Annotated in this window: 446 protein-coding genes, 4 tRNA genes, 2 pseudogenes and 2 other annotated features (2 of these 454 only partly in view); of the genes and pseudogenes, 370 read left to right on the top strand and 82 right to left on the bottom strand. The window is 47.3% G+C overall.

Annotation, left to right across the window (positions count from 1 at the left end):
* From HP570_RS13440 to HP570_RS13420, 5 genes are all read left to right on the top strand, one after another.
* A protein-coding gene (locus tag HP570_RS13440; protein ID WP_012686031.1) for a tRNA (adenosine(37)-N6)-threonylcarbamoyltransferase complex transferase subunit TsaD crosses the window boundary here: on the top strand, positions 1–646 show its 3' portion. 317 nt of this gene lie to the left of the window's left edge; 646 of the gene's 963 nt are visible here — the last part of the coding sequence; its start codon lies off the left edge, out of view; the stop codon is at positions 644–646.
* An 88-nt stretch (positions 647–734) separates the two neighbouring features.
* Positions 735–1,589, top strand: a complete 855-nt coding sequence (folD, locus tag HP570_RS13435) for a bifunctional methylenetetrahydrofolate dehydrogenase/methenyltetrahydrofolate cyclohydrolase FolD (RefSeq protein WP_012686032.1) — start codon at positions 735–737, stop codon at positions 1,587–1,589.
* A gap of 112 nt (positions 1,590–1,701) precedes the next feature.
* Positions 1,702–3,084, top strand: a complete 1,383-nt coding sequence (gene xseA / locus HP570_RS13430) for an exodeoxyribonuclease VII large subunit (RefSeq protein ID WP_012686033.1) — start codon at positions 1,702–1,704, stop codon at positions 3,082–3,084.
* Entirely contained in the window at positions 3,053–3,307 is a 255-nt protein-coding gene (xseB, locus tag HP570_RS13425) for an exodeoxyribonuclease VII small subunit (protein ID WP_048032540.1), read from the top strand. The genes xseA and xseB overlap by 32 nt, the downstream gene beginning before the upstream one ends.
* Positions 3,304–4,206: a polyprenyl synthetase family protein gene (locus HP570_RS13420; protein WP_012686035.1), complete on the top strand. Its 903-nt coding sequence runs from the start codon at positions 3,304–3,306 to the stop codon at positions 4,204–4,206. Before xseB ends, HP570_RS13420 begins: the two co-directional genes overlap by 4 nt.
* Positions 4,207–4,259: 53 nt before the next feature.
* Here the strand turns inward: HP570_RS13420 and HP570_RS13415 are convergent, their stop codons facing one another.
* Positions 4,260–5,954, bottom strand: coding sequence for a M3 family oligoendopeptidase (locus tag HP570_RS13415; RefSeq protein WP_173626039.1), 1,695 nt, complete (start codon positions 5,952–5,954; stop codon positions 4,260–4,262).
* Positions 5,955–6,201: 247 nt separating this feature from the next.
* Here HP570_RS13415 and dxs point away from each other — a divergent pair, with 247 nt between their 5' ends.
* The 11 genes from dxs to HP570_RS13360 all read left to right on the top strand — a co-directional run bounded on the left by dxs (position 6,202) and on the right by HP570_RS13360 (position 16,612).
* Positions 6,202–8,088 carry a 1-deoxy-D-xylulose-5-phosphate synthase gene (dxs, locus tag HP570_RS13410; protein ID WP_012686037.1) on the top strand — a complete coding sequence of 629 codons (1,887 nt, stop codon included), beginning with the start codon at positions 6,202–6,204 and terminating at the stop codon, positions 8,086–8,088.
* Positions 8,085–8,903: a TlyA family RNA methyltransferase gene (locus HP570_RS13405; protein ID WP_012686038.1), complete on the top strand. Its 819-nt coding sequence runs from the start codon at positions 8,085–8,087 to the stop codon at positions 8,901–8,903. Before dxs ends, HP570_RS13405 begins: the two co-directional genes overlap by 4 nt.
* 128 nt (positions 8,904–9,031) lie before the next feature.
* Positions 9,032–9,889, top strand: coding sequence for an NAD(+)/NADH kinase (locus HP570_RS13400; protein ID WP_173626038.1), 858 nt, complete (start codon positions 9,032–9,034; stop codon positions 9,887–9,889).
* A gap of 5 nt (positions 9,890–9,894) precedes the next feature.
* Positions 9,895–10,344, top strand: a complete 450-nt coding sequence (gene ahrC / locus HP570_RS13395) for a transcriptional regulator AhrC/ArgR (protein ID WP_012686040.1) — start codon at positions 9,895–9,897, stop codon at positions 10,342–10,344.
* A 16-nt stretch (positions 10,345–10,360) separates the two neighbouring features.
* Entirely contained in the window at positions 10,361–12,085 is a 1,725-nt protein-coding gene (gene recN / locus HP570_RS13390) for a DNA repair protein RecN (protein ID WP_173626037.1), read from the top strand.
* A 241-nt stretch (positions 12,086–12,326) separates the two neighbouring features.
* Positions 12,327–13,661 (top strand): SpoIVB peptidase, encoded by a 1,335-nt coding sequence (spoIVB, locus tag HP570_RS13385; RefSeq protein ID WP_012686042.1) that lies wholly within the window; start codon positions 12,327–12,329, stop codon positions 13,659–13,661.
* A 260-nt stretch (positions 13,662–13,921) separates the two neighbouring features.
* A complete protein-coding gene (spo0A, locus tag HP570_RS13380; RefSeq protein ID WP_016739922.1) occupies positions 13,922–14,710 on the top strand; it encodes a sporulation transcription factor Spo0A in 789 nt (262 codons plus the stop codon).
* 125 nt (positions 14,711–14,835) lie between these two features.
* The gene (locus HP570_RS13375; RefSeq protein ID WP_254495258.1) at positions 14,836–15,387 is read left to right on the top strand and encodes a DUF3841 domain-containing protein; all 552 of its coding nucleotides are present in this window, start codon (positions 14,836–14,838) and stop codon (positions 15,385–15,387) included.
* 35 nt (positions 15,388–15,422) lie between these two features.
* Positions 15,423–16,091 carry a hypothetical protein gene (locus tag HP570_RS13370; RefSeq protein WP_173626036.1) on the top strand — a complete coding sequence of 223 codons (669 nt, stop codon included), beginning with the start codon at positions 15,423–15,425 and terminating at the stop codon, positions 16,089–16,091.
* 30 nt (positions 16,092–16,121) lie between these two features.
* Complete coding sequence (locus HP570_RS13365) at positions 16,122–16,316, top strand: transcription initiation factor TFIIIB (RefSeq protein ID WP_173626035.1); 195 nt, start codon at positions 16,122–16,124, stop codon at positions 16,314–16,316.
* 23 nt (positions 16,317–16,339) lie between these two features.
* Positions 16,340–16,612, top strand: a complete 273-nt coding sequence (locus HP570_RS13360) for a hypothetical protein (protein WP_254495257.1) — start codon at positions 16,340–16,342, stop codon at positions 16,610–16,612.
* Positions 16,613–16,705: 93 nt separating this feature from the next.
* Here the strand turns inward: HP570_RS13360 and HP570_RS13355 are convergent, their stop codons facing one another.
* Entirely contained in the window at positions 16,706–17,143 is a 438-nt protein-coding gene (locus tag HP570_RS13355; RefSeq protein ID WP_173626034.1) for a hypothetical protein, read from the bottom strand.
* 411 nt (positions 17,144–17,554) lie between these two features.
* On the opposite strand from HP570_RS13355, the gene HP570_RS13350 reads away from it, so the two are divergent.
* Positions 17,555–18,133 (top strand): beta-class carbonic anhydrase, encoded by a 579-nt coding sequence (locus HP570_RS13350; RefSeq protein ID WP_173603948.1) that lies wholly within the window; start codon positions 17,555–17,557, stop codon positions 18,131–18,133.
* Positions 18,108–18,983, top strand: a complete 876-nt coding sequence (locus tag HP570_RS13345) for a metallophosphoesterase (protein WP_173626155.1) — start codon at positions 18,108–18,110, stop codon at positions 18,981–18,983. The genes HP570_RS13350 and HP570_RS13345 overlap by 26 nt, the downstream gene beginning before the upstream one ends.
* Before the next feature lie 7 nt (positions 18,984–18,990).
* On the opposite strand, the gene HP570_RS13340 is transcribed toward HP570_RS13345, so the two are convergent.
* A complete protein-coding gene (locus tag HP570_RS13340; RefSeq protein ID WP_069844637.1) occupies positions 18,991–19,857 on the bottom strand; it encodes a LysR family transcriptional regulator in 867 nt (288 codons plus the stop codon).
* A 100-nt stretch (positions 19,858–19,957) separates the two neighbouring features.
* On the opposite strand from HP570_RS13340, the gene HP570_RS13335 reads away from it, so the two are divergent.
* From HP570_RS13335 to HP570_RS13300, 8 genes are all read left to right on the top strand, one after another.
* On the top strand, positions 19,958–20,767 hold the full coding sequence (locus HP570_RS13335) for a class I SAM-dependent methyltransferase (RefSeq protein ID WP_173626033.1): 810 nt from the start codon (positions 19,958–19,960) through the stop codon (positions 20,765–20,767).
* A complete protein-coding gene (locus HP570_RS13330; protein WP_173626032.1) occupies positions 20,751–21,131 on the top strand; it encodes a VOC family protein in 381 nt (126 codons plus the stop codon). The genes HP570_RS13335 and HP570_RS13330 overlap by 17 nt, the downstream gene beginning before the upstream one ends.
* A complete protein-coding gene (locus HP570_RS13325) occupies positions 21,128–21,931 on the top strand; it encodes a methyltransferase domain-containing protein (RefSeq protein WP_173626031.1) in 804 nt (267 codons plus the stop codon). The genes HP570_RS13330 and HP570_RS13325 overlap by 4 nt, the downstream gene beginning before the upstream one ends.
* A gap of 116 nt (positions 21,932–22,047) precedes the next feature.
* Complete coding sequence (locus HP570_RS13320) at positions 22,048–22,224, top strand: DUF2759 family protein (RefSeq protein WP_064506648.1); 177 nt, start codon at positions 22,048–22,050, stop codon at positions 22,222–22,224.
* 109 nt (positions 22,225–22,333) lie between these two features.
* On the top strand, positions 22,334–23,500 hold the full coding sequence (steA, locus tag HP570_RS13315) for a putative cytokinetic ring protein SteA (protein ID WP_173626030.1): 1,167 nt from the start codon (positions 22,334–22,336) through the stop codon (positions 23,498–23,500).
* A 24-nt stretch (positions 23,501–23,524) separates the two neighbouring features.
* Positions 23,525–24,079 (top strand): copper transporter, encoded by a 555-nt coding sequence (locus HP570_RS13310; protein WP_173603829.1) that lies wholly within the window; start codon positions 23,525–23,527, stop codon positions 24,077–24,079.
* Positions 24,066–24,758, top strand: a complete 693-nt coding sequence (locus HP570_RS13305) for a glycosyltransferase family 2 protein (protein WP_173626029.1) — start codon at positions 24,066–24,068, stop codon at positions 24,756–24,758. Before HP570_RS13310 ends, HP570_RS13305 begins: the two co-directional genes overlap by 14 nt.
* A complete protein-coding gene (locus HP570_RS13300; protein ID WP_309139194.1) occupies positions 24,740–25,663 on the top strand; it encodes a UDP-N-acetylmuramyl pentapeptide phosphotransferase in 924 nt (307 codons plus the stop codon). The genes HP570_RS13305 and HP570_RS13300 overlap by 19 nt, the downstream gene beginning before the upstream one ends.
* Here the strand turns inward: HP570_RS13300 and HP570_RS13295 are convergent.
* A complete protein-coding gene (locus HP570_RS13295; protein WP_007720834.1) occupies positions 25,660–25,920 on the bottom strand; it encodes a DUF2627 domain-containing protein in 261 nt (86 codons plus the stop codon). The two genes, HP570_RS13300 and HP570_RS13295, sit on opposite strands and share 4 nt — an antisense overlap.
* A gap of 230 nt (positions 25,921–26,150) precedes the next feature.
* Here HP570_RS13295 and HP570_RS13290 point away from each other — a divergent pair, with 230 nt between their 5' ends.
* The 53 genes from HP570_RS13290 (at position 26,151) to HP570_RS13030 (ending at position 82,556) form a co-directional block, all read left to right on the top strand.
* Positions 26,151–28,220 carry a sigma 54-interacting transcriptional regulator gene (locus tag HP570_RS13290; RefSeq protein WP_173626027.1) on the top strand — a complete coding sequence of 690 codons (2,070 nt, stop codon included), beginning with the start codon at positions 26,151–26,153 and terminating at the stop codon, positions 28,218–28,220.
* A 234-nt stretch (positions 28,221–28,454) separates the two neighbouring features.
* Positions 28,455–29,546: a Glu/Leu/Phe/Val dehydrogenase dimerization domain-containing protein gene (locus tag HP570_RS13285; protein WP_012686061.1), complete on the top strand. Its 1,092-nt coding sequence runs from the start codon at positions 28,455–28,457 to the stop codon at positions 29,544–29,546.
* A gap of 137 nt (positions 29,547–29,683) precedes the next feature.
* A complete protein-coding gene (lpdA, locus tag HP570_RS13280) occupies positions 29,684–31,105 on the top strand; it encodes a dihydrolipoyl dehydrogenase (RefSeq protein WP_173626026.1) in 1,422 nt (473 codons plus the stop codon).
* Between the two features lie 18 nt (positions 31,106–31,123).
* Positions 31,124–32,116 (top strand): thiamine pyrophosphate-dependent dehydrogenase E1 component subunit alpha, encoded by a 993-nt coding sequence (locus tag HP570_RS13275; RefSeq protein WP_012686063.1) that lies wholly within the window; start codon positions 31,124–31,126, stop codon positions 32,114–32,116.
* A 13-nt stretch (positions 32,117–32,129) separates the two neighbouring features.
* Positions 32,130–33,113 (top strand): alpha-ketoacid dehydrogenase subunit beta, encoded by a 984-nt coding sequence (locus HP570_RS13270; protein ID WP_007720847.1) that lies wholly within the window; start codon positions 32,130–32,132, stop codon positions 33,111–33,113.
* Positions 33,114–33,133: 20 nt separating this feature from the next.
* On the top strand, positions 33,134–34,471 hold the full coding sequence (locus tag HP570_RS13265; RefSeq protein WP_217364619.1) for a dihydrolipoamide acetyltransferase family protein: 1,338 nt from the start codon (positions 33,134–33,136) through the stop codon (positions 34,469–34,471).
* A gap of 240 nt (positions 34,472–34,711) precedes the next feature.
* Positions 34,712–36,865, top strand: coding sequence for a copper amine oxidase N-terminal domain-containing protein (locus HP570_RS13260; RefSeq protein ID WP_173626025.1), 2,154 nt, complete (start codon positions 34,712–34,714; stop codon positions 36,863–36,865).
* A gap of 328 nt (positions 36,866–37,193) precedes the next feature.
* Positions 37,194–37,610 (top strand): methylmalonyl-CoA epimerase, encoded by a 417-nt coding sequence (gene mce, locus HP570_RS13255; protein WP_012686066.1) that lies wholly within the window; start codon positions 37,194–37,196, stop codon positions 37,608–37,610.
* A gap of 91 nt (positions 37,611–37,701) precedes the next feature.
* Positions 37,702–38,823 carry a M20/M25/M40 family metallo-hydrolase gene (locus HP570_RS13250; protein WP_012686067.1) on the top strand — a complete coding sequence of 374 codons (1,122 nt, stop codon included), beginning with the start codon at positions 37,702–37,704 and terminating at the stop codon, positions 38,821–38,823.
* A 145-nt stretch (positions 38,824–38,968) separates the two neighbouring features.
* Complete coding sequence (locus HP570_RS13245; RefSeq protein ID WP_173626024.1) at positions 38,969–40,168, top strand: DUF3866 family protein; 1,200 nt, start codon at positions 38,969–38,971, stop codon at positions 40,166–40,168.
* A gap of 160 nt (positions 40,169–40,328) precedes the next feature.
* Positions 40,329–40,886: an NUDIX domain-containing protein gene (locus HP570_RS13240; protein WP_012686069.1), complete on the top strand. Its 558-nt coding sequence runs from the start codon at positions 40,329–40,331 to the stop codon at positions 40,884–40,886.
* Positions 40,887–40,890: 4 nt separating this feature from the next.
* Complete coding sequence (locus HP570_RS13235; RefSeq protein ID WP_173626153.1) at positions 40,891–42,063, top strand: endonuclease Q family protein; 1,173 nt, start codon at positions 40,891–40,893, stop codon at positions 42,061–42,063.
* 70 nt (positions 42,064–42,133) lie between these two features.
* Positions 42,134–42,760, top strand: a complete 627-nt coding sequence (gene spoIIM / locus HP570_RS13230) for a stage II sporulation protein M (protein ID WP_016739960.1) — start codon at positions 42,134–42,136, stop codon at positions 42,758–42,760.
* A gap of 94 nt (positions 42,761–42,854) precedes the next feature.
* Complete coding sequence (gene fur, locus HP570_RS13225) at positions 42,855–43,319, top strand: ferric iron uptake transcriptional regulator (protein ID WP_007720739.1); 465 nt, start codon at positions 42,855–42,857, stop codon at positions 43,317–43,319.
* A 156-nt stretch (positions 43,320–43,475) separates the two neighbouring features.
* The gene (locus HP570_RS13220) at positions 43,476–43,715 is read left to right on the top strand and encodes a YqzK family protein (protein ID WP_012686072.1); all 240 of its coding nucleotides are present in this window, start codon (positions 43,476–43,478) and stop codon (positions 43,713–43,715) included.
* A gap of 94 nt (positions 43,716–43,809) precedes the next feature.
* The gene (xerD, locus tag HP570_RS13215) at positions 43,810–44,697 is read left to right on the top strand and encodes a site-specific tyrosine recombinase XerD (protein WP_173626152.1); all 888 of its coding nucleotides are present in this window, start codon (positions 43,810–43,812) and stop codon (positions 44,695–44,697) included.
* 119 nt (positions 44,698–44,816) lie between these two features.
* Positions 44,817–45,989, top strand: a complete 1,173-nt coding sequence (gene deoB, locus HP570_RS13210; RefSeq protein WP_173626023.1) for a phosphopentomutase — start codon at positions 44,817–44,819, stop codon at positions 45,987–45,989.
* Positions 45,990–46,049: 60 nt separating this feature from the next.
* Complete coding sequence (locus HP570_RS13205) at positions 46,050–46,859, top strand: purine-nucleoside phosphorylase (RefSeq protein ID WP_012686075.1); 810 nt, start codon at positions 46,050–46,052, stop codon at positions 46,857–46,859.
* A 24-nt stretch (positions 46,860–46,883) separates the two neighbouring features.
* Positions 46,884–48,191 (top strand): pyrimidine-nucleoside phosphorylase, encoded by a 1,308-nt coding sequence (locus HP570_RS13200; RefSeq protein WP_173626022.1) that lies wholly within the window; start codon positions 46,884–46,886, stop codon positions 48,189–48,191.
* 330 nt (positions 48,192–48,521) lie between these two features.
* Positions 48,522–48,992: an Lrp/AsnC family transcriptional regulator gene (locus HP570_RS13195; protein WP_012686077.1), complete on the top strand. Its 471-nt coding sequence runs from the start codon at positions 48,522–48,524 to the stop codon at positions 48,990–48,992.
* Between the two features lie 116 nt (positions 48,993–49,108).
* A complete protein-coding gene (locus tag HP570_RS13190) occupies positions 49,109–50,758 on the top strand; it encodes a peptide ABC transporter substrate-binding protein (protein ID WP_173626021.1) in 1,650 nt (549 codons plus the stop codon).
* Between the two features lie 249 nt (positions 50,759–51,007).
* Positions 51,008–51,940 carry an ABC transporter permease gene (locus HP570_RS13185; RefSeq protein WP_012686079.1) on the top strand — a complete coding sequence of 311 codons (933 nt, stop codon included), beginning with the start codon at positions 51,008–51,010 and terminating at the stop codon, positions 51,938–51,940.
* A gap of 6 nt (positions 51,941–51,946) precedes the next feature.
* The gene (locus tag HP570_RS13180; protein WP_012686080.1) at positions 51,947–52,864 is read left to right on the top strand and encodes an ABC transporter permease; all 918 of its coding nucleotides are present in this window, start codon (positions 51,947–51,949) and stop codon (positions 52,862–52,864) included.
* Positions 52,865–52,878: 14 nt separating this feature from the next.
* Entirely contained in the window at positions 52,879–53,868 is a 990-nt protein-coding gene (locus tag HP570_RS13175; protein WP_012686081.1) for an ABC transporter ATP-binding protein, read from the top strand.
* 14 nt (positions 53,869–53,882) lie between these two features.
* Positions 53,883–54,842 carry an ABC transporter ATP-binding protein gene (locus HP570_RS13170; protein ID WP_012686082.1) on the top strand — a complete coding sequence of 320 codons (960 nt, stop codon included), beginning with the start codon at positions 53,883–53,885 and terminating at the stop codon, positions 54,840–54,842.
* Between the two features lie 180 nt (positions 54,843–55,022).
* Positions 55,023–57,095, top strand: a complete 2,073-nt coding sequence (locus HP570_RS13165) for a methyl-accepting chemotaxis protein (RefSeq protein ID WP_173626020.1) — start codon at positions 55,023–55,025, stop codon at positions 57,093–57,095.
* Positions 57,096–57,225: 130 nt separating this feature from the next.
* Complete coding sequence (locus tag HP570_RS13160) at positions 57,226–58,410, top strand: D-alanyl-D-alanine carboxypeptidase family protein (RefSeq protein WP_173626019.1); 1,185 nt, start codon at positions 57,226–57,228, stop codon at positions 58,408–58,410.
* A gap of 147 nt (positions 58,411–58,557) precedes the next feature.
* A complete protein-coding gene (gene spoIIAA / locus HP570_RS13155; protein WP_007724108.1) occupies positions 58,558–58,908 on the top strand; it encodes an anti-sigma F factor antagonist in 351 nt (116 codons plus the stop codon).
* A complete protein-coding gene (gene spoIIAB, locus HP570_RS13150) occupies positions 58,908–59,357 on the top strand; it encodes an anti-sigma F factor (protein WP_007724107.1) in 450 nt (149 codons plus the stop codon). Before spoIIAA ends, spoIIAB begins: the two co-directional genes overlap by 1 nt.
* 11 nt (positions 59,358–59,368) lie before the next feature.
* On the top strand, positions 59,369–60,124 hold the full coding sequence (sigF, locus tag HP570_RS13145) for an RNA polymerase sporulation sigma factor SigF (protein ID WP_005827375.1): 756 nt from the start codon (positions 59,369–59,371) through the stop codon (positions 60,122–60,124).
* Between the two features lie 193 nt (positions 60,125–60,317).
* Positions 60,318–60,932 (top strand): stage V sporulation protein AA, encoded by a 615-nt coding sequence (locus HP570_RS13140; protein ID WP_087343636.1) that lies wholly within the window; start codon positions 60,318–60,320, stop codon positions 60,930–60,932.
* Positions 60,929–61,348 carry a stage V sporulation protein AB gene (locus HP570_RS13135; protein WP_012686088.1) on the top strand — a complete coding sequence of 140 codons (420 nt, stop codon included), beginning with the start codon at positions 60,929–60,931 and terminating at the stop codon, positions 61,346–61,348. The genes HP570_RS13140 and HP570_RS13135 overlap by 4 nt, the downstream gene beginning before the upstream one ends.
* Before the next feature lie 81 nt (positions 61,349–61,429).
* Positions 61,430–61,915, top strand: a complete 486-nt coding sequence (spoVAC, locus tag HP570_RS13130; protein WP_041749384.1) for a stage V sporulation protein AC — start codon at positions 61,430–61,432, stop codon at positions 61,913–61,915.
* Between the two features lie 13 nt (positions 61,916–61,928).
* On the top strand, positions 61,929–62,954 hold the full coding sequence (gene spoVAD / locus HP570_RS13125) for a stage V sporulation protein AD (RefSeq protein WP_173626018.1): 1,026 nt from the start codon (positions 61,929–61,931) through the stop codon (positions 62,952–62,954).
* Positions 62,954–63,304, top strand: coding sequence for a stage V sporulation protein AE (gene spoVAE / locus HP570_RS13120; protein ID WP_007724093.1), 351 nt, complete (start codon positions 62,954–62,956; stop codon positions 63,302–63,304). Before spoVAD ends, spoVAE begins: the two co-directional genes overlap by 1 nt.
* 27 nt (positions 63,305–63,331) lie before the next feature.
* Complete coding sequence (gene spoVAEA, locus HP570_RS13115) at positions 63,332–63,916, top strand: stage V sporulation protein SpoVABEA (RefSeq protein WP_012686091.1); 585 nt, start codon at positions 63,332–63,334, stop codon at positions 63,914–63,916.
* A complete protein-coding gene (locus tag HP570_RS13110; protein WP_012686092.1) occupies positions 63,900–65,369 on the top strand; it encodes a spore germination protein in 1,470 nt (489 codons plus the stop codon). Before spoVAEA ends, HP570_RS13110 begins: the two co-directional genes overlap by 17 nt.
* A 179-nt stretch (positions 65,370–65,548) precedes the next feature.
* Positions 65,549–66,871: a diaminopimelate decarboxylase gene (lysA, locus tag HP570_RS13105; protein WP_173603847.1), complete on the top strand. Its 1,323-nt coding sequence runs from the start codon at positions 65,549–65,551 to the stop codon at positions 66,869–66,871.
* A 124-nt stretch (positions 66,872–66,995) separates the two neighbouring features.
* Positions 66,996–69,266, top strand: coding sequence for a GGDEF domain-containing protein (locus HP570_RS13100; RefSeq protein WP_173626017.1), 2,271 nt, complete (start codon positions 66,996–66,998; stop codon positions 69,264–69,266).
* A gap of 67 nt (positions 69,267–69,333) precedes the next feature.
* A complete protein-coding gene (locus HP570_RS13095; protein ID WP_017248063.1) occupies positions 69,334–69,765 on the top strand; it encodes a peptidylprolyl isomerase in 432 nt (143 codons plus the stop codon).
* 184 nt (positions 69,766–69,949) lie between these two features.
* Positions 69,950–70,618, top strand: a complete 669-nt coding sequence (locus tag HP570_RS13090) for a site-2 protease family protein (protein WP_012686096.1) — start codon at positions 69,950–69,952, stop codon at positions 70,616–70,618.
* A gap of 19 nt (positions 70,619–70,637) precedes the next feature.
* Positions 70,638–71,402: a segregation/condensation protein A gene (locus HP570_RS13085; RefSeq protein ID WP_142496195.1), complete on the top strand. Its 765-nt coding sequence runs from the start codon at positions 70,638–70,640 to the stop codon at positions 71,400–71,402.
* Entirely contained in the window at positions 71,392–71,976 is a 585-nt protein-coding gene (scpB, locus tag HP570_RS13080; protein ID WP_016739982.1) for an SMC-Scp complex subunit ScpB, read from the top strand. The genes HP570_RS13085 and scpB overlap by 11 nt, the downstream gene beginning before the upstream one ends.
* A gap of 144 nt (positions 71,977–72,120) precedes the next feature.
* A complete protein-coding gene (locus tag HP570_RS13075) occupies positions 72,121–73,293 on the top strand; it encodes a D-alanyl-D-alanine carboxypeptidase family protein (protein ID WP_173626016.1) in 1,173 nt (390 codons plus the stop codon).
* Positions 73,286–73,876 (top strand): nucleoside recognition domain-containing protein, encoded by a 591-nt coding sequence (locus tag HP570_RS13070; protein WP_012686100.1) that lies wholly within the window; start codon positions 73,286–73,288, stop codon positions 73,874–73,876. Before HP570_RS13075 ends, HP570_RS13070 begins: the two co-directional genes overlap by 8 nt.
* 11 nt (positions 73,877–73,887) lie before the next feature.
* Complete coding sequence (locus HP570_RS13065; RefSeq protein ID WP_142496193.1) at positions 73,888–74,421, top strand: spore maturation protein; 534 nt, start codon at positions 73,888–73,890, stop codon at positions 74,419–74,421.
* 114 nt (positions 74,422–74,535) lie between these two features.
* Positions 74,536–75,285 (top strand): pseudouridine synthase, encoded by a 750-nt coding sequence (locus tag HP570_RS13060; RefSeq protein WP_173603851.1) that lies wholly within the window; start codon positions 74,536–74,538, stop codon positions 75,283–75,285.
* A 107-nt stretch (positions 75,286–75,392) separates the two neighbouring features.
* A complete protein-coding gene (gene resA, locus HP570_RS13055; protein WP_012686102.1) occupies positions 75,393–75,917 on the top strand; it encodes a thiol-disulfide oxidoreductase ResA in 525 nt (174 codons plus the stop codon).
* A 13-nt stretch (positions 75,918–75,930) separates the two neighbouring features.
* Entirely contained in the window at positions 75,931–77,565 is a 1,635-nt protein-coding gene (resB, locus tag HP570_RS13050) for a cytochrome c biogenesis protein ResB (protein WP_064199944.1), read from the top strand.
* Between the two features lie 24 nt (positions 77,566–77,589).
* On the top strand, positions 77,590–78,819 hold the full coding sequence (gene ccsB, locus HP570_RS13045) for a c-type cytochrome biogenesis protein CcsB (protein ID WP_012686104.1): 1,230 nt from the start codon (positions 77,590–77,592) through the stop codon (positions 78,817–78,819).
* A gap of 89 nt (positions 78,820–78,908) precedes the next feature.
* Positions 78,909–79,625, top strand: coding sequence for a response regulator transcription factor (locus HP570_RS13040; RefSeq protein ID WP_012686105.1), 717 nt, complete (start codon positions 78,909–78,911; stop codon positions 79,623–79,625).
* A 1-nt stretch (position 79,626) separates the two neighbouring features.
* Positions 79,627–81,411: an ATP-binding protein gene (locus HP570_RS13035; RefSeq protein WP_173626015.1), complete on the top strand. Its 1,785-nt coding sequence runs from the start codon at positions 79,627–79,629 to the stop codon at positions 81,409–81,411.
* A gap of 14 nt (positions 81,412–81,425) precedes the next feature.
* Positions 81,426–82,556 carry an HAD family hydrolase gene (locus HP570_RS13030; RefSeq protein WP_173626014.1) on the top strand — a complete coding sequence of 377 codons (1,131 nt, stop codon included), beginning with the start codon at positions 81,426–81,428 and terminating at the stop codon, positions 82,554–82,556.
* Between the two features lie 40 nt (positions 82,557–82,596).
* Here the strand turns inward: HP570_RS13030 and HP570_RS13025 are convergent, their stop codons facing one another.
* From HP570_RS13025 to HP570_RS13000, 6 genes are all read right to left on the bottom strand, one after another.
* The gene (locus HP570_RS13025; RefSeq protein ID WP_041749386.1) at positions 82,597–82,872 is read right to left on the bottom strand and encodes a hypothetical protein; all 276 of its coding nucleotides are present in this window, start codon (positions 82,870–82,872) and stop codon (positions 82,597–82,599) included.
* A 13-nt stretch (positions 82,873–82,885) separates the two neighbouring features.
* Positions 82,886–84,169: an ArsB/NhaD family transporter gene (locus tag HP570_RS13020; RefSeq protein ID WP_173626013.1), complete on the bottom strand. Its 1,284-nt coding sequence runs from the start codon at positions 84,167–84,169 to the stop codon at positions 82,886–82,888.
* 117 nt (positions 84,170–84,286) lie between these two features.
* Positions 84,287–85,870: a phosphoglycerate dehydrogenase gene (gene serA / locus HP570_RS13015; RefSeq protein ID WP_173626012.1), complete on the bottom strand. Its 1,584-nt coding sequence runs from the start codon at positions 85,868–85,870 to the stop codon at positions 84,287–84,289.
* Complete coding sequence (locus tag HP570_RS13010; RefSeq protein WP_012686111.1) at positions 85,863–87,017, bottom strand: pyridoxal-phosphate-dependent aminotransferase family protein; 1,155 nt, start codon at positions 87,015–87,017, stop codon at positions 85,863–85,865. The genes serA and HP570_RS13010 overlap by 8 nt, the downstream gene beginning before the upstream one ends.
* 70 nt (positions 87,018–87,087) lie before the next feature.
* Positions 87,088–87,335: a binding site (T-box leader), on the bottom strand.
* 369 nt (positions 87,336–87,704) lie between these two features.
* The gene (locus tag HP570_RS13005; RefSeq protein ID WP_007724004.1) at positions 87,705–87,911 is read right to left on the bottom strand and encodes a ferredoxin; all 207 of its coding nucleotides are present in this window, start codon (positions 87,909–87,911) and stop codon (positions 87,705–87,707) included.
* A 103-nt stretch (positions 87,912–88,014) separates the two neighbouring features.
* Complete coding sequence (locus tag HP570_RS13000) at positions 88,015–88,926, bottom strand: hypothetical protein (RefSeq protein WP_012686113.1); 912 nt, start codon at positions 88,924–88,926, stop codon at positions 88,015–88,017.
* Positions 88,927–89,006: 80 nt separating this feature from the next.
* On the opposite strand from HP570_RS13000, the gene HP570_RS12995 reads away from it, so the two are divergent.
* The 6 genes from HP570_RS12995 (at position 89,007) to HP570_RS12970 (ending at position 94,851) form a co-directional block, all read left to right on the top strand.
* Positions 89,007–90,122, top strand: a complete 1,116-nt coding sequence (locus HP570_RS12995; protein ID WP_173603858.1) for a YpbB family protein — start codon at positions 89,007–89,009, stop codon at positions 90,120–90,122.
* On the top strand, positions 90,119–91,630 hold the full coding sequence (locus HP570_RS12990; RefSeq protein WP_173626011.1) for a RecQ family ATP-dependent DNA helicase: 1,512 nt from the start codon (positions 90,119–90,121) through the stop codon (positions 91,628–91,630). The genes HP570_RS12995 and HP570_RS12990 overlap by 4 nt, the downstream gene beginning before the upstream one ends.
* Before the next feature lie 16 nt (positions 91,631–91,646).
* Complete coding sequence (locus HP570_RS12985) at positions 91,647–92,225, top strand: CPBP family intramembrane glutamic endopeptidase (protein ID WP_173626010.1); 579 nt, start codon at positions 91,647–91,649, stop codon at positions 92,223–92,225.
* Positions 92,222–92,914 (top strand): LysM peptidoglycan-binding domain-containing protein, encoded by a 693-nt coding sequence (locus HP570_RS29940; RefSeq protein ID WP_173626009.1) that lies wholly within the window; start codon positions 92,222–92,224, stop codon positions 92,912–92,914. Before HP570_RS12985 ends, HP570_RS29940 begins: the two co-directional genes overlap by 4 nt.
* 56 nt (positions 92,915–92,970) lie before the next feature.
* Positions 92,971–93,879 (top strand): NAD(P)/FAD-dependent oxidoreductase, encoded by a 909-nt coding sequence (locus HP570_RS12975; protein ID WP_173626008.1) that lies wholly within the window; start codon positions 92,971–92,973, stop codon positions 93,877–93,879.
* Between the two features lie 372 nt (positions 93,880–94,251).
* Positions 94,252–94,851 (top strand): genetic competence negative regulator, encoded by a 600-nt coding sequence (locus HP570_RS12970; protein WP_007723994.1) that lies wholly within the window; start codon positions 94,252–94,254, stop codon positions 94,849–94,851.
* A 73-nt stretch (positions 94,852–94,924) separates the two neighbouring features.
* On the opposite strand, the gene HP570_RS12965 is transcribed toward HP570_RS12970, so the two are convergent.
* The gene (locus HP570_RS12965) at positions 94,925–95,668 is read right to left on the bottom strand and encodes a PIG-L deacetylase family protein (RefSeq protein ID WP_173626007.1); all 744 of its coding nucleotides are present in this window, start codon (positions 95,666–95,668) and stop codon (positions 94,925–94,927) included.
* A gap of 310 nt (positions 95,669–95,978) precedes the next feature.
* On the opposite strand from HP570_RS12965, the gene HP570_RS12960 reads away from it, so the two are divergent.
* Positions 95,979–97,268 carry a Glu/Leu/Phe/Val family dehydrogenase gene (locus HP570_RS12960; RefSeq protein ID WP_007723992.1) on the top strand — a complete coding sequence of 430 codons (1,290 nt, stop codon included), beginning with the start codon at positions 95,979–95,981 and terminating at the stop codon, positions 97,266–97,268.
* A 625-nt stretch (positions 97,269–97,893) separates the two neighbouring features.
* Here the strand turns inward: HP570_RS12960 and HP570_RS12955 are convergent.
* Positions 97,894–98,865 (bottom strand): asparaginase, encoded by a 972-nt coding sequence (locus HP570_RS12955; RefSeq protein WP_012686122.1) that lies wholly within the window; start codon positions 98,863–98,865, stop codon positions 97,894–97,896.
* A gap of 82 nt (positions 98,866–98,947) precedes the next feature.
* Here HP570_RS12955 and prsW point away from each other — a divergent pair, with 82 nt between their 5' ends.
* The 17 genes from prsW to HP570_RS12870 all read left to right on the top strand — a co-directional run bounded on the left by prsW (position 98,948) and on the right by HP570_RS12870 (position 112,012).
* Positions 98,948–99,622 (top strand): glutamic-type intramembrane protease PrsW, encoded by a 675-nt coding sequence (gene prsW / locus HP570_RS12950; protein WP_064199956.1) that lies wholly within the window; start codon positions 98,948–98,950, stop codon positions 99,620–99,622.
* A 20-nt stretch (positions 99,623–99,642) separates the two neighbouring features.
* Complete coding sequence (locus HP570_RS12945) at positions 99,643–99,801, top strand: hypothetical protein (RefSeq protein WP_012686124.1); 159 nt, start codon at positions 99,643–99,645, stop codon at positions 99,799–99,801.
* 25 nt (positions 99,802–99,826) lie between these two features.
* On the top strand, positions 99,827–100,486 hold the full coding sequence (locus tag HP570_RS12940) for a cell wall hydrolase (protein ID WP_142496179.1): 660 nt from the start codon (positions 99,827–99,829) through the stop codon (positions 100,484–100,486).
* 32 nt (positions 100,487–100,518) lie between these two features.
* The gene (ypeB, locus tag HP570_RS12935; RefSeq protein ID WP_173626006.1) at positions 100,519–101,886 is read left to right on the top strand and encodes a germination protein YpeB; all 1,368 of its coding nucleotides are present in this window, start codon (positions 100,519–100,521) and stop codon (positions 101,884–101,886) included.
* 113 nt (positions 101,887–101,999) lie between these two features.
* Positions 102,000–102,683: a flagellar brake protein gene (locus HP570_RS12930; RefSeq protein WP_012686127.1), complete on the top strand. Its 684-nt coding sequence runs from the start codon at positions 102,000–102,002 to the stop codon at positions 102,681–102,683.
* A 25-nt stretch (positions 102,684–102,708) separates the two neighbouring features.
* Positions 102,709–102,891 (top strand): hypothetical protein, encoded by a 183-nt coding sequence (locus HP570_RS12925; protein WP_016740005.1) that lies wholly within the window; start codon positions 102,709–102,711, stop codon positions 102,889–102,891.
* Positions 102,892–103,049: 158 nt separating this feature from the next.
* Complete coding sequence (gene cmk, locus HP570_RS12920; RefSeq protein ID WP_012686128.1) at positions 103,050–103,721, top strand: (d)CMP kinase; 672 nt, start codon at positions 103,050–103,052, stop codon at positions 103,719–103,721.
* A complete protein-coding gene (locus HP570_RS12915; protein ID WP_012686129.1) occupies positions 103,718–104,311 on the top strand; it encodes a lysophospholipid acyltransferase family protein in 594 nt (197 codons plus the stop codon). The genes cmk and HP570_RS12915 overlap by 4 nt, the downstream gene beginning before the upstream one ends.
* Before the next feature lie 185 nt (positions 104,312–104,496).
* A complete protein-coding gene (rpsA, locus tag HP570_RS12910; protein WP_041749388.1) occupies positions 104,497–105,669 on the top strand; it encodes a 30S ribosomal protein S1 in 1,173 nt (390 codons plus the stop codon).
* Positions 105,670–105,745: 76 nt separating this feature from the next.
* Positions 105,746–106,798, top strand: a complete 1,053-nt coding sequence (gene fni, locus HP570_RS12905) for a type 2 isopentenyl-diphosphate Delta-isomerase (RefSeq protein WP_173626005.1) — start codon at positions 105,746–105,748, stop codon at positions 106,796–106,798.
* A gap of 83 nt (positions 106,799–106,881) precedes the next feature.
* A complete protein-coding gene (locus HP570_RS12900) occupies positions 106,882–107,517 on the top strand; it encodes a YphA family membrane protein (protein ID WP_173626004.1) in 636 nt (211 codons plus the stop codon).
* Between the two features lie 7 nt (positions 107,518–107,524).
* Positions 107,525–108,430: a YIEGIA family protein gene (locus tag HP570_RS12895; protein ID WP_173626003.1), complete on the top strand. Its 906-nt coding sequence runs from the start codon at positions 107,525–107,527 to the stop codon at positions 108,428–108,430.
* A 3-nt stretch (positions 108,431–108,433) separates the two neighbouring features.
* Entirely contained in the window at positions 108,434–108,616 is a 183-nt protein-coding gene (locus tag HP570_RS12890; RefSeq protein WP_012686134.1) for a capping complex subunit for YIEGIA, read from the top strand.
* 53 nt (positions 108,617–108,669) lie between these two features.
* Positions 108,670–109,983 (top strand): ribosome biogenesis GTPase Der, encoded by a 1,314-nt coding sequence (gene der, locus HP570_RS12885; protein ID WP_012686135.1) that lies wholly within the window; start codon positions 108,670–108,672, stop codon positions 109,981–109,983.
* A gap of 15 nt (positions 109,984–109,998) precedes the next feature.
* Positions 109,999–110,601, top strand: a complete 603-nt coding sequence (gene plsY, locus HP570_RS12880; protein WP_173626002.1) for a glycerol-3-phosphate 1-O-acyltransferase PlsY — start codon at positions 109,999–110,001, stop codon at positions 110,599–110,601.
* A gap of 13 nt (positions 110,602–110,614) precedes the next feature.
* Positions 110,615–111,667, top strand: a complete 1,053-nt coding sequence (locus HP570_RS12875) for an NAD(P)H-dependent glycerol-3-phosphate dehydrogenase (protein ID WP_217364617.1) — start codon at positions 110,615–110,617, stop codon at positions 111,665–111,667.
* Positions 111,668–111,745: 78 nt separating this feature from the next.
* Positions 111,746–112,012, top strand: a complete 267-nt coding sequence (locus tag HP570_RS12870; RefSeq protein ID WP_007716506.1) for a stage VI sporulation protein F — start codon at positions 111,746–111,748, stop codon at positions 112,010–112,012.
* A gap of 120 nt (positions 112,013–112,132) precedes the next feature.
* On the opposite strand, the gene HP570_RS12865 is transcribed toward HP570_RS12870, so the two are convergent.
* Entirely contained in the window at positions 112,133–112,618 is a 486-nt protein-coding gene (locus HP570_RS12865; RefSeq protein WP_012686138.1) for a hypothetical protein, read from the bottom strand.
* On the opposite strand from HP570_RS12865, the gene HP570_RS30055 reads away from it, so the two are divergent.
* From HP570_RS30055 to HP570_RS12645, 44 genes are all read left to right on the top strand, one after another.
* Positions 112,579–112,941 (top strand): DUF2768 domain-containing protein, encoded by a 363-nt coding sequence (locus HP570_RS30055; RefSeq protein WP_375138853.1) that lies wholly within the window; start codon positions 112,579–112,581, stop codon positions 112,939–112,941. The two genes, HP570_RS12865 and HP570_RS30055, sit on opposite strands and share 40 nt — an antisense overlap.
* Positions 112,942–112,953: 12 nt before the next feature.
* Complete coding sequence (locus tag HP570_RS12855; RefSeq protein WP_173626001.1) at positions 112,954–113,250, top strand: 2Fe-2S iron-sulfur cluster-binding protein; 297 nt, start codon at positions 112,954–112,956, stop codon at positions 113,248–113,250.
* 16 nt (positions 113,251–113,266) lie between these two features.
* Positions 113,267–113,614 (top strand): 2Fe-2S iron-sulfur cluster-binding protein, encoded by a 348-nt coding sequence (locus HP570_RS12850; RefSeq protein WP_012686141.1) that lies wholly within the window; start codon positions 113,267–113,269, stop codon positions 113,612–113,614.
* A gap of 16 nt (positions 113,615–113,630) precedes the next feature.
* Entirely contained in the window at positions 113,631–114,359 is a 729-nt protein-coding gene (locus tag HP570_RS12845) for a hypothetical protein (protein WP_012686142.1), read from the top strand.
* A 180-nt stretch (positions 114,360–114,539) separates the two neighbouring features.
* Positions 114,540–116,018: a stage IV sporulation protein A gene (spoIVA, locus tag HP570_RS12840; protein WP_026133991.1), complete on the top strand. Its 1,479-nt coding sequence runs from the start codon at positions 114,540–114,542 to the stop codon at positions 116,016–116,018.
* Positions 116,019–116,255: 237 nt separating this feature from the next.
* Positions 116,256–116,528, top strand: a complete 273-nt coding sequence (locus HP570_RS12835; protein WP_005831316.1) for an HU family DNA-binding protein — start codon at positions 116,256–116,258, stop codon at positions 116,526–116,528.
* Positions 116,529–116,764: 236 nt separating this feature from the next.
* The gene (folE, locus tag HP570_RS12830) at positions 116,765–117,328 is read left to right on the top strand and encodes a GTP cyclohydrolase I FolE (RefSeq protein WP_012686144.1); all 564 of its coding nucleotides are present in this window, start codon (positions 116,765–116,767) and stop codon (positions 117,326–117,328) included.
* Positions 117,329–117,397: 69 nt separating this feature from the next.
* Positions 117,398–117,474 (top strand) — tRNA-Pro (locus tag HP570_RS12825).
* 112 nt (positions 117,475–117,586) lie between these two features.
* Entirely contained in the window at positions 117,587–118,297 is a 711-nt protein-coding gene (locus tag HP570_RS12820; protein WP_142496171.1) for a lytic transglycosylase domain-containing protein, read from the top strand.
* Between the two features lie 37 nt (positions 118,298–118,334).
* On the top strand, positions 118,335–118,565 hold the full coding sequence (mtrB, locus tag HP570_RS12815; protein ID WP_012686146.1) for a trp RNA-binding attenuation protein MtrB: 231 nt from the start codon (positions 118,335–118,337) through the stop codon (positions 118,563–118,565).
* A gap of 76 nt (positions 118,566–118,641) precedes the next feature.
* Positions 118,642–119,157: a hypothetical protein gene (locus HP570_RS12810; RefSeq protein ID WP_173626000.1), complete on the top strand. Its 516-nt coding sequence runs from the start codon at positions 118,642–118,644 to the stop codon at positions 119,155–119,157.
* A gap of 125 nt (positions 119,158–119,282) precedes the next feature.
* A complete protein-coding gene (locus HP570_RS12805; protein WP_016740020.1) occupies positions 119,283–120,119 on the top strand; it encodes a heptaprenyl diphosphate synthase component 1 in 837 nt (278 codons plus the stop codon).
* A gap of 4 nt (positions 120,120–120,123) precedes the next feature.
* Positions 120,124–120,843, top strand: a complete 720-nt coding sequence (locus HP570_RS12800; RefSeq protein ID WP_041749390.1) for a demethylmenaquinone methyltransferase — start codon at positions 120,124–120,126, stop codon at positions 120,841–120,843.
* 47 nt (positions 120,844–120,890) lie between these two features.
* Entirely contained in the window at positions 120,891–121,760 is an 870-nt protein-coding gene (locus tag HP570_RS12795; RefSeq protein WP_041749391.1) for a UbiA-like polyprenyltransferase, read from the top strand.
* Positions 121,757–122,353 (top strand): UbiX family flavin prenyltransferase, encoded by a 597-nt coding sequence (locus HP570_RS12790; RefSeq protein WP_012686150.1) that lies wholly within the window; start codon positions 121,757–121,759, stop codon positions 122,351–122,353. The genes HP570_RS12795 and HP570_RS12790 overlap by 4 nt, the downstream gene beginning before the upstream one ends.
* A gap of 4 nt (positions 122,354–122,357) precedes the next feature.
* The gene (locus HP570_RS12785; RefSeq protein ID WP_173625999.1) at positions 122,358–123,221 is read left to right on the top strand and encodes a menaquinone biosynthesis protein; all 864 of its coding nucleotides are present in this window, start codon (positions 122,358–122,360) and stop codon (positions 123,219–123,221) included.
* 9 nt (positions 123,222–123,230) lie between these two features.
* Positions 123,231–124,196, top strand: coding sequence for a polyprenyl synthetase family protein (locus tag HP570_RS12780; RefSeq protein ID WP_012686152.1), 966 nt, complete (start codon positions 123,231–123,233; stop codon positions 124,194–124,196).
* Between the two features lie 104 nt (positions 124,197–124,300).
* Positions 124,301–124,744, top strand: coding sequence for a nucleoside-diphosphate kinase (ndk, locus tag HP570_RS12775; protein ID WP_007716560.1), 444 nt, complete (start codon positions 124,301–124,303; stop codon positions 124,742–124,744).
* A 127-nt stretch (positions 124,745–124,871) separates the two neighbouring features.
* On the top strand, positions 124,872–125,645 hold the full coding sequence (locus tag HP570_RS12770) for a CheR family methyltransferase (protein WP_012686153.1): 774 nt from the start codon (positions 124,872–124,874) through the stop codon (positions 125,643–125,645).
* Between the two features lie 76 nt (positions 125,646–125,721).
* Complete coding sequence (locus tag HP570_RS12765; RefSeq protein ID WP_007716564.1) at positions 125,722–125,880, top strand: hypothetical protein; 159 nt, start codon at positions 125,722–125,724, stop codon at positions 125,878–125,880.
* A gap of 231 nt (positions 125,881–126,111) precedes the next feature.
* The gene (gene aroC, locus HP570_RS12760; RefSeq protein ID WP_173625998.1) at positions 126,112–127,275 is read left to right on the top strand and encodes a chorismate synthase; all 1,164 of its coding nucleotides are present in this window, start codon (positions 126,112–126,114) and stop codon (positions 127,273–127,275) included.
* On the top strand, positions 127,275–128,375 hold the full coding sequence (gene aroB, locus HP570_RS12755) for a 3-dehydroquinate synthase (RefSeq protein ID WP_173625997.1): 1,101 nt from the start codon (positions 127,275–127,277) through the stop codon (positions 128,373–128,375). Before aroC ends, aroB begins: the two co-directional genes overlap by 1 nt.
* A 2-nt stretch (positions 128,376–128,377) precedes the next feature.
* On the top strand, positions 128,378–128,755 hold the full coding sequence (gene aroH, locus HP570_RS12750; protein ID WP_064199973.1) for a chorismate mutase: 378 nt from the start codon (positions 128,378–128,380) through the stop codon (positions 128,753–128,755).
* A gap of 287 nt (positions 128,756–129,042) precedes the next feature.
* The gene (trpE, locus tag HP570_RS12745; RefSeq protein ID WP_142496168.1) at positions 129,043–130,557 is read left to right on the top strand and encodes an anthranilate synthase component I; all 1,515 of its coding nucleotides are present in this window, start codon (positions 129,043–129,045) and stop codon (positions 130,555–130,557) included.
* Positions 130,551–131,576 (top strand): anthranilate phosphoribosyltransferase, encoded by a 1,026-nt coding sequence (gene trpD / locus HP570_RS12740; RefSeq protein WP_173625996.1) that lies wholly within the window; start codon positions 130,551–130,553, stop codon positions 131,574–131,576. Before trpE ends, trpD begins: the two co-directional genes overlap by 7 nt.
* Positions 131,566–132,366 carry an indole-3-glycerol phosphate synthase TrpC gene (trpC, locus tag HP570_RS12735; RefSeq protein WP_012686159.1) on the top strand — a complete coding sequence of 267 codons (801 nt, stop codon included), beginning with the start codon at positions 131,566–131,568 and terminating at the stop codon, positions 132,364–132,366. The genes trpD and trpC overlap by 11 nt, the downstream gene beginning before the upstream one ends.
* Positions 132,363–133,031 carry a phosphoribosylanthranilate isomerase gene (locus tag HP570_RS12730; RefSeq protein ID WP_173625995.1) on the top strand — a complete coding sequence of 223 codons (669 nt, stop codon included), beginning with the start codon at positions 132,363–132,365 and terminating at the stop codon, positions 133,029–133,031. Before trpC ends, HP570_RS12730 begins: the two co-directional genes overlap by 4 nt.
* Positions 132,994–134,214 (top strand): tryptophan synthase subunit beta, encoded by a 1,221-nt coding sequence (gene trpB / locus HP570_RS12725; protein WP_142496165.1) that lies wholly within the window; start codon positions 132,994–132,996, stop codon positions 134,212–134,214. The genes HP570_RS12730 and trpB overlap by 38 nt, the downstream gene beginning before the upstream one ends.
* 2 nt (positions 134,215–134,216) lie before the next feature.
* A complete protein-coding gene (gene trpA / locus HP570_RS12720; RefSeq protein WP_064199979.1) occupies positions 134,217–135,035 on the top strand; it encodes a tryptophan synthase subunit alpha in 819 nt (272 codons plus the stop codon).
* Between the two features lie 29 nt (positions 135,036–135,064).
* Positions 135,065–136,159, top strand: coding sequence for a histidinol-phosphate transaminase (gene hisC / locus HP570_RS12715; protein ID WP_012686163.1), 1,095 nt, complete (start codon positions 135,065–135,067; stop codon positions 136,157–136,159).
* A 70-nt stretch (positions 136,160–136,229) separates the two neighbouring features.
* Positions 136,230–137,333 (top strand): prephenate dehydrogenase, encoded by a 1,104-nt coding sequence (locus HP570_RS12710; RefSeq protein WP_012686164.1) that lies wholly within the window; start codon positions 136,230–136,232, stop codon positions 137,331–137,333.
* 91 nt (positions 137,334–137,424) lie between these two features.
* Entirely contained in the window at positions 137,425–138,705 is a 1,281-nt protein-coding gene (gene aroA / locus HP570_RS12705; protein WP_173625994.1) for a 3-phosphoshikimate 1-carboxyvinyltransferase, read from the top strand.
* A 323-nt stretch (positions 138,706–139,028) separates the two neighbouring features.
* Positions 139,029–140,150 carry an amidohydrolase family protein gene (locus HP570_RS12700; RefSeq protein WP_173625993.1) on the top strand — a complete coding sequence of 374 codons (1,122 nt, stop codon included), beginning with the start codon at positions 139,029–139,031 and terminating at the stop codon, positions 140,148–140,150.
* 148 nt (positions 140,151–140,298) lie between these two features.
* Entirely contained in the window at positions 140,299–140,889 is a 591-nt protein-coding gene (locus tag HP570_RS12695; RefSeq protein ID WP_007716581.1) for an RNA polymerase sigma factor, read from the top strand.
* Complete coding sequence (locus HP570_RS12690; protein WP_173625992.1) at positions 140,886–141,536, top strand: zf-HC2 domain-containing protein; 651 nt, start codon at positions 140,886–140,888, stop codon at positions 141,534–141,536. Before HP570_RS12695 ends, HP570_RS12690 begins: the two co-directional genes overlap by 4 nt.
* A gap of 128 nt (positions 141,537–141,664) precedes the next feature.
* Entirely contained in the window at positions 141,665–142,612 is a 948-nt protein-coding gene (locus HP570_RS12685; RefSeq protein ID WP_173625991.1) for a tetratricopeptide repeat protein, read from the top strand.
* A 103-nt stretch (positions 142,613–142,715) separates the two neighbouring features.
* Positions 142,716–143,834: a hypothetical protein gene (locus HP570_RS12680; RefSeq protein ID WP_173625990.1), complete on the top strand. Its 1,119-nt coding sequence runs from the start codon at positions 142,716–142,718 to the stop codon at positions 143,832–143,834.
* A gap of 9 nt (positions 143,835–143,843) precedes the next feature.
* Positions 143,844–144,059, top strand: coding sequence for an IDEAL domain-containing protein (locus tag HP570_RS12675; protein WP_012686170.1), 216 nt, complete (start codon positions 143,844–143,846; stop codon positions 144,057–144,059).
* 89 nt (positions 144,060–144,148) lie between these two features.
* Entirely contained in the window at positions 144,149–144,571 is a 423-nt protein-coding gene (locus HP570_RS12670; RefSeq protein WP_173625989.1) for a DUF2487 family protein, read from the top strand.
* Between the two features lie 250 nt (positions 144,572–144,821).
* On the top strand, positions 144,822–145,340 hold the full coding sequence (locus tag HP570_RS12665) for a Rieske (2Fe-2S) protein (protein WP_012686172.1): 519 nt from the start codon (positions 144,822–144,824) through the stop codon (positions 145,338–145,340).
* A gap of 1 nt (position 145,341) precedes the next feature.
* Positions 145,342–146,013 carry a menaquinol-cytochrome c reductase cytochrome b subunit gene (gene qcrB / locus HP570_RS12660; protein ID WP_012686173.1) on the top strand — a complete coding sequence of 224 codons (672 nt, stop codon included), beginning with the start codon at positions 145,342–145,344 and terminating at the stop codon, positions 146,011–146,013.
* Positions 146,014–146,041: 28 nt separating this feature from the next.
* Entirely contained in the window at positions 146,042–146,833 is a 792-nt protein-coding gene (locus HP570_RS12655) for a menaquinol-cytochrome c reductase cytochrome b/c subunit (protein ID WP_012686174.1), read from the top strand.
* 76 nt (positions 146,834–146,909) lie between these two features.
* Positions 146,910–147,509: a DUF1405 domain-containing protein gene (locus HP570_RS12650; protein WP_016740044.1), complete on the top strand. Its 600-nt coding sequence runs from the start codon at positions 146,910–146,912 to the stop codon at positions 147,507–147,509.
* 48 nt (positions 147,510–147,557) lie between these two features.
* Positions 147,558–148,373: a sporulation protein YpjB gene (locus tag HP570_RS12645; RefSeq protein ID WP_173625988.1), complete on the top strand. Its 816-nt coding sequence runs from the start codon at positions 147,558–147,560 to the stop codon at positions 148,371–148,373.
* Between the two features lie 59 nt (positions 148,374–148,432).
* Here the strand turns inward: HP570_RS12645 and HP570_RS12640 are convergent, their stop codons facing one another.
* Positions 148,433–149,290, bottom strand: coding sequence for a YitT family protein (locus HP570_RS12640; RefSeq protein ID WP_012686177.1), 858 nt, complete (start codon positions 149,288–149,290; stop codon positions 148,433–148,435).
* 215 nt (positions 149,291–149,505) lie between these two features.
* Here HP570_RS12640 and HP570_RS12635 point away from each other — a divergent pair, with 215 nt between their 5' ends.
* From HP570_RS12635 to HP570_RS12565, 15 genes are all read left to right on the top strand, one after another.
* Positions 149,506–149,853, top strand: a complete 348-nt coding sequence (locus HP570_RS12635; protein WP_016740047.1) for a nucleotide pyrophosphohydrolase — start codon at positions 149,506–149,508, stop codon at positions 149,851–149,853.
* A complete protein-coding gene (gene dapB, locus HP570_RS12630; protein WP_173625987.1) occupies positions 149,846–150,598 on the top strand; it encodes a 4-hydroxy-tetrahydrodipicolinate reductase in 753 nt (250 codons plus the stop codon). The genes HP570_RS12635 and dapB overlap by 8 nt, the downstream gene beginning before the upstream one ends.
* 48 nt (positions 150,599–150,646) lie before the next feature.
* Entirely contained in the window at positions 150,647–151,057 is a 411-nt protein-coding gene (locus HP570_RS12625) for a methylglyoxal synthase (RefSeq protein ID WP_012686180.1), read from the top strand.
* On the top strand, positions 151,054–151,749 hold the full coding sequence (bshB1, locus tag HP570_RS12620; protein WP_087348315.1) for a bacillithiol biosynthesis deacetylase BshB1: 696 nt from the start codon (positions 151,054–151,056) through the stop codon (positions 151,747–151,749). Before HP570_RS12625 ends, bshB1 begins: the two co-directional genes overlap by 4 nt.
* 16 nt (positions 151,750–151,765) lie before the next feature.
* On the top strand, positions 151,766–152,908 hold the full coding sequence (gene bshA / locus HP570_RS12615; RefSeq protein WP_012686182.1) for an N-acetyl-alpha-D-glucosaminyl L-malate synthase BshA: 1,143 nt from the start codon (positions 151,766–151,768) through the stop codon (positions 152,906–152,908).
* A 127-nt stretch (positions 152,909–153,035) separates the two neighbouring features.
* On the top strand, positions 153,036–154,259 hold the full coding sequence (locus HP570_RS12610) for a CCA tRNA nucleotidyltransferase (RefSeq protein ID WP_173625986.1): 1,224 nt from the start codon (positions 153,036–153,038) through the stop codon (positions 154,257–154,259).
* Positions 154,249–155,232, top strand: a complete 984-nt coding sequence (locus HP570_RS12605; protein WP_173625985.1) for a biotin--[acetyl-CoA-carboxylase] ligase — start codon at positions 154,249–154,251, stop codon at positions 155,230–155,232. The genes HP570_RS12610 and HP570_RS12605 overlap by 11 nt, the downstream gene beginning before the upstream one ends.
* Positions 155,233–155,492: 260 nt before the next feature.
* Entirely contained in the window at positions 155,493–156,356 is an 864-nt protein-coding gene (panB, locus tag HP570_RS12600) for a 3-methyl-2-oxobutanoate hydroxymethyltransferase (RefSeq protein WP_142496152.1), read from the top strand.
* Positions 156,353–157,219 carry a pantoate--beta-alanine ligase gene (panC, locus tag HP570_RS12595; RefSeq protein ID WP_217364616.1) on the top strand — a complete coding sequence of 289 codons (867 nt, stop codon included), beginning with the start codon at positions 156,353–156,355 and terminating at the stop codon, positions 157,217–157,219. Before panB ends, panC begins: the two co-directional genes overlap by 4 nt.
* A gap of 20 nt (positions 157,220–157,239) precedes the next feature.
* Complete coding sequence (gene panD / locus HP570_RS12590) at positions 157,240–157,623, top strand: aspartate 1-decarboxylase (protein ID WP_007723146.1); 384 nt, start codon at positions 157,240–157,242, stop codon at positions 157,621–157,623.
* An 82-nt stretch (positions 157,624–157,705) separates the two neighbouring features.
* Positions 157,706–159,115 (top strand): tetratricopeptide repeat protein, encoded by a 1,410-nt coding sequence (locus tag HP570_RS12585; protein WP_142496150.1) that lies wholly within the window; start codon positions 157,706–157,708, stop codon positions 159,113–159,115.
* 91 nt (positions 159,116–159,206) lie between these two features.
* A complete protein-coding gene (gene dinG / locus HP570_RS12580; RefSeq protein WP_173625984.1) occupies positions 159,207–162,110 on the top strand; it encodes an ATP-dependent DNA helicase DinG in 2,904 nt (967 codons plus the stop codon).
* A 41-nt stretch (positions 162,111–162,151) separates the two neighbouring features.
* Complete coding sequence (locus HP570_RS12575; RefSeq protein ID WP_173625983.1) at positions 162,152–163,057, top strand: ComEC/Rec2 family competence protein; 906 nt, start codon at positions 162,152–162,154, stop codon at positions 163,055–163,057.
* A gap of 15 nt (positions 163,058–163,072) precedes the next feature.
* The gene (locus HP570_RS12570) at positions 163,073–163,696 is read left to right on the top strand and encodes a redox-sensing transcriptional repressor Rex (protein WP_012686190.1); all 624 of its coding nucleotides are present in this window, start codon (positions 163,073–163,075) and stop codon (positions 163,694–163,696) included.
* A 16-nt stretch (positions 163,697–163,712) separates the two neighbouring features.
* Positions 163,713–165,017 carry an amidohydrolase gene (locus HP570_RS12565; protein ID WP_173625982.1) on the top strand — a complete coding sequence of 435 codons (1,305 nt, stop codon included), beginning with the start codon at positions 163,713–163,715 and terminating at the stop codon, positions 165,015–165,017.
* Positions 165,018–165,079: 62 nt separating this feature from the next.
* On the opposite strand, the gene HP570_RS12560 is transcribed toward HP570_RS12565, so the two are convergent.
* Positions 165,080–165,259, bottom strand: coding sequence for a hypothetical protein (locus tag HP570_RS12560; protein ID WP_133257456.1), 180 nt, complete (start codon positions 165,257–165,259; stop codon positions 165,080–165,082).
* Positions 165,260–165,393: 134 nt separating this feature from the next.
* On the opposite strand from HP570_RS12560, the gene HP570_RS12555 reads away from it, so the two are divergent.
* From HP570_RS12555 to HP570_RS12535, 5 genes are all read left to right on the top strand, one after another.
* A complete protein-coding gene (locus HP570_RS12555) occupies positions 165,394–166,086 on the top strand; it encodes a hypothetical protein (RefSeq protein WP_173625981.1) in 693 nt (230 codons plus the stop codon).
* Between the two features lie 29 nt (positions 166,087–166,115).
* Positions 166,116–166,595, top strand: coding sequence for a cell wall elongation regulator TseB-like domain-containing protein (locus HP570_RS12550; protein ID WP_173625980.1), 480 nt, complete (start codon positions 166,116–166,118; stop codon positions 166,593–166,595).
* A gap of 152 nt (positions 166,596–166,747) precedes the next feature.
* Positions 166,748–167,275, top strand: a complete 528-nt coding sequence (locus tag HP570_RS12545) for a hypothetical protein (RefSeq protein ID WP_064199999.1) — start codon at positions 166,748–166,750, stop codon at positions 167,273–167,275.
* A complete protein-coding gene (locus HP570_RS12540) occupies positions 167,268–168,779 on the top strand; it encodes an AAA family ATPase (RefSeq protein WP_173625979.1) in 1,512 nt (503 codons plus the stop codon). Before HP570_RS12545 ends, HP570_RS12540 begins: the two co-directional genes overlap by 8 nt.
* 454 nt (positions 168,780–169,233) lie before the next feature.
* Positions 169,234–170,433: an MFS transporter gene (locus tag HP570_RS12535; RefSeq protein WP_173625978.1), complete on the top strand. Its 1,200-nt coding sequence runs from the start codon at positions 169,234–169,236 to the stop codon at positions 170,431–170,433.
* An 86-nt stretch (positions 170,434–170,519) separates the two neighbouring features.
* On the opposite strand, the gene HP570_RS12530 is transcribed toward HP570_RS12535, so the two are convergent.
* Positions 170,520–170,963 carry an Lrp/AsnC family transcriptional regulator gene (locus HP570_RS12530; protein ID WP_064200002.1) on the bottom strand — a complete coding sequence of 148 codons (444 nt, stop codon included), beginning with the start codon at positions 170,961–170,963 and terminating at the stop codon, positions 170,520–170,522.
* Positions 170,964–171,134: 171 nt separating this feature from the next.
* Here HP570_RS12530 and HP570_RS12525 point away from each other — a divergent pair, with 171 nt between their 5' ends.
* From HP570_RS12525 to HP570_RS12435, 19 genes are all read left to right on the top strand, one after another.
* Positions 171,135–172,301, top strand: coding sequence for a serine hydrolase domain-containing protein (locus tag HP570_RS12525; RefSeq protein WP_173625977.1), 1,167 nt, complete (start codon positions 171,135–171,137; stop codon positions 172,299–172,301).
* A 422-nt stretch (positions 172,302–172,723) separates the two neighbouring features.
* A complete protein-coding gene (locus HP570_RS12520) occupies positions 172,724–175,609 on the top strand; it encodes a WIAG-tail domain (RefSeq protein WP_173625976.1) in 2,886 nt (961 codons plus the stop codon).
* A 217-nt stretch (positions 175,610–175,826) separates the two neighbouring features.
* Positions 175,827–177,116: an asparagine--tRNA ligase gene (gene asnS / locus HP570_RS12515; protein ID WP_173625975.1), complete on the top strand. Its 1,290-nt coding sequence runs from the start codon at positions 175,827–175,829 to the stop codon at positions 177,114–177,116.
* 120 nt (positions 177,117–177,236) lie between these two features.
* Positions 177,237–177,920, top strand: coding sequence for a DnaD domain-containing protein (locus tag HP570_RS12510; RefSeq protein ID WP_012686199.1), 684 nt, complete (start codon positions 177,237–177,239; stop codon positions 177,918–177,920).
* Between the two features lie 105 nt (positions 177,921–178,025).
* Complete coding sequence (locus HP570_RS12505) at positions 178,026–178,448, top strand: hypothetical protein (RefSeq protein ID WP_142496141.1); 423 nt, start codon at positions 178,026–178,028, stop codon at positions 178,446–178,448.
* Positions 178,429–179,601 carry a glycosyltransferase family 4 protein gene (locus HP570_RS12500; protein WP_173603909.1) on the top strand — a complete coding sequence of 391 codons (1,173 nt, stop codon included), beginning with the start codon at positions 178,429–178,431 and terminating at the stop codon, positions 179,599–179,601. The genes HP570_RS12505 and HP570_RS12500 overlap by 20 nt, the downstream gene beginning before the upstream one ends.
* Positions 179,602–179,723: 122 nt before the next feature.
* The gene (locus HP570_RS12495) at positions 179,724–180,770 is read left to right on the top strand and encodes a glucose-1-phosphate thymidylyltransferase (protein WP_012686201.1); all 1,047 of its coding nucleotides are present in this window, start codon (positions 179,724–179,726) and stop codon (positions 180,768–180,770) included.
* Entirely contained in the window at positions 180,767–181,570 is an 804-nt protein-coding gene (locus HP570_RS12490) for a glycosyltransferase family 2 protein (RefSeq protein ID WP_012686202.1), read from the top strand. Before HP570_RS12495 ends, HP570_RS12490 begins: the two co-directional genes overlap by 4 nt.
* Positions 181,567–182,517 carry an NAD-dependent epimerase/dehydratase family protein gene (locus HP570_RS12485; RefSeq protein ID WP_173625974.1) on the top strand — a complete coding sequence of 317 codons (951 nt, stop codon included), beginning with the start codon at positions 181,567–181,569 and terminating at the stop codon, positions 182,515–182,517. The genes HP570_RS12490 and HP570_RS12485 overlap by 4 nt, the downstream gene beginning before the upstream one ends.
* Before the next feature lie 27 nt (positions 182,518–182,544).
* On the top strand, positions 182,545–183,618 hold the full coding sequence (locus tag HP570_RS12480; protein ID WP_173625973.1) for a glycosyltransferase: 1,074 nt from the start codon (positions 182,545–182,547) through the stop codon (positions 183,616–183,618).
* A gap of 12 nt (positions 183,619–183,630) precedes the next feature.
* The gene (locus tag HP570_RS12475; RefSeq protein ID WP_173625972.1) at positions 183,631–184,917 is read left to right on the top strand and encodes a UDP-glucose dehydrogenase family protein; all 1,287 of its coding nucleotides are present in this window, start codon (positions 183,631–183,633) and stop codon (positions 184,915–184,917) included.
* Positions 184,918–185,013: 96 nt separating this feature from the next.
* The gene (gene pepF, locus HP570_RS12470) at positions 185,014–186,873 is read left to right on the top strand and encodes an oligoendopeptidase F (protein WP_173625971.1); all 1,860 of its coding nucleotides are present in this window, start codon (positions 185,014–185,016) and stop codon (positions 186,871–186,873) included.
* 247 nt (positions 186,874–187,120) lie between these two features.
* Positions 187,121–188,344, top strand: coding sequence for an efflux RND transporter periplasmic adaptor subunit (locus HP570_RS12465; protein ID WP_087350245.1), 1,224 nt, complete (start codon positions 187,121–187,123; stop codon positions 188,342–188,344).
* A gap of 4 nt (positions 188,345–188,348) precedes the next feature.
* On the top strand, positions 188,349–191,444 hold the full coding sequence (locus tag HP570_RS12460; protein WP_173625970.1) for an efflux RND transporter permease subunit: 3,096 nt from the start codon (positions 188,349–188,351) through the stop codon (positions 191,442–191,444).
* A gap of 124 nt (positions 191,445–191,568) precedes the next feature.
* Complete coding sequence (locus HP570_RS12455; protein WP_173625969.1) at positions 191,569–192,357, top strand: SDR family oxidoreductase; 789 nt, start codon at positions 191,569–191,571, stop codon at positions 192,355–192,357.
* Positions 192,358–192,377: 20 nt separating this feature from the next.
* On the top strand, positions 192,378–192,869 hold the full coding sequence (locus tag HP570_RS12450) for a YajQ family cyclic di-GMP-binding protein (protein WP_012686210.1): 492 nt from the start codon (positions 192,378–192,380) through the stop codon (positions 192,867–192,869).
* A gap of 92 nt (positions 192,870–192,961) precedes the next feature.
* Entirely contained in the window at positions 192,962–193,438 is a 477-nt protein-coding gene (locus HP570_RS12445) for a hypothetical protein (protein WP_012686211.1), read from the top strand.
* Between the two features lie 136 nt (positions 193,439–193,574).
* Entirely contained in the window at positions 193,575–195,233 is a 1,659-nt protein-coding gene (locus HP570_RS12440; protein WP_173625968.1) for an AMP-binding protein, read from the top strand.
* 116 nt (positions 195,234–195,349) lie between these two features.
* Entirely contained in the window at positions 195,350–195,856 is a 507-nt protein-coding gene (locus tag HP570_RS12435; RefSeq protein ID WP_173625967.1) for a GNAT family N-acetyltransferase, read from the top strand.
* 74 nt (positions 195,857–195,930) lie between these two features.
* On the opposite strand, the gene leuD is transcribed toward HP570_RS12435, so the two are convergent.
* Together leuD and leuC are read right to left on the bottom strand one after the other, a co-directional pair.
* Entirely contained in the window at positions 195,931–196,515 is a 585-nt protein-coding gene (gene leuD / locus HP570_RS12430; protein WP_173625966.1) for a 3-isopropylmalate dehydratase small subunit, read from the bottom strand.
* Entirely contained in the window at positions 196,512–197,942 is a 1,431-nt protein-coding gene (gene leuC, locus HP570_RS12425) for a 3-isopropylmalate dehydratase large subunit (RefSeq protein WP_173626149.1), read from the bottom strand. Before leuC ends, leuD begins: the two co-directional genes overlap by 4 nt.
* Positions 197,943–198,056: 114 nt before the next feature.
* Between leuC and HP570_RS12420 the strand changes: the two genes are divergently transcribed.
* Entirely contained in the window at positions 198,057–198,944 is an 888-nt protein-coding gene (locus HP570_RS12420; protein WP_012686216.1) for a LysR family transcriptional regulator, read from the top strand.
* Between the two features lie 29 nt (positions 198,945–198,973).
* Here HP570_RS12420 and HP570_RS12415 read toward each other — a convergent pair whose 3' ends face one another.
* Together HP570_RS12415 and HP570_RS12410 are read right to left on the bottom strand one after the other, a co-directional pair.
* Positions 198,974–199,561, bottom strand: coding sequence for a class F sortase (locus HP570_RS12415; protein WP_254495256.1), 588 nt, complete (start codon positions 199,559–199,561; stop codon positions 198,974–198,976).
* A gap of 134 nt (positions 199,562–199,695) precedes the next feature.
* Complete coding sequence (locus tag HP570_RS12410; RefSeq protein ID WP_012686218.1) at positions 199,696–199,914, bottom strand: hypothetical protein; 219 nt, start codon at positions 199,912–199,914, stop codon at positions 199,696–199,698.
* Positions 199,915–200,065: 151 nt separating this feature from the next.
* On the opposite strand from HP570_RS12410, the gene HP570_RS12405 reads away from it, so the two are divergent.
* Genes HP570_RS12405 through HP570_RS12395 form a run of 3 tightly spaced genes read left to right on the top strand, consistent with a single transcriptional unit; the run spans position 200,066 to position 202,533 of the window.
* Positions 200,066–200,413 carry a thioredoxin family protein gene (locus HP570_RS12405; protein WP_173625965.1) on the top strand — a complete coding sequence of 116 codons (348 nt, stop codon included), beginning with the start codon at positions 200,066–200,068 and terminating at the stop codon, positions 200,411–200,413.
* 33 nt (positions 200,414–200,446) lie between these two features.
* Positions 200,447–201,355: an RluA family pseudouridine synthase gene (locus tag HP570_RS12400; protein WP_173625964.1), complete on the top strand. Its 909-nt coding sequence runs from the start codon at positions 200,447–200,449 to the stop codon at positions 201,353–201,355.
* 59 nt (positions 201,356–201,414) lie between these two features.
* Positions 201,415–202,533, top strand: a complete 1,119-nt coding sequence (locus HP570_RS12395) for a YheC/YheD family endospore coat-associated protein (RefSeq protein WP_173625963.1) — start codon at positions 201,415–201,417, stop codon at positions 202,531–202,533.
* A gap of 61 nt (positions 202,534–202,594) precedes the next feature.
* On the opposite strand, the gene HP570_RS12390 is transcribed toward HP570_RS12395, so the two are convergent.
* From HP570_RS12390 to HP570_RS12380, 3 genes are all read right to left on the bottom strand, one after another.
* Positions 202,595–203,395 carry a VOC family protein gene (locus HP570_RS12390; protein ID WP_173625962.1) on the bottom strand — a complete coding sequence of 267 codons (801 nt, stop codon included), beginning with the start codon at positions 203,393–203,395 and terminating at the stop codon, positions 202,595–202,597.
* An 84-nt stretch (positions 203,396–203,479) separates the two neighbouring features.
* Positions 203,480–203,932 (bottom strand): GNAT family N-acetyltransferase, encoded by a 453-nt coding sequence (locus tag HP570_RS12385; RefSeq protein WP_173625961.1) that lies wholly within the window; start codon positions 203,930–203,932, stop codon positions 203,480–203,482.
* 18 nt (positions 203,933–203,950) lie between these two features.
* Positions 203,951–204,442, bottom strand: a complete 492-nt coding sequence (locus tag HP570_RS12380) for an NUDIX hydrolase (protein ID WP_173625960.1) — start codon at positions 204,440–204,442, stop codon at positions 203,951–203,953.
* A 160-nt stretch (positions 204,443–204,602) separates the two neighbouring features.
* On the opposite strand from HP570_RS12380, the gene HP570_RS12375 reads away from it, so the two are divergent.
* Entirely contained in the window at positions 204,603–205,967 is a 1,365-nt protein-coding gene (locus HP570_RS12375) for a D-serine ammonia-lyase (protein ID WP_173625959.1), read from the top strand.
* Positions 205,968–206,021: 54 nt separating this feature from the next.
* Here the strand turns inward: HP570_RS12375 and HP570_RS12370 are convergent, their stop codons facing one another.
* A complete protein-coding gene (locus tag HP570_RS12370; RefSeq protein WP_173625958.1) occupies positions 206,022–206,765 on the bottom strand; it encodes a class I SAM-dependent methyltransferase in 744 nt (247 codons plus the stop codon).
* A 240-nt stretch (positions 206,766–207,005) separates the two neighbouring features.
* Between HP570_RS12370 and HP570_RS12365 the strand changes: the two genes are divergently transcribed.
* On the top strand, positions 207,006–207,455 hold the full coding sequence (locus HP570_RS12365) for a hypothetical protein (protein WP_064200028.1): 450 nt from the start codon (positions 207,006–207,008) through the stop codon (positions 207,453–207,455).
* A gap of 30 nt (positions 207,456–207,485) precedes the next feature.
* On the opposite strand, the gene HP570_RS12360 is transcribed toward HP570_RS12365, so the two are convergent.
* The 3 genes from HP570_RS12360 to trhO all read right to left on the bottom strand — a co-directional run bounded on the left by HP570_RS12360 (position 207,486) and on the right by trhO (position 210,560).
* On the bottom strand, positions 207,486–208,007 hold the full coding sequence (locus tag HP570_RS12360) for a hypothetical protein (protein WP_173625957.1): 522 nt from the start codon (positions 208,005–208,007) through the stop codon (positions 207,486–207,488).
* A gap of 12 nt (positions 208,008–208,019) precedes the next feature.
* A complete protein-coding gene (locus HP570_RS12355) occupies positions 208,020–209,471 on the bottom strand; it encodes an amidase family protein (RefSeq protein WP_173625956.1) in 1,452 nt (483 codons plus the stop codon).
* A 144-nt stretch (positions 209,472–209,615) separates the two neighbouring features.
* On the bottom strand, positions 209,616–210,560 hold the full coding sequence (gene trhO, locus HP570_RS12350) for an oxygen-dependent tRNA uridine(34) hydroxylase TrhO (protein WP_173625955.1): 945 nt from the start codon (positions 210,558–210,560) through the stop codon (positions 209,616–209,618).
* Positions 210,561–210,757: 197 nt separating this feature from the next.
* Here trhO and HP570_RS12345 point away from each other — a divergent pair, with 197 nt between their 5' ends.
* The gene (locus HP570_RS12345) at positions 210,758–211,294 is read left to right on the top strand and encodes a dUTP diphosphatase (RefSeq protein WP_173625954.1); all 537 of its coding nucleotides are present in this window, start codon (positions 210,758–210,760) and stop codon (positions 211,292–211,294) included.
* 97 nt (positions 211,295–211,391) lie between these two features.
* Here HP570_RS12345 and HP570_RS12340 read toward each other — a convergent pair whose 3' ends face one another.
* The gene (locus tag HP570_RS12340) at positions 211,392–211,694 is read right to left on the bottom strand and encodes a DUF3846 domain-containing protein (protein ID WP_173625953.1); all 303 of its coding nucleotides are present in this window, start codon (positions 211,692–211,694) and stop codon (positions 211,392–211,394) included.
* Between the two features lie 150 nt (positions 211,695–211,844).
* Between HP570_RS12340 and HP570_RS12335 the strand changes: the two genes are divergently transcribed.
* From HP570_RS12335 to HP570_RS12310, 6 genes are all read left to right on the top strand, one after another.
* Positions 211,845–213,071, top strand: coding sequence for an NAD(P)/FAD-dependent oxidoreductase (locus tag HP570_RS12335; protein WP_173625952.1), 1,227 nt, complete (start codon positions 211,845–211,847; stop codon positions 213,069–213,071).
* Between the two features lie 286 nt (positions 213,072–213,357).
* Positions 213,358–214,362 carry a sulfate ABC transporter substrate-binding protein gene (locus HP570_RS12330; RefSeq protein ID WP_242466622.1) on the top strand — a complete coding sequence of 335 codons (1,005 nt, stop codon included), beginning with the start codon at positions 213,358–213,360 and terminating at the stop codon, positions 214,360–214,362.
* 30 nt (positions 214,363–214,392) lie between these two features.
* Positions 214,393–215,229: a sulfate ABC transporter permease subunit CysT gene (gene cysT, locus HP570_RS12325; protein WP_012686234.1), complete on the top strand. Its 837-nt coding sequence runs from the start codon at positions 214,393–214,395 to the stop codon at positions 215,227–215,229.
* Between the two features lie 12 nt (positions 215,230–215,241).
* Positions 215,242–216,108 carry a sulfate ABC transporter permease subunit CysW gene (cysW, locus tag HP570_RS12320; RefSeq protein WP_012686235.1) on the top strand — a complete coding sequence of 289 codons (867 nt, stop codon included), beginning with the start codon at positions 215,242–215,244 and terminating at the stop codon, positions 216,106–216,108.
* Positions 216,105–217,226 (top strand): sulfate/molybdate ABC transporter ATP-binding protein, encoded by a 1,122-nt coding sequence (locus HP570_RS12315; protein WP_173625951.1) that lies wholly within the window; start codon positions 216,105–216,107, stop codon positions 217,224–217,226. Before cysW ends, HP570_RS12315 begins: the two co-directional genes overlap by 4 nt.
* Positions 217,227–217,575: 349 nt before the next feature.
* The gene (locus tag HP570_RS12310; protein WP_012686237.1) at positions 217,576–219,189 is read left to right on the top strand and encodes an ABC-F family ATP-binding cassette domain-containing protein; all 1,614 of its coding nucleotides are present in this window, start codon (positions 217,576–217,578) and stop codon (positions 219,187–219,189) included.
* Between the two features lie 69 nt (positions 219,190–219,258).
* On the opposite strand, the gene HP570_RS12305 is transcribed toward HP570_RS12310, so the two are convergent.
* Positions 219,259–219,444, bottom strand: coding sequence for a hypothetical protein (locus HP570_RS12305; protein ID WP_012686240.1), 186 nt, complete (start codon positions 219,442–219,444; stop codon positions 219,259–219,261).
* A 203-nt stretch (positions 219,445–219,647) separates the two neighbouring features.
* Between HP570_RS12305 and HP570_RS12300 the strand changes: the two genes are divergently transcribed.
* The 14 genes from HP570_RS12300 (at position 219,648) to HP570_RS12235 (ending at position 232,870) form a co-directional block, all read left to right on the top strand.
* Positions 219,648–220,907 carry a M20 family metallo-hydrolase gene (locus HP570_RS12300; RefSeq protein ID WP_173625950.1) on the top strand — a complete coding sequence of 420 codons (1,260 nt, stop codon included), beginning with the start codon at positions 219,648–219,650 and terminating at the stop codon, positions 220,905–220,907.
* A 128-nt stretch (positions 220,908–221,035) separates the two neighbouring features.
* Complete coding sequence (locus HP570_RS12295; protein WP_173625949.1) at positions 221,036–221,893, top strand: carbon-nitrogen hydrolase family protein; 858 nt, start codon at positions 221,036–221,038, stop codon at positions 221,891–221,893.
* A gap of 36 nt (positions 221,894–221,929) precedes the next feature.
* The gene (locus tag HP570_RS12290) at positions 221,930–222,601 is read left to right on the top strand and encodes a GNAT family N-acetyltransferase (protein ID WP_173625948.1); all 672 of its coding nucleotides are present in this window, start codon (positions 221,930–221,932) and stop codon (positions 222,599–222,601) included.
* A gap of 41 nt (positions 222,602–222,642) precedes the next feature.
* Positions 222,643–223,314, top strand: coding sequence for a GNAT family N-acetyltransferase (locus tag HP570_RS12285; protein WP_173625947.1), 672 nt, complete (start codon positions 222,643–222,645; stop codon positions 223,312–223,314).
* A gap of 139 nt (positions 223,315–223,453) precedes the next feature.
* Positions 223,454–223,696 carry a hypothetical protein gene (locus HP570_RS12280; protein ID WP_142496114.1) on the top strand — a complete coding sequence of 81 codons (243 nt, stop codon included), beginning with the start codon at positions 223,454–223,456 and terminating at the stop codon, positions 223,694–223,696.
* Positions 223,693–224,991, top strand: coding sequence for a sigma-54 interaction domain-containing protein (locus HP570_RS12275; protein ID WP_142496113.1), 1,299 nt, complete (start codon positions 223,693–223,695; stop codon positions 224,989–224,991). Before HP570_RS12280 ends, HP570_RS12275 begins: the two co-directional genes overlap by 4 nt.
* Positions 224,992–225,152: 161 nt before the next feature.
* Positions 225,153–226,022, top strand: a complete 870-nt coding sequence (locus tag HP570_RS12270) for an energy-coupling factor transporter ATPase (RefSeq protein ID WP_087350822.1) — start codon at positions 225,153–225,155, stop codon at positions 226,020–226,022.
* Positions 226,019–226,879 carry an energy-coupling factor transporter ATPase gene (locus HP570_RS12265; protein ID WP_087350826.1) on the top strand — a complete coding sequence of 287 codons (861 nt, stop codon included), beginning with the start codon at positions 226,019–226,021 and terminating at the stop codon, positions 226,877–226,879. The genes HP570_RS12270 and HP570_RS12265 overlap by 4 nt, the downstream gene beginning before the upstream one ends.
* Before the next feature lie 13 nt (positions 226,880–226,892).
* Complete coding sequence (locus tag HP570_RS12260) at positions 226,893–227,729, top strand: energy-coupling factor transporter transmembrane component T family protein (protein WP_016740390.1); 837 nt, start codon at positions 226,893–226,895, stop codon at positions 227,727–227,729.
* A 65-nt stretch (positions 227,730–227,794) separates the two neighbouring features.
* Positions 227,795–228,352 (top strand): ECF transporter S component, encoded by a 558-nt coding sequence (locus HP570_RS12255; protein ID WP_016740391.1) that lies wholly within the window; start codon positions 227,795–227,797, stop codon positions 228,350–228,352.
* Positions 228,352–229,314 carry a P1 family peptidase gene (locus HP570_RS12250; protein ID WP_173625946.1) on the top strand — a complete coding sequence of 321 codons (963 nt, stop codon included), beginning with the start codon at positions 228,352–228,354 and terminating at the stop codon, positions 229,312–229,314. Before HP570_RS12255 ends, HP570_RS12250 begins: the two co-directional genes overlap by 1 nt.
* A gap of 37 nt (positions 229,315–229,351) precedes the next feature.
* Positions 229,352–230,569 (top strand): M20 family metallopeptidase, encoded by a 1,218-nt coding sequence (locus tag HP570_RS12245; protein WP_173625945.1) that lies wholly within the window; start codon positions 229,352–229,354, stop codon positions 230,567–230,569.
* Positions 230,570–230,712: 143 nt separating this feature from the next.
* Positions 230,713–232,500 carry a M3 family oligoendopeptidase gene (locus tag HP570_RS12240; protein ID WP_173625944.1) on the top strand — a complete coding sequence of 596 codons (1,788 nt, stop codon included), beginning with the start codon at positions 230,713–230,715 and terminating at the stop codon, positions 232,498–232,500.
* A 121-nt stretch (positions 232,501–232,621) separates the two neighbouring features.
* Complete coding sequence (locus HP570_RS12235) at positions 232,622–232,870, top strand: hypothetical protein (protein ID WP_012686254.1); 249 nt, start codon at positions 232,622–232,624, stop codon at positions 232,868–232,870.
* Positions 232,871–232,949: 79 nt separating this feature from the next.
* On the opposite strand, the gene HP570_RS12230 is transcribed toward HP570_RS12235, so the two are convergent.
* Positions 232,950–233,858 carry a C40 family peptidase gene (locus HP570_RS12230; RefSeq protein ID WP_012686255.1) on the bottom strand — a complete coding sequence of 303 codons (909 nt, stop codon included), beginning with the start codon at positions 233,856–233,858 and terminating at the stop codon, positions 232,950–232,952.
* A gap of 178 nt (positions 233,859–234,036) precedes the next feature.
* Here HP570_RS12230 and HP570_RS12225 point away from each other — a divergent pair.
* The 19 genes from HP570_RS12225 to HP570_RS12135 all read left to right on the top strand — a co-directional run bounded on the left by HP570_RS12225 (position 234,037) and on the right by HP570_RS12135 (position 249,977).
* A tRNA-Asp gene (locus HP570_RS12225) sits at positions 234,037–234,113 on the top strand.
* A 43-nt stretch (positions 234,114–234,156) separates the two neighbouring features.
* Positions 234,157–234,232, top strand: a tRNA-Thr gene (locus HP570_RS12220).
* A 7-nt stretch (positions 234,233–234,239) separates the two neighbouring features.
* A tRNA-Leu gene (locus HP570_RS12215) sits at positions 234,240–234,326 on the top strand.
* Positions 234,327–234,504: 178 nt separating this feature from the next.
* The gene (locus HP570_RS12210; RefSeq protein WP_173625943.1) at positions 234,505–235,551 is read left to right on the top strand and encodes an NAD(P)/FAD-dependent oxidoreductase; all 1,047 of its coding nucleotides are present in this window, start codon (positions 234,505–234,507) and stop codon (positions 235,549–235,551) included.
* A 158-nt stretch (positions 235,552–235,709) separates the two neighbouring features.
* Positions 235,710–236,339, top strand: a complete 630-nt coding sequence (locus HP570_RS12205) for a VanW family protein (protein WP_173625942.1) — start codon at positions 235,710–235,712, stop codon at positions 236,337–236,339.
* Between the two features lie 133 nt (positions 236,340–236,472).
* Positions 236,473–237,018, top strand: a complete 546-nt coding sequence (locus HP570_RS12200; RefSeq protein ID WP_173625941.1) for a hypothetical protein — start codon at positions 236,473–236,475, stop codon at positions 237,016–237,018.
* A 57-nt stretch (positions 237,019–237,075) separates the two neighbouring features.
* On the top strand, positions 237,076–237,702 hold the full coding sequence (locus HP570_RS12195; protein WP_173625940.1) for a fumarylacetoacetate hydrolase family protein: 627 nt from the start codon (positions 237,076–237,078) through the stop codon (positions 237,700–237,702).
* A gap of 301 nt (positions 237,703–238,003) precedes the next feature.
* On the top strand, positions 238,004–238,906 hold the full coding sequence (locus HP570_RS12190) for a C40 family peptidase (protein WP_041749403.1): 903 nt from the start codon (positions 238,004–238,006) through the stop codon (positions 238,904–238,906).
* 195 nt (positions 238,907–239,101) lie between these two features.
* Complete coding sequence (locus tag HP570_RS12185) at positions 239,102–239,707, top strand: TetR/AcrR family transcriptional regulator (protein WP_173625939.1); 606 nt, start codon at positions 239,102–239,104, stop codon at positions 239,705–239,707.
* A 33-nt stretch (positions 239,708–239,740) separates the two neighbouring features.
* Positions 239,741–241,267 (top strand): o-succinylbenzoate--CoA ligase, encoded by a 1,527-nt coding sequence (locus tag HP570_RS12180; protein WP_173625938.1) that lies wholly within the window; start codon positions 239,741–239,743, stop codon positions 241,265–241,267.
* A 9-nt stretch (positions 241,268–241,276) separates the two neighbouring features.
* Entirely contained in the window at positions 241,277–241,693 is a 417-nt protein-coding gene (locus HP570_RS12175) for a MaoC family dehydratase (protein ID WP_012686263.1), read from the top strand.
* The gene (locus HP570_RS12170) at positions 241,690–242,736 is read left to right on the top strand and encodes a 3-oxoacyl-ACP synthase (RefSeq protein WP_173625937.1); all 1,047 of its coding nucleotides are present in this window, start codon (positions 241,690–241,692) and stop codon (positions 242,734–242,736) included. The genes HP570_RS12175 and HP570_RS12170 overlap by 4 nt, the downstream gene beginning before the upstream one ends.
* A 67-nt stretch (positions 242,737–242,803) precedes the next feature.
* Positions 242,804–243,973 (top strand): substrate-binding domain-containing protein, encoded by a 1,170-nt coding sequence (locus tag HP570_RS12165; protein ID WP_375138855.1) that lies wholly within the window; start codon positions 242,804–242,806, stop codon positions 243,971–243,973.
* Positions 243,974–243,985: 12 nt separating this feature from the next.
* Positions 243,986–244,756: an ABC transporter ATP-binding protein gene (locus HP570_RS12160; RefSeq protein WP_173625936.1), complete on the top strand. Its 771-nt coding sequence runs from the start codon at positions 243,986–243,988 to the stop codon at positions 244,754–244,756.
* Positions 244,740–245,441, top strand: coding sequence for an ABC transporter ATP-binding protein (locus tag HP570_RS12155; RefSeq protein WP_173625935.1), 702 nt, complete (start codon positions 244,740–244,742; stop codon positions 245,439–245,441). Before HP570_RS12160 ends, HP570_RS12155 begins: the two co-directional genes overlap by 17 nt.
* 27 nt (positions 245,442–245,468) lie before the next feature.
* On the top strand, positions 245,469–246,329 hold the full coding sequence (locus tag HP570_RS12150; RefSeq protein ID WP_012686268.1) for a branched-chain amino acid ABC transporter permease: 861 nt from the start codon (positions 245,469–245,471) through the stop codon (positions 246,327–246,329).
* A 7-nt stretch (positions 246,330–246,336) separates the two neighbouring features.
* Positions 246,337–247,335: a branched-chain amino acid ABC transporter permease gene (locus HP570_RS12145; RefSeq protein WP_173625934.1), complete on the top strand. Its 999-nt coding sequence runs from the start codon at positions 246,337–246,339 to the stop codon at positions 247,333–247,335.
* Positions 247,336–247,471: 136 nt separating this feature from the next.
* On the top strand, positions 247,472–249,055 hold the full coding sequence (locus HP570_RS12140) for an AMP-binding protein (RefSeq protein WP_173625933.1): 1,584 nt from the start codon (positions 247,472–247,474) through the stop codon (positions 249,053–249,055).
* 109 nt (positions 249,056–249,164) lie between these two features.
* Complete coding sequence (locus HP570_RS12135; protein WP_173625932.1) at positions 249,165–249,977, top strand: transglycosylase domain-containing protein; 813 nt, start codon at positions 249,165–249,167, stop codon at positions 249,975–249,977.
* Positions 249,978–250,104: 127 nt separating this feature from the next.
* Here the strand turns inward: HP570_RS12135 and xerS are convergent, their stop codons facing one another.
* Entirely contained in the window at positions 250,105–251,217 is a 1,113-nt protein-coding gene (gene xerS / locus HP570_RS12130; RefSeq protein ID WP_173625931.1) for a tyrosine recombinase XerS, read from the bottom strand.
* A 145-nt stretch (positions 251,218–251,362) separates the two neighbouring features.
* Between xerS and HP570_RS12125 the strand changes: the two genes are divergently transcribed.
* From HP570_RS12125 to HP570_RS12110, 4 genes are all read left to right on the top strand, one after another.
* The gene (locus HP570_RS12125) at positions 251,363–251,740 is read left to right on the top strand and encodes a (2Fe-2S) ferredoxin domain-containing protein (RefSeq protein ID WP_173625930.1); all 378 of its coding nucleotides are present in this window, start codon (positions 251,363–251,365) and stop codon (positions 251,738–251,740) included.
* A 292-nt stretch (positions 251,741–252,032) separates the two neighbouring features.
* Positions 252,033–253,226 carry a glycine C-acetyltransferase gene (locus HP570_RS12120; RefSeq protein ID WP_012686276.1) on the top strand — a complete coding sequence of 398 codons (1,194 nt, stop codon included), beginning with the start codon at positions 252,033–252,035 and terminating at the stop codon, positions 253,224–253,226.
* Positions 253,223–254,185, top strand: a complete 963-nt coding sequence (locus tag HP570_RS12115) for an L-threonine 3-dehydrogenase (RefSeq protein WP_173625929.1) — start codon at positions 253,223–253,225, stop codon at positions 254,183–254,185. Before HP570_RS12120 ends, HP570_RS12115 begins: the two co-directional genes overlap by 4 nt.
* A gap of 153 nt (positions 254,186–254,338) precedes the next feature.
* A complete protein-coding gene (locus tag HP570_RS12110) occupies positions 254,339–254,497 on the top strand; it encodes a hypothetical protein (RefSeq protein ID WP_173625928.1) in 159 nt (52 codons plus the stop codon).
* Between the two features lie 93 nt (positions 254,498–254,590).
* Here HP570_RS12110 and HP570_RS12105 read toward each other — a convergent pair whose 3' ends face one another.
* From HP570_RS12105 to HP570_RS12095, 3 genes and pseudogenes are all read right to left on the bottom strand, one after another.
* Complete coding sequence (locus tag HP570_RS12105; RefSeq protein WP_012686279.1) at positions 254,591–255,145, bottom strand: spore coat protein; 555 nt, start codon at positions 255,143–255,145, stop codon at positions 254,591–254,593.
* 68 nt (positions 255,146–255,213) lie between these two features.
* Positions 255,214–255,282 (bottom strand): annotated as a pseudogene (locus HP570_RS30050) (DUF4025 domain-containing protein); the annotation flags it as partial.
* A 16-nt stretch (positions 255,283–255,298) separates the two neighbouring features.
* Positions 255,299–255,667 carry a hypothetical protein gene (locus HP570_RS12095; protein WP_012686281.1) on the bottom strand — a complete coding sequence of 123 codons (369 nt, stop codon included), beginning with the start codon at positions 255,665–255,667 and terminating at the stop codon, positions 255,299–255,301.
* A 130-nt stretch (positions 255,668–255,797) separates the two neighbouring features.
* Between HP570_RS12095 and HP570_RS12090 the strand changes: the two genes are divergently transcribed.
* The gene (locus HP570_RS12090) at positions 255,798–255,962 is read left to right on the top strand and encodes a hypothetical protein (protein ID WP_012686282.1); all 165 of its coding nucleotides are present in this window, start codon (positions 255,798–255,800) and stop codon (positions 255,960–255,962) included.
* Positions 255,963–256,037: 75 nt separating this feature from the next.
* On the opposite strand, the gene HP570_RS12085 is transcribed toward HP570_RS12090, so the two are convergent.
* The gene (locus tag HP570_RS12085; RefSeq protein ID WP_254495255.1) at positions 256,038–257,639 is read right to left on the bottom strand and encodes an S-layer homology domain-containing protein; all 1,602 of its coding nucleotides are present in this window, start codon (positions 257,637–257,639) and stop codon (positions 256,038–256,040) included.
* Positions 257,640–257,788: 149 nt separating this feature from the next.
* Here HP570_RS12085 and HP570_RS12080 point away from each other — a divergent pair, with 149 nt between their 5' ends.
* Positions 257,789–258,757 carry a YpdA family putative bacillithiol disulfide reductase gene (locus tag HP570_RS12080; RefSeq protein ID WP_173625926.1) on the top strand — a complete coding sequence of 323 codons (969 nt, stop codon included), beginning with the start codon at positions 257,789–257,791 and terminating at the stop codon, positions 258,755–258,757.
* A 19-nt stretch (positions 258,758–258,776) separates the two neighbouring features.
* Here HP570_RS12080 and HP570_RS12075 read toward each other — a convergent pair whose 3' ends face one another.
* Both HP570_RS12075 and HP570_RS12070 read right to left on the bottom strand, forming a co-directional pair.
* On the bottom strand, positions 258,777–259,115 hold the full coding sequence (locus HP570_RS12075) for a histidine triad nucleotide-binding protein (RefSeq protein ID WP_007727375.1): 339 nt from the start codon (positions 259,113–259,115) through the stop codon (positions 258,777–258,779).
* A 73-nt stretch (positions 259,116–259,188) separates the two neighbouring features.
* Positions 259,189–260,478, bottom strand: a complete 1,290-nt coding sequence (locus tag HP570_RS12070) for an acyl-CoA thioesterase/bile acid-CoA:amino acid N-acyltransferase family protein (protein ID WP_173625925.1) — start codon at positions 260,476–260,478, stop codon at positions 259,189–259,191.
* A gap of 154 nt (positions 260,479–260,632) precedes the next feature.
* Between HP570_RS12070 and HP570_RS12065 the strand changes: the two genes are divergently transcribed.
* Complete coding sequence (locus HP570_RS12065) at positions 260,633–261,073, top strand: Rrf2 family transcriptional regulator (protein ID WP_012686286.1); 441 nt, start codon at positions 260,633–260,635, stop codon at positions 261,071–261,073.
* 85 nt (positions 261,074–261,158) lie between these two features.
* Here the strand turns inward: HP570_RS12065 and HP570_RS12060 are convergent, their stop codons facing one another.
* Positions 261,159–262,214 (bottom strand): bifunctional transcriptional activator/DNA repair enzyme AdaA, encoded by a 1,056-nt coding sequence (locus tag HP570_RS12060; protein WP_173625924.1) that lies wholly within the window; start codon positions 262,212–262,214, stop codon positions 261,159–261,161.
* A 265-nt stretch (positions 262,215–262,479) separates the two neighbouring features.
* Here HP570_RS12060 and HP570_RS12055 point away from each other — a divergent pair, with 265 nt between their 5' ends.
* From HP570_RS12055 to HP570_RS29800, 10 genes are all read left to right on the top strand, one after another.
* Positions 262,480–262,854, top strand: a complete 375-nt coding sequence (locus HP570_RS12055) for a response regulator (RefSeq protein WP_012686288.1) — start codon at positions 262,480–262,482, stop codon at positions 262,852–262,854.
* Positions 262,855–262,992: 138 nt separating this feature from the next.
* Entirely contained in the window at positions 262,993–264,354 is a 1,362-nt protein-coding gene (locus tag HP570_RS12050; RefSeq protein WP_016740425.1) for an ethanolamine ammonia-lyase subunit EutB, read from the top strand.
* A gap of 20 nt (positions 264,355–264,374) precedes the next feature.
* Positions 264,375–265,208 (top strand): ethanolamine ammonia-lyase subunit EutC, encoded by an 834-nt coding sequence (gene eutC, locus HP570_RS12045; RefSeq protein WP_026134035.1) that lies wholly within the window; start codon positions 264,375–264,377, stop codon positions 265,206–265,208.
* Positions 265,209–265,284: 76 nt separating this feature from the next.
* Positions 265,285–265,494, top strand: coding sequence for a hypothetical protein (locus tag HP570_RS12040; protein ID WP_015890910.1), 210 nt, complete (start codon positions 265,285–265,287; stop codon positions 265,492–265,494).
* Positions 265,495–265,871: 377 nt separating this feature from the next.
* Positions 265,872–266,801, top strand: coding sequence for a helix-turn-helix transcriptional regulator (locus HP570_RS12035; RefSeq protein WP_173625923.1), 930 nt, complete (start codon positions 265,872–265,874; stop codon positions 266,799–266,801).
* 82 nt (positions 266,802–266,883) lie between these two features.
* A complete protein-coding gene (locus tag HP570_RS12030) occupies positions 266,884–267,378 on the top strand; it encodes a GyrI-like domain-containing protein (protein WP_064199654.1) in 495 nt (164 codons plus the stop codon).
* Between the two features lie 126 nt (positions 267,379–267,504).
* Positions 267,505–268,089: a TVP38/TMEM64 family protein gene (locus tag HP570_RS12025; protein ID WP_064199653.1), complete on the top strand. Its 585-nt coding sequence runs from the start codon at positions 267,505–267,507 to the stop codon at positions 268,087–268,089.
* An 11-nt stretch (positions 268,090–268,100) separates the two neighbouring features.
* The gene (locus HP570_RS12020; protein ID WP_015890914.1) at positions 268,101–268,790 is read left to right on the top strand and encodes a response regulator transcription factor; all 690 of its coding nucleotides are present in this window, start codon (positions 268,101–268,103) and stop codon (positions 268,788–268,790) included.
* Positions 268,791–268,797: 7 nt separating this feature from the next.
* Positions 268,798–270,141 (top strand): sensor histidine kinase, encoded by a 1,344-nt coding sequence (locus tag HP570_RS12015; protein WP_173625922.1) that lies wholly within the window; start codon positions 268,798–268,800, stop codon positions 270,139–270,141.
* A gap of 205 nt (positions 270,142–270,346) precedes the next feature.
* The gene (locus HP570_RS29800; protein ID WP_256436237.1) at positions 270,347–270,469 is read left to right on the top strand and encodes a hypothetical protein; all 123 of its coding nucleotides are present in this window, start codon (positions 270,347–270,349) and stop codon (positions 270,467–270,469) included.
* A 9-nt stretch (positions 270,470–270,478) separates the two neighbouring features.
* Here the strand turns inward: HP570_RS29800 and HP570_RS12010 are convergent, their stop codons facing one another.
* Both HP570_RS12010 and HP570_RS12005 read right to left on the bottom strand, forming a co-directional pair.
* Complete coding sequence (locus HP570_RS12010; protein WP_173625921.1) at positions 270,479–271,861, bottom strand: M14 family zinc carboxypeptidase; 1,383 nt, start codon at positions 271,859–271,861, stop codon at positions 270,479–270,481.
* Between the two features lie 93 nt (positions 271,862–271,954).
* A complete protein-coding gene (locus tag HP570_RS12005) occupies positions 271,955–273,592 on the bottom strand; it encodes an ABC transporter substrate-binding protein (RefSeq protein ID WP_173625920.1) in 1,638 nt (545 codons plus the stop codon).
* Positions 273,593–273,842: 250 nt separating this feature from the next.
* Here HP570_RS12005 and HP570_RS12000 point away from each other — a divergent pair, with 250 nt between their 5' ends.
* The 7 genes from HP570_RS12000 to HP570_RS11970 all read left to right on the top strand — a co-directional run bounded on the left by HP570_RS12000 (position 273,843) and on the right by HP570_RS11970 (position 279,817).
* Positions 273,843–273,986, top strand: a complete 144-nt coding sequence (locus HP570_RS12000) for a cell wall metabolism sensor histidine kinase WalK (protein WP_254495254.1) — start codon at positions 273,843–273,845, stop codon at positions 273,984–273,986.
* A gap of 95 nt (positions 273,987–274,081) precedes the next feature.
* Entirely contained in the window at positions 274,082–274,708 is a 627-nt protein-coding gene (locus HP570_RS11995; RefSeq protein ID WP_016740432.1) for a LysE family translocator, read from the top strand.
* 216 nt (positions 274,709–274,924) lie between these two features.
* Positions 274,925–276,136 (top strand): MFS transporter, encoded by a 1,212-nt coding sequence (locus tag HP570_RS11990; RefSeq protein WP_173625919.1) that lies wholly within the window; start codon positions 274,925–274,927, stop codon positions 276,134–276,136.
* Between the two features lie 79 nt (positions 276,137–276,215).
* Positions 276,216–277,190: an LLM class oxidoreductase gene (locus tag HP570_RS11985; RefSeq protein ID WP_173625918.1), complete on the top strand. Its 975-nt coding sequence runs from the start codon at positions 276,216–276,218 to the stop codon at positions 277,188–277,190.
* A gap of 28 nt (positions 277,191–277,218) precedes the next feature.
* Positions 277,219–277,548, top strand: a complete 330-nt coding sequence (locus HP570_RS11980; RefSeq protein ID WP_064199646.1) for a winged helix-turn-helix transcriptional regulator — start codon at positions 277,219–277,221, stop codon at positions 277,546–277,548.
* 14 nt (positions 277,549–277,562) lie between these two features.
* Positions 277,563–278,516, top strand: coding sequence for an NADP-dependent oxidoreductase (locus tag HP570_RS11975; protein ID WP_173625917.1), 954 nt, complete (start codon positions 277,563–277,565; stop codon positions 278,514–278,516).
* A 761-nt stretch (positions 278,517–279,277) separates the two neighbouring features.
* Positions 279,278–279,817, top strand: coding sequence for a GNAT family N-acetyltransferase (locus tag HP570_RS11970; protein WP_007727333.1), 540 nt, complete (start codon positions 279,278–279,280; stop codon positions 279,815–279,817).
* 444 nt (positions 279,818–280,261) lie between these two features.
* Here the strand turns inward: HP570_RS11970 and HP570_RS11965 are convergent, their stop codons facing one another.
* From HP570_RS11965 to HP570_RS11955, 3 genes are all read right to left on the bottom strand, one after another.
* Positions 280,262–280,417 (bottom strand): hypothetical protein, encoded by a 156-nt coding sequence (locus tag HP570_RS11965; protein WP_167497593.1) that lies wholly within the window; start codon positions 280,415–280,417, stop codon positions 280,262–280,264.
* Between the two features lie 262 nt (positions 280,418–280,679).
* The gene (locus HP570_RS11960; protein WP_173625916.1) at positions 280,680–281,891 is read right to left on the bottom strand and encodes an MFS transporter; all 1,212 of its coding nucleotides are present in this window, start codon (positions 281,889–281,891) and stop codon (positions 280,680–280,682) included.
* A 213-nt stretch (positions 281,892–282,104) separates the two neighbouring features.
* Positions 282,105–283,061 carry a SulP family inorganic anion transporter gene (locus HP570_RS11955; protein ID WP_173626146.1) on the bottom strand — a complete coding sequence of 319 codons (957 nt, stop codon included), beginning with the start codon at positions 283,059–283,061 and terminating at the stop codon, positions 282,105–282,107.
* 279 nt (positions 283,062–283,340) lie between these two features.
* On the opposite strand from HP570_RS11955, the gene HP570_RS29615 reads away from it, so the two are divergent.
* The 6 genes and pseudogenes from HP570_RS29615 (at position 283,341) to HP570_RS11925 (ending at position 287,921) form a co-directional block, all read left to right on the top strand.
* Positions 283,341–283,523, top strand: a complete 183-nt coding sequence (locus HP570_RS29615) for a hypothetical protein (RefSeq protein ID WP_254495252.1) — start codon at positions 283,341–283,343, stop codon at positions 283,521–283,523.
* Positions 283,524–283,632: 109 nt separating this feature from the next.
* Entirely contained in the window at positions 283,633–284,001 is a 369-nt protein-coding gene (locus tag HP570_RS11945; protein ID WP_173625915.1) for a chymotrypsin family serine protease, read from the top strand.
* The gene (locus HP570_RS11940; RefSeq protein ID WP_173625914.1) at positions 283,934–284,500 is read left to right on the top strand and encodes a DUF3221 domain-containing protein; all 567 of its coding nucleotides are present in this window, start codon (positions 283,934–283,936) and stop codon (positions 284,498–284,500) included. The genes HP570_RS11945 and HP570_RS11940 overlap by 68 nt, the downstream gene beginning before the upstream one ends.
* Positions 284,501–284,694: 194 nt before the next feature.
* A pseudogene (locus tag HP570_RS11935) lies at positions 284,695–285,171 on the top strand (P1 family peptidase); the annotation flags it as partial.
* A 197-nt stretch (positions 285,172–285,368) separates the two neighbouring features.
* On the top strand, positions 285,369–287,114 hold the full coding sequence (locus HP570_RS11930) for an ABC transporter ATP-binding protein (RefSeq protein WP_173625913.1): 1,746 nt from the start codon (positions 285,369–285,371) through the stop codon (positions 287,112–287,114).
* A gap of 24 nt (positions 287,115–287,138) precedes the next feature.
* The gene (locus HP570_RS11925) at positions 287,139–287,921 is read left to right on the top strand and encodes a Fe-S oxidoreductase (protein ID WP_173625912.1); all 783 of its coding nucleotides are present in this window, start codon (positions 287,139–287,141) and stop codon (positions 287,919–287,921) included.
* Positions 287,922–288,008: 87 nt separating this feature from the next.
* Here the strand turns inward: HP570_RS11925 and HP570_RS11920 are convergent, their stop codons facing one another.
* The 3 genes from HP570_RS11920 to HP570_RS11910 are packed head-to-tail and all read right to left on the bottom strand — an operon-like array spanning position 288,009 to position 292,613.
* Complete coding sequence (locus tag HP570_RS11920) at positions 288,009–288,146, bottom strand: hypothetical protein (RefSeq protein WP_173625911.1); 138 nt, start codon at positions 288,144–288,146, stop codon at positions 288,009–288,011.
* Between the two features lie 7 nt (positions 288,147–288,153).
* A complete protein-coding gene (locus HP570_RS11915; RefSeq protein WP_173625910.1) occupies positions 288,154–291,012 on the bottom strand; it encodes a DEAD/DEAH box helicase in 2,859 nt (952 codons plus the stop codon).
* Positions 291,009–292,613 carry an SWIM zinc finger family protein gene (locus HP570_RS11910; RefSeq protein ID WP_173625909.1) on the bottom strand — a complete coding sequence of 535 codons (1,605 nt, stop codon included), beginning with the start codon at positions 292,611–292,613 and terminating at the stop codon, positions 291,009–291,011. The genes HP570_RS11915 and HP570_RS11910 overlap by 4 nt, the downstream gene beginning before the upstream one ends.
* 237 nt (positions 292,614–292,850) lie before the next feature.
* Between HP570_RS11910 and HP570_RS11905 the strand changes: the two genes are divergently transcribed.
* From HP570_RS11905 to HP570_RS11845, 13 genes are all read left to right on the top strand, one after another.
* A complete protein-coding gene (locus HP570_RS11905) occupies positions 292,851–293,705 on the top strand; it encodes a DMT family transporter (RefSeq protein WP_173625908.1) in 855 nt (284 codons plus the stop codon).
* Positions 293,706–293,806: 101 nt separating this feature from the next.
* Entirely contained in the window at positions 293,807–294,691 is an 885-nt protein-coding gene (locus HP570_RS11900; RefSeq protein WP_173625907.1) for a YitT family protein, read from the top strand.
* Positions 294,692–294,851: 160 nt separating this feature from the next.
* Positions 294,852–295,643 (top strand): IclR family transcriptional regulator, encoded by a 792-nt coding sequence (locus HP570_RS11895; protein WP_254495250.1) that lies wholly within the window; start codon positions 294,852–294,854, stop codon positions 295,641–295,643.
* Entirely contained in the window at positions 295,643–296,596 is a 954-nt protein-coding gene (locus tag HP570_RS11890) for an ABC transporter ATP-binding protein (RefSeq protein ID WP_173625905.1), read from the top strand. The genes HP570_RS11895 and HP570_RS11890 overlap by 1 nt, the downstream gene beginning before the upstream one ends.
* 20 nt (positions 296,597–296,616) lie before the next feature.
* The gene (locus tag HP570_RS11885; RefSeq protein WP_173625904.1) at positions 296,617–297,603 is read left to right on the top strand and encodes an ABC transporter ATP-binding protein; all 987 of its coding nucleotides are present in this window, start codon (positions 296,617–296,619) and stop codon (positions 297,601–297,603) included.
* Positions 297,604–297,673: 70 nt separating this feature from the next.
* Entirely contained in the window at positions 297,674–299,254 is a 1,581-nt protein-coding gene (locus tag HP570_RS11880) for an ABC transporter substrate-binding protein (RefSeq protein ID WP_015890945.1), read from the top strand.
* A 71-nt stretch (positions 299,255–299,325) separates the two neighbouring features.
* The gene (nikB, locus tag HP570_RS11875; protein ID WP_173625903.1) at positions 299,326–300,261 is read left to right on the top strand and encodes a nickel ABC transporter permease; all 936 of its coding nucleotides are present in this window, start codon (positions 299,326–299,328) and stop codon (positions 300,259–300,261) included.
* Positions 300,258–301,169, top strand: a complete 912-nt coding sequence (locus HP570_RS11870) for an ABC transporter permease (RefSeq protein ID WP_142496063.1) — start codon at positions 300,258–300,260, stop codon at positions 301,167–301,169. Before nikB ends, HP570_RS11870 begins: the two co-directional genes overlap by 4 nt.
* A gap of 12 nt (positions 301,170–301,181) precedes the next feature.
* Positions 301,182–304,382 (top strand): M14 family metallopeptidase, encoded by a 3,201-nt coding sequence (locus tag HP570_RS11865; protein WP_173625902.1) that lies wholly within the window; start codon positions 301,182–301,184, stop codon positions 304,380–304,382.
* Complete coding sequence (gene pcp / locus HP570_RS11860; protein ID WP_173625901.1) at positions 304,354–305,001, top strand: pyroglutamyl-peptidase I; 648 nt, start codon at positions 304,354–304,356, stop codon at positions 304,999–305,001. Before HP570_RS11865 ends, pcp begins: the two co-directional genes overlap by 29 nt.
* 31 nt (positions 305,002–305,032) lie before the next feature.
* Entirely contained in the window at positions 305,033–305,779 is a 747-nt protein-coding gene (gene pxpB, locus HP570_RS11855) for a 5-oxoprolinase subunit PxpB (protein WP_173626145.1), read from the top strand.
* A 2-nt stretch (positions 305,780–305,781) separates the two neighbouring features.
* Positions 305,782–306,789 carry a 5-oxoprolinase subunit C family protein gene (locus HP570_RS11850; RefSeq protein ID WP_173625900.1) on the top strand — a complete coding sequence of 336 codons (1,008 nt, stop codon included), beginning with the start codon at positions 305,782–305,784 and terminating at the stop codon, positions 306,787–306,789.
* 4 nt (positions 306,790–306,793) lie between these two features.
* Positions 306,794–307,558, top strand: a complete 765-nt coding sequence (locus tag HP570_RS11845; RefSeq protein WP_173625899.1) for a LamB/YcsF family protein — start codon at positions 306,794–306,796, stop codon at positions 307,556–307,558.
* A 4-nt stretch (positions 307,559–307,562) separates the two neighbouring features.
* On the opposite strand, the gene HP570_RS11840 is transcribed toward HP570_RS11845, so the two are convergent.
* From HP570_RS11840 to HP570_RS11830, 3 genes are read right to left on the bottom strand one after another with little or no spacing between them, the layout of a single operon-like run.
* The gene (locus tag HP570_RS11840; RefSeq protein WP_173625898.1) at positions 307,563–308,696 is read right to left on the bottom strand and encodes a GerAB/ArcD/ProY family transporter; all 1,134 of its coding nucleotides are present in this window, start codon (positions 308,694–308,696) and stop codon (positions 307,563–307,565) included.
* A gap of 21 nt (positions 308,697–308,717) precedes the next feature.
* Positions 308,718–309,788, bottom strand: coding sequence for a Ger(x)C family spore germination protein (locus HP570_RS11835; RefSeq protein ID WP_173625897.1), 1,071 nt, complete (start codon positions 309,786–309,788; stop codon positions 308,718–308,720).
* A 22-nt stretch (positions 309,789–309,810) separates the two neighbouring features.
* Entirely contained in the window at positions 309,811–311,286 is a 1,476-nt protein-coding gene (locus HP570_RS11830) for a spore germination protein (protein WP_173625896.1), read from the bottom strand.
* Positions 311,287–311,441: 155 nt separating this feature from the next.
* Between HP570_RS11830 and cdaS the strand changes: the two genes are divergently transcribed.
* Positions 311,442–312,056 carry a sporulation-specific diadenylate cyclase CdaS gene (gene cdaS / locus HP570_RS11825; RefSeq protein WP_015890958.1) on the top strand — a complete coding sequence of 205 codons (615 nt, stop codon included), beginning with the start codon at positions 311,442–311,444 and terminating at the stop codon, positions 312,054–312,056.
* A gap of 101 nt (positions 312,057–312,157) precedes the next feature.
* On the opposite strand, the gene HP570_RS11820 is transcribed toward cdaS, so the two are convergent.
* Positions 312,158–313,384, bottom strand: a complete 1,227-nt coding sequence (locus HP570_RS11820; RefSeq protein WP_173625895.1) for an aminopeptidase — start codon at positions 313,382–313,384, stop codon at positions 312,158–312,160.
* 247 nt (positions 313,385–313,631) lie between these two features.
* Here HP570_RS11820 and pepF (HP570_RS11815) point away from each other — a divergent pair, with 247 nt between their 5' ends.
* Both pepF (HP570_RS11815) and HP570_RS11810 read left to right on the top strand, forming a co-directional pair.
* Positions 313,632–315,431 carry an oligoendopeptidase F gene (gene pepF, locus HP570_RS11815; protein WP_173625894.1) on the top strand — a complete coding sequence of 600 codons (1,800 nt, stop codon included), beginning with the start codon at positions 313,632–313,634 and terminating at the stop codon, positions 315,429–315,431.
* Between the two features lie 80 nt (positions 315,432–315,511).
* Positions 315,512–315,841 carry an MGMT family protein gene (locus HP570_RS11810; RefSeq protein WP_173626144.1) on the top strand — a complete coding sequence of 110 codons (330 nt, stop codon included), beginning with the start codon at positions 315,512–315,514 and terminating at the stop codon, positions 315,839–315,841.
* Here the strand turns inward: HP570_RS11810 and HP570_RS11805 are convergent.
* The gene (locus tag HP570_RS11805) at positions 315,838–316,197 is read right to left on the bottom strand and encodes a Lin0512 family protein (RefSeq protein ID WP_173625893.1); all 360 of its coding nucleotides are present in this window, start codon (positions 316,195–316,197) and stop codon (positions 315,838–315,840) included. The genes HP570_RS11810 and HP570_RS11805 overlap by 4 nt on opposite strands.
* A gap of 167 nt (positions 316,198–316,364) precedes the next feature.
* Between HP570_RS11805 and HP570_RS11800 the strand changes: the two genes are divergently transcribed.
* A complete protein-coding gene (locus HP570_RS11800; protein ID WP_173625892.1) occupies positions 316,365–318,329 on the top strand; it encodes an ATP-dependent DNA helicase in 1,965 nt (654 codons plus the stop codon).
* Between the two features lie 43 nt (positions 318,330–318,372).
* Here HP570_RS11800 and HP570_RS11795 read toward each other — a convergent pair whose 3' ends face one another.
* Positions 318,373–319,989 (bottom strand): multicopper oxidase family protein, encoded by a 1,617-nt coding sequence (locus tag HP570_RS11795; RefSeq protein ID WP_173625891.1) that lies wholly within the window; start codon positions 319,987–319,989, stop codon positions 318,373–318,375.
* A 190-nt stretch (positions 319,990–320,179) separates the two neighbouring features.
* Here HP570_RS11795 and HP570_RS11790 point away from each other — a divergent pair, with 190 nt between their 5' ends.
* The 3 genes from HP570_RS11790 (at position 320,180) to HP570_RS11780 (ending at position 324,430) form a co-directional block, all read left to right on the top strand.
* Positions 320,180–320,380 carry a hypothetical protein gene (locus tag HP570_RS11790; RefSeq protein ID WP_016740466.1) on the top strand — a complete coding sequence of 67 codons (201 nt, stop codon included), beginning with the start codon at positions 320,180–320,182 and terminating at the stop codon, positions 320,378–320,380.
* Between the two features lie 920 nt (positions 320,381–321,300).
* A complete protein-coding gene (locus tag HP570_RS11785; RefSeq protein ID WP_173625890.1) occupies positions 321,301–323,370 on the top strand; it encodes an acyltransferase family protein in 2,070 nt (689 codons plus the stop codon).
* A 172-nt stretch (positions 323,371–323,542) separates the two neighbouring features.
* The gene (locus HP570_RS11780; RefSeq protein ID WP_015890967.1) at positions 323,543–324,430 is read left to right on the top strand and encodes a DMT family transporter; all 888 of its coding nucleotides are present in this window, start codon (positions 323,543–323,545) and stop codon (positions 324,428–324,430) included.
* A gap of 72 nt (positions 324,431–324,502) precedes the next feature.
* On the opposite strand, the gene HP570_RS11775 is transcribed toward HP570_RS11780, so the two are convergent.
* The 3 genes from HP570_RS11775 to HP570_RS11765 all read right to left on the bottom strand — a co-directional run bounded on the left by HP570_RS11775 (position 324,503) and on the right by HP570_RS11765 (position 327,445).
* A complete protein-coding gene (locus tag HP570_RS11775; RefSeq protein WP_173625889.1) occupies positions 324,503–325,030 on the bottom strand; it encodes a GNAT family N-acetyltransferase in 528 nt (175 codons plus the stop codon).
* A gap of 53 nt (positions 325,031–325,083) precedes the next feature.
* Complete coding sequence (locus HP570_RS11770) at positions 325,084–326,022, bottom strand: alpha/beta hydrolase (protein WP_173625888.1); 939 nt, start codon at positions 326,020–326,022, stop codon at positions 325,084–325,086.
* Between the two features lie 112 nt (positions 326,023–326,134).
* Positions 326,135–327,445: a helix-turn-helix domain-containing protein gene (locus HP570_RS11765; protein WP_173625887.1), complete on the bottom strand. Its 1,311-nt coding sequence runs from the start codon at positions 327,443–327,445 to the stop codon at positions 326,135–326,137.
* Positions 327,446–328,009: 564 nt separating this feature from the next.
* On the opposite strand from HP570_RS11765, the gene HP570_RS11760 reads away from it, so the two are divergent.
* The 20 genes from HP570_RS11760 (at position 328,010) to HP570_RS11665 (ending at position 353,797) form a co-directional block, all read left to right on the top strand.
* Entirely contained in the window at positions 328,010–328,942 is a 933-nt protein-coding gene (locus HP570_RS11760) for an ABC transporter permease (protein WP_015890971.1), read from the top strand.
* A gap of 3 nt (positions 328,943–328,945) precedes the next feature.
* Positions 328,946–329,890 carry an ABC transporter permease gene (locus HP570_RS11755; RefSeq protein ID WP_173625886.1) on the top strand — a complete coding sequence of 315 codons (945 nt, stop codon included), beginning with the start codon at positions 328,946–328,948 and terminating at the stop codon, positions 329,888–329,890.
* 28 nt (positions 329,891–329,918) lie between these two features.
* Positions 329,919–330,938 (top strand): ABC transporter ATP-binding protein, encoded by a 1,020-nt coding sequence (locus tag HP570_RS11750; protein ID WP_015890973.1) that lies wholly within the window; start codon positions 329,919–329,921, stop codon positions 330,936–330,938.
* On the top strand, positions 330,939–331,886 hold the full coding sequence (locus tag HP570_RS11745) for an ABC transporter ATP-binding protein (RefSeq protein ID WP_015890974.1): 948 nt from the start codon (positions 330,939–330,941) through the stop codon (positions 331,884–331,886). It abuts the gene before it with no gap.
* A gap of 36 nt (positions 331,887–331,922) precedes the next feature.
* The gene (locus tag HP570_RS11740; protein WP_173625885.1) at positions 331,923–333,551 is read left to right on the top strand and encodes a peptide ABC transporter substrate-binding protein; all 1,629 of its coding nucleotides are present in this window, start codon (positions 331,923–331,925) and stop codon (positions 333,549–333,551) included.
* Between the two features lie 81 nt (positions 333,552–333,632).
* Positions 333,633–335,435 carry a S9 family peptidase gene (locus HP570_RS11735; protein WP_173625884.1) on the top strand — a complete coding sequence of 601 codons (1,803 nt, stop codon included), beginning with the start codon at positions 333,633–333,635 and terminating at the stop codon, positions 335,433–335,435.
* A 5-nt stretch (positions 335,436–335,440) separates the two neighbouring features.
* A complete protein-coding gene (locus HP570_RS11730) occupies positions 335,441–337,462 on the top strand; it encodes a S9 family peptidase (protein ID WP_173625883.1) in 2,022 nt (673 codons plus the stop codon).
* 24 nt (positions 337,463–337,486) lie between these two features.
* Positions 337,487–338,866, top strand: a complete 1,380-nt coding sequence (locus HP570_RS11725; RefSeq protein WP_173625882.1) for a M20/M25/M40 family metallo-hydrolase — start codon at positions 337,487–337,489, stop codon at positions 338,864–338,866.
* A 150-nt stretch (positions 338,867–339,016) separates the two neighbouring features.
* Positions 339,017–339,988 (top strand): peptide-methionine (S)-S-oxide reductase MsrA, encoded by a 972-nt coding sequence (gene msrA, locus HP570_RS11720; protein WP_173625881.1) that lies wholly within the window; start codon positions 339,017–339,019, stop codon positions 339,986–339,988.
* A 96-nt stretch (positions 339,989–340,084) separates the two neighbouring features.
* Complete coding sequence (locus HP570_RS11715) at positions 340,085–341,662, top strand: glutathione ABC transporter substrate-binding protein (RefSeq protein WP_173625880.1); 1,578 nt, start codon at positions 340,085–340,087, stop codon at positions 341,660–341,662.
* Between the two features lie 95 nt (positions 341,663–341,757).
* Positions 341,758–342,660 (top strand): M15 family metallopeptidase, encoded by a 903-nt coding sequence (locus HP570_RS11710; protein WP_173625879.1) that lies wholly within the window; start codon positions 341,758–341,760, stop codon positions 342,658–342,660.
* 80 nt (positions 342,661–342,740) lie between these two features.
* Positions 342,741–343,388, top strand: coding sequence for a TetR/AcrR family transcriptional regulator (locus HP570_RS11705; protein WP_041749409.1), 648 nt, complete (start codon positions 342,741–342,743; stop codon positions 343,386–343,388).
* Between the two features lie 230 nt (positions 343,389–343,618).
* Positions 343,619–344,134, top strand: a complete 516-nt coding sequence (gene accB, locus HP570_RS11700; RefSeq protein ID WP_173625878.1) for an acetyl-CoA carboxylase biotin carboxyl carrier protein — start codon at positions 343,619–343,621, stop codon at positions 344,132–344,134.
* A 31-nt stretch (positions 344,135–344,165) separates the two neighbouring features.
* On the top strand, positions 344,166–346,289 hold the full coding sequence (locus HP570_RS11695; protein WP_173625877.1) for a methylmalonyl-CoA mutase family protein: 2,124 nt from the start codon (positions 344,166–344,168) through the stop codon (positions 346,287–346,289).
* A complete protein-coding gene (gene scpA / locus HP570_RS11690) occupies positions 346,289–348,460 on the top strand; it encodes a methylmalonyl-CoA mutase (RefSeq protein ID WP_064199730.1) in 2,172 nt (723 codons plus the stop codon). Before HP570_RS11695 ends, scpA begins: the two co-directional genes overlap by 1 nt.
* Positions 348,457–349,509 (top strand): methylmalonyl Co-A mutase-associated GTPase MeaB, encoded by a 1,053-nt coding sequence (gene meaB, locus HP570_RS11685; RefSeq protein ID WP_015890986.1) that lies wholly within the window; start codon positions 348,457–348,459, stop codon positions 349,507–349,509. Before scpA ends, meaB begins: the two co-directional genes overlap by 4 nt.
* Positions 349,510–349,513: 4 nt before the next feature.
* The gene (locus tag HP570_RS11680; RefSeq protein WP_173625876.1) at positions 349,514–351,079 is read left to right on the top strand and encodes an acyl-CoA carboxylase subunit beta; all 1,566 of its coding nucleotides are present in this window, start codon (positions 349,514–349,516) and stop codon (positions 351,077–351,079) included.
* Between the two features lie 20 nt (positions 351,080–351,099).
* Positions 351,100–351,555, top strand: coding sequence for an acetyl-CoA carboxylase biotin carboxyl carrier protein (locus tag HP570_RS11675; RefSeq protein ID WP_173625875.1), 456 nt, complete (start codon positions 351,100–351,102; stop codon positions 351,553–351,555).
* Positions 351,556–351,569: 14 nt separating this feature from the next.
* The gene (gene accC, locus HP570_RS11670) at positions 351,570–352,916 is read left to right on the top strand and encodes an acetyl-CoA carboxylase biotin carboxylase subunit (protein WP_173625874.1); all 1,347 of its coding nucleotides are present in this window, start codon (positions 351,570–351,572) and stop codon (positions 352,914–352,916) included.
* Between the two features lie 101 nt (positions 352,917–353,017).
* Positions 353,018–353,797 carry a TrmB family transcriptional regulator gene (locus HP570_RS11665; protein WP_173625873.1) on the top strand — a complete coding sequence of 260 codons (780 nt, stop codon included), beginning with the start codon at positions 353,018–353,020 and terminating at the stop codon, positions 353,795–353,797.
* A 129-nt stretch (positions 353,798–353,926) separates the two neighbouring features.
* Here the strand turns inward: HP570_RS11665 and HP570_RS11660 are convergent, their stop codons facing one another.
* The gene (locus HP570_RS11660; protein ID WP_173625872.1) at positions 353,927–354,745 is read right to left on the bottom strand and encodes an alpha/beta fold hydrolase; all 819 of its coding nucleotides are present in this window, start codon (positions 354,743–354,745) and stop codon (positions 353,927–353,929) included.
* 210 nt (positions 354,746–354,955) lie between these two features.
* Here HP570_RS11660 and HP570_RS11655 point away from each other — a divergent pair, with 210 nt between their 5' ends.
* From HP570_RS11655 to HP570_RS11640, 4 genes are read left to right on the top strand one after another with little or no spacing between them, the layout of a single operon-like run.
* Complete coding sequence (locus tag HP570_RS11655) at positions 354,956–355,291, top strand: hypothetical protein (protein ID WP_173625871.1); 336 nt, start codon at positions 354,956–354,958, stop codon at positions 355,289–355,291.
* Between the two features lie 48 nt (positions 355,292–355,339).
* Entirely contained in the window at positions 355,340–356,050 is a 711-nt protein-coding gene (locus tag HP570_RS11650; RefSeq protein WP_173625870.1) for a DUF4274 domain-containing protein, read from the top strand.
* A gap of 5 nt (positions 356,051–356,055) precedes the next feature.
* Positions 356,056–356,430, top strand: a complete 375-nt coding sequence (locus HP570_RS11645) for a hypothetical protein (protein WP_015890994.1) — start codon at positions 356,056–356,058, stop codon at positions 356,428–356,430.
* A gap of 24 nt (positions 356,431–356,454) precedes the next feature.
* Positions 356,455–357,651: an MFS transporter gene (locus tag HP570_RS11640; RefSeq protein ID WP_173625869.1), complete on the top strand. Its 1,197-nt coding sequence runs from the start codon at positions 356,455–356,457 to the stop codon at positions 357,649–357,651.
* A gap of 15 nt (positions 357,652–357,666) precedes the next feature.
* On the opposite strand, the gene HP570_RS11635 is transcribed toward HP570_RS11640, so the two are convergent.
* The gene (locus tag HP570_RS11635; RefSeq protein WP_173625868.1) at positions 357,667–358,266 is read right to left on the bottom strand and encodes a TetR/AcrR family transcriptional regulator; all 600 of its coding nucleotides are present in this window, start codon (positions 358,264–358,266) and stop codon (positions 357,667–357,669) included.
* Between the two features lie 183 nt (positions 358,267–358,449).
* On the opposite strand from HP570_RS11635, the gene cyoE reads away from it, so the two are divergent.
* The 5 genes from cyoE (at position 358,450) to HP570_RS11610 (ending at position 365,498) form a co-directional block, all read left to right on the top strand.
* Positions 358,450–359,367, top strand: coding sequence for a heme o synthase (gene cyoE, locus HP570_RS11630; RefSeq protein ID WP_015890997.1), 918 nt, complete (start codon positions 358,450–358,452; stop codon positions 359,365–359,367).
* 180 nt (positions 359,368–359,547) lie between these two features.
* The gene (locus HP570_RS30045) at positions 359,548–359,832 is read left to right on the top strand and encodes a heterocycloanthracin/sonorensin family bacteriocin (protein ID WP_173625867.1); all 285 of its coding nucleotides are present in this window, start codon (positions 359,548–359,550) and stop codon (positions 359,830–359,832) included.
* A 150-nt stretch (positions 359,833–359,982) separates the two neighbouring features.
* Positions 359,983–361,932 (top strand): putative thiazole-containing bacteriocin maturation protein, encoded by a 1,950-nt coding sequence (locus tag HP570_RS11620; RefSeq protein ID WP_173625866.1) that lies wholly within the window; start codon positions 359,983–359,985, stop codon positions 361,930–361,932.
* Positions 361,922–363,862 (top strand): TOMM precursor leader peptide-binding protein, encoded by a 1,941-nt coding sequence (locus tag HP570_RS11615; RefSeq protein WP_173625865.1) that lies wholly within the window; start codon positions 361,922–361,924, stop codon positions 363,860–363,862. The genes HP570_RS11620 and HP570_RS11615 overlap by 11 nt, the downstream gene beginning before the upstream one ends.
* A 22-nt stretch (positions 363,863–363,884) precedes the next feature.
* The gene (locus HP570_RS11610) at positions 363,885–365,498 is read left to right on the top strand and encodes a SagB family peptide dehydrogenase (RefSeq protein WP_173625864.1); all 1,614 of its coding nucleotides are present in this window, start codon (positions 363,885–363,887) and stop codon (positions 365,496–365,498) included.
* Positions 365,499–365,650: 152 nt separating this feature from the next.
* On the opposite strand, the gene HP570_RS11605 is transcribed toward HP570_RS11610, so the two are convergent.
* A complete protein-coding gene (locus HP570_RS11605; protein ID WP_173625863.1) occupies positions 365,651–366,214 on the bottom strand; it encodes a GNAT family N-acetyltransferase in 564 nt (187 codons plus the stop codon).
* Positions 366,215–366,401: 187 nt separating this feature from the next.
* Between HP570_RS11605 and HP570_RS11600 the strand changes: the two genes are divergently transcribed.
* Positions 366,402–366,914: a GNAT family N-acetyltransferase gene (locus HP570_RS11600; protein ID WP_015891003.1), complete on the top strand. Its 513-nt coding sequence runs from the start codon at positions 366,402–366,404 to the stop codon at positions 366,912–366,914.
* A 73-nt stretch (positions 366,915–366,987) separates the two neighbouring features.
* Here HP570_RS11600 and HP570_RS11595 read toward each other — a convergent pair whose 3' ends face one another.
* A complete protein-coding gene (locus tag HP570_RS11595) occupies positions 366,988–367,815 on the bottom strand; it encodes a hypothetical protein (RefSeq protein WP_173625862.1) in 828 nt (275 codons plus the stop codon).
* A gap of 254 nt (positions 367,816–368,069) precedes the next feature.
* Between HP570_RS11595 and HP570_RS11590 the strand changes: the two genes are divergently transcribed.
* The 15 genes from HP570_RS11590 to ybaK all read left to right on the top strand — a co-directional run bounded on the left by HP570_RS11590 (position 368,070) and on the right by ybaK (position 387,038).
* Entirely contained in the window at positions 368,070–368,681 is a 612-nt protein-coding gene (locus HP570_RS11590; protein ID WP_015891005.1) for a DedA family protein, read from the top strand.
* Between the two features lie 186 nt (positions 368,682–368,867).
* A complete protein-coding gene (locus HP570_RS29605) occupies positions 368,868–369,476 on the top strand; it encodes an amidohydrolase family protein (RefSeq protein WP_254495244.1) in 609 nt (202 codons plus the stop codon).
* 31 nt (positions 369,477–369,507) lie between these two features.
* Positions 369,508–370,359, top strand: a complete 852-nt coding sequence (locus tag HP570_RS29600) for an amidohydrolase family protein (protein WP_309139193.1) — start codon at positions 369,508–369,510, stop codon at positions 370,357–370,359.
* Positions 370,360–370,938: 579 nt separating this feature from the next.
* Positions 370,939–371,781 carry an ABC transporter ATP-binding protein gene (locus HP570_RS11580; RefSeq protein ID WP_142496025.1) on the top strand — a complete coding sequence of 281 codons (843 nt, stop codon included), beginning with the start codon at positions 370,939–370,941 and terminating at the stop codon, positions 371,779–371,781.
* Positions 371,714–372,469, top strand: a complete 756-nt coding sequence (locus tag HP570_RS11575; RefSeq protein ID WP_020372021.1) for an ABC transporter permease — start codon at positions 371,714–371,716, stop codon at positions 372,467–372,469. The genes HP570_RS11580 and HP570_RS11575 overlap by 68 nt, the downstream gene beginning before the upstream one ends.
* Before the next feature lie 30 nt (positions 372,470–372,499).
* Positions 372,500–373,495, top strand: a complete 996-nt coding sequence (locus HP570_RS11570; RefSeq protein ID WP_016740510.1) for an aliphatic sulfonate ABC transporter substrate-binding protein — start codon at positions 372,500–372,502, stop codon at positions 373,493–373,495.
* A 79-nt stretch (positions 373,496–373,574) separates the two neighbouring features.
* Complete coding sequence (gene kynA, locus HP570_RS11565; protein ID WP_173625861.1) at positions 373,575–374,435, top strand: tryptophan 2,3-dioxygenase; 861 nt, start codon at positions 373,575–373,577, stop codon at positions 374,433–374,435.
* 200 nt (positions 374,436–374,635) lie between these two features.
* The gene (locus tag HP570_RS11560; protein WP_172801856.1) at positions 374,636–375,736 is read left to right on the top strand and encodes an ATP-binding protein; all 1,101 of its coding nucleotides are present in this window, start codon (positions 374,636–374,638) and stop codon (positions 375,734–375,736) included.
* Positions 375,697–378,099 (top strand): DUF5682 family protein, encoded by a 2,403-nt coding sequence (locus HP570_RS11555; RefSeq protein ID WP_173625860.1) that lies wholly within the window; start codon positions 375,697–375,699, stop codon positions 378,097–378,099. The genes HP570_RS11560 and HP570_RS11555 overlap by 40 nt, the downstream gene beginning before the upstream one ends.
* A complete protein-coding gene (locus HP570_RS11550; protein WP_016740514.1) occupies positions 378,084–379,223 on the top strand; it encodes a VWA domain-containing protein in 1,140 nt (379 codons plus the stop codon). The genes HP570_RS11555 and HP570_RS11550 overlap by 16 nt, the downstream gene beginning before the upstream one ends.
* Positions 379,224–379,242: 19 nt before the next feature.
* The gene (locus HP570_RS11545) at positions 379,243–382,710 is read left to right on the top strand and encodes a DUF4132 domain-containing protein (RefSeq protein ID WP_173625859.1); all 3,468 of its coding nucleotides are present in this window, start codon (positions 379,243–379,245) and stop codon (positions 382,708–382,710) included.
* A gap of 2 nt (positions 382,711–382,712) precedes the next feature.
* Positions 382,713–384,371 (top strand): hypothetical protein, encoded by a 1,659-nt coding sequence (locus HP570_RS11540; protein ID WP_173625858.1) that lies wholly within the window; start codon positions 382,713–382,715, stop codon positions 384,369–384,371.
* Positions 384,372–384,395: 24 nt separating this feature from the next.
* Positions 384,396–384,686 carry a hypothetical protein gene (locus HP570_RS11535; RefSeq protein ID WP_015891016.1) on the top strand — a complete coding sequence of 97 codons (291 nt, stop codon included), beginning with the start codon at positions 384,396–384,398 and terminating at the stop codon, positions 384,684–384,686.
* A gap of 179 nt (positions 384,687–384,865) precedes the next feature.
* Entirely contained in the window at positions 384,866–386,443 is a 1,578-nt protein-coding gene (locus tag HP570_RS11530) for a glutathione ABC transporter substrate-binding protein (protein WP_173625857.1), read from the top strand.
* A 115-nt stretch (positions 386,444–386,558) separates the two neighbouring features.
* Positions 386,559–387,038, top strand: coding sequence for a Cys-tRNA(Pro) deacylase (ybaK, locus tag HP570_RS11525; RefSeq protein WP_173625856.1), 480 nt, complete (start codon positions 386,559–386,561; stop codon positions 387,036–387,038).
* Between the two features lie 40 nt (positions 387,039–387,078).
* Here ybaK and HP570_RS11520 read toward each other — a convergent pair whose 3' ends face one another.
* A complete protein-coding gene (locus tag HP570_RS11520; RefSeq protein ID WP_173625855.1) occupies positions 387,079–387,903 on the bottom strand; it encodes a hypothetical protein in 825 nt (274 codons plus the stop codon).
* Between the two features lie 181 nt (positions 387,904–388,084).
* On the opposite strand from HP570_RS11520, the gene HP570_RS11515 reads away from it, so the two are divergent.
* A complete protein-coding gene (locus tag HP570_RS11515; RefSeq protein WP_173625854.1) occupies positions 388,085–389,110 on the top strand; it encodes a helix-turn-helix transcriptional regulator in 1,026 nt (341 codons plus the stop codon).
* A 187-nt stretch (positions 389,111–389,297) separates the two neighbouring features.
* Entirely contained in the window at positions 389,298–390,089 is a 792-nt protein-coding gene (locus tag HP570_RS11510) for an SDR family NAD(P)-dependent oxidoreductase (RefSeq protein ID WP_173625853.1), read from the top strand.
* 113 nt (positions 390,090–390,202) lie between these two features.
* On the opposite strand, the gene gltC is transcribed toward HP570_RS11510, so the two are convergent.
* Positions 390,203–391,105 carry a glutamate biosynthesis transcriptional regulator GltC gene (gltC, locus tag HP570_RS11505; protein WP_016740522.1) on the bottom strand — a complete coding sequence of 301 codons (903 nt, stop codon included), beginning with the start codon at positions 391,103–391,105 and terminating at the stop codon, positions 390,203–390,205.
* Between the two features lie 124 nt (positions 391,106–391,229).
* Between gltC and gltB the strand changes: the two genes are divergently transcribed.
* The 3 genes from gltB (at position 391,230) to HP570_RS11490 (ending at position 398,404) form a co-directional block, all read left to right on the top strand.
* Positions 391,230–395,843, top strand: a complete 4,614-nt coding sequence (gene gltB / locus HP570_RS11500) for a glutamate synthase large subunit (protein ID WP_173625852.1) — start codon at positions 391,230–391,232, stop codon at positions 395,841–395,843.
* Positions 395,844–395,978: 135 nt separating this feature from the next.
* Entirely contained in the window at positions 395,979–397,913 is a 1,935-nt protein-coding gene (locus HP570_RS11495; protein ID WP_173625851.1) for a hypothetical protein, read from the top strand.
* Positions 397,914–397,927: 14 nt separating this feature from the next.
* Entirely contained in the window at positions 397,928–398,404 is a 477-nt protein-coding gene (locus HP570_RS11490) for a YfbM family protein (RefSeq protein ID WP_173625850.1), read from the top strand.
* 60 nt (positions 398,405–398,464) lie between these two features.
* Here HP570_RS11490 and HP570_RS11485 read toward each other — a convergent pair whose 3' ends face one another.
* Positions 398,465–398,743 (bottom strand): glycine zipper domain-containing protein, encoded by a 279-nt coding sequence (locus HP570_RS11485; protein ID WP_375138852.1) that lies wholly within the window; start codon positions 398,741–398,743, stop codon positions 398,465–398,467.
* Between the two features lie 118 nt (positions 398,744–398,861).
* Between HP570_RS11485 and HP570_RS11480 the strand changes: the two genes are divergently transcribed.
* The gene (locus HP570_RS11480) at positions 398,862–399,284 is read left to right on the top strand and encodes a VOC family protein (protein WP_173625849.1); all 423 of its coding nucleotides are present in this window, start codon (positions 398,862–398,864) and stop codon (positions 399,282–399,284) included.
* 75 nt (positions 399,285–399,359) lie between these two features.
* Here HP570_RS11480 and HP570_RS11475 read toward each other — a convergent pair whose 3' ends face one another.
* The 3 genes from HP570_RS11475 to HP570_RS11465 form a co-directional block, all read right to left on the bottom strand.
* Positions 399,360–400,688, bottom strand: a complete 1,329-nt coding sequence (locus HP570_RS11475) for a GntP family permease (RefSeq protein ID WP_173625848.1) — start codon at positions 400,686–400,688, stop codon at positions 399,360–399,362.
* A 25-nt stretch (positions 400,689–400,713) separates the two neighbouring features.
* A complete protein-coding gene (gene gntK, locus HP570_RS11470; RefSeq protein ID WP_041749414.1) occupies positions 400,714–402,255 on the bottom strand; it encodes a gluconokinase in 1,542 nt (513 codons plus the stop codon).
* Between the two features lie 195 nt (positions 402,256–402,450).
* On the bottom strand, positions 402,451–403,317 hold the full coding sequence (locus tag HP570_RS11465; RefSeq protein WP_173625847.1) for a MurR/RpiR family transcriptional regulator: 867 nt from the start codon (positions 403,315–403,317) through the stop codon (positions 402,451–402,453).
* 171 nt (positions 403,318–403,488) lie between these two features.
* Between HP570_RS11465 and gnd the strand changes: the two genes are divergently transcribed.
* Complete coding sequence (gnd, locus tag HP570_RS11460) at positions 403,489–404,385, top strand: phosphogluconate dehydrogenase (NAD(+)-dependent, decarboxylating) (RefSeq protein WP_064199572.1); 897 nt, start codon at positions 403,489–403,491, stop codon at positions 404,383–404,385.
* Between the two features lie 182 nt (positions 404,386–404,567).
* Entirely contained in the window at positions 404,568–405,353 is a 786-nt protein-coding gene (locus HP570_RS11455) for an enoyl-CoA hydratase/isomerase family protein (protein ID WP_173625846.1), read from the top strand.
* Here HP570_RS11455 and HP570_RS11450 read toward each other — a convergent pair whose 3' ends face one another.
* Positions 405,354–406,058, bottom strand: coding sequence for a MerR family transcriptional regulator (locus HP570_RS11450; protein WP_173625845.1), 705 nt, complete (start codon positions 406,056–406,058; stop codon positions 405,354–405,356).
* A 179-nt stretch (positions 406,059–406,237) separates the two neighbouring features.
* Here HP570_RS11450 and HP570_RS11445 point away from each other — a divergent pair, with 179 nt between their 5' ends.
* Together HP570_RS11445 and HP570_RS11440 are read left to right on the top strand one after the other, a co-directional pair.
* Positions 406,238–407,503: a class I SAM-dependent methyltransferase gene (locus HP570_RS11445; protein WP_173625844.1), complete on the top strand. Its 1,266-nt coding sequence runs from the start codon at positions 406,238–406,240 to the stop codon at positions 407,501–407,503.
* Between the two features lie 2 nt (positions 407,504–407,505).
* Positions 407,506–410,091: a metallophosphoesterase gene (locus tag HP570_RS11440; protein WP_173625843.1), complete on the top strand. Its 2,586-nt coding sequence runs from the start codon at positions 407,506–407,508 to the stop codon at positions 410,089–410,091.
* Between the two features lie 54 nt (positions 410,092–410,145).
* On the opposite strand, the gene HP570_RS11435 is transcribed toward HP570_RS11440, so the two are convergent.
* Positions 410,146–411,558 (bottom strand): alanine/glycine:cation symporter family protein, encoded by a 1,413-nt coding sequence (locus HP570_RS11435; RefSeq protein WP_064199568.1) that lies wholly within the window; start codon positions 411,556–411,558, stop codon positions 410,146–410,148.
* Between the two features lie 43 nt (positions 411,559–411,601).
* Entirely contained in the window at positions 411,602–412,579 is a 978-nt protein-coding gene (locus HP570_RS11430; RefSeq protein WP_015891036.1) for a glutaminase, read from the bottom strand.
* 264 nt (positions 412,580–412,843) lie between these two features.
* Between HP570_RS11430 and HP570_RS11425 the strand changes: the two genes are divergently transcribed.
* The 7 genes from HP570_RS11425 to HP570_RS11395 all read left to right on the top strand — a co-directional run bounded on the left by HP570_RS11425 (position 412,844) and on the right by HP570_RS11395 (position 419,325).
* Positions 412,844–414,103, top strand: a complete 1,260-nt coding sequence (locus HP570_RS11425) for an ATP-binding protein (protein WP_173626142.1) — start codon at positions 412,844–412,846, stop codon at positions 414,101–414,103.
* A gap of 4 nt (positions 414,104–414,107) precedes the next feature.
* A complete protein-coding gene (locus tag HP570_RS11420) occupies positions 414,108–415,040 on the top strand; it encodes a response regulator (protein WP_173625842.1) in 933 nt (310 codons plus the stop codon).
* A gap of 155 nt (positions 415,041–415,195) precedes the next feature.
* Entirely contained in the window at positions 415,196–415,945 is a 750-nt protein-coding gene (locus HP570_RS11415) for an alpha/beta fold hydrolase (protein WP_173625841.1), read from the top strand.
* A 7-nt stretch (positions 415,946–415,952) separates the two neighbouring features.
* Entirely contained in the window at positions 415,953–416,549 is a 597-nt protein-coding gene (locus tag HP570_RS11410; protein WP_173625840.1) for a TetR/AcrR family transcriptional regulator, read from the top strand.
* A gap of 129 nt (positions 416,550–416,678) precedes the next feature.
* The gene (locus HP570_RS11405) at positions 416,679–417,341 is read left to right on the top strand and encodes a GntR family transcriptional regulator (protein WP_173625839.1); all 663 of its coding nucleotides are present in this window, start codon (positions 416,679–416,681) and stop codon (positions 417,339–417,341) included.
* An 11-nt stretch (positions 417,342–417,352) separates the two neighbouring features.
* On the top strand, positions 417,353–418,690 hold the full coding sequence (locus HP570_RS11400) for a serine hydroxymethyltransferase (RefSeq protein WP_173625838.1): 1,338 nt from the start codon (positions 417,353–417,355) through the stop codon (positions 418,688–418,690).
* Between the two features lie 146 nt (positions 418,691–418,836).
* Positions 418,837–419,325 (top strand): MarR family winged helix-turn-helix transcriptional regulator, encoded by a 489-nt coding sequence (locus tag HP570_RS11395; protein ID WP_173625837.1) that lies wholly within the window; start codon positions 418,837–418,839, stop codon positions 419,323–419,325.
* Between the two features lie 12 nt (positions 419,326–419,337).
* Here HP570_RS11395 and HP570_RS11390 read toward each other — a convergent pair whose 3' ends face one another.
* Positions 419,338–420,234: an NAD-dependent epimerase/dehydratase family protein gene (locus HP570_RS11390; RefSeq protein ID WP_173625836.1), complete on the bottom strand. Its 897-nt coding sequence runs from the start codon at positions 420,232–420,234 to the stop codon at positions 419,338–419,340.
* Positions 420,235–420,414: 180 nt separating this feature from the next.
* Here HP570_RS11390 and HP570_RS11385 point away from each other — a divergent pair, with 180 nt between their 5' ends.
* From HP570_RS11385 to HP570_RS11355, 7 genes are all read left to right on the top strand, one after another.
* Positions 420,415–421,422 (top strand): LacI family DNA-binding transcriptional regulator, encoded by a 1,008-nt coding sequence (locus tag HP570_RS11385; RefSeq protein WP_309139197.1) that lies wholly within the window; start codon positions 420,415–420,417, stop codon positions 421,420–421,422.
* Between the two features lie 64 nt (positions 421,423–421,486).
* Positions 421,487–422,455 carry a sugar phosphate isomerase/epimerase family protein gene (locus HP570_RS11380; protein WP_173625835.1) on the top strand — a complete coding sequence of 323 codons (969 nt, stop codon included), beginning with the start codon at positions 421,487–421,489 and terminating at the stop codon, positions 422,453–422,455.
* A gap of 11 nt (positions 422,456–422,466) precedes the next feature.
* The gene (locus HP570_RS11375) at positions 422,467–423,525 is read left to right on the top strand and encodes a Gfo/Idh/MocA family protein (protein ID WP_173625834.1); all 1,059 of its coding nucleotides are present in this window, start codon (positions 422,467–422,469) and stop codon (positions 423,523–423,525) included.
* A gap of 23 nt (positions 423,526–423,548) precedes the next feature.
* Positions 423,549–424,886 (top strand): ABC transporter substrate-binding protein, encoded by a 1,338-nt coding sequence (locus tag HP570_RS11370; RefSeq protein WP_173625833.1) that lies wholly within the window; start codon positions 423,549–423,551, stop codon positions 424,884–424,886.
* A gap of 108 nt (positions 424,887–424,994) precedes the next feature.
* Positions 424,995–426,305 carry a carbohydrate ABC transporter permease gene (locus HP570_RS11365; protein WP_173625832.1) on the top strand — a complete coding sequence of 437 codons (1,311 nt, stop codon included), beginning with the start codon at positions 424,995–424,997 and terminating at the stop codon, positions 426,303–426,305.
* 12 nt (positions 426,306–426,317) lie between these two features.
* Positions 426,318–427,145, top strand: a complete 828-nt coding sequence (locus HP570_RS11360; RefSeq protein WP_142495991.1) for a carbohydrate ABC transporter permease — start codon at positions 426,318–426,320, stop codon at positions 427,143–427,145.
* Positions 427,146–427,164: 19 nt separating this feature from the next.
* Complete coding sequence (locus tag HP570_RS11355) at positions 427,165–427,656, top strand: SRPBCC family protein (RefSeq protein ID WP_173625831.1); 492 nt, start codon at positions 427,165–427,167, stop codon at positions 427,654–427,656.
* A 79-nt stretch (positions 427,657–427,735) separates the two neighbouring features.
* On the opposite strand, the gene HP570_RS11350 is transcribed toward HP570_RS11355, so the two are convergent.
* A complete protein-coding gene (locus tag HP570_RS11350) occupies positions 427,736–429,145 on the bottom strand; it encodes a sigma-54 interaction domain-containing protein (protein ID WP_173625830.1) in 1,410 nt (469 codons plus the stop codon).
* Positions 429,146–429,377: 232 nt separating this feature from the next.
* On the opposite strand from HP570_RS11350, the gene pdhA reads away from it, so the two are divergent.
* The 5 genes from pdhA (at position 429,378) to HP570_RS11325 (ending at position 434,677) form a co-directional block, all read left to right on the top strand.
* The gene (gene pdhA, locus HP570_RS11345; RefSeq protein ID WP_173625829.1) at positions 429,378–430,445 is read left to right on the top strand and encodes a pyruvate dehydrogenase (acetyl-transferring) E1 component subunit alpha; all 1,068 of its coding nucleotides are present in this window, start codon (positions 429,378–429,380) and stop codon (positions 430,443–430,445) included.
* Entirely contained in the window at positions 430,442–431,425 is a 984-nt protein-coding gene (locus tag HP570_RS11340) for an alpha-ketoacid dehydrogenase subunit beta (protein ID WP_015891054.1), read from the top strand. Before pdhA ends, HP570_RS11340 begins: the two co-directional genes overlap by 4 nt.
* 17 nt (positions 431,426–431,442) lie before the next feature.
* The gene (locus HP570_RS11335) at positions 431,443–432,747 is read left to right on the top strand and encodes a dihydrolipoamide acetyltransferase family protein (RefSeq protein WP_173625828.1); all 1,305 of its coding nucleotides are present in this window, start codon (positions 431,443–431,445) and stop codon (positions 432,745–432,747) included.
* Positions 432,748–434,178, top strand: coding sequence for a dihydrolipoyl dehydrogenase (gene lpdA / locus HP570_RS11330; RefSeq protein ID WP_173625827.1), 1,431 nt, complete (start codon positions 432,748–432,750; stop codon positions 434,176–434,178). It begins immediately after the preceding gene.
* A 148-nt stretch (positions 434,179–434,326) separates the two neighbouring features.
* A complete protein-coding gene (locus HP570_RS11325) occupies positions 434,327–434,677 on the top strand; it encodes a VOC family protein (protein ID WP_015891057.1) in 351 nt (116 codons plus the stop codon).
* Positions 434,678–434,817: 140 nt separating this feature from the next.
* On the opposite strand, the gene HP570_RS11320 is transcribed toward HP570_RS11325, so the two are convergent.
* The 3 genes from HP570_RS11320 to HP570_RS11310 form a co-directional block, all read right to left on the bottom strand.
* The gene (locus HP570_RS11320) at positions 434,818–435,408 is read right to left on the bottom strand and encodes an NAD(P)H oxidoreductase (RefSeq protein WP_173625826.1); all 591 of its coding nucleotides are present in this window, start codon (positions 435,406–435,408) and stop codon (positions 434,818–434,820) included.
* A gap of 323 nt (positions 435,409–435,731) precedes the next feature.
* Complete coding sequence (locus HP570_RS11315; RefSeq protein WP_173625825.1) at positions 435,732–436,733, bottom strand: NADP-dependent oxidoreductase; 1,002 nt, start codon at positions 436,731–436,733, stop codon at positions 435,732–435,734.
* Between the two features lie 81 nt (positions 436,734–436,814).
* The gene (locus HP570_RS11310) at positions 436,815–437,150 is read right to left on the bottom strand and encodes an ArsR/SmtB family transcription factor (protein ID WP_173625824.1); all 336 of its coding nucleotides are present in this window, start codon (positions 437,148–437,150) and stop codon (positions 436,815–436,817) included.
* Positions 437,151–437,303: 153 nt separating this feature from the next.
* Between HP570_RS11310 and HP570_RS11305 the strand changes: the two genes are divergently transcribed.
* Both HP570_RS11305 and HP570_RS11300 read left to right on the top strand, forming a co-directional pair.
* Positions 437,304–437,600 (top strand): winged helix-turn-helix transcriptional regulator, encoded by a 297-nt coding sequence (locus HP570_RS11305; protein ID WP_256436235.1) that lies wholly within the window; start codon positions 437,304–437,306, stop codon positions 437,598–437,600.
* Positions 437,601–437,651: 51 nt separating this feature from the next.
* Positions 437,652–438,143 (top strand): YdhK family protein, encoded by a 492-nt coding sequence (locus HP570_RS11300; RefSeq protein WP_064199544.1) that lies wholly within the window; start codon positions 437,652–437,654, stop codon positions 438,141–438,143.
* A gap of 104 nt (positions 438,144–438,247) precedes the next feature.
* On the opposite strand, the gene HP570_RS11295 is transcribed toward HP570_RS11300, so the two are convergent.
* From HP570_RS11295 to HP570_RS11280, 5 genes are all read right to left on the bottom strand, one after another.
* Positions 438,248–438,712, bottom strand: coding sequence for a GbsR/MarR family transcriptional regulator (locus HP570_RS11295; protein ID WP_254495238.1), 465 nt, complete (start codon positions 438,710–438,712; stop codon positions 438,248–438,250).
* 134 nt (positions 438,713–438,846) lie between these two features.
* Positions 438,847–439,368 carry a hypothetical protein gene (locus HP570_RS29595; protein WP_254495235.1) on the bottom strand — a complete coding sequence of 174 codons (522 nt, stop codon included), beginning with the start codon at positions 439,366–439,368 and terminating at the stop codon, positions 438,847–438,849.
* A gap of 32 nt (positions 439,369–439,400) precedes the next feature.
* The gene (locus tag HP570_RS29590) at positions 439,401–440,237 is read right to left on the bottom strand and encodes a M14 family zinc carboxypeptidase (protein ID WP_254495232.1); all 837 of its coding nucleotides are present in this window, start codon (positions 440,235–440,237) and stop codon (positions 439,401–439,403) included.
* Position 440,238: 1 nt separating this feature from the next.
* Entirely contained in the window at positions 440,239–441,435 is a 1,197-nt protein-coding gene (locus tag HP570_RS11285; protein ID WP_173625823.1) for an MFS transporter, read from the bottom strand.
* 219 nt (positions 441,436–441,654) lie between these two features.
* On the bottom strand, positions 441,655–442,284 hold the full coding sequence (locus HP570_RS11280) for a hypothetical protein (protein WP_015891064.1): 630 nt from the start codon (positions 442,282–442,284) through the stop codon (positions 441,655–441,657).
* A gap of 466 nt (positions 442,285–442,750) precedes the next feature.
* Between HP570_RS11280 and HP570_RS11275 the strand changes: the two genes are divergently transcribed.
* A complete protein-coding gene (locus HP570_RS11275; protein WP_173625822.1) occupies positions 442,751–444,229 on the top strand; it encodes an Lsa family ABC-F type ribosomal protection protein in 1,479 nt (492 codons plus the stop codon).
* A gap of 64 nt (positions 444,230–444,293) precedes the next feature.
* On the opposite strand, the gene HP570_RS11270 is transcribed toward HP570_RS11275, so the two are convergent.
* Positions 444,294–445,259 (bottom strand): DHH family phosphoesterase, encoded by a 966-nt coding sequence (locus HP570_RS11270; RefSeq protein WP_173625821.1) that lies wholly within the window; start codon positions 445,257–445,259, stop codon positions 444,294–444,296.
* Between the two features lie 226 nt (positions 445,260–445,485).
* Between HP570_RS11270 and HP570_RS11265 the strand changes: the two genes are divergently transcribed.
* On the top strand, positions 445,486–446,118 hold the full coding sequence (locus tag HP570_RS11265; protein WP_173625820.1) for a hypothetical protein: 633 nt from the start codon (positions 445,486–445,488) through the stop codon (positions 446,116–446,118).
* Positions 446,119–446,174: 56 nt separating this feature from the next.
* Here HP570_RS11265 and HP570_RS11260 read toward each other — a convergent pair whose 3' ends face one another.
* Positions 446,175–446,546, bottom strand: a complete 372-nt coding sequence (locus HP570_RS11260; protein ID WP_087347353.1) for an ArsR/SmtB family transcription factor — start codon at positions 446,544–446,546, stop codon at positions 446,175–446,177.
* Positions 446,547–446,981 carry an SRPBCC family protein gene (locus HP570_RS11255; protein ID WP_016740567.1) on the bottom strand — a complete coding sequence of 145 codons (435 nt, stop codon included), beginning with the start codon at positions 446,979–446,981 and terminating at the stop codon, positions 446,547–446,549.
* 251 nt (positions 446,982–447,232) lie between these two features.
* Here HP570_RS11255 and HP570_RS11250 point away from each other — a divergent pair, with 251 nt between their 5' ends.
* From HP570_RS11250 to tyrS, 8 genes are all read left to right on the top strand, one after another.
* Complete coding sequence (locus HP570_RS11250; protein ID WP_173625819.1) at positions 447,233–448,708, top strand: protein adenylyltransferase SelO; 1,476 nt, start codon at positions 447,233–447,235, stop codon at positions 448,706–448,708.
* A 105-nt stretch (positions 448,709–448,813) separates the two neighbouring features.
* Positions 448,814–449,632: a hypothetical protein gene (locus HP570_RS11245; protein WP_173625818.1), complete on the top strand. Its 819-nt coding sequence runs from the start codon at positions 448,814–448,816 to the stop codon at positions 449,630–449,632.
* 110 nt (positions 449,633–449,742) lie between these two features.
* On the top strand, positions 449,743–450,705 hold the full coding sequence (locus tag HP570_RS11240; protein ID WP_173625817.1) for an AAA family ATPase: 963 nt from the start codon (positions 449,743–449,745) through the stop codon (positions 450,703–450,705).
* A 14-nt stretch (positions 450,706–450,719) separates the two neighbouring features.
* Positions 450,720–451,358: an RNA ligase family protein gene (locus HP570_RS11235; protein WP_173625816.1), complete on the top strand. Its 639-nt coding sequence runs from the start codon at positions 450,720–450,722 to the stop codon at positions 451,356–451,358.
* A gap of 135 nt (positions 451,359–451,493) precedes the next feature.
* Complete coding sequence (locus HP570_RS11230) at positions 451,494–452,555, top strand: suppressor of fused domain protein (protein ID WP_173626139.1); 1,062 nt, start codon at positions 451,494–451,496, stop codon at positions 452,553–452,555.
* Between the two features lie 29 nt (positions 452,556–452,584).
* Positions 452,585–454,249: a DUF6138 family protein gene (locus HP570_RS11225; protein ID WP_173625815.1), complete on the top strand. Its 1,665-nt coding sequence runs from the start codon at positions 452,585–452,587 to the stop codon at positions 454,247–454,249.
* A gap of 313 nt (positions 454,250–454,562) precedes the next feature.
* Complete coding sequence (locus tag HP570_RS11220; RefSeq protein WP_173625814.1) at positions 454,563–456,062, top strand: ATP-binding cassette domain-containing protein; 1,500 nt, start codon at positions 454,563–454,565, stop codon at positions 456,060–456,062.
* A 75-nt stretch (positions 456,063–456,137) separates the two neighbouring features.
* Positions 456,138–456,367 (top strand) — a binding site (T-box leader).
* Between the two features lie 57 nt (positions 456,368–456,424).
* Entirely contained in the window at positions 456,425–457,693 is a 1,269-nt protein-coding gene (tyrS, locus tag HP570_RS11215; RefSeq protein ID WP_015891079.1) for a tyrosine--tRNA ligase, read from the top strand.
* 64 nt (positions 457,694–457,757) lie between these two features.
* Here the strand turns inward: tyrS and HP570_RS11210 are convergent, their stop codons facing one another.
* Entirely contained in the window at positions 457,758–459,872 is a 2,115-nt protein-coding gene (locus tag HP570_RS11210) for a hypothetical protein (protein ID WP_173625813.1), read from the bottom strand.
* 78 nt (positions 459,873–459,950) lie between these two features.
* On the opposite strand from HP570_RS11210, the gene HP570_RS11205 reads away from it, so the two are divergent.
* Complete coding sequence (locus tag HP570_RS11205; protein WP_064199529.1) at positions 459,951–460,316, top strand: MarR family winged helix-turn-helix transcriptional regulator; 366 nt, start codon at positions 459,951–459,953, stop codon at positions 460,314–460,316.
* A 3-nt stretch (positions 460,317–460,319) separates the two neighbouring features.
* A protein-coding gene (locus tag HP570_RS11200; RefSeq protein ID WP_064199528.1) for an MFS transporter crosses the window boundary here: on the top strand, positions 460,320–461,373 show its 5' portion. The gene runs 137 nt beyond the window's last position; the window shows 1,054 of its 1,191 coding nt (coding positions 1–1,054); its start codon is at positions 460,320–460,322; the stop codon falls past the right edge of the window.

Below are 461,373 nucleotides of genomic sequence, written 5' to 3'. Positions count from 1 at the left end.
TCCGCTGCACTTGACGACGCATCAAGAGGGACATATTGCGGCAGGGGAATACACTGCTGAGGTGCGTCCGACAGAAGACCGCTTTTTGGCTGTGCATTTGTCTGGAGGTACCAGCGAGTTGCTGTTGTGCGAGCGTCATGCAGCCGGATATACCATTGAGAAAATCGGTGGGACGATCGATCTGCACGCAGGTCAACTGGTCGATCGGATTGGTGTGGCACTGGGTCTGTCCTTTCCTGCAGGTCCTGCATTGGAGCAGTTAGCAAAGGAAGCAACAGGTGAGTTTCGTGTTTCTTCGGCGGTTGACGGACTTTCCTTTAGTTTTTCTGGTCCAGAAGCATCGCTTTTACGGGAAGTGGAGAAGGGGAGTACGAGCCCTGCTGAGATTGCGCGAGCGACAGAGCAATGTATTGCCAATGCACTAGAGAAGTCCTTGCGCCATGCAGTAGAGCAAGGCTACCCGAAGGACATCTTGATTGTAGGAGGAGTAGCTGCTAATTATTACATTCGTGAGCGGCTGATCAAACGACTGGAACACCCTGCCGTGAAGGCGAAGCTGTACTTCTGTGACCCCGTTTACTCCGGTGATAATGCCTATGGAGTCGCAATGTTGGGTTGGATGAAGCAAAAGGCGAACATTAAATAAATAAGAACTTTTTATAATTCGCCTTTACAGCTGAGGGAGAAATCGGTACACTTAACGTATCGACGTTGATAAAGGAGGCATTTTCTCCATGGCTGCAACCATTCTCCAGGGAAAAGAAGTCGCACAGAGTATTCGGGCCGAATTGGCGAACGAAGTAGTTGAATTGAAAAAACAAGGGGTCGTACCGGGTTTGACTGTTGTCATTGTAGGAGACGACCCAGCTTCTCACTCTTATGTACGGGGTAAGGCAAAAGGCTGTGAGGAAGTCGGTATTTCATCCGAGATCATTCGGAAGGACGCTGACATCACAGAGGAAGAGTTGTTGGTTATCATTCAACAGTTGAACGAAAATCCGAACGTTAATGGGATTTTGGTTCAGCTTCCTCTTCCTGCTCATATTTCAGAGCATGCGGTCATTGAAGCCATTGCTCCTGAAAAAGATGTGGACGGTTTCCATCCGATTAGCATAGGCAACATGGTACTGGGAAATGATACGATGCTTCCTTGCACACCGCATGGAATTATTGAATTGATCAAGCGCACAGGCACCCAGATGGCAGGCAAACACGCAGTGGTGATCGGACGTAGCAACATCGTTGGTAAGCCGGTATCATTGCTGCTGCAACAGGAAAATGCTACGGTAACCATGTGTCATTCTCGCACGCAAAATCTCGAGGAATACACCCAAAAGGCGGACATCCTCGTCGTTGCAACTGGTAGGGCTCATATGATCGGCAAGGAGCATGTTAAACCGGGCGCTGTCGTCATTGATGTCGGTGTGAATCGCATTGAAACGGGTAAGCTCGTTGGAGATGTCAAGTTCGACGAGGTCAAAGATGTGGCTAGCTTTATTACCCCAGTTCCAGGCGGTGTTGGCCCGATGACGATTACGATGCTGCTGAAAAATACTGTTGCGGCGGCGAAAAAGCAAGCAAAACAATAGAAGAAAATCGGCAACTTATTATAGAATGGATAAGGCATAAGCTTTATCCATTCTTTTGCATAGTCCTTGTTGCATGCACGGCAAAGCCAAGTTTTTGTAAAGGAGGGGCCGCATGGCATTACAAGATATTTTATCTGTCAGTGATCTCAATCGTTATATTAAGCTGGTGCTGGAAAAGGAACCCCACCTGCAAGATATATGGGTGAGGGGAGAAATCTCCAATTTTACTCACCATTCCAGCGGTCATATGTATTTCACGCTAAAGGACAAGCAGTCACGCATCAAAGTCGTCATGTTTGCGAGTTATAATCGCTTCCTGCGTTTCTTGCCCAAAGATGGCGCAAAAGCGATTGTGCGAGGGTCTATTTCTGCATACGAACGGGATGGCGCGTATCAGTTTTACGCCAAAGAGATGCAGCCAGACGGTCTTGGCTCGCTTTATTTAGCATTCGAGCAGCTGAAAGAAAAATTGGCGCAAGAAGGGTTGTTTGCAGCAGAGAGAAAGCGGATGCTCCCGCGTTTTCCCAAACGTGTCGGTGTCGTCACTTCTCCGACAGGAGCTGCCATCCGAGATATTTGCACGACGATTCGCAGACGATATCCGCAAGCAGAAATCGTACTTTCACCAGCCGTTGTCCAAGGTGCGGATGCACCTGCATCGATTGTCTCCGCTATTCGGATCATGAACGATCAGCCTGATATTGATGTTCTCATTGTAGGGCGTGGTGGAGGTTCCATCGAGGAGCTGTGGGCGTTTAATGATGAAAACGTCGCGAGGGCAATTGCTACTTCACTCATTCCCGTCATCTCCGCTGTAGGACACGAGACGGATGTGACCATCGCCGATTTCGTAGCAGATGTACGGGCAGCTACGCCGACAGCCGCAGCTGAATTGGCTGTACCGCATTATTTGGAATGGGTCGAAAGAGTGCGACAGCTCGAGATACGGATGCATCGAGCAGTACGTGGTACCATGACAGAGCAGAGAAATCGTTTGACACGCTTGGGCAATTCGTATGCGATGCGCCAACCGGAGCGGAGGCTGGAGGAAGCTGCAGAACGATTGGATCGGGCACATTTGCGGATGCGTCAATCCATGAAGCATTTGCTGGACAGAAGACGCGAACGCTATACGCGATTAGATGAACAGATCAAGCGCTATCGCCTCGCTGATCAAATTGGAGAGAAAAGAAAAAATCTGTCTAAGCTCCGCGCCACCTTGGACGAACGGATGCTGGGCCGTCTCAACCAAAAAAGAATGGCATTCGCAGCTAGAATAGCGACGTTAGAAGCACTGAGTCCACTAAAGGTCATGCAGCGTGGATTCTCACTCGTATACACCAATGACAGGCTCGTGAAATCGGTGGAACAGTTTGCCCCTGGCGATGAGATCATGGTACGATTAAGTGATGGCAGTGCGACTGCACGTGTGGAAAAAGTGAATCGGGAGGAGGAGAAGCAGAGTGGCTCGCAAAAAAACGGAACAAGAGACTGATATGCAGTTCGAGGACGCGATGAAGCGCCTGGAAGAAGTCGTCAATCGACTTGAAGAAGGAGATATTCCCCTCGAAGAAGCGATTACGCTATATCAGGAAGGAGTGACTCTTTCCAGAATTTGTGGTCAAAAGCTGGATGCAATCGAAGCGAAGATTACCCAGTTGGTGGAAGAAGACGGACAGGTAAAGCAGAAGGCGTTTCGCGTGGAAGGAGAATCATGATCGGCGTGCATACATTCGAGAGTTATTTGGTGGAAAAGACCGCCTATATAGAGCAAAGACTCTTGCCAGCCCTTGAGCAGCAAGGAGTTCCAGAAAACTTGTACGAATCCATGAAGTATTCGCTCATGGCAGGCGGAAAAAGGTTGCGTCCCATGCTGGTGTTGGCGGTCCTCGAAGCATTGGACAAGCCGATTGAACGGGGCGTGGCATTTGCGGTTGCCCTGGAAATGATACATACGTACTCCTTGATTCACGATGACCTCCCTGCGATGGACGACGATGATCTTCGTCGCGGTAAACCGACCAATCACAAAGTATTCGGTGAAGCAACAGCCATTCTCGCAGGAGATGCCTTGCTGACGCGTGCGTTTGCATACATTGCAGAGGCTTACATGGATCGCACTGATGTTTCAGCGGCTACTACCGTGAACCTGATTGCGGAGCTGGGAAAACGTGCAGGAGCAACTGGCATGGTCGGCGGACAGATGGCGGATATCGAAGGGGAGAGCAAGCGCCTTAATCTGGATCAGCTCGAATTTATCCATCGTCACAAAACAGGTGATCTCTTGATCGCAGCCTTGCGCGGGGGAGGCTACCTCGCAGAAGCATCCGAAGGCCAAATGGAAGCATTGACACGCTATGGTGTTTGCATCGGTCTTGCTTTTCAAATTCAGGATGACATCTTGAATGTGGAAGGGGATGCCCAAGAGCTGGGGAAAGCAGTTGGCAGCGATGCGGATCGGGAAAAGGCAACGTATCCATCACTTCTTGGTCTAGCCGAATCGAAGGCGCGTCTTGACGAATTGATTGCCGAGGCAAAAGCAGCGCTTGCGGATGCGGGAATCGAGAACTCTGCACTCAGTCCGTTGGCAGACTACGTGCGTGATCGCAATAAATAAGGGAAAGCTGGCAACCCGTACGGGAACTGCCAGCTTTTTTGTGTACCTAGCGATTACAAGCTTTTATCGTCAATGCTATTTAAGAATTGTTCAATCTCGCTAATCACCGATGGAATGCAGTCGTCCTCAAATGGAGAATAGAGCTTCGCCACTTGTACCAGCTCGAGGAACGATTTACTTCCGCCTTCGCGGCAAAGCGTCAAATAATCCTCCCAAGCTTGTTTTGGCTCAGATTGAGATCGTTTCCAAAATTGGAACGCGCAAATCTGGGCCAGTGTGTAGTCGATGTAATAGAAGGGGCTTTGGAAAATATGGGTTTGCTGCTGCCAGAACCCGCCCTCCTCAAGATACGCATTTTGTGCGTAATTGCGATGCGGTAGGTACTTGCGCTCAATTTCACGCCAAGCCTGTTTACGCTCCGCAGGGGTCATATCTGGATTCTCGTAGACAACATGCTGGAACTCATCAACAGATACGCCATACGGTATGAACTGGAGTCCGCTGCTCAGATGTGAGAATTTGTATTTGGCGGTATCTTCCTTGAAAAAATGCTCCATCCATGGCCACGTCAAAAACTCCATGCTCATCGAATGTATCTCACACGCCTCAAAGGTTGGGAAATGATATTCAGGCACCTCAAAATCTCGGCTTACATACACCTGAAACGCATGTCCTGCCTCGTGCGTAAGTACGTCGATATCACCGGACGTACCATTAAAGTTAGCGAAAATAAAGGGGAGCCTGTATTGGCTGATGTATTCACAGTAGCCGCCAGTTGCCTTCCCTTTTTTGCTCAATAAATCTAAACAGTCATTGTCCAGCATGAAGTTGTAAAATTCGTCCGTTTCAGGTGACAACTCGGCATACATCTTTTTCCCGTTTTCCACAATCCATTCCGGCGGGCCTTTCGGGCTTGGATTCCCTGTAGCAAAATCAAAGGAAAGATCGTAATACTCAAGTGTATCGACACCAATGCGTTGTCGCTGACGTTCGACGAGCTTTGATGCTACTGGAACGATGTGCTCAAGCACTTGCTGGCGGAAACTGGCTACCATTTCTGCATTGTAGTCGGTACGATTCAAACGTGCATAAGCTAGCTCCACAAAGCTATTGAAGCCGAGTTTTTTGGCGATGCGTGTGCGTACCTTGACGAGCTGATCGTAGATGCGATCAAATTCGTCCGTATGTTGCCGCATATAATCATACTTCGCTTCATTAGCGCGTTTGCGCATGTCTCTATCTTGCGCAATTGTAAAAGGAATCATCTCTGAAAGGTTTCGCTCTTCTCCTTCAAACATGATTTTGGCAGATGCTTTCAGTGCGACATATTGACTGGCCAAACGGTTTTCTTCCTGCAAATCAGAAATGACTTCCGGCGAAAATGTACGGAGTGTGCTCTCCGCGATGCGAAACAGCTGTGCTCCCCATTTTTGCTCCAATTCTGCGCGGAAGGAAGAATCGACGATCGCCTGATAGTAGCGGGAAACGATGCCGGTATACACAGGAGTGGCTTCATCCCAGTAGTCCTGTTCCGCCTTGTAGAAGGAATCTTCTGTATTGATCGTGTGGCGGATTTGTGCGACATACCGCGCAGATTCCACTTCTTGTCTCAGTTTGTTCAATTGAGCCATGATCGTATCTTGCTCAGAGAAGCTTGAAGCATGTTGAAACGCTTCCAATAATTGCGTGAATTGTCCTTCAACTTCGTTCATATCCATGCGCTCATACTGAATTTGTGAGAACTTCACGGACGTCACCTCTTTTGTTCGGAGTATGTATTCAAAATTATCTTACCAGAAAATACAAGATATCGCCTTCATATTCGTATATGTTGATCAAAAGTGGTGTTTTTATTAAGAAACCGTTATAATGAATCAAGCTGAAAATAAGCGGAATCGGCTATAGCAATAAGGAAAGCCGGGTTTTCTAGTGGCTTGATTGATATGCAGCATGCACAATCGCCGGAGAACGAACAGTGGAAAGTGAGGAATACCAATGCTGCTTACTACTATAAATGATCCTCAAGACTTGAAAAAGTGCACGCAACCGCAGTTACATACATTGGCATCCGAGATCCGTCAGTTTCTAATCGAAACGCTCTCGAAAACAGGAGGACATCTCGCGCCGAATCTGGGAGTTGTCGAGCTGACGCTAGCTCTGCATTACGTTTTTGACAGTCCAAAAGACAAGCTGATTTGGGATGTCGGACATCAAGCCTACGTACATAAGATGCTGACAGGACGCCGGGAGATGTTTCCGACCTTGCGCCAGTACAAAGGTCTGTGCGGGTTCCCTAAAATGGTGGAAAGCCCGCATGACGTCTGGGAAACCGGGCATAGCAGTACGTCGTTGTCTGCCGCAATGGGGATGGCGACTGCTCGGGATTTGAAAAAGGAAAAGAACCATGTCGTAGCTGTGATTGGTGACGGTGCCTTGACAGGTGGTATGGCTTTAGAAGCCTTGAACCACATCGGTCATGAACGCAAGAATGTCATCGTTGTGCTAAATGATAACGAGATGTCTATTGCGCCAAACGTTGGTGCCTTGCACAACTACTTGGGGAAAATTCGCTCGACGGAGAACTATCAGTGGGCGAAGGATGAAGTCGAAGGCTTGTTGAAATCGATACCGGCTGTAGGGGGCAAATTGGCTCATATGGCTGAGCGCTTCAAGGACAGCATGAAGTACCTGCTCGTATCTGGCGTTCTTTTCGAAGAACTCGGCTTTACGTATATTGGTCCGATTGACGGACATAACATGGAGCTATTACTCGATACATTGAAGACGGCCAAGCATACAAAAGGACCTGTATTGATCCATGCCATCACGAAAAAAGGACTGGGCTATGCCCCAGCTGAAGCTGATTCGGTCAAGTGGCATGGTATCGGTACGTATAAAATCGAGTCAGGTGATACACCGAAATCCGCACCAACGTATACATCCGTTTTTGCCGATACCATGATGAAGCTTGCGGATGAAGACCATTCCATTGTGGCTGTGACTCCTGCGATGCCAGCGGGTTCAGGCTTGATCCCATTTGGACAGAAGTATCCTGACAGACTGTTTGACGTTGGGATTGCAGAGCAGCACGCATGTACATTTGCGGCAGGATTAGCGACACAAGGTTTGAAGCCGGTCTTTGCGATTTATTCGACCTTCTTGCAAAGAGCCTATGATCAGTTGATCCACGATGTCGCACGCCAAAAACTCCATGTGATTTTCGCCGTTGACCGTGCTGGACTCGTCGGAGCAGACGGGGAGACACACCAAGGGATGTACGATGTGGCATTCATGCGCATCATTCCGAATATGGTCATCATGGCACCGAAGGACGAAAATGAGCTGCGTCACATGATGAAGACAGCAGTGGAATATAAAGGTGGTCCGATCTCTTATCGTTATCCGCGATTGCCGACTCGTGGCGTCAAAATGGATGAAGAGCTGCAAGTGCTGCCAATCGGAAAAGCGGAGATTGTACGCGAAGGCAAACACGTGGCGATTCTCTCGTTCGGTCACGTATTCGAAATTGCGGAGGCGGCGGTCAATCAGCTTCAAGAAGAGGGAATCAAACCGATGCTGGTCAATGCACGTTTTTGCAAGCCGTTGGACGAAGAGCTTCTATTCCGTCTGGCAAAGGAAGGCTACGATATCATTACGGTTGAAGAAGGCAGTGAAATGGGCGGCTTCGGCAGCGCTGTCATTGAATGCTACAGTCGTGCAGGCTATCACGGCATGAATGTACAGATTGTCGCGGTACCTGATTATTTTGTTGAGCATGGAAGTGTGAAGGAACAGCGGCAAGAGGTAGGGCTCACAGCTGATCATATCGCTGCTCGTGTCCGATCCTTGATGCCAATTTCGAAGGGCGTAGTGGAAGCATGAGTGTAAGAAAAGAACGGATTGATGTTCTCTTGGTCGAAAGAGGCCATTATGAGACCAGAGAAAAAGCAAAAGCAGCCGTAATGGCAGGTCTTGTGCAGGTAGCTGGCGACCGCTGTGACAAGCCGGGAACCAAATTTGCCGAGGATGTTGCGATTACGGTGAAGGGCGAGGTACACCCGTATGTGAGTCGGGGTGGCCTCAAGCTGGAAAAAGCATTACGTGTCTTTGAAATCGACATGAAGGATCGTGTCATGATGGACATCGGGGCCTCCACTGGCGGATTTACGGACTGTGCGCTACAAAACGGTGCACGGCTTGTATACGCCATTGATGTCGGGTACGGACAACTCGCGTGGAGCTTGCGACAGGATGAACGAGTGGTCGTCATGGAACGGACGAATTTCCGTCATATGGACCCGGATGCGTTTGAACATGAACGGCCAAACGCCGCATCGATTGACGTATCGTTTATTTCGTTGCGATTGATCTTGCCAGTGCTGTACCGTTTTCTGACGGATGGCGGTGACGTCGTCGCGCTGATCAAGCCTCAATTTGAAGCTGGCAAGGATAGAGTCGGAAAGAATGGAATCGTTCGTGATCCAGACGTGCACGAGAGCGTACTGACTGACATCGGTCAATTTGCCAGTGGATTAGGTTTTGCGCTAAAGGGCTTGGACTACTCTCCCATTACAGGGGGAGAAGGAAACATTGAATTTGTTATGCATGTCCAAAAAAGTGAAGGCGGCATGGATTCGGAAGCTTGGCTGCAATGTGTAACAGAGGTAGTTGCGTCTGCTCATGCGAATTTGAAATAGGATAAAAAACCAAAGCCTCGGGAGTTTTGTCACAATCGAGGCTTTTTATTTATGCATGTGAAGTTGTATACTTGTATATGAGGTTGTTCAAGAAGGATTTCCAACCAACCAGTTTTGGGGTGGACCACGTGAAGAAAATTGGAATCATAGCGAACAAAGGAAAACCCGAAGCACGTATCGTTGCACGGGAACTGCTGTATTTACTGGAGGACAGAGGGGCGCAAGTATTCCTGGATGACCATATCGCATCAGATGTAGGGCATCCAGAACTGGGCACATCTGTAGAAGAGATGGGGAAACAAGCGGATTTGGTTTGTGTATTGGGAGGCGATGGCACGCTACTCAGAATTGCTCGCCAGCTTGCCGGTCGCTCTATCCCGATCTTTGGAATCAATTTAGGCACGTTGGGCTTTTTGTCGGAAGCGGAGCCGGAGCATCTGCCTCAGGCTGTCGACAATCTCCTTTCAGGAAAGTACGACATTGAAAAGAGAGCGATGCTGGAAGCTTGTTTGGTGCGAAAAGGAATCACACTGGGGACATACACGGCCATGAATGATATAGGGATTGCCAAAGGGTCATTTTGCCGGATCATTCAATGTGCAGTCTTTTTGGATGATGAGTACGTCGCGACGTTCAGTGGAGATGGTGTCATTGTCTCCACACCGACGGGATCAACAGCATACTCACTTTCTGCAGGCGGTCCGATAGTGGCTCCCAATGTGGACATGCTATTACTGACACCAGTGGCTCCTCATTCCTTGACGGCTCGACCAATGGTATTGTCAGGCAATCAAACGATCCGGGTCGAAGTGGATGCCATTCATCAGGAGATGGGACTGTCCATTGACGGTCAGTTTGGCTATCGACTCGAGGGCGGCGATCAGATTTACATTAAAAAGTCACCGTGTGTTACCCCGCTGATTAAGTGGAAAAAAGGTGGCTTTTTCGAAGCGATACGAACGAAATTACAAGGGGAATGGGAGTAATCCATATGAACAAAGGGCAACGACATATTCGTATTCGGGATATCATCAGTAATCAAGAGGTGGAAACACAGGATGATCTGGTGGACCGCTTGCGGACTGCTGGCTTTAACGTAACGCAAGCGACTGTATCCCGAGACATCAAGGAACTACATTTGGTAAAAGTGCCGCTCCCTGATGGACGATATAAGTATTCAATGCCTGCTGAACAAAAATTCAATCCACTGCAAAAGCTGAAACGCATGCTTGTGGATTCCTTTATTAGCATTGACCAAGCCGATCATTTTATTGTACTGAAGACACTTTCGGGACATGCGAATGCGGTAGCTGAACTGATTGACAACCTTCCCTGGGAAGAAATCATGGGGACAATCAGTGGCGACAACACTATCCTGATTATTTGCCGTTCCAAAGAAAATACCAATGAAGTGACAAAACGCTTAATGGAAATGTTGTAGAAGGTGGTCGCTCGCGATGCTAGTGGAACTCTCGATCCGAAATTTTGCCATCATCAAATCAGTGACGGTCTCATTCCAAAAAGGCTTAAACATCCTGACAGGGGAGACTGGTGCCGGTAAATCCATCATTATCGATGCACTGGGACTGTTGCTAGGAGGCCGGGCTTCGGCTGATTTTGTCCGATATGGTGAGCCTCGTGCAGAAGTGGAAGGACTGTTTGAATTGCCGCCTGGTCACCCTGGACTTGACGTTTGTAAGAATGTCGGCGTCCAGATTGAGCAAGACGGAATGCTCGTGGTACGTCGAGATATCTCGAACCAAGGGAAGAGTATCATTCGAATCAATGGACAGCTCGTGACTCTCGCAATGCTGCGTGAGTTAGGGCCATGGCTGGTTACGGTACATGGACAACACGATACGCATATGCTGATGCAGTCAGACAAGCATATCAATTGGCTTGACGCGTATGGGGAAAGTGCGTTGGGAGCTGCGAAACAAGAGTACAGTACCCTGTATACGGCGTACCGCAAAACAAAGCAAGATCTGGAGCGAATGGCACGCAATGATCGGGAGCTGGTACAGCGTATCGATCTGTTGCAATATCAGCTCGATGAAATTGAATCGGCAACCCTTACGCCTGGTGAAGACGAGAAGCTCATGCAGCAGCGGAAAAAGTGGATGAACATTGAAAAAGTTTATTCAACGATTCAAGATGCATACCGTGCATTGCATGGTGACCAGAAGGGCATGGATTGGTTGGGACATGCGATGGGAGAGCTTGAGCGTGGTGTGAACTACGAAGAACAGCTCGTTCCGATTTTGGAGATAGTCCAATCGGCATACTATCAGATAGAAGATGTGGTGCATAACCTTCGTCAATTATCGTACCAAATGGATTTTGAACCGGAGCAGCTGGCAGAAGTAGAGCGCCGCCTTGATCAAATCCAGTCGCTAAAACGCAAGTATGGCAAAAGCGTAGACGATATTTTGGAGTACGCGGCCACGATTCAGGATGAATTGGATGACATGCATCACTACGAAGATCGCCTCCAGCAGGTGGAAAAGCAATTGCAGGAGTTCGCAGCCGATTTGGCAGTGGAGGCATTGGAGTTGTCGGTTATTCGTTCCGAATGTGCAGGAAAGCTCGCACAAGAAATCGAGCAGCAGCTAAAAGAACTGCACATGGAGCGTGCTCGTTTTGCCATCGACGTCAGACAGACACCGGATGATGACGGGGTAGAAATCGACGGAATCAAGCGCTTTGTAGATGCGAATGGAATGGATCAGATCGAGTTTTTAATCTCACCTAACCCGGGAGAACCATTGCGTCCCTTGGCGAAGATTGCTTCTGGTGGGGAGTTGTCTCGCGTCATGCTGGCCATTAAAACGATTTTGGCGGGCACGGATCAAGTGGAGACCCTTATTTTTGATGAAGTCGACACGGGTGTAAGCGGAAGAGCAGCTCAAGCGATAGCAGAAAAGCTTGCTCGAGTCGCTGGGCAGCGCCAAGTCCTTTGTATTACTCACTTGCCACAGGTCGCATCCATGGCAGACGCTCATTTTCTGATTAAAAAGGAAATGAGCGAGAATGAAACAGAGACGCGGGTGAATCGTTTGTCTGATGATGAACGGGTATCAGAGCTGGCTCGGATGCTAAGCGGGGCAGAGGTCACAGCAAAAACTGAAGAACATGCGCGCGAGATGATCCTTCTCGGCCGCGAACGAAAGACTGTCAGCTAATTTGGTTGGCGGTCTTTTTTTTATTGGAGGCAGGTACAACGATGTTCTCGTCAAGGGCTTGTGAAGGCTGGGTTTCTAATGTTTTGAGTGGGTTATTTTCCTGACATAATCCGCTTGGCTGGTGGCAACATTAAAGGTACACAAGGTGGAGGTGTCCCTCATGACCGCTTTCGGTCAAACAAAATGGACCTGACCGTTTTGTTTTGTAGGTGTAGGTAGGGAACGGTAGGAGTGATTACTGGTGATCCGACAAAACAAAAGAAAATGGATGGGAAGTCTCCTTCTCCTCATCACGGCGCTTGTCGTGAGTTCCACCCCGTTCCGCGATCTGTCCTCCTTTCCCCGTGAATTGCGTTTGATGGAAGGGTCCCACGAGCAACTGCGGGTCTCTGTGCCGGTAATGGGCACGCTAATCAATAGCAATCCTGATATTTTGCACGTTAACGGGACAGAGGCGCGTGAGGTATCCGTTGATTTGAGCAGGCCTATGTCTGTAGAACCGCGCAGGGCTGGGGAAGCCCAATTGCAGGTGAAGTGGCATAACATTCCGCTGACTGCTGTAAAAGTAAATGTATTGCCAGATCTACGGTTGTACCCTGGTGGACAGTCAATCGGGGTGAAGCTGCAAACAGCGGGTGTTTTGGTTGTCGGTCATCATTTAGTAGACGATGGGAAAAACAAGTTTTCTCCAGGTGAACAGGCAGGTATACACGTCGGTGACATGATTATCAAAATGAACGACATGTACATCAATGACATGAACGACGTAAAGAAATTGATTAACGAAACGGGGAAAAAGAATCATTCCGTTCAACTGCTTGTTGTTCGTGGCAAGGAAAAGCTATCGCTCACTTTGCACCCGGCAAAAGATAAAAAAGACAGTGAATACCGTATGGGTCTCTATATTCGGGATTCAGCGGCAGGAGTAGGGACACTGACCTTTTATGATCCAAATTCCAAAGCGTACGGGGCATTAGGGCACGTCATATCCGACGTTGATACTGGTCAAGCCATTGTCGTTGGAGATGGCCAGATCGTGCAAGCAAGTGTCACATCGATTGAAAAAGGACAAAGTGGCAACCCAGGGGAGAAATTTGCACGTTTCTACAATGAAAGTGAAGTTCTAGGAAATATAACGAAAAACACCCCTTTTGGCATTTTCGGCAAAATGAAGGACGAGCCCAAACGCAGCTATTATCAGGAGCCGTTACCAATCGCTCTTGCTGAGCAGGTAGAGGAAGGGCCGGCCAAAATTCTTACTGTCGTGGAAGGTCAAAAGGTAGAAGAGTTCGATATTGAGATCGCAAACGTGGTCAAGCAGCATTTTCCTGCAACCAAAGGGATGATTATCAAAGTCACGGACAAACGCCTTTTGGAAAAGACAGGTGGCATCGTACAAGGAATGAGCGGCAGTCCTATCATTCAAAAAGGCAAGATCGTCGGTGCTGTCACGCATGTGTTTGTCAATGATCCGACTTCGGGATACGGCTGCTACATTGAATGGATGCTTCAGGATGCTGGCGTGAATGTCCGAGATACTGCTGAATCCCGAACCCATACACCCAAGGCTGCCTGAATGAAGTGCCGTCACGCGAACGAAGCGAGGCGGCTTTTCCGATTTTTGCAGTCCTTTGACGAATCGGTTAGGAATGAAAGAATTCTTTGTCGAAATATCAGTTAAATCATTCAATCTTTCGTCATTGGCAGGAATGGAATTTGCTTTGTCGAATAATTTTTGTAGAGAAAAAGATGGTATGGACTAATCCCTTTAGATTTGTTAACTTCTAGAACGCCACCTTCTTTCCAAAAGACCGTCCATTGTTAGGAGGAACGACCTTGAGCAAGATTGAAGTGTTGTTGGCAGATGATAACCGAGAATTTGTGAATCTGTTAGAAGAGTACATCAGTAGCCAGTATGACATGAATGTTGTGGGTGTTGCTTACAACGGCAATGAGGTAGTTCGACTGCTGCAGGAACGTGTACCCGATGTATTAATTTTGGATATCATCATGCCACATCTGGATGGCTTGGCTGTTTTGGAGCAAATTCAGGCCATGCGCTTAAGTCCTCAACCTAAAATTATCATGTTGACTGCTTTCGGGCAGGAAGAGATTACGAAGAAAGCAGTAGAGCTGGGAGCAGCTTACTACATTTTGAAACCGTTCGATATGGAGGTGCTGGCCCAGCGCATCCGCCAAATCATTACCACCAAGCCCGCCTCTTCTTTTGTTTCTTCTGCGAAACCGCAAGCTACCTTACAAATCCGCGGTCGCAATTTGGACGCAAGCATCACGAGTATCATTCATGAGATTGGAGTTCCTGCACACATCAAAGGTTATTTATATTTGCGGGAAGCGATTACAATGGTATACAACGATGTCGAGCTGCTTGGTTCGATTACCAAAGTCCTGTACCCGGACATTGCAAAGAAATTCAATACAACCGCTAGTCGTGTAGAACGTGCCATCCGTCATGCGATTGAAGTGGCGTGGTCCCGTGGTAATCTGGACTCCATCTCCAGCTTGTTTGGTTATACGATTTCCAACACCAAGGCGAAGCCGACCAACAGTGAGTTTATTGCCATGGTGGCGGACAAGCTGCGGATTGAGGCGAAGATTAGTTAGGATGTAGATACTTATTTTCAAGATCCTTAACCAATATAAAAGGACATTAGCATTTGCTTGCTAGTGTCTTTTTGTATTGGTGGGATTCTGCTGCAAAAAGTAAAAAAAGGTAAGGAGTGAGTAATTTGTTACTGAATCATAGGGATTCAAAGACATATGCTATGGCTACATACTGGACGCTGCAAACTGAAATAGTATGGGAACATTTTAAGAAGCAAGGCTATCTTGAAGGATCACCAGCCCATGCAATGTATCCAGAAGAATATAAATGGATGATGAAACAAATGAAGAAACGATTACCTAATTATATGGGAGAACATCCAATCTGGCTTTGGTTGAAAAAGCCTGATATGCGACAAACAGGTCACTTTCAAGAAGGAACAAGGTGTGTGAGGTTGACAGTAGAATTAGATGAGAAAGATGTTCTAGTTTCTGATTTTGAAGATTGGCACTTTGTGTTGAATAATTCGTTTTGTTCCAATAATGAACAGGAAGACAGTGCATTTGAAAAAGGACTATTGAAAATTACAAAAGAAGACAGTTGGGAAAGAATATTTGATCTGAATAGGATTCGAGATCCGAAGTGGCATGGCGATGGAGAAAGAATGCTACAAGGGACAACTGGACGAATCGAAATGCAACGCGTGAAAAAAGTGGAACATTTTGTAACGAGATAGCCATTTGCGAAAAAACAAATCTATTGGAGGCCGTTTTGAAAATCCAATTCCTTCAAAAAGAAATCTGGTTACAGAATAAAAAGTACATTGTTCTAACTCCTGCATTTCATACGAAAGATATATTCGCATGTGAATTTGATAAGGACATGTTTATGATTTTTGGCAATCAACAATCGTTGCAGTATTTAGCTTGTGTTCTTCTTATAGGTGCAGATCACAGAGATAAGATCATTCATGTAACAAATATGGAAAAAGACTTACCTATACACTTGCATAGATTTTCACATGGGAAAAAGAATAATGAACTTGTTTTCCTTCATCATTCCCTACAGCTTAATACGCATCAGTGGAAAGAGCTAAGACAGAAAGCAAATCAGCAAAAGGGAACAGTTAGAAGTTTTGAAGTGAATCCAAGAAAATTTTCTGATTTAGATTATGATGATTATTTAATGTTCCATTATAAGGAAAATAAAGATAAGATATTGATGAAGCGAGATTATGACACTCTTTTTATAATAGGGAGCAAAATAGTATTTGAATACGCTTCTGGTTTATTTGAACCACTTTCAAGAACGGGAGCAGGTTCGTTTCTTAGGAGTTTCGGCCATGATCACTATCATTTAGATCTATTTACGCGAAACAATCAAGGTCTTTGTGTTGATTACTATGACAAAGCATTGTGGAATGAACATTTAAAAGATTAATGAAATATCAAAATAATAGCGAGGTAAATAATGAAAAATCAAATCGAACAATGCCCAAAATGCGGAGGGAATGAGATTGGAAAAGGGAGACAAGCTGGAGATGCGGCAGTGTTTCCTTTAGGCAAGATTATTCCTCTTGGTTCTGCCATCATTCATAGAATCTGTACGAATTGTGGTTATGTTATCGAGAGTTATGTTGAAAACCCCTCGAAATACAAAGGTTAATACGATCTTGGAGATAATGAAAAATGAGTAAACTATTATCCTACAAAGAAATTCATATTCGTTCTTCTACATCACCAATTGCCTATAAGCAGGCTGGTTATCGTCAAAGGTTTCTAACCATTGAGGGAAAAGAGATCGCCAATACAGGTATAGATTGTGAAACCTGTCTTTTTTATGCCAGCGCTTCAGGAATGGATATGAAAAGCGCAACAAAAATATCCAACAAATTTTTATCGATTGATGAGTCATTCGCAAATAAGAAACAAGTAGAAAAGCTTTTCCAAGTTTTAACCTGATGAAATGGCTATTGTGTCGGGGCAAGAAATAAGCCAAGGTATTTTAACCCTGGCTTTGATCATCATGTACCATTTTACTAAATAGAATTAAGGTCACTTAGTAGTTTCTTTAGCTGGTGTAGTAGGTGGTTGTTCGGGGCTTGCTGCGGGAGCATTTTTATATTCAAAGACCATTTCAGAGGTACTACTCAATCCGGTTTGTTCCATGCCTTTACTCGTCAAGGCAATTCTGCCAAATGCCGTTACAGTGTGAGGAATCCTTCCATCTGGTTTGATAATGGTCACAGAAACGGAGTTAATCTCCTCTTTCTTGTCTTTCGCTAAGGTCCGAGTATTTTCCACTAAAGCGCGCAATTCCTTTTCATCATTTGATTCTGTCGCTAAAGCAACCATCCACATTCCGGTGCTTTCGTCGAATCGGTCAATAGCTAATACATATGCAGGTAGCGGCACTTCTGGTGTGCTTGCCGTTTCACTACAGGCTGGAAGGATTAGTGCTAGAGCAAGTATGAAGGCTAGTCTAAATTTCAATCTACAACTCTCCTAATTCTGTTTTTAATCATTTTACCAAATTTGGGGTATTTTTACTATAACTAAAAAGTACTCTTTCCGGAGGAACTGAATCCATGTGCCTAGAATTATTCGTCATGATAAGAGAAACACCAGGAATTGAGCCTAATCCGATAGTCTCTCCTTATGTTTTGACAGGCAAGCTGTCACGGGAAAATAGCCCTCATTTTTTCAAGCGTTTTCCGATAAAACAGGGAAGACCTCTTTTCACCAAAAAAATTTCGTTTGGACGAGCAGCATTACATCCTGACAAAATGAACCAATTGATAAGAAACTGCCACAGTCCCTTGCGAGATTTTGATTCTCCTATGTAAAATAGAAAAGCATACGATACAAATACATACTACTAATAGCGAGGCAGGTGCTGTGAAAGTGCGCAATTTGGATGAAATTCTCGCATTTAACCGTGAATTTGTGGCCAACCAAGAATATGAAAAGTACCAAACCACCAAGTTCCCTGATAAACGATTGGTCGTGTTGTCTTGTATGGATACCCGTTTGGTTGAACTTTTGCCGAAAGCCATGAACATGCGCAATGGGGATATCAAGCACGTAAAAAGCGCCGGGGCAATTGTGTCCCATCCTTTTGGGAGTATCATGCGCAGTATTCTAATTGCGATCTATGAATTGAATGCCGAAGAAGTGATGGTCGTCGGGCATTATGATTGCGGGATGAGTGCGATCGACAGCAAACGCACGATGGAGAAGATGCTGGAGCGAGGAGTCTCGGCTCAAACGTTCTCCACGCTTCAACATGCGGGGATTAACTTACATAAATGGCTGCACGGTTTCGATCGTGTAGAAGAAAGTGTGAAAAATAGCGTAGAAACGATTAAAAATCACCCGCTCCTCCCACCGAATGTGGAGGTACATGGCTTGCTTATTGACCCGTTGACGGGGAGATTGGACGTTGTCGTGAATGGGTATGAGCGAACGAAAGATAGTGAATGATCCTAGCCTTGCTCCCATTTCAAGGAAAACATTTCTCCACAAAGTCAGTAAATGGGCAGGGGGATTGATTGGACTCGGTATAGCGACTGGCGTGTACGGTCATGTATGGGAACGAAAAGCACTGGATATCGTACGATTGTCCATCACGATACCGGGATTGCCAGAAAGCTTTAAGGGAACAAAGCTCATTCATTTCAGTGATGTCCATCTCGGTCATTATTTTGAACCGAAAGAGTTGGAGCCAGTTATTGCCGCAATCCAGAGCGAAAAACCGGACTTGATTTGCTTCACAGGGGATATCGTTGATGAAGTGACGCGACCGCTATTCGCCGCCGTTCCCCTTTTCAATCAGCTTCTAGCCCCATTAGGCAAATTCGCCGTTTTGGGCAACCACGATTATCGAGCGGGTGAACAGCAAAAGGTTCGAGATGGCTTAGTCGCGTCAGGCTTCGAAGTGTTGGATAATCGGCACGTTGTCGTACACAAGGATGGCCAGCAGTTATACATGGCGGGGATCGATGATGTTTTCTATGGTGTACCTGATCTTTCAAGGGCGCTCGAAAATATCCCGCCGGAGGGCAGCGTAATCTTATTGGCGCATGAGCCTGATTTTGCTGATATTGCGTCAGAGCATCCCGTGCATCTCCAACTGTCCGGCCACAGCCATGGCGGACAAGTACGCTTGCCCTTCATTGGTCATCTCATGACGCCACAATACGGACGTAAATATGTACAAGGACTGTATCGGGTAGGTGGCATGGCTGTGTACACCAATAGAGGATTAGGTACGACGATTTTGCCTGTTCGTTTATTTTGCCGCCCAGAGCTTACGGTGTTAACACTACAGTGAACTGTTGTTAATAATGTTCTTTGATCCATTGGACGAATTGCTGGAAAGCATCGTCCTCTTTTTTTGGGTGCAGGTAGGCGATGAGAGTGGGGCGCACTAATTCGCCGTTTGCGATATCGTAGGCAACCAATCTTCCGGTCGCCAGCTCTTGTTGGATGGTCCTTTCCGGCAGGATGGTGATCCCTAGCTGACGTTCGACCATTTTCTTAACAGCATTGAAACTGTCCAATTCCATAATAATATTCGGAAAAACTCCCTGCTGGGCCAGATAGCGGTCGATTCGTTGGCGATAAGGAGCGGTGTGATTCCCGAATACAATCATTTCCTCGGTTCCCCATGCCTGAAAACCTGGAAACCCGCTTGCCCAAGGATGACTGGGCGCCATGACGAGCAGGAGTCGATCGCTGGGAAGGAATTCTTGATGGATGTGCGGGTGATACATTTCACTCCCGAGAAAGGCAATATCAGCCGTTCCTGTTAGCAGAGCGCTAAGGGATTCCTCGTACAACGTAGAGCGGACGTAGCAGGTAAAGCCGGGATGAGCAATCCGGTACTCCCCGATCAGTCTCGGCAGTTCATAGGCGACAAAAGCTTTTCCTGCGACGATGTTCATCGATTGGCGCTGTTCTTTCTCTTGGATAAAGGAGCGCATTTGCTCAACGATATTCGTCGCAACAGGTAGCAACCGACGTCCTTCACCTGTAAGACTCACTCCTGAGGCAGTACGAACAAACAGCGCACTCCCAACCTGGCGCTCTAGCTGCTTTAATCGGTGCGTCAAGGTTGATTGCGCCAAAAATAATGCCTGTGCAGCGCGATTAATCGATCCATGACGAGCAATCGTCAAGAATACCTCAAGACTTTCTCGATCCATTGTAAGATGCCTCCTATTCAAATTGTCGATAACTAGTTATCTGTATTCTATAACAAGGATGACAAACATTGGAATATGATAAAGGCAGGAGGTGTTCCCGATGAAGAATGAGGAGATCAAACAAGCTGTTCAAGCACAATTTGGAAAAAATGCAGAGCAATACGTGCAAAGCAAGACGCATGCAAAAGGCTGCGACCTGGAACTAATGGTAGAGTGGATGCAGCCAAGAGAGAACTGGCGGGCACTGGATATCGCTACAGGAGGTGGGCACGTAGCGAGGACTTTAGCTCCTCATGTGAGCTTGGTCGTCGCCACGGATTTGACTCGCCCGATGCTCATGGCGGCATCTGCGGCCAATGATACGGCACTTGTCGATAATGTGATGTATGTGCAGGCTGATGCAGAATCTCTCCCGTTTCTCGATGAATCATTTGAGATTGTCACATGCCGAATTGCAGCTCATCATTTTCCCGATCCGGCGGCTTTTGTTCGTGAGGTGAGTCGCGTGCTGACCCTTGGGGGTTTGTTTCTCTTCATTGACAACGTTTCGCCTGAGGACTCGTCGCTTTCCGCATTTATAAATGAAGTAGAGAAAACACGCGATCCCAGTCATGTTCGTTGTCTTTCCGTCGGTGAATGGCATGCTTTGTTTGAAGCGAATGGCTTGATTTTGCAAAAGCAACGGGAACGCAAAAAAAGGTTTGAATTTTTACCATGGGTTCAGCGTACCTCCGAATCATCTGAGCAGGAAGTGAATGTGGAAAAATTGCTGCTGAACGCTACAGATGAACAAAAGGAGTATCTTGGGATTACCACAAACGAAGGCAGAGTAATGACCCATCAGATTGACGAATGGATGGTTCTGTGCAAAAAAAGAGGAGGACAAGAAGACGATGACAACCAAGCATGAATGGATTGGGCTCGACCATGTACAATTAGCAGCGCCAGCAGGTACAGAGGACGTAGCGCGCAAGTTTTTCGGTGAGCTTTTGGGAATGCCGGAGGTTCCAAAGCCAGCGAAGCTTCTCGTTCGAGGTGGTGTATGGTTTCAATGTGGGGCGCAAATGATTCATATTGGCGTAGAGGAAGGATTCATCCCTGCGAAAAAAGCACATCCGGCGTTCCTTGTGCAAAACATTGGTTCGCTGCTGGAGCATCTGCGAGCAAATGGGATCTCATTTCGGATTGACGAAGAAATTCCTCACCTTATTCGCTTTTTCACAGAGGACCCATTTGGAAACCGTCTGGAGTTCATGGAGGCGAAGCAGGAATGACAATTGATTTTCACGCGGAAAAAAACCAGTTGAGCTATACGGGGAGAACCGCTGATGATTCGTGGAGTCAGACAATCCTGTCACTCGTCAATCCCGTGGGGAAAAATGTCGTGGACATCGGTTGTGGCGGAGGAATTTACAGTAAGGCTTGGTCTAGGCTAGGAGCTGCCTCTGTCACGGGCATTGATTTTTCCCGCGTGATGGTAGAAGCGGCGAGCCAGCAATGCGCCGACGATCCGAAGATTTCGTTTGCACAAGGGGATGCCCGCGCAACCGGATTGCCGAGTCAGTGTGCGGATATTGTATTCGCTCGCGCCTTGATCCATCATTTCCCGGAACAAGACTTGCAGAAGTTTTTTAAAGAAGTTATCAGGCTATTGGCACCGGGCGGGATTTGCTTAATCCAGGACCGGACAATGGACGATGTCAAAATGCCAGCCTCACCGACTCATTTTCGCGGTTTTTTCTTTACTCGATACCCGCGCTTGCTAACGATAGAGCAGACACGAAGACCGGATGATACAATGGTGCAGAACACGATGAAGCTCGCGGGGCTTGAACAGGTGAACAAGACGACGCTTTGGGAGACAAGACGTGAATACGATAGCTGGTCTGAATTGGAAGCTGACTTACTTTCCAGAAAAGGCCGCTCCATTTTGCATGAATTAACCGATGAAGAACTGAAAGACCTCGTTCATACCATTCATGATCACGTAGCCGGGCAAGAAAAATGGAATGAGCAAGATTGCTGGAGTATATGGATAGGTAGCGCAGCTTGTGGCACAATAAAAGGGAAATAATTGTGAAACTTTTTGTTCACAAATTTGGATATGCTTGTCTCATAATACCTGAAGCTATATAATGGAATTGCCATTGTATTCCTGTTTGCGTCATCATGGTGAAGGAGTTGTCGTAAATGAAAATTGTTTTATTTGACATCCTGATGTTTATCTTCACATTCTTTATCGCTTGGGGCTGTTTGAATTCCATCAAAGCGAAAAACACCTTTGCAATTCTATTTGGTTTTGTATCTTTGATGGTCTTCCTGTTTGCTGATGGTTTGATCATTTACTACCTGGCCAAGGGTGCGTAGATTAAACTGAAAACGTTTCGCTTAAAAGAGGTTGTGCATTCGATGCACAGCTTCTTTTTTTTGCATGTAGGGAGGAAATATTTAGCATACTAAAGGCGGAGGTGGAAAAGTGGGCAAACGAAATGGTTCTGCAGCACATTCATACACCGCTGTCGTAGCGGCTGATCTGAAGACGAAGCAGTTGTGCAAACGTCTCCACTCCCATCATATCGCCATCATTGATCATCCGGACGTTGATGAGATAGCAGCACAGTCCCTACTGGAAAGAGGGGTAAAAGTCGTCCTCAACCTTTCGCCATTCATGACGGGGCAATACCCGGCTGAAGGGGCTCGCCAACTTTTAGCAAACGGTGTCACACTTTATGAGGTACTGGATGTAGATGTGTCGGATTCGTTCATGGAATGGATCGAGGGCAAGTATGCAACGATACGTGAAGAAAATTTGTACATCCTATTGGAAGAGAAGTGGGTCCATGTGTACAGGCTACAGCAGGTGACAGTTCCCTCTGTTTTGAACCGATGGCATGAAGCGCAGGATAAGTTGGATGACACACTCTCGTCGTTTATCGACAATACTCTGTTGTACGCCAGCAAGGAGAAAGACCTGTTTTTGAAACCACTTTGCCGTGTGCAATTACATACAAAAATGGAACAGCGACACGTCATAGTTGTCGTTCGAGGGAAACATTATAGAGAGGACTTACTGACGCTATCTTCCTATATTCGGGAATATCGTCCTGTTTTGATCGGGGTCGATGGCGGTGCAGATGCCCTCATGGAAGCGGGGTATCGTCCAGACCTGATTGTGGGAGATATGGATAGCGTCTCGGACAAAGCACTCCAAAGCGGAGCGGAGATCGTTGTCCATGCTTTCATGGATGGGACAGCACCTGGAACGATTCGCATAAAAGCTCTCGGTTTGCCTTTTCATGTCTTGCCAGCGCCTGGTACGAGTGAGGATGTGGCGATGCTGCTAGCGTACGAAAAGGAGGCTGAGTTAATCGTCACGATCGGTGCCCATACCAATATGATTGATTTTCTGGAAAAAGGCCGCAAAGGCATGGCGAGCACGTTATTGGTTCGCACGAAGATTGGGACAAAGCTAATTGATGCCAAAGGAGTCAGTCATCTCTATCGGCCGAGCGAGTCATGGAAGCTGTGGGGTTGGTGTATAGTCGCGATGCTTCTGCCTGTTTCAGCCGCGCTCGTTATTAATCCAATCACCCGTCATGCTGTACAGATGATTTGGACCAGTTGGCGGACTTGGACGTTATGAACAACGCACTTCATGGAGGTAGACATGATACCCTTCCGCTATCATTTGATTTCACTGGCTGCCATATTTGTCGCACTTGGGGTAGGTATCTTGTTAGGAGGGACCGCAGGCCATTCATGGATAACGCAAGGAACAAAAGGCATTCTTTCCAATATGGAAGCAAAGTACGATCGCGCTCTCAAAAGCAACCATGAATTAAGGCAGCAAATAAATCGTTTGCTGAAGGAAGTTGCGCGCAGCAACCAAGAAGTCGTCCAACTCATGAGCATACGCTATGTGGATGAACTTGCAGGAAGCAAGGTGTATGTTTGGCAGGAGGATGGCAACGTTGCTGAACAGATTACGCAACTGATGCATTCAGTAGGCATGGAAGTGATTTCTTATCATGAGGGTAATAATTGGGGAGATGGGGTGCTTTTGGTGGTAGCAAGACAAGCCCCGCTTTGGCTACGGGAAAAACAGGTGAATTCCTGGATACAGGTCGTAGATGTGCCTGACTCTCCCGCAAAACAATGGGCACTTTTGGAGCAAGTGCAAAATAGATTGGCTGAGAGGAAGGGCTCGCGTGAAAAAAGTTAGCGTTGTCATCCCAGCGTTCAACGAACAGGCTTCCATCGGTGATACACTCCTTGCCATCCGTGAACGTTTTTTTTGTGATGAACTAATCGTTGTTGATGATGGCAGTCAAGATGAGACGGCACACATCGCAAGCAAGTGGGCGGATAAGGTGATTCGAGCACCGCGCAATCAAGGGAAAGGTGCAGCTGTTCAATTGGGCTGGAAGTGTGCCAGTGGGGATGTGGTCATGCTTCTCGACGGTGATTTGCGAGACAGCGCAGCAGAAGCCGCACATTTGCTTACGCCTGTGCTACAAGGTGTCTGTGATATGGCGGTAGCTGTTCTGCCACCTCCGCAAGTGAAAGCAGGTCTCGGATTAGCAAAAGGATTGGCCCGTTATGGCATCCGGATGTTGACAGGCTTTGAAGCAAAAGCACCTTTATCGGGACAACGGGCAATACGTCGCGAGCTTCTTGACCGATTGGGGAGTCAGGATAAGGGATTTGGCCTAGAGGTGGGGCTCACTGTCGATGCTTTGCGGGCAGGGTATCGTGTAGCAGAGGTCCCTGTCTTTTTTTCGCATCGTGAAACGAAAAACGATTGGGCAGGCTTCAGTCATCGCGGGAAGGAGTTTGTCGCGATTAGCCGAACGCTATGCTGGAAATGGTGGGAGGGCCAAGAGTGGAAACGAAAATCATGATGCTCATGATGCTCGTCGCGGTCGTTATTCCACTGGTGCTTGACCGTCCGCTGTATAAAATCGGCACGCAAAAGCTCAAAGCTCTGGGGATGAATCGGTTCAATTACGAAGGAGAGCCAGTACTGACAGCAGGGGGGCTTATCCTCGTATGTTCGAGCGTTATAACCGGGATCGCGCTGATCGGAATATTTTTGCTCAGAGGGGTCAAAAGTGAGTTTCTCCTGCACGGTTTATTATTTCTAACAGGTATGATCACAATGGCCTTTTGGGGATGGCGTGATGATCGGGCATCAGATCTAGATGCAAAAGGCTTTCGTGGACATTTTGGCGTGTTATGGCGAGAGAGGCGAATCACCAGCGGGATGTGGAAGTTAATTGGAGGGACAAGCACGGCATTTTGTCTCACTCTATCTCTTTCGGATTCGTTGTGGGCAGGCTTTGTTGCCTTTGGTTTACTTGCGCTCTCACCCAATATCATTAACTTGTTTGATTTGCGGCCTGGACGAGCGATTAAAGTATTTTGGTGCCTGACAGCATTGGCAGGAGCTTTTGGTCTGTGGACAATAGGAGCCAGTACGGCGATGGCAAACTGGATTTTTTTGATCCCTGTCTTCCTTGCAAGTATGCTCATGTTTCCCAATGACGTTGGAGGCAAAATCATGCTCGGAGATACAGGGGCGAATGCCTTGGGTTTTGTAGCAGGCTTTTCCTTTGTCATCGGGACACCGATTTATGTTCAGGCGAGTATGCTCGTGCTTTTCCTGTGTATTCAGATTGCGGCAGAATTTTGCTCGTTTTCCCGCGTGATTGAACAGGTCAGTTGGCTCCGACGACTCGATCAATGGGGGAGAGTTACAGAAGCTGAAAATAAAAAAAACCAGACTGGCTCGTCCGGTTTGGTCTAGTCCTCGTCATCAGGTTCAGGAACCATGAAACGGGGCTGTACGCGATTTTTTTTGCGTTCATGATGGAGAATAAATCCGGCAATAAACCATACAGGGATAGCAAAAGCCAGTATACCTAGAATGAGTTTTCCCCATAAAAATCCTACATCCGGAGAGGCAGAATAAAAAAATGCGTCACGGATTAATTTGATTCCGTACATGGCGATTGCCGCCGGGATTACCATAATTAAGAGTGCAATGATTTTCTGAAATACCAAGGGTTTTCACCCCTTTCTCGAATGCGTAAACAACTACAACAACCACAGTATGGTCATTTCATCATATCGAATGCCAACAGCCTTGTCCACCGTACCTGTTGCACACGAACGAGCGCACGTTAGGGAAGAACGCCTGTCCATCAACGGTTTGTTGGAGTACAATGGTAACGAGTAAGATCGTAAACAGTAGGATCGTAAAGAGGTTGTTCAAAAAGTGAGGGATCTCTCGCATGCACAAGCTGCTCATCGTTGGTGCGGGACGTGGTGGAACAGCACTCCTGCGGATGCTAAACCAGATGGACCGATTACAAGTCGTTGCTGTTGTTGATCAGCGGCCTGACGCCCCAGGCATACTGCTCGCTCAATCATTGGGGATTCCTGTCGATCAGGATTATCAGCCTTATTTGGATGAGGATCTGGATGTCATTTTAGAAGCTACAGGGGACCTGGGGGAGTATGAGCATCTCAGGCGATTAAAGAAAGATAAGACGGTGCTCATCCCGGGAACGTTTACGAGAATCGTCATGAAATTGATTCGGGAACGCGATAAGCTGATTGCAGTCTTGATGCAAAATCAGCGGGAGCGGGAAACGATGCTGAACTCCACGCATGATGCGATTATCGGGGTCAATCGCCAAGGAATTATTACGTTGTTCAACAAAGCCGCAGAGCGATTGATGGGCATCGAGGCGAGTGAAGTGCTGGATACAAAAGTTTCGGAGCGTATACCGAACACTCGGTTACATATCGTATTAAAGACAGGCTCTCCCGAATTGAATCAAGAGCAGGTATTGCCGAACCAGACGCGGATTATTACAAACCGCGTGCCCGTTCGCAACGATCGTGGGGAAGTTGTCGGAGCTGTTGCCATTTTCCGTGATATTACAGAAATCATGGCGTTGGCAGAAGAAGTGACGAACTTGAAGGATTTGCAGAGCATGCTGCAAGCGATTATTCAATCATCGGACGAAGCGATATCAGTCGTTGACCAATACGGGAATGGGCTTTTGATCAACCCGGCCTACACGAGGCTTACGGGTTTTTCGCAAGAAGACATTATCGGAAAACCAGCGACGGTAGACATTTCTGAAGGCGATAGTATGCACATGCAAGTCCTGAAAACGAAGAAGGCAGTGAGAGGCGTCCCTATGAAATTGGGACCAAAGCGCAAGGACGTCGTGGTCAATGTTGCACCGGTTGTCGTCGATGGGGAGATGATAGGAAGCGTTGGCGTCATTCACGATGTCTCCGAATTCAAGCGCCTGACAGAAGAGCTGGAGAGCGCTCGACGTATCATCCGCAATCTGGAGGCAAAATATAGCTTTGCAGACATCATCGGCTATAGCGAGTCCATGCAGCAAGCGATCGAGCAAGCCAAAAAGGCGGCGTCCACACCAGCAACTGTCCTTCTTCGTGGGGAATCGGGAACGGGGAAAGAACTGTTTGCCCACGCCATACATAATGAAAGTGAACGAAAATACAACCAATTTATTCGGGTTAATTGTGCAGCGATCTCAGAGAGCCTCTTGGAGAGTGAGCTTTTCGGTTACGAGGAAGGAGCGTTTACAGGTGCCCGTCGAGGAGGAAAGCGGGGGCTGTTTGAGGAAGCGAGCGGCGGAACCATCTTTTTGGACGAGATCGGCGAGCTATCCATGAGCATGCAGGTCATGCTTTTGCGCGTTCTGCAAGAGCGAGAGGTTGTGCGAGTCGGTGGAACGAAGCCGATCAACATCGATGTTCGCGTCATTGCGGCTACCCATGTGAATTTGGAGGCTGCGATTGGAGCGGGACGTTTCCGTGAAGACCTGTACTATCGTCTCCACGTCGTACCGATTCATATCCCTCCACTCCGACAGCGCTTGGAAGATATTAAGCCGATTGCTATGCATCTGCTACGAAAAGCCAATCTGGAGTACGGAAGAAATGTAGAGGAGCTGCATGAAGAAACATTGCAAATGCTTCTGTCCTATCACTGGCCAGGCAATGTACGCGAGCTAGAGAATGTACTGGGCAGGGCGATGATTCATATGAGGATTAACGAGCGAATCATTATGCCCGAGCATTTACCTCCACTGGAAAGAAGAATCGTCTCGACCAAAAAGGAAGAGGTCCCGCAGGAGGGTTCCACGGGCACCACGTTAAAAGAAGCGGTGGAAAAGGCAGAACGTCAGCACATATTGCGGGAACTGGCAGCAGCCAAAGGAAATCGCACCCTTGCAGCCAAACGCCTCGGAATCGCGATTCGCAGCTTGTACTACAAGATGGAAAAATTGGGCATCATGGATGTGCAGGAAAAGTAAGAAAAGAGACTATGCAAAATATTGCACGCAAATCTTTGCGCGTATATGCAAAAAAATGCAGACTTGACGTAGGGACACTCATTCCGCGTCCTTGTAAATAAAGCGCTTTCATAAGTTTGGTTTTGTTGGCATGACTTTTGCATATACCTCTTGTCGGGAAATTCTCCAAATGGAGCCCACTGTTACGCCAGCTTACCTAAGCGGAAAACGAAAGATACTAGGGAGGTTTCTTCAGTGAACATCTTTGACTACATGCAAAAGTACGATTACGAGCAATTGGTATTTTGCCAAGACGAAAATTCCGGTTTGAAAGCAATCATTTGCATTCATGATACGACATTAGGACCAGCACTCGGTGGTACGCGCATGTGGCCGTATAAAACAGAAGAAGAGGCGATTGTAGACGTACTGCGCCTTGGTCGTGGGATGACTTACAAAAACGCAGCAGCAGGACTGAACATCGGTGGTGGTAAAGCAGTCATCATCGGTGATCCACGCGAGCATAAGAGCGAAGAGCTGTTCCGTGCTTTCGGTCGCTATATTCAAGGTCTGAATGGCCGTTACATCACAGCTGAGGATGTAGGAACAACGGTTGCAGACATGGATATGATCCACTTGGAAACAGATTTCGTAACAGGAGTTTCTCCTGCATTCGGTTCCAGTGGCAATCCATCCCCTGTAACAGCTTACGGTGTCTACCGTGGAATGAAAGCTGCTGCTAAATTGGCGTTTGGTTCCGACTCTCTCTCCGGACGAGTGATTGCTGTACAAGGTGTAGGAAACGTAGCGTATAATCTGTGCCGTCATCTGCATGAAGAAGGCGCGCATTTGATCGTAACGGATATCAATCAAGAAAACGTAGATCGTGCAGTGAACGATTTCGGTGCGAAAGCCGTTGGCGTTAACGAGATCTTTGGCGTAGAGTGCGATATCTTCTCTCCTTGCGCATTGGGTGCGATCATCAACGATGACACGATTCCGCTCTTCAAAGCAAAAGTGATTGCAGGGGCAGCCAACAACCAGCTGAAAGAAGAGAAACACGGCGACCAAATTCACGAAATGGGTCTGATCTACGCACCTGACTACGTGATCAATGCTGGTGGTGTAATCAATGTGGCAGATGAGCTGCAAGGCTATAACCGCGAGCGTGCACTGAAAAAAGTAGAAACGATCTATGACAACATCCTGAAAATTTACGAAATCGCTGAACGTGATGGCATGGCTTCCTACAAAGCTGCTGACCGCATGGCAGAAGAACGCATTGCAAGTGTTGCAAGATCACGTAATACTTTCCTGCAAAACGGCAAGACTGTTTACAAGCGCTAATCTCGTTTCTCTAGTAAGTTCATACTCCTGTCCGCTCTTCGATGGAGGGCGGTCAGGAATACATAAACGATTTTCTTTGAATATTCATATTCTCGTTAATACGCAGGTTAGCTTTCCGAATGAAAGGAGAGATCGTGGTGTCTCAAGAGTTTGATTTAGTCGTCCTCGGGGGAGGTACCGGCGGTTATGTAGCGGCAATCCGCGCTTCCCAATTGGGAATGAAGGTAGCAATCGTGGAAAAAGAAAAGCTCGGTGGTACTTGCTTACACCGTGGTTGCATCCCATCCAAAGCGCTATTGCGCAGTGCAGAAGTATTCTCCACCCTGAAGGAAGCTGACAAATACGGAGTCTCGGCAGGTGCAGTAGGCTATGACTTCACAAAAATACAAGAGCGTAAGCAGGGCATTATCGACCAACTTCATAAAGGGATTCAATACTTGATGAAAAAAGGCAGCATTACTGTCTTTGAAGGCTTTGGAAGAGTGATGGGGCCTTCCATTTTTTCTCCGCAGGCAGGTGCTGTGCGCATTGAAAAGGAAAACGGGGACCAAGAAATGATCGTTCCACGATTCCTAATGCTAGCAACGGGTTCACGTCCACGCACACTTCCAGGTTTGGTCATCGACGGAGCTTATGTGGTAACTAGCGATGAAGCATTGCAGTGGGAGCAATTGCCTGCTTCTGTTGTCATCGTTGGTGGCGGTGTCATCGGGATTGAGTGGGCTTCCATGCTCAATGATTTCGGGGTAGAAGTGACTGTTGTGGAGTACGCCGACCGTATATTGCCGTTTGAGGATGAAGAAGTGAGCAAGGAATTGGCTCGTCTTTTGAAAAAGCGGAAAGTCAACATCGTGACGGGAGCAAAGGTACTGCCTGAATCGTTGGAAAAAGGGGAAGGCAGAGTCTCTATTCAGGCGGAAGTCAAGGATGGAGTCCAAACCTTTGAAGCTGAAAAGGTACTCGTATCAGTAGGACGCCAAGCGAATGTAGAAAACATCGGTTTGGAAGCAACAGAAATCAAAGTCGAGCGCGGAGTAGTCGTGGTTAATGAATTTTTCCAGACTGCAGAGTCCCATATTTATGCGATTGGCGATGTTATTGGTGGTCTGCAATTGGCGCATGTTGCTTCGCATGAAGGAATACTTGCGGTAGAGCACATGGCTGGACAAAACCCGCACCCGATGGATTACACCAAGGTTCCGAAATGTACGTATAGCCGACCTGAAGTCGCAAATGTCGGACTCACTGAAAAAGAAGCAAAAGAGCAAGGCTACGATGTGAAAATCGGCAAGTTCAGCTTTAAGCCGCTGGGCAAAGCGCTGATTCACGGTGAGAATGACGGCTTTGTGAAGTTGGTCGTTGATGCCAAGACGAATGATTTGTTAGGGGTTCACATGATCGGTACACATGTGACAGATATGATTTCTGAAGCGGGCTTGGCCCGTGTACTGGATGCGACTCCGTGGGAGATCGGTCAGACGATTCACCCGCATCCATCTTTATCCGAAGCAATCATGGAGGCAGCTCAGGCTGTCGACGGAAAAGCGATACACAATTAGCAAGGAGGGTATGTAACGATGACAACCAAGCGACATGAGCAAGTGGGATTGACCGATGCGCAAGTCCTTGACATGTATTATTACATGCTATTGGCCAGAAAAATTGACGAGCGCCAATGGCTGTTGAATCGTGCGGGCAAAGTACCGTTCGTGATTTCCTGCCAGGGTCAGGAAGCAGCTCAGGTGGGAGCCGCTTTTGCCATGGAGAAAGACAGAGATTTCTTGTGCCCGTACTATCGCGATCTTGGTTTGGTGCTGGTCTTTGGCCAAACAGCCCGTGATTGTATGTTGTCCGCTTTTGCGAAAGCAGAAGATCCGAATAGCGGTGGTAGACAGATGCCAGGTCACTTCGGTGGCAAGAAGTACAATATTTTGACGGGTTCAAGCCCTGTGACGACCCAAGTCCCACACGCAGTCGGTATGGCTTTGGCGGGTAGAATGAAGCAAGAAGATTTTGTTGTGTATGCTTCGTTCGGAGAAGGCTCCAGCAACCAGGGAGACTTCCACGAAGGTGCGAACTTTGCGGGTGTCCATAAGCTCCCGGTTATCTTTTTCTGCGAAAACAACAAATACGCGATCTCTGTACCACTGAAAAAGCAGTTGGCTTGTGAAAGTGTAGCAGACCGTGCGATCGGTTACGGATTCCCGGGAGTCAGTGTGGACGGAAACGATCCGATTGAAGTATATCGTGTCATGAAAGAAGCGGTTGAACGTGCCCGCAGTGGTCAAGGGCCGACGCTAATCGAAGCCGTTATGTATCGCCTAGTTCCGCACTCTAGCGACGATGACGATCGTGTGTATCGTACGAGAGAAGAAGTGGAAGAAGCGAAGAAAAAGGACCCGTTGATTGTTTTCGCTGAGTATTTGAGAGAGATCGGACTCTTGGATGAACATAAGGAAGCAGATATGCTTGCTCGCGTACAACTAGAAGTGGATGAAGCCACTGAATATGCAGAAAACGCGCCATATCCAACACCAGAATCGACTATGACATACGTATACGGGGAATAAGGGGGGATCTTTTATGGCAGTCATTTCTTTTATTGATGCAATTACAATGGCGATGCGTGAAGAAATGCGTCGTGATTCCAACGTGTTTATCCTCGGAGAAGACGTTGGCGTTCGCGGTGGGGTTTTCCGTGCGACAAACGGATTGATTGAAGAGTTTGGCGAGGAGCGCGTGATTGATACGCCACTGGCTGAATCCGCAATTGTCGGTGTAGGGATTGGTGCGGCCGCTTATGGTATGCGCCCAATCGCAGAAATTCAGTTTGCGGACTTCATCATGCCAGCTGTGAACCAAATTGTCAGTGAGGCGGCGAAAATGCGCTATCGTTCGAACAACGACTGGCATTGCCCGATCACGATTCGTGCCCCATTCGGTGGCGGGGTTCACGGTGCATTATACCACTCACAATCTGTGGAAGCGATGTTCACGAACACTCCTGGTTTGAAAGTAGTAGCACCTTCGACACCTTATGATGCAAAAGGTCTTCTGAAAGCAGCCATTCGCGATGAAGATCCGGTACTCTTTTTCGAGCACAAGCGCTGCTATCGTTTGATCAAGGGCGAAGTGCCTGAGGACGACTACGTTCTGCCGATTGGCAAAGCGGACGTCAAGCGAGAGGGGACAGACATCACAGTGATCTCCTACGGCTTGACTCTGCACTTCGCTCTGCAAGCTGCGGAAAAGCTTGCACAAGAAGGCATCAGCGCCCATGTTCTCGATTTGCGCACACTGTATCCGTTGGACAAAGAAGCGATCGTAGAAGCGGCTTCGAAGACAGGCAAAGTATTGATCGTACACGAGGACAACAAAGAAGGCGGCGTAGGCGGCGAGGTAGCTGCTATTGTAGCGGAGCATTGCCTGTTCGATTTAGATGCACCGATTAAACGTCTTTGTGGTCCAGATGTACCAGCTATGCCATACAGCCCGCCGATGGAAAAATACTTTATGCTGAACCCGGAAAAAGTATTGGAAGCAATGCGCGAGCTGGCCAACTTTTAAGGCGAGGAGGACCAAGGATCATGGCAACGAAAGTACTAATGCCCCAACTCGGAGAGAGCGTGACCGAGGGCACCATCAGCAAATGGTTGGTCAATGTAGGAGACACAGTCAAGAAATACGATTCACTGGCTGAGGTAACGACGGATAAAGTAAACGCAGAGGTTCCTTCTACCGTTTCAGGACGCGTTACGGAGATCGTTGTGCCAGAAGGCGAGACAGTCGCTGTCGGCACATTGATCCTCTATATAGAAGAAAGTGGTGCAGAAGGTGGAACTGCAGCGCCTGCTAGCACGACGGAAACTCCGGCTCCACAAACGCCTGCAACCGAGCAGCCAAAGGCAGCTACACCCGCTGTATCCATTCAACAAGCACCAGTCGTCGATGGGCCAAAACAACGTTATTCACCTGCTGTTGTCATGCTCTCACAGCAACATGGCATTGATTTGTCCCGCGTTGTAGGGACTGGAGCAGGCGGTCGCATTACCCGCAAAGATGTCCAAGCGATTATCGACGCGGGCGGCCAAAAGCCAGCTGAGACAGTAAAGGAAACAGTCGCGCAGGCTCCTGTAGCAGCGGTTGAACAAGCTACTGTCGTTTCAACACCTGCACCGGTAGCACCAGCTACGACTTCGGCTGTTTCCGTAGATATTCCGGTTGCAAGTGGTGATCAAGTTGTACCTGTAACGTCGATTCGTCGTACGATTGCAAACCGGATGGTACAGAGCAAGCATGAAGCTCCACACGCTTGGACGATGGTCGAAGTAGATGTGACCAATCTCGTTAACTTCCGTAATCAGGCAAAAGGCGAATTTGCGAGAAAAGAAGGACTCAACCTCACGTTCCTGCCGTTCTTTATCAAAGCGGTTGTAGAAGCGTTGAAAGAGTTCCCGATGATCAATTCCACATGGGCACATGACAAAATCATTGTGAAAAAGGACATCAACATCTCCATCGCAGTAGCTACGGAAGAGGCTCTCTATGTTCCTGTCATCAAGCATGCTGACCAAAAATCAATTCTTGGCATTGCGAAGGCAGTCGATGATCTGGCAGCACGCACCCGTGCAGGGAAATTGACGATGGATGACATGACAGGCGGGACCTTTACGGTTAACAACACAGGCTCCTTTGGCTCTGTTTTGTCCCAGCCGATTATCAATGCTCCGCAAGCTGCGATTCTTAGTGTCGAATCCATTGTGAAACGCCCTGTCGTCATTAACGACATGATCGCAGTGCGTTCTATGGTTAATCTGTGCATGTCCTTGGATCACCGCGTGCTGGATGGTCTGGTTTGCGGGCGATTCCTGCAGAGTGTGAAACAAAAGCTTGAGAATGTAGGACCGGATACCAAGCTGTACTAGAGTGTCGAAAAACCAGGTCAAGCAAAGACCTGGTTTTTTTGATAAAAGAATCACCAAAAAAATTTTCCAAATGGATCATTTCGTATGTAACTTTTTCCGAGTCATCTTCGTCTTAACAATTGGAGCCAGGAAGTCTCATAAATGACATAGAAATGATTCCCACCTGATAGCATTTGTGGTAGACTGGTAGCGTCATGCTAGAGGGTTTTCCAGATTAACGGTAATTATGGGAGGAAAAACATGGAGAAAAGTAAAAAAGCACTACCAATAGTGCTGGCATCAGCGCTGGCCGCTACACCTTTTGTTGCAGTACCGCAAGCATATGCTATTGAAAAATTGGATGTATCAGCTGACAACGATGGTGCCGGTAAAGAAAGTGACTATGATATTAAATTCACGCTTGAAGAAGACCTGTCGAGTGGAGATACCATCACGGTTGAGTTCGACGATGATTTCGATGTGGATAAAAAGATCAGTAAGAAAGATATTTCCGGAATAGATGTCAAAAAAGTCGAAGTCGATGACAATGAAGTGATTATCACGGTAGATGAGGATTTTGATGAAGGAGATAAAATCTCATTTACCATTAAAAGCGGGATCACCAATCCTGATGATAAAGGTACATATGATGTAAAAGTAGAAACCGAAAATGAGAGCTCTGACACAGACGAAGTTGAGATCAAAAAAAGCAGCTCCAGCAGCAGTAGCAAGTCTAAAAACGATTACAGCGTTACGCTGAGCAGCAAAGCAGCAGGCGATAAAGTAAGCCTCAAGCTCGGCAAAATTTCTCTGAAGGGTAAAGATGAGCTGGAGACGAACTCCACCATTACCGTCACTTTCCCAGAGAAAGGCATGCTGCCTTCGAGCATTGATGAAGACGATGTAAAGGTAAACGGTACGAAAGCGAAATCCGTTAGTGTTAGCGGTAGCTCGGTAGATATCAAGATTCCGAGTGGAGCAGACTCAGATGATTACATTACGTTGGAATTTGACAAAGCTGCTGGCATTGAGAATCCAAGTTCCGGTGACAAATATGTTATCAAAGTGAAATACGATGGTACGACATATGAGTCAGATACATTCGAAATTACGAAAAACGGCTCCAGCTCAAACGCTTCCGACAGCTTTACGGTTAATCTGTCTGATCCAGGAGTAGGAGCTCGCACTAGTTACACGTTTGATGCTGACTTCGGCAGCAAAGAGTTGAAAGAAGATGGAGAACTGATTCTTGAGTTCCCGTCGTCGGATATGGTACCGGGCATTTTGACAGCATCCGACTTCTTGATCAACGGGAAAGCAGCGAGAAAAGCAACTGCAGTCGGAAACAGAGTCGCCTTGGTTGCACCAACAGGCTTCAAAGCGACTAGCAAAGTGAAGGTTGAAGTGACTTACGGAGCGTGGATTTCGAATCCAAAAACGGCTGGCAGCTACACGTTGAAGGCTACTGTTTCCGGAAGAACTTTGGAATCCAAATCCTTCAGCATCGGTGGCTCTTCGGTGACTCCGACGCCAACCAATCCGACGCCTACTAACCCAACAACTCCAGTACCTACACCAAATACTGGTATTAACAATAGCACCGCAACCATCGCATTGACACAAAATGCACTTGGCAAGCAGACGGGTGTAAATGTAGCAATCAAAGGAATGGGTGTTGGTCTGCAAAAGCAGCGTGATTTCATCGAGATCGTATTCCCAGTGGGCTACAAGGTACCGGCTTATATCGCGCCAGCTAACATCTCTGTGAATGGTGTAGGTGCGAATTTCGTTGCAGTTCGTGGACAAAACGTTCTGATTTATCCGTCTCAGGATATTCCTGCGGCAACAAACGCTAATATCGTGATCAATCCAGCAGCGAACATCGTAAACCCTGCTGTGAAAAACACATATAGCATTAGCGTATTTACGTCCGAAGAAAGAGGTTTGTTGTTTTCTCGTATTGTTGGTGTAGGAATGCCTACCCCGGCTCAAACAAAGCCTGTAACGACAACACCACAACAGCCGCAACAACCATCGACTACTATTCCAATGAACTCGGCTGCCTTTAAAGTGAATGCAGCAAACTTCACCCTGCATGGAAAAACGTATCCTCTCTCTGTAGCTCCTTACATTGATGGAAATACGACCATGGTTCCAGCTCAATTCTTTAAAGAAGCACTGGCACTGACTACGCAATGGAACAATTCAAGTGTTGCTGTTATCAGTGGAACCAAAGTCGTGAAGTTTACAGTTGGGTCGAAAACAGCAAAAGTAGGGAAAACAGATATTCAACTGCCAACACCTGTTGTCCTCAAAAACGGCATGCCAATGATTCCAATCCGCACAGTAACGGATAATCTTGGTTACAAAGTTGGCTGGGATGCGAAAACTTCCAGCGTATACGTTTATAAATAAAAACGAGCTGGGACAAAAGAAAAACCCCTTTCCGCTTTTCGGTCGGAAAGGGGTTTTTCATTGTTTTCATCACTCGTTTATTGAAAGTAAAAAAACGTGGGAACGATGAGTGAGAGTATTAGAATGCCGATCAGGATTTTGGCAAAGAGCGATTGGTGTCTCATTCTAATCAAACCTCCTTTCAATGTAGAGGAAATTATCAGGTGATTCTGTAAGTGGCTGTGCTAGAATGAAGAAAAGGATATCATTGGCTTTCTTTTTTTGCCCATGCTGAAATTGTACCGAATTGCAGCCAATGAGACAACCACTTACAAAAGGATGATGATTCATGAGCGCACCGAAAAAAATTGCCCATATTGGCATTGCGGTAAAAAGCTTGGATAAGACGCTTCCCTTTTATACCGAGCAATTGGGATTGGAGTTGGTTGGAACCGAAATCGTAGAGAGCGAACAAGTACAGGTGGCATTTTTAAAGATCGGCGAAAGTCATATTGAATTACTAGAGCCGTTGAGTGATGAGAGTCCGATAGCAAAATTTATGGAAAAGCGGGGCGAAGGCATCCACCACATTGCTTTTGATGTAGATGACGTTACGGCTCGGTTAGCCACATTAAAAGAGCAAGGTGTACCCCTTATTCACGAGATCCCCAAAGCGGGTGCGCATGATGCGTTGATTGGATTTTTGCATCCGAAGGCAGCAAATGGCGTTTTGTATGAGCTGTGCCAATATCCGAAAGAATCATAGGCGTTTACGTAGTAGAAAAAATTTTTTTGCGGTATACTGGAACTTGTGAATATGTACCAAAATCGGGCAGTACAATCAGGAGGTAACGAGTGTGAGTACGATCAACCAAGAGCGTTTGTTAAATGAATTTTTGGAGCTCGTCCAGATTGACAGTGAAACGAAGAACGAAGCAGAGATCAACAAGGTGCTCAAAGAAAAGCTGATTGAGATGGGCTTTACCGTAGAAGAGGATGACGCAGCAGCGAAAACCGGACATGGTGCCAACAATCTGATCGCAACGTTGGAGGGAACTGGAAAAGGTCCAACGATCTTGTTTAGCAGCCATATGGACACGGTCGTACCAGGAAACGGAATCAAGCCTCAAATTCGCGATGGCTACATTTATTCTGATGGAACAACGATCCTCGGTGCAGATGACAAAGCAGGAATCGCGGCGATCTTTGAAGGTATTCGCAGCTTGAAAGAGCAAAACCTGCCACATCCAACGATCCAAGTTGTATTGACTGTGGGAGAAGAGTCCGGACTTGTTGGTTCCCGCGCAATGGATTCCAGCCTGCTGAAGGCAGAGATGGGCTTCATCCTCGATTCGGAAGGTCCAGTTGGAAAAATTACAGTAGCTGGTGCTGGTCAATACCGCATCGTAACCAAAATCCACGGCAAAGCAGCGCATGCAGGTGTGAATCCAGAGGATGGCATCAGTGCTATAACGGTTGCTAGTAAAGCTATTTCCCGTATGCCGTTGGGCCGTATCGATGCAGACACAACAGCAAACATCGGTCGCTTTGAAGGTGGAAAAGCGTACAATATCGTAACGGATTATGTGGAAATTTGGTCCGAGGCTCGCAGCTTGGTAATGGACAAGTTGGAAGCGCAAGTGAAGAAAATGACGACAGCATTTGAAGAAGTGGCAGCTGAGATGGGTGCGACTTGCGAAAATGAGGTTATTTTTATGTACCACGGCTACAAATTCAACGAAGAAACGCCAGTTGTACAAAAAGCGATTGCGGCGGTTAAACGTGTAGACCGCAATCCTGAGCTGGTTGCAAGTGGTGGCGGAAGCGACGGTAACGTATTTAATGGCTACAACGTGCCAAGCGTAAACTTTGCCATTGGCTATGAAGAAATCCATACAAAAAACGAGCGCATGCCAATCGCTGAATTGAACAAAGCGGCTGAGCTAGTGCTTGCTGTTATTGCAGAAGTACAAGAGTAACCTAAAGAGGTCGGAATCTCCTTGCGAGGGGTTCCGGCCTTTTTGTTCGTTCGTTTACTTGTTTGCATGATTGAGACAACCACTGTTCATCATAGACTGAATAGAAAGCTCGGGGGACGAGGCAGGAATGAAAGGGGGAGGCTGAGTGCTCCGTTTGGTGGTAGGGACGGTCCAAAAAGTTCTGGAAAAGCAAAAAGGGATGCAGCTACTCGAAGTCCGGACAGAATCGGTTGCCGGATTCAAAATGGAGAGAGTGCTGTCTTTTTTGCAGGAGGATTATAAAAGTGGCGATTTACTTTTGATTAATACAACTGCTGTTCGCCTTGAATTGGGGACAGGCGGGTATCACTTTGTCGTAGGAAAGGTCACACAACCAGAGGAAACGGATGTCCTTCCGAATGAGTGGGGGCATGTCATGAAAATGCGCTATTCGCCATGGCAGTTCGCGGTTGATTCGGTAGAAGAACAGGCTAGTCCTTACCACCATTTGTTTCTGCAAGAAGACTTATCCTTGGAAGGTACCCCTGTTTTGATCAGCGAGCTGCACAGTCTTCTACCTGTTGCTGTCCTTGCCTTGCGTAAAAAAAATCCAAATGCCCGTATCGTATATGTGATGCCGGACGGCGCATCTTTGCCGATTGCCTTGAGCCAGCACGTCCATCGATTAAAAGCAATCGGGGGTTTGGATGCGACAGTGACGACTGGTCATGCGTGGGGCGGAGATCGTGAGTCTTTGACGATTCATAGTGGCTTATTGGCAGCACACCATGTAGAGCATGCCGATATCATTATTTGTATGCTTGGACCTGGGGTAGTAGGTACGGGTACATCTTATGGCTTCTCGGGAATTCAGTTAGCTGAGGTCATTCATGCTGTATGCACTCTTGGAGGAACACCCTTTTTTATTCCCAGAATCAGCTTTGGGGACCAACGTCCCAGACATTACGGTGTCAGTCACCATACCATATCGATCATAAACAGATTTGCTCTTTGCCCTGCTCTGGTTACAATCCCGATTTTCGGGGATGAAAGAGATGAAATCCTTTCGCGGCAAATGAAGACAATAGAAGTTGGGGAGAAGCACATTTTCATCAAGGGAAAAGTCCCAGACCTGTCAGAACTGGCATCACTGGAAAAGGGATATGGCTTGTCCTTTTCTACAATGGGGCGGAATTGGCAAGAGGACCCTGCGCCTTTTCAAACGGCATGGATGGCAGCCGATTTTGTAGGAAACAGTCTGGGCTATATCGTCCAAACCGTTAACGACGTCCCGCAGTTGCCCGTCTCAGCAAGTACTCTTGAAGGGTTGCGTCTTTATTTGACCAGGAACGAAGCGCAGCCTTGATCTCCCAAGCTTTCCCTACCATACGCAATTGCTTTTCGCTAACATATGTTTTCATTCATGATCTCCTCCGATACAATAAGGTGGACAAGCTCTATGCTCCCAACTTATGGAGGGAATCGACGATTTAGAACGACTTCACGAAAAAAGGATGATGACGACCGTGAGTAAATATGATCACTTATATGAAAAAACCATTTCGAGTCAACCGATTTATGACGGAAGAATTATCAAGGTCAAGGTAGATGAGGTACTTCTGCCAAATGGCAACACAGCGAAGCGAGAAATCGTGAATCACCAAGGAGCGGTTGCTGTATTGCCGATAACAGATGATAACAAAATGGTTGTGGTTCGACAGTTCCGCAAGCCATTGGAGCGTACGATTGTAGAAATCCCAGCGGGAAAACTGGAGCCAGGGGAAGAGCCGCTCGCATGTGCAATTCGCGAGCTGGAGGAAGAGACAGGCTACGTTGCGAGTCAGTACACACCGCTTAGCTCTTTTTACACATCGCCAGGCTTCGCGGATGAAATATTGCATGTTTTTGTGGCTACTGGTTTGAAAAAAGGAGAAAGCAAGCCGGACGAGGATGAGTTCGTTGATGTGCTGGAAGTAACACTCGAAGAAGCGCATGCTCTGCATCAAAGTGGGGAAATTCGAGATGCCAAGACAGTAGTGGCATTGTTTGCATGGGAAAACAAAATGCTGCGTGAGCGTCGCTAGTACCATGCTTACCTCGTATTTTTGTGACATGCATATTCACATCGGTGGTACGTGGACGGGTAAACCTGTGAAAATAACGGCATCTCGCCAAATGACTCTCACCAAAATTTTGGAGGAGGCCTCAGATAAAAAAGGGATGGATGTCATCGGAATTATCGATGCACATTCGCCGGAGGTTCAGGATGAGCTGGTAGATCTGTTGGAAAAGGGATTAGCGACTGAACAGGAGGATGGAGGAATTTCCTACAAAGATACGTTGTTAATCTTGGGGTGCGAAGTAGAAATCAAAGAGCCAGGACGTGGTGCAGCTCATTTTCTCGTTTATTTGCCGAAGCTGCAAGAAATGAAGCAATTTACCGCATGGCTGTCTGAACACTGCAAAAATGTGCAATTAAGCTCTCAGCGTATTTACACCTCACTAAGGGAATTGCAAGCCTGTGTCCACCAATTGCAGGGCCTTATGATCCCGGCCCATATTTTTACGCCACATAAAGGGATGTACGGAAGTTGTACAGATTCGATGGCCGAAGTGCTTGATCCTTCGCTTGTGTATGCGGTTGAGCTCGGATTGAGCGCCAATACTACTATGGCGGACCGCATATCCGAGCTCCATGACAAAACCTTTCTCACAAACTCAGATGCCCATTCTCTGGCGAAGATAGGCCGGGAATATCAAGCGATGCATATGCAAGAGCGGTCCTTCGTAGAGTGGGTGAAAGCAATTAAGCGCATCGGTGGAAGAGGGGTTCATGTGAATTATGGTCTGCATCCCGAGCTTGGGAAGTATCATCAAACGGCTTGCCAAGGGTGCCAATCCTTACTCGCGGCGGATGCCTCAGGCAAATGTCCGGAATGCGGCTTTCAACGAATTGTGCGAGGGGTTGCAGCGCGCATTGATCAGCTGGCGGATGTAGAGGCTGGCCAGCATCCGACGTTCCGTCCTCCTTATATCGAGCAAATCCCGTTGGAATTCATTCCGGGAGTTGGTCCGAAATTATTGGATAAGCTGTATCGGTCGTTTGGTACACAGATGAACGTGCTGCATCGTGCGACGGAAGAAGAGCTCACCCGTGTTGTCGGCGAGAAAATCGCTTCACTTATCGTACAAGCACGAGAGGGAAAGCTCTCTATTCAAAAGGGCGGAGCCGGTACCTACGGAAAGATCGTCCCGATGTAGGTTGTCGTCATAGGGGAGAACTCGTCCGCATAAGCTGTACAGTAATCAGCCAAGCGGGAGGCGACGAAGCGTGCGTTCACGAGTCGGACAAACTATCCAATCCTATGCGAGAGAGCATCAGTCACTCTACTGGTTCACGATCGTCCTGTTTACGATGGGCATTATTTTCGGAGCCGTCCTCGTCAATTCATTGCCATTATCCCAGAAGCAGGAGCTGTACGGTTTTCTGCAATATTTTTTCAACAGTCTTGGCAGTGATGGCATCCCTGAGACCAGTGCCCATTTTCAGCAGGCGTTTGGTCATTATGCCAAAACCATAGCGATCATGTGGGTGCTGGGATTATCCATTATTGGGTTGCCTATGATTTTGTTGATGCTCTTCTTAAAAGGAGTCGTGGTTGGTTTCACTGTTGGTTTTTTGGTGAGTCAGCTCCAATGGCAAGGGGTAACATTTGCCATGGTGGGTGTTCTCCCGCAAAATTTATTAGTCGTCCCTGCCCTTTTTATTGTAGGTGTCAGCGGCATTTCGTTCTCGCTTCGACTCATACGGACGAGAGTGCTAAGTAAAAGGGATGTTATCATGCCGCATTTTATGGGCTATACCGTTCTTGTTCTTAGCATGCTGGCGGTATTGACGATTGCAGCCTTGTTTGAAACCTTCATCTCCCCAAGGCTGATGCAGCTCGTACTTAATTAAGAATAATTCTCAGGTAAGAACTTATGCATTTGACTTATTCGATGCCCCTCTACTATAATAGGAACAGGTTTCATGCGAGCGGGGAGGGGCATTAATGTTGGAAGAAAAATTAGAGAAAATTAAGCAGCAGTTGCATTCACAAAACTACAAGCTGACACCACAGCGTGAAGCCACTGTTCGCGTGTTGTTGGAGAATGAAGAAGATCATTTGAGTGCGGAAGATGTTTACTTGCTGGTGAAGGATAAAGCACCGGAAATCGGGCTTGCAACCGTATACAGGACATTAGAGCTGTTGAGCGAACTGAAGATCCTTCATAAAATGAATTTTGGCGATGGCGTAGCTCGTTACGATCTTCGTGATGATAATGCTGCCTATCACCATCATCACCTCATTTGCCTTAATTGCGGTACGGTGGATGAAATTTTTGAAGATCTGCTTGTCACAGCAGAAGAAAAAGTCAAGAATGTTTACAACTTTTATATTACCGACCACCGATTGACCTTCTACGGGATCTGCAATCGTTGTGTAGATAAAGTGAACGTGGAGGACTTCAAATAAAGTCGACTTCTCTGGGAACGGAGAAGTTTTTCTTTTTTCCTTGGGAGCTTTTGTAATGGCAGACCTATTCCTGTGGAATCCTAGGAGAGGATCGATTCGAATGGAGTAGGGGACAAGTGCATATAAATGAAAGAAAGTCTGTAAGGAGGCTTACGGATGAAGGTCTCTTATCGCCGCTTGATGGAGGGGCTTCGTTTCTTGCTTTTATTCATTACCTGTACCTTGCTCTCCTATGGCATCATTACATTGCTGGCGGACAAATTTCTCCCGGCAAACCCTTATCATGAACCGCATGGTAACGCGGTGAAGGTAGTAAAAGTGATCAATACCTCTCAGACACAGGATTTTGACGGATATGTCGCACGACTACAGCTCTTTTTTTTAACGGGAGAGTAATGCAGGTTTGAGTTTTTTATCTGGAGAAGCAGGAGTTTCTTTTTCTTTGTGGAAAGCAATACAAGATACTTATCAGCTAGAAGGGGACAGCTTCATGGACAGTCTGATTGATCAGTTTATTCATTTCCTGACTGTGGAGAAAGGGTTATCGAGAAATACCCTGGAATCCTATCAACGGGATATGGTGGCCTTTACCTCGTATTTACAGGAGCAAGGTGTCACTCGCGTAGAGGATTCTACTCGGACGCACATCATTGGGTACTTACTTGTTTTACGGGAAAAAGGACGTGCTACAGCAACGCTTTCTCGCAACATGGCATCGATACGGGCGTTTTATCAGTTTCTCGTTCGGGATAAATACATAGATAAAGATCCATCCATCCATCTGGAAACACCGAAGATCGAGAAACGCTTGCCGAAAGTGCTCTCTGTTGAGGAAGTGGAACGTCTTTTGGAAAGTCCTCCTGTCAATCATCCTGCCGGGCTGCGGGACAAGGCGATGCTTGAGCTCTTATATGCGACAGGCATTCGTGTCTCGGAGTTAGTCAATCTGGAAAGTGCTGATGTGAATCTGGATATGGGCTTTGTCAAATGCTTGGGAAAAGGATCAAAAGAGCGAATCATTCCGTTAGGCTCAGTTGCCATTCAAATGGTTCGCCACTATTTGCAGGCAGGGCGCCCCAAGCTGGTAAAAGGAACTGGCGATTCTGCATTATTTCTGAATCACTTGGGCAAACAAATTACACGGCAAGGTTTTTGGAAAATCATTAAGCGATATGCCCAAAAATCAAACATCCGTGCTGAGATTACACCCCATACGCTTCGCCACTCTTTTGCCACTCATTTATTGGAAAATGGAGCCGATCTGCGCTCTGTTCAAGAGATGCTTGGGCATGCTGATATTTCAACCACCCAGATTTACACACATGTAACCAGAACGCGGATTAAGGATATCTATGCCAAGACACATCCGCGAGCATGAGTATGAAAAAACGATCGACTCCGCCTGATTGTCGGGCGGAGAAAAATTTTCTGAATCAGGTCAGACGTCTGACGACTTGATGATAGAAAATGAATGACTGGTAAACAGGAGGCGTTAAGATGCAGTATTCTCGAGTTTTTCTGATCGTCATGGACAGCGTAGGGATTGGCGAACAACCTGATGCGCCTAAGTTCAATGATGCAGGAGCGAATACCTTAGGTCATATTGCGGAACGAGTTGCAGGATTTTCATTGCCCAACCTGCAAAAATTGGGTTTGGGAAATATAGCACCACTCCAAAACGTTGCACCAGTAGCAGCTCCTATGGCCCATTATGGGAAAATGCAGGAAATCTCCATGGGGAAAGATACGACGACGGGTCATTGGGAAATCATGGGTCTGCATGTGTCTACTCCGTTTAACACGTATCCAGACGGATTTCCCCAAGAGTTGATCTCGGAATTTGAGCAGCGTATCGGTCGCAAGGTGCTCGGGAACAAAGTCGCTTCTGGAACAGACATTCTCGACGAGCTTGGCGAAGAGCATATGAATACGGGTGCAGTGATTGTCTATACATCTGCGGATAGTGTATTCCAGGTGGCAGCACACGAAGAGATCGTTCCACTTGAAGAGCTGTACCATATTTGCGAGGTAGCCCGTGAGTTGACGCTTCGTGATGAATTCGCCGTTACTCGTGTCATCGCGCGTCCATTTGTTGGGCAGCCAGGCAATTTTAGCCGCACAGCAAATCGTCATGATTATTCCGTGAAACCATTTGCTCCGACAGTCATGAATCGTCTGCAAGATGCTGGTCTTGCTTCTATTGCCATTGGCAAAATCAGCGACATCTACGCAGAAGAGGGTGTTACCCAATCTATCCGTACCAAAGATAATATGGATGGTGTAGATCAAATTTTGGGCACGATGAAACAATCGTTTACGGGCCTTTCCTTTGTCAATCTCGTGGACTTCGATGCGAAGTTCGGTCATCGCCGTGATCCAGAAGGGTATGGTCAGGCATTGATGGAGTTCGACGCTCGTATTCCAGAGCTTTTGGAAGCGCTACAAGAAAATGATTTGCTGGTAATCACTGCAGACCATGGTAACGATCCTGTACATCATGGTAGCGACCATACCAGAGAATACGTTCCGCTGCTTGCTTATCACAAGGGTATTCAAGCTGGACAACATTTGGGTATCCGCGAGACATTTGCGGACTTGGGTGCGACCATCGCAGACAATTTTGGAGTAACTGCTCCCGTGATTGGGAAGAGCTTCCTTAATCGTTTATAAAGGTAAAGTAAAAATAAACATTTATATAATAGAAGAAACACAAAAAAGGAGAGAGTTAAATTGGCAAATTTCCATGACGCAGTAGCATATATCGAACCGAAATTGACAGAAAAACCAACCATTGGTCTCGTACTCGGATCAGGACTTGGTGTATTGGCAGATGAAATCGAAAATCCAGTGATCATTCCTTATCATGAAATCCCTGGCTTCACTGTGTCCACCGTTGTCGGCCACAAAGGACAACTCGTGATTGGTAAGCTGCAAGGCAAACAAGTCGTTGCAATGCAAGGTCGTTTCCACTTTTATGAGGGGCATGGTCTGGATGCCGTTGTTTTCCCAATCCGTGTCATGAAGCTGCTCGGCGTAGAGACTATTATGGTGACCAATGCGGCTGGCGGAATTAACGAAGGCTACAATCCAGGCGACCTCATGCTGATTTCCGATCACATCAACATGACGTTCCGCAATCCGTTGATCGGTGCAAATGATGAACAACTGGGAGCGCGTTTCCCGGATATGTCTGAGGCTTATTCCAAACAGCTCCGCAAGCTCGCTCATGAAGTTGCGTCCGAGCAAGGAATCCAGCTTCGTGAAGGTGTATACGCAGGTTTGCTAGGTCCTTCCTACGAAACTCCTGCGGAAATCCGTATGCTTCGCCTGTTGGGCGGGGATGCTGTAGGGATGTCAACTGTACCAGAAGTAATCGTGGCACGACACATGGGTGTGAAGGTGCTCGGTATTTCGTGCATTAGCAACATGGCAGCAGGTATTTTGGAACAGCCTCTGTCCCATGATGAAGTTATGGAAACAACAGAGAAGGTAAAATCTCAATTCTTGGCTCTGGTCAACGGTATCGTAGCCAAACTGTAAGTAACGGATTCGGAGGGATTAACAATGCGTATGGTCGATATGATTGCCAAAAAACGTGATGGCGGAGAACTGACAACAGAAGAGATTCAATTTCTGGTGACAGGCTATACAGATGGAAGTATTCCTGACTACCAAATGTCCGCATGGGCAATGGCAGTCTTTTTCCGTGGCATGACGGCGAGAGAGACGGGAGATCTAACCTTGGCAATGGCAGGGTCAGGCGAACAGCTTGACCTGTCTTCTCTGCAAGGAATTAAGGTAGACAAGCATAGTACAGGCGGAGTAGGGGACAAAACTACTCTTGTTGTTGCGCCACTGGTAGCGGCAGCAGGTATTCCCGTGGCAAAAATGTCTGGAAGAGGCCTTGGATACTCAGGAGGCACCATCGACAAGCTGGAGTCCTTCGCAGGTTTTGAAGTAGAGCGCACACGCGAGCAATTTTTGCAGCAGGTGCGTGATATTGGCGTGTCCGTAATTGGACAGTCTGGCAATCTGACACCTGCCGATAAGAAGCTGTATGCTCTACGTGACGTGACAGCTACTGTAGAGGCTGTGCCGTTGATTGCAAGCTCCATTATGTCCAAGAAGATTGCGGCTGGAGCAGATGCCATCCTGCTTGACGTAAAAGTAGGGAAGGGCGCTTTCATGAAAAGCATTGAAGAGGCAGAGACGTTAGCAAATGCGATGGTTGCAATCGGCAGCCAAGTAGGACGTAAAACGGTGGCGGTTATCAGCGATATGAACCAGCCGCTTGGCTTTGCTGTGGGCAATGCACTGGAAGTGAAAGAAGCGGTGGAGACACTTGCAGGTAGAGGTCCACGCGATTTGACCGAGCTGGTGTTGTCTATTGGTTCCCGTATGCTTGTAATGGGGGGCCTTGTTGGTGATGTGGAAGAAGGACGCAAGAAGCTCGAAGACCTGATGGCTTCCGGAAAGGCAGTAGATAAACTGGCGGAAATGGTAGAAGCTCAAGGCGGCAATAAGCAGGACGTCTATGATTTGTCTCGTCTGCCGCATGCAAAGATCATTCATACCGTTACAGCAGAACAGGACGGCTTTGTAAGTGCGATTGATGCGGAAGCGATCGGTCATGCTTCTGTTGTCCTGGGTGCTGGCAGATTGACAAAAGAGATGCCAATTGACTTGGCAGTAGGTCTAGTTCTGCACAAAAAACGTGGGGATCAGGTGAAGGCTGGAGAAGTTTTGGTCACCATCCATGCCAACGAAGACCAGCTTCTGAAAAATGCGTTGAAAGAAATGGAAGGTGCCTTCCAGATTTCGACAGCAATCGACGGAGAACAACCGTTGATCTATAAAATTATCGAAGCATAGATTGTAGGATATTAGTTGATCAATCAAATAAAACAAGGCGTGCACAGCACATGAGCACGCCTTGTTTTATGAGTAAAAATACAGTTTCTCGAAAAAATATTGTTGATTAAATCTAGTTTTTCATATTCAATAGTAAGATGTAAGTCGTTTTTTTATTATATAAAAAATATTTTACTGTTCGGATTGACTTTATAAAGTTTTATTATTCTACTTGTCAAATTTCGTTGACACCGCTATCATTTCCGATTACTTTTATTGTATTAGACTGTTTGTAAAAGATTGTTGCGAAATTCGTAAAAAAAAGATGGAGGTTCCCAGAAAATCGTATTTATGAAAAAGCTGGACCATGTCGACAGACAGATTCTGCAAATCCTCCATGAAGATGGGCGTATCCCATATACAGAAATCGCCCATCAGTTAGGCGTGAGTGAAGGAACGATTCGATCACGTATCACTCGCCTTTTACAAGACGGAGTCTTCCAATTCGTAATACAACCCGATCCAGAGAAATTAGGATTACATGTGCAGGCTATCATCGGGTTAACCACAAAGCTAGGTTTGCAGAAAGAAGTGGCAGAAAAATTAAGCAAATTTTCTGCAGTACGCTTTGTAGGCGCTTATAGCGGTAAGCACGACTTGATTATCCAAGCGTGTTTCCATAGTAATGATGAGCTGATCACCTTTGTCAATGAACGACTCTCTCAAATTGAAGGAATTGCAGCTGCGGACGTTTCACTGGAACTGAAGCAGTACAAAGACACCTTCTCTTTCGTTCAAGACGACGAGGTGACCCTGCAATGAAAGGGGTTGATGCCTTCCAGCCGAAGTCAAGCAGCTTCGTATAGTTTTCGTTTTTTTTTTCGTCCTTTATTTTCAGAAAAAAGACAATAAAGAAAAACGTACTGGGGGTTATTGCGTTGAAAAAGAATGTGTTTGCACTTGTGAGCTCGATTGCTGTATTAGGAACCGCTCTGGCAGGGTGCGGAGGAGGACAACAAACTGCCGCTCCACCGGCAGGAGGTGCACCAGCACCTTCACAGCCTGCAACACCAGCTGCTGAGAAGAAGCCACAAGTTTTAAAGATGAACCTGCACACCGAGCCACCTACAACTGATCCAGGGCTCGCAGAGGACACGACTTCAGGCGCGATTATCTTGGCAACCTTTGATGGCTTGACCCGCATTGGAACCGATGACAAGCCGCATGAAGCTGCTGCTGAGAGCTATACCGTCTCTGATGATAAGCTCACTTACACATTTAAAATCAGAGAAGCGAAATGGAGCAATGGTGATCCTGTAACAGCACATGACTTTGAGTATGCTTGGAAGCGTGCTCTCGATCCAAAAACAGCTTCCAACTACGCATATCAGCTGTACTACGTGAAGAATGGCGAAAAAGCAAATAAGGGCGAAGCAAAGCTTGATGAAGTAGGCGTGAAGGCACTTGACGATAAAACGCTGGAAGTTAAGCTGGAGAATCCGACTCCATACTTCCTGGAATTACTCGCATTCCGTACTTACTTCCCAGTTAACAAAAAAGTACTGGATGCAAATCCGAAGTGGGCAGGCGAAGCAAGCTCGCACGTCGGTAACGGTCCTTTCAAAATCGAATCTTGGGAGCACAAGAGCAAGATGGTGCTCGTGAAGAACGAAAATTACTGGGATAAAGACAATGTAAAGCTCGAAAAAATCGAATTCTCCATGGTAGAAGACGAAAATACAGAGCTCTCCATGTTCGAAAATGGCGAAATCGATTGGGCTGGCGCACCGATGAGTGCTTTGCCAACAGATGCGATTTCAGCATTGAAAGAGCAAGGCAAGATTCAAACCAATCCAATCGCGGGTACGTATTGGTACAAGTTCAATACCGAAAAGCCGCCATTTAATAACATTAAAGTAAGAAAAGCATTTGCCTACTCGATCGATCGACAAGCCTTGATCGACAACATTCTCCAAACGGGCCAAATCCCGGCAACAGGCGCTGTACCTCCATCCATGGTACTGAATCCAAATGGCTATTTCAAAGACAAGGATCTAGAAAATGCGAAAAAGCTTTTGGAAGAGGGACTGAAAGAGGTTGGCATGAGCAAGTTGCCAGCGATTACCTTATCCTACAATACATCTGAGGCTCACAAGAAGATTGCTGAGGCCATCCAAGACCAATGGAAGAAAAATCTCGGCGTAGATGTGAAACTCGAGAATAAAGAATGGAAGGTCTACCTGGAAGATATGCATGAGGGTAACTTCCAGATTGGACGGATGGGCTGGCTGGGTGACTTCAATGACCCAATCAACTTCTTGGAACTCTTCAAGGATAAAATGGGTGGAAACAACGATACACGTTGGGAAAATGCAAAATATAAAGAGTTGTTGAACCAATCCGCTAAGGAATCCGACCTCGAGAAACGTAAGAAAATTTTGGCAGATGCGGAGCAGATCCTGATGGATGAAATGCCAATCATGCCAATTTACTGGTACACACAATCTTGGGTACAGAAACCAGAGGTCAAAGGTGTTCACCAAACGGGCCTGGGTGACGTGGATTGGAAAGGCGCGTACATCGAGTAATTTCATAACGAAGGAAACGGGATTTGCAGCAGAGGGTATGTGGTTGCACATATGCCCTCTGCTATGCAAGCCCTTCCCATAAATACCAGCTGTCATGATTGCCAGCAAAGAGAAAATAGAGAGAGAAGCTTTATTGCAAGAGATCTAAGGGTTATTTACACAGCCGATTTTTACACTGTGTCGGCAGCGTTCCGCAGTGTAAAGATGGGACGTGAAAGCAATCAAAAATCTACCAAGGGGGTAAGTTAGTTGATCCGTTATCTCGGTAAGCGCATCATTTTTATGCTCATCTCGCTCTTCTTAATTGTAACGGCCACCTTCTTCATCATGAAAGCAGTACCAGGTGGTCCATTTACATCCGAGAAGCAGGTCCCGCCGGAAATTAAGGCAGCACTAGAGGCAAAGTACAAGCTGAACCTGCCGTTGCATGAACAATACTTTGAATATTTAAAAGGTGTAGTAACTTGGGATCTCGGTCCGTCGTTTACGGAGAAATCTTCGAATGTTAACGACATGATTGATCGTGGTTTCCCTGTTTCTGCTCACTTGGGAGCACAAGCTTTATTGCTCGCTATCTTTGGTGGAATTACGTTAGGGGTTATCGCAGCACTAAACCATAATAGATGGCAAGACTATTCTGCAATGGTTATCGCTGTTTTGGGATTATCGGTACCAAGCTTTATTTTGGCGTCCTTTTACCAATACATTTTCGCTATTCAATTGGGCTGGTTTCCAATCGCGAAATGGGAAGGATTCGAGTACACCATCCTTCCTTCATTGGCACTCGCCGCATCACCGATGGCATTTATCGCGCGTTTGACGCGTTCCAATATGATTGAAGTTATGGGTCAAGATTACATCAAAACTGCAAAAGCAAAAGGATTGCACACTGTTGCCATTACAGTAAAACATGCAATTCGTAATGCGCTCTTGCCAGTTGTTACTTACCTGGGTCCACTGATTGCCGGTATTTTGACAGGTGCATTCGTTATTGAACGTATTTTCGGTGTTCCTGGTCTTGGTCGCGAATTCGTATTGTCCATTACAAACCGCGACTATACGGTAATCATGGGTACGACCGTGTTCTACTCTATTATCCTGGTTGTGATGATTCTGATTGTTGACATCGCATACACCTTGGTAGACCCACGGATCAAACTTTCGGACGCAGGAAAGGAGTAATGACACGTGCAAAACTTGACAAAAGAACATTTTGAGCCAATTTCCGTTGACCTTCGTCAAGCAGAATCAATCAAGCGCCCTAGTCTCTCTTTCTGGTCTGACGTTTGGCGTCGTATGAGAATGAATAAAGTTGCAATGGCTTCCATGATCTTCATTATTGCCTTGATCGTATGTGCCATTGTGGTTCCATGGCTTACTCCACAAGATTATTTTACGACCGATTTGGCTGGGAAGAACAAGAAGCCATCTGCTGAACACTGGTTTGGTTCAGATGACTTGGGTCGTGACGTATTTGAGCGAATCTGGTACGGTGCACGTATCTCTCTGCAAGTAGGTCTTGCCGCAGCGTTTATCGATCTGATCATTGGTGTGATCTGGGGCGGTATCGCAGGTTTCTATGGTGGCAGAGTAGATGAAATGATGATGCGTTTCGCGGATATCCTGTTTGCGATTCCTTACCTGCTGGTCGTTATTTTGTTGATGGTTGTGTTAGAGCCTGGTGTCGGAACGATTATTATTGCCTTAACGATAACGGGATGGATCGGTATGGCCCGGATTGTGCGTGGTCAGATCCTTCAATTGAAAAACCAAGAGTTTGTTCTGGCAGCGCGCTCCCTTGGTGCTGACGCTAACCGTCTGATCTTCAAACACTTGATTCCTAATGCTTTGGGTCCAATCATCGTAACATTGAGCTTGACTGTACCTTCCGCGATTTTCGCAGAATCCTTCTTGTCCTTTATCGGGTTAGGGGTTTCAGCACCGATTGCATCGTGGGGAACGATGTCCAATGAGGGCTTGCCGGCCATGAAGTACTATCCATGGCGTCTGACATTCCCGGCAATCTTTATTTCATTGACCATCTTGGCATTTAACTTGTTCGGTGACGGTCTGCGCGACGCAGTAGACCCACGCCTGCGTAAATAGGAGGGATAGTCGTTATGGAACGCATTCTTGATGTAAAAGACCTGCACGTATCCTTCCATACGTATGCAGGTGAAGTAAAAGCAGTCCGCGGTGTGAATTTTCACGTCAACCGCGGAGAGGCTGTAGCGATTGTAGGGGAGTCCGGTTGCGGTAAATCCGTAACCGCTCAAACCCTCATGAAGCTGATTCCTATGCCTCCAGGTGAAATTAAAAAGGGACAAATTCTCTTCAATGGCGAGGATATCGTCAAGAAGTCGAAAAAAGAGATGGAATCGATCCGCGGTAAAGATATCGGGATGATTTTCCAAGATCCAATGACTTCCTTGAACCCAACGATGACCATCGGTAGCCAAATTACCGAGGGTTTGATCAAGCACCAAAACATGTCGAAAGCTGCAGCACGTGATCGTGCTATTGAGCTGTTGACTATGGTTGGTATTCCGCAACCTGAGAAACGTGTGGAGCAATATCCACACGAGTTCTCTGGCGGTATGCGTCAACGTGCGATGATCGCGATTGCTCTCGCTTGTTCACCGAAGCTGTTGATCGCAGATGAACCGACGACAGCTTTGGACGTAACGATTCAGGCGCAAATTTTGGACCTGATGAAAGAATTGCAAAAGAAAACAGGCACTTCCATTATCTTGATCACGCATGACCTTGGTGTTGTTGCCGAGATGTGTGACCGCGTAATCGTTATGTACGCAGGAAAAGTGATCGAGACTGGAACCGTTGACGATATTTTCTATAATCCGCAACACCCTTACACGAAAGGTTTGCTTCGCTCGGTACCACGTCTTGACTTGAACCGTGACGAGCCACTGACACCGATTTTTGGTACGCCGCCAGACCTTCTGCGTCCGCCTGTTGGCTGTGGATTCACTGCGCGTTGCGAATCAGCGATGCGTGTGTGCCAAGAGATCGATCCTGAGCTGAACGACATCAGCACTACTCAGCGAGCAGCTTGTTGGCTTCAACATCCGCTTGCTCAGAACCGTGCGTAGAAGGAGGGATATCAGTGGATAAACGTGAAAATTTGATTGAAGTACGCAATCTAAAAAAATTCTTTTCCATTGGCGATAACACGCTGAAAGCTGTGAATGATATCTCGTTTGAGATCAAACGTGGAGAAACACTGGGCATAGTAGGAGAGTCAGGCTGTGGAAAGTCCACTGCTGGTCGTACCATCTTGAGACTGTATGATGCGACTGAAGGGGACGTCCTGTTTGAAGGCAAGAGCATCATGAATTTGAACCAGCAGGAAATGAAGGCGATGCGCCGCAACATGCAAATGATTTTCCAAGACCCTTACGCTTCGTTGAATCCGCGTATGACAGTCGGGGATATCATTGGCGAGGCGCTGGATATTCATGGCCTGGCATCTGGTCAAAAGCGCAAAGAGCGCATTCAGGAGCTCCTTTCCTTGGTTAGCTTGAATCCTGAGCATATGAATCGCTTCCCACATGAGTTTTCAGGTGGTCAGCGCCAACGTATCGGAATTGCCCGTGCATTGGCAGTAGAGCCAAAATTCATCGTGTGTGACGAGCCAATCTCTGCTTTGGACGTATCCGTACAAGCACAGGTTGTAAATCTGCTCGAACAGCTGCAAGAAAAAATGGGCTTGACCTACATGTTTATTGCGCATGACTTGTCCATGGTAAAATACATTTCCGACCGTGTAGCGGTTATGTATCTGGGGAAAATGGTTGAGCTGGCAGAAAGTGATGCTTTGTATGAAAAGCCACTCCATCCGTATACGCAAGCGCTGTTGTCTGCGATTCCGATCCCGGATCCAGAAATTGAGCGTAACCGTGAGCGAATTGTACTGCAAGGCGATGTACCTAGCCCAATGAACCCACCAAGCGGTTGCCATTTCCGTACGCGTTGCCCGAAAGCAATGCCGGAATGCGCTGCATCCGTACCTGTGTGGAAAGAAGTAGAGCCAGGACATTTCGCTGCTTGTCATTTGTATAACTAAATCAATTACAAATAGCGAGTTCCGAGGCTACTCGTGCAGCCCGGAACTCGTTTCCCTTCATAAGGGAGGTTTTACCTCTGAAAAAAAATGGGTATTGTACCCAGAGGCAGTTTTTTCAGGGGTATTTTTTCGGAGTTCTTGCACTGGAAAGTCGTAGCAGTGATAAAGGGGGCAAGTAGCATGAGCAAATTTTTGTCGCCACGATGGAAAAAGAAGGAGGGAATATCGAATCTCTTAAAAAAAGTGAACCTGACTAGCCAAGTAGCATCGGAAAAGCTAAAAGGCTCACTTGCCACAAAGATGATTGTGTTTGGTCTAATTCTTGTACTTATTATTATCGGTTCTTTGCAATACATAGCCCTTTCCTTTTCGAAATCAACATTGTTTAGCATAACCTCTAACCAAGCGAAAATGCTGGCTGACCAGCATGCAAATAGCATGGAAGATGACTTGAAAGCGATTGTGAACTCCACCAAATCGGCAGCATCCAAACGTGTGATGATGACAGAGCTGCAACCGCTTATCATGGAGCAATTTACCCTATTGCGTCAGGCCCATAAAGAAGTATCCCGAATCTATTTAATCGACACAACTACCGGGAAATCCCTATATTCCTTGACGGGAACAAATGAGATTGACTTTAAGCAAAAGCAATACTTCCAAAGAGCGCTAACCACGAAATCTTTGGTCGTTTCTGATGAAGAAATCGTTGAAGGTAGCAACAAGAGTTTTCTTTATATTGCGACACCCATTGGGGAAAAGGCGGATGAAACAAGCCGGTTGTTCGTTGTTGGCTTTACGATTGATCAAATGATTCAAAAGATTCCTGAGATCTCTTTCATGGAGAATGGCTACGCATTTGTCGTTCGCCAAGATGGTTTGGTTGTGGCCCATCAAAATCCGAACAACAACAACAAGCTCGTGCTGGCTGGGGACAAAGATTATGAAAAGATGCTGGCCCTGATGAAGCAGGAGACAAGTAACAGCTTATTGTACTCGGACCATGGAATTGATTCATTTGCAGCTTTTGCACCGATTCCCTTGTTGAAATGGAATGTCGTTTTGTCTACGGGGACTGACGAGGTGTATGGTGAAGTAGACGGAATGTGGCTGTACTTCGTACTCTTCAGCTTGCCGATCATCGGACTCTCGGTTTGGGCGATCTGGTGGTTTGCGAAACGGATTCGACTGTCTCTGTTCGCGATCGCGCAGGATATGGATCAAATCGGCGCGGGGCATTTTAATATCAACGTAAAAGTAAACGGAAATGACGAGCTGGCTATGGTTGGCCGCAAAATGAATGACATGGCGGCTGAACTCCGCAAGCTGATTGCCCTTGTACAAGGACAAGCGACTCAACTGAACGTAGCGACAGATGAGCTGACTCTATTTGCGCAAGAAAACAAGGGAGCCATTAACGTCATCACGGATAATATTTCGACGATTGCCCAACGCGTCTCTACACAGACGAATGAAGTGCAAGCAACGGCTAATACCGTCTCGGAAATATCGGAAGGTGTTGAGCAGGTTGCTGTGGCTGCCGAATCTACATCGGTTGCCACGACTCGTACGTTTGAGAGAGCGCAAGGCGGTATGGAGTTAGTCGAGAACGTAATCAATACGGTAAGACGTGCCACTAGTGAGGTAGAGCGTACTGCTGGGCAAATGCACAGTCTTCGTGAGCGGGCTCGTGAAATTACGAGCATCGTTGAAATGATTACGAGTATTGCATCACAGACGAATTTGTTGGCGCTGAATGCAGCTATTGAGGCTGCGCGTGCTGGAGATGCTGGACGTGGCTTCTCAGTTGTAGCCAGCGAGGTTCGCAAGCTCGCAGAGGAAAGCAGCTCCTTCTCTGAGCGTATCGCTGCCATTGCCCATTCGATCAATGATGAGGCAATGGATATGAGCAAGCATATGGACGAGATCGTTACCATGGTGAGTGGAGGCTTGCAGTCTGTAGAGTCTGTGGGTACTGCTTTCCATAATATCGTGGCAGAGATTCAATCGGCTGCCGAGCAAAGCGAATCGATGACGGCGACCTCGGAAGAGATGGCGGCTGGTAATCAGGTAGTGACGAACTCCATGCAACGTCTTGCCACCATGTCGGATGAAATTAGTGAATCCATTTCAGGTGTGGTAGAGACTGTGGATGAACAATTGAATTCAATTGCACGCATTAATGAAAACGTAGAGCAATTGAAAAAAATGGCGGATGAGTTAACCCAAAATGTGAGCCGATTCGTCATTTAAGAAAGTGTCCCTTCTGCTAGTAGCGGAAGGGATTTTTTCGCTTTCGAGAAGATAATCTTGCCGTTTTTGTGTGAATATTTTCCTTTCATGATGGTGAGAATAAAACCATGAATGGAGGGAAGAGACTGCTATGAAACGGAATGGATACCTCGCTCTATGCTTCCTTATGTGCTTTACCATCTTTTCTCCGATGGCGATTGCCAAAGAAAAGGCTGGACAGCAAAAGAGTGACAATCATTTTGCCCCACAAGCTTCATCCGCAGTGATGATCGAAGCGGATACGGGAACAGTCTTGTATGAAAAGAACGCCAATGAAAAAATGCCACCCGCCAGTATCACCAAAGTAATGACCATGCTTTTGATCATGGAAGCGGTGGAGCGGGGAGAGCTTAAGCTTACCGATAAGGTTCGAACAAGTGAAAGAGCAGCATCGATGGGCGGGTCGCAAATCTTTCTACAGCCCGGTGAAGAAATGACGGTAGAGGACATGTTGAAAGGGATTGCGATTGCCTCAGGGAATGATGCCTCTGTAGCGATGGCTGAGCACTTGGCTGGAACGGAAGAGAGTTTTGTCACGCGAATGAATGAACGGGCACAGCAGCTCGGCATGAAAAATACGCATTTTGTCAACTCGAATGGACTTCCTGCTGCGAATCACTACTCATCGGCAGGAGACATTGCGATCATGTCACGCGAGCTCTTAAAACACGAAGGCATCACGAAGTTCACTGGTACGTACCAAGACTACTTGCGAAAAGATACAGAAAGCCCCTTCTGGCTTGTGAATACGAACAAGCTGGTGCGCTTTTATGAAGGGGTGGACGGTTTGAAAACAGGGTACACAGGCGAAGCGAAATACTGTTTAACAGCGACTGCCAAACGCAACAACATGCGTGTCATTGCAGTCGTTTTGGGTGAGCCTGATGTAAAAACACGCAACAATGAAGTATCGACCATGTTCAATTACGCATTCACGCACTTTCAGGTGACGCCGATGTACAAAAAGGGAGAACCTGTGCGCACACTCGTAGTAGATAAGGGTCAGAAATCGCAAATCAATGCGGTGACACCCCATGCAGTTAGTTTGTTGATGAAAAAAGGAGAATCGGCTGATACCTTCCAGAAGGAAATTGTCATCAAGGAAGCGGTTCACGCACCGATAGCAAAGAACCAAGTAATCGGCCACATTTTCATCCGTACAAAGGATGGCAAGGAAGTGAACCGAATCGATCTGTTTCCAGAAGATCAGGTAGAGAAAGCCAACATGTGGGAGATTCTCAAGCGAACCACCAAGAGCATTTTGATTAGCTACTAGCAGACAGCATGAGCGCGAAAAGAATCGAGTTGCCCCGAATGGAATGGCGCGGCTGCTCGATTTTTTTGTTCTTTTGTCGGCTGGCAGGAATTGGTTTCGCCGAGGAAGAAAGAGAGTTTCTATCAAGGGAGAAGGAGTGTGGCAGCTATGAGTTTACGAGTTGCGATGGAGACACGGCAGGACGTGCTAGTGATCCGTTTGCAGGGTGAGCTTGATCATCATACGGCAGAGGAGTTGCGCAAGAAGGCGGATGATCTTTTGCGTACCTCTACTATCCGTCATATTGTGCTGAGTTTAGCTGACTTGACGTTTATGGACAGCTCGGGTATTGGGGTTATTTTGGGAAGATACAAGCAGATTTCTGCCCGATCTGGAGAAATGTACGTCTGCTCGATCAATCCTACGATCTATCGAATATTTGAGATGTCCGGGTTATTCAAGGTAATCAAGTTTCGCGAAAATGAAGCGGATGCTTTGCATGTTCTGGGGGTGGCGTAATGATGGTACAGCGTAACTTTATGTCAGTGTCGTTTGCAGCATTGAGCCAAAATGAAGCATTCGCACGTGTAGCGGTTGCAGCCTTCATTTCGCAACTCGATATTACGATGGACGAGCTGGAAGAAATCAAAACCGTTATATCCGAGGCTGTTACGAATGCCATTATCCATGGTTATGACGAAAATCCAGAGGGTGTGGTACAGATCTCTGTGCGAATTCAAGAGGACAGCATTGATCTGATTGTGGAAGACAATGGACGTGGAATTGAGGATGTGGAGCAGGCCATGCAGCCACTCTATACGACAAAACCGGAGCTTGAGCGCTCTGGGATGGGCTTTACGATTATGGAGAATTTCATGGATTCTTTGGAAGTGGCAACGGTTGTGGGTAAGGGAACAACTGTCCGCCTCACCAAACGCCTGGCGTTTGCCAAAGCCTTGCAAAATTAGGGGTAGTGCCAATGGGTGCCGATATCAAAAACGCGAGTCAACCATTTCTGACCAATGACCAAGTAAAAGAGCTAATCGCCAAGAGCCAAGCTGGCGACACTGAGGCACGCGAGCTTCTCGTCAACAGCAATATCCGGCTGGTCTGGTCCGTCGTCCAGCGCTTTATCAACCGTGGATACGAAGCGGATGATTTGTTTCAGATCGGTTGTATTGGCCTATTGAAGGCCGTAGACAAGTTTGATCTCTCCTATGATGTTCGATTCTCAACCTATGCTGTGCCGATGATTATCGGGGAAATTCAACGTTTCTTACGCGATGACGGTACAGTAAAGGTAAGTCGATCACTCAAAGAAACAGCCAATAAGGTACGACGCACAAAGGATGAGCTGTACAAGCAATTCGGTCGCGCACCCACGATTGCTGAGGTTGCGGACGCGGTGGGGATTACACCAGAAGAAGTCGTGTTTGCCCAAGAGGCAAATCGGGCACCTTCTTCCATCCATGAAACGGTTTTTGAAAATGATGGGGACCCCATTACACTGATCGATCAGATTGCAGATGAAGGGGTCAACAAGTGGTTTGAAAAGATTGCGCTCAAGGATGCGATCAGTCGATTGAGCGAGCGGGAACAACTCATTGTCTACCTGCGCTACTACAAAGATCAGACGCAGTCGGAAGTAGCGGAGAGACTGGGAATCTCGCAAGTGCAGGTATCGCGCCTCGAGAAGCGCATTTTGCAAACGATCAAAGACCAAATTGAGCACTAACAGATCCAAACGCTCCAGTCACTACGTGGCTGGGGTGTTTTGTTTTGTGTACAACGACTCGACGCTTTTCATTAAACAGAAGGTGACCACCTGCAGTCAGCAAATGAACGGTCATTTCCGTTTATCTGCATGGGTTTTGTGCCTCGGCACATACTAGCGAATAATCAGGTATGTGATGGAAGGGGAAGGTACCATGAAAGACGCGTTGTTTCTGCGCCTGAGAAAGCGATTGGCGGTAAAGCCACAAGCCATGATTACGCTTGGGGATATTTGCCAGCTTTACTGGGATGGAGAGCGCGAGGAAGCGTTAAAGCGGATGCCCATTTACCAGGCAAAGCCAACAGATGGCAATTTGATCATCATCGATATCATGCAGGTGATTAAAAGGCTGCGTTCAGTCTATCCCGACGTGGAACTGGACGTCCAGGGTGCTCCCCAAATCATTGTGGAGGTGCTTAGTCCACGAAAGAAAGCAAACCCGATTTTGGTGGGGATGGTGTGGCTTCTGCTGTTCATTGGCTCAGGATTGGCGATCATGAATTTCCATACCGATGTCAGTATGATGCAGGTTCACGAACGAATCTACTATTTGATTACAGGTGAAAAAAGTCATCAGCCCTTGTGGATGCAAATTCCATACTCTATCGGAATCGGCTTGGGGATGATTCTGTTTTTCAATCATATCTTCCAGAAAAAAATCAACGAAGAACCTAGTCCGCTAGAAGTTGAATTGTTTATGTATCAGCAAAGCCTAGATCAATACTACATACAAAATGAAAACAAGGAAAACCAACGGACGAAGAAATGAGCGTCATCAAGTGCTTGTTGCTTATTTTGATCGGGCTGGGTGGAGGACTTGCAGTAGGGAGCGGGCTGGTCGCGTTTATTACCGTTCTGGACATCATTCCTAGGTTGACACAATTAACGAATGCTCAACGATATATCCGCTCGCTGGAATGGGCTTTGGTGGCAGGAGCGCTTTTTTTTACGTTTATTGATTTTTTTCATTGGGGAGCTCATTTGCCGGTGATTGTTTCTTCGATTTACGGGATATTTGCAGGGATATTTGTGGGGACACTCGCCGCAGGCCTAACGGAGGTACTGAATGTCTTCCCGATATTAGCGAAGCGAATCCACATGGATGGCAGTCTTCTCTTTCTGTTGATGGCCGTCGTTTTGGGAAAAGTGACGGGTTCCTTACTACAATGGCTGCTTCATCTGTGAAATGGTAAATACCACTATTCATAGACATCTTTAGAAAAAGGAAGGATATAGGAAGAAAGCATACACAGGGAGTGAAAGGGCATGGCAACCAAAACAAAATCCAAAAATTCCGGATCGATGCAGATGACCAAACAACTGTATCAACAGCAGGCTTCGAAGTTCCAGCCCAAACGAAACGTTCTGCTGAACTCGTTTCGTGCATTCTGGGTAGGAGGGACCATATGTTTGTTGGGTCAGGCTATTCAAAATATGTATATTACCTTCTTCGGATTTACGGAGAAAACGGCAAGCAATCCGACCGTTGCGACGCTTATCTTTCTATCTGTTTTGCTGACAGGATTAGGCGTGTATGACAATATCGGGCAGTATGCTGGAGCAGGATCAGCCGTGCCTGTTACAGGCTTTGCCAACTCGATCGCTTCTGCTGCCATCGAACATCGGAGCGAGGGGTTGGTGCTCGGCGTTGGCGGAAATATGTTTAAGCTCGCTGGTTCGGTCATTGTATTTGGGGTTGTTGCTGCTTTCATTGCGGGAATTATAAAGAGCCTGTTCAACATGCTTTTCTAAGGGAGGGCTGCGGGTGTCAAACAATCAACCAGTGAAACGAGTCAATCGGCAAACCTGGCACTTTGATCAAAATGTTCGTCTGCAAAGCTCGGCAGTTGCTGTGGGACCAAAAGAAGGTGAAGGACCACTGGCGCACTTGTTTGATAAAATTCACGACGATATGTATGCAGGCCAACAGACATGGGAAGACGCCGAACGCCAGATGATGGAGGATGCAGTCAATACCCTGTTGCAAAAGGCGGGCATCACAGGCAAGGATGTGGATCTCATTCTCGCTGGCGACCTGTTGAATCAGAACATCACGACCAACTTTACAGCAGAAAAGTTGGCGATGCCTCTACTCGGCATGTACGGAGCGTGCTCAACCTCGATGCTCACACTGGCAAATGCGGCGGCTCTGGTAAACGCAGGCTATGCAAATAAGGCGATCGCTGCTTGCAGTAGCCACAATGCCACAGCGGAGAGGCAGTATCGTTATCCCACGGAATACGGAGGACAGAAGCCCCCAAGTGCCCAGTGGACGGTGACAGGAGCAGGTGCAGGATTGGTTGGAATCGGGGGAAATGGTCCACGCATTACATATGCGACGATGGGAAAAGTAGTGGACATGGGGATTAAAGATCCGTTCGACATGGGGACGGCCATGGCTCCAGCTGCTGCATCAACGATCCAGACACATTTTGAAGATACGGGGCGCTCCCCACAATCCTATGACTTGATTGTGACTGGCGACTTGGCTGCTGTCGGGTACCCGATTCTAAAGGAGCTCATGTTAAGCGAAGGCTATGATATGGATCAAGTCTACAATGATTGTGGGTTGATGATTTACTCCCCAGATCAGGATGTATTTTCAGGTGGGAGCGGTTGCGCAAGCAGTGCCGTGGTCACGTATAGCTACATTATTGATCAGCTAAACCGTGGTTTACTGAAAAATGTATTGGTTTGCGCCACGGGAGCACTTTTAAGCCCGGTAAGCACTCAGCAGGGAAATTCGATACCGTGCATCGCACATGCGGTTGCGCTTGAAGGAGGCAGCTAATGGAATACCTGATTGCTTTTGTCGTAGGGGGATTGGTTTGTGTAGTGGGTCAACTCCTTCTTGATGTTGGCAAGCTAACGCCTGCTCATGTCATGAGTACGCTGGTCGTGGCAGGAGTCTTTCTCGATTTTATCGGCGTGTATGACAAATTTATCGATTTCGCAGGCGCAGGTGCGACTGTACCGATCACGAGCTTTGGTCACTCTTTGTATCATGGAGCCATCAGCGAGGCCGAACAACATGGATTGATCGGTGTAGCAACGGGGATTTTTGAGGTCACGAGTGCGGGTATATCGGCTGCGATCGCATTCGGATTTTTTGCTTCTCTCATTTTTAAACCCAAAGGGTAAGTCTAGGCAGTAAGGCGGTGACCCAGCATGGACCCAGTACGCCGGAAAGTCATATTGGTGACAGACGGTGATCATATTGCCCAAAAGGTTATCGAGAATGTCGCCAAACAATTTGGTGGTCGATGTATCTCACTGTCTGCCGGGAATCCGACTCCACTGCGAGGGAATCAGATGGTCGAACTGATTAAGATGACACCTTATGATCCTGTTATCGTCATGTTCGATGACAACGGAGATTACGGCAAGGGGAGAGGGGAACAAGCACTCGAATACGTGGTGAAGCATCCTGATATTGAAGTAATTGGTGCGATTGCAGTAGCCTCGAATACACAATGGGTCAAAGGTGCGACGGTCGCTTATTCCGTCAATAACCAAGGACAAATTGTAGACGAAGCGGTGGACAAGGACGGGTACGCAGATGAGCAACTTCAGCATCATATTTATGGAGATACCGTAGACATCTTGAATTCTCTGCATGTACCCAATGTCATCGGGATTGGAGATATAGGTAAAATGGAGGGGAGGGACAGCTTGCAAAACGGTTGTCCCATCACGAAGAGAGCGGTGCAATGGATAATGGAAAGGAGCGGCGCTCATGGCACAGGTCACTGAAAAACGTCATCCCATCTCGCCTTATCTGGAAGAGAATCAGAAGTATTTGAACGACAGACTTGGTGTCGGCAAGAGTTTTGATATTGGGGTCCATGATTTTTATGTGGGCCATACACGCATGTTGTTGTATTACATAAACGGCTTCGCGGAAAGCCTACTGATTTCGCAGATCATGCGTGAGCTGAATGATGTACGTGAGCGGGATATGGCTGACAACGCTTTCGACCATTTGTTTCACAAATTCATCCCTTTCTACCAACTGAGTAAGGTAGATACGACTGACGAGTTTATGGATAAATTGCTCGTCGGTCAAGTAGGTCTGATCATTGACCGATCTTCCCACGCCATTATCCTCGATGCCAAAATCCTGCCAAATCGCACACCGCAGGAGCCAGATACGGAGAGGATCGTACGCGGAGCGCATGACGGTTTTACAGAAGTACTTGTAACCAATACGTCTCTTACCCGCCGAAGAATACGTGACGAACGGCTCCGATTCGAAATCATGCAGATTGGGGAGCGTACCAAAACAGATGTTGCGGTTGCCTACTTGCACGATGTAGCGAATGAAGAGCTCGTCCATACGTTGAAGGAGCGTCTACAAAACATCCAGATTGACGGGATCCCGATGGCAGAAAAAACCGTCGAAGAATTTATCATCGGAAAAACGTTGAACCCTTTTCCATTAGTCCGCTATACAGAACGTCCCGATGTGGCTGCTGTACATCTATTGGAAGGTCACGTACTGATTTATGTGGATACTTCGCCAAGTGTCATGATCACACCCGCCACCTATTTTCATCATGTCCAGCATGCGGAGGAATATCGGCAAACACCGGTAATCGGTGCTTATCTGCGCTGGGTTCGTTTTCTGGGAATCTTTGCATCGGTTTTTATATTACCGATCTGGTTGCTTTTGGTCATGCACCCTTCCATGATACCGGAGCCGCTTCATTTCTTAGGGATCAAAAAGATGGGCAGCATTCCTATTTTGGCACAATTCGTGATCGCTGAGCTCGGTCTGGACTTGATGCGGATGGCCGCCATTCATACGCCTGCGCCGCTCTCGATTGCCGTAGGTTTATTGGCCGCGATTCTGGTCGGGGACGTGGCGATCAAGGTAGGACTCCTAGCACCCGAGGTTATTTTGTATTTGGCAGTGGCGGCAATTGGGATGTACTCGACTCCCAGCTATGAGCTGAGCTTGGCAAATCGACTTATTCGCTTGTTTTTGATACTTATGGTAGGCTTTTTCTCTACGCCTGGACTGATGATCGGAATTACGCTCATCCTGATTTTCTTGGCTTCCACTCGTTCGCTCAATACGCCTTACTTATGGCCATTCATTCCATTCAACTACAAAGGGATGAAAGATATTGTGGTACGGCTGGCTGTGCCGAGCAAAAACAACAGGCCGAGTATCGTTCGCTCGCAAAATTCCTCTCGGCAATAATATTCTGAAAACGGATGGGATCACCCATTGTCAAACGCACAACCTTGTAGTAAATTGTAGGGAAGCCTTACGAACAATAGTTTCTGTATGGCAACTGACGCTCCTTGTTGGTTGCCTTTCTTTATAAAAAGTTGTCTATATACATCATCGGTGCGAACGAATTGGGGAGGAAACGGAACATGTACTTACACGGGACAAGTCGAGTGAATGAACAAGGAAACTTGGAAATCGGAGGCTGTGATTCGACACAGCTAGCTGCTACTTACGGAACACCTTTATATGTGTATGACGAACAACAAATTCGCACCAAATGCCGGGAATTTGTCAATGCGTTTCACAATACGGGTTTTTCGTTCCAGGTTGCTTACGCGAGCAAAGCATTTTGCACGATGGCGATGTGCAAGCTGGTTGAAGAGGAAGGTTTGTCACTCGATGTAGTATCTGGCGGCGAATTGTATACGGCCCTGCAAGCTGGATTCCCCGTAGAGCGTATCCATTTTCACGGCAACAACAAATCTTATGATGAGTTAATCATGGCGCTTGATGCCAAAATTGGCTGTTTCGTTGTGGACAACTTTTATGAGCTGCACATGTTGGCACAATTGGCCGAAGAGCGAAACGAAAAAGTCGCCATTCTCTTGCGTGTCACGCCGGGTGTAGAAGCTCATACCCATGAATACATTTCTACAGGGCAAATTGACTCCAAGTTTGGCTTTGATGTGCAAAACGGCCAGGCTCTTGAGGCGATTCAATTCTCTCACGAAAGCAATCATCTCCATTTATTGGGAGTTCATAGCCATATTGGTTCACAAATATTTGAAACAGAAGGCTTCCTCGTCGCTGTCAAACGGTTGACAGAGCTGTTGGGCGAAGCAAAAGAAAAACTGGGATTCCTCCCAGAAGTACTGAATGTAGGAGGCGGCTTCGGTATTCGGTATGTAGAAGGCGATACACCGCAGCCAGCGGAAACGTATATCAAAGCCATTACAGATATCGTTCGCGAGGAACTCACGGCGCTTGCGATTCCTCTACCTGAGATTTGGATCGAGCCGGGTCGCAGTATTATAGGCGATGCAGGGACAACCTTGTACCGAATTGGGTCACATAAGAACATTCCCAATGTCCGGAAATATATTGCGGTCGATGGTGGGATGACAGACAATCTGCGACCAGCTTTGTACGATGCAGAATACGAAGCAGCGATTGCAAACAAAATGAATGCACCTGCCACTGAAGTTGTATCCATTGCGGGCAAGTGCTGTGAATCAGGTGATATGCTCATCTGGGATGTGAAGCTGCCAGAAGCGCAAGCAGGCGATATTCTCGCCGTCCCAAGTACAGGTGCATACGGTTATTCGATGGCGAACAACTACAACCGGATCGCTCGTCCGGCAGTTATATTTGTAAAGGACGGAGAAGCAGAAGTAGTCGTAAGACGCGAAACGTACGCAGAAGTAGTCGGTCATGATGTTTTGCCAAAACGCGCACAGCTTCTGCGCTAAATTTCATAAAAAATGCACAAACCTTCCTGATTGTTTGGGAAGGTTTTGTATTTCCTTCATCTCTCATTCATGATTGCTTAATGTTTTCTCGGCATAATGGAAGGGTGAGGGGGAGCGATTCATCATGTTGTCGACTCTTATGAAGCGGTTTCGACGAATACCCTACATTTCATTGGACAAACGCCAATGGATGAAGGCGATGATTCGGCAAGAAGTGGAGAGAGAGAAGAAAGTCGTCATGTTTTATATAGATATCGTCAAGCTGACAGAGATAGAGAATCGCTACGGAGATACAAGTGCCAAGAGAGTTCTTCATATATTCGAAAGCATTTTGCCAACTGTGGCTCGCCAAGCATTTGAAATCAAAGGGAGAATCATCGCAATTCAAAAGCTGTGGGGAGACGATTTTGCCATCTACACTTCCTTTTCGAATATGATGAGTGAGGAAGACTGTCAAATGCTATCGATTCATTTTCAGGAGCTGGCTGAACGGCAGTTAAATCGACAAGTGAGCTTCGTCAATCGTGAGGAGCTTCGTGTCCATATCGGCTATTCGGAAATCATCGGAGAAGATATCGTGAAAGAGATGTATACCTCTGTCAAACATGCTGTACATATAGCCAAGTATGGGATTACCTCCGAAAAATATGCGCACATTAGACAATTTCACAAGCTGCTTGCAGAAGAAAACGTTCACATGCACTTCATGCCGATCATTCATTTGCCAAATGGCGAAGCTTTGGGATGGGAAGCACTGGCGCGAGGACCAGTCAACAGTCTCTTTGCAACTCCGGCTGCCTTGTTCAATTATGCACAAGAGACAGATACTTTGTTTCGTTTGGAGCATATATGTCGCAAACGGGCATTGGAGCATATCCGCTACCTGAAGCCTCATGAAAAACTGTTCATCAATTTGGACCCACGTGCGATTGACGATCCGTTTTTGCTGCGTGGCAAAGTGCAGTTGCTTTTGGCAGAGTATGAGCTGACACCACAAAACATTGTGTTTGAAATTACAGAGCGCCACGCGATTACGAATTACGCTGCCTTTCGAAAAATCATCGAGGAATATCGCAAGCAGGGCTATATGATTGCCGTAGATGATGCAGGAGCAGGGTACTCCAGCTTGGAATCGATTACAGAAATCTACCCAGACTTTATCAAGCTCGACATGTCCTTGATCCGCAATATCGATGTCGATCCGATTAAGCAGGCGTTGTTGGAAACGTTTGTATCCTTTGCTGACAAGGTGAACTGCAAAATCATAGCAGAAGGGATCGAGACAGAACGTGAACTGGAAACGCTCATGGACGTCGGTGTCATCTACGGACAGGGTTACTATTTAGGCAAGCCGGATAAAGGGATGGCGCAGCTATGTGGAAAGGCAATGAACTTTCTGCGGTTTACGATGGAAAAGCGGGTTGAGCAGGAAGCATCAATACTGCCCACTCCGGCTATGACGGAAATCTTGACGAAGACAATCAGTGTTGAAAAGCATGTGAAAGTAAGACGTATCCATGAGATTTTCGAACAAAATCAGCGAATTGAAAGTGTGGTTGTGCTGGAGAACGACATACCAGTCGGGCTTGTGATGCGGTTTTCTCTGTATAAAATTCTCGGTGGTCAATACGGAATTGCACTGTATTATGAAAGGCCCGTTTCTCAAATCATGAATACCAATCCGCTAAAAGCTACCAAAGACGACAAGTTGGATGAGGTAGCGAAGCGGGCAATGGCCAGAGATGCGTATCATTTGTATGATGTGGTCATTATTATTGATGAAAATGGAGAGTACATCGGTATCGTAACCGTGCAAAAGCTGTTGGACAAAATGGCTTCCATCAAACTCGAGATGGCGAGCTCAGCCAATCCGCTAACAGGATTGCCGGGGAACGTACAGATTGAACGAGAATTGAACCAACGGCTAAAACGGAATGATCATCAGGTGGTCATCTACTGTGATCTCGACCGTTTCAAATGGTTTAACGATCGCTACGGGTTTGAAGTGGGAGATCAGATCATTGTTCGAACCGCGAACTTGTTGCGGGAAGCCTCGAAATGGTACGGGAGTGGGTCTGACTTCATCGGTCATATTGGCGGAGATGATTTTATCTTGATTACGACAGCGCAATGTGCCAATGATGTTGCTTTGTTTATCATGGATGCTTTTACGCCATACTTTTCGGACATTTATGAAAAGCGCAGAATGGGGGACGGTCAGGAGCTCTCGATGTCGATGGCAGGTGTCGTCCTTTACGTGGGGAAGTACATCAATGCAGAACAAATTGCAGAGAAGGCAGCGTACGTGAAAATGGTCGCAAAAGCGAAGGCGGGGACCGTTTTTATTACCGATTGTGAGTTGCCTGGCGAAGAGCAGATCCGCATCGAGGGATAAATTGGACGCCAATCGATCTCCATGGTAGAATGGGTACGTTAACTTTACAAGGTATGGAGGTCAACATATGAAAAAGGCGCTCATCACCATGGAAAATGGTAACCAAATCGAGCTGGAGCTGTTCGATCAAGAAGCTCCGGGCACAGTTGCAAACTTTGAGAAATTGATCAACGAAGGCTTCTACAACGGTCTGTCCTTCCACCGTGTTATCCCTGGCTTCGTAGCACAAGGCGGATGCCCATACGGAACAGGTACAGGCGGTCCTGGTTACACAATCAAATGTGAAACAAAAGGAAACCCACACAAGCATCTGCGCGGTTACCTATCCATGGCACACGCAGGAAAAGACACAGGCGGAAGCCAATTCTTCATCTTGTATGATGCTTTCCCTCATCTCGATGGCGTACATACGGTATTTGGTCGCGTCACTTCCGGTATGGAACACGTTGATGCAATCAAACAAGGCGATAAAATGGGTACAGTTAAAGTAGGCGAATAAAAGTTTCGTGAAATGAACACCGATGAGGGAAACCTTGTCGGTGTTTTTTGTCAGGATGCATGTTAGGGCAGTTTTGAATGGGGTTGTAAGCCTATCTATCTGCTGGTATGCTAGAAGATAGACGATTTTTATCTGGGGTTGTTCAAAAAGATGACTTTTTGAACGCGCATGATTGGAGGAAGCAATGGATCTTTTTCACTTTGATTGGAAAACGGTACCGTTTCGCTTAATTGCGTTCGTTATCGCTTTCACTTTGCATGAATGGGCGCATGCCTTTGTTGCTTGGAAGCTGGGTGACAATACGGCGAAATCGGAGGGCCGCTTAACATTAAATCCAATCCCGCATATTGATCCGTTCGGTTTGATTCTCATTTTGTTTGGTCCATTTGGTTGGGCGAAGCCGGTGCCGATCAATCCACTTCATTTTCGTGGGAACAAGCGATTAGGGATTGTTTACGTTTCGGTGGCAGGTCCGATTATCAACCTGATACTATCGATCTTATTCTGCGTCGTGTACATTCTTGTACGCTATTCTGGAATGTTGGTAGGAATGAATGAGAAAGCAGCCTTCGCCATTCAGGTAACGCTTGAATTTAGTATCATTATCAATGCTGCACTCTTCGTCTTTAACCTTTTGCCGATCCCACCATTGGATGGCTACAAAATTTTACGCTTCTTGTCTCCTCGCAGTTGGGATTCGAAGTACTATAATTATGAGGTATACGGACCGTGGATCTTGCTCTTACTGATTTTCATTCCAGGTGTCAGCTCTACTATTTTTGGGATTCCGCTTGCTATTGTTAGCACCTGGATTCAACAGATTGCAGTGAACATCCTAAGCGTGTTCATCTAACGGAAACGAGGGACGACTTTTGGCTTACAGCATCAAACTTGATTCCTTTGAGGGACCACTCGATCTGTTGCTCCATCTGATCGACAAGGCTGAGGTGGACATCTACGACATACCGGTAGCGGAAATTACGGAGCAATACCTCGCGACGATTGACAAGATGCAAGAGCTCCAACTGGATGTGGCCAGTGAGTTCGTAGTCATGGCGGCTACGCTCCTCTCTATTAAAAGCAAGATGCTGTTACCGAAAAAGGAGGAGCATGTCTTTCAGCAGTTCCTCGATATGGATGTAGACGAGATAGACCCGCGTGAAGAACTGGTTGCGCGTCTGTTGGAGTACAAGCGATATAAGATGCTCGCCGAGAACCTGCGAGAAATGGAAATCGGTCGTAATCAAGTCTTTACGCGTCCCGCAGAAAATTTGTCTCCTTACGTGCGTGAAGAGGATCATACCGTAACGAATGTGACCCTCTACGATTTGATCAACGCGTTGGAAAAGCTGGTCAAGAAAACGAAAGAAAAAGAACCGATGACCACGGTGTCACGCGACGAAATCTCCATCAAGGATCGGATGACCGAGATACGCCAAGCGGTACGCAGCGGTGGGATGGTTCGTTTTTCTGAGTTGTTTACGCAAGGAGCGACGCGTACAGAGATTGTGACGACCTTTCTTGCCTTGCTTGAGCTCATGAAGGCCAAGCACATTACGTGTGTACAAAATCAGTTGTTTCAAGACATCATCATATGTGAAAACGGAATGGAAGGAGCCCATACTGATGGACTATGACAAGCTGAAAGGCGTAATCGAGGGCTTGCTGTTCATCTCGGGTGATGAAGGAATCGATGCCAAAGAAATTAGTGAAATTACTGAGGTGTCGGAAGAAGAGGTCATCGATTTGATCGAAGACATGAAAGCTGACTTCCGCCGGGCAGGACGCGGTATTCAAATCGTGGAAGTGGCAAAAGCGTATCAGCTGACCACGCTGCCCGAGCATGTACCCTATTTTGAACGGCTAGCAACATCGCCAGGTCAGTCAACGCTATCCCAAGCAGCATTGGAGACTCTCGCCATTGTTGCGTACAAGCAGCCCCTGACCCGTTCGGAGATTGAAGAAATCCGTGGCGTTAAATGCGAAAAAGCACTGAACACCCTCTTATCTAAACAACTCATTCGCGAAGCGGGGAGAGCAGAGGGAATCGGACGCCCCATTTTGTACGCGACCACCAAAGAATTTTTGGAGCATTTTGGTCTACGGGAACTGGGGGATTTGCCAGAACCGCCTGTCAATCTTGATATTGAAGAAGCGCGTCTAGAAGCATCAGCGCTATTCGGAAAAGCAGAAGAAGCGACAAACGACTAGTTACAGCCCGGACAGTTTTTCGTACTATCATACGACTCGTCCCCATATACTATGGTACAAACCTGTGTATCGTGGTATAACGACGGCTTTTCTCTTGTCTTATAGACAAGGTTGAGTCCAAGTTTTCAAATGGGGAGGACGTTTATGAACATACGAAAATATCTGTCCGGCGTACTCGTCGTTTTTCTTTTTATACAGATGGCTCTTCTTACGCCGGCAGCAGTGGTAAAGGCTGCTACAGCTCCACCTGGCTTGTCAGCAGAAGGGGCAGCACTAATCGATGTCGAGAGTGGACGGATTCTTTATTCCAAAAACGGTACGAAAAAAATGAGGATTGCGAGTTTGACCAAAACGATGACAGCAATCGTAGCAATCGAGATGGGCAAATTGGATGCACAGGTAACGGTACCACCACAAGCAGTAGGGGTGGAAGGGTCATCGATCTACTTGAAAAATGGGGAGAAGCTCACGCTGGAAGAACTGCTGTACGGTTTGATGCTGCGATCTGGCAATGACGCGGCCGTCACCATCGCAACGCACATCGGAGGGTCAGTCCCCGGATTCACTTACTTGATGAATGAAAAGGCGGCCATGATTGGAATGGAGCATACGAATTTCACCAATCCGCATGGTTTAGATGACAGTAACCAGCATTACTCTACTCCGGAAGATATGGCAAAGCTGTCCGCCTACGCCTTACATAATCCGGTATTTCGTCAAATCGTCTCAACGAAAGTCAAGGATATTTCATGGGAAGGTGAACAGTGGGACCGGCGCCTGCTGAACAAAAACAAGATGCTTCACCTCTACAATGGTGCTGATGGTGTGAAAACGGGATACACAAAACTCGCGAAGCGCTGCCTGGCTTCCTCTGCCACACGGAATGGAAGGCAGTTGGCGACGATTACTCTAAATGCTTCTGATGACTGGAACGACTCCGCCAAGCTGATGGACTGGGGTTTTGCGAATTATCCACTACAAGAACTGGTCAAAAATGGGCAGGAGGTAAAGCCTGACACGCCAGTCACACTTGAAGCAGGAACTCATCTTGTCACAACAAACGCTTTTCAGTATCCACTGCAAACGGCAGAGATAGAGGCGATTCACAAGCGTGTCGTTATGGGAGAATCAACGGTAACATCAAAAATGAATGGTCAACTAGCAGGATTTCTTCAACTTTATTTAAAGGAAAAGAGGATTGGGCAGGTTCCGTTGCTAGTTCGTGTGGATACGCCGACGTTAGCAGCTCCGCAAGCTTCACGCTCAATGTGGGAGCAGTTTTGGGGAATAGTGTCAGGGGGGCTGTGGAGTGCTTAATGTCATCTGGCTCGGGCTCATTGTCATTAGCATTGTTGTCGCGGCCGTGACAGGGCGGATGGAAGCGATCAACGCAGCAGCGTTTGAGGGAGCCAAGACGGGCGTCACGGTTTGTCTCGGACTTCTCAGTGTTCTCGCCTTTTGGATGGGAATGATGCGGATTGCTGAAAAGTCAGGACTCCTTGAGCTATTGGCGAGGGTATTGTCTCCGATCATCCAAGTCCTTTTTCCCGATGTACCAAAAGGGCATCCTGCTATGGGCTATATCCTCTCAAATATGAGCGCAAACCTGCTCGGGCTTGGAAATGCAGCAACTCCAATGGGGCTAAAAGCAATGGAAGAGCTCCAAAAGCTAAATCCAGATAAGCAAAACGCTTCGCCTGCCATGTGTACGCTGCTGGCAATTAATACGGCAAGCATTACGATTATTCCTACGACGATGATCGCGATCCGCATGCAGTATGGCTCCGTGAACCCCGTAGAAATCGTAGGTACTACGCTGTTATCTTCCTTTGCTGCCACCATTGTCGCCCTGTTGATTGATCGAATGTATCGTTATCGGCATATACGAAGACACAGATAGGGGGAGTCCTTATGTACCAATGGGTATCCCTGCTCTCTCTTTGGGCCATTCCCGTTACGATTGCCTTTGTCTTGTTGTATGGGTGGCGGAAACAAGTCCCCGTCTACGAGACGTTTGTAGATGGAGCAAAAGGCGGCTTAACCACTACGATTCGCATACTCCCGCACCTGATCGCCATGATGGTCGCGGTGAGTATGTTTCGGGAGTCAGGAGCATTGGATCTACTGCTTCGCGCCCTTAAGCCGCTTCTTGACCTGCTGCATTTTCCGGAGGAACTGGTCCCGTTGGCGTTGCTTCGTCCGTTGACGGGTACAGGCTCACTTGCGATTGCAACAGATCTGATCGCGCAGTACGGTCCCGATTCTTTTTTGGGTAGACTGGCTGCTACTATGCAAGGGAGTACAGATACGACACTGTACGTCTTAACCGTTTATTTTGGCGCAGTTGGCATTCGTAATTCTGCGTATGCACTAAAGGTAGGCTTGTGGTCGGACCTGGCGGGTGTCATCTTCTCACTGCTCATTGTCTCCTACATTTTCAATTAAAAGAGCTCAAATAGAGTAGGTATGGAAAACTTCCTCTTCGTTATGGGGAAGTTTTTCCCTTTTTCTTGTCCACACTAGTAAGAATGGGTATGATGTTGTAGAGGTGAACCAACGATGGAACGTTTACAGAAAGTATTGGCGCATGCTGGAGTCGCCTCTCGTCGCCATTGTGAAGAATTGATTGCGCAAGGCAAGGTGCAGGTAAATGGCCAAGTTGTACGAGAGCAAGGAATAAAAGTCGATCCGCTCAAGGACAAAATTGTGGTGAATGGACAGCAGATTAAGCTGGAGCAACATGTTTATCTCTTGCTGTACAAGCCTACGGGTGTCATTACGAGCGTCACAGACCCGCAAGGCAGAAGGGTAGTGATCGATCTGTTGAAGGGAATTCAAGAACGGGTATATCCAGTAGGTCGCTTGGATTACGATACTTCCGGCTTGTTGCTCTTGACGAACGACGGGGAGCTCGCCAACAGGCTGGCCCATCCAAGCTATGAAATCGATAAAGTGTATCGGGCATGGGTAAAGGGAATCCCCAGTCCGGAAAAAGTGCGCAAGCTGGCAACCGGCATTCGTTTGGAAGACGGCATGACTTCTCCCGGTCAGTCAAAATTGTTAAAGGCAGAGTCTAGCAGCCAGCGGGCATTGGTAGAACTGACCATACATGAAGGTCGAAACCGCCAAGTTCGCAGAATGTGTGAGGCGATCGGTCATCCGGTGTTGACATTGGAACGAATCCGTTTAGGGTTTCTCACATTAGATGGACTAAAGCCGGGCGAATTTCGCAAGCTCACTCATGAGGAAGTGGAGAGCTTGAAGCGGGGATTGGTTCAAAAGAAACGCAGCCCGCGTTCGAAACATTGATTCGTTCAAAATCTGTTCATAAGTTGTGCGCTGTCGGAAAAACTAGGAACGCTATAATAGAATGGAAAAAGGATGCAATTTATTAGCAGTAGATGGGAGTAGGCGTCATGAACAAAAGCAATCGTACATATGTCAGGATCGCGGTATTGGGTGTTTTGCTTGTAGCGCTGGTCTTTGCACTTTATTCCAGCTTTGTGAAGGACCCCGGTGCTGTGAAAGTAGGAAGCGATGCTCCGAATTTTAGTTTGGAACAATTGAATGGGCCAGAGCTGACTCTGGAAAGTTTGAAAGGAAAGGGCGTTATCCTGAATTTCTGGGGCACATGGTGTGAACCCTGTAAGAAAGAAATGCCAGCATTGCAAAAACAATACACGAAATTCAAAGACAAGGGATTGGTTGTACTTGGCGTCAATATCGGAGAATCGCCAGTTGCCGTAGACCCATTTGTAAAGCAGTTCGGGATTGACTTCCCTATTTTGCTCGATCGCCAATCGGAAATTACAAAGCTGTATCGAATCGGTCCGATTCCGACGACCTTTTTCATCGATCCAGATGGAGAAGTGAAGGAAGTTTTCATCGGGCAGTTAGATGAAGCGATGATTGAGTCGAAAATAACAAAAATCTTGCCGTAAGTGAGGAGCAATGATGGATCAGCGAAAATGCGAATGCGGTCATACCAACCCGGTTGGAACGCTGCTCTGTGAGTCTTGCGGGAAGCCTTTGAATGTGGAAGTCCACGAGCAGACATCGTTTCCTGACATGCGTTATGAAGGAATGGCAAGACGTTCTCAAACAAATAACACGAAGGTAATCGATCGAGTCTGGAACTTTTTTTCTTCGGTCAAAATTGCAATCGGTATCATTATTGTCATTTTGGTGGCGTCCGCAGTCGGAACCATCTTTCCGCAGCAAATGTACATACCGGTACCCGTACCGACAGAAGCAGATGTTGCCCGCTTTTACACAGAAACATATGGAACGATCGGAACGATTTTTTACGGCCTTGGATTTCACAATATGTACTCGTCCTGGTGGTTTGTGACGCTTTTGGTTATGCTCGGTACCGCTTTGGTTATCTGTAGTCTGGACCGGGTAGTACCGCTGTATAAAGCGTTAAACAAGCCGAGATTGAACCAGCACAAGTCCTTTTTGAAAGGGCAAAAGCTGTTTGCAGAGGGTGAGCTTGCTCCAGAAGCCAATCACGAAGCGATACTGGACGCCTCTGCTCTGGCATTGAAAGAAAAAGGATACCGCATTTTTCGCACAGAACGAGCGATTATGGCTGAAAAAGGCCGTTTTAGCCGTTGGGGTCCTTACATTAATCACATTGGATTGATTTTGTTTTTGGTCGGTACCTTAATGCGAAGCCTGCCTGGCTTTTACTTGGACGAGTACGTTTGGGTGCGTGAGGGACAAACAATGGCGATTCCGAATACCCCTTATTACATAAAAAACGAGAACTACACGACAGAGTATTGGTCAGAAGAAGAAATGCCGGAGCAACTGGAGCTTAAGGGCGGAGCCATCGTGAAGAGCTACCAGACAGATGCCATTTTGTATAAAAATAAAAGCGCTGACGTTCCAGGGAAAAAGCCGGATTTGGTAGAAGTGCAGAAGGGGCCGATCGTCGTGAATCATCCGATGGAGCAGGACAGCCTCTACATTTATCAGAGCGGCGTGCAAGAGATGCAGCTTGGAGCGCTCAACTTTACAGTGGTCGATTTGAAAAACAATAAAAAAGAGGTCGGCCTTATCAAAATTGATCTGTACAATCCACAGCCAGAGCAAACCATTGCAGATGGGTTCACGGTACGGATTTTGGATTACTTCCCCGATTTTATAATGGGGAAAGATGGGAAGCCTGCGACGAAAACCAATTTGCCCAAAAATCCGATGGTCGCATTGGAACTCATCGGAGACAATGGCAATTATAATGAAAAATTGGTTTATCTAGAAGGAACCATTCTTACGCAGAAAAATGATCCTCGTTACGGACTCGACATCAAAATGCCTGATTTGGTCGATATTGCAGGGCTGAATGTACGGGTGGACAAAGCATTGCCACTGATTTATTTCGGTTCGTTCATTTTCCTTGCGGGCGTTGCAATCGGTGTGTTCTGGCAACATCGCCGGGTTTGGGTACAAACGCAAGAGGGAAGTATCATGGTAGCGGCTCATACGAATAAAAACTGGTTCGGTCTTCGTAGGGAAGTAGACGGGCTGGTTAAACAAGCGGAGCTCCCTGTCACGATAGAAGATAAAACGAAGGCCAAGGCCTAAAGCTTCAAAGGGGGTACTAACAACGTGCAGCTCATCCAACTGAGTGACTGGTTATTGGATATCGCGTTTTTGCTCTATGTGATCTCGTCTATCTTCTTCGCTGTAGCCGTGACGGGAAAAAACTGGGCAGGGCGTGATCCCAAACAACATGAAGGGCGCTATGGACGGATTGCGTATTGGTTAGCCGTTATCGGTTTTGTGGCGCAAACAGGGTATGTGGCTGCTCGCTGGATTGCCGGCGGCCACAGCCCGACGAGTAACATGTTTGAGTTTATGGCATTCTTGGATTACTGTATTATCTTGGCCTACTTAATTATTTACCGGATTTACAAGCTGACCTCGATTGGTGCGTTTGTCCTTCCGCTTGGGGTGATCATGCTCGCGTACTCGTACGTGTTCCCGAAGCAAATCACCCCATTGATTCCGTCTTTGCAGAGTTACTGGTTGCATATTCACGTGACTACCGCTGCACTGGGTGAAGGTATTTTGGCGGTTGGTTTTGCAGCGGGTCTCATGTATTTGATCCGTACCGTTCCGCAGCATATTTCCACCAAAAGCACGAAATGGCTGGAGATTGTGCTGGCTGTGGTTCTGATGCTCGTTGGATTCATTTTGATGGATTCTACGTTTGCGCGGATGGATCAAAAGACAGTATTTGAGATGAAGAAAGAAGAAATGAATGCAGTGGGTCAGAAGGTAAAACCAAAAGTGGAGTACATTCTGCCTGCAATTGTTGCGCCTGCTGATTCAACCATCATCAAGGAAGGCCCAATGTCACCACTCTTTGAGGCACCTACCTGGATGGAAGGAAAAGACGCCGCACGCAAATTGAACACGATGCTGTGGTCAGTCCTGACTGGGGCAATTTTGTATGGTGGCTTGCGTTTGATTTTCCGAAAACGATTAGGGGCTGCTATCAAGCCTTCAGTTGAGGGCGTCGATCCGGAGCTTCTAGACGAAATCAGTTATCGAGCAATCAGTATCGGATATCCGGTGTTTACTCTCGGGGCCCTTATCTTTGCGATGATTTGGGCAGAAGAGGCATGGGGACGATTCTGGGGGTGGGACCCGAAGGAAGTATGGGCATTAGTTGTCTGGCTCTTCTACAGTGCCTACCTGCACTTGCGTCTATCCAGAGGATGGATCGGTGCAAAATCAGCATGGATGTCCGTCATCGGCTTTGTCATTATTTTGATTACACTGGTCGTGGTCAATTTGGTCATTGCTGGTCTGCACTCTTACGCTGGGGTGTAGACATTCCTCGAAAAGCTGGTTTTACCACCAGCTTTTTGGACTATCTTCTAACAGTTTTACGATAATATGAGAGCAAGAGGTGTTCCCAGATGGAGAAAATGGCACGTATTCTCGTTGTAGACGATGAAGAGCGCATTCGCAGACTTCTGAAAATGTACTTGGAAAGAGAAAACTTCCTGATTGATGAAGCAGATAATGGAGAGCAAGCAGTCGAAATGGCTGTAGGAAGTGACTATGATATCATTTTGCTCGACTTGATGCTGCCAGGTATGGACGGGATCGAGGTATGCCAGCGTGTTCGTGAATTCAAGGCAACTCCTATTATTATGCTGACGGCAAAAGGGGAAGAAACGAACCGCGTTCACGGGTTTGAGGCAGGGGTAGACGATTATGTCGTGAAACCGTTCAGCCCACGTGAGGTCATGTACCGGGTAAAAGCGATTCTTCGTCGTTCTTCGGCAACAGCGTATTTGAAGACAGAGACATTCAACAGTCATTCTGTTCTTGTTTTCCCGGAATTGACCATTGACCACGATGCACACAAGGTCATCGCAAGTGGCCAAGAGGTGAGCCTGACCCCAAAAGAATATGAGCTGCTGCACTACCTGGCATTGTCGCCGGATAAAGTGTTTACGCGTGAAGAACTGTTGAAAGATGTGTGGCACTATGAATTCTTTGGCGATTTGCGTACGGTGGACACGCATATCAAGCGTCTCCGCGAAAAATTGAACCGTGTTTCTCCGCAAGCAGCCAATATGATCGCCACGGTTTGGGGCGTCGGATACAAGCTAGAGGTGCCTAAGTAAAGTGGACGTTATTTTTCGCAGTGTAGTCGGAAAGCTATGGATGACGATTATTGCTTTATTTGCTCTCGTCTTAACGATCTTCAGTTTGTTGCTCGTTCAATCCTTTGACAGCTTTTATAGCAATCGGCAGTCCAAGAATTTGCATGATCTGGCAGATGGTATCGCAGTCGGTTTGGCGCAAAGTCCAGATATGACAGCCGCTATGGAGATGGCTTCCAGGTTTGGCTTGGTCCATCATACGGGCATGGTCATTCTAGATGAAAAAGGAAAGCAAGTCAGTATGAGCGAAGGGGCTGGGCTTCCTCGTATTCCAATAAACCTTTTGCTCCAAAATCCTGCATTGGGTTTGACTGATGCGCTGGCAGGCAAGCATCCGGCAACCAAAACGATATATATTGATGTGAACAAATCCGCTGACCGTACAAATAACAAGCATGAACTTCTTGCGGTTGCTGTTCCTTTAGAAATGGGAGCAGGGAAAACGGGCGCAGTGGTCATGTATCAGGCGATTGAAGATTTTGATGATACGGTTAGGGAAGTCAGATTTTTAATCTTTGTGGTTGGCGTCATCGGATTTGTCTCTACCACTGTATTCGCCTTTTTCCTCTCATCGCGTATTGCGACTCCATTACGTCAGATGAAAGAAACGGCGCATCGCATTGCGGAAGGGGACTTTCATGCTGAAATCCCGATCAGGACCCAAGACGAGACTGGTGAACTGGCGGCTTCGTTTAACACGATGGCAAGCAAGCTCAATCAGTTAGTCGATGCACTGTCCAAAGAGAAGGAGCAGCTGGCGAGCGTTCTTAGAAGCATGGTAGATGGTGTTGTGATGATAGATGCGAACGGCAAGCTGGCCGTAACGAATCCGCCAGCGGAACGATTTTTGCGAGATTGGGATTTCGAGCATTCGGATGAGCCTGTGCCGCTGTTCCCGTTCTATCAGCAGGTTTTGCAAACCGGACAGGAAGTGACAGAGGATATCCCTGTTCAAGGGCGGATATGGTCTGTTGTCATGGTACCTTTGAACGATAAGGATCAAATCCGTGGAGCGGTTGCTGTTCTTCGAGACATCACGCAGGAGCGTAAGCTGGATAAGATGCGTAATGATTTCGTGGCGAACGTATCCCATGAGCTGCGAACACCTCTATCCATGCTGCAAGGGTACAGTGAAGCGATTGTGGATGATATCGTAGCGACACCGGAAGAGCATAAAGAATTGGCGCAGATTATCTATGATGAGTCAGCGCGTATGACCAAGCTGGTGAATGAATTGCTTAGCCTGGCACGGATGGAAGCGGGGCATGTTGAATTGTTCCAGGAGACGATGGAGCTGCGTCCGTATTTGGAGCGCATTCAACGTAAATTCACCAATCTGGCGAGAGAACGCGAAATCCATCTCTTCCTTGAAATATCGACGACGCATACCCATGTGCTCATTGATCCTGATCGTATGGAGCAAGTGCTAACGAACTTGATCGATAATGCGCTGCGACATACGCCAAGTGGGGGAAGCGTCACCATTCGGGCTCGCGGGGATAAAACATTGCTGGTTGAGATCAGTGATACAGGCAGTGGCATCCCACAAGAAGATTTGCCGTTTGTTTTTGAGCGATTCTATAAAGCTGACAAGGCTCGTACACGTGGACGACTTGGTGGGACTGGTCTTGGACTAGCCATTGCGAAAAACCTAGTCGAGGCACATGGGGGCACCATTAGTGTGCAAAGTAAACTGGGTGAGGGAACGACTTTTACAATCGCCTTAATGCTACATAAAAACAAATAGGAGTGTAGAGAGAAATGATCAAAACGATCTTATTTGATGTTGACGGGGTTATGTTGAGTGAAGAGCGATACTTTGATGCTTCTGCATTGACAGTGTGGGAATTTTTGTACAGCCCACAGTATGTAGGGCTTGCAGGCGAGGAATTCACACCTTCTCCAGAAGAAGCGCAAATCAGACGAGTGCGGGAGCAAGTTTTCGCTCATGATGAAGTGCTAAACTTTATCAAGTCACGTGGAATCAATTCCAACTGGGACATGGTTTTCCTTGCGTTTTCCTATCAGTTGATTCGTTTGATTGAAGTGGTTAAAACGCAAGTTCCAGAAGCAACGAGCCTTCTTGTCGAACAAATTGATCGACCGCAACTGGCAAAAGTGAAAGAGTGGGCTGCCACTTATGCGCCTGATTTCCAAGTAGACTACGCAGCGTTCACCGCTGATTTTGCCAAAGGTTCTGCACAAAAAGCAGAAATGCTGCTCTACTTGAACCAGATTGCAAAAGAGCGTTGCGGTATTGCAACAGAAATGTTCTCTCGCAATAGTGATCTATGGCAGTTGATTCAAAAGACGTTTCAAGAATGGTATCTCGGTGACGAACGTGTGGCGGCATCGATTGGGCGTGAGACCATGCAGCCAGGCAAGAAGGGCTTCTTGGCAGACGAGATTCCGATTGTACCACCTGCAGAAATGGTCGAGTTGTTCCGCACGTTAAAAGAAAAAGGATACACACTGGGAATTGGAACAGGGCGTCCTACCATTGAGACGCATGTTCCCCTTAGTGAGATGAACATACTGGAATGGTTTGACCCGAACCGTGTCGTAACTGCCTCTCACGTACTCGATGCGGAAGAAGCATTTCCTAGCTTTGCGCCGATGTCCAAGCCACACCCTTATTGCTATGTAAAAGGGTTGCTCGGACTCGATGCACCGATTAGCGATGCTGTCCATTTTTCACTACCAATCGAAAATGGAGAAGAGGTGCTGATCGTCGGCGATTCACTCGCTGATTTTTTAGCGGCTCGCTCAATCGGTTGCAAGTTTGCAGCGACATTGACTGGACTGTCTGGTCAAGATGCGCGCAGCAAGTTTGAAGAGGAAAAAGCAGATTTTATTCTCGATGATGTGCGCGATATCCTTTCCATTCTGTAGATAAAAAAACTCCGCCGTATGTAGAAACGGCGGAGTTTTTTTATTCCCAACTAATCGATTGCAAGCATTTGAAGCGAAAGGCATGAATCAAAAAGGATTCAATCATGTTGAGACGGACGATTACCTCGAAGGAACCATCCTCTCGTGAAAAAAACAGGACATCTGTATAGTCTTTGTTCCCTTCAAAATAACGACGAACTTCTTTGACACGAGCTCGCATGGACTCAGATTTTACGACAATATGGTAGGTAGCATCTTGCTGAGAAATTTGTTCCTTGATCTCGATTTCCTCTTGATTATAGGTGTAATGGAACAAGAGTGATTCCTCCTCACCAAATAAAATAGCGTAGATAAACGTAGACATGAGCAATCAAGATAGATAGGATCATTAACGGGAAGGCGACCTTCATAAAGCTGAAAAAGCCGATATGATGTCCTTCTTTTGCAGCCAAGCCAGCCACAATCACGTTGGCACTTGCTCCAATCAAAGTACCGTTACCACCTAAACACGCCCCGAGTGCAAGGCTCCACCAAAGCGGCTCCAAATTGGTGATCCCGAGGGAGCCCATTTCCTTGATCATCGGAATCATGGTAGCAACAAATGGGATGTTGTCAACAAAGGCAGAGGCGATTGCGCTCAACCAGAGGATTAACAGGGAGGTTTTGAGTGGATCTCCACCTGTCAATTTCATCGCTTCATTGGCGAGCTTTGCAATCACACCAGTTTCAACTAAACCGGAGACGAGAACAAATAGACCAATGAAGAAAAAGATCGTATTCCACTCCACTTTGCTTATGGCATCTTCTAGATAGTGTTCTCCTGTTAGCAGAAGTAAGAGAAAAGCTCCTGTCAGAGCGATCGTGGCTGATTCTAAATGAAGCGCTCCGTGCAGCATGAAGCCTAGAATCGTCAGTGCCATGACGGTTAAGGATTTTTTCAGTAAACGGCTGTCGGTAATCTCATCACGCTCATTTAACTGCATGATTTTTGCACTCAACTCAGGTGATGTTACTAACTGCTTACGGTATATGAGCACCAAGCAAACAACGGTGACAGCCATAATCACGATGATAATTGGACTCAAATTCACGAGAAACTTCATAAAATCAAGCTCCGGCACAGAACTGCCAATCATGATATTCGGTGGATCACCGATCAACGTAGCGGTTCCTCCGGCATTGGAGGCGATAATTTCACTGATTAAAAAAGGAATCGGATTAAGCTGGAGCTGGCGCGCGATGCTAAACGTCACAGGTACGATGAGAAGTACAGTAGTAACGTTGTCCAAAAAGGCGGAGGCAATGGCCGTGATCAAGCTCAGGTAGACGAGGATACGAATCGGTTTGCCCTTTGCGACCTTTGCTGCACGGATGGCTACATACTTGAAAACACCGGTCTGCGCCGTAATGGCAACCAAGATCATCATCCCAATCAGTAGGCCGAGCGTGTTGAAGTCGATATGGTGAATTGCTTGTTCCTGTGTAATGATCCCGAACAAGACCATGAGAATTCCGCCGGACATGGCGACAATGGTACGATGTAACTTTTCGCTAATAATAAATGCATAGGTAACTAAAAAGATACCAATAGCGAATAATGCCTGGTTCGTCATAAGAAGCTCCTTCCTTGGTGTGCAGAATTATCTTGTCCCATTATAGCTCTAACCAAAATCAGGGTAAAGAAAAAGACCCGGCAGAAGGCCAGGTCTATTCTCTGTGAAAGGGAGAAGCTACAGCTCGATTTGTGTAACGCTTTTCACTTCCGCCAGCTCACCCATCGTATCGAGAAGCTCCGAAGTCAATGGTTTGTCGACAGAGAGCATCATGATCGCGTCTCCACCGATATCACGGCGTCCTACCTGCATCGTTGCGATGTTCACGCTGTTTTCACCCAAGATGGAACCGACACGTCCGATCACACCTGGACGGTCATTATGGTGAATGTAGAGCAGATAGCCCTCAGGCGCTACGTCAATCGCAAAGTCGTCAATTTTCACAATACGTGCACCGTAACCATTGAGTCGCGTTCCAGCAACTGTGCGTGTCTCTTGCGTCGTTTTTAAGCTAACAGTTAGTAAGTTCGTAAAGCCCTTGTTTTGTGCTGTCTTTTGCTCCGTTACGGTGATGTCTCGCACCTTTGCTAGAATTGGGGCGTTCACATAGTTGACTTCCTCTCCTAGACGGAAGGACAGTACACCTTTGAGGACTGTGCGAGTCAGCGGGGACGTGTCTACATCCGTCAATTCACCGCTATATTTAATGGAAATTTCCGAAATGGAACCTACTGTCACTTGGGCAAGGAAATGGCCCAGCTTTTCACCCAACGTAAAGTACGGTTGAACTTTTTCCATCACGTGTGCAGGAATCGAAGGCAAATTCACGGCGTTTTTGAATGGCTCGTTACGAAGAACCTTCAGGATTTCTTCCGATACGTCTACGGCCACGTTTTCCTGTGCTTCAATGGTCGAAGCTCCCAGATGTGGAGTCGTTACCACTTGAGGCAGACCGACGAGAGGGTTGTCTACAGGTGGTTCTTCTTCGAAAACATCCAGAGCTGCACCCGCGACTTTTCCAGTGGTAATCGCCTCGTAGAGAGCCTTCTCGTCAATGATTCCCCCGCGGGCGCAGTTGATCAAGCGAACGCCATCTTTCATTTTCGCGAATTCACGCGTGCTGATGATATGGTGGGTTTCTTTTGTCAGCGGAGTATGGACGGTAATGAAATCTGCTTTGCGGCAAATTTCATCCACAGTTGCGTTAGTTACACCCATTTTTTGCGCACGTTCCTCGGTCATGAAAGGATCGAAGCCCATGACGGTCATGCCAAATGCTTTCGCACGCTTCGCAACCTCAGAACCGATACGGCCCATACCGATGACTCCGAGTACTTTGTTGTTCAACTCAACCCCTTGGAAGCTTTTGCGATCCCATGTACCGTCTACTAGCTTCTTGTGAGCTTGAGGGATGTTACGAGCGACAGCCATCAGCATGGCAAACGAATGCTCTGCGGTGGAGATGGTGTTGCCGTCCGGAGCGTTGATGACCGGAATACCTGCTTGGGTGGCAGCGTTGATATCAATGTTATCGACCCCAACACCCGCGCGACCGACAGCCTTCAGCCTTTTGCCGGCAGAAAGTACTTCTGCTGTTACTTGGGTTTGGCTGCGTACGAGGAGTGCATCGTAGTCGCCAATCACATCGATCAGTTCGGCAGGGGAGAGGTTTGTTTGACGAACAACTTCTACATCAGAAGCGTCCAAGAGCTGTTGAATTCCAAATTCGCTAAGTGGGTCAGTAATGAGTACTTTATACATGTGCGATGAGCACCTCCTGAGCAGCTTTTACACCAGCACCCAGTTCAACTGGAGCACCGATTTGGTGAAGCGACAATTCAATCGCAGAAATGACTTGCAGGACATCCAATGGCTCACAATAACCCATGTGCCCGATGCGGAAGATCTTGCCTTTCAGATGCTGCTGGCCGCCAGCAATTGTGATATTGAATTGCTGCGTTAACATTTTGCGGAGAGCTTCTGCATGAAAGGTACCCTCAGGATCGCAAGAAGTAACGGTCGTCGATGCGTACTGATCTTCTGCCATCAGTTTTATGTTTAATGCCCTCATCGCTGCGCGAGTCATGTCTCTCATTAGTTCGTGGCGCTTTACGATAGCTGGCAAGCCTTCTTCCTCCATGATATCCAATACTTCGGCGAGACCGAAAATGAGGGATACAGCAGGCGTATACGGTGTTGTTTGCTCGGCCAAGCTCTTGCGGTATGCTTTCAGGTCCAAATAGAAGGCGAGCGATTTGTTTTGCTCAATCACTTGCCATGCGCGTTCACTCGCAGCGAGGAAGGCAAGGCCTGTTGGCAACATGAAAGCTTTTTGCGAGCCAGTTACTACGATATCGACACCCCAAGCGTCCATTTCGCATGGAACCGCACCAAGGTTACTTACCGCATCCACAATGAAGAGGGCGTCCGAATGAGTGCGGATTGCTTTCGCCAAGTCAGCAATCGGATTTTCTACCCCAGTGGATGTTTCACAGTACGTAGCAAATACGGCTTTTATTTGTGGCTTTTTTTGCAGGAATGTTTCAATCAGCTCAGGTGTAACCGCCTTGCCCCAAGGCACTTCCACGCGATGGGCGATGATACCGTAACGCTCGCAAATTTTTGCAAAGCGCTCACCAAATGCACCGCTGACGAGGACGGCAGCTTCATCGCCTGGTTGAAGCGTGTTTACTACGCCCATCTCCAGTGCACTCGTTCCGCTACCTGCCAAGATGTATACGTCCTGCTTGGTGCCAAAGTAAGGCTTCAGTCTTTCAGCAGTACGGGCAAAAAGAGCGGAAAATTTGCCGCTGCGGTGTCCAATCATCGGTTGGTTCATCGCCGTTTGGACACGTGGTGGAATAGGGGTAGGGCCAGGGATTCTCAAAATCATTTTGTCTGCAAACATGGTTCTCTCCTCCTAAATAAGTGCATATCAAAAAAACCTCCCGTTCTCACACTGCTCCTATTACAGAACAGTGAGGGACGAGAGGCTTTGCTTCGCGGTGCCACCCTCATTCGCTCCTTTTTTCTCAAAAAAGAGCCTTGGTAGGTACATGACCTAAAAGAGATAACGGTTCTACCGTTTGCGTCTACTTGGATGGTGAATCCATTTTCAACGCAGCAGCTCAGAAGTGCTTAACCGTGGGAGAAATCGCCGATTCGCAGCAACCATCGGCTCTCTGGGGATTTCTCAATCACAGCGTTTCTTCGTCATCGCTGTTGTTTTATAAGGTGTTTCGTAAGATTTGTACTTAAGATATCACGTCAAAATAACACCGTCAAGAAGAAAAACGAGAAAAAATGAACATTAATTATTTTATATCGGTTATCGTTCGTGAATAATACTCAATTTCATGCTGGAAACACTACAAAAACAACCAAAACACGAACGTTAAGATGTTGACATCACAAAAAATGGAAAAAACGCATTTTAATGTTCGGATTTTGCTGTTGCTATTATCTTATCGAAAAATGACAAAAGAAAGAACGGGAAGTTGTCGATCATTCGTTCAGTGGAGGAGAGGAGGGCATAATGAAAAACCTCTTACATACCGAAGTACGTAAGAGGTTTCTTCCATTAGTAGATGGAATACTATTCCACTTTAATAGAGTCGGTCGGGCATCCTTCAGCAGCATCACGAACATCGTCATGCAGGATATCCGGGATTTCAACGCTGTTAGCATTGTCATCCAACTTGTTGAACGCAAGGCCCTCATCGTCGTAATCAAAGACGTCAGGAGCCGTGGCGCCACAAGCACCGCAAGCAATACAAGTATCTTTATCTACCCATGTAGTCATCGTGGTTTCACCTCCCATACCGAAGTGGTACGTCCACTATCATAGATCATTGTATGCTCTTGGTGACAAGATTTCAAGATTGAATCAGTCTAAAAATGTACGACTACTTATAAAGAGGGATTTCAGGTGCCCTTAGCACGGAGTAGAGCTGTGTATTCAAGCGTTTAAAATCTCCCGCAGATACTGCATCTGTCGCGTTCAAAATCTTCACGGCAGCGGCTAAATCCTTGATTCCTAGTGCCTGAACTTCGTTGGATGCAATGAGCAAATCAAGTCTTGCAGTCAAGTCTTCAGGACTATAGCTGCTCCATTGATTGCTTTTTGACATGGCAACAGCTGCGAGATAGGTGCGGTAATGGAACGGATACTGCTTCCATTGTGCGGTGTTAACGGTTCCAGGCAATTGCTTCGGCATGCCTTGCTTCACCACATAAGCCGATTCCCAAGACGCGATGGAGTGATACACCATTTCCTGTGCGGTTAGCCAGTTATTTTGGAAAAGCGTCAGGCTAGCTCCAATGGAAGCAGGCGTAGCCTTATTTTGATCGGAACGAATCTGCTCCATACTATCCAAATACGCCCGTACACTGTTCGTAAAGGTGGCGTGAGCTTGTCTCAGCATGGGTGACGTCGGCAAGGGAACGTTTTTCTCCAGCTCTTTCCTTGTCTGGTCAGCTAAACTGCTGAGATGCTTCAAGCCTTCGGTCCGTTCACTTTCGTTCATTTGATTCCATTTACCCATCGTATCAAAATGTGCTTGCTTCAGATCAAGCAGCGGTGCATAAACGGCATAGTAAAATCGGATAAAGTCCTGTTCGTTGTACAGCTTTTGCTCACGTAGCATTTTTTCTTTTTCGGCTTCCTTTTTCTCAGCTTCGAGTACGGCGGCTTGTTCCGACTCCAATTGTGTCTTCATATAATGGGCCCCGAAAAAAAATCCACCAACTGTGCATGCAAGTGTTATGATGATCATGTACGCCATCATAAATTCAGTTCTTTTCAATCGTTTTGTCATACTATCCTCCAAATACAATGATGCAGTTTACTTCGCTTACTTTGAGCTTTGAAAAATATAGAATGATGTAAGGAGTACCAATGAACAGTCGGAACAGTGCGGCAGAGGAGCAGGACCTCTTATGTGCGGTCGCCTTGAATGCCATGTTACCTCTGGCCAATGAACGAACGCTGCAATCAGCCTACTACATACTGCGTGGCAGAAAAGCCAATCAGACACTGCAAGATGTGCATTTGTATACCCTTTATCCGTATTATCGGATGTTTTCTCGTTTTCCAAGAGAGGATTGGGAGAAAATAGTTTCAACTTTATTTCAGGCGGGCTGGATTTTACCTGTTGATGCAGTTGGAACAAACTCGAAGCCGACCTTTACCTTTTCTGATACAGGATTGCAGCATGCCAAACACATGTACCAAAAATATCGGTTTGATGTATGGTTCGCACCTTTTACCCAGTCTGATTTGGCGGAGCGAATCGAACCATTTTGGAATAGACTTCATCTTATGGTGCAGACGATCTCGCAAATGCATCAGGGTGATCTCGGTTTCATTCCGGTCGTTTCGGACAAGCCAGCACAGCGTTGGGTAAAAAACCAATTATCTGATGGGACATTGCGAAATGCTTGGAAACAGCAATTGTCTGACGAGCTATATCGATTATGGGAGCCCCTGGATGAAGGTGTGCAGGAGCTTTTGTTTTGTCAACTGTCAGGAGTAGGACAAGTTGGCAAGACCATGGGGCAAGTAGCAGAGATTCGCCAAACGAGTCGTAGCTATCTCATGCTGCAATTTCGATATGGGCTAGCAGCGTCGATTCAGACGTTGCTTGCAGAGAGCAATCATTATCCTCTTTTATCAAAACTGGTTACAGAATCCCACAAGCTTGATCCACGTCTCACCGAAAGTGCTGCCCGAACGTACGCAATGCTTCAGACTGGCTGTGACAAAAAGGAAATAGCGAAGAGACGACAAATGAAAGAAAGTACAATAGAAGATCATTTGGTAGAGATTGCCCTGCGCTGTCCGGAATGGGACATGACAACGTATTTACCAAATGAGCTGGCAAAAGAGATCGTGGAAACGAGTGAGCGACTCGATACAAGCAGACTCCGGCTCATCAAGGATCAATTGGAAGCAACAGTAACGTATTTGCAGATCCGATTGGCATTGGCACGAGCGACGAGGGGGGCAAAATGAATAAACAGCTCATGTGCGACAGATTAAAGCTGCATTTTGGATATGACTCGTTCCGCTCCGGTCAGGAGCCTATTATTGAACGTCTACTACATGGACGAAGTGTTCTCGGGCTATTAGCAACAGGTGGTGGGAAATCAGTGACGTATCAGCTACCAGCAATGCTTTTGCCGGGTCTGACCGTCGTGGTTTCCCCATTGATCTCCTTGATGGTCGATCAGGTGCAGCAGCTTCGAGCGCGAAAAAAAATACCGGCTACCTATTTGAACAGCATGCAAGATCCGACAGAGTCCCGCGAAATTTTGAAAGGGCTCTCGGAAGGTGCGTACAAGCTTCTGTATATTTCTCCTGAAAAGCTTCAACAGACCTATGTCCAACAAGTGTTAAAGCGAGCGAGGGTGTCCCTGATCGCAATTGATGAAGCGCATTGCATCTCGCAATGGGGACATGACTTTCGCACAGATTACTTGCGATTGCCTGAAGTCGTGAAACAATTGGGAGCACCTCCTGTTCTGGCTGTGACGGCGACTGCGACGGCGTCTGTTCGTGAGGAAATTTGCAACTTATTTTCCATTAAAAAGGAAGATATTGTGTTGCAGTCCCTGAATCGGGCAAATATCGCCTATGATCTGGTTGAAGTTGGGGAGGAAACAGACAGGCGTTCGTATGTATTTGATCAGATCGATCGTTTGCAGGGGCCTGGAATCGTTTACTGCAGCACGCGACAAGCAGTAGATGTGTTGGCAGCCTCTTATCAACTCGAAGGGAAAAAACGCGTTCACGGTTACCACGGGGGCATGAACAGCATGGAGCGAATGCTGATCCAATCCCAATTTCTCGCAGAAGAGCTGGATGTTATTATTGCAACCAATGCATTTGGTATGGGAATCGACAAGCCAGATATTCGCTACGTCATCCATTATCAAATGCCAGCCAGTTTAGAGGCATACGCACAAGAAATCGGGCGGATCGGCCGTGACGGCAAGCCCGGGTATGCGCTGCTTTTATTTTCGTGGGACGATTTGCAGATTCATCAGCACATGCTGGAGAAGGAGTACCCGACACAAGTACAAGTTCAAAAATACGAGCAGTTGTGCAATACTGGAGTACCTTTGACGAACGAGGCCTTGGCGATGATGGATATATCCGAAGAGATGGGCGCTCTCCTTGCCTTTTATACGGAAAGAGTGCTGGGCTTAAACGAAGCTGCTGCTGCGGGAGAGTCCTATTCAAAGGCTCATATCATTTGGCAGGAAACAGAAAAGAGAAAAAGCTTTAAGCAAAAAAAGCTGGCAGAAATGGTATCTTACGTAAGAGGAGAAAACTGTTTGCGTGCGAGCATTAATACGTATTTTAAAGAAAAGGATCATCAATTTGATCTGTACTGCTGTAAGAATTGTGGCCTAACTATGGATGTGTATTTCCAAACGAATGACCATACAATCGCAAAGAACGAACAAATCAAATGGAATTTGCGGCAGGCGTTAGACACTCTTTTGCCGAACAAATAAAGGAGAGAAACATCGAGTGAAGGAAGATCGGCTAGAGGTGGATGAAGCCACTCTTCGGCTGAATCTATGGTTGACACAAGGAATCGTGATGGGAGTGGCTGCTGCCGGTAGCTTATTCGTGCTGGGCTGGGATGCTACTCTGTCCTTGTTTACTTTGCCAGGCTGGAATGCCGTACTATGGGCCGTGTTTGTAGCCGCAGGTATTATCATCGCGAGTATTGTGATGGATCGTTACTTGCCGAAGCGATGGCAGGATGATGACAGTATCAATGAAAAAGTTTTTGGCGCCATGTTACCATCTACCACGATTCTCGTCTGTATGGTAGTAGGGGTTGGAGAGGAATGGCTATTCCGTGGAGTGATTCAATCGCTTGCCGGGAACTTTTGGAGCAGCCTTATTTTTACACTGATCCACGTACGTTATTTGAAAAAACCGCTCATGATCATAAGTGTATTTGGTACAAGCTTGATCTTGGGGCTCTTGTTTTCTCATTATCAGTCCCTTTGGCCCTCAATTGTGGCTCATATCCTTATTGACGTCATGTTAGCATTTTATCTACAAAAAACAATCAAGAAAAAGGGGGAGGAAGAGTGAATCTTGAGCATAATCCATTACCACCCCGACGCTCCCGTCATACTCGCCCTAAAGCGTCGTTCTCGTTTAAAAAGTGGATTCAACCGGGATTGTACTTGTTTGGATTCGTCTTTTTCGGGTTGATTGGTTTTGAGTTGTACAGGGCCAATATCCCACATGAGTCAGCAGCTTCTGGTAGTGTTGAAGTGAAAAATGCTGAAGGGAAGGAAGTTAGCAAAACCATTACCACCCCGCAAGGGAGTAAGGCAGGAGAAAAGGAGCCTGTATCCGTCGTTCTCACTCCTACGCCTGATTCTAATGCAAATGTGACCACCCCTCCTGACAAAGCGAAAACGATCGAATCAAAGCCGGTTGAACCGATGGTGAAGCCGACAACAAGCGCACAGACAGCTGCTGTGAGACCAGTTCCAGCGAAAACTTCAACTGGTACAACTGTAAGCAAGACAAACCAGATAACAAGTACTTCTCCTAGCGCAGTAGCTACACCGGGAAAACCAGCTTCAACACCACCTGTAACAAAATCAAAGATCGTCAAGCATGTGGTGAAGAAGGGGGAAACGTTGTTTATGCTGTCCCGAAAGTACTATGGAAATAACTCGAACGTAAGACGAATAGCAAAATACAACGGGCTTCATTCAGAAGCAGGGCTCGTCGAAGGAAAAGTTGTTTTGGTTCCACTCGTTCAGTAATGAGATCGTGCTCCACTGGTCATGCTATCGGGAAAAGGATAAGCAGGTGGATGTAAGTGGAGTATGATACAGTCATTGTCGGCGGCGGGATTGCAGGGCTTCAAACTGCCATTCAACTTGCAAGATGCCTTCGACGCGTTGCAGTCATTGACATGCCAGGTGGTCGATCAACAATCGCCAAAGCCTACCGAAATATCCTCGGATTTTCGGAAGGGGTTAGTGGCGATTTTTTGCGTCATGCGGGCAAGGAGCAAGCACAAAAATACGGAGCAATTTTGATAACAGATGAGGTAACCAAGCTTTCTACCGACCCAAGCGGCTTATTTTCGATAGGTACAAAAAGCGGCATACATACGCTTACTTCGCGAACGCTGGTTTTGGCAACCGGCATGCGTGATCCGTTCCCAGCCATCCCTGGCTTCTCCGATTGTGTAGGGATATCGATTTTCTTGTGTCCCGACTGTGACGGCTATGAAACAGTTGACAAAGCCACGGCAATCATTGGAGCGGGCCCACACGCTGTTTCGATGGCAGACGAACTTATTTATTATACCAACAGGTTAACAGTCATTAACCATGCAGAAGTGCAGGTGGATACGCAGACTGTCTCTGAGCTGAGCAAACGAGGGATCATGTATCGGGAGGAAAAAGTATATGCTCTTCATCATACGGCGGGGCAATTGCAAGAAATCGAGCTCTCTTCAGGTGAACGGTTGTCTGTAGAAAGAGCATTTCTTGCTTTTCCTGGTGCGCATGCTTTGACAGAGCTTTTACGTGGTTTTTCCGTGCAAATTCATGAAAAAGGCCACATCCAAACGAACCCGCGAACAAAAGAAACGGATCATCCCAACATCTGGGCTGTTGGCGATATCAATGAGCATTCTCAGCAGGTGTCCATTGCCATGGGAGATGGGACACAGGCGGCTATTTGGATTCAAAAGCGGCTGCGTGAATTGGAGATGTAGAAAAACGCCTGATTCTGGGCGTTTTTTCATGTACAAACCTTTATGAACGAGAAGGAACCCGAACTAGCAGAACCAAATATAAATACAGAAGAACAATGAAGGGGAACTTTTCCTGGGAAAGCGCAGGAAGTGACAGACAACAACAAAGTTTCTTTTTTTATGAGTGGATTCGACATCGGCAGGCGAATGCTGCGTAGGTGTCATGGTAGCTTTGTTCCAGTAACTAAATGTGATATGATAGGACTACCCCGTATTTTCCAGTCCATCAAAAAATGGATGAATGCCAACAGGTATTCGCCGGAGAATGTGGAGAACTCTTACAGGCTTACCATCATATTTTGTAGTACGACTGGATGGCGAGGAGGGACAGTCATGCGTGTTGAACGCCTTGGTCAAGATAAAATACGAATCTTTTTAACTTTTGACGACCTCTCAGAGCGCGGGATAGAAAAAGAAGACATGTGGCGTGACATTCCTAAAGTTCATGAACTGTTCAACGACATGATGGAACAGGCTTATCACGAATTAGGGTTTGAGGTATCAGGGCCTGTTGCAGTTGAAGTGTTCGCCTTGCCAGCTCAGGGAATGGTCGTAATCGTAACGCGTGGCAAGACGGGCTCAAAGGACGGAAAAGAGGAAGAATTCGAAGACGAGGATGTATACGAGCTAGAGGTAACATTGGAAGAAAGCGATTTGATCATGTATGCCTTCCGGGACTTTGAGCATATGGTTGAAGCCGCCCACCGCATTAACGCCCTTTTGACCAATGGCGGGGCTGCCTACTTCTACCAGGGGAAATATCATCTGGTGCTGGAGGAAGTCGACTTGGATCAGGAGCGTTATCACAAGCTAATTGCGATCCTCTCTGAGTACGGAGAAGCGACGCCGATAACGATTTATGTGTTGGAAGAATACGGGAAAGTGATCGTTGCCGACGATGCTGTAAAAGAAATATGCAGGCATTTCACGTAATCAAAAAAGAAATGTCTGGGAATATAAAACAGCACCTAGTCAACCAACTAGGTGCTGTTGCTGTCTGTATCGATTATGCTAGGCCGTCAAAAAAATCAGCCTCTTTACCTTGAAGGGTATAGTTCGGAAGGCTGTGCCAAGCCAAGATGTAATGATTGTTTGGCGGAACAGAATCGTGCTCGCCTTTTGTTACACCTGGAAACACGCGCTCTACTGATAAGTGCTGTGTTCTGTGTGCCCGCAAGGCATCAGCTACTTTCGGCATATATTCAGGTGCGTGAATGATCGTCGTAATGCTCTCGATTGGATCTGTAAAGGGTGGCTTCATCGTACTAAATCCTTCGTCGGATGAGCGAGTCGCATAATAAAGCTTTCGCACACATGTTTCTGGGCCTAAAGAAAGGACAGCCTGGGTGGTAGCATGACTAATCGCTAAGTGGTCAGGATGTCCGGAGATGCCATGCGGTGCAAACGTGACGACGATTTCCGGTTGGATCTGGTGAATAGCCTGGTGGATACGAGTAACGAGCTCATCTACGGGCACTGTGTTTAAGAACTTATCCTGATATTCCCAGACGTCTACCTGATCGAATCCAAGTATGGCACAAGCGTCGCGAAGCTCCTGCTCGCGAAAGCGGGGGAGTTCTTCCGGTGTGCATAATGGTGGTTCGCCAGCTTTTCCTGCTTGCCCTTTTGTTGCGCATAATAGATGTGTGCTGGCCATTTTGGTCTCACTATATTTGGAAATGGAAATCCCACAAGCAAACGTTTCGTCATCGGGATGGGCAAAAATAAACAAAATAGACTTTTTTTTCATAAAAACACCTCCATGAATAAACTTCCACATTACCTTTTCCATTATGGCATAAATTCACTAATCCTGTAATGAAAGAAACAAGTTTGGGGACAATAGAAGCATGGCTGGACGCGCATTTGAAGCTACTGGTACAAAATGCTGTTTGTAAAAGCGATTTCAAAATGGATGGTAAATAATTGAATGATTATGCAAAACAAGGAACGAAAACGTTTTCGAAATGGAAAAAAAACATTTTTAAGCTTCTCATAAATGATACAAGCGTGTATACTAAAGGCGGCATTGACCGAAAACATTTTTGAGGTGGTAAGTAATGGGTAATCAAGACGTGGTAACCGAAAGCACCGAAGGGAAAGAAAAGCAAGAATCATTGAACTTGCTCCATTCAACTCAAACGGTGATCAAGGAAGCACTGGAGAAACTAGGTTACCAAGAATCGATGTTTGAACTCTTGAAGGAACCGCTACGCGTTTTGACTGTACGTATTCCGGTTCGCATGGATAATGGCGAAGTAAAGGTATTTACGGGCTATCGTGCACAGCACAACGATGCAGTAGGTCCGACCAAGGGGGGCATTCGTTTCCACCCGGAAGTTACTGAGGATGAAGTTAAAGCACTTTCTATCTGGATGAGCCTCAAAGCAGGTATCGTCGATCTGCCGTATGGCGGTGGTAAAGGCGGTATCATTTGCGACCCGCGTGAAATGTCCTTCCGCGAACTGGAAAGACTGAGCCGCGGTTACGTTCGCGCAATCAGCCAACTTGTGGGCCCTACTAAAGATATTCCGGCTCCGGACGTCTTTACGAACTCACAGATCATGGCGTGGATGATGGACGAATATAGCCGTATCCGTGAATTTGACTCGCCTGGTTTCATTACGGGTAAACCAATTGCGCTGGGTGGTTCCCATGGCCGCGAAACAGCTACTGCAAAAGGTGTAACCATTTGCATCCGTGAAGCAGCAAAGCGTCGTAACATCGATGTAAAAGGTGCTCGCGTAGTTGTACAAGGCTTTGGTAACGCTGGTAGTTACTTGGCAAAATTCATGCATGATGCAGGCGCTAAAGTCGTAGGTATCTCTGATGCATACGGTGCGCTGCATGATCCAAACGGTTTGGATATCGACTACTTGTTGGATCGTCGTGATTCCTTTGGTACAGTTACAAAACTGTTCAACAACACGATTACCAACAAAGAGCTTCTTGAACTGGAATGCGACATTTTGGTTCCGGCAGCAATCGAAAACCAAATCACAGCTGCAAACGCTCACAACATCAAGGCGTCAATCGTAGTAGAAGCGGCAAATGGCCCAACTACTTTGGAAGCAACTAAGATTTTGACTGAGCGTGGAATTCTTCTCGTTCCAGACGTACTTGCTAGTGCTGGTGGTGTGACTGTTTCCTACTTCGAGTGGGTACAAAACAACCAAGGCTACTACTGGTCTGAAGAAGAAGTAGAAGAGAAGTTGGAAAAAGTAATGGTTCGTTCGTTTGAAAATGTATACTCCATGTCTCAAACTCGCCGCATTGACATGCGTCTGTCTGCTTACATGGTTGGTGCCCGCAAGATGGCTGAGGCTTCTCGCTTCCGCGGTTGGGTATAATTCTTCAAACAACCCTCCATATATTGAGAAAACATGGCTCCGCCTTTTAGCGGGGCCTTTTTTTATTGTGTGTGGCTGTAGTGGAGAGAAGAATATTTCCAGGCTAGGCTCCGGGCTTCGTCCTGCTGAGGGTTGAGACTGTCCGCTCCGAAGGGATTCGCGGGGAAACGCAAAAGTGGTAGCCGCTTCGAAGTAGGAGCACGGTTGCGTTTCTTTTGCCCGCAAATCCCTTCTCCGCTTGGTAGGACTTCACAAGTCGCTACGCCTGGAAATATTCTTCTCTGTCGTAACTAATCGCATTCTTCAATCATTTAAGGCATTTAAAAACTAGGGGAAAGCTCGTAGAGGAAACAGGAGAAAACAGCGAAGATCTTAGGGACACCGACCGAGACGCAATGCAAAAAGCGAAACACGCTCTTAAGCGTCCACCTCTGAAACACATCCTGAAGGGACAACTTTGGACGCGGTTTCGCTTTTTGCATGGAGTCGTACAGTCAATCCCCCAGCGGGTGGCCCTAGAATCTGAGCGTTTTCTCCTGTTTCCTCCCCACCACAACAGCACCGAACAACATGTTTCCAAAGACAAAAAACCTCCTGAAAAACCAGGAGGCTTACGTCATATGATTTACTGGTCGAACAACAGCTGCAGCTCTTTGAAAGTCCGTGTTTTTTGCAGCGTTACAATTAACTTTAGACGAGCCTTTTGCCCATTTAAGCCATTGGAGAAGATGATGCCCATCTCTTTTAGCTTGCGACCTCCACCTTCATAGTCATAGATATCCTGCACCTGGCCATTGTAGCAGCGAGAGACGAGGACGATCGGTACGCCTTTGTCCAGTAATTGCTGCAGGGTAGGGATGATAGCGGGTGGAAGATTACCCAATCCAAATGCCTCTACGACGAGTCCATCAATTTGCTGCTCCAATAAAAACTGTAGCCAAGAAGGCTCCATGCCAGCAACTGCCTTGATCAACGGAACATTCGCGTCAGCATGGGTAATGGCATAGTGCTCGCGATCCAATGGAGCGTGGTGGTATTGCACGCTTTTTTTCGCAATGGTTCCAATCGGTCCGTATTGTGGCGACTGGAAGGTAGCGACATTGCTCGTGTGTGTTTTCGTTACGTGACGTGCCGCGTGAATTTCGTCATTAAAAACAACGATAACCCCTTTGTTCAAACTGTCGGAATCTGCAGCTACACGTACGGAAGAAATGAGATTGACTGGCCCGTCAGCTCCGAGCTCATTACTGCTGCGCATGGCTCCGGTTACGACAATCGGGACGTTGACCGACAAAGTCAGATCCAGGAAGTATGCGGTCTCCTCCAACGTATCAGTCCCATGGGTAATGACGATGCCATCATAATGATCTTGTTCAAAGGCTTCCTCAATATCGAGACGCAGCTGATTCATGATCGCAGGAGTCATATGAGGGCTAGGTAGGTTGAGTACATTTTTCATGGTGACATCCGCGTGTTTTTCTAAAAAAGGAAGGATTTTGTTGACTGCTTGATCATCCAATGGCTTTACGCCTTCTGAGTCATCGACAGACATGGCAATTGTACCGCCTGTGTTCACTACCAAAATTTTTTTTGACATGATCTCTCTCCTGTAGCGGGTTTTCATCAACCATTATTCATGGTACGATGAATGATAGTCTTGTGTAAAGGAGTAATAAAAGATGATTGCTTTGATCGGCGCGGCAGTTGCCCCCGGTATCGCCATCTTAAGTTACTTTTACCTGCGTGACAGTCTCGAACCGGAGCCGATTTCAATGGTCATCCGGTCGTTTATCTTTGGTATGCTGCTGGTCGTACCGATTATGGTACTACAGTACATCATGCAGAATGAATGGAACTGGCGGGATGGCATTGTCGCGGAAGTTTTCCAATCCGCTGTCGTGGAAGAATTTTTTAAATGGATGGTCATCTATTTTACGGTTTATAAACATTTGGAATTTGATGAGCCATACGATGGAATTGTTTATGCGGTTGCGGTGTCACTTGGTTTTGCTACGCTGGAGAATTTGTTTTACCTCATTATCAATGGAACAGATATCGCCATCTGGCGTGCCTTTCTGCCGGTATCCAGCCATGCGCTGTTTGCGGTGTGGATGGGCTATTATCTCGGACGGGCCAAGTTTTCCAAGGACGCCAAACATGAACGGCTTTTTTTATGGATGTCGATTACCTTGCCGATCGGCTTGCATGCTTTGTACAACTTGATTTTTTTGGCGGTCCAAAACTGGTTGGTAGTGATTGTGCCATTCATGCTTGTATTGTGGTGGCAGGGCTTAAAAAAGGTACAAAGAGCACACGATTTCGGTTCTAAAAATCTCTCTTCACGTCCACAATAGACGGTAAGGAGGAGACGTACGTGCTAAAAACCGATCGAGCAAAAGTGACAATTCAATGCAATGTATGTGGAGAAAAGTTTACACTGCGTGGTCATCGAGAACCTGGAGGGCAAATAGAAACAGGGTTCAAGCAGTGCCTTTGTGATAACGACAAGCATTTTCGGATTGATGAGTCCTGATCTTTTCCATCCCAACTAAAAAAGTGTGACGAATCTATGTGGGCCGATGCAAAGAGCATCGGTCTTTTTCTATATCCAGATTTACATGCATAATCCACTCTTCCTCCACCAACACTATGCAAAGATTTCAATACATGCCAAGGAGGATTCAGCCGTGCGTACAATCTGGATCGCAGGTGTGTTGGTGATGTTGGTGGCAGCGGGCTTAAGTGGATACAAGGCTGTCTGGAAGGAAAAGAATGTAGCTGCCGTACAAGAGGAGCAGATAGCTGCACCTGCAGCAAAGGATAAGACGGTCAAGACCAAAGCCAGCTTCCATCCTTCACGAGTCTCTGACAATGATTTAAAAATCATGGCGAATGCTGTTTACGGGGAGTCAAGAGGAGAGCCGTTTGAAGGGCAAGTTGCTGTCGCTGCCGTTATATTGAACCGCGTCAAGAGCCCTACGTTTCCTGATACGCCCTCGGCAGTGATTTTCGAACCACGTGCTTTTACAGCAGTTGCTGATGGTCAAATATGGCTTACACCGAATGAAAGTGCGATGAAAGCAGTGAAGAATGCACTAAACGGCTGGGATCCGACGGGAGGCTGCACGTACTATTTTAATCCGGATACAGCAACATCTGGTTGGATTTGGACCAGGCCGCAGGTGAAAAAGATCGGGAAACATATCTTTTGCAGATAATGGATGCATAATCAAAGGAGGAGTGGCAAGGGATGGTATATGGAGCAACAGCACGCGTGTTATTTCCCGTTGCCCTAGTTGCCTTAATAGGCGCTGGCGTGTGGGGATATCAGGAGCATAATGAGAAAAACTCGGTCTTGATCAAAGCGGAAAACTCATACCAACGGGCTTTCCATGATCTCACTTATCATGTGGACAAGCTGCACGATGAGCTTGGCAAATCGCTGGTGGTCAACTCGCGCAGACAAATGACCCCTATCTTGACGAGTGTTTGGCGCCTTTCCTATGCGGCACAAGCGGATGTCGGACAACTGCCATTGACCTTGATGGCATTTAACAAAACAGAAGAAATGCTGTCGAGGGTCGCGGATTTTTCCTATCGCGTCGCTGTGCGTGACCTCGACAAGCAGCCATTGAGTCAGAGTGAATACAAGACATTAAAGAGCCTTCACACCCAAGCAAAGGAAATCCAGGATGAGCTGCGCAAGGTACAAACCGTCGCGATGGACAAACAATTGAGATGGATGGATGTCGAGACGGCTTTGGCCTCCAATAAAAGCAAAGAGGACAATTCCATCATCGACGGATTCCAAACCATTGAGAAAAAAGTACAGGAATACCCTGATTTAGACTGGGGCGTCGGAATACAGAGTCTCGATAAGAAAAAGCAGCAGCGAATCAAAGGGATCGATGGCAAACCAGCTACAAAAGAGGAAGCAGAGAAGAGTGCACTATCGTTTCTCGGGTTGAAGCCAGGAGATGCGAAAGTAGAAGTAAACGATAATGGCAAGGGGCAGGAATACTCGGCGTATAGCGTACATGTCACGCCAAACGGGCACAAGACAGGTATTAACCTTGATGTTACCAAACGCGGTGGAAAAGTCGTTTGGATGATGAACGAGCGTGGAATTGGCGAGGAAAAGCTGGACATGAAGCAGGCGGAAGAAAAAGGTAGAGTGTTCTTGCAGAACCATGGATTTGACAATATGCAGGTCTCTGAGATTGACAGCTACGACCGCAACGCACTCTTTACGTTTGTGCCAGTTCAGGATGGCGTCAGAATTTATCCGGACGGAGTGGTCGTTGAGATAGCGTTGGACAACGGAGAGGTTACTGCCTATAATTCGACGGAGTATCTGTTTAATCACAAAAAGAGAATTCTCTCCAAGCCCCGCCTCTCGAAAGAAGAAGCAAGGAAAAAAGTCAATCCGAGTGTAAAAGTGACGGATCAGCGACTTGCCCTAATCGAGGGGAAAAACGATGGAAAAGAAGTGCTGGCGTGGGAAATGACAGGCAGCTTTGAAGGGAATTCGTACATGGTCTATATCAATGCCTTGAATGGAGAAGAAGAAGAAGTTGTGAAAATGGAAACGGGATCGGGACAGAACGAAGGACAATAGTCTTAAAAAAATAGGGGGAAAGCTAGTTTTTTAGCGGCTTTCCCTATTTGCTGATTCGAAACAAAAGGGTATATAATGGAAAGGGTGATAGGAAGGGGAGGAACAATTACTTTATGATGCTTCCACGAATAGGACAAATAATAAGACTAAACTTCACGAGTTCCTCAGAAGAAACGGAGCTGCAAACCTTCAAAAGCCGTGTGGCTGATTTGAAGGAAGATGTAGCTTCTATCGAGTTGCCGACCAGCGAAAACACTGGACGGACTGGGGTGTTTCAACCAGGGACAGAATGCTTGGTTTGGTATGTTGGTGAGGATGGCTCACGCTATGAATTCCGCTCTGCGATTGTCGGCAGACAAAACAATCACATTCCTGTTCTGCTTCTGCAACTGCCGGCTAAAGAGGAGATTGTGCGCACACAGCGACGAAACTACTTGAGAATTGACACCACGGTAGACATCGCAGTCAAACTGGATGATCCGATTCGCCGTTATCATTTTCTAGCACGAACGTTAGATATCAGTGGTGGTGGGCTGTCTTTTAGCTGTGAGGAAAGCTATCATTTAAAGGAAAAAGACAACTTGCACGTCTGGATTTCCCTTCCAAGTAAAAATGGACAGGTTCAACATGCTTTTGTTGTGATGGAAATCGTCAGACAAAAACCGGCGGAAGAAAAAGGTTTGCACCAATGGATTTCGGGTAAGTTCACCCAGATCAGTGAGCAAGATCGAGCAAAAGTGGTTAGAGCGTGTTACGAGAGACAGCTAGAGCTTCGCAAAAAAGGCGTTGTGGATTGACGCTTCATCAGAGGAAGTGACCCTATTGACCAGTCAGTACAACGATCGTTTTCGCAGCTTTTCCAAACGGGTAGAAAAAGGCATCATGATTGGAATTGTCGTATGTGCGATTGTACTGACCATAGGCGAAGTCCTCATTCAGTACGTACCCGCAAGATTAGTATTAATCGAAACAGAGCGCTTGGAAGGCGTGTCCAGAGAGCCCTAAAGGTTTGCGCATGCTTCCATACTATGGTACTATTATAGATAACATAGAAAACGGTCTTGGATCGTTTTTTCATCACACAAAGAATGGGAAAGGGCTTCGACAGAAGCTTTTCTTGTTTTATTCCCATCCGAACTAACGTACATAGCAGGTGAGAAGTAATGAACATTGCCATTGATGGACCAGCGGGAGCAGGCAAAAGCACTGTCGCCCAAAAAGTAGCGGGTCAACTGGAATACGTGTACATTGACACGGGTGCCATGTATCGTGCCCTCGCTTGGGCAGTCCACCATCATCAGCTCCCTATCAGCGATGAGTCTACAGTTTCCGAACTTTTGCAAAAAAATAAGGTTCAACTAGTTCGGGAAAATGGACAGCAACATGTATACTGGAATGAAATCGATGTCACGAGCTGGATACGTTCCACAGAAGTGAGCCAGTACGCCTCCATTGTAGCGAGCTACGGTTCTGTACGTGAACAAATGCTTGTGCTCCAGCGACGATTGGCGACGCAAGGCAATGTCGTCATGGACGGCAGAGATATCGGTACTCATGTTTTGCCAGACGCTGACGTGAAGATATTTCTGACGGCCTCCATTCAAGAGCGTGCAGAACGCCGCTGGAAGGAACTACTCGCAAAAGGTACCCAGACAGACTTGGCTGAGCTGGAAAAAGAAATCGAAGAGCGAGATCGACGGGACATGCAGAGAGAAGTCGCGCCGTTGCGTCAGGCGGAAGATGCCGTTTTGGTAGACACAACAGGAATGACCATTGATCAGGTGGTCGATCGCATCTTGCAAATCTGCGAGCGAACGGGAGAGTCAACCCATTGAGTTACTATCGTTTATTCAGAGGTTTTTTTCGCATCATTTTTTCGCTTGTCTTTCGTTGGCAAGTGATCGGGCGTGAACATATACCTAAGGAAGGCCCAGTGATCCTTTGTGCCAACCACATTTCTTTATGGGATCCACCTCTTCTCGGGGGTGGCATCGAGCGTCAGGTTCTTTTCATGGCCAAAGAAGAGCTATTCAAAATTCCGGTCTTATCCTTTCTCATTACTAAATTCGGTGCATTTCCGGTTAAACGGGGTGCAGGAGATCGTGCGGCCATTCGCACGACTCTCAAATTGCTGGAAGATGGAAAAATCTTTGGAATCTTTCCTGAGGGAACCCGCAGCAAAACAGGGGAACCAGGGGAAGCGATGCCAGGTGTGGCGATGTTCGCTCTCAAGTCAGAAGCTGTGGTCATTCCGGTAGCCATTATTGGGCCTTATCGACCGTTTCGTTCCATCAAGATCGTTTACGGTAAACCGATCGATCTGACTCAACTGCGCGAGGCCAAATCAAGCGCTGATACGTTGAAGGAAACAAGCGATCTGATTATGGAGCACATCAAGCAATTACGAAACCAGCATCTCTCTTAGCAAACGGTATAGAATTGCTAAAGGGACGAATACTAAAACTGCTGGAACTTACTGGCTTCATCAGTACTAACTGCCAGCCATCAGGCGACAGTTAAAAATATACATGCTCCCGCTTCGTGTAGTGAGGTTGTACACAACCTGTACATAGACGTTTGGGACTGGATGGTATTAAGGAGGTCTTTTGAATGATGGAAGAAACGAACGTAAGCTTGACGGATGCAACAACGATTTCCGTAGGAGATGTTGTAAAGGCAACCGTAACAAAAGTTGAGGACAAACAAGCGCTTGTAGATCTAGGTTACAAGTACGATGGTCTGATTCCTATCAGCGAACTGTCTCCACTGCATGTTGAAAAGGTATCTGATGTAGTAGCGGTTGGTGATACTTTCGAAGTGAAAGTCATCAAACTAAACGACGAGAAAGAAGAGCTCGTTGTTTCCAAGAAAGCAGTAGCAATGGAATCCTCTTGGTCTGATCTTGAGCAAAAAATGCAAGCGGGTGAAATCATTGAAGCGGCTGTGAAAGAAGTAGTGAAGGGCGGCCTTGTTGTTGATGTAGGCGTTCGCGGCTTCATTCCGGCTTCCATGGTAGAGCGTCATTTTGTTGAAGATTTCTCCGACTACAAAGGCAAAACATTGGCTTTGAAAGTAGTAGAAATGGATAAGGAAAAGAATAAAGTCATCCTGTCCCACAAAGCGGTTTTGGAAGACGAAGTAAAAGTGCAAAAGCAATCCATTATGGATAAAATCCAAGTGGGTCAAGTATTGGAAGGAACGGTTCAGCGCATGACCGATTTCGGCGTATTCGTGGATATCGGTGGTGTTGATGGATTGGTTCACGTATCTGAGCTTGCTTGGAACCGTGTAGATAAGCCGTCCGATGTCGTGAAAGAAGGCGACAAGGTAAAAGTGAAGGTCCTCAAAATTGACCGTGAAAACGAGCGCATTGGCCTTAGCATCAAGGAAACGCAAGCAGGTCCATGGGCGAGCGTTGCAGAAGATTTCAAAGCGGGCTCTATTTTGAATGGAACGGTAAAACGTCTGGTGTCCTTCGGTGCATTTATTGAGCTGGCACCTGGAATCGAAGGCCTCGTACACATCTCCCAGATTGCAAATCGTCGGGTGAATACACCTAGTGAGGTGTTGAAAGAGGGTCAAGAGGTACAGGTGAAGGTTTTGGATGTTGTTCCACAAGAACAACGCATTAGCCTCAGTATCCGTGCAGTAGAAGAAGACCGTGTGGAGCAGGCAGAACGTGCGAGCAAGCGTGAACAGCAACAATTCACGCAAGAAAACAACCAACCAATGGGCGTGACATTGGGCGAGTTGTTCGGTGATCTGAAAGACAAGTTCAAGTAAGATAAAAAGTAGAATTCATGGGGATACGCTCTTGCGTATCCCTTTTTTCTGAGAGCGAAAGTCTAGGAGGGGTACAATGGATCGTCGTTCGATTAGAAAATTGGACCATATTCGAAATGCTCTTATCACCGGGGAAAATGGGGCAAATAGTTTTGATGATGTCAGCTTTGTTCCGAACAGCTTGCCGAATGCAGCACTCGCAGAAACCTCACTGGACACCGAGATCGCATCCTTGCGACTCTCCTCACCGATCATGATTAATGCGATGACGGGTGGAGCTGGTGGGACTACCCAGATCAATCAAAAACTGGCGATCATTGCGAGGGAACGAAATCTGGCGATGGCTGTTGGCTCACAAATGGCCGCTTTGCGTGATCCAGATGTTACGGATAGCTATCGGATTGTCAGAAGGGAACATCCACAGGGGATCTTGTTTGCAAATGTGGGGGCAGAAGCGACAGTGGAGCAGGCAATAGCAGCGGTGGAGATGATGGAAGCGAACGGATTGCAAATTCATCTGAATGTCATGCAAGAGCTGTTAATGCCTGAGGGGGATCGGGATTTTCGCGGCTATCTGGAGCGGATTCAAGCGATCAGGGAGAGTCTGAATGTGCCGGTTATTGTCAAAGAAGTCGGCTTTGGAATGGCAAAAGAGTCAATCGAGAAGCTCATAGAAATCGGGATCAGAACAATCGATGTGGGTGGAAGAGGCGGAACAAATTTTGCTGAAGTCGAAAATATGCGAAATGATCAGCCGAATGCCATGTTCGAGGATTGGGGATTCACGACGGTGGAGAGCTTGCTGGAAGCAAATGCTGTCGGTCATCCAGGAGTGTCATACATAGCAACAGGTGGTGTTCGTCATGGACTCGATGTAGTCAAAGCCGCTTCTTTAGGTGCGTCCGCTATCGGGATGGCAGGGGCAATGCTACGTCTGGTTCAACGTGAATCTCTGGAAGATTGCTTGTCTACCGTCGACAGATGGCATCATCAAATTCGTGTGGCGATGACGGCACTAGGAATGAAAGGTCTGGCTGACGCCGTTTGTACGCCTGTTATGATCACGGGAAAAACAGCAGAGAGAGCGAGGCTTCGTCACATGCAATTGGAGAGACTGGCGCAACGTTAGGTAGTGGACGAGCTTTCGATTCATGAAATTTCCTTGGTTGAGGCATACTTTTGGGAGACAACCATCATTTTGAGGAGATGAACATGAACGAGGGAACCGTTGCGATCCTTATCCAGTGGTCTTTGCTGTGTCTTGTCTGGATGGGAAGCTTTGACTTGCAGCTGCGAAACATGAAGATGGAACGCAGACGAGTGCTCGCAGTGATCAGCGCATTTTTAATTTGTACGTTTGTTAGCTGGAAAATCTATTTTGCCCCTATTCAAGTTAGTCTAAGTGGAACAATATTGCCACTGATCGCAAGCATTGTCCTTTACACCAAGCTCATGTCTAAAATACGCAGATTGTACTTGCTGAGTGCGCTGGCAACGGCTCTTTTGCTATTTTGGTTGCGCTGGCTGTTTTTTACCGATCCGATCTTGCTGTTTTGGGACGAGCGGATCATCGTACCTGCTATTGGAGTCAGTACCATTTTTTTGATGAGCAGAACACATCTGGGACAGCTGTTTCAGCTGATGCTCTCCTTGCCTCTCGCAGATGCGATACATTCGCTATATTTTTGGAAATTGTCGGGTTCCTGTCAGTGGGGATCCGAGTATGCGCAAGATTTGCTTTGGAGTAGCCTATCTCTATGGGCTTTTGTCAGCATAGTCTGGTCTGCGATTCGTCGTATCCTTGGTAGAACAGAAACAGAGTCTTCCCATTCCGATACGGGTAGGTGACGCTAGGGTGTTGAAGGGATTGCTAGCATATGATTATGTGTTTCCGTTAGTTCTGGGGTTCCTATTCGGCATTTTGTGCCGGATTCATCTTTTGCGAACAGATTATCGACAATATCCAACCTATCCCCACGGAAAAATTATTCACGTTTCACTTGGGGTGATCGCATCCGCGCTCGGAGCGTTAGCGATTCCTGCTCTGCTCAAGGAGAATTACACGGCAGTCACATTTTTGACTTTGGCTGCTCAACAATTCCGTGATGTCAGGAACATGGAACGCACTACGCTTAATGAGATCGATAAACAGGAGCTAGTGCCCCGTGGTGGCCCCTATATCGAAGGGATCGCAATGGTGTTTGAAGGACGCAATTACATGGTCATGTTTACCTCTTTGGTGACAACGACGGCTACCATTCTCTTTCATTGGTGGGGAGGTGTCATTGCAGGTGTCATCGCCTTGCTGATTTCTCGCAAGCTTCGCTCTGGCAAAACACTATCGCTGATTGCAGAGATCGAGCCGGGGGAAGTGAGAATGGAAGGAAGAGACTTGTATGTGAACGACATTTACATCATGAACGTCGGGTTGGCAGATGCTCAAGAGATCATACGTGAGCAAGGCGTGGGTTTTATTCTGACCCCGAGGGATGCCAATGCCAAGGTCACACTTGCCCACCCTGGACAGCGGCAAGCGATTTTGCACGATGCCGCAACGCAACTCGGCGTATATACCGATACGGGAGAGCCATCACTAACACCCTTGGTAAAACGTGATATAAAGTCGGGGAGAATGGGTGTATTTTTATTGCCGCAAGAAAAAGATGTGGAACGTGCAACATCCGTCATTCGTGCAGTCCCGATTCTCGAAAGCGTCTTCCGAATGCCGACGAAGACTAGAATGATGAAAAAGGAGCTGTAGGCCATGACAGGAGTAATCTTGGCGGCGATTACGACGAACAGAGACAGGATAGCGGGTGGTGTGCCGATTTTTATCGAGTCTACTACGGAGCTTATGCAGCAAACAGCTTTCACGCTGGAAAAGATACTAGACGGGATGGTGCATGAAGTAAGCGCCGATACCCTTATCATTGTTCGGCATAAGTAGTGTATGGTATGATTAGCTAGTCAAAACGTAAATGAGAGAGAGTGTTGTTGATTATGGGATTACCAGTGGTAGCCATTGTGGGGAGACCCAACGTGGGGAAATCCACGATTTTTAACAGATTGATTGGCGAACGAGTCGCGATCGTGGAGGATATGCCGGGAGTAACCCGTGACCGCCTGTACGGGAAAGGTGAATGGTTAACGCATACTTTCCATGTGATTGATACCGGTGGAATTGAGTTTGGCGAGACCGACGAGATTCTTACACAGATGCGTTACCAGGCAGAGCTTGCGATTGACGAAGCAGATGTCATCATAATGATTGCAGATAGCCGTACAGGTGTGACAGATGCGGACGTTGAACTGTCACGGATGCTGAATCGAACGGGAAAACCTGTCGTACTCGCAGTGAACAAAGCGGATAATCCGGAAATGCGTGCGGATATTTACGATTTTTATTCCCTGGGCTTAGGCGAGCCATTCCCTGTCTCGGGTAGCCATGGTCTTGGCTTGGGAGATATGCTGGAAGAAGTGTGTCAGCATTTCCCAGCAGAGGATGACGAAGAGAAGAGAGACGATGTTATTCGTGTATCCATCATCGGTCGTCCAAACGTCGGGAAGTCTTCCTTGACGAATGCGATTCTCGGTGAAGAGCGAGTCATTGTCAGTGAGGTTGCCGGAACGACCCGTGATGCGATCGACACGCCATTTGAGCGTGATGACCAAAGCTACGTTCTTGTAGACACGGCAGGTATGCGCAAGCGTGGAAAAGTGTATGAAACAACGGAAAAATACAGTGTAATGCGTGCGATGCGTTCCATTGAAGATTCCGATGTCGTTCTTGTTGTCATTAACGGGGAAGAGGGCATTATCGAGCAAGACAAGAAAATCGCAGGTTATGCACATGAGGCTGGCCGTGGTGTAATCATTATCGTGAACAAATGGGATGCGATTGAAAAAGACGACAAAACGATGCAACGCTTCACAGAATTGATTCGCGAAGAGTTTAAATACCTGGATTATGCTCCGATCCTGTATGTGTCTGCAAAATCGAAGCAACGTGTCCATACGATTCTACCGAAGGTCAATGAAGTAGCTCAAGCACATTCTATGCGCATTCCTACCGCGGTTCTCAATGATTTGGTAACAGATGCGACGATCCGTACGCCTCCACCATCTGATCGCGGCAAACGCTTGAAGATCAACTATGCGACACAAGCAACGGTGAAACCGCCGACGTTCATTCTGTTTGTGAACGATCCGGAACTCATGCACTTCTCCTATGAACGTTACATAGAGAACAAGATCCGTGAAGCATTTGTGTTTGAAGGCACACCAGTTAGAATCTGGACACGGAAAAAAACGTAGGGAGAGAAAAACGCCATGGTGTTATTATCCTGGGTGCTTAGCTATTTAATCGGTTCTATTAGCTTTAGCTATCTTATCGCCAAAAAAGTCGCAGGAATTGACATTCGTTCTCATGGCAGCGGAAATGCCGGTGCAACCAATACCCTCAGGGTGTTAGGAAAAGGCCCCGGCATTGCCGTTCTCCTTCTTGATGCATTAAAAGGAATAGCTGCAATGGGACTGACTCACCTGATGACGGGGGATCCGGCAGCGTACGCAGTGGCAGGATTGTTCGTTATCGCGGGTCACAATTGGCCAATCTTTTTTGGATTTCGTGGAGGGAAAGGCATTGCGACCACGCTAGGTGTCGTATTAGGGTTTTCTCCCTTGGCATTTTTGATTGCTGCCGTGATGGCTGTCGTAGTCATTGCGATCACTCGCTTTGTTTCATTAGGGTCATTGGTTATCGTAACGGTTATTCCATTTACCCTTTATTTGTTGGACAAACCCATTTCCTTTATTTGGGCGAGCTTGGCGATCGCAATCTTTGCTTACATTCGTCATTATAATAATATCCGCAATCTTCTTTCAGGTAACGAGCGGAAACTAGGAGAAAAGTCCAACCGGAAGCTGGGATAATGTACGAACGGACATGAGAAAAGTGGAGGGGGACGTATTGATTCAAAATGTTACGGTGATTGGTGCCGGAAGCTGGGGAACGGCACTTGCTACAGTCTTGGCGGACAACGGCCATCAGGTCACGCTTTGGGTACGGGATACCAGGCTGGCTGAGGAAATAAACAGCAAGCATGTGAATGAAAAATACCTACCGGGAGAAAAGCTTTCAGCTAACATAGTGGCGACGACCAACATTCAAGAGGCTGTAGTAGGGAAGCGCATTGTTCTTCTCGTTGTTCCTTCCCATGCCATGCGCCAAATCTGCCAGCAAGTAGCTCCGCACCTGGAACCGGATGTCCTTTTGATTCATGCGACAAAAGGCTTTGAATTGCAAAGCTTGAAGCGAATGTCAGAAGTCATTTCGGAAGAGGTGCCGAAAGAGATTGCGTCCAGATTGGCAGTGTTATCAGGACCGAGCCATGCCGAGGAAGTAGTCAAACGGCAACCAACGACAGTTGTGATGGCGTCTGAATCCGAAGAAAGCATGCTGCGTTCTCAGGATTTGCTGATGAATACGAATTTTCGTGTCTATACCAACCCGGACCTGATTGGCGCTGAGATCGCCGGAGCGTTGAAGAACATCATTGCACTTGGTGCAGGGATGTCGGATGGCTTAGGGTATGGAGACAACGCGAAGGCAGCCCTGTTGACCCGTGGCTTGGCGGAAATTAGCCGTCTGGGCATCAAGCTCGGTGCTAAGCCGCTTACGTTTTCAGGTTTGGCTGGTGTTGGCGATTTGATTGCCACATGTACGAGTAAACACAGCAGAAACTGGCGTGCAGGCTATATGCTCGGACAAGGAAAAAAACTCGATGACGTACTGACACAGATGGGGATGGTCGTCGAAGGCGTTCGCACGACAAATGCAGCCTTTTCCTTATCGCAACGCGAGCAGGTTGAAATGCCAATCACTACGGTTCTGTATGGCATGCTGTTTGAAGGAAAAGAAGCTCGTCAAGGCGTGGAAGAATTGATGGGGCGCGGAAAAACCTTTGAAATGGCGTACCTCAATCCCGATGCCGAATAAGTCATGAATGAAGTATCACCGATTTAGGCTTCTGCACATACCATAGGGTGAAAGCCCATGTGCAGGAGGAGATTTCACATGAATAATATGTCGAAACGACTTTTTGAGCGCTTGCAAGGGAAAGCAACGGAAAATGTCGATGAAGAAAAGCTTCGCTCACTAGCCGGTCAGGTCAAGCGCAGTGATTTTGAAGACGAGACCAAGCTGCGTCAAATCATTCGCACGCTCGCCACCCTTAGTGGCAAGCAATTAACTCCTGAAAAGGAAGATAAGGTCATTGAGATGTTTCGCAATCAGGAAATCAATCTAGGTGACATGTCGACCTTGACCAAGCTGCTCAAATAAGAGAAATGGGCGATTATGCCCGTTACCTGCAACAAAAACCGTCATACAGTAAGACTAGGAACAATCATGGCTCTACAGGGACATGGCTGACCTACAGATTGCAAGAAAAAAAGAGGGATCTTATCCCTCTTTTTTTCGTTCCTTGGTGCTGCCGCTTACCTGTGTAATCAGGTTCTGGACCAAAGGGGATTGCAGGAGACCCAGTAATTGCCCGATATCTATATTGGCCAAAAGATTGCCTAAGCCTGATTCCTGCGGGGGTGGTGTTTCTGCTGCCTTTTGTGGCTCTGGGGCAGCTTTGCGTTTGCCAGCAGTAGCAGGCTTTTCGGCAACAACTTCAGGCTCAGGTGTGCGTTTTCCGAGGTTCTCAATCATCTCCATCGCCCCGTACAACGAATCCATCGTGTCTTCTACCTGCCGAATCGTGCTGCCGATCCCTTTGATATTATGGCGCATTTTTGAAACAGAGGTGCGCAAATCAACCGCGGGCAGGATTTTTTTCGGTGAAATAGAAAGGGAGACATTTTCGACTTGGTCGCTTAATTTTTTGCTGGGTATAGGCGCGTATGGATTCCGCCATTTTCGATTACTTACTTTATTACTCAACGTTTCATCCCTCCAATGGGCGAATTCATCAGGATAGTCTATGCGAATGTCTAGTATTAGGTTCGCAAGCGTCAGACGATGAGGGGGAAATATGGTATAATAAAGCAAAAAATGCAAAGGATGCTGCAGTCCCGATGTATATTGATCCTATGACAAAGATGAACATTTCCTTAATTGCCATTGGGCTCATGTTCGTCTGCAATTTACTTATGATCTTTGCCAGGAAAATAACCAATGGGTTCTTGCGGTTCCTTGTGAAGACCATCGCATTCTTACTATTACTCGTCGTGCTTGTCATGATTTTGATTGTGATTTTTGTCTAGGGAGGATAAACGATGTCAACAATCACACTACTTACTCGTGCAGGCAGTCATGAAGTCTCGATCGAGTTGAATCAATCCATTGTTGATCTTGCGAAAAACAATAACATTGTGTGGGGCCATGCATGCCAAAGAGGGGTATGTGCACAATGCCGTACACAAGTTTTGGAAGGGGCAGAGTACTTAAACGAAGTGACTCCAGAAGAAAAACTGCGATTGCGAAAGGCTGAGCGCGCAGACGGCTACAGACTAGGCTGCCAGACAAAGGTTGTTTCATCAGGAACAGTCAAGGTAGCTCATCGGCCGTGCTAGTAAAGGAAGTGACGGAATGGGGAAAGTAACCTTTCTCCCGAGCAAGAAGAGTGTGAAGGCGCGGACGGGGCAAACGTTGGTCGGTGTAGCTTCGTCAGCTCGCGTCGTAATCCCGCAGAGATGCGGTGGACACGCATCTTGTCTGATGTGCCGCGTGGTCGTTGAGAATGGCCTGCTGTGCCCGCCAACGGCACTGGAAAAGCGAAAGCTGCCTGAAAAGGATCTGGCGAATGGGATTCGTTTGGCCTGTCAGGCAAAAACGACAGAAAAGGATTGTACAGTCAGGATTCCAGAAAGCAAGCTGAAATCAGTGGTAGCGGCTGCACTCGAGCGGCAACGCAAAGAAAATGAAGATGGAATGTAAGAGGTGTATACATAAGATGTGGCAATCGTGGCGAAAATCGTTCAAGCTTGTGATCAGTTTGACGATTCTGACTACCCTTTTATCTGGATGCTTGTATCCGGATGAGCGCAGAGCAGAGAATCAAATTCCTAGTACCTTTTTTGTAGATGCAACGCAAAAAGCGGTTGAGCAATTCCAGAAAGACACAGCAGTGTTGCCAATCGAAACGAAATCCCTTGATACTCCTATTTTTGAAAAATACGAGATTGATTTCCGCAAGATGATTCCGAAATACATGCCGGATGTACCTGGGAATGCATTTGAAAAAGGCGGCGTATACAAGTATGTACTGATTGATGTGGAAACAAAACCCACAGTGAAGCTCATTCACTTGACCGCTGTCAGCACAGTGGGGGATGTACAAAGCGAAGTAGACCGTTACAAGAATCATTTCGAAAAGCTGCCTATACTCGCTGACTTGGGGAATGGATACTATTCCATTGATCATGACCGGCTCGGTTTAAAAGCGTGGCAAGTACCGTCGACAATGGGGACTTACTTATTGCCACTGATCATGAACGCTGAAGGACAAGTCGGAATTGATTACGCTGCGGATATCGCGAAATTGCTTCGGGATACAAAAGTAACCGTGCCGGAAAAAACAGACCCGAGGTATGTACTGGCGCGCAATTCCATGTTCGTACCCGCGAAATCATTTCCATATGAAATGGTCGATGGTGATCCGAAGCTTCTCAAACTAAATTAACTTCGTGAAAAACGACTCGCATCAGGGTCGTTTTTTTTGTTCTAGTTAACGCAAAAATACATATATTTGTACTGTCCACAAAACTAGTACGAGATTCCCTACGAAAATACTGGCGGTCAGGGATAATTCGGAAAATCGGTCATAGTGTAAAAATAGACAAATAGAAGGAGGTCATCGATGGTGGAACGAGTCGACATCTTTAAAGACATTGCCGAGCGGACGGGCGGAGACATCTACCTCGGAGTGGTAGGCCCTGTTCGTACGGGAAAGTCGACCTTTATCAAGCGGTTTATGGAGCAAGTTGTCATCCCGAATATCAACTCTGAAGCGGAGCGGATACGAGCGACAGATGAGTTGCCGCAGAGCGCTTCAGGACGAACAATCATGACAACAGAACCCAAATTTGTTCCGAATCAGGCCGTTAACGTACATGTGACAGAAGGACTCAGCATCAATGTCCGCCTCGTTGACTGCGTTGGCTATACGGTAGAAGGGGCAAAGGGCTTTGAAGACGACAATGGCCCAAGAATGGTAAATACACCTTGGTATGAAGAGCCTGTACCATTTGAGGAAGCGGCCGAAGTCGGAACACGCAAGGTTATCCAGGAACACTCGACTATCGGGATTGTAGTGACAACGGATGGCAGCATCGCGGAAATACCGCGTGTAGGATACATCGATGCAGAGGAGCGGGTTGTAAACGAGCTGAAGGAAGTCGGAAAACCGTTCGTGATCGTTGTGAACTCGACGCGTCCACGCTCTGATGAAGCACAAAACCTTCGGGTACAACTCCAAGAAAAATACGATGTACCTGTCGTTGCCTTGTCGGTTGATCATATGACCGAGCAGGAAATCTTGCTCCTCATGAGAGAAGTCCTGTTCGAATTCCCAGTTCATGAAGTAAATGTCAATCTGCCGAGCTGGGTAATGGTGCTGGAAAACGGGCACTGGCTGCGTCAGAACTACGAGGAAGCTGTACGTGAGACCGTGCAGGACATCCGCCGGTTACGCGATGTGGACCGTGTCGTCGGCTTCTTCAATGACTATGACTTCGTAGAGAGAGCCTCTCTTGCTGGTATGCACATGGGGCAAGGGATCGCAGAGATTGACCTCTACGCGCCAGATGAACTGTATGACCGCATCTTGATGGAAATTGTCGGGGTAGAGATAAATGGCAAAGATCATTTGCTGAAAATCATGCAGGAGTTCGCACATGCCAAGCGCGAGTTTGATCAGGTAGCGGAAGCATTGCACATGGTCCGAAGTACGGGCTACGGTATAGCAGCCCCGTCGTTGCATGAAATGACCTTGGACGAACCTGAACTAATCCGCCAGGGACCGCGCTTTGGTGTCAGACTTAAAGCAACAGCTCCATCTATTCACATGATTCGGGTGGATGTCGAGTCTGAATTTGCTCCAATTATCGGTACAGAGAAGCAGAGTGAAGAGCTTGTCCGCTATCTGATGCAAGACTTTGACAAAGACCCGCTTTCCATCTGGAACTCCGATATTTTTGGACGCTCGCTCCATTCCATCGTAAGAGAGGGTATTCAGGCGAAAATTACTATGATGCCAGACAACGCCAGATACAAATTACAGGAGACATTGGGTCGAATCATCAACGAGGGATCGGGTGGCCTGATAGCGATCATACTCTAATAAATAGTTCCAAAGTCCTATAAATAACAAATAGAGGGAAGGCATCTGACATGACGAGATGCCTTTTTTTCTTGTATTTCGTTCAATTTCGACAGGAGGGGCTTGAATTTAAGAAATCGGTGTATTACTATAAGCTTGTCAGATCGGTAAAAACAACCATTCGTGTATAAAACGCTTCGTTTCGGTTAAGAAAAATAATAGCTAGGACTTGGTGTTCTTTGAGGGGAGGTGAATATAATGAACAAAACAGAACTGATTGCAAAAGTGGCTGAAACCACAGAACTCACCAAGAAAGATGCAACAAAAGCAGTTGATGCAGTTCTTGACGCAATTGCAGATGCATTGAAAACTGGTGATAAAGTCCAACTGATCGGCTTTGGTAACTTCGAAGTTCGTGAACGTGCGGCTCGTAAAGGTCGTAACCCACAAACTGGTGAAGAGATCGAAATCGCTTCCAGCAAAGTACCTGCGTTTAAACCAGGTAAACAACTCAAAGACTCCATCAAGTAGTTGTTTCTTTTGAGAACGAAGCACTTACATAAAAAAATCCACATTGATAAAATGTGGGTTTTTTTCTATCTACATACAGTTTGCCTATGAGAATTCTGGGATATCTTTTTGTCTTTTTTTAAACGATATGGTAAGATTGGCTTTGATTGCGAGCAGGCACTAAGTCTGGCACTGATTTGGAGCAGGCAGACCTTAGTGATGAGAAACAAGGCGTATGCCGTTACGTAGGAGGTACAATGATGAACGTCGACTTAGATAAAATACAGCAAGCTGTTCGCATGATCCTAGAGGCAGTGGGGGATGATCCTGATCGTGAAGGAGTGCTGGATACCCCTAAGCGAGTTGCGAAAATGTACGCCGAAGTATTTGAGGGCATGCATATAGACGAAGAGCAGTATTTCGAGACTGTCTTTAGCGAAGATCATGAGGAAATGGTGTTAGTAAAGGACATTCCGTTTTACTCTATGTGTGAGCATCACTTGGTCCCCTTCTTCGGAAAAGCGCATGTCGCTTACGTACCGCGTGGAGGCCGCGTAGTAGGACTGAGCAAGCTCGCGCGTGCGGTCGATACCGTGGCGAAACGTCCGCAGTTGCAGGAAAGAATTACAGCGACAGTAGCTGACTCGATTATGCGCAAGCTCGATCCGCACGGCGTAGTTGTGGTAGTAGAGGCAGAGCATATGTGCATGACAATGCGTGGCGTGAAAAAGCCAGGCTCAAAAACGATCACCTCTGCTGTTCGCGGTATGTTTGAGAAAGATGCGGCTGCGCGTGCAGAAGTCATTAGTTTGATGCGCTAATCAGAATGCAAAAATAAGGAAATTATATTGACTCTATAGGTAAAATATTGTATAGTACGGATGTACAGTCGGGATGTGGCGCAGCCCGGTAGCGCGCACCCTTGGGGTGGGTGAGGTCCAGGGTTCGAATCCCTGCATTCCGACCATCTACATATAACAATCAGAAGCCTTGAACAGAGGCTTCTTTTTTTGTGTATAATTGCTACTCTCCCAAGTAGTACCAATTTGCTATTGGCTTCCTGATCTTTCTTTTTTATAATGATAGGTAGACAAGCTAGGGAAGGGTTGTTCAATGCTATGAAGGTGCCTGTATCACTTCAACCATATTTGCAAACATTACCGCAAAACTATGATGCCTCTTCGCTTTCGTATGGAGACGAGGGGCTCTTCTCGGACATCTTGCAGTCCCAGTTAGCAACAACCGGCCAGCGGGTAATCAGTTCGCAGGAAATTTTGGCCAAACTAGATGGATCCAGGAGCTGGAAGATTCCTACGCAGATTCAAAATGAGCAGTCCTTGTCTTTTGCCAAAGGGCCATCTGTTCCTACTCCGGAAATCTTGGACAAGATTGATCAGACAGCGAAAGCGATCGGAGTGAACGTTGATCTGGTGAGAGAGGTCGTCAGGGCCGAATCCAATTTCAATCCGAATGTAGAATCTCACGCAGGGGCAAAGGGCTTGATGCAGCTGATGGACAATACGGCAAAAGCCATGCAAGTCCGCAATGTATACGACCCTGATGAAAACCTTGAAGGTGGAACAAAATATTTAAAATCGCTTTTGGATCGTTATGATGGAGATGTGAAAGTAGCACTTGCTGCTTACAATGCTGGCCCAGGTCGGATGAGTCGTCTGGGAATCAGCAGTGATGACGAGCTAGAAGCGAAGTTTGACCAATTGCCGCAAGAGACACAGCGCTATGTAGACAAGATCATGAGCCGTCTGGAGTCAGAAGGGGCATCATACTAGACGTACGCGCATACCGTATTGGTCAGGAGGAAATACATTGGCACAATCATCGGGATTTAATCAGGATTATTTCGTAGTCAAAGCGAAGGAAAATGGCGTTCATGTGATTGGATTAACAAGAGGCACTGATACGCGTTTTCATCATACAGAGAAGCTCGATAAAGGCGAAGTCATGATTTTTCAATTTACGGAGCACACCTCTGCAATTAAAGTGCGAGGAAAAGCAGTGATTTACTCGCAGCATGGCGTCGTGGATACGACCGAATAAAGAACAAGTCGTTTTGCTAAGAAGCAGGCATAGCCTGCTTTTTTTGTTTGTACAATGGAGGAGAGGAGGGATGTCTATGCCGCGCCAATTGTTGATGGCGATTGCTGTTTCCACTTTCTTGGCTCTGATGCTGTCGCTCGTTCCCACAAATCAGTGGATGCAAGCGGATATACCGACATTTCAGTCAGCACGTGCCATTCACTTAAGCGAGCAAAATGCCCTTGATTTGTTTACAAGGATGTCGACACATTATAATATTAAGCGTATAAAATGGGAAAACCCATCGATCTATGTCGATTTTGTGGTGAAACCTGACGAAAAAGTAGAGTTAAACACCGTCTATCAAGATTTTTACCGTTTGACATACGACTTGTATACCAATGCAGACAATGTCGGGCCTGTGTACTATCGCTTGTTGGAGGAGACGGATCCACCAAAAGAATCGAGATTATTGATTGCCATACAATCGACAACTGGAAATCTTGCAGGGCAAGACAAACCTTTGACCGATCCTTCGGATATCCAGACCTTTGTAAGCAGTACATTTCCTATTCGAATCGAGCCGTATTTTTATGAGCGAATTAGTCCCTGATGGAAGAAGTATGGTATGATAGTAGAGACGGCCTTTTGACCGGACGGCAGAGGAAGACCGAAGAGTAAGGAACAGTACGGAACAGGCAGACATCTTTAGGTTGTGCAGCTTGTGGAGGAGGACGCATGAGCAAAGAACTTTCCCCGAATGTAGAAGAGGTTCGGTCCATTATCGAACAAATCTACAAGAGAATCACCCATTCCTATGTAGAACATTATGTTGACGTTCCTTCCATGGCGGAAAATCGTCTAGAGCTGTTGTACCTTTTTTTGCTGGAACAAGGCATGCCGAAGGAAAAGGCTTCGGTTTTATGTACAGCAACTGGGCTAGTCCAATTGGGACTGGACACCCATGAGCTCGTGAAAAATGAGTACGACTCCTCACAGAGCGCGGAGCGAAACCGACAGCTGACCGTACTTGCAGGTGATTATTACAGCAGTCGTTATTATCACCTTCTGGCTTCAGCGGGTGAAATCCAAGCCATTCAAGTGTTATCGGCAGCTATTCAGCGAGTGAACGAAGCAAAAATGAGACTCTACATCGCTGGGCGAGATAGCAAGACTTTATCAGATGAAGAGTACTGGGAATTGCGAAATACGATTGATACAGGCTTATACGTGGCTGTTGTAGAGGAGTATGCTGATTCAGCTGATCGCCGTCGTTTCTGGAGTGATCTGATGAAGCAAACAGCCAAGGTAGAGAGTGTGATCGGTGAGTGGGAGCAGCTCAAATGGCAAGAACAAGTCCCTTTTGGTTTTGCCCGTTTTTTGCTGCAAAAACCCGGGGCTACACTCGCGCAAGTTTTGTCAGGTGTTGAGGGGAAAGCCCTCGAATTAATCGGGTTATGTGAGCAAATGGTGCGTACGCTGCATCCTGCAGAGACGCGGAACATGCTTGCATCCATTACGGCACGTTACTCCCATCGGATCAGTCGCTTGAAGAAGGTAATTGAGGAGATGTAGCCAAGTGAACCAGACACAGATGAATGAGAAAGCAGAGTACGTTCACTCCGTTTTCGAGAGCATTGCAAACGATTACGACAAAATGAATCATGTAATCAGCTTTGGCAGTCATATTGCTTGGCGTAATTACACGATGAAGCAGATGAATATCCAGTCAGGGCATACGGCTTTGGATGTTGCTTGTGGTACAGCAGACTGGACGATTGCATTGGCCAAGGCTGTTGGAAAAGAAGGCAGTGTTGTTGGCCTTGATTTTAGCCAGAATATGCTGGATGTAGGGGCATATAAAGTGGCGAACGCAGGTGTTGGCAACAATGTAAAGCTAGTGAACGCAGATGCAATGAATCTGCCTTACGAGGATGATACATTCGACTTCGTGACAATCGGATTTGCCCTGCGCAATGTGCCGGATGTCCAGCAGGTGTTGAATGAAATGGCACGTGTAGTGAAGCCAGGGGGTAAAGTCGTTTCTCTGGAAGTGTCCAAGCCACCATTCATTCCGTACCGGAAGCTATTTTACTTATATTTCTACAAAATCTTGCCATTGATCGCGAAGCTGACAGTCAACAAATACGAAGAGTATGCATGGCTGCCACAATCCCTGACCAATTTCCCGGACAGCCGCGAGCTGGCAAGCATGTTTCAGAAAGCAGGCTTGGACCCGGTTCAGGTCAAATTGTTTATGGGCGGCGTATCAGCCTTGCATATTGGCACAAAGCCATAATATGAGGAGTAAACCGGTATTTCTTCACTAGATAGGAAGTGTCATAAATGGGTCTACGTAAATTAAAAATCATCTTGGAAATGATTAAATTCGAGCACTCCCTTTTTGCCTTGCCTTTTGCTTTTATGGGAGCTGTTTTGGGAAGCATTGTGGTAGAGCATGCATGGCCTACTTGGTCGGAAATTTTTTGGGTGACGGTAGCGATGGTGGGCGCTCGCAGTGCTGCGATGTCCTTAAATCGTGTCATCGACCGGCTAATTGATGCGAAAAATCCTCGGACCGTCACACGAGCGATTCCTGCTGGCCTCATTTCGATTGTGGAAGTCATTTTGTTTATCGTGGTGTCCTTTGCGGTGTTGTTCATAGCTGCATTCCAGTTAAATGATTTGGCTGTGAAATTGTTGCCGCTCGCTGTGTTCGTTCTGGTGCTTTATTCTTATACGAAACGCTTTACTTGGCTTTGTCACTTTGTTCTCGGGGTTGCCATTGGGTTTGGTCCCCTAGGGGGCTGGGTAGCGACAACGGGTCAAGTAGATGGCATCGGCCTTCTATTGTTTGCATCCGTTATGTTCTGGACAGCAGGCTTTGATATCATTTATGCATGCCAGGACGCTGATTTTGACCGAAAAGAAGGACTTTTTTCCATGCCGAGCCGCTTCGGAATTGCCAATGCACTTCTGATCGCCCGCATATGCCACGTTCTTACTTTCGTTGGTCTGATGTCGTTGTATGTAGTTGCAGACTTGTCGATTTGGTTCCTGGTAGGTGTGCTCATTTCTGGTGCGATTTTGATCTATGAACACACGCTGGTGAAGCCAACCGACCTGTCCAAGCTGGATATGGCATTCTTTAATATGAACGGCATCTTGAGTGTCGTGATGTTTACCTTTACGATGATTGATTTGGTGATTGCATGAACAACCAAAAGTGGGCTGTCGGGATAACAGGTGCAAGTGGTGCTATCTATGGTGTTCGAGTCGTCCAGGAGCTTTTGCGTGCTGGACATATCGTTCATTTGATGATTACAGAAGCAGGCTGGCAAGTATTTCGTGATGAACTGGATTGGCACACGGATGATAGAGAAGCTCTTTTGCAGGAGAAACTGCAACAAGACTTTTCGGGTGAGCTACATTATTGGGGACTGCGAGATTTTAATTGTCCCGCAGCCAGTGGTTCCTATCGCTGTGACGGTATGATCGTAGTACCGTGCTCGATGGGGACTGTTTCTGGCATCGCACATGGCGCATCCGGTAATTTGCTGGAGCGCGTTGCTGATGTCATGATCAAGGAAGGGCGGCGATTGGTCATTGTTCCGAGAGAGACGCCGCTCAATGCGATTCAGCTCGAGAACATGCTCAAATTAAGCCGTCTGGGAGTCAAGATTCTGCCTGCCATGCCAGGCTACTATCAGAAACCGCAAACCATGGATGATCTGATTAATTTTGTGGTAGGGAAAACTTTGGATGCAATTGATGTACCACATTCGCTATTCCGGCGTTGGGGGGAATAAACGCATGCAAAAGTCTTTGCGTGTTGGACAAATTTTGTATACCAATGTATTGCCGGTTTACTTCTATTTTGATCAGGCTAAATTCGAAGATCGAATCGAATTCATCCGCCAAGTTCCTGCCCAGTTAAATACTGCAATGGCAAAAGGCGAGATTGATTTGGGACCGATTTCTTCGTTTAGCTATGCAGAGCATGCCTCCGAATACGTGGCATTGGCAGATCTGTCTGTCAGTGCCAAAGGGAGAGTAGGCTCCCTTTTCTTGTTCAGCAAAAAGCCGATTGAACAAGTAAACGGTGCCAAAATAGCCTTGACCAACACATCGGCTACCACAGTGAATCTCTTAAAGATCATTCTCCATAAGTTTTACGAATATGAGATTTCCTACGTTACACAGGAACCTATTTTGCATGAAATGCTGGAGGATGCTGATGCAGCGCTCTTGATCGGGGATGACGCCATTACCGCTGAGCGAACGGCCAAAGACCTTCATGTTTACGACCTAGGAGAGCTGTGGCATCAATTTACGGGCTATTCCATGACCTTTGCCATTTGGGCTCTTCGTCGAGCAGTTATTGCCGATCATCATGACTTGATCGCGGACGTCCATGCCTCTTTTTTAGAGAGCAAAAGGAAGACAAGGGCAAATACAGCCCCATTGATTGACTACGTTCACACGCATTTCGGTGGAGAGAAAGAGCAATGGATCCACTATTTCCAAGGATTACAGCACGATTTCGGTGACGTTCAGCGGATTGGACTGGAGTACTATTACCGATGCGCAGCGGATCTGGGACTTCTATCGGCACCTGCAACCGTCGATCTGTGGCAAGCTGGCGGCCGACAGACCAATACTACGTTGACGAGATAGGTGGAACGGATGAATCTAGTCGATATTTACTTCAAGATGAAAAAAGATGTCCAATACATAGAAGATGAACTGGAGAAAGCAATTGATACGCCGGTTCGAGAGCTGTATCTATCCTCGACTCACTTGCTCAAGGCAGGAGGAAAGCGGATTCGACCCGTTTTTGTTTTGCTTGGCGGTAAGTGGGGCAATTACGACGTCAAAAAATTAAAGCATGTGGCCGTTCCTCTCGAACTGATCCACATGGCTTCCCTGGTGCATGATGATGTAATTGATGATGCGGATAAGCGCCGCGGGAAAGATACGGTTCGAATGAAGTGGGATAACAAAGTAGCCATGTACGCCGGCGACTATATTTTTGCACGGGCATTGGCCATTGCCTCCCAGCTCCCGATCCCGCAATTGCACCAAATTCTTTCGAATGCAATCGTCGAGGTTTGCAAGGGAGAAATCCAGCAAGTAAAGGATTTGAATAACTGGGACCAAAACTTCCGTACCTATTTACGCAGAATTAAACGAAAAACGGCGCTTTTAATTGCGATTAGCTGTCAATTAGGAGCAGTGGCAAGCGGCGCGTCAGCTGATATGATCCGCAAAATGTACTGGTATGGCTACAATGTGGGGATGGCTTTTCAAATTACCGACGACATTTTGGACTTTACAGGGACGGAGAAGCAATTAGGGAAGCCGGCTGGAAGTGATTTGGTGCATGGAAACATTACGTTGCCTGCGCTTTATTCGGCTCATCATGGAAAAGCACGTGCGCAATTCCAGGAATGGATCGCGAAAAATACGTTTTGGGATCATACGGATGAAGCAGTTCGTATGGTGCGAGAAGATGAGGGCATTGCCTTTTCGCAGCGCCTCGCCGAACGCTATATCGCCCGTGCGCATGCCATTCTCGCCGATTTGCCTAACAACCAAGCTAAGACATCCCTGACAGGTATCGCCAATTATATCATCGATCGCAAATTTTAATGATATTTTGACGGACTGCCTGTTGCTTGACCACGCTAGTTTTGATAAAATTTTCGTTGGTGTCCTATACACCAATACATAGCTCTAATGGAGGCATACATACAATGGAAAAAACATTCCTTATGGTAAAACCAGATGGCGTACAACGCAACCTGATCGGGGAAATCGTATCCCGTTTTGAGAAAAAAGGCTACCAACTCGTAGGTGCTAAGCTGATGACAGTAAGCCGCGAACTGGCTGAAGAGCATTATGCAGAGCATAAAGAGCGCCCATTCTTCGGTGAACTGGTTGACTTCATCACTTCCGGTCCAGTATTCGCAATGGTATGGCAAGGTAACAACGTAATCACAACTGCTCGCGCTATGATGGGCAAAACAAACCCAGTTGACGCTGCTTCCGGTACGATTCGTGGCGATTTCGCTACTTCCGTTGGCATGAACATCATCCACGGTTCTGACTCTCCTGAGAGCGCTGAGCGTGAAATCGGCCTGTGGTTCTCCGCTGAAGAAGTTCTCTCCTTCGAGAAAACCATCCAACGCTGGATCTAAGACTGTTCGAGAAAGCCCCATTATTGGGGTTTTCTTTTTTTTGTCAAAATCTTTGTCAAAACAGATAGGATAATGACGAAATATAGCGAATGAAAATAGGGAGTTTGCAAAGGGGGTACGATTCAGCATGGAAGATAAGGACTTTCTCCAATTTATAGCTAGTGTGAAAAAAATGACTGGAATTGATCTTGCCCTCTACAAGGAAGCACAGATGAAGCGCCGTCTAACCTCGTTGAGACAAAAGCGGGGGTACACCACATTTGCCCAGTATTTCGATGCCATCGCTAAAGACAAGGAGCTTTTCTACGAGTTCCTCGATCGGATGACCATCAACGTATCGGAATTTTTCCGTAATCCAGGCCGGTGGGAAGTTCTCGAGAATAAAATTTTGCCACGCTTGGCAAAGCAATCCCCGCGGGTGAAATGCTGGAGTGCGGCATGCTCGACAGGGGAGGAGCCGTACACACTTTCACTTATTTTGTTACGTCAGAAGTTGGATGCGACCGTACTCGCTTCCGATATTGATGAGGGTGCACTGGCAAAAGCAAAGCAAGGGGTATACACGGACCGTTCCCTGCAAGATTGTCCGAAAGACCTCGTTACGAAGTATTTTGAAAAAGATACACTCAGCTATCGCATCACGGACGAAGTGAAGAGAAAAGTGACGTTCAAAAAACATAATTTATTGGCGGACTCATTTGATTCTCAATTTGATTTAATTATTTGCCGGAACGTGATGATTTACTTTACCGAAGAAGCAAAGCATGAGCTGTATCATAAGTTTAGCCGGGCACTAAAGCCTGGCGGGGTACTCTTTGTAGGTAGCACAGAACAAATTTTTCAGCCGCAGCAATACCAACTGGAGACAGAGGATACGTTCTTCTATCGAAAAATGGGTTGATTCAGGTTGGCCTTGGTATATCTCTGCTGATTTTTCCCTAGACTAGGAATACCTACTTTGCAAGAGGAGGCAGCAGATGGACAAACACAAGGTCATCGAGGCATACCGTCGAGGGCTGATCACGCTGCAGGAATGTGGTCAGATATTAGGGGCGGAGAGGACACAACTAGATGATTTGATACGCGTGGATCACACTCGCAAACCGCTGAGCCCCAATCCTTTTTTCAACGTGTAGGAAAATATAAACGCTTCGTTCGATCGCGATAGCGTAAAGAGAGCGCTTCTCCTTATTCGGAGGGGCGTTTTCCTGTAAGACCAAAAGGTTTTTCGCAAACGTTTGTCACTTTTGTATTTCCACGGCGTACTAGGTATGATATTATAGCGCTTAAAAGTGATAAAGGACAGCACCCCGAAAAGAGTGCCTTTAGGGGATACAGGCTGCCAGGAGGATGGAGGAAGGATAGAGATGCGTTACTTGACAGCAGGGGAATCCCACGGGCCGCAATTAACAGCTATCATTGAGGGCGTACCGAGCAACCTGCCGATTTCCATTGAGGAAATTAATGAGCAGTTGGCACGTCGTCAGAAAGGCCATGGCCGCGGCAGAAGAATGCAGATTGAAAAGGATCAGGTGAAAATTCTTTCTGGTGTCCGTCATGGATATACAACCGGAGCTCCTATCACACTGGTCGTTGAAAATAAGGATTGGACGCATTGGCAAGGCATCATGAGTGCTGAGCCTGTAGAGGAAGGCTCTGAAGAAAAGCGTCGTGTATCCCGTCCACGTCCTGGACATGCTGATTTAAACGGGGCGATTAAGTATCATCAACGCGATATGCGCAATATTCTGGAACGTTCCAGCGCTCGTGAGACTACTGTCCGCGTAGCTGTTGGTGCAGTCGCTCGCCAATTGCTGGCTCAATTTGGTATCCGTATTGGCGGACAGGTACTCCAGATTAATGAGATCGTGGCGAAGCGACAAGAAGTAAGTCTGGACGAGCTGATTGCGCGCACAGAAGAATCGCCAGTGCGCTGCTTGGATAAAGAAGCGGAGCCGCTGATGATGGCAGCGATTGACAAAGCAAAAGAAGACGGGGATTCCCTCGGTGGTACCGTAGAAGTAATCGTTGAAGGCGTGCCGATTGGCTTGGGTAGCCATGTGCAATGGGACCGTAAGCTGGATGGGCGTCTTGCACAAGCGATAATGAGCATTCAGGCTTTCAAAGGTGTCGAAATCGGTATCGGATTCGAGGCAGCCGGTCTGAAAGGCTCGCAAGTTCATGACGAGATTCTTTGGAACGAAGAAACTGGCTACAGCCGTAAAACGAATCGTGCAGGAGGACTCGAAGGCGGAATGACGACAGGAATGCCTGTAGTTGTTCGCGGTGTCATGAAGCCGATCCCTACCTTGTACAAGCCACTGATGAGTGTGGATATTGATTCGAGAGAGCCATTCTCAGCGAGCATTGAGCGTTCAGACAGCTGTGCTGTTCCAGCGGCAAGTGTGGTTGCGGAGGCAGTGGTAGCATGGGAGATCGCGAATGCCATGTGCGAAAAATTCCCTTCTGACTCTCTCGACGACATGGAAGAAAACGTACGTCAATACCGTGCGTACACGGAGAAATTCTAATGAGCGTGGAGAAGCTGACTGTTGAGCTGGGCGAGCGCTCCTACGAAATTGTGATAGGCGAGGGTCTTTTGGACCAGGCATCAGCGTTGCTAGTAGAGGCAGGGATTGCTTCTACTAGCAAGCTGATGATTGTCACAGATGAGAATGTAGCCGTTCATTACTTAGAGCCTTTGCTGGGTGTATTGCGGCAGCATGGGTACCAAGCCCACTCAGCTGTCATTGCTGCTGGAGAACAATCGAAGAGCCTGACTGTCTACGAGCGATTGATGACAGAGGCAATTGATGCAGGACTGGACAGGAAGTCTGCTGTATTGGCTCTCGGTGGCGGAGTCGTCGGTGACTTGGCTGGATTTGTGGCTGCTACGTACATGCGCGGCATTGATTTCGTACAAATGCCGACTACCTTGCTCGCACATGATAGCTCGGTTGGTGGAAAAGTAGCGATCAATCATCCACTCGGAAAAAATCTCATTGGGGCTTTCCATCAGCCTAAAGTTGTTATTTATGACACGAAAGCCTTGCACAGCTTGCCGAAGCGGGAAGTCGCAGCAGGCTTTGCAGAAGTTGTGAAGCATGGACTTATCGCTGACGCTGCCTTTGTCGATTGGCTGGAGGACAACGCTGATAGGCTATGGCAGCTCGATTCAGAATTATTAGGGAAAGCCATTGAAAAAGGTTGCGCAGTCAAAGCAGCGATTGTTTCTCAAGACGAGACAGAGCAAGGGCAGCGTGCATTGCTGAATTTGGGTCATACGTTTGGTCATGCGTTTGAAGCACTGTCTGCTTACTCCACCCTGAATCATGGGGAAGCTATCTCCATTGGGATGTGTTTGGCTGCAAAGGTAGCGGAACGGATTGGTTTTGCCGAGACAGGTGTATACCATCGCACAAAACGGATGATGGAATTGTTCCACCTGCCAACGGCGTGGCCGGGCAATCTCTCGCCAAAAGCTGTGCTGGAAGCCATGAAACGAGACAAAAAGACAGTAGGCGGAAAGCTGGCCTTGGTGTTGCCTAGAGCAATCGGGCAGGTTGAAGTCGTCAAAAATATAGAAGAAGAACTCATACTGGGAGTTATGAGAGAAGAAGTGGAGGGATAAGGATGGGAACGAGAGGAATCAGAGGCGCGGTCACAGTGGAAGCCGATACGCGCGAAGAGATTGTCTCCGCTACCAAATGGTTGCTGGAGGAAATGGTAAGCCGCAACGAAGTAAACCCCGAAGACATTGGCAGCATTATTATTACGACGACAGAGGACCTCTGTGCGACCTTCCCCGCTCAAGCGGCCCGCCTGCTTGAAGGAGAAGCTTGGCAATACGTCCCACTCATGTGCGCAAGAGAAATCCCGGTGCCAGGTGGCTTGCCGCTTTGTATTCGTGTCATGATGCATGTGAATACGGACAAGACAGCAAAAGACATTCATCACGTCTTTTTGCGTGATGCAGTCAAGCTACGCCCGGATTTGACAAATCGCGGTTGACAATTAGGGCGCTCTCTTTTACCATAAGTGAAACGAGAGCGCCTCGTTTTTCCGGTAATAAGCAAAAGCCGGCTGAGAGCAGAGAATGAGTTGAGCAGAGTTGAGATGAGTTAGGTTGAGGAGAGAAGAGAAGGCTGGGTACATATTGACACCCAATCCAGGTCTCTTTGTCTGGATTTTTTTGTATACTAAAATTTCTCCCCCTACCTCTCGCTCTAGAAGCGGGTGTAGAAAAGGTGGATGCCTCATTCCCTTTTCTCTCCCACTAATTGAGGAGATGAGAGTCCATGTATTTCCCTTCCCTTGCCGAGGTCAAGACCCTTTCGGCGTCGTATTCCCTTATCCCTGTAAGCATGAAACTGTTGGCAGATCAAGAGACTCCGATTCGTTTGTATCAGAAGATTCGCAAAAGTGATTCCTTTTTGCTGGAGAGCGTAGAGGGTGGTGCTCGCTGGGCGCGTTTTTCGTTCATTGGCATGAATCCTTTTCAAATCGTGGAAGCAAAAGGTGAAGAAATCACGGTTTCCTATCGCACTGGTGAAAAGCATGTCCACACAGGAAATCCCGTTTCCTTTTTGCGTGAAGAAACCGATCGCTACAAAAGCCCAAAGCTGCCCGGGCTGCCTCGTCTCAGTGGTGGTGCGGTAGGCTTTTTTGGCTACAATACGCTGCGCTACTTCGAAAATTTGCCAGCACATCGCAAGGAAGCTGTACGAGTGCCGGATATGCGCTTTCTGTTTGTCGATGAGATGATCGCCTTTGATCATTTGAAGCAGGAAATTCAATTGATTGTGAATCTCCATGTTGAGCCAGGAGACACTGCGGATACAATTGGCGAAAAATACAAGCAAGTCTGCGAACGAATCGAGGAGCTGGCTACCAAGGTTATGGCTCCGCTTGAAATGGATCAACGCATTCAAGTAGCAGCAGACACACCAGCGCCATTGACAGTACAGCCAAATATGACGCGTGAGCAATACGAGCAGCTAGTCGTGCAGGCGAAAGAATACATCGCAGCCGGCGACATTTTTCAAGTCGTGTTATCCCAACGTTTTTCCGTAAAGACGGATGTCGATCCTTTTGCGGTGTATCGATTGCTGCGTACATTGAATCCTTCCCCGTACATGTACTATCTCGAATACGAGGGCGAGACAGTCGTCGGGACTTCACCAGAACTACTCGTGCGTGTAGAAGATGAAAAAGTAGAGATGCGTCCGATTGCAGGAACGCGGAAAAGAGGGGCAACCCCACAAGAAGATGCTGCGTTGGCGGCTGATCTTTTGGCAGATAAAAAGGAGAGAGCCGAGCATTACATGCTGCTGGATCTGGGGCGCAACGATGTAGGAAAGGTCTCTACTTACGGAAGCGTGAAAGTGGAGGAAGCGTTGGTTATTGAAAACTACTCCCATGTGATGCATATGGTTTCGCATGTGACCGGCAAGCTTCGTGAGGGACTGCACGCTTTCGATGCATTGCTGAGTGCTTTTCCGGCTGGTACGGTATCCGGTTCTCCCAAGCTGCGGGCAATGGAAATTATTGCAGAGCTTGAGCCTGACGCACGTCATCTGTATGCGGGAGCAATCGGCTACATTTCATTTGATGGTTCACTCGATAGCTGCATCACGATTCGAACGTTGTTCTTTCAGGATGGTTACGCACATGTGCAGGCGGGTGCAGGCATCGTAGCGGACTCGGTCCCTGCGAGTGAGTACCAAGAGACGGTGAACAAAGCAGCAGCGATGCTCTCTGCGTTGGAAAAAGCGGAACAGCTATTTGTCAGAAAGGTGGAGTTGTCATGCTAACATACGCGCTGGAACAAATTCTGCTTGGGAAGCACTTAACACGGACGGTTGCAGAAGAGGCTATGGGCGAGATTATGGACGGAAAGGCAACTCCAGCTCAGATTGGTGCATTTTTAGCGAGTCTTCGCTTGAAGGGCGAGCAGGTGGAAGAGATTATCGGCTTTGCCAAAGCCATGAGAGCGCGCGCGATGAATTTTCCCATCGAGCTTCCTGGTCTGGTAGACACCTGCGGAACAGGCGGAGACGGAAGTCATACCTTTAACATTTCGACGGCGAGTGCAGTAGTCGCAGCGGCTGACGGTGTACGCATCGCCAAGCACGGAAATCGTGCGGTTTCCAGCAAAAGTGGAAGTGCTGATGTGCTGGAAGCGTTGGGAGTCCCCGTTAATTTATCTCCCAAGGACGCCGCAGATTGCCTGTGTGCTACCAATCTCTGCTTCCTGTTCGCTCCTCTGTACCACCAAGCGATGAAGCATGCGGCTGGCCCGCGAAAAGAATTGGCGATTCGCACGGTGTTTAATTTACTTGGGCCATTGACGAATCCAGCAGGTGCTAGCCATCAGCTGATGGGCGTCTATGATGCTAAGCTGCTTCCGAATGTAGCCGCAGTCTTACACGAGCTCGATGTGAAAAGAGCGCTCGTTGTAGCAGGCTCGGATGGACTGGATGAATTGACTGTCACCGGAACGAGTCATATTGCCGAGTTGCGGGATGGGCGTATTTTGACATATGAAATCGAGCCAGAGCAGTTCGGCCTGCGCAGACATGAGAAGGATGCTTTGCGTGGCGGTGATGCCAATGAGAATGCCAAGATCATTCACGACGTGTTTTCCGGAGCACGTGGGGCAGCACGCGACATCGTTTTGCTGAATGCGGGTGCGATCCTCTACCTCGCAGATCGGGTTAGCTCGATTGAAACTGGGGTTATACGTGCAGCGGAACTGATCGACGGCGGACTGGTCATGCGGAAGCTGGAGCATGTTCGTCACATCGCAGGAGGTATGATTCATGCTTCGTAAAATCGTGGAAAAGAAACGCGAGGAGATCGCACGTCTTTATACAGATACAACCGTTTCAGCATTGCTTTATGCAACGAAGGAAGTCCAGCGTCCACGCGGATTTCGTCAAGCATTGGAGACAAGTGTACGGCCTGTAAGCGTGATTGCCGAAGTGAAAAAAGCATCCCCGTCCAAAGGGTTAATCCGACCTGATTTCCAGGCAGTGACCATCGCGAAGGCTTATCAGGCCGCTCAAGCAGAATGTTTGTCTGTTTTGACAGACGAGTCCTTTTTTCAAGGGAGTTTAAGCTATCTACGGCAAATTCACGAGGTAGTTGATCGCCCGTTACTCAGAAAAGACTTTCTTCTGGATGAAATTCAAGTCGTGGAAGCAAGAGCAGCAGGCGCTGATTGTGTGTTGCTCATTGCTGCGATTCTCGATAGGGAAACGCTTCGCCACCTGAACCAAACTGCCGAGGAGCTGGGCATGGATGTACTGATTGAGGTCCATGACAAACGCGAATGTGAGCTTGTTTTTCAAGCGATGGAACCGAAATTGCTTGGGATCAACAATCGAAACTTGAATACGTTTCAAACGGACCTTGCCGTTACGCATGAGTTGATTGCAGAACTACCTGCGTCACTAACGATCGTGAGCGAAAGTGGGATTTCGACACCGGCGGATATTGAGAATGTACAAAGTGCAGGAGCCCGGGCTGTGCTGGTTGGAGAGCATTTCATGCGCCAAACAGACGTCGAGCGCGCAGTTATTGATCTCGTGGGAGAAGCGGCACCGGGGGTGAGTGTATGACTCGCTTGAAAATATGTGGGATCAAGCGGACGGAAACACTTGCACTGTTAAAAGAGCTGGAAGTCGATTACGTAGGCCTTGTTTTTGCCTCAAGTAAGCGACAAGTTGATGCCCAGACTGCTGGACAATTGCTTGCAGCCGTTCCGGGTCACCCTCCTGCTGTTGGCGTGTTCGTTAATCCGACGATGGAAGAGCTGGAGCAAGTTCTGAGCGAGGCACCGTTATCCGTTATTCAGTTGCATGGACAGGAGACGCCACGATTTTGCCAGCAAGTTCGGGAGCGGTTCGCTCTTCCGGTGTGGAAGGCGTTGGCTGTGGGCGGAGAAGCGGATGCTGCTTTAGCAATTCAATCCTATCAGGGTATTGTCAGTGCCTTTTTATTTGATACGTATGACCCTGGTCAAGCAGGTGGTACAGGCAAAAAGTTTTCGTGGGAGCAAATTCCTGCATTGCAAGCAGCATGTGAGGCAGCTGACTGCATCATAGCTGGAGGGATTCATGCGGAGAATGTCGGAGAATTAATGGGACAGTATCAAGCAGGGATAGTCGATGTGTCCAGTGGAGTAGAGACGGATGGCGTAAAAGACGCTCAAAAAATAAAAACATTGGTAGAGAGGGTGAAGGCGCATGAACAACATTCAAACAACTACGCGAGTCGTGCCTGACGAAAATGGACGATTTGGTGCCTTCGGAGGCAAGTTTATTCCGGAAACCTTGATGAATGCGGTGACAGAGCTCGAGATCGCTTTTGAAGAAGCGCGTCGTGACCCGGCATTTGTTCAGGAATTGAATGGACTGCTCAGCGAGTATGCTGGACGCCCAACCCCGCTCACCTATGCAGAGCGTTTGACGAAAGCGGTCGGCGGTGCCCAGATCTATTTGAAAAGAGAAGATCTCAACCATACGGGCGCACATAAATTGAACAATGCTTTGGGCCAAGCATTGCTTGCCAAACGGATGGGCAAAAAATCAATTATTGCCGAAACGGGTGCTGGTCAGCACGGAGTGGCAAGTGCAACCGTGGCGGCAAAGCTTGGCCTCTCGTGCAAGGTATTCATGGGGGAAGAAGATATTCGTCGCCAGTCGTTGAATGTTTTTCGGATGAAGCTGCTTGGAGCAGAAGTCATCCCTGCGGTATCCGGCTCTCGTACACTTAAGGATGCGACAAACGAAGCGATTCGTCATTGGGTTTCTCACGTAGAAGAAACGTTTTATGTCATCGGATCTGTGGTTGGCCCGCATCCATACCCATACATGGTTCGCGAATTCCAAAAAATTATCGGAGAAGAGACGCGCAGTCAAGTCCTGCAAATGCTCAGAAGGCTTCCGGATGAGGTTGTTGCTTGTGTTGGTGGAGGCAGTAATGCGATTGGTATGTTTTATCCGTTCATCCAGGATGAGTCTGTCGCGCTCAGAGGGGTAGAAGCCGCAGGAAAAGGAATGGATACGGAAAAGCATGCGGCAACACTAACACTCGGGCGCCCGGGAGTCATCCACGGTTCCTTAACCTACTTGTTGCAAGATGAAAGCGGTCAGGTGCAAGAAGCGCATTCGATTTCGGCTGGCTTGGATTATCCAGGAGTAGGACCTGAGCACGCCTATCTCAAAGACAGTGGAAGAGTGACCTATACTTCGGTAACAGATGCAGAAGCACTCGAGGCAGTCCAAGTGCTTTGCCAAACGGAAGGCATCATTCCAGCGTTGGAGAGCGCACATGCCATAGCTGAAGCGATAAAACGTGCGAAAGAGATGTCTTCAGACAAACTAGTAGTCATCTGTTTATCCGGTCGAGGCGACAAGGACGTACTGACTATTCAAGAAGCGCTGACAGCAGAAGGGGGAGAGTAATCATGACGACAGCTCTTAACAGAATCGATCAATTATTCGCGGATCGTGATCGCAAACGATTCATCCCATTTCTAACCGTAGGCGATCCTACAATAGAAGCAACCTTTCATCTCGTAAAAGCGATGGTCGAAGCAGGAGCAGATCTCATTGAGCTCGGCGTCCCTTACTCCGATCCATTGGCAGACGGCCCAACGATTCAACGGGCATCAGAGCGCGCGCTGAAAAATGGCGTGACGATCGGGGATGCTTTGCAATTGGTGAAAAGGCTACGCGAATCAGGTATGGAGGCTTGCATCGTCCTGTTCACGTACTTCAATCCGGTTTTGCAGTATGGCATTGAGCGCTTTTTTGCCGATCTTGCTGCTTATGGGGCGGACGGTGTTGTTATTCCTGATTTGCCGATTGAGGAAAGCGGTCCAGCAGTAACTGCAGCAAAACAGAATGGCATTCATGTCATTTCACTCGTGGCACCAACTTCCAGTTCCAGAATCAACACGATTGGCGCGCAAGCAACCGGATTTCTTTATTGTGTATCGTCGCTGGGTGTGACGGGTGCCCGCACGGACCTGCGAGAGGATTTGGCAGATTTTCTGGAACGAGTAAAGGCAAGCACATCGGTTCCTACTGCGGTGGGCTTCGGAATATCCACGCCGGATCAAGTACGCGCAGTAGCACCCCATGCGGATGGTGTCATTGTGGGAAGCGCCATTGTACAGCAAATCGAGGAGCATGCTGAGCAGCTGAAAGACCTCAAACAAATGCCAGTAGCTGTAGAAAAAATAAAAACCTTTGTACATCAGTTAGCCAGTGCGCTACAATAGTGGGAAAAATGTGACTGGAGTGAACGTGGATGCAACCGAAACAACGCATACTCAATGCCCCGGTATATCAACCTGGCAAGCCCATTGATGACGTGAAACGGGAATTTGGTTTAACCGAAGTCATCAAACTGGCGTCCAACGAAAATCCTTTTGGTTCCTCACCAAAGGCGAAAGCTGCTATTTCGGAACAGTTGGACAATTTGGCCCTTTATCCTGACGGTGCAAGCCTTAATCTACGCTGGGATCTTGCTGACTTCCTCGGGGTCAAACCAAGCCAATTGTTTTTCGGCAACGGGTCTGATGAAATTCTGTTGATGATCTCTCGTGCTTTTTTGAGCGAAGGAACAAATGCAGTCATGGCGACGCAAACGTTCTCGCAATATCGCTCAAATGGGATTATTGAAGGTGCAGACTTGATTGAGGTGCCGTTGAAAGATGGCGTTCACGATCTCGAAGCGATGGCGGCTGCCATCAACGAACAAACGAAGGTCGTATGGGTATGTAACCCGAACAATCCGTCAGGCACGATTGTAACAACATCCGAGTTGGAAGCTTTTATGAAAAAGACTCCAAAAGATGTGCTCGTCGTTTTGGATGAGGCTTACTACGAGTATGTGGTTGATCCAGAATATCCACAAACAGTACCGATGCTCGCTGAGTATCCGAACCTGATTATTTTGCGTACGTTCTCCAAAATTTACGGTCTGGCTGCTCTTCGTATCGGCTACGGGATCGCGTCAGAAGAGCTCATTTCCTCTCTGGAACATGTGCGTGAGCCGTTCAATACAGGCACACTTGGCCAAGTAGCAGCACGTGCGGCGTTGAAAGACCAGGAATTTGTGAAATCATGCCGCGATCGTAACCGTGAAGGCATGAAGCAGTTTACCGATTCCTTTGACGAGTGGGGGCTTTCCTACTATCCATCTCAGACCAACTTTATCTTGGTTGATTTGAAAATGGATTCCGATGAGGTATTCAAAAAGCTGCTCTCGCAAGGCATCATCGTTCGCTCTGGTAATGCGCTAGGCTTCCCGGGTTTTCAACGTATTACCATCGGGACCAAAGAGCAAAATGATAAGATTCTTTCCGTCTTAAAAGAAATCGTGACTGGAGCATTGAAATAAAAGGACGAAGATGCCGGGCATGCCTCGGCATCTTTGTCTAAGAGAGATAAAGGAAGGATAGAGAGTGGAGATGAAAAAAACCACTATTACTGTAATCGGCGTCGGGTTAATTGGCGGTTCCATTGCGCTGTCGATGCGACGCGATCCAAATATTCGGGTAGTCGGCTACGATTTACGTCAGGATTGTTTGGATAAAGCACTGACTCTAGGTGTCATACACGCTGGCACAACTGATTTGCAGACCGCAGTTCGAGAAGCGAATGTCATCTTCCTCGCATCACCTGTAGAGCAAATCGTTCCAACCATTCGCTCGTTAGTGGAAATGGAGCTGCAGCCGGGTGTGATCATTACGGATGTTGGAAGTACAAAAGCAGGCATTGTCACACAAGCGGCGGATGTCATTCCCGATCATGTTACGTTTATTGGTGGACATCCGATGGCGGGCTCGCACAAATCCGGCGTGGAAGCTGCTTCTGACCGTCTGATGGAGAATGCCTACTATGTTTTGACACCAGCGCCGGGAACATCTGTAGAAAAAGTAAAGCAATTGTCTGAACTACTTACACTCACTCGTGCAAAAGTCGTGCAAATGGACGCGGCTTCGCATGATCAGGTCGTGGGTGCGGTTAGTCATTTCCCGCACATCCTCGCTTCTGCTCTGGTCAATCTAGTGGCAGGGTATGACGAGGAAAATGCTTGGCATACCACGCTTGCTGCTGGTGGCTTCCGTGACATTACACGCATTGCTTCGAGCAACCCCCAGATGTGGCGTGATATTTTGCTGCAAAACCGTGACCCGATCCTCAAAATCGCAAAAGATTGGGCAAACGCATTGGAAGATGTCGTTCACCTCGTAGAACAGGGAGATCCAGAAGGAATCGAGCACTTCTTCAAAACGGCACGAGAATTCCGCGACAGCTTGCCTGAGCGCAAAACGGGTGCATTACCTCCTCTGAACGATTTGTATATCGATATCCCGGACCACCCTGGCGAAATCGGACGGATTACGACATTATTGGGAGCAAGAAATATCAACATCACGAATCTTCAAATCAGAGAGACACGAGAAGACATTTTTGGGGTGCTACGCATTACGTTCCATTCGCAACAAGAGTTGGAAAAGGGAGAGGAAGTTCTTCGCTTTTTCGATTACAATGTATACAAGCGCACATAAGTTTTTTTATGCAAACACACTTTACAACGAAGACGCTTCACAGTGCGACTGGTGATCTGGGAGAGCCTGAGAGAGAAAAGGAGTGGAAGTAATGCTTCGCGTACAAACAGCCAAACAAATCAAAGGTACCGTTCGCGTGCCAGGAGATAAGTCCATTTCCCATCGTGCAGTTATGTTTGGAGCTCTAGCAGAAGGAACGACAACCATTGAAGGCTTTTTGCCGGGTGCCGATTGCTTGAGCACGATTAGCTGCTTTCGTCGGATGGGGATCGAGATTGAACAACAAGGAGATGCCGTAACCGTACAAGGAAAAGGCTGGTTCGGCTTGCAGGAGCCATCTCAACATTTGGATGTAGGGAACTCCGGTACGACCATTCGCCTAATGGCAGGGATCATGGCGACACAGCCTTTCCATGTGGTGATGGAAGGCGATGAGTCTATTGCCAAAAGACCAATGCGCCGTGTAATCGGACCGCTTCGTCAAATGGGCGCCAAAATCGATGGAAGAAAAGACGGTGAATACACACCGTTATCCATTCGAGGTGGGGAGCTTCAAGGGATCGCGTATCAATCCCCAGTGGCAAGTGCACAAGTGAAGTCAGCTATTATGCTGGCAGGGTTGCAGGCAAAAGGCGTGACGAGTGTAACAGAGCCGCATTTGTCCCGCGATCATACGGAGCGTATGCTGCAAGCGTTTGGTGTACAAGTCGTGCGTGATGGCTTGACTGTTTCCGTAGAGGGCGGACAAAAACTAAAAGGCCGTGCCATTTCTGTTCCTGGTGACATTTCTTCCGCTGCCTTTTTGATTGCAGCAGTAATGGTCGTACCTGGCAGCTCGCTTCTCATTGAAAATGTCGGAATCAACCCAAGCCGCACGGGCATCATTGATGTTGTCAAGGCGATGGGGGGAAGCCTGGAGCTTTTGAATGAGCGAATCGTAAATGAAGAGCCGGTTGCAGACCTCCTCGTGACGCATTCGGAGCTGCACGGGATTGAAATTGCCGGAGATATTATTCCACGTCTGATTGACGAAATTCCGGTAATTGCGGTCATGGCAACGCAAGCGAAAGGACAGACCGTGATCCGTGATGCCGAAGAGCTGAAAGTAAAGGAGACAGACCGTATTGCCACGGTGGTTAGTCAACTGTCCAAATTCGGCGCTAAGGTGACACCTACCGATGACGGAATGATCATCGAAGGAAAGACAGGATTGACGGGGGCTGTCATCGATAGCATGGGGGATCACCGAATTGGCATGGCGATGGCGATCGCAGGTCTCGTTGCCGAGGGTGAGACGAAAATCGAAAACGATGAGGCGATTGATGTATCGTTCCCTGGCTTCCATGACTTGCTTGTGAAAATCAGCCAATAACGAAAGAATGATAGAGAAGTCTGTTCCTTTATAGGGTAACAGGCTTCTTTTTTCGTGCAAAGACAAAGCGTTCCGAATTTTAGCAAAAATGATTTGACAAGCGCTTACATTCCGTTTATTATAAAACTACAGTATGGTTTCTCTCCACTCCTATCCAATATAAAAAAGCACGTGTGTGCTACCGTCGTTTGAATGCGCTTACATCAACGACGGTCTTTTTTTGTTTAAAAAGCGGATTGGCTCGAATGAGTACTTTTTCCCCTTTTTGTGCATATGCTCGTACAAGAGTAGTGTGTGCAAGATAGGTGGGAGGGGGACGGGCTATGCTGGAGCAAGGGATGGTCATACGCGGGGGAACGGTTGTCACAGCACGAGGAATGAAAGAAGCAGATATTTGGATCCGTCATGGGAAAATTGTACGAATGGCTAAAGATACCTTGACGAAAAACCCCTTCAACGATTTATATGAAGAAATAGATGCCACTGGTATGTATCTTTTGCCCGGTTTTGTCGCACTCCTGACACATTCGTTGTATAAAATCAAAGATGTTGATGTCTATATAGAAGCCATGCGAAATCTCATCAGCATGGGATGTACAAGCCTGGTGGACGTCTTCAGGCCAGAGCGTTGGATGAGCAGACCGCAGATTCACTATCAACAAACCCAGCATTTCAACAGTTTGCTGGATTATGTTTGGCATGTGGAAATCGATGTCGCCGATCTTTACGGTGATCGCTTAGCCGAGTGGATGAACCACGGCTATTCTTCGTTTCATGTCACGATTCGAAATCCAGAAGAAATTTCCACAATAAAATGGGAAACGCTTTTGCAACTTCAAACGTCTAAACAAACGATCCTGCATATGCAGGTACAAAATGACCCGTTTCTAAAAAAAGAACAACGGGAGCTTATTGGACAGATTTGGATGGAGGCTACTCGTTATTGGCGGTTGCGTACTGTCATGACAGATTCTCAAGCGGCCTTTCGTTTTGAAGAAAATGACCCGTACCTGCATATTTTTCGTTTGCCGGCTGAAGTGACAGATCAAGGTCTACGTCACTTACATCGTCAATGGTTTGGGAGTTTGCAAGTAGCCTCTCCGATACACGATGTACGGATTGATACACGAAAGAGCTGGTGTACGTCAGAAGAATTGCTTTGCTTGCTAGTCAGGCTCGCTTCGACAAATGTTGCAAAAGCAATTGGACTGTATCCGCGAAAAGGAAGCTTGACAACTGGCGCAGACGCTGATATCGTTTTCCTGAAAAAGGAAAACTGGTTGACAAAGAATGATCTTTCCACTATTCTCAATTTTAGTGAAATGCATCTTCCAACATCTGTTATGTCGAACGGTAAATGGATATATCGAAATATGCGATTTATCCCTTTGATTGGTATGGGTAAGTGCTTATTCGACACGAAGCCCTACTCTTATGTCATATAACCCCGGTTTGGGGGTTTTTTCGTGAAAGGTTTCCAGTAGACAGACGTGAAAAAGAATCGTAAGGTCGCGCAACTTTTTACATCCCCAGCAGTCTAATTATGCAAAAGGCCGCTGAGGGATCGGAATCGCAAGGAGGTAATCTCTGATCATGACCGATTCCCAGCTTATCCGAGAGATTAAAGAAGGTAATCTGGAATGCTATGCTGAACTGATTCGTCGATATGAAAAAAAGATCCTCTCATTTGTTACTCATCTTTTGCGTCAGGCACATTTAGAGCATATAGCGGAGGATATATGTCAGGAGACGTTTTACAAGGCGTATAAGAGCATTCATTCTTTCCGAGATGTAGAAGCTACATTCTCCACCTGGCTCTATACGATTGCACGCAACTCCGTACTAAGTGAATTGCGCAAAAGCCGCAATTCTGACGTGTATCTGGATGATACGTTGCAAGTGCCTATGGCATCTCCCAAGACACTGCCTGAGCAAGTTTTGCTCCGGAATGAACGGGAGAGCATGGTAAGACTGGCGATCAACAGCTTGCCAGAGAAGCAACGCTCAGCACTGATATTACGCGAGTACGAACAAATGGATTACACAGAAATCGCTACGATTCTGGATTTAACTGTGAGCTCTGTGAAGTCTCTACTGTTTCGAGCGCGGCAAAGTATTCGTGGACAGTTGGAAAACTACATCCTGGACCCTCATTTGGATGAAGCTGAAGGGATGAATCGATGATGAGATGTGAAGAAGTTCAGGAAATTCTGCCTGAATACGCCGAAAATCTGTTGCCTGAGGTGACCCAACGCCGGGTTGATCACCATATGGCTTCATGCTATGCCTGTCGTTCCGACTATGAGCTTTGGTCGGACAGTGATGAGTGGATGGAAATGGATAAAGAAGAATACCATTCCGTAACCCCATCCCGTTCCATTGTAGACGCTGTGATGGCCCGTATTTTATCGGAAGAGCAATGGGCGATCCCGATTGGCAGAAAAATTTTCAGCGTGACAGCGAGAATGCGACGCATGGCTGCGAGTGTAGCTGTCTTGTTGCTGATGGTCTTTTCTTTCACTTTATATGTGAATTCAAGTACCACGGAGCAAGCGAATTCGCTCGTGATTAACGGAGAAGTTATGGAAATTAACACGCCAAAGGCTCAAGTCATTTCTTCTTCTATGCAAACAGATGACGGTACGTATGTGGTAGAAGCCCAACCATATACGGCGCAAGGAGATTCACTGGAACATGCTACTGCTTCGATCGTACCACTCGATGGGAAGCCGACTTCTCCTGAATTAGCCAAACCGAATTACAGCATTGTACTTAGTATTTTTGGAATCCTTATTACTGTTCTTACAATGAGCTGGCTAACACGAGCATAATGTTATATGATCAAGAGTAAAAGAAAAGACCGTCTTCGGACGGTCTTTTGTGGCTATTTTATTAGAGTGGTTGTTCAGCAAGCGCGTAGAGCAACAAGGCCACGTAAAATACATATGAGGTGAAAGAAATGCCGAAAAAGTGGCTGTATGTCATAGACGAAGCGATCAAGCGGATTGAAAACGATGAAGTAGAGTTGGGCTTGACCGCTCTGCAAAAGGTTCAGGAGCTTGGAAAAGATTTGCCGGATGTCATGATGTATTTGGCAGAGGTCTGGTATCGACTTGGACATTTGGAAGAGGCGAATCAATTGCTGACAGATGTCATGGCCAAAAATCCGCAAATGGATTCCTCTTTACGTAGAGAATGTCAGCTACTGCTAGCGGAGATTGCATTGGATTCCAGTGATTTTGAGACGGCGCAACATCTTCTTTATGAATGCAAAGAATCTGGCTTCGAAAGCATCCAGCTTGACTTGTTGTTAGCGGATCTGTATTCACTCCAAGACTTAGATGAAGTAGCGGTCAAGTACTTGGAGCAAGCGAGACTGAAGGAGCCAGACAACCAAGATATTATGGCGGCACTGGGTAACTTGTATTTCCGTATTGGAGAAGACGAGAAAGCAATGAAGCTCCTGGAACAAGCCGGGGATGAAAGTCTGTCTATGCTTTTGACGAAGGGGCGTTCGTACGCACAAAGCGGTCAATTCGAACAGGCTTACCAAGTATTCCGTCAGGCGCTGGTCATGGATCGTTCGCCAGAAGTACTCTACGGCTGTGCACTGATGGCATTCCACGTAGGACGACTGGATGAAGCAGCAGAATTGGTCAATAGTTTGCAAGCTGTTGACGAGGAGTATGTGGCAGCATATCCATTAGCTGCAGATTTGAATCTTTCGATGGGGAAAACAGAAGCAGCGATTGAGGCGTTGAAGCAATATGTATCGTTGTCAGGTTTCGATTTGGACCAAATCCGCAGGCTGATTGCCCTTTTGAGTCAAGCCGGACGCTATGAGGAAGCGAAGGAATACCAACAACTTCACGACCTGTGGGACAATGAATCCGACGAGGAGCAATAAAAAATCGACAAACAGGAAGTCACTTCGGTGGCTTCCTGTTTATTTTTCCGCATTTTGGCAAGAATGAGAGACAAGTAAGCCATCGTAAAGAAGGGATGCACAGATGAACTTGGCTGAGATCTTGGTTTACACCGATATCCGGCAGCTCCATCAGATTGCCAACCATTACGGATGCGAATGCAACCCTCATTCCAAAAACGAATTGATTACGTCACTGTTGTCTAGCTTGAGACACAGGCTGACAATCTCTCAAGAAGTTGAGCAGCTGAGCAGTGCAGAAACCCATTTTTTGCTCCAATTGTTCATGGACAAGCGTACGGTCATGTCGCTTGAGGATTTGTTGGCGAAGGCTGGAGTGGCACTGGAGTGTGAAAAGGAAAAAAAGCAGGAGGAAGGACGGAAGTTTGTTGCGGCTGCAATGAAGCGAGGATGGATTTTTCCGGCGAAAAGTAAGACAGTAGGGCAATACCAAATTCCGCTGGATATCCGTGAGCCTTACTTGCAAGCTTGGTTGACAAAGTGGCGTGAGTCAAACGCACTGCTTCATCCGGGTCCACAAGCATACAGGGATGAAGGAACAGCACTATGCGATGATATCATGCAATTTTTACAATTTCTCCAGCAGGAGCCAGCACCGCTTACCGCAGAAGGTGGCATGTACAAGCGTCATCAGCAGCAGCTTTTTCAATTTTTGTACGTAAAAGAAGAGCCGCTATTGCCACAAAAATGGCGTTTTGGGTACGGGCTGCATTTTGATTTATACCCTGACCGCTTTTCCTTGCTCTACGATTTCTGCTACTATCACCGTTGGATCGTCGAAGTGGACGGCAAGGTAGCAGTCACGGAAGCAGGGAGGGAGCGACTGGAGCAACCGTATAGCGATCAATTGTACCATGATGTCATTCGCTTCTGGATGAGGCTTTACAAGCGGGCTGTCCCCAATTTGCCAATGCTGGTTCAGCTCATTCCGTTGATCGCGTCGGCTGGATGGGTAAGTCAGCAATCTCTGATGGACACGCTGCTCCATTGGATGAAAGAGTTTTACTACGATTCACCTACAGATATCTTGGTGAATCGGGTATGCAAAATGATGGTGCATCTTGGATTGTTGCGCGTCGGACAAGACGAACAGGAGCAGTGGTTATACACCGCAACGTATGCGAGCCAGACTTGGCTTCGAAAATACAATGGTTTTACCGAAACGACTATTTTATTGAAGTGAGGGATGGGTATGGAGTGGCCGAATTTCTATTCCAACGCGTACGGAACGAACAATCAAATGGTTTCCGGTTTGTTATCTGAAATGGTGATCGACGAGCAGATGCGTCAATATCGCAAGCGCACGCTAGTCCAGGAGATTGATGAGGCACTTGCATCGAAAAACAAAGAGCTGTTTTTGCGCTTAACAGACGAATTGAAAGAAATCATGGCTTACGAGCAAGCCTAAATACATAATCGTATGCGTTATTGCTAGTCTCCAACCATTCATGGTACGCTTGTTTCCAGAAATGAACAAGGAAATGAGGAGACGGCTCTATGCAGTGGAACTTGAACGATTTTGAAAACTGGGAGGAGTTGCGATCCTTTGTGGATACCGCGCTGCTCCCTCTTTATTTGTACAGTTCGGACAGAAAAGTAGAAGAGCATGTAGTACGCATGAACTACTTATTAAATGTAGCTGCCGGGATTGAGCAACGGCTGAAGGGACGTGTGCTACTATTTCCGTTAAGCTATCAAATAGGAGTAGAACAGGTGGAACAGAGAACACCGGCGGAATTTCCTTATAAAGTACTGCTTTATTTCCGCGGAGAAAAGATTCAAGTAAAGGAGAGAGCAGAAGAAGGTGTGTTGACGTTATTGGTAGGAGATGAAGACTTGGAATCTTCTTTGCGTTTCGAAGTGACCGTGGATGTGCTGTATAAAGAGGTCATCAAGTTGTGGCAAACTGGACAGAGTTAATCGATTTGACTAAAAAAGAGACGCGATAGAGAAAGCGTTTTCCGGTAATACTACAGAAAAATGGGTGGGGCAAGGTCTTAAATTTGACAATCTGGCAACAATATCCTGTCACACATCGTTTGAGCAAAGACATGTCCACTGGACATTCTTGACATCTTTATAGGCGTTAGCTATGATTGGGATTGACCTAGTGTATATGTATAAAAATGCCATCGTAGCGCTATTTTACAGGATAAGGAGGGAAAAAGATATGGGAGACAAACGCGAAATTTCCAGGCGTACATTTTTGAACTACGCCCTGATGGGAACTGGCGGATTCCTTGCTGCGGGAATGATCACCCCAATGATTCGTTTTGCGGTAGACCCCCTTCTGCAAGGACATGCAGGTGGAGATAAAGTAGCTGTCGGCAGTCCGGATGAGTTTAGTGCCGTGCCAAAACGCGTTGAATTCAAGGTCCATACCAAGGACGGTTGGTATGAATCAGAATCAACACTTACTGCATGGGTTACCAAGAACGACAAGGGTGAGATTCTTGCTCTGTCCCCGATCTGTAAGCACTTAGGGTGTACGGTTAGCTGGGGAACTGGCGCAGGACAACCGAATGAGTACTTCTGTCCTTGCCACATGGGTCGTTATTCGATCAATGGCGAGCACATTTTGGGAACGCCACCTACGGCCTCTCTTGATGAGTATGAGACAGAAGTCAAAGATGGAAAATTGTATTTAGGTAAAGTAAAAGCAAATCCTCGTCCGGGGGTGAACGGCTAAAATGATGCAAAAAATGTATGATTGGGTCGACGAGCGCTTAAACATCACTCCGATGTGGCGTGACCTGGCTGACCACGAAGTACCTGAGCACGTGAACCCGGCACATCATTTTTCAGCTTTTGTTTACTGCTTTGGTGGACTTACGTTCTTTATTACCGTTATTCAAATCTTGTCTGGTATGTTCTTGACGATGTATTATGTACCAGACGTTATCAATGCTTACGAATCCGTTAAGTACCTCCAGAACGAAGTAGCGTTCGGGGTAATCGTACGCGGTATGCATCACTGGGGTGCCAGTTTGGTAATCGTGATGATGTTCCTACATACTCTGCGTGTATTCTTTACAGGTGCATACAAAAAGCCTCGTGAATTGAACTGGGTAGTCGGTGTACTGATTTTCTTCGTTATGCTGGGTCTCGGTTTCACAGGTTACCTCTTGCCTTGGGATAACACCGCATACTTTGCGACCAAAGTAGGCGTGCAGATCGCTGACTCTGTACCTTTCATTGGTCCATATGTGAAAACATTGCTCACAGGCGGAGACATTTTAGGGGCGCAAACCCTTACCCGTTTCTTCGCGATTCACGTGTTCTTCCTCCCAGGCGCACTGCTTGGTCTGTTGGGAGCTCACTTTGTTATGATCCGTTCGCAAGGTATCTCGGGTCCACTATAATCGGTCTTCGAAAAAAGGAGGAAATAGCATGGCAAAACAAGATAAAGATGCTACCTTCGTCGGAGATTCCCGAGTATCGGCGAAGCGTATTCCAAACATTTCTCCAGCCTACTCCGACTTTCCAGGTAAAAATGAGCCGTTCTGGCCAAACTTCCTGTTGAAAGAGTGGATGGTGGCAGCTGTTTGCTTGGTTGGTTTCCTTGTGTTAACGGTTTCACATCCGTCGCCGTTAACTGACAAAGCAAACCCGAATGATACTTCATTCATTCCGTTGCCAGACTGGTACTTCTTGTTCCTGTATCAAATGCTGAAATATCCTTGGGCTGCTGGGGATTGGGTTGTACTCGGTATCGTTGTTATTCCAGGTATCGCATTTGGTGCACTGATGTTGGCGCCTTGGCTGGATACCAGCAAAGAGCGTCGTCCTAGCAAGCGTCCAGTTGCTACAGGCTTGATGCTGACTGCACTCGTTGGTGTTTTCTACCTGACTTGGGCAGCAAACCATGAATATCATCTGGCTCACCCAGATAAAGGCAAAGGAACTGGTGGCAAAGAGGGATCGAGTGCAACAGCACCTGCTCCTGCTGACACCAGCTTTAAAGCAGATGCGCTTTGGAAAGCGCAAACAAGCTGTATGGGGTGCCACGGTAAAAACATGGAGGGTGGCATGGGTCCAAACCTCCAAAAAATCGGCGCAACTTTGGATGCAGCCAAGATTACTGATACCATCAAGAATGGTAAAGGCGCAATGCCAGGCGGTATGATCAAAGATGATGCAGAAATCGCAAAGCTAGCTGATTACTTGGCTGGCTTGAAATAAGCTAATAGGGGAAAAGCTGGCTGGTAATGCGGTCAGCTTTTTCGTTAGCGGCGTACACAGCGGGAGACGATTATAGATGATCTGGATATGGGAGTGGTTTCGGCAATCTTTGGGCAAAAGGTGGTTTCTTTGGACGCTGTTCGTCGTCAACTTTTTAGGAACCATATATGGATTTATCTGGTATGGCAACCAATTGGCTGTGACACCAGCATATTTAATTCCTTTTGTCCCGGACAGCCCGACAGGTAGCGGACTTTTTTCGCTTGTACTCCTTACCTATTTGTTGGGTCGCCACATTCCTGTACTGGAAGCTTTGGCTGGCATCACCAATTTTAAGTATGGTGTCTGGGCCGTCTGCATTATCGTGGCTGGTTGGCTGATGGGCAATGAAGTGCGCGTGACAGACTTGATGCTGATTGTTTCCCACACCGGCATGGCTGTGGAATCTGTATTGTATGCGCGTTTTTACAAGCTAAGTCTTCTGCCGGTAGGAATCGCTGCGCTGTGGACACTGAATAATGATTTTCTCGATTACGTCATGGACATCCATCCGTGGCTGCCGAGTGTGCTGGATCCGTATGAGGGCTTCGTTGGTTTGTTTACGGTTCTTCTCAGTCTGATCTCGATCTCGGTGATCTGGTGGGTAAATATGAAGTATACGACAAATAAGGTCTAATCTTGTCCTCCTTTCCATAGGCTGTACTAGGGAAGGAGGTTATTTGCGTTGAAGAAAAACATCCGGTTTTTATTATTCTTTCTCATGATCGGGCTGTTCTTGTCGTGGCCCATTCATAATTTGTACTCGAAGCTGAATCAGCCGATAGAAGAAAAGCAGTTGGCAGCCTTGGATCAAATTGCGCATGAGTTCCTGACGTATGCAAAAAAGGGAGATCTTGAAGGGGCAGAGCAACGCATCGTCCAGCTAGCAGACCGATTCCCGAACCAGCATTTGCCCAATCCAATACGAATTGAAAGTCTGAATGCAGTGACCCAGTCCATACTGGCAGCCAAGCAAAGCTTTGCTTCTGCAAATGCAAGTGAACAACAATTGCTGTGGCATGCCACGCGGGTCCGTATCGCCATAGACGCACTTACCCATGATCACCAGCCGATGTGGCGTAGCTACTATCCTTCTCTTGTCACACAGGTCCAAAATCTGCAGCTATCGGCTGTTGAGCGGAATTTCGGTCAGTTTCGCGAACAGTTTGATGAGAACTACCGATTATTTTTGGCGATTAAGCCGGGGATGAGTATTCAGCTTCCAGAGGGGCAAATGTCCTCGATTACGGTTGCGTACGATATCATATCCAAAGAGATGCGAAACAGCCAAGTAGATTGGCAGCTTGTTCGTGAGGCGTTGCGAGAATTGAACAGCTCCTTTCAAGTGGCGTTTGTGGGAGAAGAGAAGAGTACGTTTGCTCGTTTAATGATGCGGCCAGATTCTCCTATACTTATTCTCGCTTCTATCTCGATAGCTTTGATCATGGCCTTGTCTTACGTGGCATGGAAGAAATATGAAGGAGAAATCCGTTCGACCTAAAAGGTGAAAAAACCCTTGCCTGTACGAAAAGGCAAGGGTTTTTTCTGTGCTGCTTCATGCTAATCATGAAGCGGTTTCTTGTTTTCATCAAGGGTGAAGCCTTCTCCGAGAACTTCATGCACGTCGTTTACGATGACAAAAGCATGCGGATCAATTTCTTGCACAATGGTTTTAAAACGCATGACTTCGTTTCGGCTGACAACGACATAGATGACTTTCTTTTCTTCGCCAGAGTAGGCGCCTTTACCGGCTAAGAGTGTTACACCACGACCTACATCGAGAATGTGCTTGGAGATGCTATCTGCTTCGTTGGAGATGATCGTCAATGCTTTTCCTGCATAAGCGCCATCTTGGAAAAAGTCGATGACACGTGCTGCGATAAAGACGACGACAAGGGTATACATGGCGCTTTCTAGATTCAAATAGACGAGGGACGCCCCAATGACCAAAATGTCTCCGAAAAATAACGTTCTTCCCATGCTGATACCCATGTATTTCTGAAGCAGTCTGGCAATGATGTCCACACCGCCAGTCGTTCCACCGTAACGGAAAATAATCCCTAACCCGACACCAACAGCTACCCCGGCATACAGGGAAGCAAGCAGGCGATCTTTCATCGGCAATGGAAGCACACCATCAAATAAGGATAAAAAGACGGAAAGAGAAACCGTTCCCAAAATCGTGTAGAAAAAAGAAGTTCGTCCAAGAATTTTCCAGCCCAGGAAAAATAACGGTATGTTCAGGACAAAGAAGACGATTCCCTGATCTACAACTGGAACTAGCAGCTTGATCAAAATACTAATACCAGTGATACCGCCCTCAGCTAGATGATTGGGAATGTTGAACGCGTTAATACCAAATCCCATAATGGCAGAACCGATGATAATGGCAATGATACTGTCAAGACGAATTTTCATATATCCTCCTGTTCGCCGGATCAGGAAACAGGCTTCCCCCCGGACTTGATGTGCAGGTAATACTTGTGTTACCTGAGGGCTATCCGAAAGCCATTATAAATGAACGCTCGTTTGATTGTCCATATGCTGGAAAGACGAAGTATTGTGATTTGGCAAACGAAGCCTTTTTTAGTACGATAGGTGAAAGAGAGAAGAATGTGAAAAGGAGTGGGCGGATGGAACGGCAAAAGACAATGCAAGAGATGCAGCAAGAAGTTGATCAATACATATCGCAATTTAAAGAAGGATATTTTTCTCCGCTTTCGATGCTGGCTAGAATGACCGAAGAAGTAGGTGAATTAGCCAGAGAAATTAACCACTTTTATGGAGAAAAACCAAAGAAAAAGGACGAAGGCGAAAAAACAGTAGAAGAAGAGCTGGGTGACGTACTCTTCATCGTGATTTGTTTCGCAAACTCACTCGGAATCGATTTGCAGGAAGCATTTGATCGTATTATGCACAAGTTTAATACCCGCGATAAAGATCGCTGGACGAGAATAGAGGAGAACGAGCAGCATGACTAAACAAATTCGTGTAGCAGTTGCTGGCGCAAATGGTCGAATGGGGCAAGAAGTAGTGAAAATGCTCGCGCAGGATACGGCGCTCGTTTTTACAGGCAATTTGGATACGCGTGTGGGCGAAGATGAAATTAATCAACAATTGGACGAAATGAAGCCGGATGTTTTGGTAGACTTTACGACACCGCATACGGTGTATCGTCATATGGAGCTCTGTCTGGCTCGTGGTGTGCGACCGGTTGTTGGAACAACGGGGCTGACAACAGAGCAGCTGCAAGAGATGACGGAGCGCTATAAAGAAGCAGGACTGGGTGCCATCATTGCTCCGAATTTTGCAATCGGAGCGATTCTATGTATGAAGTTTTCCGCAATGGCAGCAAAATATATGCCACATGTGGAAATTATCGAGCTGCATCATGACCGAAAGCTGGATGCACCAAGCGGAACTGCTTTGAAGACCGCGGAGATGATTGCAGCCGTTCGGGAAGAGCTCAAGCAAGGGCATCCGGAAGAGGTAGAAACAATTCCAGGCGCTCGCGGAGCAGATTACGAAGGCCTCCGGATTCATAGTGTCCGCCTGCCAGGCATGGTGGCCCATCAAGAGGTTTTGTTTGGGGCAACAGGCCAAACGCTGTCCATTCGCCATGATTCGATTAACCGGGAATCTTTCATGCCTGGCGTAAATATGGCCATTAAAGCTGTAATGAATATGAACGGATTGATTTACGGATTGGAACATCTGATTGATTAAACGTTTGTTTAACATACACACTTACCCAGCCATAAGGGAGAGGTTTTCTTGAAAATTGCATTGATTGCCCATGATCGAATGAAAGAACAGATTGTGCAACTAGCGATGGCCTATGAATCCATTTTGGCAAAACATGACCTGTATGCCACAGGAACAACTGGGTCGCGAATCATGGAAGCTACGTCGCTTTCCCTAACCCGATTTCTGTCAGGACCATTAGGGGGCGATCAACAAATCGGTGCGATGATCGCCCGCAATGAGATGGATTTGATTATCTTTTTGCGTGATCCGCTTACCTCTCAACCGCATGAACCTGATATTATCGCACTGCTTCGGCTGTGTGATGTGCACAAGATACCGTTTGCCACCAATCTCGGTTCGGCAGAAATCATGCTGAAGGCCTTGGAGCTGGGGCAACTGGATTGGCGCGAAGTGGTGCGTGAGGAGAATGAAGCATGAGTTCACTCGATATTTTGGCAATCGGCGCTCATCCTGACGATGTCGAGATCGGCGCGGCAGGCAGTCTGATTTTGGCAGCGAAAGAAGGAAAGCGCGTGGGGATTCTCGACTTGACCTACGCGGAATTGTCTTCGAATGGAACGGTGGAGAGAAGGCAACAGGAAGCGGCTGCCGCTGACCAAGTGATGGGAGTGGCTGCCCGCTATAATTTTGGACTACCTGATCGTGGCTTGGAAGCAGTCAGGGAAAGTGCGATTGAACGCGTCGTAAAGCTGATTCGTGAAACACGCCCAGCCATTGTGCTTGCGCCTTATTATTCGGATCGTCATCCAGATCACGAAAGTGTAAGTCGTATCGTTCGAGAAGCGGTGTTTAATGCGGGCATCCGCAAGTATTTGCCGGAGCCTTCTTTGCCTGCCTATCGACCATCGCAATTCCTTTACTATTTTATTAATTCCACGGTCACACCGCAGGTTGTTGTGGATATCACTGGCGTTTATTCGCAAAAAATGGAGGCGCTGCGTTGCTACCGCAGTCAGTTTGAGCTAGAAGAAGGCAGTGTTCAAACACCCCTTACCAATGGATATCTGGAGTCTGTCGAGTATCGAGAACGATTATTTGGTCAGCAGGCTGGTGTAGCCTACGCAGAAGGATTTGTCAGTGCAGCTCCGTATGTATTAAAGAGCTTGTGAGAAGGAGTGACACTGTATGAAGATCGGGATTACATGCTATCCGTCATTGGGCGGATCGGGCGTAGTAGCTACGGAGCTTGGCAAGCTATTGGCTGAGCGAGGACATCAAGTTCATTTCATTACTGGTGGAATGCCATTTCGCTTAGGTGCGTTTCACCCGAACATTTTCTATCATGAAGTAGAAGTGAACAACTATGATGTTTTTAAATATCCACCCTATGATTTGACCTTGGCGAACCGAATGGCGCAAGTGGCGAAAAATGAAAACCTGGACTTATTACATGTGCATTATGCTGTGCCACATGCGTTGTGTGCGTTCCTTGCCAAGCAAATGGTAGGGGATCATTTGAAAATTGTGACCACCCTCCACGGGACGGATATTACCGTTCTGGGTTATGACTCGAATCTGAGTGATATGATCCGCTTCGGTATTGAGCGAAGCGATTTGGTAACAGCGGTGTCCAATGATTTGATCAGGCAGACGAAAGAGCTGCTGCATACGGAAAAAGAAATTGTCCCAGTGTACAACTTCGTAGACAAGCGGCGTTACTACCCGAAAGAGGTTACGAAGCTGAAAAAGGTGTTTGCACCGAATGGTGAAAAAATTCTTATGCACATTTCTAATTTCCGTCCGGTCAAACGAGTGCCAGATGTGATTGAAATATTTTCACGCGTACGTGAAGAAGTGCCTTCCAGACTGATCCTTATTGGTGAAGGTCCCGAAATGGGGCTGGTCCGCAAAATGATCGCTGAGCTCGGTCTGAACGACGATGTCTGCTTCCTCGGTAAGCAGGAAGACGTTGCCGAGGTATTGTCCATGGCAGACATCATGCTGCTTCCATCAGAAAAGGAAAGCTTCGGTCTCGTTGCACTAGAAGCAATGGCTTGTGGTGTGCCTGTCGTCGCAACAGTGGCAGGAGGTTTGCCCGAAGTCGTGCTGGATGGTGTGAACGGCTTCTTGCGTCCAATTGGCGACGTGGAAGGGATGGCGAAAGAAACAATACGTCTCTTGCAAAATGAAGAGCTATACCGCGAATTCTCTGCGAACAGCATTGAGCGATCCTGCAAAACATTTTGTCATGAAACGATTGCCTCGCAGTATGAGGCACTCTACGCTAACTTGCTGGTAAGCAAATCCGAAGAAAATCTAAGCTTTTGAACGTAAGATGGTGCTTTTGGCTAGCTGATGCACCTTGGATATTAAAATGAACAATCCATACAGAACTCTCATGAAAAACGCCTCCTTGTGTAGATCAGGCGGAGCAAACCAGAAAGGGGGGATTGGATTGGCGATAGAATTGGCAAAGCGTGTTCTCGACAGATTGGAGGAACACGGCTTTGAAGCTTACTATGTGGGTGGTTGCGTCCGCGATTGGCTTTTACAACGACCTGTTCATGATATAGATATATGTACGAATGCCCATCCCGGCGACGTCATCCGATTGTTTCCCGATCATGTCCCGACTGGTCTGAAACACGGTACTGTATCTGTAAAAGTCGAGGGGCAGCTATTTGAAGTAACCACGTTTCGGACGGAAGGAAAATATGAAGATTACCGTCGACCCGCTGAGGTTCAGTTCGTTTCAGAACTTCGACTCGATCTAGAGCGACGTGATTTTACGATGAACGCAATGGCGATGGATCGTCATCAAGTATTGCACGACCCGTTCGGTGGACAAGAGGACATAGAGCATCGGTTGGTTCGGGCTGTAGGCATTCCACTAGAGAGATTTCAGGAGGATGCCCTTCGACTTTTACGAGGTGTGCGATTTTCTTCTCAGCTAGGTTTTGCTATAGAAGACCAAACCATGCTTGCTATGAAACAGACGGTACCTTTGTTAGCTCATATTGCTGTGGAGCGCATCAGGGAAGAGCTGAATAAAACGCTCGACAGTAAAGCTCCAGAGGTTGGTTGTCAGTTGTTGAATGAAACGAGGCTCATGGCGTATGCTCCGGAGATAGAAAAACTGTTCATCCTCTCAAATGAGCATGCTTGGCGGCTCCGTCATTTGCAAACTGTGACGCAAAAATGGTCGTTGCTCCTGTTTACTGCGAATTATTCACCTGTGCAAGCGCGTGAAGTATGCCGATTCCTCAAAATGTCCAAACGCGAGACAGAAGCAATTTGTTGCTTGGTTGAACTTCTTACGCGATTGCAGCCGAAATGGGATGTCCCTCAAGAGATCGAGTGGGGACCATTGCTGCTTGAAGTCGGGTGGGACACGTGCAACGAGTTCTTTCTTTTATTGCAAGCGTGTTGGTGGGAGGAGAGGCAATCGTTTTCGATGCAGGCACTCCTCGATCAATACGAAAACATGCCTGTCAAAACCATCAAGGATTTGGCAATCACGGGGCTTGACCTGCAAGTAGCTGTTCAGAAAAAGCCAGGCGAGTGGATTGTTCGCGTCTTGGAATCGTTGCTTAGACAAACGGCTCTGCACGGTTTACCAAATACACCAGAAGCACTTGTCGAAGTTGCAAAGAAAGAGGTTGCACAAGATGAACATTAAGCAAGTCATCCTCCAAGCATTCCGTGATCAGCCAGGCAGTTTCATTTCTGGTGAAGAATTAAGCCAAACATGCGGCTGCTCAAGGACGGCCGTTTGGAAACATATCGAAGAGCTCCGCCGGGATGGTTACGAGGTAGAGGCGGTTCGCAAATCGGGGTATCGCCTGCTGGTTGCCCCTGATCGCTTGTCCGCAGCAGAAATTATGGCTGGACTGGAAACGAATCGGATCGGTCAAAATGTCATCGCTTACGATGAGGTGGTATCTACACAGCCACTTGCACACGAGGCTGCGGCAAAAGGGGCAGTAGAAGGTACGATTGTGCTCGCCGAGCTGCAAACAGGTGGGAAAGGCAGACTCGGTCGCCCCTGGCATTCTCCGAAAGGAACGGGGATCTGGATGAGCTTGATCATCCGACCTTCGATTCCGTTACCGAAAACACCTCAAATGACATTGCTAACGGCGGTTGCTGTAGCGAAAACAATCCGGGAAGAGACTGGGTTGCCTGTCAAAATCAAATGGCCGAACGATATTTTTATCGGTGACAAAAAAGTATGCGGGATTTTGACAGAGCTCAATGCTGAATCTGATCGAGTCAATTATTTAGTAATCGGAATAGGGCTCAATGCCAACAGTGTCGAGTCTGATTTCCCATCTGAATTGGCACAGATTGTGACTTCGCTTCGAATTGAATCTGGTGAGTCACTCAAGCGTGTTACGTTTATCCAGCGGCTCTGCCGAATTTTTGAAGAAGAGTACGACCACTATTTGCGAGCTGGCTTTGAGCGTGTCAAACAAGAGTGGGAGAATCATTCATACACCATTGGCAAATGGGTGACCCTCCAGACGATTTCACAACAGCTGGAAGGTCGTGCTGTTGGTTTGGATGAAGAAGGCGTACTCATGGTCGAGGATCAGGCTGGACAGATTCACAAAGTTTATTCGGCTGATGTCAATTATCGTGCAAATGATTGAAGCATTTGTTATACTCCAATTTGGAGGCTGTATCACTTCGTGAACGGTACTCCCGGAGTATTTTTGTATCGATCGTGTAATCTTAAATCAATACGTGCAAGGACAAAAATCTGCTCAGAGCCTGTGTGGACCGAGACAGAAGGAATCCGCTAACGCAAAATGTCTTTTTGACATGGACAACCTTCTCCCGATTGACGCGAGAAGGTTTTTTTATTCCTCACACGATCCACGGGCTTGATGAGAAAGAGGAGCAATGAAAAATGGCACAAAACGACAGACCGATTACGACTTCGAGTATCCGCAAGAAAAAAGAAACGCGAACCCCGATTACCATGGTGACCGCCTATGATTATCCGTCAGCCAAATTAGTAGATGAAGCTGGCGTTGATATGATTTTGGTCGGTGATTCACTGGGAATGGTCGTACTTGGTTATGACTCCACGATCCCTGTTACAATGGAGGACATGCTACATCATACGAAAGCAGTAACGAGAGGGGCCAAGCGTGCATTTGTCGTGACAGATCTGCCTTTCCTCAGCTATCACGGAACAGTTGAGGAAGCGGTAAAAAACGCGGGCAGACTAATGCAAGAAGGGCTGGCCAAGGCGGTCAAAATGGAAGGGGGCCGTGAACTCGCCCCAATCATTACACGCTGTGTACAAGCAGGCATCCCTGTCGTTGGACATATTGGGCTTACTCCGCAATCAGTACATCAATTAGGCGGTTACAAAGTACAAGGAAGAGATCTGGAGGCAGCCAAAAAATTGTTGGACGAAGCCCTTGCGATTCAAGAAGCGGGAGCATTCGCTATTGTTCTGGAATGTGTTCCGGAAGAGGTCGCAGGCATGATTGCAGACAAGCTGGACATCCCTGTGATCGGAATTGGAGCGGGTGCAACTTGCGATGGGCAAGTGCTGGTGTTCCATGATATGGTCGGCTATGCATCGGATATCACACCAAAATTCGTGAAGCGCTACGCAAATATTGGGGAAACAATCCGTGAAGCAGTGGAGACTTATAACAAAGAAGTTGAAGCAAGAAGCTTCCCAGGACAAGAGCATGTCTTCCATGCCTCTGAAGAAACCATCAAGGAATTGTACGGGGAAGGAGTGAAACAGTCATGATGCAAACAATGATGAAGCAAGTCTCCACCATTGCAGAAATGCGTGTTCATTTAAAAGATGCTCGTCGGCAAGGCAAAACGATCGGAATGGTACCGACCATGGGCTTTCTGCATGAAGGACATCTCAGCTTGGTGAAAGCTGCTCGTGAAGTATGCGATTTGGTTGTGATGAGCATTTTCGTAAACCCGCTGCAATTCGGACCGAATGAAGACTTTGAACGTTATCCGCGTGATATCGAACGAGATAGCAAAATGGCGGAAGAAGCGGGAGTGGACTTCCTGTTTACCCCGGAAGTGAGCGAGATGTATCCGACCCCGATGCTGACCAATATTTCTGTGGCAAATGTGACGACTCCATTGTGTGGAGCTTCTCGTCCGGGTCATTTTGATGGCGTATCGACCGTCGTCAATAAATTGTTTCAAATTGTCCAGCCCGATTACGCCTTTTTTGGACAAAAGGATGCCCAGCAGGTAGCTGTTGTGACGCAAATGGTTCATGACTTGTCGATGCCAGTGGAAATCGTTCCATGCCCGATTGTACGCGAAGCGGATGGGCTTGCCCTGAGCTCTCGAAATGTCTACTTGTCAGCGGATGAGCGAACACAAGCACTCGTGCTATCACAGAGCCTGAGGCAAGCAGAAGAATGGCTGAGCGAGGGCGTGGCTCTTTCTACAATCAAGGATCGTATTACGCAAATGATTTCCGAAAAACCTTTGGCTGATATTGATTATGTGGAAATTTTGAGCTATCCAGCGCTCACACCAATGGGGCAGGAAACGGCAGGTCAGACGATCATCATTGCGCTAGCTGTTCGATTTGGCAAAACACGTCTCATCGACAATACGATCACATCAATCAAGTAGTAATAAGGGAGGAATTGGTAGTGTTCCGCACCATGATGAAAGCAAAAATCCATCGCGCAACGGTAACTGAGGCAAACTTGAACTATGTAGGAAGTATTACCATCGACAAAAATTTGTTGGATGCGCTGGATATTTTGCCAAATGAAAAAGTACAAATCGTCAATAACAACAACGGAGCGCGTCTGGAAACCTATGTCATCGAAGGTGCTCCAGGCAGTGGCGTCATTTGCTTGAACGGAGCAGCTGCACGTCTCGTACAAGAGGGCGATATCGTGATTATTATTGCCTATGCGATGATGACGGATGAAGAGGCAAGAACCTACAAGCCACGTGTCGCCATCATGGATGAAAAAAATCAGATCAAAGAATTGATTGCGGAAGAAGTACACGCGACGATTCTGTAAGCGATCTGTCGACTCCTGCATAGAGCCACCTGCCTTGTGAGACAATGAAAGTACTCATGCCTCATAGGGGGTGGCTTTTCTTGTGAAAATCGAGGACTGGTTTCATACGCTTCGGAACAAAGCGCAGACGATTGAAGAGAAGTGGCAGGGGGCTTCTGAACAAGAACGTCTTCAGCTCGCGGAACAATTGTTTCAATTGCGTCAAGTAAGTGATACTGTCGTAGACCTGTGGCTGCAATTCGAAGAAAAATTATCGAATGCGATTCGTAACATCAAGGAAATGGAAGGACAGCTTCCGGCAGAAGAGAAAAAGGCGCATCAGCCGAAGGTGAAAACAGAATCACCAAAGGCCATTGAAACAAACACATACGAGCCGATTTTTCGTCGTGGGGAAGGCTTTTATCATTTGCGTATGTTCCAAGACGCGAAAAAGTGTTTTGCAGAATTAGTTCAAAAATCGCCAGACTGGGAAAGTGGGCGCCTATATTACGCCTACAGTCTCCTTTTGTGTGAGGAGAAAGAATTAGCTTTTCGGGAATTCCGTCTTCTCGGAAGGACAGCAGGCTCACCTACCATTGTGGCCATCAGTTTTAATGCCATCGGGTGTATACTTGCGGAAGAGGAGCAATGGCTAGAGGCGGCACAAGCTTTTAAGACTTCTCTCGAGATCAAGCCAGAACAGGAAGAAGCCAAATACAACCTCGCGCTATGCTATTTAAGAGATGGCGATGCACAGGAAGCTTTGGACGAATTGGAACCGTATCTAGAAAAAAACGAGCACGATTGGGAAGCGCAGATGTTATGGCTACGTGCTGCCAAATTACTGCATATGATGGACCAGACGGTGGAATGGAGCCCGCCGAAAGGCTTGCAATTGCCGACACGCGATTTGGACAGCGATACTCTTCAGGAAATGGCCTCTTTATACGAAACAGTGGGCAATTACCACCGGGCACAGATTTGCTATCACTTTTTGACGGAGCGTTCCCCAAAAGATGGGTGGACGTGGCATGGCTTGGCCTGGAATACTTGGCTGATTGCTGGTACGAAACGCGCATTGACGCTCGTCAAAAAAGCGATCAGTCTTGCACCCGAAAATGACGACTTTCTTTTTAGTTATGGCTGGATGCTGTTGTTTGACGGAAGGGTAGAGGAAGCAATCAAAGCGTTTCGGATCATGCTGGAGAAAAACCGAGACAATCGCCTCGGACAATCCGGGATGATTTCCGCATACGAAAAGCTGGGGGATACACAAGAAGCAAAACGGATGGCAAAGTATTTCCTGGAAGACGCTGAGCCATATGTACGTTCGTTAGGGTATTTTCATCTGGGAAGAATCGCGGTTGTGGAAGAAAATTGGCGCCTGGCTGAACAATATTTTCAACGGGCATTGCCATTCGCAGAACAGTTATGGGAAATCCCCATCTATCTGCAACTTTGTGCAAGCAAGCTCGGTCAATCCGAAATACAGACGGAGCTGGTACAGCCGTAAATGTACAGGAGAGCAGGAATATTTCCCATCGTTGCCGAATGTGAATGAGTGCGGATTGAATGTTTCCGCCCAGGTTACGAGGTGACAACGTTTGAATCGATTACTAGTTGTAGATTTTGAGACGACGGGAAGCCATCCACGCCAAGGGGACAGCATCATTCAGATTGGTGCCGTCGCAATCGATGACGGGCAGATTACCGAGAGTTTTTCCACCCTGATTCATCCGGGCCAGGATATTCCCCCTTTTATTACCCAATTAACAGGGATTACCAACGAGATGGTTGCAGATGCTCCTTCCTTGGAAGAAGTGTTTCCAGATTTCTTGCGTTTATTGGACGGGCGAGCTTTTGTTGCACATAATGCAAGCTTTGATCTCCAATTTTTACAAGAAGCCCTGCTGAGCCAGGGCTATTATGCGTTTGACGGCTACGTGCTTGATACGGTGGAGCTATCCCGCGTTCTTTTGCCGATGCAAAATAGCTACAGACTCGGAGAACTGGCGTCTGAGCTGGAAATCGAGCACGATAATCCTCATCAAGCAGATAGTGATGCACTTGCCACGGCCCAGCTGTTTCTCCACTTGCTGGATATTTTAAAGAAATTGCCACTTGTAACGATCCAGCGGCTGCAGATGCTCGTCTCTTCGTTTCGCTCAGATATCGAGGTTCTTTTGCGGCAGATCGAGATGGAAAAGCTCATAGAGCTGCCAGAGCTGGATGGAACGCCAACCAAAACGGATTCCTCCGATATGTGGGATATTTATCGCCAGTTGGCCTTACGGAAACGCGAAGAAAAATTAACAGCGTCCCTGAAGCATCCTCCTGTCGATGTGACAGTGACCAAAGCGTTTGCCGAGCAGCTCGAGGATGTTTTGGGCGAAAACGGGTACATGCAGGCGAAAATGTCGGGGTATCAACGTAGAGATGCTCAGGAAGCGATGATGCATGCCGTCTATGAGGCAATGGAGGATGGCGCCCATTTATTGGTAGAGGCGGGGACAGGTACGGGAAAATCATTAGCCTATCTCTTGCCGGGGATCATTTGGGCTCATCACAATCAGCAGCAGCTGGTGGTCAGTACCAATACCATTCAATTGCAGGAACAGCTATTCCATAAGGAAATCGCTACCTTGCAGGAGTCGTTGCCGTTTTCGTTTACTGCTTCGACGCTAAAAGGCAGAGGAAACTACTTATGCTTGCGTAAATTTGAACAAGCTGTGGACGAGCCTGTAGAAGGAAGCAGCCAAGAAATGCGCTTGGTAAAAGGACAGATGCTGACGTGGCTCACGCAAACCGTTACCGGTGACGTGGAAGAGCTGAGCATGCCTCCAAGTGGCCAACTGCTATGGCAACAGGTAAAAAGTGATACGGGCTCTTGCCTGAATCGGGCTTGTCCGTGGTTTAGTCGCTGCTACTATTTTCAGGCGAAGGAACGGGCTCGCGATGTCGATGTCCTCATCGTCAATCACGCCCTTTTCATCAGCGATCTGCAAGCGGAAAACAGGATCCTACCTGCGTATGAAGTTGCCATCGTCGATGAGGCCCATCATTTGGAGGATGCCGCGACACAGCATTTAGGCAAGCAGTTTTCAACCACGCAGCTTCTTTTCTTGCTAGATCGTGCATCGGTTGAAGAGAGTGGGTCAATTGCACGCTTCGCAGAAGAGCTGCAAAGCTGGATGCCTGCGGTACAAGAAGAGGTAGTCGCAAAACTTTTGGAGCTGAGAAAACAGTCCGCGACCTTGCGAGAGAAAGCGCAGCAATGGACACAGCTCTTGTATGCATGGGCATCAGATCGTGCGGAGGAGACGACGGACGCTGGTCGTGAGACGGTACGTTATCGGATCGAATCGTTTGTAGGCAAACACGAGAAGATACGCAAAGTAACCAAAAAGCTGATTGAAGGGATGACTGCATATGCAGCGGGCATCGAGCAGCTTTTGCGAGCGACTCCGCAGGAGGAAAAGCCACCTTTTGCTGTACGTAGTCTACTGACAGATTTATTTGGTCTCATCAAAGACTGGCAGAATACCGTGGAGCTGCTTCACTTCTTTTTACTTGAGCAGGATGCGGAGTATGTGTATTGGATGGAAGTAGAGTCCCGTACAGCTCGCAAGCAGGTGCATTTGTCAGCAGCACTCTTGAAGGTTGCCGACTCACTGGCAGAACCACTGTTCGCGCAAAAACGGAGCCTGATTTTGACATCAGCCACTCTGACGGTCAAAAACAGCTTTTCCTACATCAAAAGCCAGTTTGGTCTCGACCAATTGCCTGAGGAACGAGTGCGCACCTTGTCATTGCCATCGCCGTTTCATTATGAAGAGCAGGGACTGCTGTTGATCCCATCTGATTTCCCGGCACCAGGTAAAGAGAGTGACCACACGTATTTGGAGGCAGTCATACAAGGGTGCGTGGATGTCGTACTGGCTTCGAAAGGAAGGACGCTGATCCTGTTTACCTCCCATTCGATGCTTCGCCTTGTTTATCAAGCGATGAAGGAACGACTAGCGGAGGCGCCAGAACCGTATACGTTATTCGGTCACGGGATTGATAGCAACAATCGAAGCAAACTGGTGCGACTGTTCCGAAGCATGGAGAGAAGTGTTCTGCTTGGGACGAGTAGCTTCTGGGAAGGTGTCGATATCCAGGGGGAATGGCTGAGCAGTTTGGTCATTGTTCGCCTACCGTTTGCTCCGCCGAATCACCCTGTCTATCAAGGAAGGGCAGAGCTTTTGAAGGCAGAAGGAAAAAATGCCTTTATGTCGTTGTCTCTTCCACAAGCCGTTCTGCAATTTAAGCAAGGGGTGGGACGATTAATTCGCCATCACTTGGATCGAGGGGTCGTGATCGTTCTCGACACGCGTGTGGTTGAGGCGAGATATGGACGCTCATTCCTTCAATCTTTGCCGCCATTTCAAATCGAAAGCGGTCCATGGCCAACACTGCGAGAGCGCATAGAGCCATTCCTTAGTATGCAATCCCTGTCAGATTCATAAAATGAAGCAATAGTCTCATAGGGATTAAGGTGATAAAATAAATGTTATGGAAAAAAGCGTGGCGTTGGTGGATGGTAGTTCTTAGTGCGATTTTCCTTAGCGCATGCTCGATTGATAGCCATTTGTATTTGCAAGAAGCAGCAGTGAAGATAGATGACCCGTTTGAAACGGAGACAGAACAGGAATTTTCGGGTCTCATTGTCACCTACTTGGCACTTCCACATGGTGAGAGCACGCTTTTGAGAATGCCAGGCGGTAAAACGATGCTGATTGATACGGGTACGGCAGAAGATTGGCCCGTTCTTTCGGCGCGCTTGGCAGAGCTCAAGATCACACGGCTCGACTATGTAGTGTTGACGAACGACCAGCCTGAGCATATGGGAGGCTACGCTTCATTGAGCCAACAAGTGCTTGTAGATGCCGTCATTTTGCCCAAGCTGATCGCGCCATCCATTCGCCATGTCGTGCTGCTTCGCTCCAACCAAAAGCAGATGGAAGCAGAGCAAGGACAAGTACTTACCCTTGACCAACAAATCTCCATGGAAGTGTTGCTCCCGGATGAACCGTTATTTTTATCGCCCCAGAATAATTCTCTCGTTTTTCGATTGACGCATGACCAACTACGATTTTTATTTATGAGTGCCGTGAATGAAAAAGCAGAAGAGCGACTGTTGGAACGGCAAAATGACAGATTGAAGGCGGAAGTGCTAAAGGTAGCTGGTCAGGGAAGCAATCAAGGCTCTTCGCAACCGTTTCTGACGAAGGTCGATCCCCAGGTCGCCATTATTCAGACAGGCCGATCGCGGGATCAAATGAAAGACGGTCAGACGGAAGTCATGGAGCGCCTGGGTGAGTCATGGGCCGAGACATACGTTACCAGCCACGACGGTTCCATTACCATTTTATCGAATGGAAAAGAATATCGGATTTTGAAGCAAAAGAATTAGGGGGGAAGACCGAACGTGGCAAAACACGAAAAGATTTCGGAAGCGGTCGTCCGTCGTTTGCCGATTTATCTGCGTTACCTCAGTTATTTGCAGCAGGTTGAGGTGACCACCGTTTCCTCCCAACAGATGGGCAAGAATCTCGATGTGAATCCTGCCCAAATCAGAAAAGATCTTGCAGCTTTTGGTGATTTTGGAAAAAAGGGAATCGGCTATGATGTCGATTATCTGGTGGAAAAAATACGTGAAATTCTAAAGCTAACAGATGAAATCCGTGTCGCTTTGGTCGGAGCTGGGCATTTGGGCCATGCCATTAGTAACTACAACGCTTATTTGAAAGATAACATGCGGATTGCGGCCATCTTTGATAATAATCCAGAGAAGCAGGGTAAAAAAGTCGCAGGTATACCGATTCAGCCTTTATCAGAGCTGGAAGAGACAATCGTAAACAAGCAAATCAAGCTGGCGATTATTACGGTACCGGCACCTGCAGCGCAATCCGTATGTGATCAGTTGACTCAAGCGGGTATCAAGGGGATCTTGAATTTTGCCCCTACGACGATTCGCGCAGGAAAAGATGTTCGCATTCACTATGCGGACGTGACGTCCAACCTGCAAAGCCTGGCCTACTACTTGACATAAGAATGGAGTGTATACTATGAAAAAGACGATCCTCATTCACGCAACAGTCATTACCGTTAACGATACGAATGAAGTCATTTACGATGGTGCCGTAGCATTCGAAGGTAACAAGATTACGTATGTGGGCCCAACTCCTGAGGACCTATCAGAAGCAGGATACGATGAGGTTATCGATCAAAAAGGAGACTACATACTGCCTGGTTTAATCAACACGCATGGACATGCTGGTATGTCCCTCCTACGCGGTTATGCAGATGATTTGCCGCTGCAACAATGGCTGGAAGACAAAATGTGGCCATTGGAGGCGCAATTCACGGGAGATACAGTAAAATGGGGTACTCAACTGTCGCTTATTGAGATGATTCGTACGGGAACCACTACGTTTGTGGATATGTATGATCATATGGATGTTGTGGCAAAGGAAGTCGATGCAACTGGAATGCGTGCCCGCCTTTGCCGAGGGATGATCGGCTTGTGCTCCGAAGAAGAACGTCAAACAAAGCTGAAAGACGCGACTCTTTTTGCAAAAGAATGGCATAATCAGGCAGACGGACGTATTACCGTCATGATGGCACCGCATGCGCCGTACACCTGCTCGCCAGAATTTATTACCCAAATTATCGAAAAAGCCGATGAGTTGTCCTTGCCGCTTCATATCCATATGTCTGAAACCGCTTGGGAAGTCGGTCAAAACGAGAAGGACTACGGACTGCGTCCAGTCGCTCATTTAGAAAAGCTGGGCATGTTCAATCGCCCAACACTCGTCGCGCACGCTGTTCACCTAACGGATGAAGAAATCGACATTTTGGCAAAATACAACGTGAGAGTTTCTCATAATGTCGTGAGCAACCTGAAGCTGGCAAGCGGTGTTGCGCCTGTTCCGAAAATGTTGGCAAAAGGCGTAAGCGTATCACTGGGTACTGACAGCTCGGCAAGCAACAACAATTTGAATTTGTTTGAGGAATTGAAGCTCGCTGCGATCCTGCACAAAGGTGTAAATAATGACCCAGTAGCGGTTCCAGCAGAGGAAGCCCTTCGCATGGCTACTCGTTATGGAGCAGAAGGGGTGTTCCAGGAAGAAACACTCGGAAGCATTGAAGTAGGCAAGCAAGCTGACTTGATCGTGATGGATAGCCATCAAGCTCATTTCCACCCAGCACACCAACCGATTTCACACGTGGTGTACGCGGCAAATGGACGAGATGTGAAAGATACAATTGTAGCGGGTAAATTCTTGATGCGTAATCATAAGTTGTTGACCATCGATGAGGAGCGCGCGATTTACGAAGCAAACCGCGTATTCCAAACGTTAAAACGGTAAAAGGCTCCTGTCAGGTGGGGACAGGAGTAAGGCAGTGCAGGTGTAGGTAGGGGAATTGGATACTAAGACGTTCCGTTGTTCATTTTTGCCACAGCTTTTGTCAGGAGATGATGGCGAAAATGAAGAGTGGGTGTGTGCGACCATTGACGCAAGGGAGACGACAATCCTGCCCAGGAGACGCGGTATTCCTGTAACAGAAACCCAAGTATGTCAGGAGATGTGGTTTGTTGCGAAGATGTCACGCGCTCACCTCCTCGGGGTGTATGTGTAGTATGACCGCCCAACCTTAAGCTATGATTAGCAACTTTTCCGTGTCGTTCTAAAACCTTCCCGTATAGCATAGGCTAAAGACAAAAATGGGACAGGGGGGGACGACATGTACATCCGGCCCAAAATGCTGTGGTGGCTCATTCCAATCCTACTCGGTCTATTTCTCCTCGGGATTGTATTGGGAACAGTAAGTCGATCTGCCAATACAGATACTGCGCCTGCGGTCAGGCAAACAGCAGGGACGAAGCAGACGAAGACGGTAGCGGAGCTTTTGGAGCAGATCACGAAGGACGAGGAACGCTCATTTCTCGTATACATGCAGAATCAGACCTTGCATGGGCGATATCAAAATGAGCAATTTCAGCTCGCAGGAGAAATCGGTGGCCACCAGCTTGAAATAGCCAGAAAAGATGGGCAGCCAGTATCGGTGCGAATGGATGGCCAGGTACAGGATCATGCCGCTCTGCCGTATGCGATGTTCACCCCGTATGAGCACGCAGTATTGCTCAAGGGAGTTTTGCAATCGGTCAGTCCTGAACGCCTTGAAGATACTGCAGGGCAAGGATGGAGTGGATACCGGATAGCGGTCCCACCTGAGGAAGTCTCTTCGTTATTATCGATGTGGTTAGGTCCATCCTTCCCTCTTCAAGATTTGACTCCGAATATAACGAACGGAATGAAAGTCAATTACCAACTATGGTACGATTCAACTACGGGGCAGCTTCGCCAACTGGAGCTGGATTTGCAAATACAAACGGCAGTTGGAGTGAAGAGAGACCAGCTTCGATTCCGATTGTAATGTCAGCCACGTAAAGGAGTTACTTTGCTGTGTTAGTACGAATTATCCTATCAATTGTAGCCGTCATTTTACTTACGGGAGCTGGGTTCGCCTATCATCTGACGGCTTCTGTAGCAGGAGAGCGCAATCAATTTGAGGAAACCGTTCGTCAGTGGGTCCAGGATCGCACGACAATCACGGAGATTGAAACCATTGATGAATATCGAGGCAAGGAGAGCTACGCTGTCGTCATTGGGAAAAATAAGGCGGGGACACAAGTTGTCGCTTGGATGACCGATCAAAAAGTTAGCTTCGATCGAATGGATCTTGCTGTTCCTAAAAAGAATGTAGAAGAGGCGGTTTACAAGTCCTTCTCGCAATCGGAGATCACTCATTTGGTTCCTGGTCTTGAAAACGATAAGAAATTTTGGGAAGTCACTGTCAAAGACAAAGACGGTCGTTTTCACTACATTCACTATGATCTATTCACTGGCGCTCTGTTAACCTCATACGTGCTCTCGCCAAGCTAAGACGCTGGTATCACGACAGGCCTTTTCCTTATAGGAGAAGGCCTGTTTGGCATTCCACCCAACATCTGTATAAGAAAATGATATACTCGTGTGATATACTGGGGATGTTGCAGAGAGAGAAAACGAGAACGATATTTATGGGGGGAGTAGCCGTGCAGATGAAAAAGAGCGCAATTGGATTATCTTTGGTGGCAACCTTGGCACTCCTGTTCGGAGGATGGTTCTTGTATCAAAAGATGGAGATTGAGGAGCCAATCCGTGCAGAAATTGGACAAATGCAGTCCGCAACATTGGGCAATTTGGAAATCAACAAAGATAAAATTCAAATAGATGTAACTGTTACAAAACCAGACGCATTTCCAGCAGAATATCGGAATCTGCTAACGGAGACAAAAAAGATCGCAGGGGAAAAAGAAGTGGTCATTGACATCGACAATCAGTCGACAACGATGCACGATATTTGGCAGAGTGGTCAATTTGTGTTTACAGAAGCAGTGGAGTTGCATGAATATAGCCGCATTCCAGCCCTTATGGAACAATGGAAAAAGGGGAATCAACTCGACCAAGCATCTGCATCGATGGATGACAAGAACATTTATGTTTATATGAAAAAAGGAACGGAGGATTTTTACACCATCATCCCCCGATCCAATGAAAAAGAGGTGACGGCACGTGCGTAAGGAAATACTGATCGGCGTCGTACCTGCACTGTTGATTTTTCTTGTTTTTCTTGGTGTAAACATTACGCCATTCCTGGTGTTCGGAGCCGTACTGGGTGCGATTTACTTTCTGGTCATCCGCCAGCAAAATGGACAAGGTGGAAATGTCGCCCTCGGGGGAAAAAGAAAAGTAAACAAGCATGAGCTGCCGAAATCGGACGTGCAGTTTGCCGATATCGGCGGACAGGAACGCGCAAAAAAAGAACTGAAAGAATCGCTTGATTTTCTCGTGTATAAAGACAAAATTGAGCAGTACGGGATTCGCCCGATTAAAGGTGTTCTTTTGACAGGTCCTCCTGGTACGGGTAAGACACTGATGGCGAAAGCGGCAGCAAATTATACAAATTCTGCTTTTGTGGCGGCATCGGGTTCGCAGTTCGTAGAGATGTACGTCGGTGTCGGTGCACAACGCGTCCGTGAATTGTTTCAGGAAGCGAAGGCATTAGCAGAGAAAAATGGGCAAGACAGCGCGATTATTTTTATCGATGAGATCGATGTCGTCGGTGGAAAAAGGGACGGTCAACAGCAGCGTGAATACGATCAAACCTTGAATCAACTGTTGACGGAAATGGATGGTGTAGCTACGACTGACAAACCGCGGATTTTAGTCATGGCAGCTACGAACCGGAAGGACATGCTCGACGCAGCGCTGTTGCGTCCTGGTCGTTTTGACCGTCATATTAGCGTTGATCTTCCGGACAAACCAGCACGCGAGCAGATTTTGACCATTCATACGGCCAATAAACCGCTAGGCGAGGACGTCACACTGGAAAAAGTGGCTCAGGAGACATTCGGATTTTCTGGCGCGCAGCTGGAGAGTGTAGCCAATGAAGCAGCTATTTACGCCATGCGTGACCGCCAGGACAAGATCACAGCGAAGCATTTTGGCTATGCAGTGGACAAGGTTATGCTCGGAGAGAAGGTAGACCGTCAAGCATCTGAGGAAGAGAAGAAGCGCGTTGCTCTCCATGAATTGGGACATGCCATTGTAAGTGAGAGCGTGCGACCAGGCTCTGTATCGCAGGTTACGCTGAGTCCACGAGGCAAAGCACTGGGATACGTCCGACAAAATCCAATGGAAGACCGCTATCTGTATACCAAGGAAGCGATGGAGAAGCAAATCATGGTTAGCCTTGGAGGAGCCGTAGCGGAGGAAATCTACTACGGTGGGCGCAGTACTGGATCGAAGAATGACTTCGAGCAGGCGCTGGGAATGGCACAGGAAATTGTACAAAGCGGTATGTCCGAGCTAGGGATTGTACATTTGCAATACGTGGATAAGAATCGGATTCATGACGAGGTTGAGCGTCTGCTGGAAGGATTGCTCGCAGAAACTCGCAATCTTTTGAGACAATTTGATTCCGTATTCCAAACGGGCCTGCATACATTGTTGGAAGCGGAAGTTCTGCAAGGCGATGAGTTCAGGGCCCTATTGTCACAAACGAAGGAAGAAGTTGCTGTATAAGTGAAGATAATGAACCTGCTAGCCAAGGGAAGAGTCGGCGAAGCAGGTTTTTTTGTGTTTGCTCGCTGTAAAAAGAAAATAAACCATTAGAATGAAAAATAAAGTATTAGACTGGGAACGGCATTAAGTTACCGGGAGAATAGCTGGTTCGCGGAAAATAATAATGACGATTGATAGGCGCAATAAGGCAGCGCCTATTTTTAATTTAGGATAAGCAAAACTACCGTATTAACATTCATTCAACTTCACGACTCCTTTATTTCTAGAGTGCCAGAGCGGCCGCCGCTGCCTTTTTGCCTTTAAAATCATGGAATTTCTATAAAAATAAAAGTATTTTCCTCTTAATTCGCTTCATCCTCCTTCAATCATCCATGTAAAATAATATTTTATTTATATATGCTTATACGAAAGCCAAAGCTTTCATACGGCAAAAATAAATAAAGGAGATTTTTTCGTGAACTCAAACACTGCTTTTATAAGAAAAGGCGGAGCAAATGTGTCGTCTTCCAAACGTCTTCCGTGGGTCGGGCTGCTGGCCTTAGCCATGGCGGGATTCATCTGCATTCTTACGGAAGGCCTACCTGCTGGATTACTGCCACAAATTGCACAGGATCTTGGGGTCACAGAAGCTCTTGCCGGACAATTGGTCACTCTCTATGCGGTTGGATCTCTTCTGGCCGCCATTCCTTTGACAACGGCTACCCGCGAGTGGAGGCGCCGGCCGCTTCTGCTGCTGTGCATCATCGGCTTTCTTGTTTTTAACACCATCACCGCGTTATCTTCCGTTTATGTGTTGACGCTTGTCGCGCGTTTCTTCGCAGGTGTCTCGGCAGGTGTTCTGTGGGGGATGACGGCCGGTTATGCGCGGCGCATGGTGCCTGATTCGCAGAAAGGAAGAGCGATGGCAGTAGCCATGGTTGGCACCCCGTTGGCATTGGCGCTGGGCGTTCCGCTAGGCACTTTTTTCGGTACTTATACAGGCTGGCGTCTCATTTTCGGAGCTGTATCATTACTGGCTGCAGCCCTTATTGGCTGGGTGCTCTGGAAGGTGCCGGATTATGCCGGCGAGCCTGCCGGTGATCAGCTCCCTTTTCACAAGGTTTTCCTGATTCCTGGTGTACGGCCGATTCTGTTCGTCGTTTTGGCATGGGTACTAGCTCATAATATTTTGTACACCTATATTGCACCGTATCTTGCGGAAACCGCGTTTGCTCAGCGAGTGGATTTGGTTCTTCTTATTTTTGGAATAACCTCGGTTGTCGGCATTTGGGTGATAGGTATGCTGATTGACCGTTCTCTAAGAATGCTGGTTTTAATCAGCATCACGGGATTTGCTTTGGCTTCTGCAGCCTTGGGAATCGGAATGAATCAACCTGCAATCATCATTCTTGGTGTTACAGTGTGGGGGCTTACGTTTGGCGGGGCAGCCACTTTACTGCAAACAGCAATAGCACAAGCTGGGGGAAACAGCGCAGATATAGCCCAATCGATGCTGGTTACCGCGTGGAATGTGGCAATCGGCGGAGGGGGCATTATTGGTGGGTTTCTTCTCGAGCTGCTTGGAGCAGGATTCCTTCCGGGCTCATTAATTATCCTGCTGCTTCCCTCCTTGCTTGCAGCTTGGCTAGCTAAAAAGCATGGCTTTCCTTCCTAAAGGAATCCGCAAGTATGTGTAACATAAGCAAAAAAATGAATCCGCTGCAAGGCGGATTCATTTTTTTGGGATTATAAAATTAAATCTTATGCAAGCAAATTCGGTTCTCCAATGAGATTTTTATAAGCGATCGGTGAAGACATTACGATCAGAGTCGTATAGGTTCCGTATTGATCGCACCGGTTTTCAAACCCTTCCAGCTCCTGGGTTGTTTCCGTAAGGACCTTCAATAAATAATTATGCTCTCCGCTTATCCGGTAACATTCCATGACCTCCGGTGAAGAACGACAAAAATCAAGGAAAGGATAGCAATTCCTTGTCCTAACAAGCATATAGGCTGTGCATTGCTTACCCACTTTTTGCGAAGAAATGACTGTTCGGTATTCCTCGATAACGCCCTTTTCTTCCATGCGTTTTACACGTTCAGTTACGGCTGGCTGAGACAGTCCCACCAGCTTTCCTAAATCTGTCATTGATAATCTCGCCTGGTTCTGCAAATGGAGCAGGATGTTTTTATCGATTTCGTCCAAGAAAATCGCCCTCCTTTATTTTTAAAGTTATTTCTTTTAAATACCTTTAGAATCATCGAAAACCTCTTTATCTAACTTGTTTGTTTTATGTAAGGAAGCAGAAATTATTACTATAATAAACTCACTTGCTATTAATAATCAAGTAAATTACACCAGGAGAGGATGAGAAACATGAGAAATATAGATCTGGAATTGGTGCATAAAAGCGTCAATGAGGTAATTGACCGCACACTTGAGGAAAAAAGGATCGTGGGTACCGTCGTCCAAATTGCATTAGGCGGAAACCTCGTTTACAGCAGGCCTGCTGGTTGGGCCGATCGCGAGCAGAAACGGCCGATGCAGGAAAATGCTTTGTTTAGATATGCTTCGGTAACCAAGCCGATCGTGTCAACGGCAGCCTTGGTATTAATTTCCCAAGGGAGATTGCAGTTAAACGATCTGGTGGAAAAATGGTTGCCCACCTTTCGTCCCAAACTGCCAAACGGACAGTATGTTCCCATAACCGTTCACCATCTGATGACGCATACCGCAGGCTTAACTTACCGTTTCTTTCAGGAAGAAAAGGGAACTTATGAGCATGCCGGGGTATCGGACGGCATGGATCTGGCGGGAATTACACTTGAAGAGAATCTACAAAGACTCGCTTCTGTCCCGCTTCTATATGAGCCAGGGAAAATGTGGAGGTATTCCATAGCAACAGACGTGCTCGGAGCGGTCATTGAAAAGGTTACTGGAATGCCGCTAAGTGAAGCTGTACGGATGCTTGTAACTCATCCGCTTTCCATGAAGGACACGGATTTCAAGGCCGTGGACACGGACAGATTGACTACGGCTTACGCAGACAGTGCTGGAGAGCCCCGGCGCTTGCACGATTTTGATACCGTTCCATTCGTGGAGGGGACGGCAGGATTCCTCCTTTCGCCCAACAGGTTTACCGATAAGACAGCTTATCCTTCCGGGGGAGCCGGCATGATTGGCAGCGCAGAAGACTTTCTTAAACTGCTGGAAGCTTTGCGGCAGGGAGGAAATCCGATTCTGCCGGAGGCTCTTGTTACGGAAATGACAACCAATCAAATTGGTAACCTTGTAATGCCCTATTGGCCGGGGCGAGGCTTTGGACTTGGTTTCACGCTGCTTAAAGACCCAGCGGCTGCCAATGCACCGGAATCGCCGGGAACTTGGCGGATGGGCGGCACCTATGGTCACTCTTGGTTTGTTGATCCGAGAGAGGAGCTTAGCGTAGTAGCGTTCACCAATACAGCGCTTGAAGGAATGTCAGGCAGGTTTACAACAGAGCTGTGCGAATCTGTCTACAGGGGTATTCGAGGAGTTAAGTAAAGAGAAAGAACGTTGTCTTGAACAAATATTCGGAGTATGCAGACCCTAGATGGATATCAGATTACACTTACTAAGTTAATTTGAGACAAGAATTTACCATGCAGTACAATCCGTCGTTCAACTTAACGGAGAACGAGTTCAATAAACCAGCCGCAGCCTAGGACTTTATTTTTCCGGTCCAAGGCTACGGCTGGTTTTATATTGAAGCCAGTCTAAAACTTATTTTTCGGAGTCTAACGGTTTTGCAATTCAGACTTCCACGTAGGTTCAACAATTCAAGTCTAAAACTATATTTTCTTCGGACATTGGCCACTTGGGCAAATCAGGATGAAACAATTTTGTAGACACGGTGCCAAATAAGTAAATGGATGAATATCCTACAAAGGTGATACGGGAATGAAATCAGGAGGCAAGGAGACCCTATGGCCAATGTGAACCGGCGAAAAGCAAACAAAAGTCTGAGCAAAACCTTTAGGCAGACCATGCACGAGTTACCGCTCTCATATACATCATCACCCGATCGGGAGTGGATGGAAGACCTCGAATTAAATCTGCTTGAAAGTCATTTGGAGAGCAGTCACAGAATACCTCCCATCTCTGCTGCCACACCGAAAGAGCAACAAAACCCGATTCCCAAAGTACCTAAGCAGGACCTATCCTCCAAACAGGACTCGTTTTCCAGACAGGATTCAACTTCCAGACAGGATTCAACCTCCAGACAGGATTCAACTTCCAAACAGGATTCAACTTCCAGACGGGATTCAGCTTCCAGACAGGATTTACCTTCCAAACCGGATACGCCTTCCAAACCGGATACGTCTTCCAAACAGAACGTATCTTCCAAACAAAACGCTTCCTCCAAACAGAGCTCAACTGCTAATCCGAACTTTTATTCGAAGGTCATCAAAGACCGAAATGATGATCGTGTCCAATCATTTGTCTATACAGACGACTTGACAGATCAATCCGTGACAACAGAAAAAATTGCGAACCGTGCCATTGACGCGTCCAAAATTAAGCAAGGCGCCGTGGATAATTCGATTTTGAAGGATTATGCCGTGGATAGCAGTAAACTCGCGGACAAGAGCGTAACTTCCACCAAACTCGCCCCGCATGCGGTACAGAGGGATCATCTGGGGCAGGGAATCGTAAGCGGCGAGCATTTGCTGGATTATTCGATTTCCGCGCAAAAATTGATCAACCATAGCATTACTTCCGAGAAGTTAGCCGATAAAACCATCGACTCGATGAAATTTGCCGATCACTCGATCCAGAGCAAGCATATTCAAGAGCAAGCGATCACGAATGAGTTGATTCAGGATCAATCGATTACCTCGGAAAAAATAAAGATGGGGACCATTCAAACAAGTAATCTCGCCAATTATGTGATCAACACAGTGAAGATTGAGGATGGAGCTGTCACAGGCGATAAATTACGCGATGGAGCTGTAACTTCGACAAAGATAGATGAAGATACAATTGAGTCTCAACATATTCGTGAAGGCTCCATTTACCATCATCATCTCACGGAAGAGCTAATCGATGGCAGCAACATTAGCGCTGGCAGCATCACAGATCATCACATTGCATTTCAGGCCATTTATAGCCAGCATTTACATCCAGAAGCGGTGACCAGCGATAAAGTGGGGCCTTATGCGATATTGACTGAGCATTTGGACAACAACAGTGTCACGGCAGAAAAGCTCGCCAAAGAATCAATTGGCAGCACACATTTACAAGCTGGCAGTGTCCTATCGAGTCACTTGCAAGACGGGATGCTGACGGCTAAAAAAATTGGGGATCAACAAATTACCTCAGCCAAGATAGCTGATAAGGCGATCACTGCCGACAAATTGGCGAACAGGTGTGTAGGAGAGCAACACTTGCTCGATGAGAGCGTGAGTTCACGACATCTGATTGACGGAACCATTCGCTCAGAAAAGCTGGCAAGAAGATCTGTGGAAGAACAGCATTTGACTGACAGAATCATTGGGGGCAATCATCTACGCGAGTACATCATCCAGACCCAGCATTTGCATGACCACTTGGTGACCACCTCAAAATTGGCGCCGGAATCTGTTTCCACAGACAAAATCTCGGATCTTAGCATTACGACAAGCAAGCTTGGTGATGCTGTCATCACAGCGCCCAAAATAGCCAAAGATGCGATCAAGACCCGCCATCTAGGCAGATCAGCCGTGACGGGGGAAAAGATTGCGGAAAAAGCAATTTCATCTACACATCTCAACAGTCACATCATTCAAGCGGACCATCTCCAGGGTAACTCCATTTCCAAGGAAAAATTACAGGACGGCAGTGTTACCCGAGAGAAAATAGCCGATCAGAGCATTGATGCGAGCAAGCTAGATAGCCATTCCGTTCATGGTGCTCATGTCATAAAAGGCAGCCTGGATGGAACACATATTAAGGAAGGAACGCTCAAAGGAAGTCATCTGATTAGCAAGAGCATAACAGAACAGCATTTGCAAAACCGGATCATTACGCAGGAAAAACTGGCAGAGGACTCCGTGACCGGTTCTAAAATTGCGTCCAAAGCTGTCACTACGCATCACATTGCAAATCAGTCCATTGATGCGGAGAAATTATCCTTTCCGGTAATTGAGACCCATAATCATATTGGAGTAACCTTGCAACAATACGGTTTCGTCCCCTTCAGGCTTTCTGCCACAAGCAAGTCTACAGATGTAATTGTTCGATTGCCGCAGCCTTTTGCGGATACACATTATTGTATGGTGGCGATGACAAATCAACCGGGCATCTATACATCGCTCAAATACACGAAAAGGACTGCAGCGCTCATCACCGTATTTCGCAATCAGGAGGGGCAGGAAGCGACTGGTGTGATTCACTGGATCGGGATTGGAGTAAAAGGAGTAGATGTCCCACACGAAATATTGGATTGGTCAACAGAGAGGGGACAATTGGAGGCAGAAGAAGTCGAGGAAGATCACGACTTTGATGAGGAAGACGTGGATGACGAAGATACGAATGATGAAGATGTGGAAGATGAGGACATGGTCGACGAAGATACGGATGATGAAGATGTTGAAGATGAGGACATGGTCGACGAAGATACGGATGAGGAAGATGAGGAAGATGAGGAAGACATGGAAAATGAGGACATGATCGACGAAGATACGTATGATGAAGACAGGGAAGATGCGTACATGGACGAGGATGACATGGACGATCACGACACGGATGAAGATGAAGAAGACACGGATGATAGTGACCTCGAGCAAGATTATGAAAGTAGTGAAGAATACGATAGCGAGGACGATAAATAATTCGGTAGGAAACAACAATGGGGCGAATGGATGATTCAGAAGCAGGGAGGCCGATGTTGAGATCAGGTCTCCCAAATGTATATTTAGTTTACATAATTATTTTATCGTTAACATTATACAGGGAGACTTTCATTGAATTTGCAGGCCCCCAATAGTATAATTGTTTGGTATACTTAGTCTGTATTTGCGTGGCATGGTAAATGGAGGGAATCATTCAATGTTGACGACGATTGCCCGAATCGGGCAGCATGTTGGACAAGAAGTACGCCTGGGATGCTGGTTATACAACAAACGCAGCAGCGGCAAGATTCAATTTTTGCAGCTCCGCGACGGATCCGGCTTCATTCAAGGTGTAGTAGTAAAAGCGGAAGTAGCGGAAGAAGTGTGGGAGAATGCATCGCAGCTCACACAAGAAAGCTCACTTTACATAACTGGTTCAGTTCGTGCGGATGACCGCGCACCAAGCGGTTACGAACTGACAGTAACAGGTGTGGAAATTATTCAGATCGCCCAGGAATATCCGATTTCCTTGAAGGAACACGGTGTTGACTTCCTGATGGACCATCGCCACCTGTGGCTGCGTTCTCCACGTCAGCGTGCAGTCATGGCTGTGCGTTCCGAGGTGATTCGCGCCATGTATGAGTTCTTCCACGAGAACGGTTTCGTAAAAGTAGACCCGCCAATTTTGACACCGACCTCTGCGGAAGGTACCACCAACCTGTTCCATACCAAATATTTTGATGAGGATGCGTATCTCTCGCAGTCCGGCCAGCTTTATATGGAAGCAGCCGCTATGGCGTTAGGTCGCGTTTACTCTTTCGGACCAACTTTCCGTGCCGAGAAATCCAAGACACGTCGTCACTTGATCGAGTTCTGGATGATCGAGCCGGAAATGGCTTTCGTAGATCACGAAGAAAATCTGCGTATTCAGGAAGCGTTTGTTTCTCATGTGGTACAATCCGTATTGAAAAACTGTGAGCGCGAACTGAAAACGTTGGAGCGCGATACAACAAAACTGCAAAATGTAACGGGATCGTTCCCACGCATCTCTTATGATGATGCGATTAAACTCTTGCAGGAAAAAGGTAGCGAGATTAAATGGGGAGACGACTTCGGTGCACCGGATGAGACGATGATTGCGGACCATTTCGACAAGCCTGTTTTCATCACCCATTATCCTACCGAAATCAAGGCTTTCTACATGAAGCCACACCCTGAACGTCCAGAAGTGGTTCTGTGCGCGGATATGATCGCACCAGAAGGCTATGGTGAAATTATCGGGGGTAGCCAGCGGATTGATGATCCAGAACTGTTGGAGAAACGTTTTGCTGATCATGAGCTTTCGGAAGAGGCTTATCGCTGGTATATGGACCTTCGCAAATACGGTACAGTTCCTCACTCCGGCTTCGGTTTGGGTCTGGAGCGTACCATTGCATGGATTTGCGGGCTGGATCATGTGCGTGAAACCATTCCATTCCCACGCATGCTGAATCGTCTCTATCCATAGAGCTCCTTTATCGATGAACGATCTACACCCTGTTGCGCGAGGGCAGCAGGGTGTTCCTATTGTTTGACAGCGCGTTTTACGCACTCCCTTGTTATCCCAACCCAGAGGTGAATATGCGTTATGGACTCCCATATATTGCAATTGTTGCAAGAAGGAGCAACATCCGTCTCCAACCTTCTTTTGAAAATGTATAAGCGTATGTCATTGACTGATGACGAGATGATGCTACTGATTCATCTGCTGTCCTTTCAGCAGGAAGGGAATCGATTCCCGACCTTAACAGAGCTGGAGGAACGCATGTCCATGACAAGCAGGAGATTGATTCAATCTCTTCAAAAGCTATTAAAAGAAGATTGGATTACGATAGATGAGTTTATCGATCCACAAACTGGCATGCGTCATGAGCAATATAATTTGACACCGTTGTACAAAAAGCTGTACCAGACCTGGCGGGAGCAGCAAGCAGACCCGAGAAGTATAGACCCTTTTATGGAAGTGGCCGTTTCTCTGGATGCCGAACCTGTTGCCATTTACGCTCGTTTTGAACAGGCATTTGGCCGCCCGCTAGCGCCGTTTGAATTGGAGAACATCCACATGTGGACCGAACAGGACGGCTATCAGGAAGACTTGATTTTGACCGCTTTGCGTGAGGCTGCAACCGTCGGCAAGCTCCACATCCGCTATATTGACCGGATCTTGCTCGAATGGCAAAAGCAACAGATAACAACTGTAGAAGAAGCACGTCTTTACAGCTTGAACTTCCGCAGACAAGCAAATATGAGAGACCACGGGCAACCGCTTTGATTTCATCCAAATCAAGCGGTTTTTTCTATGTCACCGTACACGTACCCATTTTCCTTGTCTGTCATAACATATTACGTAGATGCAAGCTTCAGGAGGCGATAACTTGTGGAAAAACGAAAAAAATGGGATCTGTCTCATTGGGTAACACCAGGTGTGTTTTCAGGAAGCTATGTTGTAGATGAGGCAGTTCAGCGTATTTCAATCGTAAAAGCCAATGAAAAACAAGATGAGGTAGTAACGGAAAACGTCCAGGAGCTGGTCGTAAATACAACAGCAGAGCAGCCGAAGGAACTGCTCTTGGAGCCTACCTTCGAAATTATTATGAGAGAGACCGACGAGGCCGTCGTGGAACAGGTTCACCAGCTTGAGCAAGAAGTGATGGAACTGAAAGAGGCACTTGCTTCATGGGAAGAAAGATGGGAGAACCTTGAAGAAAACCATGCTAAACAATTGCAGTACTTGTACCAAGTGGTTCTTTCACTGAAAAAGGAGTGGGAGATCGAGCGAAATGAACATCGCGATTATTAGTCCGGGTCCCTTTTCTGTACCACCGGTCAAAGGAAGCTCGGTCGAACACGATATTGACGAGGTCACAAAGATGATCGAGCCCATGCATAACGTGACGATCTACACTCGTCAATGTGCGACCTACCCAACCTCATCCGTGGAAGAAAATCGGCGGTTCATTCGTGTCCCGTATCAAGGGCCAAAGCCATATTTGCGCCGGATTATTCATCATATCAAGAAAAATAAGCCAGATGTCATTCTTGTGGAAAACAGACCGATCTATGTTCTCACATTAAAACGCCATTTTCCCAAGATCCCAGTCTTTGTGAATATGCACTCTCATGTATACGGGTCACAGCCGATCATCAGCAAGGAAAATATGAAGCGTGCCGTTCGACTGGCAACAGGTTTTATTACGAACAGTGAATTTTTACGTCAACATTTTATTCGGACGTGCAAGATTCCTGCCAATAAAATCCATGCAGTTCACCTCGGAGTCGATGTCACACCTTATCAGGTTGCAAAAATAGCGGTCAAAAAAATGCGTCAAGAACTCGGATTGAAGCCAGATGATCGCATCTTGTTTTATGCCGGACGACTTATGCGCGGCAAAGGGGTACATGTGCTGATCAAAGCCTTTCGCCAGGTGAGCAAACAAGACCCGAAAGCCAAACTCGTGATTGTGGGGGGGACGGGATACGGCAGCAATCGCCTAAATCCGTATGTTCGAGAGCTCAAACGACTTGCGAAGCCCTTGGGGGAAAAGGTGCGCTTCGTCAATTTCGTCCCATCCGCAAAAATGCCGCTTTACTACCAAATTGGGGATGTCGTAGCCACACCGTCTGTTTGGAAAGAAGCGTTTTGCCGTGTCAATTTAGAGGCAATGGCTGCCGGAAAGCCTGTCATTTCCACTCCACGTGGCGGCATTCGTGAAGTCGTTGCCCACGAGAAAAGTGGCTTTATCATCCCGCCAAAAGATTGGGAAAAAGGATTGCCTGCTGTGTGGGAGTTGTTGTGGAGTTCGCCAGCTGTCCGGAATGAAATGGGCAAACAGGCTCTGCAACGAGCAAAGTTTTTTTCTTGGTATGCAACTGCGCAAGGCTATCTGAACGTATTTGAATCAGTCGTTCCAACACGAATAGAAGAGAAACAGCAGCTTTTAAAAACTGGCTAATTTGAGTGGAAATGAAGTAGGTGGTTGCCTTTTCTTGCACCAATGTGGACGTCTGCCCTGTCCAGCTATCCAGATACGCATACCTTATAAGTATCGCAGAGCACAACTGGGGAGTGATACTTGTGAAAGGGTTAATCTTGTGTGCTGGACGTGGGACGCGACTGCACCCCTTTTCCTATTCGCAGCCGAAAACCCTCCTCCCTGTGGCCAATCACCCGGTCTTACACTATTGCATTCGCAAACTGCGTGAAGTGGGCATTCAAGACATTGGCATCGTGATACATCCTTCTCAATCACAAATTCCTCCCATGGTGGGCGATGGTAGTCAATTCGGGGCTACCATTACGTTTATCAAGCAGGAGGTACCATTGGGAATTGCCCATGCTGTCCAGCTAGCGCAACCGTTTTTGCAAGACGAACCGTTTATCTTGCTACTAGGTGATAATTTATTGATGGATTCGCTTCACGGGCTTACAAAAGCGTTTACGAAGGGAAAATCTGACGGTGTCGTGATGCTAAGTAAAGTGGAGAGACCACAGGATTATGGGATCGCAGAAGTACAAAAAGGACGACTAATCTCTGTAGAGGAGAAGCCACGTCAGCCAAAGAGCAACCTGGCAGTGATTGGTGCATACCTGTTTACGCCACCTATTTTCGAGTCGATTGCTACCCTACAACCATCTCCCCGAGGCGAACTAGAAATAACGGATGCGATTCAATCGATGATAAATCGCGGATTCAAATTGGCTCACTCCGTCACTAACGGGAAATATTCGGATGTGGGAACCATCGATCGCTGGCTGGAGGCCAACCAGTGGATGCTTACGAGGGAGCTAGGCAATCAACATCAAATTGGCAAAGGAACGGTTGTGAAAAATTCGAAGATTACGGGTCCCGTACGAATCGGTGATGATTGTGTGATTGAAAATTGCCAAATCGGACCGTACGTCTCGATCCAAAATGGCGTAAGCTTGAGAAATTGCTCGTATATCGAAAATAGTATTTTACTGGAAAACAGCTCGCTGCTAGACATTGCTTGGAAAATAACAAACAGTGTTTTCGGACGCTCATCGATGATGACGGGTCAATCTTCTAACAGTACAGGAGTCTTCATTGTCAGCGACAAATCGTCCATTTGCATTCCGGCAGTCAAGAGGGAGGACGTATGAATCCGACCTTTACTGTAGTCATTCCGACATACAATCGCGCCAAGTTTATTCGCAAAGCCATCAAAAGCGTCTTGAATCAAACCTCAAAGGATTGGAAGCTGCTGATCATTGACGATGCGTCCACCGATCGCACCAGAAGTAAAATTGAAAAATATATGTATCACCCAAACATTATGTATCATCGAATGGAACAAAATTCTGGGATCGGCAAAGTCATGAATAAGGCATTGTCAATGGTGGATACCCCTTATCTCGTACAACTCGATTCTGATGACTGGTTACCGAAACGAACGCTGGCTGTACTTAAAAAGTACATTCACAAAAGCAGGAAAAGCACGGCTCTCTTCTATGGGAACATGAACATCTGGAAAGTTCGGCATGGAAAATATACCAAGTCAATTAAGGTGAAGCACAAGACATTTCATAATAAATACCAGTTTCTGAAGTACAATCGCTGGATGGTTTCTCCACGTTGCTATCGCGTAGAAGCTCTACATCAAGTGGGTGGTTGGGATACCTCGGATCGATACGAGGGAAGGATTATGGAGGATCGGCGAATCATTTTGCGATTAATTGAAAAGTATCGGGTGAGGTACATCAACCAAATCCTTTACAACCGGACGAAGCATAAAGGTCAGCTCACGGATAGCAAGATGAAGTTCCGCCGAAATTATTTAAGAAAAAAAACATTCAAATATTATCTGAATAGGTGGGGCAAAAAGTACAAGGCCATCTATGGTTACAAGGACGGTTATTTAGTCATTAGAAGGCTCAAGAAAGTGAGGCGTCGGAGGCGATGAAGAAAGCTCTTGTCACCGGCTGTGCAGGTTTTATTGGGTCTCATTTGACGCAGCGGTTGTTGAACGATGGCGTAACAGTCATCGGGATAGACGGGTTCATCGATAACTACGATGTAGCTGCGAAATTACGTAATCTGGCCGAAATAGGAAAGCATCCTGCCTTCACCTTCCACTCGACAACGCTTCAGACGGGGCGTTGGGACATTTGGCTCGAGAACGTCGATGCTGTTTTTCACCTCGCTGCCTTGCCGGGTGTGAGAAACAGCTGGGGAAAATCCTTTGCTGATTATGTTAGCCATAATATTTTGGCCACACAAGAATTGCTGGAGGCTTGCTTGCAAAGACCGAAGCCACCTGTCATCGTGGTCTCGTCCTCCTCTTCGGTTTACGGGACGATGCAAGGGATCGTAACGAATGAAAATGCGCCGCTTCGCCCAGTTTCCCCCTATGGAGTGACCAAGGAAGCGATGGAGCAAATCTGCTCGGTTTATGTGAAAGCTTATGGACTCCCGGTTACCATGCTTCGTTACTTTACGGTATACGGTCCCAGACAGCGTCCGGATATGGCTTTCCATCGTTTCTTTCGCCAAATGATGAAAGGCGAGCAGGTCATCGTCTATGGTGATGGTCAGCAATCACGAGACTTTACGTATGTGACAGACGCGGTAGAGGCGAATCTGCTGGCTGCACAGCATGCTGTTCCTGGTGACATTTTTAATGTGGGGGGAGATCGGGAAATCAAGCTCATCGATGTGCTATCCATCATGGGCACGTTAATGAATCTGACCCCTCGCATCACGTATCAAAATGGGCCCGCAGGTGACTCCCTACGAACCTGTGCGGACATCCAATTTGCCCAACAGCGCTTGGGGTACAAACCAAAAGTGACGCTAGAAGAGGGTCTTCGCCATCAATTAGCAGAGATGCGTTCGCAATCGAAGGGGTAACACCCGTCCATAAAGGAGGCCAGTTGCATGCATCGGGTCCTCGTTTATCGCAGAAAGTTTCTTCCCAAGAGTGAAACATTCATTTACGAGCAATTGCTTGGACATCAAGTGGTCAAACCCGTCGTGTTGACCCGACAGCGAGCCTTTAATCAAAAACAATTTCCTTATTCGCCGGTCTATGTGCGCAAGCATATGGCCGGCCTCTCCACTTGGCTGCGACGAAAAAATTTTAAATGCCTGCATGCCCGTTTTGGCCCTGCCGGGTTAGAATTGCTTCCTTATGCACAAAAAAGCAAGCTCCCCCTGATCACTTCCTTTCACGGCTTTGATGCGACTAAGCGTGTAAAAGAAAATCCAGTGTACAGACGGTCCCTTATGCGTCTCTTTCGAAAGGGCCAGGCTTTTACAGTCGTCAGCAATCACATGAGAAAGCGCTTGATTCGTCTCGGCTGTCCTCCGTCCAAAATTACCCTTATCCGCTCGGGAATTGATTTGCGCAAATTTCCCATGCTACCGCCACAGCCCGTGGATCATGGGGAGTACCGATTGTTAAGCGTAGGGAGACTGACTGAAAAAAAGGGGATGGATACGCTAATCAAGGCGTTTACGCATGTGCATAAAAAATATCCCAAGGCGAAGCTAATCATCGTCGGTGATGGAGAAGAAAAAAAGAAGCTCAAACGACTGATTAAGAAAAACAGGCTAGGCACACAAGTCGTGCTCAAAGGAGCTCTGCCACATCGTGAAGTCCAGCGCGAACTGGCCAAGTGCCATTTATTCATCATCGCTTGCAAGACAGCGCGAAATGGCAACCAAGAGGGAATTCCCAATGTCATCATGGAAGCGATGGCAAGCGGACGCCCTGTCATTTCCACCTATCACGCGGGGATTCCGGAGCTGGTTGAAAACAAAGTGACGGGGTATCTGGTTCCGGAGAAATCACCGACTGCGCTCGGGAAAATGATAAACCGTGTACTAACAGAAAGTCACGAGTGGACACAGATCACGACAGAGGCTCGACTGAAAGTAGAAAAAAACCATGACATCCATAAGCAACGGATGAAGCTAGAAGAGCTCTATTTGCGTGTGTCGAAAAAATGATGAGGTGAAGGAATGAAAGTTGCCGTTATTGGGACCGGTTATGTAGGTTTGACAACTGCTGTTTCCCTTGCCATGAACGGTCATCAGGTGACGGGTATTGACCTCGATGCATCCAAAGTAGAAAAATTGCGCCAAGGGATCTCGCCGATTTACGAGCCGGGCTTGGATGAGGCATTGAAAAAAGTATTGGATGATGGTGCGCTTGCATTTTATACGGACCTGACGGAAGCGAAGGAAGCTGAGATTTTTTTCATTTGTGTAGGGACACCTGAAGCAGTAGACGGCACAGCCGATTTAACGTATTTACTCGGTGCTGTTTCTGACATAGAAAAGGTCCATTCGCTCGCACCGCAAGAACGCATCGTGGTAATCAAGAGTACCGTACCAGTCGGAACTGGCGAAAAAGTAGCGGGGATGCTGGCTGGCTGTCAAGGGGTATCTGTTGCATCCAACCCGGAGTTTTTACGGGAAGGGAGCGCATTAATAGACGCACTGGAGCCTTCGCGAATCGTCATTGGTGTAGATAATCCTCAGGCAGCGGCCCGCATGGAGGAACTGTACAACGGTGTGAAGGCACCGCGAGTAATCACCAGCAGAGCAAACGCAGAGCTGATCAAATACGCTTCCAATGCATTTTTGGCCACGAGAATCTCCTTCATGAATGAGCTAGCACGGTTGAGTACTGCGCTCGGGACGGATATCGTGACGATCGCGCGAGGAATGGGGCTAGACAGCCGAATCGGTCCGCAATTTTTACGGGCAGGAGTAGGCTATGGCGGCTCCTGTTTTCCGAAGGATACGATTGCGCTATTGCAGCTCGCAGCAGAGCACAATATTCACTTAAGCATTTTGGATAAAGTGCGAGAGGTGAATGCGACGCAGCCTGCCTGGTTTTTGGAGGAGCTGTGCTTGCAACTCCCTGATCTGAAAGGCAAACAAATTGCCGTTCTGGGGTTGACGTTTAAGCCGGATACGGATGACATCCGCGAAGCGCCATCGCTCAAATTGATAGAAGCACTCCTGCAAAAAGGTGCTTCCGTGAAGGCGTTCGATCCGATTGGGGTATCTGGTGTCAGTAAGCAGTTTCCACAGATCACGTATACGCAATCCGCAGCAGAAGCATGCGAGGGAGCACACGCCGCCTTATTGGTCACAGAATGGGAACAGTGTGTGCAACTGGATTGGAAGCAGGTTTATCAAAGCATGGCACAGCCGCTCTTGGTAGACGGACGAAATGCCTGGCCGAACCAGGAGGTAAAGGAAGCAGGCTTTCACTATATCGGTGTAGGGAGAAGCTGACTTTTCCATTTCGGGAAAGCTCGGCTTTTTTCTATGGAAAACGTGAAAGCGGCTGATTGATTTGAACCTGTAGGCATAATACGATAGGATACACATATGGATGATTTGACCATTTCATCTTACATGAATAACGAGGGAGTGATCACGGTGAATAAAAGCAAAACACTGCCGAAACGCAGTGACGTCCCCGCTGAATACAAATGGCGTCTTGAGGACATGTATCCCACGGATAATGATTGGGAAGCGGACGTTCAAAAAGTAAAACAGCTCACAGAAAAAATCGCAGCAATGAAAGGCTCTCTGGCTACTTCCGGTAAACAGCTGCTGGCCGTGTTGACTCTGCAAGATGAATTGTTGAAGACGCTTGACCAAGTGTACGTCTATGCACGTATGCGTCGAGACGAAGACAATGCGAATAGCCAGTATCAAGGGTTGACTGACAGAGCGACTAGCCTGAGCACGCAAGTATACGGCTCCATTTCGTACATACAGCCGGAGATTTTGGCGATTCCGACGGAAGACTTGCAGACGTGGATCAAAGAAGTAGAGGGTCTTGATCACTATCGCATTTTGTTGGATGAGATTACTCGCTTTAAGCCACATACGCTATCCGCCGAGGAAGAAGCATTACTGGCAAACATGAGTGAGCTTGCTTCCTCTCCTTCCAAAATTTTTGGGATGCTCAACAACGCTGACATGAAATTTCCGATGATCACGGATGAAAACGGCGAGGAAGTCGAGCTAACCAAGGGACGCTATACGCAGTTCATGGAAAGCAAGGACCGACGCGTGCGCAAAGAAGCATTCGAGGCATTGTACAGTACGTATGGCAAGTTCCGCAATACGATCGCAGCCTCGCTGACATCTGCCATCAAAGGGGATGTTTTCTACGCACGTACGAGAAAATATCCGTCTGCCCTGTACGCAGCCTTGTTTGCCGATAATGTGGAGCTCCCTGTGTACGATAACCTAATTGCAACGATCCACGAGCATCTTCCGCTCATGCACCGCTACATTGCTTTGCGCAAAAAATTATTGGGCTTAGATGAATTGCACATGTACGATTTGTATGTGCCGATCGTACCTGAGACGGACATGAAAATTCCGTATGACCAGGCCGTCTCAACGATTAAAGAAGCACTTCATCCACTAGGTGAGGAGTACGGTCGCATTTTGGATGAGGGCTTTTCCAACGGGTGGATCGATGTGCATGAAAACGAAGGAAAAACAAGCGGAGCCTATTCATGGGGCGCCTACACATCACATCCGTTTGTCCTTATGAACTATCAGGACAACGTCAACAACATGTTTACACTGGCGCATGAGATGGGGCATGCTTTGCATAGCTACTATTCCAATCACGCACAGCCTTACACGTATGCCGATTACAAGATTTTCGTAGCAGAAGTAGCTTCCACATTGAACGAAGCACTTCTGATGAATCATTTGCTCGAGACAACGACAGACAAGAAACAGCGCATGTACTTGATTAATCATTATCTGGAGCAGTTCCGTGGAACGGTATTCCGTCAAACCATGTTTGCCGAGTTTGAGAAAATTGTGCATGCAAAAGAAGAGCAGGGAGAGCCGCTGACAGCCGAATCTCTCAGTACGATTTACCGTGAGCTCAATGTTGCCTATCATGGTCCAGATATGGTCGTAGACAGCGAAGTTGATCTGGAATGGGCGCGGATCCCTCATTTCTATCGCGGATTCTATGTATATAAGTACGCGACTGGCTTCTCGGCCGCGACGTCTCTTTCCAAGCAGATTTTGGAGGAAGGTCAGCCTGCCGTGGATCGTTACTTGCAGTTCCTCAAGGGCGGCAGTTCAGATTATCCACTCAATCTGCTCAAGGGCGCAGGCGTAGACATGACCTCGCCAACGCCGATTGCAGAAGCATTGAGTGTCTTCAAGGAATTGCTCGAAGAACTGGAACAGCTGGTCGAACAATAACGTGGATCAAATCCAAAAGGCAGTTCAAGTCTATGACTTGGCTGCTTTTTTTGTGAATTTTCCCTCAGGATCGTCCAATAAAAGGTAACTTTCCCAGTTTTGTTGCGTATCTATTTATGCGCTGTTCGGTATTGTTATCCGTCTTGGGACGGAGATAAATTTCCACCCGCTGACTGTTTTGCAGCAGAGGTAAAAACTGGCACAATTACGCCATGAGGAATGATTGTGAAAATTTGGAGGAATTCTAGTGAAAAAACGGGCATCCATTATTCTGGCTTCGGTCATGTTGGTCGCTGCTGGTTGTTCAGCACCAGCACCAGAGGCACCGCAGCAGACAGAGGCAAAGGCGAAGGTAGTAGAGGTTGTAAAGGTCCAAAAGGCAACAAAGCCAGTGATGCTCGCAGTCACAGGGATGGTGGAAGCCAAGCGGGACGCGGTACTGTCATTTGGTACAGGCGGAACGATCTCAGCAATCTCCGCGACCAAAGGAGCAAAAATCGCCCAAGGACAGCTATTGGCCACATTGGATACGCGTTACACCCAAAAAGAAATTGCAGCAGCACAGGGGCAGGTAGAGGAAGCAGCAGCGCGGAAAATCAAGACGTTAAAGGGCGCGACAGCAGAAGCACTAGAGCAGAAGCGCTTGCAGGTAAAAAGTGCGCAAGACAGTCTGGATAAAGCAAAGCAGGACCTCGCAACAAGTGAGAAGCTGTTTGCTGGTGGAGCCATTTCGCAAAACGAAATAAATGCGAGTAAACGGGCCGTTACGCAAGCAGAGATTACACTGCGTGACGCTCAGCTGTCTCTGAATGAGCTGCAAAAAGGAGCGGAGCCGGAAGATGTCATGGTCGCCAATGCATCGATTAAAGCTGCTGCTGGTGGTGTAGACCGCGCGAAGAAGAGCTTGGATGATGCGAAAATTCAGGCGCCATTTGCGGGAACAGTCGTGGATGTAAGGCTGCAAATCGGAGAGCAGGCTTCTCCAGGTCAAGAAATTATTCGTATTGTTGACCTGTCCGATGTAAAGGTAACCTTGGATGTCTCCAATGAATTAATCGGCCAATTCCGTGAGAAAACGAAGGTGCAGGCTTTGGCAGACGATGGTAAGAAAAGTGAAGGGACCATTGCATTTATCTCTCCAGTTGTGAACAAGGATACAGGGAAGTACCGCGTCGAGATCACGATTCCGAATGCAGATGGGTACTGGCGTGGAGGAATGGCCGCGACAATTGAGGTGCCGCGCCAAGTGAATGGCTTCCTCGTGCCGCTGGAAAGTGTCGGCGTGAGTCAAACCGACCATTACGTAATGGCAGTAGAGAATGGACTGACAGTAAAAAAACCAGTGAAGACCGGTCAATTGGTCGGAGACTCCATCGAAATCGTATCTGGAGTGAAAGAAGGCGACCAACTCCTGCGCAGTGGAATTACATTCTACGTCGAAGGGCAAAAAGTAGAGGCGAAGGGAGAATAGTTGCATGAACAAAGTGATTCTCTTTTTGCTGAAAAGACAGCTAATCGTCTACTTGTTTACATTTTTGCTCGTCATTGCAGGTTTGGGTTCCTTATTCAGTTTTAATGTCGAATTGGTTCCAAAGACGAATTTCCCTGATATTAACGTAAGAATTTCCGGTGGTGCACTTCCACCAGAAGAGATGGAAGAAAAAGTAACGAAGAAAATAGAGCAAGAACTAAAGTCGATTAATGATATTAAAAAATACTCTTCTTCAACAAGTGCAGGTCACGTTAGAATCAATATTTCTGCAAATGAAGGAAAAGGCGAGCAGGTTAAGCAAGATGTACAAAATGCCGTTAACCGTCTCCGAAATGGTTTTCCGAAAGCCGTTAACACTGTAGACATCTTTCAGAGCAATATGGGTAGCGATCAAATGATTGATTTTGCCGTCGTGGGAGCAGAGCCGAAGACCATGCTAAGCTTGGCAAAAACGTCGATCAAAGATCGCATTGAAGAAGTCGAGGGAGTCAAGGAAGTAATCGTAGAAGAGAAAAGCTTCGAGAATAAAATTAACATATCCTTTTTGCCACAGAGATTGAATGCCTATCAAACAACGCCAGCGGCTATCATTTCACAGCTTCAGGATACAAACTGGAAGCAAGGGATTGGTACACTGGAGAACACGGGTTTTGATACGGTTGTCATGATTGACAATACTTATCAGACTCCGCAGGAGATAGAGGCACTGCCAATTGATACACCGAAAGGAACCGTTTCTCTGAACCAATTGGCACAAATTGAAGATTTGCGTGGAAAAGTGAAAGACTACGTCGCCCTGACAAACGGTTCCGTGTTTATTCAACTCAGCGTGACGCGGGCAGACGGCTATGACTTGATCACGACACAAAAGAGTGTAGAAGAAGTCGTTCACAAAATGAACACAGAAGCAAACGGCAAATACACAATCAAAGTCATGTTCGAAGGAGCTTCCTTTGTCGAGCATGCGGTGAGCAACCTCAGCCGGGATGTCATGATTGGTGGGGCACTTGCGATCATCATCTTGTTCGTCTTCCTTCGCAACTGGAGGGTCACACTCGTCATCGCTACGACGCTGCCGCTCTCTGCGTTCATGACGTTCATCGCGATGAAACTCGCAGGCTACAACATTGATATGATCAGCTTGCTGTCGCTGAGCTTGTCAGTTGGCTTGATCGTCGATGCCGCCATCGTCGTATTGGAAAGTATCTATCACTACCGGGAAAAGGGCGAAGAGCTGAAGCAGGCTATTATTAAAGGTACAAGAGAAGTTTTGACACCTGTGTTCACCTCGCAGCTCACGATCATCATCGTCTTTTTGCCACTTGTCTTTGCGGATTTTGAAGATTGGCTGAAACCGGTTTTGGCCACAATTGCCTTTACGGTTTCCGCTGCCATTATTTCATCGACGATCGCTGCTTACTTCTTCGTTCCCGTGTTTTCCAATCGCTTCTTGCAAAAGGATAAGCATGTTTCGTTAGAAGGAGAAGGCAAGGAACACCTTATCATTCGCGTATTCAGCGGTATTTTACAAGTAGCGATTAGACATCGGGTAAAAACGGTTTTACTTGCGATTGCATTGCTGGTTGGTTCCGCTTTCCTCACACCTTTTATGAAAATGGGTCAAGGAATTAACGCCAACGAGAATATTGTTTTTGTCAATATGAAGATGCCAATCGGTTCTAAGTTGGAAACAGCTCAAAAAGCAGCCATCACCGCGGAAACATCGCTGCGGGAGATCCCGGAGATAAAGGATGTATTCTTCTTTACTTCCAAGGAAGAAGCAACATTGTTCATTTCCTTAATTCCGAAGACGGACAGAACACGTGATAAGGACGCTTTGAACGAGGATATTAATAAGCGCCTGAATGAGACCCCAGGAATCGAATCCGTCTCCATGTCTTTCGGACAACAAGGCGGAAGCGGTCCGATCCAACTGGATGTTTACGGGGATGACATGGAGGTCATGCGGAAGGTCGCAACCGATCTGGAAGCGATGCTTGGCACGATCAACGGGCTCACCAACATTCGCAACGATTTTAAAGAAGGAAAAGAAAAAGTTACGTTGCTGCCAAAACAAGATGCGCTTACTAGACTGAATGTCGATCACCGTTCACTTTTGCAACAAATGAGCGTGTTAATCGGCAGCCAACACATTACGTCGATCACACAAGATGGAATTGAAGTAGACGTCGTTGCCAAGATGCCGGACAACTGGCTGAAGCACCCAGATCAGCTCAAAACGATTACGGTTACATCGAAAGACGGGGCAGCAGTGCCTTTGGCAGATCTGGTGGTGATGGAGTACAGTAAGTCTCCGATTACGATTGAGCGTAAAGAAGGAGAACGCATCGTGACGGTTTCTGCCGAGATGCTGGGAAGTGAACTAGGGGCAGTAGGCCGTGAGATTGCTGAGAAATTGCCAAACGTGCCTGTTCCAGCGGGTTATAAAGTGGAAATCGCCGGTAAATTGAAAGAGCAAAGCACGAACATGAGTCAAGGGATATTCGTATTCTTAGGTGTTCTGGCTCTGATTTACGTCATCATGGTTGCCCAGTTCGGGCGGATGTCTCAGCCGTTTATCATCATGCTGACCATTCCAATGGCCTTGGTCGGTGTTGTGCTTGGCTTCGTCCTTACACAGCGGACATTCGGTGAAATGGCGATGATCGGGATTATCATGCTTGTCGGTATCGTCGTATCCAACGCGATCCTCTTGATCGATAGGATCAACCTGCTGCGCAAACGTGGAATGGAAACCGCAGAGGCGATTATCCAAGGAACGAAGGAACGTATTCGTCCCGTTATTATGACAAAGCTGACGGCGATTCTCGGGATGCTGCCGATGGGTCTTGCCATGGCGGAAGGCTCAGATTTGGAAGCGCCACTTGCAACAGCCGTTATCTCCGGCTTGATTTTTCACACGGTCGTAACACTAGTACTCGTTCCTGTCCTGTACTCCCTTTTTGAGGGGGCGAAGGCAAAAAGACTGGCAAGAAAAGAGGCTCGTCAAGCGAAGCGCGAAGCAAAACGAGAGGCAAAACAAAACAAAGACAAGAACGTACCTCCGACAGAGGTATAGTGATTTGCAAGAGAAGGGGAGCATATGCTGTACCCCTTCTCTTTTGCTTTTCCTTCATCTGAAAGTTCTGTAGAATAAAGAGATCAAGATACATACATGAGTGAACCATGAAAGGAGCATGCATATGGATCTATTTTTGCAAGGAAAAGCGGCTCTGGTACTCGCCTCGTCAAAAGGATTGGGGAAGGCAACAGCGCAGTGCCTCGCCCAAGAAGGAGCGAATGTCACGATATGCGGTAGAGATGAAGCTGCTCTGGAAATCGTTCGTGCAGAGATCGAACAGGCTACTGGAAAATCACCTCTTGCCGTAATAGTGGATGTGACAAAGGAAGAAGATATCAAGCGAGTTGTCGAAGAAACGGTCAAGCATTTTGGCAGCGTCGATATATTAATTAACAATTCAGGTGGGCCTGCAACAGGCAGATTCGATCAGCTCACCGACGAGCAGTGGATGCAAGCCTTCCAGCTAAATTTGCTTAGCTATGTACGTGCCATTCGTGCTGTTTTGCCGCATATGCGAGCGAACCAGTTTGGCAGAATCATCAACTTTGCCTCCTCGTCCTTTAAACAGCCAATTGAGAATTTGATTCTGTCCAATACGTTTCGTACTGGAGTATTGGGCCTTTCCAAGACGCTTTCGTCAGAACTCGGACCAGATGGGATTCTGATTAACACCATCGGGCCGGGCAGAATTGCGACGGATCGGGTGGCACAATTGGATGGACTTACCGCAGAGGCGAAGAGCATCAGTGCAGATGAAGTTAGGGAAAATTGGGAGAAGCAAATCCCATTGGGCAGATACGGTCAGCCTGACGAGTTTGCTCGTATGGTAACGTTCTTGGCTTCGCCTGCAAACAGCTACGTGACAGGTCAATCCTTCCTCATCGACGGTGGCTTGATCCGCGCGATCTAATAAAAGAGAGGGGAATTCCTTTGAGTAAAGAGAGCTCATTTGATATCGTGTCCAAGGTAGAGTTGGCCGAAGTGAACAATGCGATTCAGACCGCATTAAAAGAAATAGAAAATCGCTTTGACTTCAAAGGGAGCAAGAGCAGCATCTCCTTGGAAAAGGAAGAGCTTGTCCTCGTCTCCGATGACGACTTCAAGCTCAGTCAGGTAAAGGACATTTTGCTTGGGAAGCTCGTCAAACGGGATGTCCCGATCAAAAACCTCGACTACGGCAAAATAGAACCGGCAGCGGGTGGTACTGTCCGTCAGCGTGCCAAGCTGGTGCAGGGGATCGACAAAGACAATGCGAAAAAGATCAACAGCATCATCAAAGATACAGGACTCAAAGTGAAAACACAGATTCAAGACGATCAAATTCGCGTGACGGGAAAAAGCAAAGATGAATTACAGCAAATTATCAATGCAATTCGCAAGGCTGATCTGCCTTTGGAAGTACAATTTATTAACTATCGATAACTACTAGAAAAGTTTTTACTTCTAACTCTCTTCATTCTCGCATATGCATGTACAAATAAGTGACAAGCACTTGCGAAAGGGAGAGTAGAGACATGAAGGTCTTTATTATCAGTATGCGCAATCTCATTTTGGGCGGAATTGTTTTCCTTGTAGTACTGGTGGCGGGCATCGTACTTCTGGTCAAAGACCCTCTGAGCGTCTCGGACTCTTATCGACCATCGGATCCAGCTGCCGCTGTTACAGCGAGCGCTCCCATGAACCAGCCAGCAGGGGCAGAAAAGCCGGCGGTGAATATGGAGGTCAAGGTGGATGGGACAACGGCAGAGGTATCCTTGCTAACACAGAACTTCACGTTCGTCCAGGATAATGGCGAATTGGCCGAGGCCCCAGTCTTTGGAGAGGGACACGCACATCTATACCTGAATGGCGAACCAAAAGGGATGATTTATCAACCAGAGTTTTTGCTGAAAAAGTTGCCCAAGGGAGAGCATGAAATTCGCGTAGAGCTCAACTACAGCAACCATCTGCCATACAAGATAGAGACTACGAAAAAAATCGTTGTGAAGTAAAACAGATCGCGTTCCAGATAAGGGACGCTTTTCTTTTTGGGAGGAAGGAAAAGAAGGAGCGTAATGGAAAAAGAAGGGATTGTGGTGAAAAAGAAGAATCCTACAGAATAGTCTGAATGTTTTGGGGGGTGCTTGTATGATTCATATGACCACAATCGGCAACATGTTAGACGACACAGCCAGTAAGTATCAGAAAAAGGAAGCGCTGGTTTATCACGAGCGAGGGCTTCGCTATACGTTTGGAGAATTTCAAGCGATATGCAATCAAGCAGCGCGAGGATTTATGTCTCTTGGGATTCAAAAAGGGGAAAATATCGCGATTTGGGCAACCAATGTGCCTGAATGGGTGATATCACAATTTGCCACAGCGAAAATGGGCGGTGTACTGGTAACGGTCAATACGAGCTACCGGGTACATGAACTGGAATATTTGCTACGTCAATCAGAGTCGACGACGCTTCTCTTAATGGATTCCTATCGCGATGCGAATTATCTCGCCATGATTCAAGAGATTTGCCCGGAATTGCAGACCTGTGAACCTGGAGCGCTTCAATCCAAAAGGCTTCCGCATTTAAAAAATGTGATCTATCTAGGGGATGAGCAACAACCCGGAATGTTTTTGTGGAGTGATTTGCTCGAACGTGCTACATGGGTCACGGAAGAAGAGCGGATGGCGCGCCAGGCGACGCTCTCACCAGATGATGTCATCAATATGCAGTACACATCCGGGACGACTGGCTTTCCAAAGGGTGTCATGCTGTCGCATGTCAATATCGTCAACAATGCCATCAAGGTAGCGGAATGTCAGCGGCTCGGGTTAGCGGATAAGGTGTGCATTCCGGTTCCGTTTTTCCACTGCTTTGGCTGTGTGATGGGGACTTTGGCATGTGTGGCGACAGGTGCGACGATGGTTCCTGTCATCGCCTTTGATCCTGGTGTGGTCCTTGCGGTTGTGGAAGCCGAACGCTGCACAGCATTGTACGGTGTACCCACGATGTTTATTTCGGAATTGAACCACCCGACGTTTGCCGAGCGTGACCTGAGCTCCCTGCGAACAGGCATCATGGCTGGTTCTTTATGTCCGATTGAGGTCATGAAGAAGGTCGTCGATCAAATGGGAATCCGTGACATTACGATAGCGTACGGACAAACCGAAGCTTCTCCTGTCATCACACAAACCGTCCCAGAGGACTCTCTCGAGCGAAAAGTATCGACTGTCGGTCGTCTGCACGCAGAGGTGGAAGCAAAAATCATCGATCCCGCGACAGGTGACATTTTGCCGCCAGGTGTACAAGGTGAGCTGTGCACGCGTGGCTACTTGGTCATGAAGGGCTATTACAATATGCCAGAGGAGACAGTCAAGACAATCGATCACGAAGGCTGGCTACATACTGGAGACTTGGCTACCGTAGATGAGGAAGGCTACTATCGGATTACCGGCAGGCTCAAAGACATGATCATTCGCGGAGGGGAAAATATTTATCCCCGTGAAGTGGAAGAATTCCTCTATACGCATCCAAAAGTGTTGGACGTCCAGATCATAGGGGTACCTGATGTCAAATATGGCGAGCAGGTGCTGGCGTGCATTCGGGTAAAGCCTCATGAAACGTTGTCGGAGGATGAGGTGCGGGACTATTGCGAAGGGAAGATCGCTCATTACAAAATCCCTCGCTACATACAGTTTGTAGACGAATACCCGATGACCGCTTCCGGTAAAATACAAAAGTTCAAGCTGCGGGAGCAAGCGCTGGAGCTGTTTGGGCAAAACAATCCAAACCAGACGGGAACTGCATAGGATGAGGTTCAAGCGCTAGGGAGATGCTCCTGGCGCTTTTTTTAGATAGTTCTTTACTTTCGAGCAACTCTTGACTAAGATAAGTGGAAATCAAAATAGGAGAGGTGCAGCCTAGCATGGAAGTTAGATTTTTGGGACCAGACGATGCAGAAGAGTTGGTAAAGATTAGACTGGAAGGGCTGCAAACAGATCCAGAAGCATTCGGCTCTACCTATGAAGAGGCAATGCAGGTATCGATGGAAGAGTGGCGGCAAAGACTTTCTCAAGGGGAGTCAGGTGATAGCGGTTATTTTGGTGCATTTGTGGAAGGAGAGCTGGCTGGTATCATCGGTTTTTTCCGCCACAGAGGGCTGAAAGCGAGACACAAAGCTTCGATCGTCTCCATGTACGTTCGTGAAGCGTATCGCGGGACCGGTGTCGCAAAAGCTCTTATGCAGGCAGAGCTAGCCTACTTGAAGGAGCGGGGAGATATCGATACGGTACAGCTCGCTGTCGTCACGACCAATCCGGCTGCCATTCGTCTCTATGAGAAAATGGGCTTTCTTCCATATGGTTTAGAAAAGCGTGCACTAAAAAACGGCGATCAATACTTTGATGAGAGCCACATGTATATTCTTCTTTAGAAAACATGAAAAAGCGAAGGCACTCATTAGTGGATGCCTTCGCTTTTTCTATTCGCAATGCGATGGAGGGAAACTTAACGACTTGCCTCGTATGCAGCGATCTTATCTTCGTACTGTAATGTAATTCCAATATCGTCGAGACCATTCAGGAGGCAGTAACGACGATAGGAATCTACCTCGAACGGGTAGGAGAGACCTTCATTGTCACGAACGACTTGTTCTTGCAAATCGATGGTCAATTGATAGTTCGGCTTGCTTTCGGCACGGTTGAACAGCTCATCGACTTGCTCTTCGCTCAACTTGATTGGCAGGATGCCGTTTTTGAAGCAATTGTTGTAAAAAATGTCCGCAAAGGATGGAGCAATCACACAGCGGAAACCATAATCAAGGAGTGCCCATGGTGCATGCTCACGGGAGGAGCCGCAGCCAAAATTGTTGCGGGCAAGAAGGACAGTAGACTCCTTGTACGCAGGCGTATTCAGAATGAACGAATCGATTGGCACACCATCGACAGTAAAGCGCCATTCGTAGAACAGGAATTGACCAAAACCGCTGCGCTCAATGCGCTTCAAGAACTGCTTAGGGATTATTGCGTCCGTATCTACGTTTACACGATCGAGTGGGGCTACCACTCCGGTGTGGATGACAAATGGATTCATTGGAAGACCTCCTTGCTAGCGTTCTCGCTTTTCCATTCTCGAACATCGACGAAGTGACCTGCGATTGCTGCTGCTGCTGCCATTTCCGGGCTGACCAGATGTGTCCGTCCGCCGCGTCCTTGACGTCCTTCGAAGTTCCGGTTAGAGGTAGAAGCACAACGCTCACCCTCGGACAGGATATCCGGATTCATCGCCAGACACATGGAGCAACCAGATTCGCGCCAATCAAAGCCAGCTTCTTGGAAAATGAGGTGCAAGCCTTCTTGTTCAGCGAGCTGCTTAACTGCCTGAGAACCAGGAACGACCATCGCGTGTACGGAAGGGGAGACCTTGCGTCCTTTTGCCACTTCGGCTGCTTTGCGCAAGTCCTCGATCCGACCGTTTGTACAGGAGCCGATAAAGACGCGATCGATTTTGATTTCGCTCATCGGAGTGCCAGGTGCAAGGTCCATGTACGCCAGAGCATCCTGTGCCGCTTTGCGCTGTGCGACTGTCTCGAATGACTCAGGGCTTGGAACTGTGCTCGTAATATTCGTACCCATACCAGGGCTCGTTCCCCACGTCACTTGCGGTGCGATCTCGGCTGCCTCGATTTCTACACAGGCATCAAACACAGCGCCTTCGTCCGTGCACAGCTCTTTCCAAGCTTCGACAGCTGCAAGGAAATCTTCCCCTTGTGGAACGAATCGCTTGCCTTTCAGGTAGTCAAACGTAATCTGGTCAGGAGCGATTAAGCCGGCACGAGCGCCACCTTCAATCGTCATGTTGCACACAGTCATGCGTTCTTCCATGGTCAGGTTGCGGATCGCAGCGCCTGTGTATTCTACGACGTAGCCAGTTGCAAAGTCAGTTCCGTATTTTGCGATAATCGCCAAAATTAAATCTTTTGCACTGACACCGAATGGCAGGTCGCCGTTTACGCGTACTTCCATGGTTTTTGGTTTGGATTGCTGCAAGCATTGTGTCGCGAGTACATGCTCCACTTCACTGGTACCAATACCGAAGGCGAGGGCACCGAATGCTCCGTGAGTAGAGGTGTGGCTGTCACCGCAGACGATTGTTTTGCCTGGATGTGTGAGCCCGAGCTCAGGACCAATGACGTGAACGATCCCTTGATCTGGGCTGTTCAGATCCGCGAGTGTGATCCCGAACTCCTCACAGTTCGCCGTCAAGGTTTCCATTTGTTGACGAGAAATCGGGTCTTTGACATTAAAACGGTCAGCAGTCGGTACATTGTGGTCCATCGTTGCGAAGGTAAGCTCTGGACGGCGTACTTTGCGGCCAGCCAAGCGTAGTCCTTCGAAAGCTTGCGGTGAAGTCACCTCGTGAACCAGGTGCAGGTCGATATACAAAAGGCTCGGCTTGCCTGCCTCTTCGTGAATAGCGTGACTGTCCCAAATCTTTTCAAACATTGTACGGGCTGTCATCATGTTTTCCTCCTTCGTTCAAAAACTCTTAACAAGGTTGTAACATGGCAAAGAGAATAGTTCAAAGATATAATAATTATAAGAAGGATAGTTTTTGCCTATGGGGAGGTCAATATGGAGTTACGACAAATTCGTTATGTACTCGCTGTTGCGGAAGAACGCAGTTTCTCCCGGGCAGCCAATCGATTACATTTGGCCCAACCGTCGTTGAGTCAACAAATTGCGAAGCTGGAGAAAATACTCGGTGTCAGCTTGTTCCACCGCTTGCCGCAGCACGTAGAACTGACTGATGCAGGCCAGCGCTTTATACAGGTGGCGCAAACGCTTGTCGACATGTCAGAGGGACTAGAGCGGGAAATGAGAGCTTATGCGGTAGGAGAAAGCGGTAAATTGCTTGTAGGAAGCTTGCCGATCACAGGGGCTTACGTGTTGCCAAGGGTTTTGCCTACGTTTACCAAACAATTTCCCGGCGTTGAGCTGCAATTGATGGAGGAAACGTCGAGTCATTTGGAGCAGCTGCTCGTACGGGGAAAAATTGATGTCAGCCTATTAACCATGCCCATCAGTGATCCGTCTCTGGAAATCATTCCTGCGATCAACGAAGAAATCTTTTTGGCGGTACCAGCCAATCATCCGCTCGCGAAACGAAAAGAAGTCGATCTCGCAGAGGTAGCCGATCAGCCTTTTATCCTGTTAAAAGAAGGACAAGGCTTCCGCACGATTTCGCTTCGGCTATGTGAGCAGGCGGGATTCCGACCGCGAATTGTGTTTGAGAGCTCGAACATCCAGACAGCTCAGTCACTTGTTGCAGCAGGCATGGGGTTGTCGTTTGCACCGAAGATGATTACACTCGCACCCGGAACGATCGAACCTCCAACTTATGTGCGGATAAAAACAAAACCTTCTCGCACACTCGTCGTGGCGTATCGGAAGGACAAACCGTTGTCACGCCCGGCTGAGGCATTTGTACAATGTCTCATCGAGCAGGGTGGAAAAATATAAAGGCAAACAAGAAAACCCAGTAGCCGCATTCATTTGCGAACACTGGGTTTTTCATCTTGGAGCTTTGTATCTTGAACAAGTTCGGAAAAGACGACGAGCCTGCGAGCGTGCTCCTGTGTTTTCTTGTTAAATTTACCGGAGCAGGTAATCAAATTCAGATGGGAGCGCTCTGCATTCCCAAAAATCTGATCGATGGGAGCTTCGGCCGTCTGGAAGCTTTCTACTCTGCGAACTTGGAAGGTAAGCGTTTTTCCTTTTGCTTCACGCACGGTGATTTTGTCACCGGGCTTTAGTTTTTTCAGATGGTAAAAAACAGCTGGACCCGTATAATGATCAAAATGACCGGCGATCACTGCATTCCCCTTCATTCCGGGCTTTGTCCATGGCGACAAAATACCCACGCGATCAAAAGCCTTTGGGACATCCATTTGCCCATTCGGTAAAACGCCGACAGGTTCTACACGAGCTTGCAGGTTCAGTTTCGGAATATGTAGAAGTGTTGGCATGATTCCGTCTGGAAGAGGAGGGGCAGGAAGGAACGTCGGTTGAGGTGGCAGCGAAGGACCATAAACGGTAACCGTTTGTTTGATATAGATGGGCCCTGCTGGTTTTTGCATGGTACTTTCGATTTTAGGAGCTTCGACAGGTTGTTGAGTTGTATGGCCGCAACCAATTGTAACCAAACTAATGAATAGAAGGGACCCAAGAAGTTTTTTCATAAGTTGCAAAGAAAAGGGGGAAGATCCCCCTTTTAATTGCTTGCTCCACCCATACCAGTTTTCGGCAGAGCCTTGATATGAGCTTTGCCTTTATGTGCTTTGGTTTTCATATGGTGAGCCTTGGTCTTCATATGATGCGCTTTTGTTTGTACTTTGTGGTGTTTTTTGTGACCGTCATGTGTTGCGGCAGACACAGGAATTGCAGTAGTTACCAAGCATGCAACCATCAACAAAGCAGCGAATTTCTTCATGAGTAGCACCTACCTTGAAATTTTTTGGGGTTACAAGAGATAGGATTTCCGTTTGCTCGTTTGTTAGTGATGGCAATTGTTTCTCCTAAACGTCCCAAACAGCCCGCGCCTGTGGTACACTATTTCCAAATCATTCTGGGAGGAAGATAACATGAGAGAAATTAAGACAGAAGCTGAGTTCGAACAAGTAATCGCAGCGACCAAGCCAGTCATCGTCAAATTCTTCACGGATTGGTGCCCAGATTGTCATCGCATTGATCCATTCATGCCTGCCGTGGAGGAAAAATACAAAGAACAGCTGGAAATGATCGAAGTCAACCGTGATACTCTCCCGGACCTGTCCGAAAAGTACGATGTCTTCGGGATTCCGAGCTTTATTGCGTTCCACAATGGAAAAGAACTGGTTCGATTCGTCAGCAAGCTCGGAAAAAGTCGTGAGGAGATCGAGCATTTCCTGGATCGTGCTATTCAAGTCAGTAAAGGAATCGAGCAAGCGTAATTGCATGAACATAGAACAGGGAGATAGACAGAAATGTTATACATGAAAAAAGAAGGGGAATGGCTCGTGGCTCACCTCCGAGACAAAGATGATGCCATCCCGATTGGGAACCTGCTGCGCGAAGAGTGGAAGCTGCCTCGCAAGCAGGTCCATCTTTTATTCCAACACAAAGAAGTACTACTGGATGGGGAACCTGTCGCTCAGCATGTTGTAGGTAAAGCAGGGCAGGAAATTCGTCTGCGGATGTGCAAGCCAGAGGCGTTGGGGCTTGATCCGGCCAGTGAAGCGCCGGAGATCTTGTACGAGGATGATCATTTGCTCATCGTCAATAAGCCGGTTGGTCTTCTGTTACATCCGACCGAACGCTACCATCATGTGACGTTGGATCATCTCGTGTCGGGGCACTTTTTCCGTACAGGTTTGGAAGCCAAGGTCCGACATGTCCATCGACTGGATCAGGATACGTCAGGCGTTGTTCTGTACGCGAAGCATCCGTGGGCCTCTGCCCTGTTAGATGAAATGCTGCGTGAGCGCACAATCAAGCGTACCTATGTCGCGTATGTTTCGGGACAAATGCCCAAAGAGCGCGGGAAAATCAATGAACCCATCGGAAAAGATCGGAATCATGGGACGCGCAGAAGGGTCACACCTAACGGCGATCCAGCGATTACCCATTACCAGGTGAAGGAACGCTTTCAAACAGCTACGAAAGTAGAATGTCAATTGGAGACGGGGAGAACCCATCAAATTCGCGTTCACTTCAGTTATATTGGGCACCCACTTTTAGGGGATGAACTGTATGGTGGCAAGCGCGAACTCATTAAGCGACAAGCGCTGCACGCAGCCGTGCTCAAATTTGAGCATCCATTCGGGGGAGAAGTCATCGAAGTCACAGCTCCGTTGCCACTCGATCTGTTTCACTTGGAAAAGAAGCTGAGATAATCGCCATTTGACGAAGGAATGAATAAACTGCCAAGGAGGAAACGAGAGAGGGTGGTCTTTTGAAACGACCCATAATCGGCATCTTGACTTGGCGGGAAGGCAAACGCTTTGCAGAGCCAACCTATTTTCGGCGACTGCTCAAGGCTGGACAAGAACTGGGCTGTACCGCTTTCCTATTTTCACCAAACGATGTCCTTGGATCTGGCAAGCAGGTGAGAGGGTATGTCCCAGGGAGCAATGGTGGCTGGCAAGCAAGAATATTTGACCGTCCAGACGCTGTATTCGACCGATACCGCTATACACCAACACAAGCGTTTAAAAACTATGTGGCCTTTCGGCGGACGAGTAATTTTTTGTATGCAAACAATCGCTTGGCAAACAAATGGCGTGTACATGAGGTGCTGCATCGGGACCCGAGAATGCATCGCTGGCTTCCGGAGACACACCTGTACAACCGACAAAGCCTGGTGAACATGTTAGGCAAGCATCCGTTGCTCTATGTAAAGCCACTCAATGGAACAGGGGGACGAAACATCCTGTCGATTGAAAAGCGTGGCGATGAACTTCGATTGCTCGGTCGTAACAAGCAAAGGGCGAAAGTATCCACAGTTGTAAGAGACAAAGCCGCCGCCCAGAGATGGGTAGATCGTTGGACGAGACAGGAGAAATACATCGTGCAGCAAGGGCTTCGATTGCAGTTGGTTCCTTCGCGGGCAGTAGACATGCGCCTCTTGATTCAAAAGAATGGGGAGGGTGAATGGAGCATTACAGGTCATGGGATTCGCGTGGGTCCAGAACGCAGTGCCACCTCTAATCTGCATGGCGGCGGAAGAGCTATCCCTGTATCCGTATTTCTCCGACCGAGGTTTGGGGAGGAGCGTACTGCGCAGATCGTGCATGATTGCGAGCAGCTCGCTTTTCAAACAGCGGAAACACTCGAGGATCATTTTGGACGGATGGTTGAATTTGGACTGGATATTGGCATCGATGTAGATGGTCGCGCCTGGCTGATCGAAGTGAATCCCAAGCCAGCGCGGGAAATTTTCCGGGAGATGGGGGCAACGGGGCAGTACAAAAATGCCATTACCCGCCCGCTTGAATACGCCATCTACCTTGCGAAAACACAAGGACGCGAAGGTCGCGAGCCACTTTTGAAGAGAAAGGTCGCCCGAGGATAGCGTGAAAGCAGAACAGCGGCAGTAGGGACAACGTCTGAAGTCCTCTTCTGCCGCTGTATTGCTAGGTGGAGATAGAAAGCGGTAATTGCAATTTGCTCGGGATGTCAGGAGCGAATTCGGGTGTATGGATAACCGAAAACGAGTATCCTTTCTTGACGAACGTCAGCTCTTGAGCATCCGAGTGGAAGAGGACGTTGCTTTTTTCAAAGCGCCTCCGCACTTTTTGTAGGAACGTTTGGTCAGGTGTTCCAAAAGTGACGTGCATTTTCGGTGGCAACGCTTTCATGGCAATGGGAATCCAAGGCCTGTTTTTCCATGTGGCTACAATATGTGCCGTTCCGCCGATAACGAAGTTAAAAATATCGCCATCCTCGTATGTTTTCATGCTGAGATTCGATTTTAGCCATTGCGTAAAAACAGGTACACTTTCCACAGGACAGCCCACTTCCCGTAAATACAGAATGTGCAGGGGAGTGGATGGCTCGACGACCTCCTCTGACACATACTCGTGGGCAATAATCTCAAGAAGATTCCCGTCACCATCACGGAAATACAGGTTCAGCCGTCCTTTTTCCTCATCAATGTCATGCCCATCCTCCCACCGAACAATCAAAAGACCAGATTCTTTGATCTTTTTCGCTGATTCATGAAACAGGGAATAAGGTACTTGAAAAGCAATATGGGCGGGGGATATCGGTTCATACACTTCTACAAAGGTTAAACGAAAATCGGGCGTGACTTGAAACGTAATCTGGTTGTCTGATTGAGATGAAATCGGAAAGCCGAGACGGTCTGCGTAAACCTGATGTACCCCTTGGATGGACACAGTTTGTAAGGTTAATTTTGAAAAGTGCGTGATCATCTGGCATCACCTTTTCCTATACAAAGATAACATAATATAAATTATGTATACTCATTCAGTTCACACTGTTTCTAGACAATCATCTCAAATATCTTGAGAGAGGCGAACCATATCTACCACTTGAATCCCGTTTTCGTAAATTTCTTCCTCATAATGCCGCAAGAAAAAGTCCCGATCGATCCAACTCATCCGAAATCCACACTTTTGATAAAGCGCGAGCTGATCCACACTAGAATTCCCTGTGCCGACCTCGATCGTCTTATAACCGAGAGATTTGGCTACTTCAATGGAATGAAGAACGAGTTTTTTGCCAATGCCCTTGCCATGATGGGCCTCATCAACGGCAACATTCACAAGCTCAATCGTATCCGGTCTGGTTGGTATCAAGACGTAGACACCTACGATGCTCTCCTCCAAAACAGCGACATAGCATTGGCCTCTTTGTAAATAATCTTTCACCAATCTGACAGAGGGGTCAGCCAAAAAGAGTAAATCCATTGGTGGTTGTTCCTGTGCTGCAAGCTTGCGAAATTCCATCCGTGTTTCTCCTCCGATTCAAGTGGTTACTGGCTTTGGCAATGAAGCTGTTTCGTAGTTGACAACCAGACTATTTTCGTACGTAAAGATATGCTGACAAGGTTCATCCTCTTCCAACATGTAAGGTAAAAACGTGGGAAGGTTTTCTGGGACGCCAGCATTGTCGGGGTCCAAGACCCAAGCTAGCTCTTTCCAGTCAAGTATACCTTCTTCTACGACCTGTGGGGTTTGAGAGCGCTCGTAGTCTTCTGGAAGATGAGCGAGAAATGCATACATACCGCCCGTTTCAACTCCATCGACTAGCCAAGAGACAATTCCTTTGTAGCAAGCGGTTTCTAACAAAATGCCCGTCTCTTCCCGAACCTCGCGAAGGACACTGTCCAGTGGAGTCTCTCCGTGCTCTAGCTTACCGCCTACGCCATTCCATAGCCCCATTAACGGTGATTTGTTGCGATTTAGCATGAGTATTCCATTTCTATGTTTGAGAAAGCATATGGTATAGCGATACATGTTATCACTTTCCTTTTTGTTACAGTCAACTTCTTTAACGACCATTGTATCAAAGGTGTGGATTCAGCAGTTATTTTTATTTGGTTTTTCGAGAGAAATTTCGTACTATTTCGTTATAATAACAAAAAGAGTGGAAGGAAGAATAGGGGGCTCGTTCAAGATGGGAGACAATGAAAAGGTGGAAGGGTTAACAATCGAGGAGTGGAAAAGGAAATATCCGCTTCTTCCTAGCATGATAAAGACCGATGAAGTTTTTTGGACGAACCCTGGTTATGACGAGATCGCAAAAGCAACTCTCTTGGTTACGCCTGAGGAGGTCCAGGATGCTGAAGAACGTTTGCGGCGTTTTGGCTCGTTCATTCAATTGGCTTTTCCCGAGACGAGCGCTGCTGGTGGACTGATTGAGTCCCCACTCGTTCCGATAAAAGAGATGCAAAAGCACCTAGAGGCTCGTTTTGCATCGAATATTCAGGGGAATCTCTGGTTAAAATGCGACAGCCATTTGCCTATTGCAGGTTCGATCAAAGCCCGGGGCGGCATCTACGAGGTGCTGGCACATGCAGAAGAATTGGCCCAAAAGCATCAGATGCTGCAACCGGACAATGATTATGCTATTTTGGCCACAGATGCGTTCCGTGAACTGTTTTCCCGTTATTCCATTGCAGTAGGCTCGACAGGAAATCTCGGTTTGAGCATCGGGATCATTAGCGCGAAGCTCGGTTTTCAAGTCACTGTTCACATGTCAGCGGACGCTAAAGCATGGAAAAAGGAATTGTTGCGGGCAAAAGGAGTCCAGGTAGTCGAATACGCATCGGATTATGGGAAAGCGGTGGAAGAGGGCAGAAAGCAGGCGGAGGCCGACCCGAATTGTTATTTCATCGATGATGAGAACTCTAAGCGTCTATTCCTCGGCTATGCAGTCGCAGCCGGACGATTAAAGAAACAGGTAGAGGAGCAGCAGATTACAGTAGATAACGATAACCCGTTGTTTGTCTACCTGCCGTGTGGGGTGGGGGGAGGTCCTGGCGGCGTGGCGTACGGATTGAAGCTTATCTACGGAGACAATGTTCATTGCTTTTTTGCGGAACCTACCCATTCGCCCTGCATGCTGCTAGGTTTAATGACAGGACTGCATGACAAAGTTTCCGTTCAAGACTTTGGAATCGATAACAAGACAGAGGCGGATGGTTTGGCTGTTGGCCGTCCTTCGCGATTCGTAGGGAAAACCATGGAAAATCTGCTCAGTGGTGTTTATACAGTCGCTGACGAAGAGCTATACGCCTTATTGCGTGCCTTGCGTGATCTCGAATCCATTCGATTGGAGCCGTCTGCGTTGGCTGGCATGCCAGGACCTGTTCGATTGTTTCAGCAGGAGGCAGGGCGTCACTACCTGTTGAAGCAAGGGCTAACGGAAAAAATGAAAAAAGCGACCCATATTGTATGGGCGACGGGCGGGAGTATGGTGCCGGAGTCTATTCAGGAAGAATATTATGCAAAAGCTCTGGATGAGAATGGGAAAAAATAAGCATCGAAATGATACAGAAAGCCCGGGTCACTCCCCGGGCTTTTCATCATCCATTTATGCAATCTTCTGCGTCTTGAAAATAATAAACGTCGGTCTTCTTACTTCAGAAATCTGATGTGGCTGGATGAGAAGTCCTTCTGGCGTGCAGGTTGGCTCGATGATCTCTTGGAGGGTAAGCCCTGATTGGATTAGTGTATTGACAGCAGTGGACATGGAGCGGTGGTAAAAAAGCGCCTTTCTGCCGTTCATCATGTACATTTCACGTTCTCCGTCTTCCAGGTAGTTGTCCAAGGGCCAGAAATGCTTCTGCCCCTCTTCGTCGCGTACCCAGCCCTCGACCTTTTTGCGAGCGGTAATATGCGGATGGAGTGTGGAGTATACGAAATGTCCTCCGTTGCGCAAGGCGCGGCTTATTTTGTTGATCACTTGCTCATAGTCACGAACATAGTCCATGACGAGAGAGCTCGTAATGAGATCGTAGTCATGTGAGGCAAGCTCAATGTCCTCCAAGGAGCCATGTAGATATTGAATGTTCTCATGACTGTTATTCGTTCGGGCATATTCCAGCATGTTGTGGGAAAGATCAACACCGATGACTTCACTTGCACCTTGCTCTACACAGTATCTGGCAAACTGTCCGCCACCACAACCGAGGTCGAGTACACGCAAACCTTTTAGGGAGGGGAGACATCCGCGAAAGGCAGGCTGTTCGATCATATCATTCTCCGATTGACCGGACAGACGCAGCTTTTGATAGTCCTGATAAAAATCCAGTTGATCATACAGATTTTGTTTCATCCTATTATCGCCCCGTTTCCATTTTTTCTCGGATTCCTATTATGGATAAAAGATGAAGATGATGTCAATTATTTGTTTAAAACGATTGAAAATGAGAGCAGGAGTTTGCTTTTTTTACGAGAATTAATGATAGACAACCCATTTTTGTGATTCCGTCCGCTTTGCTGTGACGGTTTTTTTCTGTAAGAAGATTTGGTTTCGATATTTTTTGGCGAGACTGAAATCGAAGGAGGGATATACGTGGACCAAATACTTCAACTGATCAAAGATTACTGGCCGATTGCGCTAGCTATCATAGTCATCATCATGGCTGCCCAATGGGTGGTGCGAAGTATCATTCGAATTATTTCGCTTGCAGCTATTATTGGTGTTGTGCTCGTGTTGTTTTTCCAATTCAGTCCTGAAGAAGTGATCCAAATGGGGCGCCAAGCAGCCGTAGCGACGCAGGAAGTCGTCGATAAGACGATTACTCCGGTATTGGACAAAGAGCTTAAGGATGCGGATATTTCCTTCAAGGAAGATGGCACCTATGAAGTGAAGACAACGAATATTCGTATCGTAGGTAAAAAAGGCGAATCCAAAGCGACTGTTTATTACAAGGATGAGGAATGGGAAGTAAATATCGGTCAATTGAGCAAGCTGTTCCAGGATCGACTCGGGAAAGCGGAGCAAGAAAGCAAGACGATGTAGAAAGGGAAAACGCATGGGGCCAAAAAGGTCTCATGCGTTTTTTGCTGGATAGGCGAGTACTTCCTTTACCCATGTATCTAGCAGATGCTGATATTCTTTGCTCGTTTTGATTCCGGGGGCTGAGGCAAATTGTTTTTCGAGTGGGAGCGTGCGCAGTTTTTTAGCGAATTTCCCTTCGATATCATCTTCATATTCGAATAGCAGATAGACGACATCTTCCAAAGAGCGATAGCTCGTAACACTATACTCGATTTCATTCATGATCGTTTGAAAATGACCGTGACTATACTGGCAGAGGATGAAAGTGAAATCTAGGTTGTTTACGATTTTCAAAAATCTGTTCAAATACGCTGGTTCCACCATGATGCACTCTAGCCTATGGTGTGGATCATCAGAGTGACTGATGTGGAAATCTGGAATAATTTCGATAAAGTCTTGCTGTCGTTCGGGACTGGCTTTGTCATAATAATCATAGTTGAATTTGCGAATGATTTTCTTCAGGTGCTTGAAAGGGATTGCTGTACCAATAAAAAGTCCGTTATATCGGTTCATCTTGTGCTTCCTCTAAAATATCGTCATATTTGGAGCTACGCGCAGTCGAGTTGCTTGTTCATAAGCATAGGCCAGGCGAAGAAGAGTAGGTTCCTGGAATGCCAAGCCAGTAAGCATGATGCCAAATGGTTTGCCTGCGGAAGTATAGCCAGCCGGAACCGTAATGGAAGGGTAACCAGCTTTGGCTGGGATCGCATAACCCGTACTTCCAGGGTACAAGAGGGCGTCGAGTTGGTGCTCCTTCATGACAGCATCAAGACCTTGTTTTTGTGACATTTCCAAATCGAACAGGCGATTTGCCAGATATTCCGGCTCTGTCAGTGTACCACTGGTTTGCTCGGATTCTTCCAGCAGCTCTTGCCCATAAAGCAGGGCTTGCTCCTCATGTGCCCGATTAAAAGCAATGACATCCTGTAAGGAGCGGATGGGGGAGGAGGCTGGTAATGTTTTTAAGTACGCATTTACACCAACCTTGAATTCATGCACGAGAACATGTATGTTCCATTCGGCATTTTCTGTCGGGATGGTGACCGCATCTATGATAGTTGCGCCAGCCTCTTTAAGCTTTTCAATTGCTGCTTCATACAAGGCGATTTCTTCGGCTTCACACTCAGCCAAAAATCTGGAGCGTACAACGCCGATGCGTGCACCCCGCAATCCATCTGCATCGAGGAAGGGGAGGTAATCGGTCTGCGCGAGACCCTCGCTTTTTCCAGTCACGGGATCCTTTTCATCTATGCCAGTAAGCGCGCCAAGCAAAATAGCTGCATCTGTCACGGTTCTCGCCAACGGTCCGGCTGTGTCTTGGCTATGGGAAATCGGGATGATACCCGAACGGCTGATTAAGCCAACAGTAGGTTTGATTCCCACGAGCGAATTTTGTTCTGCTGGATGGAGAATCGACCCGGAAGTCTCCGTACCGACTGCCACAACGGCAAAACCTGCGGCAATCCCAGCAGCCGACCCCGAGCTAGACCCGCCGACATCGAGTACACCAGGACCGTATGGGTTCAACACTTGTCCACCGCGCGAGCTGTAGCCATCTGGCATGTCATTGGAGATAAAGTTAGCCCATTCCGTCAGATTGGTTTTCCCTAAAATAACCGCGCCCGCCTCTCGGAGCTTGGTAACGACGAATGCATCTGCAGAGGCAAACGAATCAGCTAAAGCTAGAGCTCCAGCTGTCGTGTGCATCTTGTCAGATGTCGCAATGTTATCCTTAATCAATACAGGGATTCCGTGAAGCGGCCCACGACTGCCTGACACCGCTCGCTCTCGATCCAGTGACTCTGCGATCGCTAGTGCATCTGGATTTAGCTCACAAATGGCATTGATTCGGATGCTTTGTTTGTTGTAGGTGGCAATCCGCTGTAAAAAGGCGAGGGTCAATTCCCGCGAAGTCGTGGTTCCAGCTGTCATTGCAGCTTGCCATTCGAGAATGCTCGTTTCATGAATCACTGACATAATGTATCCCCTTTTGCGAATGATTTGATTTTTATTATAGTACCAAATTCAGGGAAAGGAAATGAGAGGGGAGTGTGAGCCTTTTACCTATAAAAAAACAAGCTGACTCTACGAGAGAATCAGCTTGTTTGTGTTTGTACCAAATTATACGTTTGATCCAGCAGCTTCCAGCTTCGCTTTTTCTTCCGCTTCTACGTAACGGTTGCGAGGGTGCTCGCGGCATTCATCGGAGCAAGAACGCTTGAATTTTGTCTCACATTCTGTGCAGCAGAAGTGCTGCTTGTTGCAGAATGGGTTGGCGCAGTTTACATAGCGGTCTTCGACAGTACCGCAGTAATGGCAGCGGCCAATGACGACGTCTTCTTCGGTATGATTGATGGGTATGGAGATGCGCTCGTCAAACACGTAGCATTTTCCATCCCACAGGCGCCCTTGGACTTCTGGATCTTTACCATACGTGACAATTCCGCCCTCAAGATGGTACACATTTTCAAAACCTTGTTGCAGCAAGACACCTGTCAGCTTTTCGCAACGAATACCGCCTGTGCAGTAGGTGAGGACTTTTTTATCCTTAAACTGGCTCATGTTTTCACGAATCCACTCAGGGAACTCACGGGATGAATCCACTTCAGGGCGAATCGCACCACGGAAATGTCCCAAATCGTATTCGTAATAGTTGCGACCGTCAAGGATTACGACATCCTCTTCTTGCATCATTTCGTACCATTCTTTTGGGTTCAGATAGGTGCCAACTAGTTCATTCGGATTGACATCTTCCTCCAAACGCCAGGTTACGAGCTCCTGTTTCGGACGCACAAACATTTTTTTGAATGCATGCTCTTCCGACTCATCTATTTTAAACCACATATCACTAAAACGTGGATCTTTTCGCACATATTCCATGTAGGCGTCTGTTTGTTCAATCGTTCCGGATACGGTTCCATTAATGCCCTCCGGAGCTACGATAATCCGCCCTTTCAGCCCATTATCCTTGCAAAATTGCAAGTGCTCGGCTGCGTACTCCTCATAATTTTCAATAGGAGTATACTTGTAATACAACAAAATGCGATATGGTTTTTGTACTTGCAAGGTACAATTCCACCTTTCTTTTTCAATTGTGATTTTAGATGCATCGGTGATTATACCACATTCCATTGTTAGATGCGCTAAAAAAGTAAGGGGTTTGTGAGGTTTTTATGAAATCGGAGCTTCTTGCTGGATGTGGTTGCTTCTTGTACACTATGAATGGTAATCAGCCGACAGGCTACATGAGGAGAGACTAATACATGAACATGACAAATGAGCGCCCGGTTACACAGGTGAAAATTAAAAAGCTCCACCAAGACGCCGTGATCCCAGCGTACGCGAGAGCAATGGACGCGGGCTTTGATCTGGTCGCGGTAGAGGATACATTGATTGCCCCAGGACATTCTGCAAAGGTTCCAACAGGCTTGGCATTCGCGCTTCCAGAAGGATTTGAATTGCAAGTGCGCCCTCGCTCCGGGATCAGTGCAAAAACAAAGCTGCGCTTGTCCAATGCACCAGGGACTGTTGATGCTGGTTATCGCGGTGAAGTATGCGTCCTGATCGATAACATTCGGATCGCTTCCGGAAAAAGCGGCAAGGTATGTCTGGGTGCTGGCGAAAACGAAGTAACGGTTGAACAAGAAGTCGATGCCCATAGCTACTTGATCAAAAAAGGGGATCGGATTGCACAAGGCGTGATTGCAATCGTTCCAGTCGCGCAGTTCGAAGTAGTCGATGAGCTGGATGAGACGGAAAGAGGAGCGGGTGGCTTCGGCAGCAGCGGTATAAAGAGCTAGTTCTTTTTCTATTGAGTGAAAATACAAGACCCCTGATTGTCAGCCGTGTACATGGACGTGAGCTGATAGGTCAGGGGTCATTGTTTTGATCAAATCCTCATCCTTTGGAGGATAAAAACCGGTCAATTCTCGAAAGGTCGTCAGCTGTAAGCGAACGCCCATCTGCTTTGACGAATACGCAAGGTCCATAGACCCAGTCTAAAAAACCATCTGACATGATGGGGAAATTATTTGCTTCTACTCCGCGAGCATCTTCATTCACAACGAGGGAGATTCCCTCGAGATGGTCATCTTCCACTACCTCATAGTCTCCGCCCACCAGCTCCTGTAGTTCATCTGTCCCAGCGATTTCTCGAACAACTGCATTTTCGTGCGGAAGCTTAACATATACCGTAGTCAAGCGCAATCACTCCTTCTAACACCCATCATACCGTATAAGCAATGAATGGGGCGATAGGGGAACGGATGCCGGTTGGCGTGTTGGTTATCCTAATGGTTGAGAATTGAAGGGACGTCCATAATGATACTTTCAGCCTGAGGGGACAAGCTGATGATATTCGTGACCGGAAAATTGTATTGGCCAGAAACATTTCCAGTGCCACCCCTCTATCCCACTCTTACTGAGGATGTGAAGTGTGATGTCCTCATCATTGGTGGCGGAGAGGCAGGAGCGCTCGTTTCCTATTATTTGAAGCAGCATGATATGGATGTCATCCTCGTGGATAAACGGCGGGTGAGTGGGGGCAGCAGCAGCGCTAATACCGGTTTGCTGCAAATATGCAACGATAAAACGCTGACAGCCTGTATCCATTCGTTCGGTGAGCAAAAAGGAGTTCGTTTTTACGAACTGACGCGGCAGGCAGTTGATGAATTGGAAAAAATCTCGGGGCAGCTAAACCAATCTCCCGATTACATAAGGCGTGACAGCTTGTATTATGCCAGTAAACCAGCTGATGCGGAGGGCTTGCGGACAGAGTACCAATTATTGAAGAAGTACGGCTTTCCAGTCACGTATTTGGAGCGTTCAGAGATAGAGCAGCGATTCTCCTTTTCGAAGGCAGGGGCTATTTTTTCCAGGGGAGATGCGGAACTCAATCCGTACAAATTTGCCAACGGTGTGATCACCCACTCTGTGAAAAAAGGGATGCGCGTATACGAAAACACGGAAGTTGTGCATCAAAAAGTCCAGGATGGAGGACTTTTGGTTTATACAAAAAGTGGGCACACAATCAGGTGGAGGCGTGCCGTGTTTGCGACTGGCTACGAAGCGCAAACTATGAAACGCAATGCCAACGCGGTGATTTCCAGCTCGTTTTCCATCGTGACCAATCCAGTCGAAGCGTTTACGGGTTGGCCGAATGCCTGTTTAATCTGGGAAACCGCCCGTCCCTATTTGTATATCCGTACTTGTTTGGAGGGCAGAATCATTGTCGGAGGACTTGATGAGCCATTGAACGACCTACAAAAGAAAAATGCTTCGAGTCTGAAGAAGCGGGATCAATTACTCGCAAAGATCCAAGAGTTGTTTCCACGTATTCCTATTAGAGCCGAATATTATTGGGGAGCGACTATTGTTGAAACGCATGATGGACTCCCGCTGTTTGGGGAGCAGGAGGGGTATCCGCATTGCTTGTTCACGCTAGGCTACGGAGGGAACGGAACCGTCTATTCGACGATCGGCGCGCAAATCATCAGTGATCTGATTACAAAAGGAAGTCACGCGGACGCCGATCTTTTTGCTTTTGACCGGAGGAAATATGCCAGTGCCACAGTCTGATCGAAACAAGCTTTCCCATTTGAGCGGGAAGGCTTGTTTTTTTGAGTAAATCAGAACGGGCGGGCCCAAATTGACTGGATAGGCGAATAACAGTTGAACGTGGCCTACCTGCCTAGCATAGGGTAGATGGAAATATCGTTGACAGGAACAGAAAGGCAGGTATAATCTTCAATAACAGAGTATTCCGAGTTAATTACTATAGATTAAAAGAGGAGTGAAGGTGAGCTGTATGAAAACCACGAAAGGCAAGGTCCAGACGATCCTGCAACGCGTAGGAATCGTTGCTATGGCTGCTGCTATGGCTGGCTGCTCGGCTGCTGCACCAGCAGAAACTGGTAAGGGAGCAGGGGGCAGCAACTCTACGGTAGAGCTGCTCAATGTTTCCTACGATCCGACGCGAGAGTTTTACCAAGATATCAACAAGGAGTTTGCCTCAGAGTGGCAACAAAAGACAGGTCAAACAGTGACGATCAAGCAATCACATGGCGGTTCAGGCAAGCAATCCCGCTCCGTCATCGATGGTTTGGAAGCAGATGTGGTGACCCTTGCCCTCGCTTACGATATTGACGCGATTGCCGAACACGGTCTAATTCCTGCTGATTGGCAAAAGAAGCGCTCGGAAAACAGCTCGCCTTACACCTCCACGATTGTGTTTCTGGTACGTAAAGGCAATCCGAAGCAAATCAAAGATTGGGATGATTTGATCAAGCCTGGTATCTCCGTGATTACTCCGAACCCGAAAACGTCTGGGGGAGCCAGATGGAATTACTTGGCTGCCTGGGGTTATGCCTTGAAGACAAATGGGGGAGATGAAGCGAAGGCACAAGAATTCGTCGCACAACTGTTTAAAAATGTACCCGTCCTCGATTCCGGGGCGCGTGGTTCGACCACTACTTTTGTCGAGCGTGGCATGGGGGATGTGCTGATTGCATGGGAAAACGAAGCGTATCTCGCGGTCAATGAACTAGGGAAAGACAAGTTTGAGATTGTAAATCCGTCCGTAAGCATTTTGGCTGAACCGCCTGTCACCCTCGTTGACAAATACGCTGACAAGCACAAGACAAGAGAAGTAGCGGAAGCGTACCTCCAGTTCCTGTATACCAAAAAAGGCCAAGAGCTCGCAGCCAAGCATTACTACCGCCCTCGTTCACAGGAAGTACTCAAAGCACATAAACCCGCATTCCCTGACATCCAATTGTTTACCATCGATGAGTTGTTTGGCGGCTGGACGAAAGCACAAAAGACTCATTTTGCAGATCAAGGCGTCTTCGATCAACTTTATAAACCATAGACCTACACTTTCCTCAGAGGAGTTACCTTCATGAGAAAATCACTCCACAACAGAGGGTTTCTGCCAGGCTTTGGCATGACCATGGGCTATACCATCATCTACCTGAGTCTACTGGTGCTGATCCCTCTGTCTGTCTTGTTTTTAAAAGCTTCGACGATGAGTTGGGAGCAATTCATCGGGACGATTATGGATACGAGGGTCCTTGCCTCCATTCGTGTGAGTATTATGACTTCTTTTTTCGCGGCTTGTCTCAATGCGGTGTTCGGCGTCTTGGTGGCATGGGTGTTGGTTCGCTATCAGTTTGCGGGGAAGCGGATCATTGACGGCATTGTTGACCTCCCTTTTGCTTTACCTACCGCAGTAGGCGGGATTGCCCTGACTTCTATTTACGCTGAAAATGGCTGGATCGGGCAGTACCTGGCGGAATGGGGGATCAAGGTAGCGTACACCCCCATCGGCATATGGGTTGCACTAACATTCATTGGTCTTCCTTTTGTCGTCAGAACCGTCCAGCCTGTTTTGCAGGATTGGGATTTGCAAATGGAGGAAGCTGCCGCTACGTTGGGCGCTACCCGATGGAATACATTTTGGCGGGTAGTTTTGCCGCATTTGTTACCGGCAATCATTACGGGTTTTGCGCTTGCCTTCGCCAGAGCCTTGGGGGAGTATGGCTCCGTCGTTTTCATCTCCGGGAACATGCCGTTGAAAACAGAGATTGTACCCCTTTTGATTATGACCAAGCTGGAGCAGTTTGATTATGCAGGCGCTACGGCAATTGCAACCGTCATGCTTGTCATTTCCTTTGTCATGCTTTTGGTCATCAACTACTTGCAATGGAAAATCAATAAATTCGATGCGGCCCGTTAGGAGGTATGACGTATGAAGCATTTGACGGAGCCAGCTTATATTCGATGGACACTGATTATCGTGGCCATGCTCTTTCTTGGCTTGTTTTTGATCATGCCACTAGTGGCTGTGTTTACAGAAGCATTTCGGCAAGGGGCGGAGGTGTTCGTTGCCGCTATTACTGAGGAGGAAACGTTATCCGCTGTTAGGCTCACCTTGCTAGTGGCAGCCATTAGCGTACCGCTGAATGTGACGTTCGGGATCGCTGCTGCATGGGCAATCGCCAAGTTTTCGTTCCCGGGTAAAAATGTGTTGCTTACGTTGATAGACTTGCCATTTGCCGTATCTCCAGTCATTGCGGGTCTAATTTTTGTCCTCTTGTTTGGGAGTCAAGGTGTGGCGGCCCCCTTGCTAGCGGCGTGGGATTTCAAAATCATTTTCGCGGTTCCCGGTATCGTACTTGCGACGACCTTTGTTACCTTTCCGTTCGTCGCTCGTGAACTGATTCCAGTCATGGAAGCACAGGGAAGAGACGAGGAGGAAGCAGCAGTCTCACTCGGAGCAAGCGGCTGGAAAACATTTTTACGCGTCACGCTGCCAAATGTAAAATGGGGGCTCTTGTACGGGGTCATTTTGTGCAATGCCCGCGCCATGGGTGAATTCGGGGCAGTATCCGTCGTTTCTGGTCATATCCGCGGCATGACCAATACGCTCCCGTTGCATGTGGAGATTCTCTACAACGAATACCAATTCGCTGCTGCCTTTGCGGTAGCCACCTTGCTTGCTGCCTTAGCCTTAGTGACGCTTATTCTGAAAAGCCTGATCGAGTGGAAGACCGAGCGGCAGGTAAAGCTGGATGAGGAACAACACTACGACGTGACAGGAGAGAGAGCCGGATGAGTATCGAGGTAGTGAACATAACCAAGTCTTATAAGAGCTTTACAGCGCTGAAAAATGTAAATCTGCATATCCCGGAAGGCGAACTCGTAGCGCTTCTCGGACCTTCCGGATCGGGAAAAACGACGCTTTTGCGTCTCATCGCTGGACTGGAGCAACCGCAGGAGGGGAGGATTCTCTTTCACGGAGAGGATAATACGAACCGCGACGTGCGCGAGCGGCAGGTTGGGTTTGTTTTTCAGCATTACGCCTTGTTTCGGCATATGAACATCTTTGACAACATTGCGTTTGGATTGTCCGTTCGCTCACGCAAAACACGACCGAGCAAGGAAGAAATCAGTGAAAAAGTTCATTCCCTATTAAAACTCGTGCAGCTAGAAGGTCTCGCACATCGCTATCCCTCGCAGCTATCTGGTGGGCAGCGCCAGCGTGTTGCATTGGCGAGGGCGTTGGCAGTGGAACCAAAATTTTTGCTGCTGGATGAACCGTTTGGCGCTTTGGATACGAAAGTGAGGCAGGAGCTGCGTCGCTGGCTCCGTCATCTGCACGGGAAGCTTGGGCTAACGATTCTATTCGTTACACACGATCAGGAGGAAGCGATGGAGTTGGCGGATCAGGTAGTTGTGATGAATGAAGGGCGAGTGGAGCAGGTAGGATCGCCCGAAGAAATTTATCATCATCCGGCGAATCCGTTTGTGTACAGCTTTCTGGGGCGGGTCAATCTGTTTCACGGACGAATCCAAAATGGCAAAATCAAGCTCGGTGAGGCAGAGTTCGAGACAGATTGGAAGGACAAAGCGGTGGAGGCTCCCGCTGTCGGATACATGCGGCCACACGATGTAGAGATCTCAGTGCGCCCGCCAGAGGGGAAGTCTGCCAGATCGGTTCAGGCTGAGATTAACCATATTTCGCCCTTGGGGCCGATCGTTCGCCTTGATCTGAAGCGATTGGACACGGAGGAGGTATTTGAGGCAGAGATGAGCAGGCAGCGCTTTATGGAGCTGAACGTAGAAGAGCAGAGCATTGTGTACGTGACGTTGCACAATGTATCGATCTACGTGGATTCACAACCTGTACAGACACATCGCCCTGCCCGCGTTCCGTTGCAGGCTAGTGTTTGATCTGATTTCTTGCAAATAAACCGGTCTGCATATGCTGCAGGCCGGTTTTTGATGAGTCACTCATTATTCGCCGCGTTGCTTGGAGCGTGTCTGTTCTTTGCTAATTGTGTTCGATCTGCGGGTTTGTGAAGGGTTTTCTTTCTTTCCCATCTCATTTTTGACACCATTTTGCTTGGACATATCGGAAGCCTCCTTCCCACTGGATTGCCATGGTAGTTTTCCCTGCCGGAGTCCATTTCATGAATCCAGTATTTTTTGCTAGGCGCGAGATCGTTTACCTTTTGCAAAATGAGGTCATCTCTGGTAAGATAAGTGTTTGAACGATTCAAAAAAGGCAGGTATTGCGACGATGATAAGCACTCAGAACGTGACGCTGCGCTACGGGAAGCGCGCACTGTTTGAAGATGTATCCATTAAGTTTACCCCAGGTAACTGTTACGGCCTCATCGGTGCGAACGGTGCAGGGAAGTCTACCTTCGTGAAGATCCTCTCCGGAGAGATCGATCCGACGAGCGGTCACGTTTCGGTGACACCGGGCGAGCGTATCGCTGTATTAAAGCAGAACCACTTTGAATTCGACGAGTACGAAGTGTTAAAAACGGTAATTATGGGCCACAAGCGCCTATTCGAGATCATGGAAGAGAAGACCGCTCTTTACATGAAAGAAGATTTCTCTGAGGAAGACGGCAATCGCGCGTCCCAATTGGAGGGAGAATTCGAAGAGCTAAACGGCTGGATGGCCGAAGCAGATGCAGCTAGCTTGCTGATCGGTCTCGGTATCCCGACAGACCTGCACGACAAGCAGATGAAGGATCTCGCTAGTTCGGAGAAGGTACGCGTTCTGTTGGCGCAAGCGCTGTTTGGTAATCCACACATCCTGCTTTTGGATGAGCCGACGAACCATTTGGACATCGAGTCGATTCGTTGGTTGGAAAACTTCCTGGCGGATTATGAAAACACCGTCATCGTTGTATCCCATGACCGTCACTTCCTGAACAAGGTATGTACGCACATTGCGGATATTGACTTTGGCAAAATTCAAATGTATGTAGGTAACTACGACTTCTGGTACGAATCGAGCCAATTGGCGCTGAAAATGGTTCGTGATCAGAATAAGAAGAAAGAAGAAAAAATGAAGGAACTGCAAGAGTTTATTGCGCGTTTCTCTGCGAATGCTTCCAAGTCCAAGCAGGCGACTTCGCGTAAAAAGCTGTTGGAGAAAATTACGTTGGAAGACATTCGTCCTTCCAGCCGTAAGTATCCGTTCATCAACTTCAAGCCAGAGCGTGAAGCGGGTAAAAACCTCGTAGCCATCGAAGGCTTGAGCAAGACGATTGAAGGCGAAAAACTGTTTGAAAACCTTCACCTCACCATCAACAAAGGGGACAAAGTTGCATTTGTCGGACCAAACGAGCTGGCGAAAACAACCTTCTTCCAAATCTTGATGGGCGAAGTTCAGCCTGATAGCGGTTCTTTCGAATGGGGCGTTACGACTTCCCAAGCGTACTTCCCAAAAGACAATGCGGAGTACTTTAACTCCGATTTGAGCCTGGTTGACTGGCTGCGCCAATACTCCAAAGATCAAGACGAGACTTTCATTCGTGGATTCCTCGGTCGCATGCTGTTCTCTGGAGATGAAGCGCTGAAAAAGTCAAACGTATTGTCCGGGGGAGAAAAAGTTCGTTGCATGCTGTCCAAGATGATGCTGGCAAGTGCCAACGTATTGATCATGGACGAACCGACGAACCACTTGGATTTGGAATCCATTACTGCATTGAACAACGGCTTGATTGAGTTCGACGGTACACTTCTCTTTGTATCTCATGACCACCAGTTCGTTCAAACCATTGCGAACCGGGTCATTGAGTTCACGCCGAAGGGTGTCATTGATAAAATGATGACATATGACGAGTACCTGGAGAGCGATGAAATCAAACGCCTGCGTGACGAGCATTACGCGTAAGCTACCTACGCACATATAAAAAGCCCTTGGCTTCGCACTAATTGAAGTGCTGAAGTCAGGGGCTTTTTCTCATGAAACGGGGTCTTCCACGAACTCGACTTTATTTAGGAACGCTTCCTTGCTCGAGAAAATAACGCGCTCTTTTCGCGGGGAAGTAAAGAACACCACGATATACTGGTCATCGATGTATTCTACCGTACCTCGTTTCTTTGGTCTTTGTATGGTCTTCACTGGTTTATTCAACCACTCGGTCATCTGTTGTTCCTCCTACCTGACTTTCCGATTCATTATACCAAGATTAAAGACGATTTTCCTGACCTAATCTCTACAGAATCGCTTCATTTGAGGAAACTTCTACTAGGAACAGGACGAGTTGAATACCATTTGGGAAGAGGCACATGCATAAGGTAAGGATGAGTTTTCGTCTATCATGGCCAAGATGAGGAGGTCCTACGAGCATGAACGTAAAGGCGAGGAAGCTTGCGATCAACGAAGAACGACTGCAAAAACGAATCGAGCAGTTGGCGCAAATTGGGAAAATAGGCGAAACGGGTGTATGTCGACTCGCTTTGTCTGCTGAAGACCGAGCAGGCGTAGAGCTGGTGGCTAGCTGGATGAAAGAAGCTGGTCTTCACACGCGGATCGATGACTTCGGCAATTTGATTGGCCGGATGGCGGGGAAGGATGAGCAAGCCCCGATCTTGATGATTGGCTCGCATATCGATTCGCAGCCGTACGGAGGTCAGTACGATGGGGTGATCGGCGTATTGGGTGGACTAGAAGTCGCCCAGACGTTGAATGAACAAGGAATCATGCCTGCACAGCCTATTGAAATCGTTGCGTTTTGTGACGAAGAAGGATGCCGTTTTCAAAAAGGACTATTTGGTTCCAAAGGCATTCTCGGTATGCTGGAACCGGCGGACTTGGAGAGGACGGATAAAAACGGGATCACACGCAGGCAGGCACTGATTGATTTTGGGTGCGATCCTGATCGCCTGGAAGCGTCTATTTATCCAAAAGGCAGCATCGGTGCTTATCTGGAGCTGCATATTGAACAGGGGCCGATTCTCGATGACGCGAGAGAAGCGATTGGGATCGTGTCGGCGATATCAGGACCATTGTGGTGGACGGTCGAGCTGACTGGCTTTGCCGGGCACGCTGGTTCCGTACCGATGTCGATGAGAAAGGATGCCCTAGTCGGAGCGGCAAAAGTAATTTTGGCAGTAAACGAGCTGGCAAAGCTCGATCCACAAGCACCAACAGTCGGTACAGTTGGTCACCTGGAGGTTTTCCCGGATTCGCGCAACATCATTCCCGAGCGGGTGCGTTTTTCGATTGATTTGCGGGATATCGATTTGAAGCGTCGCGATGAGCGCGAACGAGCGTTGCGCGAGGCGATTGAGCTAGCCGCTGTAGAAGGTGGGTTGCACTATACCATTACGGAAGATACAAATAGTGAACCGCGTTATTGTGCCGACTGGATTAAGGCAATCATGCATGAGGAGAGCAGCAAGCTCGGTGCCTCTGTGCGCGAGCTGATGAGTGGTCCTTTCCATGACGCATTGGCGCTCTCCTACGTTTGTGATTACGGGATGATTTTTGTCCGCTGCAAGGACGGTATCAGTCATAATCCGCAAGAATACGCAGCCTATGAAGACGTGGCACTTGGAACAGAGCTGCTCTACAAAACCGTTTTGCGGATGTGTATCAACCAATAATGGTGAGAGTCGCCCGTCTAAGAGGATAGGCGACTTTTTTCATACAGTCTATAACGAGACTTTACAGACTGTTTTTGATATATTTTAGTCTGAGAGGTTGTTATCACGTCTGAGGAAGGAAGAATGGCATGAAAATGCGTGTTTCCGCTGTGCAGTACCATCTGCATACCATACATAGCTTTGAAGACTTCGCCAATCAAGTTGAGCACTACGTGAAAAACGCGCAAGAGTACGACACAGAATTTCTCCTTTTTCCGGAGCTGTTTACGACTCAACTCATGTCAATCGGAGACGAACAAGGCAATGCGCTGCCGATTACAGCATTGCCATCATTCACGGACCGATATGTTGAGCTGTTTCGTTCCCTCGCTGCCAAATATGAGATGCACCTGATTGGTGGAACGCACATCATCGAGGAAAACGGCAAGCTTTACAATACGGCTTTTCTGTTCTACCCGGATGGACGTGTAGGCCAGCAGAAAAAAATCCATATCACGCCATGGGAAGTAAAAGGCTGGAACATGGGGGCTGGCGATTCGTTGCAAATCTTTGAGACCGACAAAGGGAAGGTAGCGATGATTATTTGCTACGACATCGAGTTCCCTGAGTGGGTGCGCATCGCTAAAGCACGGGGTGCAGACGTCATTTTCTGCCCATCCTGCACGGATGATCGCCACGCATTCCACCGCGTACGTTATACCAGTCATGCCCGGACAATTGAAAACCAAGTGTATGTCGTGCTGACTGGAACAGTAGGCTCGTTGCCGACCGTTGATTTCATGCGAGCGAACTTTGGACAAGCGGCGATCTTGACACCAAACGATGTTCCGTTCCCTCCGCGAGGCATTCTTGCTGAAGGGGAAATCAACCACGACATGCTGGTAACCGCTGACCTGGATATCCAATTGCTATACGACGTACGGGAAAAAGGCTCCGTCACAACATGGCGCGACCGCCGCACCGATTTGTACACAGACTGGAAGTAAGCATTCCATCGTGATCTGGACAGCAGGAGGATGCATATGTACAGAAAAGAGCTGTATGTATTTGAAGGGAACAAGCCACGCAAAGCCGTCATTCGCAACTATAATCACGCGGACTTCTTCGAATTGATCCAAATACAGGCGGAGAGCTTTCCCCCGCCGTTCCCATCAGAGCTATGGTGGAACCAGGAGCAGCTGACGAACCATATTACGCTCTTCCCGGAAGGTGCTATTTGTGTAGAAGTGGACGGCGTTTTAGCTGGTTCGATGACAGGGTTGCTCATGAAGTTTGATCCGGCTCACCCCGAGCATAAATGGGAAGCTGTCACGGATAGCGGTTATATTCGTAATCATGATCCTGAGGGGGACACGCTATACATTGTAGATATTTGCATCCGCCCGAGCTTCCGCAAGCTGGGATTGGGTCAACAGATGATGCAAGCAATGTATGAGCTGGTGGTACAAAAAGGACTGCGCAGATTGCTCGGCGGAGGTCGCATGCCAGGATATGGACGGTATGCAGACCAATGGACACCTGAGCAGTATTTGGAGCATGTTCTGACAGGGGAAGTAAAAGACCCGGTGATTACATTTCTCATGCACTGTGGTCGCACGCCTGTTCAGGTCGTGGCGAATTATTTGGAAGATGAGGAATCTCGCAACTACGCGACACTCATGGAATGGAAAAATCCATTTCAACAGCATCTGTAGGGTGTTTATCCGACATAATCGATCGAGAGGGGATTTGACTGATGGAATTCGTACGTATTCAACATATTGACAATCCACTGTTTGCGAAGATGCACCGTTTGATGCAAGAGGTTTTCCCGCCTGAAGAAGTATTGACGTACGATCTGTGGAAAGAACCGCTCGAAGATCCAGGCATTCGCGTATTTGTAGCTGTACACGAAGGAGAAGTTGTGGGCGCTACCGAATACCGTTATTACACAGACATGAACGTAGCCATGACAGACTTCACGATCATTGGTCGCGAAGGACTCGGAGTGGGTCGCTTCCTCGCCAGAGAGCGTCAAAAGGACCTGCTCGCTCTGGCTGCTGAAAACGGCAAGGAGCTGTACGGGATGTTTGCAGAAATCTACGACCCGTACCGTGTGGCAGAACACAGCTTTGGCGGAATCAAGCCTATGGACCCATTTGTACGCCGTGAAGTGCTTTCGCATCTGGGCTACAAACGTACGAACTTTACGTATGTGCATCCGTCCTGGCAAAATGACGGCGAAGCAGTATCTGGACTCGATCTGGGCTTCATGCCGACTAACGAGGAGCAGACGACCCTCGAAGCGGATCTGATCGTCACGTTCTTGAAGCGATACTACGCCGTGCTTCCACAAAAGCCACAAGCATGGCTCGACATGGTGAAAGACTTGCAGAGCAAAGAAATGGTGGAGCTGCTCCCTATCTAATTGAAAGACAACAAGAACCTACTCTCCTGTGGAGCGATGTTCACGGCTCCATGGGAGTTTTTCGTAGAGCGCAAGTCAGATTATTGTAAAAAAAAGCTGCCGCATTTTTTCTCTAACCAGAAAAAAAGAGGTGAAACAGGTGAACGCTCAAAATCTAGCGTCGATCTTCCTATACATAGCCGTCATCTTTCACTTGCTGGGCATGAGCGGCTGGACTTCTGCAAAGCTGGCACAACCAATCGAGCTAGCCATCCTCGCACTGATGCTTCTGTCCATTTTCATTTTACGGAAAAAGAAGCGAAAAAAGCGTCGGGCAAGAAGGCCAGCACCGGAAGTAGCAGTCATGCTTGAGCATGCCGAGGAAGGAGAACCAGGCAAATGATCCATGACATCCACATGCAGGCGATTCTGGACGCTTCTCATGACGGGATCATTGCGGTCGATCGGGATTCGATTATAATCGGAGTCAATAAAAATGCGATGGAAATACTCGGTCTGCCTAGCAATATTGTTGGACAAAAAATTACCCGTTATATCCCTAATTCAGATATGTTGAGGATTTTGGCAACGGGAAAAAAAGAAATAGGCGACATTGCCACGATCCTGAATCGACAAATTATCATCAACCGTTTGCCGATTGTCATAGAGGGTGAAATCGTGGGGGCGGTTTCCACTTTTAAGGAGATTACCGACATTCAAAAAATGGAGATGCGCATTCGCAAGCAAAGCATGGAGAGCGGCTTGGAAGCCAAATTCCGCCTGGAGGATATCATTGGAGAATCTGCTGCGATCCGGGAAGCAAAGGAATGGGCGGAAACATTTGCGCGGACAGATGCGACCGTTCTCATACAGGGAGAGACTGGGACTGGCAAGGAGCTGTTTGCTCAAGGGATACATTTGAGCAGCCAGCGTGCAACCGGACCGTTCATCCCGGTTAACTGTGCGGCTCTCCCTGGCAATTTATTGGAGAGCGAGTTGTTTGGATACGAGGAGGGCGCTTTTACTGGCGCGCGAAAAGGTGGAAAGCCCGGGCTGTTTGAATTGGCCCACGGAGGCACTCTGTTTCTCGATGAAATCGGAGAGATGTCGATTCCGATCCAAGCGTTGCTCTTGCGTATCTTGCAAGAGAAAAAAGTGCGCAGAATCAGCGGAGAGCGTATCGTCCCTGTCGATGTGAGAATCATTGCGGCAACGAATCGGGATTTGGAACGACTGGTTGAGGAAAAGCAGTTTCGCTCAGACCTGTACTTCCGATTGAATGTGTTGACGCTTGAGTTACCTGCTTTGCGAGAGCGAATAGAAGATATTCCTCTATTGGTGACATCGATCATGGAAGAAATCAAGGAACGGGAAAATAAAAGGCGTTTGAAAGTAGAAGAGGCCGTTTTCCACGTTCTCAAACAATACGACTGGCCAGGCAATGTACGAGAGCTGCGCAACGTAGTGGAAAGAATGGTCTTGCTTTGCAAGGATGACGCGCTTGGCAAGGGGGACACAGCTTTTTTTGCCAAGAAGCTGTATCAGCGACAATCTTACCGAGACCATGAAGAGGGAGAAGCAGAAGCCATCCGAAAGGTTTTGGCGGAGACGAAGGGAAACAAAGGGGAGGCGGCGAAAATTTTGGGAATGGATCGGTCCACCCTATGGAGAAAAATGAAGCGCTACGAAAGGTCGTAAAAATTGATGCAATTGCAACAATGTCGATGCATAATTGCGACAGAGTGCCACCGTTAGTAGCTTAATTTACAGAAAATTAAAAACATATTTATTTGGCATGGTAGTTGCTTATTTATAGGAACACAACACATACGACTTTTACGAAGAGGCGAGGGGAGAGCATGACACCACAACCGATTATTCGTGTAGAAAATGTCTCGTTTGCCTATCAGGTTAACCAAGATCAACAAATTCCTGTCCTGCAAAACGTCTCATTGGAGGTGTTTCCAGGAGAGTATGTCGCCATCATCGGTCATAATGGGTCCGGTAAGTCAACACTGTCTAAGCATCTCAATGGTATATTGACTCCAAAGGAAGGCGATGTCATCGTTAACGGAATCAACACGCGTGAAAAACAGCGTATTCATGAAGTGAGGAGCCGTGTCGGGATGGTTTTTCAGCATCCGGACAATCAGATTGTCGCGACGATTGTAGAGGACGATGTGGCCTTTGGATTGGAGAACATCGGAACATCGGCGGAAGAGATGAAAACACGAGTGGATTTTGCCCTAGAGGCAGTAGGAATGAGTGCCTTTCGCCATCGACCGCCTCATCATTTGTCTGGCGGACAAAAGCAACGGATCGCCATTGCGGGGATATTGGCGATGAAGCCACAATGCCTCGTCATGGATGAAGCGACTAGTATGCTAGACAGCTACGGTAGACAGGATATTTTGGCAGTCGTCCGCAAGCTGCACCGCGAAGGAATGACGATTGTCACAGTGACCCATCACATGTCAGAGGTAGCAGAAGCGGATCGCGTCATCGTGATGGAGGGAGGCAAGATCGTATTGCAGGGCACTCCGCGAGAAGTATTTTCCCATCAGGAAAGACTTCGCGAGCTGCATCTGGATGTTCCGGACGCGAGCCGGATTGCTCATCTCGTTCATTCCGAATATAGCGAATTTACACCTGATCTCATCCACAATGAGGAAGTTGTCGCGGAGGTTAATCGTCTGTATGTCAGACAAGCGGAGGCGAGTGGTTCATGACGCAACCGATCGTAAACGTAGAAAATCTATCTCATGTCTATATGCAGGGAACGCCTCTCGAACATCGTGCTCTCGATCAGGTAACCATTCAGGTGGCAGAGGGCGAATGCTTGGCCATTATCGGTCATACCGGCTCGGGAAAATCGACGTTAATCCAGCATTTTAACGGCCTGATTCGCCCGCAATCCGGTACGGTCATCATTAATGGAATGGATGTCTCTCAACCAAAGATCGATATTCGTACGTTGCGCAGACAAGTAGGGCTTGTTTTTCAAAACCCGGAGGATCAACTGTTCGAAAAACTGGTCGGTGATGATGTAGCCTATGGCCCTTTTCGGATGGGGCTGCCTTTAGAGGAGGTGCGGCGACGCGTTCAGTGGGCGATGGACTTGGTTGGCCTCTCGTTTCAGGAGATGAAAGACCGTCCGACTTTTGCCTTGAGTGGCGGACAAAAGCGCAAGGTGGCATTGGCTGGGGTCCTCTCCTTGCAACCCAAGGTTCTCGTGCTTGACGAGCCAACAGCAGGGCTAGACCCGCGCTCTCGTCTTGAGCTATTGGAACGCATCCGCCGTCTCAATCGGGAAGAAAAGCTTACGGTTATTTTCGTCTCACACAATATGGAAGAGGTCGCAAAGCTTGCTGATCGCGTTTACGTCATGGCAAACGGCAATTCAGTCTGCGAGGGGACACCACGAGAAATTTTTGGCAATCAGGAATTGCTGCGCCAGCATCATATCGGCACACCGGAATCAGTTGATATTTTATACAGGCTCCGTGAGCAGGGCTACAGCATCGATCCAAGCGCTTTTTTACCTGAAGAGACGGCGATGGAAATTTTGAAACTGATGAACCGCTAAGGAGGGGATCCACATGTCAGCAGAATTTGAATTGACGCGCAATATTACCATCGGTCAATATTTACCTACTGCTTCTGTCGTTCATCGTCTCGATCCTCGTTTCAAGCTGGGTGCTTTCGTCATCCTCATCCTAGCGATTGCCATCTGTGATACATACGTGGGCAACCTGTTTGCTTTAGCCATTTGTATCTGGATGTTTCAAATCTCGAAAATCCCCCTGCATTACGGCATATCCGGGATCAAGCCCGCCATCCCCTTTATTATTATTTTGGCAATCATGCAGTTGCTTTTCTACGGGGAGGTTGTCAATGGCGGAACCGTTTATTTGAAATACGGCTTCATCACGATCACGAGTGAGAGTGTGCGACTCGTCATCGTGTCAGCCATGCGCTTTGTAGAAGTGATCTTTTTATCGAGTGTCCTCACGCTGAGTACTTCTACGACGGAACTCACGCACGGAATGGAACGACTGCTAGGGCCCTTGGAAAAAGTAAAGTTTCCGGTTCACGCGTTTGCGTTGATCATCACGATTGCTGTGCGCTTTGTACCTACCTTCGCGATGGAAATGGAAAAAATGATGAAAGCACAAGCGTCCCGTGGTGCAGATTTCGGGACAGGAGAATGGTGGCGGATCATTCAGCGAACAAAAGACATGTTTCCCATCATCATCCCGTTGTTTAATGTGGCGCTTTCCAGAGCAGAAGATTTGATTTTGGCAATGGAAGCCAGGTGCTACACACCAGGTGCCGCACGGACGAGATACACCCAATACAAGGCGGTAGGCAAGGATTACGTCGCGCTGATCGCAAGCATTGTCATTTCTGTCATCATGCTCGCCATACCTTGGTAGGGAGACTAGCGGGAACTCGCCCGAGTAGGGCATTCCACATAAAACGCGTAAAAGGAGGAGTATGCATGGAAAAAGGCTTGACCGTTCGCAAGATTGTCATTGCAGGCGTTCTGGGCGCGATCGCGATTTTGCTCGGGGTGACACGTCTCGGCTACATTCCGGTTCCAACAGCAGCGGGCAATGCCACTATTATGCACATCCCGGCTGTTATCGGGGGCATAATGGAGGGCTGGGGCGTTGGTATGATCATTGGCCTTATATTTGGAGTCTCTTCTTTCTTAAATGCCACCGTTCCGCTTTTTAAAGACCCTCTCGTTGCCATCCTGCCACGCTTGTTTATTGGTGTGACTGCTTACTTGACTTACGTTGGTTTGAAAAACGTCAATCAGTATGTAGCGATTGGTGCCGCTGGCTTTATTGGGGCGATGACCAACACGATCCTGGTACTGGGCATGGCCGTCATTCGAGGATATATGACCCTCGGTGTAGCGACCACGGTCGCGATCACGAGCGGCTTGCCAGAAGCAATTGTGTCTGTCATTGTTACGGTGGCTGTTGTTGCAGCTTGGAAAAAATTAGGCTCAGCAGGCAGGCAAAAATCAAAAATTTCAGGAGACTTATAATGAGTGGAACGATTGTTGACGTACCAGGCGTTCTCGTCGGGCATGCACAAAACGAAGAAACATTAACGGGATGTAGTGTGATTATGCTGGAAAAGCCGTCTGTCTGTGGTGTGGATGTCCGGGGCTCTGCCCCGGGCACCCGCGAGACGGACCTCTTGGACCCTGTCAATCTGGTGAGTGTCGTCCATGCGATTTGCCTTTCCGGTGGTAGTGCATATGGTTTGGATGCTGCTACAGGTGTCATGCAGTATTTGGAAGAACAAGGCATCGGACTGGATGTTGGCTTTGGCGTCGTTCCTATCGTTCCAGCAGCAGTATTGTTCGATCTGGCTGTAGGCGACTATCGGGTTCGTCCGGATCGTCAAATGGGCTATGAGGCAGTACAGGCAGCGAGCCGTGAGCCAGTAGCACAAGGAAACATCGGTGCTGGTACGGGTGCGTCAGTAGGAAAGCTGAATGGATTTGGGAATGCGATGAAGAGCGGGTTGGGCACAGCTTCCGTGATTTTACCCAATGGACTCGTCGTTGGTGCCCTCGTCGCTGTCAATGCGGTCGGTCATGTCGTAGATCCGCAGTCAGGGACGATCATAGCTGGCCCGAGAGATGAACAGGGAACGATTCGGGATAGCATGGAGATAATGCGCCAGCGAGCTTTTGCCCCGATTCCTCCAGGTACAAACACGACGATAGCCGTAGTCGCGAGTAATGCCCGCTTGTCCAAAGCAGAAGCAAACAAAGTAGCGCAAATGGCTCATGACGGGCTTGCCCGTACGATCCGGCCGATTCACACCATGTACGATGGCGATACGATCTTTGCGGTAGCAACAGGCGAAGTCGAGACGAGTGTAGACTTGGTGGGCGCGTTGTCCGCAGATGTGCTGGCGGAAGCCGTCATCCAAGCCGTTAAGCACGCAGAGGAGGCAGGGGGACTGCCTTCTTATCGCAGTTACTTCCAGGAATAGGTGTACCATAATGGGATGCAGAGGAGATGATTGGCGGATGAATCAGGTGATATCCTTTGTTGACGAGCAGGAGGTTGTGCGCCTAACGCAGGAGCTCGTTAGAATTCCGAGTGTGTTTCGCCCTGATCAGGCAGGAGCGAATGAAGAGCGGGTCGCGCTATTTGTCGCCGATTATCTTCGCAATATGGGGTTGCAGGTCTTCTATGAAGAGGTTGTTCCAGGCAGGCCGAATGTCATCGCTTTTTACGATTCGGGTAGACCTGGCAAAATGCTTTTGTTCGAAGCCCATACAGATGTCGTAACAGAAGGGGACCGGGGGGCTTGGAGCTACGACCCTTTTGGCGGGACAATATCTGGTGGGCGTATCTACGGGCGAGGCTCCTGTGACACAAAAGGAAATCTGGCTGCCGCAATATGTGCCGTCAAAGCAATCCAACGATCCAAACAGTCTTTTACAGGCAAAATCCTCCTGTGCATCCCTTGCGATGAGGAGGGCATGATGATCGGGATCAAAGATTTCATCCGTCGCGGCTGGGCCAACAACGTTGACGCTGCGATCATCTGCGAACCGGAAGAAAATCAGCTCTGCATCACGCAAAAAGGGGCGATGCGAGCGATTCTTCGCACGTTTGGTAAAATGGCGCATGGTGCCATGCCATTGACAGGAATCAATCCGAACACAAGGATGGCACGCGCCATAGTCGCATTAGAGAGGCTGGAGCGCAAGGAAATGGCTCGTCTGGGAGAGCACCCGATGTTGGGGTGGCCGAGTATCACTCCGACGATTTTGCAGGCACCAGTCAAAGGAGACGCCCAAATCAACGTTGTACCCGATCAATGCATGACCACACTTGATATTCGCACGGTACCCGGGCAGGACCACCAAGGGCTATACAAAGAAATCAGTGCCATATTAGAAGGATTAAGTAAAGAAGATGACAAGTTCAAAGCCACCTTGGAAGTCATCGAAGAGCGTCCTTGGACGTTGACTGGCATGAAGGAAGAAGTCGTGACCGCTGTCGCGAGCGCCTATCGGGAAATCACGAAAAAGGAACCCGTATACAATGGCGTTCCAGGTGCGACAGATGGAACCTTCCTGCACAAGGCAGGCATTCCGATTTTGACAACAGGCGCAGGCGATCGCCATATCCCTCATCATGCAGACGAGTACGTAGCGATTGACCAATTGGTAGAATCTACCCAGCTTTTTGCCTTGTCTGCCTTGACGTTTTTGACGCAGCCGGTACGAGCTTGATTGTCTACAAAAGGACTCTGCTTACGCTAGCGGCAGAGTCTTTTTATTCTCGCAAAAGAAGTTTTCTTAGTAAAAACTTGCAGAATCTATCTAATTTTTTTTACAATAGGCTTGTTACATAAGTGAAAAGGAGGCGCGTGCCCATGAATATGCGCTGGAATTTGGACGTCTTGTATTCCTCATTTGATGCACCAGAATGGAAACAAGATTGGGAGAAGTTCGTACGGGAAACAGAAGAGATCAAAAGCTGGGCAGCGCAAAACTTGCAATCTTCAGAAGATGCAGTAGCGAAGATGGAGAAATACATCACGATGATGACCTCCGTCCTGCAAACGCAATTCCGCTTGTACGCCTACGGAGAGCTGACTGCCAGCGTCGATGCCAAGAATGAAGCAGCATTGCTCGCGATTGAAAAAGTGCAGAATCAGGCTGTTGAATTGGTTGAACCAGGCGTACAATTCCAAAAATGGTTAGGATCGTTGAGTAACCTGGACGAGTTGATTACCCAGTCGGAACTGTTAGAAACACATCGTTTTATGTTGACAGAAATGTCAGATAAGAGCAAATACATGCTGGGCGAAAAAGAAGAAATCATCTTGGCAAAAATGAAAAATACAGGGTCAAATGCATGGACAAAGCTCCATGAAATGCTGACCTCCACATTGCTGGTAGACATTACAGTCGATGGAGAGCACAAGCAGCTTCCATTGCCAGTGGTGCGAAACATGGCGAACGAAAAAGATCCGCAGCTTCGCAAAACGGCATACGAGGCAGAACTTGCCGCTTACAAAAAAATCGTTGATGCTGCTGCTGCCAGCTTGAACGGAATTAAGGGCGAGGTTATTACCGTAGCGAAGCTGAGAGGCTATGAATCACCACTGGATAAGACGTTGCAAGACTCCCGCATGGATCGCGAGACGCTCGAAGCAATGCTTCAGGCAATGCGTGAGAGCCTGCCATCCTTCCATCAATACTTCCGTACAAAGGCGAAGCTGCTCGGTCATGAGAGCGCTCAGTTGCCGTTTTATGATTTGTTTGCGCCAGTGGGCGAGGCAGACATGCGTTTCTCTTATGAGGAATCCCGCGATTTCATCGTGAAGCATTTTGGTAGCTTTAGCGAAAAGCTCGCCAACTATGCAGCACGAGCGTATGACAATCAGTGGATAGATGCAGAGATTCGTGAAGGCAAGCGCGGAGGGGCATTCTGCTACAACCTGCACATCGTAGGGGAGAGCAGAATTATGTCTAACTACACAGGCAGCTACAGCGATGTGAGTACAATGGCACATGAATTGGGACATGGCTATCACGGAGAATGTCTTGTAAACGAAGCCTTCTTGAATAGCGACTACCCAATGCCAATCGCTGAGACCGCGTCCATTTTGTGCGAAACCATCATTGCTAATGCAGCACTTGAACAAGCGACCTCCGAGGAAGCATTTGCGATTTTGGAAAATGATATCAGCGGAGCAAGCCAAGTGATCGTCGATATTTATAGTCGTTACTTGTTCGAGACTGCTGTCTTTGAGCGCAGAACAGAAGGTGCCTTGTCTGTTTCCACGCTGAACGAACTGATGCTGCAAGCGCAAAAGGACGCGTACGGAGATGGTTTGGATCCGGCAGCCCTGCACCCGTACATGTGGGTATGCAAACCGCACTATTATAGCGCGGATTACAATTTCTACAACTTCCCGTATGCTTTTGGACTCCTGTTCGCGAAAGGCTTGTACGCAGAGTATCTCAAGCGCGGGGAAGCTTTTGTTGAGCAGTACGACAAGCTCTTGTCCGTAACGGGCAAAATGAGCATTGCGGATGTAGCAGCCATCATGGATGTTGATGTACGCTCCGTTGATTTCTGGCGGAATTCCCTCTCTTTGGTTGCAAAAGATATCGAAAAATTCGTTGAGCTCGCGTCTGCTCGCCTGAACTAAATTAGGAAGAACGTCCGCTATGTCATTAGCGGGCGTTTTTTATTTATGCTGCAAAGCGTTTTTGTGCGCATAGGGAACAGAGGGGAAGGAGAAAGTAAGAAAAAACAGATGAGGTGATTACGTGGTAAATGGATTGCAGTTACTCGACCTATTACGGGAAACGGAGAACAAGATGCTGCATTTACATAGAGCCATCGACAGAGTAAGCAGCGAGCCGGATTTCAAGGAGTCTGTCAGTGTTCTTACCGTAGTCGTTCGTGATTATCAACTTCAGCTCGACAAAATGAAGCAAGCGTTGGGCAAAATTGAAATCGGAGGGCAACAGCAACAACAGCAGCAACAGCAGGGACATAATACAGAAATACATTAAGCATAGAACGACAAACAGCCCTCGAACTGCGCTGAAAAGGCAGATAGGGCTGTTTGTTTTCTTATCCGTGTAAGAAAGCTTACTGGAAATTAGCGTAACGCTTCACACCGTAAAACGGGTAGAGCTTATGCATGTATTCGACTTTGCCATAACGAACATCTTCGCCATTCGCGTGCACAATTGCTCCATTACCCAGATAGATCGCTACGTGGGACACGCGTCCTTTTCCAAGCGCATCGTAGAACAAAAGGTCACCCGGCTGTGCTTGATCCAGTGATACTTCTTGACCGCCACGGAATTGATCTTCAGAAGTGCGCGGAAGTGTAACCCCAAGCTGCTCAAAAACGTATGAAGTAAAGCCACTACAATCAAAGCCATTCGGAGTCGTTCCGCCTAAAACGTATGGTGTTTTGAGCAATGGCTCAAAAATTTCCTTCAAACGACCCAGATCTTCTGCATTTACCTCGACAGGCAGCGAAACGGTAGAAGTGAGATTTGGACTGAGGAATTCTGTAGCAACGTATGCTTCACGATCTTCGAATTCGATTTTCGTCCATTCACTACCCGTTTCTACGACTTCTACAATGGAACCGGATCGTAGCTTGCCTAACACTTTTGCGTCAGTCGAAGGCTTTTTACGCACATTCAGCACGTCACCAGTGACACGGGCTTTTTCACCAGCGGTTAGTTCTTTAGACTCAGTGGTAGCGTTATCATTCTGATCGACAGTTACATCGGAAGGAATGTCTGTCGCAATGGAGCCAGTAGTGTTTGCACCATGAATTGACAAAGTTTGTCCAATTGACAATCGATCATCATTCAGTTGGTTCCATTGAATAATTTGATCCACCGTGACCTGATGTTCGCGAGCGATCTTGCTCAACGTATCACCTGCTGATACCACATATGCCGATGAGGAAGCATGGGCAGCAGTAGGCAGCAGAGTGAAGAGGGCGAGGAAGGTGAGTAGCCTCGAAGTCTTTTTCATGTCATCGTCTCCACCAATCTACTAAAATCTGCATATCTAGCTAAAATTCTATCGGATTTTGCTTGGTAAATCTATGAAAAAATTAATCTTTCTATTATTTTTAAAAAACTATTGCTTCACGAGATAGGATCGTGCTATATTACAGAAGTCGCCGCAAGATGGGGGACAAAAACCACATGGAGCTGTGGTGAAGTTGGAGTTCACGCCGGTCTGTCACACCGGAGGTCGCGGGTTCGAGTCCCGTCAGCTCCGCCATTCTTTTACTAGAATGTGCGAATAGAATAGTTTCTTTTAACGTGCCGGTATAGCTCAATTGGTAGAGCACCTGACTTGTAATCAGGGGGTTGTGGGTTCAAGTCCTATTGCCGGCACCATTTTTATGCGGTCGTGGCGGAATTGGCAGACGCGCTAGATTCAGGTTCTAGTGGTGGCAACACCGTGGAGGTTCAAGTCCTCTCGACCGCACCATATGGCAAACAACAGGTTCGTAAATTAGCGGATGAAGCTAATTACGAGCCTTTTTATTTTTTTTATCATGTTGAATCCTCCTCCATTTTCCATTACAATCACATTGTGATAATGAATCTCATTTTCACTATCATTTGATGATTCATAAACAAACGAGAAACACAGTGGAGGGGTAGTTGTGGGAGAACAGTTGGAGCTGTTTGATGTAACCATTATCGGCGGTGGCCCTGCGGGGATGTACGCTGCCTTTTATAGCGGAATGCGCGATATGAAGACGAAACTCATTGAAGCGAAAGAAGAGCTCGGTGGACGAATGTTGATCTATCCAGAAAAAATGATCTGGGATGTAGGCGGTGTACCACCACAGTTATGTGAAAAGCTGATTGCCAATCTGGTGCAACAAGCGAAGACATTTGATCCTGCCATCGTCCTAGGTGAGGCAATCATTGGACTAGAGCCACAAGAAGATGGCACGTACATACTCGTTGCAAAATCAGGAAGACGGCATTGGACCCGCACGATCATTTTGGCTTTAGGCCGAGGTATTTTAAAAATGGCAAAGCTGGAGATCGAAGGAGCAGAGCGCTACGAGGTGACAAATCTTCATTATACAGTACAGGAACTGGAGCCATTCCGTGGCAAGCACGTCCTTATCTCAGGTGGCGGGGACTCCGCGGTCGATTGGGCAAATGAACTGGTGCAGATTGCAGCGTCTGTAACTGTCGTGCATCGCCGTGATGTATTTGGTGGACATGAACGGAATGTGAAGCGCATGAAGGAGTCATCTGCGATCGTACGAACCCCATATGCGGTTACGCAATTGCAAAGCTCAGATAAAGAAACGATCGATAAAGTGACAATACGTCATCTAGAGACAGACGAGACGGAGCAAATCAATGTCGATGCCATCATCGTCAATCACGGATTGAAGGCCGATTTCACCGGGATTAAAGAGTGGGGCTTGGACATGGATGAATGGAACGTATTTGTCAGCCCTCGTCTGGCAACGAATCTACCAGGGATTTTTGCGGCGGGTGATTTTGCGAGCTTTGACAGCAAGATTACGCTGATCGCGGGAGCATTCACCGATGCGGCTGTGGCCGTAAACAGTGCCAAATTGCACATTGACCCGGTAGCAGATCGGATGGCGTACGTTTCTTCTCATAACCAGCGTTTTAAAGAAAAGAACAAAGCCCTCGGGGTTATCGACGAGGACGACGAGTAGAATTGATGTAGGACAAAAAGCCCAACATTTGCAGGTTGATTGTCGCTTTTCCCATACGTTACATTGTAAGAGGCAAGGTATAAAAACTAGGTCAGACGATATAAATAGGGAACTTCGTGCTAGATAATCGATCAACAAATGTGGGAGAGGAAGTAGAAATGAAGAAAGTTCGGCATTGGCTGATCACTATGGCTACAGTGGCCCTTGTGTTCTCGCTCAGTATGAACTTCGCGCCTGAGCATGCAATGGCATTACAATTAGACCAGGTATCTCCTTCTATCGAGTTGCAGGATAAGTTACAGGAAAAGTATGTGGAGAAGATGGGCCTCAAGGAAGACGAGGTTCTCGGCTTTTATTACTCATCGATGAAAAACAGCACAGATGAGCGTAAACATAACATCAAGCAAGCATTGAGCAAGATTCATAATGAAAAAATCAAGCCGCAACAGGTGTTTTCTTTTAACGATATAGTGGGAAATTCGAATTTGCCTGAGGGTGGTTGGCAAAAGGCTGGCGTCATTCAGAACGGGCAGCTCGCTGATGACTATGGAGGCGGGATATGTCAGGTTTCCAGCACGCTTTACAATACAGCTGCTGAAGCGGGAATGATCATGGTGGAACGGCATAACCACAGCAAATCGGTGAGATACGTGCCAGCGGGTCAAGATGCCACAGTCGCGTATGGCTATATGGATTTTAAATTTGCCAACTTGTATGATTTCCCTGTGAAAATCAAAGCAAAATCATACGATGACGAACATGTTGTGATTGCGATCATACGTGCGTAGCTTCGAAGAAATAAAGGGGGCATCCTATGGATGAACCCTGTTTTTTTCGGTATTTTGACAGGTAAAAAATGGATATCGATTTGGTTTTGAGTCATGCATTCCTGACCATACTGTGTTAGAAGGAGGTGCCGTGATGTTCGTTCAGGTGACAGGTGATTCACACAAGCAAGAGGTTCTCGTCATGGGAGAACGGTTAGAACGCCAGCAGGATGGTTGTTATCTTTTGCCTGGGAGACTTGTCCACGCATTGAAGCCACATGATTTGCCAGTAGGAATCCCATTCAAGCTCTCGGGTGCGCTGCCCTCTGGCTACGGGTTTTATCGGGAAGACTCTGTTATTTTCCGGCGGACGAATGATACTCCTGCCCTCTGGATTGATGTTACTTCTACATATATGGTGGCGGAATGGGATGGCATGTTCTCGGTGGAAGCAACGGTTGAAGCCAGAAAGCATGTCGTGGATCAGCAACAGCAGTTTGCCTTTGTCCTCTCCGAAGCGACAGAGCAGCATGTGATTTTCCATTACGAGTTTTCCTGGAGCTCCGAGCAAGAGATGGATCTGGAAAGTGCTTTGGAATCTATTTGTGATACCGTGATCGAAGTAGAAGCACGTGGAAATGCCCGCCTTTGGCCTGGCTATGGAAACTGCATGGAAGAGGACGAACAAGACAAGCTGTAATACGCCATGCAGCCATGATATAGTGAAAAAAAGACAGCCACCAAAGGAGAGGACAAAATGGAGCACGTCAAAAATATTTACTGTATCGGTCGCAACTATCGATTGCATGCTGCGGAGTTGGGGAACGATGTGCCAACCAAGCCAATGATCTTTGATAAGCCAACACATGCGCTTGCAATGGCAAATGGTGAGGCCATTGAACTTCCTTCATCTCGTGGAGAGCTCCATTATGAGGCGGAGCTTGTGATTCACATCGCGAGGCCGTATGAGGCTGGAGTTACTCTTGATGAGATGATTGACAAAATAGCGCTTGGGATCGACTTTACTTTGCGGGATGTTCAGAGCGAGCTCAAGAAAGCAGGGCATCCATGGTTGTTGGCAAAAGGGTTTAAAAATTCAGCGATTTTGACTTCTTTTCATCCTTTCCTTGGCATTGATGCGCTGCACCAAACAGATTTCTCCTTGCTGAAAAATGGAGAGCAAGTGCAACGCGGCAATCTGCGTGATGTGATTTTTGATTTGGAAACCCTTATTGCCTATATTTCCGAACATCTAGGACTGGATCAAGGGGATATCATTTACACGGGTACGCCAGCGGGGGTAGGACCTGTTACGGATGGAGATGTTCTCACTCTCAAGTGGGGAGAAGAGACGTGGGGGCAGTTTACCGCGAAAATGAAATAGGGACAAATAGAGAACCATCTTCTGACAGAAACAAGCAGAAGATGGTTTTTGTTTGGGGTTCGTGCCAGCAATAGAGCGGGTTTTTGCTGCGAAAATCATCTTTGATACCGTTTTGTAACCTTTATGGTTCTATGGAACTAAGGAGTAGCAACCGTCTACGTTACACCTTGTTTTCTGACTAGTCCCATGCTACCAATTCCATCATTGGAAAATTTTACGGTCTTATCCTCCTGTTTCCTCCTGCGCTATTCTGTCCATGTACCCAAGACGGGTGCCACAACATGACAAGGAGGAAAAGAAAGTGACGAAACGAGATTGGGTAATGAGGTCAACAGTAGCAGTCATGCTGAGTACGTCCCTGTTAATGGGTGGTCAAGTTGGAGTAGTGGCCGCTAAGACACAAGATTCAAAACAATCAGAGGTTGCAAATATTGCTACTTCTTTGATCGGGAAGGATTACGAGTACAAAGCAAAGGGACCGAAGCAATTCGGATCAGCAGAGCTGGCTACGTATGCGTACAAACAAGTAGGGATTTCCATCGGGAGCACAATCTCTAGCCTGTACAAGACTGGGACGAAAGTATCCGAAAAAAGCGTAACGCCAGGAGATTTGGTGTTCTTCGCCTCTAGCGGAAGCGGCAGCCCAACTTTTATGGGAATATACATAGGCAGTGATCAATTCGTTTATTCTTCGAAAGGGGAAGACGAGGTAGTTGTCAAAACATATTCGGAGTACAGTGACAAATTTGTTGGGGCTCGTCGTGTTATTGAGAGCAATTCCTCAGAGAATAAGCCAAGCAAGCCAGAAAAGCCGGCAAGCACTGTTGCCGATCAAGTCATTAAAAATGGCGAAAAGTACATGGGCACCAATTACAAATACGGCTCCAGCAGCAGTACGACCAAAACATTCGATTGCTCTTCCTTTACACAGCGCGTGTTTAAAGAAGCGGGCATTACATTGCCGCGCGACTCCCGCCAGCAATCTACTGTAGGGAAATCTGTTTCCAAGAGCAATCTGCAAAAAGGTGATCTGATCTTCATGAAGGCATCGGTAAACAGTACTTCTGATCGGATTACACACGTAGCTATTTATGCAGGGGATGGGAAAATCCTGCACACGTACGGCAGTCCTGGTGTGACTTATTCCAAGTACGATGGAACGAACTGGGAAAAGCGCACAGTGAAAATCAAGCGCGTCATTTAAGCATTCAATCCATTTCAGCTCTCGTGCCTTTGCATGGGAGCTTATGTATTATATATGACGCTTGTTCGCACAGATCGTTTCGCGTCAATTTTTGCCAATAGGGAAAAGGGAATCATACCGCTTTTACGTTCGCAACAAGAAATGTGTTGTAATATTCAGAAATATACATATAATAAAAACTGAGAGGTGATTCAGGTGTCAGAAAATAGTCTACCTACCCCTGTTTTAACCAAGAAAGGACAGGAAACCCGCAAAAAAATACTGGATGCCGCAGAGCATGTGTTTGGCGAGCTGGGTTATTATGATGCCTCTATCGTCTTGATCACGCAGCATGCACAGGTGTCCCAAGGAACGTTTTACAATTATTTCGAGTCGAAGAAAGCGATTTATGATGAATTGATCAGGCAGCTGAGTAGAGAGCTACGTTCAACGATCAAAGAAGCGATCATGGGAGCAACCACGCAAGAGGAGAATTTGCGCCTAGGATTTCTGGCCTTTTTTCGTTGGATCAAACATCATCGCAATATGTACAGCATTATTCAACAGGCTGCACTCGTCGACCAGGAGCTGTATCGCTGGTATTACGCCAAACTGGCAGCCGGGTACGTACGAAGTTTGAAGAACGCCATGAACGAAGGTGCGTTTCGAGAGATGGATCATGAGACGTTGTCTTATTGTCTCATGTCGATCGGACAATTCATCGGGATGCGTTGGGTTTACTGGGAAAATGAAGACGTACCGGAAGAGGTGTTAGAAACAGCCATGTCGATGATTATGAAAGGGATTGCTGCCAAGCCATAACCGATCCATTTTATAGGCAAAGGAGTAGAGTTCATGCACGGAATTGCTTATTGGATTGAAAAGCGAGCCGGAATCACTCCGACGCGGATCGCAGTGATTGCCAACGAGCAATCACTTACGTATCAGCAAATGAATGAGCAGATCCAACGTGTTGCCAACTATTTACGACATGAGCGACAGGTCAAAAAGGGGGACCGGATCGGCATTTTGTCCCAAAACAGTTTGGAGTATGTGTTTCTGCTGTTTGCCATCGCCAAACTCGGTGCGATAGCCGTCCCCTTTAATATCCGCTTGACCCCAGCAGAATTAGATTATCAGTTTGAGGATAGTGGTATTCGCGTGTTATGTGCCCAGCCAGAGTTCGCTGCTACCATTGAGTTGATCAAGGCGAAGGCCAGTGTTGGGCACATGATATGGCTGGAACCGGGAGAACTTCCTTGGAGCCAGGATGGGCCGAGTGAGTCATTCCAGCACAGTAGGATCGACGCAGATGACGGCAGTGGAGATGATCCATACATCATTTGCTATACATCAGGAACGACAGGAAAGCCTAAGGGAGCAGTGCTCACCCAAGAAAACATGTTTTGGAACTCCGTACACAATGTAGCCGCGCTTGATCTCACCTCAGAAGACTGCTCGATTGTCTTATTGCCACTCTTTCATATCGGGGGAATCGGATTGTTCGCCTTCCCTACATGGCTTGCTGGCGGATGCGTCGTTGTAGCCGGGAAGTTCGACCCTGATAAAGCGATTCAACTAATCGAAACGCACCGAGTCACCATCGTGATGGGTGTGCCCGCCATCCATGAAGCCATTCGTCAAAGCCCTTTATTTGTAACCACATCATTTGATTCCGTCCGTTGGTTTTACAACGGCGGCGCTCCATGCCCCATGGAACTCATCCAGCATTTTCAGGAGCGAGGCCTCCCTTTTGGACAAGGATACGGCCTAACAGAAACATCCCCCACCGTGTTTATGATTGCCAAGGAAGATGCGAGAAGAAAAGCCGGCTCAATCGGAAAGCCCGTCATGTTTTGTGAAGTCCGCTTGATCTCGGATGACGGAAAAGAAGTTAGTCAGGGCGAAATCGGAGAATTGCTTGTCAAAGGCCCAAATGTGATGAAGGAATACTGGAACAGACCAGAAGAAACAGCCAAGACCATCCGCGATGGGTGGCTATACACAGGGGATTTGGCACGTTTTGATGAAGAAGGGTTCGCCTATATCGTAGGAAGACGCAAAGACATGATTATCTCAGGCGGGGAGAACATTTATCCGCTGGAGCTGGAACAGGTCATCGGCGAGCTGGATGGTGTTCAGGAAGTCGCAGTCGTCGGTGTACCCGATGAAAAATGGGGAGAGGTTGCGAAGGCGTTTATCGTGCCCAAATCAGGTGCAGTCATCACGGAAGCACACATCAAAGAACACTGTGAGCAAAGACTGGCGAAGTATAAAATCCCGAAGTCATTCGTGTTTTTAACTGAGCTGCCACGCAATGCGACAGGGAAAATTGTCAAGCAAGCATTGACCAGATTGAAGACAGATTCCATTACACAATGAGGTGATTACATGGCGAGATTTGCAATAGGGGAGCAAGCATCTTTTAGCAGAACAATTACGGAGACTGATATCGTTCTATTTGCGGGAATGAGTGGGGATTATAATCCGGTGCACATTGACCAACAGTACGCAAAAGACACCCGATTTGGCCAGCGTATCTCACATGGACTGTTGACGGCGAGCATGTTGTCCAGATTGCTCGGGATGCAGCTGCCTGGCATCGGTTCCATTTACAAAGACCAGACCATTTCGTTTACGGCTCCGGTATTGATCGGAGACACGATCACCGCGACCGCCACTGTGCTGGAGTATCAAGAAGAGCGTGGCATCATCCGATTGCTTACGGAATGCACGAATCAGCATGGAAAAGTAGTTCTAACTGGAACAGCGACGATGCTCGTACCGAGGGAAGGAGCGAAAGTATGAATCATCTTGAAGCAAATACGATCCAAGAGCAGACCATCGGAGTGGAAGCGACGTCCGTATTTTTTCCTGAAGGCGTAGAAACAGCTGAATGTTTGGCTGAAAAGACAGGAATCCCCACGCAAGTCATTATCGAAAAATTCGGTCTTTATCAGAAGCATGTCGCAGATGACACCCTTCATGCATCAGATCTCGCTGTGCTCGCTGCCCAGCAGCTGACCGGCTCGGTAATCGATCCATCTGAGATTGACGTGATTATCTACTTTGGCAGCCCGCACAAAGATTACTATGTATGGTCCAGCGCACCGAAGATTACATACGAATTAAAAGCGACAAACGCATACGGTTTCGAGATGATGAACGTCAGCTCGTGTTTCCCAATCGCCTTGAAGGTTGCCAAAGATATGCTGACGGCAGATGCATCCATTGAAAACATCTTGCTGGTTGCTGGCTGTAAAGAATCACAAATCGTCGATTACGACAATCCTCGCTCACGCTTCATGTTTAATTTTGCAGATGGGGGGACAGCGGCTCTCGTAAAACGTGGAGCTACTAAGAGCAGAATTCTTCACAGCTGCATCATCACCGATGGTTCTTTTCATGATGATGTAAGGGTACCAGCAGGCGGTTCAAAGCACCAACCTAGTCATGAAACGGTGGAAAACAGACTTCATTACATCGATGTGCCGAATCCGAGCGATATGAAAGAACGACTTGACCCCATCTCAATACCAAACTTTGTTCATGTGGTAGAGCAGGCATTGGCAAAAAGTAATCGTTCCTTGCGTGATTTGAAGCTGCTGCTTCCTTTGCACACAAAGCGTTCGATGTTCCTGGAGCTGTTGGAACGTTTGCAACTGAGCGAGGAGCAGGCCGTTTATCTCGATCATTACGGGCATTTGTCTGCACTCGACCCGTGTATTGGACTGCATGTTGCACAGCAAGAGGGACGTCTTTCCCCAGGGGATATTGTCGTAGCGGTCAGTGCTGGGACTGGATATACGTGGGCTGCAACCGTCCTGGAATGGTTAGCCGAATCGCAATGAACATGATGACACTCGAGGAGGAACGGGCGTGAAAAAAAGAGGATGGAAAATGTTGCTCCCGCTAGCGATGTCTGTCGTGCTTGTTGTTGGCTGCAGTCAAAATGAAAGCGCTTCATCTGGTGGCGGCAATACGATCAAGGTAGGCGTACTCGCTTCGCTCACAGGTCCATTGGAGAGCTACGGCAAGCAGACGGCAAGAGGCTTTGAGCTCGGGCTCGATTATGCAACGGAAGGCAAGCGAGAGATCGGTGGCAAAAAGATTGAGTTTGTCGTGGAGGATACGGAGACGAAGCCAGATGTCGCCGTCCAAAAAGCAACGAAGCTCCTGGAAACTGACAAGGTAGACTTTCTCGTAGGCTCCTCGAGTTCAGGCGATACGCTAGCGGTCCTTCCTCTGGCAGAGGAGTACAAAAAAATCATGGTCGTAGAGCCAGCAGTAGCAGATAGTATCACCGGGAAGAACTGGAACAAATACATTTTTCGCACAGGTCGAAATTCTTCACAGGACGCAGTAGCAGGCGCTGCGGCAATTGCTTCTAAAGGAACGAAGATCGCGACGATGGCTCAAGACAGCGCTTACGGTCGAGAAGGGATCGAAGCCTTTAAGACCGCCGCTGAAAAATTAGGGGCTGTCATTATCGAAGAGCAATACGTGGACACGAGCACGACTGATTTTACAGCCAACATCCAAAAAATCATTAGCGCCAAACCCGAATATGTGTTCATCACGTGGGCAGGCTCGAACTCCCCGTGGAAACAGCTGCAAGATATGCAGGTTCAGCAAAAAGGCATCAAGGTGTCTACGGGAGCACCTGATATCGCTGCATTGAAAACGATGGAGGCAATGATCGGGATGGAAGGCTTCTCGGTGTATTACCATTCGCTCCCCAAAACGAAAATGAACGACTGGCTCATCGATGAGCACAAGAAGCGTTTTCAAGGCGAGATTCCAGATTTATTTACGGCAGGCGGGATGACGGCAGCGGTAGCGATTGTGGAAGCACTGAAAAAGACGAACGCCGACACAGATTCGGAGAAGTTGATTGCTGCGATGGAAGGCATGACCTTTGATTCGCCTAAGGGTCAGATGCAGTTCCGGGTGGATGACCATCAGGCACTGCAAACATTATACGCGATCAAGCTAGAGAAAAAAGACGGAGTCGATCATCCGGTCCCGGTGCTCGTTCGGGAGATGACGATGGAAGAGACAGCACCACCTGTCAGGAACCAGAAGTAGAGGAGGTGTGTGATGAGTTACTTGTTGGAAACGGTTGACGCAAGCGTAGCATTCGGGGAGCAAACAGTCATAAACAAGGTATCGCTACGCATACCGAAGCAGCGATTTACTTCGATCATTGGACCGAATGGAGCTGGAAAGACGACGCTGTTTAACTTGTTAAGCGGACAGCTTACTCCCTCGCAAGGAACGATCAAGTACAAGGGTCAAGAAATTACACACTTGCCCCCAGCAGCACGAGCGAGATTGGGTATTGGACGATCGTTTCAATTGACAAACTTATTTCCCAAGCTAACGGTGCGGGAAAATATTCGATTAGCCGTGCAAGCTTCACAGGGAGTTCGGTTTCGTCTATGGATTTCCCAGGCAGATCAGATGCGACAGGCTGAGGAAGTTGAACGATTGCTGCATCTGGTATTGCTGGAGAAAAAGGCAGATGTGCTGGCAAGCCTACTGGCGCATGGGGAAAAACGAAAGCTGGAGCTGGCCATGCTACTTGGACTGCGTCCGGATGTTCTTTTACTCGATGAACCGACGGCGGGGATTTCGCTGGAGGAAGTCCCGGCTGTATTGAGGGTGATCGAATCCATAAAGGAAAGCAATTCGTGCACGATCATCCTCATCGAACACAAGATGGACATGGTCAAATCACTCTCCGATCACATGGTCGTTCTGTTTCATGGAGAGCTATTGGCTGAGGGAACCCCGACTGACATGATGCGAAATGAACAGGTGCAATCTGCCTACTTGGGAGGGTTGTATAAGCATGATGCTGCAACTTGATCAGATTGAAACGTACCTCGACCAGTTTCACATCTTGCAGGGTGTCTCGCTCTCTGTGCAAGCAGGTAGTATTACTGTCCTGTTTGGGCGAAACGGCGCTGGCAAAACAACGACGCTTCGTTCCATTATGGGGCTTACCCCGATCCGTCATGGCCAAATTCGCTATCGAGGAGAAGAAATCGGACATTTGCCGACCTATTCCATCGCACGTAAAGGGATTGGGTATGTGCCCGAGAATCAAGGGATTTTTCATGATTTTACGGTAGAAGAGACGTTCCGGCTCGCCATGCAAAAAAATGACGACGAACAAAAAGAAAAGCTGGCGTGGATGCTCGATCTTTTTCCAGACCTGCATCACTACTGGAAAAAGAAAAGTGGGCACTTAAGCGGTGGTCAAAAACAAATGCTTGCGATTGCACGAGCTTACGTGAACAGCAGCGGACTCTTGTTAATAGACGAACCGAGCAAGGGGCTTGCACCCATCATGGTTGAAAAACTCATGTTCCACATCGAATCGATGAAAGAGAAAACGACCGTGCTATTAGTTGAACAAAACTTTATGATGGCGAGCATGATTGGCGAGCAGTACTACTTGATGGATGAAGGGAAAATTGTCCGCAGTGGCGCGATGCAGGAGTTGAAGGATGATGCAGATACGCGACAAAAATATTTGGGTATTGCATGAGCGTATGACAGGGAGGGGGAGGATGAAATGGATGTCGCGATAAATTTGCTTGTAAATGGACTGGCGACAGGCACACTCATTTTCTTGCTCGCTTCCGGGCTCACGTTGATCTTTGGCTTAATGAGTGTGTTGAACTTTGCCCACGGCGGATTGTTTGCCTGGGGAGCCTTTGCTGGTGTATGGCTTTTCGGAGTGACCGATAGCTTTCTTCTGGCCATCGTAGGTGCTGCCGTCATCGGGATGCTGCTCGGTTTCGTGCTAGAGCGAGTTCTGATCCGTCCCGTGTATGGTGATCATATTCAGCAACTGCTTGTGACATTGGGCGGAATGCTCGTGATCAGTGAATTGCTCAAGGTGTTTTGGAGCCCCAATCCCATACGGGCAGGCTTACCAGATTATTTGCAAGGGAGCATCGAGCTTGGCGACATCATACTAATTACGTATCGCTTGTTTGTCATCGCAGTGGGAATAGCTGTGTACGTCGGGTTGCACCTGCTATTGACAAGAACGAGACTAGGCTTGATCGTCCGAGCGGGCGTCATCGATAAGGAAATGGTGCAGGCACTCGGCATCAATATTAAACAAGTGTTTACTTTCGTCTTTTTGCTGGGGGCAGGCATGGCTGCGCTGGGAGGAAGTCTGCTAGCCCCGTATTCGGGGGTAATTTTTGCGGAAATGGGTATGCAGTATGCGATTCTGGCATTCATCGTCGTCATTGTCGGTGGGATGGGAAGCGTTCAAGGCTCTATGATTGCGGCGCTTTTAGTAGGGGTGCTTGGCTCGTTTATGGCTTACTTCGTTCCAGAGCTTTCACTGGCAGTGAACATGCTGCTGATGCTGGCAGTGCTGCTTATCAAACCATCCGGCCTGTTTGGAGCGAAGGGGTGATCATGCGTTGACTACATCCGGATTGTTGAATCATCGTTTTATCCTCTTTGTGTTTTTGTCTTTAGCGGTTTTGCCGTTTCTTTCAGACTCGCGAAGCCTGTACATCTTGTTCACCCAAATCTTTATCTTTGCGATTTTTGCGATGAGCTTTGATTTGTTACTCGGCTATACGGGGATCGTCTCATTTGGACACTGTATGTTTTTCGGTATAGGTGCGTACTCTGTGTCTTTATTCCTGAAAAACTTTGACGCGTCGATCGGCTATTTCTTACTTGGTGTACTCGTTGCCATCATGCTATCTGGGATTCTCAGCTATGTGATCGGGATGCTATCCTTGCGCTTGAAAAGTCATTTTTATGCGATGCTGACCTTGGCGATTTCCCAGCTGCTATTCGTATTGGCAGAGAAATGGCGCTCGCTGACGATGGGGGGAGATGGCTTCACCTTCCCGGTGCCTGAGCTGTTGCGGGATCGTTTGTCCTTTTACTATGTATGCCTGTTCCTAATGGTCATGCTGTTCGTCATCTTGCGGGCGTTTACGCGCTCTCCACTCGGCAAGGTACTGAAAGCCATCGGTCAAAATGAACAACGCGCGGAAGCGTTAGGCTATCAAATTCTTCATTATAAGGTAATCGTCAGCATTGTCGCTGGAGTGGTTGCAGCGATTAGTGGGGGCTTGTACGCGGTCATGCTGCGATTCGTAAACACCCAAGTGTTTTCAATTGAAACGACACTGGATGCACTCTTGATGAGCATGATCGGTGGGCTGGGAACGCTATTTGGCTCTATTTTGGGGTCGGGGATCGTAGAGCTGGCGCATCACGGATTGACTGAGTTGGCAAAGCTTCACCCGATATTCGAGAGATGGGTCATATTCCTTGGCTTGCTCTATATTTTGGTCGTGCTCTGCTTTCCGAGCGGAATTGTCGGCAGCTTTCAAGAGTGGAAGGAAAAAAGAAAGCAGCGTTCCGTGCAGGCTGCGACGATCATAGAGCCAGTAGAGTGATAGGGATGAAAGAAGGGAGGTCAACCGATGGAAAAGGTTGGCCTTTTTTTGTCCCATTTTTGTCGAAAGAAAAAGGTGAGAATTATAGTGATGTCGAATTATAATTCATCAATCTTAGAAAAGGTGGAGATGTGCTATGGAATTAAACATGCCAGTGAACTATAATTTCGCAGCCCAGGTGGACGAATGGTCAAAAAAACATCCAGAGAGACGTGCGGTTTGGGAGTTAGATGAGCAAGGCCAGGAGCATGTCCTTACGTACGAAGATTTGCGCCAATATTCAAATAAAATTGCGAATGGACTAGGGTCCATTGGAATCGGGCATGGAGATCGGGTACTCGTTCTGGTTTCCCGAGGAACATTGGCTTACGGTCTCTATTTGGCACTACTGAAGCTAGGGGCTGTGATTTTGCCAGGGTCTGAGATGCTGCGTTCCAAAGATATCGAGTACCGGATCAATCATGCAAAAGTAAAGGCAGTGATCAGTTTCGCGGGAGCAATGAGTGAGGTTGATCTGACGAGAGGCAACTGTTCTACCCTGCAACACTACATCACGACGGGCGAAGAAAAAGAAGGGTGGATTTCGCTTGGGGGGTTGCTCCAGGGGCAGGCCACAGAATTTGAGGTAGTAAACACGAAGTCGGATGAGCTGGCCTTCCTGTCTTATACTTCAGGGACGACTGGGGGACCAAAAGGGGTTATGCATGTTCACGGTTGGCCGTTTGCGCATTTGGCTGTGGCGGCTACACAGTGGCTAGACGTTCGCGAAGGTGATGTGGTTTGGGCAACGGCTGGGCCTGGTTGGGCCAAGTGGATCTGGAGCCCGTTTGTCTCTACATTAGGGCTGGGAGCGACCGCGTTTGTCTATAAAGGAAAGTTCTCTGCGGAAAATTATTTGACGATTCTGCAAAATTACCCAGTGTCTGTTTTGTGTGCGACGCCAACCGAGTACAGAATCATGGCAAAAGTAACGGATTTAGAACAATACAAGCTGTCCGCCCTGCGCTCCGCATGTTCGGCTGGTGAACCGCTCAATCGGGAAGTGATCGACACATTCCGCCGCGTCTTCCAGTTGACCGTGCGAGATGGATACGGACAGACAGAGAACACTTTACTGGTGGGTACCTTTGTCGGCATGGAGCCAAGGCCAGGTTCAATGGGCAAGCCATCGCCAGTTGTAAGAATCGCCATTATTGACGAAGAAGGAGCGGAGCTGCCAGTAGGCAAAGTAGGCGATATTGCCATTGATCGCCATATGGTGGCGCTATTCAAAGGCTATCTGGATGATCCGGGGCGCACTGCCAGAGCTTTTCGGGGTGACTGGTACGTGACGGGTGATCAGGGCCGCATGGACGAAGATGGCTACATCTGGTTCGAAGGACGTTCCGATGACATTATCATCTCAGGTGGATATACGATTGGTCCGTTTGAGGTCGAGGATGCGCTGGTGAAGCATGCGGCGGTAGCGGAATGTGCGGCGGTTGCCAGTCCTGATCCGGAGCGTGGTCATGTGGTAAAAGCGTTTGTCATCCTGAAAAAAGGGAATGAGCCATCCGAAGAGATGATCATGGAATTGCAAAACCATGTCAAGCAATTAACTGCGCCGTATAAATACCCGCGCAAAATCGAGTTTGTACAAGAACTGCCGAAAACGACCTCCGGTAAAATCAGACGGATCGAGCTGCGGCAGCAGGAGGCACAGCAAAATCAGCATTTATAGGGAATCGTTTGTCTTACGAAAATGTAAGATTGCTGTAAGTGGATTCGATGGGACGAAATGCGTGCATCCCCTACAATGTGAGTAGAAGCAAGGCAAGGGGGAATGCAGCATGAACCACCTTCCAATCCCATTAGGAAGAAACACCGACTTGTATGAAGCGGCGAGCATGCCCAAGCTTAAGAAACTCGGTGTTCGTTGGAAAAAACGACTGCGTATCAGTTTTCTCGTGATCATGATGGCAGCTATTCTGGCGCCGCTCGTGCTTGCGTGGACAGGGAATATATGGATAGATGAAAAAAAGCTGGTTGCTGTACAGCAATCCAACAGTTATGTAAAGCTGGACGAAATGCCTGATTATGTGTGGAAGGCATTCGTTGCAATAGAGGATCATCGGTTTATGCAGCATCCAGGAGTGGACCCGATTGGATTGAGCCGAGCGATCTGGGTCGATGTCAAGGAAGGTGCCTACGTGCAGGGCGGAAGTACAATCACCATGCAGTTGGCGCGGAACCTGTTTCTCACAAACGACAAAACCATGACTAGAAAAGTAAAGGAAGTCGCGATCGCGTTACAATTAGAGCAGCGATACAGCAAAAAAGAACTGCTCGAGATGTACCTCAACGTCATTTACTTCGGGCACGGAAAATACGGAATTGGCGAGGCTGTTCCCTTTTACTTCGGAAAAAAAGCAAATGAAACAGGAAATCGAGCAGTAACATTAGGAGAAGCGGCCATGCTAGCTTCTTTGCCGAAAGGACCAGAGCGTTACTCACCGGTAAAGAACTGGGACAGAGCCAAAGAACGGCAGGAGGTTGTACTGAATCGGATGAACGAATTGGCCGTGATCGATCAAAGCGAAAGTACATTGGCTAAGAACGAGCATATATCCGTTGTTCCTACTGCCAAACGCGCAGCGAAATAAACGAATGTGATAGAATCCCCTGTCTGGATGGCAGGGGATTTTTGCTATGGAATAGAAGAAGCGAAGCATGGATTTCACATGGCCGGTTGCCTGATGGTGGAACAGCGGCGGGGATACAGAGCGCTTCTTATGTCGTTCGGTTCACAGCCTTGCCCAAAGCATCTTCCAATACATGGGCATACTGCATGGTCGTTTCGATTTTGGAGTGCCCCAGTTGCGCTTGGAGCTGATGAGGGTCAGGGTTCAAACGTAGAAACTGTGTAGCAAAGCTGTGGCGAAGCTTATGGACAGACAAATCGGGAATGCCGAATGCCTTGGCGTACTTTTTGACCAGCTTTTGGACAGAACGCACTTCAATCCGATGCCCATTCGGATTGGCAGGGGAGACAGCGAGAAAAACAGCGTCCTCTTGCGGTTCGGGATTGTATTTGTCACGCAGCTGCAAGTATTTGGCCAAGTACTCTTTGCCCCAGTCACTGAAAAAGGGAGCGTCCTCTTTCTTTCCTTTGCGAATCAATTTCAACTGGTTTTTTTCCATAATAATGTCGGATAGATCGAGACTGACGATCTCTGACACGCGGAAGCCACCGGAGAGAATCATCGCGATCAAGGCAGTATCCCGGTCGCGGTTTTGCATGTGATACTGCTTCTTTTTTTCCGTATCGCAATGAGCCAAATATCCGTTGTAGACAAAATCGACGAACTGATAGATTTCGTCGTCTATCAGGATTTTTGCCCGAATGGCGTGGGCGCGTGCGAGGGGAGTCAGCTCCGTGACCTCCAGCTCGATTTTGGCGAGTACATTCCGCGTCAAATACGATTCCCCATTCTCATCCTCGGCGAGGGCGGACAAGTAATGAAAAAGCGACTTCAGGCTCGATATTTTTCTGCTGATCGTACGGTCACTGTACTCTTTCTTCGCGCTTTTGGTAGGGTTCGAGAGCAAAGCAGATCGCTCATACAGATGCGACTCCTGCAAGTATAATATGTAGCTTTCTACCGTTTCCTTCCTTAAGTCATTCAAATCGCTTAACGGAATGTCCTTCATATCCGTCGCAGTACTCAATCCTTCTGTCATCATCCAGCGAAAGAAAAAGGAGAAATCGCGCAGGTATCCAAGCAAGGTGGAGGGTGAATTCTTTTTTGCTTTTTTATGCTCAATAAACTTTTCGACATACCACGGGTAGGAGCCCACTGTTTGCAAAAGCTGCAAGGCATCTCGCTGTTTGGTAACGGACATGCTTTCACCACCAACATCTATTTGTAATCGTATACGAACATATATTCTATCAAAAACCAAACGTTCTGGGAATTGCAAATTGAACAAGAAACCGTCATGATGGGGAGTGTGGATCGATGTTGGACAAGAACGGAGTGGATTTATAGTGGCAACATGGGACTTATCTCAGACGAAACATCATGTGCTGATTTGTAACGGTGGAAGCTGTATGCGCAAGGGGGGCGAAGAGGTTACCGTAGCGATACGCGAAGCGATTACTGAAGCAGGCTTGGATGACTACGTACATACAACCCGCACGCGTTGCAACGGACGCTGTGAGGACGCGTGCGTGATGATCGTGTACCCCGAGGGAATCTGGTATGAAAACGTGACACCAGAAGATGCACAGCAGTTGGTGGAAGAGCATTTTCAAAATGGCAGACCAGTAGAGTCCTTGATGACGCATCGCTTCGAAACGAACGGTTTTGTGCGTACGATAGACACCAAGCCCGGTATCTTAAAATCACAAAAGGCAAAAAAATGAGGAAAAGGCCACGATCTGCTCATGAAGCGAGAGAGTGGTTTTTTCATTTTCAGGAGTCTACGATTTACGACAAAAGGAGAAAGTAGGAGAGATGGCATTATCGAAAGGAAAATGATTGAAAGCGTTAACAATATGTCTTTGTGATATGGACGTTTTAAGTAAATGGTGGTAAAATGTCTGTAGATTAAGTTGATTTTATGCGAATTTTATCAAAATGATATGTCCATACAGTGTGAACAATTGTTTTTGTGGAAGTTACTAATCGATGGCTGAATATATGGAGGGATTCTCGTTGGCGAGCAAAACACTTGAACATTTTTTACATGAAAATCTGGCAGATTTGAAGAGCAAGGGACTGTACAACGTCATTGATCCACTGCAAAGCGCAAATGGTCCTGTCATTACGATTGCAGGAAAAGAACTGATCAATCTCTCCTCCAATAACTATCTGGGCTTGGCTACTGATCAACGCCTTGTGGACGCTGCGATTGCAGCAGCAAGCAAATATGGCGTAGGGGCAGGGGCTGTTCGTACGATTAACGGAACCTTGGACTTGCATGTGAAGCTGGAAGAAAAGCTCGCTGCCTTCAAGCATACGGAAGCTGCAATCGCTTACCAATCTGGCTTTAACTGCAACATGGCTGCGATCTCTGCTGTCATGGACAAGGACGATGCGATTCTTTCTGACGAATTGAACCACGCTTCCATTATTGATGGATGCCGCCTGTCACGTGCACAAATTATTCGGGTGAACCACTCCGATATCGATGACCTGCGTGCGAAAGCGAAGGAAGCAAAAGAATCCGGCAAATATAAAAAACTGATGGTCATTACTGACGGCGTATTTTCAATGGATGGCGATGTTGCCAAGCTGCCGGAAATCGTCGAGGTAGCCGAAGAATTTGACTTGATTACGTATGTAGACGATGCCCACGGCTCTGGTGTTCTCGGTAAAGGGGCAGGAACGGTTAAGCATTTTGGCCTGTCTGATAAAATCGACTTCCAAATTGGCACGCTTTCCAAAGCAATTGGCGTAGTAGGCGGTTATGTAGCGGGACGCCAAGAGCTCATCGACTGGCTCAAAGTACGCAGCAGACCTTTCCTGTTCTCGACTTCGCTGACGCCAGCGGATGTGGCTGCTTCCATTGCAGCTATCGATATTTTGATGAACAGCACCGAGCTGCACGACAAGCTGTGGGATAACGGACATTACCTGAAAAAAGGCTTGAAAGAACTTGGCTTCAATATCGGGGAGAGCGAAACGCCTATCACTCCTTGCATTATCGGAGACGAACAGCAGACTCAAGAATTCAGCAAGCGACTGTATGAAGAGGGCGTGTACGCGAAAGCGATCGTGTTCCCGACTGTACCAAAAGGAACAGGCCGTGTACGGAATATGCCAACAGCGGCGCATAGCAAGGAAATGCTGGATCGTGCCCTTAGCATCTACGAAAAAGTTGGGAAAGAAATGGGGATCCTGAAATGAAAAAAATTCTGGTAACCGGGGCGTTAGGACAAATTGGTTCCGAGCTCATCATGAAACTACGCGATATTTACGGAGCGGATCAAGTCATCGCTACAGATATCCGGAAAAACGAAGAAGATCCTGTGGTGCAATCTGGACCCTTCGAAGTTCTTGATGTCACAGACGGAAACCGGATGTTCGAGCTGGCGAAGAAACATGGCGTGGATACGATCATGCATTTGGCTGCGCTGTTGTCTGCAACAGCAGAAGCAAAGCCACTCTTGGCATGGAACCTGAACATGGGCGGGCTGGTAAACGCGTTGGAAGCAGCACGTGAGTTGAACTGCCAGTTCTTTACACCGAGCTCGATTGGTGCATTTGGTCCGACTACACCGAAGGACAACACACCGCAGGACACGATTCAACGCCCTACGACCATGTATGGTGTAAATAAAGTTTCCGGTGAGCTACTCTGCGATTACTATTATCAAAAATTTGGGGTAGATACGCGCGGCGTGCGCTTCCCAGGTCTGATCTCGTATGTAGCGCCTCCGGGTGGTGGTACGACTGACTATGCAGTAGATATTTACTACAAGGCGATCCAGCATGGAGCGTATACGTCCTACATCGGTAAAGGCACGTACATGGATATGATGTATATGCCTGATGCGTTGAATGCGATTGTTTCCCTGATGGAAGCAGATGCCTCCAAGCTCATCCACCGCAACGCGTTCAACGTGACTGCGATGAGCATTGAACCAGAAGATGTAGCAGCAGCGATCCGTAAACACATCCCTGAGTTTACGCTCTCTTATGAAGTCGACCCTGTGCGTCAGGCGATTGCCAATAGCTGGCCGAACTCCATTGATGCTACGGCTGCCATGCAAGAGTGGGGCTTCAAAGCTGAGTACGACTTGGACAAAATGACCGAGGACATGCTCGCAAAACTGCGGGGAAAGCTGCTCCAGCAAGTCGGATAAACGAATAGAGAAAAGGAAAATGTGCCACTTCTTCTTGTGCCGTGATGCGAGAGAGGTGGCCATTTTCTGTTTGTCCGTTCACATGCACGCTATCAGACTTTTGAATGCCTTTCCTGTTCTCTGGGCACATTATGAAAAGAGAGGGGGAAAATCATGGATTTAGCAAAAAACTTGCAGGACAACCATTCGAAGCACGACGAAGAAGGACAAGTCATCCCAAATATACAGGACAACAAAGACAGTAGTAATGAAGAACGACCAATAGAAAGCTGGGGCTGGTCGAATAATACGGAGACGGTTCGAGAGAGCTGACACCATGTAACAAACAAAACCTTCCGGAATCCGGGAGGTTTTTCTCGTACACACAAAGGGAAAACCGTCCAAACAAAGGACGGTTATTGAGGCTTACAGGAGCATTTGTTGCTGCGGCTGATAGGCGTTAATCATCGTGTTCATTGTGTGATCGGCAAGCTGTGGAGCTTGGTAGTAGCCTTTGGCATTCATGTATTGCCAGGTTTCATAAGCCATTTGCTGGCATGCATTAGCGCCATTTACATGATATTGCCGGATACCTGGATCTACGCACTCAGCCGCCCAGAGCATGCCAATTGCCGAACCCGATTTATGCCAGTTCAGCATCAGAGTAGCAATCGTCATATCTGACAAGCGGGTTGGGTGTGGGTTGGGAGCAGCCATCTGTGGGTTATTAAGACCTACTGCTGTAGGTTGTGCTACACGCAATTGAATAGGAGCTGGTGCAATGTTGAAGCCTTTTCCCTGCAAGAGGCTAATCCCTTGCTGGTAGGCGTTCATAATCATTTGCTGATGTCTGTTAATGATACCTGTTAATTGCGGGTCTTGTGCCATCTCGGCAAGTACTCCGTGCATTTCAATCGCGGCGTGTTTGGAGCGGAGTGCTTCTTGTGTTTCCAAAAACTCATGAGCAGCAAATCGTTGCATAATAGCCTCCTGTAATCGAATTGGGTACTGTCAACCTTTGATAGTGTTTGTATAGAATCAATGGATATTCAGGAAAAAATGGGGAAAGGATTGTCGCTGACTTGTTCGTGTGTAATGGCGAGCCCTTGCTCGTGGGCATTAGGCGAAGGGGTGCTAACTCACGTATTCCGCTGAGTACGAATTGAAGCCTGCATGTACCGAAAGTAACGTATTGGCATAGCCAACCAAACGATTCACGGTCTCATCGACCACTGCGTAGACGAGCGGATGCAGAGTAGGGTCATGCAGTTTTGGGTCATCGAAAATCACGGTGGTGTTGATGAAAACATCCCGATTTCCAAACAGGTCGTAATGAATGAATACTTTCCCGCAAGCCCCTTCTGTCTGCGGATCTCGATATCCCGGCAAAAACAGATACCATTCCTCGGCTGTTGCAGAACGGAAATTTTTCGTGAATGTGAGACCTTGGATAGCTTCTTCTGTTTTTCTTTTTAATTCAGGGCTCATCAAAATATCTGGCAAGAACCTTTCCTCCTTCTGCTCCTTTTCAGTATGAAGAAAGGAGGGCATTCCCATGCAGAACACTAATGACTGTCTAATAATCGTTAAAAGGAGACAAACTACAGCTAACTTTCATTTGGGAGGGATCATATTGACTGAACAAAACAATCAGGAAGTAGAAAATAAAGAACTGAAAGTGCTGGGGACGCACGCAGCAGGAAGCACCGATTTATTTGAGACCCGAAAAGCGTCAAAGGACGAAGTCGTCGAAGCGCCCAAGCATCCTGGCGGAGCGGGCTCATCCGGGACTTATTGAGAATTGCCTAGCACACCAAAAAGAAGCGCCTCTGCCACGGCTATAGCCGGACGCGGGCGCTTCTTTTCATGAGTCTTACAGTTTTTCACGTGCATGTTTAAGGGTAATCGAATTGGCAATGGCTGCCCACATATCCGTTGATTCAGAGCCAACGTACCAGTACGCCAGCCCACCCACTTGCCATTGCAGACTAGCCTGAGCCTTGAGCCCAATTGAACGGCTTTCTTCCAGCCAAATCGTGTGAGTGATGCCTTGCTTTTGATACGTCGAACGGTATTGTCCAACTTTATCGTCCCACACTGTTCTTGCTCTGTATTGCGAGAGCAGCTGGTAAGACTCTGGGATGCTGATATCTGTTGACTTCAATGTTCCATTCGATTGGTACCAGTCGCGCGTGTAAAGAGGCATTCCGACGATCAGCTTTTGGGTCGGAACCTCGTCAAGCAGATCGGTAATGACTTTCGTAAACCAAGGCAAGGATGCTACGGAGCCTGCTTCTGACCCACCTACCCAATGCTCTTCATAGGCCATGACTACCAAATAATCCGCATACTTTGCTAATTTGGCAAAATCGAAAGGGTCGCTCCAGTCTGAATCACCATCAGGCGGAATATCTACAGATAGGACAGTGCCTTTTGCGTGAAGAGCAGTCGCGAGCTCCTGAATAAACAAGGTGAAGTTGTTGCGATCCGCAGGGGAGAACCCTTCAAAATCGATGTTAATCCCATTTAGGTGGTATTGATCAATGAACGAAGAAAGCTTTTGCACGGCTGCTTTTCGTTTATTGGGATCGGACAGCATGGCGTGAGTAGCATCAGGATCAAATTTATTCCCGAAAAGCGGCCACACCTGCTTGCCATTTGCATGTGCCCATTGGACAAGGGAAGTATCCGTAGAGTCGCTAATCGTTCCGTCTTTTTGCAGGAAGTACCAACGTGGAGATAGTGTATTGACTCCGCTATTCTTGACTTGTGCGATGAACTCCTCTGTCGTGGATTGGTATTGCCATCCGAGAGAGACAAGCGACTTTGCTGTAACGTTTTGCTTCTTCAGATTCTCCTGAATTCGATACAAAATAACAGCGGTTTCTTCTCTCGATAGTGCTTGAGTAGGGCGGAAGTAGCCATTGTAGCCAACCAACCAATTTTTCTGTATGGCGTGGCTGACTGAGGGGCGTGCCCAGCTCGAAATCGCATTGGCATCCTTCACGGACAACTGGTAAGAAGACGAAATGCTTTGTTCCAGTGCGCGTACGAGAAATGCAGCGGCCTCTTCGCGAGAGATCGTCTGGTTCGGAGCAAAAGAAGTAGGACCGATGCCATTCGCGATGCGAAGTCCAGCAGCAGCTTGTACGTACCCGTATGCCCAAGAGTTTTTCGGAACATCCGAGTAGGCTGCGACGTTGCTGACCACCGGTTTCATTCCGAGCGTTCGTGTGAGCATCGCGACAAACTCAGCACGCGTCACCGGGCGAGTTGGGTGAAAGTACCCGTTTTCATCGCCGGAGATGACACCTGCCGCCTGTAGCGAACGGATTTGCTCTATCGCATAGCTGTTTGCGATATCTTTTAAATTTTTCGTCGAGGCTGTGGATGCTGGGACTCCGATGGCAAAAGAGAGACCGTACACCAGAAAAGCCAAGGAGACTAACCAGATATGTATCTTTTGTTTTTTCATCATACATCCAGTATAAGGAGGGAGTACCATTCTTTCATTGGTCAGATTTTGGTAGAAACCTTGCAGGGGTGCCCGAACTCTTTTTCTGGGAATGCGATATGATATGATGGAGGAATAAAAATAGAGAGAGTGAAGCGAGGCGGAGAGAAATGGAAGACGTACTGATTGTAGGCGGTGGGCCTTGTGGACTGGCAGCGGCCATTGCCTGCAAACGAGCTGGACTTGATCCCATCATTATTGAAAAAGGATCGCTTGTCCATTCGATTTATCGCTACCCGACCTATATGATTTTTCATAGCACACCAGATTTACTGGAAATCGGGGGTGTCCCTTTTGCAACGGCGAACGACAAACCGACCCGACAAGAGGCACTCAATTACTATCGACTGGTAGCAGCGCGAGAAAAATTGCGCGTGAACGTATATGAAACGGTGACGGAAGCGAAGAAAACACCAGAAGGATTCCGGGTTACGACTACGGATCGTTTCGCCAAAACCCATACGTATGAAGCGAAAAACTTGGTGATCGCCACAGGTTACTTTGACAATCCAAATCGGTTGCAGGTCCCAGGCGAAGAGTTGCCAAAGGTTTCGTCCTTTTATAAGGAAGCACATCCGTATACAGGGATGAAAGTAGCGGTAGTAGGGGGGAACAACTCTGCCGTAGACGCGGCGATGGAGCTGGAACGGGCAGGTGCAGAGGTAACGGTGATTTGCCGCCGAACGGAGCTATCTGACAAGGTCAAGGCATGGACAAGGCCTGTTTTTGAGAGTCTGATCAAAAAAGGACGCATCCACATGCTGTTTGGTGCAACCGTCGAGAGAATTGAGGAACGTTCCATTAGGGTGAGGATGGGCGAGGAAGTCATTACGCTTGCCAATGACCATGTATTTTCTTTGATTGGATACCGTCCGGATCGTACCTTCCTTCATTCGTTAGGAGTTATGATTGACGAGGAAACGGGAATCCCAGCACATCATCCTGAGACAATGGAGACGAACATCCCAGGACTCTATATCGCGGGAGTCATTGCGGCGGGCCGTCACGCGAACGCCATTTTTATCGAAAATGGAAGGTTTCATGGTGAAGGTATCGCCCGCCACATTGCCTCTCACTAAGAGCAGTAGCCGCTATTGATTAGAACTGCCACTCCAATTGACGGCCTCCAATGAGGTGGTAGTGCAGATGGAAGACGGTTTGTTGCCCGTGCTTGCCAATGTTGGTTACGATACGGAATCCATCCTCGTTCACGCCCATTGTTTCTGCCACTTTTTGCAGCGACAGATGGAGGTGACCGATCAGCTCCTTGTCCTCAGGCTCGATAGCCAGAACGGATTGAATATGCTTTTTCGGAATCATCAGGACGTGAACAGGGGCGACAGGATTAATGTCGTGAAAGGCCAATACATGCTCGTCCTCATACACTTTTTTAGAAGGAATGTCTCCGTTTACAATTTTGCAAAATAAGCAGTCCATAGGGCTATACATCCTTTCTATAATGATAGATCGTAAAGCCTACTTCGTCATGCAAGTAGGCTTTCCCTGTTTTTTACTCCGGAAAAGTCCGTTCCAAAAACTGAAGAACCTCACGCCAAGAGTGCTCGGATGCGTAGGCGTTGTTTTTGGGCGTACCACCATTGAGCTGTGTGCGGGTAGTCGGTATGTAAGGAAAGCGGATCCCATGTCCTGTATCCGGGTAACGCAAATGCACCACCGAATGAGCAAACTGATGATTCTTTAACCGCTCGACCATTTGCTCGCAATGCTCTGCTGCTGGCCACCAGTGATCGTCATCCGAGGAGAGGAAGAGGATCGGGCCATTGATATTTTCCACCGGGATTTCGGCATCTTCTAACCATTCACAAGCAGCCCAGGCTTCGGCATGGATATGATCGATACGTTGACCTGCGTCGAGTCGCTCCTGTGAGACTTTTGTCTGCTCCTCTGTCCATGGTACGAATGGCAGAGGCTCTCCTTGAAACGACCAAGAGGATTGCGGGGAGAACGTGTCTGAACCAGCGAATGCCTTATCCGTCCCGATAGTAACAGTAGAGCTGGGACTCGAAGCAATGACAGCATGCACATGTTGATCGATCGATGCTGTGACTAATGCCAATTCTGCTCCTTTGGAACGTCCGAATAACGTAATTTTATCAGGGTGTACGGAGGGCTGTTGCTGTAACCAATGAATGGCGCGTTGAACATATTCGATCGGGATCTGGCGAATATCGTCAGGAAGGTCATTGCATTGAAAGTAAGCGAGTGCAAGTGCCGGATAGCCGTGAGAGGCGAACAAAGCAGCGAATTGTGAGCAGGAACCAATTCCGCCTTCGCTTCCACCTAGTACCACAATGGCGGGTCTTTGCTCTGTGTGGGGTTTTGAAAAATACAGACCGACTAGACCATAGTCTGTCACTTTCTGTATCGATACGTCTCGGGAGACAAAAATACGTTTCACGACTGCTTTTGCTACGGACTTATCGTAGACTTCTGCCGTTAATTCTATCTCGGTGGAGCGTGGGGTGAACTGAAAGTCGTCCAGAGAATAAGCATGATAAAAACGCATGGTCTGGACATTCATGGACCAGAAAAGCCCCATCGGATCAATTCCTTCATACGTACCGAATAAGGGAGCTTGGGAAACCAAGTCCACCGAGCCATTTTCGTCTGCTTGGAATATAGCATGTGAGGATGCAGTCAAATCTCCTCCAGGCAACCCGCTTTTGAGAGTAGCATGAAGGGTGATTAATTGATTCGGGACAAACCCGCTTAGTGTAATATGGACGGGAACATCTATCAAGGCTGTAACAGGCGTAACTTCAATTTGTGGAAGCATCATTTTGTCAACACTCCTTCCAGATTACGGGAACACTTGACACAGTCATTATAGTAGAATGAATAAAAGTTCGACGGGACGAAATGTGACGGTATGGTTAACTTGACTTCTTGTATTCGGTGTAACTATAATCATTACAACGAAAGGGTGACAACGTATGAAAATCAGCAGCCGTTTCTCCATTGCGGTTCACATTTTATCACTGCTTTCCATTGATTCGAATTCGCATTGCACTTCCGAATGGATCGCAGGTAGTGTGAATACAAATCCGGTCGTGATCCGACGTGTACTGGGGCTGTTGAAGAAGGCTGGGCTCGTGAACGTACGTGCCGGAGCTGGCGGGGCTTCTCTCGCCAAGGAATTGGATCAAATCACGCTTCTTGAAATTTACCGTGCGGTCGATGTCGTGGAAGAAGGGCAACTTTTTCACATCCATGAGCAACCGAACCCCGATTGTCCAGTGGGAGCGAATATACAGTTTGTGCTGGAGTTGATTTTGACCCGTGCGCAGCATGCCATGGAGGAGATTTTGGGCGGAGTGAAAATGTCCGAGCTCGTAGATAACCTTCGTCAAAAAATAACCGAAAAAGCGCAGTAAGAACAAAATGCCCTTGCATAAGCGAGGGCATTTTTGCTAGGAAGGAGTGCCCGCATCCATTTTCCAGATGTTTCACGAATTCGGGTCAAAGGGGGTGGGATGTTTCTTTTTCATGATGAAGCAGCCAGCGTTTGCGCGAAAGTCCTCCTCCGTAACCTCCCAAATCACCATTGGAGTTGATGACCCGGTGGCAAGGAATGACAATCGCTAACTGATTCGCACCATTTGCCTGCGCGACTGCACGAAAGGCGCTTGGTTTCCCAATAGCTGCTGCAACATCGGAATAGGATGAAGTATGCCCCGGAGGAATCGTTTGCAAATGCTCCCAGACCATTCTTTGAAAAGGCGATCCGCACAAAAACAAAGGCGTTGCAAATTGTGTTCGCCCTCCGTCAAAATACTCCTCTAACTCACGTTCAATCGAACGGATAGGCGCTGTAGAACCAGGGATAATTGCTGACTTCGTTCTTTGTCTAAGACGTTCAACTTCTCGTTCCAAGCCACGACGGTCAATGAATTCAAGAAGATAGAGAGCTTCTTCATCCGCAATGGCTATCATGGGACCGAGTCGCGTATCCAGCCACGCTGCCTTTAAGATAGGATGATCGCCAAGAAGAGTAGGTGCTGCCCCCATAATTCGTGAAAATGCGTCTCGAAAACCACTGCTAGACTCGTAACCGGTGGATAGCTGGGCATCGATGACGGCTTTTCCTTCTCTGATTTCTTTCAGTGCAATCCCCATACGTCGCGCCCTTGCATATTCGACGAACGTCATGCCAAAACGCTTTTTGAATTGGCGTCGCGCTGTTGCAGCATCCACGGATAATCTTTGAAAGTCATTTTCGGTCCAGCGCTGCTCGGGGTTTTCTTCTACAGCGTTTACTAGCAAACGTACGAGCTCTGAAACATGATTGGGATGTGAAAGTGGACGGCAGCGTTGGCAGGGCCGGAATGAGGCCAAAAGTGCTTGTTTGGCATGATCAAAAAACTCACAATTTATAAACTTAGGTTTTCTCGCTGGACACGTCGGGCGACAAAATACGCCAGTTGTTTTGACTCCAACAAAAAAGACACCTTCATATTCTGAATTTTTATCCAGTAACGCCTGATAATACTCGGACTTCATCTCGGCCGTTATCATTCGGTTCCCCCTCCATCATTATGTTTTCATTTTATCGCTCACCCAAAATAGCTGCAGCCGAAAATCGTACATTGATTTTTTCTCGTACCTTCACTAGGAAGTAGCTAGGGAGAAGGGTGGGTTGGATTTAAGCTGGAATTAGCCTGAAAATATAGATATAATAAACGTATTCAGAAATATGCGATAAACCGACAACGGCGTCGGTTGCGTATGGAAATGATGAGTAGTTGGCACGTCCGTTCACTGGTGATCGGGAGGTGGAGTATTGCGTCAGCATTATCGAGTCATCATCATAGACGACGACCCCATAACGCGTATGGACCTGGTCGAGATGTTGCAAGAGCAGGGATATAACGTCGTAGCTGAAGGAAAAAACGGCAAAGAAGCCGTTCGATTGACGCAAATGTGGAACCCGCATCTGATTATTATGGATGTGAAAATGCCAATTATGGACGGTTTGACAGCGACTGGGATTATCCGAGAGCATTCGGACGCAGCGATCCTTCTCTTGACTGCTTACAGTCAAAAGGACATGGTCATGCAAGCCAAAGCGAAAGGGATATGTGCCTATCTGGTCAAACCCGTCATGGAAGAAGAACTGCTACCGGCAGTGGAGTTCGTGCTTACAAGCAAACAATGAACGCAAAAAAGTGAATCGATAGGAAGAGCAACGGCGCTTGGACCAAGGCGAGCATTTCGTCTTTTGTTTCGAAGCGCTTTTTTCGTTCCATGAGATAGAGTTTACGGAAAGTTGAAAAGAAAGTGAGTGAAGCTAGAGATGAAATTGGCTTGCGTTGTACGTAAACAGCATTACCAGTTTACTTCGGTTCGTGATGTATTGGCAAAAGCAAGTGAAGAAAAGTCTGGCGATCACATGAGTAAACTAGCAGCTAATTCCGCACTGGAGCGGATGGCGGCCAAAGTCGTATTAAGCGAAATGCAACTTCGTGATCTATATGAAAATCCAGTCATACCGTACGAAAAGGACGAAGTGACACGGATCATTTATGATGATATCAATCTCTCTATTTACAATGAGATAAAAAATTGGACTGTAGGGGAGCTACGGGAGTACATCTTGTCGTTTTCCACAGGAATGCCTGAGCTGACACGAATTAGTCGTGGGCTGACCAGCGAGATGATTTCCGCTACGGCCAAGCTGATGTCCAGCATTGACCTAGTCATGGCTTCCCAAAAAATGAAGCATCAAGCCTACTGCAACACACTGATTGGCGAGCCGGGAAGACTGGCGTTCCGCTGTCAGCCGAATCACCCAATAGATGATCCAGATGGTATTTTGGCTTCGATGAAGGAAGGCTTGTCCTATGGATCTGGCGACGCCGTCATTGGAATTAACCCGAATAACGACTCCGTTGAAAGCGTTACCAAGCTCTTGAAAATGACACATGATTTCATGCAAAAGTGGGAAATCCCTACACAAAATTGCGTGCTGGCCCATATCACGACACAGATGCAGGCTCTTCGCGGCGGAGCGCCCATTTCCCTGATGTTCCAGAGTCTGGCAGGTTCACAACGCGCGAATGATGCATTTGGCGTAAATAAAGAGATTTTGGATGAAGCAATGGAGTTGATGCTCCGAAAAGGCACAGCGTCGGGACCAAACGTCATGTATTTTGAGACAGGGCAAGGCTCCGAAGTGTCGCTGGACTCTCATGAAGGCGTCGATATGCAGACGCTGGAAGCGCGTACGTACGGTTTTTGCCGTCACTGGAAGCCATTCATGGTCAATAACGTCTCTGGCTTTATCGGACCAGAAACACTTTATGATGGCAGACAGATGATTCGTGCCGATCTGGAGGACTTGTTCATGGGCAAGCTGCATGGTTTGCCAATGGGAATCGCTCCGACTTATACGAACCACATGTATGCGGATCAGAATGACCAGGAGATTGCAGGGATGCTCACTACCTTGGCAGGGGCGAATTTTTATATGGGCGTACCAGGTGGGGACGATGTCATGCTCAGTTATCAAGACACCAGCTACCACGATGACGCCAGCTACCGCGAGCTCTTGGGACTGCGACCTCTCCGGGAATTTGAGAAATGGATGGAAAAAATGGGCCTAATGGAAAATGGTCGTTTGACAGAGCGCGCAGGCGATTTAACCATTTTTGACTAACGAGTGGGGAGGGAAGCAAGGTGAAACAGATCAATATGGAAGACTTGGTCCAGCGTGTAATCGATGAGCTGTCCAAAAAAGGCCAAGGAGTGATTCATTTTCCTGAGCAAAAGCAATGCGGGGTCAAGAATCCAAACAATCCAGAAGCATTGGAGCAAGCGATGAAACGAACGCCGGCTCGTATCGGAATCGGGCGGGCGGGTACCCGGATGAAGACGGGAAGCTACCTCCAATTTCGGATTGATCAGGCAGCAGCACGCGATGCGGTTATGAAAACGATCAGTCCAGAGCTGATCGAGAGTCTGCAACTACCTGTCCTCCATTCAAGAGCGACGAGCATGGAGGAGTATTTAATGAACCTCGACTCCGGACGGATGCTATCGGATGAGTCCGCTCGCTGGCTGGAGCAGCATGGGGATAAAAACAAAGACGTGCAAATTGTCATCTCGGATGGACTCAGCACCTCAGCGTGTGAGGCGACGATCCCTGACTTGCTGCCTGCGTTAATCCAAGGTCTTTCCATGAGAAACGTCAGTGTAGGAAAACCAGTTTTCATTAACAAAGGTCGCGTTTGGATTCAGGATCAGGTCGCGTCCATCGTCAATTGCAAGGTCGTCATTTCCTTGATCGGAGAAAGACCGGGACTTGCGACGGCAGAAAGTCTCAGTGCTTACATGATTTACAAACCGGATGCCAATACGGTAGAATCAGATCGTACGGTTATTTCTAATATTCATAAGGGTGGCACGTTACCGATTGAAGCGGGTGCTTACCTTGCAGAACTTTTGGAGGAAATTTTGAAGTACCAGGCGAGTGGTGTTAAATTATCACAGCTTCGGGCGATTAACGGGTAGATTCCCACTGGCGCTTCCTCCTGTCTTGCACTAGAATACATAGAAGATAACCAATTTCTATGAGGAGTTGCTAAGCATGACGGAGCCAAACCAAAACGAAAAAAATACCACCGAACAAAAGCCTGGCAAAATCAGCCTGCAAGAGGCAATGAAGCGCAAAATGGCAGAAAAGAAACAAGCGCAAGCACAGGCTAATAACCCAATGAATCAAAAGGCGCAAAATCAATCAATGAAAAGCCAGCTCACCAAAAAACCAAACAATCAACGCAGACGTATGGGCGTATAGCTTCGAATGAAGCAAGGCAAAAAGGAATGTGCAGCAACTTTAGGCTGCAGATTCCTTTTTTGTATGATCATTCATGCGGAAATGATCTTCAAATTTTTAAAAGGTATCGATGAACCAACTAAGCTGGAGAGAAGAAAAAGCACAGGCCTCGCAGACCTTGACAACGCCTACCCAGTCGGAACTTCAAAAAGGGGACCACGCTTGTCGAACACTTCTCCTCTGAGAAACTTCCGCCCGTAGGGTGGCTTTGGCTCGACGGTCCCCTTTTTGAAGTGGAGACGTCCAGTGAATCCCCCCAGCTGGCGTGTCAGAGTCGAAGAGACCTGTGCTTTTTCTTCTCCACCACTATGTTGACTCAAAAAAAAAGGGGGCCAATCATGAAGGTAGAACGGCTACTCGCTATTGTCATCATGCTGTTGAACAAGCGCCGTGTGAGCGCCCGTGAACTATCCGACCACTTCGAAGTATCCTTGCGTACGGTCTATCGGGATTTGGAAACCATTAATGCAGCGGGAATTCCCATCGTAGCGTACCCTGGGGCAAGCGGCGGATACGAGATCATGGAGAATTTTACGATCGATCGACAATACTTATCCTTGGACGAGCTAGTCGCGGTTATTGCTGCGCTAAAAGGGGTTCATTCCTCCACAGACGACAAGCAAATCGGACAGCTTCTGGAAAAAATAAAAGCGTTGCTCACCACTGCACCATCCTCTCTTCAAGGAAGTGCACATCCTGTTGTTTACGACTTTAATCCATGGGGCAGTACACCGGCGATCGCCGAAAAGGTAAACAAGCTGCGGGAAGCCATCGAGAAAAGACTACGTGTGCGGATCATTTATACGAAAATACAAGGAGATGCGAAAGAGCGCATCATTGAGCCTGTCACACTGATTATCAAAGGTTATGTGTGGTACATTTATGGCTATTGTTTACAACGCCAGGAGGATCGTCTGTTTCGCTTGTCGCGGATTGCAGACATGTCCGTGCTGACAGAGGAGTTTTCCCCTCGCCCCAATCAAATAGATAAACTGGAATGGCTCGAAGAATGGGACACGGCAGAGCGTATTTCTCTTGTCCTCGAATTTGCGCAGCGTGTACATGTAAGGGTACGGGATATGTTTGCGCCAGAAGCGATAGAGACCATGCAGGATGGCTCAATGCTGGTACGAACCAAGATGACAGACGATGAATGGTTAAACGGGATGCTGCTTAGCTTTGGCGATGCCTTGTGTGTACATGAGCCTTCCAATGTAAGACAGCGAATGGGGGATACGGTAAAAAGAATGGCGAAACTTTATAAATAAACGTTGGAACGTTGACAGATAGTTGTCAGGGTATGGTCGTTATACTAAGTCATGTAAACAAACTCTTACAGGAGCGTGGTTAATGATGAACCCAACGATAGTCAAACTGGATGAAATGCGTGTAGCAGGCTTGCATATTCGGACAACCAATGAGGCGGAAGGCGGACCGAACGGGAAAATTGGGGGACTGTGGCAGCGCTATTATCAAGAAGAGCATCCCATCAAAACTCCCCATCAAAAAGAACCGGGTGTGGTTCTGGGGGTGTATTCCGATTACGACAGTGACGAGACAGGCGAGTACTCTTTGTTAGTGGGAACCGTTGTAGAAAAAAACGGTGAGCTTCCTGCTGAGCTTACAGTCAAGACCCTGCCGGCTTCTACTTACGCTGTATTTACGACTCGCGTAGGCCCGATGGTAGAGGTTGTGATGGAGGCCTGGGCGAAGGTGTGGGAGTGGTCCCATCAACCGGGGAACAAGCGGACATTTACTGGAGATTTCGAACGATATGACGGAGTGCGCTGTGCTGATCCCAACAACGCGCAAGTGGATTTGTACATCGCGATCGCTGAAGAATAAAGAGGCATTCAATTATACAAGCAGTCGTAGTCGATCAGGCTACGACTGTTTTGCTTTTTTCCATGATTTCTTCACAAGTTTCGTTTACTCTAGAGGGAGAGTGGCAGAGGGGAGTCATACAGACGAATGGATTGGATAACCAATATAGAAGCCCTGGCAGAGTGGATTCGCTCTTTGGGGATGCTGGGGATTGTCGGTAGTATTTTATTGAACATCGTGATCAGTGTGGCGGGTGTATTGCCGTCCATTTTTTTATCGGGTGCGAACGCAGTTGTGTTTGGCTTGTACGGAGGGTTCTTGATTTCCTTAACGGGAGAGGTGGTTGGTGCTTGCATAGCTTTCTTTCTGTACCGCTACACGATCAAAAAAGCAGATCGAAGCGAAAAGCTGAAATCATTCAAATGGGTACATACCATCAATGGAACGACGAGTTTTCGCAAATGCCTTGCCATCGTTTTGCTCCGGATCAATCCGCTGATGCCTTCGGGTGTAATCAATTTAGGCGCGGCTATGACGAATATCACCTTCGGGCAATTTTTGGTGGCGACCTTGCTAGGAAAAGTGCCGTCGATGGTTTTTGAAACATTCGTCGGTCATGATCTGATTACTTTTGGTGAAAACAAGTTTCGCTTGCTCGTTGCCTTGCTGGCAGGCGCTCTCGTCTTTTTCCTTTTCTGGAAAAAGGGAAAGGCTCAAACACAAGAAGAGTAGGGAGGATTCTTATGTCTACCATTTTGCTAGTCGATGATGAGCCGCAAATTTTAGAAATATTGTCCTCCTATCTGCAAAAGGAAGGCTATCATGTCCTGACCGCCCAAACAGGCAAGGAAGCAGTGGAAATGGCCACGACGATTTCATTGACCTGCATCATTTTGGATCTGATGCTTCCTGATTTGAGTGGGGAAGAAGTCTGCGTCCAAATTCGCAAAGAGTCGCGTGTCCCGATTTTGATGCTAACGGCGAAAAGTGGAGAGGCGGATCGGATTCGCGGGCTTACGATTGGCGCTGATGATTATTTGATCAAGCCTTTTAGCCCGAGAGAACTTGTCGCGCGTGTTCGAGCCGTCATGCGTCGTGCGGGTGATTATTCAACACTCTCCGATTTTGTTGAAGTGGGCGATTTGACCATATCAATGAATGAGAAGAGAGTCACGAAAAATGGAGTGGCTTTGGAGGTTACGCCGAATGAATACCGCTTGCTCACCACTCTTGTCCGTTATCCGGGGAGAACGTGGGGCAGGGAGGAGCTCGTTCGTGAGGTCATGGGCTTTGATTTCGAGGGATACGACCGAACCATTGATACGCATATCAAAAATCTTCGCCAAAAGATAGAGGCAGACCCGAAGCAACCGGAGTATATCAAGACGGTGTATGGATTGGGCTATCGCTTTGACGATCCCATGAAGAAGTGAGGCAACGATGAAGCATATTTGGGTAAAGCTCGCCTTTGTGATTATGACTGTCGGTGCATGCGCCGTTCTTTTTTCCTCGTTGTTGTCCGTAAAGGAAATGGATGTTCATTTTTCCATGTATGCCGATGAGGTGAGAAATCAGCATAACCAAGAAATATCACGTGTCGCACTCGAGGCGTATCAGGACAATCAAGGCTGGGGAGCGGAAGCCTATCATAAGCTGGAAGCGGTTTCCGAGGTCTTGGGATTGCATATCACACTTCTGGATCAACAACAAGTGAAAAACGAGTGGGGTAAGCGGCCAGTCCATACGAGCAATTACAGTGTAGACAGGATTCCCCTTGTTAGTAAGGGTATCATGATTGGGCAACTAGTGATTAGCCACGATGATCGGAGTGCCTATATGACCTTGGATAGTCATTTCCAATGGGCCCATAAAAACACGACGTTGTGGACGATGGCTGTGCTGCTCATCCTGGTCATTATCATTAGCATACCACTCGCTCGGACCATGGTGCGCCCTGTCGTACAAGTGAGCACCGCAGCGCAACGAGTAGCAAGAGGCAATCTGTCCATACGGGTACCGGAGCCTCGTGGCAAGGATGAGGTTACGTCATTGGTCGCAGCTTTTAACAACCTGGTCCAAAGTCTTGAGCATCAGGAGGAGCTGCGCAAGCGACTAACCTCCGATATTGCCCATGAATTGCGAACACCACTGAACACCTTGTTGGCGCAAGTAGAGGGGATGATCGACGGTATATGGGAAGCAACACCCAAAAATCTCGAAAGCACAAGGTCTGAGGTACTGCGTTTGAGCCGTCTCGTCCGCGATTTAGATCAGGTGATCCAAGTGGAGTCGGGCTCCTTGCAAATGCGCAGTGAAGAGGTGGAGCTGCGTGAGGTTGTCCAAGAAGTCACCGAGTCGATGAGTGCTATGTTTGCCCGAGCGCAAGTGAATTTTCACTTCAAAGGCGATCATGCTGTCTGGATCACAGGGGACAGGCAGCGACTGGCGCAAATCGTGGCCAATTTGTTGACGAATGCCAGCAAGCATACACCAGAGGGTGGAGAAATTGTAGTTACAGTGGACAAACCGAGTACGATGGTTCGGTTGCAAGTGAAGGACAGCGGCACGGGCATCGATCAAAAGGACCTCCCGTACGTATTTGAGCGTTTTTATCGGGGAGATCGCTCGCGAGCAAGGGAACGCGGTGGAGCAGGATTGGGGTTGACGATTGTGAAAGGGATCGTGGAGGCACACAAGGGAATCATCTCGTTGGATAGTAGTGTGGGTGAGGGTACGACCATTACGATTTTGTTTCCGCCGCAAGCTCAGGAAAGCGAAAAGTAAACCGAAACCGTACCGTTCAGGGAGCAGAGAGAAGGGTTTTCAACGGATCGTACAACAAATATCTCGAATTGAACAGACTTTGGGCATTATGACTTATCTCAATTTACGCCGCAACCATATGAACTTTATAAGGCGGGGCATCAGAATTAATTTCCATTCATAAAATCAACCTCCTGTAAAATGAGCAGGAGGTTGCAGGAGCGAAGTGAAAACGGCCGACGGGCATGTTGTTACCGACAACGACAAGTTTTGGAAGCTGGGGACTTTTTATTACAATCCAGAGTTTGTTATTGTGGTGGTTATCGTTATAGAAGTGCTGGCGAATTAATCAGCAAGACTACCGATTCTTGCTGATGTGATTGGAGACTAGTAAACCACTTTCCAACTGAATACGTACCAATTTCTGAATAGGAATAACTGTATAGTTTAGTTCTCGTTCCAGCTCATCCGTATACTGTCGCAAATGGCGAAGCCCTTCTTGCAGCACTGCTTTCAGTTTTGTAATTGCCTCTTGGTCGCTTGAGCCTTCCTTTGTTAGCCGCTCTAGCTCAAATTCGCAAGTGCGGACCGCTAGTCCTAAGCTCAATCCTCGATAAAACTTCGATACCACGAAACTGCTGAAAACTTGGGAACCCTTTGCCGGCTTTTCAAATTCAGGATCGCTCATTGCCCATTTTCTCTGTGCTTCGTTCCTTTCTTTGCGTGCCGGGGAAGAGGGGTCCATCAACTTGAAAAACGGGTTATCCTGCGAAATATAGGACCGTATGCCACCCAAAAGTCCCTCCAGCATTTCAAAGAAAGCCTCACTTTGATCTGCTTCGGTCAGAAGTGCCTCTCTGCGGGAGATATCTGAGTCACTCTGATCCTCTATTCGTGGATCGAAAAAATAGGGCAGCTCGGTGATTAATGTTACACAATCCGCTTTCGAAGAGGCGTATGTGTGGCTGTCTGCCCCCACATCAAGTGTTGGGGGTTTTCCTGTATGTTTCTCCATATAATCATAGTATTCGTCTTGCCCGTTTAAACTGAAGATGGCCGGAGCAAACTCTGTCGCAAATGGCGTCTCTGGTTCTCCGAGATCTAAAGGCACGTCTTCCTTCCTTGCTGAATTGTGAAATCCCTCGTATAATTCCGGCAAATCGTGCGAAATATACCAATAAGCACCGCATAACCCCCCATTGTGTAGAGAATACATAAACTCAGGTCTAGTCTCGTCTATGATTTTCATGAGCACTTGCGTTTCAGGCAATGGTTTGTCAAAGCGATATTCTTTATATTCAAACGGAAAAGTCCATTCCACCTGCTCGTAGCCGACAGGTCTATAGTAATTTCTCATGTAGTTAAAAATAGTGTATGGCCCTTTAAACCAATTTTCATTTAGTCGCGTACCATCAGGGTCAGCACATTTGATGATGTACCACGTGAAGCCCAGCTCGTCGCGCAGATCCTTGTCCTCTGCCAATGCGCGGGAGAGATATTCCATCGTCATCGCGCCAATCGGCTCGTTAGGATGCGGGCAGGCAAAGCATAACGCATTTTTGGGCCCGTCTCCGATTTTGATACATTGAATGGGGTGTCCATCGCGGGACTTTCCCGCCTCAAATACGGTTACAGCATCAGGAAACTCTTCGGCCAACTTTCTGGTGCTTTCATCCATTTCATCTACGGTTAGAAAAACCTTGTAGTCTGGCACCTTATCAATCACATGTTGAAAATTCATCGATCATTCCCCCTCGTCTGATGCAATATAAACAAAAGATGCTATTCCTGTAACGTATCGATTAGGTTCTTGACGTAGACGTAAAGACTCCATTTATTTTTCTACCCAGCTATCTTGGAAATTGGGAGAATAAGACGTCCATTTCACGCCTTTTACTCGCGAGCTTACTACCACAAAGAGCTTGTCATAATAGATAGGAACAACATATGCTTGCTCAAGGAGATGTTTTTGGGCATCTACATATACCTGTTTTCGGGCTTCCGTTTCAGTGGTTGCACGTCCTTTTGTTAATAAAGCATCCAGCTTACCGTCTTTTAGACCACTTATGTTAAAGCCAGCACCAATTTGGCTGGAGTGGAAACTTTGGTATAAAGCATCAGGGTCATCGTAACTATAAGTAACCATTGTCACATCAAAATTTCCTTTCATTTGTCCATCACTAAACGCTGACTCTTCTAAATTTTGAATGGTAGCTTTGATACCCACCTCGCCCAGCATAGCTTGCAACAACTGAGCTTGCAGCTCAAACCTAGCCGAACTCAAAAAGGAAAGGGTAAATACTTTTCCATCCTTTTCTCTCAGGCCTTCTCCGTTTACCTTCCATCCAGCAGCGTCAAGGAGCTTCTTTGCTTCTTCCACATTGTATGCGTACCCGTATTTTTCCAATGACTTATCATACCCCAATGTTGAAGGGGATAAAAATGATTGGGCAACTTCTCCTTCACCCATCAAAACAGCCTGGACCATCGCTTGTTTATTAACCAGCATATGGAATGCTTTTCGGACTTGGATATCCTGGAACTCCGGTTTTGTCAAGTTCATATATAAACTAAGAGGTATCCCAGCCCGAAAGAGTTCCAAAACCTGATATTTTGGATTGTTTCGATACTTCTTGATATCTTTTACGGGTACATCGAATGCAACATCGATGGTTCCGTTTTCCAAAGCGGCCAACATAACACTTTTATCTGGAATTGTTTTGATCACCAGTTTATCAGGTCTTGGCGGTCCTTGATTTTCATCGAGCGGCATGGCCCACTTAAAGGCTTCATTGCGAACCAATGTAACTCCCTCGCCAGCCTTCCAACTCTCAAACTTCCATGGACCCATTCCCACAGGATTTCGTCCATATTCCTCACCATATTTTTCAATGGCCTTCATGGATAGCGGTTGAGTTACACCAATGCCTAAATCTTCAAGAATCGACACATTGGGTTCATGTAATTCAAGGATGAGGGTTTTATCATCTGGGGCACTGACGCTCTTCACCGGCATCATAACTATTCCTGCCAGTTTTGCTTTTGTTTTCGGATTCTTAATGCGTTCAAAGGTATCCTTAAAACTCTTGGCAGTCAGAGGTGTTCCATCGTGAAACGTAACATCGGAACGAATGGTAAAGGTGTACGTTTTTCCATCCTCTGAAATCTTGAATTCACTTGCGAGATTAGGTTTGAATTCTTTTGTAACAGGGTCCTTGTAGACAAGCGATCCACCCATATTCCAAGTAACACCCATATCGTTGCCAACTGACTTGTGAACATCTAAGGTATCTGCTTCACTTGCGTAAGCCACAGTGATGGTTCCACCTGTCTTTGGTTTGTTAGCCTCTGGCTGTTGATTTGGTTCAGGTGTGGTTGATTGTGTGCTGCATGCAACCACCAACGACGTACATATCATAATTAGTAATCCTAAAATAATGCCATGAAATCTCTGTTTTTTCTTCTTTACCATGTTACAGCTCCCTTGTTCTGTATTGTTTAAAATATCTACATGACGACATATTTTTGAAAGATATCTTCTCCTTTATGAATCCAACGCATCAGCCCCCCTAACTCCCGATTATAAAACCTCCAGCAAGAGGAGATTCAATCGTTAGTTTTCGACAATATGTTTCTTCAAAAGAATAGGGAGCTTGTTTTAGAAGCTCCCTGCGCATGCTGAAATTCCAGCTCAGTCTCATTTCATTATCGCGCAAGAAGAAGTGGAGCTGCGTGAGGTTGTCCAAGAAGTCACAGAGTCGATGAGTGCTACGTTTGCCCGAGCGCAAGTGAAGGACAGCGGCACGGGCATCGATCATAAGGACCTCCCGCACGTATTTGAGCGTTTTTATCGGGGAGATCGCTAGCGGGCGAAATGTAAGTCTAAACCGTATCGCTCTCGCTGCACATCGTTTATGATAGGAAGGGAATTCGAATATTCGATACAAAGAGGGAGAGGCACATGTTTGATTGGACTACCATGGGAGCATTTTTAGCTGTTGTGATCGGCCTCTTTTTAATTCCGGGACCCGCTGTCCTGTTAACTGCGACGCGTACCGTTCAGGGAGGACGTAAAGCAGGGATCATGGCAGGGCTTGGCATTGCTACAGGAGACTTCATTCATACGATTTTTGCTGCGGTCGGTTTATCCGCGATTTTGATGACATCTGCATGGGCATTCAATCTCGTAAAATTTGTGGGAGCGGCTTACTTGGTGTATTTAGGGGTTCGGGCCATGCTTGAAAAACCGGTTGACCCAGAGCTGCCAAAAGTAACACCGTTGCCACCGCTGCAATCGTATGGGCAAGCTATCCTCGCAGAAGTTCTGAATCCGAAGACGGCGTTGTTTTTTCTGGCGTTTCTGCCACAATTCGTACATCCGGAGCGTGGGGGAGCCATTTATCAATTCCTTGTCTTGGGATTGATTTTCGCCATCTTGGGGTTTTTTTACACCGCATTAATTGCGATCAGCATCAGACCACTGGGGCATCTGGTGAAGCGAATTTCCTGGCTGGGCCGCTGGAGTGGCAAGATCGTAGGTTCTGTTTACATCTTATTGGGATTAAAAGTAGCGCTGCAAGAAAGATAAAGGAATGAGTCGGGGAGAAAGTCTTCCCGGCTTTTTTTATTGCTTGATTATTGGTGTAAGGTACTTTTTGGTGCCTATGATACTTGAAAGTACGTACTTCCTATCAAGTGAGGCATGAGACATAATAGCATTCAGAACCAACATATTCGCCAATCATGATAAGTAAGGGCCCTGCTTTGTGAACGGCAAGAAAAATAAAGGGAGGATACAACTTAGATGAGCACAATTACATCCAATGTGAAGCAGCAAGCAACTGGTGCGAAAAAATCGACTCTTGCTTTACTTGCTCTCGCAATCAGTGCATTTGGTATCGGGACTACTGAATTCGTTATCGTCGGTTTGTTGTCTACTGTCGCACAGGATTTGAAAGTAACAATCACCTTAGCAGGACTTCTTATTTCTGGATATGCATTAGGGGTAGCCATTGGTGCACCGATTATTACAGCACTCACAAGTCGAATTCCACGCAAAGCGCTACTCATGCTTTTGATGATTGTCTTTGTTGTCGGAAACAGTGCGGCAGCCTTATCGAGTAGCTTTGCGATATTAATCATTGCCCGTTTCTTTACCGCGTTTTCTCATGGTGTATTTTTCTCCATCGGTTCGACGATTGCAGCCGATTTGGTGCCAGAAAACAAGCGTGCCAGTGCGATTGCGACGATGTTTACAGGTCTGACTGTTGCAACCGTTACAGGCGTACCTTTGGGAACGTATATTGGTCAAATGTTTGGATGGAGAGCGACTTTTTGGGGAGTGGCCATTCTTGGCGTGATTGCACTTATCTCGACAGCGATTCTGGTACCAAGCAATTTAAAAAATGCCAAGCCAGCTTCTATTAAAGACCAAGTGAAAATTATTACAAACTTGCCACTGTTGCTTGTCTTTGCCATTACGGCTCTTGGCTACGGCGGTACCTTTGTAACCTTTACGTTCTTAGGTCCGATTCTGGAAGAAATCACAGGTTATCAGGCGAGCGCCGTCAGTTTGATTCTACTCGTTTATGGGATTGCGGTAGCGATTGGAAATACGGTCGGAGGAAAAGCGGCCGACAAGAATCCGATAAAAGCACTGCGCTGGATGTTCATCGTCCAGGCGATCATTCTGATCATCTTAACATTTACCGCTCCGTTCAAATGGGTGGGAACCCTTACGATTATGCTAATGGGCCTCTTGGCCTTTATGAACGTACCGGGCTTACAAGTGTATGTCGTGCAGTTGGCTGAAAAATACGTGCCAAGTGCTGTTGATGTAGCTTCTGCCATTAACATTGCGGCATTCAATCTCGGCATTGCGATTGGAGCCCTCGTTGGAGGAATGATCGTCGATACGATTGGCCTGATTCATACACCATGGGTCGGCGGAGTGATGGTGTTAGGTGCAGCATTACTCACGGTGATCAGCAGCAAGCTGGAAAAAACTCGTCGTTAATCGAACAAAGACGCGGATGCGGATCAAAGCATGTGTCCGCTGGTGGTTTCCAAATTCACCATAGAAGGAGAGAGCATCGATGAGCAAATTCGACGGTCACTATGGTTTTCAGCGAATGTTCCAAGAAGGAAAGATGACGTTAGGATTTCACATTCCGCTGGAGGCATACGAATGGGAAGCGCCGACAATGGAGCGCCAGGTTGAACTCGTCAGAGCAGCAGAAGACTACGGCTTTACTGGAATCTGGCTGCGCGATGTGATTTTGCAGGACCCTGCTTTTGGTGACCCTGCAACCGGGCAAATTTATGACATGATGATTTATTTAACCTATTTGGCTGCGCAAACCAAAAAAATCGCTTTTGGCACCTCGAGCATCGTGCTTCCACTGCGGCATCCGTTGCGAGTGGCAAAAGAGACAGCGACCATCGAAAATTTGTTTCCCCAACGTTTGATGATGGGAATTTCTTCTGGGGACAGACGGGCTGATTTTCATGGGCTGAATGTGCCGCATGAACAGCGTGCGGAGCTGTTTCGCGATGGCTACGACTACTTGCAGAAGGTTATGGCAGAGGATTTCCCAAAAATCAACTCGCCATACGGTATGATTAATGGAGCGAATCTTGTGCCTAAATCGACTTCGCCCATTCCTACCTTTATCACGGGGTACAGTCAACAAACGATGGACTGGTTTGCGCAAAACGGAGATGGCTGGATTTATTACCCGCGTGATCCATTCAATCAAGCACATGCCATCCAAGAATGGAGAGAACTTGTCCAGAAATATCATCCAGGTGTATTCAAGCCGTTTATTCAGCCTCTTCACTTGGATCTAGCGGAAGATCCGGATGAGTCGGTCACGCCGATTCGATTAGGGTATCGAGTCGGCAGAAAAATGCTTTTAGAACTGCTGGCCATGTATCAAGAGGTCGGCGTCAATCATTTGTTCTTCGCCCTGTTCCCTAGCCAGCGTCCCATTGACGAGGTCATTGATGAGCTTGGACAAGAAGTATTGCCTTATTTCCCGGCTCATATCGACGCAACGGAGCGGGTTTGACTACATCTTCGTATGAGGAGGGGAGGATATGGGACGATACAATATCCCTGTAGAGGCAACATTGGAAGTTATTGGAGGAAAATGGAAAGTAGTGATCCTCTGCTTGTTGGCAAAAGGGGCAAAGAGGACAAGCGAATTGAAACGCGCAATGCCTGCCATCACGCAAAAAATGTTAACGCAGCAACTGCGAGAATTAGAAGCGGACAATATCATTACCCGCAATGTGTATCAGCAGATTCCCCCGCGCGTCGAGTATGACTTGACGGAGTACGGCAAGACCCTGTCGAAGGTTCTGGATGTCATGTGTGAATGGGGAGAGAGTCACATCGAAAACCAATTGCGAAAAGTAGTCGAATGAAAAGGGGAAGTTCGATGAGAGGAATTGGCATGAAGCAATACGGTGGTATCCAGCAATTAACTGAAATGGAATGGCCAACAAAACCAATCGGGCCGGACGATGTGCTCATTTCCATAAAAGCGAGCGGGGTAAATCCCGTGGATTGGAAGGTGCGGGAAGGACTGTTACAAGCAGATTTTCCTTTTGAACTGCCACTTATTTTAGGGTGGGATGCGGCGGGCACGGTAACGGCTGTCGGTACGAATGTGCAGGATTTTCAAATCGGGGACGATGTCTTCTTCCGACCAGAGCTGGAAAGGGAAGGGACATACGCAGATGAAATTGTCGTTCCGGCGAATATCGTAGCCCCGATGCCACGTGGTTTGTCGTATGCGGAAGCGGCTTCGCTACCACTGGTCGGACTAACGGTTTGGCAGGCATTAGTAGAGGTAGGGAAGGTGCAAGCGGGAGAAAAAGTCCTGGTGTTGGGGGGAAGCGGCGGGATCGGTTCCATGGCGATTCAGCTAGCAAAAGCGCTAGGTGCCTATGTGGCTACGACAACCAGCTCCAAAAATAGCGATTTTGTCCGTGAGCTGGGAGCAGATGAAGTCATTGCTTATGATCAAGGACCACTTCATACTTCTACAAAATTTTCATTCATGTTGGACACGCTGGGTGGAGAAGCGTATGGTGATGCTATAAAATTTATGAGGCGGCAAGGAAGAGTGGCAACCATTATTAGCGAGCGTGATGCCAAGAAACCTTCGTTCGCTGATGCGGTTGAGAATGAACGAGAGCTGGATGTTACTTTTGTGTTCACGCGTCCAGATGGGCTAAATCTGAATCATATCCGTGCGCTAGTGGAAGCCAAGAACGTAAAGCCTATCTTGACGAAGGTATATCCATTGACGCTTGAAGGGGTTCGAGATGCGCATCTCTTTAGTCAAACGGGTAGGGTGCGTGGCAAGATTGTGCTCGTCCATTCATGATGGGGAAATGTGATTTATCATTGATGTTTTCACTGCTTATATTTAAGTATGTCACCTGATTATAAGGAAAAGTGACAAATAACATCTGAAACCTGTTATGACAAACCGTTGTCATAACAGGTTTTTTTGAACTTTTTATAATGTCGGGTTTGCATTGACACGTTTGTGGTCCCCCAAAAAATAAGAATCTGTTTATAAGAGTAAATAATGTTAAACAAGTCTAATCCTTCAAACCAATCAACTCTTTATTCTCCGTCTTCATTTTTCTCTTCTCAGTCAATTTTAGTGTCTCTCCTTCACAGATGAATATAAATCTTAATCTCAGATAGAAGTTTCATAACTGTAAACATGCTGTTTTTCATCATTGTCATCTAGAATAAACCTGCATATTTAAGAATCGTTTCCACAGAATAGTACCGAGTTATTCTATACAGGTGACCCGTAGTTAAATGGAGGGGGAAAGCGATGTCAATTAATTATGGGGATAATGGGTGTCGAGTGACACAAACGAAAAATGTGATTCTAAAAACTGGCTTGTTGAACCCATTTGTGTCGCAGAATGGTAGTACGTTTCGTGTCGCCAGCCAGTTTTCAAGTCATATACGTGTGACCCTTGTAGTTATAATATATAACCTTCAGTAGATTCCTGCTTTAGAATATTAAGGTCTTGACATTCTTCCGGTAATTGAGCCTGAGTGGTTTTGGGCAATTCTGTATAAGCTAAAGATATCATTACGAGTGATCAAGTGGGGGAATGTCTCATGGATTGGTATGACCGATTAAATGAATATTTTCCAGAATATGAAATGAAAAAGGAAGGACAAATTCAGGCGCTTATCAGGGAAACAGACATTTACCACAAAGTCGATACAGACAAATTTCTTTTGCTGTACGCGGAGTTTCCGACGTTTATCTTCATCGATTACCTCCTAATCAATCCTGCCACGCGTGGACAAGGTATCGGTACCAAGGTCATCCAGACACTCAAAAAGAGAGGGAAAGACATCATTCTGGAGGTAGAACCTATCGATCGAAATGATGAAGATTCCATCAAGAGAGTCCATTTTTATCAAAAGAACGGGTTTGTGAAAGCGGACCGCATTCAATACAGCTGGGAAGAAGAAAATGGTGAGACATATGAAATGAAAATCTATTACTGGAGTCCGCACGATGATTTACCACAGGAAGTCGTACTCGGGAATATGTCCAAGGCCTGTCAGGAGATCCACAACTTCCGCGCCCACCAATACTACGGACGAAATGTTGCCAATCCGGATGAAGTGCTGCATTGGAAACACTAATGGGGCCTTCAAGTTAGTCCAACACCCCTGTAAAAGAAGGGGTGTTGGTATTCGATCAACTAGGGTGTGTACGCAAACTGTAAATTAAGGAAATAAGTTTGCGTACAGGCCCTAGATAAAATCAACCGTCACAGTTGGCGGTTGATTTTATTTCACCGTTTGTAGAGTAATGCTGCTCAGTAAAAGTCGAGGGGGAAAAGAAAGGGATCAGTGTAAATTGCTTACCTGATTACAAGTGTTTTTGAAAAAATGCCAGTTCAAAATCATTAGTAATATCAGGATGTTTAAGGACAGTTGTTGTGATAACTCACAGGAAAAGAGCGAGTAAGGTGGGAATGTAACAGCGGCGGGCTAGGATTCGATTTTTCAACCGAGCCCGCTGCTGTTTTTATGAAAAAGCCAGCGTGACGGTGTAGATCGCCTTCACTGGTAGCCGTCCGCTCTTCACCGCTTTCGAATCACGGCCCCCTGCAGAACAAAAGTAATCCCTAAGATTCCTACGATGGCAAACAGGCGAATGAAACCGTTGGAGACAAACAGATTGACACAGATCAGCCCAATGATGATCAAAATAAGCAAGATCACCGTTTTACCCGACATGTACGTGTTCCCCTTTCCCCAGACTAAATGAGTGGTCTCGTCAAATCGGAATATGCAGGTCGTTCCATGGCGTATGTAATTTGACTTTATACTTGTCAGAATCTTCTGTTCGCATTCAAAGTACTTACTATTGTAGCGAATACAATCGTGGAAGAAAAGGCGGGATCACGTGAAAAACTCCCTTCTGTCATCGTCAGGTGCTCACCTGTACGCTTGGGAGGGAGTTTTCGCATGTGATCAGGCTACCCAGCTTACTTCGTAGCTAGCTGATGCTCCGTTGCTTCAACGGCTGTCCGACCAGTTGTGATCGTTTGGATCGAATCACGATGGCAGTAATCAACAGCGCGATACCATTGATGATAAATACGAACCGAATGGGGATGAGTCCTCCGAGAAAACCGCCAATGATTGGACCCATCATGGTCGCGAGCTGCGTCGAGGATTGGTTCAAGCTAAACGCCCTGCCGCGAAATTCTGGTTCTGTGACTTTCACAATCATGGCGTTGATCGACGGATAAACAGCGGCAAAAAACAGTCCGTACGCGAATCGCAAAATGCCAAATCCATACAGATTGGTGAAGAAAAATTGCAGTAAATTTCCGACGGCTCCACCCATTAAGCCGATGAACAAGATTTTGGAATAGCCGATATTTGACCCGAGCTTTCCCCATTGTGGAGCAGCAATGACCGTCGCGATGCCGACTGCCGCAAAAATGATGCCGGAGCTAAGGGATGCGTCTTGCTGCGAAGCGCCCAATTGCATGACATACACGGTTAATAAAGGCTCAAGAAGCATAACGGAAATCGTGACCATCAGACTCATACCCAGTATGGACATCAACGGGCGGTTTGCCATCGCAGCACGCAAATCTTCTCGTACACTCGAGCGACTGCCGGAGCGGTTCAAGTTCGTTTCCTTCACGAAGAAAGTAGCGATCAGCGCTGCTACGAGCACGACAAATCCTGAAAATATAAAAGCTTCCGCGTTTCCCCATACGTGACTGACGACACCGCCAACCAATGGACCGATGATTCCTCCTGTTGCTCCCGAAGTCGCCATAATCCCCAGTGCGTACCCGACGCTTTTTTCTGGTGTATTCGTCGCTACCAGCGCAATGGCAGCAGGTACGTAGCCGGCAAGCAAGCCCTGGAAGATCCGTAACACAAGAAACAAATAAGGGTCTGTAATCAAATACGTCAAAAAGTACAACAAAGCGAGGCTAAATCCAGAGCGAATCAACATGGGCTTTCGTCCATATTTGTCCGCGAGAGAGCCCCAAAATGGCGAGATGAGTGCACTTGCTAAAAACGTGATGCCAAACGAGATGCCGGACCAGGCTTCCAGATGCTCATTGACCCCCAGTGAAGTATGGAGGAAGATGGGCAGGAAAGGGATGGAGATGGAGTAGGCGGTGCTGCAAAAAAATACCCCAATCCATAAGACGATCAAATTACGTTTCCATGAAAATTCCATCTTCTGTCACAACCTTTGCAGTTAAAAAGCAGGAATGTTGTTATTGATCATTCTAGCACTGCAATTTACTGCTGACCAATTCGGAAATATGATCGGACTATTGCAAAAATGAAATAAGAGGAAACCTTGACTTCATTCGGACAAAAGAAAACCCCCTGACGACAAGAGATGAAGCTCTTGTACTCATTAGGGGATTTTCATGTAAACAGCAGGTTAATGTCCGGCAGGTGTGCTTATACCCACACGATCAATCAATCGCTTACTTTCATCATTAAGTCCGGTGATGACGACGAATTTGTCCAGCTGTCTGTATTTCTCTACGACTTTCGAGATAGCCGTAACAGCTGACAAATCCCAGACGTGGGAACGAGAAAAATCAATGAAAATCTGCTGGGGATCATCCTGAAAGGAAAACTGGTCGACGAAATGTGTCATGGTACCGAAGAACAGTTGACCCGAGACGGTGTACACTTTTTCGCCCATATCGCTCTCGTAGGAGGTGGCATGCAAGCGGGCCATCCTCCAGCCGAATATAACCGCACTCAGGATCACACCAGAAATGACCCCTTTTGCCAAATCGTGCGTAGCGACGACGATGATCACTGTAGTAATCATGACAACAGCATCCCCAACAGGAATTTTCCGCAGGTCACGTATGGACTGCCAGTTAAACGTCCCAATCGATACCATGACCATGACACCGACGAGGGCAGCCATCGGGATTTGTTTGACAACGTCTACAAGGACCAGGATCAGGAACAAGAGAAAAATCCCTGCAACCAAGGTAGACAGACGACCACGTCCACCTGATTTCACATTGATAACAGACTGTCCGGTATGGGGGACAAAGGTCATCAGCCTGCCGATTTTACAGGCACCCAGTACCAGTTGCAAAATACCGGTCAGAACAGTCGCCGCAAATAAATACTCGATGCCATGCTCCTTGACCAGAGTAATCATTAATAACGCCATCGCACCTGTAGCAGCGGAAATCATGCCCGGTCTTCCCCCGACAAATGCAATGGTGACTGCAATACAAAAGGAAGCGTACAATCCAACCATTGGATCGACGCCGGCAATAATAGAAAAAGCAATGGCTTCCGGAATCAAGGCAAGTGCAACCGTAATACCTGCTAGCATGTCAGCACGTACGTTCGAAAACCATTCCATTTTTAGTTGTTGAAGGTTCAATACTGTTCCTCATTTCTGTATCGTATCGTGACTTTCCCCTTTCAGAAAAGTCGGGGCCGTTTTTCACAGTTTTTCATTATAGTAAAGAGGAGTCATCTTCGCCATCCTTTTTTTAGGGAAACGGTAAAAAGGCAAAAGGATATACGACTTTCCGATTAAAAGTGCAGAGGGGGGGACCTGAGACACGGATTTGTTGAATCCGATCAATTCTGTCCAGGAAGTCAATGCTATCGTTTAAACAGGGGGAGTGCCTATAGATTGGATGCAGCAAGTGGAGCCATGCGTTATATGGAAGAACAGGGCCAAGGCTACAATGTCGGGATGGGCGTCCTCCTCATCATTCCAGCTGAGGTTATTTTTAATTTATCGATCGGCGGTGCCAAGCACAAAAGGGTGATTAATAGGCTGGAAAAAACACACTTGCCAAGAAACAATAATTAAGAATATATCAGTATCTCTCTATCTATTTTCTGAAAATTGAACAAGATGAAGCTGATATTTCATATATACTTGAAGCCCAGTTTTTTAAGAATGAGAATAGGCTTAAGTAGTGTTGGATTATCTACACAAACAACATAGATTTGAGCAAGGAAGAGCAAGGTTTGGGAAAACCGGAGATTTTAATTTCGGTGGTAGTGTGGATGCAGCACTCATCGAACTAACAAACGGATCTGATGATGCTACTTACTATGTTTTTGGAAATTATAAATCAGAATACAATACTATTACAGAGGTTCAGAGAACAAGGGATGAAACCATCGGAGATACAGTTTGCATTTCAGGAAGTCAAATGAAAAGAGTGAAGTGTGGAACGTTGAAATCAATTAATTGGAGGGGGAATAAGAAAGGAAATGAGCACATTGAAAAAAACTTTGATATTAATCATTGCAGCATTACTTATAACTGGATGTGCAACTAATCACAAGGATGTTGAAAAGCAAGCATTAACAGGATACGTAACTGAAAAAGATTTTGAAAAAAAAGGTCTCTTAGTTATAGAAAATGATGAAACCAAGACGAGCGATGAGAACTTCTATGCAGCAGAGTGGTATTTCCCAAAAGAAGAAGCCGTATTCCTCGATAGCAAGGGGAATAACATCTCGTATGATGAAATCGAAGTTGGTCACACAGTATCTACATGGTCAACAACACCATCAGCACAATCTTATCCCAGTGGCGCAGAACTCAGTAAACTTGTAATTAATGAAGAAAGCAAAAATCCTATTAATCAAATGGATGAAAAAAGTGCGATTCAACACGCAATCAATTACTTAAAGAGCACACATCATGATGGAATCATTATTAAAAGTGCAAGTGGACAGAAAGATCATTGGCTGATAAAAGCAACCGACTATGATCATAAAACAGATACTATTTTACAAATCAATGCACAGACTGGAGAAGTAAAAGAGCTTTAAAATTTGTACCCTACTGCAACAGAGTATGTAAGTGAGAAGTATAATTTACCAATTGAGAGCTTAAGGACAGATGAGCCTACTCGAAATGTAAGGCAAAAGAAGAGGCAAGCAACTGTAAAGAATGGGTTCAAAACATCATGAAATGTGTAAAAGATGTTGATCTATTTACAGCACACAATCTCAGTATCAAAGTAGGTGGGCTTGGAACAGCTTCTCGCCGTCTGCCAAATGGTCTTGTCGTAGGTGCAATCGTAGCGGTGAACGCCGTCGGAGAAGTGCGATTACCCTTCACAGGAGAAATTTTGGCAGGAGCGAGGGGAGAGGATGGCAATATCCGCGATAGCCTGTCTTGGCTGATCGATACGGCAACTCCCCCGGTTCCGGCAGGGACAAACACTACCATCGCGGTAGTTGCGAGTAACGCGAATTTGAACAAAGTACAAGCGAATAAAGTCGCGCAAATGGCGCATAATGGACTCGCTAAGATGATTCATCCGGTTCACACGATGAGTGATGGAGATACGATTTTTGCCATCGCTACAGGGGGCGTGGATGCTTCGGTCAATCTCGTCGGGACGCTGAGTGTAGAAGTGCTGGCGGAAGCGGTCGTCAATGCGATCCTCTCTGCCAAAGGGGAGGGTGGGGCGCTTGCTTATCAAGATTTGCACTAAGTGAAATTCAGGTTCGAACCTCTCATTCCTTGATGGTCAAGGAGGTTCGAGCCGTTTTTTTGTGCCAATGTGCTCGGCGAGAAAAAAATTCCAATAAAGCATCGATATAAAAGACAAATCCATATATAATGAAAATGATTTTCAAAATCAAACACTTGATACGATGTTGTTCTTGAGAGAGAGGAGTTGCTGCTTCAATGCTTCGCAGATTTTTTTCTTACTATCGGCCTTATCGTGGATTATTCATCCTCGACTTCACGTGTGCAGTATTCGTTGCTTTGTTGGAGCTGGGATTTCCGCTTGCAGTGAATATGGTTGTCGATCAACTACTTCCGAGCAAGGATTGGAACATGATCGTGTGGGCGTGCATTGGACTTTTGGCTTTGTATGGTCTGAACTCCGGGATGAACTATGTCGTCACGTACTGGGGACATATGCTTGGGATTAATATCGAGACGGATATGCGCAAGAAGCTGTACGACCATATTCAAAAGCTCTCGTTCCGCTTTTTCGATAATACCAAGACGGGGCATTTGCTATCTCGCCTAACGAATGACTTGATGGAGATCGGGGAGGTGGCTCACCACGGTCCGGAAGATTTGTTTATCGCCGTGATGACGCTGATTGGTGCTTTTCTCCTGATGTTTAATATTAACGAAGAAATGGCGCTGCTTACGTTTTTGGTGATTCCGCTCTTAATATTCTTCGTTGTTCACTTCAACCGTAAAATGACGAAAGCGTTCCATCGGCTGTACGGTGACATGGCAGATTTCAACGCACGTGTAGAGGACAACGTAGGCGGAATGCGTGTCGTACAAGCGTTTGCCAACGAGCAATTTGAAAACAAAAGATTCGCAGAGAACAACCAGCGTTTTCGGATCACGAAGCTGTTATCCTACAAAATCATGGCCCAAAATATTTCCGTCAGTTACGTGCTGATGCGTTTAGTCAATTTGTTCGTCCTGATTTGCGGCAGCTGGTTTGTGATTCAAGGTGAATTGACCTACGGTGAATTTATCGCTTTCTTGCTGTTAACGAATGTATTTTTCCGTCCGTTGGAGAAAATTAATGCGATTATCGAGAGCTATCCAAAAGGGATTGCCGGCTTTAAGCGCTACATCGAAATCATGGACACAGCACCAGATATTGCAGATGCTCCGGATGCGATCCAGGTAGAGTCGTTGAAGGGCGATATCTCGTACAAGAGTGTTTCGTTTAGCTATGACCAAGAGTCTTCTGTTTTGCAAAACATTGATTTAAACATCCGGGCGGGCGAGACCATTGCGTTTGTAGGTCCTTCTGGAGCAGGAAAAACCACGTTGTGCAGCCTCTTGCCGAGATTTTATGAGGTCGACGGGGGCAGCATCTCCATTGATGGGATGGATATTCGCGAAATCACGTTGGCGTCATTGCGCAGCCAAATCGGGATCGTTCAGCAAGATGTTTTCCTCTTTTCAGGGACGATTCGTGAAAATATCGTGTATGGAAAACTGAATGCTTCGGAGGAAGAGATCTGGGAAGCAGCACGTCTGGCTAAGCTGGAGGAGTTTATCCGTTCTCAGCCTGCTGGTCTGGAGACGATCATTGGTGAACGCGGAGTCAAATTGTCCGGTGGTCAAAAACAAAGACTGGCGATTGCGCGCATGTTCTTGAAAAACCCGCCAATCCTGATTTTGGATGAAGCTACCTCTGCACTCGATACCGAGACGGAGGCGGCGATCCAGCAGTCCTTGCAGGAATTGTCCAAAGGCCGTACGACATTGGTGATCGCCCACAGACTGGCTACTATTAAAAATGCAGATCGCATCATCGTTGTAACGGAACAAGGCATCACAGAGCAAGGAAGTCATGATCAGCTCTTGGCTCGCGAAGGCATCTATAGCAGACTGTATCAAGCACAGTTCGGCACGTACCTCGACCAGTCAAACAGTGTTTTTTCTTGATCATGAATAGAGAGGGAGTTCGTGATGCTAGAATGGGATGACGATTTTATTGCACAACGGTTTACCATTACTTCAAAATCAAGACCCAACGCCTTATTTTCGATGAAGGCAAGAGATTTGGTAGACCCGACACATATGAATGAGCTTGTTCAAATCTATGCTCCGCTAATCAAGGCACACGAGCTGACTGCTGCTGGTACTTACATCAGCAGTTGGCTCACGAGCCCTTCTCTTGGCCTTTCGTACATGATCTCTGTCTGGAATCGTGCACTTATCATGACGCTGGATCATATGACAATTGAATTGTTTTATGAGGATGACTATCCGCAATTCGCCTTTGTGATCCCGGCATATGAGATCGTAGAAGCGCCTGCCAGTGAAGCAGAGCGTGCAATCTGGCTGAAGGAATACTATCGTGCGTATTTCCAAGATTTCCTGCACCCATTGCTCACGACGCTTGCAAAGGTAACAGGAAACCCCGAAGCGATGCTTTGGGGACAGTTCCCAACCAGGTTCAATTACTATATGGATGTTTTTGTGGCGTTGGTAGAACAGGATAGCATCCAGGAGCAAGTGAAGGCTGATTACGATGTCCTCTGTAATCAGTTGGAAGGCGAGAGCTTTGGATTGCAAAAAAATCCATTTCGCGTGAAAGTACGCTGGATTGAGGATATGCGTGATCCGCAAGGGAAAGTTCGGATCAAGAATCAATGCTGCTTGTACTATAAGACGGGGGAGCAAAAGTATTGCTACACCTGTCCGCGGATAAAAGAAGAAGAGCGAGCTCTGATGAGAATTCGTACGTAGCTGACCCTCCCTTTGCGGAGGGTTTGCTAACAAAATCAAACCCAAGGCTAGGGTCCATAACCGGATCAGGCCTTGGGTTTTTCACACTTACTCTTTCTTTGTTTGGTTATCGGAAAATTGCTGTTGAACAGCTTCCAAAAAACGAAGCCATGCCTCGGGCAGCTTGGGATCTTCTGTTGGACGACGCAAAGTGGAATTGCCTTCGTTTTGTTTCGCTCGCTCCATTCTCCATCTATCCTTTCGTATCTAGCCAATCATGGCGCAGGGTGAACAAGTCTCGCAGCTCTTCCGTTGATAGCTCTGTGATCCAGCTTTCGCCCGTCCCGACAATTTGCTGGCTCAACGATAGCTTTCTCTCCATCATTTCATCGATGCGTTCCTCAATTGTCCCGAGTGAAATGAATTTGTAGACGTGAACATTGCGCTGCTGTCCTATGCGATGAGCACGGTCAGTGGCCTGATTTTCTACCGCAGGATTCCACCAGCGATCTACGTGAATGACGTGGTTGGCTTCCGTCAGGTTCAAGCCAGTTCCACCCGCGCGCAACGAAAGAATGAAGATGGCCCCGCGTTCATCGTCCGGAAGTGTCGGGTCTTGAAAACGAGCGATCATCTCATCGCGTTTTTCTTTTTTCGTGGCTCCATTTAGGAAGTAGACAGGTCCATAGCCTTCTCGCGTCAGCACCCGTTGAAGCATATTGCCCATTTGGATGTATTGGGTAAAAATCAGACAACGCTCTTTCTTTTGGCGAATATCCTCCACCAATTCCAGCAGTCTTTCCAATTTGTGCGAACGACTGGCTTCATCTGTTGTTGCGATTTCATTCAAAATGAGCTCAGGATGGTCACACAATTGTTTGAGACGTGTCAGTGTCGTTAGAATCAGACCGCGCCGTTCCATAGGGGAGGCTTTTTCCATTCGATCAAACATATCTTGAATCGCTGTCTCATAAAGTGCGCCTTGTTCGGTAGTCAGCGGTACGTATTCCTTGCTCTCATTCTTGTCCGGCAAGTCTAGCTGAATGTTCGGATCGGTTTTCACGCGACGGAGCAGGAAAGGCTGAATGAGTCGTTGCACTTGATTGATGAGCTGCTGGTCTTGGTCGCGTTCGATGGGATGGACAAAGCGCTGGGTAAATTCCCCGAGACTTCCCAAGTAGCCGGGATTCAAGAAATCAAAGATGGACCAGAGCTCACTCAGACGATTCTCGATCGGAGTGCCTGTGAGAGCGATCCGATGCCATGCTTTCAAATCGCGTACAGCAGATGCTTGCTTTGTATAGGCGTTTTTAATATTTTGCGCCTCGTCGAGACAAATCGTATCCCATGTAACCATTCCTAGCTCCTGCTCATCCAAATGGGACAGGGCGTAGGAGGTAATCACCAGATCTGCTCCCTTGATCGCTGGCAAAAAGGCCTCCTTTTTTTGGCGATCATTACCATAATGAATCATCACCTGCAGAGAGGGGGCGAAGCGCTTCAGCTCTTTTTGCCAGTTGCCTATGACGGAGGTCGGGCAGATTAAGAGAGAAGGAGTACTGGCAGGGCCATGTTGTTTGACATGAAGCAAATACGTAATAAATTGAACCGTTTTTCCCAATCCCATGTCATCAGCCAGACAAGCTCCCAATCCAAAGCGGCGTAAAAAGAACAGCCACGAACTGCCCTCTAGCTGATAATGGCGCAACGTCCCGTGAAAAGTAGATGGCTGCTCCATGATCGGAATGCGCTTTGTTTCTTGCAATTGATTCAACAGCTCTCGCAAATGCTGGTTTAGTTGAACTTCAACCGTTAGAGAAGTGTCGAAATCGAACTCATCATCGGGTAGCTCCTCAACCTCCACAGTGGGGGCGAGGTGCATTCTCATGACATCGCGAAGGGACATGCCGTTTTTCGCTTGGTTTTTCTTGAGCGCTTCCTGTAGCTGCAAGAATAGATCGGGAGTCAATTGCACCCAATGCCCGCGAATTTTCAACAGGCGCTGCTTTTGTTTAATGAGTTCCTCAAATTCCTCTTCGCTGAGCTCTACAGGTCCCAAGGCGAGCTTCCATTCAAAATCCATGAGCTGGGAGACACCCAGGAACGATTGTCTGCTAGCCCCGACAGAGGTTGTAATCTTGGCTTTTAGCTTCGGTTTTACCCGACGCACTTGTTCCCACCATGCTGGCAAAAAGACGTGAATACCAGCTTGCACTAATTGTAAACTGCTCGAGGTCAAAAAGATCCATGCTTGCTCGTTCGTCAGTCGGGTGAGAAAACGGCTTTGATTCTCCTGGGTGTCTTTTTGCCAAGGGAGAATCTCTTTACATTTGGCTAGGTCCGTGAGAAAACGATTCCAGTGTTCACGCCAGTCAGCAGGGATGCGAGCGGTAGCTACTCCCTCAGCCGTCAACTGGTGTGGTTCAATGAGAAATAACTGATCTGGCTCTTCACGATTCTGCAAATACACGTGAAGTTGCCAGTCATTGGTGTGCTCCTCGGCCTCGATGATTTGCAAGCATGTGCGAAACGGTGTCGTATCTGGCAGCCAGCCTATGGATTGCAACCATTCCTGTTCCTGAAGGTGTGGAGAAAGCTCGGCGCCCATGACGTACAGAGCCGGGTAATGCGTCAATAGCTGCTCCCACTTTCGTCCAATCTCACCAGTGCCTTGCAAGGATTCCTCCACGACAAGCGAAAGCCACCTATGGCCGTACTCCGGAAAATCGACGGGAGTATGCAGGGCTCTCCAGCCGATTTGTCCTTTTTTCCAAGAAGAAAAATCAGGGGCAAGGGAGCCTTGTGCGAGCGTATCACGGATCATTCCCGCTACATGCGTAAATTGTTCAAATGGCGTGCTGGATGAATAGGTCCGATGCAAAAGCCACTGGGGGGAGACGAAAAAGGAGAGGGCCTTGGCAGGACTAAGCAAGACGCCTTGCTCGTTTTTGTCCAGGAAGGTTCCGTAATAAGATGACTCATCCCACGCAAACAGTGTTCCTGCCAATTCTTCTGGATCGACCACAGCTCCTTGTGTGTCTTTGCCAGTAATCAAGAATTGTCCGTCTGCCAAAAGCTCTCCATCTAGAACCAATGTAGTGACGGTATTCATAAGTTGAAATTTCCTCTCCTTAGCTCTTCTTGAAAAGCACGTAACCGATTATGTTTGGCAGATAATTGTTCCACGTATCGTTCCCAGCGCGCATCTTGGTTGGCTCTGTTGTAAATCGTCCTTACTTTTTTCATGAGCTTGATCGCTTCTTTGTAGGCCGTTCGATTACGTTCCGCTATGAGTCTGTTCACCTCACGCAAATAAAAAGGGAAGAGCAGAGTCGGTTCGGTTTCCTCGATTTCTTTCACCTGCACGATCGAGATGTCTGCCATGGGCACTTGAAACGACATTTGCAAATCAATCCATTGCTGAAACTGTCGTTCTTCATATAAATAGGCGGCATATTCGTGATAACTACTCGGTAAGAACTGCTTCAGCTTGGCGCCACACTCGGCTGATCGTCCCACTCGCTGCATCGCTTCCTGCCAAATGGCGATAACGAGACGGTATTGCTGTGTCTCCGCTTGACCGATTAAGGACGTTAAAGAAGCAGTCCAATCGAGAAATCGTTGCCATTCGCCATTGCGAGCGAATGATTTCATATAGGACAAGTAGAAGGAGAGGTTCAAGCGGCTCATTTTTTTCCAGATTTGTAGAGCAGCTTCGTCCTCCTTTTCCAGCACATGAAAGTGGGCACGGAGCAGCAGTCCTTTTTCCTTTTCGGCGGCAGAACTGTTTTCATTGTTAATAAGCTGATCCAGCACATGGATCTCTTCTTGCATCCACTCTGGCTTCTTCAAGAGCATCCACCATAACATTTGATAGGCGAATATCCAGTAGAGAGAGGTGGCTTCGTTTTCTTTCAATTCCTTCGTCAGTTGAAGTGTATCGACGATAGCATCCTGATGGTGAGTCAAGAGAGCTGGGATATCCGCGAAGTACAATGTCCCTTCTAATTGGTCCAATAACCGCTCGGCGGTCTGAACCAAATCCAGGAACCAATATGATTGGCGGTACGTTTTGACGTATTGTGTAAGCTTCATGAGATGAAACAGATTGGCATGAATGACAAAGAGCTGTGCCCGATCCTTCGGCCACGAGGCAGCAACACTCAGCACATTTTGGTAGCTCGATAATAACTCAGAGGAAGCCCGATACGATTCCATGGCCGCAAACAGATTGCGTGTCCAGCTCTCAAAAAATACCCACCATTCTTTGACGGAGCTGTTCGCGGTAAGAGCCGAGGAAATAGACGCTGTATCCTGCTGAGCAGGAGCGGTATGGCTGTATTTATAAGTAGGAATCAGCAGATGAGGAGAAAAAGTAGCTCGCCTTGGTTGTTGGGAGCGGGTCAAAAATGTACGAGGATTCTCGAACACACTGTACATCTGAAAAAAGGTGGCAGCAATATGCTTGCAAATACGCGAATAAGGGCAGGTACACGTACTGTTTTGAACCGTTTCCATATCGAGGCGAACATGATACACCTCAGAACCTTGAACATCACTCGTCAAATACTGGCCTTGTTCTACGCGTGTATTAAAGACGACGCCATCTGAAAAGTACGTATAGCCCCGTTCAATAATGTGTCCTTCGACGGCAATTAGGATTTGCTCGCCTACCTGTATCGCTTGTTCCCGAGTCAACTCTCTTTGCAACATGTAGTCAGATCCTCCGAACGAAGTGTCATCCCTCCATTATAACCCAAAATGCGGAGAATGGAAAAAGATGCGTGTGTTCACAGGGGCAATAAAATGGTTTGGGCTATTAGCAGAAACAATGCTTAATTTTTCCGGGGACTGGGTGTATACTGTACACGTCGAATAAAAAGCAACTAAACGCAATGTATTTGATTGCCTTTAGTTGTGTTTGTACAACATGAGAGAGAAGGGGCACACATGCTATCGATTTCGATTCTGCTCGTATTATCGTCAGGTCTTGCGCACGCAGTCTGGAACCTGTTCACGAAAAAAAGTGAGAACAAAATGGCGTTTCTTTGGTTGATTACCTTGCCAACAACCGTGATCCTCTTGCCTGTTCTCCTTTGGGAATTGATGCACGTACAACTGACATGGTCTTTGGTTCTTTTTCTGTCTATGTCCTTTTTCTTTCAAGGATGCTATACCTTATTGATTTCAAAGGCGTATACATACGGGGATATCTCACAGGTTTACCCCATCATGAGGGGAACGGGGACGCTTCTCATTCCGTTTTTTAGCGCCATTTTCTTTCAAGAGTATTTATCGGTACCAGGATGGCTGGGGGTCATTTGCATCGTGATCGGAGTCTTCGCCATTAGCGGGATGATAGGGCCAAATCGTCAGGCACAACCAGTGAATCCGCTCGCCCTGCGATACGCTGTTGCTGTTGGACTATGCATTACAGGGTACACGTTAACCGACAAACAAATCGTCCAACAATTATCTCCATTCGCTTTATTGGAAATAACGAACTTTGCCTGTCTGATTGTCGCTGGGGGCTTCGTTTGGAAGAAGGGACTCATCCGCCGTGAGTGGCAAAAAAACTGGCGAACGATTGTACTCGGTGCCATCCTGTCACCAGGTTCGTATTTATTGTTTTTGTTTGCCATGACATTGGCACCGCTGGCAGCTATTGCGCCCATTCGTGAGGTAAGTACGGTTTTTGGTACGCTCCTAGGGGTCTTCTTGTTAAAGGAGCGACAACGCATATGGCGTCTGTCTATGTCGTTGATGATCACGATTGGCATTATTTCCATTGCGGTTTGGGGCTAAAGGATGATACAGAGTCGGTTGGGAGAATTCCTGGCTGGCTATTTTTTTTACTACCTGGGAAAGATGAAGGGGTAAGAAAATAACGGCTAAGGATGATCAAAATGGATGCAAAAGCAATTGCTCCGATCACTCATAAGCGGAAGAAAAAAAGAAGAATCGCAGTAAGAACTCTAGGAATCATCATTGGGGCCTTGTTGGTGGCAGTCGGACTGGAAATCTTTCTGGTTCCAAATAACATCATTGACGGTGGTGTTACCGGCGTTTCCATTATGGTCTCAAAGCTGACGGGAGGCCCACTCGGCTTATTTTTATTCCTGCTGAACCTGCCCTTTTTACTTGTTGGCTACAAGCAAATTGGCAAGACCTTTGCCGTCTCTACGCTATTCGGTGTCGTCGTGATGTCGTTGGGGACGAGTTACCTCCATCATGTTCCGAGCTTGACGGACGATTTGCTTCTCTCTGCTGTTTTTGGTGGGATCATCATCGGAATCGGTGTGGGACTTGTCATTCGCGCGGGCGGTTCCTTGGATGGAACGGAAATTGTTGCGATCCTGATGACGAGGAAAAGTCCGTTTTCGGTCGGCGAAATGGTCATGTTTTTTAACATTTTTATTCTAGGCAGTGCCGGCTTCATTTTTGGATGGGACCGGGCCATGTACTCGTTAATTGCTTACTATATCGCTTATAAAATGATCGATATTACGATGGTCGGACTCGAACAATCCAGATCGGTATGGATCATCAGTGATTATCCAGCCGAAATTGGCGATGCGTTAACGGCGAGACTGGGGAGGGGAATTACTTATTTGAATGGGGAAGGTGGCTACTCAGGAGACGTCAAAAAAGTCATCTTCTGTGTCATCACCCGGTTGGAAGAAGCGAAGCTGAAATCCATCGTGGAGGAAATCGATTCCTCTGCATTTTTGGCAATCGGTCATATTCACGATGTTTCTGGTGGACGGTTTAAGAAGAAAAATATTCATTAAAAACTTACGTACAAATTACCCCTGAGCCAGGTAGGTAGAACGACCTGATTGCTAAGGGGTAAAAATGTATTGACGGAAATAACTGAATTCATTTAATATTACGTCATGCCAAAATACAAAATAACGTTCCGTATTTTGGGACAGTTGAATGGTGATGAAAATGGACAAAACAGAAAAAACGGCAAACCGAAGTGTGTTAAAAACGCTAGAGTTTCTCGAATATTTTATCCAAAACAGTGAATTAAGCCTGGCTGAGCTTGTCGAGTTGTCAGATATGCCAAAGAGTACGGTGTTTCGAATTCTTCAGACGCTCGAAATGCGCGGCTTCGTTTCCAAAACGACCACTCATAATCCGCCTAAATACCAATTGGGATTGAAGCTGCTGGAGTTTGGGAACATTGTTGCCCAACGGCTCGAGATCAGGAAGATCGCACTCCCGTATATGCTTCAGCTACGAGATACGGTGGATGAGGCAGTCAACCTGATTATTCGTGATCAAGACGAAGGGGTTTACATCGAAAAAGTCGATACCCGCCAGTATGTTCGTGTATATACGCAGGTAGGTAGAAAATCACCGTTGTACGCAGGGGCATGCCCGCGCATTTTGCTCTCATTTTTACCGGATCATGAGATCGAAGAATTATTGAACCGGGTAGACATGAGAAAAATATCACCAGAAACAAATACAAACAAAGATGTGCTATGGCAATGGATTCACGATGCACGTGAAAACGGCTACACAGTCAGCTACGGTGAATTGGAGCCGGATTCCGCAGCAATTGCTGTACCTATTCGAGATTTTACGGGACAAGTAATAGCTGGCTTGAGCTTGGCTGGAGCTACATCACGCTTTCAGCCAGATCGATTGGAATATTTGGTACAGGAGACAAAAGCGGTAGCGAATCAAATCATGAGCAAGCTGGGCTATTCAGATGCAAAGGCGGGACTTTGATGCTGGAAATCAAAAATCTTCAGACGAGATTCCGAACCGATAATGGAGAAATTACCGTTTTGGATGGCGTTAGTTTTCAAATCAACAAAGGTGAGACGATTGGAGTAGTAGGGGAGTCGGGTTGTGGGAAAAGTGTCACCTCACTATCCATCATGGGACTTCTGCCGAGAACCGCGCGAATCACTGGAGGAGAGATCCTGTACAACGGTGAAAATCTGGTTGCCTTTTCCAAGGATCAGATGAGGAAGGTACGGGGAAAAGAGATCGCGATGATTTTTCAAGAACCGATGACCTCACTCAATCCGGTTTATACAATCGGGGCGCAGATCATGGAGCTCGTCTTGAATCATACAAATATGAACAAAAAACAAGCCAAAGAGCACGCGATCCAAATGCTGAAGCTGGTCGGGATTCCGAGAGCGGAAGAAATCGTTGATGAGTATCCGCATCAGCTATCTGGCGGGATGAGGCAGCGTGTGATGATCGCGATGGCGATGTCCTGTAGTCCATCTCTATTGGTTGCAGACGAGCCTACGACCGCACTCGACGTGACCATTCAGGCGCAGATTCTTGACCTGATGAGAGAGCTACAGCAGAAGAGCGAGATGACCATTATGCTGATCACGCACGATCTTGGTGTGGTAGCAGAGATGTGTGATCGGGTGGTTGTCATGTATGCAGGGCAAGTCGTCGAGGAAGCCGAGGTAGAAAAGCTATTTGCCACTCCAAAGCATCCGTACACGGTTGGTTTGTTGGGCTCGATCCCGGATATGGACACAGAACAGGAGTACTTGTTTACGATTGGCGGGACCGTTCCCAGTCCAGGTCAGATGCCCCCAGGATGCCGTTTTGCTGAACGATGCCAGAAGGCTTTTGACAAATGCTACGAGCAAGCTCCACCGTTATTCGATTTGAATGATGGTACAAAAAGCAGATGCTGGCTGTATGAGTAAGCGTAAAGGATGTGAATCTTTTGGAAAAATCAGAATCTACTCCCTTGCTTGAGGTGAGAGGGTTAAAAAAATACTTTCCGATTCGCAGTGGATTCATGAAGAAGGTAACGAATCACGTCAAAGCTGTTGACGATCTCTCTTTTACGGTTGCAACGGGGGAGACGCTCGGAATTGTAGGTGAATCCGGTTGCGGGAAGTCAACCACAGGCAGAGCCATTCTACGATTGCTCGAGCCTACAGGTGGCGAAGTGATTTTTCAAGGAGAGAATTTAGCGGCCCTTTCCCCAAATGAGATGAGGATGAAGCGAAAGGATTTGCAAATCATTTTCCAAGACCCGTTTGCCTCCCTCAATCCGCGAATGACAGTTGGGGAGATCATTGAAGAGCCGATGATCATATTCGAACTGTATGAAACGTCAAAAGAACGCAAGGAAAAAGTAGCGGAATTGATGCGGGTTGTCGGTCTGAAACCAGAAAATTCCGAACGTTTTCCCCATGAGTTTAGTGGTGGTCAGCGACAGCGGATCGGCATTGCACGTGCGCTAGCGCTTAATCCCAAGCTGATCGTGGCAGATGAGCCAGTATCTGCGCTCGATGTATCGATTCAATCACAAGTATTGAACCTGATGAGAGATTTGCAAAAGCAATACGGACTCACTTACATATTCATCTCTCACAACTTGAGTGTCGTGAAGCATTTTTGCGACAGGATCGGCGTGATGTATTTGGGACGGATGGTTGAGTTGGCACCCAAAAATGCACTATATGAAGAGCCGCTGCATCCTTATACGCGCTCATTACTGTCCGCAGTTCCGATTGCCAAGCCAAAAACGAAGCGAGAGCGCATCATCTTGACTGGAGATGTACCGAGTCCAGCGAACCCTCCGAGTGGCTGCACGTTCCATACGCGTTGTCCGGATTGTATGGAAATTTGCAAAACGGACAAGCCCGAATTTCAATCGATGGGCGATGGTCGATATGTTGCCTGTCATTTGTATAACCAATAGGAACAAATGACGGCTATCATATTTTTTTCAACATGAATGCCAGAACGTAAAGAAAAAAGGGGGACTTGTTTTGAAAAAGAAGGTAGGTATAACCACTTGCTCCGCATTACTCTTGCTAGCTGCTGCTTTGGGCGGATGTTCGGGTAAGTCGGCAGACACAAGCACACAGGCAAATCCGCAATCGAAGACAGAAGCGCAAGCTCCGGCAAAAAATGAACTTACACTTGGTGTGAATGGAGATCCGCACTCTTGGGATCCGATTGATACGTTTTTACTTGATTGGAGTACGGTAGCAACCTCTGTATTTGAAGGCTTAGTCGAGCGTACCACTGACTTGAAAATCCAGCCAGGACTCGCTGAATCGTGGGAGTTCAAGGATGACAAGACGCTTCAGTTTAAACTTCGTAAAGGAGTGACCTTCCACAACGGCGAGCCATTCAACGCGGAAGCAGTGAAATTTACATTTGATCGCCTGCTTGGTGAAGAAGGGAAAAAAGGACCACAGCAAGCGAACTATGCTTCGATTGACCGTGTAGAAGTGGTAGACGAGTTTACAGTCAACATGATTCTCAAGGAAAAAGATCCTGTACTCCTTACAAAGCTGGCAGGTTATGGCGGAGTGATCGTTCCGCCTAAGTATTACAAGGAAAAAGGGGACGAGTACTTTAACACGCATCCAGTAGGTACGGGTCCTTTCAAAATGGATAGCTATGAAAAAGATAACAAGGTTGTACTGGTGAAAAACGAAAGCTATTGGAAGCAAGGTCAACCGAAGCTGGAAAAAGTAACGTTCCGTTTTATTCCAGAAGCAACTACACGTCTAGCTGAAATGCAAACAGGTGCGATCGACATTATGAAAAAAGTCGAGATTAGCCAAACAGAATCCATCAAGGGCATGTCTGATCTTGAACTGATGCAAGTCGGGTCGCCAACCGTTTATTCGATTCGATTTAATACATCGATGAAGCCAGTTGACAATGTAAAAGTCCGTGAAGCGATTGCTTACGCGATTGATGCAGACTTGATTATCGAAACGCTGCTCGGCGGATATGGTAAGCGCGTCAATTCCTTCCAAAGCGATATGTCTTTCGGCTATGATCCTAACCTGCCATTACGTAATTATGATCCAGAAAAAGCAAAACAACTGCTCGCAGAAGCAGGTGTGAAGGAAGGAACTGAGCTTGATCTCTTCCTCCCGGGTACAGATGCTACGTTTAAAGAGGTAGCACAAGCGATCGAAATGCAATTAGGCCAAGTCGGTCTCAAGGTGAAGCTGAATCTGGTGGACGCCTCCACATTTACTTCTGACCTCATCCCGAAAGGAAAAGCAGGACATATGTACCGGAATGGCTGGGGTGGATGGACGCTCGACTTTGATAATACTGCCTATCTGATGTATCACAAAGGCGAGTTCTGGAACCCTGATTTCTATGACGAAAAAGTAGAGGAGCTCTTGAAAACAGAACGCTCCACGTTTGACCAAGAAAAGCGTATGGCAGCATTTAAAGAGCTGAATCAACGCCTGTATGAGCTAGTCCCAGATGTACCGCTCTATCAAACGATCAACCTGTGGGCAGTAAACAAACGAGTAAAAGGCTTCCAACCTCCGACAGATGAACGTATCGATTTGCGCGAAGCATCGGTTGAATAAGGAAAGTTTTGAACAGGGGGAGTAGAAGATGTCTCTTCTATTCCCTTCATTTTTGATAAAGGAGGAGCGGGATGGCAGCCTTTTTAATTAGACGTCTACTACATAGTGTTTTTGTCGTTCTTGCTATTACTCTTGTCATTTTTGTCCTGGTGCGAATGACTGGTGACCCAGTATCGATCATGTTTCAAGCAGGAGAGCCTACCAAAGAGGCAATTACTGAGCTTCGGAAAAATCTCGGTCTGGACGAGCCCGTTTATGTACAGTTCGGGCTTTATTTAAAAGATATGTTTACCGGCAACTTTGGCACCTCGTTCCGAACGGGTGAGAGCGTGATCGACATGATGAAGGAGAAGATGGGAGCAACTTTGCTGCTTGCCTTCGGGGGAATGTTTGTCGCTCTGTTGATTGCGATTCCAGTAGGGATCATTTCCGCTGTTTACAGAGGCAGCGTAGCTGACTTTTTCGGACGCATTTTTTCATTGCTAGGAATCTCTTTTCCTAACTTTTGGTTAGGGATTATGTTAATCATCATATTTGCCGTTAAGCTGGGCTGGTTTCCTGCTTCTGGTTATGAAGGTCTGGAGTATTTGGTTCTGCCTTCCGTCGCACTCGGACTCATCTTGTCAGGAATTTTGGCTCGATTAGTACGCTCTTCCATGCTGGAGGTAATGAATCAGCAATATATCAATACGGCCCGTTCCAAAGGGATCAAGGAATGGCTTGTCATCATCAAGCATGGCTTGCGAAACGCATTAATCCCAACGGTAACCTTTATTGGATTGCAATTTGGTACGTTGTTGGGCGGTACCGTGATTATTGAGCAAGTTTTTTCATGGCCAGGTATCGGGCGTATGCTGATTGATGCGATATCGCAACGTGACTTTCCCGTGATTCAAGGCTCTGTCATTATCTTGTCTTTTTTGATGATCTTCGTGAATTTGTTGGTTGATCTCAGTTATGGCTTTATTGATCCACGTATTAGGCAGGGAGGAGGAAAAAGCGAATGACGACAGCGACGGTTCCAAACAATCAGACCAATCTACCAATCAAAAAACGTGGAAAATGGAGCAAGATGGGCAGAAGATTCGCTCGAAATCCGTGGGCAATGACGGGGATGTTCTTGCTTATGCTTGCCGTCGTATCCGCACTTTTTGCACCGGTAATTGCGCCATCCACTCCTGATAAAGCTGATTTGCGTGCACGGTTGGTTGCTCCCTCGTGGATGGACGATACGGGGAAATCCGAGCATTTGCTGGGTACGGATCAGGTAGGACGTGACTTACTGAGCCGAATTATTTACGGAGCGCAAATATCGTTATTGGTTGGTGTCGTATCCGTACTGATTTCCTTAGTTATCGGGGTGATTCTGGGCCTCATCGCAGGCTTTTACGGGCGCTGGGTAGATGATCTGCTAATGCGCTTGGCAGATGTACAGCTGGCATTCCCTTTCATTTTGTTTGCGATTATCGTCATGACGGTCTTTGGGGCAGGTCTATGGAAGCTCATCCTTGTTCTGGGGATCAGTAACTGGGTAGGCTTTGCACGACTGGTTCGAGGACAGGTCATGAGTGTAAAAGAAATGGAATACGTCCAGGCTGCCAAAGCAATCGGGGCTACGAATTTACGGATCATCAGAAAACATGTCCTGCCAAACGTTTCTTCTTCAATCATCGTATTGGCAACGTTAAATGTAGCCACCAACATTTTGTTGGAAGCATCGTTGACGTTTATTGGATTGGGTGTAGACCCTTCGATTCCTACATGGGGCGGCATGCTGGCAGACGGTCGCAACTATCTGGAGACGGCATGGTGGGTTGCTACTTTCCCTGGCATCGCCATTATGATTACGGTGTTTGGAATTAACCTGCTGGGCGATTGGCTGCGTGATGAGCTAGATCCAAATCTGCGCGTGTAAGGGGGCTAACCAATGAGAGGGCTAGGTGATATTTTTACAACGAAAGGGTTAGTTGCGGACCGAAACAATGACGGTGTAGCTGATTCGTTGTCTGTTTCCTTCTGTTTTCAAACGGGAATCGTCGTAGAAGGATTCATTGATTTTTGTGCCCGATTAGGCCTGGAAACAAGTGAGCTGGATCTGCCCTCCATTCGTATGGAAGATTCACCGATGGTTGCTAGCAACACGAAAAGCGATGAATGGCTTTGCACAGTATGTATCGAGCCATCCTGCGACGTGGATGATGCGTCATGCACTCTCGATCCAGGGAACAATCGAATTGCTTTCGTTGGTGGAAGCGAAGAGAGTCTTAGCCGATTACTGCGCTGGATGGCGGCATATTGGACAGATGCAGCACCTGCAACGGCTTCGCTCGGTGACATTGAAAGGATTCGTTGTTCTTTACATGAAGTTCACCTGTATGTTTGTGCGGATGCTTCACCTGTCTGTCAAATTGCGCTACCTCAGTATGCACTGATGAGCTCGCATGAGGGAAGCCCTATCGTAGAGAGACCAACTCCACTTGATAGTCTGACAGAGCTTTGGACAACGGCAGGGTTCTATCAAGCAGGGCGTACGGATTTAACGAGTCGGACAGATGTATTTTTTACAGGGCTCCAAACTGCAGAGGCGGTTATGTCTGCCGCCCGCTTTGCAGCTCGGATTGGTCTAGCCTCGACCGGGATACATTTCCCGCTCACAGGAGAAGCAAATCGGATTGCGGAGCTCACTTTTTCCTTACACATGAATGGTGAAGCACCTCTAGCAAGTGGAGTGGTCGAGGTAATCCCAGACCCTAAAGAAAAGACAACAAGGGTCATCCAGCTTTCAGGGGGAGGACAAGCGATTGTTGCGGCGCTTGATTATTTCGGGACGGCCACTCCGCACCGACTCGGGGGTACTTTTGGTGCATGGGAAGAATCAGACGAGCAAAAAGGGAAGGAATTCCCGTTATTTTTAGAGAAAACCTGGAAAGACCAGGGCGAACGAAATGAGATAGAACAGTTGTTTCATGAGCAGTTGATCGCGATTGTTAGTCAAAAGGAGACGGCCGGGCGCTTATCTTCTCCGCTCGCGGTCACTGCGTTTTTGTCAGAACCAAAAGAGATTCGACGTGCGTTGGAGCGATGCTGGAAGAACGCAATCACGGAGCTGCTTCCGGATCACGATAATACGGTACATATTCACTCTGCTTTTAAACCAGGTTTGTGCTGGATAAAAGAAACGATCTTGCCGTCTCTTGTACGTACAGGGGAACGTGTAGAACGAATGTTGATCTCTTTCCAACGAGAAGAAAGAGAAGGCGGAATGGAGCTTTCTCATCGATGGCTTCAAGAATTATACCCGGTTGATCAGTTGTTGGAAAAAGAATTGGGCTTGTCCTTGTCGCAAGTATCATTCGTGATGGATGAGAACCTACCGACTACTTACCGAGTCGAGGCTTGGGGAGTCGGGCTTGCGCACTTAGGTACATGGAATTTGGATGTACCTGTATCCACAGTGACGTATGCCGACGAGCAAAGTCGAGCTTATCCAACTACGTCAGGACTCTTCTTCTCCTATGGAACAACAAAAGAACAATTCTTGGTTCCGACGGATCGAGAGAGGTTTTGGCAATTCTATACGCAGCAGTTTTTACCTGAGTTGACGGAAGGATTGTTATGTAAACAAAATGAACCGTATCAAGGAAACAGTCCGCTCTTTCATTCGATAGAGGTAAACGTCACGATGAGTGAACAGGAAGAACGGCTAGACATCGACGAAGAAACAATATCGTCGTTAGAAGCGTTGCATGAAGATATTTATTTTTATACGCTGGACTACTATGCGTATTTGGGTGAAAGAAAAACGGGAGTGGCGTGGAATTCTCCTGGGGCGGTGCGACCATTTGTAAAGGTCAAACCAGCAAGCTCTCCAGTGGCAACCATTCGCGTAAAAGAATATAAAGAAGAACAAGCTTTCTCTATTAAAACGACTCATTTATACTTCGAGGCAGAGCAATCTGCTCCTGTAAAAGCACGCATCCTGAGAACGAACGAAAAGAGTAGCAGCATCGAAGAACGGAAGCTTCCTTTTCTACATCGAAACCATCAGCCAGATATGGGCGAATGGGCAGAGCTGGTTACACATCCGTCTGTGCATATCTGGGAAGTAGAGAAATCGTTTGAAGGACGGCCGATTTTTGCAGTGGAGGTAACAGCACCCCGGATTTCCGAATACGTATCAACTCACAAGCTATCTTTGTATAAACCAACCATTTTGCTCGAAACCGGACATCATCCAAACGAGGTTTCCAGTATGCCTGCTGCACGTGAGCTGGTGGCAGAGCTCATAACCGAAAAAAGGGATTGGCTTACTCGTTTCAATCTGGTCGTGATTCCATTTGCCAATCCGGATGGGGTCGCACTTCATCAAGAGCTCGTCAAAGATAATCCATTTTGGAAGCATCATGCTGCCCGTTATAATGCCGTGGGATTAGAGTATACCAATCACCGTTTTCAGCCGAGTGTTTTTGGCGAATCGCGGGTAGTTCCCCACCTGTTTTATCGCTGGATACCGGATGTGATTATTGATGATCACGGAATTCCTTCGCATGAATGGACACAACCATTCGCTGGGTACAATAGCCCGCCGAGATTCCCTGTATCTTATTGGATGCCGATCTCACTCTTTTACGGAATTGGCCGCGAGATGGACCGATCTGACTATCCTCAGCATGCTGTCGCTCTTGATACGATTCAAAAGGCAGCCGAGGAATGGCTGAGACATCATCCGCGTCTGTGGAACAAAAATAAACGCTTTATTGACCGCTACATTCGGTATGGACATAACTGGGAGCCCGCCATTTTCCCATTGCCTACTGATCAAGATTTCTTGTTTTATCGTTGGCCTACAAAGCCGAACAGAACCTCTCCTTCCTTGCTCTCTCGTTTTCCTGAATGGGTGACGCTTGATTTAATAACGGAAGCGGCTGATGAGACGGTCGCGGGAGGAGCGTTGCGAGATTGCATCGAAACGCATAAGATTTTCAATCGTGCTGTCATGGAGTGTGTGGCATCTAGCCCACGGCGTGTTTCGCGACAGTATGGACAAGACCATATTCGACTCTCACGAATGAGACCGATGCGGATCGGAGGAGACAATTATGAAGACCATTTTAGTAACAGGGTTTGATCCTTTTGGTGGAGAAATAGTTAACCCTGCTTGGGAATCGGTAAAAGAACTGGGAAAAATCGAGTCTGATTTGTATAAAGTAGAGCTACGCCAAATTCCTACCGTTTTTGAAAAATCTATCGAACATCTGTATGCAGCGATAGAAGAAACGAAACCGGACATCGTGTTATGTATCGGTCAAGCAGGTGGACGAGGAGATATTGCGGTTGAGCGTGTAGCGATTAACGTTAATGACGCTCGAATCCCGGATAATGAAGGAAATCAGCCGATTGATACACCGATCAGGGAAAACGGTCCTACTGGCTACTGGTCTACATTGCCAATCAAAGCGATTGTCCATGAGTTAAAACAAAAAGGAATTCCGGCTTCCATATCGCAGACGGCGGGTACCTATGTGTGCAACCATCTTTTTTATGGATTGATGCATTACCTTGCTGAGAAAAAAGCTTCCGTACGCGGAGGGTTCATCCATATCCCTTATTTGCCTGAACAGGCAGCAAGGCAAGCAGATCAGCCAAGTATGGCATTGGAAACAATTGTAAAAGGCTTGCGATTGGCAATCGAGACGACGATATCTCATGACCGGGATATTGTCATGGAAGGCGGACAAATTAGCTGAGCAGGAGGAGAAACCCTCCTCCCTTCCATTCATGTGGCAGTGCCGATATTCGAAAATGGAGGGAAAAACGTTGCCTAGATATGAATTCTCTCCTCTTGGGGACTCGGGTGTCATGGTCAAACTAGGAGAGGTTATCGATCAACCTACCCATGAGAAGGTCATCCTATTCTCTGAATACCTACAGGAGCATCCTTTCCCCGGGATGATCGAATCTGTACCTGGCTTTACGACTGTTACAGTCTATTACGATCCGATTACTCTGTTCGATCCACTTGATGATATTTTGCCATACGATCGTGCCGTTGCTATTCTTGAGCAAATGTCGCAGCAAATCTCCAGCACTCATTCTAAAGAGTACAGACTGGTCGAAATCCCGGTTTGTTATGGTGGGAGCTTTGGTCCAGATCTGGAGGTAGTCGCCAAACAAAATGGTCTGAGTATAGAGGAAGTAATTTCGATCCATTCGACAACAGAGTACCTGGTGTACATGATCGGATTTGCTCCCGGCTTTCCGTATCTCGGTGGAATGGATGAGCGACTAGCAACACCGCGACGTTCCTCGCCACGACTATCTATTCCGATGGGGAGTGTAGGGATCGGAGGATTGCAAACAGGTATTTATTCGATAGAGAGCCCAGGTGGATGGCAAATTATCGGAAGAACACCACTGCGCTTATTTCAGGCAGGTGAAAGTTCTCCAAGTCTCTTGTGCGCTGGTGATAAAGTTCGCTTCCGTCCTATCTCCGAGCGGGAATACGAAAACGGGGAGAAGGTGTAATAGTGAGTATAGAGGTGATTACTCCAGGACTTTGCACGACCGTTCAAGATACAGGTAGATTTGGCTTTCAGCAGGTTGGGGTTAGTGTCAGTGGGGGGATGGATAGGCAAGCTGTACAGATTGCGAACATGTTAGTTGGCAATCAACAAACGGATGCGGTTCTGGAGCTGACAATAAGAGGTCCTAGCTTATTGTTTCATAAGGACATGCTCATAGCCATTTGTGGTGGTGACTTCAAAGTCACGATCAATGATAGATCCGTCTTGCCCAATCGAGCAGTCTGGATCAGGAGTGGAAGCATCTTGAAGTTTGGTCTGGCCAAGGAAGGCTGTCGCGCCTATCTCGCAGTCGCAGGCGGATGGGATGTGCCACTTGTGATGGGAAGTCGTAGTACGAATCTCCGTGGAGGCTTCGGAGGCTTTGCGGGTAGAATGCTTGCGGCAGGAGATAAGCTAGTTCAAAGCCCTCCAGGTTCATTCAGCCAATTTCTCGCTAACCAATTGGAAAAAAAGGTAGGAGCAGCTCCCTTCTACCAAGCGAATTGGTTTATTCCTTCAAGTACGTCTGTAAAAAATGGAGAAGTGGTTGTACGGGTGATCCAAGGCGAGCAATTCGCAGATTTTTCGGAAAAGAGTCGTCAAAGCTTTTTCGAACAAACCTATCAAGTGTCTCCTCAATCAGACAGGATGGGGTATCGTTTAACAGGACCGGCGCTTGAACTTACGCAGTCAATGGAGCTGATCTCGGCTGCGGTCACCATTGGTACGATACAGGTTCCGCCAAACGGTCAACCTATTATCCTGATGGCAGACAGACAAACCATTGGCGGTTATCCGAAGATAGGCTATGTGCCAACGATAGATTTGCCGATCGTCGCCCAGTTGCGGCCAGGCGAAAAGATCCACTTTCAAGAAATTTCTCTGCGCGATGCTCAAAAGGAGCTTATCGAGAGGGATTCATGGATGAAGGCGATCAAGCTTGTTATAGAAGTAATCGTGGGATGGAGGTAAAAAGATGAAAACAGTAGATCTAAACTGTGATATGGGAGAGAGCTTTGGCACCTATCAGTTGGGCAACGATCAAGAAATTTTGTCCTATATCACCTCTGCAAATGTGGCATGTGGTTACCACGCTGGCGATCCTGCGACGATGAGAAAAACAGTGCAAATGGCTTTGAAGGCAGGTGTGGCAATCGGTGCCCATCCCGGATTCGCTGATTTGGTCGGCTTTGGTCGCCGCAACATGGAGATTTCCCCTGAAGAGGCATACGATCTAGTCGTGTACCAAATCGGCGCCCTGCAAGCGTTTGTTCGGGCAGAAGGGGGCGTCATGCATCATGTGAAGCCACATGGGGCCTTGTACAATATGGCAGCTACAAGACCTGCTCTGGCTGAGTCTATCGCGTTGGCTATCTACAAAGTAAATCCGGAACTAGTGTTGTATGGCTTGGCCGGAAGCGAGTTAACGCGTGCAGGGGAAAAAATCGGTCTTATCACGGCGCACGAAGTCTTTGCTGACCGTACGTATCAACAGGGTGGTACACTGACACCGCGCAGTCAGCCGAATGCGATCATTTCGGACCAACAGCAATCCCTCCAGCAAGTCATTCGTATGGTATGCGACGGACGTGTCCTGACCCAGCAAGGCGTAGATATCCCGATTCAGGCCGATTCCATTTGTATTCACGGCGACGGTGCCAATGCGTTGGCGTTCGCACAGAGCATCCGTGAAGCTTTGTCAGGAGCTGGCATTACAATCGCAGCACGTTTTGCTCGATAGATCTCTATCGGGCTTTTTCTGTTTCCGCACCGGGAGTCTGGTATCGTGCGGTACCTCGCTTTTTCCCCCAGAGGAGGAAGAATAAGAACAGCAGCGGGATATAGCCATAAATAAAAACGATGCTTACTTTCCCATAAAAATCGAGTGTCATGAGCAAGGGAGCCGTACCTTCGAGCAGATAGGAACCCATTGCCAAAGATAGTAAGAGAAGCAGAAGGGCGCGGATTTGACTGAGACCAAATATCTGTTTCATTCCGCGGGTAACCCCCCATAGATTGAGACAGATGTTGGGCAAAATCACGAACAGCCACAGAGAGATCACAATGAACTCCAATCGCTGCAAAATCGGAATTTCGACGATTTTGAGCATGGTCAAGGTCGGCCAAATAATCTTATCCAGCTCACCATGGGTGAACATGAGGAATGTTACGATAGCGACGGCTACATACAGGAGTGTACTGAAAAGGACGCCAGCGTGTGCCCATTTTTGCGAGTGGGCTGCTTGCTTGATAAACGGGTAGTAGATGACCAGTAATTCAAAGCCCATATAATTGATCACAGCGTCTTTGGCAGAGGCAAATAAGGCGGTAAAGTTATGCGAAAACATCGGAAACAAGTTATTTGGGTGAGCGTATTCGAAAGGGAATAAAAACAAGGGAAGCATCAAAATCGCCGGAATCACCACACCGAAAAAGCAGACGCCCGTAACTGTACGAAAACCACCAGCGACAATGTACAAAATGAGGAGCAAAATAATCAGCGTCGTACTCCACGTATGCATGAGCGGGAAAATAAACTGCTTCACAATACTGACGTAAGAACGCAAGATGAGAAAAGCAGCCATCCAGACGTAGATTAATACGACAAAGCTCATCAACTTGCCTAGCCATTTTCCAAAGCAGAGCTCGTGAAGGGAGAACAGGTCATGGCTGCCCGCATTCAGCATGAAATAGAGCATCCAAATAATGAGATGGATGCTTGCCCCAGCAAGTAGAAGGGAGATCCAGGCATCGTATCCGGCATGGGTAACGATTGTCCGTTGAAACCCTAGTATCCCGACCCCCACAATATTGGCATGCACGAGAAAAAATACGAAAAAAGGTGAAACCATCGCGCTTTCCCGAATGGAAGTACTCACCTGATCCCTCCTGGTTCTTCATTACTCACCCGTTTGCTCCAGCTTGATCGAGGCCGTCACTGCGATTTTTATTTGTGGATAAATCTTTTTGAAGTGGGAGTAGTTCCATGACGCGCTTCGACTACGAACGAAATCACCAAATCCAACCGGATCAACTCCAAGCTTCTGTAAATGCTTCACAAAGCTCGTCGCCTCCTTTTGCAGGTACGAGGAAAGCTCTTTTTCCATTTGATGGAGAACTTGTGGATTGGATAATTGCAGCCACTTCGAATAATCTTTGATTTGCCCATTTACCGTGAGCTTTACCATGATACTGGGGATAGGCTTAGTCGTATTGAGATCGAAGACGGCATGGGAATGCAGATTTTTCAAGAGTCCGGATTCTTTTCGATTGTTAATCGTCACCTCAAACGGAATTTGACCACTCTTGGCTTTTTCGACCATGATTTTGAGCAAAAAGCTTTCTTTCGAATTGATGCGATGCACGAATTTGTCATCTCGAAAAAGCGCGACACCATCCAGCTTCACTCTGTCATTATGCATCACGAAATAGGGAAGGTAAGGATCACGTCCCTCGCCGTATAAATGAAACAAGAAAATATGCAGGTTGGTTTTGGGCATATTCAGCGTTTTGATATTTTGAGCGACGCTATCGGAGATGAAAAAAGGAACTTGCATATGACGCATGCCTTTCAAAATCGTCAATGCTTTTGGTTCCGCGACTGCGAGTTGAAGACGAAAACCGATAGCGGGATCGCGACAAAGCGTATGTACCAGCGTTTCCACTCCGTTTTCAGCATATTTCCTCCCAACAATGACGGAGCGCAACTGTCCAAGCTCGACTTGTGAGGGGGTGATGGCGTTAAAATCAGGGAGGATCGTAAACAAATTCGAGCTTTTTGTTTCCAACAGCTCTACCTGGGTCTTTTCCTTTCCGTATATGTGAGTGATGGCTGCCCCTTTAATTTTTTGGTCTTCGAGATCGAGACCGAGTGAATGAATCAATTGTACTTCGCTGACAATTCGCGTCGATGAGCAGCCAGCCAAGATCACGATCAATAGCACGAGTATCCATTTCCTCTTTGCAACCATGTTTCTTCGATGGCTCCTTCATTTATTCATCCATATCTCTTTTTTGAGTCGCCTTGTCAGGATCGTATCTCCACTGCGAGATGACACGCATAACAGCAGACCTTCTGGCCGTTCTGCTATAGGAAGAGCGAATGAAGCTGTCCGCAAAGCTACGTCTTCGAAAAGGGTAAAGCGGAGCCAGGTAAGGTGTTCCTAATGATTTGAGTTGAAGCAGATGAGTCAGCATGAACATTAAACCGATAGCGATTCCAAGCCCGCCCCAAATTCCAGCCAAAATAATGAGCGGGAAGCGCAAGAAACGGATCGTGTTTGACATTTTGTAGATGGGGGTGGTAAAAGAGGCAAGTGCCGACAGAGCAACAATGATCAGCAAGATATTACTGGTCAAGGCTGCTTCTACTGAAGCTTGACCAATGACGATTCCACCAACGATTCCAAGAGTCTGTCCGACTTTTGTCGGGAGCCTTGCACCTGCTTCTCGCAAGAATTCGATCGTCAGCTCCAAGAATAGTACTTCCAGGACGGGAGGAAAAGGGACGTACTTCCTCGATAAAATGATCGGAGCCAGCATGTCTTGTGGAATCATTTCCAGATGGAAAGTGAGAACCGCCGTATAGGCAGGTGTCATCAAGATCGAAAAAAGCACCCCAAAAATGCGAATCAACCGAAACAAGGACGATAAGATCCACGGTAAATAATAATCCTCGGGAGAAATGAAGAAATCAAAGATGGTAGTTGGACCTGTAATGACATACGGGGAAGCATTGGAAATAATCACAATTTGCCCGAGAGTTAACGCATAAATGACCCGGTCAATCCTTTCAGTAGACAGGAACAATGGAAAAGGCGTATTTGAATTGTCACTCATGATCTGATCGAGCTGTGATGAATCAAAAATAATATCGAAGTCGATCGCCTGTAGTCTTTGCTGAACGGTTTCAATGTGCTGAGGATTTGTAATACCAGACAAATAAACAACGGCGATGCGTGTATGAGAGAGCGTACCTAACGTTAACTCTCGAATGATTAATTTTGGTGTGCTGATTTGTTGACGGATGAGATGCAGGTTGATATCGATATTTTCAACAAAGCCTACTTTTGGTCCAACAACACTAAACTCGTTTTCCGTATCGTTGTCCGTCCGCAATCCTTCAGTCGGATTGGACAGATTGATCAGGGCAAAAAACTGCAAATGGTCTTTTGGCTGTATAGCAGCGTAGCCCGTCATGATCTTGGAGACGACAGTCTGTATGTCATCTGTATAAATAATATCCTCCACATATACGAAGCGGGAAAAGTGGCGGAGTTCCGTGAGCGATTCATTTGCTTCTATGCGTTCTTGATAGGGACGCAAGAGATTTTTTTGAAGCAGCTCTGTTTTTATCAAGGTTTGATAGTACGAAATGACAAAAGGACTTTCCTCGTTCAGTAGGGGGAAATGCTTAAAATCGTTCGAGTCTTGTGCGATGGAAAGAAACTCATTCCATTCCGTTATCATGTCGGTTTCGCTCCAGAAGCTGTTGATCATTTGTGTTTTACTATGTCCGGTTTGCAGTGGAATTATCATCTAGGAAATAGAATGATTTCCTAGAGGGAGGGGAACAATCAAACAAAGAACGAAGCGTGAAGAGAAATGGAAATTGAGGGGTTCATATGCTGGAAGTTAACTGTGATACATCATCGCTGAAGGAGGAATTGCTGCAAGAGCTGAGGGGAATATCCGTTACATTGGATGAGAGCATCCATGCGTTAAAAAACGAAAATGAATGTGTGCTCGGGACGTTTGATCAAATACGGACGAAGTTTAGCCGACTCGAAACAGTAGCAGCCTCTTTTTATTTACAATGCTATCTCTCACCCTATACAGGAAAATATCTGGATTTATCCAAGGCTGTTCAGCACTTGGCCAAAAGGCGCCAAGGAGCATTGATTGTCGTTGAGCGTGAGGACCCGCTTGATCTGCTGCTGCAAGCAGGCATACCGATTGAGGCCACGATGAGCCATTCCTTGCTGGAATCGATCTTTTATCCTGGCAGCCCTTTGCATGATGGGGCCGTCCTGATTCGGGAAAATCATATCGTGTCCGCTGCCAATGTATTGCCATTATCTCAGGTTGTGGTAGGGGAAAAGAAGCTGGGAACCAGACATCGTGCTGCGTTGGGTTTGAGTGAAAAAAGCGATGCGTTGATCGTTGTTGTCTCCGAGGAAACGGGGAAAGCGTCCTTTGCCATGCAGGGACACTTGTATCCGATTATTTCCCCTTCATGAAAGCGCTTTGCGAAAAGTGGTTGTATGCGAGAAAAAAGAGGCTGGATTTGTCATGGTGATGATGAAATCCAGCCTCTCGCTATGTCATTCTCGTGTTAAATTTAAGCCCAATTTCCGTTGCGGAATAACGGTTCACGCTTGCCGTCAGCTGTTTCTCCATCAATGTTCATCTCGGCGGAGCCGATCATGAAATCGACGTGGGTGAGGCTGATATTGATACCACGGCTAGCCAGTTCCTCATTGCTCATGTCAGCGCCACCTTCAATATTCACACTATAAGCGTTTCCGATCGCCAAGTGGTTGGACGCATTTTCATCAAAGAGCGTGTTATAGAAAATGATATTTGATTGCGAGATAGGGGACAGGTGAGGAACCAACGCCACTTCACCCAAATAATGCGAGCCTTCATCTGTCTCAATTAATTGCTTCAGGGACTCTTCTCCCTTTTCAGCAGTTGCCGAGACAATTCTTCCTTTTTCAAAAGTCAGCGTAAAGTTCTCGATCAAATTCCCATGATAGCTCAAGGGCTTGGTGCTACGAACGGTTCCGTTGACGCCTTCTTTTAACGGCGCAGTGAATACTTCTTCTGTCGGCATATTGGCCATGAAGGAGACGCCGTCTTTATTTACGCCACCGCCACCAATCCAAATGTGGTTTTTAGGCAACTCAATCGTCAAATTGGTGCCGGGAGCTTCGTAATGGAGATAGCGGTATTGTTTGGCATTGAGTTGATCCACCTTGCTGTTCAATGTCGCATGATGGTCATGCCAAGCTTGGACAGGGTCATCCATATCTGCGCGAGTGGCGCGGAAGATGGCATCCCACAGGGCTGGCTCCTGTTCCTCTTGTGGCAAATGCGGGAAGACCATGGCTGCCCATGCAGGTGATGGAACAGCTAGCACGCACCAGCTCACTTTATCGGACATGGTATAGCTGCGGAATTTATGGAGAGCTTGACCAGCTGTTTTGTTAGCCGTAGAAATGCGGTCAAGACTTACTCCCTTCAGCAAATCGGGATTCGCCGCAGAAATGTAGAGAAACGCCGCGCCATTTTCCGCCATTTCCTCTAATCCCTGCACCTTCCATTGCGGGTATTCACGAAACGCTTCATCAGGGGCCAAATCATATTTCATCCGTGTGAGTTCATCGTCGGTCCAATCAATATGAACGTGCTTGGCACCCGCTTCATACGCTTTTTTGGCTACCTTTCTTACAAAGGGAGCAGTAGATAGCGGAGCAGATACGACTAACGTTTGCATCGGCTGTACGTTGACGCCGACTTTTACTGCGAGATCAGCGTAACGGTCAAACAAGATTTCAAAAGACATGGTTCATTTCCTCCTTTTAAGAACAAAAGGCTTACTTGCATTCTATCTATTTAACCTTCCCCTCCGAAATCACCTGCTTATCATTTGAAAGAATTTCCTAGGAAAGCGCAGAAAAAGACAGATTACGGCCTATTTCGAGCAAGTTGTCCACTTGTTTATTTTGATTAATTGTAGGAAAATTCAAATGAAAAGGCAATTTTAGTACATAAAAAATATTTTATTGGCAGAATTAAAGGAGGCAGTCAGAGTGAAGACAAGACAGACACGTGATCAAGTCGCTGTCGAGTATACGTGGAACCTGAACGATCTGTTTGAGAGCCAGGAAGCGTGGGAGCAAGAATTAGCAGAAATTATACAGGATCTGCCTGTCGTCACTGCATTCAAAGGCCAGCTGCATAAGAGTGGAGAGACGTTGTTGGCATGCTTGGAGGCAAATGAGGCGCTCAATGTTCGGGCGAGTGTCGCAGCGACGTATGCCAGACTGCGGTCGTCTGAAGACGGGACGAATCCACAAAACCAAGCGAACTCAGCACGGGTAGGTGATGTCGTATCCCAGCTAAACGCTGCCCTTTCTTTTATACCTTCCGAGATTTTGGCGTTGCCTGAAGGAAAAATCGAGAGCTTCTTGAAGGAAGAACCAGGACTCGAAACATTCCGCAAAAGCTTGAAAGATTTGCTGGAAACAAAGCCGTACCGACTGTCTGCTGAGACCGAGGAAGCGTTTGCGGCGATGGGCGAGGTTTTCGGTGCACCATACAACATTTACTTGCGCGGAAAGCTGTCCGACATGTCATTTGCACCCGTCCATGATGACGAGGGAAATGAGCGTCCAGTATCCTTCGCGCTGTTTGAGACCGATTATGAGATGTCTTCCGATACGACGCTGCGCCGTGCTTCGTACGAATCCTTTTCGAAGACACTCGCTTCCTACCAAAACTCCTTCGCTGCGGTATACGCGTCAGAGGTGAAAAGACAAACCGTCATGTCTCGTCTGCGTGGCTATGAAACCGTAACGGACATGCTGCTTAAGCCACAGCAAGTTACACTGGATATGTATCACAACATCCTGGATATCATCGGGAATGAACTCGCTCCACACATGCGACGCTATGCGAAGTTGAAGGCAAAAGAGCTCGGCCTTGCGAAGCTGTCCTTTTGTGATTTGAAGACACCGCTTGACCCAGAATTCAGCCCGCCAGTTACGATTGAAGAAGCTGGGCAAAAGATACTGGCATCCTTGCAAGTGATGGGGCCTGAATATACCGCCATTATGGAAAAAGCACTGAATGAACGCTGGATTGACTACGTAGACAACGTGGGCAAATCGACAGGTGCGTTCTGCTCAACGACATACAGTAAGCATTCTTACATTCTCATTACGTGGTCGGGAAATATGCGCAGTGCTTTCACGCTGGCTCATGAGCTGGGGCATTGCGGACATTTTATGCTGGCGACAAGAGAGCAAAGCTTTACGAACTCTCGTCCATCGCTGTACTTTATCGAAGCGCCTTCCACACTCAACGAGCTCTTGCTCGCGCAGCACATCGTGGAGCAATCCGACGATCCTCGTCTGAAGCGCTGGGTCATTTTGCAATTGATGAATACGTATTACCACAACTTTGTCACGCATCTGCTAGAAGCGAGAATGCAACGAAAAGTGTACGAAGCAGCGCAAAATGACGTACCATTGACTGCTAAACAGCTCTCCGAATGGAAAGGCCAAGTGCTCGCAGACTTCTGGGGGGATGCAGTTGATCTGGACGATGCAGCTAGTCTTACATGGATGCGCCAACCGCACTATTACATGGGGCTGTATCCGTACACGTACGCAGCTGGTTTGACCGCTTCTACCGCAATGGCAGCGAGCATCAAGCAAGAGGGACAGCCTGCCGTTGATCGTTGGATCGAGGTGCTCAAAGCCGGAGGTACGCTGACGCCGCTTGCGCTGATGAAAAAAGCTGGCGTGGATATGTCAGATCCGCAGCCAATCCGCGAGGCGGTTGCCTACGTCGGCAGTCTGGTTGACGAGCTGGAAAGACTATTTTAACCTGAAATAAGAAGAAAAGGCTTGTGATCGCAAGGAGTCACAAGCCTTTTGATTTGATCAAGCAAGAAGGAGTCGTCATCATGACCGAATTTACGCAGCGCGCACTAAGAATCATTGCCGGGATTCCAGCTGGCCATGTCATGACGTACGGGCAAATTGCAGCGTTGGCCGGGAGTCCGAGAGCTGCCAGACAAATCGTTCGCATCCTTCATTCCATGTCCAAAAAGCACCAGCTTCCTTGGCATCGAGTCATCAACGCCCAAGGAAAGATCGGATTGCAAGATTTGGATTCGTTCACGCTTCAAAAAATGGCCTTGGAAAGCGAAGGGGTAGTCGTGTCGGCAGCAGGAGAAATAGCGTTGGAGCGCTATCAGTTTCGCCCACAGGTAGTAGATGAGCCGGGATTCTAATAGCCGACCTCTACCGAAGCGATGACGATATAGGCAAGGTCGTTCTTGTCCTCTTTTTCAGCGATCACGACCCCGCTGCTTGTCAGCATGCCGCCATCGACGATTTCGAAGGAGACTTCCCCGTAAGGCAGTGCTTGACGAACCGTTTCCAAGTCGAGCTTGTCCTTGTCAGCTGGAATGGCAAGTCTCACATGTACTTTCATGTTATGGATATCGTTTCCTGGCAGGACAGAACGCAATCCAGGCATCGAATTATGATGGATAGCATTTTGAACAGCGCGGACTGCGGCTTTGGTGACGTTTTGACCATGCATGTCGATGCCCATTCCAATTTCAATAAACATTACTTTTTCCATTGGCTTGTTCACTCCTGTTTTATTCTGCTTTTCTACCATCCTTATCTTACCACGAAAAGGAATGGTTTTTTCTCTCATCTGTATTGTGTTTATCGTCAAGACATGTCATCATAACATGTTAGCATCTATGCTTGACGATTCTTTACATTATTGGAGGCAGGTCACAATTGGAACGTTATCCTTTTGACTACGATCCGTCCCAGCCGTTCATCTCTCAGGTGAGTGATTGGGTAGCGGACGTTTTTTATGAAGTATTGCCTGAGGCTGGGTTCGAGGTGCGTGATGAGCAAATCTACATGGCCTTTCAGCTTGAACGGGCTTTTATAGAAAAGCAAACGATTTTTGCAGAGGCGGGAGTAGGCACGGGGAAAACATTGGCTTACCTGCTGTACGCGATCTGCTATGCACGATATACCAGAAAGCCCGCCATCATTGCCTGTGCGAATGAGTCGCTGATTGAGCAGCTCGTAAAACCGGAAGGCGATATTGCCAAACTGGCTCGCCATCTCAACCTGACGATTGACGCGAGACTCGGTAAATCTCCAGACCAATATGTCTGTTTGCGCAAGCTGGATGAGGCGAGATTCCAGCCTGAGACAGGTGAAGCTTTCCAGCATATTTATCAAGAGCTGCCATCGTTTGTTCATACACATGAGGCCTTGCAGTCATTTTATCCGTACGGGGATCGCAGCACATATCCTGATCTGGATGACCAAGAATGGTCGCAGATGAACTGGGATACTTTTCAGGATTGCTTTGTGTGCGACAGACAGCACCGCTGTGGGCAGACCCTATCCAGAAATCATTATCGTCAGTCAGCCGATTTGATCATTTGTTCCCATGACTTTTATATGGAGCATGTGTGGACCTATGAGATCCGCAAGCGCGGAGGTCAGTTACCGTTGCTGCCGCCGCATAGCGCGGTCATTTTTGACGAGGGTCATCTGTTGGAGCCTGCTGCCCAAAAAGCATTGACGTACAAGCTGAATCACTCCGTCTTCGAAGAAACGATTACGCGTGTCTTGAAGGGTGAGATCAGGGAAGAGCTCGCCATTGCCATTGAAGAAGCCATTGCTCAGAGCGAGGAGATGTTCTCCCGATTGAACGAAGAGAGCAAGGCTGTGATGGGCTCCAACCGCAAAGAAATCCATTTTCACCCAGAACTCATTGCCACCATCCACCGCTTTACGAGTCTCGTCAGTTGGATTGAAGAAGAGCTGGCGCTAGAGGGTGGTCTGTATACGTTGGACGAGTTCCAACTGCGAATTGTCGAAGAGCATCTGGAAATGATGCAGCTGGCACTGGGACTTTTCCAAGACCCGGATCACGTCATTTCCTGGATGAGTGAAGAGATTACAGGGCCGACCTTGGTCGTCATGCCAAAAAAGGTGCAGGAAGTATTGGAAGAGCGCGTCTTCTCACAAAAGATGCCGATAGTCTTTTCGTCGGCGACTCTATCTGTAGATGGATCATTCAACTATGTGGCGGACAGCTTGGGCATTGAGCAATATCTGTCGTTCTCGGTTGCTTCTCCATACGAATACGACAAGCAAATGGAAGTATACGTACCAACACTATCTGCGACCGACTCCTTTGCGGAAAAAATGAGACAGGCTACCCAATTGCTGCAAAAATCAGCGGGTAGTGCGCTGTTGTTGTTTTCCTCCATGGAGGAATTACAGCAATTCAAGGCCGCTATCAAAAACGAGCCTACCTGTACAGATCTGCGATTCTTGTTCGAAGGAGATGCGGAAATCAGCCATCTGATCTCTCAGTTCCAAAACGACGAGAAAAGCAGCCTCTGTGCGGTCAGCCTGTGGGAAGGGCTAGATGTTCCAGGGCCTTCGCTGTCCAATGTGATTATTTGGTCATTGCCATTCCCGCCGAATGATCCGGTGTTTACAGCAAAACGAAAAAGTGCAGCAAATCCTTTCGACGAGGTAGATATGCCTTACATGCTGCTGAGACTGCGTCAAGGCATCGGGCGTTTAATCCGCACGAGAGAGGATAGCGGTCTGGTATCGATCTTGAGTCCGGAATTGAGCCAAAATGACAAGCTGAGACAGCACGTACAGGATGTATTTCCGAGTGACGTAGAATGGAAAACGTCTTTGGACGGTGTGTTGGCGTAATGAAAAAGCAGGAAGCCATGTAGGCTCCTGCTTTTTTCTGTAGTTATTCTGGCATGTTGCCGACAGTGGGATCGACGACAAAATCTGGCTTGAAGCCTTCATATTTTATTTCGGATACCATTCCTTGCGCAGCGTGGCCCAAATCGTGGCAGTGGAACATCCAGTCTCCTGGATTGTCAGCTTCAAAGGCAACTACGTAAGCTTCACCCGGCAAAATGTTCAGCGTATCTTTAACCAGAGGAGAGCCTGAGATTGGCTGACCGTTTTTGCTTACTACTTGGAAGAAATGTCCGTGCAAATGCATCGGGTGGATATCTTTTGGGGATTTGTTCACCAGTGTGACTTTGACCAGATTTCCTTTTTTGACGTTAAGCGGAGGGACATTTGGGAACGTTTTTCCATTGATGGTAAAGGCCATTTTTCCATCTGCCGTTTCCGTGTTCAGATCCATTTGATACGTAATGTCATATTTCTGCTCTAGTGTAAAGCTGCTTTTTGCCGCCTCGCCGTATTTGGTAATGTCTATCGTCGGCATATCGCCAGCTTCGGATTTGGCTGCTTTTGATTCTGAGCCTTCGTAGACGATGGGCACGACAAGGGACTTGGCGCCTGGATTTGTGCTGCGCTCCTCTAGTAACCATTTGCCTGGATTGTTTGCGACAAATTCGAGATCATATCGTTCTCCTGGTCCGATATTGAGGAGCTGGCCGCCTACTAGTGGCGGGTTATTGATAGGTTGCCCGTCTGTTGCTACGATTTTAAATTCATGACCTTGCAGGTTCAGTTTGTGGTTCAAGTATCCGGCATTGACCAGGCGGATTCTGACCTTTTCACCTTCTTTAACAGATAGCGGCTGGATGGCCGGGCCTGTTTTTCCGTTCACGGAAAAGATCGTATACATCAGCGGCATCATCTCAGCGTCACTCATGGGCATCTCCATACTGGCCATGTTGTGACCACCAGTGGACGAGCTAGCGGAAGAAGGGGCACTCGTGCCATGGCTCATGCCACTTCCGTGCATTTCCGCCATGCTATCGTCCTGCATCCATTCATCCAGAACGAGGGTAAAGTCCTTATCAACAGGCTCTGGTGTAGCCGGTTCCACCACAAGTGAACCGTACAACCCTTTGTCTACCTGCTTGGCGCTGTTTTGATGCGAGTGGTACCAGTATGTCCCGGCAACGTCCACTTTGAATTTGTAGGTGAAGCTTTCGTTTGGTCTTACGGCATTTTGGGTAACCCCAGGGATTCCATCCATGTTATTCGGGACGGGTAAGCCATGCCAGTGAATGGTGACCGGCTCGGGCAATTCGTTTTTCAACGTCACGCTGATGGTTTCCCCTTGTTTGACACGAAGCTGTGGACCTGGAACGGTTCCATTGTACGTCCATGCGTTTTTCATGGTCTTGTCATCGAGGTGGAGCATCTTTTCTTTTGCCGTGAGGGTAAACGTAGTGCCTGTAAGTACCTCCATCGACGAGTCGCTGGATGCGGCCATCTGTTGGGTTTGAGCCTGTGAGGATGTTTCGGGTGAAGAATTCATGTTGTGCCCAGTATGATCCATCGTGGTATTGTCAGTGGCAGTTGAGCATGCCGATAACAGCAAAACGCCACCTAGAACCAGTGGATAAGCCCATGGGCGTATTTTCCGTTTGTTCATGTGCACTTTTTCCTCCTTTTCGCTGTTGGAGAAAGCGTACCAAACGATTGTGTAGAAAACATGAAGACAGGATGTATGACACTTCTGTTACGCATTGTGCAAAAATGGGAAAGAAAGCGTGAACAAATGCTATAATGGAGTATCGTACATACAAGTAATCAGTAGAATCGGACAGGGATGGTGTTCACGTGTGGGTAACGTAGATTTTGCGAGCTTGCCTTGGAATGTTTTTTGGGTTGGAGTCGCTTATTTTTTGGTCACAGGAGTCTTTTTCTGTCTTGGATTTATGCGATTGCTCTCCGAACGGGTGAAAAGTGGCATCGCATGTATGGTGATTGCGGTTGTCAGCGGTGGTCTTTTCTTGAATTATTTGTTTACTCATCATATTTAAATTGGGATAATCAAGCGAAAATCCTCGTCGGTGCTGGTAATCGATGGGGATTTTATTTTTGTCTTGTGTTTCCCGTTTCGATTGGCGAAAATGGTAGTGATAGGGGAATGACCGTGGTTGATGTCGCTTTCCTTCGGGGGATACCGATTCCAAAGCAACCATTCGGTACAAATTGGAAGAGATGATACATACTAGCTTTTGGATTTGACATGACATCAAGCAGAAACTTATTGGCTCAAAGGTTTATCAACGAATGACAATCAGGAATGTCAATACAACTCGCAAAATTTACGTTTGCATCTGACAGTGGTGGTCTGCGATGATCAACAATCGTGAAGCTGATGGGGGAAAGTATACCAGCAGCTTCTTTTTTTGTTCCGCGTTTTTACCGGGAAAAAATAGGGTCAGAATGTAAACAGTTTGTAACGAGTTATCCCCCGAAACCGTCATATAATCAGGTTACACACAACTAGTCAGCAAGAGTCTAACGTAAGACAAGGACCGGGTAATTTCCTTGTGAGACCATCCACTATAAGGAAGGTGTGATGCATATATAAGGGAGTAAGCAAACCAAAAACAACGAGATAGTGAGTAGTTCATCACATCCTGAATACGGGCAACGATGATGGGAAGAATTCATTTTCCATAAAGATAATGAACGAGACCAACCCCCGCTTTCGCACGATTCCAGAAACAGGGGTTTTTGCATTCATAGAGCACGCAATTCCCGATGTGTAATGACTGCCCCCAACAACAAAGGACAATTACAGAACGGAAGGTAAAAGGGGAGAATGAAATGTTTTGCATGGCGAGCACGAAGAATCACCATAAAAATATGAAAAGGACGATGGGTACGAAAAGAAACAATAATCAGAACGAATTAATCACTCGCCAACATGCAACGATGGGAGGCCACCAGCATGCCTGAACCGATCAAAGGCTCCAGCAGTCGATACATGGCTGGGATCGACGGGCTTCGTGCGCTGGCGGTACTCGCAGTCATTATTTATCACTTGAATTACGACTGGGCACCCGGGGGATTGCTGGGTGTCGGTATTTTCTTCGTTTTATCGGGATATTTAATTACAGACTTATTAATTGCAGAATGGAATCGAAATGGCAGACTCGACATGAAAAACTTTTGGTTGCGCCGTGCCAAAAGACTGCTCCCAGCGCTGTTCCTCATGTTGTTTGTGGTAGTGGCAGGGGTAGCCATCTTTTCCCCAGCCCAGTTGGAAACCATTCGAGGAGATGTAGGAGCAGCCGTTCTGTACATGAGCAACTGGTGGCTGGTCTTTCATGACGTATCTTATTTTGAAAAATTCGGTCCGCCCTCACCATTAGGCCATCTGTGGTCATTGGCGGTCGAAGAACAGTTCTATGTCATTTGGCCGCTGGTACTCGCGCTGGGACTCCGCTTCCTGAAGCGCAGGGGGCCAATCATGATCATTACTTTGGTGCTGGCTGCACTATCCGCCATCCTCATGGCTGTATGGTATGAGCCAGGTCTTGATCCAAGTCGTGTATATTACGGAACGGACACACGAGTATTCGGATTGTTGATCGGTGCCGCACTCGCCATGATGTGGCCGAGTCGCTTACTTACGACGAACATTTCACAAAAAGCGCGAATTACGCTTGATCTAAGCGGTCTCTTGAGCTTAGGGATTCTTTTGTACAGCATTTGGAACACGAATCAATATGATGACTATTTGTACGAAGGCGGGCTCGTCCTTCTGTCTGTCGTCAGTGCCGTGCTGGTCGCCGTACTCGCACATCCGGCAAGTAGCTTGGCGAAATGGATGGGCTGCAAGCCACTGCGCTGGATTGGCGTTCGATCTTACGGTATTTATTTGTGGCATTTCCCTGTTATCGTTTGGACGAATCCGTTTTTGGCGGAAAGGGAGTGGATGGCGATACCTGGAGCGGTTTTGCAGCTCCTCGCAAGCATTTTGCTGGCATCGTTGTCATGGAAATATCTCGAAGAGCCTATTCGCTACGGTGCATTAGGGAAAATCTGGAATCTCTCCAATAAGGCAGGGCAGAAAACAAAACGATTAAACCGTGTTTTGGCCACTGGTTGTGCGATTGCTCTTTGTGTTACGTATTATGGGATCGCTTCGCTCACGTCAGATGCGACCGCTGGCAATGTGACGCAGCCAACTCAAACGGTCGCCGAGACAAAGGTTCCCGACAAGCCCCACGGTCCTGAGGTGCCAATCGTAGAGAAGAAACCGGAAACGGTTCAAAAACCAGCTACTCCACCAACAAAACCGAAAAATGAGCAGAAGCCAACTAACAACGGACAAAAGCAGAAGCCTGCCGAGAAGCAGAAAGATTCGAATGCTTCCAAACAGCCTGACCAAAAACAGGAACCGATCAAAGCGATAGGCTCTGGTAAAGGGATCACTGTGATCGGTGACTCTGTCATGCTTGATGTGGCTCCATACATGGAGAAACTATTGCCAGGAATCGTCGTGGATGCCAAAATCGGAAGGCAAATGGCGCAAGCTCCTGACGTAATTGCGCAGCTCAAGGCAAAAGGCCAATTGGGAAATCGCGTGGTGATTGAATTAGGCTCGAACGGCGCATTTAGTAAAGGGCAGCTCGACAAGCTCCTGCAATCACTGGATGGTGTAGAGCAGATCATTCTCATCAATTCTCGCGTACCGAAACCGTGGGAAAGCGTCGTGAATAAGATGCTGGCGGAAACGGCTGCTGCCCATCCACATGTCGTTCTTGTGGATTGGTATACGGCAAGTGAAGGGCAAAGCTCTTACTTTTACAAAGACGGTGTTCACCCGAATAAGGAAGGCTCGCAAAAATACGCGGCACTCGTGGCGAGTGCAATCGCGCCGACGCAGCCAGAGAAGAAGCCGGAAGTGAAAGAGGAAGAGAAAGCGAAAGAGTCGGAAGTAGAAGAGACAGGGCAGATGGAAGGGGCACTGGAAGCAACCGAGGAGACCCCTATGGTAGAAATGGTACAATAAAACAAGGGAAGACCAGTGAACAAACTCGTTCGCTGGTCTTTTTTATGTGACAGGCGTACAACCAAACATCATTTCCATCAAACAATAGCAGATCAGCTCATGGACTTTTTTCTCACTCTCTTGTACGATAGCTAACGGAAGAATAATGCATCGGGTGAAAGAAGGAACAATCATGATTCGGTCGTACTTGCTATTGCTTTTTTGTGTGACGTTGTGGGGCAGTAATTTTGTGTTCGGAAGCATGCTGGTTAAAGAGTTTCCTCCGCTGTTTTTGGCAGATGTACGCTTGCTTTTCACATCAATGTTTCTCATCATCTACGCGTGGCTGGCCAAAAAATTCGTGAAAATCACAGCTCGTGAGCTAGGACTTCTTGTATTGCTAGGCTTGATCGGGACGCTGGCGAATCAAACGGCGTATTTCAACGGGCTCTTGACGACAGACGCGACAACGGCATCGTTGATTCTTTCCTTGTCACCGATTGTCACCGCAGTGCTGGCCTCTTTGTTTTTGAAGGAGCAGTTTACCTTGCGTATGAAGATTGGGTCTGGCTTGGCGCTCATGGGAACATTCTTCGTTGTCGGTATTGGGGCTGGACTCTCCATTACCAAGGGAGTCTTACTCATTGTGATTGCCATGGTCGCATTCTCGTCTTCCATGATCATCATTCGCAAACTAACGCAAACCATCCAGCCGTTTATTGCCACGGTTTACTCGACGACGGTTGGCACGTTATTTTTGACTCCCGCGGCGATGTTGACGATCGAGCCGGGGGCGCAAATCAGCCATGAAGTGTGGGCATGGGCGATGCTCATTTTGACCGCGATCCTCATGCAAGGCATATGTGGAATCGTCTGGAATCAGCAATTAAAGGTGGTAGGGACGGGCAAAGCAGCTATTTTTCTTAACCTGCAGCCCTTTGTAGCGATGCTGGTCGGGTTTTTACTGCTTGGCTCGCAGGTGACGTCGATTCAAGTCGGAGGCTCCTTGTTGATCGTCGTGGGTGTGATTGTTGCCAGTGTTCAAAAGAAACAAGCTGTTCAGCCATCTAAATCGGTATAGAGCTTACTTGCTCATAAGAAAAGGACCTGATGGGAAGGTCCTTTTTTTGCATGGAAGGAAAACGAATGGACGCTATACGAATTTGTACATCAGGATATCATCTGCGTATTCATTCTCAGCCAGCTTGAATTCTTTCACTTTTCGTCCTTCTTCCACAAATCCAAGGCTTTTGTATAAAGCGATCGCTCTCAGATTGTTGGAGAACACCCCCAAGCTCACTTTTTCAATGAGCGGATGTTGCTCTGCCCAAGCTAACAACTCCTTCAATAAAACCTTGCCAATGCCCTTATTTCTGTGAGCTTTCTGGATCATCATCGTGATCGAACCTGTATGAGACAAACGCTTGCGAGCCGGAGAAACGAACACGACCATGCCAGCCAATTCCCCGTTTATTTCCGCTACGAACATGGTGTCCCTGTCATTGTCGATGATGCTTTGTATCCACTCAAGCTGCTGCTCCATGGTTTTGTTGAACTCTTCGGAAACAGCAATGAAAAATTCACCTTCGTAAAACACATCACGCTGCATAGATAAAATGGCTGCCGCATCCTCGATGCGAACGAAACGAATAGTCACTTTGTCGTCTGTATGTCTAGTCATGATTTCATCCTTCCTACCATGTTGATGCCTACGCTTTGTTTATCCAATACGACCTATATTTTGAAAGCTTTTCGTAATTGCGCCGACATCTCATCCAGCGATTCTTGCGCTTGCTTAATAGTCGTATGGAATCCGATGAAGGAATGGATCAAGCCTTGTTCATTCCGATAGACGACATCGACACCGCTATCGCGTAGCTTGTCAGCATACGCTTTTCCGCCATCTCGCAAAGGGTCGTATTCGGCTGTAATCACCATGGCAGGAGGCAGGGCAGTGAGATCGGCACCATGGATTGGATCAAGATAGGGATTTTGCAGATCGGCAGGCGGTAAATAATGAGAGAGGAACCAATTCAGCAATTCCACATCCATCAAATAGCCACGCGCATTTTCCTGCATGGATGGGTAGGGAGTGGTGTCCACAATTCCTACGGCTGGATAGATTAATAATTGAAATATGATAGGCGGCCCCTGTCGTTCTTTCGCCATGAGACTCACGACCGTGGCAAAATTACCTCCGGCACTATCTCCCCCTACGGCTATCCGCGATGGATCAATGCCAAACTGATCAGCATGAGCTGAAATATAAAGAAGTGAATCATAGGCATCTTCCAATCCAGCAGGAAAAGGATGTTCAGGAGCGAGCCGATAATCAATAGAAATGACCACACATTTTGCGTTATTTGCGAGGTTGCGACATACCGAGTCTGCTGTTTCGAGATTGCCAATCACAAAGCCGCCCCCATGATAATACACGAGTGCAGGGAAGGGGGCATGACCTTCTGGTATGTATATGCGAATCGGAATGGAACGACCTTCTAAGGGAAGCGAGAGATTCTCTACCTTTTTTACCTGTTCACGTTCCACGCTTGAATCTCGATTTAGATCAGTCGCCATTCGCATTATCTGTGGTGTCAATTGGTTAAAGTCAACATCATAACGTGAGCGGTTGAAGACGTCTAATATTTGTTGAATCTGTGGATGAACGGGCATGTGTATGACCCCCTAATCGCATAATAGTTGGATAGCTTATATGCATGACCAGCAATGATCCACAAAAGTTTTCTGGAAATCACAAGCTTGGGCCTTTCTCAAGGAGAAACAATTAAGGGGTTTGTGGCGAGGGGAGTATACGATAAATTTTCCGTGGGCGCCCTCGGTTCGTTGGCGTCTCTTCCCCAATGAGTTCGATAATGCTGTGCTCAGCCAAGTCACTTAAGATTCTTCGCGCATTGCGAGGTGTCATCCCCATCCATTCCGCGATCATCGAAGCGCTGATATATTTTTGCCCCAGCGCCTTTTGGACGGAAATGATTTTGTTAAACGTCGTAATACTGACCCCAGCTTTTTTCAGATTTTCGCTGATTTCTTTGTCCTGTGTCCAATATTCGTAGCTGATGCTGTTCGGCTGACGTAGCGGACCTTCAATCGAACCATCATGGTCAACAAGGATCACGGCATCCTGATGGTTTTTGGCGTGACCGAGAGCAAGCTGTGCATTGCGCTCCGCAGACAATGCTGTGACACCGAAGCCGATTCCCATATTCGCGTGCGAATGGGTGAGCAGCTTAATTTTTTCCAAAAGGATCGTGGGGTGAAAATCTGGATTGTCTTCATACGATCCGCGGGTGGAAAAAATAATGAACTTGGAATTGCCGACCGCGACGAAGCTACCGGAAATCGACTCTGTGTAATCAAGTACGAGCTCTTGCAGCTTCAAATCGAGTCGCCGTAGCTCGTATGCGTTTGCAGGTTCATTCACGAGCTTTTCCATGTCGGATACCTCAATCAATTGAACTGCAATTTGGGAGCGCTTGAAGTGGAGCGTTTCACCCTCTTGCAGAATTTGCTTGAAAATCTCTCGAAATATAAAGCGCGTGAAGCCCATTCGGTATACTCTGATTCCTTGTCGTTTTAATTCTTCGGTGACGTAAAGCGTTCCCGTGACACAAGCGTCTACCTTGCCTTCCTGGATAAGACGGGTGTGATAGGCTACCAATTCAGCTCTCTTTCTGAATTCTTTATACGGCTTTAGGTATGGATTCTCACAGTGCAGGCCCAATTCCTCTAAAGTCTCACGAAAATGCGCTTCCGAAACGGTGTCGAAGCTCACACGATCTAAAGAAAGACCATCGCGGTATACCAATTCGAGCAACACTTTGGTCAGGACACTAGAATTGACTTGCGGATAAAAGGCTTTTTTCTTGCCTATATGCGCTTTTGCCATCGAATAGGGGGCGACTCCAGAGAAGAACCAGATATCTGTTTCCATATCATTTTCGGCTACATAGGCAGGTACTTGTTCCACTCCTTGATAAACAAAGGAGGTGAGCAGGATGTGATCGGAAAACTCACGACCCACAGCTAGCATTGCATCTACTGAATCTTTTGGACCGACTATGCCTACTTTTATCATCAAAATATCCTCCAAAAAAGTTAAACTACGGGATAAACCATTCGTCAGGAAGGAGATCCATCCTTTCTTCGGCATCTTAGTATGCCAGTCTTTCTTATATAGATAAGATATAACTCATCAGATGGGTATGCGAGCTGTCGCGACCACGAAGCTTTAAATAGGGATGTTTTAGGGAAATTTTCCGTATTAATTGTTTTATATTTGACAACTTTCAGCAAATTCCTTTATGAATCGATGTAAAAAATAAAAAAATCAGAATTGACATTAAATAATTACGGCACTATATTGTTGAATTAAGGAATGTTTTAGGTCAATTTCCGTTAAAGAGGTTGTTCAAAAAGTTGTCTTTTGATCACGAAGTAGTCAAGAAAGCGAATTCGACATCGAATATGGCGTTCACCTCCGAAGTCCGGTGCTCATGTAGATAGCCTACACTGCACTCCTCCTTCGTTCGGTTCTCTCCATCTTCTCGGTGCTGAAAAGTCAACTTTTTGAACTAGAACAAAAGGAGGGTACGTTGAATTTTCTCAATCTTTTTGCAAGTCTGGACTAGGGGGCGTATAGATGTCGCGTTATTTACTCAAAAGAATTCTGATGATGGTACTCACCTTGTGGATTATTGTAACGTTGACTTTTAGCTTGATGCATATGATCCCTGGTGATCCATTCGCGTCGGAGTCAGATCAGTTGCCCGAGCAAATATTGCTCAATCTGCGTGCCAAATACAATTTGGATGAACCGCTGCCGATGCAGTATTTGCTTTATCTAAAAAGTTTGGTCATGCTCGATTTAGGACCTTCTATTAAGTCGGAGACACGCGGTGTCAATGATATGATCAAAGATGGCTTCGGAGCATCTGCAATGATTGGTTTGCAGGCGATAGCAGTTGCCCTTTTTTTCGGACTTTTATTCGGAACAATTGCGGCATTAAACCGAAATACCTGGATTGATTATGCGGCAATGGTCTTGGCTGTATTAGGAATTGCTGTACCTAGCTTTATCATGGCGCCATTGCTCATTAATTACTTGGCAATTAAATGGCCGTTATTCCCAGTAGCTACGCTTGCCAGCTGGAAACACTCGGTTCTGCCTTCACTCGCACTTGCTTTTGGACCTTTAGCCATCATTACACGCTATATGCGTACGAGCATGATCGACGTGATGAATCAGAATTACATACGGACCGCTGAGGCGAAAGGAATTCCGACTTTTCTGATAGTGATCAAGCACGGAATCCGCAACGCGATTTTGCCGATCGTCACGTTTATGGGACCGCTTATCGCGGGGTTGTTAACCGGAACGTTTGTTGTCGAAAAGATTTTTGCGGTACCAGGGATCGGCAAATACTTCGTCGATGGCATTTTCAATCGAGATTATCCCGTTATTCTAGGAACGACAGTATTCTACAGTGCCATCTTGGTACTCATTATCTTCTTGATTGATCTGGCCTATATATTCATCGATCCACGAATCAAACTATCGAGCAGGGGGAGGTAGCCAATGGCGGTAGATCAATCAGTAAATGAGTTGTTTCGACCTAGAGCTCAAAAAGCAGATGGACAGATCGCCCAGATGCGACCGAGCCTGACTCATTTTCAACAAGTAGCGAGAAAGCTCGTTAGAAACAAGCTGGCCATGGTGGGTTTGACCCTGATTGTTATGCTGATAGCCATGGCGATCATTGGTCCACATCTCGTTCCGTACAGCTATTCCGATCAGAGTCTCTTGAATGCGAATCAGGAAATTTCGAGCGAGCATTGGTTCGGAACAGATGAGCTAGGGCGCGACATGTTTTCACGAACATGGTACGGAGCGCGGATTTCACTGATTATCGGAATATCGGCAGCGTTAATTGACTTGGTCATCGGTGTGACCGTCGGCGGTATTGCCGGATACATGGCCGGTCGAGGCAAAAAGGGTGACCGAATCGATACCATCATCATGCGATTGATCGAGGTCTTATACGGATTGCCATATCTGCTCGTGGTGATCATGCTGATGGTTGTCATGGAGCCTGGAATTGTTACCATTATCATCGCATTATCCGCAACCGGTTGGGTAGGGATGGCTCGTCTCGTTCGGGGACAAATCCTGCAATTGAAAAACCAGGAGTTCATCATGGCAGCGCAGGTACTGGGTGCCAAATTCCCTCGCATTTTGTTGCGCCACCTGATTCCGAATACCATTGGAGTCATTATCGTGAACTTGACGTTTACTATTCCGTCGGCAATATTTGCAGAATCTTTCCTCAGCTTTCTGGGATTGGGTGTGCAAGCGCCAATCGCTAGCTGGGGCACGATGACTAACGATGCACTCGGCGTCATTTTGACAGGGGATTGGTGGAGACTTTTCTTCCCGGCCTTGATGATTTCATTGACGATGTTTTCCTTCAACGTCTTCGGTGATGGCTTGCAGGACGCATTGGACCCAAGAATTCGCGAGTAACCTCGCCACGAAGATAGGAGGATCAGACATGGCAGATCATTTGCTACAAGTAGAAAACCTCCGCGTACATTTCAAAACATACGGTGGAGAGGTACAGGCTGTACGGGGAGTTACCTTTCATGTTGATCGTGGCGAGACGCTTGCGGTAGTGGGAGAGAGCGGTTGTGGAAAGAGTGTAACCGCCCAAGCGATCATGGGCTTGATCCCGAACCCGCCGGGAAGAATCGTGGATGGTCAGATTCGTTTTGACGGAAAAGTCATCACGGGGATGAGTAAGAAGGAATTGCTATCGGTTCGTGGAGCTGAGATCGGGATGGTCTTCCAGGACCCGATGACGGCACTGAATCCGACGATGAGGGTCGGCGCCCAAATCGTCGAGGGATTTGTTCGTACTCAGCAGGTTAGCAAAGAAGAGGCACGTAAAAAAGCGATGGAGATGCTGCGATTGGTCGGTATCCCCGATCCGGAAAAACGAGTGGATCAATACCCGCATGAGTTTTCCGGGGGAATGCGGCAACGTGTCGTCATCGCGATTGCACTCGCCAATAATCCAAAGCTCGTCATTGCAGATGAACCGACGACAGCATTGGATGTAACGATTCAAGCACAAATCTTGGACTTGCTCCGAGAATTACAGGAAAAGCAGCAACTCTCCATCGTGATGATTACACATGACTTGGGTGTCGTAGCCGAAATCGCGCACCGGGCCGTGGTTATGTATGCAGGAATTGTGGTGGAAACAGGCAAGGTAGAGGATATTTTCGCAAATCCGAAGCATCCGTACACATGGGGCTTGATGCGCTCCCTGCCGCGGATCGATGGCGTGGAAAAGGAACGACTGGTACCGATTGAGGGAACACCGCCGGATTTATTCCACCCGCCAAAAGGGTGTCCGTTCGCTCCACGTTGTCAGTTTGCGATGGAAATATGCGAGCAGCAAATGCCGGACGCTTCCACATTCACTGAGGGTCACCAAGCTGCATGCTGGCTACATGATCCACGGGCACCGAAGCTGGAAGAACTGGTGGCAGTAGGGAGGCAGACGTAGATGAGCCAAGCGTTGGTTGAAGTCAAAAATCTAAAAAAGCATTTTGAGATAGGGAATGGAATTTCGCTAAAGGCAGTCGACGGTGTGACCTTCACCATTCATCGCGGGGAGACGCTCGGACTAGTAGGGGAGAGCGGCTGCGGCAAATCGACATTGGGCAGAACGATGATTCGCCTCTATGAAAATACAGATGGAGAAGTTTTGTTCAAAGGCAAAAATGCACATCGCTTAAAAGGAAAAGAGGCAGAGCAGTTTCACCGCGACGTCCAAATGATTTTTCAAGACCCGCAAGCAAGTCTGAATCCGCGCATGACCGTCATGGACATTATTGCGGAGGGCCTGGATATTCACGGCTTGTCCCGTGGTGCAAGAGCGGATCGGGTCAAAGAATTGTTGGAGCTGGTTGGTTTGTCCAAGGAACATGCGAACCGATTCCCTCATGAATTCAGTGGAGGCCAAAGGCAGCGGATAGGGATTGCCCGAGCACTTGCGGTCGAGCCGGAATTTATCATCGCGGATGAACCGATTTCGGCGCTTGATGTGTCGATTCAAGCGCAGGTTGTGAATCTACTGGAAGACTTGCAGCAGGACAGGGGTCTGACTTACTTGTTTATCGCCCACGATCTGTCTATGGTAAAGCATATTTCCACTCGAATCGGAGTAATGTACCTCGGCAAAATGGTAGAAATGGCAAACAGCTTCGAGCTGTACGCAAAGCCACTTCATCCATATACACAAGCGTTACTGTCCTCCATTCCGATTCCTGATCCGACAATCAAGCGGGAGCGCATCATCTTGCAGGGCGATTTGCCGAGTCCTGCCAATGCTCCAAGCGGTTGTGTTTTCCGAACAAGGTGCCCAAAGGCCATGGAGCAATGCGCGGCACAGATTCCTGAATGGCAGGAAGCCGCACCAAACCATTGGGTCGCTTGTCATCTCTATCAGTAGTTCGATTTTCTATCTTAATATATAGGGGGAAACAACGTGAAGAAATTAGCTGCTTTTGCCCTGTCGCTCTCGCTCGTCATTCCGGCTCTAGCTGGTTGCGGTGGTAGTGGCGAGTCAGCATCAACTGGAGGTACCACTACCCCAGGCGCTGCTGCCAAACAAGAGGTTGTGTTCAATGCCAAGTCTGAGCCGCCAGATTTGAACCCACTCACGTCAACCGATACGACGTCCTTCTGGATCATGGATCATTTGGGCGAAGGTCTGTACACCAAGGATAAGGATGGCAATCCGATCTTGGGACAAGCCAAGGAAGTGAAGCTGTCAGATGACAAGCTAAAGTACACATTCATTTTGCGCGATGATGTGAAATGGACAAACGGCGAGCCAGTGACAGCCGAGGATTTTGCTTTCACGTATATGAAGCATCTTGATCCAGCAACTGCTTCGACTACGGCTTACTTGCTCTATTACATTAAAGGAGCAGAGGCATACAACAAGGGCACAGGAAAGGCAGAAGATGTAGGTATCAAGGCCGTAGATGCAAAAACGCTCGAAATCGAGTTGGTTGCACCTACCTCGTACTTTGACAAAATGCTCGCTACCCGTTACTGGCACCCAATCAACAAGAAGCAAGCAGAGGCGAATCCAAAATGGGCAGCAAATGCGGACAGCTACATCTCCAACGGCGCTTACAAGCTGGTTTCCTGGAAGCATGACTCTGAGCTCGTGGTAGAAAAGAACGAGCATTATTGGAACAAAGCGGACGTAAAAATGGAGAAGATCACCTGGAAAATGGTGAACGACGCCACGACTGCTTATCAGATGTACAAGAGTGGCGAGCTCGACTTCAACAAAGAGATGCCGTCTGACATCCTCGCGCAAGAAAAATCGAGCCCAAACTTTAAATCCGTTCCTTACTACGGTACGTACATGTACATGTTTAACGTAACAAAAGAACCGTTTACGAATAAAAAGGTTCGTAAAGCTTTCGCCATGTCGCTTGACCGTAAAGCGCTGTCCGAAATGGTAAGCCAAGGTGGAGAGACGCCAGCTTACTCCATGGTTCCGCGTGGTGCGATGCAACCAAACGGAAAAGACTTCCGCGAAGAGGGTGGAGACTACTTCAAAGAAGATTACGAAGCGGCGAAGAAGCTGCTGGCTGAAGGTATGCAAGAAGAAGGCTGGTCCACACTGCCAGAAGTTACACTCATGTACAACACCGATGAAAGCCACAAGAAAATAGCGCAAGCGATCCAAGAAATGCTCAAGAAAAACTTGGGCGTAGAAGTGAAAATGACCAACCAAGAGTGGAAAGTATATCTGGATACAACCAAACAAAAGAACTATCAAATGGGCCGTATGGGCTGGGTAGGCCAAATCAATGATCCTTCATTTAACCTTGACTACTATTTGGGTGAAAGCCCGAACAACCGTACGGGTTGGGTGAACAAAGAGTATGATCAGTTGAATATGGCCGCAAAAGTTGAGCAAGACCCGAACAAGCGTATGGAATTGCTCCATCAGGCAGAAGCCGTTTTGATGGATGAAATGCCGTTCATGCCAGTCTACCACTACCAGCAAAACTATTTGGTGAAACCGAATCTGGAGGGTCTCACTTTCCCAGTCAACGCGTTCCCAAGCGCTCGCTGGGCAACGAAAAAATAGAAAAAAAGAGGAGCAATCTCCTCTTTTTTCTCTTTACATAATCCAACGAACATCCAGCAAAACAGGAAAGGATGATTTCTCGTGATTTTGGACTATCTGCAAGTGAAATCCGCGTATCAATTGAAGGTGGTACCGGAGCGTAGAGAGATTACCTTTTTAACGAAGCTGACAGGTATCGCGCAGTTGTGGCGCTGGAATGAAGAGTCCAACCGCTCGGAGCAAGTGACCTTTTTGCCTGATCGAGTAGTAGAAGTTGCCCATTCCCCGTGTGGGACGAAAACGATTGTCGGTATGGACAACAAGGGAGACGAGCGGCAGCAGTTCTTTTTGCTAACGGAAAATGGTGCAGTTGTGAAGCCGCTGACAGACGCTCCTGATTATTTTCACTATTTGGGTGGCTGGTCACCTTGTGGGCAAAAGATCGCGTGGTCCAGCAATCGTCGCAATCCGCGCAGCTTTGATATTTTTGTACAGGATGTCGAGAGTGGCGCGTATGAAGAAGTCTTCCGTTACGATGGGCGCACCGATCCAATCGGCTGGCTGCCAGATGGGAGAGGACTCATTTTCAGCGTGCAGGAGACCAACATTGACAATTGCCTGTATTTGTTGAATCTGCAGACGAAGGAAGCCCAAAAGCTCTCCATATGCAACAAACATGCGCGCTATCATTCCTTGGTACTGTCTAAAGACGGCCAAACGGGATATCTCGTAACCGACCGCGATGAAAATACGAAAGCGTTGTGCCGCTTTTCACTCCGTACAGGAGAGCTGGATAAACTGGTGCACGACCCGAAATGGGACATGGAGGCGACCCAATTATCCCCAGATGAGAAGTTTCTTGCCTTCACGATCAATGAAGGAGGCTACTCCGTTCTTGCTCTCTATTCCTTGACAGAACAAAGCTGGAAGCGGGTAGAGGAAGCACCACGTGGCGTAATCTCTTCCTTGGCGTGGGTGAATGATGATCAGCTCGCCTATACGTTGAAAAGTCCTACACTTCCAGGTGATATCTGGACGTACACCCTTTCGGAGCAAACCAGCCGGCGTGTGACAAACATTGGTCAATCTGATGCTCTGGAGGATAAACTCATCGAGCTGGAATTGTGCACGTTTCATTCTTTTGATGGCTTGGAAGTGCCGTATTTCCTTTATGCCAAAGAAACATCTGAACCTACAGAGAAAAAACCAGTCGTCGTCTACGTCCATGGCGGGCCAGAGAGCCAAATTCGACCGGAGTATCATCCCGTTTTTCAATTTTTGGCGAACGAAGGCTTTACGGTGGTAGCACCGAATGTTCGCGGCAGTATGGGCTACGGTCGGGAATATGTCCAGCTCGATGATCGCCGCAAGCGGATGGATTCTGTAGCAGATTTGGCATGGCTGGTCAAAGATTTAAGCAACCGCCCAAGCGTTGACCCGAATGCGATCGGCATCATGGGCCGTAGTTACGGAGGCTTCATGACACTGGCTGCGCTTACGCATTACCCTGACCTGTGGGCCGCGGGTGTTGATATTGTGGGGATTTCCCACTTCAAAACCTTTCTGGAGAACACCGGGGAATGGAGAAGGAGATTGCGTGAGGTGGAGTATGGGTTCCTCGGCGAAGACGATGACTTTTTTGAAGAAATTGCTCCTTTGAATCATTCGCATAAGATCACGGCCCCGCTTCTCGTATTCCATGGGCGCAATGATACGCGTGTTCCTGTCAGTGAAGCAGAACAGCTCGTAGCAGACATGAGAGGCAGGGGGCAAGAAGTCGATTTGCACATCTTTGAAGATGAAGGTCACTTTACCGAAAAGCTGGACAATCACATCACGTTGAATCAAAAGATTTCCCAGTTCTTTTTGGAGCAACTCGCATCCACCAATAAAATCGAGGAGTGATAAGCATGACGCAAGCAAAAAGAGGCATAACGGCTGAAGATTTGTATCAAATGCGGTACGCGAGTGATCCGCAGCTATCACCAGACGGAAAAACGCTTGCCTATGTAGAAAATCAAATCGATGAGTCCCACGCTTATCAAAATCACTTGTATTTACGAAAATTGGATGTAGATGATCCACTGCCCTTGACGTCTGGCTCCCGCGATACCTACCCGCGTTGGTCGCCTGATGGTTCAAAGATCAGCTTTGTCTCGAATCGATCAGGAAAACCACAGATTTGGCTGATCGATGCAAACGGAGGAGAGGCTAGGCAGCTCACGCGTTGCAAAAACGGCGTCAGCAATCCGACTTGGTCACCTGACGGCAAATATATTGTCTTCTCGTCGATCCTGGATGAAGGGGAAACATTCGCAGACCTGGAAGGAGCAGAGGAGAAAGAAAAGGCCAAAGCCATTCATGTCGGGAGAATGAAGTACAAATCCGATGATCTTGGTTTCATTTACGAGAAAAACAAACAGCTGGCTATTGTTCATGTAGAAACAGGCGAGGTTACTCCACTCAGCGATGGCCCATACAATCATACAATTGGCTCCTGGTCGCCGGATGGAAAATGGCTCGCCGTTACGGCGAATCGTTCAGAAGACCCTGATTTTCAGCACGGTGTTGATGTTTTTATCATTCCTTCTGAAGGGGGAGAATGGAAAAAGCTGACCAACAGCAAAGGGATTTTTGCCTATCCGACCTGGTCATATGACGGTAAGAAGCTAGCGTTTATCGGAAGTGAATCGGACACGCATTTGTACGCAGCACAGAAGCGCATCTGGGTATATGATTTCGAAAAGGGCGACTATTCTTGTATCACAGCGGATTGGGACGTTCAGGTTGGCGATTCCACCATCGGAGACATGCGCTCGCCAGGTCACCCGAATCCAGGTGCTGTATGGACAGCAGACGGAAGAGGCATGTATTTCATCGCCAGCGAACGAGGAAATTCTGGCATTTATCACGTTACGCTGGACGGTCAAGTCACGACTGTTGTAACGGGCAATCGGAATATTTACGGCTTTTCGCTGCATGAAAACGAACAAACGGTAGTTGCTGCCATCAGTGATCCGTCTACGCCAGGCGACTTGTATCAAGTAAGTTTGAAGGACGGAGAAGAAAAACGTCTAACAGCGCTGAACGAAGAGCTATTTGCGGGCATGGAGCTCCCAGTTCCAGAAGAAATAGAGTTTGTCGCAAAGGATGGCTGGAAGCTGCACGGTTGGATGCTCAAGCCTGTGGGTTTTGAAGAAGGAAAAAAATACCCGATGGTTCTGCAAATTCATGGCGGGCCACACTCCATGTATGGAAATACGTTTTTCCACGAGTTCCAGCTGCTCGCTGCAAAAGGCTACGCCGTACTCTATACGAATCCGAGAGGGAGCTTTGGCTACGGAGAGCATTTTGTTCAGGCATGCTGCGGTGACTATGGAGGGAACGATTACCGCGATTTGATGACGGCCGTGCAATTTGCATGCGATCATTTCGATTTTGTCGATGAGGACCGCTTGGGTGTCGCAGGCGGTAGCTATGGTGGCTTCATGACGAACTGGATCGTCGGTAAAACCAATCGATTCAAAGCGGGCGTAACCGATCGGAGTATTTGCAACTGGGTTAGCTTTTACGGTGTCAGTGATATCGGTTATTTCTTCACTGCGGAGGAGATTCAGGCAAATCCATTCACGAATCCGGAAAAAATGTGGCAGCATTCACCGATTCGCTTGGTGGAGAACATCGAGACGCCTCTGCTGATCATGCACGGCGAACATGACTACCGGTGCCCAATCGAACAGGCCGAGCAGCTCTATGTAACATTGAAGCATCAAGGCAAGGCTCCGGTATCGTTTGTTCGTTTCCCGGGTGCCAGTCATGAGCTTTCCCGCAGTGGTGATCCCCAGCAACGCGTGTTGAGACTGCAATATACGACAGATTGGTTTGACAGCTATTTGGTTGCACACCAAAAAGAGAAAGTCGAAAAGCCATGAAATGCCAATAGGAGGTGCCCGATTATGAACAAAGAACAAGTGATGGGTATCGTGCAAGAAAATTTGCCGCATGCAATCGAGAAGCTGAAGCAATATTTGCGTTTTCCTACCGTATCCGCACAGCATAAGGCCATCCCAGAAACGGTTGAATACGTGGTCAAAATGATTCATGAGGTTGGCGGTGAGACAAAGGTACTTGACAATCTTGGCGGCAATCCAGTCGTGTATGCGTTTTTTGCAGCAGGCAGTGAGGGAGACGCCAGCAAAACGCTCCTCTTTTACGATCACTACGATGTTCAACCACCAGAACCGTTTCATGAGTGGAACACGGAGCCGTTCGACCCTACGATCATCGATGGAAAACTGTATGCGCGTGGTGCTGCCGATAATAAAGGTGACCTTGTTGCCCGTCTGACGGCGATTCAGATTTTGCAGCAGCAGGCAGGCGGTTTGCCTTGCAACATCAAGTTCCTGATCGAAGGAGAAGAAGAGATCGGCAGCCCGAATCTGGAGCCATATCTCCGAGCGTACAAGGAGCTTTTCCAGGCGGATGCCTGCATTTGGGAATTTGGTGGAAAAGACGAAAATGAGCGAATCAGCATGGTTGCCGGGATCAAAGGAATGGCGTACTTAGAGCTGACCTGCGTTGGAGCAGAGATCGACATGCACTCCTCTGTCGGTGCGTATGTAGACAATGCAGCATGGCGCCTCGTACAGGCATTGGCGACGATGAAAAATCAGCAAAACGAGATTTTGGTAGAAGGCTTCTTCGACGGGATCGAGGAACCGACAGCGGATGAAAAGAAAGTCGTTTCCGAATTGCCGTTCAGTGAAGAGGCGACAGCAGCGCTATACGGTTTGAAACGCCCACTGATTACCGCAGCAAGCCAAGTGGACCCACGAGAAGCCATGGTTTTTCACCCGACCATGACCATTTGCGGTCTGGATAGTGGCTATACAGGAGAGGGCGCGAAGACAGTACTGCCGAAAAGCGCGAAGGCCAAGCTGGATTGCCGCCTTGTCCCAGGACAAGATCCACAGCACATCATGAATTGCATCGAGCATCATTTGGAGAATCATGGTTTTACGGATATTACCGTCACCATGATCAACGGACAAAAAGCGTATCGCTCCGATTTTCATCATCCATTTGTTGCTCACGTACTGGATACGGCTCGCGTCATTTACGATCATGAGCCAGTGCTTTCGCCAAACGCCGCAGGCACAGGTCCGATGTATATTTTCGGTGAACAGCTGAAGCTTCCGGTTGTTAGTACAGGGGTAGGCTGGGTTGGCTGCAAAGTACATGCGCCGAACGAATCGATCCGTTTGAAGGACTTCGAGGAAGGAATTGCCCATATGGTTGTCATGCTCTCTGGATTTGCCAAAGCGCTGTCTAAGTAGCAACCAAATAGCGAAAAGGGGACCTTTCGGGTAAAAAGGTCTCCTTTTCAATTTGGCCCCCCTTGTAGCACTTCCAGAGTGGACTTTGCTTTTGTAAACCATGTACAATCGTAAAGGAAAGTGTACATATATCTACAGGAGGCGAAATGCGTGAACAGCGATACACATCCATTCGAAATCGCAACCTTTGCAGGCGGATGCTTTTGGTGCATGGTCAGTCCGTTTGACAAGATGCCAGGCATTCAAAAAGTCGTCTCCGGCTATACAGGCGGTCATGTCGAAAACCCAACCTATGAAGAGGTATGCTCTGATACGACGGGACACTATGAAGCGGTCCAAATCACCTATGATCCGTCGCTCATCTCCTACGAGGAATTGCTGCAGATGTTTTGGAGACAAATCGACCCGACTGACGCTGGTGGTCAATTCGGTGACAGAGGTCAATCGTATGCGCCAGCGATCTTCTATCATAATGAAGAGCAAGAAAGGCTTGCGCAAAAATCCAAGCAAGAGCTAGATGCAAGTGGTCGTTTCCAAAAGCCTATTGCAACGCTAATTTTGCCAGCCAAGCCGTTCTATCCGGCGGAGGATTATCACCAGGAGTACTATAAGAAAAATCCGGTCCGCTACCAATACTATCGGGCGGCATCAGGCAGAGCGAAATTCACCAAGGAAGCATGGCGCGACCGTGCGAAGCAAGAAGAATTGAAAAAAATCTTGACCCCGCTTCAGTACGAGGTGACGCAAAATAACGGGACAGAACGTCCGTTTACGAATGAATTCTGGGACCACAAGGAAGAGGGCATCTACGTAGACATCGTCTCCAACGAGCCTTTGTTCAGTTCCTTGGACAAGTTCGATTCCAGCTGCGGGTGGCCATCCTTTACCAAGCCCATGCAAGAGGAAAACGTAACTGAGCATGTGGATTTGACACATAATATGATTCGGACAGAGGTTCGCAGCAAAGAGGCGGATTCTCATCTCGGCCACGTTTTCGAGGATGGTCCTGGAGAAAATGGATTGCGCTACTGCATCAATTCAGCAGCATTGCGCTTCATTCCGAAGGATCGCTTGGAGGAAGAAGGCTTCGGGGAGTTTAAGCAATTATTCGAAAAAGAATAGAGTGTGGACCGCCACTCTCTGGGAAACTTGGGAGAAGGGCGGTCTTTTTGCTACACATACAACGAGGGAAACATACGAGCATGCAGGGAGGGTCCAATGTACACACAGACATCCTTACACAGACGAATTGGACTGTTACTCGCAGCAATCATTGTCTTAGCAGGCTGTTCTTTCGGTCAGGAGCCGCCGCACAACAATCAGATCGCACCGACTCCCCAAAACGTTGCCGAGGGTGGGACATTAATCATTGTACGTATGTCGGATGCCGCAAATCTCGATCCCCATTTTATTTTGACGATCAATGAGGCGAGTGTTATCCAAGGAAAAGTGTATGAAGGGCTCGTCAAACGAGATCGGAACATGAACATTCAGCCACAGCTAGCAACGGCATGGAAGCAAATCGACGATCTTACTTGGGAGTTTACTCTCCGACAAGGCGTTGTTTTTCACGATGGGACTCCCTTTCAAGCTCAGGCGGTCAAGAAAACATTTGATCGTGTATTAGATCCGGCCGTGGCTTCTCCTCGAGCAGCCATGTTCGATAAAATAAAGCAGGTACGGGTCATCAATCCGTACAAAGTGCAAATCATTCTTCACAAACCATTTGCACCCTTGCTCTCTATTTTGGCCAGTCACGAGGGGAGCATCATCAGCCCTACAGCAATCGATAAATACGGGCGGGAATTATCGCAGCATCCGGTTGGTACTGGCCCTTATCGGTTTCAATCATGGGAGCATGGCAGTCAAATCACGTTGAGCAAAAATCAGTCCTACTGGGGCGAAGCCGCTACGCTTGATCATGTCGTCTTCAAGGTTGTTCCGGATGATGCGGCTCGCATCGCGATGGTCGAAAATGGAGAAGCACATATTGCAGAGTCCATCCCTGTCATGGAGCTGGATCGAATTCAAGCATCCAACCAGATGCGTGTGTACCGCAGCGATGCACTCGGGACGGAGTTTATCGGATTTAATGTAGCACGTCCACCATTGAATGATATCCGTGTGAGGAAGGCCATCAGTATGGCGATCGAGACGGGAGCGATCATTAAAGGGGTGTATAACAATGTGGGAACAAAGGCGAACTCACCGATTGGCCCGCAAGTGTTCGGTTACAGCCCAACTGTGAAAAGCTACCCGTACGACATCAACCAAGCGCGTCGGTTGCTCGCAGAGGCAGGCTATCCAGATGGTTTTCCTATTCATATGATTACCTACAACAGACGGGATCGAATCTTGGTTGCCCAAGTGATACGGTCGCAGTTAAAAGGAATCGGCGTCAACGCGGAGCTAAAAGTCGTCAGCTACGATGACTTTGTCCGAACCATTGAGCAAACGAAGGAGCATGAGATTTTTGTCAGTGGCTGGGGAAATGCAACCGGGGATGCCGACTATAATCAGTACAATTTGTTTCATACATCAGGTGGCGGTGCGGGCAACAGTTTTCAATACAGCAACCCCGAGCTGGATCGTCTCATCGAGGCTGGCCGTGTCGAGACAGATCCTGGAAAAAGACTCGCTATCTACGCAGAAGCACAAGAAGTGGAGCTGCAAGATGCTTTGGTTGTTCCGATTCGCAATCTGGAGAATTTGGCTGTGATTAGTAACCAAATTCAGGGCTTCTCCATCAGTCCAGCGGGTTACCTGAATCTCGATCAGGTCGTGATTTCTCAATAAAACATGTAACGAAAAGCCTATCAATTATGTCATAATAGGTACGTACTTTTTTACCGACATAATTGGATCCGCTCCAAAACGAAAGGAACGTTACAATGAGAAGTTTTCGACACCGACTTTTGCATCCGCTTGTACTCGTAACGGCATTGACATTTGTATTGTCTGGATGTAATAGTACAGCTGCTCCACAAGAACCACAAACACCACCATCCACGGAGTCGCCAACTCCTCCAAAGAAAGAAGCAGAGAAGCCAAAGGAGGAGACCACGCCTCCACCTGCTGAAACACCAAAGCAAGAACAACCGGAGCAACCCCAGAAAGCGAAGCCAACGGAAACGAAGCCAGCAGAAAAACCGTCAGCTGGTCAGCCGCCTGAGCTGTCGTTTCCGGACATAGAGGTTGTGGGTGAGCCAGAGAGTGTTGCTGTACTGGTGAACAAACAACGCAAGCTTCCAGAGAACTATCAGCCAAATGATTTAGTGTTTCCAAATGTTCCTTACTTGCTCCCGGAAAAGAGCGAGAAACGCAAAATGCGCAAAGAAGCAGCGGGTGCGCTTGAGCAGTTATTTGCGGCAGCCCAGGCTGACGGTGTCCAGTTGGCTGGCGTATCTGCCTATCGCTCCCACGCCTACCAGAAAGCGTTGTTTAATCGCTATGTAAAAAAAGACGGCGTGGAGAAAGCACGGACTTACAGTGCCGTTCCTGGTACGAGTGAGCACGAGACGGGACTCGCGATTGACGTCTCTGGTAAGGATGGCAAATGTGCGGCAACGAGCTGCTTTGCCGGAACCAAGGAAGCGAAGTGGCTGGATGAAAATGTCGAGAAGTTCGGATTTATCATCCGCTACCCAGAGGGAAAAGACGCGATTACGGGCTATATTTATGAGCCGTGGCATTTGCGTTATGTAGGTGGCGAGATCGCGCAAGAAATCAGAGAAAAAGGGATTACGCTCGAAGAATATTCAGGTGCCGTACCTGTTTCCACACCATCGAATTAAAGAAGCAACGCCGATCTCGTACCGAAGAGAATCGGCGTTTTTGCTATGTAGTTATGCTATAATGTTCTCGGGTGAAGATAATGGTCGAAAAATCAATCAGAGAACGTATTATTGAAACATCCATGCGCTTGTTTGAAGCAAATGGCTACCACAAAGTGACTGTGGATCAAATTGTGAAAGAAAGCGGCACGTCAAAGGGAGGATTTTATCACAACTTCAAATCAAAAGATGAACTCCTCTACATCATTCATGATCAATTTATTACGTATGTGCTGGAAAAAGCGGAGGAAGCTTACGAGAAGTGGGATACCCCAACAGAACGTCTGCAAGCCATCGTAAAATCCTTCGTCATGATGATTGATCTATACCGCTCGCAGGTTACGATCTTTTATCAGGAAAGCTTGTTTTTAGCTCCAGAGTACTACACAGATATTGAAACGAAACGGGATCGCTATAAACAAATCATGTTCACCGTCATTTCGGACGGGATCGAATCAGGAGAGTTCCGCCCGGAGCTGCCAGTGCCGATTGTGTCCATGGCTATTTTTGGCATGGTGAACTGGATTTACAAATGGTATCAAAAGTCAGGGACGTACTCGATCGAGCAAATTGCGGATATTTATGCAGATATGGTTCTTCATTCTGTTTTGAAATCAGAATCAATGGAAAACCCTGCCTTTCAACGTTTTTTCCTGCAATCTCAAGAAAATCCCTTCCATCCATTGTAGGGGTGCTAACAAGGATCATGCGGCTACACTCGAGCTTTTCGATAGGAGACAGGGGCATAGTCGCTTGATGGTCCCTTATATAATCCTTCGATCAGACCAACTAGTTGGTCTGTACTAGTATTCTGACATTTGCTATAATATCAACAAGACCAACTGGTCGGTCTTGCGCAATCATCATAGCCGGTTCGTGAGGTTGTTCCAGTTAGATTCGGAATAGGGGAGGAATAGTCGTGCTTACCATTTACGAATTACGAGAACTTGTGAAGCTATTAGAGCAGACAGACATAGAATCTTTTGAGGTAAATGACGAAGATTCTTCTTTGCGTATCAAACGAAGAAATGGGAATCCAGTCACAGTTGTGCATCAGCCCCCCGTACAAACCAAAAGTGCGCCAATCGTGACGGCGGCACCGTCTGTCCTTTTGCCTAAAAAAGAAGCGATTGAGCGCCCGGTCATAACAAGCCCTGTGGAAACACCTCAGAAATCGCCAGAAGTGACAGAAAACTTGTACAAAATCACTTCACCTATGGTCGGAACCTTTTATGCTGCACCTGCCGTTGACGCAGCACCATACGTATCCGTAAATGATCGAGTAGAGACAACTACGATTGTCTGTATTGTCGAAGCCATGAAGCTGTTTAACGAGATTGAAGCAGAAGTAAAAGGAGAGATTGTCCAAGTCTTGGTGGAAAACGGTCAGTTGGTTGAGCATGGACAGCCGTTGTTCCTGGTGAAGCAAGCGTAATGGTGCAGCTTTTAAGGGGAGGACTAGAAGAGTGAGCAAACATACATGGTTCAAGGAATTCTCGGTTCCTACGTACGACCAATGGCGGGAAGCAGCAGAGAAATCGCTAAAGGGCGCATCTTTTGATGCCAAGCTACTGACTAAGTCGCATGAGGGAATTGTTCGCCAGCCCATCTATCGGTACGAAGATGTCAAAACATTGCCGCATCTGGAAGCGCTGCCAGGAGAGGCGCCTTTTCATAGAGGAAATCAGCAGCCTGGCGAGCATAAGGAACACAAATGGCAGGTCTGTCAGGAAATCAGCGCAACGAGTGCCAAAACATTTAATCAGGCAGCCCTAGACGATTTAGCGCGCGGACAAACGATGCTGCATCTGATAGTGGATCAAGCGACTTTGGCTGGACTTGATCCTGACGAAGCATTGCCAGATACGATTGGTCACAAAGGTGTATCTGTTTTTTGCCGGGAGGATATCGAGCAGGCATTTCAAGGGGTGAGGCTTTCAGAGGTCCCTCTTTACATGAACACAGGGGCGCTTGGCTTGCCCATTCTATCGATCCTTTTGGCACACGTTGAAGCGACAGGCCAAAAAGCCTCTGAGCTTCGCGGATGCATGGGGCAAGACCCTGTAGCGGTTTTGCTCACAGAGGGCAAGCTCCCTTGTTCCTTGCAGACAGCTTATAACACGATGGCAAGCGTAACGAAATGGGCAAAAGATCAAGCGCCCGCGCTGAAAACGATCTTGGTTCAAAGCAATCCTTATCAGGACGGCGGCGGAAACGCTGTATCCGAACTGGCTTTTTCACTGGCCACAGGGGTCGACTATTTGCAAGCGATGCTTGAGCGAGGACTATCCATAGAGGATATCGCAGCACGGATGCAGTTCTCGTATTCGATCGGCTCAGACGTTTTCATGGAAATCGCGAAGCTGCGTGCGGCAAGAATGCTCTGGTCAAACATCGTGGCGGCCTACGGCGGATCAACGGAAGCCCAAAAGATGACAATTCACGCCAGAACCTCTGCTTGGACAAAGACGATTTACGATCCGTATGTCAACATGCTGCGTTCCACGACAGAAGCGTTCTCAGCCGTTATTGGCGGAGCAGACAGTCTGCATGTATCCGCATTTGACGAAGCGATCCGCCCAGCCAATGAGTTTTCGAGAAGGATCGCCAGAAATACGCAAATCATTTTGCAAGAAGAAGCGCATCTGGCAAAAGTGATCGACCCTGCTGGAGGCTCGTGGTACGTAGAATGGCTCACAGACGCATTAGCGAAAAAGGCATGGGAGCTGTTCCAGCAGGTAGAAGCGCACGGTGGCATGCTGAGCGCATTAGAGGCGGGCTTCCCACAAGACTTGATCGCCCAGAGCGCGGATCAAAAAGCAGCGAGCATCGATACGCGTAAAAAGCGTTTGGTTGGAACCAACATGTATGCCAATACGGCTGAGCAGCCACTGAAGGCCGAGAGTCTTCTGAGCATGCACGAAGAACGAGCGGAGGAAGCACGATCCCATCGGCTGAAACAGAATGCGACTCTCGTCTCCGCAGCGCTTGATGAGTTGGGGGAACATAACGATGAGCTCGTGGCACATGCAGTAAAAGCAGTGCTTCATGGAGCGACTGTGGGCGATATCGCCAAAGCCATGAGACGTGAAGATTCCGTGGAGACAATCATTCAGCCACTTCGTATTCACCGGGCATCCGAACGCTTTGAAGCCTTGCGGATGCAGGCAGATGATTTCTTGAAAACAACAGGCAAAAGACCGACCGTGTTCTTGGCGACGATGGGTCCTGTGTCAAAGCATAAGGCCCGGGCAGACTTCGCAGCAGAGTTTTTTGCGGTTGGCGGCTTTGACGTTTTGCGCGAGCAAGCATTCTCTACCACTGTAGAGGCGGCTGAAGCTGCGGTAGCATCGGGTGCGATGGTCACGGTCATTTGCTCGGACGATGCGAGTTATCCGGAGCAGGTTCCACCATTGGCTCATGCAATCAAGCAACGTGTACCTCAGATGACGGTTCTGTTGGCTGGCTTGCCAGAGGCGGAGCAGCAGGCTGCTTATAAGGCGGCCGGTGTAGATGATTGCATCCACATGCGTTCCAATTGCTACGAGATGCTGCGAGAACTTCAGGAGCGGATAGGAGTGGGCTCATGATGAAGCGACCTGATTTTTCACAAATGGCTTATCAGTCCAAACGTGATGTGTCTGATTTGTTTCCCCAACTGGGTGCGAATCCACAAGGAATGGAGCAAATGTGGCAGACGCTAGAGCAGATCCCTGTAAAACCACTGTACACAATGGCAGATGTGGAGGGGATGGATCACCTCGGCTACATGCCTGGTTTGCCACCATATACGCGCGGCCCGTATCCGACGATGTACGTGACTCAGCCATGGACGGTTCGCCAATATGCCGGCTTTTCTACGGCGGAAGAGAGCAACGCTTTTTACCGACGGAATTTGGCTGCGGGACAAAAAGGGCTATCGATTGCCTTCGACCTCGCGACGCATCGCGGCTATGACTCCGATCATCCCCGGGTAGTTGGTGATGTCGGGAAAGCAGGCGTGGCTGTTGACTCCATTCTCGATATGAAAATCTTGTTCGACGGCATCCCCCTCGATAAAATGTCCGTCTCCATGACGATGAACGGAGCGGTTTTGCCGATTATGGCGTTCTATATCGTGGCAGCAGAAGAGCAAGGGGTATCGCAGGCGGAGCTTACCGGAACGATCCAAAATGACATTTTGAAGGAATACATGGTTCGGAATACTTACATTTATCCGCCAGAAGCGTCGATGAAGATCATTTCCGATATTTTTGCTTACACCTCCAAGCACATGCCCAAATTCAACAGTATTAGTATTTCAGGCTACCACCTGCAGGAAGCGGGTGCGACTGCGGATATTGAGTTGGCCTACACGCTGGCAGATGGCTTGGAATACGTTCGTACGGGTCTTGCAGCAGGTATTGACATCGATGCGTTTGCGCCACGGCTGTCATTTTTCTGGGCGATTGGCATGAACTACTTCATGGAAGTGGCGAAAATGCGTGCAGGTCGCTTGATTTGGGCCAATCTGATCAAACAGTTCCATCCGAAAAACGAAAAGTCGATGGCACTGCGGACACACTCACAAACGTCCGGGTGGAGTTTGACGGAGCAGGACCCGTATAACAACGTAGTGCGGACGTGCATCGAAGCCATGGCCGCTGCTCTGGGTCATACCCAATCTCTGCATACGAACGCACTGGATGAAGCAATTGCGTTACCGACCGATTTTTCGGCTCGAATCGCGCGGAATACGCAGTTGTTTTTGCAGGACGAAACCGAGATAACCAAGGTCGTCGATCCATGGGCAGGCTCCTATTACGTGGAGTCCTTGACGGCGCAGCTCGTGGAAAAGGCGTGGGCGCACATCGAGGAGATCGAAGCACTTGGCGGTATGGCAAAAGCGATTGAGACGGGATTGCCGAAAATGAAGATCGAGGAAGCGGCTGCACGCCGTCAGGCACATATTGATTCAGCGAAAGAAGCCATTATTGGCGTGAACAAATATCGTCTGGACAAAGAAGATCCGCTGGAAATTCTCGAAGTTGACAACACGGCGGTTCGGGAAGCGCAAATCAGACGTTTGCAGGAGCTGCGCAGTAATCGGGATGAGGCGAGAGTGCAAGCAACTCTACAGGCCATAACGGAATGCGCGAAAACGGGCGAAGGCAATCTGTTGGAGCTGGCCATTGAAGCGGCGCGAGCAAGAGCTTCATTGGGCGAAATATCAGATGCCTATGAAAAGGTCGTGGGTAGACACAAGGCGGTCATTCGTTCCATTAGCGGCGTCTACAGTTCCGAATACGCAGATGCTGATGAGGTAGCGGCCGTGCGCAAGATGGCAGATGAATTCGAGCAGTGGGAAGGCAGACGTCCCCGTATTATGATCGCGAAAATGGGTCAAGACGGACATGACAGGGGCGCGAAGGTGATTGCCACCGCTTTTGCCGATTTGGGCTTTGACGTCGATATCGGTCCGTTGTTCCAGACACCTGAGGAAACAGCGAAGCAGGCGATAGAAAATGACGTACACGTGATCGGCTTCAGCTCGCTTGCGGCAGGTCATAAAACATTGCTGCCACAACTGGTGGAAGAGCTCAAAAAGCTGGGACGCGAAGATATTGTCGTCGTCATAGGTGGTGTGATTCCGGCGCAGGATTACGCCTTTTTGCGAGAGCATGGTGCCGCAGCTATCTTTGGGCCAGGAACAGTCATTCCTGTAGCAGCCCAGCACGTTCTGCAAGAGATCGTGTATCGCCTGGAGGCTGCTGGACAATGACCGGGGGCAGGGCAGACAAGAATTTCTTGAACGTTTCCTCCAAAGCACGTCTCCCAAGGTTATCAGTGGATCAATACGTCACAGGCGTACGAGAGAATAACCGAACGGTTTTGGCGCAGGCAATCACGTTGGTCGAGAGCAATGCTCCCGCTCATATGGATATGGCCCAAGAGGTGATCAAGCAACTGCTTCCTCATACAGGTCAATCCATACGCATAGGGGTATCCGGTGTGCCAGGTGCGGGCAAGAGCACGTTCATTGAAGCATTCGGCAGTATGCTTTGTGAAAAAGGTCATCGTGTCGCTGTTTTGGCCGTTGATCCGAGCAGTACGGTTACTCGTGGGAGCATTCTCGGCGACAAGACGCGGATGGAGCTCTTGTCACGCAATTCACAGGCGTTCATCCGACCTTCTGCCACGGGCGGCACCCTAGGCGGAGTCAATCGGAAAACGCGGGAAACGATGCTAATCTGTGAAGCAGCAGGCTATGATGTGATTTTGGTCGAGACCGTCGGGGTCGGACAGAGCGAGACGACAGTCAGATCTATGGTCGATTTCTTTCTACTCCTGATGCTGACAGGGGCGGGCGATGAACTGCAAGGAATCAAAAAAGGCATTATGGAAATTGCAGATGCGCTTCTGATCAATAAAGCCGATGGGGAAAACCGGACGCGTGCCTTGATCGCCAAAGGGGAATACAATCGTGTTCTGCATTACTTGCAGCCGGCAACCACTGGCTGGGAAACGAAAGCATACATGTGTTCTTCGCTGACAGGGGAAGGCATTGAGGATATTTGGGAGGTCATCGGTCAATTTCGTGAAAGTACCATCCAATCAGGCGGGTTTGAGGCAAGACGCAAAGCGCAGTTACTCGATTGGATGCACAGTATGGCTCAGGACTACCTGCGCGCGACCTTTTTCGGCAACCAGCAAGTAGCCGAGCTGCTTCCCTCGATTGAAGGAGCCGTTGCGAGTGGCGAGATTTCACCGACGAGCGCCGTACAGCAATTAGTGGCGATCTATGAGAATGCGATCATGAAAAAGGAATAGAGAGATGGTGGCCCTTATGAGCAGCAATATGTACGAAAAAATTGATGAATTGATGGAACGCAAATATAAAATCCAGCTTGGTGGCGGAGATGCTCGTATCGATGCCCAGCATAACCGCGGTAAGTTGACTGCACGCGAGCGAATCGAGCTCCTGCTTGACCCAGACACCTTTATGGAGCTGAACCCGTTTGTTGAGCACCGTGCTACGCATTTTGGTCTCGACCAGATGGAGGCACCAGGCGAAGGCGTCGTAACGGGCTACGGAAAAATCAACGGTCGGCCTGTCTATTTGTTCGCGCAGGATTTCACGGTGTTTGGCGGTGCACTGGGTGAGATGCACGCGATGAAAATCGCCAAGGTGATGGATTTGGCAGCGAAAAACGGCGCACCCTTTATCGGTCTGAACGATTCTGGCGGCGCACGCATTCAAGAAGGGGTAAGCTCACTGGATGGCTATGGCACGATTTTTTACCGCAATGCCATTTACTCCGGTGTGATTCCGCAAATCTCTGTCATCCTCGGTCCGTGTGCGGGAGGAGCCGTTTACTCTCCGGCGATTACGGATTTCGTGTTCATGGTAGAGAAGACGAGCCAAATGTTTATCACAGGTCCAAAAGTGATCGAGACCGTTACAGGTGAAAAAATATCCGCGGAGGACCTAGGCGGAGCCAAAGTCCATTCGACGGTGAGCGGCAATGCCCATTTTACAGGAGAAACCGAACAGGAAGTATTGGAAGGGGTACGCAGGCTGCTCAGCTTCCTGCCACAAAACAATCGTGATCGCGCACCTGTGATAAAAGCAGAGGAAAATAATGGTTGGCAAGAGGAGCTCTTGGAGCTGGTACCTGCTGAAAGCACGAAAGTATACGATGTACGCAAGGTCATCGAAAAAATCGTGGATCACGGTGATTTCATGGAAGTACAGCCGAACTTTGCTCGCAATATCGTGATCGGTCTGGCGCGTATCGATGGACACAGTGTCGGCATTATCGCCAACCAGCCGAAGGTCATGGCAGGTGGACTGGACATTCATTCATCGGATAAGCTGGCGCGTTTCATCCGTTTTTGTGACTGCTTCAACATTCCGCTCTTGACCTTTGAAGATGTCTCTGGCTTTTTCCCGGGAATCAATCAGGAGCATGGAGGGATTATCCGTCACGGGGCGAAAATCTTGTATGCATACTCAGAAGCAACGGTTCCCAAAATCACCGTGATTCTGCGCAAAGCTTACGGCGGCGCTTATGTGGCGCTCAATTCCAAATCCATTGGAGCAGATGTCGTGTATGCATGGCCGAATGCAGAGATTGCCGTCATGGGTCCCGAGGGGGCAGCCAACGTCATTTTTGCAAAGGAAATCGAACAAAGTGAGGACCCGGCTGCGACTCGCGCAGAGAAAATTGCCCTCTACAGAGAGAAGTTCGCCAATCCATATGTTGCGGCAAGTCTCGGCATGGTGGATGATGTCATCGACCCGCGCGAGACCCGGCAAAAGGTCGCGCAAGCCTTGGAAATGCTCAGAAACAAGCAGGAAGATCGTCCGTACAAAAAGCACGGAAACATCCCACTTTAGAAAGGAGCTCTGATCGTGCTATGAAGCTGCATGAACTGCGTGAATTCATCAAGCTGGTGAATCAGTCTTCCATTGAGGAGCTGGAATGGGAGAAGGGTAAGACACGAATCGTGATCAAGAAAAGTGCACCAATCGAAGGCATGGCTGTCCATGCGCCTGTACAGGTGGGCGAAGTGGAGCATGGCTATCAGGAGGCTGCCGCTACTGCTGAGTCAGTTAATGTCGTTGCTGAGGCTGAGGCACCTAAGGAAGTGACACAGCAAGTCATGTCTTTGGGAGTAGGACTGTTCTATGCGGAAGTGACAGTAGGGCAGACTGTTCAAGCTGGTGAGAAGGTTGGACGCTGCACGGCTGATGCTCTTCAGCTATCTGCCGATATTACGACGCCTGTTAGCGGCATCATCACGGAAATTCTCGTCGCGGATGGTCAGTTTGTCGATTACGGAAAAGCTTTGCTCGTTGTCAAAACTCAGTAGGAAGGAGTGCGCACATGTTTACGAAAGTATTGATTGCCAATCGTGGAGAAATCGCTGTCCGCGTTATCCGCGCTTGTCAGGAACTAGGGATAAGTACAGTTGCTGTCTTTTCTGAGGCGGATCGGGAAGCATTGCACGTAGAATTGGCGGATGAAGCGTATTGTATCGGACCTACGGCGTCCAAGGACAGTTATTTGAACATGGCACGGATTATGACGGTCGCACTTTACACAAAGGCAGACGCTATCCATCCGGGCTATGGCTTCTTGGCGGAAAACGCTTCGTTTGCCCAGCTTTGCCAGGATTGCTCGATAACCTTTATCGGTCCCGATCCCGAAGCGATCACCAAAATGGGGGACAAATCCGTAGCAAAAGCAACGATGAGTCAAGCGAATGTCCCATTAGTTCCGGGCACAGACGGTTTGATTGATGACATCGATGAGGCATTGCAGGTGGCGGAGAAAATCGGCTATCCTGTCATTGTAAAAGCAACGGCTGGCGGCGGCGGCAGAGGAATGCGTGTCGCTTTTGACGCCGATGAGTTGTCCAAGGCGATTCGTCAGGCCCAGAAAGAAGCAGAGACGGCATTCGGCAACGCTGGTGTGTACTTGGAAAAATATGTAGAAGAGCCGCGGCATGTAGAGATTCAAATCATGGGGGATAAGCATGGCAACGCTGTGTACTTGGGAGAGCGGGATTGCTCCATTCAGCGTCGTCATCAAAAGCTGGTAGAAGAAGCGCCATCTCCGGCGCTGGACCAAACGCTGCGCGAGCAAATGGGGCAAGCTGCGGTGGCGGCAGCCAAGGCGGTTTCGTACCACGGAGCGGGTACTGTTGAATTTTTGCTAGACAAGCACGGCCAATTTTACTTCATGGAAATGAATACGCGGATTCAGGTAGAACATCCCGTAACAGAGATGATTACAGGGATTGACTTGATCAAAGAACAAATTTCTGTGGCAGTAGGCAATCCGTTATCCTTCTCCCAAGAAGATGTGAAAATCAACGGATGGGCAATCGAGTGCCGAATCAACGCGGAGAATCCTGCGAAAAACTTTATGCCATCACCAGGGAAGGTCGTCAACTACTTGCCGCCAGGCGGTTACGGTGTGCGCGTGGACAGTGCGGTTTATCCTGGCTACGAAATCTCTCCCTTCTATGATTCGATGGTCGCCAAGCTGATCGTTTGGGGAACAGATCGCAACGAAGCATTGGCTCGTATGAAGCGGGCGCTAGGTGAGTTTGTCATCGAAGGAGTACATACGACGGTTCCCTTCCATGAGAAGCTACTGGAGCACCCTGACTTTGTCGCAGGGAATTTCGCTACGAATTTTCTGGAAAAAAATACGCTGGATTTGTAACGAGCATGAAAGAACTGTGACAGAAATCCCTCTCTGTTACAGTTCTTTTTTCATTTATAGCAGTATTCATTTATACTACTAAAAAGAAAGGAGGTAACACCTTGATTGATGAGCTTCGAAAAATCGGATTGTCAGATCTGGAAGCCAGATGTTATTTGGTGCTTCACGAGGAACCGAAAATATCTGGATATGAAGTGGCCAAGAAAGTTTCCGTCTCTCGGACGAATGTATACGCAGCCCTTCGAGCATTGACGGAAAAGGGCATGTGCCGCATGATCGAATCGGAGCCTGTTCTTTATGATGCAGTACCGATCGAGCAGCTGATTCGCTTGTTACAATCGGAATTTGATCAAACAACCCGTGTCCTGCAAGAACAGTTGAAACCCACTCCCAGAACGTCTCCTTCCTTTTATAATTGGCAAGGTGACAAAGCGATTGAAACAGCAATAAAACGAATCGTCTCAAATGCAAACAAAAGCATTGTTGTCGATATTTGGTCCGAAGATGTTCATTGGGTAGAGGAACCATTGGTAGAAGCAGAAAAACAAGGGGTTGCTGTCACGCTAATATCCATTGGTGAATGCCATGCAAAGCTAAAAAATGTTGTCGTACATAAAAGGAGTGCGGAATGGCATCAAGTGCAATCCAGAAAGTTCTCTATTCTATGCGATGCACATTCGGCATTGCTGGGCAGCTTTGGGCGTGGGATCAAACCCACTATACTGGAGACGGACCACCCATCTCTCATTGAGTTGCTGCAAAACGCCTTCTACCATGACATCATCATGGGTCAGATCGAGAAGGATTTCAGCCAAGTGCTGGAAGAGAAATATGGGAGTGACTATGTACGCATTATCACCCCTTACTGGGAATACTTATAACGGGTAACGTTTATTCTCATCCTATGTTTGCAAAAAAGAAGTCAGTGGCTTCCAGTTCGAAGACGACTCTCGTTATCAGACAGCCAATCCTTAGAGGGTTGGCTGTTTGCTATGGAGGAGGCCTCTATTCTATTCTTTCAACTCGTCAAGAAAGCTTCTTACAGTCTGATAATATCCATCAGGGTCAGTAGAATGGATATCATGCCCGCACGCTGCAAAACTGGCAAGCTTTGTGTTTGGCCTTTGGCTTACCATGCGCTCGGCCTGATTTTCATCCAGTACAAAGCTTTTTTTGCCGTGGATCAGCAAGATCGGGCAAGAAGACGCTAGCCAATCGTTCCACCATTCCCCGTTAATGTGTCGCTGCGAGATAGGCATGCCCTTTAAATCAGAACGGAATCCCCAGCCTTGTTCATCCTCAAACACGCTTTCCGAAAAATAATCGACCGCTCGAACGCCGACTTCCTCGAGCGATTTCCTTAGATCGTGTAAAGAAGGGGAGCGGTGTGGGAGTTTTTCTGCAAAGGATAAGTCGGCCTTAATTTCAACCCCGATATCTTCTACGATGACCGCGTTCACAAGCTCAGGATAACGAGCAGCAAATTGATAAGCGTTGACGCCTCCTAAAGAATGCCCAACGATCGTAACAGGAGCTCCATCCAAAACGGTCTGAACAAAGGCGAGAATGTCGTTGACGTAGCCTTCACGGGAATAATCCTTATCTGGGGCATACTCACTCCAACCGTGACCTCGTTGATCCAATCCAATCACGCGCCAATCTGTGAATCTGGAAGCAAACTTTGAAAATGTTCGTGCATCATTCATATGACCATGCAGCAGGAGCAAAACTCCTTGACTGTCCACTTCAAAATCGAGGTAAGATAGTTTTATGTTACCTGATTGGAAAAATTTTCTCGTTACCGTTCCTTTTTGTTCTGGCTGAAGCATACAGTAATTCCTCCTAATGGATAAACAGCATCATGTCCAACTCGACTTCTCCTTCACGTTAACAGTTAATCGTGACAGGAATTGTCATAATAAAAATTTGAGAGTTATGCCATGCCAAAATCAAAAAGACTGCTGGAAATGATGATAACTGTCAACTGGAAGCGCAAGTTTAAGTACTGATAAACATTTACTCGCAATGAGGAGGTTGCTATGGCATTACCCAAAAAAGGCACGAGGGGTATAACAGTAGGAGAACAGCGATATCGTTGGGTCATCAGCCCAGCAGCGAAGGGTCTGCTCGCGTTGACCATCCAGCACAATGAAGGGATAGGTCAGTTGATTCGCGTGTATGTAAAATCAGATGTGAATGACTTTTGGGCGGAGTACCCACTTGTGCAGCATTTGGAAATGAGAGTAATAAAGCCAGCTGACGTCGCAGTTATCATTGAAGAGGCGATTAAGCTGGGGTGGCAGCCTGACAAAAAAGGGACGCCTTTGAGCTTTGACTTCATTGGAAGCACGCTCGTCAAAAAAGGGGATACATAGTAATACCGGAACGGGAATTGTCTAGAAAAGCAGAGGAGAAGAAGTCGGATGGAATGGGCAAACGTCAGTAAGACAAAGGATCTAGAGCTCGTGCAAGTAGCAGTGGATCGATTAGATATCAACGAACGGGATCAACGCGGGCGAACACCGCTGATGCTTTTTATCACAAACCGAATGCCGCCAGAAGCAATTCAGATGCTTTTGGATAAAGGCGCAGAGCTGGAGGCGGAAGACAAGCTGGGCGATACCGCGTTGAAAAAAGCCGTCAAATTCAAGCAAGTCGAAGCCGTAACACGATTGCTGCAGCAGGGAGCCGAGCTTGACTCTCAGCATGGCATTTTGGCCTCTGCTTGGAATGCGGCCAGGAACGACAGAACGATTGCAGACCTGCTGCTCGAAACGAAAGGAGCGGTACGTCTAACACTGTCTTCTGAGGAAGAGGAAACGGTGGACGATATTTTATATGACGAATCTGAGCAGAAGCGGTGCAAAAAAATAAAACGGCTTGATTCATCTGTTCTCCTTCATGCTGTAGTGAATGGCTACAACTGGGATGACGGACCAGAGGCGATGATTGTGGCTTTTGAGAATCCTGCCTGTGCAACGATCACTCTTTTTGATATGTATGAACGGATGGATGCCGACTATTGGCTGGAAATGGATGAGGAGGAAATCGCGGAATCGGAGGAACGAAAGCGCTGGAGAATGCTCGCTATGCAATTAAAAGAGAAACTTGCAGATGAATGGGATAGGGGTTGATCATCATGTGTCGATATGGGATGTATGGTCCATACAAACAAATATACGCGTGTTTCACGTGCCGAAAAGTGTTCAAGCAAACCTCCAAGTATGAATTGACGGAAGAAGAATGGAACAAGATCAAGCATAGCTGTCCGCAATGTGGTGAGGGAATGAAAGAGATGGGGCATGATTTCAAGGCTCCCAAGCAAACGGATGTAAAGCAGTGGAAAAAGGTTGAAATTCTCTATCAGCATGGGTTTGCCTATCATTCCTGCGGCTGCGATGGTCCTGGCTACCGACCAGCCGAATTACATGAAGTGAACGAGTTTCTCGAAAAGAATAAGCGGTTCAAATCAGAGGGAGAGAAATTGCTGGATAGACTCACGATAAGAATGTAAAAACGAAGCAGGGGGCGGAGGATCGTGGCAACCTTCTTTTTGATCATGATTTACTTGTCGTTTATCAGCTTGGGTCTTCCCGATTCGGTGCTGGGGGCAGCTTGGCCGGTCATGCAAGCAGAATATGGGGCGGCATTTGGTATGGCTGGTGTGATCAACATTGTGATTGCGTCTGGAACGATCGTATCTAGCTTGATGAGCGGTGCATTACTGAAACGACTGGGGACAGGACAGATCACACTGATTAGCTGTTTGATCACAGCGGCAGCCTTGCTTGGATTTTCTTTTGCCCCATCAATGATATGGTTGATGGTATTGGCATTGCCACTGGGACTAGGAGCTGGCTGTGTAGATACCGCATTGAATCATTATGTCGCCACGCATTATCAAGCCCAACATATGAGCTGGCTGCATTGCTTCTGGGGTGTGGGTGCTACGCTTGGCCCCATTATTATGTCTAGCTTTATACGCGATCATGATTTATGGCGGAATGGCTACTTGACTATTTCTCTTATTCAATTTGCTTTAGTCGTACTTCTAGCGTTTACACTTCCTTTGTGGAAACGGATGGAAAACATACAAAGCCATGCTGTCAAAGAATCACAAGTTCAGCAGTCTCGTGGGCAGAGCGAACAACCGTTACGGACAAAAGGCGTTAAGCTGACTTTGCTCACATTTCTCTTCTATTGCGGGGCTGAAGCATCGGTAGGATTATGGGGGAGCAGCTTTTTGGTAAATGAAAAAGAGCTACCTTCGTCTGTCGCGGCGATGTGGGTAGCCATGTATTACGGTGGCATTACCGTTGGTAGATTTATTACGGGCTTTGTTACTTTTAAAGTGAGCAACCGCGTCCTGATTCGCAGTGGACTTCTCGTAGCATTCACCGGGGCAGCGCTGTTGATGTTTCCATTACCGACCTTCTGCTCGCTAATCGGTTTTCTGTTGCTCGGGTTAGGTTTCGCCCCGATTTATCCCTGTATGCTGCATGATACCCCAGAACGCTTTGGGAAAGAGCAAACGAAAAAGCTGATGGGCTATCAGATGGCGGTTGCGTACACGGGTGCCACATTTTTGCCTCCGTTGCTCGGGTGGCTTGCTACACAGACGACCATTTCTATTTTACCGTTTTTTACAGCATTCTACATTGCGTTCATGCTATATGGTTCTGAGAGAGTCAATCGAATCACAAAGCAACAGGCTGCCCGATCAGAAATGATCTAGCATTTTGGCAATCCGCTATTTAGACGACAGCATGTTTTGCAAAGCTTTTCCGTATAAAGACAGGGGCATCTGGTCGCCGGTGATGTAATAAAAGGTCGACATGCCATTCTCTAAAGCAAGAATCGTCCATGCCATTTCATCCGCGGATAGAGTAGAGTCACTTTCTTTTGGTATCAAGGTCTGTATGGCCGTGGAAAGATGCTGTACCGACTCGATGATCATGTTCGACCATCGCTCTCGAACAGACTCTTCACGCATGGCATACAGCAAAAATTCCAGGTTCAGCATGTTCCACGTGCGATTTTGTTGCTGAACGGACATAAAATAGGCGTTCATGGCTTCTATAAAATGCGATAATGATGGCTGGTGATCAATTACGTGAAGGATATTCGACACATGTAATTGCATCTGACCTTCCAAAATAGCGAGAAAGAGATCTTCTTTGGACTGAAAATGAGCATAAACAGCTCCTTTGGTAAATCCAGCATGGTCTGCGATTTTATCAACGGAAGCCCCGTGGAAGCCTAACCGAGCAAAGGTCTCAATGGCTGCGTCAATGAGCAATTGCCGTGTTTCCTGTTTACGCTCTGCTTGGGTTAATCTGCGTCTGTTCATTCGTCCACACTCCTTCTCTTGACAAGCATACCATATAGAATTAACATTCCATATAGTATTTAAATCCTTGCTGGTATGTAAGATACAAATGGCAGTTTTGTAGGATTTAACCGTCTACTATGTCATGCTATTTTGGAGTACGATAGATATATAGATCATCTAGTAAGAGGGGACAGTGTACGAATGCAGAGGGAAGAAAGCGTTGCAACGCGGAATCGGCCTATGTCCAATATCTTGGCGCAAACGGTTAAGACGGGAATTATCAAATCGAATCTGATTCCAATGTTTGCCGGATTAACATTGGCACTATATACGTATCACTTCAGTCTAATGGATAAGCTGCCAGAAATCTTATTTGCTACAATCGGCTCTATTTTAATCATGGCAGCTGCGGGTGCTTTTAATAACGTGTATGATCGCGATATCGATTCTGTCATGGAGCGGACGAAAAACAGACCTACGGTGACAGGGGATATATCGACAAAGACGGTTTTATGGCTTGCCTCTCTGATGACGATTTTTGGCTTGGCGGCTCTCGTCTTGGCATCACCATTGGCTGCTATTATGGGTTTTCTCGGACTGTTTTTTTATGTCGTGCCTTATACGATGTGGACGAAAAGAAGAACGATTTACAATACGGAGGTAGGGAGTATTTCTGGGGCAATGCCGCCGCTCATCGGTTGGGCCGCCATTCACCCAGATGTAACGCATCCTGCTATCCTTGGTCTCTTTATCATCATGGTCATTTGGCAAATGCCTCACTTCTATGCGATCGCGATTCGCAAGCATGATGAGTACAAGGCGGCTGGGGTTCCGATGTTGCCTGTGGTCAAAGGTGCAAGACGTACCTACATTCAAACAAATGTGTATTTAGTCATTTTAATTGCAAGCAGCTTTCTATTTTGGTCATTAAGCGCTGGTCTTACGTTTATGGCTCTGCTCCTGAATGTTTTATGGCTGGTTCTGAGTGTCTTTGGATACCGGAAAATGGATTCACAGAAATGGTCGAAAACGATGTTTATTTATTCGCTGATTCATATGACGGTGCTGTTCTCGACGGTGATTATTTACTCGCTGATGGGGATTATTTTCAAACTGTAAATCCATGATCATCCAAGCTGCCTTCACTTTGAGGGCGGCTTCTTTTTTTGTCAGAAAACCTTGACGCATAGCGGTTTCTTCTCATGTTCAGCCAAAAATGGGCGCATGATCTTTGCACGAATACCCAACGTCGCTTCATAAATCTAGAGTAGTTCCATGAAGTGGCGGAGGTGAAAACGAATGGATGAGTTCAAAAAAGAGCTAAAAAAATTGAAGGCTTCTGAAATAAAAGGAGATCGAATGCAGCGTTGGGACAAAGAAAAAATGAATGACGCGACGCTAGTTCGAGGTAGGTGTGGCGGATGTGGCAGATGTGGTGGTTGCAGTAGATGTAGTTGTGGTCGTTGCGGTCGTTGCTCTTGCTCCTGTAGCTGTTCCTGCTCCTGCTCTTGCTCTTGCTCCTGCACTTGCAGTTGCAGTTGCACTTGCTTCTTCCCATGCTTTATCGTGATTGACGATTTCTAATCCATACGTAAATGAAGCTCCTGCCCCAAATGGTGACTTGGCAGGGGCTTTGTTTTTCCAACTGGAATGTGAGACAAAGAGTGATACATAAAATAGTTGTGACATGTCTTGTCGCAAATTGGTTTATTTCACAACGTTAGGGGGAGGAGAATGGATAAGCTGAATCCTTCGATGCGCATAAAAGTGAAGCGGGATACAGTGTATATACCCGATTCAGATGGAAGCGTGTATTTTCGCAATAACATCGGGACTTTCCGCATGAAGGGCGACATGATCGATCGGTGGGTAGATCAGTTGTTTCCCATGTTTAATGGTGTGCATACGTTGGAGCAATTGACCGACGATTTGCCGGAAGAATATCAGCAACAAATTTTTCAAGTGGCCGGTACACTTTTAGAAAATGGATTCCTTCAAGATGTGAGCCTGGAGAAACCACATGAATTATCACCAGAGGTCATGTCGAGGTATGCAGCTCAGATTGAATATTTGGATCAGTTAGGCGGATCAGGAGGGTATCGGTTTCAAAAATATCGAACAGAAAAAGTATTGGTGATCGGGGCAGGCTCCTTTCTCCTTTCTGTCATCCATGCATTGCTGGAATCGGGATGCGTTCAATTCCATTACGCCATCACGAATGAGACTGCGACCAATCGTGAGCGGCTAGAGGCGATGATAGAACATTCGCGTGGGAAGGACCCACACGTGAAGCTGGATGAACTCAAGCTGACGTCGTGGGAGGGAGCCGACTGGTCAGCGACCATCGAGCCTTTCACTGCTATTTTGTACACGTCAGCAAACGTAAACAAGGATGAAGTGAGTGTGATCCAGCTCGCGTGCAGAGAGCGTGAGAAAGTGTTTGTTCCAGCGTTATTTGTCCAGCAAAAAGGAATGGTAGGGCCGCTGATTCATCCACAGTCAGAGGCTTGCTTTGAATCGGCTTTGCGTCGCTTACATCGGCAGGCTTTGTGTGCGGACCCCGAACAACATCCATATTCAATGACCGCAGCAGCCATGCTGGCGAACATCGCTGTTTTTGAATGGTTTAAATACGTTTCAGGTGTCAATGAAGCAGAGGAACCAAACAAAATTTATTTGTTAAATCTGGAGACGATGGAAGGAAGCTGGCAATCCTACATGCCTCACCCCATGCAAAAAGAAGAGGTGGGCATAGAGGTATTGGATGAGAGAGAGCTTGAATTACGGATATCGAAAGAGACAGAACAGAAAGAAAGTCTATTGTCTCTGTTTCCGTCATGGACCTCCCCAGATAACGGGATTTTTCACAGCTGGGAAGAGGGGGAGCTTACGCAGCTACCACTGACACAGTGTAGGGTGACAGCAGTCGACCCTGTGGCAGATGGTCCTGCGGAGCTATTGTCAACAGTTGTATGCGCAGGATATACCCATGACGAGGCGCGAAGAGAAGCAGGATTGGTTGGGGCAGAGATGTATGTGGGAAGAATGGTGAACCACCTAATCACTCAAAATTCAGCTTATCAAGCCGATCTGGAGAGCAATATCGGAGTTGGAGCAGGAGAAACGGCAGCAGAAGGTTTATGCCGGGCGTTACAGCATTGTTTGACACTCACGTATGTGTCAGAAATGAAAGGACGACAACCAACGGCTAGACCTGTGCAGGTTGATTCGATTGTGGATGAACAGTCCCAGTTTTATGTACGGTCTTTCGCTACATTAGGTGAGAAACTGAGGGTTGCAAAAGGTCATGAGGTATGCGGATTTCCGGTTTATTGGGTGGAAACGCGCACGGGATGGTACGGGAGTATTGGCTTGTTAGAGCGAGAAGCATTGCGAAAAGCACTGATGTATGCCTTGCAACAGATTCAAACGCCAACCAATCAAGTGTCCAAGTATGTACTAACTGCGCAATCTGTCGGCTTGACAGGTGAAGCCATCGAACTTGCACGCAGTAGCGTTCAGGAAGAATCGGACATAGAGGTCTGGAAACAAGCTGTCGAGGTACTGGCTCTTCATCATCTTTCTCCTCGAATCATGAATGCCGCGATAGAGCCTTTCCTGGAAGAAGACCTTGGTGGCGTATTTGCCTTGCTGCTCTCGAGGAGGTGCTCCGATGAGTGCTGACATTCTTGTCATTGGAGACGGAATACTGGCAGAGCTGGTTTCAGAACATTTGAAGAACGACTATCGCGTCTGGAACAGTGAAGACATGGCGTCTGCGACAAGTGGAGCAGATTTGGCTCTCCTGTTGCACGATACGTATCATCCTGCTTTGCATGTACAGGCGGAAAAACATTTTCGCCAAACAAATATCCCGTGGCTGCGCGGCTTTGTTTCATTCGGGGAGGCCATCGTAGGTCCGTTGGTTTATCCAGATCAAACAGGGTGCTCCCAGTGTGCAGACATACGGCGATTGATGGCGGGACGCGATCGCAAAGAGATGTGGAAGGTACAAAATATGCTGAGGGAGAAAGGCGGCATACCCCGTGATCCATGGTCATCTCGCTCAGGGTTGTTACAAGTGGCATACCATGTCAGTGCGGAGGTTGAACGTATAGTTGAGGGTAGGCAAGCCCAGTTATCTGAGCATATCCAGTTTATTGATTTGCAAACATTGACCAGCACGCGCCACTTCTTCTTGCCCAATCCTGTATGTCCGGTATGCAGTCGGCTGCCTGAGGATTCTGAAGAGCGGGCAAGAATACGCTTGAAGCCTATTGTAAAGCAAAGTCCGGACAGCTACCGGACAAAATCTATAGCCTCTTTGAAAGAAGCTCTCTCCACCGAATATTTGGATTCCCGTACTGGGTTTTTGAATGGAAAAGTACGAGATCTTGTCTCGGTGTTCGCAGATGTAAGTGTCAATCTGCCGTTATTTTCACATGACGAGGGTACGGCTGGCAGGTCTGTTTCATATGCGGATAGTGAGATAACGGCGATTTTAGAAGGAATGGAAAGATATTGCGGGCTTATGCCGCGTGGCAAGAAGACGATGGTGCGTGACTGCTATGCAAACCTTGCGCCGTATGCCCTTGATCCGACAACAGCGGGGACCCATTCAGAAGAGCAGTATGCTCTGCCAAATTTTCCGTTTCAGCCATTTGATCCGAAGCGAGAGATGAACTGGGTATGGGGTTATTCCTTTAAAGAAGAACGACCCATTCTTGTACCTGAGCTCATGGCCTACTACAGTATGGGATTCGGGGAGGGTGTTGTATTTGAGACCTCCAATGGCTGTGCGTTAGGCGGTAGTTTGGAGGAGGCGATCTTCTACGGCATCCTCGAAGTGGTGGAGCGAGATGCTTTCTTGTTGACCTGGTATGCCCAATTGCCATTGCCGCGCCTCGATCCCGCTACGGTCAATGATCGGGAATTGCTTCTTCTCATTGATCGGATGCAGACTGTTACCAATTACGAATTGTACTTGTTCGATGCGACTATGGAAAATGGGATTCCCGCTGTATGGACGATTGCGAAAAACCGCGGAGCGGAAGGCCTGCACCTCGTTTGTGCAGCAGGTGCGCATCCAGACCCTATCCGCGCTGTGAAAAGCTCCATTTACGAAACGGCAGCCATGCTCATGACTTTGACAGACAAGTACGAAGCGAATCGAGACAAATACTTGCGTATGCTTCAAGATTCGTCCCTCGTGAAAAAGATGGACGATCATGCAATGCTTTACAGCTTGCCAGAAGCAGCGGAGCGCTTATCCTTTCTCATGGATGGTTCACGTCCGATGGTCTCTTTCGCTGAACGCTTTCCTGGAAAAATCCAAAATCATGATCTAACAGACGATTTGGGGGAGTTGCTCGGTGTATTCCAAAAGTTGGATCTCGATGTCATTGTGGTAGATCAAACGACACCAGAGGTAGGGCGCCATGGCTTATCTTGCGTGCGTGTATTGATTCCTGGCATGCTTCCGATGACTTTTGGCCAGCATCTTACGCGAATAACGGGATTGAAACGAGTATTGGAGGTCCCTGTGAAGCTGGGGTATGTGAAACAACCGCTGCGTGTAGACGAGTTGAATCCTTTTCCCCATCCGTTTCCATAACATGCATCTGGGAGTGAGCCGGATGAATCTCGAAAATTTCTTGTACCGCCTTCATTTTGATACAGAAAACGCCAGACCAAGTGATCTCGAAGTGGATTGGGGGGATGCGCCACTACCATACAAGCTGTACAGGGGGCAACCTGTCATTTCACTACCTGAAGACGTGTCTCTATCGCTCATAGATCAAACGGTTTCACAAGAGATGACTCTTCCACAATTGGGTGCATGGTTATGGTATAGCTATGGACTGATACAAATCAGTCAATCGTTGTTGGTAACCACGACTTCGGCAGATGCAGAATCTGAGTCGTTTTTGCCGCTTGTAATGAAGCGAAGGCCGGTTCCGTCTGGGGGAGGGCTCTATCCAAGCGAGCTGTACGTGTATTTGAAGCTGTCGAGTATTCCTCCAGGTCTATACCACTACGATGTGGCTCATCACAGACTCGTACAATTGCGCGAAGGGAATTTTGATCACGTCCTTAACCGAGCACTTGGTGGCAGTTGTCCAGTACATGCATGCTTTGGAGTTGCGTTCGTCTCCATCTATTTTTGGAAGAACTTTTTTAAGTATGATGAGTTTTCCTATCGATTGCAGGGCCTCGATGCTGGTGTACTGCTTGGACAATTGCAGGGAATGGCAAACCAACTCGGTGTTACGACTGCGGTACACTACCAGTTCCTGGATAGAGCGATGAATACACTGTTAGGATTGTCTGCCGATCAAGAGAGTGTCTACGCGGTAGTCCCTTTATCACTCCAAACAGAAGAGGGGAGGCATTCGCACTCACCGGCACAATGGATAGAACGAGAAAAAGGGGTGCTGGCAAGCGAGCTAGTCAGAGAACTACCTGAGCAAAAGCATGTGCAAGTGACACGCTCAAAAAGAATGAGACAATATCCTGCACTCCTGCAAATGAATGAAGCTGCTATGCAGGCATCTACCCATTCATTTCGACGATATTCGGATCAGGCGGAAAGCAAACGGCCTCGCCGGTCCGATGAGCGAATCCTTCTCCCGCGTTTGCAGAAACCTAGTTATGATTTGGCGGAATATTGCAGGGAGCGTTTTTCACCGGAAATGGACTTTATCAGGAGGAAAACGGACCAGAATCAGGTAGCGCGTATCATGGAAATGACGATGAGTGCGCTATCGTATGGCAATGATTTGGGGGGAAATCAAGAAGCAGCGTGGAGAAGGCTTTCACTCTTTGTCAGCATTCATCAGGTAGAAGGGATGAAAGATGGGGCATACGCTTACGAACCACTGGAGCACGCTCTTTATCCAATTGTCTATGGAGATTTACGAGCACGTCTACAAGAGGGAATGACCCTGGACAACGTGAATCTGTATCAAGTGCCGCTCTGCTTTCATGTAGTAGGAAAACGTGATCATCTGATGAATCAACTAGGGTTTAGAGGGTATCGCATCCAACAGATGGAGGCAGGAATCGTCGTGCATCACTTGCTTTTAGCAGCGTTCACGTGTGGAATGGGCGGTCATCCGTTACTCGGATTTGACGTGGAAAATTGCGATGATCTTTACAACCTAGCGTCCGAAGAGAAAACCTGCTTGATTCAAATTCCGGTCGGGCACTATCGCCCCCGCGCCAGATTTCAGACTGGACTTCATGGATAAAAAAGTGGAAGACCCGAGTCGCGATGACCCGGGTCTTGTTCTGGAAGTAAGGAGGGTATCGAGCTCATCTCGTTGTAAGGTAAGTGTCTCTTTATCCACCTTCAACCATCGAACGGTCAATCCACGATCAGCAGCAACAGTCAGCCACAGGCTTACATTGGGAATTGCTCCCGGATTTTTTCGATGGGGAAATGTACAGATGCGACTTCTAATCGCCAATCATTGGAGCGCATAAAACTTCCTGGAGGGTATTCAAAGACGCATTCTGATTGCAGAGTGAAACCGAGCTTACGGCAAATGGCATTGGAGGCAGGGTTGTCCACAGAGGGATAGGCATGAATAAACTTGTGTCTTCGTTCTTGTTTGATGCGGGTAATCAGTAAAGCTAAAGCTGCAGAGGCGATTCCTTTCCCTTGAAAGGGTGGGAGGACGCTCCAGCCTACTTCGTATACGTTTTCTCCTTGCCAGATGCGGTCCCAATAGCCGATGCTTCCGACGGGGGTGTGATCTGGGAGCAGTATGATGCTGAACATCCTGCTCGTTAGCTGTCTCCCCTTATTGACGTATCGCTCGTGTCGAGCTAGGAGCTGCTCTTCCGTCTCCGGGCCTCCGAGCTGCTCCATCATGACTGGTGCATTTAAAAGGCGTAGCAAAGAAAGATCGTCATCCGCCCAGGGTTGAATGCGGACAAGCTCAGTGTTTAGCGGTGTGGACATTCTCTCACTCCTTATCAATTAGATGGAAAATCATGCTATAATGGTGGTGCCCGAGTGATTCTTATTATCGGAGTATGAAGAGTAGCTGAGGTGTAGGAATAGACCCTTTCTGAAAAACATCTGGAGTGTAAATCCAACGTAAATATCGCCACGGACAATATAGGAAAGAGAAAGGGGTACTTGTTCCATGAATGAAAAAAGCATTCATACACAACGGCTCAAATTGATTCCATTTACACATAGAATAGCAACGAATATTTTGCAAGAAAATTACGAAGAGTTATTGGATATGGGGCTTACATTAGGCAAAGGCTGGCCAGATGAGGATGCGATGGAAACGATCCCCAAAATCATCCAAGCACTCGAACGCACAGGGGGACCGACAGGATTTGAATCGTGGATGATCCTTACAAAAGAAGACATGAAGATCATCGGGGATGTAGGATTCAAAGGAGTCCCGAATGCGCAGGGAGAAGTGGACATCGGCTATGGAATTATTGAAGCCGAGCGAAAAAAAGGCTACGCGTATGAGGCAGCAGAAGGTCTAGCGAATTGGGCGTTATTACAGCCAGATGTGAAAAAGATTACGGCGAAATGCCTGCTAGATAACATAGATTCCGCAAAATTATTAGTCAAAATGGGCTTTACAGAAATAAAGAGGGACGACACGATGATTTACTGGTCTAGGCAGAAAGAATAGTACGCTAGAACAGAATCAGAGTTTTACACAAAAAAGGACGCACACATGGCAGTCCTTTTTTTCATGGAGAACATCAATTGCTGGAATTTTCTATGGGAACGTAGTAGGTATGTTTCGTGCCATCTTTATACGTTACTTCGAGTACACCTGATTGAAGGGATGGGCCTTTTGCTTTTACTTTTTTCTTCGTGGAGAAATCTCCTGACTTCGAGTCGACTTGCAACGTAATGACCGTATTGAAGACTTGAATGGTTACGCGTTTGATTTCTTTATTCGAGACTTTCCCTGTCACTTCGATTTGGTAATACGATTTAGGGAGCTCACTTGATTCAGCATGGAGCTCAATCTCATCTGGATGGAGAGCTAGCCTTGGAAGAAATTTCGTCTGCATCTTTACGATTTCCTCTTTGCGTTCTTTATCTTCAGGTCCAACGAGGATGTGTACGTAAGAGTTTAACTGAAAATAGTCTGGCGTTAGATCTCTCGGCAGTTCGTCTGTTCGAAAATATTCATTTTGCTCAATCGTTTTCCCGGGCTTTACGTTTTTTTCCTTGATGTCCGGGGTACAGGCAGGTTCGTCTTCAGGGTAGGGAAGCTCCCAAGAGTCTCCAGAGGCAAACGCTTCTAGCCGATTTGTTACACCATAGCAATGCCCAGTCGTGTATGTGATGGGTTTCCGCGAAGTATTCGTGACAATGGTATTTACGTGGTACATTGGTGAGTCGTATTTTGGATTGTCGGTTTCGGTAACGGTCACTTGAAACCGAAGTCCCTCTTTCTTGAATGGTTTGTCAATGAAAAACATGCCGGTTGCTTTTGCTTGGGCCGCGTTTACATTCACGGCGCCAGCCGTCATAACCAGTAAAAGACATACGAGTGAATGGATAATCTTTCGAAACACACAGTTCACCTCCTCACGATTCGTTTTTGAAAAATGTGCATGGAGGCACCTTTTTAATATTCCATATATTACCTATCCTTGCAATGTTTTTTGTTCCGGAATATTTTAAATAAAAATTTTCAAAGGAAAGGTAACCCCAGACTTCCTTCTTTCGTATTGAAAGGAAGGAAAAGATGATCGCTTTTCATTGAACTATGCGACGCGTGTCTCTATACTGGAGAGATAAGCATTGGTAAATAATTGTGAGGGATAGCATGCAGAACTGGATGACCCAAATTATTGAACAATATAGTTACTTTGGCATCTTACTGATGATGGCACTGGAAAACATCTTCCCACCCATACCTTCAGAGGTGATCTTGACGTTCGGTGGATTTATGACGACGCAATCATCCTTAACGGTTTTTGGCGTAATCTTGTCAGCTACAATCGGTTCGGTGATTGGGGCAATCATTCTCTATGGAATCGGTTATTATCTGGACGTCAAAAAAATAGAGAAGATCGTAGAGAGATGGGGATATCTTCTGCGCATTAAAACGGCAGATATCCATAAGGCGAATAAATGGTTTGATCGATACGGGTACTGGACGGTCTTTTTTTGCCGCATGGTCCCATTAATCAGAAGCCTGATTTCCATTCCAGCTGGTATGACCAAAATGAATTTCCCGCTGTTCTTGTTGTTTACAACACTTGGTACGTTTATTTGGAACATCATCCTCGTGATGGCTGGTCACTTATTGGGGGAGTCATGGGAAGACATTCTGTACTACTTCGATCTCTATTCCAATGTCGTTTATGTTGTACTCGCCTTTGCGGGGATCGTGTTTCTCATCTTGTTCCTCCGCAAACGAAAAGTGGACGCCTAAAACCGAAAAACCATCTTTCCTTCGAGGGAAGGTGGTTTTTCCATATGGAAACCAAGAGGTAAACATATTACAAAAAGTCGTAATTTTCTTGCAAATACAAAACGCCGTAATTGCGCTAAGGTGTAGGGAGGGGGGAGTAGGTGACATGGGCACCGCCCTCATTCTTGAGGCTGGGAGAGATGCAACTTGATCGATTTGCTACTCGTAAACGGCGTAGTCATTACCATGGACAAAGACCGTCGGGTACTACAGGACGGGGCAATCGCCATTGACAAAGGAAGAATTTTGGAGGTAGGCGACACTCCACTTCTAAAAGACAAGTATCCCGCGCAAAAGGTTGTCGACTGCAAGCATCATTGTATACTGCCAGGCTTCATTGACACACATGGTCATGGCGGACATTCCTTGTTCAAAACGATTGCAACGGACAATATCAACGACTGGATGCCAATCATGACCAACACTTACAAGCACTACGTGACAGACGATTTCTGGTACTACGAGGGAAAGCTGTCAGCACTGGAGCGGCTTAAAGCCGGGATTACGACAGGTGTTAGCGTCTTAGGCTCGATGCCTTGCTCTGATGATCCGATCTTTGCCTTGAATCACGCCAAAGCGTACAACGAGGTTGGCGTCCGCGAAATCGTAGCGACAGGTCCATGCAACCCACCGTGGCCGCATTCCTTTAGCCGCTGGGTCGATGGACAAAAAGTAACGAAGGAAGTCACCTATGAGCAGGTTCTCGCTGGAGCAGAAGCGGTGATCGAAGCCCTGAATCACGCGAATAACGGATAAAACCAGAGCATACATAACACCATTTGTCATCGTGACCTCTGTCAATCCGTCCTATCCGACACCAGCTGACCAATTGTTTGGCTTAACCGATTTCGACCGGTACCAAGCGCGAAAAATTAGAGAGATTGCGAAAAGGTACGATACGCGCATCCATTCTGATGCTTTTGGAGGCATGATTCACCTCGCGATCCAAGACAAAGAGTACGCGCTGCTCGGTCCAGACGTACACTTGCAGCATTGTCGGGGGATTTCGTTTGATGAGGCGAAAATTTTGGCCGAAACAGGAACGAATGTGAGCGCTTCTCCTGGTTTTGGTCAAATCAACGCACGGACCCCGATTACGGAATTGCTGGAGATGGGAGCGACTGTTGCGATCACGACAGACGGTACTTCGCCGATGACTCCTTTTGACATGTTTCAGGCCATGCGCAGAATGCAGCTGCTGCAACAAGCGGCGCTACGTGATTACTATTACCTCCCGCCGGGCAAGCTGCTGGAAATGGTAACAATTGATGCGGCGCGCTGTGTCGGCTGGGATGACGAGCTGGGGTCTCTTGAGGCTGGTAAAAAAGCGGACGTCATTACCGTAAATATGCATCAGGCCCACTTGAATCCAGAGAACATGCACGTCCATCGTGTCGTCTATCAGGCAGTCGGTGGAGATGTGAACCACGTCATTGTCGACGGTGAGCTGATTATGGACGAGCGCCGTGTTTTGACTGTAGATGAAAAGCAAATCCTCAAGGAAGCGAATGAAGAGGCGAATCGCACAATCGAGCGGGCAGGCCTGGAAATCTACATGCAGCCAAGCAAGTATTTCTGGGGGCATGCGCGAGCTTATTTGGATGAGAGAAGGTTTGATCCGACGAAGCTCGGATATTGATAAGTAAAGTGCGTGGTTTGTTAATAGGGTAAGTAGTTGAATGAGGTCTAATTCTCGGATTCATAGAAGCGATACTGGGTGTACTCTCAGTAACGCTTCTTCCAGTTTTACTCAGGAATAGACCAGGATTTGTGACGCCTTGTGGAGAAGTGGTATTTTGAACGGTAAGATGAAAAACTCCAGCCTAATTATTCGAGGTGAGTTTTATGAAAAGGAAGATCGCTATTTCTCTGATTTTAACAGCGATTGCATCTATTGCTGTTATCACATTTTTATTTTATCAAACCAGTAATGTCTATTATAAGTTTTCGGAAGGCGCCTCTCCCGAACAAATCGAAGCATTAAAGAAAAATAACATCGACTTTCTTATAAAACCAGACAGTTCCATATGGGTCAACCGATCGGATGAAATGGACGTAGTGCAATGCTGCACCTAAAGTGTCGCCCTTGCATTGAATAGGAGAAGGTGCCCGCCGCCTTCCCTTTTTTTATCGGATTATAGTTGACAAAAACGATAGGATTAATCATTATTTATTCATAATCCCCATCGACTAAGTTGGAATAAAAAGAGGTGCATTCATGTATCTGACTATTGATAATGTTACGAAACATTTTGTAAATGAGCAGAAACAAAAAGTAAAGGTGCTGGATGATATCAATCTGGAAGTGGAAAAGGGCAGCTTCGTTTCCATTGTCGGCCCCTCTGGCTGTGGAAAATCGACGCTGCTTTACTTGATAGCGGGATTGGATCAACCGGACAACGGTGACATCCACGTTGCTGGCAATAAAGTGAATAAGCCCGGACCTGACAGAGTTGTCGTTTTTCAAGAAGCAGGGTTATTTCCATGGCTGACCGTTTTGGAAAATGTTACATACGGGCTCAAGTTGAAGAAAATGTCTACAGCGAAAGCCAACGAAAAGGCGCTGGAAGTGCTCAAGATGGTCCATTTAAGCAAGTATGTTCATTCCTATCCCCATCAGCTCTCAGGAGGGATGAAGCAACGCGTAGCTATCGCTCGGGCACTTGTCATGGAACCCGACATTTTGCTGATGGATGAACCGTTCTCGGCGCTGGATGAACAGACGCGGATGGTTCTTCATAAGGAGCTGCTTGAGATTTGGCGGACGACCAAGGTCACGATTTTTTTCGTCACCCATAATATCCGGGAGGCCGTTTTACTTGCGGAGAGAATCGTCGTTTTTGCCACACGCCCGGGAAAAATCAAGGAAATCATTGCGGTTCCTGCCATGCGCGATGGGGTCATGCCGGACAGTGTGACAGTAAGCACCGAGCAGAAGGTGCTGTCGATTCTGCAAGAAGAGATAGAAAAGGTGCTGAAGGAGGAAATGGGCAATGACTACAGCTTTAAGACGGGTCATCTTCATCGCTATGATAGCGGCGATATGGGAAGTCACATCTAAATTATCTGGGCTGCCATCGTTCATGTTTCCCAGCTTGACCCAGGTTTTTGAAACACTCGTAAATGGCTTGATAAGCGGGCAAATTACCGCCGCGATTGGAAAAAGCATGGGACGAATCCTGTTGGGCTTTCTCATTGCTATTATCATCGGACTGATATTGGGTTACTTCATTTGGAGGTACAAACTCGTAGAAGATACGCTTGGCTTTGTGGTGACTGCGCTTCAATCTATCCCAAGTATTGTCTGGTTTCCGCTTGCGATTATCTGGTTTGGCTTAAATGACTTCTCCATCCTGTTCATCGTGACGATTGGGGCGACCTGGACGATGACGGTCAACGCGACCAGCGGTTTCAAAAATGTCCCCCCGCTATATCAACGGGTAGCCAAGACTTATGGTTCGACTGGCTTTCACTTCGTTCGAACGGTCATTCTTCCTGCATCCGTACCACAGATCATCTCTGGGCTTCGGATCGCTTGGGCGTTTTCCTGGCGGGCACTCATGGCTGGTGAGTTGCTCGGGGGTGGCGGTGGTCTTGGGCAATTACTCGAGATGGGCCGTTCACTTGGACAAATGGATTTGGTGATATCTGTCATGATCATTATTGCGATCATCGGAACCATCGTCGATAATGTTGTCTTTTCACGGATCGAACGCAACGTTCAGATGAAGTGGGGAGTCCATTCATAAAAGAAAAATGGCTAAGGAGTGTGTCGTCACATGCTAAAAAAAGTGTTCAGTACCGTTGTCGCATCCCTATTATTAATGGGGATTGCTAGCGGGTGCTCTACAGGCGGAGCCGAATCCTCAGAGAAGGAAGTCAAGATCGGATATTTCCCAAATCTGACCCATAGCGCAACGATCATTGCATTGGAGAAAGGCTATTTCAAGGAAGCTTTCGGTGCGGATGTAAAGATTCAAACGAAAACGGTCGCCAATGGCGGATTGTTTATGGAAGCAATGGCAACAAAGGCGATTGACGTAGGGACAGTCGGACCTGGACCGCTGTTGAACTTTTATGTCAAGCATCCCGGGTATCGTTTGATTTCAGGTGCGGTCAATGGCGGAGCTGTGCTCGTCATGAATGGTTCAACCAATATTACCGAACTAAAGGATTTAAAAGGCAAAAGAATCACGATTCCGGTAATCGGTAGCACACAGGATGTCATGCTCAGAAAAGCACTGAATGAGGTTGGCCTGAAACCGACGACGAATGGTGGAGATGTGGAACTATATGCGGCGGCTCCGGCAGATACGGCAGCCTTATTCGTACAAAAATCCGTTGACGGTGCAGCAACGCAGGAGCCGTGGGGATATGTCCTGGAAAATCAGGCAGGAGGAAAACTGCTTTTGGACTGGGATCAATTCGCTTGGGGGAAAGAATCAACCAATACCGTGGTAGCAGCCAGCGATGAATTTTTGAAACGAGAAGGATTGGCAACCGCCTACCTGCAAGCACATAAAAAGGCAGTCAAATTCATTCAGGAAAATCCCGAAGAAAGCCAAGACTTGATCATCAAACATTTGAAAAATCTGACTGGCAAAGAGTTGAGCAAAAAAGAAGTGCAGGCAGCCTTTTCCCGTTTGGAAGTTACAACAGCGGTTAATGAAAAAGTCATTCAGGAAATGGCAGATATCAGCCAGGAAGCCGGATATATTTCCAGTAATAAAATCGATGGTTTGATCGATTTGAAATATTTGGAAGCAGCGAAATAAATCGGGTGAGAAGAAGGAATATTCAGCAGGAGGAAAGAGGGGTGGAAAGGAATTAGATGGGAAAGGAGGTCGTTCCACGATGAGACCACATGAACAAGGAAATAATCAACCGATCGACAGCTCATTAGAGACACAGATTCATACTGATTTCCAAAAGGAGATGACGTACGGGGATTATTTACAGCTCGATCAAATCTTATCGAGTCAACAGCTTCAATCTACCCATCATGATGAAATGCTGTTTATTATCATTCATCAGGTGAGTGAGCTATGGATGAAACAAATTTTGCACGAACTGTCAGCAGCAAATGAATGCATCTGCAATCATGATCTGGAGCCTGCTTTCAAAATGTTCGCGCGAGTCTCGCGTATCCAGCAGCAATTGATTAAATCGTGGGATGTCCTTTCTACATTGACGCCAGCTGACTACCTCCAGTTCCGTGACAAGCTGGGTCATTCGTCCGGATTTCAATCCTATCAAAACCGACTGATCGAATTTACGCTAGGATATAAGAACCAGCATGTCCTTGCGGTGTATGCGCATCAACCAGAGCTTCACGCCCAGATGAGTGTGGCCTTGCAGCAGCCTAGCATTTATGATGCGGCGATCATGGAGATGGCTGTTCGGGGCTTGCCGATTGATCCGGAATGCTTGAATCGCGATTGGTCGCAACCATATCAACCCAATCAGAGTGTAGAGCAAGCCTGGCTGACCGTGTATCGAAATGTGAACCAGTATTGGGATTTGTACGAGTTGGCAGAAAAGCTGGTGGATATCGCAAGTCAGCAACAGCAATGGCGCTTTAACCATATGACGACAGTCGAACGTATCATAGGCCAAAAGACGGGAACGGGTGGGTCATCAGGCGTCATGTACTTACGCAGAGCGCTCGATCACCGTTTTTTCCCGGAGCTTTGGAGCTTGCGGACACAGTTGTAAAAAACTCTTCAAAAAACAGCGAGAAAAGCGTCTTGGGGACCCAGGGCGCTTTTTGGCATGTAGTACTCAATTCACATCTTTTCACATATCTTTCCTAATAATGGGTACAAATACCCTTCTTTTCCTGACAAACATATGTTTTCATTTTTTATAGTATACCTTATTTTTCAAGTACAACCAGAAATGGAGTGGGCATTTGGATGGAAACAATGAAGCCACCTATGGAAGTGTTATATGCGAAACAGCTGAATGCACTGCGATCCCAGGATACAGGGACAAAACCTCCCAATTGGCTGATGTCGCCCAGAGCTGTGCGCGACTTTATTTTAGGAACGGATGAACCCCTTTCTTATGAGGGCGAAAGTATACCGATTACGAAGAAGTTCTATGGAGACGATGTACTTATTGAGCGTGCAATCGTCACGTTGGCAGGCAATCGCGGCTTAATGCTTGTCGGAGAACCTGGAACGGCAAAAACGATGCTCTCTGAGCTGCTGTCTGCGGCTATCTCTGGTACGAGCACGAATACGATCCAAGGCACCGCGGGAACGACAGAGGATATGATCAAATACTCCTGGAACTACGCGATGCTGCTGGACAAAGGTCCTTCGTTGCAAGCGCTGGTTCCTTCTCCTTTATACACCGGAATGAGCAAGGGAATCATTACCCGTTTTGAGGAGATTACCCGTTGTCCGTTTGAGGTTCAAGACGTGTTGATTAGTATTTTGAGCGACAAGGTGATGAACATTCCCGAGCTGTCAGACGGAATCCTGTTTGCCAAGCCCGGTTTTAATATCATTGCAACAGCAAACTTGCGGGACAAAGGCGTCAATGAAATGAGTAGCGCCCTCAAACGCCGTTTTAACTTCGAGACAATCGCGCCGATTAATCATGTGAAAATGGAAGCCCAAATTATCGAATCCCAAGCAAAAGTGATTCTGGAGCAAAGTGGAGTAAACATCGAAATCGATCGCGATGTGGTTGAGATATTGGCGACTACCTTCATGGAACTGCGGATGGGCGAGACCAAGGAAGGATTCAAAATCGATTCCCCTCAATCCGTGATGAGCACAGCCGAAGCCGTATCCGTCTATGTTCAAAGTGCAATGACGTCCCATTACTATGATGGCAGGTCAATTTCCATGGATCGACTGGTGCAGAACATGCTGGGAGCCGTCGTCAAGGAAAACCAAAAGGACGCAAATATCCTGAAAACCTACTTTACCAAAGTGGTCAAAGAACGGGCAAAGGAAGAGGGTCTATGGGGAACGTATTACAACGAGAAGAAATGGATCAAATAAAAAATCAGGACCGCTTCATAAAATCATTCGTCGAAGATGAGGTCTACAACCTCAGCAAACAGGTCGTCTATTTCCCGGTTCGTCATCATAGTCCTGCATGCGCGTTTCATTTGAAAAAAACGATCGAAGAGTATCAACCGGAAATCATTTTGATTGAAGGCCCGGACCATAGCAATCATATCATTCCGATCTTAACGGATGAACGGACGAAGCCTCCTGTGAGCATTTATTATGCGTACGCCTCAGGGGAGCAAAAATACGTCTGTTACTTTCCGTTTCTTCTGTATTCGCCGGAATATGTGGCCTTGGTCGAAGCAAAACGCCGGCAGATTCCCGCTGCTTTCATTGATCTAAGCTACGGAAGCCGCCTGGAGAGCTTGGAAGACGGCCATGATTTGAAAAAGAAGAATGAAAAGCTGTCTTATCACGATGAGCGCATGCTGGCAGGCTCGCAGTTTATTCAGCGATTGTGCCAGACGATGAAATGCCGGAACTTTGATGAGCTGTGGGAAAAGTTTTTTGAGATTGATGGGATTCGCAAACAGACGAAGGATTTCGTCAAGGATGTCTTTGCCTACTGCTACCTGTCTCGAAAATGCTATGATGACGCTACTTTGGAAGCGGAAGGCGATTTGATTCGCGAGGCGCACATGCGTCAAAAAATTGCAGAGGCAAAGAAAAAGCATGCGAGAATTCTCGTGGTAACCGGGGGCTTTCATACATACGGACTCATCGAGGAACGCAAGACTTCCTACAAGATACAAAAGGTGCAGGAAGAAAAAATATATCCGATGGTGTACACGTACCAGGAAGCAGATCAGTTGAATGGATACGCAAGCGGGATGCCGTACGTCCATTATTACGAGAGTGTGTGGAAGGCACTGGAGAAGAAGGAGCGTGCTCCCTTCTCGAAAAGCGCGTTAACGTACCTTCCACAACTGCTAAAAAAATTGCGTGGCAAGGGAGAAACGACGTCTACAGCGGATGCGATCGAAGCATATAGCCTCATGAACGGCTTGGCTGTCATGCGGGAAAAGGCTGAGGGCGGTGCCTATGAGTTGCTCGATTCCGTTCTCTCTGCTTTTACAAAAGGCGAGCGCTCGATAGCAACCTCTCAGCCGATCGAGACATTGCGAGAGCTGTTAACCGGAGACGGAATCGGTGAAGTGGCTCCTAATTCACTGGATGTGCCCATCGTTCACGATTGCAAAGACAGATGTAAATCGTTAAAGCTCGCGATCACGACGACAGCGCGCAATCAAAAGGTGCTAGAGCTGTATGCCAAAAAGTCGCATCGCGAAGCCAGCCAGTTTTTTCACTGCATGCAGTTCTTGGGCACAGAATTTTGCACCAAAGAAGCCGGACCTGACTGGATGAACAACCGAAATGTCAATCTCGTCCGAGAAACATGGCGCTACAGCTATTCCTCCTTCGTAGAAGCCCGTCTGATCGAGAGCTCGGTCTACGGTGGGACGGTGAAGGAGGCAGCTGCCCATAAGCTAGCCGATATGGTAAAAGAACTGCCGCAGCATCAGAGCTATGAGCTGGCAAAATGGCTTTTGATGGCGGTTGTTATGGGGTTGGAAGAGCTGTCGGAAAGGCTCTTTGAATCTGTAGTAGAGTCCGTTAGGCAGGATGGACATTTTCTCTCGCTATGCAAAACGTTAAAGACACTCACCATTCTTTTGGAGCAAAAACGGTTGTTCGGTCTTAGCGAAACAGAACGGTTGGAGAACTTGGTGGAAGAAGTATATTACCAGGCTGTGACAAAAATCGTCGAGCAGGGAAACCCGAACCCCAACGAACTAGATGAGTTGGCCGATCAGCTCAAATTCCTCTACATGCTGAGTGAGAAGAGACAGGCGGATGATTCCCGAGAGATTTTCAGTGATCAACTGCGGGAATTGCTGCGTAACGACAAGCTCCCCGCGAAACTGGAGGGGGTAGTGGTCGCGATCTTGTGCAATCTCGAAGTGATCGACCGTGCAGAAATCTCCAGACGTGCCCGTGCCTATATGTTCGGCTCGCCTGAGCAAATGCTGCATACCGCCGCGTATTTACATGGCGTTTTTATCGTGGCTCGTGACTATCTCTTTCATCAAGAGGAAATCCTGCGCGATCTGCATCAGATGATTACATCCTTGGCCTACGACGACTTTTTGCAGGTAGTGCCTGAACTGCGATTGGCGTTTACATATTTTAGCCCAATGGAAATTAGTATGCTCTCGGAAAAAGTGGCAGCTCTCTTCCAAACGACGGTGGACCAAGTCACGAATCCAGTCATCGATGAGCGTACCTTGCGTGATGCCCGCATGCTCGATCAAGCGATCAAGGAGGAGTTTGCCAAATGGAACCTGATTTGAGCCGCGAAGCCTTGAACCGCTGGCGGTTGTTATTGGGCTCGCATGCCGAGGAATCATTGGAAGGCAGCGGGGTCTATCAATCATCCGAGTTTTCCTATCAGGAATTGGACTCGATTCTTGAATTTTTATACAACCGTGAATACGGAGAAGAGCAAGGCTATCGAAAAGAAGGCGGCCGAGGAGAATCGGCATTGACGGTTCCCTCCTGGCTGAACAAAATCCGCAAGCTGTTTCCCAAGAAGACGGTAGAAATCCTCGAGCGGCAAGCTCTGGATCGCTATAACATGACAGAGCTGTTGACTGACAAAAAAGTGTTGGAAAGCATGGAGCCCAACATGACCCTCTTAAAAAACATCCTCCAATTTAAAGGCAGGATGAAAGGAGAGGTCGTAAAAAGTGCAAAGGAAATTGTACGCAAGGTCGTAGACGATATACGGCGTCAGCTTGAAAATGAAGTGCAGACCAGCATCGTCGGCAAGCGCAATCGCCACAAACGCGGTTATACGAAGTCGATGAAAAATCTGGATGTCCATAAAACGATTCGTAAAAATTTGAAGAACTACGATCGCAAAAAAAGCCGTTTTATCATCGATGAGCTGTATTTCCACAGCAATATCCAGCATCACAACAAATGGAACATCGTCATTGTTGTGGATGAGAGCGGCAGTATGATGGACTCTGTGATTTACAGCTCCGTTATGGCAAGTATTTTTTACAAGCTCGCTGCCTTGAAGACAAATTTGGTTATTTTTGATACGAAGGTCGTTGATTTGAGCGATAGACTGGATGATCCGGTCGATGTGCTGATGAGTGTGCAGCTTGGTGGGGGGACTCATATTGCACAGGCGCTCAAATACGGAAGAACACTGCTCGAAAATCCATCGAAGACGATATTTATCCTCGTCAGCGATTTGGAGGAAGGCTACCCGATCAAGGAAATGTATCGCCAAAGCAAGGAGATTATCGACGCAGGCTGCAAGTTTTTAGTGTTGACGGCTTTGGATTTCAATGGCAACGCTACGTACAACCAGCATGCTGCCAGGGTATTGAGCGATATGGGAGCAAACGTTGCCGCGATCACGCCTGATGAACTCGCACAGTGGATTGGTAAAGTGATCAAATAGAGAGAAGGAGGAGTAAGGAATGGTATTACGAAAGACAGATCTGAATCCGGTTACGAAAAAATTTGTGGAGGAGTTTATCAGTGCAAGTGATCGAAACAAGCATTTGTACGATCAAATCGCTGATTACGTTGCAGGTGACACAGACGAATGCCCGGCAATCGCAGAGGACCCGCGGTTTTACAGCTATACGGTACGATCCGAATTTGACAAGCTGAAAAAACGCGGCGAGGAGCTGGCCTTCTATCGAGCAGCTGTGCTGATCTACAAGGCTAGCAACCGTTTTTACGAGAAGAAAAATGTGATGGATGAGTGCTTCCTGGATCAGATTGAACTTCAGGGTATGAAGGACATCAGTGATGCTGATATCCGAGCAAAAGATCAGAAAGCATTGGAGGCCATGAGAAAAACGGTCGAGCATTTCGGACATACGCTGTTTGCCGAATTTTTGTCAAAAGCCGCGGAGGATTATCGCGCAAGTATCAGCCGTGATTATTCCTCGACATTTGATCGGGCCGAATTTTTGCTATTCATTTCGTATGCGTACTCGATTTCTCCGAGCTTATTGGAAGAAGCAAAAGAAAAGCTGATGCCGATCTATTATTACCTGATTACAGGTGATACGCGCGAATATATAAAAGAGCTGCATACGATTGCCAAAGAAGTCGTGACTATGCAGTTTTCGAGCAACAATTTACTGACCAACGAGTCGTTGTACCCTTCATATGTCAAAGAGAAAAAAGCTGCATTGCGAGAAAAGTATTATCCAGGAGAGCAGGTCAAGGAAGGCTCCCTTTTGAATCAGAAGCATTTGAATCGGTATATGGAGCTGGTCATCAGCTTGCTGTATTACCGCATTCACGTGAAAGGCGGGATCAGTGCGTTCCTGAACAAGGAAGAGGAAATCGATCGGGAGCTGCACGATACTTTGCAAATCCTTTTCGGCGTGTGCCCGCTTGATATCCTGTCCCAAGATAAGAGACTGGTTGACCTCGTGCACATGGATGAGCCTTACGATTTACTGCTGGGCCTGCGCGAGCATTTGCTATCCCCGCCGACCAATTGGGAACAAGTGAAGCAACTTGTGTTGGAAGACGTAACGAGATCAAGACGAGCGCTTGAGCTTGCTTCGATCCCGATGGTCAAGGGATTCTTACACAAAACGCTGGCGGCAGAAGGCGTAGATCTTTCCGATTTCCAGCCATCTTTGGAAGGGATTATTCAGGACGCGCTGCGACGTGCGAAGGGCTCCACAAAGCTGGCAAGCTATTTGGATGAAAAAGCTGCCCTAGAGGATGTGCTTGAGCATGTACATCTGGAGGACGTACAACTCGTCAGACAGCAGATGATCCTCCTGAGCTTCTTGCCTGTGGATCATCCGTTTATTGCACGTCTGATTCCGTTCATGTGCCAATACAAAGACAAGTCCAATCGCAGAGTAGGCCATATGTGCTTCACTCATGCGTTCCAGGATCGATTGACCGCCTTCATCGATCATTACCGGAAGGACGAAGCTGTAGATATCCAGACACTTTTCTATCAGATTTTGTCGATCAAGGAGTCGCACTATTATTACACAGACGTCAAAGAAGAGCTGTATCGTTCGTTAGTCGTAGCGAATCCGGAAATGACTCTGGCTCAATTTGACAAGCTGGAAACGGAGCTTCGCGTTTTTGTGACGCAAACTCTATTAGCCGCAAAGGAGACGCTGTCAGAGGAATTGCGCAACCAAGTGATTCTGCTCGGGTTGGGTGACAGCTCGAAGAAAGTGAGCGGCCTCGCTGGTGCTGCGTTTCTTCAGGCCAAAGACAAGGAGCTTTATTTGCACGTCTATCAAACCGAGAAAAAAGCAAAGGTCAAGGAAATGGCGCTGGATGCGATTCGCTCCCTGGACAATAACAAGGAGATTTTCCAGGAGCTACTGACAAATGAAAAAAGTAGCAAATTTAAAACGCTGCTGCAAACATTTATCGACGCTGAGGAGCAGGGGCCAGATGCGAGCTTGACTCATTTGGGCAACCTGACCGACAAGCGAAAACTCACAAGGATCAAATGGATGCCACTGGAGCGCATGCCAGTCCTTCGCGACCAAGACGGCAACGAGCTGGGGCAAGAAGTAATGGAGTACATGCTAACCGCCTCAATCGATTTCCCGACTGCGCCAAACCAGCTGGTGCTTGACTTGAAACCGTCTCTGCAAGCGGCATCTGTTGCTGACTTTACCACAGAAGTTTTGCGCACTTGGCTCGATAACGGAGCAGTCGCCAAAGAAAAATGGGTCATGCCGCTCTGCGTTGCTTTTGGAGATCGACGTATTGTCGATACGATTGGTCAGTGGATTAAAGAGTGGACAGATCACTCCCGCGGGGCTTTGGCTGCGGATGGCGTGCGTGCCCTGTCGTTCTCGAATGATTTAACTGCCCTGCGTCTAATCGACCAGATTAAACGTACGATCAAAAACAGGCAAGTCAAATCTGCAGCAGAAGAGGCGCTGTCCATGGCGGCTGCAAATCAGAACATTTCCGCGATGGAACTGGAAGACCGACTGGTCACGACGCTTGGCTTCGATGCGTCCGGGAAGCAAGTGTTTGACTACGGCGACCGCACCTTCACGGTTAAAGTTAGCAACGAGCTGGAGCTGGAGGTCACGAACGATAGCACAGGAAAAGCGGTCAAAAATCTGCCTGCACCGTCCGCGAAAGACGATCAGGAGAAGGCAGAACAAGCGCGATTGACTTTTGCTCAGTTGAAAAAAGACCTGAAAAATATGGTGAAAGTACAATCTCTTCGTCTGGAGGAGTCCCTGTCCAAATCGCGTTATTGGTCAACGGCAGCATGGAAACGTCTCTTTGTGGAGAACGTGTTGATGCAAAAATTCGCAATCGGGCTCATCTGGGGTGTATACGAGGACGGAAAGCTCGTAGATACGTTCCGCTATATGGATGATGGGACATTTAACACCGTGGATGAGGATGAATATGAGTTGGCAGATGAGCAGCTCATTGGCTTGATTCACCCACTGGAGCTGGACGAAGAGACGTTGAATGGCTGGCGTACGCAGCTAGAAGATTACGAAATAACGCAACCGTTCGAGCAGTTAAGTCGTGAAGCGTTCCTGCCTACGGAAGAAGAAATAAAAGCAAATGAAATGCTCCGTCTGCCTGTTGAATCGTATTCACCAACCGCTTTTGCGAAAATGATGGAGAAATTCGGCTGGGTCAAAGGAACGCCGCTCGATGCCGGTTATTATTATGAGTTCTACAAGCTGTATGACGGTATGGTGGCTGAGTTGAAGATCAGCGGGGCAAGCATTTCGTATTGGGAAGGAATGGAGGATGTGAAGCTGGAGACGTTGGCTTTCTTCCCGAATAAAGATGCCGAGTACAAGCATTTTTACTTCAAACCAGTGGATCGGCTGAAGCTCACGGATATTCCAACACGCATTTTCAGCGAAACTGTCTATGATGTCATGCGTGCAGCAGGAAAATAACGATGGCAGATTTCACATCAGAATTTCATCGGTTTATCGCGCTGTGCAACGAAGAGTATTTAATCAAATACGCGAATAAAGGGATTTACAACCGTTCCATCAAGGAAATGGAAAAAGGGATGTCCGTTTCCTACGAGTTCGGAGACGATTACGTCGAGTGTGCGCTGTCAGATGACAGCGTATGCCGACTTCATGCAGATATTGAGCGTTTTTCCTGCTCATGTCCATCTGACAAGATATGCAAGCATGTCATCATCTCCATCGTCTACTATGCCCAAAACCATTCGCAAGCAGGAGCAGAGACCGAGGAAGAGCAGGAGACCTACAAGCCTGACTTTAGCTGGCTCTTGCAATTGCAGCCGTCTCACATTAGTAAGGCTTTTACCCCAGCGCAGTTGGAAGAAGTGCTGTTTCGCCTCGACTATTTCGAGGAGATGGAAGTCGTTGAAACATCCTTTTTAACGATGACATTGCACACCCAAGATATTTCCGTATCTTTTGACAGTGAATCGGAGATCGGGAAGAGCATGTGCACCTGCAAAGCAAAAGGCAATTGCTTGCACAAGCTGGAGGTCATTTTGCGCTACCGGGCCATGCACCAGCTACAGGATCGTGAGCAGTTACAAGCATCTGTAACCGATGTCAGCTATGAAACGGATGTCGTAACGGAAGCCAAAGCCCTGATCGCAGAGATTCTTGGCATTGGCTTGGCAAAGCTATCCCAGACGATTTGTACACGACTGGAGCTGCTTGCTATCGCTGCGCATAACGGCAATCTTCCTCGTGTGGAAAAGGACATTCGCGGCATTCATGGGGAGTTGAACTTATTTTTTCAGCGCCATGTCAAGTTTTCGACGGAAGCGCTGCTCGACCGACTTTCCCGGGTGTATCTCAGCTTGCTTGCTCTAGAGAAGACCGATCATACCGAAGCGAAAAAGCAGCTACTCGGCAGCTTCAAAAGTAAGTACCATATGGTTCCGCAGTTAAGTCTATATGCATTGGGAGCAAATCCATGGGAGACGCGGTCAGGGTACAAGGGGATTACATATTACTTTTACTCGCTTTCTGATCAACGCATCTACACGTATACAGAAGCGCGCCCCGTGTATTATGAAGGCATATCCTTTTCCTTTAAGGACAGCTATAAAGGCAAGGTACCCTGGGGCGGGTTGATCTCGATGGAGGAGCTTTCTCATTCACAGGTCATCCTGACGCAGGCGAAGACGAATCGGGAGCAGCGCTTGTCTTCTAGTGAAGAGACGCAGCTAACCATCGTTCCCAGAGACAATATCGAAGAGCTCGATCTCGGCAAGGTGCTCGTTCGCGACTGGTCAAATGGATGGAAGGACGCGGCAGGCGATATGTTTGAGACTGCGTTGGACTCGGTTTTTCTATTGAAAGCGAACAAGTTCAACCAAGTCGATTTCGATCAGAAGACGCAGCAGTTGATTCTGACAATCGAAGACGAGCAAAGTCATTCTCTCCAATTGAGCATCTCTTATCAAGGCGAATTCGCCCGCAATATACGTCATCTCGAACAAAACAAACGGCTGCTAGAGTTGCGCGATGTGTATTTGCTTGTGCAAGAACTAGGAGATGGGCTTTATCCGATCAGCATCATGCAGGGCAAATCGCTGACGAGCTTTAAGTTAGACCTATAACGGTGAGGGAGTGGACGTAAAATCATGGAGGAGTTATATTCCTTTACCGAAAAGCTGACTGATTGGCAGGAACGCTTGTTACTCAAAGGAATTCATAAACTTGACAGACAAGATTTGCAAGAGCTGAAAAAACTGCAAGAGCTCGCGACCGAATACGATATGAGCTTTCTCGGCTCATTGATCGAAGACCTGCATGTAGAGGGCAATCGCTATTTGCAGGAAGTAAAAACAGATGCGGAGTTGCTAACGCAGCAGTATTTGTATGTGGTGCAGTACATCAATATGATGAAAAAGCCTTTGACGCGATCATTGTAATAGAGTCCAGTGAAGAAAGAGAGATTCTTGAGGAGTCTCTCTTTTTTTTGTTTATTTATCAAGTTGTAAAGAAACTGAAAATAAAGGTAAACAAAGTGAAAATTTAATGACTGAATATTGTCTAAAATAAAACATGTTTGAATGCTAAAACATTTGCAACAAGAATTGGGGGAACACAGATGAAAAAGAAGAGCTTTTATCACACGCTGATCGCCATGACAATCGCGGTATCTGCGGCTATGGCTGGGTGTTCGTCAGGGCAGGATACGGCGACTAGCGCCGGACAAGCAGGGGGTACTACGGAAGCTGGCAAAACAGGAGGAACCCTCGTCATCGCGCGTCTGTCCGATGCGAACAACCTCGACCCGCATTTCCTGTCCCAAATCCCTTCAGCAGCAATCATTCATCACAAAGTATACGAAGGGCTTGTCCGCATGGATAAAGAAAGCAAATACGTACCATCCCTCGCTAGTGAGTGGAAGCAGCTCGATGACTTGACGTGGGAGTTCAAGCTACGTCAAGGAGTGACGTTCCATGATGGCGCACCTTTCAATGCGGAAGCGGTTAAAGCAACGATCGCTCGCGTTCAAGACCCTGCCGTTGGCTCCAGTCGGATTAACATGTTTGAAGCAATCAAAGAAGTGAAGGTAGTAGATGAGTACACGGTACAATTTATTTTGAATTACCCGTACGCACCGATCTTGTCTGTTTTGGCGAGTGCAGAGGGAAGCATTATCAGCCCGAAAGCCATTGAACAATATGGAAAAGAATTGAGCAAGCATCCAACCGGTACGGGCCCGTACAAATTTGAAAAATGGACGCCGGGTCAAGAAGTGGTTCTCGTGAGAAACGATAGCTACTATGGCGGTAAACCAAATTTGGATAAAGTCGTTTTCAAAACCGTACCGGAAGACACAACTCGCCTTGCCATGGTTGAGACAGGAGAAGTTCAAGTGGCAGAAAACCTGCCTGTGACGGACATCGATCGCGTACAAAATTCTCCATCGATGCAATTGGGGCGTTATCCTGGTTTCTCTGTCGATCACATCGGTTTGAATACAAAGAAAAAGCCGTTTGATGATGTGCGTGTTCGCCAAGCCATTGCCCACGCAATCGACAAGAAAACCATTATTGAAGGTGTTTACAACAATGTGGGAACACCAGCACACTCCTCGATTACACCAGCGATGGTTGGATACAGCCCGAATGTAAAAGACATTCCGTATGATGTCGAGAAAGCGAAACAATTGCTAGCAGAGGCTGGATATCCAAACGGCTTCAAAGCAAAAATCGCGTTGAATGATAACAAAGCACGGATTAGCGTCGCCGAGGTTTTGCAGCAACAGCTCAAGCCAATCGGGATTGACCTGCAACTGGATGTGATGGAATTCGGGGCTTATATCGATGCAGCTTCCAAAGGGGAGACAGACCTGTTCATGAGTGGATGGGGAAATGCTACGGGCGATGCCGACTACAATCAATCGAACCTGTATCACTCGAAAGCACATGGCGCACCTGGTAACCATTCCTTCTACAACAATCCGGAAGTAGACAAGCTGATTGACGAAGGACGCCGAGAAACAGACGCAGAAAAACGGAAGCAACTCTATGAAAAAGCACAACAAATCGAAATGAACGAAGCACCGCTTATTCCGTTCCGATTCTCCGAGACCTTGGCGGCGATTCAAAAGAATGTACAAGGGGTATGGATTAGCCCAGCAGGTCATATCGAGATTGACGAAGTAACGATTCAATAAGACGAGGCGCCGCTGACATGCTTGTGTCAGTGGCGTTTTTTGGTTGAAAAGTAGAACGGCATCCCCTAAGATAGATTATATTTTGTTGACCAGCGTGTAGCGGAGGTGGAATGGCGTGAAGCAAGGAAAAACGAATGCAATGCGGATATTGGATAAAGAAAAGATCGCATATACCATGCTGACGTATGCAACGGATGATGGAAAAATAGACGGAATCGCTGTCGCCAAAAAGATCGGTCGCGAAGAGAGCGTTGTCTATAAAACATTGATTTCGCAAGGGACGAGTAAATCGTATTATGTGTTTGTCATTCCCGTTGAAGCTGAGCTTGATCTCAAAAAAGCGGCGAAAGCAGTCGGCGAAAAGAAGATCGAGATGATTCCCGTGAAAGAAATCACCAAAGTATCTGGCTATATTCGTGGTGGATGTTCGCCAGTTGGGATGAAGAAATTGTTTCCGACGGTGATCGATCAACGAGCACAATCGTTAGAGACGATCATCGTCAGTGGGGGAAACATTGGCGTCCAGATCGAGATGTCAGTAGAGGGCTTGTTACAAGCAACGAAAGGTTCCTTGGCAGATGTATCTGCCATCTAAAGCAAAAAGGCCACGGCATTAGCTGGGGCCTTTTTGCTGTTTATGAAAAAAGTCCCGTCCAAACGTGGATAGGGGTGTCACATGAGCAGCAATTCAATTCACCAGCAAGATAAGGAAGGTGCGCAAGCAGTGTTTTATCCTCAATCGCAAGCGCACGTTGGTATAATCTCTGAAGTCCGCTGTCGTTTGGCGTGTCCGGTTTTTTTGTGATGATTGAAAATCGTTTCGCTTTCTCATGAAAAACGGGGTCTTCTTCGTAACCGTACAAGACATCCTCGTCCTCATCTGGCCATATATAGATAGACTGATCACATGTAGGACACACCGTTACATATTCGTCACCCGCAGAAAAGGTGAGAAGCATGTTGGCAATGTCTTTGTCCCCACGAAACGCAGCGTCCGCAGCTAGTATGTAGCGCTTGTCTGCATCATGCTCTCCCGTCCGTGCTAGGTGAAGGATGGGTTCTGTCTGCTCTGTCAGTGATAGAATGGCACGGCGGTATTCACGATCGATTTCTCTGATGGTCTCTTGATCCAATAATGGAGGCTGATCTCGTAAAAACTCCGTTGGCACATCCCCATGAGGCGCATTTTCTCTACTGGCTTCGAAAATACCGCAGGTGATGAAGATGTCCAACAAAATAGCGGGGCTCTCTGTTTTTCGTGCGATCTCTACTAAATGGGGGACAGCAGCATATGTACATGGATAAATCGTATTTTGATGATACAGAAGCTCCCAATACAACTCTTCTTTTTCGTCGGAAAAATAGTCGTGCATTATATGCTGGATGAGCGGAGGGATGCGATCAGAAAAGCCATAAGGGCCTTGTAGCTTACCCCATACAGGACTTGCGAAATCTAGCATAAGAACATCACCTCTCTTACTGAAATGTGACACTATTCCCATATCATAGTAAAACTTTCCGCATACCGCTATATTTGAATCGCAAAATGTGGAGGCGTCAAATAACGGGTACGATCACCTTCATGTATACTTAGGGATAAGCGGAACGAATCGGTAAGCAATTAAAGGAGATCCATACGTAATGAAATCAGACCGAATAAAATTCCCGGCGGGATTTTGGGCGGGATTACAACGACTAGGGATTGCCCCACACGACCTAGCTCGGAAAGCGTGCCTTCCGCTCACCATTCTTACAGAACCAGCCGTAGTCACCACCGCTCAATATTTCAGAATCTGGCAAGCGTATTCCGATCTCGTTGGTGATATTGCTACGGGAATCATCAAGCTTTCAACCAGTTTTGAAACGGCACTTTATCCACCGACTGTTTTAGCGACCTACCATGCTCGTGACTATCGCGACGCGCTTTATCGAATGGCCCGATACAAACAACTGTGCCCTCCGGAAAGGTTGCGTATAACAGAGGAGGGAGAGCGCTGTACAATCGAATTGGAATGGATGCACAGCGAGCAGCCCGGACCACCAGTCCTGATTGGAACCACGCTCGCCTTTCTTCTAGAACTTGGACGACGGGGCACGGGCAAGCGTTTAACTGCTCAGTCCGTGGAATTTTCTCACGCGATGGGGGATGTAACTGCACTTGAAGCTTACTTCGGTTGCCCGATACGAATGGGTGCCACTGATAACCGATTAACCCTCCATCGACGCGATCTGGACCGACCCTTTCTTTCGTATAACAAAGAATTGTTAGAGATATTGACACCTGTATTGGACCGATCATTGGATGAACAGGGCAGTCATTCCATTGCTGAGAAGGTCAAGTGGATCTTGAAGCGAAGCCTAACCGGAGGTCGCCTTGATATTCGAGCAGTTGCCAGCGAGCTGGGCATGAGCGATCGTACCTTGCAACGTCGTCTTGCGGATGAAAGCACAACGTTCAAGCAACTGTTGACACAGGCTCGGCATGAACAGGCACGAGAATACTTGGCCGACCCCAAGCTTGATATAAAAGAAGTGGCTTTTTTACTTGGATATGAAGATCAGAACTCATTCTACCGGGCCTTTCGCCTTTGGGAAGGCGATACACCTTCAAACTGGCGTTCCGAATACTTTCGGGTCAATCCACCCGTCATAGAATTCCTAACCTAACCCGTTCCAAGCAGGGCTACAATTTCCCAGTTTTCATATTTGGCGGGTTCAGCAAGAAAATTGGCATCGTACGCTAGTTACCGAACGATCCAGACAAAGTACGATAATCTCTATCCGGAGCACAAGGATGTTCCAAGATGAACTTCTAGTCAGTTTGCCGCGAATGACTACAAAGGAGACAAGTGTTATGGATATGGGACTACGGAACAAAACTGCTTTGGTAACGGGATCGACGAGAGGGATTGGGAAAGCAATTGCCATTGAGCTTGCCAGAGAAGGCGCCAATGTTCTTGTAAATGGTCGGAATGATGAAGAGGTAGAACGAATCGTAAATGAATTAAAGGCGGAATTCCCGGCTACTTCACCTCAGAATGCTACGGCAGATATTGTGGATAGGCAGCAAAGAGAAGCTTTATTTGAGAAATATCCCAACGTTGATATTCTCGTTAACAATATGGGGATTTATGAAATCATGTCCTATGAAGACGTTGACGATGAAGTATGGGAAAAATACTTCCGAACCAATGTCCTTGCCGCGAATGGATTATCTAAATTTTACTTGCCTAGCATGTTGAAGAACAATTTTGGACGAATTATCTTTATCGCAAGTGAAGAAGCGATCATGCCTTCAGGGCAAATGCCTCAGTATTGCATGACGAAATCGATGCTATTATCCCTGTCAAAAAGTCTATCGAAACAAACGGTAGGAACCGAAGTCACCTCCAATACAATCATACCAGGACCAACGCTTTCCGAAAATGTCTATCAAATCATTGATAGCCTGTTTCCTGATGATCTGGCATTTTCGGAAAAAGAAAATCAATTTATGGCAGCAAACCTGCCGCAATCCGAATTACAGCGGTTTATCAAGCCTTTTGAAATTGGCAGGCTGGTAGCATTTGTATCCAGTCCTTATGCAACCGCATTTAAAGGTTCACCAATCCGTATGGACGGGGGCATGGTGCCAACTATTTTTTAAAATACCGAGATCGACGCGGCCAAGTGCCAGTGGAGCCAGCAAATGGAAAATCCCTGTAACTGAATGAAGATACACAAAAGTCCTGATGCATCTGTTCATCAGGACTTTTTCCGTTAACTATACTTACTCAGCACATCAAAAAACTCTTTCAGAAAATGATAAAAAAGCTTTTCAGAAGGGGGAAGCTCACGGTTGTTCGGGATGATAATGCCTACTGTTCGCGTCACCAATGGCTCACTTATCGGGATTTTTACTGTCTCACGAGGAACGTTATCCGTTAACGTAAGCTCTGGTAACAAAGTGACACCCAAGCCTGCCGCTACCAATCCTTTAATCGCATCGATGTCTTCACCTTCAAAAGCAACTTTAGGAGAAAAGCCCATTTGTGAGCAAGCATTGACAGCGATATTGCGCAGGATGAAACCGGGTGGAAACAACACAAAAGTATCTTCCTGCAACTGACTGAGACGCAAGCTTGGTTGTTTGGACAGCGGATGCTTCGCGGGCAGCAACGCGACGATATTTTCAGCGAAGAAGATGTAGCTGCGCACATTTTTCTCATGAGTGGGAACAGGTCCAAGAAAAGCCAAGTCGATTTCACCATGGATGACCGAGTCGATCAGCCCTTGATAAGAGCCTTGCTTTAATTGAAAGCCGATGTCCGGATAACGCGCGCGAAAACCGGAGATGACCGTCGGAAGGGGATTGGCGGCAAGGCTACTCGTAAAACCAACACGAATCGTGCCCCGTGACGGGTCAAGGAACTCCTCGATCTTTTCTTTCGCTTTCTCGATTTCGTTCATGGCCATTTCGACGTGCTGCAAAAAGATTTTTCCGACTGCTGTCAGCTTGATATTGCGACCTTCGCGGAGGAACAGTGACACACCGAGCTCCTCCTCCAGATTGGCGATTTGCCGACTGAGGGCAGACTGAGCGACGTGCAAATGATGGGAGGCTTCGGTGAAGTGCTCCCGTTTGGCAACCTCGATAAAGTATTGAATCTGTCGGAGCTCCATGAATACCCCCACTTTCCCCATTTATCTCGATTTGAGATAGATTTTGCATAAATTATATATTGTTTGTATCGTTTCACTCAATCTAAAATGTACATACCAGAGAGAGCAAGGAGAGTGGAGATCCATGACGACACAAGGAATGCCTGCTAAGCAAGGCCTGTACGATCCGATTTTCGAACATGACGCTTGCGGAATTGGTTTTATTGCCAATTTGAAATCGAAATCAACGCATGATATGGTCCGGAAGGGTTTGAAAATTCTGTGCCAACTGGAACACCGCGGCGGTCAAGGCAGTGATCCAGAAACGGGAGACGGTGCAGGAATCTTAACGCAAATTCCACACGCCTTTTTCAAAAAGACCTGTAAAGAGCTGAATATCACGCTGCCGGCGTCAGGCAAATACGGTGTAGGTATGCTGTTTCTTCCGATGGACGATGCGAAACGGCAAAAGTATGAAGAGCAGCTGGAGGAGATTGTTGCAGCAGAGGGACAAAAACTGCTCGGCTGGAGAACCGTTCCTGTCGATGCGACGAAAATTGGCAAGACGGCTGTAGCGAGTCAGCCTTATGTCCGCCAAATATTCATCGGAGCCAGCTCGAATATACAGGACCAAATGGCATTTGAGCGGAAGCTGTACGTCATTCGCAAGCAGGTGGAACGGGCAACAGGTGCTGATTTTTACGCCGCTTCCATGTCTTCGCGTACGATTGTTTATAAAGGATTGCTCACACCAGGACAACTGGATGCTTTTTACCTTGATTTGCAAGATAATTCTTACACTTCCACCTTCTCAGTCGTTCACTCCCGTTTCAGTACGAACACATTCCCTACCTGGGAGAGGGCGCACCCGAATCGTTATTTGATTCACAACGGGGAAATCAACACCTTGCAAGGAAACATGAACTGGATGATGGCTCGTGAGAAAATGTTCCAGTCCGATGTGTTTGGTGCTGATTTGGCAAAAGTGGTGCCAGTCATTGATATGGCGGGTAGTGATTCGGCGATTTTGGATAACTGCGTGGAGTTTTTCTCGCTGGCAGGTCGCTCCTTGCCGCATGTCGCAATGATGATGATTCCTGAACCGTGGGATCAGGATGAGCAAATCGACGAAAATAAGAAAGCTTTTTACGAGTATCACAGCTGCCTCATGGAGCCGTGGGATGGTCCAACAGCTATTTCCTTTACGGATGGCAGACACATCGGCGCGATTCTCGACCGAAATGGCTTGCGACCGGCGAGATACTATGTGACGTCCGATGATACCATCATTTTCTCATCAGAGGTTGGCGTTCTCGAAGTACCAGATGAAACAATTGTTCAGAAAGGCCGGCTGAGTCCGGGACGGATGTTGCTGGTCGATCTCGAGGAAGGCAGAATCGTTTCTGACCAGGAAATCAAGCAAAAAATCGCAAGCGAACAGCCATACCGGGAGTGGGTGAAAGACAACTTACATGTTATCGAGGATTTCCCGGCAGCGGGTCACATGGAGGAGCTGCAAGGAGACAGCTTGCTTGTGCATCAAAAAGCATTTGGCTATACACAGGAGGAAGTCGATAAGGTACTTGCCCCGATGGTGGCTGAGCAGAAAGACCCCATTGGTTCGATGGGCGTAGACACACCACTCGCGGTACTCTCTGATCGTGCACAGCTCTTGTACCACTATTTCAAACAGTCTTTCGCCCAAGTCACCAATCCGCCGATTGATGCGTTGCGGGAGGCTTGCGTCACATCGACCCACACTGTACTTGGCGCGGAAGGAAACCTGCTTGCACCAGATGCGAGCAATTGCCGCAGGATTCGTTTGTCCAATCCGTTGATCTCCAATCAAGAGCTGGCGAAGCTTCGCGCGAACCCATACCAAGAGTTCAGGGCAAAAACATTGTCGATACTCTTCCCAGCCCAAGGGGGCGAACACGGGCTAGAGCTGGCACTTGATCAAATGTTCGCTGCGGCGGATGAAGCGATTGCTGCTGGCTACACCTTGCTGATTTTATCTGATCGGGGAATGAATCAAGAGTTGGCCGCCATTCCTGCCTTGCTGGCTGGAAGTGGACTTCACCATCATCTCGTCCGCGCAGGGACACGTACCAAAGCGAGCATCATCATAGAATCCGGTGAACCGCGTGATGTACACCAGTTTGCCATGCTAATTGGATACGGTGCCGATGCGATCAACCCATACGTCGCCATCTCAACGGTAAGCAATCTGGCTGTATCGGCAAAGCTGAAGGAGATTACGAGCGACGAAGCAGTCGAGGTTTACCTGCAAACAGCCGTAGAAGGTGTTGTAAAAGTCATGTCCAAGATGGGCATTTCGACCATTCAGAGCTACCGCGGCGCACAAATTTTTGAAGCGGTGGGCATTCATTCTGCCGTCATCGATCGTTATTTTAGCCGTACCCCTTCACAGATTTCGGGGATTGGACTGGATGTAATTGCGCAAGAGACTTTGATTCGCCATGCAAAAGCATTTTTGCCGGAGCATTCCGAGGAAGGATTGGAGGCAGGCAGTGATTTTCAGTTCCGCCGTGATGGTGAGTTTCACTTGTTCAACCCAAAGACGGTTCATGCCCTGCAAAAAGCTTGTCGGGAAGGTAGCTATGAGCAGTACAAAATCTATGCAGAGCAAGCGACAACCCAGCAATTCGTAGCTCTGCGGCATTTGCTCGATTTCAAGTCCAATCGGCAGCCGATTCCGCTGAGTGAGGTAGAATCTGTTGATTCCATTGTCCATCGTTTTAAAACGGGAGCGATGTCATACGGCTCTCTCAGCAAGGAAGCACATGAGACCTTAGCGATCGCCATGAACCGTTTAGGTGCGAAAAGCAACAGCGGGGAAGGCGGCGAGGATTCGGCTCGTTACATCATGGATGAAAACGGAGATTTGCGACGCAGTGCAATCAAGCAGGTCGCATCCGGACGCTTTGGCGTATCTAGTCATTACTTGGTCAATGCCTCTGAGATTCAGATCAAGATGGCACAGGGGGCAAAGCCGGGCGAAGGCGGTCAATTGCCAGGAAGCAAGGTCTACCCATGGATTGCCGAAGTACGCGGATCGACACCAGGAGTTGGACTCATTTCGCCGCCTCCTCATCACGATATTTACTCGATTGAGGATTTGGCACAGCTGATTTTTGACTTAAAAAATGCGAATCCGCGAGCACGAATCAGCGTGAAGCTCGTATCCAAGGCGGGAGTTGGAACGATTGCGGCTGGTGTGGCGAAAGGTCTTGCAGATGTCATTGTGGTCAGTGGACACGATGGAGGCACAGGCGCATCCCCAAAATCAAGCATCAAGCACGCAGGATTGCCATGGGAACTCGGTCTTGCTGAGACACATCAGACGCTCTTGCTCAACCGGTTGCGCGACCGTGTGGTTCTGGAAACCGATGGCAAACTAATGACGGGACGCGATGTCGTCATTGCAGCTTTACTCGGAGCGGAGGAATTCGGCTTCGCTACAGCTCCACTTGTTTCCATTGGTTGTGTCATGGCTCGTGTATGCCACCTCGATACATGCCCAGTGGGTGTGGCCACACAAAATCCCGAGCTTCGCAAACGGTTTAAAGGCGATCCGCAGCATGCCGTGAATTTCATGCGTCTCGTTGCCCGTGAAGTTCGTGAGATCATGGCGGAGCTGGGCTATCACTCCATCGAGTCGATGATCGGTCAGAGCCATGTCCTGAAGATGGGCGACAAGGCAAAAGAACATTGGAAAGCCAAGCACATTGATTTGTCTGCGCTTTTGTTCCAACCGGATGTCTCCGAGGATGTGGGCCGCTATCATCAGCGCAACCAAGATCACAAGCTGGAAGAAACGCTGGATCGTCAAAAACTGCTCAAGCTGTGCAAGCCCGCATTGAATAAACAGCAGCAGGTAGAGGCAAAGCTCGCCATCACCAATACGAATCGCGTGGTCGGTACGATCTTGGGCAGCGAGGTAACCAAACGCTTTGGCGAGCACGGTCTGCCGGAGGATACCATCCGCCTGCATTTTACGGGTTCGGCAGGTCAAAGCTTCGGGGCATTTGTTCCACGAGGGATCACGCTTCATCTCGAAGGAGATGCAAATGACTACGTAGGAAAAGGGTTATCTGGCGGCAAAATAACGGTCGCACCATCGAAAAACAGCAAATTCGCTCCCGAGCACAACATGATTATCGGAAACGTTGCGTTCTACGGAGCTACCTCTGGGGAGGCGTATATCAACGGCATGGCTGGTGAGCGGTTCTGCGTGCGCAACAGCGGAGTGACGGCAGTCGTTGAGGGAGTAGGCGACCATGGCTGCGAGTACATGACTGGAGGACGCGTCGTCGTTCTTGGTCCCGTCGGCAAAAACTTTGCAGCAGGCATGTCAGGTGGTACTGCTTACGTGCTGGCTGAGGATAAAGAGAAGTTTGCTGCGATGTGCAATCAGGAAATGGTACTCCTGGAGACACTGGAAGATCAACGGGAAATCGCACGAGTCAAACGCTTGCTGGAAAACCACGTCAACCACACAGGCAGCCGTTATGCACAAGCTTTGCTCGATGAGTGGGAACGAACCGTCCAACAGTTTGTCAAAGTCATTCCAAAAGATTACAAGCAAATCGTCTCCACAATGGAGGAGTTGGAGAAATCCGGCATGAAGCGCCAAGAGGCGATATTGGCAGCTTTTGAAATGAGCCAGAAGAAAGGCGATGCCAAAGCCCCGAAAAAGAAATTGCCCGAGCAATCCTATGTTTCAGTGGGGAAATGAGGAGTTGGCCGATGACTTATTTTGTGAGTCGTCGGCCTTTCTTCGTTTTCATTCAAACAGATTGGGAAAAAAGACAGAATTTGATATGATAAGAAAAGATTAGATTCTATAAATGATTGTATGGCAGGTGATGGGATGTTTTTCCAAAATCACGAATCGCAATCAAGTTATCGGCAAACCCCTGAAAATTCTTCGCTATCCCCAACCCCAAAAAGCGCTGCACCCCATGTCTTACAGCTCGCCAAAAAAATCGGAAACAAAGCCATGATCCAGTTACATCAAAAGCAAAGAAATAAGCAACCGGTTATACAAGGCAAATTTAAGGATATTGAACCAACCGATTACACAAAAGATGAGTATGCTAACAATCCAAATAACGAAGGTAAATTTACTGCTGTTCGAGCAGATAAAGACCTCCCTACCTTTTTGGGCGTATTGAAAGATACATATGGGGAGGACAACGTAAATAAAAACTTCTTTTCCAAGACAGAAGTATTAGGAGATACATGTGATCGTCCTCATTCCGTTACTGCTATCGTAAAAAAAGGCACATCGAGAAAGGATCGTAAAGGCGATTCGGTTGTAAGTGCGATTGGCAATCTGGGTACAGAAGAGCGATTGATACGGGATGGAAAAAATGCTGCAGCTAAAACCGTATACAATGGGGGGCACTTGGTCGGTTATCAGATTGTACGAGGAATCGAATCGAACCAAGCGTGGAATATAGCCCCGCAGGATGAGAAAAACAACGAGCATTCTTATAATAATACGATTGAAAAAATGCTACGTGGAGCGGCAAGAGGTACGGAGTATACGTACTCTGTTGAGGTAAAATACGATCAATGGAACTTTCGTGTGGATCAAGAACAATTGGTTAAGCTAGGTGCTTTGAAGCAAGTCGATTCAACGAAGCCATGGGAAATTCAGCTACCAGTCAGGATTCCGTTTAAATGGGATGCAAAGGCGGAAATGAGCAAGAAAGATGAAGAGAATTGGAAATTTGCCAGTCCAACAGAGGGAGAGTCTTCTTTCGAACAGTTTTCTCAAACAATGGATGAAGGGAATTTGGATTTTACGAGAAAAAGCCACACAGCAAGATTTAATCTCGCATTTTCCGATAAGGACGGAAATGAGGAGCTCTATGATAGTGATTCCAACAACTTCGAGGCGACGAAAGTGAAAGGGATTCGCTATTCTATGCATCAATCATTACCTACAGACTTTTTGAAAAATCAAAAACCGGTAGAATGGAAGGGAGACGAAGCGAATGCAGTAGCTCATTTTGGTGAGGTGAAAAAGGGGCAAGCTTCGTCCACCAATGTTTTGGAAATCATACCAGCCAAACTGAAACGAAACAAAATTCTTATCGATGAGATTGAAGAAATTGGTGATGTAGAAAAGCCAGAAAAAATGAGATTAATTCCAGAAGGCATTTCCCTGTTAGACGAACGAGACGAGAAAAAATGTCTATTTATTTATCAATTAAATGAAAACAAAATTCGAAATGAATACGAGATACTTAAGGAAATAGAGGCGGATTATTACCCATATTTTGATGTACAACAAGAAGAAGAGGAAAGCTTTGAGAAAGAAAAAGAGAACTTCGATATCATAGCAAGTGAGTTCGCCATGTTGGTGGAAGAATTAGACAATAAGAAAGAGGATGAGATAGAGAGTGCTCAACAAAACATGGCCCAGTATAACAAAATACTAGAGGCACAGACCCTAACCCTAACATGGATAAAAAACCATCGAATCGGAAGGAATTTATACAAGGACACAGTAAATGAGTTCTATCCTCTATATAAAGAGAAAATATTTCGTAGCTTACAAGTAGTGTATTCGATAACTGGGTATGATTTTGGCATGGAATATTATCATAATGACAAAAAAACAGACAGTAAAAACAAAACGAACAGAAATGGGAAAAGAACATTGGAGGCAAGGGAAGATAAGCGCAAAAAAAGAAAAGCTGATAAGGAACAACAAGAAGAAATGAAAAAGATGACCGAAAAAGCGACAAGCAAGTATTTGCGAAAATCAGTAGAAGATTATTTAAATAAGAAGTAAGGGGGAGAAACAGAATGGGTATGTGTGGCAATTACATCATAGCAAATGACGAGATGATTGATTCATGGATTGCAGGGACGATCGATTTATATGAGGTAGAGCTGAAAGAAGAGGATATGCTGGATATAGATAAAACCTGGCAAGCCATTCCCTATACGTTGTGCGGAGAATTAATGGATGGAGAGCCTCCATTTTGCTATGTGGTACCTTTATTAACGGACCAAGCAGTTGAATTCGGGGAGTTTGGCGCATTTTATTTACATAGTGAACAGGTAAAAGCAGCGTATGAGGCCATTGCCAATGTGTCCGAGTCAGCTCTAAAAGAGAAGTACCATTTTCCTACCTTGGTAGAAAATGATGTGTACCCACTTCACGAGGGAGATGAAGCGGAAGGATTTTTTGCGTACATGTTTCATCATTTTCAATCTGTTCAAGCATTTTTTAAGCGAGCAGCAGAGCAAGAAAAAGGCCTTATTTTCTACATCAGCTAATGGAACGAGGTGCAGGTTTGCCCCTGCACCTCGTCTTGAGAAACATAGAAGAAGCTTGCTTTATTCTGTTCGGTCTCTATTGGCATCATTATTCGTAGCACCAAACGTGTCATTGGCGTCAGCCGACACATTTTCCCCCATTTTGTTGCCAACTGCACCCCCGGCAACGGCACCTGCAATGGTACCAAGCGGACCTAAAATAGAACCTACAGCAGCACCTACTGCCGCACCGCCAACTGTTCCTATAGCTTCACCAGCTCCACTGCCTGTCATGTTCGCTTCGTCGTTGCCGATAGCATCGTTGTGATTGCGTTCGTTGTTCGTAGCCAAGATTGTCACTCCCTCGATTAGTGTTGGGAAGCTCTGCTATATCAAACGTGCAGCCCCAAGGCATAGTTTGTCCCAAACCTATCTTTTCATTCCAAAAAAAACCTTTAAGCAGGAGGAACGCAAGATCATGATTCAATCCATCGTCCACATCGCGCTCGTGGTCAAAGATTATGATGAAGCCATTGAGTTTTATACCAAGAAGCTCCATTTTACGTTAGTGGAAGATACGTATCAGCCAGAACAGGATAAGCGGTGGGTTGTCGTATCTCCGCCTGGTTCTGTTGGCACTACGATCTTGCTTGCAAAAGCATCCAAACCTGAGCAAGAGCCATTTATCGGGAATCAGGCTGGCGGAAGAGTTTTTCTCTTTTTAAACACAGACGATTTTTGGAGAGATTATCATGAGATGGTTGCAAGAGGAATCCAATTTGTGAGAGAGCCAAAAGTACAGCCGTATGGAATGGTCGCTGTCTTTCAGGATTTATATGGCAACCTGTGGGATTTGCTTCAGCTGAATGAAGACCATCCGATTGCCAAACGAATGAAGTAGCAGGTTACCCAGCCAGAGAAAAAACAGGTCTTACCTCCAGTGATATGGATGGAAAGACCTGTTTTTCATTTTGTGTTACACGATATAGGACAGTCCCATGATCAAAATAATTGCCACAACAGAAAGAATGGTCTCCATCACTGTCCACGTTTTCAGTGTATCTTGCACAGACATATTGAAGTATTCCTTGATCAGCCAGAAGCCGGAATCATTTACGTGAGACAGGATCAGGGAGCCAGAACCTGTTGCCAGTACCAAAAGCTCCGGGCTTGTTCCAGGGATTTGCAGCGCGATAGGACCTACGATACCAGCTGCCGTCATCATGGAGACGGTCGCAGAGCCAGTTGCCACACGGATCAGGGCCGCGATCAGCCAGCCCAGGAAAATAGGGGAGATCGCAGATGCCGTAGCAAGCTCGGCAATATAGTCACCCACACCGCTGTTCAGTAGAACTTTGTTAAATGCGCCACCTGCGCCGATGACGAGCAAGATTGTCGCGGTTGGAGCCAAGCAATCATTTGTGAATTTGAGAATATCGTCTTTGGTAAAACCACGGTTGAACCCGAGTGTCCAGAAGGAAACAATCACGGCAATCAACAGAGACGTAATCGGGCTTCCGATAAAATCTGCCCATTGGCGAATCGTATGTTCTTTTGGCAGAGTCACATCCGCAACCGTTGCAGACAACATCAACAGCACAGGGAGCAAGACGGTGAAGACGGTGATCCCAAAGCTAGGCAAATCACGCTCGGATTTTGGCTCCGCCAACTGGGAAGCGAGCTCTGGAGAGATGCTGGCCTTGACTCGTTTGCTAATCCAGCTACCGTAGATCGGTCCTGCAATGATCGCGGAAGGCAGTGCGACAATGAGGGAGAGCAGAATCGTTTTACCGACATCTGCTTGGAACAGATCGACAGCGGCCATAGCAGCAGGGTGAGGCGGTACAATCCCGTGAACGATGGAAAGGCCGGCTACGAGCGGAATTCCGATTTTGACAAGGGAGACCCCTGTTTGTCTGGCAATCGTAAACACGAGCGGAATCAAGAGTACAAAACCAACCTGGAAAAATACCGGAACCCCTACGATAAACGCCACGAACATCATGGCCCAGTGTACGTTTTTCTCACCGAAGCGGTTGATGAGCGTACGGGCAATGCGCTCGGCACCGCCAGATTCGGCCATCATTTTGCCAAGCATAGTTCCCAAGGCTAGCACGATCGCGATAAAACCGAGAGTGCCACCCATCCCATCCTTGATGGAGTCCACAACCTTTACAAGCGGCATACCGGATGCGATTCCCACAAAACCTGCGGCCAATAAAAGTGCGATAAAGGGGTTCAGTTTAAAGCGGGTAATCAGAACGAGCAGGAAGACGATGGACAGCAGTGTAATGACGAGTGGCATGATGAACCCTCCCTAGTTGTTGTCTCTAGTTGTTCAACCGCTTTTGGAATTCGGCTATCAGCTTGTACTCTTCCAGCAGGTTGTAATAAACACGCTCGTATATATAGAAAAGCTCCAAATAGACACTAGATCGTTCTAAATCAGGCTCATGGCGATGCGAAATATGAATCATTTTTTTCACATCTTGCAAATGATCCATCGCTCCCAATGCATGCATCGCTAGAAGAGCGGCACCAAAGCTCGAGCTTTCATGACTCTCCGGAATCAGCACTTCATACCCGAACATATCGGACATTATCTGCCGCCATTCCCGCGAGCGGGCGAAACCACCCGATGCTCGGATTTCCTTGGCTCCACCTGCCAGATCGCGCAGGGCGATACCAATGCTGTAGACGCTAAACAAGATTCCTTCGAGAACAGCTCGGATAAAATGCTCGCGCTTATGATGCAGGCCGATACCGAAGAAGGAGCCTCTTGCTTGTGCGTTCCAGTACGGAGCTCGTTCGCCCGACAAAAAGGGGAGAAAGAGCAACCCGTCTGCACCAGCTCGAACATGCTCAGCAGCTTGGATCATGACATCGTAGGGATCAACGCCGAGCTGTTTCGCTTTTTCCACTTCAGGCCAACTGAATTCGTCACGGAACCAGCGAAGCATGATCCCACCGTTGTTCGAGGGTCCACCTATCACCCAATGGTTTTCCGTCAGCACGTAGCAGAAAGTCCGTCCTTTTGGATCCGTGATCGGCTCTGGAACAACCGTTCTTACTGCGCCACTCGTGCCAATCGTGATGGCTACTTGTCCGGGGTCAATAGCTCCAATGCCGAGGTTTGCCAAAACCCCATCGCTCGCACCGACAACGAAAGGTGTATCTGGATCGATCCCGATCTCTTCCGCATAACGGATCTTCATTCCTCGCAGGATATGAGTAGTTGGTACAGGTTCACTGAGATGTTGCTTGGAAATGCCTGCGACTCGCAGTGCCTCCTCATCCCAGTCGAGCTTTCTCAGATTAAACAGCCCCGTAGCAGAAGCAATGGAGTAATCGACGATGTACTCACCAAAAAGCCGATAAATGACATACTCTTTGATCGAAATAAACTTGGCTGCCCGCCGAAACGTATCTGGCAAGTTCTCTCGTAGCCACATGATTTTGGGCAGTGGAGACATGGGATGGATGGGCGTGCCCGTCGCTAAGTAAATCTGATGACCGACACCGTCGGCTTTTAGTCGATCTGCCTGTGCCACGCTCCGATTATCAGCCCAGATAATGCTATTCGTCAGGGGATTGCCACTCGGATCGACAGCGATCAAACTGTGCATGGCAGTAGAGAAGCCAATACCACCGATCTCGCTTTTAGCAATGCCTGCATGCTCCAGTGCTTGCTTCAATGCCTGAATGACAGCAGCAAAAATCGTCTCCGGCTCTTGCTCAGCCCAAGACGGCTGGGGAACGAGTAGCTGATAATCGATATTACCCGTACCGCGGATGGCACCGGAAGGAGTGAAAACAATTGCTTTGGTACTGGTCGTACCGATATCAAGCCCGATAAAGTAGGTTTGCGTCATAGAAATCACCCCTAATTGAATACGCTTTCAACATGTTGTCATGGAGATAACGCGATTATATCGAAATTTTTTTCATTTGTTAAGCATAAAGAAAAAAATTATTTCATAATTGAACACTTTACACGTTGCTTGTATGATTTGCATTTTCCTTCTGCAAGTTGCAAGAGTAGGCAAGCAAAAGAAAAAACGCCTGATTTACAGGCGTTTGAGTGAAATAGCTTCGCGAATGTGCTGGATATTGGCGATCGTATCATCCTGGCGCCGTAAGGATACGGCTACATAAAGCAGATCAATTAAGCTGAGCTGAGCAAGCCTGGACGATAGGGCTTCTGTACGAAATACCGTTTCGCGTGAAGTCGTGTACAAGCACATGTCTGCCAGGCGCACAAGAGGAGATTTTCCATAGCTCGTGATGCCGATTGTTTTTGCTCCGGCTTCCTTGGCAACCTGAAGGGCTGCCAAAATATCTTTATTGGACCCAGAATGGGAAATGCCTACAACGACAGCACCTTTGGTAAGCAGCGAGGCGGACATCACTTGATAGTGTGCATCAGAATGATAGAGACAAGGAATGCCTGTCCTCATAAATTTGTGGTACGCATCCTGCGCGATGACGGCTGAGCCTCCCGAGCCATAAAACTCGATCCGGCTTGCGTTTTCCAAACAGGAGACGATTTTCATTAACTCATCTTTATTGATAATTTGCTGCGTATCCCGAATCGTCTCGATATTTGCTGTGAAAATTTTTTCAGCAATCGCACTGACTTCATCGTCGTCGAGGTTGATTTCTTGGTGAATCGTTTGCTTCGGATTCGTGACTTCACTCGCCAAGGCGATTTTGAATGCTTGGTAGCCACGAAATCCAAGCCTGCGACACAGACGAAATACGGTAGCATCTGCACACTGGCATTGATCGGCTAGCTCCGTGATCGAGAAGTGAATAATTTCACTGGCATGCTCCAAAATATAGTCGGCGATCTGTTGTTCTTTCCCGCTTAATTGTGTATAGATGGCGCGTAATTGCGTGAGCACACGAGGAGCATGCGGGGTGGAAGCGTTCATCAATAGGTACCTCCTAACGTTCCATTGTGAATCTGTACTGATAGTATAAGGAAAATCAGACTCCTTTTCATAGGTTCGAAAAAATTTTCTTCATTTTTGATGAAAGATGAAAATTTTTGTCTTATAATACGTGGTAACGGATATGATCCAAAAAGGAGTGACGTACACGATATGAAACTTGCGATCCTCGGATTAGGAAAAATGGGGTACAATCTCACGCTTAATTTGCTCTCGCATCAGCATGAGGTTGTAGCCTATGATGTAGATTCTACGCGTGCAGAAGAATTGAGTCATGAAGGCGCGATTCCAGCATTTTCGGTGGAGGATGCCGTGGCAAAGCTGCCGACACCTCGCGTAGTATGGCTGATGGTTCCGGCAGGAGAGATTGTGGATCAATTAGTCGATCAGCTCTCTACCTTGCTATCTGCAGGAGATATCGTCATTGACGGTGGCAACTCCCATTACAAGCAATCGCTAGATCGCTATGCACGCTTGAAAGAGAAAGGTATTCACTTCATGGATGCAGGAACGAGCGGAGGTATGGAGGGAGCGCGCCACGGAGCATGCATGATGATTGGTGGAGATCGGGAAGCATTCACTCATATCGAGCCAATGATTCGCGACATTAACGTCGAAAACGGATATTTGTATGCTGGGGAAGCGGGCAGCGGCCACTTCTTGAAAATGATTCATAACGGAATCGAATACGGCATGATGCAGGCGATTGGTGAAGGCTTTGAGGTGCTTGCGAAAAGCCAGTATAACTTCGATTTTGCCGAGGTCGCACGCGTATGGGCAAATGGTTCCGTCATTCGAGGCTGGCTGATGGACTTGACAGAGCGAGCTTTTCGAAAAGACGCCAAGCTTGATGAAATCCGTGGGGTCATGCATTCTTCCGGGGAAGGAAAATGGACGCTGGAAACTGCGCTGGATTTACAGGCAGCTACACCCGTGATTGCGATGTCCTTGCTGATGCGTTACCGTTCGTTGGACGAGGATACATTCCACGGAAAAGTGGTCGCAGCCTTGCGCAATGAATTTGGCGGACATGCTGTAGAAAAGAAATAAGAAAGGGGATGACCGTAATGGTGCTTCGGTGGTTGAAGCTCCGGGGTCATCCTTTTTTTGTATATGGAAGAAGAAGGAATTTTCATTTGGAAAGCAAAGTATGAGTGTATCACCCAGAAGTTTGTCAGGTCGAAAAATGCTTGATTATTCTGTAGCTTCTAGAACGATGGGAGGATGGAAAGATGAGCGTTGAAGAGGTTGTTTTATTCAAAAATGAGAAAGGAATCGTGACCCTGACGCTAAACAGACCAGAGGCATTGAATGCTTTGAACAGAGATGTGCTTAATCAGCTCTCGACCATCTTGGACCGGATCAAAAACGATACCAGTGTGAAAGCGGTCATCCTTACAGGGACGGGAGAAAAAGCATTTTCGGCCGGAGCCGACATCTCGTACCTGCATCAGGCGACACCGATGGAAGTAAGGGAGTTTGCTCAGTTGGCCGTTTCGGTGACCAGTCAAATCGAATCGTTGGGAAAAGTAGTCGTTGCTGCGATTAACGGCTATGCGCTAGGCGGGGGCCTTGAAATCGCTGAATCGTGCACGCTGCGTATTGCGGTTCAACATGCCAAAATGGGCCATCCAGAGGTACGAATTGGAGCAGTGGCGGGCTTTGGTGGAACAACCAGACTTCCTAGGCTAATAGGAAAAGGTCGTGCCGCGGAGTTGCTTCTTACAGGAGCAGCGATAGATGCGGATGAAGCACACCGCATAGGACTGGTAAATCGGGTCGTTTCGCGTGAGCGGCTACTGACAGAAACAGAGGAGCTTCTCCAAGAAATTTTGTCTCAGTCTCCGCTGGCAGTGAAACTAACGTGGGATGCGATACATCGAGGAAGTAACCTGACAGTAGAGGAGTCCGCACTTCTGGGCGCAGATTACTTCGGACTCGTGGCATCCACCGAAGACTTTCGGGAAGGAACCAAAGCATTCTTAGACAAGACACCACCGCGTTTTTCAGGAAGATAATCACACGAGCTCCAGTACTTCACATAATTCAACCAACCGCCTAACCCCGAACATCTGATGGCGATTGCGATCATGAATGCTTTTGATCGCATCTGCCGTCACTTTTTTGGCCTGCTCCATACTTTGATTTTCGACGGCTTGTACGATTTCTTTCATGTTCGTTAAAAAATACACGGTATTGCGCAAGGTGCGGATAAGCAAAATCTTCCGTATATCCGTGGGAGTGAATTGGCGGTAGCCATTCTCAGGATCTCGTGGCAGTACGAGCAAGCCTTCTTTTTCCCAATGGCGAATCGCAGACGTGGTGACTCCTGTGTATGCAGCGACTTCACCAATCGTCATGCGGTTTCGCCACTTTTTGTTTATGGGCAAGGAGACGTCGAGATTTTCCAAAAGTTCGAGTGTTTGGTCTGCGGCGACCTTCTCTTGTTGGAGATTGGCCTGTTCTTTATTCACGAGCCAAAAGGCAGCATCCATATCCGCTTTTTGAATCGATCGAAGGACTTCACAGGTGATAGCGACTCCGAAGCCGGGGAACATGGCGCGCAGGCAACGAAAATAGGCAAGATGGATCTCAGTATACAGTCGATAACCATTGTCTGCACGATCAGGAGCAGGAACGACTCCCCATGATTCATAATGACGCAAAGCACTCGTGCTAATATGTAGCTCGCGAGCGATCTCAATCGGCTTGTAATAAGGCATCTGACGCACCTCCCGCTGGTTTGTTATCGCGGATTTCACCATACCAAGAACAGCAATTCGAAGCAAATGTTCCGACCATTTTTGGAAGGTCGTAATACTTATACCCTGTTCAGCACGGGATGGAAAGGTGAAAATTGTCAATAGATATTCATTCTTCATTTCCAGAGGTGAGACAACGTATGGCCATTGTTCAGCTACGATCAGAGAACCCGGATTTTTCGTACATGATCAAGAAAAATCCGAATTCCGGAATGAGTTTACGATCCATTCGAAAAGGCATCGCTTACGGATGGTTTTCCAATACGGATACATACAACGTTTACTTTAAAGATGCAGAAAATGAGGTTTCCTACAAACAATCCGAACAAGAGCATTTTGAATATTTGAATGTCTCCCGCTACAATACACCCTTGTTCCCGTTAAATGCGATCAATGAATTTTTTTCTGCAGCGATGAAGCAACACAACGAGCAAGATGCAGAAGGGTATGAGCATGTTTTTTTCATCAACATGATTCACATCGAACGCTTGCTGTATCTGACTTTTTTTGAGAAGCACCTGAAGGACTTCACCTTTGAACTCAAGCATCACGCCGATAAAAGCTACGCTCTGACTATCACAACGAGAACGAGTCTGCATCAGCTTCTCCACGTCGTAAGTGTGCTCTGTCTATTCTTGAGTATGTTTGGAAAAGAGTACATCGATATATCCGATAACATCCTGGATAAATACATCAAAAGCATCCATGTCATCGACGCACCTTTTTACATACGTAGCCTGTTCGCACGCAACTTCCTGACAACCAGAGAGCGCTATCGCAAGTACAAGACCGAGATTGAGAAGACGAGCCGCTATCCCATTCAATTGGAGTATGGCAGCACCGGTTTGCAGAGAAGAAACTACATCGCGAGTAAGCTTCCTTTTACCAAATCCATTGTAGATATCGGTTGCGGAGAAGGCTTTTATGCGATCCCGTTCGCTACCAAGCTACCGCAGTATTACTATGCCATCGATATCGATGAACAGTCGCTGGAATTAGTCAGACGCAGGGCCGAGGAAAAAGAAATCTCGAATCTCATTTTGTTCCCCTCGCTCGATCAGTTTTTACAGGATTACAACGGTGAACAGGTAGATGTCATTATGACTGAGGTCATTGAGCATATGAGCAAAGAGGAAGCGAGAGCTCTCATCCAGCAAATCTGCAGACGATTGGATTTTGACCATCTTATCATTACAACACCCAATTCAGATTTTAATCAGTTCTATGAGCTGGAAGGCTATCGCCACGACGATCATAAATGGGAAATGGGACAAGAAGAGTTCCAGGCATGGATGACCGAGATCATGGAAGAAGCCGGGGTGCAGGGGCAATTTGTGTCCATTGGTGACGGCGTGAACGACATCCACACCACACAAGGCGTCATTGTCCAGAGAAAGGGGGCGTAACGATGCTGTTACAGACACAGGTTCACACGATTTTTATGCTTGTCGGTCCCACCGAATGCGGGAAAACGACTTTTGCCAAGGAAGTACTCATGCCGAGGCTTTCGTTTGAAGATGAACAAAAAAACGTAAAAGCAAATGTCCAATACATTTCCTCAGACAGCATTCGCCAGGAACTGCTGGGCTATGATTACGACAAGTATGATCAGGTGATGCTGGAGGCCAGCGAGCAGGCGTTTCAGCTCCTGTATGAAAAGCTGCGCTTGGTGACCTCGTTTCCGATCAACGCCGAATTCGTGGTTGTCGATACAACAGGTCTAGCAGAAGACTTCCGCTCGAAAGTCCGTGACATTGCAGCAGAGAACAATTACCGCTTGGAGGTGATCCTCTTTGATTATCGCAATCGAGAAGATTACTATGCATCCGAACGGTCGAAAAAACTGATTACCAACCATATTCTCCGGTTGAAGCAAGAGGTTCTCCGGGCATTATCCAAAGAAGGGTACCACAACATTCACCGGATACGGCACAAAGATTTTTACACACTGGCAGATGAGGTGGCAAATCCGCGTTATGAGGTCGTGATCGAAAATAAGGATGCCTATCTGGCTACGATCCTTCCCAAAGATCAAACATATATCATCATCGGAGACATTCACGAATGCGTCCACGAACTAAAAGGTCTCCTGCAAACCTACGGATTCAAGCTCGAGGACAATCGCCTCATCTCGACGGACAAGGTGCAGCATACCAAAATCATCGTAGCAGGGGACTGGATCGACAAAGGAGCGCAAACGAGGGAGATCATCGAGTTTCTATACACGAACCAAGAGCATTTCTTGTTCGTTCTCGGGAACCACGAAAATTTTGTCTACAAGTACCTACGAAAGGAACTAAAAGGGGTAGATCCACAGCTACTGGATACTTATTTTGATTCCACACACGTTTTGGAAAAAGACGCCGAATTAACAGAGAAGTTCAATCACCTGTATACGCTGGCTCAGCCGTTTTATCGATCGAACGCATTAACTGGGCCGTCCTATTACGTCACACATGCACCCTGCAGAAGGAAATATATCGGAAAGCTTGATGCGAATTCGATGCGACGCCAACGCAATTATCGGATAGACCGAACAGCATCATTGGAAGAGCAGCTCGCTTTTTTGACAGTTGAAGCGGTCAGTAACCATCCGTACCATATTTTTGGGCATATCGCGGCACAAAAAACCTTTCGCCTGAAAAACAAGCTCCATCTCGATACCGGATGTGTGCACGGAAATGCTTTAACGTCAGTCGTGATCGCACACAAGCCGTTTTTCAAATCGTTTCAGTCTGAGCATCGGGTGATGACTGAGGAGCTACCGATCTTGTTCCATGCAGAAAAACAAGTTTCCATGGGAGACTTGGAAGAGGAGGAACTCCGTCGCCTCCGTTACTGCTCGCAAAATAAGGTCAATTTTATTTCTGGAACGATGCCTCCGGCGGATAAGGATACGGCGACACAGGAATTGGAGTCGTTGAAGGCGGGGCTGGATTATTTCGCGAATCGAGGCGTTCATCAAGTCGTGTTGCAGCCGAAATACATGGGCTCGCGCTGCAATCTCTATCTCCATCTTGATCGCGACAAATGCTTTGCAATCAGCAGAAACGGTTATGCCATCCATCAGGTTGATTTGACACCGATTTATGACAAGCTGCATGCAAGGTTCCGCGCATACATGGAGCAAAATGAAATCGCGATGCTCATCCTGGATGGCGAATTGTTGCCGTGGAGTTCAATAGGGAAGGGCTTGATCGAAAAGCAGTTCAAACCGATCGAATCTGCGTTGCGGAGTGAATTTGCATTTTTGCAGGAAAATGGCTTTGAAGAGGCGCTGCACCAACTTATTCACAATTATGACGAGAGCGGTTTTGAAAAAGACCAGTTCCACCTATCCAAGAGTGCACTCACGGAAAAATTTGGTTCGAGCTTGTATCAAAACTATAAGTATGTGCGAGAAATCAAAGAGAGCTACATTCCTGTAGATAAGCATTTGGAGGCCTATCACATTTACCAAAAACAGTTGGAGCTCTATGCAGGAGAAGGGGAGCTGGCCTACAAGCCTTTTACGATTCTAAAGACTGTCTATTTGAATGGGGACGAGCAATTGCCCGACTGGAAAACGTCCGATATGTATCGTTTCGTCAATGACGATCATTTCCTCACGATCGATTTGTCCGAGCCGAATGCGTATGAAGAAGCAGCTCGTTATTTTTCCACGATTACACTGGAAAACAAAATGGAAGGCATCGTGATCAAGCCAGAGTTCAACAATCAGAAGGTCGTTCCTGCCATGAAGGTACGCAATCCAGAGTACTTGTCGATTATTTATGGCTACGACTACCGATTCCCACACAAGTACCGCAAGCTTTTCAATCAGAAAAACATTTCGCAAAAGCTCAAGACTTCGATGCAGGAGCACAAGCTGGGTGAGCGGATGCTTGGTTTTACATTTGACGACATTTCTCCAGAAAATACGGAGTATCAAAAAGTAGTCGCAACGATGCTCTTTGAAGTGGCGAAGGAAAAGGAGATCGATCCGCGATTGTAAATGAAAAACGAGAAGCTGCTGTCTGAGCAAGCTTCTCGTTTTTGGTTTGCAGAACTATTTGTTGGAGGATGGAGCAGCATCCCAGGCTTCAATATTATCGACGCCTTCAATACTGTCCTTGTAGAACACAGGATTTTTTCCTGCTTTTTTCTGTTCTAAATAATCATGTAGTGCAGCATAGGCGACTTTTGACAACATGGCGATCGCAATCAGGTTGACAATGACCATTAAGCCCATGAACAAATCGGCCAAATCCCATACGAGCTGTACCTTTGCTACTGATCCGAACAGCACCATGGCGAGTACACTTAACCGATATAGCATCAGCCATGCTTTGCTTGTCTTTAAAAACTCGATGTTAGTCTCGCCGTAATAGTAGTTACCGATCAATGTACTGAAGGCGAACAGGAATACCATAATGGCAAGGAAGCCAGAAGCCCAAGAACCGATATGAATGCTCAGTGCTGCTTGGGACAGCTCAATGCCACTCAGTCCTTGTTGTGTGTACGCGCCGGACAGCAAAATGATGAAAGCTGTGCTTGTACAGATCACGAGGGTATCGAATAGAACACCGAATGCTTGAATCAGACCTTGCTTCACTGGATGGCTTGTCGTTGCCGTTGCCGCAGCATTCGGCGCACTACCCATACCAGCTTCGTTCGAGAACAATCCTCGCTTGATACCGTGCATGAGCGCTGCACCGAGAGAACCGCCTGCGATTTGTTCGAAGCCGAACGCGTTTTTCACAATCAACGCGATCATTGCAGGCATCTCGGAGATGTTCATGATCACAATGAAGAGTGCCATCCCGATGTACAATACAGCCAATACAATGACGATGTACTCAGACATTTTCGCAATGCGTTTTACACCACCGAAAATGATAGCTGCGAATGCGATCGTCATGAGGATACCTATTATCAAACGATCTGTCCCAAACGAATTTTCAAAAGCAATCGTGATCGTGTTGGATTGCACGGCATTAAATACGAGACCAAACGATAGGGTGATCAGGACAGCAAACAGGGCACCCATCCAACGTTTGTTCAGCCCTTTTTCCATGTAATAAGCCGGACCGCCACGAAAACCGTTCTTATCCTTTATTTTATAAATCTGAGCGAGCGTACTCTCAACAAAACTGGAAGCAGAACCGATAATGGCAATGACCCACATCCAGAATACGGCGCCAGGACCACCTAATGCAATGGCAATGGCAATTCCCGTAATGTTCCCTGTGCCGACACGTGCGGCCATACTAATAGCGAAAGCTTGAAAAGGGGAGATGCCACCATCGTCTTTCGCTCTTCCTTCTTTGATGGAACGGATCATTTCCGGCAACATGCGTACTTGCAAAAATTTGCCCCGGAAGGTAAAGAACAAGCCTAACGCGATTAGCATGACAATGATAATATAGGACCACAAAAAATCGTTTATGGAAGCTGTTACGTCGAGTAGAAATTGTTGCATCGTGTCACCTCGGATTTTGTTATGAATGTTTCCTTAGTATTCTCTAAAAAATCGTTACATCCCATTCCTGAGCAATATGTTTTAATAAAGAAACGCCCGCCACACTGTTTCCGCAACCGTCAATGGAAGGTCCAAAAATACCGATTCCACAGCCATCTTGAAACGGTGAATGTTGTTTGCGGTTAGGAGGAACCAACGTCATGATTCCGCCTGAGACGCCACTTTTTGCTGGCAAGCCAACATTCGCGGCGAATTTGCCCGATGCATCGTACATGCCGCAAGTGAGCATCAGTGCTTTGGCTAAACGGACGACATCTTTCGGGAGAACTTGTTCGTTGCGCAGCGGATGGAAGCCGTCGAGTGCCAACAGGAGACCGATCAAGGCGATTTGCTCGGTGGTTACTTCAATCGAGCATTGCGTTAGATAAACCTCCAAAGCCTCTTCTACTTCGCAGGCCAGATAGCCCGTATCCTTTAAATAATGGGCGAGTGCCCTGTTTCTGTGAGAGTTTTCCCATTCGGAAAGAAACACTTCCTCGTTCACCATTGGCGTCACACCTGTGATTTTACTGAAAAATGCATTCAAGTAACGCAACTTATGATCCGGTGTTTGACCAGGGAGGAGTGAAGATGTCGTAATCGCTCCCGCATTGATCATCGGATTAAAAGGCTTACCTGGCTTGTTCATTTCCAGTCGGATAATGGAGTTGAATGCATCACCAGTCGGTTCTACATCTACCCGATCCAACACGTAAGGGATGCCATGGTAGCAGCAAACAGCAATAAAGCTGATTACTTTGGAAATACTTTGCATCGTAAAAGGAGCTTCCCAGTCACCCGCGGTGTGCATTTTTCCAGTAGGCTCGATGATACAAATACCTAACTGATTCGGATCTGTTCTGTACAAAGCAGGGATATAACTGGCACATCTTCCTTCAGATGCCTTGGAACGATATTGTTCCACCCATTGTTCTAATTCATCCACGAGTAAAACCTGCTGAATCAACGCCTGTCCCCCCAAAAATCGAATACATTGCTCTTACGCGAAGTGAAAGAGAAAGCGCTTCCATGCTTCACGAAAATACATATAATGATCACTTTACAACCACCCTACAAAATAAAACAAAAACTCACAGATTGATTCATGAGAGTTTCAGATTTTTTTTTACTTGTCCTACATGCGATCCTCGGTAAAAATAGATAGGGGCATCAAGAAACAACGTGGGAAGTGAAAGGCGTGCGTGTTCAGACACAAGTAAAACGGGATTGGTATATATTGGTCCTCATGCTTATTACGGTGCCATTGGCAGGGGAGTTGAAATTTTATCCCGTCAATGAGACATTTCGAATTAGCTTTGGAGCTCCTACCTTTTTCTTCTTTTTATTACTGTTTCAACGAATTCCATCTGTTTTCGCCGGCTTTTTGACGGGGATTACGGTCGTATGCTTCCGGATTGTGATTGACCTCATCGCCGGGAATCATTCAGCATGGGAGGATTCTCTCCAAGCGCATTATTCTAGCTTTTTCTTTTATTTCGCTTATTGTGTTCTGTTTTATCTAACAGGAGTACGCCATATTCACAACAGGACGATATTGGTTGGATTAATGGGAATGGTCATTGAGGTATTGGCTGACCTCATTGAGTTTCTCTCGCAACATGTCCTGCTGAATAACGTCCTCACATGGGGAGCGGTGCAAGAAATGCTCGTGATTGCGCTGTCCCACAGCTTTATCGTGATTAGTTTTCTCAACATGATGAAGCTGTACGAGGCACAGTCGCGAGAGCAACAGACCAGAAAACAGAACGAACACATCCTGATGCTGATTTCTACCTTATATGAGGAATCCATTCATCTGAAAAAAACACTGCAAAATGCAGAGAGTATTAGTATGAAGTCTTTCGAGTTGTACCAAGGCTTGCAGGAGCTTCATAAGGAACAGGTGGCCACGAATGTAGAAGGCTTTGCCAAGAAAGCATTGGTTGTCGCAGGCGAGGTTCACGAGATTAAAAAGGATAATCAACGCATTTTCGCTGGGCTGCACAAGCTGATATCGGATGAAAGCATCACGGATTACATGGACATCCATCAGCTCGTGGACATTATCAGACGAAGCAATATGAAGTATGCAACTTTGTTGGAGAAGGACATACAAATCACAGCTTCCATATCGGGGACACACCCGCTCTACCATGTATTTATGATGCTTTCCCTGATCAATAATCTGGTGGCAAATGCAGTGGAAGCCATCCAGCAAACAGGAGCCATTTCCATTGAAATTGATCGGATAGGCGATCTTGTGGAAATCAAAATCAACGATGACGGACCGGGAGTACCTCCACGGAGAAAGGGCTTGCTGTTCAAGCCAGGCTTTACGACGAAATACGATCGAACCGGCAACCCCTCTACAGGGATCGGACTGTCTTATGTACAACAATTGGTGGAACAATGGCAAGGGGAAATCTCCCTACAGGATGGAGTGAATGGGAAGGGGACAACATTTCTCATGCGATTACCAATTGATCCGATAACGAAGAAAGAGTGAGAAGATGCTGTTTTATTTAGTAGATGACGACGATGCCGTTCGCCTCATGCTGACGGAAATTATAGAAGACGAGAATCTGGGCGAAGTCGTAGGGGAAGCATCTGACGGCTCGATGGTAGACGGTCATACGTTAACCGCGCGCAATGTAGATATTTTGCTGATTGACTTGTTCATGCCGAACCGGGATGGAATAGAGACGATTCGCCAAGTGAAGCCGACATTCACAGGAAAGATCGTCATGATCTCTCAGGCAGAAACGAAAGATTTGATTGCCCAAGCTTACGCCCTTGGAAGTGAATACTACATTATCAAACCTGTAAACAAAATCGAAGTGGTAACGATCCTCCAAAAAGTGATCGAGAAAATTCGCCTCGAGCGTTCGATACGGGACATTCACAAATCGCTGAATGCCGTCATGCAAGTGGACCAGCCGCCTTCCGGACAAACTCGTCCGTCACAGGGCAAACCACTTCGCGAGGCGGGTCAATTTCTCTTAACAGAGTTGGGCATCGCGGGAGACAATGGTAGCAATGATTTGCTAGATATTTTGGACTTCTTGCATGGATACGAACAGACGCATACGTTTAAAAATGGATTTCCTGCCCTAAAAGAAATCTTTGTGGCGGTAGCACAGGACAGGCTCGGAGTCGCTGTAGACGATCAACAAGTCGCCAAGGTTGTCAAAGCTTCTGAGCAGAGAGTCCGCCGAGCGATTTATCAGTCGCTGAATCATTTGGCGTCTCTTGGGCTTGCGGACCTCTCGAATTGGAAGTTCGAGAATTACGCTTCGCAGTTTTTTGATTTTACGTACGTGTGGAAGAAGATGGCGGAGTTAAAGAGCAATGCTGCATCGCCTAGTTCAGATATTCGGATCAATATGAAAAAGTTTATTCAAGTGCTGTATGCAGAGGCGAAGCGCATTCAGTCGGAGGCGTAGTTGTTCTGTGTTGACTTGTAGAGAGAAGTCCTGATCATGACGATCAGGACTTTTTCTTTTGTAGGGGGAATGCATTTGTTTTTTATTGACTAAACGTTCATTCAATAATAAACTGGGATCATATACCAAATCTACATTTCACGGAGGGATCACCGATGGATTTGTACTATGAGGTTTCAGGGGAAGGAAAACCAGTCGTTCTATTGCACAGTGGCGGTGCTGATTTACGAGATTGGGCATTTGTCGCGCCGATTCTGGCGAAGCATTATCAGGTTATCGCTTTCGACGGACGCGGATGTGGGAAATCTCCGTCTCCAACAGAGACAGCGAACTACGTCGAAGATTTACTTTCCGTCATGGACCACTTCCAGCTGGATGAAGCCACGCTCGTAGGACACTCGATTGGCGGACGAATTGCAACAGATTTTGCGCTGACTTATCCGCAAAGAGTGAGCAAGCTCGTGCTGATTGCTCCAAGTTTGACAGGGTATACACCGAGTCAGCCGTTCACGGAATGGATGCAGAAAATCCAAGAAGCACCGGATGTTGACAGTATGGTAGAGCTTTCCTTATCGGCCTGCCCGTATCGCGTCGTAATGGCAAGTTCACAGAAGGACTTCATGGTTGAGATGGCGAAGCATAATCTAGCAAAAATGTTAGAGTGGGCGACGTGGGAGTCCGTATGGCCGCAGCCGCCTGCGATAGAGCGGCTCAAAGAATTAGCGAATCAAACATGCTTGATAATCGGTATGGAAGATGCCCTGGATGCGAAACGGATGGCTGAATATTTTAAAGAAGTTTTACCAGAGAGAAGGTTTATTGAGATTACGGGTGCCGATCATAAGCCAACATTGACGCATCCAGAAGAAATCGCTCGCGCTATCACTGAATTTTTGGAGGATTGACTGAACCGTGCCCCGTACCCCAGCTGAAAATGAGCGCATTCGCCAAGCTGCAAAAGACAAAATCCATGCAGCCGCGATGACGCTCTTCATAAAAAAAGGCTACCACGCGACCTCAATCGACGATGTAGCCAAACAGGCCCAGATATCGAAGGGATTGCTTTACAACTATTACAAAGGAAAAGAAGAGCTCCTCGCCGCGATGGTCCAAGTAAGGATCGAGGAAGTAAAAGAAGTAATGGAGGCTGCGACTCAGCTTACAACGCCGCACGAACAGCTGCGCCATATTATCGACGGTGCGCTTGATAACGTCTACCAGCGACCGGATGTCTATCGTTTTTACTTGAATTTGCAGACGCAGCCCGAAGATGATCGCGTACTTGCTTCTTACAGAGAGCAATTAAATGAGGAGTCACTCAGGCAGTTTGAAGTCCAGTGCCAGATTTTCAAACAGTTAGGCGTAAAGCAGCCCAGATTGAGATCGCTCTATTTTTCATCGGCGCTCCAAGGCGCAATGTTGATGATGACGACTTATTCGGAAGGGTTTCCGGTTGAAGAGATGAAGGAGCAGTTGATACGGGAGTATTGTAGCCCTCCGGCAGAATGATAGAGTTACGTTCAATAATGAAGAGGCTATCCCATTCGTAAATGTTACTGGTGGGGGTAGCCTCCTCTATCTTCATGTATCTAAATATTTTAAATTGACAGATAATAATAAAGCCAATATATTGGTTTTATGGACACGAACCTAATCAAACAAATCGAACGCCCCACATTACGCGAACAAGTATACCTAGGCTTGAAGAAAGCGATCATCATGCTGGAGCTAAAGCCAGGACAACGAGTCAACGACAACGAACTGGCGGCTTTATTTGGCGTGAGTCGAACACCTGTGAGAGAAGCGCTCAAACGGTTGGAGGACGAAGGTCTTATTGAATCCGTCCCTGGCTCTCACACACGGGTAACACCCTTACTGGAAAAGGAGGCGAAGCACGCTTTTCCTGTTGTTGCGGCCTTGCACGGGTTGGCAGCACGACTGGCGATGCCATTTGAATTAGAGGTCATCCGTAGTCTGGAGATGTGGAATGAAAAGCTCGGGGTCGCACTTGAACAGCAAGATGTGATCAAAGCGATTGAAGCAGATGACGGCTTTCACGACCTGATCCTCGAGGCTGCGGGGAATCGTGAAATCTACTTGGCACTTGAGCGAGTTGTACCGAAAATTCGGCGTTTGGAATTTGCTCGGTTCGGTTCCTTGGAAGGGGTGGAATCAGTAGAACAGCACCGCAGAATCATCGAAGCGATTCGGGACAACAACAGTCAGCTTGCCTCTTCTTTGATGGAAGAAAACTGGATCAACCTCGGCAAATTGCTTACGGACCTTTCCAAAGATGAATAGGGGGTAATGGCATGAGTACGGTTGAAATGAAGGGGGAAGTACATGATTCGCGTGTTCTGCAATGGGCACGATCCATTATCGAAGAGAGTCCGTCCCATCGTCTGATTCAGCAAGAGATCGTGAATGCAGTCAACCGCAATGCGATATGGCGAGGCGAGGAATGTTTGAATTTGCTCGCACCAGAAGCACCTACCACGCCTATCGTACGTCAATTGCTCGCTTCTGAGGTTGGGACTCGCGCTGCGGAAGGACATATCGGGAGCACGCAGAGATGGTTCGCTGGCACGAAATATATCGATGAGATCGAAGCGTTATGTGTTGAGCTGTTGAAAAAAGTATTCCACGCTAATTTTGCTGACCATCGATTGGTAGCGAGCATGATCGGAAACATGACGGTCTACGCGGCGTTAACGCAACCGGGCGATACGATTATGACGATCGCGCAACCGTTTGGAGGGCATTCCAGCAATCGGGTGGACGGGCCTGCTGGCATTCGCGGTTTGCAAATTGTCGATGTGCCAATGGACCCCGTTGAGCTTACCGTTGATCTGGATGGATTCGCGAAAGTCGCAAGGAAAGTAAGGCCAAAGCTCGTTACCCTAGGCGCGTCGATGACTTTATTTCCATTCCCGCTGAAGGAAATGGCAGAGATCGTGAAAGAATGGGGCGGTCGCATTTATTTTGATGGCGCACATCAACTGGGTTTGATCGGTGGCGGTCAATTTCAGGACCCGTTGCGAGAAGGGGCATGTGTGATGACTGGCTCTGCTGGGAAAACGTTTAGTGGCCCACAAAGCGGTATCATCGTCTGGAATGACCCGGAACTTTCGGTACCGCTAACAAATGCCATCTTCCCAGCACTTGCCGCGACACATCAAGTCAACCGGGTAGCGGCATTGGCAGCAGCGGCGGCAGAGTTTTTGGCGTTTGGGAAGGAATACATGGCCCAAATTGTGACGAATGCGCAAGCACTGGGGAAAGCATTCGATGAACGGGGAATTCGGGTGCTATGTGCGCACAAAGGCTATACACGCACACACCAAGTGATTCTGGACGTAAAAGAGTTTGGCGGTGGGTACGAGGCAGGCAAGCGATTGGCAGAAGCGAACATCATCACGAACAAAAATTTGATTCCAGGCGACGGACCAGAGGATTGGGACTTTCCAAGCGGCTTGCGTATCGGGACGACAGAAGTCACTCGGTTTGGCATGAAGGAAAAAGAGATGGATACGATTGCAGACCTGATTGTAAGTATGTTGTCAGGCAGGGAAAAGCCCGAGGTTGTCCAGTCGAAGGTGATCGAATTGCGCAGATCGTTTAGCAAAATGCAGTACTGCTTCCCAGAATAGAGTAGGTAGGAATAACACCGTATGCCGGAGTTCAGAACTTGGCATACGGTGCTTTTTCGAGTGCGAAGTGGACACTCATTCTTGACAATCTCATTTCATTTCGTAAATAATCGATTGATACCATCAAAGAATGGGAGTCTAAACAGATGAGTACAGACCATACAAACTCGGATGTTACCATTGATCAGACAACGAAAGAGCTGGCTCTCGTATTTGGTCAGTTAAAGCGGATCGGACATGTCTTCAGTCCTTCGAAAGACCTCCGTCAGAGTGAATTGAATTTGCTAGTTCACTTGACCTACGTAAGTCCACCAGGTTCGAACGGCATCAGAGTTTCCGAGCTAGGCAAGCAGTTGAAAATAACGTCAGCAGCCGTGACGCATGTCATTCAATCACTCGAACAGCTTGGGCTTATTACCCGCACCGTGGGACCTAAGGATCGACGCTCCATTCTCGTAGCCCCAACGAAAGCGGGCTTTGATTTTGTGGCAGCGAGAGAGCAAGAGCTGTTTACTCGTTTTCAGCAGCTGCATGAGCATCTTGGTACGGATGATGCACAGGCACTCATACGGATTTTAACGAAATCAATCAGATTCCTGCATACCTATCAGCATAGCGATGAATTACAACCATAGTTCGATGATGGACTATGGTGTTTTGTTGTTTTGATAAGAACCTTGCTCCAGCTCTTTGCGGAGTGAATTCGCAGAGGGACTCCATTGCAGCTGTTGCTCCGCGCGTAATCCAGATATCCTCTGATTGATGCTCGCCCCCCAAGCGGCTGGTCCTAATGCGTTGGCCGCGTCCTCATAGCTCCAGGATCCGACTTTTTCTATCCCTGCTATTTTGGCAATCGAAGTCATGAGCTCTTTCGTCGTGATCATTTCCTTGGAAGTTGCATTGAATAATGAGCCTGGCTGTGCTCGTAAAAAAGCGCATTCGTAAAGCCTTGCCAAATCATCAACATCGATAGTAGACCATGCCGTTTGCCCATCATCGATGTAGTTGGCTGATTGAGAGAGCTTCGTTCTTTGAATGGTTGCTTGGACGAGTCCACCGCCACGACCGTACACAAGTGTAGGACGTATGACGATCGTTCGAATATTGCGCTTGGCAGCTCCTAACACTTCCTGCTCCTGATTCGCTTTCCATTGGAGAAATGGCAAAGGGTTGAGAGGGGAGTTCTCATCCACGACATTGTTGTACGTATCGTTATAGATCAGCGTTCCACTCGTATAAATAAATGGCTTCCCTGTGCCTTCCAAACCTTCGAGCATTGCCGTAACCGCCGCTACATCGAGTTTTTCCATATCAGGTGTGTGCGAGATCGCCGTATGGATGACCCCATCGGATTTTTTAACACTTTCTGTTAACAGGGTGGTATCCGCAAGATCGCCAACAATAGGGGTGAACCCTTGTGCGAGCAACAGCTCCGCTTTCTCATCCGATCGCACAAGTCCAGCAACCTGATACCCTTGGGACTGAAAATGCTCGGCGACTACGGACCCGACATAACCTGATATTCCTGTAAGGAAAACATTCATGACAAAACCTCCTTTATACATAATTAATTTAGTAACTAAATTATATGATAAATTATTTAACAACACCTTCACGATGTCAATGGCATTTATAATTAACTGAATATTGACAAAACGATAGTTGGGTGTTATTTTCACATTAGGAAAACGTTTACCCGTTACATAGAAAGTGAGTGAAGAACCATTACTGTAACCATTAAAGACATCGCACAACTCGCCAACGTTTCCATCGCGACTGTTTCGCGCGTGCTAAACAATTCCAAGCCAGTCCGTCCAGAGCTGCGGGAAAGAGTTTTGAAAATCGTGCAAGAGACGGGCTTTCAGCCGAATGCGATTGCTAGGAGCTTGGTCAGCAAGGAAACCCGCATCATCGGGGTAATGATTCCCGATATCTCCAACAATTTTTACTCCAATCTCATTTACGGAATTGACAGCGTCATTAGCGAGTACGACTACAGCATGTTTTTGGCGATATCCGATGAAGTGGTGGACAAAGAGCTGAAGTACTTGCGCCTTTTCAAAGAAAAACAAATCGATGGTGTCATTATCGCGAGTATTCACTTCCTGGAGGGCAATATCCAGACATTGCAAGAGATTCAGGTTCCTCTTGTTGTTACCGGACACGATTTGCCCGGCTATCAGATTCCGACTGTCAACGTCAACAATGTGCAAGCCGCCTATGATGCTACCGCCTATCTCATCTCGCAAGGCCATACCAAGATTGCTTGTATATCTGGTCCACTGTGGGACCCGCCGTGCGGTCTGGATCGCATGGGCGGTTACCGAAAAGCCATGCGGGCACATGACTTGCCCATCCATGAAGGGTTCGTTGTGGAAGGGGAATTCACAGCCAAGAGCGGTTACGAAGCCATGCGCCGTATTTGTGAGGAGAAAATCCGTCCGACAGCTGTTTTTGTCGCAACAGACCTGATGGCGGTTGGCGTCCTCAATTACTTGTACGACCATGACGTTCGTGTACCAGAAGACATCTCCGTCATGGGCTTCGACAATTTGGAGCTCGCCTCCCTTTCCCGCCCTATGCTCACAACCGTGCACAATGACCCGTTCATGTACGGAAAAGCCGCAGCAGAGCAGCTACTCAGACAAATCCGCAATGAACCTGTAGAGAGAATGAGCACCGTGCCACATCATCTCGTGATTCGCCAAACTGTAAGCGCTCTACTTAAGTGAGGCAACAAGACTGACCATATAGAAGAAGCAAACGAATTTACGCATTCAAAAGGGGTGAAGAGATATGAAGCTTGGCGTATTTACCGTTCTTTTTAGCGAGAAGTCGTTCGAGGAAATGCTGGATCATGTGCAGGCAGCAGGTTTAGAGGCGGTGGAAATCGGCACAGGCTGCTATCCGGGCAATGCGCACTGCAATCTGGATGAGCTCTTGGAAAGTCCGGAAAAAAGACGAGCGTACAAAAAGGCAGTAGAGGATCGGGGCTTGATAATCAGCGCGCTGAGTTGTCACGGCAACCCGTTGACACCAGAGAAAAGCTTTGCGCAGCAATCCCACGATACGTTTGTGAAAACGGTACAGCTAGCCGAGCTGCTGGAAGTGCCAGTGGTCAATTGCTTTTCTGGCACGGCAGGCGACCACGAAGGAGCGAAGTACCCGAGCTGGCCTGTTGCTCCTTGGCCTAATGAGTATCGCGACGTGCTCCATTGGCAATGGAACGAGAAGCTCATCCCGTACTGGCGCGAATGGACTGCTTATGCGACTGAGCATCACGTCAAGGTTGCGCTGGAACTGCATGGCGGCTTTCTCGTCCACACGCCAGGGACATTGCTAAAGCTACGGGAACAGGTAGGCGAGGGAATCGGGGCAAACTTCGACCCAAGTCACATGTGGTGGCAAGGGATTGATCCGGTAGCTGCGATCAAAATCTTGGGCAAAGAAAAAGCCATCTATCATTTCCATGCCAAAGACACGTATATGGACCAGGAAAAAGTGAACATGTACGGGCTGACGGATATGAATTCCTACGCCAATCTACATGAACGTGCGTGGTATTTCCGAACCGTAGGCTATGGGCATTCGCAGCAGACGTGGGCGGATATGATGAGTGCACTGCGCATGAATGGATACGATTACGTGGTAAGCATCGAGCACGAAGACGCCATCATGTCGATTGAGGAAGGATTCCAGCGCGCTGTTCAAAACCTGCAGCAAGTCATCTTGCGAGAACCAGTCCAAAATCTATGGTGGGTGTAGGAGGGGAGAAAATGACGAATCGACGCAAATGGAAAATCGGAATCATCGGTGCAGGGGGAATTACAGAAGCACACTTGGAGGCGATCAAGGAAGAACCGCGAGCAGAGGTAGTTGCCATTGCCGATATTTCCGTAGAAATGGCTTCCTATCGTGCGAAACGGCATGACATTCCGCAGGTTTTCACGGACTACGAGACGATGCTACAAGAGTCTGATGTAGATGCGATCATTGTTTGTGTCCCGAATTACTTGCATGCAGAAGCAACCAAACATGCGCTTGCAGCAGGCAAACACTTGCTGTGCGAAAAGCCGATGGCGATGAATACCCAGGAAGCAGAAGAAATGATCGAAGCCGCGAAAAAAGCAGACAAAATCCTCATGGTCGCACAAAATAACCGATTCCGAAGCGATTCCCTGCAAGTCAAAACATGGCTGAAGGAAGGAAAGCTGGGAAATATTTATCACGCCAAAACCGGATGGATCAGACGAAATGGGATTCCAGGATGGGGAAGCTGGTTTACACAAAAAGAATCGGCAGGCGGCGGTCCGTTGATTGATATCGGCGTGCATATGCTCGATTTGACCCTATGGCTCTTGGATCATCCAAAGCCTGTATCCGTCCTCGGGCAAACGTACGCGCAATTCGGGCCTCACAAACGCGGCTTGTCAGAGTGGGGAAGAATCGATGATAACGGGAAGTTTGACGTGGAGGATATGGCAGTGGCGATGATTACCTTTGAGAACGGATTGTCGCTTACGCTCGATGCAAGCTGGGCTTCTCACATCGAAGAGGAAAACGTTTTCCTTCAACTGTATGGACAAGAAGGTGGGGCATCCCTTCGTTTATTGGAGAACCAGCTCACGCTTTATCACGAGTGGAACGGCGTAACTGCCTCGACAGAATTAACACCAAAGCCCCAAAAAGAACGCGTACTCTTATTTCGTAATTTCATCGACGCCATCGAAGGGAAGGCAGAGGTTCTCTGCACACCAGAACAGGCCTTGTACATCAACAAATTGATCGAAGCCATCTACACATCCGCACAAAAAGGGGAAGCAGTCCGTTTCTAACATGAGCATAGGGGGTTACTTAGATGAAAGTTGCAAAAAGACTTACATCCGTTGGACTTACCTTATTAATGACCTTCGCATTGGCAGCATGTTCTTCCACATCTCAGCAAGCTTCTACAGATACAACCCCATCACAGCCTTCAACACCATCCGCACCCAAAACAGAGCCATCACAGCCCACAGCCGAAAAAATCAAGCTTGTCTACGCACGCGGAAAAGACGCGACGGATTCCACCAAAAAGCTCGTAGAAGCTTTCCAAAAAGCCCATCCAAATATCGAAGTAGAAATCCGTGAGATGCCTGCCGATTCCGGGCAGAGTCATGATCAATACGTCACCATGTTCAGTGGGCAATCGTCTGAAATCGACGTATTTGACCTGGACGTAATCTGGCCGGCTGAATTCGCCCAAGCGGGTTATCTTCTGCCACTCGACCGCCTAATGGAGCAAGATGGTATCGAGACTGGAAAATACATCAAAGGGGCCATGGATGCCGGGAACTTTGGCGGACAGCAATGGACCATGCCCAAGTTTATCGACGCGGGACTCTTGTTCTACCGCAAAGATCTCGTATCCGAAGCACCGAAGACGTGGGATGACCTGATTGCCCAAGCAAAAGCAACGAAGGGTAAGGGCGGTACGAAGTTCGGCTATTTGATGCAAGCCAAGCAATATGAAGGATTGGTTTGCAACTTTGTCGAGTTCAGTGCATCGTACGGTGGAAAAATTTTGGACGAACAAGGAAAAGTAGTGGTCAACAATCCGGCTACGATCAAAGGATTGAAAAAAATGATCGAGGTCGTCAAATCTGATTTCGTCCCAACCAATATCACCACATTCATGGAGCCAGAATCCCATACGGCCTTCCTTGAGGGACAGGCAGCGTTTATCCGCAACTGGCCGTATCAGTTCGCGTTGGCGCAGGATCAGGCCCAGTCTAAAATCGTTGATCAAGTCGCGATCGCTCCACTGCCAGCAGGCGATGCAGGCTCCGCAGCAGCACTCGGCGGTTGGATGGGAGGAATCAACAAGTTCTCGAAGCACCCGAAAGAAGCATGGGAATTCCTCAAATTCATGACAGGTCCAGAGGGTCAGAAAATATCCGCGATAGAGGGTGGGCTCGCACCAACCTACCTGCCAGCCTACGAGGAAGCCGATGTTCAAAAAGCCAGTCCGTTGTTCGCCAACAAAGATTTCGTCGATGGCGTAAGCGCTGCTGTATCTCGTCCAACGACTCCGATTTATCCGAAAATTTCGGAAGTGATCCAGATCGAGGTGTCCAAAGCGCTAGCAGGGCAGCAAACAGCCGAGCAGGCGGTGCAAAACATGGAAACGCAAATGAACGATCTGATGAAAAAATAAGTAGCACCACGTGGGGCTTCCAAGGAAGTCAAACCGGCTTCCTTGGAAGTTGCATAACGATCTGGCAAGCACAAGCAAGATTCTAGCGGGAAGGAAGGTGGTGAACGGATGATTCGATCAACGAAAAGGACGCTCTCAGAAAAACAGATGGGGTATTTGCTGATTTTTCCTGCACTGCTCATCATACTTGTTATCGCGATTTGGCCTGTCATGCGATCCTTTTGGATTAGTCTGCACGACATCCGGTTGAACGACCCGACGAAATCAGAGATTCACTCTTCATACGGATTAGATATGGAGCGCTATGTCAGCACGTTACCCAATCTGCTCCGGTATGTAAAGAGGGAGGCGGACTCCGCAGAAGGGTCATCAAAGGAAAAATTGAACGCGCTTCAAGCGCAAATCGAGCAATTGAACACTTCCCTCAACCAAACAGGCGAGATCGCGAGCCGATACCAAATGATCGATCAGCTATTGCTGGATTTTAAACCAGTCCCGACCGAGCTCAAATATGTGAGCCTCTCGAACGAACAAACAGAGTCTATCAAAACCAGCTTGGCAAAAATTAGAGAAGTGCTTTTGCAAATGAGTGAACAAAAGCTGCTTTCGAAGCCAGAGGGTGCTCTTGGCGTGATCCAAGGCATTGAAGCTTCGATTATCGAGCCCAACTTTGTTGGCCTTGCCTACTACAAGAAGTTTTTAATGGACGTTCGGATGTGGGGAGCTCTGTACAATACGGCGTTTTTCACTGTTATCTCCGTTGTCATTGAATTGGTGCTCGGCATATTGATTGCATTGTTGATCAATCGACCTTTTCGTGGAAGGAGTCTTGTACGAGCTACGGTGTTAATTCCGTGGGCGATTCCGACTGTCATCTCCGCGATGATGTGGAAGTTTTTGTACGACGGGCAAAACGGCATCGTTGCCTATCTTTTTGAGCAGGCAGGCTTGATCTCTGATATGGGGATGCTCCTGACGACCAAGGCTGGAGCCATGTTTTCCGTCATTTTGGCGGATGTGTGGAAGACGACCCCATTCATGGCCTTGCTCATTTTCGCTGGCCTGCAAACGATCCCGCAAAGCTTGTATGAAGCAGCTTCTGTCGACGGTGCCACCCGCGCCCAGCAATTTTTTCGAATTACACTTCCAATGCTGAAATCAACCATTCTGGTGGCGCTATTGTTCCGTACACTTGATGCGTTCCGTGTTTTTGACCTGATTTACACGCTGACAGGTGGGGCCCCCGGGAATTCGACCGAGACCATTTCCATTTACGCGTACAAAACGATGTTTGCTCAAATGAGCTTTGGGGAAGGCTCGGCGCTTGCCGTCATTGTCTTTTTGTGTGTGGCGGTGATCTCCATTGGCTATGTGAAAATATTGGGAGCTGATCTGCTGAGTGATGGCAGTGGCAAATAAGGAGGTGATTGGATGCGTAAACATACGGGTCCCTTGTTTTACGTGGGTCTACTGCTCTTCGTTTTTCTTGTGATGTTCCCGTTTTTATGGATTCTCCTCGCAGCATTGAAGCCACCAGCGGAGCTGTTTGGAGAGAGTGCCTTTCATTTTATCATCCAAAATCCTTCGTTTGACAACTTTGTCCGCGTCTTCACGGAAAGACCGTTTGCCCGTTACTTGTGGAATTCAACTGTCGTGGCGACGTTAACCACGCTCTACTCCATAACAATCGCTTCCTTTGCTGCCTATGCAATTGCCTGGCTGTCCTTTCGGGGAAAAACGATTATTTTGGGTGTGGTACTGGCTGTGTCCATGTTTCCGCAGATCGCTACCATTTCTCCTATTTTTATGTTCATGCAATCGATGGGCTTAACGAATAGCTACATTGGCCTGATCATTCCTTATACAACCTTCGCGCTGCCGCTCGCAATCTGGAATTTGACTATCTTTTTCCGCAAAATACCGAGTGATTTGGGCGAGGCAGCTAAAGTAGACGGTGCGAGCATTTGGCAAACGATGACGAAAGTATTTTTCCCACTCGCTATGCCTGGGGTTTTTACGACCGCCATCCTCGTTTTTATTGCAGCGTGGAATGAATTTTTGTTCGCCTTGACGCTGAATACGCAGGAAGCAATGAAGACTGTGCCTGTTGGAATCGTCATGTTTCAAGGAATGTTTACAATCCCATGGGGAGAAATATCGGCTGCCTCCATCATTGTGACGATCCCGCTAGTAGTGATGGTGCTGATTTTCCAGAGGCGGATTATCTCAGGATTGACGTCTGGGGCAGTAAAAGAATAAAAGGGAGTCATTCGATCATTTGTCTCGCAAATGTGATTGTGATACGGTGGAGTTAGCATTCAGAAAGAGAGTTGACGGAGGCATGAACAATCTCACAAAATTTCAGATTAACAGACCTGCACAAGAAGTGTTCGAAGCATTCGTGGACCCAGAGAAAATCGGCAACTTCTGGTTCTCTTCCAGCTCGGCAAGGTGGGGAGAAGGGAAGAACATTACGTTATTCTACGATATTTACAACGCAGAAGTAGGGATTACGGTTCACGAAATCGAAGTGAACAAACGAATCGTTTTCCAGTGGGCGGGAGAAGAAAATACCGTAACGATTACGTTAAACGAGTTAGATAAAGCCACGACGATTATTGAAGTGAACGAAGAGGGTTTTCAAGAAAATGATCCAACGCTCCTGCAAAAAATGATCGACAATAAAGAAGGCTGGGTGTACGTCTTAAGTTGTTTGAAGGGATATCTGGAGCATGGGATCAACACATTAAGAGAAGGGCTTGTGAAATAGCGCCCAGATGTTTTGCGAGACCATACTCTGAAATAACGAGAAAGCCCGAACCAACGTGTATCGGGCTTTTCCTTTTGCACTATTTAATGCCGAGGCTGCGTTTTTTACGCACGAGCGTGGATATGTTCACTTGCAGCTTATCCGCACACTGCTGCATGGTGTCTGTCTCCTTCAAGAGGCGTTGGATATACGCTCGTTCAAATCGTTCGACCGCTTCTTTTAGCGGCAACAGCTCATCCATTTTGGCGAGTTGGAGAGGCAGGGCTGTCTGTTGCGTATTGCGAATGGACGCTGGTAACTGATCAAAGGTAATTCGCCCATTTTCACACATGTGAAAAGAGCGCTCTACCACATTTTTCAGCTCGCGTATATTCCCTGGCCAGTCATAATCCATCAGCGCCTCCAACGCATCTGTTTCGATGCGCATTTCTTGCTGGTACTTCCATTCGAGCTTTTTCAAATAGTAGAAAATAAGAGCCGGAATATCCTCGCGGCGTTCACGCAAGGGTGGTATGGTGAGGGTTAGTACGTTTAGCCGGTAGAACAAATCCTGACGAAAACGCTTTTGTTCGACCATCTCTTCCAGTTCGCTATTGGTAGCAGCGATGATACGCATGTTAACCTGACGCGATGTTTTCCCACCGAGTCTGCGAATCCGCCCATCCTGCAATACATTCAAGAGCTTTACCTGTAAAGGAAAAGGGAGGTCTCCAATCTCATCGAGAAAAATGGTTCCCCGATCCGCCAGTTCGAGCAATCCTTCCTTTGACTGACTTGCCCCCGTAAAGGCTCCTTTCTCATAGCCAAATAATTCTGACTCGAGCAAATGCTCGGGAATGGCCCCACAGTTAATCTTGATAAATTCGCCTGTTCGCCCGCTTTGAGCGTGAATGTAGTTCGCCATGACATCTTTACCGACACCAGACTCGCCTAGCAAAAGGATAGGAGAGTCGTTCGTCGCAAAGCGCTTGGAGAGTGAAGCAATTCGATGCATGAGCCCACTGCGATAAATAATCTGCTCGTCAAAGTCACCATCGGTTTGGATATGTTCCAGAGCCCTTTGATACGCCGAACTGATTTGACGTGTTTCCTCCAGCTCCTTCTGAAGCTGATTCAGCTCAGTGACGTCGCGTACATTTCCCACTACAAACAATAATTCCTTGTTTGGATCGAGCAGCGGGGTAGCTGTATTGATCGCTTGCCGACCGTTTGCATAATCGATGACAACACTATGGGTTTGTTTCGTCAAAATCGTACGTACAGCAGAAGAGTCAGGAACCAGATGCATTTCTTTTTGCTCCATAAAGCTGAAATTATTCAAAATGTCGGCGGGAACTCCCGTGATGTTCAAGTACGCCTCATTGTAAAGCAGAACGTAGCCGTTACGGTCACAGATCGCCAATCCGTCGTGGGACGTACTGAAGATGGTCGTCAGTAATTTTGCGAGTTCATGATTGTCACTGGTCTGGAAATACTTGGTTTGATACATCGAAGTCCTCCTCAGTAGGCTTGTAAACGGAATAATCAGAAATAATCATCGGTGCTCAAGTATGCATATGCAAAAATGATCATCTTCGGATTGTTTTGTTGTGAAAACGCTTTCAAATGTTTGGCATGTTACTTGCTCTTCTATAGGGACGAAAGCAGAGGCAAGACGAATCCATATCACATGATCGAAAGACACCGTGGTGTTTTTCATCGAAAAAGCGAGGGATGTTTCCATGTCTTCATTATATCAGGTATTGAGTCCAGCGGGTGAGCTGGTAAGCGATCTCAAGGGGCTTTTAGACGAGGCGACGATGATCAAGATGTATGAAAATATGGTGCTGGTTCGGCAGTTTGACCGCAAGTCGATTAACCTGCAACGACAAGGAAGAATGGGGACGTATGCTCCTTTTGAAGGGCAGGAAGCTTCGCAAGTCGGCAGCGCGATGGCATTAACACCTGGAGATTGGCTTTTCCCAACCTACCGAGACCATGCGGCAGCGATCGTCCATGGTCAATCCATGGCACGGGTGTTCCTCTATTGGATGGGCCACATGGAAGGGAGTATCAGTCCGAAACATTTGAATATCATGCCGCCATGTGTACCAATTGCGACTCAAATGGTTCATGCGGTAGGGACTGCTTGGGCGAGCAAGCTGCAAAACGAACAGCATGTTAGCATCGCCTACTTTGGTGACGGAGCAAGCTCAGAGGGAGATTTCCATGAGGCATTGAATTTTGCAGGCGTATTTCAGACGCCGACCATTTTCTTCTGCCAAAACAACGGCTTCGCGATCAGCGTTCCGTTTTCACAGCAGTCTGCATCGAAAACGATTGCACAGCGTTCGGCCGCTTATGATATCCCTGGGGTTCGGATCGACGGCAATGATATCTTCGCTGTTTGGCTGACCATGAAAGAAGCCATGCAACGTGCGTTGGAAGGGAAGGGACCGACGTTGATCGAAGCGGTGACATTCCGCTATGGCGCACACACAACCGCAGATGATCCGAAGAAATACCGGGATCAAGAGATTTTGTCCGAGGAATGGCGTCAAGAGCGCGACCCACTCCAACGTTTGCGTGTGTTTCTGGAGAATCAAGGATTGTGGAATGAGACGAGGGAAGATGAGCTGATGGCACGCGTGAATGAACAAATCGATGCAGCTCTTGTGGAAGCAGAGAGCTATCCGAAGTCCAAACCGGAAGACATGTTCAAGCACGTCTACGCTGAACCATCGTGGATGGCAACGGAACAAGAGAGCGAGCTCGTCAAGCCATCGAAGCAGGAGGGAATCCCAGCATGAAACGCAAACTGACGATGATTCAAGCGATCACGGAGGCCATGGATCAAAAATTGGCAGATGATTCACGCATCATGCTGCTCGGCGAGGATATTGGTGTGAATGGTGGTGTGTTCCGGGCGACGGAAGATTTGGTTCACAAATACGGTCCGGATCGTGTAGTGGACACGCCGCTAGCCGAGGCGGGAATCATCGGGGCAGCGATCGGTCTTGCCATGAACGGGAAAATTCCTGTGGTCGAGATTCAATTCCTTGCCTTTATTTACCCAGGCTTTGAGCAAATTGTTTCTCATGCTGCACGCATGCGCTATCGTACTCGCGGACAGTACCATGTCCCGATGGTCATACGCACGCCGTACGGGGCAGGGATTCGCGGTCCGGAGCTGCATTCGGAGAGTGTCGAAACGTTTTTTGCTCATGTACCGGGCTTAAAGGTTGTGGCACCAAGCACACCTTATGATGCAAAAGGCTTGCTGATTGCAGCAATGGAAGATCCTGATCCGGTTATTTTTTTGGAGCCGACCAAGCTCTATCGCGCATTTAAACAAGAGGTTCCGGAAGAAATGTACCGTGTGCCCATCGGAAAAGCGAAGGTCGTCCAGGAAGGCTCGGATGTATCTATTTTTGCTTGGGGAGCGATGCTTCGTGTCGCAGAGGATGCGGCGAAACAGATCGAGCGCGAAAACGGCTTGAGCTGCGAAGTCATTGATCTGCGCACGCTTTATCCGTTGGATCGGGATACCATCATAGCCTCGGTCAAAAAGACTGGACGCGCAGTTGTCGTACATGAAGCCCATAAAACTGCTGGGTTGGGTGCAGAGATCATTTCCATCATCAATGATGAAGCTTTGATCTACATGAAGGCTCCTGTGAAACGGATTACCGGATTTGACGTCCCTGTCCCGCAATTTAGCATTGAGGATGACTATTTGCCAACGGCTGAACGCGTGAAGGACGGAATTATGGAAACGGCTACGTTTTAAGAGAAGGAGCGAGTCATATGGTTGAGTTCAAGCTTCCGGATGTGGGAGAAGGTATGCATGAAGGAGAAATCGTAAAAGTACTGGTTCGCACAGGCGAATCCGTTCAACAGGATCAGCCACTACTGGAGGTGCAGACAGACAAGGTGAATGCCGAGTTGTCTGCGCCAGTGACTGGCATCATTCGTGACATTTTCATAGCAGAAGGGGAAACAGTAGAGGTCGGCACAACCCTTCTCGTGATCGATGCAGGTACGGAAGTGGAAGTAAAGACGGAGACAAAGCATCCAGAAAAGGTTGTAAACCCGGATAAGACAGTCAATTTTACTCCAGCTCGTGCTGATCACCGCCGATCATTGGCCACGCCGTACGTTCGGCAGTTAGCGCGGGAAATGATGCTGGATATCGAGTTGGTCACAGGTACAGGAGCAGCGGGGCGTGTGACGGAAGAAGATTTACGCCAATTCGCCAATCGATTGCAAAAATCAGCACCAGCTAAGTTTCCGACATCGGCTACTGGCAATGAGCGCCTGTTGGAGGCAAGTACAGTAGCGATTGAGACGGAACCGATTGTTCAGTCGAAAACAGGAACCGCTACTCGTGCAGTCACCTCGTCGCAGGGAGGTATCGAACGGCTACCGTTAAAAGGCATCCGCAAAAAGATAGCCGAGCATATGGTGAAATCAGTGACAATCATCCCGCATGTGACTTCTGTCGATGAGCTGGAGATGGATCAGCTGCGTGCTTTGCGCGAAAAGCTAAAGCCACATGCGGAAAAACGGAATATTAAGCTGACCTTCCTCCCGTTCTTTATCAAAGCGCTGGTCATTGCACTAAAGGAATTCCCGACGCTAAACGCATCGATTGACGAACGTACGAATGAAATTTTGCTCAAGCGCTTTTACCATATCGGCATTGCAACGGATACGCCTGAGGGCTTGATCGTACCAGTCATCAAGGATGCAGACCACAAATCGATTTTTCAACTCGCGGAAGAAATCGATCAACTGGCACGCTTGGCTCGCGAAGGAAAATTGACCATGGAGCACATTACAGGTGGCACCTTCACGATCAGCAATGTAGGGCCAATAGGGGGACTGCAAGCCACGCCAATCATTAATCACCCGGAAGTAGCAATTATCAGTTTGCATAAAATGGAGAAGCGCTGGGTCGTGCGTGAGGATGAAGGCGTTATTCGCTGGATGATGAACCTGTCACTTTCGTTTGATCATCGCCTGATCGATGGCGTGACGGCAGTACGTTTTACCAACCGGATCAAGGAGCTGCTGGAAGATCCGAATCTATTGTTTGCGGAGATGGTATAGATGGTAGTCGGCGAAGTAGCAGTCGAAACAGATGTAGTTGTCATCGGTGGTGGGCCAGGAGGTTATGCAGCCGCTATTCGTCTCGGACAGCTGGGGAAATCGGTTGTTCTGATTGAAAAGGAGGTTCTGGGTGGAGTCTGCTTAAATCGCGGATGCATCCCGTCGAAAGCCTTGATTCATACAGCAGGCGAATACCACAAGCTAAATCGTCTAAATAAGCTTGGAATCCAGCTTCCGACAGGGAAAGCAACCTTCCATATGCCGAGCTGGCAGACGTGGAAGTCTTCTGTCGTTGCTCAATTGAACAAAGGGGTCGATTATCTCTGTCAGGCCAATGGGGTTACAGTCGTGAAGGGAACAGCGACATTTCTCTCAAGTGATCGGATTGGCGTAGAGACGGGTGGCGATTTTGAAACATACAAATGCAAACAAGCGATCATTGCCACAGGATCACGTCCATTCATTCCATCGTTTTTAAAAACAGATGGAGAATATATTCTGGATTCTACTGATATGCTGGCATTGGATGACGTACCGGAAACACTGGCCATAATCGGCGGCGGCTATATTGGAATGGAGCTCGGGATGGCGTTCGCCAAGCTTGGATCGCAGGTGACCATCATTGAAGCAGCGGAGCGCATTTTGCCGCAAACAGCCGCCCATCTCTCTCAGGAAGTGCTCAAGCAGGCGAAACAGCTCGGGATGACGGTCAAGATTGCGACAAAAGTAGAGAAGGCTGAGGTTGCGAACGGAAGAGTCACACTCGTATGCACTTCGGAAAAGAACGGTTCCGAAAGTATCACTGCACATAAAACCCTCGTCACCATTGGTCGAGTGCCGAACACAGGTGAACTCGGACTTGCGCAGGCGGGAGTAGAAATGGACGAGCGCGGCTATATTCCCGTGACATCGACTGGCAGTACGAACAAGGCGCATATTTATGCCATCGGCGATGTAACACCTGGCCCTGCGTTAGCCCATCGTGCGGCGAAGCAAGGGATTGTGGCAGCCGAGGTGATCGCAGGGCTGCCTAGCAGCGTAGATTCCCCTTTTGTACCTTATGTGATTTTTACTGAGCCGCAAATAGCTGGTGTGGGGATGACACGCGATGAGGCAGAGCTTCAAGGGTACAAGGTCAAGGCAGCGACGTTCCCTTATCGGGCGAATGGCAGAGCACTCGCCATAGATGAAGGAGAAGGTTTTGCTGAGGTGATAGTGGATCAAGAAAGTCATTTATTGTTGGGAATGCACATTGTAGGTGCTGATGCATCGAACCTGATTGGGGAAGGCGTACTGGCACTTGAGCTTGCTGCGCGTGTAGAAGATGTGGCGTTAACCATGCATCCGCATCCCACTTTAAGCGAGGTATGGCTGGAGGCTGCCGAAGCGGTGTTAGGCCATGCTATTCATATCGTAAACAAATCAAAGTAGCTGCTGTGAGCAAATAGAATGATCCTGAAACCTTAAAGATATGTGACGGATCTTCATGACAATGATCTGCCTCTGAGCCTATCAAGATTGGCATTTGCATGAATGTGCTACGCTTGAATTAATCTCGTGCAAAGGATGTGTGGTCATTATGAAATTGAATCACGTCAATCTTACCGTTACGGATGTTCCAGCTGCTGCGGGTTTCTTGGAGAAATATTTTGGCCTAAAAAAGTTAGATACGTCGGAGGATGCTCGTGGCGATAATTTTAGGGTCCTATTTGACGATAACGGTCTGGTGTTTACCTTGATGAAGGGTGCCGAAGTCCAATATCCCAAGACATTTCATATCGGCTTCATCCAAGAGAGCGAAGAGAAAGTAAATGAAATCAATCAACGCTTGAAAGAAGATGGTTACAAAGTAGCGCCGCCAGTAAGATCGCATGGGTGGACGTTTTATGTGAAAGCTCCTGGTGGTTTTACTGTTGAGGTACTTGCGTAACGCGTCACATAGTTGAAAGCCCCCTTTTTCTCATGAGAAAAAGGGGGCTTTCTTTTTTATTGTTTAAACATCCGGTAAATCAGAAGGGGTGGGCGATAAAGTTGCAACGCCCACCGTTGGCTTCGATAGAATGATATTTTTTATATTTTCAGGCTCTCTTTCTTTCCATAATGGAATCCCAGGTGATAAGCACGGTCCAACAGCTGCTCGATATGCGCTGGATTTTGCGTCAAGGTGTCATAGAGGAACTCAACTCTCGAATCGTCGATTCCGACGTAACTGGAGATTCCGACATTGAGGTGGTGCGCCATCATTTGGTCATAATTTCTTTTTTGAAAGTGATCTTCTGGAGCAGCTGCGAGACCGATCCACAATGCATGTTTATGATGCAGCTTGCGTGAGCCATAGGCAAACCCGTTGTTCCAGACGCGATCGATATATCCTTTTAACATGGCCGGCATGCTGAACCACCAGATCGGAAAAATAAAGGCTAACGCGTCGTGTTTTCTCATGCGCTCCATTTCAAGCTCGACCTCTTCGGAATATTTCTTATCTCCATTGTTCCAATCTGGCTCATCTTCCTCCCATAAAACAGGGTGAAAACCACTGCGATGCAAATCCAATACTTCAACCTCATGTCCTGCATCCTTTAGTCCCTGAACGAAACGTTCTGCAACGGCAAAGGTCAAGGAATTGGTTCGTGGATGAGTAACAACTGTCAGTACTCTCATTTTTATACACCCTCTATCTTTGTAGTCATTTGTATGTTAGATGGGCGTCCATCTTCTAAGGTGCTGGTATATCCGAATCATGCACCATATAATGGAAAATGAAAAGTACGCACTTTTTTGTGCTATTGATACCAAAAAGTAACATAGGAACAAAAAGGTTCCTGTAAAAATCGTAAGTAATAGGGGAGGATAGCCAATCGATGAGACCAAAGCTCAAGCATACATACCAAATTCCTTCTGAAGCAACACTAGTGTTCTTTGAAAATAAAGTGTTAGACTACCGCTGTTGTCATTCACGGATATCAGTTGGATTTTTTCTAGAATTACTTTATTCTAATGACTACTTTTCCCTTGGCCCTTCCGCTTTCCAGGTAATTAAATGCTTGATCGGCATCTTTCAAATGATACACCTTATCAATAATAGGCTTAATGAGACCTTCTTCAATAAATTCCTTTAAAACCTTCAATTGTTCTCCGCTCGGTTTCATAAAAAGGAAGTGATACCTCGTTTGGCTCTTCTTCTCCTGGGCTTTGATCTTACGGCTTACGATGGACAAAATTATTGTTTTCATCCAACCCAATTTCGCTTCTTTTCCAAATCTGCCGTTTGGCATGCCGGAGATGGATACGATTTGTCCGCCTGGTTTCAGTATACGGAATGATTTTTCCAAGGCTTCTCCACCTAAAGTATCAAAAACAGCGTCATATCCGGTAAGCATTTCTTCAAAATTCTCTTTTTTATAATTAATAATTAGATCGGCCCCCAACGATTTGACCAATTCATAGCCTTTTTCGCTTGCTGTTGTGGCTACAAAAGCGCCCATTAGCTTGGCCAGTTGGATGGCGAAGGTTCCTACGCCTCCCGAACCAGCGTGAATCAAAATTTTTTGGCCTTTTTGAAGGTTTAATATATCAACAAAAGCTTGGTAAGTCGTAAGTCCAATCAGCGGTATCGATGCTGCCTCTTCAAAGGTTAGACCCTGCGGCTTCAGCCAAATATCATCCTCATGAACAGCAATAAATTCGGCTAATGTTCCGATTCGGTTTTTGCGGGGTCTCCCGTAAACTTCATCTCCGGGTTTAAAAGTATTCACACGATCACCAACTTTGACTACAACACCGGAGAAATCATTTCCTAAGATTAGAGGAAACCTGTAATTCAACAGGAATTTCATTTTCCCTTCCTTAATCTTAAAATCAATAGGATTTAAGCTGGCTGCATGAATTTCCACTAGAACATCATGTTCTCCGATAGTAGGCATTGGTTGTTCGGACATCACTAATGGAACATTTTCCCCGTATTTCTCAATGATCATAGCCTTCATTTCAAATCACTTCCTTTGCGATTATTGGTTTAAACTAATGAACCAATTGTGCATAATAAGTTTTTCCCTACAGTATTTCCTTCAGGTCTTAGGGTCATCGGATAAATTGCATGCGTATTCAACGGAAGTAATTAATGATTTGAGTTGTTCAAGAGGTTTACGGACAGTTAATACATAATAGTTTTCTACACCTTTTTTTTCGGCTTTAATGTAACCAGACTGTTTCAATACCTTTAAATGATGGGATACAGCTGGTCTAGACAAACTCATATGGCCTGATATCGTATTAACATTGAGTCCTAATTTGTTCTGCGCCAACAGCATAATAATGGCTTGACGGTTTTCATCCGTCAGTACTTCCAATAATGGGATACAATCTTTAAATTGTTGTAGAACATGCTCGGTTTGTTGGCTCATTCAATCCACCTCTTTTGTTCATTCGTTTAATCCTTTGAACGTAATTATAACTATTTTCTTAACAAAATCAAGCTAAAGGCCGAGGGTTTCAAGATTTTTCAAAATTGTAGGCTGTTTTTATACTTTCAATGTGCCTGGTTAATTAGGATCGATATGCATTTCAAACTAATCGTTTTAGGTGGCAAATGGAAAACCTTGATTTTATGTCAGTTATACTACGGCCCCAAACGAACGAGTGAATTGAAGAAACAAATGCCGGACATTAGCCAAAAAATCCTGACACAGCAGCTTCGTGAGCTAGAAGAGGATGGAATCGTCATCAGGACCGTGTACAGCCAAGTACCGCCAAAGGTCGAGTATGAATGGGGCGAGATTTGTCGGTTCCTTCCAAGGATGCTTTTCAATAGCACTGGGTGGATAAGGTATGCCATCCGTATCCATAATAATTGACAGATAGCGGAAAACACGATAGCAGACAACTACGAATTCGGGGGTGTCGACTTGAAAAGGCTGCGACTAATTTCGTTGATGCTGATTGCAATTATGGGGATAAGTGGATGCAATTTTGGAAAACCGAATGTTCCGGAGGGAGTAGAGGTTGTACCAAAGCCTACCTATGTTATTGGAAGTGAAGTCATCCTAAAAGCGAATCATGTTCCGGGGATGCAGGGGGCTAAAGCAAAGATTGTGGCGGCATACGATACGACGGCCTATAGTGTTACCTATACGCCTACAACAGGGGAACCACCAGTGAAGAATTATAAATGGATCATTCAGGAAGAGATCAAAAATCACATCAAGCAGCCGTATGATCCAGGAACAGAAGTTATTCTGAAGGCTGATCATGTGAAAGGGATGCTGGATGCAACAGGGAAGCTCGATACTGTCGAATCAACTACGGTATATATGGTCGATTACACGCCCACATCGGGTGGTGGAGAGGTCAAAAATTATAAATGGGTGACGGAAAACGAGTTATCGCCAGTCAAATGATTGATACCCATCCTTTTTTGAAAAAGGCAGCCCGTGGCTTTTCAGCGCCAAAGCTGCCTTTTCTGCTTTTCATTTGATACGATATTGATACGAGCTCTTTGATGTTACATGCGACGAGACTTCCACTCAGCGAGCATTTGATTGAGAGATTCCCTGTATAGCTCAATTGCTTCCAGCATCTCATGAAACCGCTGCATAACTAACTCACTTTCCTTCAAATTTTCAATTTGCATTCCTTTTTCTATGATATTCTTTAATGATAATATTCGCTCTAAACCCTGTATAAACTCTTCCTCAATTGCGTCTGGTGCCACGATGTAATAACTCACACGGTCGCCTGTCACACTCTTTTTTTCCGCGATTCCCATTTTTAAAAGAATGCGCATATTGGTAGATACACTGCCTATACTGACTTGCAATGTAGTGGCAATCTGTTCGGATGAAAGGGGTTCCTGCGAGACCATCAACAGTCCTATAATCCGGCCAGCAATTCTGGATAATCCTTGATTTTCGTGATGGAGAGCCATTTCTTCAATCAATTGCATCGTTTCCGCCGTTAATTTGTCCAACTTCAAGACTCCTTTTTCCTCGTTTTGCCCGATATCCATGCTTTTGTCTATTATACTATCAATAGTCATCGCTTTCTTCAGAAAATAACAAAAGAAAATGCGCCTGGTCTGCTGACAGGCGCTCACATCATTCCTTATTTTAGTGGCGTAGCGGTGCTATCATTGGTTTGACGAAGATGCTCCATTATCATCAAGGCAGAACCTAGCTGGACACCGCACAATTCGCGTAGTGGACGCATCGACCAATTAAAAAAGGAGAGTAGCTCTTGTAAGCCTTGATCCAGCCATTTTTCTGATTCTGCTCGAATCTCTGAAAGGGTGATGTTGTCGGGCTGGGCATCCAGCATGCGGATCTGCATGCTGCAGCAGCATAGAGAAGTCCATAAAGTGCGTAGTTTCAAGTCAAACAATTCAGCTACTGTCGCGAAGCGTGCTAAAGTTTCATCACTTTCAGCTGATTTTAAATGATGGGCTCGAACTTCCTCCATACCGATCAGAAAATCCTCTACAGATCGCTGAAATTTGGTTGGGATCGTTATGAATGCCTGTGCGCTTTGGTACTGTTTGGATAAAAATGCAAAATGCTCACCTTCCAGTTTGGCTATGTCCAGCGTAGCATCCTTGTAGCTATGAGTGGTTTCAGATTTATCTCCCATCCTTGGATCCGTAAACAACGATATTTCCGAAACTAGGCAAAAGGTATTGTAACGTGTCCCAGCATAATCGCGGGATGAGCCCCCATGAGGATTGCTTTTGCAGGGTCTTCTCCAGTAGGCAGGATGCTTTGGTAGTAATCGTACATAGAAGACAGCTCAGGTAGCTGATAAAAACCGGGTTGGATAGGGGGCATGAATGGTGCCTCTGGTTCGCCGATCATCAGCGGTAATTGATGATCATGGGTAAGTTTTACGATCTGTTGGCACAATGCGTCGGGAAGAGGCGTCGATACATAATAAAATGTTCCCGTTTGATCGGAGCTGTGCAAGCTGTTGAGGAAATGCGGCTTGGCTTCATCAATCGCCCGCATAAATGCTACGGTTTCAGGAATGGGCTCGCTGAAGCTCAACGTTTTATACGCATACGGGAATGTCCATTCAACTTGCTCGAGCATACTGGGACGATAGTAGCTGCGGATGTAGCGATCTGGAGAAAATGGGCCGCGGTACCAACCCTCATTCAGTCGGCAACCATCTACATCGATTTCTTTGATGATATAGAAGGTATAATCCATTTGCTCTAATAGGGCAGAATCCTCACATAGCTTTTTGCTGAGATACTCTAGCGATAGAGCTCCAATCGGCTCATTTGGATGCGGACAACCGACGAACAGCGCGCGATGCTGGCCATTTCCAATTCGCAGCATAAGGATGGGATGTCCTTCTGTTGAGTGACCGATGGTACTGAGCGTAACAAGATGTGGATAGGCGGCTGCTAATTCACGGGAAGAGGTGTCCAATTCTTCAATAGTTAGAAAATGTGAGAAATCAGGCATTTCTTGCAGCAGTTTTTGAATGAAATCAGTCAAGCTACTCACTCCTTTTGAAATGGATAAGAATGGATGAAACAAAAGAGATTCCTGCACCTACTAGCAGCAGGGAAAAACCGGCTTGATAGGAGTACGCCTGAATGAATGCGCCCATCGCGATTGGTGTAAAAATACTTGCCAGCTTTCCTCCGGTTAACAGAATTCCAGTAGCAGTGCCCATAGCATCTGAGGGAATGAGACGCATGGTAAGTCCAATAATAGGTTGAGTGGTAAGGGATAGAAAAAACAAAGAAATAGACTCAAACAACATAAACAGGTTGACATCGTCAGTTAGGATCATAAGCGTAAGGAAAATCGCTGAGACCAGAATGGACGGAATGACCAGCGTTCGAAACTTTTGATAAAAATAACGGTCATATAACCAACCGCCTACCAAATAGCCAAGCATGGAAATGAGAAGAGGAAGCGATGCATATAAGCCCGATTCGGTAATAGCGAGATGTTTTTCAGTTGTTAAGTAGGTAGGTACCCATGTCATGCATCCAATCATCACGATATTAATTCCGCTGAGCATACCTGTTAGTTTCCACAAATCGATGTTACGTAAAAGAGATAGTAAAGGGATAGGATTCGATTTTGATGTTGAGCTTGAATCTGAGCTTGAAGGTTGTTCCATTACGAAAGGACGGGGAAGGAATATCAAGAGAATGGGGACCAAGAGCAGGCCGATTGATGCTGTAACAAAAGTAGCTTCCTGCCATCCCAGTATTGCAATCAATGGTGCTACGAGAAAAGGGGCAAGTCCAGACCCAATTGGTTCCGCTGATGAAACGATGGATATTGTGGTCGTACGGATGTTTGCAGGTGTTCGTTCGGCAATCGCTTTATACATAGCAGGCATTAGTGGGGCATCGATAACCCCCAACAAAAAACGGACAACGAGTAAGGCTGCAAAACTTGTGACCGCCCCTGTAAGCGCAGTCAATATTGCCCACAGTACCACGCTGATTACAATAATTTGCTTCGATCCTCGTTTATCAGCAATGATCCCTCCAGGAATGGTGAAAATCGCGAAGCCTAAAAAATATACACTCATGATCGCACCTTGTTCCACTGGATTCAGATGTAATTCCTCTCCAATAAGTGGTAGTGCAATCATGATGCTGTACGTGCCAAGAACCCCTACGAGTATAGTGATAAACAAGAGCACAGCACTAATCAAAGCAGACTTTTTCATGTGCATCACTTCCTAAAAGATGTTATGTGTATTATCTTAAGTAATTTCAGTTATTTTAGTCAATACTGAAATTACTGAATTTAATTCTGTTTGGAAAACGCAGGATAGCTTTCCTTTCAAATAACGAAAACGACCTGTGGGTTACACGAATGGTTTTCCATCGTGCTACCTACAGGCCGTTTCATGATCTCATTTCGTAACAGATTGTATCCGTTATGATTAGTACTTTCTTGTGAGAATTCGAGAATGCTCTCCATCTACAGTGATTTCCCAGCCTCTTGGGATTTCATAAGCAAAGGCTGGCGAAGGGTGTTTGACCGCTTCAATGCTGGATTCAGTAGGGATACTGGTGATATTTACGATTTGTTTTTCATAGAGATTTACATTTACCACGACCCAGCCATATGGTACAGGCACCCCGGTACCGACCCATTTATTCTCCAGCTCTTGAGGTTGGTACCGTTTTTTATTCTCATTTCTGATATCGATATAAGCTTGTCTCTTGCTGTTATAACCTCGACCGATTTCTACCCAACCAGAAGGGATGTTAAAGCTCAAGCTTCTTTCTACTTGCCCATAATTAGCGCCAACAATATATTTCGCTACTTCATATCCAAGCTGTGTTCCACGATGTGGCTCTTTTTCAATCGAAATCCATCCATTCGGAAAGAACGTATCGTATGCCACTACTAACGTATCACCGTACTTCCAGTTTCCATCAAAGATATATTTTTGTGGACGGGCGTTAGAGTCGTTTCCTTTTCCTACCGCATCTGCTGCTTGAGTCGGGACGAACAGGAATGATGATGCCAACACGAGAATACCCAAGCCTCTGACTACTTTTTTCATAGTTTAACTCCTCCGTATAATTGCAATAATTAAAAGAATTTCAATAATGAGAATTCTGGGTGAATTTGAAACTTCCTGCTCTATATGGAAAAAATTTCTTGCTGAAAAATTGTCGATCGAGAGGATTGTTCCAAGGAACACGTGTTTTCAATAGAAGCTACAGTAAAAAAACGGAAATATTCCTTGTTGAAAGGTGCAAATGAATATGATATGATGCTGATAACTTAATGACTGGAGCTGAAGAGTATAATGGATAATTTTCTTGCTTAAAAAATAAAACAAACAGCGATATCTTTCGCGTGTTTTATTCTTTATGTGCAAGAAAGTTACTTATATCTCTTCACTCAAACAATATATCCTTATCTAACTCCATTTTTTTGAGTTGGATTTGCTGTATTTATTTGAGCTACAAGAGAGTAACTTTCTTGTAGCTTTTCTATTTTTTTGCGTACAGGGGGATGATTGTATGTCATTAATCAGTGTAAATAACTTGACGTTTGCCTATGAAGGCAGTTTTGATAACATTTTTGAAAATGTGAGCTTCCAAATCGATACGGATTGGAAATTGGGCTTTACGGGAAGAAACGGGAGGGGGAAGACGACTTTTCTCAACCTGTTGCTTGGTAAGTATGAATACAGTGGAAAGATTAGTGCTCAAGTCAGCTTTGAATACTTTCCTTTCCGAGTCGAGAACAAAGAATATCTTACCCTTGATATCGTTCAAGACATTGTCCCGGACTATCAGCTATGGGAATTAATGCGCGAGTTCTCCCTCTTAAAGGTTTCAGACGATGTTCTATATCGTCCTTTTGAATCTTTGTCTAACGGGGAGCAAACGAAAGTGATGTTAGCCGCCTTATTTCTAAAGGAAAACAGTTTTTTGTTAATTGATGAGCCAACCAACCACCTCGACATGCATGCAAGGGAGCTCGTCAGTGATTATCTTCATTCCAAAAGCGGTTATATTCTGGTGTCCCACGACCGCGCATTTCTAGACAACTGTGTCGACCATATCCTGTCCATAAACAAGACGAACATTGAGGTGCAAAAAGGGAATTTCTCCGATTGGTGGGAAAATAAACAGAGACAGGATAACTATGAGCTCGCTGAGAATGAGAAGCTCAAAAAAGACATAAAACGCTTGTCAGACGCAGCCAAACGCACAAGTAACTGGTCGGACGCTGTGGAAAAGACGAAAAATGGAACATTGAATTCCGGTTCCAAATTAGACAAAGGGTATGTTGGCCACAAGGCTGCGAAAATGATGAAACGCTCCAAATCGATGGAGCAAAGACAGCAATCCGCTATTGATGAAAAATCCAAGCTACTGAAAAACATTGAAAACCAGGAAAGCTTAAAGATTGCACAGCTTGCTTATCATAAAAATCAACTGGCCGAACTGGAGAAGGTCTCGATTTCTTACGGAGAGAAGCTAGTTTGCGCAGATGTCAGCTTTACGATTGACCAAGGAGAGCGTATAGCGCTGTCAGGAAAGAATGGTTCAGGAAAATCCAGCATTCTCAAGCTCATTTGCGGGGAGAACATTCAACATACGGGGACATTCAGAAAGGGAAGTCAACTGAAAATCTCGTATGTTTCTCAAGACACTTCCCATTTAAAGGGCAATCTAACTGACTTTGCCCGGGACAATGAGATTGAGGAAAGCCTGTTTAAATCGATTTTGCGCAAGCTGGACTTTTCCCGTGTGCAATTTGAAAAGGATATCTCTGCTTTTAGTGGCGGACAGAAGAAGAAAGTACTCATTGCGAAAAGTCTTTGCGAGAAAGCCCATCTTCATATTTGGGATGAGCCATTAAACTTTATTGACGTCATTTCTCGCATGCAAATTGAAGAGCTGCTCCTTGAACACTCGCCAACGATTCTTTTTGTGGAGCATGACAGGGAGTTTTGTAATAACATCGCTACAAAAATCGTTGAATTGTAGTTGGATAAAAAGTCTCTAAAAAAAAGAAGAAGGTGGGGAAAACCGTTTTGGTTTCCTCACCTTTCTAATTCGTTCGTAAAGCAGGGTACACGAAAGCCTTTAACGTAACGCCTGTAAAGGAACATCCGGAAGCCTTTGGATGACCGCCACCACCGTAATGCTGGGCGATCACAGACAGATCCACGTCTTCTCGAATCGTTCGAAAGCTGATTCTACCTTTCCCAGGATCGAGCATCGCAACGAAATCAATCATTTCTGCATTCTTACATAAGAAATTGCCTGTCGTGGAGTGATATTGTTCGAGGAAAACCACGCCAACTTGATACGTTTTTGGCTCGTCTAAATCAATCTCTACCGGAATTAGCTTCATTTGCTTCAGCTTTTTATGCTCAAATTCATCGATACGCTTTTCTTCTGTATAGATGAGGATCGATTCTACTTCGTCAAATACGAACTGATCCGTATGCGTACCTTCACCACGCAAGCGTCCCAGCACATTCTGAATAAAGCTGTCTCGCTCGACCATATAGAATAAAATGTTCAGTTGATTGGCTTGTACCGTACCGGTTGCATCCCAGTCCCACGTATCAAAGGCACGAACCAGCTCCACATAGTCAGAGAGAACGCCTGTAGGAGTCAGATATCCCTGGCTTACCAGATAATCATAATAAAGGCTCGTAGCCGAAGTCTTTTTCCCTGATTCTTCCGTAATAACCTTTGCCCATTCGTACGTGGAAGCCAACGGCAAGGCAGTTGGGTGATGATCGATCAAGACAAATACATGTCCCTGATCGACCTTTTTCTGAATGAGCGATCCGACCTCGTTATTGACACTTACATCGGTAATCACGACATACATATCGGGGGTAAGCTCTTCTTCGAGAAACTTTTGAACTTCTTGATTGACAGTGTAAGGAGTCACTCCGCGGTAATCGACTTCTTGATTGGAAAAAGCAATTTGACTCAGGATTGCACAAGATACGCCATCCAAGTCCTTATCACTGAAATGAATGATCTTTTGATGAGTCATGAAGTATCTCCTTATAAAATGAGTCCGTCGTCCAAATGGTACTGCCTTCTCTCATCTTTCCCATTCATGATGGCTTGCTTGCACGAAGACAAGAATTGGTGATTATTTGCAAGGTTAATTTTATTGTAATATAATGCTTTGGTCAAAAGCACTCCACATCTCGTTCAACCACACGGGCGTGTTCGCGTATAAAAGTGGAGAGAATATGTAAAAGGTGGTCCTCAACATGAAAAAGTCAGCATTGATCCCAGCTGCACTCCTGCTAGCAGTCCTTACTGCTTGCGGCAACACGCAGCCTACAGAGCAACCAACAAATCAAAATCAATCGACAACTGGCACCCAACAGCCAGCGGGTGAAGCAACTACGCAAAAACCTGAAGAAGCGAAAAAAGAAGAGCAACAGGTGATCGCTGCTCCACAAGAAATCGTAGTATACAAGCAAGGGGTAAAAACATCCCTGAAGCCGGAAGATAACAAGTTCAAGGAAATTCTTGCGCTCATGAACAAACGTTTTGAAACACCTGCGGACCAGATGCGTTTTGACGAGAGCACCCAAGCGGTGGAGAAGGACAAGAAAGAGGCTTTGGCAGTTGAATTCAACTACGCTGAAGTAACGACAAACACTTTGCCAGCGACTGTTCATACAGATAACAAAACAGAAGTAAAGGCGAAGACACTATTCTTCGTATTGAGCGGAGACAACAAAAACCATATGTTTGATTCAGAAGATGGGAAAGCTTATGGAACGGCACCGTTGCATTTGACCGAATCCACTGAACTGACCGAGCTGTTGAATAAGCAAGCGAACGAGCGAGACTGTCGAGCAATCGGCAGTCTTTTTTCTATCCATACTGCCTGATCAAAGAAAACCCTCTTGATCTTTGGTCAATCGATCAAGAGGGAAGGCATGACAAACTATTTCCTTTTTTGATCTGGTTCCGACTGCACGACAGTTAACGTCGTATCTCCATCGGTCTCTACTAAGTGCTTCAGCATAGACAGCTTATTGTTCCAAAACTGCTCGTAAAAGGAAAGCCACTGTTTTACTTCTGTCAGGGGACCGGGATGCAAACGATAGATTTTCTCACGACCAACCTTATGTCCCGTAACCAAATCTGCGTCAGCAAGTATATGAAGATGCTTGACCACAGCCGTTCGGCTTATGGGGAAATGAGAGGTAATTGCTGAGATCGGCAATTCTTTTTCAGCTAGCAAGCGAAGCACTTCTCGACGAGTAGGGTCAGCGATCGCTTGAAATACATCAACCTTTTCTGCTGAGGCAGACATTTAGCCTTCCACAACCTTTTTCAGACGCTCATGAACAATACCAACCCAACCCTGATTCATCTTCTCGCGAATCATTGCGCTCTTCGCGTTTGCTTTTTCGATGATCTCATCTGCCGCTTTCCATCCACCATGAATGAGGGTAAACTCCGTTTTATCTCCCAGGTCTTTTAAAAGAAAAGAGACAACCCAACCGTCTGTATCCCAAGCAAAAGAAAGGCGATGTGGTGCTTCTACTTCCAGCACTTTGCATGGAGAAGGGCCAAAAGGGGATTGGATATGAAACTCATGACCAACTACAGGCTGAAAGTCATTTGGCATAAACCAAGCTGAGATGGCTTCCGCAGTGGATACCTTCTCCCATACCTTTTGAATAGGGGCGTCGAAAACGATGGTTTGCTTAATATCCTCTACGGCTTGTTGACTGTTCTGTTCCACGATAAAATCTCTCCGTTTCGTAGTGAAAAATATAACACCTTTTGGTTTTTCTTTTATGATGATATAACACCTTTTGGTTTTATGTAAATGGTATTTTTCCCCCAACTCATGAAAGATATTCGGCGAGGAGTGCGCTAAAAATGTGCGAATGTGCTCCTATCTTGCATGAAAAGGGTATAATAAATTGGCAAAATGTATCATGCGTACAATTACCTCCATTCAAATAACGCCAATCGATAAAAGGAGATACAATGACTGACAAAAAACCAACAATCGAACCGGGATGGAACTTCGAGAACAGCTATACAACGCTGCCAAAATCATTTTTTTCTAGGCTCAATCCACCGCCAGTACGCTCGCCAAAGCTTGCCATTCTCAATGAACGTTTGGCAAAATCACTAGGGCTGAATGTCGAAGCTCTGCAAAGCGAAGAAGTCATAGCCATGCTCGCGGGTAACAAAACCCCGGAAGGCGCAGTGCCTCTCGCTCAAGCATATGCGGGGCATCAGTTTGGCCATTTTACTATGCTAGGCGACGGTCGTGCTCTCCTGCTTGGTGAGCAGATTACGCCTACAGGCGAGCGCTTCGACATCCAACTAAAAGGTTCAGGCAGAACACCTTATTCACGCGGCGGCGATGGTAGAGCAGCCCTTGGCCCAATGCTGCGCGAATACATCATTAGCGAGGCCATGCATGGACTCGGCATTCCTACGACTCGCAGCCTTGCAGTAGTGACAACCGGGGAGTCTATTTATCGCGAATCAGAGCTGCCTGGTGCCATTTTGACGCGTGTCGCAGCCAGTCATATCAGAGTAGGTACGTTCCAATTCGCGGCAAGATTTTGTTCCATAGAAGATCTCCGCGCGTTAGCTGATTACACATTGCTAAGACATTTTCCAGAGATAGAGGCAAAAGAAAACCGCTATCTCCTCCTACTAAAAGGGGGCATCCAGCGTCAGGCAGCGTTGATTGCCAAGTGGCAACTTGTGGGCTTTATCCACGGGGTCATGAATACCGACAACATGGCGATCAGTGGCGAAACCATTGATTATGGCCCTTGCGCTTTCATGGACACCTATGATCCTGCAACGGTATTTAGCTCTATTGACGTTCAGGGCCGCTATGCTTACGGAAATCAGCCATACATTGCTGTGTGGAATCTTACTCGTTTTGCGGAAAGCTTATTGCCGTTGCTGCATGAAAATGAAGAGCAGGCAGTGAAAATAGCCGAAGATGCCCTTGCCGAATTTAGCAAGCTGTATCATAGCAATTGGCTCACAGGAATGCGGGCAAAGCTTGGTCTGTTTAACGAAGAGGAACAAGACGAAGCGTTGATCGAGGGTTTGCTCAACATGATGAAGGAGCACCGTGCAGATTATACGAATACATTCCGTGCTCTCACGCTTAATCAACCAGAAGAGACTGTGCTGTTTGGCACGAGTGAATTCACGGAATGGCATGAGCAGTGGAAAGCACGACTAACGAGACAGCCAGAAGACACCGACGCGGTTCAACAGGGAATGAAAAAGAACAACCCGGCAGTCATTCCGCGGAACCATCGGGTAGAAGAAGCATTGGAAGCAGCATGGAAAGAGGGCGACTACACGGTGATGGAACGGCTCCTGACAGTCCTTTCTGATCCCTATGCGTTCACACCTGAACAGGTGGAATACACGACTTTACCAGCGGAATCAGCACGTTCTTACCAAACGTTTTGCGGTACCTGATAGCACGCAATCAGAGTCCAACGATTTTTTACACGTTGGACTCTTTTTTCATACGTCCGCTCTGCGCTAAAATATGGAAAGCTGAAGAAAAAGGAGAATTCCTTTATGGATAAAAAAGCAAAGCAAATCTTGATGAAGACATTTTGGAGCAGCAACGGCTGGAAGAGTCGCCCATACGATTTTTCGGGAGCAGATTTTGAATACGCAAAAAGCAAAGGCCTTATGTTTGACCCGCTAACGATCAGTCACGAGGAATGCATAGATAAAATCATTGCTTTGCATGAAAAAGTGACAAAAGAGCAAGTCACCACAGCGTTTTTGCACAGTCTCTCGACGCGAAAGGTGTACCTACGCAGCGCATTGTCTAGTTGGTCCTTGACGGAGCATTTGACGGCTCATACGTTTGAAAGTAATGCAGGGAAGTATACAAATCCAGAAAACGGTACCTATTTTGCCATGTACGGGGACTGCCATAAATGCGACCGTTACTATATCGCTGGGCGAGAGCTATATACTGACGAAGATTTGAATGTCCTGAATTTTGAAAGAATCAAGTGGGGCGGCATTCGCCTGAACTATCTACCGTACCTCATGCTTGATCTTGAGCTAGTAAGCAAAGAAGACAATCTTACGGTACAGGAAGAAGATGTAGCCATCCTCCGTCAGGTGCTAGCCATCATCGCCAGCAGTGAACCAACCGATGCCGCTCGTCAACTGGAGAAGCGCCTCCAGGGTGTCTTTCCATCTAGCAAGAACGAACGGGATGTCTTTATGGAAATTCTTGCATCCGCTGGGATCTTGGCTCCAAGCAAGGACAGACCAGGCCGTGGCGGGAAGAATGACTTTTTCGCCGTCGTGAACTGGCGGGGGGAAGATAGCTATTCCGAGCAAGCTGTCCAGAACTTCTTTGGTCCGTGGCTGTAAAGAACGGAGAATCTAGGAACAAAGAAGGGTGCCATCCATACGCGAAGTGTGTATAATATTGGAAAAGCATGTCGAATAATTTGTTTTCATTGAAAGGAGGTGAGATATAAGTGAAAAAGAAATTAATCGTCCTGTCAGGCATTGCGGGCAGTGGCAAAAGCAAGTGGGCGCAAGAAATTGCCAAAAAGGAACGGGCAATCATCGTGTCTACGGATGAAATTCGCCAGAACTTATTCGGTGATGAGCGAAAACAAAAAAAGTCGGCGCAAGTATTTTTTGAGGTTTATTCGAAAATCGCAACGGAGCTGGCGAATGGAAGGAATGTCATCTTAGACGCAACCAATATTGACAGAGAGAAGAGAATGAAGGTCCTGGCCAAGTTTCCCGATGTCCAGAAGGAATGCTATTACGTCGATGTTCCCTATTCCGTTTGCCAAGAGCGCAATCGAGCCCGAAAGCGAACCGTAGACGAATACATCTTGGCGAAGATGCGGAAAAACTTCCATTTTCCCATCAAGAATGAAGGCTGGGATCACATTCATCTCTTGCACGAGCCAGTTCCATATGCCATTGAAAAAGAAGAGTTCGTTCAGCTGCTTCAAAATGAACCCTCCTATGAAGAGCTGTTCGATAGGCTGAATGCCATTCCGATCTTCAAAGAGATGTATCAATTTAATCAGGAAAATCCTTACCATCAGTACCCTTTGTGCAAGCATACCTATCATGTTTTCGATTATGTAAACGCCTTTTACACGGAAGATGACAAATTTCTCATGCAAGTGGTCGCCTTGTTTCACGATACAGGAAAACCATTTTGCAAGACCTACAAGCCGATGAAAGGCCATTACTCCTACTTCGGACATGAGCATGTATCTGCACAAATTGCTTGCCATTTCTTAAAAGAATTAGGATTCGACGATGATTTTATCTTCGAAGTCGTCAACCTGATTCAAATGCACATGAAGATTAACTACGGAACGCAGCAAGATATTTCCGAGATTTATCATTTGTTGGGCGAAGAGTACCTGTGGAAGCTGTACTTCTTCAAGGAAGGAGATGCCTATGCCAAATAAGGAGGTGAATAACGATGTTGAAAAAATATCCGAGAACCTTTCATTTACCCTGGTCAAGAAGTAGAACTGACGATGATAAAATCCTGCGAACGGTTTGTCATTTCGAGGGAAAAGAAGTAGTCGTGACAGAAAAGCTGGATGGAGAAAATACCACGCTGTACCGAAACCATATCCATGCACGGTCACTCGATAGCAAAGATCATGCATCCAGGCATTGGGTAAAGATGCTGCACGGGACGATTTCGTTTCATATCCCGGAAGGCTGGAGAATATGTGGGGAAAATGTATATGCGCTGCACTCTATCTATTACGGACATCTAACGAGCTATTTCTACGTGTTCTCGATCTGGAATGAAAACAATGAATGCTTGTCGTGGGATGAAACGGTAGAATGGGCCAAACTACTTGGATTGGAAACAGCACCTGTCTTATACAGAGGGATTTGGAGGGAAGAGACCATAAAAAGTTGCTACACCAAACAATCTGTCTTCGGTGGAGAGCAGGAGGGGTACGTTGTACGAGTAGCGGAGAGGTTTCCGTACGAAGATTTTAAACACTCTGCCGCCAAGTTTGTGCGCAAAAATCATGTACAAACCGACCAGCACTGGTTATCGAAGCCAGTTGTTCCGAATGGGATAGCACAAACCTATTAAAGACTTTTGAATAGAAGGGAATGAGAACGATGTAATTTGCTAAGTGGTATTGACCGTCTACTAGAGTATCCAAATTTCATTTTGGCTATTGTTAAGACAGTCATGACATGGGAGGCACGAGAGATGAGCGAAGAAATGAACGATGAAATGATGTCAGCGGGCTGGGATGCCATTGATCAGGAGATGAGAAAGATTTATGGAGAGCAGGAGCCCAAACATTACGGCACACTTATCTCGTATGCGCTGGGTGGAAACGATCCATTAGATGGAATAAGCGCCTATATATCGGACGAGCCTAACCCGCATTGGCATTTTGTCACGTATGGATTTACCGAATTGTATGAAAAAGAGTCCGAAAATGAAGAGGAAAGCGGTTTTGGCTTTGAATTGACGTTTCGATTGGCACGAAAGGACGACGAGGAAGAACCGCCTGCTTGGGCGCTGAATCTGCTTCAAAATATGGGGCGTTACGTCTTCAACACAGGCAATGTGTTTCAAGCAGGTGATCATTTAGATGCAAACGGTCCGATATGCTTGGGCGCCGATACCCAACTGACTGCGCTCGCTTTTGTGACAGACCCTCAGCTTGCCGAAATGGATACGCCGAATGGGCGGGTGCAATTTTTGCAAATGGTTGGGATCACAGGTGATGAACTCGATGCGATGATGGCTTGGAATACTCGTGGCGTACTTCAATCTGGCTTGCCGTACATGCCTTTCTACATAACCGATCTCGAGCGGGATTCTCTCCTTCGCCATTCTACGGTAACTGATGCTGTTCAAAAAGGAATGGAACAAGAAGGCTCCAGCACTGCTTATTTGTTCGTCAGCCAGCTTGGATGGGAGCCAGGAAAAAATGGCTTCTTGAAAAAAACGCCTTCGACCTTGAGGCTGGGAGCTAAGCAAGCGGAAGTCATCGGAAAAATTCTCCGCGGACGTATGCGCAAAGGGGAAAGCCTGAGCCTTGTGGGACCTGATGTCCGCGTTGTATTTGAGGCAGGAGAGAAGCCAGCGTGTATTCCAGGAGAGGACGTCATTCGATTTGTTCTCGATGATGCGACAACGCTTGCGCTTACCAAGCAGTTGCTTCCAAAGGAAAGCAGCTTTGAGATTCCTTCCCTGAAAGGAATTGCCATTCATATTGTGAAAACCAATATTACCGATAGCGAGGGCAATGTCGTCAAAGTCATCGGCTAAGGTGTTTTGGCAAGGAGGAGAGTCAGTCAATGAATCAGGCAGCAGAAGCATTTCTAAACGAAGTATGGACTTCCATCCAAGAAATTTACCAAAAAGAGAACCAACGGATCAACGAGATCAAAGACTGGAGTCTACTGCAGGCAGGGGTCAAAGACTACCTGAGAGTGGCGTGGAGAAAAGGAAAGCTCAATTGGGCCAATGGCAAAATCCACATAGATGTCCATGAACCATTCAGTTGGAGTGACGACTCGTACAAATACGATGCGGGCTCTTATATCGAGGAGCTTACAGAGGAAATCCTCATGCAAGAGTTTTTTCCCGCACTGTGTGATCGAATGGAGGCCTTGTTCCATTCCACCGACTATGATTCTCACTTTTTTAATTACCGCTTCGAGCTCGTCTTCGAATTCGAGTGGAAACAATCGGTGCAATGCCATTCTCGCCATTTCATAAACGAGCGAAAACGCGAGAGTCTAAAACAAGCATTGGATCAATTTATCGAGACAAAAATTAAAGCGGAGCTTCCTGTGCGTCCGAAAGAAAGAGACGATTTCTTCTTCGCTCATTGTCTCGTCAATCCCGACTTGATGGAACAAAAGCAGGAGCTTATCGAACCACTCATCCAGCGTCTTAGCGAAAAGCTGCGCTCTAATAAAGAACGCAGTGATTCGTGGACATACCACTCTGCCTTGGCTTTAAAAGGCTGGGCTGATGAGCGTTTTTTAGTCAAATTTTTTGATCGTACCGGGCATTATGGATTGGACTGGGTTTTGAAACCCGAGCAGGAGCGTCAGGAACCAAAAGCAGAGGAGCTGGACTTTTTCCTATACGTCGCTCTCGCAATAGGTAACAAGGAACCTGACACCCGCAAGAAGTTTTTGGACCTCGCTGTTCAGCTTGGCTCCAAGCGGGCTACGGACTATGTAAAACGTGGCAGCGGTCGCTTTGAAAACGAGTATAAAAGCAGTCTGATTCAAGCAAAAGCCAATGACGTTTTACAAGCGATCGACATCCGTATCGTGACTGAGGAAGAAGCCGCCTACGGTGAAGCCATCGATTTTATCAACGGACTCTTGCGTGAAGGCTTTCCGAAAGGGTACAAGCTCAAGCTGAAGAGTAGCGAAAAGCACTACCTGCCCGTAAAAAAGCTGGCGAAGTCAGGTCTCCACCAGTTTTTTGCCAATGCGTCCCGTTATCCTGTCTTATATCCGAAAATCGCCGAATATGCGGAGCTTGCGATGGAAGAGTTCGCATGGTACGGGGATGTAGAGCCTAGTGAGAAATCCGTCATGCCTGGCACCTATGCGGTATTGGCTCTCGGGTTGTCTAGCAGCGATTATTTTCCACTCTTTCGCCGCTATATGGAGCTGGTCGACACGGAGCATCAGTCTGCTCAGGACGATTTTGCCCTAGCTTTTATGGAGGCGCATGGTGTAACCGTAGAGAATATCCCCGTACTCGTCTCTCTGGTGCTTGGCAGTAGCGACTCGGCGAAGCCTTTGAAAAATGTCACATTCAATCGTGCCGAACTGGTGGATGCACTCATAGAGGAGCTTTCAGTGATGGAGGATTACCATCGGGAAAGCGTTATTTATCGACTTTTCGGCGGGAACAAAAAGCTCGCACAGGCAGTAAAAAAGGAATCTTCCCCCCTCAAAGACAAGCTTGCCCAATTGCTAGCCTTGGTTGAATAGCTTCATTGACAATATTTAGAAGACCATGCTATATTGAAGGCAACTAATTAGAACGGAGGGTGAATCATTTGCGCCATTGTTTATTTATTGGAAAAGCCAATCCCATAATAAATAAACAAGAAGCCAAATTCACCCGCAAATGTATAGCTTGAATTCCTGTATGATCTATTTTTCATATAGTGATTTCTAGTACGAGAGCAAGATGCTTCTGTTTATTGGACAGGAGCATCTTTTTTTGTTGTCAAAAAAGGGGGTGATACAGATGAACAAAGAGTAAATGACGAGAAACGTAAAAACGAAATGGGGAATCCACATGGTTGAACTGCACAATATCACGATTACCACCAAAAAAGACGACAGGACTCTCATTCAAAACTTGCATTTGACCCTGCAAACCGGTGACAAGATTGCTATCATCGGGGAAGAGGGAAATGGAAAAAGCACCTTATTAAAATTGATATACGCGGAACAAATGATCGCCGAGTATTGCATATATGAAGGTAACGTGTGGAGAAACGAATGTTCCATGGGATTTCTCTCACAGGAGCTATCGGACGAAGAAAAACAAATGTCCATCGCCGATTTTTTTATGGAAAATCAATGGACCAAAGAATTGGTGAGAGCGATGGATGACCTCGGCATTCATGCATTGGATTCAGATAAAAGGATGGGGGTTCTGTCCGGGGGTGAGCGTTTCAAATACCGCTTTTTAAGTCTGTTAGCACAGAAGCCTGATGTTCTATTGCTGGACGAACCCACGAATGATTTGGATATTCAAACGATAGAGTGGCTGGAAGAATTTATTCAACAGACGGCTATTCCTGTTCTATATGTATCGCATGATGAAACATTTATTGCGAATACAGCAAACGGTATCCTTCATATGGAACTGACGAAGCGCAAACAAGTACCCAAATATACGTTTTCAAGAGAACCCTATGAGAATTACATCGCGAATCGCACGAGCCACTTGAACAAACAAGAACAGATAGCCAGAAAGCAAGCTTCTGATCATCGAAAGCAAATGGAGAAATGGCGTGACGTTTGGAATAAGGCAGAGCATCAACATCGGAACGTATCTCGGTCAGATCCGCGTCTCCAAAAGAAAATCAAGTCTCTGAAAAATCAAAGAGAGCGCATGGAGAAATCATCCGAAACGTTTATAGAGGCTCCAAGTGCGGAAGAAGCAAGCGAATTCCGATTTGATTCTGCGGTACATGTGCCAGGCAGTAAACAAATCATCGACTTTTCATTGGTAGGATTGCAAATAGCGAACAAACAGCTATTAAAACAGATTCATTTATCGATCAAGGGGCCAGAAAAAGTTGCGATTATTGGAGAAAATGGGGTCGGAAAAACCACGTTGTTGAAAAAAATCATGGATGAGCTCGGTCAGCACTCGTCATTCAAGATCGGTTATATGCCCCAAAACTATGAAGACCGGCTGAATTCAACCCAAACACCGATTGAATTCTTGGATAGAACGGGGAATAAAGATGCGATTACAAAAGCGTATACGCATTTAGGGAATATGAAATTTACAAAAGATGAGATGCATCAACCTATTCAAAACTTGTCTGGGGGACAGAAAGCGAAATTGCTCTTGTTAAAAATGATTTTGGATCAGTGCGAAATCTTGATACTGGATGAACCGACCCGAAACATCAGTCCTTTGACGACTCCTGTTCTCTGCCGCGCGTTAACGGCTTTTGACGGGGTGATTATCAGTATTTCGCATGATCGACGGTATTTACATGAAGTCGCCACAACTGTTTATAAACTGACTTCTGACGGTCTCACGAAAATAAAATAAGGGATCGTAGCGGAATCCTTGCTACATGGTTGACATTGCTATTTGAATTCAATATACTGACTTTAATTTCAAATGCAACATACGTTGAAAGAGCCCAGTAGCAGCTTATTCCCTGTCCTAGAAAGCCGGGGGTTGATGGAACCCGGTACACAATAAGCGAGCGAAATACACTCTGGAGTATCTCGGGTAATGCCGAGCGGAATCGCGAACGATAACTCGCTACGAGTGGCATGAATGGCCTGCGCAAGCGCTTGGGTCCATTGGTGCAAGATGGGTGGTAACACGGTTATTCAATCGTCCCTATGTCTACAATAGACAAGGGGCGATTTTTTGTTTTTTACCATAGGAGATTGAAGGAGTGTATGGCAGTGAATATTATCGACGAACTCGAATGGCGCGAAGCCGTCAATCAGCAAACAGATGCAGAAGGGCTGCGAGAATTAACAAATGAAAAAGCAGTCTCGTTATATTGTGGTGTCGATCCAACAGGTGACAGCATGCATATCGGTCACTTGATTCCTTTTATGGTACTGAAACGCTTCCAGCTTGCTGGTCATCGCCCGGTCATTTTGATCGGTGGTGCAACAGGTACGATTGGTGATCCGAGCGGCCGTCAATCCGAGCGTTCTTTGCAAACACTGGAACAAATTCAGGAGAACGTCGACAAACTCACCGCACAGATGAAAAAGCTGTTCATTACAGAAGGCGACAACCAAATCCGTTTGGTGAACAACTACGACTGGACGCACAAAATCAATGTTATTGAATTTTTGCGGGATTACGGGAAAAACTTCAGCATCAATACGATGCTTGCCAAGGATGTTGTGTCGAGCAGACTGGAAAGCGGTATTTCGTTTACGGAGTTTTCCTATCAAATTCTGCAATCGCTGGATTACCTGCATCTGTACAAACATGAAGATGTTCAGCTGCAAATCGGCGGTTCCGACCAATGGGGCAACATCACAAGCGGTCTCGATCTGATCCGCAAAAAAGAAGGATCAGAAGCCAAAGCATTCGGTCTCACAATTCCTTTGATGCTGAAGGCAGATGGTACGAAATTCGGGAAGACAGCAGGAGGAGCCATCTGGCTCGATCCAAACAAAACAACACCATTTGAATTCTACCAATTCTGGGCGAATACCGATGACCGCGATGTTGTGAAATACTTGAAATACTTTACGTTCCTCTCCAAAGAGCAAATTGAAGAGCTGGCGGAAAAAGTACAGTCTGAGCCACATAAACGCGAGGCGCAAAAAGCGCTGGCTGAGGAAATGACGAGATTTGTCCACGGCGAGGAATTGCTGGAGCAGGCGAAGCGCATTACAGCAGCTTTGTTTACTGGAGATATTAAATCGCTGTCGGCAGATGAAATCGAGCAAGGCTTCAAAGAAATGCCGACATTCGAATCTACCCTCGAAACGAAGAACATTGTCGACTGGCTCGTTGAGATCGGCATTGAGCCATCCAAACGTCAAGCACGTGAGGATATTACAAAAGGTGCTATCTCCATGAATGGCGAGCGCGTAACCGATTTGGAACTGGAAGTAACACCAAGTCTTGCTATCGGCGGCCGCTTCATCATTATCCGCAAAGGCAAGAAAAACTACAGCTTGGTAAAATTGTCTCAATAGATAAAGGAATAAGAAGCTTCCCTGGAAAAATGAAGGGAGGCTTCTTTTTGTATTTGTTTTCCTTTTATTTCGGGAATGCAATGCTATCCAATTTGTTTGCAGCAATGATAGCAACTGCATTCGGCTCCAGATCGAACCAAAAGATAAGATCGCCATCCGCTTTCTTTTGTGAGGGCTTCATTCCGTTCACATAGACTTCCGAAGCCTTTGTCGCCATGGAAAGACCAGAAATCTTGTGCTCGCCACGATTGTGCAAAACGATAGAGCCGTTTGGTGCATATTCCATTCTGACTTGAGAGAGGGCGAGCCAATAATCCATGATTTCACGTACGGTTGTCAAATGCAATTGGCCTTGATCGCGCAGCGTTTCCATTCGCTTCAGCAAGCGGTCAAAATCGGGATGGATGATCCAGTTTCCTTGGGCATCTCGAATGATAAATTTCCCGCCTTGCTTTTTGGATGGAAATCTCGCCAAGTAGGTATGGTTGATAAAAACCCCACGATTTTGAATGAGCTGCTGGAGATTTTGCTCCCGATACAGGTTTAGTGAATATTCTGGAATGGTGGCTGCCGACCATGAATAAAACGGGCCAGTCACTGTCGGATGCGACCAATAGAGAGGAGTGCGCAGGGAGTCGCCTTTTGGGGTTTGGTACAGATCAAGACCATTATTGGGATTGGCGATATCTTCTGAGCTGTAGTGCCAAAAATAGGATGTGCCGTATTTTTTCCACTGATGCGCCAAGTAATTCGCAGTTTGGATGTCAAGTGCGTTAAAGGCAAAACTAGACTTCAAATACCCATGGTCAATCCATGTGCGGCTTTGGAAGTGATCTTTCATTACTTGCAACGCATCTTCCGTAGTCTTTTGATAGTGCCTGATTTCGTAAGGATAGAGGGTATGTAGACCAATATCATCGCCGTTCCGATTCAGATCATCCAGAAACTGCAAAAATTCAGGGCTTTGCGCAATGGCGACATTGACAGGCGATTTCTCTTGAAAATAAGGATTCGAGTAAAACACGCTTTTCGTAACCGGAATTCGGTGTTTGACAAAACCGCCTGTCGCTTGTGCCGACGATGAAATCTTCTCGGAACCGAAATAAACAGCCCGATTTGTTTGCAGCGTCTGTTCATCAGCATGCTCTGTCCATACATGAGTCGCCAAAAAACCTGAAGGCTGACTCATAAATCGTGGCATGAGCTTCGGTTGATACCCAACTACTAGCGAGAAGGAATTCGTCCGTACATCGTTTGCGCGATATTCGGAAGCGTGGCGGACTTTTCCGACCTGATTCGTGGAGGTTTGCTGTACGTATCTGTGATCGTTCATGTGATCCAGATTCACGATGAGCTGTTTTTGCGTTGTATTCAATTCAAGTGAAGACACGTTGGGGGCATGGTACAAAAAAGCTGCTTGCTTCCCTTGACCAAATTTCGCACCTTGGTGATCCAGCCAGTAAGAAGCTTGGAATTTTTGTGTGTCCACTTTCCGATTCTTGCGATATACCTCTGTTACATTTGGCTTGAATTGCAGGTCGAACGTTTCACGAAAAACCTTTGCCGCTCGCTTGTAGGTGGTTTTTACAGTGATATCGATGGCTGGGCTATTTTTTTGCAATGTATATTGGGTTGAAACCACTGCAATCGGGGTCTGACCAGTGACGATGACTGTGTTACCAGTGGCAGTCTCCCGGTGTTCCACCTTTACATCATCCCACTTACGAACCCAGTGGCTGCCCCGTTTGATAAAAATGTTCCGGTCGATCACTTTCGTCGTTGGTGGAGAGAAATACAAATCATTTCCACGGACGGAAGTCACTTTCGCCTGATGAACAAGCGGAGCATTCATTCTGCCGCCAAATGATTCGGATCGAATTTCGATGGCTGCGCCTGGTTGAAATGGTGGGCTTTGATCCAACGTTATTTGTTTGGATCCTTTCGGAAGAGAAGGAGTCATCGCATTATAAATGGTACCATATTCGGCTTGGTATTGAATGGAAGAGAGGATTTCGTTTTTTGCCAAATCGGTAATGCGGACATTGCCTTTCTCATCCCAGCTAAATACGTAATACGGATTTTGAATGGTGGATTCCTTCGCAAGCGTAGGTATTGGAAAAGAAAGTACGAAGAAAAGCAATAATAGAAAGTGAATGACGAACAACCTTTTTTCCAGCATGATTTTCTCCTTTTGTATGATGATATAGGGTTAGACGAATGTTCGTGGAAAAAGCCACACGGAAACCAATTTTGAATTTTGACCTTCTCAAACAGCAAGGAAAGAGATATATCCGTCACACAATGGGCGTTGATCCGTTATCTCAAAGATAACGGTCCTGCTACCTTTAGCGATGTCGCCGATTATTGGCAAGTAGAGAAGCCGGCTATTACACCCATTGCCCAAAAATTAGCTGCGCGTGAAATGATTTCGATTTTATCAGGTGCAGACAAACGGCAAAAAATTATGTGCCTGTCAGAGAAAGGGGAAGCGCTCCATAAAACGATTATGGAAGCGACTGATCCATTCTTGGAAGAATTAATGGAAGGTATCTCACAAGAAGAAAGAGACGCAGCAGCCACAGTACTGGAAAAACTAATCATGAATCTAAAGAGAAGAGGGTAAGCAGTGAATCAGGATAGGCTTTGGACAAAAGAGTTCGTCATTGTTTCTTTCATCAATTTTCTTTTGACACTGATGTATTTCTTACTAATGGTTACGATTGCTTCGTACGCCAAAACAGAATTTCTCGCTTCAACCAGTTTAGCTGGATTGGTTTCCAGTATCTTTATCATTGGTGCTTTGATTGGCCGATTACTTACGGGAAGAGCCATTAGTTATATTGGTACGAAAAAAACGCTATGGATTGGGTTGGGATTTTTTGCTGTCACCTCGTTGCTTTACTTTTTTGCTGTCCATATCAGCTTTTTACTGGTAAATCGTTTGCTGCAAGGGATTGCCGTTGGTATTGCCAGTACTGCAACAGGTACCATTATTGCTCAAATCTTGCCAGCGTCTCGCAAGGGTGAGGGGATAGGCTATTACAGTTTAAGTGCGATTTTAGCCACTGCCATTGGTCCTTTTCTCGGCATGATCTTGTTGCGGCTTGAAAATGGTTTCACCTGGATCTTTACGATGAATGTCGTGTTTTCCCTGATTTGCTTGCTGTTTTATGCCATGGCAAAAATCAATGTTCCGCTTCCTTCCGCGAATGTAAAAGAGGAAGAAACAGGTTCACTGCTTTCGAAATTCATCGAGCCGAAAGCCTTGCCGATTTCATTTATTGCCTTATTAATCGGCTTCAGCTATTCGGGTGTCTTGTCATTTCTATCGTTTTATGCGGAAGAAATTAATCTCTCCTCAACTGCGAGTTATTTCTTTTTGGTGTATGCCATTGTCATTATCCTCTCGCGACCATTTTCAGGAAAGCTTATGGACGCAAGAGGGGCGAACATTGTGACATACCCCAGCCTGGTGATCTTTGCTGTCGGGATGCTTCTATTCAGTCAAGCCTCGACTTCCTTGATGCTGCTACTATCTGCTGCGTTGATTGGAGTAGGCTTCGGAAACTTTAACTCCATTGCCCAAACGGTAGCTGTGAAGGTGACAGCTCCGCATCGCTTTGGACTAGCAACCTCTACTTACTACATTATGTATGATCTAGGATTAGGAATCGGGCCCT

Origin of the sequence: Brevibacillus sp. RS1.1 (genome assembly GCF_013284365.1) — a bacterium.
Lineage (GTDB): Bacteria > Bacillota > Bacilli > Brevibacillales > Brevibacillaceae > Brevibacillus > Brevibacillus brevis_D.
Note: the sequence above shows the minus strand (reverse complement) of the source record. Positions and strands in the feature narration are given on the sequence as shown.

Bases quoted from the DNA above. Each gene is read 5' to 3' on its own strand.
- fur (WP_007720739.1), top strand. From the start codon at position 42,855: ATGTTGGAAGAAAAATTAGAGAAAATTAAGCAGCAGTTGCATTCACAA.
- HP570_RS13335 (WP_173626033.1), top strand. From the start codon at position 19,958: ATGAAGAATGAGGAGATCAAACAAGCTGTTCAAGCACAATTTGGAAAA.
- HP570_RS12695 (WP_007716581.1), top strand. From the start codon at position 140,299: ATGACCGATTCCCAGCTTATCCGAGAGATTAAAGAAGGTAATCTGGAA.
- HP570_RS12255 (WP_016740391.1), top strand. From the start codon at position 227,795: ATGGAAAAAGGCTTGACCGTTCGCAAGATTGTCATTGCAGGCGTTCTG.
- HP570_RS11995 (WP_016740432.1), top strand. From the start codon at position 274,082: ATGTTTGATTGGACTACCATGGGAGCATTTTTAGCTGTTGTGATCGGC.
- HP570_RS12680 (WP_173625990.1), top strand. From the start codon at position 142,716: ATGAACTTGGCTGAGATCTTGGTTTACACCGATATCCGGCAGCTCCAT.
- HP570_RS11900 (WP_173625907.1), top strand. From the start codon at position 293,807: ATGGATGCAAAAGCAATTGCTCCGATCACTCATAAGCGGAAGAAAAAA.
- HP570_RS12080 (WP_173625926.1), top strand. From the start codon at position 257,789: ATGGAAGACGTACTGATTGTAGGCGGTGGGCCTTGTGGACTGGCAGCG.
- tyrS (WP_015891079.1), top strand. From the start codon at position 456,425: ATGGCAGTGAATATTATCGACGAACTCGAATGGCGCGAAGCCGTCAAT.
- HP570_RS12870 (WP_007716506.1), top strand. From the start codon at position 111,746: ATGAATAATATGTCGAAACGACTTTTTGAGCGCTTGCAAGGGAAAGCA.
- spoVAEA (WP_012686091.1), top strand. From the start codon at position 63,332: ATGGACCCAGTACGCCGGAAAGTCATATTGGTGACAGACGGTGATCAT.
- HP570_RS11270 (WP_173625821.1), bottom strand. From the start codon at position 445,259: ATGACTCATCAAAAGATCATTCATTTCAGTGATAAGGACTTGGATGGC.
- scpA (WP_064199730.1), top strand. From the start codon at position 346,289: ATGAAGCGACCTGATTTTTCACAAATGGCTTATCAGTCCAAACGTGAT.
- resA (WP_012686102.1), top strand. From the start codon at position 75,393: ATGAACAAAAGCAATCGTACATATGTCAGGATCGCGGTATTGGGTGTT.
- HP570_RS13005 (WP_007724004.1), bottom strand. From the start codon at position 87,911: ATGACTACATGGGTAGATAAAGATACTTGTATTGCTTGCGGTGCTTGT.
- HP570_RS12665 (WP_012686172.1), top strand. From the start codon at position 144,822: ATGGGAGACAAACGCGAAATTTCCAGGCGTACATTTTTGAACTACGCC.
- lysA (WP_173603847.1), top strand. From the start codon at position 65,549: ATGTACTTACACGGGACAAGTCGAGTGAATGAACAAGGAAACTTGGAA.
- HP570_RS13065 (WP_142496193.1), top strand. From the start codon at position 73,888: ATGTACCAATGGGTATCCCTGCTCTCTCTTTGGGCCATTCCCGTTACG.
- HP570_RS13420 (WP_012686035.1), top strand. From the start codon at position 3,304: ATGATCGGCGTGCATACATTCGAGAGTTATTTGGTGGAAAAGACCGCC.
- HP570_RS12520 (WP_173625976.1), top strand. From the start codon at position 172,724: ATGGCCAATGTGAACCGGCGAAAAGCAAACAAAAGTCTGAGCAAAACC.
- HP570_RS12475 (WP_173625972.1), top strand. From the start codon at position 183,631: ATGAAAGTTGCCGTTATTGGGACCGGTTATGTAGGTTTGACAACTGCT.
- HP570_RS13310 (WP_173603829.1), top strand. From the start codon at position 23,525: ATGATACCCTTCCGCTATCATTTGATTTCACTGGCTGCCATATTTGTC.
- nikB (WP_173625903.1), top strand. From the start codon at position 299,326: ATGGCAGCCTTTTTAATTAGACGTCTACTACATAGTGTTTTTGTCGTT.
- HP570_RS11985 (WP_173625918.1), top strand. From the start codon at position 276,216: ATGAGCAAATTCGACGGTCACTATGGTTTTCAGCGAATGTTCCAAGAA.
- HP570_RS12010 (WP_173625921.1), bottom strand. From the start codon at position 271,861: ATGAATTTTCAACATGTGATTGATAAGGTGCCAGACTACAAGGTTTTT.
- HP570_RS11660 (WP_173625872.1), bottom strand. From the start codon at position 354,745: ATGCTTCAGCCAGAACAAAAAGGAACGGTAACGAGAAAATTTTTCCAA.
- HP570_RS13405 (WP_012686038.1), top strand. From the start codon at position 8,085: ATGAGTGTAAGAAAAGAACGGATTGATGTTCTCTTGGTCGAAAGAGGC.
- HP570_RS11655 (WP_173625871.1), top strand. From the start codon at position 354,956: ATGGCATTACCCAAAAAAGGCACGAGGGGTATAACAGTAGGAGAACAG.
- xerS (WP_173625931.1), bottom strand. From the start codon at position 251,217: ATGTCCGTTACCAAACAGCGAGATGCCTTGCAGCTTTTGCAAACAGTG.
- HP570_RS11535 (WP_015891016.1), top strand. From the start codon at position 384,396: ATGGAGGAGTTATATTCCTTTACCGAAAAGCTGACTGATTGGCAGGAA.
- HP570_RS11530 (WP_173625857.1), top strand. From the start codon at position 384,866: ATGAAAAAGAAGAGCTTTTATCACACGCTGATCGCCATGACAATCGCG.
- HP570_RS12015 (WP_173625922.1), top strand. From the start codon at position 268,798: ATGAAGCATATTTGGGTAAAGCTCGCCTTTGTGATTATGACTGTCGGT.
- aroB (WP_173625997.1), top strand. From the start codon at position 127,275: ATGAGCGTGGAGAAGCTGACTGTTGAGCTGGGCGAGCGCTCCTACGAA.
- HP570_RS13110 (WP_012686092.1), top strand. From the start codon at position 63,900: ATGGCACAGGTCACTGAAAAACGTCATCCCATCTCGCCTTATCTGGAA.
- HP570_RS12635 (WP_016740047.1), top strand. From the start codon at position 149,506: ATGGAACGGCAAAAGACAATGCAAGAGATGCAGCAAGAAGTTGATCAA.
- HP570_RS12155 (WP_173625935.1), top strand. From the start codon at position 244,740: ATGATGCTGCAACTTGATCAGATTGAAACGTACCTCGACCAGTTTCAC.
- HP570_RS12765 (WP_007716564.1), top strand. From the start codon at position 125,722: ATGGACAAACACAAGGTCATCGAGGCATACCGTCGAGGGCTGATCACG.
- HP570_RS11380 (WP_173625835.1), top strand. From the start codon at position 421,487: ATGAAGCTTGGCGTATTTACCGTTCTTTTTAGCGAGAAGTCGTTCGAG.
- HP570_RS11250 (WP_173625819.1), top strand. From the start codon at position 447,233: ATGACTGACAAAAAACCAACAATCGAACCGGGATGGAACTTCGAGAAC.
- HP570_RS11755 (WP_173625886.1), top strand. From the start codon at position 328,946: ATGGCGGTAGATCAATCAGTAAATGAGTTGTTTCGACCTAGAGCTCAA.
- HP570_RS11420 (WP_173625842.1), top strand. From the start codon at position 414,108: ATGCTGTTTTATTTAGTAGATGACGACGATGCCGTTCGCCTCATGCTG.
- HP570_RS12115 (WP_173625929.1), top strand. From the start codon at position 253,223: ATGAAAAAAATTCTGGTAACCGGGGCGTTAGGACAAATTGGTTCCGAG.
- cdaS (WP_015890958.1), top strand. From the start codon at position 311,442: ATGCTGGAAGTTAACTGTGATACATCATCGCTGAAGGAGGAATTGCTG.
- HP570_RS11890 (WP_173625905.1), top strand. From the start codon at position 295,643: ATGCTGGAAATCAAAAATCTTCAGACGAGATTCCGAACCGATAATGGA.
- HP570_RS11765 (WP_173625887.1), bottom strand. From the start codon at position 327,445: ATGATAAAAGTAGGCATAGTCGGTCCAAAAGATTCAGTAGATGCAATG.
- HP570_RS11615 (WP_173625865.1), top strand. From the start codon at position 361,922: ATGAGTGCTGACATTCTTGTCATTGGAGACGGAATACTGGCAGAGCTG.
- HP570_RS12205 (WP_173625942.1), top strand. From the start codon at position 235,710: ATGAAGAAAGTTCGGCATTGGCTGATCACTATGGCTACAGTGGCCCTT.
- HP570_RS11845 (WP_173625899.1), top strand. From the start codon at position 306,794: ATGAAAACAGTAGATCTAAACTGTGATATGGGAGAGAGCTTTGGCACC.
- HP570_RS12400 (WP_173625964.1), top strand. From the start codon at position 200,447: ATGTTATACATGAAAAAAGAAGGGGAATGGCTCGTGGCTCACCTCCGA.
- HP570_RS11680 (WP_173625876.1), top strand. From the start codon at position 349,514: ATGGTGGCCCTTATGAGCAGCAATATGTACGAAAAAATTGATGAATTG.
- HP570_RS12845 (WP_012686142.1), top strand. From the start codon at position 113,631: ATGTGGCAATCGTGGCGAAAATCGTTCAAGCTTGTGATCAGTTTGACG.
- HP570_RS11940 (WP_173625914.1), top strand. From the start codon at position 283,934: ATGAGCACATTGAAAAAAACTTTGATATTAATCATTGCAGCATTACTT.
- HP570_RS11590 (WP_015891005.1), top strand. From the start codon at position 368,070: ATGCAGAACTGGATGACCCAAATTATTGAACAATATAGTTACTTTGGC.
- HP570_RS13040 (WP_012686105.1), top strand. From the start codon at position 78,909: ATGGAGAAAATGGCACGTATTCTCGTTGTAGACGATGAAGAGCGCATT.
- HP570_RS11320 (WP_173625826.1), bottom strand. From the start codon at position 435,408: ATGAGAGTACTGACAGTTGTTACTCATCCACGAACCAATTCCTTGACC.
- HP570_RS13360 (WP_254495257.1), top strand. From the start codon at position 16,340: ATGAGTAAACTATTATCCTACAAAGAAATTCATATTCGTTCTTCTACA.
- HP570_RS12855 (WP_173626001.1), top strand. From the start codon at position 112,954: ATGTCAACAATCACACTACTTACTCGTGCAGGCAGTCATGAAGTCTCG.
- HP570_RS11925 (WP_173625912.1), top strand. From the start codon at position 287,139: ATGCTAGAATGGGATGACGATTTTATTGCACAACGGTTTACCATTACT.
- HP570_RS11675 (WP_173625875.1), top strand. From the start codon at position 351,100: ATGAAGCTGCATGAACTGCGTGAATTCATCAAGCTGGTGAATCAGTCT.
- HP570_RS11325 (WP_015891057.1), top strand. From the start codon at position 434,327: ATGAAATTGAATCACGTCAATCTTACCGTTACGGATGTTCCAGCTGCT.
- HP570_RS12420 (WP_012686216.1), top strand. From the start codon at position 198,057: ATGGAGTTACGACAAATTCGTTATGTACTCGCTGTTGCGGAAGAACGC.
- HP570_RS11965 (WP_167497593.1), bottom strand. From the start codon at position 280,417: ATGTCGGGTAAAACGGTGATCTTGCTTATTTTGATCATCATTGGGCTG.
- HP570_RS11455 (WP_173625846.1), top strand. From the start codon at position 404,568: ATGAGCGTTGAAGAGGTTGTTTTATTCAAAAATGAGAAAGGAATCGTG.
- HP570_RS12785 (WP_173625999.1), top strand. From the start codon at position 122,358: ATGCAAAAGTCTTTGCGTGTTGGACAAATTTTGTATACCAATGTATTG.
- HP570_RS11245 (WP_173625818.1), top strand. From the start codon at position 448,814: ATGGATAAAAAAGCAAAGCAAATCTTGATGAAGACATTTTGGAGCAGC.
- HP570_RS13075 (WP_173626016.1), top strand. From the start codon at position 72,121: ATGAACATACGAAAATATCTGTCCGGCGTACTCGTCGTTTTTCTTTTT.
- cyoE (WP_015890997.1), top strand. From the start codon at position 358,450: ATGCAGAGGGAAGAAAGCGTTGCAACGCGGAATCGGCCTATGTCCAAT.
- HP570_RS12805 (WP_016740020.1), top strand. From the start codon at position 119,283: ATGAGCAAAGAACTTTCCCCGAATGTAGAAGAGGTTCGGTCCATTATC.
- HP570_RS11805 (WP_173625893.1), bottom strand. From the start codon at position 316,197: ATGGAAAAAGTAATGTTTATTGAAATTGGAATGGGCATCGACATGCAT.
- HP570_RS12670 (WP_173625989.1), top strand. From the start codon at position 144,149: ATGCAGTGGAACTTGAACGATTTTGAAAACTGGGAGGAGTTGCGATCC.
- spoIIAA (WP_007724108.1), top strand. From the start codon at position 58,558: ATGAGTTTACGAGTTGCGATGGAGACACGGCAGGACGTGCTAGTGATC.
- HP570_RS11360 (WP_142495991.1), top strand. From the start codon at position 426,318: ATGCGTAAACATACGGGTCCCTTGTTTTACGTGGGTCTACTGCTCTTC.
- HP570_RS11970 (WP_007727333.1), top strand. From the start codon at position 279,278: ATGGATTGGTATGACCGATTAAATGAATATTTTCCAGAATATGAAATG.
- HP570_RS11930 (WP_173625913.1), top strand. From the start codon at position 285,369: ATGCTTCGCAGATTTTTTTCTTACTATCGGCCTTATCGTGGATTATTC.
- HP570_RS11750 (WP_015890973.1), top strand. From the start codon at position 329,919: ATGGCAGATCATTTGCTACAAGTAGAAAACCTCCGCGTACATTTCAAA.
- HP570_RS12300 (WP_173625950.1), top strand. From the start codon at position 219,648: ATGAACGTAAAGGCGAGGAAGCTTGCGATCAACGAAGAACGACTGCAA.
- HP570_RS13020 (WP_173626013.1), bottom strand. From the start codon at position 84,169: ATGACGAACCAGGCATTATTCGCTATTGGTATCTTTTTAGTTACCTAT.
- HP570_RS11580 (WP_142496025.1), top strand. From the start codon at position 370,939: ATGTATCTGACTATTGATAATGTTACGAAACATTTTGTAAATGAGCAG.
- HP570_RS12455 (WP_173625969.1), top strand. From the start codon at position 191,569: ATGGATCTATTTTTGCAAGGAAAAGCGGCTCTGGTACTCGCCTCGTCA.
- gltC (WP_016740522.1), bottom strand. From the start codon at position 391,105: ATGGAGCTCCGACAGATTCAATACTTTATCGAGGTTGCCAAACGGGAG.
- HP570_RS11450 (WP_173625845.1), bottom strand. From the start codon at position 406,058: ATGCCTTATTACAAGCCGATTGAGATCGCTCGCGAGCTACATATTAGC.
- HP570_RS11650 (WP_173625870.1), top strand. From the start codon at position 355,340: ATGGAATGGGCAAACGTCAGTAAGACAAAGGATCTAGAGCTCGTGCAA.
- HP570_RS13095 (WP_017248063.1), top strand. From the start codon at position 69,334: ATGAAAAAGGCGCTCATCACCATGGAAAATGGTAACCAAATCGAGCTG.
- HP570_RS11820 (WP_173625895.1), bottom strand. From the start codon at position 313,384: ATGTCTTTTGAAATCTTGTTTGACCGTTACGCTGATCTCGCAGTAAAA.
- HP570_RS12290 (WP_173625948.1), top strand. From the start codon at position 221,930: ATGTACAGAAAAGAGCTGTATGTATTTGAAGGGAACAAGCCACGCAAA.
- HP570_RS11730 (WP_173625883.1), top strand. From the start codon at position 335,441: ATGACGCAAGCAAAAAGAGGCATAACGGCTGAAGATTTGTATCAAATG.
- HP570_RS12135 (WP_173625932.1), top strand. From the start codon at position 249,165: ATGAACCACCTTCCAATCCCATTAGGAAGAAACACCGACTTGTATGAA.
- HP570_RS11315 (WP_173625825.1), bottom strand. From the start codon at position 436,733: ATGAAGGCTATGATCATTGAGAAATACGGGGAAAATGTTCCATTAGTG.
- spoVAC (WP_041749384.1), top strand. From the start codon at position 61,430: ATGGCAACCAAAACAAAATCCAAAAATTCCGGATCGATGCAGATGACC.
- HP570_RS11275 (WP_173625822.1), top strand. From the start codon at position 442,751: ATGTCATTAATCAGTGTAAATAACTTGACGTTTGCCTATGAAGGCAGT.
- HP570_RS13000 (WP_012686113.1), bottom strand. From the start codon at position 88,926: ATGACAAAACGATTGAAAAGAACTGAATTTATGATGGCGTACATGATC.
- prsW (WP_064199956.1), top strand. From the start codon at position 98,948: ATGATTGCTTTGATCGGCGCGGCAGTTGCCCCCGGTATCGCCATCTTA.
- HP570_RS13140 (WP_087343636.1), top strand. From the start codon at position 60,318: ATGAAAGACGCGTTGTTTCTGCGCCTGAGAAAGCGATTGGCGGTAAAG.
- HP570_RS12380 (WP_173625960.1), bottom strand. From the start codon at position 204,442: ATGTATCGCTATACCATATGCTTTCTCAAACATAGAAATGGAATACTC.
- HP570_RS11990 (WP_173625919.1), top strand. From the start codon at position 274,925: ATGAGCACAATTACATCCAATGTGAAGCAGCAAGCAACTGGTGCGAAA.
- HP570_RS11830 (WP_173625896.1), bottom strand. From the start codon at position 311,286: ATGATAACGGAATGGAATGAGTTTCTTTCCATCGCACAAGACTCGAAC.
- HP570_RS11710 (WP_173625879.1), top strand. From the start codon at position 341,758: ATGAGAAGTTTTCGACACCGACTTTTGCATCCGCTTGTACTCGTAACG.
- ndk (WP_007716560.1), top strand. From the start codon at position 124,301: ATGGAAAAAACATTCCTTATGGTAAAACCAGATGGCGTACAACGCAAC.
- HP570_RS12605 (WP_173625985.1), top strand. From the start codon at position 154,249: ATGAACATTAAGCAAGTCATCCTCCAAGCATTCCGTGATCAGCCAGGC.
- pepF (WP_173625971.1), top strand. From the start codon at position 185,014: ATGGATGATTTGACCATTTCATCTTACATGAATAACGAGGGAGTGATC.
- HP570_RS12575 (WP_173625983.1), top strand. From the start codon at position 162,152: ATGTTATGGAAAAAAGCGTGGCGTTGGTGGATGGTAGTTCTTAGTGCG.
- HP570_RS11895 (WP_254495250.1), top strand. From the start codon at position 294,852: ATGGACAAAACAGAAAAAACGGCAAACCGAAGTGTGTTAAAAACGCTA.
- HP570_RS11520 (WP_173625855.1), bottom strand. From the start codon at position 387,903: ATGCTAGATTTCGCAAGTCCTGTATGGGGTAAGCTACAAGGCCCTTAT.
- HP570_RS12890 (WP_012686134.1), top strand. From the start codon at position 108,434: ATGACAGGAGTAATCTTGGCGGCGATTACGACGAACAGAGACAGGATA.
- HP570_RS11480 (WP_173625849.1), top strand. From the start codon at position 398,862: ATGATTCAATCCATCGTCCACATCGCGCTCGTGGTCAAAGATTATGAT.
- HP570_RS12050 (WP_016740425.1), top strand. From the start codon at position 262,993: ATGAAATTGGCTTGCGTTGTACGTAAACAGCATTACCAGTTTACTTCG.
- xseA (WP_012686033.1), top strand. From the start codon at position 1,702: ATGGCATTACAAGATATTTTATCTGTCAGTGATCTCAATCGTTATATT.
- HP570_RS12085 (WP_254495255.1), bottom strand. From the start codon at position 257,639: ATGAAAAAACAAAAGATACATATCTGGTTAGTCTCCTTGGCTTTTCTG.
- HP570_RS11235 (WP_173625816.1), top strand. From the start codon at position 450,720: ATGTTGAAAAAATATCCGAGAACCTTTCATTTACCCTGGTCAAGAAGT.
- HP570_RS11515 (WP_173625854.1), top strand. From the start codon at position 388,085: ATGAAATCAGACCGAATAAAATTCCCGGCGGGATTTTGGGCGGGATTA.
- HP570_RS11560 (WP_172801856.1), top strand. From the start codon at position 374,636: ATGGAAACAATGAAGCCACCTATGGAAGTGTTATATGCGAAACAGCTG.
- HP570_RS12650 (WP_016740044.1), top strand. From the start codon at position 146,910: ATGATCTGGATATGGGAGTGGTTTCGGCAATCTTTGGGCAAAAGGTGG.
- HP570_RS12245 (WP_173625945.1), top strand. From the start codon at position 229,352: ATGAATCAGGTGATATCCTTTGTTGACGAGCAGGAGGTTGTGCGCCTA.
- gltB (WP_173625852.1), top strand. From the start codon at position 391,230: ATGACGACACAAGGAATGCCTGCTAAGCAAGGCCTGTACGATCCGATT.
- HP570_RS12485 (WP_173625974.1), top strand. From the start codon at position 181,567: ATGAAGAAAGCTCTTGTCACCGGCTGTGCAGGTTTTATTGGGTCTCAT.
- HP570_RS11745 (WP_015890974.1), top strand. From the start codon at position 330,939: ATGAGCCAAGCGTTGGTTGAAGTCAAAAATCTAAAAAAGCATTTTGAG.
- HP570_RS11510 (WP_173625853.1), top strand. From the start codon at position 389,298: ATGGATATGGGACTACGGAACAAAACTGCTTTGGTAACGGGATCGACG.
- HP570_RS11605 (WP_173625863.1), bottom strand. From the start codon at position 366,214: ATGTCCACACCGCTAAACACTGAGCTTGTCCGCATTCAACCCTGGGCG.
- HP570_RS11920 (WP_173625911.1), bottom strand. From the start codon at position 288,146: ATGGAGCGAGCGAAACAAAACGAAGGCAATTCCACTTTGCGTCGTCCA.
- meaB (WP_015890986.1), top strand. From the start codon at position 348,457: ATGACCGGGGGCAGGGCAGACAAGAATTTCTTGAACGTTTCCTCCAAA.
- HP570_RS11785 (WP_173625890.1), top strand. From the start codon at position 321,301: ATGCCTGAACCGATCAAAGGCTCCAGCAGTCGATACATGGCTGGGATC.
- pcp (WP_173625901.1), top strand. From the start codon at position 304,354: ATGAAGACCATTTTAGTAACAGGGTTTGATCCTTTTGGTGGAGAAATA.
- HP570_RS12285 (WP_173625947.1), top strand. From the start codon at position 222,643: ATGGAATTCGTACGTATTCAACATATTGACAATCCACTGTTTGCGAAG.
- HP570_RS12180 (WP_173625938.1), top strand. From the start codon at position 239,741: ATGCACGGAATTGCTTATTGGATTGAAAAGCGAGCCGGAATCACTCCG.
- HP570_RS12175 (WP_012686263.1), top strand. From the start codon at position 241,277: ATGGCGAGATTTGCAATAGGGGAGCAAGCATCTTTTAGCAGAACAATT.
- HP570_RS11395 (WP_173625837.1), top strand. From the start codon at position 418,837: ATGAGTACAGACCATACAAACTCGGATGTTACCATTGATCAGACAACG.
- HP570_RS12075 (WP_007727375.1), bottom strand. From the start codon at position 259,115: ATGGACTGCTTATTTTGCAAAATTGTAAACGGAGACATTCCTTCTAAA.
- HP570_RS12730 (WP_173625995.1), top strand. From the start codon at position 132,363: ATGACTCGCTTGAAAATATGTGGGATCAAGCGGACGGAAACACTTGCA.
- HP570_RS11310 (WP_173625824.1), bottom strand. From the start codon at position 437,150: ATGAGCCAACAAACCGAGCATGTTCTACAACAATTTAAAGATTGTATC.
- HP570_RS11335 (WP_173625828.1), top strand. From the start codon at position 431,443: ATGGTTGAGTTCAAGCTTCCGGATGTGGGAGAAGGTATGCATGAAGGA.
- HP570_RS12790 (WP_012686150.1), top strand. From the start codon at position 121,757: ATGAACAACCAAAAGTGGGCTGTCGGGATAACAGGTGCAAGTGGTGCT.
- HP570_RS11600 (WP_015891003.1), top strand. From the start codon at position 366,402: ATGAATGAAAAAAGCATTCATACACAACGGCTCAAATTGATTCCATTT.
- HP570_RS11405 (WP_173625839.1), top strand. From the start codon at position 416,679: ATGGACACGAACCTAATCAAACAAATCGAACGCCCCACATTACGCGAA.
- HP570_RS12655 (WP_012686174.1), top strand. From the start codon at position 146,042: ATGGCAAAACAAGATAAAGATGCTACCTTCGTCGGAGATTCCCGAGTA.
- HP570_RS12970 (WP_007723994.1), top strand. From the start codon at position 94,252: ATGCGTGTTGAACGCCTTGGTCAAGATAAAATACGAATCTTTTTAACT.
- HP570_RS11725 (WP_173625882.1), top strand. From the start codon at position 337,487: ATGAACAAAGAACAAGTGATGGGTATCGTGCAAGAAAATTTGCCGCAT.
- HP570_RS12555 (WP_173625981.1), top strand. From the start codon at position 165,394: ATGTACATCCGGCCCAAAATGCTGTGGTGGCTCATTCCAATCCTACTC.
- HP570_RS11305 (WP_256436235.1), top strand. From the start codon at position 437,304: ATGCATTTCAAACTAATCGTTTTAGGTGGCAAATGGAAAACCTTGATT.
- HP570_RS11365 (WP_173625832.1), top strand. From the start codon at position 424,995: ATGATTCGATCAACGAAAAGGACGCTCTCAGAAAAACAGATGGGGTAT.
- trpE (WP_142496168.1), top strand. From the start codon at position 129,043: ATGTATTTCCCTTCCCTTGCCGAGGTCAAGACCCTTTCGGCGTCGTAT.
- aroC (WP_173625998.1), top strand. From the start codon at position 126,112: ATGCGTTACTTGACAGCAGGGGAATCCCACGGGCCGCAATTAACAGCT.
- HP570_RS11475 (WP_173625848.1), bottom strand. From the start codon at position 400,688: ATGCCACTCGTCATTACACTGCTGTCCATCGTCTTCCTGCTCGTTCTG.
- HP570_RS12500 (WP_173603909.1), top strand. From the start codon at position 178,429: ATGAACATCGCGATTATTAGTCCGGGTCCCTTTTCTGTACCACCGGTC.
- pdhA (WP_173625829.1), top strand. From the start codon at position 429,378: ATGTCTTCATTATATCAGGTATTGAGTCCAGCGGGTGAGCTGGTAAGC.
- HP570_RS12020 (WP_015890914.1), top strand. From the start codon at position 268,101: ATGTCTACCATTTTGCTAGTCGATGATGAGCCGCAAATTTTAGAAATA.
- HP570_RS12700 (WP_173625993.1), top strand. From the start codon at position 139,029: ATGCTGGAGCAAGGGATGGTCATACGCGGGGGAACGGTTGTCACAGCA.
- HP570_RS11775 (WP_173625889.1), bottom strand. From the start codon at position 325,030: ATGACTAGACATACAGACGACAAAGTGACTATTCGTTTCGTTCGCATC.
- HP570_RS11260 (WP_087347353.1), bottom strand. From the start codon at position 446,546: ATGTCTGCCTCAGCAGAAAAGGTTGATGTATTTCAAGCGATCGCTGAC.
- ypeB (WP_173626006.1), top strand. From the start codon at position 100,519: ATGGTATATGGAGCAACAGCACGCGTGTTATTTCCCGTTGCCCTAGTT.
- HP570_RS12780 (WP_012686152.1), top strand. From the start codon at position 123,231: ATGAATCTAGTCGATATTTACTTCAAGATGAAAAAAGATGTCCAATAC.
- plsY (WP_173626002.1), top strand. From the start codon at position 109,999: ATGGTGTTATTATCCTGGGTGCTTAGCTATTTAATCGGTTCTATTAGC.
- bshB1 (WP_087348315.1), top strand. From the start codon at position 151,054: ATGAGTTCACTCGATATTTTGGCAATCGGCGCTCATCCTGACGATGTC.
- HP570_RS12525 (WP_173625977.1), top strand. From the start codon at position 171,135: ATGAGAAATATAGATCTGGAATTGGTGCATAAAAGCGTCAATGAGGTA.
- HP570_RS13175 (WP_012686081.1), top strand. From the start codon at position 52,879: ATGGAACGCATTCTTGATGTAAAAGACCTGCACGTATCCTTCCATACG.
- HP570_RS11955 (WP_173626146.1), bottom strand. From the start codon at position 283,061: ATGGAATGGTTTTCGAACGTACGTGCTGACATGCTAGCAGGTATTACG.
- HP570_RS13345 (WP_173626155.1), top strand. From the start codon at position 18,108: ATGAGCGAACGAAAGATAGTGAATGATCCTAGCCTTGCTCCCATTTCA.
- HP570_RS12305 (WP_012686240.1), bottom strand. From the start codon at position 219,444: ATGACCGAGTGGTTGAATAAACCAGTGAAGACCATACAAAGACCAAAG.
- HP570_RS12810 (WP_173626000.1), top strand. From the start codon at position 118,642: ATGCCGCGCCAATTGTTGATGGCGATTGCTGTTTCCACTTTCTTGGCT.
- HP570_RS11220 (WP_173625814.1), top strand. From the start codon at position 454,563: ATGGTTGAACTGCACAATATCACGATTACCACCAAAAAAGACGACAGG.
- aroA (WP_173625994.1), top strand. From the start codon at position 137,425: ATGCTTCGCGTACAAACAGCCAAACAAATCAAAGGTACCGTTCGCGTG.
- der (WP_012686135.1), top strand. From the start codon at position 108,670: ATGGGATTACCAGTGGTAGCCATTGTGGGGAGACCCAACGTGGGGAAA.
- HP570_RS12770 (WP_012686153.1), top strand. From the start codon at position 124,872: ATGGAAGATAAGGACTTTCTCCAATTTATAGCTAGTGTGAAAAAAATG.
- HP570_RS12440 (WP_173625968.1), top strand. From the start codon at position 193,575: ATGATTCATATGACCACAATCGGCAACATGTTAGACGACACAGCCAGT.
- HP570_RS12240 (WP_173625944.1), top strand. From the start codon at position 230,713: ATGAATATGCGCTGGAATTTGGACGTCTTGTATTCCTCATTTGATGCA.
- HP570_RS12065 (WP_012686286.1), top strand. From the start codon at position 260,633: ATGAAAATCAGCAGCCGTTTCTCCATTGCGGTTCACATTTTATCACTG.
- spoVAE (WP_007724093.1), top strand. From the start codon at position 62,954: ATGGAATACCTGATTGCTTTTGTCGTAGGGGGATTGGTTTGTGTAGTG.
- HP570_RS11540 (WP_173625858.1), top strand. From the start codon at position 382,713: ATGGCAGATTTCACATCAGAATTTCATCGGTTTATCGCGCTGTGCAAC.
- HP570_RS11905 (WP_173625908.1), top strand. From the start codon at position 292,851: ATGCTATCGATTTCGATTCTGCTCGTATTATCGTCAGGTCTTGCGCAC.
- HP570_RS12565 (WP_173625982.1), top strand. From the start codon at position 163,713: ATGAAAAAGACGATCCTCATTCACGCAACAGTCATTACCGTTAACGAT.
- leuD (WP_173625966.1), bottom strand. From the start codon at position 196,515: ATGAATCCATTTGTCATCCACACCGGAGTGGTAGCCCCACTCGATCGT.
- HP570_RS13165 (WP_173626020.1), top strand. From the start codon at position 55,023: ATGAGCAAATTTTTGTCGCCACGATGGAAAAAGAAGGAGGGAATATCG.
- pxpB (WP_173626145.1), top strand. From the start codon at position 305,033: ATGTGGCAGTGCCGATATTCGAAAATGGAGGGAAAAACGTTGCCTAGA.
- HP570_RS11915 (WP_173625910.1), bottom strand. From the start codon at position 291,012: ATGAATACCGTCACTACATTGGTTCTAGATGGAGAGCTTTTGGCAGAC.
- HP570_RS12270 (WP_087350822.1), top strand. From the start codon at position 225,153: ATGACACCACAACCGATTATTCGTGTAGAAAATGTCTCGTTTGCCTAT.
- HP570_RS13220 (WP_012686072.1), top strand. From the start codon at position 43,476: ATGAAGGTCTCTTATCGCCGCTTGATGGAGGGGCTTCGTTTCTTGCTT.
- HP570_RS11810 (WP_173626144.1), top strand. From the start codon at position 315,512: ATGACCGAATTTACGCAGCGCGCACTAAGAATCATTGCCGGGATTCCA.
- serA (WP_173626012.1), bottom strand. From the start codon at position 85,870: ATGTATAAAGTACTCATTACTGACCCACTTAGCGAATTTGGAATTCAA.
- HP570_RS12275 (WP_142496113.1), top strand. From the start codon at position 223,693: ATGATCCATGACATCCACATGCAGGCGATTCTGGACGCTTCTCATGAC.
- HP570_RS13340 (WP_069844637.1), bottom strand. From the start codon at position 19,857: ATGGATCGAGAAAGTCTTGAGGTATTCTTGACGATTGCTCGTCATGGA.
- HP570_RS12110 (WP_173625928.1), top strand. From the start codon at position 254,339: ATGGATTTAGCAAAAAACTTGCAGGACAACCATTCGAAGCACGACGAA.
- HP570_RS12445 (WP_012686211.1), top strand. From the start codon at position 192,962: ATGAAGGTCTTTATTATCAGTATGCGCAATCTCATTTTGGGCGGAATT.
- HP570_RS12170 (WP_173625937.1), top strand. From the start codon at position 241,690: ATGAATCATCTTGAAGCAAATACGATCCAAGAGCAGACCATCGGAGTG.
- HP570_RS11715 (WP_173625880.1), top strand. From the start codon at position 340,085: ATGTACACACAGACATCCTTACACAGACGAATTGGACTGTTACTCGCA.
- HP570_RS11340 (WP_015891054.1), top strand. From the start codon at position 430,442: ATGAAACGCAAACTGACGATGATTCAAGCGATCACGGAGGCCATGGAT.
- mce (WP_012686066.1), top strand. From the start codon at position 37,194: ATGAGCGCACCGAAAAAAATTGCCCATATTGGCATTGCGGTAAAAAGC.
- HP570_RS11370 (WP_173625833.1), top strand. From the start codon at position 423,549: ATGAAAGTTGCAAAAAGACTTACATCCGTTGGACTTACCTTATTAATG.
- HP570_RS11210 (WP_173625813.1), bottom strand. From the start codon at position 459,872: ATGCTGGAAAAAAGGTTGTTCGTCATTCACTTTCTATTATTGCTTTTC.
- bshA (WP_012686182.1), top strand. From the start codon at position 151,766: ATGAAGATCGGGATTACATGCTATCCGTCATTGGGCGGATCGGGCGTA.
- HP570_RS12295 (WP_173625949.1), top strand. From the start codon at position 221,036: ATGAAAATGCGTGTTTCCGCTGTGCAGTACCATCTGCATACCATACAT.
- HP570_RS11870 (WP_142496063.1), top strand. From the start codon at position 300,258: ATGACGACAGCGACGGTTCCAAACAATCAGACCAATCTACCAATCAAA.
- HP570_RS12415 (WP_254495256.1), bottom strand. From the start codon at position 199,561: ATGCAAAAACCAGCAGGGCCCATCTATATCAAACAAACGGTTACCGTT.
- HP570_RS11705 (WP_041749409.1), top strand. From the start codon at position 342,741: ATGGTCGAAAAATCAATCAGAGAACGTATTATTGAAACATCCATGCGC.
- dxs (WP_012686037.1), top strand. From the start codon at position 6,202: ATGCTGCTTACTACTATAAATGATCCTCAAGACTTGAAAAAGTGCACG.
- HP570_RS11495 (WP_173625851.1), top strand. From the start codon at position 395,979: ATGTTTTTCCAAAATCACGAATCGCAATCAAGTTATCGGCAAACCCCT.
- HP570_RS13235 (WP_173626153.1), top strand. From the start codon at position 40,891: ATGCTTACCTCGTATTTTTGTGACATGCATATTCACATCGGTGGTACG.
- aroH (WP_064199973.1), top strand. From the start codon at position 128,378: ATGGGAACGAGAGGAATCAGAGGCGCGGTCACAGTGGAAGCCGATACG.
- HP570_RS13010 (WP_012686111.1), bottom strand. From the start codon at position 87,017: ATGTTTGCAGACAAAATGATTTTGAGAATCCCTGGCCCTACCCCTATT.
- HP570_RS12640 (WP_012686177.1), bottom strand. From the start codon at position 149,290: ATGAAAATTCGTCTTGACAGTATCATTGCCATTATCATCGGTTCTGCC.
- HP570_RS13325 (WP_173626031.1), top strand. From the start codon at position 21,128: ATGACAATTGATTTTCACGCGGAAAAAAACCAGTTGAGCTATACGGGG.
- HP570_RS12385 (WP_173625961.1), bottom strand. From the start codon at position 203,932: ATGGAATTTCGCAAGCTTGCAGCACAGGAACAACCACCAATGGATTTA.
- HP570_RS13275 (WP_012686063.1), top strand. From the start codon at position 31,124: ATGACAACCAAGCGACATGAGCAAGTGGGATTGACCGATGCGCAAGTC.
- HP570_RS12510 (WP_012686199.1), top strand. From the start codon at position 177,237: ATGGACTCCCATATATTGCAATTGTTGCAAGAAGGAGCAACATCCGTC.
- HP570_RS13320 (WP_064506648.1), top strand. From the start codon at position 22,048: ATGAAAATTGTTTTATTTGACATCCTGATGTTTATCTTCACATTCTTT.
- HP570_RS29595 (WP_254495235.1), bottom strand. From the start codon at position 439,368: ATGGGAGATAAATCTGAAACCACTCATAGCTACAAGGATGCTACGCTG.
- HP570_RS13270 (WP_007720847.1), top strand. From the start codon at position 32,130: ATGGCAGTCATTTCTTTTATTGATGCAATTACAATGGCGATGCGTGAA.
- HP570_RS12390 (WP_173625962.1), bottom strand. From the start codon at position 203,395: ATGATCACGCACTTTTCAAAATTAACCTTACAAACTGTGTCCATCCAA.
- cysT (WP_012686234.1), top strand. From the start codon at position 214,393: ATGAGAAAATCACTCCACAACAGAGGGTTTCTGCCAGGCTTTGGCATG.
- HP570_RS12160 (WP_173625936.1), top strand. From the start codon at position 243,986: ATGAGTTACTTGTTGGAAACGGTTGACGCAAGCGTAGCATTCGGGGAG.
- HP570_RS12490 (WP_012686202.1), top strand. From the start codon at position 180,767: ATGAATCCGACCTTTACTGTAGTCATTCCGACATACAATCGCGCCAAG.
- HP570_RS13160 (WP_173626019.1), top strand. From the start codon at position 57,226: ATGAAACGGAATGGATACCTCGCTCTATGCTTCCTTATGTGCTTTACC.
- HP570_RS12330 (WP_242466622.1), top strand. From the start codon at position 213,358: ATGGCTGCTGCTATGGCTGGCTGCTCGGCTGCTGCACCAGCAGAAACT.
- HP570_RS12360 (WP_173625957.1), bottom strand. From the start codon at position 208,007: ATGAACCGATATAACGGACTTTTTATTGGTACAGCAATCCCTTTCAAG.
- HP570_RS13365 (WP_173626035.1), top strand. From the start codon at position 16,122: ATGAAAAATCAAATCGAACAATGCCCAAAATGCGGAGGGAATGAGATT.
- HP570_RS12965 (WP_173626007.1), bottom strand. From the start codon at position 95,668: ATGAAAAAAAAGTCTATTTTGTTTATTTTTGCCCATCCCGATGACGAA.
- sigF (WP_005827375.1), top strand. From the start codon at position 59,369: ATGGGTGCCGATATCAAAAACGCGAGTCAACCATTTCTGACCAATGAC.
- fni (WP_173626005.1), top strand. From the start codon at position 105,746: ATGGATCGTCGTTCGATTAGAAAATTGGACCATATTCGAAATGCTCTT.
- HP570_RS12370 (WP_173625958.1), bottom strand. From the start codon at position 206,765: ATGAAACAAAATCTGTATGATCAACTGGATTTTTATCAGGACTATCAA.
- HP570_RS11635 (WP_173625868.1), bottom strand. From the start codon at position 358,266: ATGAACAGACGCAGATTAACCCAAGCAGAGCGTAAACAGGAAACACGG.
- HP570_RS12900 (WP_173626004.1), top strand. From the start codon at position 106,882: ATGAACGAGGGAACCGTTGCGATCCTTATCCAGTGGTCTTTGCTGTGT.
- HP570_RS13265 (WP_217364619.1), top strand. From the start codon at position 33,134: ATGGCAACGAAAGTACTAATGCCCCAACTCGGAGAGAGCGTGACCGAG.
- cmk (WP_012686128.1), top strand. From the start codon at position 103,050: ATGAACATTGCCATTGATGGACCAGCGGGAGCAGGCAAAAGCACTGTC.
- HP570_RS11445 (WP_173625844.1), top strand. From the start codon at position 406,238: ATGGCCATTGTTCAGCTACGATCAGAGAACCCGGATTTTTCGTACATG.
- folD (WP_012686032.1), top strand. From the start codon at position 735: ATGGCTGCAACCATTCTCCAGGGAAAAGAAGTCGCACAGAGTATTCGG.
- HP570_RS13330 (WP_173626032.1), top strand. From the start codon at position 20,751: ATGACAACCAAGCATGAATGGATTGGGCTCGACCATGTACAATTAGCA.
- HP570_RS12150 (WP_012686268.1), top strand. From the start codon at position 245,469: ATGGATGTCGCGATAAATTTGCTTGTAAATGGACTGGCGACAGGCACA.
- HP570_RS11760 (WP_015890971.1), top strand. From the start codon at position 328,010: ATGTCGCGTTATTTACTCAAAAGAATTCTGATGATGGTACTCACCTTG.
- HP570_RS12835 (WP_005831316.1), top strand. From the start codon at position 116,256: ATGAACAAAACAGAACTGATTGCAAAAGTGGCTGAAACCACAGAACTC.
- HP570_RS11230 (WP_173626139.1), top strand. From the start codon at position 451,494: ATGAACGATGAAATGATGTCAGCGGGCTGGGATGCCATTGATCAGGAG.
- HP570_RS11795 (WP_173625891.1), bottom strand. From the start codon at position 319,989: ATGAACAAACGGAAAATACGCCCATGGGCTTATCCACTGGTTCTAGGT.
- HP570_RS12250 (WP_173625946.1), top strand. From the start codon at position 228,352: ATGAGTGGAACGATTGTTGACGTACCAGGCGTTCTCGTCGGGCATGCA.
- HP570_RS11780 (WP_015890967.1), top strand. From the start codon at position 323,543: ATGATTCGGTCGTACTTGCTATTGCTTTTTTGTGTGACGTTGTGGGGC.
- HP570_RS11550 (WP_016740514.1), top strand. From the start codon at position 378,084: ATGGAACCTGATTTGAGCCGCGAAGCCTTGAACCGCTGGCGGTTGTTA.
- HP570_RS11975 (WP_173625917.1), top strand. From the start codon at position 277,563: ATGAGAGGAATTGGCATGAAGCAATACGGTGGTATCCAGCAATTAACT.
- HP570_RS11910 (WP_173625909.1), bottom strand. From the start codon at position 292,613: ATGTTGCAAAGAGAGTTGACTCGGGAACAAGCGATACAGGTAGGCGAG.
- HP570_RS30045 (WP_173625867.1), top strand. From the start codon at position 359,548: ATGGATGAGTTCAAAAAAGAGCTAAAAAAATTGAAGGCTTCTGAAATA.
- xerD (WP_173626152.1), top strand. From the start codon at position 43,810: ATGGACAGTCTGATTGATCAGTTTATTCATTTCCTGACTGTGGAGAAA.
- lpdA (WP_173625827.1), top strand. From the start codon at position 432,748: ATGGTAGTCGGCGAAGTAGCAGTCGAAACAGATGTAGTTGTCATCGGT.
- HP570_RS12795 (WP_041749391.1), top strand. From the start codon at position 120,891: ATGGGTCTACGTAAATTAAAAATCATCTTGGAAATGATTAAATTCGAG.
- HP570_RS11440 (WP_173625843.1), top strand. From the start codon at position 407,506: ATGCTGTTACAGACACAGGTTCACACGATTTTTATGCTTGTCGGTCCC.
- HP570_RS12410 (WP_012686218.1), bottom strand. From the start codon at position 199,914: ATGAAGAAATTCGCTGCTTTGTTGATGGTTGCATGCTTGGTAACTACT.
- HP570_RS11545 (WP_173625859.1), top strand. From the start codon at position 379,243: ATGGTATTACGAAAGACAGATCTGAATCCGGTTACGAAAAAATTTGTG.
- HP570_RS12335 (WP_173625952.1), top strand. From the start codon at position 211,845: ATGATATTCGTGACCGGAAAATTGTATTGGCCAGAAACATTTCCAGTG.
- ahrC (WP_012686040.1), top strand. From the start codon at position 9,895: ATGAACAAAGGGCAACGACATATTCGTATTCGGGATATCATCAGTAAT.
- HP570_RS12260 (WP_016740390.1), top strand. From the start codon at position 226,893: ATGTCAGCAGAATTTGAATTGACGCGCAATATTACCATCGGTCAATAT.
- gntK (WP_041749414.1), bottom strand. From the start codon at position 402,255: ATGACGCAAACCTACTTTATCGGGCTTGATATCGGTACGACCAGTACC.
- HP570_RS12995 (WP_173603858.1), top strand. From the start codon at position 89,007: ATGAACAGTCGGAACAGTGCGGCAGAGGAGCAGGACCTCTTATGTGCG.
- HP570_RS12040 (WP_015890910.1), top strand. From the start codon at position 265,285: ATGACGGAGCCAAACCAAAACGAAAAAAATACCACCGAACAAAAGCCT.
- HP570_RS12140 (WP_173625933.1), top strand. From the start codon at position 247,472: ATGGAATTAAACATGCCAGTGAACTATAATTTCGCAGCCCAGGTGGAC.
- HP570_RS11350 (WP_173625830.1), bottom strand. From the start codon at position 429,145: ATGTATCAAACCAAGTATTTCCAGACCAGTGACAATCATGAACTCGCA.
- HP570_RS12200 (WP_173625941.1), top strand. From the start codon at position 236,473: ATGTTCGTTCAGGTGACAGGTGATTCACACAAGCAAGAGGTTCTCGTC.
- HP570_RS11400 (WP_173625838.1), top strand. From the start codon at position 417,353: ATGAGTACGGTTGAAATGAAGGGGGAAGTACATGATTCGCGTGTTCTG.
- HP570_RS11980 (WP_064199646.1), top strand. From the start codon at position 277,219: ATGGGACGATACAATATCCCTGTAGAGGCAACATTGGAAGTTATTGGA.
- HP570_RS13030 (WP_173626014.1), top strand. From the start codon at position 81,426: ATGATCAAAACGATCTTATTTGATGTTGACGGGGTTATGTTGAGTGAA.
- HP570_RS11645 (WP_015890994.1), top strand. From the start codon at position 356,056: ATGTGTCGATATGGGATGTATGGTCCATACAAACAAATATACGCGTGT.
- HP570_RS12435 (WP_173625967.1), top strand. From the start codon at position 195,350: ATGGAAGTTAGATTTTTGGGACCAGACGATGCAGAAGAGTTGGTAAAG.
- recN (WP_173626037.1), top strand. From the start codon at position 10,361: ATGCTAGTGGAACTCTCGATCCGAAATTTTGCCATCATCAAATCAGTG.
- deoB (WP_173626023.1), top strand. From the start codon at position 44,817: ATGCAGTATTCTCGAGTTTTTCTGATCGTCATGGACAGCGTAGGGATT.
- HP570_RS13090 (WP_012686096.1), top strand. From the start codon at position 69,950: ATGGATCTTTTTCACTTTGATTGGAAAACGGTACCGTTTCGCTTAATT.
- HP570_RS11835 (WP_173625897.1), bottom strand. From the start codon at position 309,788: ATGGTTGCAAAGAGGAAATGGATACTCGTGCTATTGATCGTGATCTTG.
- HP570_RS13060 (WP_173603851.1), top strand. From the start codon at position 74,536: ATGGAACGTTTACAGAAAGTATTGGCGCATGCTGGAGTCGCCTCTCGT.
- HP570_RS11425 (WP_173626142.1), top strand. From the start codon at position 412,844: ATGCTTATTACGGTGCCATTGGCAGGGGAGTTGAAATTTTATCCCGTC.
- HP570_RS12025 (WP_064199653.1), top strand. From the start codon at position 267,505: ATGGATTGGATAACCAATATAGAAGCCCTGGCAGAGTGGATTCGCTCT.
- HP570_RS11225 (WP_173625815.1), top strand. From the start codon at position 452,585: ATGAATCAGGCAGCAGAAGCATTTCTAAACGAAGTATGGACTTCCATC.
- HP570_RS13100 (WP_173626017.1), top strand. From the start codon at position 66,996: ATGTTGTCGACTCTTATGAAGCGGTTTCGACGAATACCCTACATTTCA.
- kynA (WP_173625861.1), top strand. From the start codon at position 373,575: ATGAGACCACATGAACAAGGAAATAATCAACCGATCGACAGCTCATTA.
- dapB (WP_173625987.1), top strand. From the start codon at position 149,846: ATGACTAAACAAATTCGTGTAGCAGTTGCTGGCGCAAATGGTCGAATG.
- HP570_RS11575 (WP_020372021.1), top strand. From the start codon at position 371,714: ATGACTACAGCTTTAAGACGGGTCATCTTCATCGCTATGATAGCGGCG.
- accC (WP_173625874.1), top strand. From the start codon at position 351,570: ATGTTTACGAAAGTATTGATTGCCAATCGTGGAGAAATCGCTGTCCGC.
- HP570_RS12035 (WP_173625923.1), top strand. From the start codon at position 265,872: ATGAAGGTAGAACGGCTACTCGCTATTGTCATCATGCTGTTGAACAAG.
- HP570_RS11280 (WP_015891064.1), bottom strand. From the start codon at position 442,284: ATGAAAAAAGTAGTCAGAGGCTTGGGTATTCTCGTGTTGGCATCATCA.
- trpC (WP_012686159.1), top strand. From the start codon at position 131,566: ATGCTTCGTAAAATCGTGGAAAAGAAACGCGAGGAGATCGCACGTCTT.
- HP570_RS12690 (WP_173625992.1), top strand. From the start codon at position 140,886: ATGATGAGATGTGAAGAAGTTCAGGAAATTCTGCCTGAATACGCCGAA.
- HP570_RS11865 (WP_173625902.1), top strand. From the start codon at position 301,182: ATGAGAGGGCTAGGTGATATTTTTACAACGAAAGGGTTAGTTGCGGAC.
- HP570_RS11435 (WP_064199568.1), bottom strand. From the start codon at position 411,558: ATGCAACAATTTCTACTCGACGTAACAGCTTCCATAAACGATTTTTTG.
- HP570_RS12850 (WP_012686141.1), top strand. From the start codon at position 113,267: ATGGGGAAAGTAACCTTTCTCCCGAGCAAGAAGAGTGTGAAGGCGCGG.
- trpB (WP_142496165.1), top strand. From the start codon at position 132,994: ATGAACAACATTCAAACAACTACGCGAGTCGTGCCTGACGAAAATGGA.
- HP570_RS11375 (WP_173625834.1), top strand. From the start codon at position 422,467: ATGACGAATCGACGCAAATGGAAAATCGGAATCATCGGTGCAGGGGGA.
- HP570_RS12930 (WP_012686127.1), top strand. From the start codon at position 102,000: ATGATGCTTCCACGAATAGGACAAATAATAAGACTAAACTTCACGAGT.
- leuC (WP_173626149.1), bottom strand. From the start codon at position 197,942: ATGACAGCCCGTACAATGTTTGAAAAGATTTGGGACAGTCACGCTATT.
- HP570_RS12345 (WP_173625954.1), top strand. From the start codon at position 210,758: ATGAACATGACAAATGAGCGCCCGGTTACACAGGTGAAAATTAAAAAG.
- HP570_RS13290 (WP_173626027.1), top strand. From the start codon at position 26,151: ATGCACAAGCTGCTCATCGTTGGTGCGGGACGTGGTGGAACAGCACTC.
- HP570_RS12060 (WP_173625924.1), bottom strand. From the start codon at position 262,214: ATGATAACGGCCGAGATGAAGTCCGAGTATTATCAGGCGTTACTGGAT.
- HP570_RS12165 (WP_375138855.1), top strand. From the start codon at position 242,804: ATGTCTGTCGTGCTTGTTGTTGGCTGCAGTCAAAATGAAAGCGCTTCA.
- trpA (WP_064199979.1), top strand. From the start codon at position 134,217: ATGACGACAGCTCTTAACAGAATCGATCAATTATTCGCGGATCGTGAT.
- HP570_RS11620 (WP_173625866.1), top strand. From the start codon at position 359,983: ATGGATAAGCTGAATCCTTCGATGCGCATAAAAGTGAAGCGGGATACA.
- HP570_RS12460 (WP_173625970.1), top strand. From the start codon at position 188,349: ATGAACAAAGTGATTCTCTTTTTGCTGAAAAGACAGCTAATCGTCTAC.
- cysW (WP_012686235.1), top strand. From the start codon at position 215,242: ATGAAGCATTTGACGGAGCCAGCTTATATTCGATGGACACTGATTATC.
- qcrB (WP_012686173.1), top strand. From the start codon at position 145,342: ATGATGCAAAAAATGTATGATTGGGTCGACGAGCGCTTAAACATCACT.
- rpsA (WP_041749388.1), top strand. From the start codon at position 104,497: ATGATGGAAGAAACGAACGTAAGCTTGACGGATGCAACAACGATTTCC.
- HP570_RS11770 (WP_173625888.1), bottom strand. From the start codon at position 326,022: ATGCCCGTTCATCCACAGATTCAACAAATATTAGACGTCTTCAACCGC.
- HP570_RS12875 (WP_217364617.1), top strand. From the start codon at position 110,615: ATGAGAAAAGTGGAGGGGGACGTATTGATTCAAAATGTTACGGTGATT.
- HP570_RS12675 (WP_012686170.1), top strand. From the start codon at position 143,844: ATGGAGTGGCCGAATTTCTATTCCAACGCGTACGGAACGAACAATCAA.
- HP570_RS12710 (WP_012686164.1), top strand. From the start codon at position 136,230: ATGAAAAAAACCACTATTACTGTAATCGGCGTCGGGTTAATTGGCGGT.
- HP570_RS12030 (WP_064199654.1), top strand. From the start codon at position 266,884: ATGATGAACCCAACGATAGTCAAACTGGATGAAATGCGTGTAGCAGGC.
- HP570_RS12990 (WP_173626011.1), top strand. From the start codon at position 90,119: ATGAATAAACAGCTCATGTGCGACAGATTAAAGCTGCATTTTGGATAT.
- trpD (WP_173625996.1), top strand. From the start codon at position 130,551: ATGCTAACATACGCGCTGGAACAAATTCTGCTTGGGAAGCACTTAACA.
- HP570_RS11390 (WP_173625836.1), bottom strand. From the start codon at position 420,234: ATGAATGTTTTCCTTACAGGAATATCAGGTTATGTCGGGTCCGTAGTC.
- HP570_RS12315 (WP_173625951.1), top strand. From the start codon at position 216,105: ATGAGTATCGAGGTAGTGAACATAACCAAGTCTTATAAGAGCTTTACA.
- HP570_RS12375 (WP_173625959.1), top strand. From the start codon at position 204,603: ATGGGAGACAATGAAAAGGTGGAAGGGTTAACAATCGAGGAGTGGAAA.
- panC (WP_217364616.1), top strand. From the start codon at position 156,353: ATGATGCAAACAATGATGAAGCAAGTCTCCACCATTGCAGAAATGCGT.
- hisC (WP_012686163.1), top strand. From the start codon at position 135,065: ATGCAACCGAAACAACGCATACTCAATGCCCCGGTATATCAACCTGGC.
- HP570_RS12480 (WP_173625973.1), top strand. From the start codon at position 182,545: ATGCATCGGGTCCTCGTTTATCGCAGAAAGTTTCTTCCCAAGAGTGAA.
- HP570_RS12230 (WP_012686255.1), bottom strand. From the start codon at position 233,858: ATGAAAAAGACTTCGAGGCTACTCACCTTCCTCGCCCTCTTCACTCTG.
- HP570_RS12070 (WP_173625925.1), bottom strand. From the start codon at position 260,478: ATGATGCTTCCACAAATTGAAGTTACGCCTGTTACAGCCTTGATAGAT.
- HP570_RS11610 (WP_173625864.1), top strand. From the start codon at position 363,885: ATGAATCTCGAAAATTTCTTGTACCGCCTTCATTTTGATACAGAAAAC.
- HP570_RS11490 (WP_173625850.1), top strand. From the start codon at position 397,928: ATGGGTATGTGTGGCAATTACATCATAGCAAATGACGAGATGATTGAT.
- resB (WP_064199944.1), top strand. From the start codon at position 75,931: ATGGATCAGCGAAAATGCGAATGCGGTCATACCAACCCGGTTGGAACG.
- HP570_RS12820 (WP_142496171.1), top strand. From the start codon at position 117,587: ATGATAGGTAGACAAGCTAGGGAAGGGTTGTTCAATGCTATGAAGGTG.
- HP570_RS11285 (WP_173625823.1), bottom strand. From the start codon at position 441,435: ATGAAAAAGTCTGCTTTGATTAGTGCTGTGCTCTTGTTTATCACTATA.
- HP570_RS13260 (WP_173626025.1), top strand. From the start codon at position 34,712: ATGGAGAAAAGTAAAAAAGCACTACCAATAGTGCTGGCATCAGCGCTG.
- HP570_RS11465 (WP_173625847.1), bottom strand. From the start codon at position 403,317: ATGAACGCTTCCACCCCGCATGCTCCTCGTGTGCTCACGCAATTACGC.
- panB (WP_142496152.1), top strand. From the start codon at position 155,493: ATGGCACAAAACGACAGACCGATTACGACTTCGAGTATCCGCAAGAAA.
- HP570_RS11265 (WP_173625820.1), top strand. From the start codon at position 445,486: ATGAAAAAGTCAGCATTGATCCCAGCTGCACTCCTGCTAGCAGTCCTT.
- HP570_RS12195 (WP_173625940.1), top strand. From the start codon at position 237,076: ATGGAGCACGTCAAAAATATTTACTGTATCGGTCGCAACTATCGATTG.
- HP570_RS11960 (WP_173625916.1), bottom strand. From the start codon at position 281,891: ATGGAATTTTCATGGAAACGTAATTTGATCGTCTTATGGATTGGGGTA.
- HP570_RS11415 (WP_173625841.1), top strand. From the start codon at position 415,196: ATGGATTTGTACTATGAGGTTTCAGGGGAAGGAAAACCAGTCGTTCTA.
- HP570_RS12685 (WP_173625991.1), top strand. From the start codon at position 141,665: ATGCCGAAAAAGTGGCTGTATGTCATAGACGAAGCGATCAAGCGGATT.
- HP570_RS30055 (WP_375138853.1), top strand. From the start codon at position 112,579: ATGGATTCCGCCATTTTCGATTACTTACTTTATTACTCAACGTTTCAT.
- gnd (WP_064199572.1), top strand. From the start codon at position 403,489: ATGAAACTTGCGATCCTCGGATTAGGAAAAATGGGGTACAATCTCACG.
- HP570_RS13200 (WP_173626022.1), top strand. From the start codon at position 46,884: ATGCGTATGGTCGATATGATTGCCAAAAAACGTGATGGCGGAGAACTG.
- scpB (WP_016739982.1), top strand. From the start codon at position 71,392: ATGGACTATGACAAGCTGAAAGGCGTAATCGAGGGCTTGCTGTTCATC.
- HP570_RS12265 (WP_087350826.1), top strand. From the start codon at position 226,019: ATGACGCAACCGATCGTAAACGTAGAAAATCTATCTCATGTCTATATG.
- asnS (WP_173625975.1), top strand. From the start codon at position 175,827: ATGTTGACGACGATTGCCCGAATCGGGCAGCATGTTGGACAAGAAGTA.
- HP570_RS12005 (WP_173625920.1), bottom strand. From the start codon at position 273,592: ATGGTAAAGAAGAAAAAACAGAGATTTCATGGCATTATTTTAGGATTA.
- HP570_RS12405 (WP_173625965.1), top strand. From the start codon at position 200,066: ATGAGAGAAATTAAGACAGAAGCTGAGTTCGAACAAGTAATCGCAGCG.
- HP570_RS12355 (WP_173625956.1), bottom strand. From the start codon at position 209,471: ATGTCAGTGATTCATGAAACGAGCATTCTCGAATGGCAAGCTGCAATG.
- folE (WP_012686144.1), top strand. From the start codon at position 116,765: ATGATGAACGTCGACTTAGATAAAATACAGCAAGCTGTTCGCATGATC.
- HP570_RS12105 (WP_012686279.1), bottom strand. From the start codon at position 255,145: ATGCAACGATTTGCTGCTCATGAGTTTTTGGAAACACAAGAAGCACTC.
- HP570_RS13195 (WP_012686077.1), top strand. From the start codon at position 48,522: ATGAAAAAGCTGGACCATGTCGACAGACAGATTCTGCAAATCCTCCAT.
- HP570_RS12310 (WP_012686237.1), top strand. From the start codon at position 217,576: ATGATAAGCACTCAGAACGTGACGCTGCGCTACGGGAAGCGCGCACTG.
- HP570_RS11555 (WP_173625860.1), top strand. From the start codon at position 375,697: ATGGGGAACGTATTACAACGAGAAGAAATGGATCAAATAAAAAATCAG.
- HP570_RS12960 (WP_007723992.1), top strand. From the start codon at position 95,979: ATGGGTAATCAAGACGTGGTAACCGAAAGCACCGAAGGGAAAGAAAAG.
- HP570_RS11570 (WP_016740510.1), top strand. From the start codon at position 372,500: ATGCTAAAAAAAGTGTTCAGTACCGTTGTCGCATCCCTATTATTAATG.
- HP570_RS12955 (WP_012686122.1), bottom strand. From the start codon at position 98,865: ATGTCAAAAAAAATTTTGGTAGTGAACACAGGCGGTACAATTGCCATG.
- spoIIAB (WP_007724107.1), top strand. From the start codon at position 58,908: ATGATGGTACAGCGTAACTTTATGTCAGTGTCGTTTGCAGCATTGAGC.
- HP570_RS13135 (WP_012686088.1), top strand. From the start codon at position 60,929: ATGAGCGTCATCAAGTGCTTGTTGCTTATTTTGATCGGGCTGGGTGGA.